This is a genomic window from Desulfatiglans parachlorophenolica (genome assembly GCF_055394735.1).
This window is the reverse complement of record NZ_AP042460.1, coordinates 2,233,997-2,695,369: the sequence shown is the minus strand read 5'-3', so window position 1 is coordinate 2,695,369 and position 461,373 is coordinate 2,233,997. Positions and strand designations below refer to the sequence as shown.

General features: G+C 57.2%; 417 protein-coding genes, 5 tRNA genes, 9 pseudogenes, 1 CRISPR repeat array and 1 riboswitch (2 of these 433 only partly in view). Of the genes and pseudogenes, 253 read left to right on the top strand and 178 right to left on the bottom strand.

Annotated features, from left to right (window positions below; translation table 11 throughout):
* The 9 genes from fabF to ribH all read left to right on the top strand — a co-directional run.
* Positions 1–112, top strand: the 3' portion of a protein-coding gene (fabF, locus tag ACZ500_RS12555) for a beta-ketoacyl-ACP synthase II (RefSeq protein WP_464232816.1). Its footprint begins 1,136 nt before the window's first position; 112 of the gene's 1,248 nt are visible here — the last part of the coding sequence; its start codon lies off the left edge, out of view; it ends in the stop codon at positions 110–112.
* 70 nt (positions 113–182) lie between these two features.
* A complete protein-coding gene (gene rpiB, locus ACZ500_RS12550; protein WP_464232815.1) occupies positions 183–611 on the top strand; it encodes a ribose 5-phosphate isomerase B in 429 nt (142 codons plus the stop codon).
* 25 nt (positions 612–636) lie between these two features.
* Entirely contained in the window at positions 637–1,884 is a 1,248-nt protein-coding gene (locus ACZ500_RS12545) for a serine hydroxymethyltransferase (RefSeq protein ID WP_464232814.1), read from the top strand.
* Entirely contained in the window at positions 1,881–2,327 is a 447-nt protein-coding gene (locus ACZ500_RS12540) for a deoxycytidylate deaminase (RefSeq protein WP_464232813.1), read from the top strand. The genes ACZ500_RS12545 and ACZ500_RS12540 overlap by 4 nt, the downstream gene beginning before the upstream one ends.
* A complete protein-coding gene (nrdR, locus tag ACZ500_RS12535; protein ID WP_464232812.1) occupies positions 2,324–2,797 on the top strand; it encodes a transcriptional regulator NrdR in 474 nt (157 codons plus the stop codon). The genes ACZ500_RS12540 and nrdR overlap by 4 nt, the downstream gene beginning before the upstream one ends.
* Before the next feature lie 49 nt (positions 2,798–2,846).
* The gene (gene ribD / locus ACZ500_RS12530; RefSeq protein WP_464232811.1) at positions 2,847–3,995 is read left to right on the top strand and encodes a bifunctional diaminohydroxyphosphoribosylaminopyrimidine deaminase/5-amino-6-(5-phosphoribosylamino)uracil reductase RibD; all 1,149 of its coding nucleotides are present in this window, start codon (positions 2,847–2,849) and stop codon (positions 3,993–3,995) included.
* Between the two features lie 69 nt (positions 3,996–4,064).
* Complete coding sequence (locus tag ACZ500_RS12525; protein ID WP_464232810.1) at positions 4,065–4,736, top strand: riboflavin synthase; 672 nt, start codon at positions 4,065–4,067, stop codon at positions 4,734–4,736.
* A gap of 1 nt (position 4,737) precedes the next feature.
* Complete coding sequence (locus ACZ500_RS12520; RefSeq protein ID WP_464232809.1) at positions 4,738–5,967, top strand: bifunctional 3,4-dihydroxy-2-butanone-4-phosphate synthase/GTP cyclohydrolase II; 1,230 nt, start codon at positions 4,738–4,740, stop codon at positions 5,965–5,967.
* Positions 5,968–6,002: 35 nt separating this feature from the next.
* A complete protein-coding gene (ribH, locus tag ACZ500_RS12515; protein WP_464232808.1) occupies positions 6,003–6,470 on the top strand; it encodes a 6,7-dimethyl-8-ribityllumazine synthase in 468 nt (155 codons plus the stop codon).
* Between the two features lie 166 nt (positions 6,471–6,636).
* On the opposite strand, the gene ACZ500_RS12510 is transcribed toward ribH, so the two are convergent.
* Entirely contained in the window at positions 6,637–7,179 is a 543-nt protein-coding gene (locus ACZ500_RS12510; protein ID WP_464232807.1) for a thermonuclease family protein, read from the bottom strand.
* Between the two features lie 298 nt (positions 7,180–7,477).
* On the opposite strand from ACZ500_RS12510, the gene nusB reads away from it, so the two are divergent.
* The 4 genes from nusB to holA are packed head-to-tail and all read left to right on the top strand — an operon-like array spanning position 7,478 to position 12,147.
* Positions 7,478–7,927, top strand: a complete 450-nt coding sequence (nusB, locus tag ACZ500_RS12505; protein WP_464232806.1) for a transcription antitermination factor NusB — start codon at positions 7,478–7,480, stop codon at positions 7,925–7,927.
* Between the two features lie 35 nt (positions 7,928–7,962).
* Positions 7,963–10,539 (top strand): leucine--tRNA ligase, encoded by a 2,577-nt coding sequence (gene leuS / locus ACZ500_RS12500; protein ID WP_464232805.1) that lies wholly within the window; start codon positions 7,963–7,965, stop codon positions 10,537–10,539.
* A 22-nt stretch (positions 10,540–10,561) separates the two neighbouring features.
* Positions 10,562–11,134, top strand: a complete 573-nt coding sequence (gene lptE, locus ACZ500_RS12495) for an LPS assembly lipoprotein LptE (protein WP_464232804.1) — start codon at positions 10,562–10,564, stop codon at positions 11,132–11,134.
* Positions 11,134–12,147, top strand: coding sequence for a DNA polymerase III subunit delta (gene holA / locus ACZ500_RS12490; protein ID WP_464232803.1), 1,014 nt, complete (start codon positions 11,134–11,136; stop codon positions 12,145–12,147). The genes lptE and holA overlap by 1 nt, the downstream gene beginning before the upstream one ends.
* Here holA and rpsT read toward each other — a convergent pair.
* Positions 12,136–12,423 (bottom strand): 30S ribosomal protein S20, encoded by a 288-nt coding sequence (gene rpsT, locus ACZ500_RS12485; protein WP_464232802.1) that lies wholly within the window; start codon positions 12,421–12,423, stop codon positions 12,136–12,138. The two genes, holA and rpsT, sit on opposite strands and share 12 nt — an antisense overlap.
* Positions 12,424–12,641: 218 nt before the next feature.
* Between rpsT and arfB the strand changes: the two genes are divergently transcribed.
* The gene (gene arfB, locus ACZ500_RS12480; protein ID WP_464232801.1) at positions 12,642–13,067 is read left to right on the top strand and encodes an alternative ribosome rescue aminoacyl-tRNA hydrolase ArfB; all 426 of its coding nucleotides are present in this window, start codon (positions 12,642–12,644) and stop codon (positions 13,065–13,067) included.
* Between the two features lie 39 nt (positions 13,068–13,106).
* Here the strand turns inward: arfB and ACZ500_RS12475 are convergent, their stop codons facing one another.
* On the bottom strand, positions 13,107–14,492 hold the full coding sequence (locus tag ACZ500_RS12475) for a sigma-54 interaction domain-containing protein (RefSeq protein ID WP_464232800.1): 1,386 nt from the start codon (positions 14,490–14,492) through the stop codon (positions 13,107–13,109).
* Positions 14,493–15,372: 880 nt separating this feature from the next.
* On the opposite strand from ACZ500_RS12475, the gene ACZ500_RS12470 reads away from it, so the two are divergent.
* The 11 genes from ACZ500_RS12470 to ACZ500_RS12420 all read left to right on the top strand — a co-directional run bounded on the left by ACZ500_RS12470 (position 15,373) and on the right by ACZ500_RS12420 (position 29,923).
* Positions 15,373–15,519: a hypothetical protein gene (locus tag ACZ500_RS12470; RefSeq protein ID WP_464232799.1), complete on the top strand. Its 147-nt coding sequence runs from the start codon at positions 15,373–15,375 to the stop codon at positions 15,517–15,519.
* Positions 15,520–16,665 carry a tetrathionate reductase family octaheme c-type cytochrome gene (locus ACZ500_RS12465; protein ID WP_464233045.1) on the top strand — a complete coding sequence of 382 codons (1,146 nt, stop codon included), beginning with the start codon at positions 15,520–15,522 and terminating at the stop codon, positions 16,663–16,665. It abuts the gene before it with no gap.
* Positions 16,666–16,897: 232 nt separating this feature from the next.
* Positions 16,898–18,586, top strand: coding sequence for an ABC transporter substrate-binding protein (locus tag ACZ500_RS12460; RefSeq protein ID WP_464232798.1), 1,689 nt, complete (start codon positions 16,898–16,900; stop codon positions 18,584–18,586).
* Between the two features lie 211 nt (positions 18,587–18,797).
* On the top strand, positions 18,798–19,745 hold the full coding sequence (locus ACZ500_RS12455; protein WP_464232797.1) for a SphA family protein: 948 nt from the start codon (positions 18,798–18,800) through the stop codon (positions 19,743–19,745).
* A gap of 13 nt (positions 19,746–19,758) precedes the next feature.
* On the top strand, positions 19,759–19,944 hold the full coding sequence (locus tag ACZ500_RS12450; RefSeq protein WP_464232796.1) for a hypothetical protein: 186 nt from the start codon (positions 19,759–19,761) through the stop codon (positions 19,942–19,944).
* A gap of 741 nt (positions 19,945–20,685) precedes the next feature.
* On the top strand, positions 20,686–21,072 hold the full coding sequence (locus ACZ500_RS12445) for a DsrE family protein (protein ID WP_464232795.1): 387 nt from the start codon (positions 20,686–20,688) through the stop codon (positions 21,070–21,072).
* A 150-nt stretch (positions 21,073–21,222) separates the two neighbouring features.
* Entirely contained in the window at positions 21,223–22,713 is a 1,491-nt protein-coding gene (locus ACZ500_RS12440; protein WP_464232794.1) for a hypothetical protein, read from the top strand.
* Between the two features lie 130 nt (positions 22,714–22,843).
* Positions 22,844–24,616 (top strand): hypothetical protein, encoded by a 1,773-nt coding sequence (locus ACZ500_RS12435; RefSeq protein WP_464232793.1) that lies wholly within the window; start codon positions 22,844–22,846, stop codon positions 24,614–24,616.
* A gap of 164 nt (positions 24,617–24,780) precedes the next feature.
* Complete coding sequence (locus ACZ500_RS12430; protein WP_464232792.1) at positions 24,781–28,113, top strand: AAA family ATPase; 3,333 nt, start codon at positions 24,781–24,783, stop codon at positions 28,111–28,113.
* A gap of 460 nt (positions 28,114–28,573) precedes the next feature.
* Complete coding sequence (locus ACZ500_RS12425; RefSeq protein WP_464232791.1) at positions 28,574–28,699, top strand: NAD(P)-binding protein; 126 nt, start codon at positions 28,574–28,576, stop codon at positions 28,697–28,699.
* Positions 28,700–28,747: 48 nt separating this feature from the next.
* A complete protein-coding gene (locus tag ACZ500_RS12420) occupies positions 28,748–29,923 on the top strand; it encodes an FAD-dependent oxidoreductase (RefSeq protein ID WP_464232790.1) in 1,176 nt (391 codons plus the stop codon).
* Positions 29,924–29,968: 45 nt separating this feature from the next.
* Here the strand turns inward: ACZ500_RS12420 and ACZ500_RS12415 are convergent, their stop codons facing one another.
* Both ACZ500_RS12415 and proC read right to left on the bottom strand, forming a co-directional pair.
* Complete coding sequence (locus tag ACZ500_RS12415) at positions 29,969–31,558, bottom strand: C40 family peptidase (RefSeq protein WP_464232789.1); 1,590 nt, start codon at positions 31,556–31,558, stop codon at positions 29,969–29,971.
* 46 nt (positions 31,559–31,604) lie between these two features.
* Positions 31,605–32,420, bottom strand: a complete 816-nt coding sequence (proC, locus tag ACZ500_RS12410; RefSeq protein ID WP_464232788.1) for a pyrroline-5-carboxylate reductase — start codon at positions 32,418–32,420, stop codon at positions 31,605–31,607.
* A 735-nt stretch (positions 32,421–33,155) separates the two neighbouring features.
* Here proC and ACZ500_RS12405 point away from each other — a divergent pair.
* Positions 33,156–34,919 carry a formate--tetrahydrofolate ligase gene (locus ACZ500_RS12405; protein WP_464232787.1) on the top strand — a complete coding sequence of 588 codons (1,764 nt, stop codon included), beginning with the start codon at positions 33,156–33,158 and terminating at the stop codon, positions 34,917–34,919.
* A 101-nt stretch (positions 34,920–35,020) separates the two neighbouring features.
* Here the strand turns inward: ACZ500_RS12405 and ACZ500_RS12400 are convergent, their stop codons facing one another.
* Positions 35,021–35,185 (bottom strand): hypothetical protein, encoded by a 165-nt coding sequence (locus tag ACZ500_RS12400; protein WP_464232786.1) that lies wholly within the window; start codon positions 35,183–35,185, stop codon positions 35,021–35,023.
* Between the two features lie 173 nt (positions 35,186–35,358).
* Here ACZ500_RS12400 and ACZ500_RS12395 point away from each other — a divergent pair, with 173 nt between their 5' ends.
* Together ACZ500_RS12395 and ACZ500_RS12390 are read left to right on the top strand one after the other, a co-directional pair.
* On the top strand, positions 35,359–35,814 hold the full coding sequence (locus ACZ500_RS12395; protein ID WP_464232785.1) for an Hsp20/alpha crystallin family protein: 456 nt from the start codon (positions 35,359–35,361) through the stop codon (positions 35,812–35,814).
* Positions 35,815–35,838: 24 nt separating this feature from the next.
* Positions 35,839–36,228 (top strand): Hsp20/alpha crystallin family protein, encoded by a 390-nt coding sequence (locus ACZ500_RS12390; protein WP_464233044.1) that lies wholly within the window; start codon positions 35,839–35,841, stop codon positions 36,226–36,228.
* Positions 36,229–36,371: 143 nt separating this feature from the next.
* Here the strand turns inward: ACZ500_RS12390 and ACZ500_RS12385 are convergent, their stop codons facing one another.
* On the bottom strand, positions 36,372–37,109 hold the full coding sequence (locus ACZ500_RS12385; RefSeq protein WP_464232784.1) for a superoxide dismutase: 738 nt from the start codon (positions 37,107–37,109) through the stop codon (positions 36,372–36,374).
* 161 nt (positions 37,110–37,270) lie between these two features.
* On the opposite strand from ACZ500_RS12385, the gene ACZ500_RS12380 reads away from it, so the two are divergent.
* The 6 genes from ACZ500_RS12380 (at position 37,271) to ACZ500_RS12355 (ending at position 41,724) form a co-directional block, all read left to right on the top strand.
* Positions 37,271–38,050, top strand: coding sequence for an MlaE family ABC transporter permease (locus ACZ500_RS12380; RefSeq protein ID WP_464232783.1), 780 nt, complete (start codon positions 37,271–37,273; stop codon positions 38,048–38,050).
* Between the two features lie 16 nt (positions 38,051–38,066).
* Positions 38,067–38,831, top strand: coding sequence for an ABC transporter ATP-binding protein (locus ACZ500_RS12375; RefSeq protein WP_464232782.1), 765 nt, complete (start codon positions 38,067–38,069; stop codon positions 38,829–38,831).
* 232 nt (positions 38,832–39,063) lie between these two features.
* The gene (gene mlaD / locus ACZ500_RS12370; protein WP_464232781.1) at positions 39,064–39,504 is read left to right on the top strand and encodes an outer membrane lipid asymmetry maintenance protein MlaD; all 441 of its coding nucleotides are present in this window, start codon (positions 39,064–39,066) and stop codon (positions 39,502–39,504) included.
* Between the two features lie 76 nt (positions 39,505–39,580).
* Positions 39,581–40,171 carry an MlaC/ttg2D family ABC transporter substrate-binding protein gene (locus ACZ500_RS12365; protein WP_464232780.1) on the top strand — a complete coding sequence of 197 codons (591 nt, stop codon included), beginning with the start codon at positions 39,581–39,583 and terminating at the stop codon, positions 40,169–40,171.
* Positions 40,168–41,040, top strand: coding sequence for an MlaA family lipoprotein (locus ACZ500_RS12360; protein WP_464232779.1), 873 nt, complete (start codon positions 40,168–40,170; stop codon positions 41,038–41,040). The genes ACZ500_RS12365 and ACZ500_RS12360 overlap by 4 nt, the downstream gene beginning before the upstream one ends.
* 207 nt (positions 41,041–41,247) lie before the next feature.
* Positions 41,248–41,724 carry a cob(I)yrinic acid a,c-diamide adenosyltransferase gene (locus ACZ500_RS12355; RefSeq protein ID WP_464232778.1) on the top strand — a complete coding sequence of 159 codons (477 nt, stop codon included), beginning with the start codon at positions 41,248–41,250 and terminating at the stop codon, positions 41,722–41,724.
* Here ACZ500_RS12355 and ACZ500_RS12350 read toward each other — a convergent pair.
* On the bottom strand, positions 41,721–43,733 hold the full coding sequence (locus ACZ500_RS12350; RefSeq protein ID WP_464232777.1) for a TonB-dependent receptor: 2,013 nt from the start codon (positions 43,731–43,733) through the stop codon (positions 41,721–41,723). The genes ACZ500_RS12355 and ACZ500_RS12350 overlap by 4 nt on opposite strands.
* Before the next feature lie 132 nt (positions 43,734–43,865).
* Positions 43,866–44,078, bottom strand: a riboswitch (cobalamin riboswitch).
* A gap of 431 nt (positions 44,079–44,509) precedes the next feature.
* On the opposite strand from ACZ500_RS12350, the gene ACZ500_RS12345 reads away from it, so the two are divergent.
* Complete coding sequence (locus ACZ500_RS12345; RefSeq protein ID WP_464232776.1) at positions 44,510–45,025, top strand: Slp family lipoprotein; 516 nt, start codon at positions 44,510–44,512, stop codon at positions 45,023–45,025.
* Positions 45,026–45,053: 28 nt separating this feature from the next.
* Here the strand turns inward: ACZ500_RS12345 and ACZ500_RS12340 are convergent, their stop codons facing one another.
* On the bottom strand, positions 45,054–45,332 hold the full coding sequence (locus ACZ500_RS12340; protein WP_464232775.1) for a hypothetical protein: 279 nt from the start codon (positions 45,330–45,332) through the stop codon (positions 45,054–45,056).
* A gap of 60 nt (positions 45,333–45,392) precedes the next feature.
* Between ACZ500_RS12340 and ACZ500_RS12335 the strand changes: the two genes are divergently transcribed.
* The 5 genes from ACZ500_RS12335 to ACZ500_RS12315 all read left to right on the top strand — a co-directional run bounded on the left by ACZ500_RS12335 (position 45,393) and on the right by ACZ500_RS12315 (position 49,954).
* Positions 45,393–45,524: a hypothetical protein gene (locus tag ACZ500_RS12335; RefSeq protein WP_464232774.1), complete on the top strand. Its 132-nt coding sequence runs from the start codon at positions 45,393–45,395 to the stop codon at positions 45,522–45,524.
* Positions 45,525–45,594: 70 nt separating this feature from the next.
* Positions 45,595–46,092 carry an archease gene (locus tag ACZ500_RS12330; protein ID WP_464232773.1) on the top strand — a complete coding sequence of 166 codons (498 nt, stop codon included), beginning with the start codon at positions 45,595–45,597 and terminating at the stop codon, positions 46,090–46,092.
* A gap of 73 nt (positions 46,093–46,165) precedes the next feature.
* Entirely contained in the window at positions 46,166–47,605 is a 1,440-nt protein-coding gene (locus ACZ500_RS12325; RefSeq protein WP_464232772.1) for an RtcB family protein, read from the top strand.
* Positions 47,606–47,776: 171 nt separating this feature from the next.
* Complete coding sequence (locus tag ACZ500_RS12320) at positions 47,777–48,934, top strand: acyl-CoA dehydrogenase family protein (protein WP_464232771.1); 1,158 nt, start codon at positions 47,777–47,779, stop codon at positions 48,932–48,934.
* Between the two features lie 207 nt (positions 48,935–49,141).
* Positions 49,142–49,954, top strand: coding sequence for an NTP transferase domain-containing protein (locus ACZ500_RS12315; protein WP_464232770.1), 813 nt, complete (start codon positions 49,142–49,144; stop codon positions 49,952–49,954).
* A 98-nt stretch (positions 49,955–50,052) separates the two neighbouring features.
* On the opposite strand, the gene ACZ500_RS12310 is transcribed toward ACZ500_RS12315, so the two are convergent.
* From ACZ500_RS12310 to ACZ500_RS12290, 5 genes are all read right to left on the bottom strand, one after another.
* Positions 50,053–51,000, bottom strand: a complete 948-nt coding sequence (locus ACZ500_RS12310; protein ID WP_464232769.1) for a DUF3426 domain-containing protein — start codon at positions 50,998–51,000, stop codon at positions 50,053–50,055.
* Positions 51,001–51,032: 32 nt separating this feature from the next.
* Positions 51,033–51,548, bottom strand: a complete 516-nt coding sequence (gene hpt, locus ACZ500_RS12305) for a hypoxanthine phosphoribosyltransferase (RefSeq protein ID WP_464232768.1) — start codon at positions 51,546–51,548, stop codon at positions 51,033–51,035.
* 93 nt (positions 51,549–51,641) lie between these two features.
* Positions 51,642–52,088: a hypothetical protein gene (locus tag ACZ500_RS12300; protein ID WP_464232767.1), complete on the bottom strand. Its 447-nt coding sequence runs from the start codon at positions 52,086–52,088 to the stop codon at positions 51,642–51,644.
* Between the two features lie 54 nt (positions 52,089–52,142).
* On the bottom strand, positions 52,143–52,583 hold the full coding sequence (locus tag ACZ500_RS12295; protein WP_464232766.1) for a PaaI family thioesterase: 441 nt from the start codon (positions 52,581–52,583) through the stop codon (positions 52,143–52,145).
* The gene (locus ACZ500_RS12290) at positions 52,584–54,992 is read right to left on the bottom strand and encodes a PAS domain S-box protein (protein ID WP_464232765.1); all 2,409 of its coding nucleotides are present in this window, start codon (positions 54,990–54,992) and stop codon (positions 52,584–52,586) included. It abuts the gene before it with no gap.
* Positions 54,993–55,231: 239 nt separating this feature from the next.
* Here ACZ500_RS12290 and ACZ500_RS12285 point away from each other — a divergent pair, with 239 nt between their 5' ends.
* The 5 genes from ACZ500_RS12285 (at position 55,232) to ACZ500_RS12265 (ending at position 58,343) form a co-directional block, all read left to right on the top strand.
* Complete coding sequence (locus ACZ500_RS12285) at positions 55,232–55,873, top strand: redox-sensing transcriptional repressor Rex (RefSeq protein ID WP_464232764.1); 642 nt, start codon at positions 55,232–55,234, stop codon at positions 55,871–55,873.
* Between the two features lie 67 nt (positions 55,874–55,940).
* Positions 55,941–57,014: an OS_HP2 family (seleno)protein gene (locus ACZ500_RS12280; protein WP_464232763.1), complete on the top strand. Its 1,074-nt coding sequence runs from the start codon at positions 55,941–55,943 to the stop codon at positions 57,012–57,014.
* Positions 57,014–57,469, top strand: coding sequence for a ribonuclease HI (rnhA, locus tag ACZ500_RS12275; protein WP_464232762.1), 456 nt, complete (start codon positions 57,014–57,016; stop codon positions 57,467–57,469). The genes ACZ500_RS12280 and rnhA overlap by 1 nt, the downstream gene beginning before the upstream one ends.
* A 201-nt stretch (positions 57,470–57,670) precedes the next feature.
* Complete coding sequence (locus tag ACZ500_RS12270; protein WP_464232761.1) at positions 57,671–58,204, top strand: hypothetical protein; 534 nt, start codon at positions 57,671–57,673, stop codon at positions 58,202–58,204.
* Positions 58,205–58,267: 63 nt separating this feature from the next.
* A tRNA-Phe gene (locus ACZ500_RS12265) sits at positions 58,268–58,343 on the top strand.
* 296 nt (positions 58,344–58,639) lie between these two features.
* Here the strand turns inward: ACZ500_RS12265 and ACZ500_RS12260 are convergent.
* The gene (locus ACZ500_RS12260) at positions 58,640–58,972 is read right to left on the bottom strand and encodes a hypothetical protein (RefSeq protein WP_464232760.1); all 333 of its coding nucleotides are present in this window, start codon (positions 58,970–58,972) and stop codon (positions 58,640–58,642) included.
* A gap of 219 nt (positions 58,973–59,191) precedes the next feature.
* On the opposite strand from ACZ500_RS12260, the pseudogene ACZ500_RS12255 reads away from it, so the two are divergent.
* Together ACZ500_RS12255 and ACZ500_RS12250 are read left to right on the top strand one after the other, a co-directional pair.
* Positions 59,192–59,851: pseudogene (locus ACZ500_RS12255) on the top strand (DEAD/DEAH box helicase); the annotation flags it as partial.
* 17 nt (positions 59,852–59,868) lie between these two features.
* Positions 59,869–60,294: a hypothetical protein gene (locus tag ACZ500_RS12250; RefSeq protein ID WP_464232759.1), complete on the top strand. Its 426-nt coding sequence runs from the start codon at positions 59,869–59,871 to the stop codon at positions 60,292–60,294.
* A 191-nt stretch (positions 60,295–60,485) separates the two neighbouring features.
* Here ACZ500_RS12250 and ACZ500_RS12245 read toward each other — a convergent pair whose 3' ends face one another.
* Positions 60,486–61,268, bottom strand: coding sequence for a hypothetical protein (locus tag ACZ500_RS12245; RefSeq protein WP_464232758.1), 783 nt, complete (start codon positions 61,266–61,268; stop codon positions 60,486–60,488).
* 484 nt (positions 61,269–61,752) lie between these two features.
* Between ACZ500_RS12245 and ACZ500_RS12240 the strand changes: the two genes are divergently transcribed.
* Positions 61,753–62,007, top strand: a complete 255-nt coding sequence (locus ACZ500_RS12240; protein WP_464232757.1) for a hypothetical protein — start codon at positions 61,753–61,755, stop codon at positions 62,005–62,007.
* 129 nt (positions 62,008–62,136) lie between these two features.
* Positions 62,137–63,102: a glycosyltransferase gene (locus tag ACZ500_RS12235; RefSeq protein ID WP_464232756.1), complete on the top strand. Its 966-nt coding sequence runs from the start codon at positions 62,137–62,139 to the stop codon at positions 63,100–63,102.
* Between the two features lie 259 nt (positions 63,103–63,361).
* On the opposite strand, the gene ACZ500_RS12230 is transcribed toward ACZ500_RS12235, so the two are convergent.
* The 3 genes from ACZ500_RS12230 to ACZ500_RS12220 form a co-directional block, all read right to left on the bottom strand.
* Entirely contained in the window at positions 63,362–64,297 is a 936-nt protein-coding gene (locus ACZ500_RS12230; RefSeq protein ID WP_464232755.1) for a glycosyltransferase family protein, read from the bottom strand.
* A 177-nt stretch (positions 64,298–64,474) separates the two neighbouring features.
* Complete coding sequence (locus ACZ500_RS12225) at positions 64,475–65,944, bottom strand: ArnT family glycosyltransferase (protein WP_464232754.1); 1,470 nt, start codon at positions 65,942–65,944, stop codon at positions 64,475–64,477.
* The gene (locus ACZ500_RS12220; protein ID WP_464232753.1) at positions 65,928–66,674 is read right to left on the bottom strand and encodes a glycosyltransferase; all 747 of its coding nucleotides are present in this window, start codon (positions 66,672–66,674) and stop codon (positions 65,928–65,930) included. Before ACZ500_RS12220 ends, ACZ500_RS12225 begins: the two co-directional genes overlap by 17 nt.
* Before the next feature lie 420 nt (positions 66,675–67,094).
* On the opposite strand from ACZ500_RS12220, the gene ACZ500_RS12215 reads away from it, so the two are divergent.
* Complete coding sequence (locus tag ACZ500_RS12215; RefSeq protein ID WP_464232752.1) at positions 67,095–67,571, top strand: MaoC family dehydratase; 477 nt, start codon at positions 67,095–67,097, stop codon at positions 67,569–67,571.
* Positions 67,572–67,931: 360 nt separating this feature from the next.
* Here the strand turns inward: ACZ500_RS12215 and ACZ500_RS12210 are convergent, their stop codons facing one another.
* The 10 genes from ACZ500_RS12210 to ACZ500_RS12165 form a co-directional block, all read right to left on the bottom strand.
* Complete coding sequence (locus tag ACZ500_RS12210) at positions 67,932–68,603, bottom strand: TetR family transcriptional regulator (RefSeq protein WP_464232751.1); 672 nt, start codon at positions 68,601–68,603, stop codon at positions 67,932–67,934.
* Positions 68,604–68,992: 389 nt separating this feature from the next.
* On the bottom strand, positions 68,993–70,246 hold the full coding sequence (locus tag ACZ500_RS12205; RefSeq protein ID WP_464232750.1) for an acyl-CoA dehydrogenase family protein: 1,254 nt from the start codon (positions 70,244–70,246) through the stop codon (positions 68,993–68,995).
* Positions 70,247–70,394: 148 nt separating this feature from the next.
* On the bottom strand, positions 70,395–71,390 hold the full coding sequence (locus tag ACZ500_RS12200) for a nitroreductase family protein (RefSeq protein ID WP_464232749.1): 996 nt from the start codon (positions 71,388–71,390) through the stop codon (positions 70,395–70,397).
* Between the two features lie 42 nt (positions 71,391–71,432).
* A complete protein-coding gene (locus tag ACZ500_RS12195; RefSeq protein ID WP_464232748.1) occupies positions 71,433–71,840 on the bottom strand; it encodes a VOC family protein in 408 nt (135 codons plus the stop codon).
* Between the two features lie 10 nt (positions 71,841–71,850).
* Positions 71,851–72,996, bottom strand: a complete 1,146-nt coding sequence (locus tag ACZ500_RS12190; protein WP_464232747.1) for a thiolase family protein — start codon at positions 72,994–72,996, stop codon at positions 71,851–71,853.
* Positions 72,997–73,006: 10 nt separating this feature from the next.
* Positions 73,007–73,408 carry a Zn-ribbon domain-containing OB-fold protein gene (locus tag ACZ500_RS12185; protein WP_464232746.1) on the bottom strand — a complete coding sequence of 134 codons (402 nt, stop codon included), beginning with the start codon at positions 73,406–73,408 and terminating at the stop codon, positions 73,007–73,009.
* Between the two features lie 13 nt (positions 73,409–73,421).
* Complete coding sequence (locus tag ACZ500_RS12180) at positions 73,422–75,026, bottom strand: ATP-dependent acyl-CoA ligase (RefSeq protein ID WP_464232745.1); 1,605 nt, start codon at positions 75,024–75,026, stop codon at positions 73,422–73,424.
* A 529-nt stretch (positions 75,027–75,555) separates the two neighbouring features.
* Positions 75,556–76,185: a DUF47 domain-containing protein gene (locus ACZ500_RS12175; RefSeq protein ID WP_464232744.1), complete on the bottom strand. Its 630-nt coding sequence runs from the start codon at positions 76,183–76,185 to the stop codon at positions 75,556–75,558.
* 13 nt (positions 76,186–76,198) lie between these two features.
* A complete protein-coding gene (locus ACZ500_RS12170; RefSeq protein WP_464232743.1) occupies positions 76,199–79,297 on the bottom strand; it encodes an efflux RND transporter permease subunit in 3,099 nt (1,032 codons plus the stop codon).
* Positions 79,298–79,354: 57 nt separating this feature from the next.
* A complete protein-coding gene (locus ACZ500_RS12165; protein WP_464232742.1) occupies positions 79,355–80,452 on the bottom strand; it encodes an efflux RND transporter periplasmic adaptor subunit in 1,098 nt (365 codons plus the stop codon).
* Positions 80,453–80,916: 464 nt separating this feature from the next.
* Here ACZ500_RS12165 and ACZ500_RS12160 point away from each other — a divergent pair, with 464 nt between their 5' ends.
* Positions 80,917–81,510 carry a protein-tyrosine phosphatase family protein gene (locus tag ACZ500_RS12160; RefSeq protein ID WP_464232741.1) on the top strand — a complete coding sequence of 198 codons (594 nt, stop codon included), beginning with the start codon at positions 80,917–80,919 and terminating at the stop codon, positions 81,508–81,510.
* A gap of 130 nt (positions 81,511–81,640) precedes the next feature.
* Here ACZ500_RS12160 and ACZ500_RS12155 read toward each other — a convergent pair.
* A tRNA-Pro gene (locus tag ACZ500_RS12155) sits at positions 81,641–81,717 on the bottom strand.
* A 168-nt stretch (positions 81,718–81,885) separates the two neighbouring features.
* On the opposite strand from ACZ500_RS12155, the gene ACZ500_RS12150 reads away from it, so the two are divergent.
* Positions 81,886–82,074 (top strand): hypothetical protein, encoded by a 189-nt coding sequence (locus tag ACZ500_RS12150; protein ID WP_464232740.1) that lies wholly within the window; start codon positions 81,886–81,888, stop codon positions 82,072–82,074.
* A gap of 177 nt (positions 82,075–82,251) precedes the next feature.
* Here ACZ500_RS12150 and folD read toward each other — a convergent pair whose 3' ends face one another.
* Positions 82,252–83,160 carry a bifunctional methylenetetrahydrofolate dehydrogenase/methenyltetrahydrofolate cyclohydrolase FolD gene (folD, locus tag ACZ500_RS12145; RefSeq protein ID WP_296998945.1) on the bottom strand — a complete coding sequence of 303 codons (909 nt, stop codon included), beginning with the start codon at positions 83,158–83,160 and terminating at the stop codon, positions 82,252–82,254.
* A gap of 282 nt (positions 83,161–83,442) precedes the next feature.
* On the opposite strand from folD, the gene cutA reads away from it, so the two are divergent.
* Complete coding sequence (gene cutA / locus ACZ500_RS12140; protein WP_464232739.1) at positions 83,443–83,787, top strand: divalent-cation tolerance protein CutA; 345 nt, start codon at positions 83,443–83,445, stop codon at positions 83,785–83,787.
* 213 nt (positions 83,788–84,000) lie between these two features.
* Here the strand turns inward: cutA and ACZ500_RS12135 are convergent, their stop codons facing one another.
* Positions 84,001–84,621 (bottom strand): DedA family protein, encoded by a 621-nt coding sequence (locus tag ACZ500_RS12135; protein ID WP_464232738.1) that lies wholly within the window; start codon positions 84,619–84,621, stop codon positions 84,001–84,003.
* Positions 84,622–85,119: 498 nt separating this feature from the next.
* Between ACZ500_RS12135 and ACZ500_RS12130 the strand changes: the two genes are divergently transcribed.
* The 5 genes from ACZ500_RS12130 (at position 85,120) to ACZ500_RS12110 (ending at position 92,219) form a co-directional block, all read left to right on the top strand.
* A complete protein-coding gene (locus ACZ500_RS12130) occupies positions 85,120–85,800 on the top strand; it encodes a tetratricopeptide repeat protein (protein WP_464232737.1) in 681 nt (226 codons plus the stop codon).
* Positions 85,801–85,895: 95 nt separating this feature from the next.
* Positions 85,896–87,473 (top strand): class I adenylate-forming enzyme family protein, encoded by a 1,578-nt coding sequence (locus tag ACZ500_RS12125; RefSeq protein ID WP_464232736.1) that lies wholly within the window; start codon positions 85,896–85,898, stop codon positions 87,471–87,473.
* Positions 87,474–87,754: 281 nt separating this feature from the next.
* Positions 87,755–89,602, top strand: coding sequence for an indolepyruvate ferredoxin oxidoreductase subunit alpha (gene iorA, locus ACZ500_RS12120; protein ID WP_464232735.1), 1,848 nt, complete (start codon positions 87,755–87,757; stop codon positions 89,600–89,602).
* Between the two features lie 16 nt (positions 89,603–89,618).
* Positions 89,619–90,209: an indolepyruvate oxidoreductase subunit beta gene (locus ACZ500_RS12115; RefSeq protein ID WP_464232734.1), complete on the top strand. Its 591-nt coding sequence runs from the start codon at positions 89,619–89,621 to the stop codon at positions 90,207–90,209.
* A gap of 141 nt (positions 90,210–90,350) precedes the next feature.
* Positions 90,351–92,219, top strand: a complete 1,869-nt coding sequence (locus ACZ500_RS12110) for a RiPP maturation radical SAM C-methyltransferase (protein WP_464232733.1) — start codon at positions 90,351–90,353, stop codon at positions 92,217–92,219.
* Here ACZ500_RS12110 and ACZ500_RS12105 read toward each other — a convergent pair.
* The 6 genes from ACZ500_RS12105 to ACZ500_RS12080 form a co-directional block, all read right to left on the bottom strand.
* Positions 92,216–92,893 carry a class I SAM-dependent methyltransferase gene (locus tag ACZ500_RS12105; protein WP_464232732.1) on the bottom strand — a complete coding sequence of 226 codons (678 nt, stop codon included), beginning with the start codon at positions 92,891–92,893 and terminating at the stop codon, positions 92,216–92,218. The two genes, ACZ500_RS12110 and ACZ500_RS12105, sit on opposite strands and share 4 nt — an antisense overlap.
* Positions 92,890–93,399, bottom strand: coding sequence for a hypothetical protein (locus ACZ500_RS12100; RefSeq protein ID WP_464232731.1), 510 nt, complete (start codon positions 93,397–93,399; stop codon positions 92,890–92,892). The genes ACZ500_RS12105 and ACZ500_RS12100 overlap by 4 nt, the downstream gene beginning before the upstream one ends.
* A complete protein-coding gene (locus ACZ500_RS12095; protein WP_464232730.1) occupies positions 93,399–95,891 on the bottom strand; it encodes a Lon protease family protein in 2,493 nt (830 codons plus the stop codon). The genes ACZ500_RS12100 and ACZ500_RS12095 overlap by 1 nt, the downstream gene beginning before the upstream one ends.
* 54 nt (positions 95,892–95,945) lie before the next feature.
* Positions 95,946–96,392, bottom strand: a complete 447-nt coding sequence (locus ACZ500_RS12090) for an Hsp20/alpha crystallin family protein (protein ID WP_464232729.1) — start codon at positions 96,390–96,392, stop codon at positions 95,946–95,948.
* A gap of 54 nt (positions 96,393–96,446) precedes the next feature.
* Positions 96,447–96,632, bottom strand: coding sequence for a helix-turn-helix domain-containing protein (locus ACZ500_RS12085; RefSeq protein WP_464232728.1), 186 nt, complete (start codon positions 96,630–96,632; stop codon positions 96,447–96,449).
* 150 nt (positions 96,633–96,782) lie between these two features.
* Entirely contained in the window at positions 96,783–96,953 is a 171-nt protein-coding gene (locus ACZ500_RS12080) for a hypothetical protein (protein WP_464232727.1), read from the bottom strand.
* A gap of 323 nt (positions 96,954–97,276) precedes the next feature.
* On the opposite strand from ACZ500_RS12080, the gene ACZ500_RS12075 reads away from it, so the two are divergent.
* The 10 genes from ACZ500_RS12075 (at position 97,277) to ACZ500_RS12030 (ending at position 107,560) form a co-directional block, all read left to right on the top strand.
* Complete coding sequence (locus tag ACZ500_RS12075) at positions 97,277–97,843, top strand: CvpA family protein (RefSeq protein ID WP_464232726.1); 567 nt, start codon at positions 97,277–97,279, stop codon at positions 97,841–97,843.
* Entirely contained in the window at positions 97,830–98,621 is a 792-nt protein-coding gene (gene mazG, locus ACZ500_RS12070; RefSeq protein ID WP_464232725.1) for a nucleoside triphosphate pyrophosphohydrolase, read from the top strand. The genes ACZ500_RS12075 and mazG overlap by 14 nt, the downstream gene beginning before the upstream one ends.
* A gap of 96 nt (positions 98,622–98,717) precedes the next feature.
* Complete coding sequence (gene mtgA / locus ACZ500_RS12065; RefSeq protein ID WP_464233043.1) at positions 98,718–99,332, top strand: monofunctional biosynthetic peptidoglycan transglycosylase; 615 nt, start codon at positions 98,718–98,720, stop codon at positions 99,330–99,332.
* Entirely contained in the window at positions 99,329–101,581 is a 2,253-nt protein-coding gene (locus ACZ500_RS12060; RefSeq protein ID WP_464232724.1) for a cache domain-containing protein, read from the top strand. The genes mtgA and ACZ500_RS12060 overlap by 4 nt, the downstream gene beginning before the upstream one ends.
* A gap of 47 nt (positions 101,582–101,628) precedes the next feature.
* Positions 101,629–102,360, top strand: a complete 732-nt coding sequence (locus ACZ500_RS12055; protein WP_464232723.1) for a lysophospholipid acyltransferase family protein — start codon at positions 101,629–101,631, stop codon at positions 102,358–102,360.
* 130 nt (positions 102,361–102,490) lie between these two features.
* Positions 102,491–104,926, top strand: a complete 2,436-nt coding sequence (priA, locus tag ACZ500_RS12050) for a replication restart helicase PriA (RefSeq protein ID WP_464232722.1) — start codon at positions 102,491–102,493, stop codon at positions 104,924–104,926.
* A gap of 14 nt (positions 104,927–104,940) precedes the next feature.
* The gene (locus ACZ500_RS12045) at positions 104,941–105,234 is read left to right on the top strand and encodes a hypothetical protein (RefSeq protein ID WP_464232721.1); all 294 of its coding nucleotides are present in this window, start codon (positions 104,941–104,943) and stop codon (positions 105,232–105,234) included.
* Between the two features lie 118 nt (positions 105,235–105,352).
* A complete protein-coding gene (locus ACZ500_RS12040) occupies positions 105,353–105,871 on the top strand; it encodes a TlpA family protein disulfide reductase (RefSeq protein ID WP_464232720.1) in 519 nt (172 codons plus the stop codon).
* Complete coding sequence (locus ACZ500_RS12035) at positions 105,868–106,710, top strand: amidohydrolase family protein (RefSeq protein ID WP_464232719.1); 843 nt, start codon at positions 105,868–105,870, stop codon at positions 106,708–106,710. Before ACZ500_RS12040 ends, ACZ500_RS12035 begins: the two co-directional genes overlap by 4 nt.
* Positions 106,711–106,735: 25 nt before the next feature.
* Positions 106,736–107,560, top strand: a complete 825-nt coding sequence (locus ACZ500_RS12030) for an enoyl-CoA hydratase/isomerase family protein (RefSeq protein WP_464232718.1) — start codon at positions 106,736–106,738, stop codon at positions 107,558–107,560.
* Positions 107,561–107,603: 43 nt separating this feature from the next.
* Here the strand turns inward: ACZ500_RS12030 and fusA are convergent, their stop codons facing one another.
* On the bottom strand, positions 107,604–109,637 hold the full coding sequence (gene fusA / locus ACZ500_RS12025; RefSeq protein WP_464232717.1) for an elongation factor G: 2,034 nt from the start codon (positions 109,635–109,637) through the stop codon (positions 107,604–107,606).
* A gap of 334 nt (positions 109,638–109,971) precedes the next feature.
* On the opposite strand from fusA, the gene ACZ500_RS12020 reads away from it, so the two are divergent.
* On the top strand, positions 109,972–110,619 hold the full coding sequence (locus ACZ500_RS12020; protein WP_464233042.1) for an endonuclease III domain-containing protein: 648 nt from the start codon (positions 109,972–109,974) through the stop codon (positions 110,617–110,619).
* Positions 110,620–110,665: 46 nt separating this feature from the next.
* Positions 110,666–111,964, top strand: coding sequence for an adenylosuccinate lyase (purB, locus tag ACZ500_RS12015; RefSeq protein WP_464232716.1), 1,299 nt, complete (start codon positions 110,666–110,668; stop codon positions 111,962–111,964).
* Between the two features lie 23 nt (positions 111,965–111,987).
* Here the strand turns inward: purB and ACZ500_RS12010 are convergent, their stop codons facing one another.
* Positions 111,988–113,976 (bottom strand): ribonuclease catalytic domain-containing protein, encoded by a 1,989-nt coding sequence (locus ACZ500_RS12010; RefSeq protein WP_464232715.1) that lies wholly within the window; start codon positions 113,974–113,976, stop codon positions 111,988–111,990.
* Positions 113,977–114,454: 478 nt separating this feature from the next.
* Here ACZ500_RS12010 and ACZ500_RS12005 point away from each other — a divergent pair, with 478 nt between their 5' ends.
* The 5 genes from ACZ500_RS12005 (at position 114,455) to ACZ500_RS11985 (ending at position 119,065) form a co-directional block, all read left to right on the top strand.
* Positions 114,455–115,573 (top strand): M24 family metallopeptidase, encoded by a 1,119-nt coding sequence (locus tag ACZ500_RS12005; protein WP_464232714.1) that lies wholly within the window; start codon positions 114,455–114,457, stop codon positions 115,571–115,573.
* 156 nt (positions 115,574–115,729) lie between these two features.
* On the top strand, positions 115,730–116,617 hold the full coding sequence (xerD, locus tag ACZ500_RS12000) for a site-specific tyrosine recombinase XerD (protein WP_464232713.1): 888 nt from the start codon (positions 115,730–115,732) through the stop codon (positions 116,615–116,617).
* Between the two features lie 151 nt (positions 116,618–116,768).
* Positions 116,769–117,377: a hypothetical protein gene (locus ACZ500_RS11995; RefSeq protein WP_464232712.1), complete on the top strand. Its 609-nt coding sequence runs from the start codon at positions 116,769–116,771 to the stop codon at positions 117,375–117,377.
* Entirely contained in the window at positions 117,370–118,896 is a 1,527-nt protein-coding gene (locus tag ACZ500_RS11990; RefSeq protein WP_464232711.1) for a two-component system sensor histidine kinase NtrB, read from the top strand. The genes ACZ500_RS11995 and ACZ500_RS11990 overlap by 8 nt, the downstream gene beginning before the upstream one ends.
* A 92-nt stretch (positions 118,897–118,988) precedes the next feature.
* Positions 118,989–119,065, top strand: a tRNA-Met gene (locus ACZ500_RS11985).
* Between the two features lie 330 nt (positions 119,066–119,395).
* Here the strand turns inward: ACZ500_RS11985 and ACZ500_RS11980 are convergent.
* The 5 genes from ACZ500_RS11980 to ACZ500_RS11960 form a co-directional block, all read right to left on the bottom strand.
* Entirely contained in the window at positions 119,396–120,835 is a 1,440-nt protein-coding gene (locus tag ACZ500_RS11980) for a TrkH family potassium uptake protein (protein ID WP_464232710.1), read from the bottom strand.
* Positions 120,835–121,593 (bottom strand): MCP four helix bundle domain-containing protein, encoded by a 759-nt coding sequence (locus tag ACZ500_RS11975; RefSeq protein WP_464232709.1) that lies wholly within the window; start codon positions 121,591–121,593, stop codon positions 120,835–120,837. The genes ACZ500_RS11980 and ACZ500_RS11975 overlap by 1 nt, the downstream gene beginning before the upstream one ends.
* Before the next feature lie 72 nt (positions 121,594–121,665).
* Positions 121,666–123,177 (bottom strand): TrkH family potassium uptake protein, encoded by a 1,512-nt coding sequence (locus ACZ500_RS11970; RefSeq protein WP_464232708.1) that lies wholly within the window; start codon positions 123,175–123,177, stop codon positions 121,666–121,668.
* A gap of 12 nt (positions 123,178–123,189) precedes the next feature.
* Positions 123,190–123,855, bottom strand: a complete 666-nt coding sequence (locus tag ACZ500_RS11965) for a potassium channel family protein (RefSeq protein ID WP_464232707.1) — start codon at positions 123,853–123,855, stop codon at positions 123,190–123,192.
* On the bottom strand, positions 123,852–124,292 hold the full coding sequence (locus ACZ500_RS11960; protein ID WP_464232706.1) for a potassium channel family protein: 441 nt from the start codon (positions 124,290–124,292) through the stop codon (positions 123,852–123,854). Before ACZ500_RS11960 ends, ACZ500_RS11965 begins: the two co-directional genes overlap by 4 nt.
* Positions 124,293–124,544: 252 nt before the next feature.
* On the opposite strand from ACZ500_RS11960, the gene ACZ500_RS11955 reads away from it, so the two are divergent.
* From ACZ500_RS11955 to ACZ500_RS11920, 8 genes are all read left to right on the top strand, one after another.
* On the top strand, positions 124,545–125,225 hold the full coding sequence (locus tag ACZ500_RS11955) for a GntR family transcriptional regulator (RefSeq protein ID WP_464232705.1): 681 nt from the start codon (positions 124,545–124,547) through the stop codon (positions 125,223–125,225).
* A gap of 331 nt (positions 125,226–125,556) precedes the next feature.
* Positions 125,557–127,116, top strand: coding sequence for an acyl-CoA carboxylase subunit beta (locus tag ACZ500_RS11950; RefSeq protein ID WP_464232704.1), 1,560 nt, complete (start codon positions 125,557–125,559; stop codon positions 127,114–127,116).
* 18 nt (positions 127,117–127,134) lie between these two features.
* A complete protein-coding gene (locus ACZ500_RS11945) occupies positions 127,135–127,929 on the top strand; it encodes an ABC transporter ATP-binding protein (RefSeq protein WP_464232703.1) in 795 nt (264 codons plus the stop codon).
* 22 nt (positions 127,930–127,951) lie between these two features.
* Complete coding sequence (locus ACZ500_RS11940; RefSeq protein WP_464233041.1) at positions 127,952–128,707, top strand: ABC transporter ATP-binding protein; 756 nt, start codon at positions 127,952–127,954, stop codon at positions 128,705–128,707.
* 28 nt (positions 128,708–128,735) lie between these two features.
* Positions 128,736–130,544, top strand: coding sequence for an AMP-dependent synthetase/ligase (locus ACZ500_RS11935; protein WP_464232702.1), 1,809 nt, complete (start codon positions 128,736–128,738; stop codon positions 130,542–130,544).
* Positions 130,545–130,554: 10 nt separating this feature from the next.
* On the top strand, positions 130,555–131,442 hold the full coding sequence (locus ACZ500_RS11930; protein WP_464232701.1) for a branched-chain amino acid ABC transporter permease: 888 nt from the start codon (positions 130,555–130,557) through the stop codon (positions 131,440–131,442).
* Positions 131,443–131,460: 18 nt separating this feature from the next.
* The gene (locus ACZ500_RS11925) at positions 131,461–132,501 is read left to right on the top strand and encodes a branched-chain amino acid ABC transporter permease (RefSeq protein WP_464232700.1); all 1,041 of its coding nucleotides are present in this window, start codon (positions 131,461–131,463) and stop codon (positions 132,499–132,501) included.
* A 208-nt stretch (positions 132,502–132,709) separates the two neighbouring features.
* Complete coding sequence (locus ACZ500_RS11920) at positions 132,710–133,915, top strand: ABC transporter substrate-binding protein (RefSeq protein ID WP_464232699.1); 1,206 nt, start codon at positions 132,710–132,712, stop codon at positions 133,913–133,915.
* Between the two features lie 136 nt (positions 133,916–134,051).
* On the opposite strand, the gene ACZ500_RS11915 is transcribed toward ACZ500_RS11920, so the two are convergent.
* The 8 genes from ACZ500_RS11915 to yedE form a co-directional block, all read right to left on the bottom strand.
* Positions 134,052–134,273, bottom strand: a complete 222-nt coding sequence (locus ACZ500_RS11915; protein ID WP_464232698.1) for a hypothetical protein — start codon at positions 134,271–134,273, stop codon at positions 134,052–134,054.
* A gap of 89 nt (positions 134,274–134,362) precedes the next feature.
* Entirely contained in the window at positions 134,363–135,055 is a 693-nt protein-coding gene (locus ACZ500_RS11910) for an ImmA/IrrE family metallo-endopeptidase (protein WP_464232697.1), read from the bottom strand.
* Positions 135,056–135,211: 156 nt separating this feature from the next.
* Positions 135,212–135,400: a hypothetical protein gene (locus ACZ500_RS11905; RefSeq protein ID WP_464232696.1), complete on the bottom strand. Its 189-nt coding sequence runs from the start codon at positions 135,398–135,400 to the stop codon at positions 135,212–135,214.
* 104 nt (positions 135,401–135,504) lie between these two features.
* The gene (locus ACZ500_RS11900; RefSeq protein WP_464232695.1) at positions 135,505–135,696 is read right to left on the bottom strand and encodes a hypothetical protein; all 192 of its coding nucleotides are present in this window, start codon (positions 135,694–135,696) and stop codon (positions 135,505–135,507) included.
* Between the two features lie 133 nt (positions 135,697–135,829).
* Positions 135,830–136,672, bottom strand: a complete 843-nt coding sequence (locus tag ACZ500_RS11895) for an NAD(P)H-hydrate dehydratase (protein WP_464232694.1) — start codon at positions 136,670–136,672, stop codon at positions 135,830–135,832.
* Entirely contained in the window at positions 136,666–137,217 is a 552-nt protein-coding gene (locus ACZ500_RS11890; protein WP_464232693.1) for a putative Se/S carrier protein, read from the bottom strand. The genes ACZ500_RS11895 and ACZ500_RS11890 overlap by 7 nt, the downstream gene beginning before the upstream one ends.
* 18 nt (positions 137,218–137,235) lie before the next feature.
* The gene (locus tag ACZ500_RS11885) at positions 137,236–137,454 is read right to left on the bottom strand and encodes a sulfurtransferase TusA family protein (protein WP_464232692.1); all 219 of its coding nucleotides are present in this window, start codon (positions 137,452–137,454) and stop codon (positions 137,236–137,238) included.
* Between the two features lie 18 nt (positions 137,455–137,472).
* Positions 137,473–138,567 carry a YedE family putative selenium transporter gene (yedE, locus tag ACZ500_RS11880; RefSeq protein WP_464232691.1) on the bottom strand — a complete coding sequence of 365 codons (1,095 nt, stop codon included), beginning with the start codon at positions 138,565–138,567 and terminating at the stop codon, positions 137,473–137,475.
* Between the two features lie 348 nt (positions 138,568–138,915).
* Between yedE and ACZ500_RS11875 the strand changes: the two genes are divergently transcribed.
* A complete protein-coding gene (locus ACZ500_RS11875; RefSeq protein ID WP_464232690.1) occupies positions 138,916–142,377 on the top strand; it encodes a DUF748 domain-containing protein in 3,462 nt (1,153 codons plus the stop codon).
* 33 nt (positions 142,378–142,410) lie between these two features.
* On the opposite strand, the gene ACZ500_RS11870 is transcribed toward ACZ500_RS11875, so the two are convergent.
* From ACZ500_RS11870 to ACZ500_RS11860, 3 genes are read right to left on the bottom strand one after another with little or no spacing between them, the layout of a single operon-like run.
* Entirely contained in the window at positions 142,411–143,619 is a 1,209-nt protein-coding gene (locus ACZ500_RS11870) for a class I SAM-dependent rRNA methyltransferase (RefSeq protein ID WP_464232689.1), read from the bottom strand.
* A 9-nt stretch (positions 143,620–143,628) separates the two neighbouring features.
* On the bottom strand, positions 143,629–144,438 hold the full coding sequence (locus ACZ500_RS11865) for a DUF4412 domain-containing protein (protein WP_464232688.1): 810 nt from the start codon (positions 144,436–144,438) through the stop codon (positions 143,629–143,631).
* A 34-nt stretch (positions 144,439–144,472) separates the two neighbouring features.
* Complete coding sequence (locus tag ACZ500_RS11860; RefSeq protein ID WP_464232687.1) at positions 144,473–144,595, bottom strand: hypothetical protein; 123 nt, start codon at positions 144,593–144,595, stop codon at positions 144,473–144,475.
* A gap of 388 nt (positions 144,596–144,983) precedes the next feature.
* On the opposite strand from ACZ500_RS11860, the gene ACZ500_RS11855 reads away from it, so the two are divergent.
* Both ACZ500_RS11855 and ACZ500_RS11850 read left to right on the top strand, forming a co-directional pair.
* Complete coding sequence (locus ACZ500_RS11855) at positions 144,984–145,364, top strand: arsenate reductase ArsC (protein WP_464232686.1); 381 nt, start codon at positions 144,984–144,986, stop codon at positions 145,362–145,364.
* 56 nt (positions 145,365–145,420) lie between these two features.
* Entirely contained in the window at positions 145,421–146,263 is an 843-nt protein-coding gene (locus ACZ500_RS11850) for an MBL fold metallo-hydrolase (protein WP_464232685.1), read from the top strand.
* On the opposite strand, the gene ACZ500_RS11845 is transcribed toward ACZ500_RS11850, so the two are convergent.
* Positions 146,217–146,327 (bottom strand): hypothetical protein, encoded by a 111-nt coding sequence (locus ACZ500_RS11845; RefSeq protein ID WP_464232684.1) that lies wholly within the window; start codon positions 146,325–146,327, stop codon positions 146,217–146,219. The two genes, ACZ500_RS11850 and ACZ500_RS11845, sit on opposite strands and share 47 nt — an antisense overlap.
* 104 nt (positions 146,328–146,431) lie before the next feature.
* Here ACZ500_RS11845 and pgl point away from each other — a divergent pair, with 104 nt between their 5' ends.
* The 3 genes from pgl (at position 146,432) to ACZ500_RS11830 (ending at position 150,770) form a co-directional block, all read left to right on the top strand.
* Positions 146,432–147,217 (top strand): 6-phosphogluconolactonase, encoded by a 786-nt coding sequence (gene pgl, locus ACZ500_RS11840; protein ID WP_464232683.1) that lies wholly within the window; start codon positions 146,432–146,434, stop codon positions 147,215–147,217.
* Positions 147,192–149,444, top strand: a complete 2,253-nt coding sequence (locus ACZ500_RS11835) for a patatin-like phospholipase family protein (protein ID WP_464232682.1) — start codon at positions 147,192–147,194, stop codon at positions 149,442–149,444. The genes pgl and ACZ500_RS11835 overlap by 26 nt, the downstream gene beginning before the upstream one ends.
* Before the next feature lie 66 nt (positions 149,445–149,510).
* A complete protein-coding gene (locus ACZ500_RS11830) occupies positions 149,511–150,770 on the top strand; it encodes an MgtC/SapB family protein (RefSeq protein WP_464232681.1) in 1,260 nt (419 codons plus the stop codon).
* Positions 150,771–151,102: 332 nt separating this feature from the next.
* Here ACZ500_RS11830 and ACZ500_RS11825 read toward each other — a convergent pair whose 3' ends face one another.
* The 6 genes from ACZ500_RS11825 to ACZ500_RS11800 all read right to left on the bottom strand — a co-directional run bounded on the left by ACZ500_RS11825 (position 151,103) and on the right by ACZ500_RS11800 (position 155,624).
* Positions 151,103–151,384: a hypothetical protein gene (locus tag ACZ500_RS11825; protein WP_464232680.1), complete on the bottom strand. Its 282-nt coding sequence runs from the start codon at positions 151,382–151,384 to the stop codon at positions 151,103–151,105.
* A gap of 165 nt (positions 151,385–151,549) precedes the next feature.
* Entirely contained in the window at positions 151,550–152,332 is a 783-nt protein-coding gene (locus ACZ500_RS11820; RefSeq protein ID WP_464232679.1) for a TonB-dependent receptor domain-containing protein, read from the bottom strand.
* A gap of 362 nt (positions 152,333–152,694) precedes the next feature.
* Positions 152,695–153,339 (bottom strand): radical SAM family protein, encoded by a 645-nt coding sequence (locus ACZ500_RS11815; protein ID WP_464232678.1) that lies wholly within the window; start codon positions 153,337–153,339, stop codon positions 152,695–152,697.
* Complete coding sequence (locus tag ACZ500_RS11810) at positions 153,339–154,133, bottom strand: hypothetical protein (protein WP_464232677.1); 795 nt, start codon at positions 154,131–154,133, stop codon at positions 153,339–153,341. The genes ACZ500_RS11815 and ACZ500_RS11810 overlap by 1 nt, the downstream gene beginning before the upstream one ends.
* A gap of 51 nt (positions 154,134–154,184) precedes the next feature.
* Positions 154,185–154,631: a cyclic-phosphate processing receiver domain-containing protein gene (locus tag ACZ500_RS11805; RefSeq protein WP_464232676.1), complete on the bottom strand. Its 447-nt coding sequence runs from the start codon at positions 154,629–154,631 to the stop codon at positions 154,185–154,187.
* 114 nt (positions 154,632–154,745) lie between these two features.
* A complete protein-coding gene (locus tag ACZ500_RS11800; protein ID WP_464232675.1) occupies positions 154,746–155,624 on the bottom strand; it encodes a hypothetical protein in 879 nt (292 codons plus the stop codon).
* Positions 155,625–155,912: 288 nt separating this feature from the next.
* On the opposite strand from ACZ500_RS11800, the gene ACZ500_RS11795 reads away from it, so the two are divergent.
* Positions 155,913–156,566: an HD domain-containing protein gene (locus ACZ500_RS11795; protein ID WP_464232674.1), complete on the top strand. Its 654-nt coding sequence runs from the start codon at positions 155,913–155,915 to the stop codon at positions 156,564–156,566.
* A 185-nt stretch (positions 156,567–156,751) separates the two neighbouring features.
* On the opposite strand, the gene ACZ500_RS11790 is transcribed toward ACZ500_RS11795, so the two are convergent.
* Entirely contained in the window at positions 156,752–156,916 is a 165-nt protein-coding gene (locus ACZ500_RS11790; RefSeq protein WP_464233040.1) for a transposase domain-containing protein, read from the bottom strand.
* Between the two features lie 240 nt (positions 156,917–157,156).
* On the opposite strand from ACZ500_RS11790, the gene ACZ500_RS11785 reads away from it, so the two are divergent.
* The 3 genes from ACZ500_RS11785 to ACZ500_RS11775 are packed head-to-tail and all read left to right on the top strand — an operon-like array spanning position 157,157 to position 160,333.
* Positions 157,157–158,380, top strand: a complete 1,224-nt coding sequence (locus tag ACZ500_RS11785) for a tyrosine-type recombinase/integrase (protein WP_464232673.1) — start codon at positions 157,157–157,159, stop codon at positions 158,378–158,380.
* Positions 158,377–159,333, top strand: a complete 957-nt coding sequence (locus ACZ500_RS11780) for a tyrosine-type recombinase/integrase (RefSeq protein WP_464232672.1) — start codon at positions 158,377–158,379, stop codon at positions 159,331–159,333. The genes ACZ500_RS11785 and ACZ500_RS11780 overlap by 4 nt, the downstream gene beginning before the upstream one ends.
* Positions 159,326–160,333 (top strand): tyrosine-type recombinase/integrase, encoded by a 1,008-nt coding sequence (locus ACZ500_RS11775; RefSeq protein ID WP_464232671.1) that lies wholly within the window; start codon positions 159,326–159,328, stop codon positions 160,331–160,333. The genes ACZ500_RS11780 and ACZ500_RS11775 overlap by 8 nt, the downstream gene beginning before the upstream one ends.
* 99 nt (positions 160,334–160,432) lie before the next feature.
* Here ACZ500_RS11775 and ACZ500_RS11770 read toward each other — a convergent pair whose 3' ends face one another.
* From ACZ500_RS11770 to tnpA, 4 genes are read right to left on the bottom strand one after another with little or no spacing between them, the layout of a single operon-like run.
* Positions 160,433–160,549, bottom strand: a complete 117-nt coding sequence (locus ACZ500_RS11770; protein WP_464233039.1) for an IS66 family transposase — start codon at positions 160,547–160,549, stop codon at positions 160,433–160,435.
* Positions 160,550–160,568: 19 nt separating this feature from the next.
* A complete protein-coding gene (tnpC, locus tag ACZ500_RS11765; RefSeq protein ID WP_464232670.1) occupies positions 160,569–161,828 on the bottom strand; it encodes an IS66 family transposase in 1,260 nt (419 codons plus the stop codon).
* Between the two features lie 51 nt (positions 161,829–161,879).
* Positions 161,880–162,167: an IS66 family insertion sequence element accessory protein TnpB gene (gene tnpB / locus ACZ500_RS11760; protein WP_464232669.1), complete on the bottom strand. Its 288-nt coding sequence runs from the start codon at positions 162,165–162,167 to the stop codon at positions 161,880–161,882.
* A complete protein-coding gene (tnpA, locus tag ACZ500_RS11755) occupies positions 162,151–162,501 on the bottom strand; it encodes an IS66 family insertion sequence element accessory protein TnpA (protein ID WP_464232668.1) in 351 nt (116 codons plus the stop codon). The genes tnpB (ACZ500_RS11760) and tnpA overlap by 17 nt, the downstream gene beginning before the upstream one ends.
* Positions 162,502–163,116: 615 nt before the next feature.
* On the opposite strand from tnpA, the gene ACZ500_RS11750 reads away from it, so the two are divergent.
* The 31 genes from ACZ500_RS11750 (at position 163,117) to ACZ500_RS11600 (ending at position 210,628) form a co-directional block, all read left to right on the top strand.
* Positions 163,117–163,962 (top strand): RNA polymerase alpha/RpoL/Rpb11 family protein, encoded by an 846-nt coding sequence (locus tag ACZ500_RS11750; protein WP_464232667.1) that lies wholly within the window; start codon positions 163,117–163,119, stop codon positions 163,960–163,962.
* A gap of 15 nt (positions 163,963–163,977) precedes the next feature.
* The gene (locus ACZ500_RS11745; RefSeq protein ID WP_464232666.1) at positions 163,978–169,179 is read left to right on the top strand and encodes a DNA-directed RNA polymerase subunit beta; all 5,202 of its coding nucleotides are present in this window, start codon (positions 163,978–163,980) and stop codon (positions 169,177–169,179) included.
* A gap of 15 nt (positions 169,180–169,194) precedes the next feature.
* Positions 169,195–170,400 (top strand): hypothetical protein, encoded by a 1,206-nt coding sequence (locus ACZ500_RS11740; protein ID WP_464232665.1) that lies wholly within the window; start codon positions 169,195–169,197, stop codon positions 170,398–170,400.
* Between the two features lie 13 nt (positions 170,401–170,413).
* Positions 170,414–171,523, top strand: coding sequence for an RNA polymerase factor sigma-54 (locus tag ACZ500_RS11735; RefSeq protein ID WP_464232664.1), 1,110 nt, complete (start codon positions 170,414–170,416; stop codon positions 171,521–171,523).
* Complete coding sequence (locus ACZ500_RS11730; RefSeq protein WP_464232663.1) at positions 171,520–172,992, top strand: sigma-54-dependent transcriptional regulator; 1,473 nt, start codon at positions 171,520–171,522, stop codon at positions 172,990–172,992. The genes ACZ500_RS11735 and ACZ500_RS11730 overlap by 4 nt, the downstream gene beginning before the upstream one ends.
* 428 nt (positions 172,993–173,420) lie before the next feature.
* A complete protein-coding gene (locus tag ACZ500_RS11725; protein ID WP_464232662.1) occupies positions 173,421–175,106 on the top strand; it encodes a nucleoside hydrolase in 1,686 nt (561 codons plus the stop codon).
* Positions 175,107–175,254: 148 nt separating this feature from the next.
* The gene (locus ACZ500_RS11720; protein WP_464232661.1) at positions 175,255–175,494 is read left to right on the top strand and encodes a hypothetical protein; all 240 of its coding nucleotides are present in this window, start codon (positions 175,255–175,257) and stop codon (positions 175,492–175,494) included.
* Between the two features lie 85 nt (positions 175,495–175,579).
* Positions 175,580–176,977: an NYN domain-containing protein gene (locus ACZ500_RS11715; RefSeq protein WP_464232660.1), complete on the top strand. Its 1,398-nt coding sequence runs from the start codon at positions 175,580–175,582 to the stop codon at positions 176,975–176,977.
* A gap of 467 nt (positions 176,978–177,444) precedes the next feature.
* Positions 177,445–179,004, top strand: coding sequence for an ATP-binding protein (locus ACZ500_RS11710; protein ID WP_464232658.1), 1,560 nt, complete (start codon positions 177,445–177,447; stop codon positions 179,002–179,004).
* A 24-nt stretch (positions 179,005–179,028) separates the two neighbouring features.
* The gene (locus tag ACZ500_RS11705) at positions 179,029–179,940 is read left to right on the top strand and encodes a hypothetical protein (protein WP_464232656.1); all 912 of its coding nucleotides are present in this window, start codon (positions 179,029–179,031) and stop codon (positions 179,938–179,940) included.
* 206 nt (positions 179,941–180,146) lie between these two features.
* Positions 180,147–181,064 carry a radical SAM protein gene (locus ACZ500_RS11700; protein ID WP_464232655.1) on the top strand — a complete coding sequence of 306 codons (918 nt, stop codon included), beginning with the start codon at positions 180,147–180,149 and terminating at the stop codon, positions 181,062–181,064.
* 78 nt (positions 181,065–181,142) lie between these two features.
* A complete protein-coding gene (locus tag ACZ500_RS11695; protein ID WP_464232654.1) occupies positions 181,143–182,348 on the top strand; it encodes a hypothetical protein in 1,206 nt (401 codons plus the stop codon).
* A gap of 135 nt (positions 182,349–182,483) precedes the next feature.
* Positions 182,484–183,449, top strand: coding sequence for a vWA domain-containing protein (locus ACZ500_RS11690; protein WP_464232653.1), 966 nt, complete (start codon positions 182,484–182,486; stop codon positions 183,447–183,449).
* Positions 183,450–183,834: 385 nt separating this feature from the next.
* A complete protein-coding gene (locus ACZ500_RS11685) occupies positions 183,835–187,800 on the top strand; it encodes a HEAT repeat domain-containing protein (RefSeq protein ID WP_464232652.1) in 3,966 nt (1,321 codons plus the stop codon).
* Between the two features lie 258 nt (positions 187,801–188,058).
* Positions 188,059–190,530 carry a response regulator gene (locus ACZ500_RS11680; protein WP_464232651.1) on the top strand — a complete coding sequence of 824 codons (2,472 nt, stop codon included), beginning with the start codon at positions 188,059–188,061 and terminating at the stop codon, positions 190,528–190,530.
* A 160-nt stretch (positions 190,531–190,690) separates the two neighbouring features.
* A complete protein-coding gene (locus tag ACZ500_RS11675) occupies positions 190,691–191,158 on the top strand; it encodes a hypothetical protein (RefSeq protein WP_464232650.1) in 468 nt (155 codons plus the stop codon).
* 43 nt (positions 191,159–191,201) lie between these two features.
* Positions 191,202–192,761, top strand: coding sequence for a vWA domain-containing protein (locus ACZ500_RS11670; RefSeq protein ID WP_464232649.1), 1,560 nt, complete (start codon positions 191,202–191,204; stop codon positions 192,759–192,761).
* Positions 192,751–193,962, top strand: coding sequence for a hypothetical protein (locus ACZ500_RS11665; RefSeq protein WP_464232648.1), 1,212 nt, complete (start codon positions 192,751–192,753; stop codon positions 193,960–193,962). The genes ACZ500_RS11670 and ACZ500_RS11665 overlap by 11 nt, the downstream gene beginning before the upstream one ends.
* Before the next feature lie 94 nt (positions 193,963–194,056).
* The gene (locus tag ACZ500_RS11660; protein ID WP_464232647.1) at positions 194,057–195,430 is read left to right on the top strand and encodes an AAA family ATPase; all 1,374 of its coding nucleotides are present in this window, start codon (positions 194,057–194,059) and stop codon (positions 195,428–195,430) included.
* A 252-nt stretch (positions 195,431–195,682) separates the two neighbouring features.
* Positions 195,683–197,080, top strand: coding sequence for an NYN domain-containing protein (locus ACZ500_RS11655; protein ID WP_464232646.1), 1,398 nt, complete (start codon positions 195,683–195,685; stop codon positions 197,078–197,080).
* Positions 197,081–197,181: 101 nt separating this feature from the next.
* Positions 197,182–197,760, top strand: a complete 579-nt coding sequence (locus ACZ500_RS11650; protein ID WP_464232645.1) for a CYTH domain-containing protein — start codon at positions 197,182–197,184, stop codon at positions 197,758–197,760.
* A 66-nt stretch (positions 197,761–197,826) separates the two neighbouring features.
* A complete protein-coding gene (locus ACZ500_RS11645; protein ID WP_464232644.1) occupies positions 197,827–198,147 on the top strand; it encodes a hypothetical protein in 321 nt (106 codons plus the stop codon).
* Between the two features lie 683 nt (positions 198,148–198,830).
* Positions 198,831–200,099 (top strand): Cas10/Cmr2 second palm domain-containing protein, encoded by a 1,269-nt coding sequence (locus ACZ500_RS11640; RefSeq protein WP_464232643.1) that lies wholly within the window; start codon positions 198,831–198,833, stop codon positions 200,097–200,099.
* A gap of 1 nt (position 200,100) precedes the next feature.
* Entirely contained in the window at positions 200,101–200,850 is a 750-nt protein-coding gene (locus ACZ500_RS11635) for an RAMP superfamily CRISPR-associated protein (protein ID WP_464232642.1), read from the top strand.
* Positions 200,847–201,980 carry a hypothetical protein gene (locus ACZ500_RS11630; RefSeq protein WP_464232641.1) on the top strand — a complete coding sequence of 378 codons (1,134 nt, stop codon included), beginning with the start codon at positions 200,847–200,849 and terminating at the stop codon, positions 201,978–201,980. Before ACZ500_RS11635 ends, ACZ500_RS11630 begins: the two co-directional genes overlap by 4 nt.
* A gap of 13 nt (positions 201,981–201,993) precedes the next feature.
* Entirely contained in the window at positions 201,994–202,446 is a 453-nt protein-coding gene (locus tag ACZ500_RS11625; RefSeq protein WP_464232640.1) for a hypothetical protein, read from the top strand.
* Positions 202,447–202,456: 10 nt separating this feature from the next.
* Positions 202,457–204,187, top strand: a complete 1,731-nt coding sequence (locus ACZ500_RS11620) for an RAMP superfamily CRISPR-associated protein (protein WP_464232639.1) — start codon at positions 202,457–202,459, stop codon at positions 204,185–204,187.
* Positions 204,180–204,782 carry a hypothetical protein gene (locus ACZ500_RS11615; protein WP_464232638.1) on the top strand — a complete coding sequence of 201 codons (603 nt, stop codon included), beginning with the start codon at positions 204,180–204,182 and terminating at the stop codon, positions 204,780–204,782. The genes ACZ500_RS11620 and ACZ500_RS11615 overlap by 8 nt, the downstream gene beginning before the upstream one ends.
* A 2-nt stretch (positions 204,783–204,784) precedes the next feature.
* Positions 204,785–207,055: an RAMP superfamily CRISPR-associated protein gene (locus ACZ500_RS11610; RefSeq protein ID WP_464232637.1), complete on the top strand. Its 2,271-nt coding sequence runs from the start codon at positions 204,785–204,787 to the stop codon at positions 207,053–207,055.
* A gap of 2 nt (positions 207,056–207,057) precedes the next feature.
* Positions 207,058–209,436, top strand: coding sequence for an HD domain-containing protein (locus tag ACZ500_RS11605; protein ID WP_464232636.1), 2,379 nt, complete (start codon positions 207,058–207,060; stop codon positions 209,434–209,436).
* A gap of 58 nt (positions 209,437–209,494) precedes the next feature.
* Positions 209,495–210,628 (top strand): putative CRISPR-associated protein, encoded by a 1,134-nt coding sequence (locus ACZ500_RS11600; RefSeq protein WP_464232635.1) that lies wholly within the window; start codon positions 209,495–209,497, stop codon positions 210,626–210,628.
* Positions 210,629–210,752: 124 nt separating this feature from the next.
* Here the strand turns inward: ACZ500_RS11600 and ACZ500_RS11595 are convergent, their stop codons facing one another.
* Entirely contained in the window at positions 210,753–211,031 is a 279-nt protein-coding gene (locus ACZ500_RS11595) for a hypothetical protein (protein WP_464232634.1), read from the bottom strand.
* Between the two features lie 255 nt (positions 211,032–211,286).
* Between ACZ500_RS11595 and cas6 the strand changes: the two genes are divergently transcribed.
* From cas6 to istB, 10 genes are all read left to right on the top strand, one after another.
* Positions 211,287–211,700, top strand: a complete 414-nt coding sequence (gene cas6, locus ACZ500_RS11590; protein ID WP_464232633.1) for a CRISPR system precrRNA processing endoribonuclease RAMP protein Cas6 — start codon at positions 211,287–211,289, stop codon at positions 211,698–211,700.
* Between the two features lie 18 nt (positions 211,701–211,718).
* Positions 211,719–211,961, top strand: coding sequence for a CRISPR-associated protein Csx3 (locus ACZ500_RS11585; RefSeq protein ID WP_464233038.1), 243 nt, complete (start codon positions 211,719–211,721; stop codon positions 211,959–211,961).
* An 18-nt stretch (positions 211,962–211,979) separates the two neighbouring features.
* Positions 211,980–212,156: a translation initiation factor IF-2 N-terminal domain-containing protein gene (locus tag ACZ500_RS11580; protein ID WP_464232632.1), complete on the top strand. Its 177-nt coding sequence runs from the start codon at positions 211,980–211,982 to the stop codon at positions 212,154–212,156.
* Between the two features lie 337 nt (positions 212,157–212,493).
* The gene (locus tag ACZ500_RS11575) at positions 212,494–213,441 is read left to right on the top strand and encodes a reverse transcriptase domain-containing protein (RefSeq protein WP_464232631.1); all 948 of its coding nucleotides are present in this window, start codon (positions 212,494–212,496) and stop codon (positions 213,439–213,441) included.
* On the top strand, positions 213,422–214,414 hold the full coding sequence (gene cas1, locus ACZ500_RS11570; RefSeq protein WP_464232630.1) for a CRISPR-associated endonuclease Cas1: 993 nt from the start codon (positions 213,422–213,424) through the stop codon (positions 214,412–214,414). The genes ACZ500_RS11575 and cas1 overlap by 20 nt, the downstream gene beginning before the upstream one ends.
* A gap of 3 nt (positions 214,415–214,417) precedes the next feature.
* Complete coding sequence (gene cas2 / locus ACZ500_RS11565; RefSeq protein ID WP_464232629.1) at positions 214,418–214,696, top strand: CRISPR-associated endonuclease Cas2; 279 nt, start codon at positions 214,418–214,420, stop codon at positions 214,694–214,696.
* 305 nt (positions 214,697–215,001) lie between these two features.
* Positions 215,002–219,766: direct repeats of the CRISPR family, unit length 37 nt; unit sequence GTCCGAATGGACATGACTTGGTCTAAAGGATTGAAAC.
* Between the two features lie 434 nt (positions 219,767–220,200).
* Positions 220,201–220,620: a hypothetical protein gene (locus ACZ500_RS11560; protein ID WP_464232628.1), complete on the top strand. Its 420-nt coding sequence runs from the start codon at positions 220,201–220,203 to the stop codon at positions 220,618–220,620.
* An 86-nt stretch (positions 220,621–220,706) separates the two neighbouring features.
* Positions 220,707–221,096 carry a hypothetical protein gene (locus ACZ500_RS11555; protein ID WP_464231344.1) on the top strand — a complete coding sequence of 130 codons (390 nt, stop codon included), beginning with the start codon at positions 220,707–220,709 and terminating at the stop codon, positions 221,094–221,096.
* Positions 221,071–222,537: an IS21 family transposase gene (istA, locus tag ACZ500_RS11550; RefSeq protein ID WP_464231345.1), complete on the top strand. Its 1,467-nt coding sequence runs from the start codon at positions 221,071–221,073 to the stop codon at positions 222,535–222,537. The genes ACZ500_RS11555 and istA overlap by 26 nt, the downstream gene beginning before the upstream one ends.
* A 2-nt stretch (positions 222,538–222,539) precedes the next feature.
* On the top strand, positions 222,540–223,280 hold the full coding sequence (gene istB, locus ACZ500_RS11545) for an IS21-like element helper ATPase IstB (RefSeq protein ID WP_464231346.1): 741 nt from the start codon (positions 222,540–222,542) through the stop codon (positions 223,278–223,280).
* Positions 223,281–223,491: 211 nt separating this feature from the next.
* Here istB and ACZ500_RS11540 read toward each other — a convergent pair whose 3' ends face one another.
* From ACZ500_RS11540 to ACZ500_RS11515, 6 genes are all read right to left on the bottom strand, one after another.
* Entirely contained in the window at positions 223,492–224,658 is a 1,167-nt protein-coding gene (locus tag ACZ500_RS11540) for an IS1380 family transposase (protein ID WP_464232627.1), read from the bottom strand.
* A 24-nt stretch (positions 224,659–224,682) separates the two neighbouring features.
* On the bottom strand, positions 224,683–225,525 hold the full coding sequence (locus ACZ500_RS11535; protein ID WP_464232626.1) for a DNA-primase RepB domain-containing protein: 843 nt from the start codon (positions 225,523–225,525) through the stop codon (positions 224,683–224,685).
* Between the two features lie 47 nt (positions 225,526–225,572).
* Positions 225,573–226,217, bottom strand: coding sequence for an ExeA family protein (locus ACZ500_RS11530; protein ID WP_464232625.1), 645 nt, complete (start codon positions 226,215–226,217; stop codon positions 225,573–225,575).
* Between the two features lie 6 nt (positions 226,218–226,223).
* Positions 226,224–226,382: a hypothetical protein gene (locus tag ACZ500_RS11525; protein WP_464232624.1), complete on the bottom strand. Its 159-nt coding sequence runs from the start codon at positions 226,380–226,382 to the stop codon at positions 226,224–226,226.
* Positions 226,379–227,683, bottom strand: a complete 1,305-nt coding sequence (locus tag ACZ500_RS11520; protein ID WP_464231342.1) for a DDE-type integrase/transposase/recombinase — start codon at positions 227,681–227,683, stop codon at positions 226,379–226,381. The genes ACZ500_RS11525 and ACZ500_RS11520 overlap by 4 nt, the downstream gene beginning before the upstream one ends.
* Before the next feature lie 685 nt (positions 227,684–228,368).
* The gene (locus ACZ500_RS11515; protein WP_464232623.1) at positions 228,369–228,614 is read right to left on the bottom strand and encodes a hypothetical protein; all 246 of its coding nucleotides are present in this window, start codon (positions 228,612–228,614) and stop codon (positions 228,369–228,371) included.
* Positions 228,615–228,944: 330 nt separating this feature from the next.
* Between ACZ500_RS11515 and ACZ500_RS11510 the strand changes: the two are divergent.
* The 8 genes and pseudogenes from ACZ500_RS11510 to ACZ500_RS11475 all read left to right on the top strand — a co-directional run bounded on the left by ACZ500_RS11510 (position 228,945) and on the right by ACZ500_RS11475 (position 235,394).
* A pseudogene (locus ACZ500_RS11510) lies at positions 228,945–230,518 on the top strand (IS3 family transposase).
* A 150-nt stretch (positions 230,519–230,668) separates the two neighbouring features.
* On the top strand, positions 230,669–230,866 hold the full coding sequence (locus tag ACZ500_RS11505) for a type II toxin-antitoxin system VapB family antitoxin (protein WP_464232622.1): 198 nt from the start codon (positions 230,669–230,671) through the stop codon (positions 230,864–230,866).
* Positions 230,850–230,975, top strand: a pseudogene (locus ACZ500_RS11500) (type II toxin-antitoxin system VapC family toxin); the annotation flags it as partial. The gene ACZ500_RS11505 and the pseudogene ACZ500_RS11500, both read left to right, overlap by 17 nt.
* A gap of 482 nt (positions 230,976–231,457) precedes the next feature.
* Positions 231,458–232,846 carry an ATP-binding protein gene (locus ACZ500_RS11495; protein ID WP_464232621.1) on the top strand — a complete coding sequence of 463 codons (1,389 nt, stop codon included), beginning with the start codon at positions 231,458–231,460 and terminating at the stop codon, positions 232,844–232,846.
* Positions 232,847–233,015: 169 nt separating this feature from the next.
* Positions 233,016–233,435 carry a DUF488 family protein gene (locus ACZ500_RS11490; protein WP_464232620.1) on the top strand — a complete coding sequence of 140 codons (420 nt, stop codon included), beginning with the start codon at positions 233,016–233,018 and terminating at the stop codon, positions 233,433–233,435.
* 294 nt (positions 233,436–233,729) lie between these two features.
* Positions 233,730–233,987 (top strand): type II toxin-antitoxin system Phd/YefM family antitoxin, encoded by a 258-nt coding sequence (locus ACZ500_RS11485; protein ID WP_464232619.1) that lies wholly within the window; start codon positions 233,730–233,732, stop codon positions 233,985–233,987.
* Positions 233,988–234,016: 29 nt separating this feature from the next.
* The gene (locus ACZ500_RS11480; RefSeq protein ID WP_464232618.1) at positions 234,017–234,400 is read left to right on the top strand and encodes a type II toxin-antitoxin system VapC family toxin; all 384 of its coding nucleotides are present in this window, start codon (positions 234,017–234,019) and stop codon (positions 234,398–234,400) included.
* A 202-nt stretch (positions 234,401–234,602) separates the two neighbouring features.
* Positions 234,603–235,394 (top strand): hypothetical protein, encoded by a 792-nt coding sequence (locus tag ACZ500_RS11475; RefSeq protein WP_464232617.1) that lies wholly within the window; start codon positions 234,603–234,605, stop codon positions 235,392–235,394.
* Positions 235,395–235,725: 331 nt separating this feature from the next.
* Here ACZ500_RS11475 and tnpC (ACZ500_RS11470) read toward each other — a convergent pair whose 3' ends face one another.
* The 4 genes from tnpC (ACZ500_RS11470) to ACZ500_RS11455 all read right to left on the bottom strand — a co-directional run bounded on the left by tnpC (ACZ500_RS11470) (position 235,726) and on the right by ACZ500_RS11455 (position 238,944).
* Positions 235,726–237,348 carry an IS66 family transposase gene (gene tnpC, locus ACZ500_RS11470; RefSeq protein WP_464232616.1) on the bottom strand — a complete coding sequence of 541 codons (1,623 nt, stop codon included), beginning with the start codon at positions 237,346–237,348 and terminating at the stop codon, positions 235,726–235,728.
* A complete protein-coding gene (locus ACZ500_RS11465; RefSeq protein WP_464233037.1) occupies positions 237,278–238,060 on the bottom strand; it encodes a Druantia anti-phage system protein DruA in 783 nt (260 codons plus the stop codon). The genes tnpC (ACZ500_RS11470) and ACZ500_RS11465 overlap by 71 nt, the downstream gene beginning before the upstream one ends.
* A gap of 102 nt (positions 238,061–238,162) precedes the next feature.
* Positions 238,163–238,561, bottom strand: a complete 399-nt coding sequence (gene tnpB / locus ACZ500_RS11460; protein WP_464232615.1) for an IS66 family insertion sequence element accessory protein TnpB — start codon at positions 238,559–238,561, stop codon at positions 238,163–238,165.
* A complete protein-coding gene (locus ACZ500_RS11455) occupies positions 238,558–238,944 on the bottom strand; it encodes a hypothetical protein (protein WP_464232614.1) in 387 nt (128 codons plus the stop codon). Before ACZ500_RS11455 ends, tnpB (ACZ500_RS11460) begins: the two co-directional genes overlap by 4 nt.
* A gap of 29 nt (positions 238,945–238,973) precedes the next feature.
* Here ACZ500_RS11455 and ACZ500_RS11450 point away from each other — a divergent pair, with 29 nt between their 5' ends.
* From ACZ500_RS11450 to ACZ500_RS11315, 28 genes are all read left to right on the top strand, one after another.
* A complete protein-coding gene (locus tag ACZ500_RS11450; protein WP_464232613.1) occupies positions 238,974–239,702 on the top strand; it encodes an IS66 family transposase in 729 nt (242 codons plus the stop codon).
* Between the two features lie 885 nt (positions 239,703–240,587).
* The gene (locus tag ACZ500_RS11445; protein WP_464232612.1) at positions 240,588–241,091 is read left to right on the top strand and encodes a CFI-box-CTERM domain-containing protein; all 504 of its coding nucleotides are present in this window, start codon (positions 240,588–240,590) and stop codon (positions 241,089–241,091) included.
* Between the two features lie 253 nt (positions 241,092–241,344).
* On the top strand, positions 241,345–241,608 hold the full coding sequence (locus ACZ500_RS11440) for a hypothetical protein (RefSeq protein ID WP_464232611.1): 264 nt from the start codon (positions 241,345–241,347) through the stop codon (positions 241,606–241,608).
* On the top strand, positions 241,605–241,997 hold the full coding sequence (locus ACZ500_RS11435; protein WP_464232610.1) for a hypothetical protein: 393 nt from the start codon (positions 241,605–241,607) through the stop codon (positions 241,995–241,997). The genes ACZ500_RS11440 and ACZ500_RS11435 overlap by 4 nt, the downstream gene beginning before the upstream one ends.
* A 138-nt stretch (positions 241,998–242,135) precedes the next feature.
* Positions 242,136–242,570 (top strand): hypothetical protein, encoded by a 435-nt coding sequence (locus tag ACZ500_RS11430; protein WP_464232609.1) that lies wholly within the window; start codon positions 242,136–242,138, stop codon positions 242,568–242,570.
* A gap of 143 nt (positions 242,571–242,713) precedes the next feature.
* Positions 242,714–243,181, top strand: coding sequence for a hypothetical protein (locus ACZ500_RS11425; RefSeq protein ID WP_464232608.1), 468 nt, complete (start codon positions 242,714–242,716; stop codon positions 243,179–243,181).
* A 637-nt stretch (positions 243,182–243,818) separates the two neighbouring features.
* Entirely contained in the window at positions 243,819–244,328 is a 510-nt protein-coding gene (locus ACZ500_RS11420; protein WP_464232607.1) for a hypothetical protein, read from the top strand.
* A gap of 21 nt (positions 244,329–244,349) precedes the next feature.
* Positions 244,350–245,258, top strand: coding sequence for a hypothetical protein (locus ACZ500_RS11415; protein ID WP_464232606.1), 909 nt, complete (start codon positions 244,350–244,352; stop codon positions 245,256–245,258).
* A 26-nt stretch (positions 245,259–245,284) separates the two neighbouring features.
* Positions 245,285–245,674 carry a hypothetical protein gene (locus ACZ500_RS11410; RefSeq protein ID WP_464232605.1) on the top strand — a complete coding sequence of 130 codons (390 nt, stop codon included), beginning with the start codon at positions 245,285–245,287 and terminating at the stop codon, positions 245,672–245,674.
* Positions 245,674–246,030 carry a MotA/TolQ/ExbB proton channel family protein gene (locus ACZ500_RS11405; RefSeq protein WP_464232604.1) on the top strand — a complete coding sequence of 119 codons (357 nt, stop codon included), beginning with the start codon at positions 245,674–245,676 and terminating at the stop codon, positions 246,028–246,030. Before ACZ500_RS11410 ends, ACZ500_RS11405 begins: the two co-directional genes overlap by 1 nt.
* 112 nt (positions 246,031–246,142) lie before the next feature.
* Positions 246,143–246,568: an ExbD/TolR family protein gene (locus tag ACZ500_RS11400; protein WP_464232603.1), complete on the top strand. Its 426-nt coding sequence runs from the start codon at positions 246,143–246,145 to the stop codon at positions 246,566–246,568.
* Positions 246,565–247,236 carry a hypothetical protein gene (locus ACZ500_RS11395; protein WP_464232602.1) on the top strand — a complete coding sequence of 224 codons (672 nt, stop codon included), beginning with the start codon at positions 246,565–246,567 and terminating at the stop codon, positions 247,234–247,236. Before ACZ500_RS11400 ends, ACZ500_RS11395 begins: the two co-directional genes overlap by 4 nt.
* Positions 247,237–247,256: 20 nt before the next feature.
* Positions 247,257–247,589 (top strand): lytic transglycosylase domain-containing protein, encoded by a 333-nt coding sequence (locus ACZ500_RS11390; RefSeq protein WP_464232601.1) that lies wholly within the window; start codon positions 247,257–247,259, stop codon positions 247,587–247,589.
* A 340-nt stretch (positions 247,590–247,929) separates the two neighbouring features.
* A complete protein-coding gene (locus tag ACZ500_RS11385) occupies positions 247,930–248,508 on the top strand; it encodes a hypothetical protein (RefSeq protein WP_464232600.1) in 579 nt (192 codons plus the stop codon).
* Between the two features lie 82 nt (positions 248,509–248,590).
* The gene (locus ACZ500_RS11380; protein ID WP_464232599.1) at positions 248,591–250,090 is read left to right on the top strand and encodes a HesA/MoeB/ThiF family protein; all 1,500 of its coding nucleotides are present in this window, start codon (positions 248,591–248,593) and stop codon (positions 250,088–250,090) included.
* Complete coding sequence (locus tag ACZ500_RS11375) at positions 250,090–250,428, top strand: hypothetical protein (protein WP_464232598.1); 339 nt, start codon at positions 250,090–250,092, stop codon at positions 250,426–250,428. The genes ACZ500_RS11380 and ACZ500_RS11375 overlap by 1 nt, the downstream gene beginning before the upstream one ends.
* An 882-nt stretch (positions 250,429–251,310) precedes the next feature.
* Positions 251,311–252,060, top strand: coding sequence for a tetratricopeptide repeat protein (locus tag ACZ500_RS11370; RefSeq protein ID WP_464232597.1), 750 nt, complete (start codon positions 251,311–251,313; stop codon positions 252,058–252,060).
* 161 nt (positions 252,061–252,221) lie between these two features.
* A complete protein-coding gene (locus ACZ500_RS11365) occupies positions 252,222–252,578 on the top strand; it encodes a hypothetical protein (RefSeq protein ID WP_464232596.1) in 357 nt (118 codons plus the stop codon).
* 22 nt (positions 252,579–252,600) lie between these two features.
* On the top strand, positions 252,601–253,050 hold the full coding sequence (locus ACZ500_RS11360; protein WP_464232595.1) for a hypothetical protein: 450 nt from the start codon (positions 252,601–252,603) through the stop codon (positions 253,048–253,050).
* 1 nt (position 253,051) lies between these two features.
* The gene (locus tag ACZ500_RS11355; RefSeq protein WP_464232594.1) at positions 253,052–253,294 is read left to right on the top strand and encodes a hypothetical protein; all 243 of its coding nucleotides are present in this window, start codon (positions 253,052–253,054) and stop codon (positions 253,292–253,294) included.
* A gap of 249 nt (positions 253,295–253,543) precedes the next feature.
* Positions 253,544–255,130 carry an ATP-binding protein gene (locus ACZ500_RS11350; protein ID WP_464232593.1) on the top strand — a complete coding sequence of 529 codons (1,587 nt, stop codon included), beginning with the start codon at positions 253,544–253,546 and terminating at the stop codon, positions 255,128–255,130.
* 113 nt (positions 255,131–255,243) lie between these two features.
* Complete coding sequence (locus ACZ500_RS11345; protein ID WP_464232592.1) at positions 255,244–255,843, top strand: RES domain-containing protein; 600 nt, start codon at positions 255,244–255,246, stop codon at positions 255,841–255,843.
* A 79-nt stretch (positions 255,844–255,922) separates the two neighbouring features.
* The gene (locus ACZ500_RS11340; RefSeq protein ID WP_464232591.1) at positions 255,923–256,717 is read left to right on the top strand and encodes a hypothetical protein; all 795 of its coding nucleotides are present in this window, start codon (positions 255,923–255,925) and stop codon (positions 256,715–256,717) included.
* A gap of 88 nt (positions 256,718–256,805) precedes the next feature.
* Positions 256,806–257,411, top strand: a complete 606-nt coding sequence (locus ACZ500_RS11335; protein ID WP_464232590.1) for a hypothetical protein — start codon at positions 256,806–256,808, stop codon at positions 257,409–257,411.
* Between the two features lie 457 nt (positions 257,412–257,868).
* Positions 257,869–258,201 (top strand): hypothetical protein, encoded by a 333-nt coding sequence (locus ACZ500_RS11330; protein WP_464232589.1) that lies wholly within the window; start codon positions 257,869–257,871, stop codon positions 258,199–258,201.
* A gap of 635 nt (positions 258,202–258,836) precedes the next feature.
* The gene (locus ACZ500_RS11325; RefSeq protein WP_464232588.1) at positions 258,837–259,115 is read left to right on the top strand and encodes a hypothetical protein; all 279 of its coding nucleotides are present in this window, start codon (positions 258,837–258,839) and stop codon (positions 259,113–259,115) included.
* Between the two features lie 287 nt (positions 259,116–259,402).
* A complete protein-coding gene (locus ACZ500_RS11320; RefSeq protein ID WP_464232587.1) occupies positions 259,403–261,601 on the top strand; it encodes a type IV secretory system conjugative DNA transfer family protein in 2,199 nt (732 codons plus the stop codon).
* A gap of 67 nt (positions 261,602–261,668) precedes the next feature.
* Positions 261,669–261,965, top strand: coding sequence for a hypothetical protein (locus ACZ500_RS11315; RefSeq protein ID WP_464232586.1), 297 nt, complete (start codon positions 261,669–261,671; stop codon positions 261,963–261,965).
* A 20-nt stretch (positions 261,966–261,985) separates the two neighbouring features.
* Here the strand turns inward: ACZ500_RS11315 and ACZ500_RS11310 are convergent, their stop codons facing one another.
* The 9 genes from ACZ500_RS11310 to ACZ500_RS11270 form a co-directional block, all read right to left on the bottom strand.
* Entirely contained in the window at positions 261,986–263,101 is a 1,116-nt protein-coding gene (locus ACZ500_RS11310; RefSeq protein ID WP_464232585.1) for an IS66 family transposase, read from the bottom strand.
* 354 nt (positions 263,102–263,455) lie between these two features.
* The gene (locus ACZ500_RS11305; protein WP_464232584.1) at positions 263,456–264,133 is read right to left on the bottom strand and encodes a DUF2225 domain-containing protein; all 678 of its coding nucleotides are present in this window, start codon (positions 264,131–264,133) and stop codon (positions 263,456–263,458) included.
* A gap of 93 nt (positions 264,134–264,226) precedes the next feature.
* On the bottom strand, positions 264,227–265,447 hold the full coding sequence (locus tag ACZ500_RS11300; RefSeq protein WP_464232583.1) for a threonine ammonia-lyase: 1,221 nt from the start codon (positions 265,445–265,447) through the stop codon (positions 264,227–264,229).
* Positions 265,448–265,781: 334 nt separating this feature from the next.
* Positions 265,782–266,456, bottom strand: a complete 675-nt coding sequence (locus tag ACZ500_RS11295) for a deaminase (protein WP_464232582.1) — start codon at positions 266,454–266,456, stop codon at positions 265,782–265,784.
* A 205-nt stretch (positions 266,457–266,661) separates the two neighbouring features.
* Entirely contained in the window at positions 266,662–267,369 is a 708-nt protein-coding gene (locus ACZ500_RS11290) for a TonB family protein (protein WP_464232581.1), read from the bottom strand.
* Positions 267,370–267,379: 10 nt separating this feature from the next.
* Positions 267,380–267,787: an ExbD/TolR family protein gene (locus ACZ500_RS11285; RefSeq protein ID WP_464232580.1), complete on the bottom strand. Its 408-nt coding sequence runs from the start codon at positions 267,785–267,787 to the stop codon at positions 267,380–267,382.
* Positions 267,788–267,797: 10 nt separating this feature from the next.
* Positions 267,798–268,409, bottom strand: a complete 612-nt coding sequence (locus tag ACZ500_RS11280; RefSeq protein ID WP_464232579.1) for a MotA/TolQ/ExbB proton channel family protein — start codon at positions 268,407–268,409, stop codon at positions 267,798–267,800.
* Positions 268,410–268,580: 171 nt separating this feature from the next.
* On the bottom strand, positions 268,581–270,353 hold the full coding sequence (locus tag ACZ500_RS11275) for a hypothetical protein (RefSeq protein WP_464232578.1): 1,773 nt from the start codon (positions 270,351–270,353) through the stop codon (positions 268,581–268,583).
* Positions 270,354–270,450: 97 nt separating this feature from the next.
* Positions 270,451–272,457, bottom strand: coding sequence for a TonB-dependent receptor plug domain-containing protein (locus ACZ500_RS11270; RefSeq protein WP_464232577.1), 2,007 nt, complete (start codon positions 272,455–272,457; stop codon positions 270,451–270,453).
* Between the two features lie 134 nt (positions 272,458–272,591).
* On the opposite strand from ACZ500_RS11270, the gene ACZ500_RS11265 reads away from it, so the two are divergent.
* Positions 272,592–272,714 carry a hypothetical protein gene (locus ACZ500_RS11265; protein ID WP_464232576.1) on the top strand — a complete coding sequence of 41 codons (123 nt, stop codon included), beginning with the start codon at positions 272,592–272,594 and terminating at the stop codon, positions 272,712–272,714.
* A gap of 291 nt (positions 272,715–273,005) precedes the next feature.
* On the opposite strand, the gene ACZ500_RS11260 is transcribed toward ACZ500_RS11265, so the two are convergent.
* Entirely contained in the window at positions 273,006–274,025 is a 1,020-nt protein-coding gene (locus ACZ500_RS11260; protein ID WP_464232575.1) for a hypothetical protein, read from the bottom strand.
* Between the two features lie 679 nt (positions 274,026–274,704).
* Here ACZ500_RS11260 and ACZ500_RS11255 point away from each other — a divergent pair.
* Positions 274,705–274,935, top strand: a complete 231-nt coding sequence (locus ACZ500_RS11255; RefSeq protein ID WP_464232574.1) for a hypothetical protein — start codon at positions 274,705–274,707, stop codon at positions 274,933–274,935.
* A gap of 369 nt (positions 274,936–275,304) precedes the next feature.
* On the opposite strand, the gene ACZ500_RS11250 is transcribed toward ACZ500_RS11255, so the two are convergent.
* The 8 genes from ACZ500_RS11250 to ACZ500_RS11215 all read right to left on the bottom strand — a co-directional run bounded on the left by ACZ500_RS11250 (position 275,305) and on the right by ACZ500_RS11215 (position 280,557).
* Entirely contained in the window at positions 275,305–275,652 is a 348-nt protein-coding gene (locus tag ACZ500_RS11250; protein WP_464232573.1) for a hypothetical protein, read from the bottom strand.
* 217 nt (positions 275,653–275,869) lie between these two features.
* Complete coding sequence (locus ACZ500_RS11245; protein WP_464232572.1) at positions 275,870–276,979, bottom strand: AAA family ATPase; 1,110 nt, start codon at positions 276,977–276,979, stop codon at positions 275,870–275,872.
* A gap of 439 nt (positions 276,980–277,418) precedes the next feature.
* Positions 277,419–277,946 carry a hypothetical protein gene (locus ACZ500_RS11240; RefSeq protein ID WP_464232571.1) on the bottom strand — a complete coding sequence of 176 codons (528 nt, stop codon included), beginning with the start codon at positions 277,944–277,946 and terminating at the stop codon, positions 277,419–277,421.
* A 186-nt stretch (positions 277,947–278,132) separates the two neighbouring features.
* Positions 278,133–278,336: a hypothetical protein gene (locus ACZ500_RS11235; protein ID WP_464232570.1), complete on the bottom strand. Its 204-nt coding sequence runs from the start codon at positions 278,334–278,336 to the stop codon at positions 278,133–278,135.
* A 359-nt stretch (positions 278,337–278,695) separates the two neighbouring features.
* A tRNA-Leu gene (locus ACZ500_RS11230) sits at positions 278,696–278,780 on the bottom strand.
* Positions 278,781–279,144: 364 nt separating this feature from the next.
* Positions 279,145–279,369, bottom strand: a complete 225-nt coding sequence (locus tag ACZ500_RS11225; RefSeq protein WP_464232569.1) for a DUF2080 family transposase-associated protein — start codon at positions 279,367–279,369, stop codon at positions 279,145–279,147.
* Positions 279,366–280,160, bottom strand: a complete 795-nt coding sequence (locus tag ACZ500_RS11220) for a hypothetical protein (RefSeq protein ID WP_464232568.1) — start codon at positions 280,158–280,160, stop codon at positions 279,366–279,368. The genes ACZ500_RS11225 and ACZ500_RS11220 overlap by 4 nt, the downstream gene beginning before the upstream one ends.
* 265 nt (positions 280,161–280,425) lie before the next feature.
* Positions 280,426–280,557, bottom strand: coding sequence for a hypothetical protein (locus ACZ500_RS11215; protein ID WP_464232567.1), 132 nt, complete (start codon positions 280,555–280,557; stop codon positions 280,426–280,428).
* 311 nt (positions 280,558–280,868) lie between these two features.
* Here ACZ500_RS11215 and ACZ500_RS11210 point away from each other — a divergent pair, with 311 nt between their 5' ends.
* Together ACZ500_RS11210 and ACZ500_RS11205 are read left to right on the top strand one after the other, a co-directional pair.
* Entirely contained in the window at positions 280,869–281,615 is a 747-nt protein-coding gene (locus ACZ500_RS11210; protein ID WP_464232566.1) for a hypothetical protein, read from the top strand.
* Positions 281,612–282,439: a hypothetical protein gene (locus ACZ500_RS11205; protein WP_464232565.1), complete on the top strand. Its 828-nt coding sequence runs from the start codon at positions 281,612–281,614 to the stop codon at positions 282,437–282,439. The genes ACZ500_RS11210 and ACZ500_RS11205 overlap by 4 nt, the downstream gene beginning before the upstream one ends.
* A gap of 156 nt (positions 282,440–282,595) precedes the next feature.
* Here the strand turns inward: ACZ500_RS11205 and ACZ500_RS11200 are convergent, their stop codons facing one another.
* Positions 282,596–282,826 carry a hypothetical protein gene (locus tag ACZ500_RS11200; protein WP_464232564.1) on the bottom strand — a complete coding sequence of 77 codons (231 nt, stop codon included), beginning with the start codon at positions 282,824–282,826 and terminating at the stop codon, positions 282,596–282,598.
* Between the two features lie 122 nt (positions 282,827–282,948).
* On the opposite strand from ACZ500_RS11200, the gene modA reads away from it, so the two are divergent.
* The 6 genes from modA (at position 282,949) to prxU (ending at position 289,157) form a co-directional block, all read left to right on the top strand.
* Positions 282,949–283,902: a molybdate ABC transporter substrate-binding protein gene (gene modA, locus ACZ500_RS11195; RefSeq protein ID WP_464232563.1), complete on the top strand. Its 954-nt coding sequence runs from the start codon at positions 282,949–282,951 to the stop codon at positions 283,900–283,902.
* Between the two features lie 99 nt (positions 283,903–284,001).
* A complete protein-coding gene (locus ACZ500_RS11190; RefSeq protein WP_464232562.1) occupies positions 284,002–284,802 on the top strand; it encodes an ABC transporter permease subunit in 801 nt (266 codons plus the stop codon).
* Positions 284,792–285,712 carry an ABC transporter permease subunit gene (locus ACZ500_RS11185; protein WP_464232561.1) on the top strand — a complete coding sequence of 307 codons (921 nt, stop codon included), beginning with the start codon at positions 284,792–284,794 and terminating at the stop codon, positions 285,710–285,712. Before ACZ500_RS11190 ends, ACZ500_RS11185 begins: the two co-directional genes overlap by 11 nt.
* A gap of 12 nt (positions 285,713–285,724) precedes the next feature.
* Entirely contained in the window at positions 285,725–286,747 is a 1,023-nt protein-coding gene (locus ACZ500_RS11180) for an ABC transporter ATP-binding protein (protein WP_464232560.1), read from the top strand.
* A 25-nt stretch (positions 286,748–286,772) separates the two neighbouring features.
* On the top strand, positions 286,773–288,116 hold the full coding sequence (locus ACZ500_RS11175) for an alginate export family protein (RefSeq protein WP_464232559.1): 1,344 nt from the start codon (positions 286,773–286,775) through the stop codon (positions 288,114–288,116).
* Between the two features lie 321 nt (positions 288,117–288,437).
* Positions 288,438–289,157 carry a thioredoxin-dependent peroxiredoxin gene (prxU, locus tag ACZ500_RS11170; protein ID WP_464232558.1) on the top strand — a complete coding sequence of 240 codons (720 nt, stop codon included), beginning with the start codon at positions 288,438–288,440 and terminating at the stop codon, positions 289,155–289,157.
* A 335-nt stretch (positions 289,158–289,492) separates the two neighbouring features.
* On the opposite strand, the gene radC is transcribed toward prxU, so the two are convergent.
* Positions 289,493–290,227, bottom strand: coding sequence for a RadC family protein (radC, locus tag ACZ500_RS11165; RefSeq protein WP_464232557.1), 735 nt, complete (start codon positions 290,225–290,227; stop codon positions 289,493–289,495).
* 256 nt (positions 290,228–290,483) lie between these two features.
* On the opposite strand from radC, the gene ACZ500_RS11160 reads away from it, so the two are divergent.
* From ACZ500_RS11160 to ACZ500_RS11120, 9 genes are all read left to right on the top strand, one after another.
* Positions 290,484–294,683: a PEP/pyruvate-binding domain-containing protein gene (locus ACZ500_RS11160; RefSeq protein WP_464232556.1), complete on the top strand. Its 4,200-nt coding sequence runs from the start codon at positions 290,484–290,486 to the stop codon at positions 294,681–294,683.
* Between the two features lie 12 nt (positions 294,684–294,695).
* Positions 294,696–295,967 carry a type I glyceraldehyde-3-phosphate dehydrogenase gene (locus ACZ500_RS11155; protein WP_464232555.1) on the top strand — a complete coding sequence of 424 codons (1,272 nt, stop codon included), beginning with the start codon at positions 294,696–294,698 and terminating at the stop codon, positions 295,965–295,967.
* Between the two features lie 52 nt (positions 295,968–296,019).
* Positions 296,020–296,895 (top strand): zinc dependent phospholipase C family protein, encoded by an 876-nt coding sequence (locus ACZ500_RS11150; RefSeq protein ID WP_464232554.1) that lies wholly within the window; start codon positions 296,020–296,022, stop codon positions 296,893–296,895.
* Complete coding sequence (mutL, locus tag ACZ500_RS11145) at positions 296,892–298,634, top strand: DNA mismatch repair endonuclease MutL (protein WP_464232553.1); 1,743 nt, start codon at positions 296,892–296,894, stop codon at positions 298,632–298,634. Before ACZ500_RS11150 ends, mutL begins: the two co-directional genes overlap by 4 nt.
* A gap of 56 nt (positions 298,635–298,690) precedes the next feature.
* A complete protein-coding gene (gene miaA / locus ACZ500_RS11140) occupies positions 298,691–299,659 on the top strand; it encodes a tRNA (adenosine(37)-N6)-dimethylallyltransferase MiaA (RefSeq protein ID WP_464232552.1) in 969 nt (322 codons plus the stop codon).
* Positions 299,660–299,786: 127 nt separating this feature from the next.
* Positions 299,787–300,947, top strand: coding sequence for a hypothetical protein (locus tag ACZ500_RS11135; RefSeq protein WP_464232551.1), 1,161 nt, complete (start codon positions 299,787–299,789; stop codon positions 300,945–300,947).
* A gap of 5 nt (positions 300,948–300,952) precedes the next feature.
* Positions 300,953–301,498: a CDP-diacylglycerol--glycerol-3-phosphate 3-phosphatidyltransferase gene (pgsA, locus tag ACZ500_RS11130; RefSeq protein ID WP_464232550.1), complete on the top strand. Its 546-nt coding sequence runs from the start codon at positions 300,953–300,955 to the stop codon at positions 301,496–301,498.
* A gap of 51 nt (positions 301,499–301,549) precedes the next feature.
* Complete coding sequence (locus ACZ500_RS11125; protein WP_464232549.1) at positions 301,550–302,794, top strand: NupC/NupG family nucleoside CNT transporter; 1,245 nt, start codon at positions 301,550–301,552, stop codon at positions 302,792–302,794.
* Positions 302,795–302,941: 147 nt separating this feature from the next.
* Positions 302,942–303,016: transfer RNA gene (locus ACZ500_RS11120), tRNA-Val, on the top strand.
* A 148-nt stretch (positions 303,017–303,164) separates the two neighbouring features.
* On the opposite strand, the gene ACZ500_RS11115 is transcribed toward ACZ500_RS11120, so the two are convergent.
* From ACZ500_RS11115 to ACZ500_RS11060, 12 genes are all read right to left on the bottom strand, one after another.
* A complete protein-coding gene (locus ACZ500_RS11115; RefSeq protein WP_464232548.1) occupies positions 303,165–306,191 on the bottom strand; it encodes a type I restriction endonuclease subunit R in 3,027 nt (1,008 codons plus the stop codon).
* Entirely contained in the window at positions 306,191–307,549 is a 1,359-nt protein-coding gene (locus tag ACZ500_RS11110) for a restriction endonuclease subunit S (RefSeq protein ID WP_464232547.1), read from the bottom strand. Before ACZ500_RS11110 ends, ACZ500_RS11115 begins: the two co-directional genes overlap by 1 nt.
* Positions 307,546–308,730 carry a PDDEXK nuclease domain-containing protein gene (locus tag ACZ500_RS11105; protein ID WP_464232546.1) on the bottom strand — a complete coding sequence of 395 codons (1,185 nt, stop codon included), beginning with the start codon at positions 308,728–308,730 and terminating at the stop codon, positions 307,546–307,548. The genes ACZ500_RS11110 and ACZ500_RS11105 overlap by 4 nt, the downstream gene beginning before the upstream one ends.
* Positions 308,727–310,742, bottom strand: a complete 2,016-nt coding sequence (locus ACZ500_RS11100; RefSeq protein ID WP_464232545.1) for a type I restriction-modification system subunit M — start codon at positions 310,740–310,742, stop codon at positions 308,727–308,729. The genes ACZ500_RS11105 and ACZ500_RS11100 overlap by 4 nt, the downstream gene beginning before the upstream one ends.
* 226 nt (positions 310,743–310,968) lie before the next feature.
* On the bottom strand, positions 310,969–312,249 hold the full coding sequence (locus ACZ500_RS11095) for an SEC-C metal-binding domain-containing protein (RefSeq protein WP_464232544.1): 1,281 nt from the start codon (positions 312,247–312,249) through the stop codon (positions 310,969–310,971).
* 99 nt (positions 312,250–312,348) lie between these two features.
* A complete protein-coding gene (locus tag ACZ500_RS11090) occupies positions 312,349–313,227 on the bottom strand; it encodes a DUF4231 domain-containing protein (RefSeq protein ID WP_464232543.1) in 879 nt (292 codons plus the stop codon).
* Positions 313,224–313,724 (bottom strand): TIR domain-containing protein, encoded by a 501-nt coding sequence (locus tag ACZ500_RS11085; protein WP_464232542.1) that lies wholly within the window; start codon positions 313,722–313,724, stop codon positions 313,224–313,226. The genes ACZ500_RS11090 and ACZ500_RS11085 overlap by 4 nt, the downstream gene beginning before the upstream one ends.
* 92 nt (positions 313,725–313,816) lie before the next feature.
* On the bottom strand, positions 313,817–314,176 hold the full coding sequence (locus ACZ500_RS11080; RefSeq protein ID WP_464232541.1) for a hypothetical protein: 360 nt from the start codon (positions 314,174–314,176) through the stop codon (positions 313,817–313,819).
* Between the two features lie 71 nt (positions 314,177–314,247).
* Positions 314,248–315,582, bottom strand: a complete 1,335-nt coding sequence (locus ACZ500_RS11075) for an IS4 family transposase (protein WP_464232231.1) — start codon at positions 315,580–315,582, stop codon at positions 314,248–314,250.
* A 123-nt stretch (positions 315,583–315,705) separates the two neighbouring features.
* Positions 315,706–317,106, bottom strand: coding sequence for an ATP-dependent nuclease (locus ACZ500_RS11070; RefSeq protein WP_464232540.1), 1,401 nt, complete (start codon positions 317,104–317,106; stop codon positions 315,706–315,708).
* Between the two features lie 283 nt (positions 317,107–317,389).
* A complete protein-coding gene (locus ACZ500_RS11065; RefSeq protein WP_464232539.1) occupies positions 317,390–318,454 on the bottom strand; it encodes a tyrosine-type recombinase/integrase in 1,065 nt (354 codons plus the stop codon).
* Between the two features lie 91 nt (positions 318,455–318,545).
* Positions 318,546–319,043, bottom strand: coding sequence for a hypothetical protein (locus tag ACZ500_RS11060; RefSeq protein ID WP_464232512.1), 498 nt, complete (start codon positions 319,041–319,043; stop codon positions 318,546–318,548).
* Positions 319,044–319,301: 258 nt separating this feature from the next.
* Between ACZ500_RS11060 and ACZ500_RS11055 the strand changes: the two genes are divergently transcribed.
* The 5 genes and pseudogenes from ACZ500_RS11055 (at position 319,302) to ACZ500_RS11035 (ending at position 322,105) form a co-directional block, all read left to right on the top strand.
* Positions 319,302–319,523 (top strand): hypothetical protein, encoded by a 222-nt coding sequence (locus tag ACZ500_RS11055; protein ID WP_464232511.1) that lies wholly within the window; start codon positions 319,302–319,304, stop codon positions 319,521–319,523.
* A 142-nt stretch (positions 319,524–319,665) separates the two neighbouring features.
* On the top strand, positions 319,666–320,253 hold the full coding sequence (locus tag ACZ500_RS11050; protein WP_464232510.1) for a hypothetical protein: 588 nt from the start codon (positions 319,666–319,668) through the stop codon (positions 320,251–320,253).
* Complete coding sequence (locus ACZ500_RS11045; RefSeq protein ID WP_464232509.1) at positions 320,238–320,459, top strand: hypothetical protein; 222 nt, start codon at positions 320,238–320,240, stop codon at positions 320,457–320,459. Before ACZ500_RS11050 ends, ACZ500_RS11045 begins: the two co-directional genes overlap by 16 nt.
* A gap of 134 nt (positions 320,460–320,593) precedes the next feature.
* Positions 320,594–321,331: pseudogene (locus ACZ500_RS11040) on the top strand (phage terminase large subunit family protein).
* Between the two features lie 60 nt (positions 321,332–321,391).
* Positions 321,392–322,105 carry a terminase gpA endonuclease subunit gene (locus ACZ500_RS11035; protein WP_464232538.1) on the top strand — a complete coding sequence of 238 codons (714 nt, stop codon included), beginning with the start codon at positions 321,392–321,394 and terminating at the stop codon, positions 322,103–322,105.
* Between the two features lie 55 nt (positions 322,106–322,160).
* On the opposite strand, the gene ACZ500_RS11030 is transcribed toward ACZ500_RS11035, so the two are convergent.
* Positions 322,161–323,891 (bottom strand): IS1634 family transposase, encoded by a 1,731-nt coding sequence (locus ACZ500_RS11030; protein WP_464232537.1) that lies wholly within the window; start codon positions 323,889–323,891, stop codon positions 322,161–322,163.
* 132 nt (positions 323,892–324,023) lie between these two features.
* On the opposite strand from ACZ500_RS11030, the gene ACZ500_RS11025 reads away from it, so the two are divergent.
* Positions 324,024–324,164: a hypothetical protein gene (locus tag ACZ500_RS11025; protein WP_464232536.1), complete on the top strand. Its 141-nt coding sequence runs from the start codon at positions 324,024–324,026 to the stop codon at positions 324,162–324,164.
* 255 nt (positions 324,165–324,419) lie between these two features.
* Entirely contained in the window at positions 324,420–324,692 is a 273-nt protein-coding gene (locus ACZ500_RS11020) for a hypothetical protein (protein WP_464232535.1), read from the top strand.
* 323 nt (positions 324,693–325,015) lie between these two features.
* Here the strand turns inward: ACZ500_RS11020 and ACZ500_RS11015 are convergent, their stop codons facing one another.
* A complete protein-coding gene (locus tag ACZ500_RS11015; RefSeq protein WP_464233036.1) occupies positions 325,016–326,473 on the bottom strand; it encodes an IS1634 family transposase in 1,458 nt (485 codons plus the stop codon).
* A gap of 307 nt (positions 326,474–326,780) precedes the next feature.
* Here ACZ500_RS11015 and ACZ500_RS11010 point away from each other — a divergent pair, with 307 nt between their 5' ends.
* The 10 genes from ACZ500_RS11010 to ACZ500_RS10965 all read left to right on the top strand — a co-directional run bounded on the left by ACZ500_RS11010 (position 326,781) and on the right by ACZ500_RS10965 (position 339,571).
* Complete coding sequence (locus ACZ500_RS11010; RefSeq protein ID WP_464232534.1) at positions 326,781–328,328, top strand: hypothetical protein; 1,548 nt, start codon at positions 326,781–326,783, stop codon at positions 328,326–328,328.
* Between the two features lie 88 nt (positions 328,329–328,416).
* On the top strand, positions 328,417–329,319 hold the full coding sequence (locus ACZ500_RS11005) for a Druantia anti-phage system protein DruA (protein WP_464232533.1): 903 nt from the start codon (positions 328,417–328,419) through the stop codon (positions 329,317–329,319).
* Entirely contained in the window at positions 329,316–330,734 is a 1,419-nt protein-coding gene (locus ACZ500_RS11000; protein ID WP_464232532.1) for an ISKra4 family transposase, read from the top strand. The genes ACZ500_RS11005 and ACZ500_RS11000 overlap by 4 nt, the downstream gene beginning before the upstream one ends.
* 34 nt (positions 330,735–330,768) lie before the next feature.
* Positions 330,769–331,674: an OmpA family protein gene (locus ACZ500_RS10995; RefSeq protein ID WP_464232531.1), complete on the top strand. Its 906-nt coding sequence runs from the start codon at positions 330,769–330,771 to the stop codon at positions 331,672–331,674.
* Complete coding sequence (locus ACZ500_RS10990) at positions 331,671–334,007, top strand: hypothetical protein (RefSeq protein WP_464232530.1); 2,337 nt, start codon at positions 331,671–331,673, stop codon at positions 334,005–334,007. Before ACZ500_RS10995 ends, ACZ500_RS10990 begins: the two co-directional genes overlap by 4 nt.
* Positions 334,004–335,635 carry an MBL fold metallo-hydrolase gene (locus ACZ500_RS10985; RefSeq protein ID WP_464232529.1) on the top strand — a complete coding sequence of 544 codons (1,632 nt, stop codon included), beginning with the start codon at positions 334,004–334,006 and terminating at the stop codon, positions 335,633–335,635. The genes ACZ500_RS10990 and ACZ500_RS10985 overlap by 4 nt, the downstream gene beginning before the upstream one ends.
* An 81-nt stretch (positions 335,636–335,716) precedes the next feature.
* A complete protein-coding gene (locus ACZ500_RS10980; RefSeq protein WP_464232528.1) occupies positions 335,717–335,986 on the top strand; it encodes a hypothetical protein in 270 nt (89 codons plus the stop codon).
* A complete protein-coding gene (locus ACZ500_RS10975; protein WP_464232527.1) occupies positions 335,987–336,631 on the top strand; it encodes a hypothetical protein in 645 nt (214 codons plus the stop codon). It abuts the gene before it with no gap.
* A gap of 25 nt (positions 336,632–336,656) precedes the next feature.
* Positions 336,657–338,345, top strand: a complete 1,689-nt coding sequence (locus ACZ500_RS10970) for an Hsp70 family protein (RefSeq protein ID WP_464232526.1) — start codon at positions 336,657–336,659, stop codon at positions 338,343–338,345.
* The gene (locus ACZ500_RS10965) at positions 338,342–339,571 is read left to right on the top strand and encodes a hypothetical protein (protein WP_464232525.1); all 1,230 of its coding nucleotides are present in this window, start codon (positions 338,342–338,344) and stop codon (positions 339,569–339,571) included. Before ACZ500_RS10970 ends, ACZ500_RS10965 begins: the two co-directional genes overlap by 4 nt.
* An 18-nt stretch (positions 339,572–339,589) precedes the next feature.
* Here ACZ500_RS10965 and tnpC (ACZ500_RS10960) read toward each other — a convergent pair whose 3' ends face one another.
* The 13 genes and pseudogenes from tnpC (ACZ500_RS10960) to ACZ500_RS10900 form a co-directional block, all read right to left on the bottom strand.
* Positions 339,590–340,411, bottom strand: coding sequence for an IS66 family transposase (tnpC, locus tag ACZ500_RS10960; RefSeq protein ID WP_464232524.1), 822 nt, complete (start codon positions 340,409–340,411; stop codon positions 339,590–339,592).
* On the bottom strand, positions 340,332–340,874 hold the full coding sequence (locus tag ACZ500_RS10955; RefSeq protein WP_464232523.1) for a DUF6444 domain-containing protein: 543 nt from the start codon (positions 340,872–340,874) through the stop codon (positions 340,332–340,334). Before ACZ500_RS10955 ends, tnpC (ACZ500_RS10960) begins: the two co-directional genes overlap by 80 nt.
* Positions 340,867–341,742 carry a Druantia anti-phage system protein DruA gene (locus ACZ500_RS10950; RefSeq protein ID WP_464232522.1) on the bottom strand — a complete coding sequence of 292 codons (876 nt, stop codon included), beginning with the start codon at positions 341,740–341,742 and terminating at the stop codon, positions 340,867–340,869. Before ACZ500_RS10950 ends, ACZ500_RS10955 begins: the two co-directional genes overlap by 8 nt.
* Before the next feature lie 27 nt (positions 341,743–341,769).
* Positions 341,770–343,776, bottom strand: a complete 2,007-nt coding sequence (locus ACZ500_RS10945) for a type I restriction endonuclease subunit R (RefSeq protein ID WP_464232521.1) — start codon at positions 343,774–343,776, stop codon at positions 341,770–341,772.
* Entirely contained in the window at positions 343,776–344,279 is a 504-nt protein-coding gene (locus ACZ500_RS10940; RefSeq protein ID WP_464232520.1) for a DUF4411 family protein, read from the bottom strand. The genes ACZ500_RS10945 and ACZ500_RS10940 overlap by 1 nt, the downstream gene beginning before the upstream one ends.
* A complete protein-coding gene (locus ACZ500_RS10935) occupies positions 344,279–345,427 on the bottom strand; it encodes an ImmA/IrrE family metallo-endopeptidase (protein ID WP_464232519.1) in 1,149 nt (382 codons plus the stop codon). The genes ACZ500_RS10940 and ACZ500_RS10935 overlap by 1 nt, the downstream gene beginning before the upstream one ends.
* Positions 345,427–346,821, bottom strand: coding sequence for a restriction endonuclease subunit S (locus tag ACZ500_RS10930; RefSeq protein ID WP_464232518.1), 1,395 nt, complete (start codon positions 346,819–346,821; stop codon positions 345,427–345,429). The genes ACZ500_RS10935 and ACZ500_RS10930 overlap by 1 nt, the downstream gene beginning before the upstream one ends.
* Positions 346,818–347,930: a virulence RhuM family protein gene (locus ACZ500_RS10925; protein ID WP_464232517.1), complete on the bottom strand. Its 1,113-nt coding sequence runs from the start codon at positions 347,928–347,930 to the stop codon at positions 346,818–346,820. The genes ACZ500_RS10930 and ACZ500_RS10925 overlap by 4 nt, the downstream gene beginning before the upstream one ends.
* A pseudogene (locus ACZ500_RS10920) lies at positions 347,927–349,943 on the bottom strand (type I restriction-modification system subunit M). The gene ACZ500_RS10925 and the pseudogene ACZ500_RS10920 overlap by 4 nt, the downstream one beginning before the upstream one ends.
* A gap of 112 nt (positions 349,944–350,055) precedes the next feature.
* Entirely contained in the window at positions 350,056–350,499 is a 444-nt protein-coding gene (locus tag ACZ500_RS10915) for a DUF488 domain-containing protein (RefSeq protein WP_464232516.1), read from the bottom strand.
* Positions 350,492–351,169, bottom strand: a complete 678-nt coding sequence (locus ACZ500_RS10910; protein ID WP_464232515.1) for a DUF488 domain-containing protein — start codon at positions 351,167–351,169, stop codon at positions 350,492–350,494. The genes ACZ500_RS10915 and ACZ500_RS10910 overlap by 8 nt, the downstream gene beginning before the upstream one ends.
* A complete protein-coding gene (locus ACZ500_RS10905; RefSeq protein ID WP_464233035.1) occupies positions 351,130–351,450 on the bottom strand; it encodes a dual OB domain-containing protein in 321 nt (106 codons plus the stop codon). The genes ACZ500_RS10910 and ACZ500_RS10905 overlap by 40 nt, the downstream gene beginning before the upstream one ends.
* A gap of 14 nt (positions 351,451–351,464) precedes the next feature.
* On the bottom strand, positions 351,465–351,779 hold the full coding sequence (locus ACZ500_RS10900; RefSeq protein WP_464232514.1) for a dual OB domain-containing protein: 315 nt from the start codon (positions 351,777–351,779) through the stop codon (positions 351,465–351,467).
* Between the two features lie 265 nt (positions 351,780–352,044).
* Between ACZ500_RS10900 and ACZ500_RS10895 the strand changes: the two genes are divergently transcribed.
* Together ACZ500_RS10895 and ACZ500_RS10890 are read left to right on the top strand one after the other, a co-directional pair.
* Positions 352,045–352,947 carry a DUF4338 domain-containing protein gene (locus ACZ500_RS10895; RefSeq protein ID WP_464229930.1) on the top strand — a complete coding sequence of 301 codons (903 nt, stop codon included), beginning with the start codon at positions 352,045–352,047 and terminating at the stop codon, positions 352,945–352,947.
* A 6-nt stretch (positions 352,948–352,953) separates the two neighbouring features.
* Entirely contained in the window at positions 352,954–354,519 is a 1,566-nt protein-coding gene (locus ACZ500_RS10890; protein WP_464230734.1) for an ISKra4 family transposase, read from the top strand.
* 551 nt (positions 354,520–355,070) lie between these two features.
* On the opposite strand, the gene ACZ500_RS10885 is transcribed toward ACZ500_RS10890, so the two are convergent.
* Both ACZ500_RS10885 and ACZ500_RS10880 read right to left on the bottom strand, forming a co-directional pair.
* Positions 355,071–355,589 carry a hypothetical protein gene (locus ACZ500_RS10885; protein ID WP_464232513.1) on the bottom strand — a complete coding sequence of 173 codons (519 nt, stop codon included), beginning with the start codon at positions 355,587–355,589 and terminating at the stop codon, positions 355,071–355,073.
* 91 nt (positions 355,590–355,680) lie between these two features.
* A complete protein-coding gene (locus ACZ500_RS10880) occupies positions 355,681–356,178 on the bottom strand; it encodes a hypothetical protein (RefSeq protein WP_464232512.1) in 498 nt (165 codons plus the stop codon).
* 258 nt (positions 356,179–356,436) lie between these two features.
* On the opposite strand from ACZ500_RS10880, the gene ACZ500_RS10875 reads away from it, so the two are divergent.
* The 10 genes and pseudogenes from ACZ500_RS10875 (at position 356,437) to ACZ500_RS10830 (ending at position 363,009) form a co-directional block, all read left to right on the top strand.
* On the top strand, positions 356,437–356,658 hold the full coding sequence (locus tag ACZ500_RS10875; protein ID WP_464232511.1) for a hypothetical protein: 222 nt from the start codon (positions 356,437–356,439) through the stop codon (positions 356,656–356,658).
* A 142-nt stretch (positions 356,659–356,800) separates the two neighbouring features.
* Complete coding sequence (locus ACZ500_RS10870; protein ID WP_464232510.1) at positions 356,801–357,388, top strand: hypothetical protein; 588 nt, start codon at positions 356,801–356,803, stop codon at positions 357,386–357,388.
* Complete coding sequence (locus ACZ500_RS10865; protein ID WP_464232509.1) at positions 357,373–357,594, top strand: hypothetical protein; 222 nt, start codon at positions 357,373–357,375, stop codon at positions 357,592–357,594. The genes ACZ500_RS10870 and ACZ500_RS10865 overlap by 16 nt, the downstream gene beginning before the upstream one ends.
* A 134-nt stretch (positions 357,595–357,728) precedes the next feature.
* A pseudogene (locus tag ACZ500_RS10860) lies at positions 357,729–358,466 on the top strand (phage terminase large subunit family protein).
* A 60-nt stretch (positions 358,467–358,526) separates the two neighbouring features.
* Entirely contained in the window at positions 358,527–359,567 is a 1,041-nt protein-coding gene (locus tag ACZ500_RS10855; protein ID WP_464232508.1) for a terminase gpA endonuclease subunit, read from the top strand.
* A gap of 9 nt (positions 359,568–359,576) precedes the next feature.
* Positions 359,577–359,834: a hypothetical protein gene (locus ACZ500_RS10850; protein WP_464232507.1), complete on the top strand. Its 258-nt coding sequence runs from the start codon at positions 359,577–359,579 to the stop codon at positions 359,832–359,834.
* 374 nt (positions 359,835–360,208) lie between these two features.
* A complete protein-coding gene (locus tag ACZ500_RS10845; protein ID WP_464232506.1) occupies positions 360,209–360,658 on the top strand; it encodes a hypothetical protein in 450 nt (149 codons plus the stop codon).
* Positions 360,659–360,782: 124 nt separating this feature from the next.
* Positions 360,783–361,325, top strand: coding sequence for a JAB domain-containing protein (locus ACZ500_RS10840; RefSeq protein WP_464232505.1), 543 nt, complete (start codon positions 360,783–360,785; stop codon positions 361,323–361,325).
* An 87-nt stretch (positions 361,326–361,412) separates the two neighbouring features.
* The gene (locus ACZ500_RS10835; protein WP_464232504.1) at positions 361,413–362,252 is read left to right on the top strand and encodes a GIY-YIG nuclease family protein; all 840 of its coding nucleotides are present in this window, start codon (positions 361,413–361,415) and stop codon (positions 362,250–362,252) included.
* A gap of 79 nt (positions 362,253–362,331) precedes the next feature.
* A complete protein-coding gene (locus ACZ500_RS10830; RefSeq protein WP_464232503.1) occupies positions 362,332–363,009 on the top strand; it encodes a DUF6946 family protein in 678 nt (225 codons plus the stop codon).
* Here the strand turns inward: ACZ500_RS10830 and ACZ500_RS10825 are convergent.
* Entirely contained in the window at positions 363,002–363,160 is a 159-nt protein-coding gene (locus ACZ500_RS10825) for a hypothetical protein (RefSeq protein ID WP_464232502.1), read from the bottom strand. The genes ACZ500_RS10830 and ACZ500_RS10825 overlap by 8 nt on opposite strands.
* Positions 363,161–363,247: 87 nt before the next feature.
* Between ACZ500_RS10825 and ACZ500_RS10820 the strand changes: the two genes are divergently transcribed.
* Positions 363,248–363,589 (top strand): hypothetical protein, encoded by a 342-nt coding sequence (locus tag ACZ500_RS10820; protein ID WP_464232501.1) that lies wholly within the window; start codon positions 363,248–363,250, stop codon positions 363,587–363,589.
* Here ACZ500_RS10820 and ACZ500_RS10815 read toward each other — a convergent pair.
* The 8 genes and pseudogenes from ACZ500_RS10815 to aqpZ form a co-directional block, all read right to left on the bottom strand.
* Complete coding sequence (locus tag ACZ500_RS10815) at positions 363,574–365,304, bottom strand: IS1634 family transposase (RefSeq protein WP_464232500.1); 1,731 nt, start codon at positions 365,302–365,304, stop codon at positions 363,574–363,576. The genes ACZ500_RS10820 and ACZ500_RS10815 overlap by 16 nt on opposite strands.
* A gap of 461 nt (positions 365,305–365,765) precedes the next feature.
* The gene (locus ACZ500_RS10810; protein ID WP_464232499.1) at positions 365,766–366,203 is read right to left on the bottom strand and encodes a hypothetical protein; all 438 of its coding nucleotides are present in this window, start codon (positions 366,201–366,203) and stop codon (positions 365,766–365,768) included.
* A gap of 403 nt (positions 366,204–366,606) precedes the next feature.
* Positions 366,607–368,069 (bottom strand): IS3 family transposase gene (locus tag ACZ500_RS10805; protein ID WP_464232498.1). Its coding sequence is split into 2 segments (ribosomal slippage): positions 366,607–367,670 and positions 367,670–368,069, totalling 1,464 coding nucleotides; the frame shifts between segments, so codons are not numbered across the junction.
* A gap of 181 nt (positions 368,070–368,250) precedes the next feature.
* On the bottom strand, positions 368,251–368,628 hold the full coding sequence (locus ACZ500_RS10800) for a putative zinc-binding protein (RefSeq protein WP_464232497.1): 378 nt from the start codon (positions 368,626–368,628) through the stop codon (positions 368,251–368,253).
* A gap of 289 nt (positions 368,629–368,917) precedes the next feature.
* Complete coding sequence (locus ACZ500_RS10795; protein ID WP_464232496.1) at positions 368,918–369,208, bottom strand: antibiotic biosynthesis monooxygenase family protein; 291 nt, start codon at positions 369,206–369,208, stop codon at positions 368,918–368,920.
* Positions 369,209–369,336: 128 nt separating this feature from the next.
* Positions 369,337–370,392 carry a ribosome small subunit-dependent GTPase A gene (rsgA, locus tag ACZ500_RS10790; protein ID WP_464232495.1) on the bottom strand — a complete coding sequence of 352 codons (1,056 nt, stop codon included), beginning with the start codon at positions 370,390–370,392 and terminating at the stop codon, positions 369,337–369,339.
* Between the two features lie 147 nt (positions 370,393–370,539).
* The gene (locus ACZ500_RS10785) at positions 370,540–371,337 is read right to left on the bottom strand and encodes a hypothetical protein (RefSeq protein ID WP_464232494.1); all 798 of its coding nucleotides are present in this window, start codon (positions 371,335–371,337) and stop codon (positions 370,540–370,542) included.
* A gap of 28 nt (positions 371,338–371,365) precedes the next feature.
* Positions 371,366–372,078 (bottom strand): annotated as a pseudogene (aqpZ, locus tag ACZ500_RS10780) (aquaporin Z); the annotation flags it as partial.
* A 126-nt stretch (positions 372,079–372,204) separates the two neighbouring features.
* Here aqpZ and ACZ500_RS10775 point away from each other — a divergent pair.
* Positions 372,205–373,658 (top strand): IS3 family transposase gene (locus ACZ500_RS10775; RefSeq protein ID WP_464232989.1). Its coding sequence is split into 2 segments (ribosomal slippage): positions 372,205–372,595 and positions 372,595–373,658, totalling 1,455 coding nucleotides; the frame shifts between segments, so codons are not numbered across the junction.
* Between the two features lie 49 nt (positions 373,659–373,707).
* Here the strand turns inward: ACZ500_RS10775 and ACZ500_RS10770 are convergent.
* The 3 genes and pseudogenes from ACZ500_RS10770 to ACZ500_RS10760 form a co-directional block, all read right to left on the bottom strand.
* Positions 373,708–373,797: pseudogene (locus tag ACZ500_RS10770) on the bottom strand (aquaporin); the annotation flags it as partial.
* 992 nt (positions 373,798–374,789) lie between these two features.
* On the bottom strand, positions 374,790–375,257 hold the full coding sequence (locus tag ACZ500_RS10765; protein ID WP_464232493.1) for a hypothetical protein: 468 nt from the start codon (positions 375,255–375,257) through the stop codon (positions 374,790–374,792).
* Positions 375,258–375,762: 505 nt separating this feature from the next.
* Entirely contained in the window at positions 375,763–376,074 is a 312-nt protein-coding gene (locus ACZ500_RS10760) for a transposase (RefSeq protein ID WP_464232492.1), read from the bottom strand.
* Positions 376,075–376,310: 236 nt separating this feature from the next.
* Here ACZ500_RS10760 and ACZ500_RS10755 point away from each other — a divergent pair.
* From ACZ500_RS10755 to ACZ500_RS10745, 3 genes and pseudogenes are all read left to right on the top strand, one after another.
* Positions 376,311–376,874 (top strand): annotated as a pseudogene (locus ACZ500_RS10755) (cation:proton antiporter domain-containing protein).
* Entirely contained in the window at positions 376,871–377,239 is a 369-nt protein-coding gene (locus tag ACZ500_RS10750; RefSeq protein WP_464233034.1) for a cation:proton antiporter domain-containing protein, read from the top strand. Before ACZ500_RS10755 ends, ACZ500_RS10750 begins: the two are co-directional and overlap by 4 nt.
* Before the next feature lie 25 nt (positions 377,240–377,264).
* On the top strand, positions 377,265–377,585 hold the full coding sequence (locus ACZ500_RS10745) for a cation:proton antiporter regulatory subunit (RefSeq protein ID WP_464233033.1): 321 nt from the start codon (positions 377,265–377,267) through the stop codon (positions 377,583–377,585).
* A 132-nt stretch (positions 377,586–377,717) separates the two neighbouring features.
* Here the strand turns inward: ACZ500_RS10745 and ACZ500_RS10740 are convergent, their stop codons facing one another.
* Positions 377,718–379,277: a TolB family protein gene (locus ACZ500_RS10740; RefSeq protein WP_464232491.1), complete on the bottom strand. Its 1,560-nt coding sequence runs from the start codon at positions 379,275–379,277 to the stop codon at positions 377,718–377,720.
* 39 nt (positions 379,278–379,316) lie between these two features.
* Positions 379,317–380,615, bottom strand: coding sequence for a WD40/YVTN/BNR-like repeat-containing protein (locus ACZ500_RS10735; protein ID WP_464232490.1), 1,299 nt, complete (start codon positions 380,613–380,615; stop codon positions 379,317–379,319).
* A gap of 844 nt (positions 380,616–381,459) precedes the next feature.
* On the opposite strand from ACZ500_RS10735, the gene ACZ500_RS10730 reads away from it, so the two are divergent.
* Together ACZ500_RS10730 and ACZ500_RS10725 are read left to right on the top strand one after the other, a co-directional pair.
* Positions 381,460–382,176, top strand: coding sequence for a class I SAM-dependent methyltransferase (locus ACZ500_RS10730; RefSeq protein ID WP_464232489.1), 717 nt, complete (start codon positions 381,460–381,462; stop codon positions 382,174–382,176).
* Between the two features lie 152 nt (positions 382,177–382,328).
* A complete protein-coding gene (locus tag ACZ500_RS10725; protein WP_464232488.1) occupies positions 382,329–382,613 on the top strand; it encodes a hypothetical protein in 285 nt (94 codons plus the stop codon).
* Here ACZ500_RS10725 and ACZ500_RS10720 read toward each other — a convergent pair.
* The 3 genes from ACZ500_RS10720 to ACZ500_RS10710 all read right to left on the bottom strand — a co-directional run bounded on the left by ACZ500_RS10720 (position 382,586) and on the right by ACZ500_RS10710 (position 385,707).
* A complete protein-coding gene (locus ACZ500_RS10720) occupies positions 382,586–383,638 on the bottom strand; it encodes a rod shape-determining protein (protein WP_464232487.1) in 1,053 nt (350 codons plus the stop codon). The two genes, ACZ500_RS10725 and ACZ500_RS10720, sit on opposite strands and share 28 nt — an antisense overlap.
* Before the next feature lie 296 nt (positions 383,639–383,934).
* The gene (gene rnk, locus ACZ500_RS10715) at positions 383,935–384,351 is read right to left on the bottom strand and encodes a nucleoside diphosphate kinase regulator (protein WP_464232486.1); all 417 of its coding nucleotides are present in this window, start codon (positions 384,349–384,351) and stop codon (positions 383,935–383,937) included.
* A 396-nt stretch (positions 384,352–384,747) separates the two neighbouring features.
* Positions 384,748–385,707, bottom strand: coding sequence for a helix-turn-helix transcriptional regulator (locus ACZ500_RS10710; protein ID WP_464232485.1), 960 nt, complete (start codon positions 385,705–385,707; stop codon positions 384,748–384,750).
* A gap of 556 nt (positions 385,708–386,263) precedes the next feature.
* Here ACZ500_RS10710 and thrS point away from each other — a divergent pair.
* The 9 genes from thrS (at position 386,264) to ACZ500_RS10665 (ending at position 397,319) form a co-directional block, all read left to right on the top strand.
* Positions 386,264–388,168 carry a threonine--tRNA ligase gene (gene thrS / locus ACZ500_RS10705; protein WP_464232484.1) on the top strand — a complete coding sequence of 635 codons (1,905 nt, stop codon included), beginning with the start codon at positions 386,264–386,266 and terminating at the stop codon, positions 388,166–388,168.
* 32 nt (positions 388,169–388,200) lie between these two features.
* Entirely contained in the window at positions 388,201–388,692 is a 492-nt protein-coding gene (gene infC, locus ACZ500_RS10700; RefSeq protein ID WP_464232483.1) for a translation initiation factor IF-3, read from the top strand.
* A 383-nt stretch (positions 388,693–389,075) separates the two neighbouring features.
* Positions 389,076–389,273, top strand: coding sequence for a 50S ribosomal protein L35 (rpmI, locus tag ACZ500_RS10695; protein ID WP_464232482.1), 198 nt, complete (start codon positions 389,076–389,078; stop codon positions 389,271–389,273).
* Between the two features lie 117 nt (positions 389,274–389,390).
* On the top strand, positions 389,391–389,735 hold the full coding sequence (rplT, locus tag ACZ500_RS10690; protein ID WP_464232481.1) for a 50S ribosomal protein L20: 345 nt from the start codon (positions 389,391–389,393) through the stop codon (positions 389,733–389,735).
* Positions 389,736–389,759: 24 nt separating this feature from the next.
* Positions 389,760–390,767, top strand: coding sequence for a phenylalanine--tRNA ligase subunit alpha (gene pheS, locus ACZ500_RS10685; protein WP_464233032.1), 1,008 nt, complete (start codon positions 389,760–389,762; stop codon positions 390,765–390,767).
* A gap of 58 nt (positions 390,768–390,825) precedes the next feature.
* Positions 390,826–393,237, top strand: a complete 2,412-nt coding sequence (gene pheT, locus ACZ500_RS10680; RefSeq protein ID WP_464232480.1) for a phenylalanine--tRNA ligase subunit beta — start codon at positions 390,826–390,828, stop codon at positions 393,235–393,237.
* Positions 393,238–393,241: 4 nt separating this feature from the next.
* Entirely contained in the window at positions 393,242–393,571 is a 330-nt protein-coding gene (locus ACZ500_RS10675; protein ID WP_464232479.1) for a MerR family transcriptional regulator, read from the top strand.
* The gene (locus tag ACZ500_RS10670) at positions 393,568–395,508 is read left to right on the top strand and encodes a hypothetical protein (protein WP_464232478.1); all 1,941 of its coding nucleotides are present in this window, start codon (positions 393,568–393,570) and stop codon (positions 395,506–395,508) included. Before ACZ500_RS10675 ends, ACZ500_RS10670 begins: the two co-directional genes overlap by 4 nt.
* The gene (locus tag ACZ500_RS10665) at positions 395,469–397,319 is read left to right on the top strand and encodes a hypothetical protein (protein WP_464232477.1); all 1,851 of its coding nucleotides are present in this window, start codon (positions 395,469–395,471) and stop codon (positions 397,317–397,319) included. Before ACZ500_RS10670 ends, ACZ500_RS10665 begins: the two co-directional genes overlap by 40 nt.
* A 133-nt stretch (positions 397,320–397,452) precedes the next feature.
* Here the strand turns inward: ACZ500_RS10665 and ACZ500_RS10660 are convergent, their stop codons facing one another.
* A complete protein-coding gene (locus ACZ500_RS10660; RefSeq protein WP_464232476.1) occupies positions 397,453–398,679 on the bottom strand; it encodes a M24 family metallopeptidase in 1,227 nt (408 codons plus the stop codon).
* Positions 398,680–398,809: 130 nt separating this feature from the next.
* On the opposite strand from ACZ500_RS10660, the gene ACZ500_RS10655 reads away from it, so the two are divergent.
* On the top strand, positions 398,810–399,292 hold the full coding sequence (locus ACZ500_RS10655; protein WP_464232475.1) for a SoxR reducing system RseC family protein: 483 nt from the start codon (positions 398,810–398,812) through the stop codon (positions 399,290–399,292).
* On the opposite strand, the gene ACZ500_RS10650 is transcribed toward ACZ500_RS10655, so the two are convergent.
* From ACZ500_RS10650 to ACZ500_RS10620, 7 genes are all read right to left on the bottom strand, one after another.
* Complete coding sequence (locus ACZ500_RS10650) at positions 399,252–401,318, bottom strand: FAD-dependent oxidoreductase (RefSeq protein ID WP_464232474.1); 2,067 nt, start codon at positions 401,316–401,318, stop codon at positions 399,252–399,254. The genes ACZ500_RS10655 and ACZ500_RS10650 overlap by 41 nt on opposite strands.
* A 124-nt stretch (positions 401,319–401,442) precedes the next feature.
* Positions 401,443–402,018, bottom strand: a complete 576-nt coding sequence (gene rsxA, locus ACZ500_RS10645) for an electron transport complex subunit RsxA (protein WP_464232473.1) — start codon at positions 402,016–402,018, stop codon at positions 401,443–401,445.
* Between the two features lie 42 nt (positions 402,019–402,060).
* Positions 402,061–402,654: an electron transport complex subunit RsxE gene (gene rsxE, locus ACZ500_RS10640; protein WP_464232472.1), complete on the bottom strand. Its 594-nt coding sequence runs from the start codon at positions 402,652–402,654 to the stop codon at positions 402,061–402,063.
* A gap of 18 nt (positions 402,655–402,672) precedes the next feature.
* The gene (gene rnfG, locus ACZ500_RS10635; protein WP_464232471.1) at positions 402,673–403,257 is read right to left on the bottom strand and encodes an RnfABCDGE type electron transport complex subunit G; all 585 of its coding nucleotides are present in this window, start codon (positions 403,255–403,257) and stop codon (positions 402,673–402,675) included.
* On the bottom strand, positions 403,250–404,218 hold the full coding sequence (locus ACZ500_RS10630) for an RnfABCDGE type electron transport complex subunit D (protein ID WP_464232470.1): 969 nt from the start codon (positions 404,216–404,218) through the stop codon (positions 403,250–403,252). Before ACZ500_RS10630 ends, rnfG begins: the two co-directional genes overlap by 8 nt.
* Positions 404,211–405,476 carry a 4Fe-4S dicluster domain-containing protein gene (locus tag ACZ500_RS10625; RefSeq protein WP_464232469.1) on the bottom strand — a complete coding sequence of 422 codons (1,266 nt, stop codon included), beginning with the start codon at positions 405,474–405,476 and terminating at the stop codon, positions 404,211–404,213. Before ACZ500_RS10625 ends, ACZ500_RS10630 begins: the two co-directional genes overlap by 8 nt.
* 60 nt (positions 405,477–405,536) lie before the next feature.
* Positions 405,537–405,917 carry a cytochrome c3 family protein gene (locus ACZ500_RS10620; RefSeq protein ID WP_464232468.1) on the bottom strand — a complete coding sequence of 127 codons (381 nt, stop codon included), beginning with the start codon at positions 405,915–405,917 and terminating at the stop codon, positions 405,537–405,539.
* A 799-nt stretch (positions 405,918–406,716) separates the two neighbouring features.
* Here ACZ500_RS10620 and ACZ500_RS10615 point away from each other — a divergent pair.
* The 3 genes from ACZ500_RS10615 (at position 406,717) to guaA (ending at position 411,012) form a co-directional block, all read left to right on the top strand.
* Positions 406,717–407,922, top strand: coding sequence for a Ppx/GppA phosphatase family protein (locus ACZ500_RS10615; protein ID WP_464232467.1), 1,206 nt, complete (start codon positions 406,717–406,719; stop codon positions 407,920–407,922).
* The gene (gene guaB / locus ACZ500_RS10610) at positions 407,912–409,375 is read left to right on the top strand and encodes an IMP dehydrogenase (RefSeq protein ID WP_464232466.1); all 1,464 of its coding nucleotides are present in this window, start codon (positions 407,912–407,914) and stop codon (positions 409,373–409,375) included. Before ACZ500_RS10615 ends, guaB begins: the two co-directional genes overlap by 11 nt.
* Positions 409,376–409,452: 77 nt before the next feature.
* The gene (guaA, locus tag ACZ500_RS10605; RefSeq protein ID WP_464232465.1) at positions 409,453–411,012 is read left to right on the top strand and encodes a glutamine-hydrolyzing GMP synthase; all 1,560 of its coding nucleotides are present in this window, start codon (positions 409,453–409,455) and stop codon (positions 411,010–411,012) included.
* A 260-nt stretch (positions 411,013–411,272) separates the two neighbouring features.
* Here guaA and ACZ500_RS10600 read toward each other — a convergent pair whose 3' ends face one another.
* The 3 genes from ACZ500_RS10600 to ACZ500_RS10590 are packed head-to-tail and all read right to left on the bottom strand — an operon-like array spanning position 411,273 to position 414,551.
* Positions 411,273–412,085: an acyl-CoA dehydratase activase gene (locus ACZ500_RS10600; protein ID WP_464232464.1), complete on the bottom strand. Its 813-nt coding sequence runs from the start codon at positions 412,083–412,085 to the stop codon at positions 411,273–411,275.
* A gap of 11 nt (positions 412,086–412,096) precedes the next feature.
* On the bottom strand, positions 412,097–413,416 hold the full coding sequence (locus ACZ500_RS10595; RefSeq protein WP_464232463.1) for a 2-hydroxyacyl-CoA dehydratase subunit D: 1,320 nt from the start codon (positions 413,414–413,416) through the stop codon (positions 412,097–412,099).
* Positions 413,417–413,426: 10 nt separating this feature from the next.
* Positions 413,427–414,551 (bottom strand): 2-hydroxyacyl-CoA dehydratase subunit D, encoded by a 1,125-nt coding sequence (locus ACZ500_RS10590; protein ID WP_464232462.1) that lies wholly within the window; start codon positions 414,549–414,551, stop codon positions 413,427–413,429.
* A 452-nt stretch (positions 414,552–415,003) separates the two neighbouring features.
* Between ACZ500_RS10590 and ACZ500_RS10585 the strand changes: the two genes are divergently transcribed.
* Positions 415,004–416,299 (top strand): MFS transporter, encoded by a 1,296-nt coding sequence (locus ACZ500_RS10585; protein ID WP_464232461.1) that lies wholly within the window; start codon positions 415,004–415,006, stop codon positions 416,297–416,299.
* Between the two features lie 57 nt (positions 416,300–416,356).
* Positions 416,357–416,635, top strand: a complete 279-nt coding sequence (locus ACZ500_RS10580) for a hypothetical protein (protein WP_464232460.1) — start codon at positions 416,357–416,359, stop codon at positions 416,633–416,635.
* Here ACZ500_RS10580 and ACZ500_RS10575 read toward each other — a convergent pair.
* Positions 416,627–417,109: a DUF4442 domain-containing protein gene (locus ACZ500_RS10575; protein ID WP_464232459.1), complete on the bottom strand. Its 483-nt coding sequence runs from the start codon at positions 417,107–417,109 to the stop codon at positions 416,627–416,629. The genes ACZ500_RS10580 and ACZ500_RS10575 overlap by 9 nt on opposite strands.
* A gap of 266 nt (positions 417,110–417,375) precedes the next feature.
* Between ACZ500_RS10575 and ACZ500_RS10570 the strand changes: the two genes are divergently transcribed.
* Positions 417,376–418,506 carry an aminotransferase class V-fold PLP-dependent enzyme gene (locus tag ACZ500_RS10570; protein ID WP_464232458.1) on the top strand — a complete coding sequence of 377 codons (1,131 nt, stop codon included), beginning with the start codon at positions 417,376–417,378 and terminating at the stop codon, positions 418,504–418,506.
* Positions 418,507–418,531: 25 nt separating this feature from the next.
* Here the strand turns inward: ACZ500_RS10570 and ACZ500_RS10565 are convergent, their stop codons facing one another.
* From ACZ500_RS10565 to ACZ500_RS10535, 7 genes are all read right to left on the bottom strand, one after another.
* Entirely contained in the window at positions 418,532–418,960 is a 429-nt protein-coding gene (locus ACZ500_RS10565) for an arsenate reductase ArsC (protein ID WP_464232457.1), read from the bottom strand.
* Positions 418,961–419,044: 84 nt separating this feature from the next.
* The gene (locus tag ACZ500_RS10560) at positions 419,045–420,844 is read right to left on the bottom strand and encodes an ATP-binding protein (RefSeq protein ID WP_464232456.1); all 1,800 of its coding nucleotides are present in this window, start codon (positions 420,842–420,844) and stop codon (positions 419,045–419,047) included.
* A gap of 4 nt (positions 420,845–420,848) precedes the next feature.
* A complete protein-coding gene (locus ACZ500_RS10555; RefSeq protein WP_464232455.1) occupies positions 420,849–421,535 on the bottom strand; it encodes a response regulator in 687 nt (228 codons plus the stop codon).
* Positions 421,536–421,652: 117 nt separating this feature from the next.
* Positions 421,653–423,047 (bottom strand): amidophosphoribosyltransferase, encoded by a 1,395-nt coding sequence (purF, locus tag ACZ500_RS10550; RefSeq protein WP_464233031.1) that lies wholly within the window; start codon positions 423,045–423,047, stop codon positions 421,653–421,655.
* Between the two features lie 144 nt (positions 423,048–423,191).
* Complete coding sequence (carB, locus tag ACZ500_RS10545; protein WP_464232454.1) at positions 423,192–426,428, bottom strand: carbamoyl-phosphate synthase large subunit; 3,237 nt, start codon at positions 426,426–426,428, stop codon at positions 423,192–423,194.
* Positions 426,429–426,437: 9 nt separating this feature from the next.
* Complete coding sequence (gene carA, locus ACZ500_RS10540) at positions 426,438–427,589, bottom strand: glutamine-hydrolyzing carbamoyl-phosphate synthase small subunit (protein ID WP_464232453.1); 1,152 nt, start codon at positions 427,587–427,589, stop codon at positions 426,438–426,440.
* A gap of 193 nt (positions 427,590–427,782) precedes the next feature.
* A complete protein-coding gene (locus ACZ500_RS10535) occupies positions 427,783–430,473 on the bottom strand; it encodes a GltB/FmdC/FwdC-like GXGXG domain-containing protein (RefSeq protein WP_464232452.1) in 2,691 nt (896 codons plus the stop codon).
* A 29-nt stretch (positions 430,474–430,502) separates the two neighbouring features.
* On the opposite strand from ACZ500_RS10535, the gene ACZ500_RS10530 reads away from it, so the two are divergent.
* Positions 430,503–430,766 carry a hypothetical protein gene (locus ACZ500_RS10530; RefSeq protein WP_464232451.1) on the top strand — a complete coding sequence of 88 codons (264 nt, stop codon included), beginning with the start codon at positions 430,503–430,505 and terminating at the stop codon, positions 430,764–430,766.
* A 26-nt stretch (positions 430,767–430,792) separates the two neighbouring features.
* On the opposite strand, the gene ACZ500_RS10525 is transcribed toward ACZ500_RS10530, so the two are convergent.
* The 5 genes from ACZ500_RS10525 to ACZ500_RS10505 form a co-directional block, all read right to left on the bottom strand.
* A complete protein-coding gene (locus ACZ500_RS10525) occupies positions 430,793–432,376 on the bottom strand; it encodes a glutamate synthase-related protein (protein WP_464232450.1) in 1,584 nt (527 codons plus the stop codon).
* Complete coding sequence (locus tag ACZ500_RS10520) at positions 432,363–433,760, bottom strand: glutamate synthase-related protein (RefSeq protein ID WP_464232449.1); 1,398 nt, start codon at positions 433,758–433,760, stop codon at positions 432,363–432,365. The genes ACZ500_RS10525 and ACZ500_RS10520 overlap by 14 nt, the downstream gene beginning before the upstream one ends.
* Before the next feature lie 9 nt (positions 433,761–433,769).
* The gene (locus tag ACZ500_RS10515) at positions 433,770–434,690 is read right to left on the bottom strand and encodes a methylenetetrahydrofolate reductase (protein ID WP_464232448.1); all 921 of its coding nucleotides are present in this window, start codon (positions 434,688–434,690) and stop codon (positions 433,770–433,772) included.
* 7 nt (positions 434,691–434,697) lie between these two features.
* Positions 434,698–435,366, bottom strand: a complete 669-nt coding sequence (locus tag ACZ500_RS10510; RefSeq protein ID WP_464232447.1) for a methylenetetrahydrofolate reductase C-terminal domain-containing protein — start codon at positions 435,364–435,366, stop codon at positions 434,698–434,700.
* Positions 435,367–435,456: 90 nt separating this feature from the next.
* Positions 435,457–435,906 (bottom strand): hydrogenase iron-sulfur subunit, encoded by a 450-nt coding sequence (locus ACZ500_RS10505; RefSeq protein ID WP_464232446.1) that lies wholly within the window; start codon positions 435,904–435,906, stop codon positions 435,457–435,459.
* A 798-nt stretch (positions 435,907–436,704) separates the two neighbouring features.
* Here ACZ500_RS10505 and ACZ500_RS10500 point away from each other — a divergent pair.
* The 5 genes from ACZ500_RS10500 (at position 436,705) to ACZ500_RS10480 (ending at position 446,891) form a co-directional block, all read left to right on the top strand.
* On the top strand, positions 436,705–438,627 hold the full coding sequence (locus tag ACZ500_RS10500; protein WP_464232445.1) for a hypothetical protein: 1,923 nt from the start codon (positions 436,705–436,707) through the stop codon (positions 438,625–438,627).
* Between the two features lie 195 nt (positions 438,628–438,822).
* Positions 438,823–441,258 (top strand): hypothetical protein, encoded by a 2,436-nt coding sequence (locus tag ACZ500_RS10495; RefSeq protein ID WP_464232444.1) that lies wholly within the window; start codon positions 438,823–438,825, stop codon positions 441,256–441,258.
* 358 nt (positions 441,259–441,616) lie between these two features.
* Positions 441,617–444,169 carry a sensor histidine kinase gene (locus ACZ500_RS10490; protein WP_464232443.1) on the top strand — a complete coding sequence of 851 codons (2,553 nt, stop codon included), beginning with the start codon at positions 441,617–441,619 and terminating at the stop codon, positions 444,167–444,169.
* 273 nt (positions 444,170–444,442) lie between these two features.
* Positions 444,443–445,609 (top strand): iron-containing alcohol dehydrogenase, encoded by a 1,167-nt coding sequence (locus ACZ500_RS10485; protein WP_464232442.1) that lies wholly within the window; start codon positions 444,443–444,445, stop codon positions 445,607–445,609.
* Positions 445,610–445,688: 79 nt separating this feature from the next.
* Positions 445,689–446,891: a DegT/DnrJ/EryC1/StrS family aminotransferase gene (locus tag ACZ500_RS10480; protein ID WP_464232441.1), complete on the top strand. Its 1,203-nt coding sequence runs from the start codon at positions 445,689–445,691 to the stop codon at positions 446,889–446,891.
* Positions 446,892–447,011: 120 nt separating this feature from the next.
* On the opposite strand, the gene glnD (ACZ500_RS10475) is transcribed toward ACZ500_RS10480, so the two are convergent.
* The 3 genes from glnD (ACZ500_RS10475) to ACZ500_RS10465 all read right to left on the bottom strand — a co-directional run bounded on the left by glnD (ACZ500_RS10475) (position 447,012) and on the right by ACZ500_RS10465 (position 450,336).
* Positions 447,012–449,621, bottom strand: coding sequence for a [protein-PII] uridylyltransferase (gene glnD / locus ACZ500_RS10475; RefSeq protein WP_464232440.1), 2,610 nt, complete (start codon positions 449,619–449,621; stop codon positions 447,012–447,014).
* A gap of 213 nt (positions 449,622–449,834) precedes the next feature.
* The gene (locus tag ACZ500_RS10470) at positions 449,835–449,984 is read right to left on the bottom strand and encodes a hypothetical protein (RefSeq protein ID WP_464232439.1); all 150 of its coding nucleotides are present in this window, start codon (positions 449,982–449,984) and stop codon (positions 449,835–449,837) included.
* Between the two features lie 13 nt (positions 449,985–449,997).
* A complete protein-coding gene (locus tag ACZ500_RS10465) occupies positions 449,998–450,336 on the bottom strand; it encodes a P-II family nitrogen regulator (RefSeq protein ID WP_464232438.1) in 339 nt (112 codons plus the stop codon).
* Between the two features lie 438 nt (positions 450,337–450,774).
* Between ACZ500_RS10465 and ACZ500_RS10460 the strand changes: the two genes are divergently transcribed.
* From ACZ500_RS10460 to ACZ500_RS10435, 6 genes are all read left to right on the top strand, one after another.
* Positions 450,775–451,995, top strand: a complete 1,221-nt coding sequence (locus tag ACZ500_RS10460; protein ID WP_464232437.1) for an ammonium transporter — start codon at positions 450,775–450,777, stop codon at positions 451,993–451,995.
* 25 nt (positions 451,996–452,020) lie between these two features.
* On the top strand, positions 452,021–452,359 hold the full coding sequence (locus tag ACZ500_RS10455) for a P-II family nitrogen regulator (protein ID WP_464232436.1): 339 nt from the start codon (positions 452,021–452,023) through the stop codon (positions 452,357–452,359).
* Between the two features lie 13 nt (positions 452,360–452,372).
* Entirely contained in the window at positions 452,373–452,504 is a 132-nt protein-coding gene (locus ACZ500_RS10450) for a hypothetical protein (RefSeq protein ID WP_464232435.1), read from the top strand.
* A 147-nt stretch (positions 452,505–452,651) separates the two neighbouring features.
* Positions 452,652–455,249: a [protein-PII] uridylyltransferase gene (glnD, locus tag ACZ500_RS10445; RefSeq protein WP_464232434.1), complete on the top strand. Its 2,598-nt coding sequence runs from the start codon at positions 452,652–452,654 to the stop codon at positions 455,247–455,249.
* A gap of 305 nt (positions 455,250–455,554) precedes the next feature.
* Positions 455,555–455,722: a hypothetical protein gene (locus tag ACZ500_RS10440; protein WP_464232433.1), complete on the top strand. Its 168-nt coding sequence runs from the start codon at positions 455,555–455,557 to the stop codon at positions 455,720–455,722.
* A 126-nt stretch (positions 455,723–455,848) separates the two neighbouring features.
* Entirely contained in the window at positions 455,849–456,856 is a 1,008-nt protein-coding gene (locus ACZ500_RS10435) for an MBL fold metallo-hydrolase (protein WP_464232432.1), read from the top strand.
* Between the two features lie 127 nt (positions 456,857–456,983).
* Here ACZ500_RS10435 and ACZ500_RS10430 read toward each other — a convergent pair whose 3' ends face one another.
* The 6 genes from ACZ500_RS10430 to ACZ500_RS10405 form a co-directional block, all read right to left on the bottom strand.
* Positions 456,984–457,727, bottom strand: coding sequence for an adenosylcobinamide-GDP ribazoletransferase (locus tag ACZ500_RS10430; RefSeq protein WP_464232431.1), 744 nt, complete (start codon positions 457,725–457,727; stop codon positions 456,984–456,986).
* 1 nt (position 457,728) lies between these two features.
* Positions 457,729–458,781, bottom strand: coding sequence for a nicotinate-nucleotide--dimethylbenzimidazole phosphoribosyltransferase (gene cobT / locus ACZ500_RS10425; RefSeq protein ID WP_464232430.1), 1,053 nt, complete (start codon positions 458,779–458,781; stop codon positions 457,729–457,731).
* Between the two features lie 185 nt (positions 458,782–458,966).
* Positions 458,967–459,767: an energy transducer TonB gene (locus ACZ500_RS10420; RefSeq protein ID WP_464232429.1), complete on the bottom strand. Its 801-nt coding sequence runs from the start codon at positions 459,765–459,767 to the stop codon at positions 458,967–458,969.
* Positions 459,764–460,174 carry an ExbD/TolR family protein gene (locus tag ACZ500_RS10415; protein ID WP_464232428.1) on the bottom strand — a complete coding sequence of 137 codons (411 nt, stop codon included), beginning with the start codon at positions 460,172–460,174 and terminating at the stop codon, positions 459,764–459,766. The genes ACZ500_RS10420 and ACZ500_RS10415 overlap by 4 nt, the downstream gene beginning before the upstream one ends.
* Before the next feature lie 41 nt (positions 460,175–460,215).
* Positions 460,216–460,845, bottom strand: a complete 630-nt coding sequence (locus tag ACZ500_RS10410; protein WP_464232427.1) for a MotA/TolQ/ExbB proton channel family protein — start codon at positions 460,843–460,845, stop codon at positions 460,216–460,218.
* Between the two features lie 74 nt (positions 460,846–460,919).
* On the bottom strand, positions 460,920–461,373 hold the 3' portion of the coding sequence (locus ACZ500_RS10405; RefSeq protein ID WP_464232426.1) for an ABC transporter ATP-binding protein. It continues 368 nt past the right edge of the window; 454 of the gene's 822 nt are visible here — the last part of the coding sequence; the start codon falls outside the window, past its right edge; it ends in the stop codon at positions 460,920–460,922.

Sequence of the window (461,373 nt, the reverse complement as noted above, 5' to 3'; positions counted from 1 at the left end):
TGTGCCGAATGTCGCCCGCAGGGCGGCGGTCAGCACTGTCATGTCGAACTCTTTTGGTTTCGGTGGCACCAACGGCTCCTTGCTTTTCAAGCGTTACGAGCCCGAGGGCTGAAAGGGGACACGATCCTTTTACGCAGGGGGCGAGGCCGCGTCCCCTGCAGCAGGCAAAAGACGGGCATCACATGGATATTATCATCGGTTCAGATCACGCCGGCTTCGATCTCAAGGAAGCCTGCAGGCGCCATTTGAGTGAAACGTCGAACCACCACGTCGTGGATGCGGGGACCTTCGACCACGCTTCCATGGATTACCCGCGGGTCGCGCACCAGGTGGCGCAGGCGATTGCGAACGGCGAATACCAGCGGGGCATCCTGATCTGCGGCACCGGAATCGGGATGAGTATGGTCGCCAACCGCTACCGCAAGGTGCGGGCGGCGCTGTGCTGCAACCTTTATACGGTCAAGATGGCGCGTCTGCACAACGACGCGAACATCCTCGCCATGGGCGGCCGGGTGATCGGCGAGGGGATCGCCCTCGAGATGGTGGACCTTTTTCTGGAGACCTCCTTCGAAGGGGGTCGCCACGCGCTGCGGGTGGCGCAGTTCGATTGAGGGGCGGACGTTGCGGGACACATCTTTGAAAGAATCCGACAGTGAGGTCTTCGAGGCCATCGGACGGGAGGTCGCGCGCGAGCGGGACGGGCTCGTCATGATTGCGTCCGAGAACTACGCGAGCCGGGCTGTCATGGAGGCCCAGGGCTCCGTGATGACCAACAAGTATGCCGAAGGCTATCCTGGGGCGCGCTATTACGGCGGATGCGAATATGTCGACACGGTGGAGCACCTCGCCATCGAGCGGGCTCGTACGCTGTTTGGGGCGGAATACGCCAATGTCCAGCCGCATTCGGGTTCGCAGGCCAATATGGCGGTTTACCTCTCGTTTCTGGGGCCGGGGGACACCATCCTCGGGATGGGCCTGGCTCAGGGGGGGCATCTGACGCACGGGAGCGCGGTCAGCTTTTCTGGCAAGCTATACAATGCCGAGTCTTACGGGGTGCATCCCGAATCGCACCGGATCGATTATGATCAGGTGCGCGATCTGACCCGGCGGCACAAGCCGCGGATGATCATCGCCGGCGCGAGTGCCTACCCCCGTTATATCGATTTTGCCCTCTTCGCTGAAATCGCCCATGAAAACGACGCCTACCTGATGGCCGACATGGCCCACATCGCCGGCCTCGTGGCGGCCGGGCTGCACCCTACGCCGATCGGCCGGGCGGATTTCGTGACGACCACGACCCACAAAACGCTGCGGGGTCCGCGCGGCGGGTTGATTCTCTCGGATGCCAGATATCGGGAAAAGCTCGATAAGGGCCTCTTCCCGGGGGTTCAGGGCGGCCCCCTGATGCATGTGATCGCCGCCAAGGCGGTGGCCTTGGGGGAGGCGCTGGGGGCGGAGTTCGTCGCCTACCAGAAGCAGGTGGTTCAGAACGCGAAGGAGCTGGGGGAGGCCTTGACGGGGTTCGGGTTCGAGCTGGTCTCGGGCGGGACCGATAACCATCTGCTCCTGCTCGACCTGAACAACCGGGACCTGACGGGCAAGGCAGCCGAGGCCGCCTTGGTCAGGGCCGGCATCGTCGCCAACAAAAACGCTATTCCCTACGATCGGCGCGGACCCAAGGTCACGAGCGGCTTGCGGCTTGGGACGCCGGCATTGACCACTCGGGGGATGGGAACCGAAGAGATGCGTCTGATCGCCGGTTGGATCCGGGATGTGCTGGAGCATCCGGAGTCGGAGGGGACGATTGGTGCTGTGGGCCGGGAGGTGCGGGCCTTGTGTCACCGGTTCCCGGTTTACAGCTACCTGGAAGGGGGCAAGGCGTGACGCGGCCGTCCTGGCCGGAGTATTTCATGACCATCGCGGAGACGGTGGCGACGCGGTCAACCTGCCTGCGCCGCCATGTGGGGGCTGTCCTGGTGAAGGACAAGCGCATCCTGTCGACGGGGTACAACGGCGCGCCGGCGGGGCTCGCGCATTGCGAGGAGGTCGGCTGCCTGAGAAACGATACATCCATTCCTTCGGGTCAGCGGCACGAGTTGTGCCGTGGGCTGCACGCGGAGCAGAACGCCATCGTGCAGGCGGCTTTTCATGGAATCGCCATCTCCGGCGCCACACTCTATTGCACCAACAAGCCCTGTGTCATCTGCTCCAAGATGATCATCAATGCCGGGATCCGCGAGGTCTATTATGCAGAGGGGTATGACGACGATCTGGCGGACCGGATGCTCGCCGAGGCAGGGGTGGAGGTGATCAAGGTCGAGCGATGAAATGCCCTTATTGCGGGAAGATCAATAACAAGGTCATCGACTCCCGCCTCAGCAAGGACGGACGGATGATCCGCCGTCGGAGGGAATGTCTGGCCTGCAAGAGGCGTTTCACCACCTATGAAAAGCTGGAAGAACTCCTGCCCATGGTCGTGAAAAAGGACGGCCGCAGGGAGAATTTCAGCCGCGAAAAGATCATCTCGGGCATCCGGAAGGCCTGCCAGAAACGGCCCATCAGCATGACCAGGATCGAGGAGTTCGTGGACGCACTGGAACTCCAGTTCCAGGAGACGGGCAAGAAGGAGTTGTCCAGCACGGATATCGGGGAGCGGGTGATCAATGAGCTGAGGGATTGGGACGAAGTCGCCTACGTTCGGTTCGCCTCCGTCTACCGGCAGTTCCGCGATATCAACGAGTTCATGAGCGAGTTGGAGCAGATGCTGAAATCGCGGCAGGACACGCAGGCGGAGTGATTGGGGGGGACGGGGCTCCTCTCACTCGGATGGAAAGTGATAGCCGATCATGGAATCTTCTCGAAAAGACCGGTTCACCGGAGCGAGCCGAGGGCGGCCGCTCGATGTGAGGTTTATGCGGATCGCGTTGCGCGAGGCGCGGAAGGGTCTGGGATGTACCTCTCCCAACCCGGCTGTGGGCGCTGTGATTGTGAGAGAGAACAAGATCGTCGCGACGGGTTATCACCGTAAGGCGGGCATGCCGCATGCCGAGATCGAGGCCCTGAAGAAGCTCGGAGGCCGAGCGCCCGGCGACACCCTGTACGTTACCCTGGAGCCCTGCAACCACCAGGGGCGGACGCCGCCCTGCACCGCCGCCATCCTTCGGAGCGGGATCCGGCGCGTCGTGGTGGGCGCGATGGACCCGAACCCCAAGGTGGTCGGGGGAGGATGCGATTACCTCCGGGCCAATGGTTTGGATGTCACCACAGGTGTTCTCGAGGAGGACTGCCGCCGGTTGAATGAGGATTTCAACACGTTTGTCACCACAGGGCGTCCCTTCGTGATCCTCAAGAGCGCTATGACCCTGGACGGCTGGACCGCCACGGCGACCGGCCATTCGAAATGGGTGACGGGCGAGGCCTCGCGCGCCTTCGTCCACCGGCTGCGCGACCGTGTGGATGCCGTCATGGTCGGGGTAGGAACGGTTCTTTCCGACGACCCCCAGCTGACGGCCCGGCTCGAACGGAGCAAGGGGAAAGACCCCTTGCGGATCGTTTTGGATACTCATCTGAAGACCCCGCCGGAGGCCAGGCTGCTCAATCAGGACTCCGAGGCCGAAACGTGGCTTGCGGCCGGGGAAGAGCTGAAAGGGCGAGTGCCCGCTGCACTGGATAAGAAGGGGGTGGCCGTACACCACTTCCCCTCTTCCGACGGCCTGATCGATCTGCCTGCGCTTTTTGACTGGCTTGGTTCGAAGATGGTTACCAGCATCTTGGTGGAGGGTGGGAGCCGTGTAGCCGGGAGCCTGATCCGGCAGAGGCTGGTCGATAAGTTTTATCTGTTCAAGGCGCCGAAGCTCCTGGCGGGGGACGACGGCATCCCGATGGTGGCCGGACCTGGCTGCCGGGACATGGCAGCCTGCCTCGTGCTGCGGGACATCGAGGTGCAGCGCTTCGGGGACGATATCATGGTTGCAGGTTATCCGAACTATCGGTGATATGGGTCCAGGTGGGTTGCGGGCTCCGTAACGATTTGATCAACGAGCCGTTCGAGGTATACGGGCGTTATGTTTACCGGATTGGTGGAGGGGATCGGAACGATCGTCGGCATCAGCCGTGTGGGCGGCGATGTGCGTCTGACGGTGCGCCCAGGTTTTTCCATGGATTGCCGCATCGGTGACAGTGTCAGTGTAAGCGGTGCCTGCCTCACCGTGACGGACTTGACCGGACGGGTCGTCGGGATGGATGTCTCTACCGAAACGCTTCGTTGCACCACCCTTGGCCGCCTCAAGACGGGGGACACGGTCAACCTCGAGCGCGCCCTGCGGCTGGGTGATCGGTTGGGCGGCCATCTGGTGGCCGGGCATGTGGACGGCGTCGGGACCATCCGCACCAAGGAGCGCCGCGAGCGGTCGTGGCTGATGCGGATCGCGGTGGATGCAAACCTGACGGCCTATATGATCGACAAGGGGTCCGTGGCGGTCGAGGGGGTCAGCCTGACCATCAATCGCACCGGCGCTGATTTTTTCGAATGCAATATCATTCCTCAGACGGGACGGGAAACGGTGCTCCTTGAGCGGCGCATCGGAGACCCGGTGAATATAGAGACCGACCTCATCGGCAAGTATGTCGAGAAGTTTTTCCTCAGGGGAAACGCCGCCTCGAGGCGGGAGCCGGAGGGTCAGGAGAGGCCGGGCATTACGTTGGAAATGCTCTATCAGAATGGATTTGGTGATTGAGATGCCTATTTCGAAGATCGAGGATGTCCTGGAGGACCTCCGACAAGGGAAGATGATCATCCTCGTCGATGACGAGGATCGGGAAAATGAAGGGGATCTGACGATCGCGGCCGAAAAGGTCACGCCCGAGGCAATCAACTTCATGGCCAAATATGGCCGGGGACTGATTTGTCTGGCGCTTCATCCGGATATGATCGACCGGCTGAAACTGAACCCGATGGTCTACGACAACCGCTCCCCCTACAAGACGGCCTTCACGGTGTCGATCGAAGCGCGAACCGGCGTGACGACGGGGATTTCGGCCGCCGACCGGGCGCACACGATTCTGACGGCCGTCGCGGATGAGGCGAAGCCCGACGACCTCATCCAGCCCGGGCATGTCTTTCCGTTGCGGGCGCGGAGGGGCGGGGTGCTTTTCCGAACCGGGCAGACCGAAGGCTCGGTGGATCTGGCGCGGCTTGCGGGGCTCAAACCCGCCGGGGTGATCTGCGAGGTCATGAAGGATGATGGCACCATGGCCCGTCTGCCGGACCTCGAGGCCTTTGCCGGGGAGCACGGACTGAAAATTGCCACCGTTGCGGATATCATTGCCTACCGGATGCGGAACGAGTCCTTCGTGCACCAGGCGGCATCCACCGTTCTGCCTACGCCGCACGGCGAGTTCAAAGCGGTTGTTTTTGTCAACGATATCGATGACTACGAACATATCGCTCTCGTAAAAGGCGAGATCGATTCGGAAAAACCGGTGCTGGTGCGGGTCCATTCCGAGTGTCTGACGGGGGATGTCTTCGGGTCCTATCGCTGCGACTGCGGGGAGCAACTGCAGAAGGCCATGCAGATGGTGCAGGAGGAGGGCCTGGGGGTCATCCTCTACCTGCAGCAGGAAGGCCGAGGCATCGGCCTGGCGAACAAGATCAAGGCCTATGCCTTGCAGGACCAGGGATTCGATACGGTGGAGGCCAACGAACAGCTCGGCTTTTCGCCCGATCTGAGGGACTATGGCGTCGGCGCCCAGATCCTGGCTGCGCTCGGGATAAGGAAGATGCGCATCATCACCAACAACCCGAAGAAGATCATCGGCCTCGAGGGGTATGGCCTGCAGGTCGTGGACAGGGTTCCGATCGAGATCGAGCCGAGGCCCGAGAACCTCCGCTATCTGAGCACCAAGTGCGAGAAGCTGGGGCACATGATGCGGACCTTGGGCGAAAAGATCCATGAGGCCGAGAAATAGTACGGATTGAATAGACGTTTGTTACGGGGGGATCCATGGCGAAGATCATCGAAGGGCGGCTGTCCGCCGAAGGGCTGCGGGTCGCGATCGTTGTCAGCAGGTTCAATGACTTCATCTGTGCAAGGCTTGTCGACGGTGCGCTCGACGCATTGAGGCGCCACGGCGCATCGGATGAACACCTTGCCGTCGTGAAGGTGCCGGGGGCCTTCGAGATCCCCCTCATGGCCAAGCGGTTGGCGCAGAGCGGCAAATACGATACGGTGGTCTGTGTCGGCGCTGTCATCCGGGGCGCCACCCCGCATTTCGATTATGTCGCCGCGGAGGTCTCCAAGGGGATCGCCAGCGTGAGCCTCGAGACCGGGGTGCCCATCGCCTTCGGGGTGCTGACGACGGACAGTATCGAGCAGGCCATCGAACGGGCGGGCTCCAAGGCGGGCAACAAAGGGTTCGAGGCGGCCATGGCGGCGATCGAAATGGTCAATGTCATCCGGGCTGCGGCTTAGATCTCACCGTTTGCGCTCCATCCGCGCAGCCGGTGGTAGTCGCTGCGCAGGTGCACCGGTTCGGCCTCGCTGCCCGTCGAGGTCGATCTTCGGAATGGGGCCGTAAAATCCCTTCATAATCCGGTTCTTCGTCTGAAAAGGTGCGTCCTCGAACGCGAAGTAAAGGTCATCTCAGCTTTTTTCTCCACTCGTACGGGCTGACATATCTGGGACCCTGCGCCCACATCCCCCGACGAGCCCGGCGCGCTGCCTTCTCGGCCTCCCAATAGGGCGCATAATCGAAGCCGGGCGTCGGCTTGCCGCGGTAGGCCTCCGCGAGCCCTGCGCGGACCATCTCGAGGTTCAGGTTTATGTCGCGCAGATAGACTACGCCGAGAATCCGCCCATAGTCATCCTTCCCGTAGGAAACCACCTCGACGGATTCTCTCCGGACGAGATTTGCCAGGTGCCTCTTCGCCACGACGCAGTAAGGTTGACCCGGCTCGCCGTCCCCTTTCGACGTTTCAGGGGCGTCTATGCCGATCAGACGGATGGGGATGGTTGCGCCGTCCTTCGCAATCCGGATGGTATCCCCGTCGGGCACCGCAGCAACGGCGAAACGGCCATTTGCGGTTGTCTCTGAAGGATTGCATACGCACAGAAGCAGGCCGCAAAGGATGATGAGCCGGAAGTTCCCGCCGCTGCACTTGCGTTTGACCGTTCGTTCCATAGGCCGATAATCGACCGATCGATGCGGGAAGTCAAGCGGGAGGGGAATGCGGCGACTGCCGCGCTCGCACCCTCTTTTCTTCCCTTGACTTCAGGCGGCGGGTTTGAGTAATAGATCATTACTGCTGCAGCGGCGCTGTTCTGGTCGGTTCTCGCTTCGACGTCACCGACGACGGATTGCCGGCAGCGGTTTTTGTTGTTTTTAATCTATTGAAAATACTGGAGGAATTGGCATCGAAGCGGGGTGTACCCCCTGTTTTGCGGCAGCCGGCAGACGTCCCGCGTGCGCCGGTCTTTTGATGATGGGTAAACGAAGAAAATCCAGAGAAATGGCCCTTCAGACGCTTTTCCAGCTGGAGTGCGACCCCCGTGATCCATTGGAGGCGTTCGACAGCTTGAGGGGGAGCATGCAGTGGGCCGACGCCCGCGTCGATTTCGCCCGCCGGCTGGTGCTGGGCGTCCAGCGCAACAGGTCCGAACTCGATCTCCTGATCAGGCGGGCATCGAAGCACTGGCGCCTCGAGCGGATGGCCATGGTGGACCGGTCCATCCTGCGGCTGGCGGTCTACGAAATGCTGCACCTGGAGGATGTACCGCCCAAGGTGGCCATCGACGAGGCGTTGGAGTTGGCCAAACGATACGGGGCCAAGGAATCGGGCGCCTTTATCAATGGCGTTCTCGATCAGATATACAACGATTTGCTGAAGGAAGGCCGGTTGAAAGGCGCCGAGTCCCGGACGCCCGCTTGACCGTGCGGGATGATGGCTGGAAGGAACGACACACCATGAGATACAATCCCCAAGAGCTTGAAATCAAATGGCAGGAACACTGGGAACGGGAAGGGCTCTTCAAGGTAAAGGAAGACCCCTCGCGTGAAAAATATTATCTGCTCGAGATGTTCCCCTATCCTTCGGGCAAGATCCACATGGGGCACGTGCGCAACTACACGATCGGCGACGTCGTGGCGCGCTACAAGCGGATGCGCGGGAAGAACGTCCTCCACCCCATGGGATGGGACGCCTTCGGCCTGCCGGCCGAAAACGCCGCCATCGAAAACGACACGCACCCGGCCCGCTGGACCTACAGCAACATCGAGGCTATGAAGACCCAGCTCAAACGGATGGGCTTCAGCTACGACTGGGACCGGGAGATCGCGACCTGCGACCCGTCCTACTACCGCTGGGAGCAGTCGGTCTTCCTGAGGATGCTCGAAAAGGGTCTGGCCTACAAAAAACGGACGCTCGTCAACTGGTGCCCGAAGTGCCAGAGCGTGCTGGCGAACGAGCAGGTGGAAAACGGCTGCTGCTGGCGGCACAGCGACCAGGAGGTGGTTCTGAAGGAGATGGACAGCTGGTTTCTCCGGATCACCGCCTATGCCGACGAGATCCTGGAGGCCTGCGATCGGCTGACCGGGTGGCCGGAGCGGGTCCTGACCATGCAGCGGAACTGGATCGGCAAGAGCTACGGGGCTATCATCCGGTTTCCGATGGCGGATTCGGACGAGGTCATCGAGGTGTTCACTACGCGCCAGGACACGGTCTTCGGCGCGACGTTCCTCTGCTTTGCGCCCGAGCACCCGATGGTGCGCGGGATGGTCAAGGGGCTGCCGGAGGAGCCGCAGGTCCTTGCCTTCGTGGACAAGACCCTCAAGATGGAAAAGTACATGCGGACGGCGGATTTCACCGCGAAGGAGGGTGTTTTCACGGGGCGCTACTGTCTGAACCCGGTCACCGGCGACCGCATCCCGATCTACGTGGCCAATTTCGTCCTCTTCGACTACGGGACCGGCGCCATCATGGCCGTCCCTACCCACGACCAGCGGGACTTCGAGTTCGCCAAAAAATACGGGCTTCCGCTCAAGGTGGTCATCCGCCCTCCCGATCGGGAGATCAGCGCGGAGACCATGACGGAGGCCTATGTGGACGAAGGGATCCTCGTCCATTCGGGTCCCTTCGATGGTCAGCGGAATCTGGAGGCGCTGGAGCGGATCGCCGAGTACCTGGAGGCGCATGGAAAGGGGCACAAGACCGTCAATTTCAGGCTCCGCGACTGGAACATCTCTCGCCAGCGCTACTGGGGCGCACCGATCCCCGTCATTTACTGCGAGACCTGCGGGATGGTGCCGGTGCCGGAGGAGGACCTGCCGGTCGTTCTGCCGCTCGATGTGAACATGCGCCCGAACGGCGGATCGCCGCTCCCCTTCGAGCCGTCCTTTTACGAGACGGTTTGCCCGAAGTGCAAGGGGAAGGCCCGCCGCGAGACCGACACGATGGACACCTTCGTGGAGTCGTCGTGGTATTTCGACCGCTATGCGTGCCCGGACTACGACAAGGGGGTCCTCGACACCGCCAGGGTCGCTTACTGGATGCCGGTCGACCAGTACATCGGCGGGATCGAGCACGCCATCCTGCATCTGCTCTACTCGCGCTTCTATACGCGCGTCCTGAGGGACCTGGGTTGCCTGACGGTCGACGAGCCCTTTACGAATCTCCTGACCCAGGGGATGGTCTGCAAGGAGACCCAGTCTTGCCCGCAGCACGGGTACCTTTATCCCTACGAGGTGAAGGATGGCCGGTGCAGCCGCTGCGGATCGGAGATCGTCACCGGCAATACCCTCAAGATGTCCAAGTCCAAGAAGAACGTAGTGGATCCCCAGGTCCTGATCGATCAGTACGGCGCGGATACGGTCAGGATATTCTGCCTGTTCGCCTCCCCTCCGGAGCGCGATCTCGAGTGGAACGATCAGGGCGTCGAAGGATCCTACCGCTTTCTGAACCGCGTCTGGCGTCTGGTGGTGGACAATCTGGATGCCCTCCGGGCGGTGTCCGCCTATGATGGAAAGAAGACGCTCGAGGGGGGGCTCAAGGACCTGCGCCGCAAGACCCATTTGACGATCCGCAAGGTCGGCTCCGATGTGGAGGACCGCTTCCATTTCAACACCGCCATCGCGGCGGTCATGGAGCTGGTCAACGACCTCGGGTCGTTCCTGAACGAACCGCCGCCGAGCCGTGATCCGGCCTGGCCGGTGCTGCGCGAGGCCGTCGACGCCATGATCGTGCTGCTTTCCCCCGTGGTGCCCCACATCACCGAGGAGCTTTGGCACAGGCTCGGGCACCGGACGCCGCTGCTCGAAACGCCGTGGCCTGATTACGACCCCGATGCGTTGACGGTGGAAAGCCGGCTGGTGGTCTTTCAGGTCAATGGGAAGGTGCGCAATCGGAGGGAAGTCCCTGTTTCCATGACTGACGGGGATCTGAAGGAAATGGCGATTGCCGACGAGCGTGTACAGCAGTTTGTGGCCGGAAAGCCCGTCAGGAAGGTGGTCGTCGTCCAGGGCAAACTGGTCAACGTCGTGGTCTGATTCCCGCGGAAAGGGGCCTGATATGTCTTCGAAGCCAATGGTGGCGAGGGGTGTTGCAGCGGCGGTGGCTGCGGCAATCGTCTACCTTTCTTTTGCGGGATGCGGCTACCGGCTGCGGGAGAGCAGCCAGCCGATGGGTAATGAACTGACGAGCCTGGCAATCCCGCTCATGGAAAGCACGTCGTCGACCATCGGTTTTGAAGCGGAGTTCACCCAGATTGTCAGAGAGGAGTTCATCCGGTATTCGCAGGTGCCACTGGTGCCGCGGGAAAGAGCGGCGGCCGTGCTGATCGGGCGGATTCACGAGATCAGGACCGAACCGTTCTCCTATTCCTTGAACAGGACCCAGGTGCAGGACACGACGCGGAATTATCCGGTCACTCGAAGCCGCTGGCTTTATGTCACGATGGATGCGAAGCTCGTTGAATCCGCGACGGGGAAGACGCTCTGGGAAGTGAACGGGTTGGAGGAGAAGTCGACCTACACGGTCGGTACAGACCCTCTGGCAAACCGGGCTTACGAGCGTTCTGCGATCGAGGAGATCGCCCGCAGACTCGCGGAGCGGATGTTCCAGGAAACCATGGAAAGGTTCTGATGGCCGAGGCGCTCAAACCCGAAATGGTCCTGGACGATCTGGAAAAAGGGCGTGTCCGCCCCGTCTATCTCTTTTACGGACCGGATGATTTCAGGATCGAGCATGTCCTGCGGCGGCTTCAGACAAAAGTGATGCCCGATGGGGCAGGCGGTTTCAACTGGCATGTCTTTTACGGGGATGAAGATGACGATGAAAATGTGGGACGAATACTGGACGCCGCCCGATCCTACCCCTTCATGGCGGACAAACGGCTGGTGATCGTCAAACGTACGGAGGCCCTGTCGGCGAAGGAACTGGAGGGGTTCCTGCCCTGTCTCGAAAAACCGCTTCCATCCACCTGCCTCGTGTTCATATCCGCCAAGACCAATTTCAACATGGTCTTCTACAAATCACTGCGCAGCATGGGCTGTGCGGTTGAATTCAAGAGCCTCCAGGACCGGGAGGTCATTCCATGGATCCGCTCGCTCGCAAAGGACCTCGGCATGAGGCTCGGGAGCGAGGCCTGCGCCTATCTCCAGCAGGTTGTGGGCAACGGATTGCGGGAGCTTTACAGCGAACTCGAAAAATTGTCCCTTATGCATGGAAGCGAACAGGCAATCGACGTGGAGGCGGTAAAACGCCTGGTCGTTCACAGCCGGGCCCACAACATCTTCGAACTGATGGACAGCGTCTCCTCCCGCCAATGCAGTGAGGCGCTTGTCGTTCTGAACCGGCTTTTCGATGAGGAACGCGATGTAGGGCTGAGGATAACAGGGATGCTTCACAGGCAGCTCCGTCTGCTCTGGCAGGCCGGAGCGATCGCCCGGGAAGGAGGCACTCCCGCTAAAGCGGCAAGCGCCCTTCGCCTCCCTCCCTTTCTGGCAAGGAAACTGCTCGATCAAGCGCGGCTCTGGACCCCGGAAAAACTCGAACAGGGGCTGGAACTTGTCTACCAGGCCGACGGCTTGAGCAAAACAGGGTCTTCAGATGTACGCAGGGTGTTCGAAAACCTGATGATCAACCTATGCCGCTGAGACTTCCTGTCCGGCGGTTGCCTGGTGGATGCGCCGCGCGAGGCGCGAGATCTTCCGGGCGGCCTTTTTCCGGTGGATGATCCCCTTGCCGGCCGTTTTATGGATAATGGAGACGGCGCTGCGAAAGGTGTCCTCGATGTTGGGAGCGGCCCCGCTCTCCAACGCGCCGCGAACGTCTTTGACAGCGGTTTTAACCCTTGTCTTGTAGGTTTTGTTTCGAAGTCTGCGGGCTTCGCTCTGCCTGGACCTTTTGAGGGCTGATGCGTGGTTGGCCAATACCGGAACCTCCGTTCATTTGAGTTTTAAACCATCAATATACGTTGCTCTTTTACAGAATGTCAATTTATTTATGAGAGCGCCGTGCCTTTCCGGGAGGAGTCGGCGGAACGGCCCATGGAGCCCTGGAATCAGGCGAGGCTCGGAGGGCGGGGGAAATGGTCCACCCTTGGAGGCGAAATGGGGCGTAAAATCGAAAGGACGGCAAGCAGGTGGGCATGATTCCTGTCACAGCCGATATCGCGCTGGATGAAAAGGATATCCAGCTCGAGTTTATCCGGGCCTCGGGTCCGGGCGGTCAGAATGTCAACAAGGTCGCGACGGCGGTGCAGCTTCGCTTCGATCTCGGCGCAGCGTCCTACCTACCGGAGGACCTGCGCGAGCGCCTCAGACGGCTGGCCGGGCAGCGTCTGTCAGGCGGGGACATCCTCATCATCGATGCCCGCCGTTTCCGCAGTCAGGAGATGAACCGCCAGGATTCCCTGGAGCGTCTCAAGGCCCTGGTACGCGAGGCGGCCAGGCGGCCGAAGCACCGGCTGAAGACGAAGCCCTCCGCGGCTGCGCGCCGCCGGCGGTTGGAGGATAAACACCGGCGCGCCGCCAGGAAGCGGCTGCGCACCCGGATCGTCGATCAGGAAGGTTAGGAGCAAACCCGTTCGAAGCCGATGCCATGCTCCCGATGATCAACCAGTGACCTTCTTCTCGAGATCGATCCCGTATTTCTTGAGCTGGTTCCAGACCGTTACACGCGAAACGCCAAGGAGGCGCGCCGCCTCCGATTGATTCCCACCGGCGGCCTGGAGGGCTTCCAGAAGCACCTGACGCTTCTGAACGTCCCGTGTCGTTGCCTTCGGAGGGGGGGATGGAGAGGTCTTCCTTTTTCCGGCGGCAATTTCCGGTGGAAGGTGCTCGGGTTCTATGAGGACCTCTTGGCAGGAGATGAAGGCGTACTCGAATGCGCTTTTCAACTCGCGCACGTTGCCGGGCCATGAGTAGTTCATCAGAGACTCCAGGGCGGCGGCGCTGATCCCCTGAACCGGTTTTCTGCTTTTTTTCCGGAGCCTTTCGAGGAAGTGCTCCGCCAGGATCGGGATGTCTTCAATGCGCTTGCGTAGCGGAGGCAGGCGAATGGGGATTACATTGATCCGGTAGAAGAAGTCCTGCCGGATCCTCCCTTCCGCCGCCAGTTCGAGGATGTCCCGGTTCGTAGCCGAAATGACCCGGACATCGACCCGTATAGGCCGCTGATCTCCCACCTTTTCGATGATTTTTTCTTCGAGGACCCGCAGGAGCTTGACCTGGGTCGAAAGGGGCATGTCGCCGATTTCATCCAGGAAAATATCGCCTCCATGGGCGGCCTCGAAACGGCCTTCCCTATCGCGGTAGGCCCCCGTAAAGGCGCCCCGTACATGCCCGAACAGTTCGCTTTCGAGGAGGGCCTCGTTCAACGCAGCGCAGTTCACCTTGATAAACGGCTTATCGCGGCGGGGTCCCAGGCGGTGGATGGCCCTGGCGGCGAGTTCTTTGCCCGTGCCGCTTTCGCCGAGGATCAGGACCGGGGCGTCTGAGCTTGCGGCATTCGCGAGGAGATCGAAAACCTTCTGCATCGGCGCCGAGACACCCAGTATCCCCTGAAAACCTTTCTGATCTGCCAATTCCCGTGTGAAGGCCTGGATTTGCAGGTCGCGCCGATTCATCTCGGTCAGATCCGTGAGGGTCTCGACCGCCCCGAGGACCGTTCCTTCCGCATCCCTCAAAAGCGCGGCATTCTTGAGTACGGGAACCGAGGTGCCGTCTTTTCTGCGCAAGGTACAGTGATGGGGGGGAATGGCGCCCTCCTGGAAGAGGACACACCAGGATCCGCAGCCTGGGGCCCGCGCAATTTCGCAGATATCGCAGTTCAGTGAGGAACAGGGCATGCCGGTCAGTTCGGCCGGGGCATAGCCTGTCATTCGGGCCAGCGCAGGGTTGACGAACCGGATGGTTCCTGTGCGGTCGACTATCATCAGTCCGTCCTGAATGGTGCTGACGACCGTTTTCCAATGGGTGTTCAGGTCCAACTCTTGCATGGAATCTTTCCTGATAGGGTCCCGCAGCATCTTTCGCCTGCTTCACAAGGGAGAGCACCTTCGGAAATCGTCCACGGGCCGGACCACAAGTCTTCTGGGCGGCAAACGCGAGTCCGCTCTGCGCAGAAGAGAATGGGGTTCAGGAAAGAAGGCTTGCAATCCGGTCTGAAAAACGCAGGGCTCTTACCCGGCGACGGCAGCGATTTGTACAACGGGTGTTAAGAAATAAACATCTATAAATTTTAATTTTAGCAGTCCAAGGCGATTTCAGCAATCGAAAAAGGCTGCTTTGAGCAATTTTCAGCAAGAAGGGAATCCCTGTATCAAAAAGAGAAGGGTTCAGGATCGACCCGCCCCTCCTCGCTTAAATCCTCAGGACCTGTGGATTTTCCCCAACTGACCACGGTCCGAGGCCGCATCTTGACTCGGGGGATGAGCCGGAAGGTACGCATACAACGGATTGATCTTGCCGCTTTTGGGAAGAAGCTTCCGTTCCCGGGTTGTGAGGTTCCGCTCGAATGATTTTTACTCCGGGCGGAATTTGAGCGGGACGCATGCCACGTTGGCATTGATTTTGCCATGCAGATAATCCAGTAGCTGCCGTATTTTCGTATATCCGCACAAGGACGGTGGAGCGATTTCAGGAGGCGGGCGGGATCCGAGGATGATCGGGAGTTCGGACCACCTCATCTTGGTTCACGCTGGCCGAATGGAGTTTTTGTCGGATGCCTGGGATTTTTGAAAGGAGAAGAAGATCGCGATGTTCGAGTCGTCTTTAAAGAGGGGAGTTTTTTGGGCGGCAGCCGGTATCTTCTTGGCGGTTTCCGCTTATGCCTCGTCTCACCAGGAGATAGCAGGTCCGTTCCCGGATGGCCCTTCCGTGACCCGGACGTGCCTCGGCTGCCACGAGGAGGCTGCTTCGGAGGTGATGAAAACGGCGCACTGGCAATGGAAAGGCCCCAATCCGCACCTCGATAGAGCCGCGAAAGAGCCTCTGGGCAAAGTCAACCTGATCAACAACTTCTGAATTTCCCCCATCTCGAACTGGTGCAGTTGCACCAGTTGCCATGCGGGGTATGGTTGGAAAGACAACACGTTCGATCTCGCGGATCCGTCCAGGGTGGATTGCCTGGTGTGCCACGATCGCACCGGGACCTACCAAAAGGCCCCGGCAGGCTGCGGCAGGGAAAAGGAGGGCCTCGACCTTCTGAAGATCGCCCGCGAGGTGGGGCGCCCGACGCGCGCCAACTGCGGCGCCTGCCACTTCTGCGGGGGGGGTGGAAACGCCATCAAGCATGGCAATCTGAGTGAGGCCCTCATCGATCCTCCGCGGGAACTGGATGTCCACATGGGTGGGCTGGATTTTGCCTGCCAGGATTGCCACACCACGAGCGGACACCGGATTGCGGGGGCCAGTACCACGACGTCCGTCAGCGAAGGGCGGGTGGCCTGTACGGACTGCCACGATGAACGGCCCCATGCCACCGACCGGCATGCGCTTCAGAAAACGCTGAACGATCATTGCGATACCATTGCCTGTGAGACCTGTCATATCCCTGCTTTTGCGAAGGCCAAACCGACCCTGCTTTTCTGGAATTGGGCCTTGGCGGGAAGGGATACCAAGGAGTTGGAGAACTCACCCTACTGCATCACCACCCAGCATCGCAAGAAGGGGCTTTTCATCAAGAAGGGGAACGTCACGCCGGCTTATGCATGGTACAACGGCCGCCACAAACGCTACCGCATGGGTGAATGGATCGATCTGACCGGAACGACTTTCCTCAACCCTCCGGAAGGCGGCATCGGGGATCGCGGGGCAAAGATCACTCCTTTCAAAATCCATACAGGTATTCAGCCCGCGGACAAATTGTACCAGTACCTCGTCATTCCGGAACTCTGGGGCGGGTACTGGGAGCATTTCGACTGGGAAAGGGCCATCCGGTCCGGGATGGAGGAGGCCGGGCTGCCCTTCAGCGGGGAATTTACCTTCGTGACGACTGTCATGCACTGGCGTTTGAACCACGGGGTGGCCCCCAGGGAGCAGGCCTTGGGCTGCATGGATTGCCACGGCGCAAAGGCCCTCATGGACTTCGAGGCCCTGGGGTACCCTGGAGATCCTGCTGTTGCGGGCGGGCGGTCAGGCGTTGGTCCTGACGGCCGAAAGGACCGGTAGCGTGATTTACGGCGCGGTAGGGCCGTCGACGGGCGCTGCGAGGACTGGTGCGCTGAAAGAGCGGCGGCTGTGCCGATCGGGGATGGGGCGTTTCAGGGCCTGCCCGGCCGCATGGAACGACAACGCCCGGCCGCCGGCCGGGTCCGTCTGCTGTGGTGTACCCCCCAGGGACGGGAAGGGAAGACCTCGGACGTCGATCTTCGACCGTCCGTCAAAAGAAGGGAGGAGCGGAATGAAGCAGCTCAAATGTATGATTCTTGCGGCGATGATAATGTTCTCGGCCGGCGGATTTCAGGCGGCGGGGGCAGGGGAATCGCCGAAGGGGGAATCGCTCCACGTCGGTGTGTTGAGTGCCCCGAAGTCCATGAATTTCCTCGGGGCGACAGATGTCTGGTCAAGGAAAGTCCTGCGGCTGATCCACATGCCGCTTTATATCAGAGATCCCCGCGATGGGGCGATTCTTCCCTGGCTCGCGGAGCGGCAGCCGGAATCCGATGCGAAAGGCCTCCTCGTAACGGTCAGGCTCAAGGAGGCGCAATGGGATGACGGCACCCCGGTCTCGAGCGATGACCTGCTCTATACCTGGGAGGTGATCCGGCGGTTCAACGTCCCCGGCCACGTGGAACACTGGCAGATGGTGGAGCGTGTGGAGGCGGTCGATCCGCGCACCATTCGGTTTGTCCTCAAGGAGCCGAGCGCCGCCTTCTTCAACGAGACGCTTCTGACGCCCTTCCTCCAGAAGAAGGGGTGGGAGCCATTGATCCGGCCGCTCGAGGGAATGGAGAACGCGACTGCACGCTTGATCGGTTTAAAGCCGGAGAGGGTGCCGAGCAGCGGTCCTTTCAGCATCGTGAGCGATCCATCGCACGATCTGGTGTTGATGAAGCGCAATCCGTACTTTTTTGCACGGGGAGGTCTTGCCGCCGGTATGCAGCTCGGACCCTATGTGGAATGGGTGGTTTTTCACGTCTACCGGAGCGTCGGGGAGGCTCTGGCGGCCTTGAAGAACGGGGAGATCGACTTTTATGCCGGGGATGTCTGCGAGCAGTCTGTAGCGGAATTGAAGGACGAGCCGGATCTTCAGTTTTTCCGAACCGACCGCAGGGGATACGATTATCTGGGTTTCAATCTGCGGCGTCCCCCTTACAGTGACCGTGCTTTCCGGCAGGCGGTGGCCGCCCTGATAGAGCGGGAGGATATGATCGATAAGGCGTTTGCAGATGATGTCGTCCCGGCGAGGAGCGTGATCCCGGCGCATAATGCCTTCTGGTGCGATGCGCAGCTGCAACTGCCGGGTGACGGACTTGCCGGCGACGATGCGCGCCTCGATTTTGCGAAAGAATTGCTCCGGAAGGCGGGATATACCTGGGAGAAGGATTCTTTGTTGCTGCCGGCGGGTGGAAAGATGGCTCCGATGGAGCTCCTGACGACCCCCGCAGGCTGTCGTCCGGATCGCTTCGCGGCCGCGCTGCTGATGAAAAAGTGGCTCGCCCGGGTGGGGATACCGGTCACGATCCGGATGCTGGCACTTCAAGACCTCTTGAAGGCCCTTTCAGGAGGAGAATTCGATGCCTACCTCATGGGCTGGACCAACCTTTCCGACGAACCGGCCTACCTGAATACATTCTTCCACAGCCGTGAGGCGCGGCTCGGGGGAAAGAACTACAGCGGCTTCAAGAACGCCGAATTCGACCGTCTGGCGGAGTCGGCGCAGGTAGAAGTCGACCCGTTGAAAAGGAAAGAATACGTCGTCGCTCTGCAGCGGCTGCTCGCCAGCGAATTGCCCTACATTCCACTTTATTCCAAGAAGAAGATCGATGCGGTGAGGGTCGACCGCCTGACGGGATGGGTGCCCCAGCCCGGCGGAGTCGGCAACCTCTGGTCTTTTCTGATGGTGAGACCGGCAAAGGCGGAAGAATAGTAGTGATTCAGCGAGCGATCGGAAGATTCAGGTCCTGCGGTTCAAAAAGGGATCTGCATGAAGACGCTGATTGAATAGAAGATGCACCTGTATCGTGTCCGTCCGGCAATGCTTGTCGACGGCACAAAACTTTCCAGTCTGGAAATGCATTTGGGAGTCGGCCGGGGTGATTCGTTCCTATCCATATTATTCACAACAGGAGGAAAAGAGGATGGCAAAAAAGAGTATCGTATTTCTGGGGTGTGTGTTTTTCTGCATGTTTTCTTCGGCGGCTATTGCCTACAATCAGAACCCGAACCTGAACTTCGGTAACACCAACATCATCGATGCGATGCTCCCACCTCCGGGGCTGTACATGAGCAACTACATGGTTTTTTACAGCGCGGACGAGTTCAAGGACGGCAAGGGGGACAGCTACCCGATGAACAACGAACTGGACCTGGTCGTCTACGCCCCGCAGTTCATTTGGGTCTCCAAAAAGGAGCTGCCGCACGGTTTCAAGTGGGGGGCGCAGGCGCTGTGGCCCATGTTCGGCTTCGACGTTAATTCCGATCTGGGCATCGATTCGGGAGGAGGCATCCTGGGCGACCCGTGTATGGGTCCATTTATAGGGAGTGCGATTCCGTTGGCAAAGGATTTTGTCTTCCACTGGTTCTTTGAGTTCGACGTCTACTTTCCGGTGGGTGCGTATGACAAAAACAAGGCAATCAATCCCAGTGCAAACTTCTGGACCTTCGAACCCTGGGTCACGATGACGCTGCAGATGCCGTACGGGTTTACATTCAGCACGCGGCAGCATCTGACATTCAACACCAAGAACGACGAGTATGTGAACCCGGCCGTTACCGGTGATTTCAACGATCACGACCTCGAAGCGGGCGACCTGTGGCATTTCAACTATTCGTTGATGAAAACGATCGATTTTATCAGTCCTAATCTGCGGTTCGGCGTTGTGGGCTATTATGGTCAGCAATTGGATGAAGACGAAGTCGACGGGGTGAAACTCCAGGACTCCGAAGAGGAGGTTTTCGCCATCGGGCCTGCGTTGCACTACATTCACAAGGGGATGATCTTCAGCCTGAAGACCTATTTTGAAAACGGAGTCGAAAACCGCCCGGAGGGTGAAAAGATTGTTTTCCGTATCATCATTCCTTTCTAGTTTCCATCCGGAAATGGACTTTTTGACCAATCTCGGTGTCAATCTGCACGTTTGCTTGTGCGGCGACCTGCAGGTCGCCTCCGCACAAACGCTTGATTTCCTTGATATTGGCCAAAAATCCTCATTTCCGGATTGGAAACTGAGTTCTACCGCGAAATCATTTCCGGATGGATACTTTCTAGCTGCTTACCCGGCATGATGATTGAAAACCGGCCGGTTCCCATCCGGAAGTGATCTCCCTGCTTCCATCAGGTTTCTATCTGGAGGCCGCGGTTTCCCCCGCCGATTGATCGACCCGCCCGAAGCCCTCCCGCAAGGCTGGCCCTGGGCGGGCCGCGCTTCCTTCCTTTCGCGAATTTCCCGCCTTTGCCCTGATTTCCTTTCCTCCGAAGATCCTTTTATGCCGTGACCGGACCTCCCATCCGGAAATGAGCGGCGAGGCTTTGAAGGATAAGGGGCTTTTTCGGAATTGGTTGCCCTTTCGTCAGAGGATGAAAACCCGCTCCTTTGCGTTTTCGGTGGGGCCTTGAATGAACTCTCGGCCCAACGCTGAGCAATCCCGCCGGAGTCAGCGCCGAAGCGGGCGTGCGCCTGAGGCGCCCGCGGGTGCTATGTTCAACGGATGTTTAAAAATGAATAGATGTTAACAATTATTTTGACAGGTGCACCTTGAACGGTGACTGCCAGGGTGTTGCTGTTTGCGTGAAATAAGCCTTATTAACAATAACTTGTCTAATTTTTATCCCTGCAAATAATGCCCCATTTGCGCGTCTGAACGAGGCGGCATCCCTCTTGCTATATCAACTTGGTGAAGGCCTCATGGACGAAGACCCAGGTGACGGCCCTGGCCGAGAGGTTGTGGAGATTGTGTGCGGAAGACTCTGAGCGGGTATCGGATCAAGAGCGCCTCGATCCAAAGTGAGATCGACGGAGGAGATGTATGAATCAAAAAAAGGATGGTCAAGGCGGGACGGATCGGGTGGTGATTACACTGGCGTGCGGGACCAACAATCCCAATCGCTCGGTGCGGGCGCTGCACCTGGCACAGGTCGCGCACAAGATGGGGAAGCGGGTCTCGGTGTTTCTCATGGACGAGGCGGTCTATATCGCACGAAAGGGCATCATGGACCATCTGAGGGCGCCTACGGGCGATATAGCCGACGATATCGTCGCCTATCTGCAGGAATTCGAGGTGCCCATCTACGCGTGCGCTCCCTGCGCCCAGTCGAGGCAGATCAGCGCGAAGGACCTGCTCGAAGGGGTGACTATGGCGCCGGCAACGCTGCTCTTCGAATTGGCGGACGGTGCCACCGTGATCTCGCTTTGATGGATTGCGCATCTCTGATGGAGCGCATCGAAGAATGGGCGGATAGCTGCCGTTCGGGGGCGGTACTGTCCGGTGAAGCGCTGAGGGTATGGGGTGATGGGTGAGATGTTCCAGACAATCCTATTAGATCTTTATAAAGGAGGGGAAGTGATGAAGAGGAGACGTCGAATGTTGGGGTGGTTGGCATCGGTGGCCTGTTTCGGGTGGATTCTTTGCAACTTTGAGGCGACGGCCTCGGCGGAGATCGGCCAGATGTCGCCCAAGAGCAAGGATATCGAAATCGATTTTTTCGGCAGCCTCAAGATGTATCCGACCTTTATGGACAACGTCGATTTCAACAAGATGGACACGACGCGCGATTATATCATGGATGAAAACGGTCCGATGGCCGATTTCGCGATCCGGAACGAGATCCGGGTCGGATGGCTCGGGAAGGGTAAAAATTGGGACTTCATGATCATTCTGGAAGGCGATTTCACGCTGAACAAGGAGAACGCCGACCGGGGGGCGGACTCGTCCACCCCGGTCGACAGCGGAATGACCGGTGAGGATTTTGGGATCGAAAAACTCAACGTCAGCTATGACTTCGGTCCACTGGCCGTCCATACGGGATGGAACACCCAGCAGTTGGATATCAATACCGGCGGTCTAGTTTACGGGGATGACCACCCCTACGTCAGCTTGACAGGCAAGATCGGCGCGGACTTCAGGTGGCAGGCCCTGTTCCTGAGCATCTTCGACAAGATCGAAAACATGGACAAAGGTAAGGCGATTGGTCCTCTGGATGCGGACAGCCTCGATTGGCGTGTCTACAGCTTGAAAGGCGTCTATCAGATGGGACCGTTGGCGGTTTCCCCGTTTTACGCCTTTAGCGACAACAACAAGGACACCCAGTATGCGCAGGTGCACTACCTGGGGGCGGAGATGTACGGAAAGGTGGGCCGGTTCGTCCCCCGTTTCGAGGTGGTCTGGGCGACCGGAGACACCCATGCGGATGAACACGGCCGGGCGTATGACATCAATGCATTCGCCGCTTATGGATCCGTGGACTTCGAGGTGGACCCGCGGTTTATTCCCTACGCCGGCTTCAAGTGGGAGCAGGGGGACGACGATCCGACAGACCAGGACATCGAGGCTTTCAACTCGATCGGCGACATAGCGCGGTATACGCCCACCTTCGGCATGGAGAACGCCTTTCTCTATCGTCTTGTGCCGACCCTGGGCACCCACCTCTACAGCGGCAATTTCAACTGGCTGCCCAAAGTCCTGGGAGTGTCCCGGACGCCGGGATACGGCGGCATCAGCAACAGCTCGTCAGGGGATGCGCCGGGTCTTCTGATGCTTGGCGCCGGCGCCAAGGGTGCCTTTGGGGCGCTTTCCTATAAGGCCCAGGCCATGTATCTGATGTTCGACACCTCCGACGGTCTGCAGACGCTGCTCGGACGTCCCATCGACGATGAGGTTGGACTTGAGTTCGATTTTCTTCTCACGTATACTTTCAACAAACACTTCAGCATCGGCAACTGTTTTTCAGTGTTTGACCCAGGGCAGGCCGTTCAGGACATCTGGGATCCGATTACGGGGAACGGGAACGATGAAACGGCCATCATGAACACGATCGAGTTCATCTGGGTCTGGTGAGGTCAAACCGGCGGAGTGCGTGAAGATTCGCTGCCCGCCGGCATTTCATAAACGGCTCGAGGGATGGTTTTTCCGCTGTCGACCTGTTTGAATTTCGAACCCGACCCAAAGCGCAGGAGGCTTTCCATCGATGAGATCTTACAAAGGGTGTTGGATACCGCTGGCGGTTCTAGGATTGGTTTCCCTAGCGGTGATGCCTGCCCGGTCAGAGGCGGAGCAGAATCCTTTCCCTTCTCTGGTCAGCTTCCTGGAAGAATATGTCGGGACCCCTTTCCGGACCGTCGGTCGGGTGAAAGAGGTTGGAGAAGGCCGTCTGCTCATCGAGAAAGGGGCCGTGCCCATGAAGGTGGGGGAATGGCTGTGCATCTCGAAGGAGGACCCGGAGCGCTCCCCGGCTCTGAAAGCCCCGGCGGCGTGGGTGGTTCTCGAAACGCTGTTCCCTGAAACGGCGCTGGTGCGTGTTGCGGATGTCCCGTCCGCCCCGCTTTCGCCGGGAGACCGAGTGGTTACACCACCTCCCCCGCGGATCCATGTCCGCGGCGATGCACTGCGGCCCGGCGCCGCCCCTTTCTTCGAAGGGCTGGTGCAAGAGCTCCTCGAAAAGGGATATTATCTGGATATGAATGCGGACGGGGGCGCGGGTTCCGCCGCCCAGCGCCACGATCTGAAACTCGGGTTGATGCAGGGGGAGGGGACCCTTATCTGCCGGCTCAGCACGGTCGAAGGAGACCGGGTCATTTTCTACCGGACGGCGCAGTCGCAGCCGCATGGCGCAGCGGTCTATCCCGTTGGCGCCCAGGGGGCGCCACAGGGGACGGCAATGAGTCGCTCCTCCGCCGGCGACTCCCCTGCCGAAGCTTCGGGACCCTCCTTCCAGCACTCGAAGCCTGCCCGAAGCCTTGAGCTCTTTCGGCTCGATGATCCCGCAAGCCGGGTCGCCGGCTGCCGGCCGGAGCCAGGCGGTGCGACGCTGTTCGCCTGCCTGGGGGAGCGGGACCTGATCCTCTATCGGGCGGAGAGTGGCGTCCTTGAAACAGTCAGCCGTTTGCCCTATCCACAGACGGCGATCATCCCGTTGCACCTGCACGCCTGTGACCTCGACGGTGACGGGGGAGACGAACTGCTGCTTACCTTGACCCTGCCGGTCATGACCCTCGACAAGCAGGACAACCGGTTGAGTTCAATGGTCGTGACGTATCGAGATGGAACGCTGAAGCCAGCCGCGGAAGGCCTTCCCTTTTACCTGCGGGTGATTCAGGACGCGGCGGGAAGACAGGTGGCGCTGGCACAGAAGGAAGGAGACTTCCGCCAATACGATGGTCCGATCTTTCGCGTCGAGTGGGATGAAGCATCCAGCGCTCCAAAGATCACCGAACCCTACGCTCCGGCTGCCGGCGTATATTCTCTCTATCAATTCAATCTGGTTCCAGGGGCCGAAGACCGGGTCATCATCCTCGAGAAAGATGGAAATTTGCACGGATACATTCTCCCGGAAGAACGCCCGGCTGCGTTCGGCGAGAACGGGGTTGGGGGTTACAAGGTCACCTCCTATCCTCTCAAGTTGGAGGAGGACATCTTTATCGGGGGATTCGATCGGAGGGCGCACGACGAGGTCTATACGGCACGACGGTTCGAGATGCAGAAGGGTTTCGACGGTCAGATGTTTACGATCAGCAAAGGGCGAAGAGGGATGCTGTCGAGCTTTACAGAAAAGATCGTGGCCGGCCGGCGCGATTATGATCAGTTGGTGGCAGTCAAGTGGCTAGGGGAGCGAATTCAGCAGACGTGGGAATCCGATAGGTATGAGAAGGACCTCATCGATTTTACCTTTTTAAAGGACCCGGGCCGTATTCTGATCCTCTTCCGGGATGCGGACGGGTACGCGCTGGAGGCAGTTAACTGAGGATTGTCGAGCCTCTCCCAGGGGGATGCCTTGGCATCACTCTGCCTTCCTGAGGACTGGATCCGGGCCCTCACCCAGCCTGGATTCAGTTTTTTTTGTGCACGCCCTTTTGAATCAGGAGAATGTCGCCGCAGGACAGCCGGCATGTGAGGAACGAAGAACTTATGAAGTGCCCGGATTGCCAGTTCGAAAACGCCGAAGGCGCGTGGTTCTGCAGCCGCTGCGGCAAGGCGCTTCCGCGTCGCTGCGAGCGATGCGGGGCGGAAGTGCCGGGTGGATTCGCCTTCTGCGGGCGGTGCGGGTCGCCGGTGGGGTCCCCCGCATCTGGCGGCGGCGGTGAAGAGAAACCGGCATCCGGCTACACCCCCCCCTTCCTGATGGAAAAGATCCTCAGAGGCCACTATTTGAAGGAAGGGGAGAGAAAGCGGGTCTCCGTCCTTTTTGCCGATGTAGCGAATTTTACCGGAATCTCGGAACAGCTCGATCCGGAGGATGTCCACCAGATCATGGACGGGTGCTTCGAGATCCTGGGCAAAGCGATCCACGGTGCCGGAGGGACCATCAATCAGTATACGGGCGACGGCGTCATGGCTCTGTTCGGCGCGCCGGTCGCCTACGAGGATCACAGCCAGCAGGCCTGCCGGGCGGCGCTCGAGATCCAACACGCCCTGGAGGCCTATGGGCGCGGGCTAGAGGAGCGCCACGGGGTCGTTTTCAGGATGCGCATCGGCATCCATACCGGATTGGTCGTGGTGGCGGCCATCGGCGATCATCTACGGCTGGACTACACCGCCCTTGGAGATACGACGAATCTGGCTGCACGGCTGCAGTCGCTGGCGCCGCCGGGCGGGATCCTTGTTTCGGAGCGGGTCTGGGAGAGTGTTCAGCCCTATTTCCGTTTTCTGGATATGGGGACCTTGGCGGTCAAGGGCAAGGCTGAAAGCGTGCATGCCTTTCAGCTTTTGGATGAACTGGAGGAGGCCCAGGGTGCTTCGGCAGGGAGGGAAGAGACGCCTTTTCTGGACCGCGAGAAAGAGATGGAACTCCTGAAGTCGTCCTTTGTCGAGGCGTGCAGGAAGGGGCCGCGCCTGATGCTCGTGACCGGTGAGGCCGGCGTCGGCAAGTCGCGGCTCCTCGGCGTTTTTTGCCGCGCCAGGGAGGCCGAGGGAGCCATGGTCCTGAGGGGCGGGTGTCGGCCCTACGGAGAGACGGCTGCGTTTCACCCGTTGCTGTCGGCTTTCAGGGCCTATTTCAGGCTTTCCGGGCAGGAGTCCGAGGGGGAGCTGGAGGCCCTGCTGGATGCGCGGGTGAGCGATGAGACGGTAAGGCGGCGTCTGCGCAAGGTTGTGGTGCGTTTCAGTACGATTCAGCGGGTGGAGGGGGAATCGGAGACCGCACTTGCGGGAAGAAAACGAATTCTTTTTAAAGAGATACAGGCTGTGCTCGAGGCTGTTGCGGCCCGGAGCCCGCTGATTCTTTTGATTGACAACATGCAGTGGGTCGACGGCACCACCCGCGAGTTTCTGACCTTTCTCTCGGAGTCCCGGGAACGCCCGCCTATCCTGGTGATCTGCGCCGGGCGTTCCACCCCCGTTCCCTGGATCAGGACGCTCGTCAGACATTCCATCCATCTGAGGCCGCTGTCCGACCGCGATGCGGAGGACCTGCTGGTATCGGTCCTCAAGACCCGCCTCCTGGAGGAGCGCCTCGCGCGCGACCTGGTTTCCAAGGCCGGCGGAAATCCATTGTTCGTGGTCGAAATGGGCCGCACCCTGCTGCGGCGCGATCTGATGGTCTGCGGGCCCGACCGCTGTGTCCTGAAGATGCCGGTCGATGCGATCGATATCCCGGACAACGTCCATGGTGTCCTGGCGGCCCGGCTCGATGCCCTCTCAGGCGGTCTGAAGTGGACGGTCCAGGTCGCCTCCGTTCTCGGACACGATTTTTCCCGGAGCATGCTCGAGGCGGTCGGGCAGAATGGGACTGACCTCGACGACCGGCTCACGGCGCTCGAAAAGGAGGGGATCATCGAGAGGCTGGACAGGGGGGGAAGTCAAGAAGGCGCGACGTTTCGCTTCGTTCATCCGATGATGTGGGAGGTGGCCTACCATACGCTCCTGCGTCGTGAGCGCGTCCAGTTGCACCGGCTGGCGGGTGAAGCCCTGGAGAACGTGCCTGCCCAGGATCCGGCCGGTCGGATCGGGAAGATGGCCTATCACTTCTATTATGCCGGCGTCTGGGAAAAGGCGCTCACTTACACCCTCAAGGCCGGCAGGCAGGCGCGTTATTCCTATGCCTGCCATGAGGCGCTTGCCTCCCTCGACCGGGCACTCGATATCCTGAGGCGGGCACGCTTCGAAACGCCGCCGGTTAGGATCGCCGAGATCTTCCATTGGAAGGGCCGGATGCATTATTGCGTCGGCCAGATGGAGGAGGCGCGCGGCGCGTTCGAGAGGATGCGGAGCGAAGCCCAGCGGACCGATGACCGGTTTCTGGAGGCGACGGCCCTTTTCCGGCTGGGATGGATTTCTTTTTACATCCATCATCCGCGTTCCGCCGAGAGATTTCTGCTCAATACCATCGAGGCGGGCCGGAAGGGAGAATGGCCCGGCCTGGTCTTGAAAGCCCGGAGTTTCCTGGGGTTTGTCTATGCGGTGCTGGGCAAGCTCGAAAAGGCGCGTCCGCTGCTGCTGAAGGCGCTCGAAGACAGTGAACGGGAGCAGGATCTCGAGGCCCGGGCGTGGGCGGCGGCCCATCTTGTGCAGTACTACAACTGGACCGGCGATTACCAGGATGCTCTCACCTTGAACGAATTGATCGAGACCCTTAACGAAAAGATCAAGAGCCCGTACTTCAAGATTCTTTTCCTGTTTCGGAGCGGGTTGATCCACGGAGCCCTTGGGCATCTCGACAAGGCCGGGACGGCCTTGTTCTCGGGATTGAAGAGGCTGGAGGAGGGCGACGGCCGATTCTGGAGGCCGCGATTCATGAACACCCTAGGGTGGATCCATGCTGAGGGGGGTGAACTGAAAGACGCCCTGGAGCTGAATACCGAGGCCTGGAAGGATGCGCTGACGACGGGGGACCCGGAGACGATCTACAATGCCCGGATCAACATGGGGGAGAACCTTCTGCAGATGGGTGATCTCGGCGCTGCCCGGGAGATCCTGGACGGCGTGTGGAGTGAACTGCGCAAACCCGGGATCTCCTATACGCGATGGCGGTATAAGACGCGGCTTCTGATCGCGCTCGGCGAACTGTACGGAAGGCTCGGTGAGCGGCAGGCGGCTTCGAGATATGTCGGCCAGGCCCTTCGCATCGCCAAGAGAACGGGGGCGAGGCGCCACAGGGCCCGGGCGCTCCTCGTGCGGGGGACGCTGTTTTGCAGTTCGCGCCCGAAGGCCGCCCGGAAGTCGCTTCAGGAGGCGCTTGAACTTGCCCGGGAAATGGGCACGGTTCTGCTCGAAAAGCGGATTCGGGAGGCCGAGGGCGGGTAAGCCGCTGAACATGCGTCTGATGCCTTTCCCGGAGCCGGTGAGTTTTTCACCGAGACTCTCCGCTTTTTTCAAAAGGCTTGCAATAGCGGCCAATGCAGACGAGAATCGAAAGGCCCGATCGGTCGCTGGGTTTCCAACCGGATTGGGTCTTTTTTTCACCCGTTTTGGTTGCTTTGTCCCAGCCCTTTGGGGTAAACCCCCGTTTGGTCAATCCAGGCGTCGATCTGTGCGTTTGTTTGTGCGGCGGGTTGCAGGCTGCCTCTGTGTAAACGCTCGATGTCCTCAATATTGAGCAGCAAACCTCATTTCCGGATTGGAGGCCTGCCGATTCGGGCTTGGCCGGGGGTTGGGGAATTGTGTATCCGGGGCTCGCTGTTTGGGTGGTGCAGGAGGGCGTGAATCCGCCGACTGCCGAGTTTTCGCGGTTCATCGATGAATGGAGCGGAGGGAGGGATTTTCGATGAGATTCGTGATCGTTGGTGGGGATGCGGCCGGCATGAGCGCAGCGAGCCGGGCCAAGCGGCAGATCCCCGATCTCGAGGTGGTCGTGCTCGAGCAGACATCGGACGTATCCTATTCGGCCTGAGGCATCCCCTATAATCTGGCGGAGCCAGAGCGCGGGATAGAGGATCTGGTGGTGCGGGAGGCCCACGTCTTCCGGGAAAAGCAGGGGATCGACCTGCGGACCGGCCATCGGGTGGACCGGATCGATCCGGCAGGCAGGCAGGTGACGGGCATCCGATCAGACGGCGGCCGCTTTGAAATCGCTTACGACAAACTTTTGCTGGCAACCGGTTCTTCGCCGATCATCCCTGACTTGCCTGGTTTCGAGCTGCCCGGTGTGATGGCGCTCAAAAGCCTGGAGGACGGACGGAGGATCAAGGGGTTTTTGCGTGAACGGCGCGTCGAGCGGGCGCTGATCGTCGGTATGGGATACATCGCCCTCGAGATGTGCGAGACATTCCGGTCTCTTGGCATCGACACCGCCATGGTGAAACCGAGGCCGATCTTCCTGCCTTGGGCGCATCGCAAGCTGGCGGACCGCGTCCGGGCGGAGGTGGAAGAAAACGGCGTACGCCTCTATCTAGGGCAGGATGTCCTCCGCATTGAAAGGGGTGAGGAGGGGCTTCGGGTGCATTGCACGGAGACGGTCCTCGACGTGGATTTCGTCCTGGTGGCCATCGGCGTAAAACCCTGCAGCGAAGCCGCCGCCGAGGCTGGACTGGAGCTCGGCCCGGGGGGGGCCATCGCCGTGGACCGCAGCATGCGGACATCCGCTCCGGATATCTATGCGGCCGGAGACTGCGCGGATGCTTACCATGTGGTCACCGGGGAGAAGACCTGGATTCCTTTGGCGCTCAGGGCCAATCGGGCGGGTTGGGCCGTTGCGGACCACGTCAGCGGCCAGGATGTCTACCTCGACGGGATCGCCGGCACCTCCGTTTTCAAGGTGTTCGACATGCAGGTGGCCCGGACGGGTCTTACGGTCAAGGAGGCTTCCAAAGCGGGTTTCGATCCGGTCGAAGTGGCCATCGAGGCCTCATCGCGGGCGCACAGCCATCCGGGAGCCTCCCCGCTGCTGGTGCAGATGGTGGGAGACCGCTCATCCGGGCGGATGCTCGGCGTCCAGATGGTGGGGCGTGAAGGCGCAGCGCATCGGACGAATGGGCCGGCGGTCGCGCTGCACCAGCACATGACCGTTGAAGCCTACAGCCAGTGCGACCTGGCCTATGCGCCCCCGTTCAGCCCGACTTGGGATCCGACGCTGGTGGCAGCCAATCAGCTCCTGAAAAAACTCGAGGGCGGCTGAGCACCTGTGGAGGAGACAGTGGCGGTAAAGCAAGGATGCCGTACATCATCGATGAAGGATGTCGGCAGGATAAACGGCGGCGCTGTTGAGAGCGGGGTGTAATTCGACACGTGAGTTCGTCTGATTTTTCACCGTCGCTTCTTTAATCGGGCCGAGGATCCGGACCGCCCGCAGGCGATCGAGCCATGATCCGCCGCGGGCGCCTTCTCCGAGACGAAGGTCCGTCACCGCCACCCGCGCGACGATGCGGGTCAGGTCGTTCGGTGGGGCGGGTTCGCGATAGGCCCACACGTTGTGGATTGCATAAACGCGCCCGCCGACGCTTCCGAGATAGAGCATGATATGGCCGCGCATATAAAGGAGGGTTGCGCCGCCGTCGGCGCCGCCGGCGATGAGTCTTTCCTTTTCGGAGGCCGGGAGGGCCGGGGCGAACCCTTCCAGGGGTTCGCCCACCAGGGCCTGGTCGGCCGAGTTGCGCGGCAGGTTGATTCCCACCGTGGCGAAGACCTGCTGAATGAACCGGGAACAATCCTGTTCACCGTCCAGTCCCCCCCAGCCGTATGGCTCGTGCAGCATTTCGAAGGCCTGCTGGATGACCCGGCGTGCGGTAAAGGGAAAGGCCCCCCGGTGCAATGAACTGGAGGACACAAAGCCCGGCCGCGTCCAGAGGCGCCCGGATGGTCCGCGGATGGGCAGAAGGATGCGCGCCATGTCGGGGTCTGCGTCGATCAGCGGCAGCCTTGTCCCCATCCGCATGTACTCGTGAAAGATCGTTCCGGATCGATCGAGGAAGACGTCGACCTTGGCGCTGCAGGCTACGGCGGTTTCTTCCGGATGAACGAATGCCCCCCATTGGTCAGGGGCGCAAAGCGCGATGTCGCGGGTTTGCGTCCATCCCGCGCACAGTTCGGAGACCGCGTAGAGCCAGCCGCCGTCCCGGCTTTCATGCAGCACGACCAGCGGGGTTCCCAGGTCAAGGGTGCTGTTCTGCAGTCGGTCGAACATCCTTCCTTCCGTTGAGCGATAGAGGCCCGTAAGCGTTGGCAGGACCCTCTGGAAGGTCATCCCCGTCGTTACACCATAGCGGGGCGTCACCCGTTCCAGGATGGCTTCCAGGTTCATGGCATTCTCGAGGAAATCGAAAAAATCCGGCCCCGCCTGGGCGCCGCCCGGGAGGTAATAGGCCCCGAGCCGATGTTTCAGGAGCGCGGTTTGAAGGGTCTTCCGAAGGCGCGATCCGGCATAGGGAGCCGAGAAGGCGCCGAGGTCTTCCGAAAGCCCCAACTCGCTGCGTATCCGCCGGTTGAAGGCCTCGATTTCGGGGGGTGTCAGGATGACGGCATCCGGCGAGGGATGCCGGGCGATCCAGAAGCCAGGCCTTTTCATGGGACGTTCGATGCCGGGGAGGGGGTAGTCCGCCGCCGGATGCAGCCTTTCCGGCTTCGCGCAGGCGGAAAAGAGGCCTGCCAGGCAGATCCCGGCGAGGAGCCCGAGAATGATGGCGAAGCGGGACCCGGGCCGGGCCGGAGCGGCAGTGCGCTTCCAGGTGGAGGCACCTCTGGTGGATCTGCCTCCGGAAACCCGGCCGAGGAAGCCTCGAAGCGAAGCTGTTCGATGGGGAGGACGTTGCCTCATGGAATCCTGACCGATATGCGGGCTGAGGTTGAGCCAGGCCGGATGCTCAGTCCTTTCCCAGTTCGCGCGAACGGTTGCAGGCGGCCTGGATGGCGTCCACGATCATCGGTTCCACCCCGCGTTCGTTCAGCACGTTCAACCCGGCCGCCGTGGTTCCGCCCGGTGACGTGACCATTTCGCGGAGCCGGGCGAGGGGCTCCCTGGACGATCCGGCCAACTGAGCGGCCCCGGCGAAGGTTTGCACCACCAGGGCAAGAGCGGTCTCTTCACTCAGGCCGACGGCCTGCCCCCCGGCCACCATGGCTTCCATCAAACGGAACACATAGCCCGGGCCGCTGCCTGAAAGCGCCGTGACGGCGTCCATGAGGTCCTCGGTTACGATGACCGTCTGTCCAACGGCCTGGAAGATCCGCTCTACCAGGTCCAGGTGATTCTGCCCGGAACGGGGGTTGCCGGCGATGGCGCTGATGCCCATCTGGACCAGCGCGGGGGTGTTGGGCATAACGCGGACGATTGGAACGTCCCTGGCGAGCAGCGTCTGGATGAGACGAAGCGGAATGCCGGCTGCGATGGAGACGACCAATTGTCCGTCCCTCACCACCGGTTGGATCTCGGCGAGCACGTCACGGATGTTCTGGGGCTTGACGGCGAGCACGAACAGGTCGCTTTTTTGGACGACCTCCCGGTTGCCGGTGCATGGTATGATCCCGAAGGTCTTTACCGCTGTGTCTACCGATTCGGGTGCCTTGTCGAAGACGCAGATCCTTTCCGGCGGAAAGATGCGGGCCCCGGTCAGGCCTTTAAGGAGCGCACGGGCCATGTTCCCGGTGCCGATAAAACCGAGGGTCAGATCCTGAAGCATTCGCTGTTCCTCCTGAGAATGAGCCGACTCGCACGGCTCGGAGTAGAACCTGTCTGTGTTCCACAACCATTTTTTGGGTGGAAACCTGCCCCTGCAGCCTCCGTCCGACAATGCCGCCCGCCGGGGTTTGAACCTGTCCGGAGCGGGTTTTCTGCACGGGGTGAACCCTCTCAGACATACCACTTCGGCTGGAGGGAGCGCAAACCGAAAATGGGCGGATAGCTCGTGAAATAATGAACATGATTACGCTTGACCCTGTTTTCTTTTTGTGGTAGGCAGAATCCTGCTTAAATACCAAGACCTCTAAGCAGTACCCTGCCGGAGATGCTTTTCGGGTTCTGGCCGGTTCCAAATCCCGTAACGGGGATGCCGTTTTCCGGATTCGCACGCTCCCTTTCACCCCTTTTGGGCGTCTTCCGGTTCGGCCAGGGTCATGGAATCGGGAAGATGAGCGGATGGAACCTGCCGGTCGTATCAGTCACCTCGCAGATCGACGCAGATACCGGCCTGAGAAACGGTTTCCCGGTTGAAATCGGGCAATCTGTGTACGGGACGATGGCGCGAACCGGGATGTCTTGAAGGTCCGGAAGCATCGAGCGGTTCCGGTTTGGCGGGTCCGATGGGGAGGACACTGGGGCGAGGCCGCAATGTACCGACCGACGGAACCGTGCGAATGGATGAGGGTTGGATTTCCGAAGTATTGGAACATTAACGTTAGAAGGAGGATTGCAAAAGATGGCTTATGATGCGGTAAACATGGCTGACTGGCAGATTTCCGAAGCCGCGGAAAAGAACATGCCGACTCCCGAGGAGTGGCAGGAAAAGCTGGGCTTGCAGAAGGATGAGATGCTTCCCATGGGAAGGCTGGCCAAACTGGACTTCCTGAAGATCATCGACAGACTGAAAGACAGGCCCGACGGAAAGTACATCGAAGTGACGGCTATCACCCCGACGCCCTTGGGTGAAGGTAAGAGCACCACCTCGTGCGGGCTGATGGAAGGCCTTGGCAAGAGGGGTGTGAGTGTCGGCGGCGCCCTCAGGCAGCCTTCCGGCGGCCCCACCATGAACGTGAAGGGTACGGCGGCAGGCGGCGGCAATTCCCTCCTGATCCCCATGACCGAGTTTTCCCTGGGCCTGACCGGTGACATCAACGACATCATGAACGCCCACAACCTGGCGATGGTGGCTATGACCGCCCGTATGCAGCACGAGCGCAACTACAACGACGAGCAGTTGAAGCGCTTGACCGGGATGCGGCGCCTGGACATCGACCCGACCCGCGTCGAGATGGGTTGGATCATGGACTTCTGCGCCCAGTCGCTCAGGAACATCGTGATCGGCCTCGGCGGGCGTCAGGACGGCTATACGATGCAGTCGAAGTTCGGCATTGCGGTTGGTTCCGAGTGTATGGCGATCCTGGCCGTTATCCGCGACCTGGCCGATTTGAAGGCTCGCCTGAACAACATCACCGTGGCCTTCGACAAAAGCGGCAAGCCGGTGACCACCGGCGACCTCGAAGTCGGCAATGCCATGACGGCCTTCATGCGCAACACCATCAACCCGACCCTCATGTGCACCGCCGAATACAACCCCTGCATGGTGCATGCCGGTCCCTTCGCCAACATCGCTGTCGGGCAGTCCTCCATCATCGCCGACCGCGTCGGCCTCAAGCTGTTCGATTACCACGTGACGGAGAGCGGGTTCGCGGCCGATATCGGATTCGAGAAGTTCTGGAACGTCAAGTGCCGTTTCAGCGGTCTGAAGCCCCATGTGTCGGTCCTGACCACCACCATCCGCGCCCTCAAGATGCACGGCGGCGGCCCCAAGGTCGTCCCCGGTATCGCCCTGCCGGAAGCATACACCAAAGAGAATCTGGCATTGGTCGAGAAGGGTTGTGAGAACATGATCCACATGATCGGCGTGATCCGGAAATCCGGTATCAATCCGGTCGTCTGCATCAACCGCTTCTACACGGATACGGACGCTGAGTGCGCCTTGGTGCGGAAGGCCGCCGAGGCGGCCGGTGCCCGCTGCGCCGAGTCCAAACACTGGGAAAAGGGCGGTGAAGGCGCATTGGAGTTTGCCGATGCCGTCATCGATGCCTGCAACGAAGAGAACGAATTCAAGTTCCTGTATCCGACCGAGATGAAGCTGCGCGAACGCGTCAACATGATCGCCAAGGAAGTCTACGGCGCCGATGGCGTCGCCTGGGCCCCCGAGGCCGAGGCGAAGGCCAAGATGCTCGAGAGCGATCCGAAGTATGCGGACTTCGCCACGATGATGGTCAAGACGCATCTCAGTTTGAGCCATGATCCGACCATCAAGGGTGTGCCGAAGGGTTGGACTCTTCCGATCCGTGACGTCCTCATCTACTCGGGCGCCAAGTTCCTCTGCCCCTGCGCCGGTACCATCAGCCTGATGCCCGGCACGGGTTCGAACCCGGCTTTCCGCCGCATCGATGTCGACACGACGACGGGGAAGGTCTCCGGTTTGTTCTAGGGACATCTTTTTCACAGCCACAAAAAAAGGGGCGAAAGCCCCTTTTTTTGTGGCTTGAGAGTATCTCCTTCCACAAGAGTATCGGCTGTGCTCTATAAAATTCAATCCGGTATGCCGCGATATCCCTTGACAGAGCGGAATTGCGATTTAATTTCCATCCGTAAATGGTCTTTTTGGCCAATCTCGGCGTCAATCTGCGCGTTTGCTTGTGCGGCGACCCATAGGTCGCCTCCGCGCAAATGCTTGATTTCCTTGGTATTGGCCAAAAATCCTCATTTCCGGATTGGAAACTTTGGCGCGCCGGATGTTCTTTTTCGGATAGACACGATTTAAATAATTTTTAGGAATCACCCCTTCGTGAGACCCGGGATCTCGAATGGGGAAGGGAGAGTGGCGGTAGGACAACGATATGCAATGATGTCTTGAGGAGGTGATATCCATGGCGATCATCAGATGGCGTTATCCCTCGGAAATGCCCGCTGGCGGGGAGTTGAGCCGATTACAGGAAGAGATGAATACGCTGTTCGACAGGTTTTTTGGAAAAGGCACCGCTGTTTCGACTTCGGGCGTTTATCCACCGATCAACATGACTCAGGACGACGATTCTATCTATCTGAAGGCGGAGTTGCCTGGAATGGCTCCGGGTGACATCGATGTGACCATCGAGGACGATAACCTCATCCTCAAAGGCAATCGCCGGACTGATGTGGCGGAGCCGGATGTGAGCTATCATCGACGTGAACGGGGGGCGGGGTCCTTCAGCCGGACCATTGGCCTTCCGGTGCGGATCGTCGCAGAAAGGGCCACGGCTGAAACGCGCAATGGTGTATTGAACCTGATTTTGCCCAAAGCGGAAGAAGTCAAACCCAAAAAGATCGATATCAAGCTTTCCTGAAAGGGGGTGATCGCATTGGCAGACATGGAACTTCAGAGCACCGGAAAAAAGCAGGTCGAGCCCAAGGCCGAATTGACCTATGCGCGTCCGGTATTCACGCCGGCTGTCGATATCTATGAAACCAAAGACGCCCTCGTGGTACTGGCCGATATGCCGGGCGTAGATCAGAACGGCGTTGATATCCATCTCGAGGAAAACATGCTCACGATCCGCGGGAGGGTTGCGGACGAGAGCGAGGATAAAACCACGATCTACAGCGAGTACAGGACAGGCGACTACTATCGGTCCTTCACGCTCTCCAACTTGATCGACCAGGAACGGATCGAAGCGGCGATCAAGGACGGCGTTCTCAAGTTGACCTTGCCGAAGGCCGAAACGGCGAAACCGCGGCAGATCGCCGTGAAGGCGGGTTGATCCCGAGGCTGGACAGAGATTCCAATTTGCGGCAAAAAAGAACCCGCACCCCCTGAAGCGGGGGTGCGGGTTCTTTTTTGCCGATATGCCCTGTGTCGGGGAAGCGGTCCGGCCCTTTTCCTGGATCACCTTGTACGGGACATTCAGCGATAGCCCTGGACGCCCTTGACCCTTTCGTAGCGCTCCTCGACGACCTTCCAGTTTATGATTTTTATGAAGTTGTCGACGTAGTCACCTCGTTTGTTTTGATATTTCAGATAATAGGCGTGCTCCCACACATCGCATACCAGAAGGGGGTAGACGCCCCATATCGCCAGGTCCTGATGCTTCTCGGCCTGTTGGATGACGAGGTGCCCCATGTAAGGTTCGTAGGCGAGAATCCCCCAACCGCTGGCCTCCACGGCCTTGGTCGCGGCCGCGAATTGGGCGATCATGGCATCGAGGGTGCCGAAGCTTTTTACCACGGCCTGCAGGAATTCGCCGCCGGGCGCACCGCCGTCTTTCGCGAGATTGCCCCAGTAAAGGGCGTGCAGGACGTGCCCGGCGCCGTTGAACGCAAACTCGCGGGACCAGTGCTTGATGAGGCTGTAGTCGCCGGATTTGCGGGCCTCCGCCAGTTTTTCCATGGCAAGGTTGAAGCCGTTCACGTATCCGGCATGATGCTTGTCGTGGTGGATTCTCAGGGTTGGCTCGTCGATATAGGGTTCGAGGGCGTCATAGGCATAGGGAAGCGGGGGCAGCATGCAGGCGCCGCCCTGCGCCGGTTTGGCTTCCTCCGCCGTGCCCGCGAAGGCCTTGCTGTAAATGCCCGGGAGCCCCAAGGCCAGGGTGGCCATTCCGATGCCTTTCATCATTTCGCGCCTGCTCCATAAAAAGTCCATAGATATCCCTCCCTTTGTTCGATGTCCATCGTTCAGGGGCGAATGCCCTGTACCCGCACGGGAAGCCGGAGGCCGGTCCAGGTTGGTCATCCTCCCCCCATGCCCCTTCAACAGCTTAAATTTTTTTGACTTCCAGAGCAAGTTTTGCGAGACTTGCGCCCATGTTCGCAATCCGTGCAATAGGCGCCAGGAGCATCGAATACGTGAGGCGAATGGGGGTCATGCTCCTGTTTCTGCTGGAGACCGTGCTCTTTTGCTTTGTCCCGCCCATCAAGCTGCGCCGCCTCATGAAGCAGATCCGGTTTATCGGATTTCAGTCGATGCTCGTGATCGTGCTGACCGGCGCGTTTTCAGGGATGGTCCTCGGCTTCCAGGGCTATTACAGCCTGAGTCGTTTCGGTTCCGAGGCGTTTCTGGGGCCGATGGTGGGGCTCGCGCTGATCAAGGAGCTCGGACCGGTCATCTCCGCTCTGATGGTCACCGGCCGCGCGGGATCCGCGATCGCGGCGGAGATCGGCATTATGCGCATGACCGAGCAGATCGATGCGCTCGAGTTGATGGGTCTGAACCCATACCGCTACCTGATCGTCCCGAATCTGCTGGCGGCCCTGATCGCGATGCCTCTTTTGACCGCCATATTCGACGTCGTCGGGATCTTCGGTGGATACGCGGTCGGGGGAAACCTGCTCGGGGTGGGTGCCGGGACCTATTTCGGTGAGATGAGCGCCTATGTGGAGGCCTCCGATGTGCTCGAGGGGATTTACAAATCCTTGAGCTTCGGGGTTCTGATCGTCTGGGTCTGTTGTTTTAAAGGGTTTTTTACGGGCGTTTACACCGGCTTCGGCGCGGAGGGTGTCAGCCGCGCTACGACGGAGGCCGTTGTCTTGTCTTCCGTTCTGATCCTGGTGTGGGATTATTTCATGACGGCCTTGTTGTTCTGATGCGTGTATTCAGGGTATGATCCGGATCGAGAATCTGCATAAGTCATTCGATGGCCATGCCGTCCTTAAAGGGGTCGATCTGAAGATCCCCAAGGGCGAGGTCGTGGCCTTGATCGGTGGCAGCGGGTCAGGCAAGAGCGTTTTGATCAAGCACGTGGCGGGTCTGCTCACACCGGATAGCGGGAGGGTCATTGTCGACGGGAAAGACATAGCCGTGCTCAAGGGGAAGGAGAGGGTCGCGCTGAGGTCCCGCCTCGGATTCCTGTTTCAGGGAGGCGCTCTTTTCGATTCGATGACGGTTTATGAAAACGTCGCGTTCCCCCTCAAAGAGAAGCTTCGTCTGAGTGAGAAGCGGATCGAGGTGCGGGTGCTCGAAGAGCTCGAAAACGTCGGACTCTCGGGATCGGAGCATAAGTTCCCCTCCCAGATCAGCGGCGGGATGGCCAAGCGGGCTGCCTTGGCGAGGGCCTTGGTCACGGATCCGGAAATCATGCTCTTCGACGAGCCGACCACGGGGCTCGATCCGGTCACGGGGTTGAACATCATCCGCCTGATCGATGCGTGCCGGAAACGACTCCATTTTACCGGCATTATCGTGACCCATGCGGTTCCAAGGGCGTTCGCGATCGTCGACAAGGTTGTCATGCTCCATGAAGGACGGGTAAAGCTGCAGGGGCGGCCGAAGGATTTCATGGGATCCGTAGATCCGCTGGTGCAGGCCTTTGTCGGTCACAGTCTGGAGGGATCCGAAGATCGGCCCGGCGGGAGCGAAGGCTCCTGATTGGGCAGGGCGAGGAAGGCAAGCCCCTTGTTTTTCCCGGGTCTCGAAAATCAGCCGCTGCGGCCGGATTTTGGATCGGGCGCCCCGGACCCGGACGGCTTCCGAACGGTACGCGGCCGTTTGGCGTAACCATTCCTTTTGAAGTCAGGTGTTTTCGCGAATGTTTCTCTCGAGGGTTGCGGACGGGTCCGCGTTCTCGATCCAGGAAAAGGGTACATCGACAGGATAGGCCATGAAGAAGTTTGATCTCGAGTTCACCGTTGGACTTTTTGTAATAGCGGGGATCATCTGCCTCGCGTATTTGTCGGTTCGATTGGCCAAGATGGAGATTGTGGGGGGATCGGGCTATGAAGTCGTGGCCTGTTTCACCAATACCGGGGGGCTCAAGACCGGCGCCTCCGTGACCATCGGCGGGGTGGAGGTGGGGCGCGTGAAATCTATTGCACTGGAGGACTATTTGGCCCGTGTCGTCATGCACTTGCCGAAAGGGTTGGCCATACAGGATGACGCCATCGTTTCCATCAAGACCAAAGGGTTGATCGGCGAAAAATTCATCGAGATTTCCCCCGGTGCGTCCGAGACGCTCGTCGAACCGGGCGGGCGCATTCGGGATACCCAACCCGCCATCGATTTCGAAGAGATGATTTCCAATTTCGTTTTCGGCAAGGTTTAGCCGCCCGGCGTATGCGAACGGGAGAGGCCTTGCCCTGAATGGGGAGTGTTCGCGAATGGGTCACGGCAGGAGTGGAATGAAGATATCCGCATTGATGGTTTTGCTGCTTTTCTCCTTTCCTGCAGCGGCGCCGGCCGGGCAGGCGACCGAGGAGATCAGGGCGACGACGGACGAGATCATCCGTATAGTCACCGACCCCCAGTTGAAAAATCCTGATCGGGCTGAAGAGCGGGCTCGCCGGATCCGGGCGGCGGTCGACGAACGCTTTGACTGGGACGAGATCTCCCGCCGGACGGTCGGGCGGTACTGGGCGAGGGCGACCGAGGATCAGCGCGCAAAGTTTACCGAACTTTTCGCCAAACTGCTGGAGAGGACCTATCTCGACAAGGTCGAAAACTATTCCGGGGAGGAGGTCTCCTACGGCGACGAGATGATCGACGGCAGATACGGGCTGGTGAAGGTGACGATCCGCAGCCCGCGCGGTTCGGATATCCCGGTCGATTATCGCCTTATCCGCAAGGATGACCACTGGTTCGTCTATGACATCTCCATCCAGGGTGTGAGCCTGGTCAACAATTACCGGATCCAGTTCAACAGTATCCTTGCCAGATCTTCGTTCGAAGATCTGCTGAATCAGTTGGGAAAAAAGGTGGAGGAGCCTTCGTGAATGGATTGTTCAGCGATGGATTGAGGAAGAGGGCATCGGGAGCGGCGCTTACTTCCCGGGCGGTGCGCTGTGCCGGGGTGTTTGTCGTTCTGTTCCTTTTGCTTTTCCGGCCGGGCGGGGCGTTTTCAGAGGAGGCTGCACCGCTCTCCATCGATCAGGGGCGCTCCCGGCTTTCTATGGGGACGGGTGACGGGGCGCCGATCTCCGAGGAAGAGGACCTGCCTCCCTGGGAGAAGCGGGAGGGCGAAGCGTTTCAGCCCGATCCTATCCCGGACCCGCTGGAGCCCTTCAACCGCGCCATGTTCCATGTCAACGACAAGCTCTACTTCTGGGTCTTCAAGCCTTTGGCGACGGTGTATGATCATGCACTGCCCAAGGAACTGCGCACCAGCTTCGACAACTTCTTCAGGAATCTCGAGATGCCGATACGGGCCGTGAACTGTCTTCTCCAGGGGAGGTTCAAGGACTTCGGTAATGAAATCGGACGCTTCCTCATCAACAGCACCATCGGCGTCGCCGGGTTCGGTGATGCGGCAAAGATCGTCTTCGACCTTCAACCGGGGGATGAAGACTTTGGCCAGACGCTTGGGCGCGCCGGCATGAAGCCGCTGCTTTTCATCAACTGGCCGCTGTTTGGGCCTTCGAGCGTTCGGGACAGCTTGGGGAGGGTCGGAGACGGGTTTTTGAATCCGACCAACTACATCCTTTCCGACTGGCCTGAAAGGGCAGGTGTCTCCGGGTATGACCGGGTAAACGAAACCTCCCTCGCACTGGGTGAGTATGAGGATTTCAAGCGGGCCGCTCTTGATCCATACATCGCGATGCGGGATGCCTACAACCAGTACCGGGAGCAGAAGGTTCGGGAGTAGCGGGCCGGGCAAGAGCGTCCTGCGCGCCTCGGGACCCCGCTGCCCGGGCGGTCTTTATGTGTGAAAGGGAGGCGCCCGAAAAGGGCTTTTGTGGGGAAACAACGCTTCTGCAAAGAAAGGTAAAAAGCCATTTACTACGAACGTAAACCGGAAGGGCCTTTCGCCGAGGATCGGTTCGGTTACATCCATATCTACTATGGCGAAGGGGTGGGGAAAACCACCCGCGCCATCGGTCTGACGACGCGGGCGGCCGGCGAAGGCCTAAACGTAGCCTTCATCCAGTTCATGAAATCCGGCGATTCGGGCGAGGTCAAGATCTTCCGCCAGATCCCGAACATCGCGTACTACTGCCCCGGGAAGCACCCGTTCATCCTGGCCAAGGGGCCGGAGCCCGTGCACTTCCGGCATGCCGAGCTCTCGCTCGAGCACGCCAGGCGCACCACTGAGGACTCATTCCAGATCCTTGTCTGCGACGAGATCCTCAACACCTTGATCTTCGACCTCCTGCCGAAGGAGGCTATCATGGACCTGATTATGCGCTGCCGGGGCCGGGTCGATCTCGTTCTGACCGGGCGGCACGCACCCCCTGACATCATCGATGCCGCTGATTACGTGACGGAGATGATCCAGGTCAAGCATCCGTACTACAAAGGGGTGCGTGCGCGCAAAGGGATCGAATATTAAAAGGCCCACTCCACACCGAAGATGTAATTCCGGTCCGGCGCCGGATAGTAGTTGGGCGCGGTCGGGAACCCGCCTATGACGACGTATTCCGAGTAATCCTGATTCGTCAGATTGTTGACGCCTACGAAGGCCTTGATGTTTTTCCAGGCATACGCAAGCCGGGCATTGACGGTGTAATAGCTGCCCTGCTTGGAAAAGGCGTTGGCCTGGTCGCTGATGGCGTAGCTGTCCCCGACGTAGTTGTAGTCGGCCGAGAAGACCATTCCGGTTATGAAATCGTGCAGGCGGAAACCCAGGTTCGCGCGGTGGCGCGGTACGCCGGGGATGTCGCGCCCCTCATAGGGGTCCTTCTCGAAGGTGGCCTTTTCATAGGTGTAGTTCCCGTAGAGCATCAGATGCTTTACGATGCGCGCCTTCGCACCGAGTTCAAGTCCCCGGTGCAGGGTCTCGGGGTGATTTTCGTTGGTGTAGGTGTCCTTGTTGTAGAAGATCTCGTCTTTGATCTTCGCCTGGAAGAGCGTGAGGTTGGCCTCGATGTCCGGGGTGATGAAATGACGGACGCCCGTTTCGAGGTGGTCCCCTCGCTGCGGGTGGAGGTCCGGATTGATCTGGATGCTGCCTGAGTTGAAGTCGTAGACCACCAGTTCGTCCGTCAGCGGAAAGCGGAAACTCCGGTTCGCGCGCACGAAGACCGAGGATTCCTCCTGATACAGATAGGTGAGTCCGGCGCTGTAGGCGTTTTCATGAGCGTCGACCGTGTCGTCGAGCGGCGCCAGAAAACCGCTCAGGTCTTCCTGCCTCATGTCGTATTCGACCGCTTCACGGCGCGCCCCCAGGGACAGAATCAGGTTGTCGAGGACGGACAGGTCGTTGTTGAGGTAAAACCCGTAGCTGTCCCGGGAGACGTTCGATCGGTTTGACGGGGAGAGCGGAGCCCCGTAGAAGGTGTCGAGATCCATCTCGGCCCAGTAGAAGTCCGCCCCCGCGATCAGCGTGTTCGGGCGGGCGAAGAGGGGCTTTTCGAAAACGTAGCGCGGTGTAAAGGACCACGTGTCGATCTGCCGCTGGGCCGAGAAGCTGTAGCTGACGAATTCTTCGTCGGTGTCTCGGTAGCGGTAGCCGAGATCGGCGGCGAGGTAGCCCAGTGCACCGAAATCGATCCGGGTGTCCAGCTTCAGGTACTGGTCCGTGTTCTCGGCGCCGTCATCCGGGGCGTTCGCCTGACGGCGGTCGGCGGCATAGGCCGCTTCGGTCAACGGTCCCGGCAGACCATAGTCGTCCGAGTGGTGGGCCCCGCTCAGATTGAAACTCAGCGTGTCCGTGGGGTCATAGGCCACTTTCGCCCCGACGTCCCGGGTGCGGAGGTAGCCGTTTTCACGATAGCCGTTCATCGAGTCGTAGCTGGCGGAAAGAAAGGCCGCCACCTGATCGGTTCCGCCGCTTGCCCGGGCCCAGCCTTTCGCCCGTCCATAACTCCCGCCGGTGCCGGCCACGGCGGCGCTGAAGCCCTTGTCCGGCGTTCTGGTGATGATGTTGATGACCCCGCCGGACGCGTTGTCCCCATAGAGGACGCTTCCGGCACCGCGGACAATCTCGATCCGCTCGATCTGGTCCAGGGGGATCTGCGTCCAGTCGACCCCGCTCAGATCGATCTCGTTCACGCGCCGCCCGTCCACCAGCACCAGGGTGTTGTAGGGGCCCGTTTCGCCGAATCCCCGCAGATCGACCTGGGCGACTTTCCCGTTGCCGTACAGATCCCGTACCACAACCGCCGCTTCGGAGCGGAGCAGTTCCGCCACGTTGTTGGCATTGGCGTTTTCGATCGCCTCTTCGTCGATGACGGTCACATGGGCCGGGATCTCCTGAACGGCCTGCTCGGTGCGCGTTCCGGTGACGACCACGGTCTCCATCCGGACCGCATCCTCGGAGGCGGCCGGCGCGTTCCTGCCGATCGTTGCCAGTGCCACTACGGCGATGCTGCAGCAAAATGTCTTGATCCAGGGTTTCATGATGTTCTCCTTCCGCTGTAGATTTAGAAAACGAGTCGGCGTCCGGAGAAAAAAATCCCCGAACCGCTTTGCGATCCGGGGATGACCCTTTTTTATCCACGGGATCCGGGATGTGACCCTGTACCACGAGGGTGTTGTATCCCTGTTCAGGCAGGTCTTCTGACTCCTCCGCCCTTTCGGCTGCCTTCCCATCCTTTGGCTTTGGACAGTGGCGTTTCGTGGTCGAAAGGTTTCCTTTCCCTGCCGACACAGAAAAAGGAGCGGAGTCACAGCGGCGGGTCCGTCCCCGTTTTTAAGGGAGTTCCCTTTTGAGCCCTTGCGGGCACCTGAACGTACCAATCTTCCTGGTTTCCATCCGGAAAGGGTCTTCCTGGCCAATCTCCGCGTCAAGCGGCGTGCCTGCCCGTATGGCGACCACCAGGTCGCCTCCGCGCAAGCACTTGATTTCTCTCATATGGGACAAACCGGGACCCACCCCGAAGGGGTGGAGCTGAGCCGGCGCGCCCGGCGGAGGAAAATCCTCATTTCCGGATCGAAAACGTGTCCGTACTCGATGAACATTATCGGACAGCCACTTCCTATCAAAAGAATGCATGGAGGTCAAGCAAAGAGACGGGATGGAAAGGGGGGCGCTGCCGGATGATGCCGGTCGAACAATGTGCGGGGATACGGGAAGGATTGAAAATCCGGAGGATAAAACGTATCATTCAAAAGGTAGTGAGCCGTCGATCCGAGGCTTTGGTTGTTGAAAGGTTCCACCCTCTGGAGGCATTGCCATGAAAAGAAAGACAGGAATACCGGTTGTTTTGGCTGCCGGGCTTTTTCTGCTCGGGGCGTGTTCACCGATTTCGCCGCAACTGCGGAACACGGCGGAAGCCGACGTGCCTTTCAGCACCCTGGTGTCCGAGTTGGAGTCCTACAAGGGCAAAACCGTTCTTCTGGGGGGAAAGGTTTTGGCTCTTCGGCAGGAATCCGATCGGACCCTGATAACGGTGCAGCAGTGCCCCCTGAACCATGAGGGCCGGCCCCACTGCAAAATGGACTCAGCCGGCATTTTTCTGGTTTCCTCCAAAGGGAGACCCATCGGGCATTCGAATCCTCCCGATGAGGAGATAACGGTTGTCGGGAGAATCATCGGGCTTGAAAAGGATGAAGGCAGCTACTGCGGTTCAGGCTGCCTCATGATCGAGGCTCTGGAAGTCCACGTCTGGCCGATGATGCCGCCGCCGGACCTCAAACTGTGGCCGCGCTATCCTTTCGACCGCGGCGCCAGGTCCTGGGAGGGCTTTTAGCGGCAGGATGCAGCTGTTTTCGCCTCGCTCACTTCTTGAAGAGCGCCTCAAGGGCCCGGCGCGCTTCCGTGACCGGGTTGACGGATTCCCGGGTCGAGCCGCGGGGGAGAAAATACTCGCAGAAATTGGCGCGCTCTTTGTCCACGACCCGTTCGGCTGAGACCTCGCGGCAATCGTTGTAGGCGTGCGTGTCATAGAACTTGCACTGCTTGCAGCAGTGCAGATCCCGCCCGCATTTGGGGCAGGAGTCGGTACGCAGTATCTTGTCGTGGGTTTTGATCGTGGTTTTGCAGAAGGAACAGCGCATCTTTCAACCTCCATCGACACCGTTGCGGTGTCTTGTTCAATAGTAAATCTCTACCCGGAAATGGTCTTTTTTGCCGATCTCGGCGTCGATCTGCACGTTTGCTTGTGCGGCGACCCACAGGTCGCCTCCGCGCAAGCGCTTGAGTTCCTTGATATTGGCAAACCGGGACCCGCCGCGAAGCGGTGGGACTGAGCACGCGAAGCGTGTGAAGAAAAAATCCTCATTTCCGGATTGGAAACTGGGTTGTGCCGGATGATTCCGGATGGACTCTAGTCACCTCGGGTTTTTCGGTGATTCGATCCAAACTTCACGGGGCAACGTCATGCAGACGATCGCTTACGGACGTTCGGAGATCCTGGTCCTCGATCACACGGCCGATTTCGGCATCGTCGTACGGAGTCCGGATCTTGCAGTCCTCTTCGAGGACGCGGCCGGGTACATGATGCAGATGATGGTCGTCCCCTTGGAAGAAGGGGTTGGCCGGGATTTCCTGATCGAAGTCAAGGCCGCGGACCTCGAAGACCTGATGGTCCGATGGCTTGGGGAAATCCTCTATAATCTCGAGGGCGAAGGGCAGATCGTGACTTCGGTTCGCATCGAGGCGATCTCGCCCGGTTTTCTTTCAGCCGTTGTAAAGCGAACTCCTTTCGATCCGAAGATTCACGAGATCCTGTGTGAGATCAAGGCGGTAACCTATCACCAGATCGAGGTTCACGAACAGGGAGACCACTGGGAATCACGCATCATTTTTGACCTGTAGGAACGGGATCCAGGTGGATGCCTCGGCCGGAGACCGTTCTGCGATGGCCGCCGCAAGAAGGGAAGGTGCCCCTATGGATATCAAACTCGAAAAGGTTGACGACTGCCGATGGCGGATTCCCAGAACCGGGTCCATGCGCGTCGACGGGCTGATTTTTTCGAACGACGAGCTGATCAAGCAGGTTCGAGGAGACCAGAGTCTCCAGCAGGTCGCCAATGTCGCCACGTTGCCCGGGATTGTGGGTCACTCGCTCGCCATGCCGGATATCCACTGGGGATACGGTTTTCCCATCGGCGGGGTTGCGGCCTTCGATCTCACGGCCGGCGTCGTTTCACCGGGCGGCGTCGGGTATGATATCAACTGCGGCTGCCGCCTCATGACTACGGCCCTTGCGGCCGAGGATGTTCGTCCCTGCATCAGAGACCTGGTCCTCGCCCTCTTCAGAAACGTCCCGACCGGCGTCGGATCGACGGGAGCGGTCGTACTCACGAAGGCCGAGGAGGCCCGGGTTGCGGTGGAAGGGGCGGCCTGGGCTGTCAGGCATGGCTTCGGAATGGTGGATGATCTGGAAAGAACGGAGGACCGCGGCACCATGGCCGGGGCGGATCCTTCCCTCCTGAGCGAACGCGCCCTCAAGCGGGGCATGGACCAGCTCGGGACCCTCGGTTCAGGCAACCATTTTCTAGAAGTTCAGTTTGTCGATACGATTTACGATTCAAAAACCGCAACGGCCTTCGGTCTGTACGAAGGTCAGGTGACCGTTTTCCTCCATACCGGGTCAAGAGGATTCGGCCATCAGATCTGCGACGATTTTCTGAAAATGATGAGCCAGAAATCCGACCTGCTGCCCTTTGACCTGCCGGACCGGCAGCTCGCCTGTGCACCCCTTCAGTCTGATCCGGCGCGTCGCTACCTGGCCGCAATGGCCTGTGCAGCGAATTACGCCTGGGCCAACCGTCAGATCCTGATGCATCTGACCCGGGAGACGTTTATGAAGGTTCTCGGGATTTCCCCCCGTGACCTTCGGATGCAGCTTCTCTTCGATGTGGCGCACAACATCGCCAAGCAGGAGACGCACCGTTTCGGCGGGCGGACCATGGAACTCTGTGTGCACCGTAAGGGTGCCACGCGCGCCCTGCCCGCCGGGCATCTGCTCCTTCCCGAAATCTACCGCCCTGTCGGCCAACCTGTTCTGATCCCAGGAGACATGGGGACCCACTCATACGTACTGGTCGGCGCGGAAGGCGCTATGGCGGAGACCTTCGGTTCGACTTGCCACGGTGCCGGCCGCGTGTTGAGCCGTTCTCAGGCCCTCAAACGGGCCAAAGGCAGGTCGATCAGCCGGGAAATGGACGACAAGGGAATCGTTGTGCACTCCAAGGGTAAAAAAACACTGGCGGAAGAGATGCCGGAGGCGTACAAGGACGCATCTCAAGTGGTGGAGGTGGTCCATGCTGCCGGGCTTGCCCGGAAAGTCGCTCGACTGACCCCCCTGGGGGTCATCAAGGGATAGGCTTTCCTTCGCTCATATGGAGCATTTCGCTGAACGCTTTTAAATTTAACAACTCGGTGCGCGCCGGTCAACTGAAAAGTGTTCAAAAACGGGCTTGTATCGCCGAAAGACATCCTGTATAAGGAGTGAGTGAATGCCCATTCATTATCTTCATCCTCAAGGAGGCAGGTGATGCAATACGACCTTACCGAAGAACAGTTGATGTTGAAGGAGACGGTGGCCCGAATCGCCAGGGAGCAGGTCGCGCCCGGGGCTGAGAGGCGCGACGAGGAGGCGCAATTCCCTTGGGACATGGTGGAGGTCCTCAAGGAAAACGCACTTTTCGGCGCGGATTTTCCCGAGGCCTACGGGGGGTCCGAGATGGGCCTTCTCGCCCTCTGTGTCATGATCGAGGAACTCGCCAAGGCGTGCGCATCCACCGCCGTGATTCTTCTCGTCCACGAACTCGGGACCATGCCCATCTTCCTTGCGGGCAACTCCGAGCAGAAGGCCCGCTATCTGCCGAGCTTGGCCGCCGGGGATGCGCTTATCGCCTTCGGCCTGACCGAGCCGAACGCCGGGTCGGATGTCTCCGGCCTGCGTACACGGGCGGTCAGGGACGGCGACGGCTACCTTCTGAATGGCAGCAAGACCTTCATCTCCCATGCGGACGTGGCCGAGGTGGTCTGCGTGGCGGCCAGGACCGATGCGACGGTGCCCGGCCACAAGGGGACGGGGGTGTTCATCGTCGAGAAGGGGACCCCGGGGCTCAGCATCGGCAAACGCGAGAAGAAGATGGGGCTGCGCGCCTCGTCCACGGTGGAGGTGGTCCTGGAGGATGTCCGGGTGCCGGCGGCCAGCCTGCTGGCCGAAGAAAACTCGGGATTTCATATCATCATGAAGACGCTCGATATCACGCGCATACCCGTGGCGGCCCAGGCGGTGGGGATTGCGCAGGGGGCGCTCGACTATGCCATTCAGTACACCAAGGAGCGCCAGCAGTTCGGGAAACCGCTCTTCTCCTTCCAGGGCCTTCAGTGGATGATGGCGGATATGGCGACCCGGGTGGAGGCCTCCCGGCAGCTGACCTACAAGGCCGCTGCCCTTTTCGAGGCGGTGCCCAAGAACCTCGACAGGGTGTCGCGCGAATTGATGCGGCATTCCGCCATGGCGAAGGTGTTCGCAGCGGACACCGCCATGCAGGTGACGACGGACGCGGTGCAGCTCCTCGGCGGGTATGGTTATGTGAAGGAATACCCGGTGGAGCGGATGATGCGGGATGCCAAGATCACGCAGATCTACGAAGGCACGAGCCAGATCCAGAAGGTCGTGATTTCCTCTACGCTCTGATGGGACACGGCGGGGGATTCCCCATTGATCGGATCGGAGCCGCTTCTGCAGCCTGACCGGATCACCGCTCAAGCCGGCCGGCAGCCTCTCTCGATGCAGGAAAAGTGAGGAGTGGTCCGGCAAAAAACAGGCGATCGGTGGTGAAGCCATGGTGCAGATCGGGAGGACGCCTTTCCCCGGCTGTGTCGAGGTCTGAAAGGAAGTCTAATGAAGCCATTGATAACGGCGTCTCTGGTGATGGCCGCGGGCCGCGGCAGCCGTATGGAAGGCTACGGCGGCAATAAGGCGCTCCTGCCCCTCCTGCCTGAAGGGGGGCTCTTTGCGGGCCGTCACCCGCTGATCCTGGAGATCCTGAAAAATCTCCCGGCCGGGCCGCAGGCTATCGTAGTCCACCATAGAGAGGACGAAGTCAGGGAGGCGACTCGACATGTCGGCATCACTTACTGCCGCCAGCCCGAGTTGAACGGGACCGGCGGGGCGCTCCTTGCAGCGGCTTCTTTCATCGAAAGGACGCCTTTCGATGCCCTTTTGATCACGATGGGGGATGTGCCCCTGGTCGACCGATCGACCTACAAGGCATTGGTCGAGGGCCTGGCACGCCATCCCTTCATGGTGCTTGGCTTCACGCCGCAGGAAAAACGCCGCTACGGTCTGGTGGAGACGGAAGACGACCGGGTGGCGCGTATTACGGAATGGGCCTACTGGAAGGATTATCCCCCCGAGAAGCGGGATCGTCTGACGATTTGCAACGCCGGGATCTACGCGGTCAGCAGGGAGATCCTGCTCAGGTTTATGCCGGTGCTGGCAACGAGGCCTCACCGGGTGGAAAAGGTAGTGAACGGCGGGCTGAAAATCATCGAGGAGTATTTTATCACGGATCTGGTCGATTACCTCAACGCGGGAGGGTTTACAGCGGGTTGCTTCGTGGTTCCTGACGAGGCGGAGGTGATGGGGGTCGACGACCCGGAGAGTTTACGCCGTGCGCAGGCGCTCTATGCAAGGCGGTGCCGCAGGGATTGAGCGATTCTCCGGCCGGATTGCAGGTAAATATATGCCAAAGGCCTTGCTGGGATGGGCTTTGCCGGTGGAGATCGGCGATTCCCGGCTGAACCTTCGTCCTACATGCCGGGGGATGATCCCACCGCATCGACGGTGAATTCGCGCAGTTTGCCGGGCAATTGGCCGAAGACGATCGTAAAGGGGATGGAGGCCCCGGGTTCGATATTGAAATTGTTGCGTCCCACCCCATAGCGGTTCTGCATGCCCGCGGCGATTTCCTCCATAGTCATCGTCTTCAGTTCCTCGTCCCGGAAGGGGTTGCCCGCATAGGCCTCGCGCGTCTGAGCGGCTTTTCCGTGTTCATCGAGCAGGTTCCCCCGCAGGAGGATAAAACTTCGCTTGCCGGGGTATTGGTTGATGACCGTCCCGTTGATGACGAAAAGGGGCCCGGCCTTTTCGGAGGTGATGAACCGGCCGCTGATATCGGCCAGGCGAAGCTGTTTTGCACCGGGGTCCTCCGGCTTAGTCTCCGTCATTTCCACGAACGGGAGGGTAAAAGGGATGTACTCGGGCGCAAGGAGCCAAACCCCCGCCCCGGCCGCGAGCAGCAGAAGTGAAAAAATCAGCAGAACCATCCAGATACGGCTTCGCCGCCGGGGTGGGATGCTGTCTTCAAACGCGTTGAGCCCGCTGTCTCGGCCTTCCGACGCTTCGGCGTCCCCTTTGTAGTCCGGACGTTCGTCTTCGGCTGAATCCTCCGGCCCGATGCCATCGCTGCGATACGCGCTTTCGATCAGCGCGTCGTAGTCGATTTCGGCGTCGCTTTTCGAGATATCGGGGCTTTTCCCTTCTCTGAACGGCGCAAAGGGCTCGTCCTCGTCGGTTGTCGGCTCGTCGAACAGTGTATCCAGATCCGGGGAGGCCTCTGAGGATGCCTGGCTGCTGCCAGTGGGGAAGGCCCTGAAGATGTTTCTGCAGATGGAGCACCGCACCTTCGTGCCATCGGGATCAAGCAGTGCCTCATCGAGGCGGAATCGGCTCTTGCACCGGTCGCACTGGATAATCATGGACGTCCTCCCTTTTTATCCCGCTGCAGGATTCAAGGCTCCAGAGTGAATATCTCCGGCAATTGGCGGTATTGCTCGGCGAAATCCAGACCATAGCCTACGAGAAATCCTTCCTGTACCCTGAAACCGTAATAGTCGATCGGGACCTCCCGGGTGCGCCGTTCGAGTTTGTCGACCAGCACACAGACCTTGAGTTCCTTCGGGTTCTGATGCCTAAGGGTTTCGATCAGCAGCGAGATCGTCTGTCCCGTATCGATGATGTCTTCGACGAGGAGGACCCTGCGCCCCTCGATCGGGATCTCCGGCTCTTTGGTCAACCGGATGCAGCCGCTGCTGTTCATGGACATGCCATAACTCGCAGCGCGGACGAAATCGATTTCGCACGGCAGGTTCAGCGCGCGCACCAGGTCGGCGAAGAAAAACACGGACCCGTTCAAGACCCCGATCAGAAGGGGCTTGTCCCGGCCGTAATCCTTGGCGATCTCGAGGGCCAGCTCTGCCACCCGTTGAGCGATGGTGTTCCTGGAGATAAAGAGGGTCTTTTTCACGTATTTCTCCTGTATGGTTTGACCGGAGGTCGATGGTGATTCGAATCCGCCCGGGATCGGAGCGCTCCCCGGGTCGATAGGGATGGTGCCCTCTCAGAATCCTGTCAACGGCTCGCGTGATGTGCTTTCAGCTACCCCGAGCGCCTTTTCCATCGCATCGAGGAGGTTGTCCAGGTCTTCCAGATGTTGTTTCGTGACGACGGCCCGCTCTGCGGTCAGATCCCGCAGGATCGTTTCGGTTCGTTCGATCTGCTGGAGAAATGGGGGGCCGCTCCGCGGCTCCGAATCCTCTTCGATCCCACTGGTGAGAAAGGGTGCGGTTTGGGCTTCGAATGCCTCGCAGAGGGCGAACCAACGGTCAGCCAGTCGTGCCAGCGGCTTTTCCTGTTTGAAGGCACCCTTCCTGGCCTGATCGATCTGGAGCCACGAGATGAGCCCGACCAGTTCATCCATGCGCTCAGCGCATGCCTGGAAGGTTTGCCTCCGCCTGATCGACCTGATTGCGGCGCGGCCCCCGGCGTCTGTCCGGCTTGATTCCATCGCAGCATCCTCCCGAGATCATCCAAGAATAGGGTTATTCAGAGTGGTTGTCGCTCAGGCATCCCCGCTGGGAAGGAAGGGCAGACGGTCCTTTTTGCGATACGCGAGCGCTTGACACGAGGCGATGAGGCGGTCCTTTTCGTCCCGTACACGGATGTCGTAGGTGCCGGTCTTGGCCGAGCGATGGATTTCGCGGGATTCCGCCGTGAGGGTTGCCCCCGTTTCCGGGGGGCTGTGGTAGACCACGCTGACGGAAAGGGCCACGGCGACGGTCCCGTGGCTGTTGCAGGAAATCTGAAAGGCCTCGTCCATCAGGGAGAAGATCGCGCCACCGTGTATCATGCCCAAAATGTTTTCATAAACTGTATCGAACGTCATTTCGACCTTGGCGTATCCTTCGTCGACAGCAAGGAGGCGAAGGCCGAGTTTGTTTGCGTAACCCTCTTCCTCAACCCGGGTGAACATGGCAGAGCGAATCGATTCATTCAAGGCCATTCAGGATACTCCTTTCTGTTGCGGTTGGGGTGCGTCGCTTCGGGGGGCATCGGGCAGATCCGGCGGCCCCTCTTCGACGGGTGCGTTGTTCTGCCCGGAGGCGGGGAAAAAGACGCGGAAGGTGGTGCCGCCCGAGGAAAGGCAGTCCTCCGGCCCACGGCAGAACTTGCAAGCCTCGATGTCTCCGGGGCAGACATCCGTGTTGAGCGGAATGAAGCGGCACCGGGTCGAGGTCATATCGATCCGGAAATGATAGCGCTCGGAGAAGATCTTCATCCTCAGGAGGTCGGCCCCTTTGCCCCCGGCATTGAATTCATAGGGGTGTTTGGAGGAGTAGGCCATTGTTTCCTGGGTCGAGAAGAATCCTTCGAAGATCCTCCTCTGATTGTCTTCCGTAATCCCGACGCCGAAATCCTGAACGGTGAACTCGGTTCCCCTGCCCCTCTGGCGCAGGTGCAGATCGATGCGCCCGTGGTCGGGGGTGTTTTCAACGGCGTTCTTGACGAGGCCTGTCACCACCTTTTCGAGGACATCCATCGGGATCTCGACAGGGGGCGCCGGTGTAAAATCCCGCCGAATATCCAGGCGGCGGTGCGAAAGGTGTGGTTCGATCTTGTCAAGGATACGGGGGATGGCCTCATGGAGCAGGATATGCTCAACCGGACGTTCCTCCGGGACGAAGAGCTGCTCGATCCGCTTTCGGATGGCCTCCACCAGCGGGCCCTCGCCCTCTCTTTCCGCTGCAAGGGCCTCCAGCAGGTCGGTGCAGGATTCGAGGAGGATGGTCGCCACCTGGTGGATCTGGTAATCGGAGTCCCGGATGATGTCATCCAGCTGATACTGCATCTCGAGAATACGGTTGAGGTTCCGCTCCGCCCGGTCCATCGTGGGTTGCCAGCTCTCGGGCGGAATCTGCGCCAGGCGCTTGCCGAGGATCGTGAGGGAGGCCGCCAGGACTGAGAGCGGGGTGCGCAGCTCGTGCGAGAGGTGGTTGATGACCTTGTCCTTGGCGCGGTTGAGGGCGGTGACCTCCTTGTAGGCGGCTTTGAGTTCTTCGGCGAAGCGGGCGTTTTCGATGGAGAGGGCAACGGTGCCGGCGATCATGTTCAGGAGTTCGATGTCCGTCTGGTCGAAGTCTCCGCTTTTTTTGTTGATCGCGCAAAGGACGCCGATGATCCGGTCCTTCTCCCGCAGGGGGACATCCAGGAGGCTACGGGTGTTGAACCCCGCCTGACGGTCGACCATGGTATAGAACTTCGGGTCGCTGTAGGCGTCCAGCACGATGATCGGCTGCCCCGTGCGGAGGACTTCCGCCGATACGCCCTTGTCGGCCGGGTAGCGGATCTCCTTGATCTTCCGCTCGGTGTCGGAATCGTCATGCGCCCCGGACTTGAAGAAAAGTTCGTTCTTTTCGCGGTCGAGGAGGATCACCAGCGCGCCTTCGGAGTCGACCAGGTTCTTGATCTCGTTGCTGACGTAGTCGAGCAGGTCCTCCAATTCGTTGTACTGTGGCAGGGCCATGCTGATGCGGAGGAGGGCCTCGGTGTTTCTGGCCAGCCGCTTTTCGTGGGTGATGTCCCGCAGGATCACCAGCTCCATGTAGGTGCCGTCCGCTTCGTCGGTGAGGACCGTGTCGCGAATGACGACATCCAGGATGTGTCCCTTCTTCGTCAACCGCTTGGTTTCGTGGCGTTTCAGCCCCTTTTCCTGGAAAAGCCTCCGCATGCTTTCGGCGGTGTCCGCGCCTGGACCGTGGAGGTAGAAGGGGATTTCCTTGCCCTTTAGCTCATCGAGGGTCCAGCCGAAGACCTCGGTGAAGGAGGGGTTCAGATAACCGACGAGGCCTTCGCGGTTGAAGACCACGATGGGGTAAGGGGCGAACTCGAGGAGGGTCCGGTAGCGCCGCTCGGACTTTTTCAGGGCCTCGCGGGCGCGGTATCTTTCGCTGATGTCGCGAACGATCCCCCGAAAACCGGATTTTTCTCCGGCCTGGTTGATCACGAGGTTGGCGGACAACTCGACGATGCGGGCGGAGCCGTCTTTTCGACGGATTTCCCAGACCATGTCGTTGATGCCCTCGCCGGTGCGATAGATTTTGTTAAAGGTTTCGAACCCCTTGCGGGCGTATGCCTCGTCCATGAAGATGGAAAAACTTCTATACTGGATCTCTTCGGGCGGGTAGCCGAAGATCCTGGCAAGCGAGTTGTTGAAATAGGTGAAGTGCCCCAGAACGTCGATTTCGTAAACCCCTTCTCCGATGTTTTCGACGAAGGCCTGGTATCGCTCGTTGGACAGGGGCTCGGGAGAGAGTGGGGCACCCGTGCGCTGTAAAGCCTCCTCAGGGCTGGAAAGGCTTTTCTGTCGAGAACTTCCGGGGTCGGAGGGCTTTTCGGGGGTTTTTTTTCGCATAGATCGTTCAGGTTTCTCAGTGCAGAGAAGAAAATTGAAAAACAGCCAGCCAAAAAATTCTACACAAAAAGCCTCTCCTTTGTCATTACAATTCGTATCGTTTCCCGACGGTGAGCCGGGGCTTGACGGGCCGAGAGGCTTGACTTGGGTGGGCTCTCAGCATACACTCATAAATGGTTCGGCAAGCCGGGAAGGCTCCTGCTGCGGGCCGAAGGTCAGAGAATTCAGGAGATAACCCATTGCGGAAACAGGTCAAGATACCCAAGGCCACCATCACACGGCTTTCCCTCTACTATCGACAGCTGGAGCTCCTGGAATTCGACGGCTACAGGATGGTCTCGTCGGACAAACTGGCGTGGTTGTGCCAGGTGAATCCCGCCCAGGTCAGGAAGGATCTTGGATATTTCGGTGAATTCGGAGTGAGGGGTGTCGGCTACGACGTTATCGATCTGCAGATCCATATCAAGAAGATCCTGGCCGTCAACCGGGACTGGAAGATAGCCGTGGCCGGTGTCGGCAACCTCGGTTCGGCGCTTCTCCAGCAGGAAAGTCTTGCAGCGAGAGGTTTTGTCTGTGCGGCGGCCTTTGACAGCGATCCGGAAAAGATCGGCCGCTTCACGCCAAGCGGCATCCAGATCCAGGATATCAAAGACCTCGAGAAGACTGTCAAGGAGCAGCAGATCGAGATCGGCGTGATTTCGACCCCGGCCTCGGCGGCCCAATTGGTGGCGGACCTTTTTCTGGAGGCGGAGGTGCACGCGCTTCTGAATTTCTCCCCGACGCGCATTGTGGTGCCCGAGTGTTGTCTCGTCGAAAACATCGATTTTACGGTCAAGCTCGATGTGCTCACCTATAAACTTCATCATACCCTCGTACGGTGAGGGGATGAGGAGGGATGGGGCCGCGGAGGCTGACTTCATTCGTTTATGTGACAAGGAGGTTTGGTTTATGCGCAGGGTTTGGACGATCTTTTTGTTTCTGCTTTTTTTGGGCGCCGGTGGCGCCTCCGTCTTTTCCGAGGATGTCAAACACCCGAAGGCGGTGGTTCCGGAACAGGCATTCGACTTCAAGAGCGTAGACGAGGGCTCGGTCATCGAGCATGCCTTCGTGATCCGGAACGAAGGAGAGGCGCCCCTGAACGTTCTGGATGTGAGGACCGGTTGAGGCTGCTCGGTGGCCACCTACGACAAGGCCGTTCCCCCGGGCGGGGAAGGAAAAGTGGTTCTCAAGATCAACACCAGGGGATATCAGGGCGCCATCAGCAAGACGGCCCGCGTGAAGACCGATGATCCTGCAAATGCAGAGATCGCACTGACCATGAAGGCCGAGGTAAAGGTGCCCATTTATCTATCCAGCACCTTCGTATATCTGATGGCCAATAAAGACGAAACGGTGTCTCGAGAGGTGGAGATCCGGGCCGAAATGGACAAATCCCTCACGCTCGAACCCGTCGTTTTCGATCTCGATAAGATCGTTCAGTACAAGATGGAGGAAATCGAGAAAGGCCGGAAATTCAAGCTGACCTTCACTACGACCCCTGAGACCCCGGGGACCTTTCAGGGTGTCCTGAAACTGAAGACGAATTACCCGGAAAGGCCGGAAATCGCCCTCCGCATCAGGGGTCGTGTCGCCGGAAGGCAGGAATCCCTGGCGGCGCCTCCTGTGAGGATGTCCAAACGCTTCGTCCTGCTCCAGGGCGATGAGGGCACTCAGCTCACGGACAGCATCGATCTCGAGGCCGGGCTCGACAAACCGCTTACCTTGACCCCGGCGACCTTCAACCTTGAAGGCAAAGTAGCCTACCGCATCGAGGAGTTGGAGAAGAACAGGAAGTACAGGGTGCATTTTACCGCTACCCCCCAATCGCCGGATCGGTTCGGCGGTTTTCTCCTGCTGAAAACGAACTATACTGAAATGCCGCAAGTGATTCTGCAGATCAGGGGGATGGTGAGGTCCAAGACGGGAGAGCCTTACCCGGATAGGCCTGGAAGATCCCAGAACCGCTCACCGGGCGAACCCTGATGTCTGAAGCGGAGGAAGTTGTAGAAATCTTCACGGATGGGGCATGCCGGGGCAACCCCGGCCCCGGGGGATACGGCGCCTTGCTCAGATTCAGGGGGGTGACCCGGGAGATCTCCGGATGCGAGAAGATGACGACCAACAATCGGATGGAGATGATGGCCGTCATCGAGGCTCTCCGGACCCTCAAACGCCCCTGCCGGGTGCGGGTGGTGACGGACTCGAATTACGTCAAGCAGGGTATGACAGAGTGGCTGCCAGGATGGATACGCAGAAACTGGGTCAACAGCCTGAAACAGCCGGTCAAGAACCGGGATCTTTGGGAGGAACTGCTGGCCTTGAGCCGTCAGCACCGTATAGAATGGAACTGGGTGAGAGGGCATTGCGGCCATCCCGAGAACGAGCGGTGCGATGCCCTGGCCAGATCGGCGATCGAAGAGTGCCTGGGTAAAATTTAGTTTCCAATCCGGAAATGGGTCTTTGGGCCGATCTCTGTTTCAAACGATGCGTTTGCTTGTACATTGACCAGTAGGTCCCTCCGCGTAACCGTCTGATTTCGTTTAGATTGGCTAAAAACCCTCGTTTTTGGATTGGAAACCGGGTCGTGCTGGATCATCATTTCCGGATGGACACTGTTTCCCGCTGGATGGATGAAAACGATGAAGTGCCCCAAATGCCGTTGTATCGTTCAGGATTACAGCGCCGAGTGCCCCAAATGCCATCGGGATCTTTCGAGCGTGCGGGCTTCCCTCGGACTGTACGCTTTCCGCCCTGACCCGCCGATGCTTCTCGATGCTTTACCCGGGCTGGGTCAGATGGATCGCGGCAGGTTCGCTTTTTCCCGGGAAGAGTCCCCTGATGCTGCTGAAGCGGATCTCTCCTGGCTGAACGTCATCCCGGAGCAGCAGAGCGAAGTTGAGGTGGGAGGGGAGGAATTTGAGACTGGTAATCCGGGATCCGACGCCGCCCCGCCGGTTATAGAAGCCCCTGCCTGGGATTTTGGCCCGGTCGGCAGGGAGAAGGATAAGGCGGAGATGCTGGCCGGCCTGGAGCGCTACGGCGCCGAGGAACCCCTCCTCGAAGCTGAAGTGGACCTCCTCCCGCTCGATATGGCCGATGACCTCGGAGAATGGAGCCCGGACGAAGATGCGGGCCGGAAGACCGGCCCGGACGGAAAAAGCCGGCTGAAGTAGACCATCCTTAACTTTCGGCTTGACCTGCATTCAGCGCAAACCTATAATGACTTCCACTGACGCGCCGAGATAGCTCAGTCGGTAGAGCAGGGGACTGAAAATCCCCGTGTCCACAGTTCGATTCTGTGTCTCGGCACCAGCGAAATCAAGGGGTTACGGTGATGAACCGTAGCCCCTTTTTCTATGGAACCTTTTTCTCTCCCCACCCTCTCCCCACTTAGAAACCTCTCCCCACCTTTTCCCATTTTTATGAAGACCCCTTCGAGGGGTTCCGGCGCCCGACCCCCTATATCGGAGAGATCCGGCAAGATCGTCGATTTTAACCTGCTCTAATGACGTCAGAGTGCTCTGTGGGTATGACATTCTTGTGGATTCCAAAGGGTTTTCCGCCAGTCTTCAAACCTTCCTAGCCTTTTGAGATCGGCCGCTTGGCGCTCACAACTGCAAACATACCTTTTCAACTCGACGCAACTGACAAAAATTTCCCCGCATTTGACCGGATCCGTTAAAACTGGTCCATATGATCACCCTGGCAGACATCGATCTGCCCTCTGCTTGCTGGGTAAATGCCCTCGATGATTTCCTCCGGCTCGGCTGGAAGAAAAAAAGCTTTCTTTGCATGCGAGGCGCCTTTCTTAATTGGTATCCATCCGGAAATGAGGATTTTTGGCCAATATCAAGGAAATCGAGCGTTTGCGCGGAGGCGACCTGGTGGTCGCCGCACAAGCAAACGTGCAGATTGACGCCGAGATTGGTCAAAAAGACCATTTCCGGATGGAAACTAATTGACTATCCCGACGAATCGGTATAAATGAGAAGGTCGATGTTCATAGTCAGAACAAAATCGAGATTCTACGCCCTATATTACCTCTTTAAAAAATTTAAACACTTCAAACGCTCTTTTCGGGGCTGCCGTATGTTGTCCTCCCTAGCAATGAAGAGGATTGTGTGAGGTGGTGGACCAATGAGCAAACTCGAAGATCTTCAGCCAAACGCTGCCTGGTGGTTTGCCCGGGTAGCTTGGCCGAGCAATGGCAGGAGGAACTTTACCACCGCTTTCATCTCCCTTTCGAGATCCTCACCAACGATAAGCTCGAGGCCGCCCGCACGGGAAACTGGTTCCTCGAGACGAACCTTGTCATTGCGCGGCTGGATAAACTCTCCCGGAACGAGGATGTCCAGCAGGAATTCCGAGCCCCTGATTGCCGCTGGGACCTAGTGGTTTGCGACGAAGCGCACAAGATGTCGGCGACCTTCTTCGGAGGCGAGGTCAAGTACACCAAAGGCTACAAGCTCGGGCAGCTCTTGTCTACGCTGACCCGGCACTTCCTCCTTATGACCGCCACTCCGCACAACGGGAAAGAAGAGGACTTCCAGTTCTTTATGGCGCTCCTTGACGGGGACCGATTCGAAGGCCGATTCCGGGATGGGGTCTACACGGCAGATGTATCCGACCTCATGCGCCGCATGGTCAAAGAAGGGCTTTTGAAGTTCGACGGCACCCGGCTTCTTCCCGAGTGGATCGCCTACACGGTGTCCTACAAACTTTCCGACCCCGAGGCGATCCTTTATAAAGAGGTCACCGAATACGTCCGAGAAGAATTCAACCGCGCCGAGGCTCTTGAAAACGACACCGGGCCTGGGACCGGTTTACCATGGGGGGTGTGGACGCATTCGTGGGCGACCCGTTCATCGGAGGGATCGGGCTGACCTACGACACGATCCTGAGCGGTTGGTCGTCGCGCCGGAACATCGTTTCCGGTGGGGAGGCGCTGCGGAACGATATCAGCTTCAACGGCGCGGCGAACCTCCTTTTCCAGATGCCGGACCACATAAAGGACCTCTATCCCTTCACGCCGCGGATCGTGCTCTTCGGACACACCCATGAGGCGGCGTTCCAGTACACGGGGGGCGAGACGGAGACGATATACGCCAACGCCGGCACCTGGGTGGACTCCAAACCCATGACCTGGGTGGAGGTGGAGATCAGCGACGCTGTGGGCGGGGGCCGCGATTACACGGTGGAACTCTGGTTCGACGGGGAGGCATCACCCAGGCACGCGGGGACGCTCAACATCGGGGGGCAGTGAGCACGGGCACAGTGGGCGGGCGTTGAAAGACGAGCACCGGCTCTGCTTCGCTCATCCCGCTTCGCGGCTACGCATCCAGGAGTACGCTTCAGCTTTCAGGATCTTACAGGGCCTGCATCTGGGCATCTTCTCTTGGCTTGTCCAAAGGGGGCTTTCACCACAGTGCGACGGGTAGAGCCTTGTGGAGGGGATCACACCCTGAATCCGCAGGCGCGGAGCAGGTAGGTGCCGGCTTTGAGGTAGTTCAGTGTACCCGCGAAATGCAGGACGTAGGACTGCCTGAAAAGGGCCGGCAACCCCAGGAGGTAGAGGAAACGGAACCTCCGTTTGAATGGTGGCTGGAATTGCCGCCAGGTGTCCATGAGTTCGGGGAGGACGATGGTGTTGAAGCGCGGATCGATCCAGCGATAGCCTCCCGCCCGGTAGATTTCGAATCCGAAAGCGGGCTGTTCGTAGGGTCGCGCTTCGCCGGTGGGATTGCCGGCATGCCTGTAGACCTTGTGAAGGAGTGGCGTGTGGTGCCGGGGTGACATGATCCACACCCCGCCCTGGATGACCGTGTTCATGGCGGGGAGGACGCCCTCGGCGGATGCCCGCAAAGGGGCGTAGTAATGAGCGGCGAAGGCAGCCATATCGGGGAATGTGTCGGGATACACATCCGCTGTGATGCCGATTTGATCTTCCCGCACCTGCTCGAAAATGCTGGGCGCAAGCTCGGCGTTGATCAGGATGTCCGAGTCCATCCAGGCAACCTGGTCGAAATCGCGCAACCGGGGATGATCGAGGAGAAGGCATTTCTGCCAGGCGGGCGGCCGTCCGCGGGCGGCCGCCGTAGGGTCCAAGGGGTGGTCGAAGACCACGGGTTCGGCCCCGATCTTTTCCGCATAACGGCGAAAGCTTTTCTGGCTGCACTGTCTGAAAAGATCGTGATGCCTTCTCCCGAGTGCCATCGTGGCAATGGCGGTCTTGTTCATTCTAGCTCCCCTTGAGGCGATGCTTCCCCGCCTTGGCGCGGGCGGAAGGACGCTATACCGCCGTCTGCACCCGATACGCTGCGCTTCGCCCCGCAACATACAGGCACCGCTCCAGAATGTAAAGGCGCGGGTGCCTGCCTTACAGGTTCCAGAAAGGGCTCAGGGGGACCACCGTGGTCCCTGCATAGGCTGCGTCAGAAAAGGCCGTTCGCTCCCGGCCGTCTTCAGGTCGACATAAGGGCCGGAAAAATCGTGGCTCTCCGAGCGCGGGGAGGCGTCCGGGCCGCGATCACCTGGCATCCCTCGTTTCGAGGGCTGCGCGAGCGGGGGTCGCGGCGACCTGGCTCTTCGGCCGCTACGTGCTGGCGGTGGGGCGCCGCACCGGGCCGGGTTCCTCGAGCTCAGGACTTCTTCTTGGTGGGATTTGGGATATCTTTTCCATAGCCATTATCCTTACCCCCCCTACACTAGTTTCCATCCGGAAATGGTCTTTTTGACCAATCTCGGCGTCAATCTGCACGTTTGCTTGTGCGGCGACCACCAGGTCGCCTCCGTGCAAACGCTTGATTTCATTGATATTGGCCAAAAATCCTCATTTCCGGATTGGAAACTGGGTTCTATAGGGAAATCATTTCCGGATGGACACTACACTAAATTTTCAAGGGGGGCGTGTCTTACCCACATTGACACAGAGGGTGGATTAATCGAAAACGTTTTTTTGTGTGGACAGTCGAGGTAACAATATGAAGAATGATCCGTGGTTGTAAATTATGGCTAAGTATCATCATTTTTTATAGTAATACCAAGTCCTTGTTTATTTTTTCAATTCCTTGTTTGTAAAATCGAGATTGAGTCGGTTGGGGTTTAGATGAAGGTCTCCGTTATTATGCCTGTCTATAATCGTGAAAAGTATATAGGTTGTGCGATCGAGAGCGTGCTGCGGCAAACGTACGCGGATTTTGAGCTTTTAGTGATTGATGACGGATCAACGGATCATACCGGGGAAGTTGTTGCGGCTTGCCGTGATCCGCGTGTGAAATATTTCAAGCGGCAACACTCAGGGATCAGTGCGGCGATGAACCATGGCCTCAGGGTCGCTTCAGGCAGATATATCGCACGCCTGGATTCTGATGATATCTGGCTTCCCGAAATGCTTGCAAGTCAGATCGGAATCCTTGAGCGTGAACCGGAAACAGGTGTTGTCTATGCAAAGGCTCAACAGATCGACGAGAACGGGAACAGAATGACTGAAGTCAGGGGAAGAGAGCCACACTTACCGGACGACAGCCTGATGAGTATGCTTTTCGAGGATTTCACTTGCAATATAACTGTGGTTTCACGCCGCCACTGCCTTGATCTTGCAGGATTATTCGATACGTCGCTTCATGGAAATGAAGATTGGGATATGTGGCTGCGTGTCGCCAGGCACTGTACTTTTAAATTCAATGATAAAATCCTGGCCTTCTTTAGGAGTCATGCAGGCAATATCACGAAATCATCATCGCCATTCTTTAATGAAATACTTGAGAGCAGGGTTCGTGTGCTTGATAAAGCCTTCTCAGATCCGAATATGTCTCCGCAATTGATGCAGTGTAAACCGTTGGCTTACGGCAATGTTTATGTTAGTATTGGTGCACAGTGGCTTTCAGCGGGCAGATACAGTAAGGCGTTAAGTGTTTTCAAAAATGCCTTGCGCAGCGCTAGAGACAATAACCTTATATTGCTCAATATTTCTATTATAGTCTGCTCATTTTTTATCAAACGATTCTTAAATCGCTTCGAATGGGGTAGACGTTTCCACGCCTGGCAGTCGTATATTCGGGGAAAACGCTGATCATTGCTGCTTACCCTATTTTTTCTTTGAATCCGAGTTGAATCCCATTATCAGAAAAGCCCCTGAAGCTGATCAGGCTTTGCGAAGCACGGACGCTGTCATTTCCTCGAGCGCTTGAAATGGGCTCGACGGTTCCGGTTTGATGGAGAAGGTGGGAGATGTTTTTTGCTTCAGAGATGAATCATGGCAGACGTTTGAACAATTTCCGTATGGCGGTAAGAATTGCATTTCAGATGGCCGGGGGAGAACCTTCTCCGGCTCAAAATTCGAGTTGCAGCGCGGCCAGGCTGTCTCGAATATCGTAGGTCTCTTTATTCATAAAATGTTTCATGATCCCGGGACACCCGTGAACAGGCCCGCCGCATCCGTGAGGGATCACTTCCGGCAATGTAATGCTTGGCGGGAGGTTTTTATAATATTGACGATCGAAAAAGATCCTCATCCTCTCCCAAAAGGCGTCGGGCCCTTGACCTTCCGCCTGAGTCTGGCGAGCGGCCTCTTGGGCGAAACGGTTTTCCTTGCCCCAGAAATAAGACCTGCCTCTGAGCGCTGAGGTTTTGGCAAGGTAGTTGTCGGGAAATAGCGCGCGGTAACGATAAACCGCCTTGGACAGATAGTATGGCTGGCCTCTTGCGTTCCGGAGGCGGCGGTAAAGCGTCCCGGGTTGGCGGAGGAGCGCTGCACGATCGTACCCCACGTCATAGGCGTCGCCCTTCGAGACGATACAGGGCACGTTTTTGAAGAGCCTTTTTCTGAAATCCGTCATCCAGACAAAGCTGTTTCCCATAATGGTGGAAAAGGGCAGGGAAAAAAGCTCGGTCCGGGGATACAAGGCCGGCAGGGCTTTCACCTCCGCAACGCACGATTCGTGCAGGACTTCGTTTGCCTGGAGGTTCAGGCAGTACCGTCCGCGGCATCGTCCTTTCAAGATGTTGGTCATTCGGGCGAGTGTGCCGCCACGCACCGCAAGCTCAGGCCCAGGCCAAGGGTCTTGAAAAAGCTGCAGTTTGCCGGGATACTTTTTCTGTAAGGCCTTTAAAGCCTTCCATGTATCATCGATGGAGTATCCGTCGGAGACCAGAAATTCATCGCAGACGGGCAGGGCAGCCTCTATTGCCTCAAGGAATGGATAGCCTTGGACGACTACGTTCTTTACGATCATGAAACCGGATATGGTTATGTCTTCGAGGTCCATAAAAGCTCCAGCTTGAAAAGGTAGAAAGACTGTGCGGGCTTTGAGCAGGGGCTTTTGAAAGCGGCCTTCGACGAATCCACATCCAATGCGGATTGTTTCATGTGCATTACATTTCCACAAATAGAAATGTTCGTGTCGACTCCCGGCCGTGTTTGGAAAACCGGCAGCGCAGCCAATTCAAATGCGGTGACGCAGAATTTCGCTCTTGATCAGCACCGTGAGGAAGCGGCTGTCTCTGAAGACGAAGACATTGTGGTCATCCAGGTCATTTTGGGTGAGTTTTTTCAATAAATCAATCGCATAAGGTTTCTGGCCGCGTTCGAAGTTTGTAATGACCACCCAGGAGACTTTCTTCAGGTCATCCTGGAGTTTTTCCCGTTCGGGAAAATCGATGACGTTGCGGTTTGCGTACCAGCAGATCTGAGGCGCGTTAGGCCCCATGACCAGATCCGACCGCGTGCTGACGGTCTGCAACTGCTTCATCGCCTGGGTGAATACGGGGTAGCCCAGAGCAGCGGAGGTTTTTATTGTGGGGATGGCTGCACGGTAATTCAGAACCAGCGTGAAAGGCAAGATTGCCCCGGCAAAGACTGCGCATAAGGCTCTCCTTTTCTTGGGTTGCTTGAACAGAAAGGTAAGCCGATGCTGCACCTCCCGAAGCCCCAGGGCCGCCGGGACGCTCAAAAAGGGCAGCATACCGGTTATGAGGCGCGGTTCTTTGTACCGGAAAGCACTGAACCATATGAGAAAAAACATGGATGTGACGACAGCATGCAGTCCCAGGCCGCTTTTTTCGCGGTAGATGCAGAGGAGACCTGGAATGGCCAGTAAAAGGATAGGCCATGAAAGCATTTCGGGAAGACGGGCTGGATAAAACCACCACGGCATGGTAATGCCCGGCAGGTATACGCTCAGTTGTCCCGAGGCGATCTGAAATCCTGTCAGGGCGTTCCCAAAAGTGAGGTGCTGGCGCAGGAGCCAGGGTAAGAGGAAGGCCATCCCGACGAAAGGGCCGATGAAGAAATGCCTGTTCAGGATGCGCCCCCGGGCGGCCCTGTTGGGTGACAACCATGCCAGGATGATGAAGATGATCACCAGGGGGCCGAACAACAAGGCGGTGTAACGTGTGAGAAGAGCCAGGGCGAAGAAAACCCAACTCGCATAGAGGTATGCTACCTTCGTGTAGAGCCCGAGATATAAGAAGAGAACCGCCCCTGTAAAAAAAAGCAGGAACGGGATTTCCGAAAGGAAGTAGGAGGTGTGCTGCCAAAATGCCGGCATCATTCCGAGAAACGCTGCGGCGGCGAGGCCGGTCATGCGATCTGATGCTTCGGATGTGCCGAGATAGAGAATGAAAAGCGCGGCCAATGCAAAGAAAAGGATGGCGATCTTGAGGATGTGATCTGCCGGATTTCCTGTCAGAAGCGCGGCGGCAGCCCCCGCCAGGGGGAGAACGGGAGGACGGAGAGGATTGGGCTGCCCGCAGATCGAAAAGCCTCCCCCGTTCAGCACAGATCTGCTGATGGAGGCGTATTCGGCTTCATCCCACATGAACATGCCGTGGGAATCCAGGGAGGCCGAGTAAAGCCCCCCGAATAGGAGAAGCAGCAGGATGACCGGGCTGTGCTTTTCAAGAAAAGGGGACATTTTTTGTGGCTCGCATTCCTTTTTGGCCGAATCTTTTCCCCACGATGATTTCCCGCATGAGCATGCGTCCGAGGCTCAAAAGGAGCGTTGAGGTGTTGGCGCTCTCCTTATGCACTCCCTTGATCCTCAGTCGCTCGACGGTGCCGAATTCCTTTATTCGCATTCCGAGTTTGGCAGCCCGGATCGTGCTTTGGAACTCAATTTCGTGCCATTCCGCGTCAAGTTCCATCTGTATCAGGGAGGTGACCTTGAATCCCCTCAAGCCGTTGATGCAGTCACGCACCCCCGTTCGCCACAGAACGCGCACCATGAGGCCGCCCAGGATGCCTGCCGTCTTCCTCAAAAGGAAAGGATCGTCACTGTCATCGGTTTTTGAACCCGGAAGGAGATAGCGTCCTGCGATGACGAGATCGTTTCCCTCTCTCAAGTATTCCAGGATCCTTGGCAGATCGGCAGGGTTTTCGTTCCCGTCGGTGCTGAAAAAGACGACATGTTCGGTTTTGATCAATCGTTCAGCCAGGATGAAGGCGTTGCCGCGCCCGTGCTTTGGCTGAATGACACAGTGAATACCCCGTTCCCGGTAAAGCTCCAGTGTCCCGTCAGTGGATCCAGGGTCGATCGCCAGCATCTGGTCAAAGATTTCAAAAGGGATGTTCTTCAGGAGGGAGTCAAGGTTGTCCCGTTCGTTATAGGAGAGGAGAACGAGTGTCGCAGTACGATCTCTTGCCAAGAAGGCTCCCTGGGTTTCATGTATGCCTGAGAAGGGGATCTATAAAAAAACAACACAACCGGCGTTGGTTCATATACCGAAAAAACCTCGGTGATAAGCTGAATTTCCAGCCCGCATTCGCCATTTTCGAAGATGGCTTCAGAAGGGGAGCGGCCGTCAGGATCGGGGCCCGCTGATTTTTTAGTCCGGCAACCCGGCAACATGATGATTTCTAATCCGGCCCGAAGGAAAATCCATTGAATTTTGACATCAATGAGGGGATAACGTCAATCGGGATTCAAATCAGGGATTGCTTTTTTGTCCGAGATCGTTCCTTGTTGGTGCGCGGATTTGTGGTTTTTTCAGGTTTGCAGGTGTGCCCCTGGTTTATCCGGCATATCTTTCTGCGCCGATTACACCTCGAACGTGTAGGAGTACCACGTGCCTGCCTCACCGGTGAACGTACATTCTCAAGAAAAGTTTTTCGAGGATTACCTCGTGGGATCGGTCCAGGATCTCGGGACCATTCTGGTGACGGAGGAAGAGATCGTCGAGTTCGGCAGACGCTACGATCCCCAGGTTTTTCACACCGATCCGGCAAAGGCTCGCCAGACGGTTTTCGGTGGCCTAGTGGCCAGTGGATGGCACACTGCTGCGATGGCCATGCGCCTGCTTGTCGAACACTACCTCTCCCCCGTTTCGAGTGTGGGTTCCCCGGGTTTGAAAGAACTTTGGTGGCTGAAGCCCGTACGCCCGGGGGACGCTCTTTCCGTGAGGGTCTCCGTCCTGGAAACCAGGAAATCGGATTCAAAACCGGATCGGGGCATCGTTCGATCTCTCGTGGAAGTGATCAATCAGGCCGGGGTTGTGGTGATGCGCTGTGAAGGTTTGAACATCATTTTGTGCCGCAATGCTTAGCGGATTTTAAGAAGTTGATGAGACAAGGGAGAATGAGCATGAAAATCAGAGGGTTCATCTTTGCCGCCATTGTTTTCGGGCTGAGCGGCTGCGACACCAAAGCAACCGGGCGTTTGTGCGGAAACGAGCTGCAGGTCTCTGCGCGGTAAACGTGCAGATGGGTGCCGAGATTGGCCAAAAAGCCGTTTCCGGTTGGGGACGCCGGGATGCCTGCCCTTTAATCAACCTACCGCGCCGCTCTTAAAAGACACCTGTCTTGCCTCTTTCCTCCGGTGTTGGTTGGCAGGGAAAAAAGCCTTGGAGAAGAAAACATCTCCTTCTGAATCGCTTTTGCACACGCGCCGGTCAATGATCTCCCTTTCAGCACGAAGCCGGTTGGATTTCGGGGAATGTCGCCAAATCTATGCCGGCTTCACGAAACTTTATTTCGCCGAGGAACATTCTGTAGATGATAAGAGTCAGGTCCTCAGGGCTGGATTTGCCGTAGGGATCGAACCAGCGGTAAGGCCAAGTGCACATCCCCAGCAAAGAATAGGTGATAAAGGTAACTGATTCGTGCTTTTTTTCTTTCTCATCTAGTAGATCTTCAACCAATGATCTCAAGATTTTCACAAAACCACGCTGTTTATTTTTGATGATATTCAAGTACCGCTCAGAGAGATGCACGACTTCATTAAGAGCGAGTGAAGATTCAAGACGATATTCCCTGTTTGTAAGAATGACAGCATGAATGTAGGCGAATATTCTGTCATGAGATGAATTGCATGCATTGAGCTTTCTTGTCAATTCGCTTAGAGCATTGACAGTATAGCGGTGTAATATCAGGAATAGAATCTCTTCCTTAGTTGCAAAATAGTGAAAAATTGCTCCTTTAGTGAGGCCTACGGCATTGGCTACATCGGCAAGAGAGGTCGAAAGGTACCCTTTTTCGTAGAAAACCTGAGCGGCGGCGCGACAGATTTCGTCGATTTTTTTTTGCCCCTTTACGGTGAATTTTTGGAATTTCTCTAATTCAGGCTCCAAGCCTCTCACGCTATTCAATGTGGATCACCAATCATTCAATTATTTCGGCTGTTTTTGCCTTTAAATGCCGCTCGCAATCCTATCAGGCATCATGGAAGGACTGGATACTGCACAAGCGATCCGCCACGAAGAACTCTTTCCCGGGTGTTAAAGCAGTCGGCCAAAGAAGGGATCCTTCGGGTCATTTTCGTCTATCATAATATTTTATCGGCCTTCGGGTCAATCCGTCTTCGACCGTCTTTGGTTTTCAGACGCCAATGCCCAGGTCGACGATGGACATAACGGCAAAAGGATGGCTGCCCGAAAAAAATCGGAGGGAACAGATGAACTCTGTTCCCTCCGTCTGTTGCTTCAGCGGGCTTTTGGGGCCATGTTCCCGGGGCGGTCGAGTCGTTCCTTTATGCGGATCTGCGGGGATAGCTACCAGCCACCTTATGGCCGCAGACGACCGACAGGCTGTCATTCGATCCGTCGCAGACGAGGGTTGTCCGCGCGTCGCGGAAGAGCTTCTCGACGATGTACTCTTTGGAGATCCCGTTACCGCCTAGGATTTGGATGGCGTCGCTGCTGACCTCGAGGGCGGTCTGGGTGGCAAAGGTTTTTGCGGCGATCGAGTATTCCATCGCCCTTTTCTCGGGATTGAGCGGGTGCGACCAGTTGTAGACAAAGGCGGCGCGGCAAAGCTGTCGACTTGCCTCCACCTTGCGGAACATGTCCGTAATCTTCTGCTGGACGTTGGGGTGGTCGATCAGGAGCTTCCCGCCCTGCACGCGCTGTCTGGCGTAGGCAAGGGCCTCGTCGAAGGCGGCGCGGGCGAGCCCCGTGGCCCAGGTGCCCACCATGGGAAGCGTGATGCAAAGGTGGGCCTCGAGGAATTTTTCATAGTGTTCCGGGCCGACGATGAGATACTTTTTCGGCACCCGCACGTTGTCGAAATAGACCTCCCCTTGACAGAGGTCGCGCGTCCCCAACTTGTTGAGGGGCTTTCCCTTGGCCACCCCCGGGCGATCCAGGGAGAACACGAAGACGCCGCTTCCGGCATGGCCTCTTGACGCGTCGATCTGGCACATCAGGAGAATGTTGTTGGCCAGAGGTCCGGCGGAGACCCAGGCCGCCTTCTGTCCGTTGATGACATAGTCGTCGCCGTCGAGGCGCGCCCGGCACTGGGCGGGGATATTCGGGTCGCTGAAGCTCGGGTAGCCGGGGGTCACGGTATCGGACCCGTGTTCCGGTTCGGTGATGGCCCAGCAGCCCACGTAGCTCGCATCGGTGCATTGGCAATAGGGGATGGTGAATTCCTTGACATGCTCCTCCGTTCCCGCCAGGGCGATGGCCGCGTCCAGGCTGGTGTTCAGCGAGAGTGTCAGCCCGAAGCTCCCCCAGGCGAGTTCTTCCATGATGATCTGGATCTGGAGGGGATTGAGCCCGGGACCGCCGAGCTCCTCGGGAAACGCGAGCTTATGGTAGCCAAGCCGATAGGCCTGGCGCATGTAATCCCAATAAGGGGATTGCGGGGCGAAGGCCTCGTCGGGGGTCATCTGATCGATCTGCACGGAGACGGGCCGCATCACTTGCCGGGCAAATTTGCTGGCGGCCTCCCGCAGGGCGATGTCTTCGGAGGTCAAGTTCATATTCAGATCGAAATAGTCCATATGTCTGCTCCTTGAACTGGTAGGTTGAGGGTTGGGTCAAGGACCGCCACGGCCGAACAGTGCGTTATCACCCCCCGTCGTCTCCTGAAAGGTGAAGTGGGATAGGGGTGCAAACCCCCGGTTTTCCGGATACCTCCAGCCATTCGCGCTATTTCTCGGTCTGGGGTGTCTTGGTCCCGGGCCGGAACCAGGTGACTGGCCTGTAGTGCCGGGCGACCATACCGAACTGTTTGAATTTCGGGTAGCCCAGGACGAGGGCCGTCACAACCGTCCATTCTTCCCCGAATCCAAGCCTTTGCTTGAGCTCCGGCATCGCGTTGAGCGGCACGGCCCCGAAGTTGGTCCAGCACGCTCCCAGGCCGAGGGAGTTGGCCACGATATTCATGTTCTGACCGCAGATGCCGATGGTGAGGGCCGGATTGTTCAGCTTGGTATGGGCTCCCATGTAGACGATGACCGGTGCGCCCAGGTAAACCGGCAGTTCTTTCAGGGCGATGCACCGGATGCCGTACTGGGTCCTGGGGTCGAAAACGCCCGTTTCGACAACGCCGACCATGTTCATGACGGTCTCGTCGTTGTTGAAGACCGGGTAAACACCGGACCAGAACCCATGGAGGGTCGCTTCGAGTTCGGCGATGAATTCGGGATCGGTGACGACAGTGAACTTCCAGGGCTGGTGATTGCCGCCGCTCGGCGCGAAACGCCCGGCCTCGAGCACGCGGGTCAGCAAGGGTTCGGGCACGGGCTTCTTTTTGTAGTGCCGCACGCTTCGCCGCTCCAGCACGACGCGCTCGACCTCGTTCCATTCCGCCGGGGTCCCATCGGCGTCCTTCGGCGGCATCGGCATCTTGACAGCGGGGGTTTCCGTGTCGAAGAACCCGCCCTTGACCGTGTAAACGCGCTCGATCGACAAGGCGTCGACCGGACAGGCCACGATGCAGTTGGAGCAGGAGATGCACACACACCCGCTTTTCATCTTCGGGTGTTCGTCTTCATCCATCTCAAGGCATTTAAAGGGGCAGTTCTGGATGCAAAGGCCGCAGCTGGTGCATTTTTCCGGGTCGACCTTCATGATGCCCGGTTCGACACCCGTGGGCCGAAGCATCGGCTTCAGTTCTTCGAAACTCTTGGCTTTCTCTTCCATCGTCTCAACCCTTTCTTATATGGTTGTGTCTTGAATGGGGCCTTAAACGCGCCAGCCCGGTTTCGGCTCTATGATCTCGGTCAGGATCCCGAGGTTTCCTTTGGGATGGATGAAACAGGCCTTGAAATGTTCGTTCTCCGTCTGACCCAGAACCTTGAGTCCCTTGGCCTTCAAATCCTGAACGACCTGCTCGAACTGATCGACCTCGAGGGACATGTGATGGATGCCCTCTCCCCGGTCCTGGATGAACTGGGCGATAAAGCTCTCCGGAGCCAGACCCGCGATCAGTTCCAGGCACATATCCCCCGTCTCGACCAGGGCCGTCTCGAAGAGTTCGTCTTCGTAGCGGTCTCTCCGAACGAGCCGGGTGCCGTAGACATCCCCGAAGAAGGCCACTGCTTTGTCCAGATCCTTGACGGCAATTCCCACATGGTTGAATTTTCGGATCATCTCGAATACCTCATCGCGCCAGGATATGAACGCCGGCGACGGCCCCATGTTCGAGGTTCGTCACGAGACCACCGAGCATCTGCGCCAGGCCGACCTTGGCCTTCGGTGTCTGGCGCTCGCCCGCCTGGCCGCGCAGGTGAAGTACGACTTCGCACACGGTGCGGACCCCGGAGGCGCTCAACGGGTGACCGAGCGCCAGCAGCCCGCCGCTCGGGTTGACCGGGATGCGTCCGCCGATGGCCGTGGCCCCCGAGCGAAGGAGTTCTATGCCTCCCCCCGGCTCGCAGAGCATGAGGTCTTCGTAGCGGAGGATCTCCTCGTTGGCGAAGGCGTCGTGCATTTCGACGAGGTCGATGTCCTTCGGGTCCACCCCCGCCATTTCATAGGCCATCCTGGCGACCTTGATCCCCACCGGAGAGGCGCAGATATCCTCCTGTGCGTACTTATACTCCGCGGAGCAAAGGGCCGAGGCCAGGACGCGGATCGGACGGGTCGTATAACGCCGGGCGACCTCCATGGAGCAGAGGATGGCGGCCGCCGCCCCGTCCGTGTTCGGGCAGCACATCAGAAGGGTGATCGGGTCGCAGATCATGCGGGAGTTGAGGACGTCTGCGATCGAAAACTCCTTCTTGTACTGCGCCTGGGGGTTGAGGCAGCCGTTATGGTGGTTCTTGACCGAAACCTGAGCGAAGTCCTCCGCCGTAGCGCCTTGCTCCATCTGCCTCCGGGCCACCATGGCGAACATAGCCGGCATCGTCAGGCCGAGGTGTCCCTCGAGGTCGGACTTTTCCGGTGGGATCAGTTTGCCCGCAATCGGGCTGGTGGTCATGGACTCCACACCGATGGCGACCCCGACGTCATAGCGTCCGTCTGCGATCTCCTTCCAGACTCCCCGAAAGGAGGTGGCTCCGCCGGCGCACGCGTTTTCGACGTTGATCATCTCGATGCCCCGGACTCCCACCTCTTTCAAGACGCCCTGGGCCGTGCAATTGGCATCGTAGGCCCTGGCGCAATGCGCGACCTCGATGGCCTTTGGCGAGATGCCGCAGTCATCGAGAGCAGCCCTTACGGCCTCGGCCCCGAGATCGGCTGCGGTCCTCCAGGGGAATTTTCCAAAGGCGCTCTGCCCGATTCCTATTACAGCGACTTCCCTCATCGATATCTCCTTATCTCGATCCAGCCACGGCCTTGAACCTGTATCCCATGATCTGACGGTCGTCTTCCTGCCAGAGTTCGTCGATCATGAGCTCCATGTCCATGCCGATACGGTAGGTTTCATCCTCAGTCATGACGAGCGGGGCGAACACCCGGACCCCCTCGGGAAGATCGATCAGCCCGACGGCATAGGGCGGTTGGAAGTGGGTGGAGGCCATGCGGCCGATGGTGTAGCTGTATAGCCTCCCGCGGCGGCTCAGGATCACCTCCTTCATCTCTTTCTCCAGACAATCGAAACAGAAGGGCGCCTGCGGGAAGTAGACCCTTCCGCAGCTCGCGCATCGGTTGGCGTAAAGCCGCCCGCCGTCTGCCTCTTCGAATAGGCCTTCCCTTACGGGTACACGCTCGATCATTCTGACCTCCTCTTCATCTTTCGACTTTGATGCCGGCCTTTTCGCGGTCCCAGGTGCCGGCAGTGAGTCCTGCGTCTCGCAGCTTGTTTTTCTGGATCTTCTCGTTCGGGGTCTTGGGGAGACTGCCGGCGAATTCGATGTAGCGGGGAACGGCAAAGTAGGGCATGCGCTCCTTGCAGTACGCCAGGAGATCCTCGGGCGAGAGCGTTGTGCCCTCCTTCAGGACGACCACGATCTTGACCTCGTCTTCAGACAGCTCCGATTTGACCGATATGGCGGCGGATTCATAGACCTTCGGATGGGCGTTGACCACCTTTTCGATCTCGAAGGAAGAGATGTTTTCCCCTCGTCTTCGAATGTAATCCTTCATGCGGTCCATGAAGAACAGGTAGCCGTCTTCGTCCAGATAGCCGCCGTCTCCGGTGTGATAGAAGTGGTTCTGCATCAATTCAACGGTCTTTTCGGGGTTGTTCCAGTACCCTTTCGAGGTGATCCAGGGGGTCCTTCCGCGGGCGACGATTTCCCCCATGGTGCCGGCGGGCACCGGAAAATCGTTTTCATCGACGATCTGGACCTCGAAGCTCCGGGTCTCTTTCCCACAGGACCCCTTTTTGGGTTTGTCGAAAGGGTTGTAGGTAATGATCGCGACTTCCGTCAGGCCGTAACCTTCGGTCACCTTCAGGTTGTAACGCTTCTCGAAATCGTCGTAGATGGCCGGGGGCATGGGAAAGGCTGCGCAGACCCGCGCGGGGTTTTCCGCATCGTCCGCCTTTCGAGGCTGGTTGTAGATGAAGTGGGCCATGGCCCCCAGAGAGTTGAAAACGGTCGCTCCGGCCTTCCTGATCCGGTCCCAGAACTGGCTGGCGCTGAATTTTTCATAAATGACCACTTTGGTGCCGAGCAGCATGGCCGGATAGATGCAGAGGATCCGGGCGTTCGCGTGGAAAAGAGGCAGACAGGTCAAGAATACATCCGTGGAGGTCGCTTTGACCGCCTCGATGTATTCATAGGCCGAGTGCGCGATCTTGGTGTGGGGGTCCATGACCCCCTTGGCCGGACCGGTGGTCCCCGAGGTGTAGAGAATGGTCTGCGTATCGGTCGGCAGGATGTCGATTTTCGGCGACTCGGGCGAACCGCCGAGCAGGGCTTCGTAGTCGATGCACTCGAATCCAAGGCGCGGGAGGGGCTTGGCCGGCGATGTCTTGGCCCAGACCACGACCTTTTCGAGCTTGGGGAGATCCTTTTCGATCAGTTGGAGCCGATCGATGAACGCCTGCTCGATGATAAGCACCTTGGCTTCGGAGTCACTGATCTGGTGGGAGAGAAAATAGCCTTTGTTGGCCAGGTTGATCGGGACATCGATAGCTCCGGCCTTGGATATCCCGAACCACAGGAACAGACATTCCAGGCAGTTGGGCAGGAAGGTGGCGACCTTGTCCCCTTTCCGGATACCCAAATGGATCAGTCCATTCGCGATCCGGTTGGCCTTGTCGTTCGTCATTCGGTAGGTGATGGTCTGCTCCTCTTCGTATTGCAGGAAGACCTGGTCGCCATTCGACTCAGCCTGTTTGTCGAGGATCTCGCCCAATGTGCGATAGTAAGCCGGATAGTCTTTCATCGTTTTCGTGATCCTTTCCTTGGGGGATACTGATACGGAGCTTGCCTCCATACGTGCTTGCGCCTACCTCCGGACATTATGCTACCAGCCAGCCGGTATGTTTATGGTTGTAAGAAAAAACGGCTTTCTGGCCGTCATGCATGCACATCATAATCTTCGCGCAAAACCCAGACCATTGGCTGTCGCTCTGCGCCTCGTGGATCCTGGGGCGAGCATCGAGCGCGCCCGCCTTTTCGGTATGGTTCAGAGAGAGAAGGCGAGCGAACAATAAAAAACCAGCCAGCCGGTCTTTTTCCGCTTATGCCATCTTTCTTTAGTGGATGTCAAGCGAAAAAGCTTCGGATAGGAAGAGGGGCTTTCTATGGGGCCCGAGTTCGATCAACTCACCCGGAGAGAGGCGGCAAACGACATGGAATCCCGAAAGCCAAACCGAGGGAACCTTCCGATGAAGTGAAGGTCTTTTCCTGTCCCTCCGGGCGACTGTCCCGAGAGGTTCGTTCGTCGAGCAGGAGCGAACGGATGCTTCGGGCTAAAGATTCTTGAGGATGATCGCCGCCAGGGCCCGGGCGGTTTCGACCGTCCGGTCGAACGCCTCTTCCAGACGGTCGTAGATCTGCGTCCATTTGATCACGTCCAGCAGATCGTCGGCGCTTTCCACCTTCCCCTCGTAAAGCTCTCCGACCCCCACCAGGAACAGCATCCGGGTTTCCTCCCTGATGGCGTCCATTTTATCCATGGGCAGCGAGGCAAACGTGGCCGTACGCAGGCGTTCGAGCATCGCGCCGATTTCCGCGGTCATCTCCACAAGGTTGGCCGCAATCTCGGCGGCGGCGGTCCTGGGGCGGCGGAAGCCGTAAAGGCCGAGGCGCGTGGAAACGGCCTTGACCGCCCGCATGGCCTCGTCGAAGGCGCGGTTCAGTTCATGCACATCCCCGCGCTCCACGGGCTGGATGAGCGTCAGGGACAGCTCCCTGAAGATCTCCCTGAAGAGGCGGATCTGTTCCCTTTCGAGTTCGTGCACCGCGCTGCATCTTGCGGGGAGTTCCTGCAGATCCTCCAATAAGGCTGCGAGCAGGCTCACTCCCCGATTCAGGGCGGTCCATTGCTCCTGGAAGAGCCTGTAAAACGGGAAGGTGTCGCTGAAGAGTCCAAAACTCATGGCGAATGTCCTCTTATGGCACGGGAGCGTTCTTGCGGCGCTGCAGCCAGTTGCTGAGTTCATCCAGGTACACGTAGAATACCGGGGTGATGTAGAGCGTCATGAGCTGTGAAAAGATCAGCCCGCCCACCACCGATATTCCCAGGGACTGCCGGGCGTCGCCTCCGGCGCCGAGCCCGAGCGCGATAGGGAGCGCACCGATCAGGGCGGCCATGGTCGTCATCATGATGGGCCTGAAGCGGATGAGGCAGGCCTGGTGGATCGCCGTCACAGGGGCGAGCCGCTGCCGCCGTTCGGCCTCGAGCGCGAAGTCGACCATCATGATGCCGTTCTTCTTCACGATGCCTACCAACATGATGAGCCCTACATAGGCGTATAGATCCAGCTCCTTGTCGAACAGCGAGAGCGCCGCGAGCGCACCGAACCCGGCGAGCGGCAGGGCGGTCAGGATAGTGACCGGGTGGATGAAACTCTCGTAGAGGATCCCCAGGATCATGTAGATGACCACGACGGTCACGAGCAGCAGGAAGCCCATGCTCGCGAAGGAGGACTTGAACGCCTGGGCCGAGCCCTGGAACCCGGTGCTCATGGTCGCGGGGAGCTTTTCCTCGGCGAACTTCTCGATCTCGGGCATGACGACGCCGATGGAGGCGCCCGGCTTCAGGTTGAAGGCGATATTGGCGGCGGGGATCTGCCCCGAGTGGTTGACGCTGAGGGCGGAGACGGACTCCCTGAACCGCGCCACCTGGGTGATGGGCACGAGGCTTCCGCTCGAGGACCGGATGTAAAGCGAATGGAGCGCTTCCGGCTGCTGCCGGTATTCGGGCAGGAGTTCGAGGTAGACGTAGTAGAAGTTGCTCGACGTGTAGATGGTGGAGATCTGGCGCGAGGCATAGCCGGAGTAGAAGGCGTTCTGGATCTGGTCGAGGGTCAGCCCGTAATAGGAGGCCATGTCGCGGTCGACGTCGATTTCGAGGGTGGGCTTCCTGAACTGCAGGTCGGACTTGACATCCGTAAGCTGCGGGATGCCCCGCAGCTTCTCCTCCATGAGGGTTCCGTATTCATAGAGGTCGTCGAGGTCCGTGCTCTGGAGCGTGAACTGCCACTGGGTCGTGGCCAGGCGGGACCCGATGGTGATCAGGGGGGGATTGGTCAGGGCGACGAACACCCCGGGGATCCGGTTCAGCTGCGGCCTCAGTTGGGCGATGATCTCGTCCACCGAAGCCCTGCGCTCCGAACGTTCCTTAAGGCTTATGAAGACGATGCCGCCGTTGTCCCCCGAATACCCGGCGATGGACCCCATAGACGCCTCGGCGCAGTCCTGGTCCTGGAGGAGGATGTCGTTCAGCGCGTCCTGAATGCGAAACATCTCGTGGTAGGATGTCCTGTCTTCCGCCTGGGAAAAGATGCGGAAAAAATTCTGGTCCTGATTCGGGATGAACCCCTTCGGGATGCGCTGGTAGAGAAAGGCCATCCCGCCCATTACCAGGAGCGTCAGGACCAGCATCCAGAAGCGGTGATCGAGGCAGAAGGTCAGGGTTTTTCCATAGACCGAGGCGGCTCCTTCGAATGCCTTCTCGGAGGACCTGTAGAGCCTTCCGTGTTCGGTGGGTCGCCCGGCCACCCCCTTGAGGAAGCGGCTGCTCAGCATGGGCGTCAAGGTGAGCGATATGAAGCCGGAGGCCAGGATGGCCGTCGTGATCACCACGGCGAATTCCCTGAAGAGCCGGCCGATGATCCCTCCCATGAACATGATGGGGATGAAGACCGCCACCAGCGAGATGGTCATGGAGAGGATGGTGAAGCCTATTTCCCGCGATCCGCGAAGCGATGCCTCGAGGGCCTGTTCCCCGAGTTCGATCCGCCGGATGATGTTTTCCACCACCACGATGGCATCGTCCACGACGAAGCCGATGGCGAGCGTCATGGCCATGAGGGAGAGGTTGTCGAGGGTGTAGCCGTTGAGGGCCATGACGGGAAAGGTGGCCACCAGCGAGAGGGGGATGACGACGCTCGGGATCAGCGTCGGCCTGAAGGCCCGGATGAAAAGGAACATGACCACCAGAACGAGGCAGATGGTCAGGATCATCGTGTACTGGACGTCGCGGATCGAGTCCTCGATGAAGAGGGACTGGTCATAGAGGATGTCGAGGCTCATGGCCCCGGGCATGGCCTTGGCGATCGCAGGGAGCTTCGCCCTGACCTGCTCGGCCAGGAACACGGTGTTGGTGCCGACCTGCTTCCGGACCCGCGCGAACACGGCCTTCCGCTTCCGCCCGTCCTTCATGAGCCAAGCGGTGTTCCGCTCGTTTTCGACACTCGCAACGGCCCTGCCGATATCCTCGACCCGCACCGGATAGCCGTTCTGGTAGGAGACGATGAGGCTTTCATAGTCTTCCGCCCGCATGAGCTGCCCGTTGCTCTGCATGGTGTGGGAGATCCGCTCTCCGTCGAGCGTCCCGCCCGGCAGGTTCACGTTGCCCGCGCTCACGCCCGCGGAGACCTCGTCGATGCCGATCCCGCGGCCTGCCAGGGTCATAGGGTTGACCTGAATCCTGACGGCGTAGCGCTGTGCCGGGAGAATGTCGACCTCCGCAATCCCGTTGATGGCTGAAAGACGGGGGATCATGACGTTCTCGCCGAAATCCTGCAGATCGCTCACGGGCAGGTCGTCCGCGCTCAGCGACAGGAAGATGATGGGCATGTCGGCCGGGTTGACCTTGTTGTAGACGGGCGGGTTGGGCATGCTCTCCGGCAGGACACCCATCGCGGCGGCAATGGCGGCGTTTACGTCCAGGGCGGCCGCGTCGATGTCGCGTTCGAGATTGAACTGGATGTTGATGGTGGTCTGCCCGAGAACGCTTTGCGAGGTCATCGAATCGATGCCCGCGATGGAGGAAAATTTCTTCTCGAGGGGGGTGGCCACCGTGGCTGCCATGGTTTCGGGATCGGCCCCGGGAAGGGAGGCGGTGACGCTGATGGTCGGGAAATCCACGTTGGGGAGGTTCCCGATGGGCAGTTTTTTGTAGCAGAGGATGCCGATAAACAGGAGCCCCAGCATGACCATGGTCGTCATGACGGGTCTTCTGATCCAGATTTCGGAGATGTTCATAAAGCGGCTTCCCCCTCGATGCCCGCCGACCGCAGACCTGTTCGGAGCGCCGGCCCCTTAATGCTGCGGCGCCTCGAGGATTCTCACCTCGAAGCCGTCCTGCAGCTTGTTCTGGCCGGTCAGCACCAGCGTTTCGCCGCCTTCGAGCCCTGCGGAGATCACCGCTTCGTCGCCGAGCCGTCGATCCACGTCAACGGCCCGCGCCGAAACGGTGTGGTCTGCGTGCACCAAAAACACATACGAACCTTTCTGACCGGCCATGACCGCGTTCAGCGGGACCGTCAGGGCGTCCTTCTGCAGATCCAGTACGAGACGCACCTGAACGTATTGCCCCGGCCAGAGGACGTGGTTTGGATTTTCGAACTCGGCCTTCAAAGAGATCATCCCGGTTGCCGCATCGACCGCGTTGTCGAGAAAGACGAGCCGCCCGCTGAGAGCGGCGTCAGCCTCTCCCTTCGTTGAGGCCAGGACCTCGAGAAGATGCTGTTTCATGTAATGCTGAACGGCTGCGAGATGCCGTTCGGGAACTGCGAACCGGACGTGGATCGGGGTCATCTGGTTGATCACCGTCAAGGCCGTGGTGTTGGCCTCCACGATAGCCCCTTCATGCACGAGCCGGCAGCCCGTCCTGCCCGCGAAGGGCGTCCGGATGGTGCAGTAGGACAAGTCGAGCCGGGCCTGCGCCAGGCATGCGGCATCGGCCCGGATCAGGGCCTCGGTGGCCAGGGCATCGGAGCGGGTCTTCTCGATGTCGGATTCCGAAACCGTGCCTTCGCCGACCATGCCGGCATAACGCCGCGCCTCGGCGCGCTGAAACTCGAGGTTCGCGCGGTGCATGGCGAGGCGCGACTCGGCCTCGCGGATCTTCTCGACAAAAGGCTTCGAGTCGATCGTAAAGAGGACTTCGTCTTTCGCGACGTTCTGCCCTTCACGGAATCCGATTTTTTCGAGCTGCCCCGTGACCCGGCTGAGGATCGTAACGGTCCGGATCGGTTCAACCTGACCGGGGGCGTCCACCGCGAGCGGCATTTCTTTTTTGGTCGAGACCGTGGCGGTGACGGGGACCGGCGGGGGCTTCGCCGGCGGGGCTTGGGTGCCCTCTGAACAGGCAAGGCAGAACAGCGAGAGGATCAGGGGAAGCAGGAGGCGTTTCACGGCATCACATTCTCCAGTGGGCGGTTTCAGCAGGCCTTTCAGGGCATGCGCCTTTTGGCCGATCTGCCTGAATCTATCGCGAAGGGACAGGGGGGATGAGACATTCTTTGCGCCAACGATTGGAAACTACGATATTGAACTGCAATATGTCAATTCAAATGAATTCGGACATATCCCCTTCCTTTGCGTGCGAGGGACAAGAAGTTTGAAGCTTTCCGTTTAACCGGAGTGGAACCGAGATCATCCGTCCAAAATAAGCGGTCCTGAGGACGCAGGCACGACGCGTGGCCGCCATAGTGGAGTGCGCCGATCGACGCAGGGTTGGTTTTCGAGAGTCCGCCCGTTTTTGGCAACGTCCCGGGCTATCGAACCGTCGAACGTAAGTGGACCCTGCCGTTTGACCGTATCTGTCAAACCCATGTGATACCGTCTTGCCAAAACCACAGGGAAAGGACAGAATTGCCATGGAAAACGAGGATGCAGCGCCCGTCTTTGAGGATGAGCCGCAGGAGGTGAACTTGAACGTCCCTTTCACTCCGTCCTACTGGGTCATTCCGGGCCGATTCCTAGCCGGCCGCTATCCCGGTTCGGAGGACCCGGCTACGGCCGAAAAGCAACTCAAGGCCCTGCTCGACCTCGGTCTCAGGACCTTTGTCGACCTCATGGAGCCATGCGAGGTGAACTGGAGCGGTAAACCTTTCGTCCCTTATACGCCCCAGCTGAGGTCCGCGGCTGACGCGATGGGGATCGACGCCGTTCATCACCGCTTTGCCATCAGGGATCTGGATATACCGTCCAGATCCTTGATGGTTCGGATTCTCGACTGCATCGATCGATCCATCGCGGAAGATCGGCCGGTCTACCTTCATTGCCGAGGCGGGATCGGCCGCACCGGCACGGTGGTGGGGTGCTACCTCGCAAGGCACGGGCACGGCTCGGGACAGGAGGCCCTTGCGATGATCGAGGACCTGAGTGGGCTATCTCAGAACGGATACGGGTCGTCGCCGGAGACCTTCGAACAGCGGGAGTGGGTCAGAACCTGGAGGAGGGGAGCGTGAACGACGATATCATCCACACGCCTCTCGGGATGGGCCGGAAAAGGCCCTCCTCTCTGTGGGGTGAATCGAAAGGAAGCCTGCTTGATCGAAAGGGGTTGCGGCTCGTTCATCGCAATCCCTTTGATTCAACTGGTCGGGGCGGCAGGATTTGAACCTGCGACACCTTGCTCCCAAAGCAAGTGCGCTGCCAGGCTGCGCCACGCCCCGTAGGTTGGAAATGATGTAATTTAGCCCACGGAGGGGGATAAAATCAAGCCGTTTTTTCTTTAAGAGCTTGACCGGCGCGCGGCGTTTGATATAGAGTGCCCGGGAAAAGCGGCCGCGGATTCCGCGAAGGAACGCTGCGCGGCGGAAAATCGGCGAGGGAGGGGTTTTATGGATCTCTGGAGAAAAATCGGTGTCGGAATCGTAATGATGGTCCCTTCTTTTGTAGGAGGCGGCCTCTTGTACAGCTGGACGCACTCCTGGTTCGTCGTCTGGGGCTGGGTGATTGTCATGGCGATTGTCGCCGGCTCCATCATGGGCGGGAAATTTCCGCGGAAGAAGGAAAGCGAGTACGCATAGAAAGCCGAGCCGGAGAAAAGCCGGTTATGGTGCAGGAGACTCCCCCGGCTCGAAGGCGGAGTGGCGCCTGTCTATTCCGGCCGGCTGAGAACTGAACGGTTTTTCACAAAAATGGGGCACCGGATGACAGGATCCGATGCCCCTTTTGTTTATCGCTGACGGCTCAGGGTGAGGCGATCAGGCGATGCCCAGCTGGAACTTGAGGGATTTCAAGGTGTTCTTCATGAGCATCGTGATGGTCATGGGGCCGACGCCGCCCGGAACGGGGGTGATGTAGCCCGCGATCTCCTTCGCCTTGTCGAAGTCGACGTCGCCGCGCAGGATGGCCACCTTCTTGCCGGTTTTTTCACTGATGGTCTCGCCGACCCGGTTGACGCCGACATCGATGACACAGGAGCCGGGTTTGATCCATTCGGGTTTGACCAGTCCGGGAACGCCTGCGGCCACGATCAGGATATCGGCCCGTTTGCAGTGGGACGCGATGTCCTTGGTGCGCGTGTGGACGATCGTCACCGTGGAGTTGGCCCCGGGGCCTTTCTGGAGCATCATGTTGGCGATGGGTTTCCCGACGATGTTGGAGCGGCCGACCACGACGACTTCGGCGCCGCTGGTCTCGACACCCGCTCGGACGATCATCTCCTGAATGCCTGCGGGGGTGCAGGGCGGGAATTTGACTTCGTCGCCGCCGATCATCAGCCGGCCGACGTTGACGGGATGGAAGCCGTCGACGTCCTTGTCCGGGTCGATGGCGTTGAGGACCTTCTTCTCGTTGATGTGTTTGGGCAGGGGCAGCTGCACCAGGATGCCGTTGATCGAATCGTCCTTGTTGTATTTGTCGATGAGGGCGAGCAGGTCGGCTTCGGAGATGTCCACCGGCTGGCTGTCCTGAACCTCTTTGAAGCCCACCCGATGGGCCGTCTGGATCTTGAGCGTGACATAGGAAATGGAAGCCGGGTTTTCACCCACCAGGATAGTCACGAGCCCCGGTACGACGCCATGCTTCTCCTTGATCTGTTTGACCTCTTCCTCGATCTCCTTGAGGATTTGCTCCCTGATTTCGGTCCCCTTGATTAATTTGGCGGTCATTCCGAATCTCCTTTCCTGACTTTTCTTTAAAAAAATGGGATAATGGATGCCCTTGTGAAAAAAATCTTATGCACCACCGAAGGCTCAATAGCACATTTGATTTTGGAATTCAAATCATTTTGCTGGGGTTTGTGGACTGCCCATCCAAGCGCTTCGACACGGACCGTGCGCCTGGCGATCAGGATGACCGGGTAAAATGCACGGGTGAAAAGGGGATCGGCCGGCGCGCCTCCAAACGCCGATTCCGGGTGGAAACCGCAAGGCAGGCACAAGGGAGGAGGGATGGTGGATCGAAATCTGATTTACGTGACGGCCGGAAGCGTCGATGAGGCGCGGCGGATCGGGAGGCATCTCGTCTCGGAGCGCCTCGCGGCGTGCGTGAACATCTTCGAGGGGATGCAGTCCTTTTACTGGTGGGAGGGGGCGGTTCAGGAAGACCGGGAGGTGGTGCTGGTGGCCAAGACCCGGTCGGAGCTGGTCCCGCGCGTAGTGGAGGGGATCCGGTCCATGCACAGCTACGAGTGCCCCTGCATCGTCAGTATTCCGATTGTGGGTGGGCATCAGCCGTTTCTGGAGTGGATCGACCGGGAAACGGCTTCAGGGGAGGGGCGGACACCTGCAACGTGACCGGGTGATCGGGGAGGTCCGCGGCGCGGCGGAACGCGCTCGACCCTGTTCAGCCGGCCGGCAGGCCCCGGGCACAGCTGCCCCCGCGCGCCTGATGCGCTGTTCGCCGCCTCGGTGAAGCCGGCGATGTCAATTGAAGCGGCCCCCGCACGTGTGGACGGGCCTTCGGCCTGCGACGGCAGGTGAAGAAAGGGCCTGTTTCCGGGGCCGGCCTCAGGGCCTGCGGCGGCGCAGATGGCGGATCAGCAGGATGACGCCGGCCAGGCCGAAGAGGATCATGAGCCCGGCGTTGTACCGGTAGAGGAGGCGGTCGATGCCTTCGCGAACGTGCTCCCAGTTCTTGCCGAGGGCGTAGCCCATGGAGATCCAGATGAGGTTCCAGAGGGCGGCGCTCACGAGGGAAAACAGGACCACAACCGGGAGCCTGAGGCAGGAGAAGCCGCCAAACAGAGCGATCGCCGAACGGATCCCCGGGAAAAAACGGTTCATCAGGATCAGCCCGTAACCGTAGCGCTGAAACCAGAGCTCGGCGCGGACGATATCGCGTACCTTCAGGAACCAGAAATCCCTCTTGATGAAGAAATGGCGGCCCAGGATGGAGCCCGCCTGAAAGAGGGCCAGGAATCCGGCCAGGCTTCCGATGGTGGTTGCCGCATAGACGCCGGCGAAGTTCAACCTGCCGGTGCCCACCAGGAAGGCGCCGAAGGCGGTGATCGTATCCCCGGGGATGGGCGGGAAGACGTTTTCCACGAAAGCGCAAACCCCCAGGAGGGTATAGATCAAGCCCGCAGGCAGGTCGCTGAGCCATTGAAGGAATGGATCGAGGTGATTCAACAGGGAGAACTCCTCGGTGTATTTGGGTAAACCGCATAGAGGCTTGGAAGGAACCCGCCGGTCGCCGGCGGCGGGGAAGGGCCGATCAGGGGCATTATTGGAGGTCGAGCGGGAAAAGACAAGCCTTCTTTTTGCCTTGACTGCGTGGCTGCCATTTGTTAGCAAGTGTCCATCCGGGAATGGTTTCCCGATACAAAACAGTTTGCAGGATTTTTGGACAATATCAAGGAAATCAAATGTTTGTGCTGAGGCGACCTATAGGTCGCCGCACGAGCAAACGTGCAGATGGAAGCCGGGATTGGCCAAAAAGCCCCTTTCTGGATTGAAACTGGCAAGATCCATTGAAAGGTGAATTTAGGCGCCGGCGCTTTTGCAGAAGTGTATGGAGAGATGGAGATTGCTCTGCGGCCGGTCATCGTCTGCAGGCTGGCATGAAACCCGAGCCCGGTTCGTTCACAGACCGGAACCGATTTGTTGTGTGAGGAGAAAGCTGAGGCCATGGCTAAAGAAAAACTGAAACGCAAGGAACTCCTGAAGTCTCCGGACGAGTTTCTGACCCTCTCCGAAAAGGTTCTGAAATATCTGAGCGCGCACACCCGGCAGGTCAAGGTTGTCGTCATCGGATTGGCCGTCGCGCTCGTGGTCTACCTGTCCGGATGGGGCTACTTGAGGCACGTCAACAAGGCCGGCCAGGAGGTCTACAATGAGGCGTACGAGATCATCAGCGAGAATCAGGGGCCGGATCCGGACCCGGAGGCGCTCGAGCGGGCTGAGGATCTCTTCGCAAAGGTGATCGATGATTACGGACTGTCGAAGGCGGCCGATCTTGCACTGCCTCAGTTGGCCCATCTTTATGCGCGTGATAAGCAGTACGATGAAGCCATCGAGGCCTACCGGAAGTTCAACGAAGCTGTGTCCCGCAAGGCGCCCTATCCTGCGCTGAGCGGGTTGGCGATCGCTTCCATTTATGAGGCCAAAGGAGAGTATGAGACCGCCGCCGCCGAGCTTGCTCCAGTCTTGAACGAGAAGGAAAGCCCTTTCAAGGAATCGGTCCTGCTGCAGCAGGCCCGCCTTTATACGCTGGCCGGACAGGGGGATAAGGCCAAGGCCCTTTTCAAGGAGTTTGTGGATACGTATCCGAACTCTCCGTTTGTGCCGATGGCTAAAGCCAGGCTTTGATGCCCCCCTGCGGGTCGGCGCGGCTGCGCCTGGATGGAAGAGATCAATGACTTTTGTCCGGGCCTGCGGACTCATCCTTTTTGAGGAGGAATGCTATGCTGATCGGTGAAATTCTGGCCCGCAACGCGAGGATGTACGGCAAGGAAATCGCCCTGATCGAGAGGGATCCGGCCAAGGGGAAGCGGGTGGAGATGACCTGGGAGGCCTTCGACGAGGCGGCGAACCGGATCGCCAACGGCCTGATGGCGAGAGGCGTCAGGAAGGGTGACAAGGTTATCCACCTGATGATGAATTGCCTCGAGTGGCTTCCGGCGTATTTCGGCATCCTCCGGACAGGAGCATGGGCCGTGCCGCTCAATTTCCGCTTCTCGTCGTCGGATATCCGATACTGTGCGGAGATCGCCGAGGCGAAGGCCATCATCTTCGGCGAGGAATTTGTCGATCGCCTGGCGCCGATCAAGGATGAACTCGGGACGATCGAGCATTTCATCTTTTCCGGGTCTTCCGAACTGCGGCCGGGATACGCAGATGATCTCGACGCATTCATGGCCGGGGCCCCGGCCGATGAGCCCCGGGTGCCGGTCACCGTCCTCGACGAGGCGGCACTCTATTTTACGTCGGGGACCACCGGGATGCCCAAGCCGATCCTCCTGACCCACCGGAACCTCGAATTTTCCTGCGTTGTCGAAAACCGCCATCACTATCAGACCCACGCCGACAATTTTCTCTGCATCCCGCCTCTGTACCATACCGGCGCCAAGATGCACTGGTTCGGGAACTTCATCGTCGGGGCAAAGGCCGTCATCCTGAAGGGAATCAAGCCGCAGTGGATTCTGGAGGCAGTCTCCGAAGAGCGAGCGACCATCGTCTGGCTCCTTGTCCCCTGGGCGCAGGATATCCTGGTGGCAATCGAACGGGGGGAGATCAAACTCGAGGATTATCAGCTGGACCAGTGGCGCCTTATGCATATCGGCGCACAGCCCGTTCCGCCGAGCCTGATCAGGAACTGGAAAAAGGTTTTTCCGCATCATCAGTACGACACGAATTACGGCCTGAGCGAATGCACCGGCCCGGGCTGTGTGCACCTCGGGGTCGAAAATATCCACAAGGTCGGGGCGATCGGCGTCCCCGGCTTCGACTGGGAGTTCAAGATCGTCGACTTCGAGCGGAAGCCCGTTCGGCCGGGTGAACCAGGTGAGTTGATGGTCAAGGGGCCGTGCGTCATGAAGGAGTATTACAAGAACCCGCAGGCCACCCGGGACACGCTCTTCGAAGGGTGGCTTCTTACGGGGGATATGGCCCGTGTGGACGAAGATGGGTTCATCTGGCTGGTGGACCGCAAAAAGGACGTGATCATCACCGGCGGGGAGAATATCTTTCCGGTCGAGATCGAGGATTTTCTGATGGAAAACCAGCTCATTCAGGATGCGGCGGTGATCGGTTTGCCCGACGAACGGCTCGGGGAGGTTGTGACGGCCATCGTCAAGCTAAAGGAAGGCGCGAAGATGGACGAGGCCGCTTTCTTTCAGTACTGCGAGGGTCTTCCGCGATACAAACGGCCGCGCCGGGTCTTTTTCGACGACGTCCCGCGCAATCCCACCGGCAAGATCGAGAAGCCGAAGCTGCGGAAGAAGTATGCGGGTATGGCTGAAACCTTCAAGATAAACCCTTGATATCGGCTTGGTCCGCAGTTCGCCGCCGCAGCCGTCGATCTTCGCAGCGCGCCGGGTCTTTTTGCTTGACATCTTTTCAAGCGTTCGGTAGGAAAAGACAGCTAAAATATAGCTGTAATATGACCATCCTTGCACTGGGCAGCCCCCGAGGCTCCAGGGCTGCCTGATCGTCGACAACGCATTGCCATCCTGTTTATGCAGATCTTGCTCTTCGGTGTTCCGGGTCCGGCGGGCCCGCGGCGGAGAGACCAAACAACCATCAATGGAAGTCGGGGGAGAAGATGCACAAGTTATTGACAGATGCGCCAGGTACAAAGATGCTCTTGTTGGGCAACGAGGCCATTGCCAGGGGTGCCTTGGAGGCGGGGTTGTCTTTCGCCACCTGTTATCCGGGAACGCCCTCTTCGGAGATCCCTGAGCAGTTCCTCAATATCAGCCGGGAGACGGACCTTTACTTCGAGTACTCGACCAATGAGAAGGTCGCGTTGGAGGTGGGGGCCGGAGCGGCGGCCTGCGGTTTGAGGACCATGGTGACGATGAAGCACGTGGGGCTCAATGTCGCTGCTGACCCGCTCATGACGCTCGCCTACGTCGGGGTGAAAGGCGGCATGGTGATCGTCAACGCCGACGATCCGTCGCTTTTCTCGAGCCAGAACGAGCAGGATAACCGGTATTACGCCCGTCTCTCAGGGCTTCCCATGCTGGAGCCTACGACCGTCCAGGAGATGAAGGACGCAACCGTGGCGGCCTTCGATCTCTCTGAAGAGCTGGGGTTGCCGGTCCTCTTGAGAACCACGACGCGTTTGAACCATATCCGTGGCGGCGTGGAACTCGGGAAGCTGCTTCCCAGAAAAACCCAAGGGACTTTCAAGAAAGACCCTTTCAATCTGGTGACGGTCCCCGCGGTCTCGCGCAAGCTGCACCAGGTGTTGCTCGAAAAGTACGACCGGGCCCTCGAAAAATCCGAGCAGTGGCCGTATAACCAGATAACCGGGAAAGGGAAGTGGGGCATCGTCGCCAATGGCGTGAGCGTCAACTACGTGCGTGACGCTGTCGTCGATCTCGGCATCGCCGACAAGGTGACGCTGCTCAAGCTCGGCTTCTCCTGGCCGCTTCCGAAGGCCCTGATGACGCGGTTCCTCAAACAGGTGGACAAGGTCCTGGTGGTCGAGGAACTGGAGCCGATCATGGAAAATGAGCTGAAGGCCCTCGCCCAGGAAAACGGGGTCATGATCCCGATCAAGGGCAAAGGGGTCGGCGGGCTTTCGCGTCTTTTCGAATACGATCCGGGCCTCGTCCGGAAATCGGTCGCGGAGTATTTCGGGATCGAATACAAGGCCCCGTCGATGGTCGACATGTCCGACCTGCCCCCGCTGCCCGGCAGACCGCCTAACCTGTGTGCCGGCTGTCCGCACCGCGCCACTTTTTACGCGGTGAAGCAGGTGTTCGGCGCCGAGGCGGTCTATCCGACGGATATCGGCTGCTACACCCTGGGTGTCCTGCCGCCCATCTCCATGGCGGATTACCTGATCTGTATGGGGTCCTCGGTCAGCAGCGGGTGCGGTTTTTCCGAGGCGGTCGAACAGAAAACGGTCTCCTTCATCGGGGATTCGACCTTTTTCCACTCCGGCATGACCGGCCTTGTCAACGCCGTACACAACAACCACAAGTTCACCCTCGTCATCCTCGACAACGGGACGACGGCCATGACCGGCCATCAGCCTCACCCGGGTGTCCAGGCGGAGCTGATGGGGCTCGACCTTGCCCGCGTCTCCATCGAGGATGTCGTCCGCGGCTGCGGCGTCAAAGACGTGCATATCGTGAAGCCCTTCAAGATCAAAAAGACGATCGAAGCCTTACAGGCCGCCAAGGAATACGATGGCCTTTCCGTGGTGATCTCCCAGGAGCTCTGCCCCCTGTTTGCGAAGGCGACCAAACAGTTCAAGCGGGGGAAGGTCTTCACCGTCAACCAGGAAAAGTGCAAGGATCACAGGGACTGCATCAACAAGCTGGCTTGTCCGGCCATGTTTGTGGAGGAGGAAAAGGTCCGGATCGACGAGAATCTGTGTATTGGCTGCTCGGTCTGCGCCCAGGTCTGTCCCGAAAACGCCATCGTACCCGTGAAATGAGGAAAGGGAGGCTTTAATGGAAACAAAACGATTGGTATTTGTCGGCGTCGGCGGCCAGGGGAATCTTTTAGCCTCGCGTCTGTTGGGAGAGGCGGCGCTTGCCGCAGGCATCCCGGTTGTGGTCAGCGAGATTCACGGTATGGCCCAGAGAGGCGGGATCGTGGAATCCGCGGTTTTGATTGGAAACGTCACAAGCCCCATCGTCTCAGGGGCTGAGGCGGATGTCCTGATCGGCTTCGAGCCGATCGAGACGCTGAGGTCTATGGGGAAGTGCAACGCGGATAGCCTGGTGATCACCAACCTGAGCCCGCTGCCCCCGTTTACGGTCTCTATCGGCCAGGGGAAGTATCCCAAAGTGGACGAGGCCGTGCAGTTGATCCAGAAGAAGGTCAAGAAAAAAGTCATCGCGTTGAACGGGAGCGCGCTGGCGGCGGAGGCCGGCAATCCGCTTTCGCTCAATATGGTCATGCTCGGCGCCCTGATCGGATCGGGTGCCGTTCCCATCACCCCTGAAGACATGAAAAAGACCATCTCCTCTTCAACCAAGAAGGCCTTTCTCGAGTCCAATATCAAGGCATTCGATCTAGGCATGGCGAGTGCCAAGTAAACCACGTGTTGTCTCTGGGGCGAACTTCGCCCTCTGTTTTGGGGAGGATCGGGGAGACGGCTGCGTTTCCCTCATCCTCCTGCCCTTGCCCTCACCGTTTCGATCGCCGACCCTTCCAGGCGATTGTCAAGGGGAACCGCGATGGACAAGGTGACCCGTGTCGCCCTGGTATCGACCCCCTGGCCGCTTTTCAACCGACCTTCCATCCAGTTGGGTGCCCTCAAGGCCTACCTGCGCCGTGTGCAGCCGGGCCTCGAAGTCAATGCCTTGCATCCTTACCTGCCGGTTGCCGCCGTCCTTGGCTACGATGTGTATCGCGAAATCGCGGATCGGACTTGGCCTGCGGAATCCCTTTATGCAGCGCTGCTCTACCCTGAGCGGCGCAAAGGCCTGGAGGCGTTCTGGCGGCGTCAAGTCCGGAATGTTCCGGTGCTGCGCCGTTTATCCTTCGATGATCTTCTCGATACCCTCCATGGGTCATCTGCCCTGTTTGTGGATGAGGTTGCGTGGGACCGGATTCTTCTCGCCGGGTTTTCCGTCTGCCTCGGGCAGTTGACGAGCAGTCTGTATTTCATCCGGGAAATCAAGCGGAAAAGCCCCAACGTGCTGGTCGCGGCCGGAGGGTCTTCGTGCGCCGGCGATATGGGCGAAAGTCTTCTGCGGGTGTTCCCGGAAATCGATTTTGTCGTTCAGGGGGAGGGCGAGCGGCCGCTCGCTCACCTGGTGACGCACCTGGTCCGAGGGGTGGACCCCGGGGCGGTGCCGCCTTTTCAGGGGTTGATCGGGCGGAAGATGGGCCGGTCTTCCCCGGAAACCTCACAGGTCGACGCGCTCGATGATTTGCCCTATCCGGATTTTGATGATTATTTCGAGGAGTTGTCCGCTTTGCCGCCGCCCGGACGGTTCTTCCCCCGCCTGCCGATGGAGATTTCCAGGGGATGCTGGTGGCGCGGAGCCGGGAGGAAGATGCAGTCCTCCGGGTGCGCCTTCTGCAACCTGAACCTCCAGTGGTGGGGATACCGTGCCAAGAGCCGGCAGAGGATCCTCGACGAACTCGATGCCCTCGCCGGCCGGCACCAGGCCCTGTCGGTCTCCTTCATGGACAACCTGCTGCCCGCGCGCGAACTGGCGGAAATCTTCGACGGGATCCATGGACTGGGGCGGGATTTCCGGCTGTTCGGCGAGATCCGGGCCAGGACGCCGTTGAAGGCCTTGAGCGCGATGGGTGCGGCCGGGGTAAGAGAGGTGCAGGTCGGTATCGAGAGCCTCAGCACGCTGCTGCTCAAACGCATGAATAAAGGTACGACGGCCATCGACAATCTGGAGATCATGAAGCACTGCGAGGCTTACGGGTACCCGGATCTGGCCGCCAATCTCATATTGGAATTCCCATCGAGCGGGGAGGCCGAGGTGGCCGAAACCCTTCGGAACCTGGATTTTGCCCTGCCTTTCCGGCCGCTCAGGGGGATCTCTTTCTGGTTGGGCTATGGAAGCCCGGTTCATCTTGACCCGGAGCGCTACGGAATCGGCAGGGTCCGCAACCATCCTTTCTATGCGCGCCTCTTTCCTCCGGCCGTTTTGCAGGGCCTCAAACTGATGGTGCAGGGTTACAGCGGGGGGGTGCTGTGGCAGCGGCGGCTCTGGCGCCCCGTGCGCAAGAAGATCGAGGCGTGGCACCGATCCTACCAGACCCTGCACGGAGGTGGGGCGGGCGATGGAGACCTGGCTGCCTGCGAGCCCATCCTTTCCTACCTGGACGGGCGTGATTTCATGATCATCCGGGAGCGGCAACCCGGGGTCTTCCAGAAAACCCACCGGCTGAAGGGGATTTCGCGGGCCCTTTACCTCTATTGCGGTACGCAGCGCAGCCTGCGCGCGATACTGACCCGCTTCCCCGGTCTCGGGGAAGAGCGTGCGTTGCCGTTCCTTCGAATGATGGTTGAGAAGCGGCTCATGTTCAGCGAAGGCGATCGTCATCTGAGCCTTGCCGTGCGCAGCGGCTCATCCTAGCATTTCTCGTAGACCGCCAGGATCCCCCCCAGGGGACGGGGATCGGTAAGCAGGCGCATCCCGGGATAGCGGGGCATGATGTGGCTGAGGCCGTAGACCATGAAGCGCGCCCCCGGGCGGGCGCGTTTTCGGATCAACTCGCTGAATTCCTCGTGCATGATGAGATAGGTGTAGAAGAGGTCGTAGTCTTCGAAGGCGATTCCGGTTTCCTTCTCCAGGGTATCGTGGACCTCTTGAGCGGTCGAATCTCCATGAAAAAGACGGATGTTCGCGGGCGGCGGGAGGCATCCCTCCTGTTCCAGGCGTTCTTCGAGGGCCTGTTTGAGCGGCTCGTATTCGTCCAACGTCCATTCATCCAGTTCAATGCCGGCCGAGACCCGGGTCAGGTAACTCATGAGGACGTTGACCCGGCCGTCCGCGCAGCCGAGATCGAGAAAGCGCGATTCGCCGGGGACCAGCCAACCTTCCTTCAGAAATGTTTCAAGGCAGTCGAGAAGGGTCAGAAGGTCGGTGGAGCGTCTGAATCCGAGAGCCCCGACATCCCCGACCTTTCGTTCATCATAGAAGCCGGCGATGGTCTTCAAGGTCCGGTGGTGCGGCAGCAGACTCCCCGACGGTCCGGTGGGGGGGGCGGCTTCGGACGGTGACAGGGCTGCCGGACGATCGGACTTCATGGCTTCAAGACCTTCTTGATACGTTCGTGCAAATGGAATAGGGTTTCGAGCTCTTCGCCTTCGCGTTCGCGCAACCGGGCGAGGCGTTCGGGTCGGATCCGGTCGGTGATCTTGCGGCAGACGTAGTTTACACAGAGGACATGCCTTGCGGTCAGGAGGCAGCCTTCCGGGCCCAGGAAGAGACAGGAGCGCGAGTCCCGGCGCGATCCCGGGAGCGCGGTTCCGAGGAGCCGGTTGATGAGGAGCAGCACGGCATCGTAGTGCGTTTCGAGGCCGGCCCCGCAGCAGGATCCGCCCTCGATCTCGTCGCAGCGGCGGCAGATTTCGACGATCCCCGAGGACTGCATGGCCTCGCGGGAGGCCTCTGCGGCTCGTCTGAAGCGGGCCAGCAGTACCTCTACGGTTTCATCGGAGAGGAGTGTCGCCCTGGTGGTTTCGCAACTGGCATCGGCCCAGGCGATGCGATCCTGGACGGGGCCCGCAAGAGGGGGCGGCGGCCAGAGCATCAATGCAGCCGCTGCGGACCACACTGCTTCTTGCCCGATTTTTTTGGCGCGGCCTCGTTGGATGATTCTTCACTCGCAAATTCTTTCAGCCCCTCGGCCAGGCTGCGCAGCTTCAAATCCACCAGTTGATTGATGGACCCTTTCGGATAGGTGCCGTCGGGCTTGCGCTCTCCGCTGGCAACACCGGTGAGGATCTCGATCCCCTGATCGATGGTGCTGACAGGGTAGATGTGGAAACGGCCGCTGCTGACGCTTTCCACGACGCCTTTGCGGAGCATCAGGTCCTGCACGTTGCTTGCAGGGATCAGGACGCCCTGATCACCCGTGAGCCCCCGCAGTCGGCAGCAGTCGAACCAGCCTTCGATCTTCTGATTGACCCCTCCGATCGCCTGAATCTCGCCTTTCTGATTGACGGAACCCGTAACCGCCAGGGACTGCTTGATCGGTGCACCCGAGAGGCTCGAGAGCAGGGCGTAGATCTCGGTCGAGGAGGCGCTGTCGCCGTCCACTCCGCCGTAGGACTGCTCGAAGGCGATGCTGGCGCTCATGGTGAGGGGCTTGTCCTGGGCGTACTTCTTGCGCAGGTATCCGCCGAGGATCAGCATGCCCTTGTTGTGGCTGCTGCCGGACAGGTCCGCCTCGCGCTCGATGTTGATGATCCCGGCGCGCCCCATGGAGGTCGAGGCGGTGATTCGTGAAGGTTTGCCGAACATGTAATCGCCGAGGCTGTAAACCGCGAGCCCGTTGACCTGCCCGACCACGGCGCCGTCGATATCGATCATGAGGGTGCCGCGGTCGATCATCTCCTGGATGTGCTCTTCGATCAGATTGGCGCGGTAGATGCGCGCTTCGAGGGCCTTTTCCATATGCTCGGCCGTGACGATGTCCTGGCCGCTTTCGCGCGCCCAGAAATTGGCCTCGCGGACGAGATCGGCGATGGTGGGGAAGGAGGTCGTGATCTTCTCCTGCCGTCCCGCCATCCGCACCGATTCTTCGACGAGCGCAGCCACGGCGGCGCGGTCGAGGGGCTTCAGTTCCTCCTCTTCGGTCGTGCGCTTCACGAACCGGGCGACCTGCAGGATGCTTTCATCCGTTTTTTTCATGCTCGTGTCGAAGTCGGCCCGGACCTTGAACATCTTTTGGACGTCTTCGTCATAGGCCAGGAGGAGATAGTAGAGATAGGCGTCGGCGATGACCACCACCTTTGTGTCGATCTCGATGGGTTCGGGTTTGAGGCCGCTGGTTGTGAAAAGATAGAAGGGGTCGTAGGTCTGGATCTCGAGCTTCCGGCTCTTGAGCGCCCGTTTGAGGGCCTGCCAGACACCGGGTTCGATGATGGCGTCGAGAAGGTTGATGACCAGGTAGCCGCCGTTCGCCTTGATGAAGGAGCCGGCCTTGATTTTGCTGAAGTCGGTGCGCCACAGCCCGTGGCGGTCGACAATACGCTCGATGGCGCCGAAAATGTTGCGGTAGGTCGGGTAGTTCTCCACGATGACGGGTGGCCCCTCCTGCTTGATATTGTCGACCAGCAGGTTGACCTGATAAGGCTGGAAGGGGTCCGACTCCGGGAGGATCCCGGCCATTTCCGGCGGGGTCTGGTGCTGGGGCGACCGGAAGATCTGAAGGTGCTCGGCCATATCGTTCAGCATGGCGGTCAGGAAGGCGCTGACCTTCTCGTTCTTGAACTTGGTCGCGAGGGGGTCGGTCAGCTCCGAGGCGTTTTTCATGAAAACGACCCGATCCATCTTTTCGATCTTCTGCTGAACTTCCTTCTGTAGATCCCTCAGTTCGAGGAAGATCAGGTCAATCTGTTCGCGCAGCTTCGCCTGCTTTGCTTTGAGGACCTCGAACTCATCCCTGGGGAAACGACCCTTTTCGACCATAGCCTCCAATTGGTCGATATGCACCGGGTTTTCGTCCACCACCGGCATTACCTCCGGCCGCTTGATTTGCCCCATCTGGATGTCTACGAGGGCGAACCCCTCTTCCTTGACCTTCTGATCCAGGCCTTTGAAGAAGCTTTTCCCCTTCTGTTCATAGGTTTCCATGATCTCTTTTTTGAGGCTGATGTACTCCTGGCTTTCAAAGAGCTGGGGGATCTCCTTTTTCAGGGTTTCCACGAGTTCGTGGACGTCCTTTTTGAATTCGGCCCCCTGCCCCTGATCGAGCTGGATCAGGATGGGTGCTTCATTGTTCTCGAAGTTGGCGACGTAGCACAGGTCCGGCGGCCTTTTGTCCGTGCGGCGCATCTCTTGCAGGAGCTTCTGGACGGTAGACATCCGGCCGGTTCCGGCAATCCCGGTCACGAAGATGTTATACCCCTGTTTATTCATGCCCATCCCGAACCGGAAGGCCTCGACCCCGCGGTTCTGGCCTACGATCTCTTTCAACGGATCGAGGTCGTTGGTTGTTTCGAACTGGAACGCGGCTGGGTCCAGCCGCCAGCGCAGTCGCTCGACAGGGACTTCAGGAATCTGTTTTTTCCTGGGCATCGATATCCTCCTTTGTTCATCCAGGGTGTTGACAGGCGATGGGTGGAGAGAAGATCAACCGACCGTTATGCGTATGCTGGATGAGCGTGTTCTAAGCTGTTTGGGCAGGACAACCCGGAGGATCCCGTCTGCGAAGACGGCCTCGACCTCGTCCTCGATGACGCGGCAGGGCAGCTGAATGCGCCTCGTGAAAGGCGCGGGGGCGCCTGTGGGGTTTCGACGCTCTTCCGCAACGCCGGGAAAGGGCGTTGGCCTCTCGCCTTGTACAAGCAGCAGGTTCCTGAATACGGTCAATCGCAGAGAGTCCGGGTTCGCGCCGGGCAACTCGACCTGCACGATCAGGGTTGTGGCATTCTCCGCCATATGAACGGCAGGTCCGCGAACGAATTCGCCGGGCAGAAAAGAGATCCCGAAATCCGCCCATATCCGGTCGAAAAGGCGGTCGATATCCCTTCTGAGATCATTGAGTTGCTGGTTTTTCCAGACCGTCAGTTCAAGCATGGTTCGTCCTCCTTCGCGGGTTCATTCCTGGAAGGGGTGGGCGTTGTGCGGGGTTTATTCGGAGCCCGGAGCGTAGAAGCAGCGTCTGGGGGAAAACACCCTGCCTTGCTTTTTTAATGATTGGATTATCTTGGAGATTTCCTTGCTCTCGATGCCGAGGGTCTTGGCGATGTCTCCGGGCCGCAAGGGTGCGCCGGCCTTGACCATAGCGTCGTATACCTGCTTTTCCTGTTCGTTCATGGCAGACTCCTCCCGGATCGGCTCTGGACCCCTTCGGAGCTTTACCCGGCAGGGAGGTCGAAAACCTCGCAAGCGAGCCGTCCACGACGGAAACCGGTGCTCCGAAACCGAGGGTAACTCAGGAAATTGTACGGATCGATGCAGACTGCGCTATAGCTTATCTCCATCCGGAAATGATTTCCCTATAGAACCCAGTTTCCAATCCGGAAATGAGGATTTTTTGCCAATACCAAGGAAATCAAGCGTTTGCGCGGAGGCGACCTGGTGGTCGCCGCACAAGCAAACGTGCAGATTGACGCCGAGATTGGCAAAAAAGACCATTTCCGGATGGAAACTAGCTTATAGGAATCATCGATTGTCTTCAAGCGACTTTTTGCGTATGCTGCCCCGAGCGGCCTTAGATAAGAGATTCTTTTCCTGCGGATGCGGGGTCGCGCTCATGCACGGCATTCGTTTCTGGACGGGGGAAGGATACTTTCTTATAATGTTGGGATTAGAGGCTGAATATGCACTCCGGCTATGGGTGATCTTCCGAAAGGACGGGTTTTCCCGAGGGAGGGGCAGCCAAGGCCTCGAGGTCACCGGGTGCAATCCGGACGCGTCGATATCCTTGTTGCGGGGGCAATCCGGCGGTTGGAGACCTTATGAATTGGCTGGATATCCTGATCGTTGCACTGATGAGCTTTTTGCTCATCAGAGGCTTTTTCCGCGGTTTTTTCCGTGAGGTCGGATCGTTGGCCGGGGTCATACTGGGGCTGCTGATCGCTTTTCGCTATGAGCCGGTTCTGACGGGATTGCTGAAGGCGTTTCTTCCGGACTGGCCTTTTCTCTCCCTGCTGAGCTTCGCCTTGATCATGCTGGTGACCATGGTTGCTTGCAATCTGGTCAGCCTGCTGCTGAAGACGGTGTCCAGAAGACTTCTCCTTGGCTGGCTGGACCGGGTGCTGGGAGTGGGGGTGGCCTTTTTGAAAGGGATGGTGCTGCTCTACCTTGGAATGGTGATTATCAATTTTTTCGTCCCGGCGGCCTCGCCCATTGTAACCCAGTCGAAGCTGTATCCTTGGGTCGTCCGGTCTTCCCAGTTTGTGGCAGGGCAGATATCGCCGGAAACCTATGAACACTGGAAAAGAAAGTTCAGGGGGGATGAGGAGGCCGGCCGGGGATCCGGAAAGCCGAACCGGTCCGAATCGATGCAAAATGGATTGGGATAGTCTTGGAGAGCGTTTTATCGAACTGTGCCGGTTGGTGGACCGATTGCGGTCGCCCGGCGGGTGCCCGTGGGATGCCAAACAGACGGTGGGCAGCATCAAGCGGTATCTCCTGGAGGAGGCCTACGAGGTGGAAGATGCCGTCGAAAAGGGCGATCCGCAGAATGTTTGCGAGGAGTCGGGGGATCTGCTTTTTCAGATCGTTTTCATGGCCCGGATCGAGGCGGAGACGGGGGCCTACGATCTGCTGGATGTCCTCGAACGGATCATCGCGAAGATGATCCGTCGGCATCCCCATGTGTTTGGGGAAGCGCAGGTGGGGGATGCGGAGGAAGTCGCGCGCAATTGGGCGGAGATCAAGAAGCAGGAAAAAAACGGTGCCGATTCGGCCGCCTCCCTGCTCGACAGTGTGCCCCTGCATCTTCCGGCCCTCATGAGGGCCCACCGCGTAACGGAGCGCGCGTCCAAATACGGCCTGGAATCGGGGGACGCCGCCGCTTTGGTGGATGCGGCTCGCAGGGATTTTCGATCTCTGGAAGAAGCGATGGCCGACGGCGGCGGATTCGACCAGGCGATGGGCGATCTGCTGTTCACCTTGGCCGCCTTGGCCCGGGCCCGGGGTGCCCATGCCGAAGACCTCCTGCGCCGGTCCAATCGCAGGTTTCAGGAGGATGTGGAACGGCTGGAGGGCTGCTTCAGGGGCGAGGGTCTGGATCTCGATGCCGTTCCGAGGGAGAGGAAGACAGCGGCTTGGCAGGCTATTCGGAAGGGAAGGGCGTGACCCCGGTTGTCTCGGAGGAAGAAAAGCGTTCTGCGAACATGTTTCAAATGGGCCTTGACGGGGCTTCTGGGGTTTTTTCTGTTCACGTTCCTGCAGGTGGCGGCATTTCGATTCATCAATCCGCCTTTCAATTCGATTATGCTTTGGGACTATTTCAAGTACAGCGGCGTCGTCCTCAAACGATGGAAACAGGCCGGCTGGGTGCCGCTCGAAAAGATATCCCCGCACCTGCGTCGTGCCGTCATGGCCGGCGAGGATCAGCGCTTCCTCACGCACCATGGTTTCGATTGGACGGAGCTGTCCATCGCGCTGAAGGATATGGCGGCGGACAGGGGGATGCGGGGGGCCAGTACGATATCCATGCAGACTGCCCGGACCGTGTTTCTCTGGCCCGAGCGGAGCTGGCTCAGAAAACTTCTGGAGGCCTACTACACAGTTGTGATAGAGGTCCTTTGGAGCAAGGGAAGGATCCTGGAGGTTTATCTCAACATGGTGGATTGGGGGCGGGGTTACGCCGGTGCGGAAACGGCTGCCAGAGGGTACTTCAATCGAACGGCGTCCGTCCTGAGCCCTTCTCAGGCGGCGGCGATGGCGGCTGTTCTGCCTAACCCGCACCGATGGTCTCCCGTCAAGCCGAACACGGATGTCGTTCGGCGTGCTGAACGGATCCAAAAGGACATGGCCTTGATGCCGCTCGTAACCGGACGATGATCTCGCAGATGACCAACTGGATTCTGAGGATGAGCCTGAAATGGAAACTGCTGGTTCCGTTTCTCATCCTCTCGTTCATCGGCACGACCGTGCTCGTCTACATCGGGCTCAGATCGCAGGAAAAGCTGATCAAGAACGAGGAGTTGAAAGAGCTCGGACGGGTCTATCAGATCTTCCTGACGGTCATCGAGCACAGAGAAGCGCAGGCGCTCTCCCTCGCGACGATGGTGGCTGTCAATCCCATAGCGGAGGCGGCGTTGGCTTTGAGGGATCAGGAGGGGCTGTACCGCTCCTTCCTCCCGCTTTACGAAGAACTCCGCAAAAATTTCGGGATCGGGCAGTTCCATTTTCATATCCCACCCGCGAAATCCTTTCTGCGGCTGCATATGCGGGAAGAGTCCGGGGAGATGATCTCTTACAGGCGGGAGGTCATCGAGGCCATGAAGACGGGGAAGGCCCTTTCCGGACTGGAATGGGGGTTGACCGGACTGGGGATCCGGGGGGTGGCGCCGGTTTATTACGCCGGTGTGCTGGCGGGAACCGTCGAAATCGGATTCCCGTTCGACGCACCGTTTCTTGAACGGCTGAAGGGCCAGTGGCAGACGGATCTTACGGTCTACGAGAAGCGGGGGGAGGACAACTATATCCTCCTTGCGACCACGGTCAAAGGGCATGGATTTTATGATCCGTTCCCCCTGAACGGGGACTCACGGGAGGGTTGGCCGCGGATGCTGATTTCTCCCGTAGGGGCGCCTGATAAATCGGTGCTTCTGGGGTCTGTCAGGGACTACTACGGCGAGACAGTGGCGCTGGTGCAGATCGAGGTCGATCGCTCCGCCATCATGCGGCGGCTCGAAAAGACGCGGAACCTGATGTTCCTGGTCGGCGGGGTCGGGATTATCCTGTCTTTTGCGCTCACGTGGCTGGTGGCCCATCTCTTCGTCCGGCCGATCATCGAGATCGTCCATGATGCCGAGGAGATCGCGCGGGGCAGAAGGGAAAAACGCCTCAAGATCAGACCTGTCGACGAGATGGGTATGCTCACGATCTCCCTGAACACCATGCTCGATTCCCTCCAGGCGCGCCGGCGCGAGATCGCCAACTACGCCCGCACGCTCGAGCGCAAGGTGGAGGAGCGCACCGCCGACTTGGTCTCTTCCGAAGAGAAGTACCGCACGCTCGTCGAGAACATCCCTCTGATCGTCTATCGGCTGCTCGATGACGGGACGACCGAGTTCCTGAATCCCTATTTTACCGAGAAGCTGGGCTACACCATCGAGGAGGCGGTCGGCGACAAGCAGTTCTGGTGGGAGAAGATCTGCGGCTACACCGGCGAGTCGGAAGACGATACCGTCCGACGGTGCTGGAAAGACGGGAAGGAACTGCAGGTCGAGCGCGTGGTGAAATCGAGGAAGGGAGAGGATCTCATCTTCATCGACCATGCCACCCCGGCCAAGGACGAACACGGCAGGGTCAAATGGGTGGACGGCACGATGGTCGATATCACGGAGCTCAAGCACCTTCAGGAGCGGACCCTGCAGACGGAGGAGATCCGTGTCCTCGGTGAGATCTCCGCCCGTTTCGCCCATGAGATCCGCAATCCTCTCGCCATTGCGGGGGGGTTTGCCCGTCGGCTCTGCAACGCCATGTCCCCGGATGATCCGCATTTGAAGTTTGCCCAGATCATCGTGGAGGAGGTCGCCCGGCTGGAGGATATTCTGCAGATCATCCTCTCGTCCATCGAGCCGTTCACGCTTACGATCACCCGTGTGGATCTGAATCGGATCCTTCAAACCTGCCTGGAGGAAGTCGATGAGTCCATACAGCTGAGGCAGCTTCATGTGGAGGCGACCTTCGATCCGGCGCTGGACCCGATCGAAGGCGATTCCGACCTGCTCCGCCGGGCCTTTGAATGCCTGGTGAAGCATGCGATTGTGTCCTCGCCGCGCAGCGAATCGCTGGTTGTCACGACTGAAAGGCGGAACGGCACCTGCCTGGTGAAGATCAGCCATCGGGCGGAAGGCCTCGGGGATGAAGACCTGGAGCAGTTTTTTTTCCCGCGCATCACCGGAAAGACCGGATCGGATATCAAGGACCTGCCTCTGGCGAAGATCATTATCCACCGGCACGGTGGGAAGGTTACCGTTCAGCGCGAAATCGAAGGCCGCATCCTGCTGCGGATAGAATTGCCCGTGGTTTTGCCCAAGCCGCGGGGCGGAACAGGCCGTCGGGTGGGTCCGGCAGCCTGAGCATAGGCTGCATCGGCTTCTATGCATCGGTCGGTGAAGGGAGGTTTATGCGATTCATCCTGTTGAATGCCTACATTGCGATCGACACGATCCTGTTCTGCCTTTGGGCTGCCGTCCTGGGGATCTTCGATCGCACGGGCGACACGGTTCATGTCTGGGTGGCGCGCCCCTGGGGAAAAAGCATCCTCTGGGGCTGCGGCGTGAAGGTGCGTGTGGAGGGCGCCGGCGCCGTGGACGCGTCCAAACCGCGCATCTACATGAGCAACCATCAGAGCTTTTTCGATATTTTCGCGCTTCTGGCCCATCTTCCGGTCAACTTCAAATTTATCCTGAAGCAGGAGTTGATGCGCATTCCGCTCTTCGGTTTTGCGATGCGCAGGGCTGGTTATATCGGCGTTGTCCGTGACGATCCGCGCAAGGCCGTCGAGAGTATGAACAAGGCCGCTCAGCGCATCCGAGACGGGGCTTCGGTGTTGATCTTCCCCGAAGGGACGAGAAGCACCGACGGCGCTCTCCAGGGGTTCAAGCGGGGCGGGTTCAATCTGGCATTCAAGGCAGGGTGCGATATCGTTCCGATCGGCATCAGCGGCAGCCATGCCATCGTGCCCAAAGGCAGCCTCCGGATCGACCGCGGGACGATCGATCTGCGCATCGGGGACCCCATTTCCCTTTCAAATTACGGCAAGCGGGATATTCAAAAGCTGCAGATGGACGTATGGCTTGCCATAGATAAATTGATCACCCCGCGCAGGAGGGAATCCGCCGGGCATTCGTCATGAGCCGTCGAGGCGGCTGCTGTCCTTATCGAGTCCGTCGTATTCAGGTCTGCAGCGTGTTCCCCCGACCGCCTCGAACCACCCGGTCTGAGACGGTCCTTTCCCTTCGTCGAGGCATCCAGAGACATCGCTTATGCCCGCTCGATGCGTCAAGATCGCCGTGTGCGCCCCGGTGTGGGGGACCTACACCTACCGGGTTCCGCCCTCCTTGGCCGCCCTGGCCGAAGCGGGGCGGCGTGTGATGGTGCCTTTCGGGAACCGCACGGTTACGGGATTCGTCCTGTCCGAGGACGGGAACGAAACGGGCATGGAGCTCAAGGAGATTCAGCGGATCTTTGACGAGCCGCCCCTGTTCGGCCCCGCAATGGTGCCGCTGTTCGAATGGATGGCGGATTACTATTTCCACCCGCCCGGGCAGGTGATCGAGAGTGTTTTGCCGGCTGGACTCAACGTAAACCCCTTCCAATGCGCCGTCCTGACAAAAGAGGGTGAGTGCGCTCTGAAGAGCCTGCCGGCCGACGACCCCGTGAAGGAGACCTTGGCGTGGATCGATGGGAATCCCGGCGTAAAACTGCCTTGGCCCGTGAGGCATGTGGAACCTCTGATCGGAAAAGGGTGGGTGAGCCTCCGGATGGGGCGAAAACGGGGGCGCACCCGCCGGCTTTTGCGACGCTTCGTTTCCGTGAAGGACCGTGCCGGCCTGGAGGCCGCAGCGGCGGTGTTCGGGCGCGGCAAGGGTGCCGCGAATGAGGAGGGGTTCCTGCGGATGTTCCTGGACGAAGGCGATGCGGTGCTCGCTCGTATTGGGGAGCTTTTCACGAACGGGGACTATCTTGTGCGAAAGTGGGTTCGGAAAGGGGTGCTCGAGACTTTTACGGCGCCCGTCTTTCGCAGCCCGGGCGGCGGGCTGGCGCTGGTTTCGGCGGGCCCGTTCGCGTTGAACGAGGACCAGAAAGCGGCGGTGGCGTGGCTCGAGAAGAGCCTCGAAGCGGGGGTGTTCGCGCCGGCGCTCCTTTACGGCGTGACTGGAAGCGGAAAGACCGAGGTCTATGTCCGTGCGGCGGAAAAGGCCATCCGGCTCGGCCGGCAGGTGATCGTCATGGTTCCGGAGATCGCGCTGGCGGCTTATCTGGAAGGCGTGTTCAGGCTGCGGCTGGGGGAGCGGGTCGCGGTCTACCACAGCGGCCTCAGCAGGGGGGAGCGCTTCGATGTCTGGCTGCAGATGTCAGGAGGACAGGTCGATCTGGTGATCGGTGCGCGTTCGGCCCTTTTTGCGCCTTTGCCGCGCCTCGGCCTGATCATTGTGGATGAGGAGCACGACGCCGCCTACAAACAGGACGATCGCGTCCGCTATCAGGCCCGCGACACCGCAGTCATGCGCGCGAAGCTGGAGGAGGCGACCGTGCTCCTCGGGTCCGGGACGCCCTCGGTGCAGTCCTTCCACAATACCCGAGGGGGCCGCTACCGGATGCTCTCGATGCCGGACCGCGTGGAAAAAAGGTCTTTGCCGCATATAGAGATGGTTGACATGACGCGGAGCGCAGCCTCCGATCCCCCCGGCGCGATGTTCAGCACCGAGCTTCGGGAGGCGCTGAAGGCAACCCTGGAAGAAAAATGCCAGGCGATCCTTTTTCTCAATCGGCGCGGGTTTCACCGGCTACATGTGTGCAGCGCCTGCGGGCGTTCCCTTCGCTGTCCGCACTGCGACGTGGCCTTGACCCACCATCTGGCCCGGCGGGAGCTTCGCTGCCACTATTGCGGTTTTACAGGCCCCGTTCCGCAGGTGTGTCCGGAATGCGGCCGCGAGGCGATCAAGACTTACGGTTTCGGCACCCAGAAACTCGAACTGGAGCTGCAGAGGCTCTTTCCGTCGGCGCGGGTGGCGCGGATGGACACCGACAACACCCGGGTGAAGGGGGCTTCCTTCGCTATTCTCAAACAGTTCAGCGACCGTGCGATCGATATTCTCGTCGGCACCCAGATGGTCACGAAGGGCTACGATTTTCCCGGCGTGACCCTGGTCGGGGTGATCGCGGCGGATCTTCTCCTGAACTTCCCGGATTTCCGCGCGGCCGAGCGCACCTTCCAGGTCTTGAGCCAGGTGGCAGGGCGGGCGGGTCGCGGAGAGCGGCCGGGGAGAGTCATCATCCAGGCCTTCAACGTCGGCCACTATGCCCTGCAGGCGGCGATGGCCCATGATTTCGAAAACTTCTTCGAGCGCGAAACGGCCCTGAGGGCGGGGCTCGATTACCCGCCTTTTGCGCACCTGGTTTGCATCCGGGTGCAGGGCAGGGACCGCGGAAAAACGGCTGCCTATGCGGGGGAACTGGGGGCGGGTTTCAGGCGCCTGCTGAACGGAGGACCGCGGCGCGAAAAGACCTTGCAAGTGATGGGCCCGATCGAGGCCCCTATAGCACGCATCCAAGAGCGTTACCGCTGGCAGCTTCTCTTGAAGGGTCGGAAGATCGCGTCTTTGAGACATCTGCTCGAGCAGATGGGCGAGGCCGTGCGAACGCCGCCGGCCGGTGTGCAGGTGGTGGTGGATGTCGATCCCTATCAAATGCTCTAGTTTCCGGCCCGGAAATGGTCTTTTTTGCCAATCTCTGCGTCAATCTGCACGTTTGCTTGTGCGGCGACCACCAGGTCGCCTCCGCACAAACGCTTGATTGTCTTGATATTGGCAAAAAATCCTCATTTCCGGGCCGGAAACTTTTGTGGCAGGAACAGCCTTTTGTGGTAGGAGCAGCATTCGTTGGTTTTCTGAGGAAACGACGGTGGATTTGGGCCGGGAGCTTCTTGGGTGGCTGCCGGTTCCGCAGGTCGCCCGGTCCATGGCTCTGTGGGGGTTGCTTTATGGAAGCGGGATACCTAATATAGAGGAATTTACGAGTGGCTCATGACGTTGGGGGGAGTGCATCCTCGAAGGCCGCCTTCCGGGGAGGGTGACCGAAACAGACTGCAGGCCGCGGGCAAGGCCGAAAAATAAGGGGGGTTCATGTCGAAAAAGATCAAAACCTTCAAGGTGCTGCTGGAGGTCCTGGTGTTTTGCCTCCTCTGTGTTCCGTTTCAATCCGAAGCCGGGGCGGATGTCGCAGCGCCCTCTTTTTCCCTGCCGGATCTGGAAGGAAAAGAGATATCGCTGGAGCAGTACCGCGGCAAGATCGTGCTCCTCGATTTCTGGGCGACCTGGTGCCCCCCGTGCCGTCTTTCCATCCCGGAACTCGTGAAACTGCAGCAGGATCACCAGGCGGACGGCCTGGTAATCCTGGGCGTGTCCGTGGACGACAAACGCCAGTTCAAGGACGCCTATCTCAAGGCATTCGGCGAAAAATACAAGATCAACTACCCGATTGTCCGGTACAACGATCGGGTGATCAAGGATTACTTCACGGAGGAAAATCCCGCCATCCCCACCATGTTCGTCATCGACCGGAACGGTAAGATTCGGGACAAGGTGGTGGGCTACAACCCCGATGCCCTGCGGAGGGCGCTGAAGCCGCTGTTGGAACCATGATCGATTTTCATACCCATCTGTTTCCGCCTGAGTTTGCGCGGGACCGCACTCCTCTTTTCGAGGGCGAGGACGGTTTCCGAACCCTTTACGAGTCGCCGAAGGCCCGGCTGGCCGGGGTCGAGGAGATCATTCAGGCCATGGATGAGGGCGGGATCCGGAAATCCGTGATCTTCGGATTTCCCTGGGAGAGGGAAGCGTTTTACAAGACCCACAACGACTACATCATCGAGGCCGTCGGGCGCTACCCCGATCGTCTGATCGGCTTCGGCTGTTTTTCTCCGACGGCCCCGGGCGCGGCCCGAGAGGCGGAGAGGTGTTTTGCGGCCGGGCTGAGGGGAATCGGTGAGCTGGCGGTGTACGGAGGGGGCCTGACGGAGGCGGTGACCCGTGGCTTGTCCAGCGTCATGGAGATTTGTCGTGCCCATGACGCCCCGCTCCTCATGCACGTCAACGAGCCTGTGGGCCATTATTATCCCGGCAAGGCGCCTATGACCCTGGCGGAGGTCTACGGTTTCATCGCGGCCTATCCGCAAAACCGCATCGTTCTGGCGCATTGGGGCGGAGGGATCTTTTTTTACGCCCTCATGAAGAAGGAGGTCCGCGGGCGATTCACCAATGTCTGGTTTGATACGGCGGCCTCACCCTATCTGTATGAGCCGGCCATCTACCGCATCGCCGGGGAGATCATCGGCTGGGATCGGATCCTGCTTGGCAGCGATTATCCCCTGTTGAAGCCGTCCCGGTATCTGGCGGAGATGAAAACGGCCGGACTTTCCGATGAAGCCCTGCACCGAATCACCGGCGGGAACGCCGCAGATGTGTTTGCCTTTGCGGTTTGAGCCCAGGTTGAAGAAGGAGACGGAAATGGTGAGTACAGAAGCGCCCTCCGAAACGATGGAGACAGGATCGGCTGCCGTGATGCTGCAGGTGCAGAACGGCATCGGGATCGTCGAGTTGAATCGCCCGAAGGCTTACAACGCCTTCGACCTCCCCATGGTCCAGCGCCTGGCGGATGAGCTGGTCACCCTCGCCGGCCGGGAGGATGTCCGTGGCCTGATTGTTACAGGACGCGGGAAGGCCTTTTGCGCCGGAGGGGATCTGCGCTGGATCGCCGGGTACGGAGGGCGGTACGGTGCAGCCTTTCACGAGCTCGCGGCCCGCTTTCATCAGGCCGTCCTGGAGATCCGGCGGATGCCCAAACCTGTGATCGCCGCAGTGAACGGGCTGGCAGCCGGGGGAGGGTTCTCGCTCGCGCTGGCCTGCGATTTCCGTATTATGGACCGGTCGGCCCTGCTGCGGCAGGCCTACACGAGCAACGGCCTGAGCCTCGACGGCGGCGGAACTTTCACCCTGCCGCGTATCGTCGGCCTGGCGAAGGCCATGGAGATCGTCACTTTCGATGCGCCGATCGACGCAGAAAAGGCGCTTGATTGGGGGCTGGTGACGGAGGTCGCTGAGGAGAGTCGGAGTGCCGCCCGCGCCCTGGAGGTCATGGAAGATATCCTGGCACGCTCCTCGAACTCGTTTGCCGCATCGAAGCAACTCCTGCTCGAGTCCTTCGGCAACCCCTTCGAGGTGCAGCTCGAGCGCGAGCGCGAGATGCTCGCCCGGTGCGGGGATCATCCGAACGGGCATGAAGGCGTCGGGGCCTTTCTGGAAAAGCGCAAACCCCGTTTTCGGCCGGCCTAGCCCGGGGGCGGAAATGTTTTTTCTCGGCCCGGGCCGCGGAGGATCAGGCCTTGTCGTAGTGGCTGAACTGCATGGTGAAATTGGCGCGGCCCTGCGAGACCGAGCGCAGAGCCGTTGAATAGCCGAACATCCTCGAGAGGGGTGCGCGGGCGATCAGGGCCTGGACCGCCCCCTCGCTCAGAATCTGTTCGATCCTGCCCTGGCGGGTGTTCAGATCGCCGATGACCTCGCCCACAAATTCATCCGGCACAAGGATTTCCACCTTCATGATCGGTTCGAGCTCGAGCGGCCCCGCCTGGCTGCAGGCGTTCCGGAAGGCCATGGCTGCGGCGACCTTGAAGGCCATGGCATCCGACACGTTCTCCTTGATGTCGACCTGGAGGAGCGCCGTCTGCACATCGATGACCGGGTAGCCCAGCAGGACCCCGCTTTCCTCCGCCTCGTCGACGCCCTGGCGGATCGCTTCCAGAAAGACGTCGGTCAAACCCGGGTGGTCGCATCGGTCCGCGAAGCGGTTTCCAGTCCCGCGGGGAAGCGGCGAGACCTCGATGGTGACGCCAGCGTAGTACTGTTGGCCCGCCAGCTCGCGCTGGAAGACCTCCCGGTGGGTGAGGGTTTCGGTGATGGTCTCCCGGTAGACCACCTGGGGTTTGCCTTGGTTGGTCTCGGCCAGAAACTCGCGCTTGAGCCTCCCGAGGATGATCTCGAGGTGCAGTTCGCCCATGCCCGAAACGATCGTCTGGCCGGTTTCTTCGTCTACATGGTAGCGAAACGTGGGGTCTTCGTCGGCCAGTTTGGCCAGGCCGTCCATCACACGGTCCTGGTCCTGGACCTTCTTGGGTTCGATGGCGATGCTGATGACCGGGGCGTTGAAGCGGATGGACTCGAGGAGCACGGGGTGGTTTTCGTCGCAGAGGGTGTCCCCGGTGCTCGACAGCTTGAGCCCCATGGCTGCGACGATGTCCCCGGCCGAGGCGCTGTCGATCCGCTCGCGCTTGTTGGCGTGCATCCGAAGCAGGCGGGCCACTTTTTCGCGGGTGTTCCGGGATGGGTTGAAGACCGTGTCGCCGGCCGAGAGAGTTCCCGAGTAGACCCGGAGGTAGCTCATCTTGCGGCCCTGGTCCATCATGACCTTGAAGACCAGAGCGCACATCGGCGCCTTGGCCTTGGGCGGGCATTGGACGGATTCTCCGGTGAGCGGGACGATGCCCTCCACCGGTGGGATATCGAGGGGAGAGGGCAGAAAATCGACGATGCCGTCGAGCAGCGGCTGGATGCCCTTGTTGCGGAGCGCCGCTCCGCAGAAGACGGGGACGAGCTGCAGCTGGATCGTGGCCTTGCGGATCGCCTGCTTGAGGTCGGCTTCGGGGACTTCCTCCTCGGCCAGGTATTTTTCCATGATGGCGTCGTTCTTGTCCGCCAGCGTCTCCAGCAGTTCGTCGCGTCGTGCCAGGGCCTCTTCCTCGAATTCCTCGGGGATGGGGCCTTCGATGAATTGCGCCCCCAGGGATTCGTCTTCCCAGGTGACGGCCTTCATCCGCACGAGATCGATGACGCCCCGAAAGCGGTCTTCAGCGCCCCAGGGGATCTGCAGAACGAGCGGCGCCGCGCCCAGCCGTTTCCGGAGCATCTCGACGACGCGGTTGAAATCGGCTCCGACGCGGTCCATCTTGTTCACGAAGGCGATCTTTGGGACTTTGTAGCGGTTGGCTTGATGCCACACGGTTTCGGACTGGGGCTCTACGCCTCCGACGGCGCAGAAAACGCCGATGGCGCCGTCGAGCACCCGGAGCGCGCGCTCGACCTCGACCGTGAAGTCCACATGCCCGGGCGTGTCGATGATGTTGATGGTGTGGTTGTGCCAGAGGCAGGAGGTGACGGCGGAGGTGATGGTGATGCCGCGCTCCTTCTCTTCGAGCATCCAGTCCATGGTGGCTTCACCGTTGTGGACTTCCCCCATCTTGTGCAGGCGGCCCGTGTAGAAAAGCACCCGTTCGCTCACGGTCGTTTTGCCGGCGTCGATGTGGGCGATGATCCCGATGTTGCGTGTGGTGTTCAGATGCTGAGCAATCGGCATGGATTCAGATCCTGTGTGCAAAAACGTTCATGAGCATTCGTGCGAAAAAAAGGGCCGTCACGGCCGGGCGGCAATGTTCGCAAGCATGTGAGATGTAAAGGGTGTGCCGGGGGAGGAGCCCCTTGGCGGCGTTGACACAACCACTCATTTTACGGTATCTTTCTATGGCTGTCAAGCAGTTGACCCGTGTCTTCCCGGGTTGGCCGGCCGCGGGAGGGAGACGCATCCCGGGGCTTGAGAGCGGTCTTCCAGGTTGACCGGCCGTGGTGGGGCTGAGGCTGGGGGGCGGTTGTTTCAGAGAGAGATGACCAGAGGAGGTCCCGGGAAAGTGGGTATGGAAGCAATCCTGATGGCGATGTACGAGAGGATGGCGGCGTCTTTCGGCCCGCAGCACTGGTGGCCTGCGGAGGGCCCCCTGGAGATGATGGTGGGGGCCGTCTTGACGCAGAACACCAGTTGGCGGAACGTCGAGAAGGCGATCGAAGGGTTGAAGGCCCGAAGCCTCATCGACGCCGAGGCGCTCGGCCGGATTCCCTTCGAGGAACTGGCGCAGACCATCCGCCCGGCGGGTTATTACAATATCAAGGCGAGGCGGCTCAAGAATCTGGCGGAGTTCATCCGGCAGCGCTCCACGGGTCATCTGGATCTGCTCTTCAGCGAGGAGACCGGGGCGCTTCGGGAGGCGCTTCTGGGTGTGAAGGGGATTGGGCCCGAAACGGCCGACAGCATCCTCCTTTACGCGGCCGGACGACCCGTCTTCGTGGTGGATGCCTACACGCATCGGATTCTAGGACGGCACGAGCTGATTTCCGAAGAGGCGACCTACGACGAGATGCAGGCCTGTTTCATGGACCACCTGCCGCAGGATGCGGCGCTTTACAATGAATTTCACGCCCTCATCGTGCGGACGGCCAAGACCTGCTGCGGCAAGAGGCCGAACTGCGCCGCGTGTCCGCTCGAGGGCTGGCCTGCGGATATCTGATGGGCCGTATGGGCGGGGGCAATTTTGACAGGGGAGGAACGATAGAATGATCAGCCGGTATACGCGCCCTGAAATGGGGCGCATCTGGGACGACGAGAATCGGTACGCAAAATGGCTCGATGTGGAGTTGGCGGCCTGCGAGGCCATGAGTGAAGAGGGGATCGTTCCGCGTGAATCCTTCGACATCATCCGTGAGAAGGCGGGCTTTTCCGTGCAGCGCATCCTCGAGATCGAGGAGGAGACCCGCCACGACGTGATTGCCTTTCTGACGAACGTGGCTGAGCACGTGGGGCCGGACTCGCGCTTTATCCATCTGGGGCTGACCTCGTCGGACGTCCTCGACACGAGCCTGGCCCTGCTCCTGCGCGAGGCCATGGACCGCATCCTCGGCGGGGTCGACGCGCTGGCGGCGGTCATCGAAAGGCGGGCCCGGGAGCACAAGAAGACCGTTATGATCGGGCGTTCGCACGGGGTTCACGCCGAGCCGATCACCTTCGGGCTGAAGCTCTGCGTCTGGTACACAGAGATGCAGCGGAACCGGCTGCGCCTCGAGCAGGCCCGGGAAGTGATCTCCTGTGGGAAGTTCTCGGGGGCGGTGGGGACCTTCGCCAACGTTTCGCCGTCCGTGGAGGCCAGGGCCTGCCGCCTGCTTGGCCTGAAGCCGGCCGAGGTTTCCACCCAGATCTTGCAGCGCGACCGGCACGCCCAGTATTTTTCGGCCCTTGCGGTTCTGGCCGGGACGCTCGAAAAGATCGCGGTCGAGATCCGGCATCTCCAGCGGACCGAGGTATTGGAGGCGGAGGAGCCGTTCGCGAAGGGGCAGAAGGGCTCCTCGGCGATGCCGCACAAGAAAAATCCGATCGGTTGCGAAAACGTCTCCGGCCTGGCCCGCCTGGTGAGGACGAACGCGCTGGCGGCCATGGAGAACATGGCCCTCTGGCATGAGCGGGACATCAGCCATTCCTCCGTCGAAAGGGTCATCGGCCCGGACAGCACGATCCTCATCGATTACATGCTGCACCGTTTGAAGGGGATTTTGGACGGGCTGGTGGTGCACCCCGACCGGATGCTCGAGAATCTCCACAAGACCAGGGGGCTCATCTTCTCCCAGCAGGTCCTTGTCCAGTTGGCCGAAAAGGGCCTCGAGAGGCAGGCCGCCTATGTCCTCGTGCAGCGCAACGCGCTGAAGGTCTGGGAAACCGGGCAGGATTTCAAGGGGCTGCTGCTCCAGGACCCGGACATTCTGAGAGTCCTTTCACCGGAGGAGATCGAGGGGCTTTTCGATCTGGACTATCACCTAAAGCACGTGGACACGATCTTCGAGCGGGTGTTCGGGAGGCCCTGAGGGCAAGATCGGCTTGAAATGGATCACTGATTTTCGGCTACCTTGAGCTCGAGGATGTCTTCCCACGGATCGGCCTTGCCGACCGTCACGAGGATTTCCTGCCCCGCTTCGAAGATCTTTCCGTTCGCCTTCCTGATTTCGGCGATCAGTTGGGATTCCCTCAGGACGACCCGGTATTTGCTCTTCAGTTCGTCGAGTACGATGGCCCGGTAGGTTTTTCCGCGGTTCAGGGCAAAGGAGTTCAGTATCCAGTAACGGAGGCGGCTGCGCTTGATCTTTCCAATCTCCCGGATCAGCGGATCGGTGTACAGGCGGATTTCCTCCAGTTTCTTGGCATCGTAGGGATAGGGCTGCTCCAGGAGGAAGGCCGAGAGCTGGCGTTGCGCCACGAGGTCGAGATATCTCCGGATGGGGGAACTGGCCTGGATGTAAGCGTCCACCCCCAATCCGCAGTGCGGTTTTGGGGCTGTCTGGATCTGCAGGGGAGCGAGTTTTCGGCGCTGCTGAAAGACATAGAAAAGGTAATCCTTCTCTTCCAGAGGAACCTTCTCGCTCGGCTCCGGCTGGGTCCTGAAAAGGGTCGGAATCTCGTGTTCGATGCAGAAACGCGCGGTGAGCCAGTTGTAGAGGATCATGATTTCGGCTACGATCATGCGCGAGGGCGTGTCCTGGTCGATGAGAGAGAGTTGGACCTCTCCGGCCTCGTCGAAGACGATGTCGATTTCGGGCAGGGAGATGTTGAGTGCACCCCGGGCATGGCGGATTTCCCGGAAGCGCCTGCTCAGATGGAGCAAATCCTGCAGACGGGGGTCCTCCTCCAACTGCGCGTTGACGCATTCGTAGGTCAGTTGGTCTTTTACCCTGATGACGCTTGGTTTGAGCGCGAAATCGATCAGGTTCCCTTCGGTGTCGAGCCTTGCCAGTAGCGAGAGGGCAGGGCGGTCGCATCCTGCTTTGAGACTCAGGGTGTCCTGTGAGAGATCGGGAGGCAGCATAGGGACCTGCCGGCGGGGAAGGTAGAGGGATGAAGCCCTTTCCGCGGCCGTGCGGTCGAGCGGCGTATCCGGCGCGATCATGGCAGCGACGTCGGCGATGTGAATGCCCAGCTCATAAAACCCGTCAAGCTTCTCGAGGCTCAGGGCGTCGTCGTAATCCTCGGTGTACAGGCCGTCGATGGTCAGGGTATGAAGTCCGGTCAGATCCTCGCGACCTCCGATATCGAAAGGTCCCTGTGCCACCTCCGAGGCGGCCGCGAATTCTTCTGTGCTGAAGCCGCTCCGGATCCGGGAGCGCAGAAGATCGAGGTTTTGGTGTTCTTCCCAGATGCCGAGTTTTATCAGGATGTTTCGGGCCTGGCGAATGTCCTTGATGTCGGCTCTCGCAAGCAGTTCTTTCGCGTACTTGAGATCCTGCGCTTCCTCTCCCCAAAGCGCCACCTGCTCGAGGAGGTCCACCAGGAAATCGCTGCTGTCGGGAGGCGTGGCCGGATCGCCGGAAAGGACCTTCTTGAGCCAGACGCTGCCTTTGGCTAGGCGTTCTTCTTTCAGCGCTTCCTCTTCCTGCTGTTGGATGATCTGCTCGACCCGCTCCCCGCTTTGGGGCAGAAAACGGCCGTCCTTGTATTTGAAAAACAGGTGATCTTCGAAGAGCGCGCGCATGAGGGCCGAAATATGGTCGTCCCGCGCCTCCTCTCCAAAGACGAGCTCCGCCAGATAGCGGTGGCTGAAGCTCTCCTTTTCGTCCTTGACCAACTCCCAGAGATACTTTACGTCTATCTCCTGTTTGAGCCGGTCGCGGGTGTCTTCCGTCTGTTTCAGGATGTCCAGCAGTTCTTCGCGCGGCCGGGACGGGTCGATGCTGCGGCTGGAGACCAGCAGGGTCCGTTTGTGAGAAAGATTGACTTCGCGGTTGTAGGCGGTCAGGAGATGGAGTCGGTTGCCGCGGTCCTGGAGGCACAGCGTACAGATGAATTTCCCCTGGTCGATGTACTCGATGATCTGGCCTTCGTACATGGGCGGTCGGGTCCGTTTGAGGCTAAGGGGGTTTTCGGGTTCCGTGCTTGGATTCAGAAAGTAATCTTCAAGTCCGGTATTTCAAGTTCTCAATTTTGAGTTTCAAGCTTAATTTTCATGTTCCGCTTTTTGCTGATATGCTCCATTTCAGGGTTGCGCGCGAGGCAGTCCCCATCCGGCGCCTTTTTGGACCATCTCGGCGTCAGTCCGCACAAATGCTTCTGCGGCGACCTGCATCGAGACGGTTTCCAGGGCTCCACGGGCACGAACCGGGTGAATTGAGACGGATGATCATCCGAGGGCCGGTTTTTGGGTGGAGGCCGAGTGCAATCCGGTCCGATTTCAACCCAACCGGCAATGCTGCAGCCTTTTACCCTGTCCGGGTCCATCGTTGCATTGACTTCTTTTCTTTGTTATCCTGAAGTTGTTTTGAAGGTGCAACCGAACTGCAAACCTGCCCGCCGCCTCGAAGGTATCTATGACTCAGAGCCCTTACAGAAAACGCCTGGACGCCTTTCGCCGGCGCCTCCGTGAAAAGACCCCGTGTGACGCGGCCTGGGTTTCACAGCCCCATAACCGCCGCTATCTGTCTGGATTCAAGGCGGATGACCCACAGATCAATGAATCCTCCGGGTCGCTGCTGATCGACGGGAACCGCTGCCTGCTCCTGACCGATTCCCGGTACCTCGTGCAGGCGCGGGACGAGGCGCCCGATTTCGAGGTGCTTGAGGTCAAGAACGGCATTCACACCCTTCTCCCGTCCTTGCTGCGGGAGATGGCGACCGGACATCTCGGATTCGAAGAGGACCAGGTGACGTGGGGCCTCTACCGTAAGGTCAGTCAAGCCCTTGACGGCACGGTATCCGTGAGCCTGACCCCTTTGGGAGGGCTGGTCGAGGCCATGCGCGAAGTCAAGGATTCTGATGAAATCGCGGCCATGGAAGCTTCAGGCAAATTGATAGGGTCCATTGTAAACGAATTGATCGAAAATCTCAAGCCCGGGCTGACCGAGCGCAAGGTGGCATGGATGATGGAGGGGATGGCCGCGGAGGCCGGCGCCGAGGGGGTCGCCTTCCCGCCGATCGTCGCCTCGGGGCCGAACGGGGCCTTGCCCCACGCCGTCCCTTCCGACCGGCGGCTGCAGTCCGGCGAACCGATCGTCCTCGACATGGGGGTGCGCCTGGACGGATATTGCTCCGATATGACGCGGACGGTTTTTCTCGGCGAGCCCGACCAGGTCTTCCGCAGGGTCTACTCCGTCGTTCGGCAGGCGCAGCTGGCTGGTCTGAGGGAGGTTCGGCCGGGCGTGCAGAGCGATCATCCCGATTCGACGGCCCGGCGGATTATCGCCGAAGCGGGCTACGGGCCCTTTTTCGGGCACGCCCTTGGTCACGGGGTGGGCCTGGCAACCCACGAAGGCCCCAGACTGAGCCCCCTGCGCCCGGTCACCCTTGAGAAAGGGATGATCGTGACGGTCGAACCCGGGATCTATCTGCCTGGGAAAGGCGGTGTACGTCTGGAGGAAATGGTTCTGATAGAGGCCGGCGGCGCCAGGATTCTAACCCCCAACGCGCGGTACTACGATTTTCAGGGGTAGCGGCGGCGATGTCCTGATCTGCGCCGGTGCCGGCCGCTTTTCCGGTCGGCGGGATCCCGGGCCGCCAACCCGGGAAACGGCCGCAAATCGGCAGAGGTCGCGACGCCCTTTATTAAAAGGTGCTTTCGGACATCAGCTCTGCGAAAGGTGGAGGCCATGGACGCGGAACAGTGGATAGACCGGTTTCTGATCCATATGGAGTTCGAGCGCGGGCTTTCCAACCACACCGTTCAGGCTTACGCCCACGATCTCGGCTGCTTCAACCAGTTCCTGAAGACCCGCCGTGTGTCTTTCAGGGGTTTGACTCGGGAGGACCTTGACGGGTACCTTGCCGAGCTTGGCCGATCCCTTTCTTTCCGGAGTGTCGCCCGCCATGTTTCAGCGATCCGGGTCTTTTTGAAGTATCTGGTGCGGGAGAAGGTGATATCCGGGAATCCGGCGAGGCTCATCGATCTGCCCAAGATGCGGCGCAGACTTCCGGAAATCCTGAGCCAGACTGAAGTGGAATCGCTGCTCGCTGCCCCGGACGGGCGCTCGCCGAAGGGGCTGCGCGATCGGGCGATGCTGGAAGTGCTCTACGCCGCCGGCCTGCGGGTATCGGAATTGATCCAGCTGCGCACCTTTCTGGTCGATTTCGAGGGCGGTTTTCTGCGCACGATGGGCAAAGGCTCCAAGGAGAGGCTCGTGCCGCTGGGCATGCGCGCCGTCGAGGCTGTTCAAAGCTATCTGCAAAACGGGCGCCCCAGTTTTCGGAAAGGGGCCAACAGCCCCTATCTTTTCCTCAACATGCGGGGGGGGCGGATGTCGCGGCAGGGCTTCTGGAAGCTCATCAAGGAGTATGGACGGCGGGCCGGGATCAGGAAGGAGATCACCCCCCACGTGCTGCGACATTCGTTTGCCAGCCACCTGCTCGAAGGCGGGGCGGATCTGAGATCGGTGCAGATCATGCTCGGGCATGCGGATATCTCGACCACCCAGATCTATACCCACGTCACCAGGGCGCGGCTGAAGGCCGTGCACGAAAAGCATCATCCGCGACCGTAGCCGCCGGCCGGTTGGGAGGGAGAAGGCAGGGGTCGAAGGCGGCTTTCCGGGGGTTTTTTGACGGAGGGGGCGATTTGCGGAGGGGACGCCAAGGTCAGACGTACTCGCAGTCTTCGGTGCGCAAAATCCAGACCGGCCGACAGGGACAAGAATGGGAGAACTCATACGATTGCCCTTCAAGGCGCCGCTGCTGCGCCGCAACGCGCTCGTAGCCAAACCGTGGGAATTCCGGAAGGGGCACTGGGAAAGCTCCCATTTTGTCCAGATGCTGCGCGAGGTTGCGGATCGATGGGAGGATGAGCTGGGTTTTCCGGATCTCCCCGAAAGCCGGAATGTCGGGGTCCTGCCGCCTCATTTTACCCTGAAGGGGGGTGTGGGGTATACGATCCGGGGGATGTGCGCCTTGCGGGGTGAGGAGGACAGGATGCGGGAGGCCTATTACCTTGTCGGCCTTCTCGATTGCCTGATCAACCAGGTGAATCCCATTCTGCGGACCGACATCCTCAGGGATCTTTACCGCAAGGTTTTCGAGATGAAGGATAAACTGCAACTGCACTGGTATGGGCCGCTCGATCAAGTGCTGCTGCCTATAGACCGTGCTTTGCACGACGCGTCCGTTTATCGGGCTTCCCTGAATCGTGCTGTCACCATGAAGGAGCTCTACCAGCGGATTCGCGAGGGCACCGATGCCATGTTTGCCATCCTCGGCCGGCATTATGTCTTTTACTGTCCGAGATTGGGGCCGATGTATCATGAGTGATGAAAATGATCGGTTTTATTCATCCGCAAACGGGGTGTCGGACCGTTTCGCCGATAAAGAAGCGGCTGACATGAGGGGTGCCGGTGTCACCGATCTGGTTCTGAAGACCCTTTTTGAAGGGATTCAGGAAGAGATCATGGTCGTGGACGCGGATTTTGTGATCAGGGACGCCAACTTGAGCTTCCTGAGGCGGCTGCGTCTGCCGAAGGAGCAGGTGATGGGCCGCAAATGCTACGAGGTCGCCTCGGGTTTTTGCAGCGAACGGGCCTGCCGGACGGATGCCTGTCATTTGGAGCGCGCCCGCAAATCGGGACAGCGTGTCGAGGTGGTCAACCGGGTCTTTGACACCCGGCGGGAGAGGATGCGCGAGATCGTTCGCCTCGTCTACCCGGTGCGCGGGCAGGGCGGTATCCCCCGCTATTTCGTACAGATTACGCGGGATGAAACCGCGCGCCGACAGTTGATCCGAAGGGTCAAGGCATCCCAGAAGAATTTCCGGATCATCCTGGAGACGGCGATGGATGCGATTGTCAGCTTTGACGCCGATCAGAGGATCATCCACTTCAACGATGCCGCATGCCGGCTTTTTGGCTACAGCAGGCGGGAGGTGCTCGGGAAGGAAATCGGGTTGCTCATACCCCCCCAGCATGCGGAGGATTACCCCGAACTGAAACGGTTCCTGTCTACGAAGAAGTCCAAACACCTGCGCCGACCTCTGTCTCTGTCGGCCTTTCGCAAAGGAGGCGAGGCATTTCCGGTCGAGATGGGGATTTCCTACCAGTTGATTGACAACGAGCCCACCTACACCGCTATTCTCCGCGATGTGTCCGAAAAAATGCAGATGGAGAAAAGACTCCTCCAGAACGAGCGCTTGGCCGCGGTTGGGCAGACGGTTGCCCAGGTGGCCCATGAGATCAAGAATCCGTTGATGATTATCGGCGGTTTTTCGCGCCAGATCCGCAAGACCCTTTCCGACGAAAAGGCGGTGCGGAAGCTCGATCTCATTTTCGAGGAGATCGGCCGGTTGGAGCGTCTCGTCGCAGATCTGGGGGATTTCACCAAACAGTATCGGCTGGTGAAAAGGCCGACGGATATCAACAGTATGCTGACAGAGGTGGTCGGGGTCATGTCCGCCTTGCATCCGCCGGGAAAATTCCAGTTCGTTCTGGAGGGTGAATCGGGCCCTCTTACGATCGTTTGTGATCCTGACAAGGTGAAGCAGGTCTTCTTGAATGTCGTGGGGAACGGCCTGGAGGCCATGGAACAGGGCGGGACGCTCAAGATTTCGGCCCGGCGGGATAGACGCGGGGTGCGGGTCGAGATCAGTGACAGCGGACGGGGGATTTCGGATCGCGACCTTGCCATGATCTTCGAGCCTTTTTTCACCACCAGGGATAAGGGATCGGGCCTGGGGCTTTCCATCTGCTTCAAACTGGTGGAAGCCCACGGCGGTGAGATATCGGCGTCCAGTCATCCCGGCCAGGGCACCACATTCTCGATTTTTCTGCCGGATGCCTGATCGCCCCATGGGACGATAAAACCCGCTGCTCACCGTATGCCGTTTTTTTTGTTTGACGAGGTGGATCAGGAATGTTATAAGGTAAAGATTGCCGCGGGGTGGAGCAGTCAGGTAGCTCGTCGGGCTCATAACCCGAAGGTCACAGGTTCGAATCCTGTCCCCGCTACCAGAAAAAATTCCAAGGGGTTACGATCAAATCGCGACCCCTTCTTTTTTGCGCGAAAATTCTCGTTCCCCACAGTATGCGCTACACACTCCCCTTCGAAACAGCGATTATCCCGCCCCGAGTAGTTGTGGAGTTGTTTAGTCCACTTTCTGGGGAGAATAGTGAAAAGCTCCCTCGAGATGGACCCCGAATATGGGACCATTTTCCCGGAGATTGAAGGTGTAAGAACTCCAGTTTCGATCTTGTTGCACGTTTGTTGGGGATTGGTGCTTCTAAAAGCCTTCTTTTCGACTTTCGGCCTCGATTCACTTTTCCAGCGGGCAGGGGAGAGATTTATCGTCTCGACCACGCGCTGACAAAGAGAATCACCCCGAAGATTTCCAGCCGGCCCATCAGCATGGTGACACTGAGGACCCATTTGCCCGCTTGGGGTATCCCGGAGAAATTGCCGAGGGAACTGACGGCTCCAAAACCCGGGCCTACGTTGCCCATGCATGCAGCCGCTCCGGAGAAGGCGGACATGACATCCACTCCCAAGGCTGAAAGCAGCAGGCTGGACACGAAGACGACTCCCACGTAAAGGCCGATATAGAGAAGGACGGCCTCCAGGACGTCGTCTTCTATGGCGGCACCGCCGATCCTCGTTGTGATGACCGCGTGGGGATGACGGGTGATCGTCACCCTTTTGAGGATCCCTTTCCAGAAGATGAGGATGCGATCCGTTTTGATGCCTCCGGAAGTCGAGCCGGCGCAGGCGCACTGCAGGGTGAAAAAGATCATGATCAACTGGGCGAAGCCCGGCCAGCCGGCGGAGTCCGCAGTGGCAAAGCCGGTGGATGTTCCCAGGGATATCAATTGGAAGGCCCCGTAGCGGAGCGACTCCCCCCAGCTCTGAAAGATGTCGCCGTGCACCGCCCATGCGACGAGGGCGATGCCTATCATCATGCCTGCTGTATAGTACCGCGCAACAGGCGATTTCAGGAGTTTCCGGGGTTCTCCCTTGAAGGCGGCGAAAAGAAGCCCGAAGTGAAGCCCGGAGGCGAGCATGAAAAACAGGATCACCATTTCCACCGCAGGATTTTGAAACGCGGCGATGCTCAGGTTCCTGGTCGAAAAACCGCCTGTCGCGATGGTGGCAAAAGCGTGCGTCACGGCGTCGAAGAGGCTCAGACCACAGAAACGAAGCGCAATCGTTTCGGCGAGCGTAAGACCGACATAGGTCATGACGATGATCTGGAGGGTCTTTTTGGTTCTGTAGCGGAAAGACTCCGTCGCCAGACTGGACATCTCGCTCCGGTAAAGGACCATGCCCGCCCGCCCCATGGAGGGGATGACCGAAAGCGTGAACACGATGATGCCGATACCGCCGATCCAATGGGTGGTGGCGCGCCAGAAGAGCAGACCGCAAGGCAGGGACTCGATGTCCTCGAGGATCGTCGCGCCTGTTGTCGTGAAACCGGAGACGCTCTCGAACCAGGCATCGGCCAAGGTGAAGGGGCCTCCCCAGAGCACGTAAGGCAGAATACCTACCAGGCAGGATACCAGCCAGTTGGCTACGACGATGGTGAATCCTTCGTTGTTGCTGATGTCGGTTGCCGGGGGGACGAACAGGATGGGGAATATTCCAAGAAGCCCCGCGATGAGCGAGCTGTAAAGGAGGGGCAGCAGCGCGGCATCATGGTAATAGAGCGAGATGACGCTCGAAAGCAGAAGAAACGCACTGTTGAAGAGCAGGATGATTCCGGAATAGCGGAATAGGATGTGCGGCCGCATCAAGAGTCCGATTTTTGCTGATATCGGTTCACCAGATTACGAAGAGCCGATACCAGCCGCTGGAGTTCATCGTTGGTTTCGATGTTCACGTCGAAAGGTGCGCGGGTTTCCATCGATTTCTGGACGCCGTCGGTGATACGGATGATGGGGCCGACCATATAGTAGTGAACGAAATAATTGAAAATCAGGGTGAAAACCAGCGCAGACAGGATGGCCACGATGCCGGGCATCACCGCCCGGTGGGCATGGGCCTCGAGCTGAGAGGCCGCAGTGTACATCGCCTCGTCATTCAGAGAGCGGAGTTCGGCGATGTTGGATTTGAGATGTAAAAATGCGGGGTGCACCTTCTCGAAATACCATGTCGGGCTGATGGAAGATTGCGCCTCCGCCGCCTTGGGCCACAACGAGCGATAGATCCGGTAGTCCTCTTCGATCTTCGAAACGAGTTTATCTTCCCCCGGCAGGGTGATATTGTTCTCGGCGATGCTAAATCCCTCCTGAAATGTGGCATCCGCGGCCGTCATGATCCGGCGGGCATCGGTTTCGTTTCCTGAGAGAAGGAGGAGCATCGCGCTGTCCTCTCTTTCGAGGGCCTCGGTCATCGTGCCGGCTGCATGGATGCTCTTGTAATTTTCCTCCAGAATCCGGTTGACCGAGCCCCCCATGGAACGGATCTCGTAAATGGACCATCCTCCGGCGAGTGCGAGCATGATCACCAGGATCAGGAACCCCGACAGGATTTTGATGCGAATTCCCATAAAATTCCCTTTCAGTCGATAGGACCCAGTCTGCCTTTGTGCCCGATGGACCAAGAAAACAACGTCACCGGTTCATTTGTCAACGATTTTGATTGGTTCTCGTCTCGCTGTTCTTGTCGCCGCTGACTTCATGTCCCTGCAGAGTTTGAGCAGACTGACGATCACTACGATGAACTCCAGACGTCCGAGGAACATGCCGAAGATCTCCGCCCAGAGGGCTGCATCGGGCATCCCGGGAGAGGTGATTCCGGCCGATAGTCCGACCGTACCGATGGCCGACGCGAATTCGAAGAGCGAATCGGACAGGGTATATCCGCAGGCACAGAGCAGCAGGACGCCAAACAGCCACGTCGAGAGGTAAAGGAAGACGAAGACCGCTGTCTGCCGGACCATACGGTCATCCACAAAGACGCGCTCATCGCCCTCCCAGATCGGACGCTCGAGGACGGCTGTCCGGGGCAGGAGATGTCTTCTCAATTCCCAAAAGAGAAGCCTCAGGAACAGATAGATCCGGAATTGCTTGATTCCTCCGGCCGTGGAACACGTGCCTCCGCCGATCAGCATCAATATGACCAGCAGAAGCATCCCGAATCCATTCCAGTTTCCGTACCCTACTGTGGAAAACCCCGTGGTGGTCATGGCGCTGATGGTCTGAAAAACCGCGACTCGGATCGATTCATCAAGGTCGGGATAGATCGACTGACAGGTGAAGATGAAGAGGGCGGCCACCGAGGGCGCGATGAGAAGGGCGAGGAGATGGATCTCACCGCTCCTGACGACGATTCGAATCCTGCCGCGCCATAAGAACCAGGCGGTCACAAAACTCAGGTTTCCGAGAAGCATCAGCGGCAGGGTGACCCATTCGACGGCGGCTGAGTTCCAGTGTCCGATGCTTGCCGCGCGGGTGGAAAATCCCCCGGTGGATACAGCGGTAAAGGCGTGATTGACGGCATCGAAAGGCGACATGCCGGCCAGCCAGTAGGCGAGTGTCCCCGATGCGGCATAGGAACTGTAGATGATCATCACCAGGCGTGCGGACTGTCGGACCTGTGGAACGAGCTGCTCGCTGCGACCCTCGGCGCTCGAGATCCCGACCCCGGTCGGGCCGACGATGGCGGACAGCATGATAACGGCCAGCCCCGCACCGCCGGCGAACTGCGTCAGGCTGCGCCAAAAAAGGATCAACGGACCTGCCTGGGCCACATCGACGACCGAAAGCCCGGTGGTCGTCCATCCGCTGACAGACTCGAAAAGGGCACGAGAAAACGGCAGATCGAGGAGGGATGCGAACGGCCACGCAGATAAGAGGATGACCACGATCCAACTGATCAGAACGATGACGCCGCCCTCCTCGACTGAAAGTTCGGCAAGGGAGGAAGCCCGGAAGCGCCTCGCCAGAAAAAGGCCTAAGAGCGCGAGGCATCCGGCGGGCAGGATAAATGCGGATGCGTGCCCGGCCTCCTCGGGGTAGGCTGTCAGGATCGACAAAGGAAGCAGCATCACACCGGCGGCCACAAGGAAGATGCGACCGAGGGCGCAAAGAATCGCGGCATATCGTTGCCTGAGATAGGCTCTTTCCCGCAACGCACAATCCTTCTATTCCGGTTTACCTGTCAACGCCTTCATGACGGACCGATGGTTTTCCGGCATGGTGATCACGACCAGGCGGTCATCTGCCTGCAGGTCGTTCTCTCCACGAGGGATGGTCGGACGGTTGTGGCGGATGAGGACGGCAATCAGGGCGTTTTCGGGCAACTCGATCTCTTTCAGGTATTTTCCGGCTACGGGGGCGTCCTTTTCGAGGAGGATTTCCGTGACATTCACCCGCCCTTCGCCGACCGGGATCAGATTGAGGATGTGCTCGAGCGAGGCCCACTGCTCGATCAGACTGCTGACGATGTTGGTCGTCGAAAATGCCGAGACGCCCAATTTCCGAAACGCTTTGGCATTGTCCGGGTCGTTGGCGAGCGCCACCGCCCTGGGCACGTCAAATTGAAGGGAAGCCAACTGGCAGATAACCAGATTGTCCTGATCGTTTGGCGTGACCGCGAGCACGGTATCGGCGTCCATTGCGCCGGCCTCCTCGAGGATCTCAAGGGTACTGCCGTCGCCGCAGACCACTGTGGCGGCGGGGAGGTCGCGTGCCAACTGAACGCACTCCGAAGGATCACGGTTGATGATCACGACCTCGTATCCCTTCGCAGCGAAATTTCGGCAGAGAAAATAGAGGGGGTTGCCGCCCCCGACGATGAGCACCTTCATGGCTGCGTCCCGTTGCGCCTCTCCGGTCCGCTGACGACGGCCCTCAAAATAACCTGGGCCGACAGGGAGGTCGTGCAGATGATTTCGATCCCCAACTGATCGAAGATATGTTCTCTTTTTGGGTCGAGCACTATGGCGAGCACCTGTGGAACACCGAAAATCTTCCGCGCCACCTGGGCCGCCATCACGTTGACGTTGTCTTCGTCCGTCGTGGAGATGAAAACATCCGCTTTTTCCACCCCGGCCTTTTTCAGCACCTGCATGTGGGTGGCATCCCCGAGGATGTGGAAACCGCTGAAGTCGGGCGACAGACCGCTGAATGCAGACTCGCTCCTGTCGATCACCACGACCGAATCGCCGTCACGGCTGAGTTGGTTGGCCAGATAGGACCCAAGACGCCCGCATCCCACGATGACGATGTAGCGGTTGTTTTTCATGAGACGATTTTTCCTTTCTTGGGGCCGTCTGCATGGCCCCGGCAATCTCTGCTATTTGTACAGATTTATCGAGGATTATGGAACGATATTCTTTTTCCATTTCCGGATGGAAACTAGGCTGTTCAAGGGGCCTTTTTATTGGAAAGGAGTCCAGGGTGTCTTTCCGCGAATTTTTTGGTTGACAGATCTCGATTTTTGTATACAATCGACAATCGAATATATTTAATCGACAGAAAGGCTTGATCGAGGAGTATGGAAATCAAAGGTCTCAGGGACGCTGTAACCGAAAATCTCAGGGTCAAAATTATTACGGGGAGCCTCAAGCCCGGCCAGCGATTGAACGAGGCCGAGTTGTGCGAGATATTGAACGTGAGCCGCTCGCCTCTCAGGGAGGCCTTGCTGATCCTGGAAAGGGAAGACCTGGTTGTCAGTATCCCCAGGAAGGGGACCTATGTAAGCCTGATGTCGGAAGAAAACGTACGCATGATTTACCAGGTGATGGACATGGTCGAGATGTATGCCATCGAATACCTCGAGAAACGGGGCATCACGCAGGTCCCGGAATTGAAGTCGGCCGTAGATCGATGCACCTTCCACATTTCGCCTGAGGATACCTGGCAGGATCTGCTGATGTATCGCAAGATGCTGGCCGGGTTTCATTCAAAGCTTGTCGAGACGCTCGAAAATCCCGCCATTATCGCCTTTTACAGGCGGACTTCCTCGAACCTTGCGAGGTATCAGTACCTTCAGCTTTCTGAAAGGGGGAGCGGGAAGGGAATGATAAAGGATCATAAGCAGATCATTGGACACATCGAAAAAGGCGCATATCAGGAGGCCAGGGATCTCCTCAAAACGCACATCTCGAAGTCATTTCAATACAAGATCGAGGCCTTGAAGGCACGGGAAAGCAAGCAGGGCTCGGATTCCATATAGCATAGCGTAAAAATGAAAAATTTTATCTGAAGCTTTTTTAGAAGGGCGTTTGGGTATCCGAAAAGGTTCGTTCGGTTTTTCATCCTGAAGTCCAAGCACTCCTGGACCGTTTCTCGCTCTGTGATGTCGGGTGGAGAGCAGGGCACGGAAGCGGCTGCGGCCGTGGTGCATGAGATTCAGGATGAAGATTCGAGGATCTGGACCTCTCGCGTACGGCTTATGATGCGCAGGGGCGGGACGGATGCAGAGCGAGGGAGCATCTTTCCTCGCCCTTCTGGAGGGGTCTGCCGAAGGGTGATGCATTTTTGGACGACAGAGGACGGTGTGGCAAATGAGCTGGATGGACGCTATAGAGGAGCTTGAAGAACGGAAGCGGCTTGCTCGCCGAATGGGCGGCGAGGACAATGTCAGGCGGCAGCACGAGCTCGGGAAGTTGACGGCCCGGGAGCGGATCGAGCGCCTTCTGGATCCCGACTCCTTTCGCGAAAGAGGGATGCTTTGCGGAGACGCGCGCTACGAAGGGAGCCGTCTCCGCGGTTTGACGCCTTGCCCCCTTCTGATCGGTACGGGTGCCATCGGGGGGAGGCGGGTGACCCTCCTTGCGGACGATTTCACCATCAAGGGAGCGTCTGTGGGGGATCTTTATAAGGCCAAGCTCGCCTACGTCCTCAAAATGGCCCGGGAACTGAGGCTTCCCTCTGTCAGACTGCTCGATGGAGCGGGCGGGAGCATCAAAGAAATCCTGAGGATCGGATACGTCAAATTCCCCACCCTCCCTGAATTGGCCATGAAGGACCTGGTGAACATCATGTCCCTCGTTCCCGTTGTTTCCGTGGCCTTGGGACCCACGGCCGGATCGGGGGGGCTTCTCATGGTTTCCTCCCATTTTTCCGTGATGGTGGAAGAGATCTCCCAAGTTTTTGTGGGCGGACCGGCCCTTGCGCGGCAGGCATTCGGCCAGGAGGTGACCAAAGAGGAACTCGGAGGCCATAAGGTCCACACGCGAGTCAGCGGCGTGGTGGATAATGTCGTTCGGAGCGAGGAAGAGGCCTTCGATCAGGTCCGAAGATTCCTCGGGTATCTTCCCCTCAGCGTTTGGGAGATGCCGGAGCGAACATTCGATGGAACGGACGATTCAGGGCGGTGCGAGGAGGAACTCCTGTCCGTCATTCCCAGGGATCCGAAGAAGACCTACGATATGCGCCGCATTCTTGAGCTTGTTTTCGATCGGGAGTCCGTGTTCGAGATCGGCAGCCGGGGTGGAAGGGCGCAGATTACTGCGCTCGCCAGGCTCGATGGATATCCGGTCGGGGTTTTGGCCAACGATCCCCGTTTCTGGGCCGGATCCTTCGGGTGGGACGTGGCGGAAAAGTTTCAGCGGTTTGTGGATATGTGCGACACCTTTCACCTTCCCGTGGTCAATTTTGTGGATCAGCCGGGATTTCGTGTAGGGATGGAGGCCGAGAGGCACGGGACGATCCGGAAGGGTGTACGGGCGGTGTTTTCCGTTTACCAGGCAACCATCCCGTATGCCGCTGTTTATGTGCGCAAGGCCTACGGCGTGGCCGGGGGAAGCCAGACGGATTACAGCGGTCTAAACTGGCGTTACTTCTGGCCGTCTGCGAAATGGGGCAATATTGTGGTGGAGGGGGGCGTTTACGCCGCGCACCGTGCTCAGATCGAGGCTGCGGAGGACCCGGGGTCCCTGCTGGAGGAGCTTCAGGACACCTACCGGAGCTATTCCTCTCCGTTCCGGTCCGTAGAGGCCTTCGACGTCGAGGATGTCATCGACCCGAGGGAAACCCGCCCGCTGCTCTGTGATTGGGTCCGAATGGGGTATCGGGTGGAGCGCGCGCGACTGGGTCCCAAGTCGCGGGGGATGCGATGCTGAGGCACGGAGGGTAAGAGAATGCTGGAAGTGGATAATGTCGAAATCACCTATAACGACGTCATTCTGGCGGTCAAAGGAGTCTCTCTGCGTGTGCCCGACGGACAGATCGTCACCCTTCTGGGTGCGAATGGGGCCGGGAAAAGCACCGTCCTCAAATCGATATCGGGTGTCTTGAAGTCGCAGGAGGGCGAGATCGAAAGCGGCGAGATCACCTACGACGGAAAGCGCCTCAACGGCATCAGCCCGGAGAAAATCGTCCACCTTGGGATCTGCCAGGTCCCTGAAGGACGGCGCGTGTTTAGCGATCTCACATGCCTCGAGAATTTGAAGGCCGGGGCTTTCACCCGAAAGGATCGCAAGGGGGTGAAACAGGACATCGAGAAGTCCTTGGGGTATTTTCCAAGGCTACAGAAAACGTTTCATGTCAAAGCGGGGTATCTGAGCGGAGGCGAGCAGCAGATGCTTGCGATCAGCCGCGCCCTGATGGGCAGCCCCAAGTGCCTGCTCCTGGACGAACCCTCCCTGGGGCTGGCACCGCTTTTGGTGAAAGAGATCTTTTCGATCATCGGCCGCATCAACCTGCAGGATGCCCTCTCCATTCTCCTGGTCGAACAGAATGCCAATATGGCCCTTCAGGTGGCAGCGCATGGCTACATCATGGAAAACGGCAGGATTGTCATGGACGACCCATGCGCCAGGCTCCGAAAAAATGAGGATGTCATGGAGTTCTATCTGGGAATAACGGCGGAAGGAGGGAAGAAAAGCTTTGCGGACGTCAAGCACTACAAGAGAAGAAAGCGATGGCTTTCTTGAACGTTCAGGTGCGGTTGCCCAACTGCGTGTTGAAAGCCTGAACCTTTCCTTCGGCGGGCTTCGCGCGCTGCACGGGGTGAGCTTCGAGGTCATTCGCGGCGAAATCTTCTCTATCATCGGCCCGAATGGTGCAGGAAAGACCTCCATTTTCAACTGCTTGAGCGGGCACTATGCCCCCCAAGAGGGGAGCATCACGTTCGAGGGAACGGATCTGCTCCCCCTGCCGCCCCACAAACGGGCCACGCTCGGAATGGCCAGAACCTTTCAAAATATCGAACTCTTCAGAAATATGACCGTCCTCGACAACATCCTGCTGGGCAGGCATCTCTTTATGAAAGGCGGCGTCTTCTCCGGTGGGGTTTTCTGGGGAAGGGCTCAGAGGGAGGAAGTCGCCAACCGTCTACGGGCAGAGGAGATCATCGATTTTCTGGAGATCGAGTCCATCCGGAAAAAGGTGGTGGGAGAGTTGGCCTACGGTCTTCAGAAGCGGGTCGAACTGGGACGGGCCCTGGCCATGGAGCCCAGGCTGCTGCTTCTCGATGAACCCACGGCGGGCATGAATCTGGAGGAAACCGAAGATATCGTCCGGTTTGTGCTGGACGTCAATGAGGAATTCGGGACCACCATCGTTCTGATCGAGCACGACCTGCGGGTCATTATGGACATATCGAAAAGGATTATCTGCATCGATTTCGGTGTAAAGATCGCCGACGGCTCTCCCGCAGATATTCAGACGCATCCCAAAGTGATCGAGGCGTACCTTGGAGAGGAGTCATAAGCAGACAGCGGCATCAGGGAGCACGACTATGGATCGACAGACCATCCCCAGGCTTCTGAGGTCCTCGGCGGGGAGATTCGGGGAGCGGGTGGCGCTGAGGGAAAAGGATCTGGGTATCTGGCAGAACATCACCTGGGAGCAATACTACCAAAAGGCGAAATGGTGCGGCCTCGGGTTGCTTTCCATGGGCCTCGGGCGCGAGGACAAGGTGAGCATTCTCTCGGAAAACAAGCCGGAGTGGCTTTACGCAGACATCGGGGCCCAGGGCGTGGGCGGCGTTGTGGTGGGGATCTACCCGACCAACGTGGCGACGCAGGTGGAATACATCCTGAACCACAGTCAGTCCAGGTTTGTGGTGGTGGGTGACCAGGAGCAGGCCGACAAGGTCCTGGAGGTGAAGAATCGCCTTCCCGATTTGCACAAGGTCATCGTAATCGATATGAAAGGACTGCGGAATTACGCGAGCCCGCTGATCATGAGCTTCGAGGATGTCCTGGCCTTAGGGATGGAAAAGGATCGCGAGGACCCGGGTCTCTTCGACCGGCTCGTCGAGCAGACGAACCCGGAGGATACGGCCCTCATGGTTTATACCTCCGGCACTACGGGCAAGCCGAAAGGCGCCATGATTTCCCACCGTAACGCCATCGCGAGTGCCCGCAATTTCCTTTCGTCCACGCCTTTGAGGCCGGAAGACGTCATCGTGTCCTATCTACCCCTGTGTCACATCGCAGAGAGGAGTTTTTCCGTTCTCTATCCCCTTATGACCGGCGGCATCACGGTGAACTTTGCCGAGAGCCTCAATACCGTCCAGGAGAACATCCGGGAGATCACGCCTACGGTCTTTTTTGCCGTTCCCAGGATATGGGAGAAGATGCACTCGGGACACGTCATGCGGATGCGGGATGCAACCCGCATGAAGCGGCTGATCGACGGCTGGTGTTTGAGAAAAGAAAAGCAGCTCTATGAAAGGGCGCGCCGGGGTGCCGTTTCCGGGCCATACTGGAGGCTCCTTAAAGGCTTGACGAATCTCCTCCATGCGTATCCCCTTCAGAGGCATTTCGGGCTCAACCGGGTGAGGCAGGTCTACACCGGAGGAGCGCCTACACCTCCTGAAGTGATCACCTTCTTCCACGCCATTGGGATCAGGATCCGGAACCTCTATGGATCCACGGAGTGCACCGGGATCTGTAGCGTACACCAGGCGGAGGATATCCGCGTGGAAACCGTTGGGCCCCTCTCTCCGGGAGTGGAATTGCGGATTGCAGAGGATGGGGAACTCCTCTTCAAGACCGAGGGTGTATTTCAAGGGTACTACCGGGATCCGGAAGCGACGGCCAAGGCGGTGGTCGATGGCTGGTATCTGTCGGGGGATGTGGGAACTCTGACAGGGGATGGCCACCTGGTGATCACGGACAGGAAGAAAGACATCATCATTACGTCCGGGGGGAAGAACATCTCCCCTCAGGAGATCGAAAACGAATTCAAGGCGAGCCCCTACATCAAGGACGCCGTGGTCATAGGGGACGGCCGGAATTACCTGACCGCCCTGATTATCATTGAATACGACAACGTGGGCAAATGGGCCGAGGATCAACGGATTCCCTATACCACCTTCAAAGACCTGTCGCAGAAGCCGGAGGTTTATGAACTGGTGTCCAATGTGACCGAAGAAGTGAACCGGAAGTTTGCCCGGGTGGAGACGATCAAGAAATTTCGGATCCTCGACAAGGAACTGGACCAGGACGACGATGAACTCACTGCAACCCAGAAGGTCCGGCGCAACATCATCGAGAAGAAATACAAAGATGTGATCGAGAGCATGTACCAGCGAACGTAGGGAGGGGACAATGGCCGGCGAGTTTTTCAGCAACCTGCTTCAACTCGGCCTCAGCGGTTTAGCCGTAGGGAGTATCTACTCCCTGGTCGCCCTGGGGTTCGTAATCATCTACAAGGCCACGGATGTCTTCAATTTTGCGCAGGGTGAACTCATGACCCTGGGCGCCTTCATCTGCTACTTTTTTGTTGTCCAGATTCATATCCCCATCTTCTGGGCCTTTCTGCTGACCTTTGTCGCAACGGCGCTGATCGGATTTTTGACCGAGGAACTGTTTTTCAGGCCGATGGTGGGGGAGCCGATCTTTTCGGTGATCATGGTTACGGTCGGGCTGAGTGTTTTCCTCAAGGGGTTGATCGGTCTGTGTTGGGGATACATGTTCAGGAAGCTTCCGTCCGTTGTCCCGGAGGCCCCGGTTTCGTTTGCAGGCTTGATCATCTCCCCCGCGCATCTGGCTACCATTGTTCTGGCGGGCATCCTGATCCTCGGTTTCGCGTGCTTCTTCAAGTTTTCGAATTTGGGGATCGGCATGCGGGCGGTGGCGAATGACCAGGATGCGTCTCTGCTCATGGGGATCAGCGTGCGGAAGATCTTCGGTCTTTCCTGGGCGGTCTCCGCCGTGGTGGCCGCGATCGGTGGCATCATGCTGAGCAGCATGACCTATCTCCACCCGTCGTCGAGTTTCGTTGGCATCAAGGTTTTCCCCGCCGTCGTGCTTGGGGGATTGGACAGCATCCCCGGTGCGATTGTCGGGGGCCTGATCGTGGGTGTGGTGGAAAATCTTGCCGGCGGCTATCTCGGGGGGGACGTCAAGGAGATCACGTCCTTCGTCATTCTGATTGCGATTCTGATGATCAAACCCTACGGACTTTTCGGTAAGGAAGAGATCGAGCGAGTTTAGAGAAAGAGGAGCGGAAGCATGATAAGCGGAGACTTCAAGACCTCTTACCGGGATGATATCGCCATCTTTCAGACCGGTTTCGTCAAGACCTGTGTGGTTCTGTTTGTCATCGGCCTGGTGGGTCTGGTGCTGGTCTCGGATGTCTACATCGTCTACATTGTGAATCTGTGCGCTATCGCAACCATCGGGGCGCTGGGGCTCAATATCCTGACCGGATTCACTGGCCAGATCTCCGTCGGACACGCTGGATTTCTGGCGATCGGGGCTTATGCCAGCGCCAGGCTGGTCGAGGCCGGCCTGCCCTTTCTTCTGGCATTGCCGGCCGCCGGGCTGATCGCCACGCTCTGCGGCCTCCTGGTAGGTATACCGTCGCTGAAGCTCAAGGGGCTTTACCTCGCGATCACCACCTTTGCCTTCGGCTTCATCGTGGAATATGTGGCCAACATCTGGGTCAGCCTGACCAACGGCACCAACGGGATGATCGTCCTGCCCGCATCGATCGGCGGGGTTCCTTTCGAGACGGACAGGCAGTTTTTCTTTCTGGTTTTCCCGATGGCGGCTCTGGCTGTTCTGTATGCGCGGAACCTGGCCCGATCGCGGCCGGGCAGGGCCTGGATCGCGATCCGGGACCGCGATATCGCGGCGGAATCCATGGGTATCGGGCTATGCTGGTATAAGCTCTCCGCGTTTGCCGTCAGCTCTTTCTACGGAGGAATCGCTGGTGCGCTCTATGCCCATTACATGCAATTCATTGGTCCGAACCATTTCGAACTCAACCTCTCGGTGCAGTATCTGGCCATGATCATTATCGGGGGGCTCGGCTCGATCCTGGGGTCCATCTTCGGGGCCGTCTTCATGACCATCCTCCCCGAGCTTCTGAAATATCTGCCCGACCTGTTGCGGGAGAACCATCCCCTTCTGGTGGAGCGGTTCGCAGACATCAATCTCATGCTCTACGGACTGATTATCATGCTCTTCGTGATCGTCGAGCCGAAGGGCCTTTACGGGATCTGGAGGAACATCAAGAGCTACTGGCAGATGTGGCCCTATACCCATTAGCGGGCCTGGAATGTGGTGGTCGGCCTTCTTGCTGTCGTGCGGAGCTGGGTTAGGGGTTTGTGGCGATACCGGGCGGCGTGCGGATGGTCCACGCATGCCTCGTTTTGATCACACGGCAGGCCTGTTTCAGGCGGTTTGGTGATTGAGCGGTAAGCGTGTGTCGGAGCGGAATGGTCAGGACTTAATCAGATTCAGGAGGGGGTTCGTCATGAAAAAGGGATTGATCGTTGCAGGGCTGTTCGTGGGGCTTATCGCCATGGCGTGGGCGGCGAAAACGAGTGCTGGAGAAATCGGGGTAACGGAGAACGAGATCGTCATCGGCAGTGTCTCCCCGTTGACTGGGAAGATCGCCATGGTCGGCGTGGCGATTGCGAACGGCGCCAAGGACTATTTCGATTCCGTCAACGAACAGGGAGGGATTCATGGCAGAAAAATCAGGTTCATCGCCGAAGACTGTAAATACGAGCCGCCGACCGCCGTCGCGGGCCTGAAGAAGCTGATCACGAGGGACAAGATCTTTGCCTGCAGCTCGACCTCGGGGGTACCGATTACAGCCGCCCTTGCACCGAGCATCAAGCGCGAAAAACTTCCGTCTTTTTGTACCATTGCATCATCCAGTATCTTTTCACCCGAAACCCCGCAGTATATCTTTTCCTTCGGCCCCTACTACTCCGAGAATATGATCTTCAATATCGAACATGTCCTCTTCACGTTGAAGGCGGAAAACCCGAGGGTTGCCCTCTTCTATCAGGATGACGAGTTTGGGATGGAAGGAAAGAAGGGGTTCGATGCTGCGGTGCAGAAGTATGGACTGAACGTAGTGGCCGAAGAGAAATACAGCCGTGGCGCGATCGATATCAGTTCGCAGGTCTTCAACCTGAAGGCCGCGAAGCCCGATTACCTTTTCGTTACGACGATCCCCTCCCACAGCATCATGCTTCTGAAGGAGGCCGCCAAGGTGGGGCTCGACGTACCTGTTTTTGCAACGGCCAATACCCGCTACGAGCAGGTCATCAAAGTGGCGGGCGATGCGGCGAAGAATTTTTATGCATCGGAATACACAGCGTTGCCCTATGAGAAGAATATCCCCGGCATGGCGAGCCTGATGGAACTGTGGTTCAAGAACAATCCAGCCGATACGGTGCCCGAGCGGTATTATATCATTTCCCATGTAAACGCCATGATCATGACCGAGGCGATGAAACGGTGCGGGGCGGATCTAACGAGGGAAAAATTCCTCAGCACACTGGAATCCATGCGGGATTTCGACACGGGTGGCATAACCGGCAGCATCACCTATTCGCCGGCTGATCATTGCCCGCTCTCGACCATGCGGATCGTCAAAGCCAACCCGGCCACGCTGCATTACGAGCCTGTGAGTGACTGGGGTCTGCCGAAATTGTCCGTGAGATAGACCATATAAAACGGGCTGGTCCGGAGTGAGGAATATGCCCTGCTGAAAGGATTCAATAATGAAGGACCAGCCCGTGAAAAATGCCCTATGTTGGTGTAGTTTCCTTCCGCAAACAACGTTCTTGGCCGGCCTAAAGTCAATCATCACGTTTGCTTAAAGGATCCTCGTTCCCGGATCGGTTGCTTGGGCTTAGCTCGTGTCCATCCGGAAATGATTTTCTTATAGAACCCAGTTTCCAATCCGGAAATGAGGATTTTTGGACAATATCAAGGAAATCAAGCGCTTGCGCGGAGGCGACCTGGTGGTCGCCGCACAAACAAACGTGCAGATTGACGCCGAGATTGGCCAAAAAGACCATTTCCGGATGGAAACTAGCTCGTTATCATTTTCGGCTGGAGTCTCGCTGAAAGGACTGGGAGTGTTGGTTCTCCCATCCTGTCGGTTGCGCTATTCGCCCAGCAGGGTTTGCCAATCCATTCCTGTGCCGGTCTTGTTGACCAGCAGGCCGAGGTCCTGCAGGCGGATGACCATGGCCTGTTTGGAGACATTGGAAAAACCCCCTGCTTCACACATGGCGGCGGCGATATAAGGCCATTGTTCCAGGAACGGTCCTTGCCCCGCGCCAGTTCCTCCGTCAGATTCTCTTGAGTTTTCCATGACGATCGGTTCAGGCCCGCACAGATTCTCGAATGCTTCTCTCATCGCCTTTTCAGGCATGAGAAGGCATGAGGCGAAGTAGTCGGCTTGCCATTCGATCGGCTCTCTCGCATCTTTGAGTCGACACACGATGGCAGCGCCGCTCGAATCATGCCGATCCTGGACGTTCACATACGGCAGGTGAAGGACCCAGTGGCCTGCCTCGTGCGCACAGGTAAAGACAAGCCTGCCCTCCGACCCGTCTTCGAAGAGCCTCTCATTGATGCAGACAAGCTTCGCATTTGCGTAGGTGGCCCCTAGCACGCCCCTGCCAAGGATTCGTTCGAGATCCATATAGCAGAGATTCAGGCCCAGTGAGCGCTCGATGATTTCATCAACGGGGATGGGAGGGTTGATGGTGTATCCGGCTTTTCTCTGAAAATCTTCAGCGAGTTTGGTGGCTTTCAGTGCGATGGATCTTTTGGATAACCAGGGAACTTGCATGTTTACTCCCTCCAGGATGGCCAGAACGTTTCGTACCGGGGCAGCGTGAAATGCAGGATGCCTATCGTCATACCCGTTTGCCAAATCGAGAATAAACGCTTTTCTCTTCAGCTTACGCAATGATTCTAGCATAGTATCCATCCGGAAATGATTTCCCTATAGAACCCGGTTTCCATTCCGGAAATGAGGATTTTTCTTCACCGCTTCGCCGCTCAGTCCCACCGCTCCGCGGCGGGTCCCGGTTTGGCCAATATCAAGGAAATCAAACGTTTGTGCGGAGACGACCTGGTGGTCGCCGCACAAGCAAACGCGCAGATTGACCCCGAGATTGACCAAAAAGATCATTTCCAGATGGAAACTAGCATAGGAGTTTGACAGATACGGTCACACAGAGATTATTTTTTGATTTTTTTGGCGGTTCGTGTCCATCCGGAAATGAGGATTTTTCTTCACACGCTTCGCGTGCTCAGTCCCACCCCTGCGGGGTGGGTCCCAGTTTCTTCACACGCTTCGCGTGTTCGGTCCCACCGCTGCTGGGTGGGTCTCGGTTTAACCCATATCCAGGAAATCAAGCGCTTGCGCGGGAGACCGGCCTGCAGGTCGCACAAGCAAACGCACAGAGTGACGCCGAGATTGCTCAAAAGGGCTGTTTCCGGATGAAAACCGGAGGACGCTGGACGTGAAGAGAGGGTTGGGCGACGGGAGGCCTTTCCCTTGCCGCTAATAGATGCAAAACCCACCCTGTATCAGAGCAGGAAAAAGGCCATCCATGCGCTACCCAAGGGCGGAGGAGATGTGCTGGATGATGTCGATCACCTGGGTGGCGGGTGTGGGCTGGGCACGGGCCCCTGCCAGGCGATTGATCTTTGCGGCCTTTTCGGCTGCTTCCTGCAGGGGCATGCCCGATGCGATCAAGGCCGCCACGATGCCGGTCAGTGTGTCGCCCGTGCCGCCGATGGCCTCCAGCGCTTCCTCGCTCGGGTGGTCAACGATCGCCCGGATGCCTTCCCGATCGGCGACATAGTCCTTGCTGCCCTTGACGAGCAGGTTCCGGGCGGCGTTGGCATGTTCGTAGGCCCGGGCGATCATCTCCGGTGCGGCGTCTTCGCGGTGGAGGATGAATCCGCGCGTGTAGAAAGGATGGGGCGCCTCTTCGTCGGCCAGAAAGGCCAGTTCCCCGACGTCCGGGGTGAAAAGATCGTAGGCCTCAGCCTGTCCGCTCATCTTTGCGGCATACATGAACCCGGCATCCGCGATCAGGACGGGACGCCTCGGCATCTCTTCGATCGCAAAGAGCACCTTGTTGTGCCAGTCGGCGTCCGGCTGGAGGTAGTGGAAGGCGAGAACGTCCAATTCCACCTCGCCGAGGTGCCTGGTCAGGTAATCATAGAGGTGGCGGCTGCCTTTCCCGGGTCCGGTGTCTCCCACCAGGTACGCGAGGGGCGATGGCCGCCCCAGCGCCCGGCAGACCGTAGCGGCCGCTGCCAGCAGGGCCGGTGTGCCTCGATTGACGGGGAAGCGCCGGTCTTCGATTTGGAGCAGACCATCCTGCAGATCGGCGTTTCCGACCACAATGGGCACATCCTCATAGGGAACGGTTCCCACGATCGCTAACATCGCCGCCTCATTTCCTCGTAGGCCAGTTGAAGCGCATAGCCGCAGAGCGTGTGGCCGATATCTTTCGGGTGGGGCGCCTCGTCCAGCCGTTTGCCGACCATTTCGGCGGCCAGATAGGGGACGTCGGGGCACCCGCCGCCGGAAACGTTGACGATGATCCGGGTTTCCAGATCGATGGTCAGCTTCATGTTGGCCGCGCGGACCATCAGGTGCCGGCCATAGTCCTTGATCTGAAAGAGGTCCACCGGCTGAAGCAACGGGCTGTTCACCGGCACCACATCGAGCGGCGCGAGATCCGCGCTGTGAAGGGTTTGACGGATCTTCATCTCTTCGATCAGGGGGAAGGTGATGACCAGGTCACAGCCGGTGCGGATCTCGGGAGGCGGCCCCATGACACGGATATCCCAGCCTTCGGACTTGAGGAGCTTTTCGGCGCGGAGGACTTCGCTCGTGTTTTCAAAGACGAGAATCCCGCGGTCCCATACAGGCGTCTTGCTGCCGGGGGGCAACGTGGTCTTACGTTTGAAAAGGTTGGCAAGTGCCATGGTCCCTTCCGTTTTGCGCTATCTTTTGACGATATGGACGCGGAATCCATCGCCGTCCGGTTGTGTGTCTTCGACCTGCCAACCCTGGCTGGCAGCGGCCCGGCTGACATTTTCCCGTGACGTTTCCGTATCGACCAGGATTTGGATTTCCCCTTTGCCGAGTTTTTTCATCTCGTCCATCGTCATGAGGACGGGCTGGGGGCAGGAAAGACCCCGTGCATCGACTGTCGTTGCCATGTGTCTAAGAACCTCCATTTAAGCGGCTTTTTTTCTCATGGTGAAACCGATGAAAAGGCAGGCCAGCAGGCCGATGATCACTGCGGCGATGCCGTGGGGGCCGACGCCGTTCGGGGAACTGGCCAGCCCGAAGTTGTGGGAGAACCCGGCACCCACGATCATCCCCATCACAAAGACGGCCGCGTCGCCGTCGCCCTCACCCGCTAGAAAAAGCTGACGTCCGGGGCACCCTCCGGCAAGGGCGAAGGCGAGGCCGGCAAGGACCATGCCTGCAAAATTCCAGAAATGCATCGTATGCGACACCGGCTGCCCGGCGAAGCCGGGGCGGAACTGCCCGAGCGCCAGATTGACCAGGAAGGCGGTGAGGGTCAAGGCGAGAAGCCCGGAAAAAAGATGCGCCTGCCTGAAGAGAAGCAGATCGCGGAACGCCCCCATGGTGCAGAAACGGCTCCTTTGCGCCAGAAAGCCGATGGCGAGGCCCACGATCAGCGAGACGGCGAGCGGTGCGTGCATGGAGCCGGGGCCTTTCAGGCTGTAGAAGAGAATTCCGCTCTTGGGTTCCCCCGACACCTGCGGAAAGACGAGCAGCAGCGCCAGGAATCCCGCCATGAGCAGCGGCATGAGCCAGCCTACGGATGCATAGGTCCTGGTCGTGCGGCCGAGGTTGTACCCGGCCTTGAGGAAGCGTGTGCCGATCCAGATGCCGAAGATCAACCCGGCGATTCCGAGGATGGCGTTCCCATCCCCGCCGGCAAGGCGTAGCAGGGCGCGCCAGGGGCAGCCCAGGAACACAAGGGCGCCGATCATGGCGAAGGCGCCGAGGAAAAACCTTACGATCGGGGCGGACCCGGCCCGCGGGTGAAATTCTTTGAACGTATAGGCGGCGAGCAATGCCCCCAGGACAAAGCCGATGATCTCCGGCCGCAGGTATTGTACCACGTCGGCACGGTGAAGCCCGACGGCACCGGCGATATCCCGTTCGAAACAGGCTACGCAGATTCCCATGTTCCCCGGGTTGCCCCATTTTTGCAGCAGTGCGGCGAACAGGCCGATGAAGACGCCGACGCTGACAATCCCCCATCGACTGGCAAAAAACCGCTTGATGGCATCCATTTTCCTTTTCCTCCTCCTTTGGCGAATCCGGCTCTCAATGGCATATGCGAGTCTCTATATTATAGAAAAATATGTATTGTCAAACTGGAATATCCGATAGTTTTGTGGCAATAGACATGGATTTTCTATGGGAGAAGAGGAGAGGAGGGGGCGGTTGAGAATCGGAGAACATCACCCCCTCCCTCGACTTTTTGGGATGTACGCGTTATCATGAATGGTATTGACTCGCTTCCCGCTATCCTTGGCGGTGTGTGGTGGTCCTAATGCTGATTCGCATTCGGCTGATTTTCCGTACTCGAACCGCTTTGCTCGGGTGGTGAATCCGGATTCGAAAGGAGGCATGGAAGCATGCAACCGTCGGCTGAAAAGAAAACGTCCCGCAAGCTGCTGGTGCGGGTGCTGGGGAACCGCTGGGTGATCGCCGGCGTGGCCGCAGTGGTGGTCTACACGCTCCTCGGGTTTTTCCTGGTTCCTTTTCTCTCCCGCTACTATCTCGAAAGATTCGCCGCTGAACGACTGAACTGGGATCTCACGATACAGAAAGTGAGGTTCAATCCCTATACCTACCGTTTTGAGTTGGAGGGGCTCGAGCTGAAGGATGTCGACGGTTCGGCGATGGCTGCCTTCGATGGGTTCCTGGCGGATTTCGAATCGTCGAGCATCTTCAACCGGGCCTGGACCTTCGCAGAAATCAGGCTGGACAGATTGCTGGTGGACGGCATCATCGGACCGGACGGGAGCTTCAATTTCGCAAATCTGGCCGATGGGTTCGGCGGGAATGGGGAAAAGACCGAATCGGAGCCCGAGGCCGAGCCGGGCGGATTACCACGAATGATCTTCGAGAAGGTCTCGCTGGTTGAAGCGACGGTGCGTTTTGCCGATCAGAGGGGTGAAGAACCTGCCGATATCGAGATCACGCCCTTGAATATCGAATTGACGGACATCAAGACGCTGCCCGGGCACAAAGGCCCCTATACGATCACGGCCCAGACGCCGGGAGGGGCCTTCCTCAGCTGGCAGGGGGAGGTATCCCTCGATCCGGTTACATCGAGCGGATCCCTTTCGTTGGATAATCTGTTTCTCGCAAAGCTTTGGCAGTTTTTTCGTGACAGGGTGGCGTTGGAGGAACCGAAAGGGGTCATCCAAATGCGCACCCATTACCGTTTCGATCTCAGCGGTGACAGCCCAGTGGTGCATCTGGATGCGCTTGGGTTGCAGGTGGACGGCATTGACCTGCGGCGACGGGGGGAGTCCGAATCCCTGCTCAGTCTGGCCAAGATCGGGGTGGAAGACGCGGGTCTGGACTTGGGCCGGCAGGCCGTCCATGTAGGTAAGGTCACGGTTGTGGACGGCCGTGTGCGGGCAACGATAGACGAAAACGGGAACCTGAATTGGACGCAGCTGATGCCTGCAGATGGAGAGGATCGCAATGGGGAGAAACCGCAGGACGATCCGCCGTCTGAACCGTCTGTGCCTTGGAAGATCGACCTCGACCGCTTCGAACTGAGCGGACTCGCCATCGATCTCAGGGATGGAACCCGCGTTCTGCCGCTCGATGCAAGCGTAGGGTCCCTGACGCTCGGTTTAGGCGCTAGCATGGAAGCGGGTGGTGACAAGATGCAAGCGGTGGCGAAGGATATCGCTGCACAGCTGGCCGGGCTCCGCTGCCGATTCCGGGGTGAAGACGGACCCGAACTCGAACTGGCTGAGATCAAACTGGCCGGCGGTCATTTCGATCTGGCGGAGCGGACGGTTGCACTTGGAGAGGTGATCCTGCAGGACGGTGCGAGCGGCGTAGTCCTCGAGAAGGCAGGGGGCGTGAACTGGACCCGTGCCGCCGGCAGCCGGAAGACGGAGGTCGAAGAAGCGGACGAGTCCCCGGCCGCCGACGAGGGAGAACCGGCATCCTCCCCTTGGTCGCTGATGGTCAAATCTTTGAAGCTCCTCGCGTTCGATGTGGGCATTGAAGACAAGACGCTGCCCGCGCCCATGCGGATAGGGTTGCAGGGGATCGATCTGCAACTCGAAGATGTGTCGAATGACGACACGGTCCCGATCCGATTCGAGATCGGCACGGATGTAGTGGAAGGGGGCCGGCTCACGGCCAAAGGGGAGCTGCTTGCAGCGGCTGGGTCAGTGACGGCTGATTTGGAGGTTGCGGAACTCGCCTTGACATCCTTTCAGCCCTACATCGAGCGGGTCCTGCGTGCCCGGCTGTCGTCGGGAAGGGCCGGCCTGAAAGGCTCGCTCCAATACGGCATTAAGGGGGCGGACGCCAAGCTCGCCTTCAAAGGCAGCTCCGAGGTCTCGGATTTCCTGCTCGAAGATCAGCGCGACAAGGAGCGCCTGCTGGCCTGGGAAGGCCTGAGGGTTTCAGGGATCGACCTGACGCTCGAACCCGGGGGCCTGGCGATCGAGGAGGTGAGCCTCTTCAAGCCTTCCGGGAAACTGGTTATCCATGAAGACAAGAGCACGAACATATCGGATCTGATGGTGCGCGCAGAGACCGCCCCGGAAGGTGAAGCGCCCGCCGCGCAGGCGGCGGGCGAAGGCTTTCCTTTCCGCGTGGAGCGCATCCGTTTGCAGGGCGGGACCCTCGAGTTCGCCGATCTGAATCTTAGACCGCAGTTCTCGACCTTGATCCACGAACTCAACGGGATGGTGACCGGGATTTCGAGCGCCCGAGAAAGCGAGGCCGCGATCGAGCTTGCCGGGCGGGTCGACGAATACGGCACAGTGAAGATCGGCGGGACGATCATGCCGTCGAGCCCGAAGACCTCCACCCACCTCACCCTCGATTTCAAGAATGTGTCCATGCGCGGCCTCACCCCGTATTCGGCCACGTTTGCGGGGTATCTGATCCAGTCCGGCAAATTGTCGCTCGATCTCGAATACACCATCGAGGAAAGCCGGTTGATGGGGGAAAATCAGGTCGTTATCGACCAGTTGACCCTCGGCGGCCGCGTCGAAGATTCAGAGGCGCCCAATCTGCCGCTCGAACTGGCGCTGGCGCTTCTCAGGGATTCACGGGGGAGGATCGACCTCGGGCTGCCGGTGCGGGGCAACCTGGATGATCCTGAATTCAGCTACGGGCATCTGATCTGGAAGGCCTTCGTCAATGTCATTACAAAGGCAGCCACCGCCCCATTCCGGCTCCTGGGAAGCCTGATCGGTGCAAAAGAAGAGGAACTCGACAAGGTCCTGTTTGCGGCAGGATCCTCTGCGGTTCCACCGCCGGAACTGGAAAAACTGGTTCATCTGGCTGAGGCCCTCGCCCAGCGGCCGCAGCTTGTCCTGGAGGTGCAGGGGGGATATGATCCGGCGGTCGACGGGCGTGCCATCAAGGAGACGATCCTTCGTCGGGAATTGGCGGCGGAGAGCGGGGTTGTGCTTCGGCCTGGTGAGGAGCCGGGGCCGGTGGTTTTCCATGAGCGGGAGGTTCAGGGTGCTGTGGAGAGGCGCTTTGTGCTTTATCACGAGAAGGAGGATTTGCGCAGACTCGAACAGACCTTTGAAGCGGAACTGAAGCAGGCGGCGGAGGAAGACAGGGCCTCTCCAGAAAGTGCCGGGAGAGAGGTTCTGTGGGCTCCGTTTTACGAAATGCTTTTCGAAAAGGTGCTGGGTGCCATGGAACTCGGACCGATGGCCCTCCCTGCGCTGGCTGAGATTCGAGCCTCGGCCGTGAAGGCCGCCCTCATGGTCGAGGGCGGGGCGGAGGCTTCGCGGATTTCAATCCTGGATGTGACCGCTGCTGAAAGCACCGACGGTAAGACTGTTGCGGTGAAACTCGCCGTGGCCGTCGCAAAATGACATCGCCGCAGGCACACAAAAGGGAGGTCGCTGTCAATTCACCCGGCAGACGAATCCCTTCAGATAGTGGGCCTCGGGGAAATAGAGCGGGACGGGGTGGTCCGGGGCCTGGTTGAGCCAGTCGAGGATCTGGACGCTACGGTTTGCATCGAGTGCCGCCGCAAAAAGGATTTTTTGGAAAAGATCCGGGCTGACGAGGCCCGAGCAGGAAAAAGTCACCAGCAGACCTCCCGGTCGGAGAAGCTGCATGGCGAGAAGGTTCAGGTCTTTGTACCCGCGGGAGGCCGGGATGATCTGCCCGCGGTTCGAAGCGAGTTTGGGCGGATCCAGGACGACGGCATCGAAACGCCGCCGTTCGTCCCGAAAGGTCCTCAGGACCTGGAAGACATCTCCGGAAACGGCGGTCGTGCGGGATCCCGGATCGAAACCGTTGATCCGCGCGTTTTCCGATGCGAGCTCCAGGGCGGCGGCCGAACTGTCGATGTGGGTGACGTGCGACAGTCCGGCCGTGAGTGCGCAGATGCCGAAGGCGCCGGTGTAGCTGAAGGCGTTCAAGAGCCGGCCTTCTCCGAGGGAATGGAACCAGCGTTTGACTTTGAGGCGGTTTTCTCTCTGGTCGAGGTAGAAGCCGGTCTTGTGCCCTCTTCGGATGTCGACGGCGAACCGGATGCCGTTTTCCTGCAAAATCAAACGTTCCGGCGGCGGTTCACCTGAGAGCGGCCCGCTTTCAGGACGGAGCCCCTCCTTCCGGCGGACCTCTGCGTCGCTTCGCTCCCAGATGCCCGCCGGTTGGAAGCGGCGGTCGAGAAGTTTCGTGAGGAGTGCCTTTCGGGAGTCCATCCCGAGCGTCAGGAACTGCACGGCCAGCCAGTCACCGTAGCGGTCGACGATCAGCCCGGGAAGCCCGTCCCCCTCGGCGTGGATGAGACGGAGCATGTCGGTTTCCGAGGTTGCCGTGATATCCTGCCTGAGCGCTGCTGCACGGTCCAGGCGGTTCAGCCAGAAATCATCGTCGATGGCCTCCTTCGGATCGAACGTGAGGATGCGGACGCTGATCTGAGATCGGCGGTTCAGGTAGCCGCGTGCGAGAAACCGGCCGTCATGGCTCAGGACCCGCACGAGCCCGCCTTCCTCGGCCGATTCAGGCCATGCGGCCACGGCCCCGGAGAAGACCCAGGGATGGCGGTTCTGCAGGGCCTTCGCCTTGCCCGGTTTCAGAATGACGGCAGGGTCGCTCGACATGGTACCGCTCTACTGCTTCGGGATGGCGGGCATCTTGAAGCCCTTGGGAAGTTTGTCCTTGAGTTCGTCCGGGATCTTGAAGCCCTGCCCCGGAGGCGCCTCTTCTCCTTCCTCTTCAATCGGGAAGAGCTCCATCATGCCGGCGACCTTCCGGTAGTCTCCGGGCACTTCGAAAAGGCCGGCGGGTTGTTTGCCTTCCTTGATCTCGCGCATTTCGGTCATGGTGCCGTCTTCATTGCGCGTACGAAGCGGGATGTCGAACCGGTCGGACATCCATACGATGGATCTCGAGGTCATGGTGCGCCCCATGACGTTGACGGTGACGATCATCTCCTTCTTCTTGCATTCATAGCCGTTGACCGTCTCGGTGCCGAGTTCCTTGACGCTTTGCTCTTCCACGTGGCTCTTCATCAGCTGTTTGAACTCGTTTTCGTCCAGGGGACGCTCGAAATAGGTCTTGTCCTGCGTGTTGAGCATCCACTGCAGTTTTTTGTCCTGCCGGACGATGATCGTCATGCCTTCGGGGGATTGAGGGGTAAAGGTCTGCATACGCATCTTGCCGTCGCTCATAAACAGTTCGCCGGCCTGTTCGACCTCGCCGTCAGGGGCGATGATCACCTGCCGGGCTGAAAAATCCTTGACCTTGCCGGCCTCGACTGTCCCGCGGTAGGGGGCGGCCGCCAGGATGAGCGTCGAGAGAATGAAAAGGCAAGCCATCCTGCATGAAAAATGTCTTCGATTCCGCATTTTTTCCTCCTGGTCGTCGGGATGGTATTTATCCGGAAATGATTTTCCGGTACAACTCCGTTTCCAATTCATAAATGAGGATTTTTTCTTCACACGCTTCGCGTGCTCAGTCCCACCCCTGCGGGGTGAGCCCTGGTTTGCCAATACCAAAGAAATCAATCGATTGCGCGGAGGCGACCTGGTGGCCCCCGCATAGGCAAACGCGCAGATTGAGGCCGAGATTGGCCAAAAAGGCCCTTTTCTGATGGAAACCGTCTAGGCTTCAAAGCAGTTATCCCTGTCAGGGCCTGCATGTCAAGAGGATAAATGCCTGCCTGCCACAAGCCGATCCGTATGTTCGCCGTTTTTGCATTTCCTCGAGGGACGTAACCATTTTCTAACATTTAAGGGCAAAAATCAGTCATAAGATGGAGACCAGGAAACCCGATGCTCCTGCCCAGCGCGATGAGCATCGGATCCCGGCTCCGGGACCGGTTTGGAGAAGGGGGGGAGTTTCGGCGGTCGAGCGAGATCTGCCTGCCTGGCGCATCGGTTGGGTCACATCCTTGGAAAGGTGGATTATTATGATGGCAAAACGCGTTCTTTTTGTATGTACGCACAATTCAGCACGAAGCCAGATGGCGGAGACGTTCCTGAATGATCTTGGGAAAGGCCGTTTCGAAGCGGAAAGTGCCGGGCTTGAACCGCGTGGCATCAATCCGTATGTCATCGAGGCGATGCAGGAACTCGGTTACGATCTGAAGGCGAAAAAATCGGATAGCGTTTTTGAATTCTTCAAGGAAGGGCGGCTGTACAGTTACGTGATCTATGTCTGTGAGAAAGAGACGGAGGAAAAATGCCCGGTCTTCCCAGGTATACAGAACCGCCAGCACTGGCCCTTTCCCGATCCGTCCTCATTCACCGGGACGCCCGAGGAGATCCTTGCACGGGTCCGCATGGTCCGCGATGCCATTCGGGGTCGTATTGAAGATTTCCTTGCTAAAGAAGCCGAGTCTTGACTAAAAAGGGAGAAGACCGCTTGATTTGATTCCTGATGTGCCAAGGGGGGGGCGATATGTCCGGAAACCTTTTTTCCCGTTGGGTTTTTCGAGTGGCTACGACCTTCCTTGTCGCACAAGGCGCCACTGTTACAGCCTCAGCGGAGCACATTCCGCTGCGCATCACCGTTGTTTTCAACAACGTCCCCCAGGTGCCCGGCCTTGCCGCGAACTGGGGCTTCTCATGCTTTGTCGAAGGCCGGGGCGGGAACATCCTCTTCGACACCGGGGGGGACGGGGGGATATTGACCGGCAATATGCGAAAGCTCGGTCTGGATCCGAAACGCGTCGATGCCGTTTTTCTCTCTCACATGCACGGGGATCATACCGGGGGACTCGATGCGATTCTCGGGGAACGATCCGGGGTGCCGGTCATCGTGCCGGCCGAATTTCCGCAGACCTTCAAGGACTGGATCGCCGGCAGGGGAGGGGTTGTAAAAGTGGTAGCCGCCGGTGACACGGTTGCAAAAGGCGTTTATACGACGGGGGCCCTTCCCGATGGCATCGCCGAGCAGGCCATGATCCTGGAGACGGAGAGCGGGCTGGTGGTGATTACCGGCTGCGCCCATCCGGGGATCGATCGCATCGCCGCGGCTGCCGTCCGCCTCAGGGGCAAAAAGATCACCCTCTTGATGGGTGGCTTCCATCTCGGGGGTGCTTCTCGTAAGGAGATCCTGGAGATCATTGCGCGCCTCGAGACCCTCGGAGTCGAGAAGGTCGCGCCGAGCCACTGCACCGGTGAGGCGGCCACGGCCTTGTTCAGGCAGGCATGGGGCAGCCGTTTCCTGGAAGGGGGGTTGGGCGCGACCTTTCTTATTCCTGATCCAGGTGCTCATATTTCAGCAGATCGAGCATCGTGACATCTCCAACGATCCTTTTTTCTTTATCGAGAATAAGGATTTCTTTTATTCCTGATTGGATCATACACTTGATAATGGATTCAATGGGCTCTTCCCCAGACGCATGAAGGTTGACACGCTCTGACGTGCCCGGGCCCTTGCCGGGGGTGAATCGGGAGGAGTAGGTCCATGCGAATCGAGGTGCTTTCGGATGCCGAGGCTGTCGCGAAGAAAGCGGCGGCGGTCATTGCGGAAAGGGCCCGGGCGGCGGTCGCCGCGCGCGGCATTTTCCTTATGGCGGTCAGTGGAGGGAAAACCCCGTGGATCATGCTCCGTGCCCTGGCTGATGAAGCGCTCACCTGGGAGAAGGTCCATGTCGTGCAGGTGGACGAGCGGGTCGCACCCGGAGGGCATCCTGACCGGAACCTGACGCATCTGCGGGCATCCCTTCTCGAATGCGCACCTCTGCACGAAGGCCGGATCCACCCCATGCCGGTGGAGCACCCCGATCTGGCGGCTGCGGCCCAATGCTATGCCCAAACGCTTCGGGACATCGCGGGAACGCCCCCTGTCCTCGATCTCGTCCATCTGGGCCTTGGATCCGACGGGCACACGGCATCCCTGGTGCCCGGAGATCCCGTGCTGCTGGTTTTGGACCGAGATGTGGCCGTGACGGAGGCGTACCAGGGGCGGCCCAGGATGACCTTGACCTACCCGCTGCTCAACCGCTCACGGGAGATCTTGTGGATCGTGACAGGGGCCGAAAAGGCCCCGATGCTCAAGCGCCTGCTGGAGGGCGACGCCTCCATCCCGGCCGGGGGCATCCGCCGGGATTCGGCTCTGGTGCTGGCTGACCGTGCCGCCGCAGGAGGAGAGAACCCTGACCTATCGAGGAAGGGGGAAAAGGGTGCTCTGGCAGGAGGTCGTGCAACCGGGATGGAGGGATACGATGCTTTTCAAGCGGAAGGCTCCTAGAAGGATGTTTTTTCCTGGACGTCTGTCGGCCATGTTCGTCGGCCTTTTCGGTGTCACCCTGCTCTGCGCGGAGGTCGACTGCGCGGAACCCGAGGGCTGTGCACCCATGAGGCTGGATCGCCCGCGCGTGGGCCTGGCGCTGAGCGGCGGCGGAGCCAGGGGAGCGGCCCATATCGGGGTGCTCCGAGTCCTGGAGGAACTGCGGGTCCCCGTCGATTGCATAGCCGGCACCAGCATGGGCGCGATTATAGGTGGCCTGTACGCTTCGGGTATGCCAATCGACGAGATCGAGAGGACCGTCACTGCGATAGACTGGGACCAGGCCTTTGCAGACGCGACGCCGCGCGGGGACCTGGCCTATCATCGTAAACTTGAGGACAGGCTTTTTCTGGTCAAGAGCAGACCCGGCTTCAATGACGGGAAGCTGACACTTCCCACCGGATTGATCGAGGGCCAGAAGATCGAGTTGATCTTTCGGACGCTCACCATTCCTGTGGTGGATATCAAGGACTTTGACTGCCTGAAGATTCCCTACCGGGCGGTGGCGGCGGATATCGTGACCGGTGAGGCGGTCGTGCTCGGATCCGGAGATCTGGCCACCGCCATGCGCGCCAGCATGTCCATCCCGGGGGTCTTCTCCCCCATCGAAGTCGAGGGGAGGCTCCTGGTCGACGGCGGAGTGAGCAACAACCTGCCCATCGATGTGGCTCGGGATATGGGGGCGGATGTAGTCATCGCGGTGGACATCACCACCCCTCTTTCCCGGCGCAAGGAGCTGGCTTCGGTCCTCTCCATCACCGGACAGCTTACGCGCCTGCTGACCCGACGGAGTACGGACGAACAGATCGCGTCCCTGAACGAGCAGGATCTGCTCATCCTCCCGGACCTGGGGGGGGTGACCACCGCCTCGTTCGACCGCGCCGGGGAGGCGGTTTCGAGAGGCGCCGCGGCGGCCAGGGCGAATGAGGACTTCCTCGCGCGTCTGGCCTTGTCCGCAGCGGAATATGCAGCCTATCGTTCGGGGCGGAAAACCCCCGTGAAGACCGTACCGGTGATCCGGTTTGTGAGGATCGAGAACCATTCCCGCCTGAGCGATGAGGTGATCAGGTCCCAGTTGAACGTCAAGATAGGCGAGCCGTTGGAGACCGCCTCGCTGGAGGCTGACATCGGGAGGATATACGGCCTCGATTACTTCGAAAAGGTGAGCTACGAGGTGGTGGAAGAAGCCGGTCAAACCGGATTGGTTGTCCGCGCCACCGAGAAGGCCTGGGGGCCCAATTACCTCGAGTTCGGTTTGAGGCTCGACAACAATTTCAAGGGCGACAACAGCTTCGAACTGGCGGTGGGCTACCGGCGGACGGCGGTCAATCGTTGGGGAGGGGAGTGGCGGACGCTCGTGGAGATCGGCGGAGAGCCCGGCATTTTTACGCGGTTCTACCAGCCTTTGTCAGCCGCCAGCCCGTACTTCATAGCCCCCGTCCTTTTCTGGGACGGCATGCAAATCGGGGTGTACGAGCAGGATCAACGCATTGCCGAATACTATGCGGACGTGTACGGTCTCGCCCTGGAACTCGGACGGGAGTTCGGCACCTGGGGGGCGATCACCGGGGGGGTGCAGCGCTACATGGGAGACATCGAGGTCTTGACAGGGAGTCCGGCCCCGGAGAGCGATTTCGATGGGGTAGAGTTCTTTTTCCGGCTTTCGGCAGACAAGCTGGACAGCCTCTTTTTCCCCCGCGAGGGCGCCTACGCCTCCCTCGGTTGGAATGCTTCGCGCGAGGCCCTGGGATCCGACGTCTCCTTCGATCAGTTGGAGCTGGATGCCGTTCTGCCGAAGACGTGGGGCCGGCACACCTTCATCGCGGCCTTCAGCTGCTACACGACCCTGGAGGGCGATGCGCCTCTTCAGAACGTGTTCCGCCTGGGAGGCCTCTTCAACCTCTCCGGCTTCAATCAGGACCAGCTGAGCGGACAGCAGCTGGCGCTGGCGCGGATTGTCTATTTTCGGCGCATTGGAGACTTCAACCTGCTCCCCACCTACTTCGGGGGGTCCCTGGAATTGGGCAACGTCTGGCAGGACAAGGACGATATCGGCTTCAGCGATGCGATTTGGGCCGGCAGCCTGTATGTGGGTGTCGACACGCAGCTCGGCCCGGTGTATCTTGGCTTCGGTCATGCCGAGGGAGGCAACGATTCTCTTTATCTGTACCTGGGACGCTGGTTCTAGAAGGGCTTCCCGAAGGGGGAAAGGAGCTTTTTCTGCTGGAGGTTTCCCGGACGGAGGGTTTGAGCGATGGAAGCGCAGTATGGTCCGTTTCTGCGGATGGGCGTCGCATTGGCGATCGGGCTTCTGATCGGAATCGAGCGGGGCTGGCAGGGCCGGGAGGCCCAGGAGGGCGAGCGGGTGGCGGGGCTGCGGACCTTTGCCCTGATCGGTCTGCTTGGCGGCGGGGGCGGTCTGCTGGGCCTCGCCCATGGGCCCCTCCTGATCGGGATCCTCTTCCTCGGTCTGGCCGGGCTGATGGCGGCGGTATACATCGCCAACCTCAGGCAGAACAAGGATGCCGGCATCACCAGCGAGATCGCGGGCCTGCTGACCTTTGTCTTCGGGGCCCTGGCAGGCTCCGGCCAGATGGTGATCGCTGCGGCCTGCGCGGTCATTGCGGCGCTCCTCTTGAGCCACAAGGGCGTTTTGCACCGCTGGCTGGGCGCCCTGCGCGAAAACGAGCTGACGGCCGGCGTCAAACTGCTTCTCATCTCCGTCGTCCTTTTGCCGCTGCTGCCCGACCGGGGCTTCGGACCATGGCGGATATTGAATCCTTACGTTATCTGGTGGATGGTGGTCCTGGTCGCGGCGATTTCCTTCGCCGGGTATTTCGCCATCCGGGTGGGCGGCCCCCGTCGAGGGTCGGCCTTTGCCGGCGTGTTCGGGGGTCTGGCCTCTTCCACAGCCCTGACGCTCAATTTTGCCCGCCTTTCATCCGCACGACCGGAATTCGCGACGGTCCTTGCCGGTGGGACCCTCGTCGCCTGCGGTACGATGTTCCCGCGCATGGTGCTCGTAGCCGGCGGGATTCACCCCCCTCTCTTCAAACCGTTGCTGATGCCGGCGCTGGTGATGTCCCTGGTCATCTATGGACCGGCCGCGCTCTATCTCTTCAAATCGACCGATGTGAAAGAGGATGCGGGGCGGTCCCTCCGCAACCCGCTCGAACTGACATCGGCCCTCACGTTCGGCGCGCTGCTCGCCGGCGTGATGCTGATGGGGAAGGCGTTCACGGAATGGTTCGGGGAGGCGGGGATATGGGCCCTCGCGGCGGCTTCCGGGGTCGCCGATGTGGACGCGATCACCCTGTCGCTGACGCGCATGAGCCAGCAGGGCCTGGATGTGCCGGTTGCCGCGATGGGCATCGTCATCGCCGCTGCGGTCAACTCGATGGTCAAAGGGGTGATGGCCCTGGTCGTCGGGCACAGGAGCATGGGTTGGCGCGTGTGCCTGCCGCTGACCGTCGCCGCTGCGGCGGGCGTGTCGATCGCGATTTGGATGCCGTAAGTCTGCTTGCGTCTGGAGCGATATCAGGAAAGGCCGGAAAGACATCCCGGAATCAGCTTCTTCTGTAATTGACTTCCTATCAGCCTGCATTCGATCCGTTATGGCTGGCCCGCTCTGTGGATTATCACACATGCCATTCGCCCATTCCAGGGAGGTTCCGTCGGGATGAACATCCTGACGGACAGTTTTCTATCCGTGATTCTTTTGTCGGCCTTCTATCCGGTGAGCGGCAAAGGATCCACCTCACGGTGAGGACTCGGCCGCGCCTTGCAGCCGGAAGAGGCGATTCCACTGACCTGGCAGGGTCTTCGGAGAAGAGCCTCCACCCGGCCTCAGTCCGCCTGCTGCTCCACCCACCGGCCCTCGATGCCCTCCGCCCGGAGACCCTCGACCACTGCGCGCATGTGGGGAAGCCCCCGTGTCTGGAGGATGAACTCCACCTCCGCCGACTGCAGGGGGAGGCTGACGAAGGTCCGTTGATGCAGGACTTCGACGATGTTCGCCTCCAGCCGTCCGAGGACGGCCGTGACCTCCGCCAGAGAACCGGGCGAGTCGGTGAGTTCGACGGTGAGTCGTCCGAGCCGGCCGGTGCGGCAGGGGGAGACAGCAGGCAAACGGCGCAGAGCATAACCATAGCACTGAGCAGAATGGCAAGTAGCTGTTGGTTGAGAAAAATGGGCATGTTCATATACGCCCTTTGGAAAACAAGGAGGAAGGTCTTGTCCGAGCAAAAAACAAAATCTTTCCCAGTTCTGCGTGCTTCTTCTGGAGACTTCCTTCTAGAAAGTCCCGCGCAATCCATAGAAGAAGGTCCTGCCTTCCCTTGGGAAGCCGTAGCCGGTCTCGTAATTTTCATCGAACAGGTTTGGTACGCCCACCTCGGCCACCAGGAATTTGCTGATTTCGGCCATGGCCTTCAGATCGAAGAGCCAGTAGCTGCTGAGTTCGGTCCACTCGAGATCAGCCTTCTGTTCCCATTGACCGGCGTTGTACTGGATCTTGGAGAAGAAGGACAGCCACTCGCTGGCCTGATACAGGTCGCTCAGGTAGATCTGGTGCTTCGGAGACTCCGGGAGATGGTCGCTGACCCGGTCCGGCGAGCGGTTTTCGGCATCGAGATACGTGTAGTGGGCTTCCAGTGTGTTGTCAGGCAGAAACTCCGATTTGAAGCCGAGTTCGAGGCCCTGATGCCTGGCCTTGCCGATGTTGTCGTAAAAATCGTTTCCCTGGAGTGTCGTCCGCACGATCAGATTGTCGACATCGGCGTAAAAGAGCGCGAGCGACGCACTGCTCTTCCACGGCAGAGGGCGTTCCACGCCGACCTCGTAGTTGATGGATTCTTCCTTCTCGAGGTTGGGATTGGGGGTGGCCGTTCCGAGCAGGGAGGAGTAAAGCTCTTTCAGGGTGGGGAACCGGCTCTTGCTGGCCACGGAGCCATGGAACTTCGTGGCGTCCTCGAGCGTATAGACCAGACCGCCCATGGTGTTGACCGCGTCGAATTCAGGGCCAAGGGTAAAGGAAATGGGGTAGAGAACGCAAAGAATCCAGGCAGCGTGTGGCAAACAGGGGCAAGTAAACGGAATTGGAACTCTCTTGTGGGAATTTGTTGAAAATAAGGAGGGGTTGGTGCTTGGAAGGGAAGACGGGGTGGCCCGTTAACAGACGGACCGCCCCGGATTATTGGGAAGGCCTTGATGACGGATTCATTGAACCAGGACACCGTGTTTCGGCGAAAGACCAGTTTAAGGGGTGACGTGATGACGTAACTGACGCCCGTTTGGGCTGCCCAGGAGACGAGTGGTGCAAGGTCATTCACAAGACTCTGGTATTCCGTGCACCCGTCAATACCTCGGGGGAAGAGGGGATCCATTCGGAGGGCCACAGGGACCCCTTCACTCACGAGCCTTTCCACAGCCCTGCGACGTTATGACACGACGGGCGCTCCGGGTTCGAGCCGTCTTCCCATCTCATCCCGCCAGAAGGCGATGCTGACCTGGACCTCCAGACCGAGATTTTTGACAGCCGCCACGTAGGCCGGATCATCCAGAAGCATCCCGGGATTTTTGGTCAGGATGCAGATCGAGGAAAAAAGGTCCCGATACTCTCTCAACCGTTGGAGCATGTAGAGAGTATGGCGATGTTCCTTTTCCAACTTCTCTTGAAACACGTCGGTGGAACTGGCCATGGACAGATGCCTCGGGGGGAGGTTGAGGGACTTCATGGCCTCCCAAGATCGGTAAAAGGCCCGGCGGAACCCCTTTTTAACGGTGGCGCTCCTTCCGAACTGATGCAGATAGTTCCTCCCGTAACAATAGGAGCATCCATGATTGCAGAAGCTGTAAGGAGCGGATTGCCTCATTATTCCAATGGGATAGACACGCCTGTCGCAGAACGGATCGTACAGAGCGATGGCCTGGGACCGGAGACTCGGCACACTATCCGGCTTCTTCGGCACAGAGAACAGATAGGAGAAGAAACGTTCCGTCTCAGAATCATCCAAGCCTTGGAATAGGGCGTGATCACTTTCAGAAAGCCGTTCCCTCAAATCCGTCAATTCCTTCGAATTCATCAGCTCTCCTCCTGCATGTCGTCGTTGCTGCGGATCTTTTCAACCGTTCTCTCAGCCTTAAGGAGTGCAGCAGTCTCAGCGTATATGTTGCCAAGGGATCGAATCGGATTCACTATGGCGGGCTTCCCGTGGTCCTCCCCTTGCAGGCGTTTTCTCCTGGCTTCCTGGATACGGGCCAGCCGCTCATGTGCCCCTTTGTGGCTTGCCCTCCTGGCACGATACTTCTTATGGGCGGTCTCAAAAAGGCCGTAGCAGTCGTTAAAGGTCAAGCTCTCGTTCATGACGGTATCGGCAATGCGAAGGCGATCTATCAGGTATTCCGTTTCTTTAAAAACATCGTAGTCATCCCCGACCCAAAGGTCATGAAAATAGCGCCTTTTGATGACGCAAAACAGCAACCCGAATCGATAGCTGGCCGATCCTCTAAAATAGCCTCCTCGCTTTACAGAGATCACCGTCTCTCGATCCAAGCCCTTGTTCAAATCCATACATTCAATGTCATAAACGGGGGGCAGCGTGGAAAAGGTAACCAGTCGGCCCCCATCGGTTCGGTCGAAGACCATCTGCCCATGCTCCAGAAAATCCGATTCCGGAAATGGAACAAAGCCAAAAAAATTGAACGGATACTCTCCCTCGCTCCTGAACGTATCGATGGCTCTTAAGGTTGGATAAAGCGTTTTGGGTTCAGGATAAAGCCACATCCCGTCGGACCAGAATTGCGCTACCAGTTCCACTACCTTTTCCTGCAATCGATGATCATTCAGGCTGCCTCTGTAAAAATAGTCACATGCCATGCCACACTCCTTTCGATTTAGAGATTTTCCCCACCTCTGAACGGATCCGGTTCATATCTCTTCCCGGTCCGCCCATATCTCCCGGGCATCCTCCAGCCACTCCACAAGCGATTCCTTCTGAAGATCATCCATAGGAATGCGGGTCACCCAGAACCCCGATGCTTCCAACTTGCTCACCATGACCGGCGCCCGCTGTACATTCACCGAATGGACCAGGATGGGGACATCTTTGGCCACGTATCGAATGATGGCCTCGGCAACCTGCTCGCCCGAGAGATAGTGATCAGAGCTGGCGGCTGTCTGCTGCTGAAGATCATGATCCAGAAGGATTCCGGCATACACGTTACCCCGGTCCCTTGTAAGGAGCCCCATGGCCTTCCCCGCGCTGGTTACCACCACGGCCCGAGTACCTTCCGGAAGCCAGCTTTGAAGGATATCAGCCCGCTCAGGGTCATCCTCCACAATCAGGATTCTGAAGACGGGTTTATGTTTTCTCATCCAGGCGATCTCCTTTTATTACTATCACAAATCCTGATTTACCTGCTAAGTCTCATCGGCAAGCTTCTGTTTGAGGGTACGAGTATCGGAAGGGGCTCCTCTTGCCGCCCAGACCTATGGCCTCTCCCTCCGCCTGGCACGCCCCATCATCCAATGGTAGTTGTCCCTCAGCCATGCTTTGGCTTCCTGATAGTGGGGATATTGCCGCTCGGCCTCCCTGAAGGTCTTATGGTGGGCCGAACGACCCTTTCTGGGAATCAGATCATGGAGGAGTTCGTGATGAACCAAATGTTCCACAACCACGTAGGGAACATCCGGATAATCGAGCGCCGGGTTGATCAGGACGCATCGAACCTCCGGTATGTAACGGCCTGCCACGCTAAACGACACGCTCTCCGCCCACATGATCTTGACCCCTGTAGTGAATTGGAAGAATTCCTTTTCGACCTTTATGCGGATAGTCTCCAGGTCGTACACCCGGCCCCGCGCTGGAGATGTTTTGCGCAAGGGCAGGCCGTCGCTCAAGAAACAACCAGAGTTGGGTGTGGCGGCCAATCTCTCAGGACGTCTCTGAAACCTCGGCCCGGCAAATGCCTCGATCAATCCCCTGATGCTCTTGGCATCGCCATAGAGAACAAAGTCCAGCAGTGTCAACAGATCTTCTTCCTTGGCCCTCAGGAATTTGGGCGCCAGGGTGATGCTGAATTTTTGGACAGCCGGATAGGTCTTGTTCTGCAGCGGCACATTGTGGTTCGTGCCCCCGCGGTTTTCACCCCTCCACACATAATCGACCCAGGGGAAAACCTGGATCGGCTTGATCCTCAGATCGATGGGTGGATCGCCGATGAATTTCCAGGCCTCCATTTCGAGATACTGGATGAAAAGGGATTTTATTCGACCGGCCCTCGCTTCCAGATCTATCTTTTGATATGGTCCCTTCTTCCCCCTGGACCCCCAGACCTTTTCCAGCCACTGCAAATCGAATTGAATCATCTAACATCCTCCTGCTATGGTGCGGATCTCACGGTTCACGGGTTCGGTTTCAGGATGCTATAGCAAGTCAGGTGCCGGCGGCTCTCAGCCTGCTCACCAATACACCAAAGCTGGGCCCCTGCGAGAGCCAACTTCATCTTTTGGGCACGAAGGTTCGGAATGACCGGATTGGGCTTCCACTGGCGATTCCTGTGCCTCAGGCGTATCGGTAATGAGGTTGCTAAATATTCTCAAGGACACGGCCTTGACGAGGGCGAACAGTCTGTGAACAAAGCGAGGAGAAAATCTATGAACGCCAAACCCGTGCCAAAGCTTTCCGTGGCTGATATCGAGCGGTATTATGTGGACGAAGGCGGACATGGCTGGGACCACGTAGTGCGCGTTCATCGGATGGCTATGTGGATTGCCGGAGAAGTCGGGGCTGACAAAGAGATTGTGGAGGCAGCGGCCTTGCTCCACGATATTGCCAGGGCCAGGGAAGAACGGGGCGAGTGCCAATGCCATGCCCAGGAAGGCGCCATCATGGCACGGCCCATCCTCGTGAGCGCAAGGTTTTCAGCAGATCAAGTGGAAAGAATCGGCCATTGCATTGCGGTCCACCGTTTCTCGAAACGGCTCAAGGCCGAGACTCTGGAGGCCCAAGTCCTCCAGGATGCCGACCGGCTGGACGCGCTGGGGGCGATCGCCGTCGCGAGGGTGTTCTCCTACAACGGACTGCACCGCATCCCCATCCACGACGAGAGGCGCTCGCCGGAAGAGACCTACCGGGGGCAACGGACCACGGCCATCAACCACTTTTACGAAAAGATCCTCAAGATCACGCCGGAGTTTTTTCACACGATGCCGGCCCGTCAGATCGCAGAGAAACGCCATCGTTTTGTGCAGACATTCCTGGACCACTTCCACAAGGAATGGACGGGTGAGGACCTGCATTTTACATAATCCGTTTGAACTACAACGGACCACGGCCATTAACCATTTCTACGAAAAGATCCTCAAGATGTAAGCGTCCGAGGTACCCACCTGTCCGGGGTGTTTGATTTGGTGTAGGATTTGATTAAAGCGAGAAACCGGAGCGTTGATGATCTTTGAAATTTGAGGCTGGCGACAGTGAGCCGGATAAGTGGTTATACCTTTGTGGAAGCACCCTGGCTGGGATCCGCTTTGTGCAGCGGCTGCCACCGATCAGGGAGCAGTTCCCGCAATTGGCTGACAGGATGGTGCATGATCCGGCGAAGCATGCCGTTGAAATACTCCCAGGGATTGACGTCGCAGGCTTTACATGACTCGATCAGGCTCAGAAACAGCGCCGTGGCACGAGCCCCGCGTTCGCTCCCGGCAAAGAGCCAGTTCTTGCGTTTATGCGGAGCTCCGCATAAACGGAATTATGCAGACTTGCCAATTATGTGAACTCAGCCGGAACAATCTAGAGCCGAGGCCTGATTTTCCTGGCGGAATGATTGCTCTTTTCAGTTTATGAGTTCCGCATAATACTGGGTACTTCTTTGAAATTTTCTACAAGGAGGGTACCCATGAAAATGCGAACAGTTCAGGATGGTGAAATTCCGGACAATCGGCTCGAACGATTCCGCCTCCATCTGAAGGCGCGAGGACATGGAGAGTCCACTGCAACCCGATACCTGAAATCGGCAGCGCACTTCTTGAAATGGTTGGCGAGAGAGCCTGAAGGTCGGAGAGACGTTAGTAGAGAGGCTGTTCAGATTTTCCTCGAAGAGCATCTACTACAGTGCCGTTGCCTCCGGTCGGGGCAACCAGGGTACAAGATGGTGCGTGCGGCGCTCAACCAACTCCTGTCCATGGAGGGTCAAGCGCGGGTCCGGGAAGTGGCCGACACCTGGCCGCCGGATATTAAAATTACTATCCAGGAATTCGATCGATACCTTCATGAAGTGTGTGGTCTAGCTGAGGCTACGCGCTGGTATCACCGCCGTCACGCTCGTGAATTCCTAGACTGGGTCTCTCAGAATCGGACGGCATTTAGCGAAATCGGACCAGCTACCCTCATTCGTTTTGTCTCAGAGCGTGCCAGAGGATATCGGCCAGGCAGCATTGGTGTTCTGGTCTATTCATTGCGTAGCTATGTAAGATTTCTTGTATTTCAGGGCAAGGTTTCCTCTTCTTTGGCGACAAAGATCCCTAGACCACCGAATTGGTCATTGGCTTCTTTGCCGCCCATCCTTGGCCCAGCCGAGTTGGAGCGTTTCTGGACCGTATTTGATCGGACATCTGCTATTGGCAAAAGGGATTACGCCATGGCCCGATGTTTTTTCGATCTGGGCCTGCGTTGCTGCGAGGTTGCCGCAATGACGCTGGATGCGATTGACTGGCACACCGGAATCCTTCGCCTAGCAAGGGGCAAGTCCCGTCAAGAAGAGCTTTTACCCATTCCGAGGTCCCTGGGGCAGGCGGTAATCGCCTACCTGCAAAAAGGGAGACCTGTAACCAACTCTCGGGCTGTATTCGTTTACCACCGGGCGCCAAGGGGTGACACCATTCAAGTTACCACAGTACGAGGGGCTATCCGACGTGCCTTTGCCCGCGCTGGGCTGCCGTGCACAGGAACTCATATTTTCCGTCATACAATAGCCACCAGGCTTTTGCAGCATGGCGCATCCTTGAAAGAGATTGCTGATGTGTTGCGCCATCGCAGTCTGAATACCACCAAAATCTATACAAAAGTAGACCTCGGGCAGCTTTCGCTGGTGGCCATGCCTTGGCCGAGGAGGTCGTCATGAGTTACTGGACTAGCATGAACGACAGAGTCGAGGCGTATCTGAATACCCGCCGGGGTTTGGGATACGAGCTTCGTATAGAAGGCGAGGAACTCGAGCGCTTTGCCCTCTTCGCTGAAACCAGGGGGCACCACTCGGCCTTGACAGCGGAGTTGGCTTTGACTTGGGCCAACGCATCTCAAAAAGGCACTTCAATCTCTAGAGCACGTAGGCTTGAGGTCGTTCGCTGCTTGGCAAAATATTGTGTTTTGTTCGAGCCAGAAACCGAGATTCCAGCCCCTGGTCTACTAGGACCTGCGCACCGGAGAGTAACACCTCATATTTACTCGGAGGCGGAAATCGCGGATCTATTGGCAGCAGCCGCGCATCTACCGCCAAAGGGCGGATTGCGGCCGCAAACGATGCAATGTTTCCTGGGCTTGTTGGCATCCACCGGTTTGAGGGTTAGGGAGGCGCTTCGTCTGACCCGCAAGAATATCGATTTCATAGCCGGTGTGCTGACGGTATGGAAAACGAAGTTTCGGAAATCACGCCACGTGCCCCTGCATTCCACGACTGTAGAGGCCCTTAATGAATACGCCCTATTGCGGGATCGCTGTGTCCCGTATCCACAGACACCGTACTTCTTCATTAATGATGGCGGCCAGCCATTTCAGTACCGGCATGCTCGTTATGCTTTCGACCAACTCCGTCGGCAACTGGGATGGGAAACCCACGCCGTACGAAAGCCCAGGCTCTATGATCTGCGGCACACCTTTGCCTGTCGCCGCTTGCAACTCTGGTACGAGGAAGGCGTTGACGTTGATTGGGCTTTGCCCTTTCTTTCAACTTATCTCGGCCACGGCAAGGTCACAGATACCTATTGGTACCTAACCGGAACCCCCTCCTTAATGGCCATTGTCAGTGCGCGTTTCGAGCGTGCGGCCAGTGCCAGCGAGGAGGTCGTCTATGAATGAACCAGGGGTCAACACAGTCCTGCCAGGGCTAATTCAGGATTTTTTCTGTAAGCGTCTAATTCAACAGCAACATGTCAGCGACCATACTGTGAAGAGCTACCGGGACACCTTTCGTTTGTTGCTGAATTTTGCTGAAAAGCGAACAGGAAAATCGATCATGGACCTCAACTTGGCCGATATAAATGCCAATATGACCTTGGCTTTTCTTGATTACCTCGAGGCTCAAAGGCATAACAGCATCCGCAGCCGTAATGCCCGGCTGGCAGCGATCCGTTCATTTGTACATTACGCCGCCTTTCAGATGCCTGCTGCCTTTTCGGAGATACAACGCATATCTGCCATTCCTATGAAACGTTTTGACCGGCCATCTATTGGCTTCCTCAGCCGTTCTGAAGTAGATGCCTTGCTCGCTGCACCAAATCTAGCTAGCTGGAGCGGTCGGAGGGATCACGTGCTTCTGTCTACACTCTACAATACCGGTGCTCGGGTCTCCGAAATTCTCGCTGTCAGGCGGATGGACCTCGAGGATGAACGGTGCACTGCGGTGCATCTCCACGGCAAAGGACGTAAAGAACGGGTAGTGCCATTATGGAAGAAGACAACGAGGCTACTCAGATCCTGGCTTGTCAATATTGCCAATGACCCTCAAAAGCCAATCTTTCCCAATAAATTAGGGCATCCCATGACTCGGTCGGGAGTTGAAAAACGGCTTCGGGTGGCGGTCAGCATTGCACAGCAAAGATGCCCCTCACTCCGGAACAAGAGGGTATCGCCTCATGTCCTGCGCCACACCACTGCCATGCATCTTCTTCAATCCGGCGTAGATTTGGCGGTCATTGCGCTGTGGTTAGGGCACGAGAGCATAGAGACGACACACGGCTATTTGCAAGCAGACATAAAAATCAAAGAGCAGGCTTTGGCTAAACTCCAAGAACCCAAGACAACGGTACCACGGTACAAGGCATCGAAGGACATCTTGGCCTTCCTGGACAGCCTCTGAATTATGGAGAGTATCATCACCGTCCATGACGCCGGACAGCATGCAAATAGTTACACAGATTCCACAAGATAGACCAAGAGATAAGCCCAAACATCCGCCCTAACTCCGCATAATCGGGAAGTCTGCATAATTGCGTCCTAAGCAGAGAGGACGAATGGCGTTTTCCGCCGTGTTGTTGTCGGGCTTCGGCCAGCCGTTTTCGAGGTATCGCTTCAGGGCTTCTCTATTAGGGTGATCATTGCCATCTCTGGTTCAGGGTATAGTCAATGGCCTTTCGCAGGGGCTCCGAGGGAATGGTCGCCGCCTTGAGTTCCTCGAGCCGGGCGAAGATTCCCTCGATGACCGGCGCAGCATGAATCCGCCTCACACTGGAACGCTCAACCGGGCCAATATCAACGCATTCTTTATCAATCAGATATATTTTAGCGATGCGGGCTATGATCTCCGTCGCTTCCTGCGGACGAGAAGATACCGCTTCATCGAACTTTCTGCGGGCATGAACCCAGCAGGCCACTTCGATGATCCCGTCTTGACGGAACAGTTCATCATAGCCGCTGTAGGCGTCCGCATGCGCATAGCCCTGGTAGCCGGCCAGGAAATTCAAGGGCCTTTGCTTGCTTCGATCCAGGGAAAACTCGAAAACGACCAACGGGGGGCCCAGCCCGCCGCGGACATAGACCCAGAGCCGGGCCTTTTTCACCTTCCCGCTGCCCTTGACCTGGAGCGGAATGATGGAATCGTCCGTAAAGAGGACGTCGGTTTCGAGCACGGCCGCTCTGAGCACGTCCTCGAGGACCTTGACTGCCTCGTAAGTTTGCATGATCCAGCTGCTCTGGGTGGCCCGGGGGATGTCGACCCCCTCCCGTTCAAAGATCCCGTCCTGGCGGTAGAGCGGGAGATGATCCGCGAATTTGCTCACGATGATGTAGGAAAGGAGCCCTACATCGGCCTTGCACCGCTCGATCGGATGGTCGGGCATGGGGGCGGTCAGCACGCCCACGTCGGCTGTGCTGTCCGGGGAGACGTACTTGGGGCGTTTGTACACGTTGACGATCAGCTTGCCGGGACGGTACTCCAGCTTCTCTGAAACCTCGAAACCGATCTGCTTGAGGGGCTCGCCCGTTTCGGGACAGATCTTTTTCTCTTCGGGGATGTCCAGGAGGATCTCGACCCGTTCGAGGTGCTCAGGAATCGGCAGCCGGCCCGGATGGTTCCGTTTCGAGGTCTTCGGTTTGGCTTTGTGGGGCAGGCTGCTCTCGGGCAGTTCCACCAGGGGCTCACGGACACAAGGCTGATCGGATACATCCATCAGCAGGGAATCGAACATGAGCTGATCGGGATGGCTTTTTTCGGAACGCCGTCCATAGACCCGGCGGATGAGTTTCTCGACCTGATCCTGGAGCATGCGCAGGGACAGTTTCCTGGAACGGAGCTGTTTGGTCAGTTCCTGGATCTGAAGCTCCTGCTTTTGGATGAGCGCGATGGCTTCTGGCAAGGTCGATACCATGTCACGATATAAAGCATAAAATAAATCATTTATCGATATTTATATTTGATAAACATAGCGTTTACTTACTTTTTTTGGTGTAACCCCTTCAAGCAGGAGCATCGGTTGCCGGCGGTCAATCCGCCTGTCTAAGGCGGCCCGCTGGGGGAGGATGAAACGCCCCCGTTCGAGCCGTTTCATCCATATAGCCAGGCCGTCACCCTCAAAATAGAGAAGCTTGACCATGGTGCGCCGGCGGTTACAGAAGACAAACAGAGAGCCTGAAAGAGGATCGGCTCGGAGCTCGGAGCGGATCAAACCGCACAGTCCGTCAAAAGACCGGCGCATGTCGCAGGCAGACCGGTACAGATAAATATGGGTGACAGGGCTCAGGGCAAGCATGTGCCTGACCGATTCTGGTAAGAGTTTCGATAATCGAAAGGAGCGTCGGCGGGTGGAACCCTTGGGGCACTTCAACCCAGAACTGGTCTCCCACATGGATCCGGATCGGGGCGTTCACTTCATCCTTGGCGGGAAACAGCTCAATGAATGCTCCGGGTTTCTGCTGGTGGCGGATGCCGGCTTTCAAGCGGCGGCGCCAGGCATAAAACTGATAGATGCTGATTCTACGCTCGGCGCAAAAGGCCTTGATGGTCTGCCCACTTGAAGCCTGCGCCTGCATGATCCTGCTCCAATGCACCCGGCGATCTACTTGCTTCACGGGGACTCCTCCTATGCATCTGATATGGCGGCACTTCAGGCGCACGGCTCAGAAACGGAGGATACTTCAGATCTGCTTGATCAGAAAGATGGGCTGCTCTGACGCTTACCCTTTTGGCGCATTCCTCCACCTTGCGGTTTATTCGACTTATAGAAGTCATCTTTTTCTGGCTTCACTCCTATCCGTCCGACACTTATATTTCGTGAGGGAAGTGCCTCATCTTCATTGTCGCAGCGGGTTCGGAAAGCTGCAGTAAGATGGGGATCAAATAGCTGTTGAAAGGGCAATGCAGGCCATCTCAAATATCGTCTGGATCGCGCTGGTGGCAAAGGAGTTGTCCCCAAGGGAGTTGCCATTTTACAGTTCCATTGACAACGCTATCCTTACTGCGTTAGCGTCGCCTTGAGAAGACAGCCATTCAATACGGAAAGTGAATTACAATACAGGAATCTGGGAGCCGCAAGTAAGGCACCATAGCGACGCTGGAGCCTGACTATTTGGAAAATGGGGTCTTGGCAACTGATCAGCATTTTGAAGCGTTACAATGATCTAAACGGGGGTTGGAGGCAGATTGGGATGGAGGGGCTTGTGCATCATGATATCGGTCTTTGGGCTGAAATGAATACTCGCGAAGGAATACATTTGACGGAATGTCTCAGGGGTGCCAAATGGCAGGGAGATAGCCCGGCTGAAGCGCACATCGCGTTGGGGAATGAGATCGATGAGGATCGTCTCTTCCGCCTTGCCCAGGGGTTGCGTCAGATCCTGCTGACCAGGGTGCCGGGGTGGGCTGTGACCGCCATGAAACTGGAATATCGTGAAGAGGACGATAAAGGTAAGGCAAAGCCCTGGAGGGGCCTGCCTCATCAGTTCGGCCGCCTGCCCGGGGTTGTGGAGAATGTCCGGGAGATCGCACGAAATCTTCAGCACGGCATCTTCCGGCTGCCCCAAAATGAAAAGGAATTTACTGTTCACGCCGAGGTCGCGTTTGAGGCTGATGTTACGCCCCAGTGCAAGGAGGTCCTCTTAGGAGATTGGTTCGAGGATGACGAGGCGCACATGGTGTTAAATCCGGAACAGCCTGTCTTCACCCTCCAGGATACCGTGGGCCAGGTTGTCATCGACTTCAAGATTGAAAAGGGGATCGGCTATCGGTCTGCACTCGACAATGAACGCAGATCCAGGCAACAGGGTCTGCAAGACACCTCCCCTGAAAGACCGGGGAAGGCCAAGGTCGTTCCATGGCTCTACCTCGACGCCGATTTCAACCCTGTCAGGCGGGTGGGTTTTCGAGTGAAAAATGAGGATGATGGAAAATTCATCGTTTTCACAATTGAGACGCGCCCAAACATAAAGCCAAAAGAGGCAGTAGACACAGCCTGTTCGTCTATTATTGCTGAACTCGCCCCCCCCCTCTGCTGAAGGAGAAACCGCGCCATGACCGACCGCATCGACCTTTCCCACGTCAGCATCTCCCCCCACCAGAGTGCCTACGAGGCCTTTCTGCAATACGACCGATTTATTGAAGGCCTTGATTTCGATCCCAAAACAGGGCTCTATCACATGGCTAGGGAGGCCTTTGAGTCCTTCGATTGGAAAAGAGACGAGCCGGTTATCCGAGGAGTGAGGATCTACCCAGAGATCGGAAAGGGAGGCAATCGGCCTGACGAATCGGCCATCCGCAAGACGATCCAGGACCTGATCAAGTCATGGGACACTTATGGGTATCCCTATGCCGCCACCTCAATAGCCGTCGGGGGTGAGGAAGTGGTGCACGCTGGAGGCGTCCTGACTGAAGAGAGCCTAAGGAAAATTGAAGCGTTTAATGTGAAAGGCGATAGACCGATGGCAAAGGTCTCGCTCCTCGATCCCCGAGACGGCGAAGGCGGTATCGTCCATAATATCGTCATTCAGCGAGGCCAATCCTTTGACGGGAAGCTTCTCAGGAGGGTCCGTCAAGGGCATGCAACCCTGACAGGGTATCGTATCTACCTCCCCTTCGATTCATCTCGTGCCCTGGACATGCGTACGCTGGAGGAAGTCTCCTGGAGCACGCTTCGTGAGGGGGATGACCTGGGTATGCGCGTGGCCCTCGAATTTGAGGTGACGGAGGAACGGATCCTTACCTATGACGGGCAGGAAATTGGCAGGGTGTCAGGGACGCCTGAAAAGCTGGAGCGCGATTTGGGGGCTTTCCCCCTATTCACGCCAAAGGGAACTTTCGTCATTCAGGGGCAGGAACGGGTTCCTGTGATTCAGCTCCTCCCACGACCAGGTATCCACCTCTCGCCCATAGAAGTGGAAAAGGTATCGGAAAGGGCCATTCTCCTCAGGCCGGAGCAGGGTCCTTCTCTCAAGATCATGCATACGGGCCTTGACCAGGAGGGGTATTGCATGAACGTGGTCGCCCTGGGCCAGGCCCACGACCTGGCCCTCCTGCTCAAGGCCCTTGGCCTCTGGGATGAAGCGGAGAGGGCTTTTTCAGGCCACCAACGCCAGGCACCTCCTCCCCTGACCCTCCCTGAATCATGCCCTGAAACAACCTCGCTCCCCGTGGAGTGGGTGAGTCGCCTGCACACGCTGTTTCTCGCCGATCATGCCGGATTCACACTGGGAGACGGTGTCAGGAAGGAAATCAACCAGCGGCTCTCCGCTTCATTCCAAGCCCTTCAACTCCAGGCGCCAGGCAACTCGCGGCATTTGACTCCAGAGGATTTCTACGGCCTCATCCATTATCTTCGCCATGCAGCCCAAAACAGCCTCGAAGGGGACGACCCTTCTGACCTGGACCGCCTCAAGGCATTCCTCCTTCATGATCAGATTCAGCGGAACCTGGCCCCGGTATTTCAGGAATTGAAGGACGAGACTCAGGCGTTCCTCAACAAGGACCCGAATCCGTCCTACTTCCGGTGCACCTTTCGGCGCCCCGTGGACAGGACCCTCCGCGAGCTCTTTCAAGGGGAGCTCTGTCAGCCGACCGATGACACCAACCCTCTGGCCGAGATATCTTTGCGGCGCAAGATCACGCTCAAGGGGCCGGGGGGCATACGCCACATTGAGAGCATGCTACCCACCCACCGTCAGGTCCACCCCTCCCACTATGCAAGGGTGTGCCTGGCCGAGACCCCTGAATCCGAGAGCATGGGGCTCAACCTCCATCTGGCCCTTACGGCCCGCGTGGCGGATGGCACTATCAAGGCCGCATATCGGCTAAATGGCCAAAATGATCCCTGGTGGCTTTCGTTTGCCGACGAAAGGGCGCAGACCCTGGTTCCCGTCATGGCAGATGACCCACTGGCCCGTCCCATGGCGTTGGCCAGAAAGGCGGGCCGGGTGCAAGAGGTGTCGTCTGGCGAGATCACTGGCCAGGAGCTTTATACCGGCCAGATGTTGGGCATCGCCGCAGGCCTCATTCCATTCGTACAGCACAATGACAACAACCGCGTCATGATGGGGGCCAAAAACATGAAGCAGGCGGTGCCCCTCCTCTTTCCCGAAACGCCTCTGGTGCGGACAGGCTGGGAGGGACCGGCCGCGCGGATGAGCGGCCATGCGGTCTATGCGAGGGGAAGCGGCACGGTGGAGCAGGTTCTGGAAGACCGGATCACCATTCGGGCCGACGAAGGGGGCGAGGACGAGTACACCCTTCTGCCCATGCGGCCCACCTTCCACGGGACCATTACCTTTCACCGGGTGAGGGTGAAAAAAGGGGACGAAGTGATAGAAGGCCAGGCCCTTGCGGACGGGGCCTGCACAAGAGACGGTGAACTGGCCCTCGGCGTCAATCTGCTGGCGGCCTATATGCCTTATTACGGCCTCAATTTTGAGGACGGGATCGTGATCAGCGACCGGCTCGTCAAGGAGGATGTCCTCACCTCCCTGCACCTGCGGGCAGAGGAGATCGAGGTATATGGGGACGAAGACGACGCGAGCGGCCCCTTGAAAAAGGCCAGTCCGGGTCTGCGAAAAGAGATGCTGGAGTTCATAACGTTTCAAGGCTGCTTCGTCAAACCCGGTCAGGAGGTCCGACAGGGGGACAAGCTCTTTTCCAAGTACAAGAGGACCTCCATTCAGGAGACATCAGTCAGCGACAATAAGAAAGACCAGGGACCCAAGATCACTAGACATTACGCGTCGGTGAACGGGACTGTGGTGTATATTGAACGGATCCCGGTTCTGGAACATGCCACCCAGGCCGATCGGGTTCGTTTCAAGCGGGTCTGCTGGATTCTAGAAGAGCGGAAGGTGGCGGTAGGGGACAAGCTCATGGGCCGCCATGGCAACAAGGGGGTGATTTCCCGCATTCTCCCCTCGCACGAGATGCCGCACCTGGAGGACGGCACCCCCGTTGATATCCTCCTCAATCCCCATGGGGTCGTCTCCCGCATGAACCTGGGCCAGATCCTGGAGACCCACCTGGGCTGGATCCTTCGGCACGACCCCAAAAAGTACCAACAGATGGCAGTTGTCCCGCCCTTTCAGAAGGTTCCCGAGGAAGAGATTCAGGGTGCCTTTGGCGTCCTCATGCATACGGGAATCACGCCTGAGGGAAAGGCCCATCTCTGGGACCCCCGGGGTGGGGAGCGGATCAAGGCCCCGGTCACGGTGGGGTATCAGTATTTCATGAAGCTCAATCATTTCGTGGAAGACAAGATCCATACCCGGGAGACCGGGGACCTGGCGCTCATCACGGGCCAGCCGGTCAAGGGAAGGCGGCGGGGGGGCGGCCAGCGCCTCGGGGAGATGGAGGTGTGGGGTCTCCTGGTCCACGGCGCAAGAACCCTTCTCCAGGAGTTTCTGACCCTCAAGGCCGATGCCCCAAAAGAGGTTAGGCGCAAGCTTTCCCGGGATTACCTGAACATTGCCGGGAAACCGTATGCGCCTTTTCCGGAGACCCTGAGGTCTGCCGTGATGCTCCTGCGGGGTCTTGGATTGGACCTCCGCTTCCATCAGAAGGACAAAACGCCCCTGGAGATCCGTGGCAAAATGGCTGACCTGGACCATGCCTCCATTCGCTTTGCCGACGAATCGACCATCAAGGCATGGGCCAGGAAAAACAAGGTAGAGGAGGGCGATAGACCCATTCTGGTCAAGGGCGCATTCGAAAAGAAAACGAAGGGCCTCTTCGATCCGGCCATTTTCAAGGACAGCCGGTTCGACATGGGGTATATCGAACTGGTCGAGCCGGTTATCCATCCCCTTTTCTACCCCCTTCTGCGCAGGTGGCTCAAGACACGGGCGCCCCAGGCCGGGAATTGGGATCCTACAGGACACGGACGCCAGGACCTCCTGAGCTTTGCCGCTGCCCTGGTTTCAACAGATCTTGAGGAGGCCGCTCCCCTGCTACCCCGCGCCTTTTTCACCGTCCCTGCGGATGGCGAATTCCTGGCAGGGGCATCTTTTGTAGCGCGCCTGAAGGACGAGGCTCCACGTACGGGGGCAACCGTGGATCCTGTCCTGGAACAGTCCCTCATTCGCGTATTGCCCGTCCTTCCCCTCGACTTCAGACCCCTTCGCGACGGCCATGGGGCCGTGATCATAAATTCATCCCTGAATGACCTGTACCGCAAGGTCCTACTCGCAAACCGTGCCCTCCTGGATGCCCTTTCATTTGGGCAACCGGGCAGGGCACTGTTCTATGCGAGGGCCGGGCTCCAGAAAGCGGTCAACCGGCTCATGCTCGGCGATAACCCCGCCGAGCCGGGCGCTGAAAAGGGGATCGCCGGGCTCATCAAGGGAAAGGAAGGGATCTTTCGCATGCACCTTTTAGGAAAACGGGTGGATGCATCGGCCCGGAGCGTGATCGTGCCCATGCCGGAGCTGAGGTTGGACCAGGTGGGCATCCCCCTGGAACTCGCTATCGGGCTGGTCAGGAGCAGGCTCCTGGCGGTTCTTGCCGAACCGCAACAGGGGGAAAAGGAAAAGGATGCCCTGAAACGGGCCGAGGCAATCGTTGCGAATCTCCATGAGCCTGTCTGGAGGGAGGTGGTCCGAAAACGCGTATTTGAAGAAATCCTGAAAGACGCTTGGCTCGTGCTCAACCGGGCGCCCAGCCTGCACAAATACAATGTGCTCGCCTTCAGGCCCGTCCATGTCCCCCACAAGGCCATTGGGCTCCATCCCCTCGTATGCGGCATGTTCAATGCGGACTTCGACGGGGACCAGATGGCCGTTCACCTCCCCCTGAACCCGCAGGCTATGAAGGAGGCCGAAATCCAGCTCAACCCGGTGAACAATCTTCTGTCTGCAGCGCATGGGGGAACCATGCTCCATCTCACCCAGGACATCGCCCTCGGGATCTACCTCCTCACCTCATCACCGGAGGGTCGAAAGACATTTGCCGAGTGGTTTGGCGGCCAAATCCCCGAGCCCTCGGAGGCCGTTACAAAGAAGCAGCTGGCGGGCCTGGTTGTAGAGTTTTACAGAAAGACGAAAGATCCCCAGGCCACGACACGCCTGGCCCAACGGATCATGGAGGAGGGGTTCCGAGAGGCGACGGTGGCCGGAATAACCTTCTCAATCTTTGATGTGCCGTTGGTGAGCCACGGGGAGTTGGATGGGCTGAAAAGCCAGTTTGCTAATGTAAGGGACGTTGAAGGGGCCGTGAAAGTGAAAATGCGCAGCCTCTGTGGAATCTAAGGAGGAGACAGAACCATGCCGCAGGATTACCAAAAGGGACCGGTGGCCCTGATGGCCCGTTCCGGGGCCCGTGGAGACATGGACCAGATGGTGCAACTGGGAGGGGTCCGGGGGGTGCTGACCGATATGGCGATGAGGCCCCTGGAGATGCCGGTCTGGGAGAACTTTCGGGAAGGGATCGGACCCTTGGGCTTTTACCTCGGAAGCCACGGGGCCAGGAGGAGCATATGCGAAAAAAAGCTCAAGACCGCGCCTGCAGGAGAACTGACCCGTCTCATGGTGGAGACGGGGTATGAGTGCGTGGTTCGAATGGACGACTGCAAGACCAAAAAGGGGGTGTCCCTGCGGCCTTTTCCTCCTACAGAGAGGGAGCCTTTCAAAGGGCTCCCTGGACTGGCCAGACGTCTGGTGGGCCGGGTGGAGACAGCGACCGGCCAGGTGATCGACGAAGAACGGGCCCGGGCGTTGGAAAAAGAAGGGAAGCCGGTTTTGGTTCGCTCTCCCCTTGCGTGCGAGGCACACACCACCCATGGGCCTGGGGCGCTCTGCCGCAAGTGCTGCGGTTGGGACCTGTCCAAACGGCATCCTGCCGAGAAAGGACTTCCCGCAGGAATCCTGGCCGGCCAGTCCATCGGCGAACGGGGGACCCAACTCACCATGCGCACTTTTCATACGGGGGGGGTAGGCGGAAACGCCATCACCTCGGGCCTGGAGCGGGTCCGCGGGCTCCTCTCGAACCGAAACATCGCCGTTCCATCCTATAGGATCATCCGTCCAGGGAACAGCTCATTTAACCCAGGCGATGAACCGGACGCATGGTCTTTCCTCCTGGGCTGCGCGGGCCTGGAAGAAAGTGGATTACCGGACTGGGAGCCTGTCGAGCTGCCTTCCGGACAGCGCCCCGAAATGCGACGCGCCTCAGAATATTTAGGAGAAATGGACGATTTCTGCGCCATCTTTGCTTATGAATTTCATGCCATTTACAAGGGCGCGGTAGACGAGAGACACCTCGAAACGATCCTTCGAGGAATGCTACGGTGGACGGACAAGGGGAAGCCCTATCTGACAGGCGTATACCGTGCGCCCCTGGAAAAGGAGGGCTTCCTTGCCGGGGCGTCCTTCAGAAGGGGCCTGGAGGTCCTTGTCCAGGCAGCTCTCGAAGGCAAGACGGACAGGATGTTGGGCTACAAGGAGAGACTCATCGCGGGGAAACTGGTCTGAAAGGGGCTGCGCTATGGCTTCAGCAGGGACAGGCAAAGGAAAGGGCAAAGGCAAGAGGCCGGGGCAGGAAAAGATTCCAGGGCCGGAGGTGGCGCCCCAGACAGAGGTGGCCCAAGATCGTGCCATAACTCTCGCGGACGCGATTGAGCGGCTTGATGAGGTTATCAATGATTCCCCGCCACCTCGCACGGAGGATCCAGGCCTCGACAGCGCGCCGGATGAAGATGACTGGGATGCACATGAATATGATGAGGAAGGCCCCCACAGGGATGAGGATGACCCGGCGGAATACGCCGGAGGGGACGCCCTGCTGGAAGCCCCGGGGCCGGGTCAAGACCCTCTCCCTTGGCCACGCATCGTGTTTGACCGCACCGGGGGAGTGGTGATCCCTGCGGAAAGCCGTCTCCAGAGGCGGATCGGTGGGATGGAGGCGCCCTCACCCGCACTGATGGTTCGGCTCGAAGCCATCCGCCTGATAAGAGCGGTGGCCGAGAGGATCATGTGGGAATGGAAGGCTATCCTCCTCGACCCTCAAAAGGGGCCTCACGACCTTCCCCCCGTCACCCAGAAGGAATTTGCCGATCGTGCGGGCATCGCGGATAAAAGCCGCATGAATCGCATCGTACAGGGCAGTTACGTGAAGACCCCACATTGGGGCATTCTCTCCATGTCTCAGTTCTTCAGGGCTGCGGAAGCCAGAGAAGAAGCCTGGGATCAGGTGCTGGACGACGCTATCCGCTGGATAAAGACAGAAGAGGTAAGATCCCCTAGCAGTAGTGTGAAAATTTGGGCAGGTGTGAAGCAGATCCTTTTTGCAAACAACATAACAGTTCCCACGAGCGAACGCATGCTGCGAAAACGGCTGAACGAGCGGGGGATTCCCGCAGACTCTGCGACCCGAAGAGAGATCTATACATACGTAAAGAAATGGTGGCGTGACAACGGGAAACCGGAGAAATATCCCATTTCTATGATTCCCTCGCTTAGGGACCTCTTGATCGATCAGTATGGTCTGTTTTCCTCCAAGGTCGGAATGGAGGTCCAAAAGGACAAATACTGGCCGTTTGTGAAAGAACGGATGGAGGAGGTGCTCCGATACCTGCAGGTGGAACTAATTCCATGACCAAGGAAAGGAAGGCCAAGAGCATGTCCAACATCTATGTCAATTACAAGGACATCCAAAGCGAGCTTGAAGGTCTTGGACTGGATTGTCTCGACAGACCTTCAGGGATAAAGGAAGGCGAGACGCTCGCCGCTGTCCTGCGGTTCCCGCGGACCGAAGAAGAAAAAGACCATCGTGACGTAGGGCGTGTGATCGCCGAACACACGGACAAGACTCATATACCGGTCATAGTCCTGGACAACCAGTATAACCCTGGTCATGCCTCAGGGGTATGGCTCAGAAAGAACGTGGTACGATACCTCCCATTGGACGACCCCGGCACCTTTGAGGAGGTGAAGCGATTCCTTCTGGAGCGGATGCGTCGAAAAAAGAGGCAACTGGAACTGACGGACCAGGAGGTGCTAAAGGTTGGCTGGTCCGTCAAAATCGAAGAAGGGCGGGATGAGGAGGCCAATCTGGTCAGCCTGTTCGTGGGAAGCATGGGCCGCTTCATGGTGGAGCTCAAGACCCTCCTCGACATTATCAGACCGGAAGCCGAAAAGAGCATAAACGACAGATCGATCCTGAGCGCAAAAGATTTCCAACAGGTCGATCTCGAGAAGGTCATGGAGTTCCAGAGGGCTGTCAATGCGGGTAAGAGGCGTTTGGAATTTGAAGGCAAAACCTTTACGCTTCAGGAGATAAAGGACTGGCTTCGCAAAGCCGGTTCGGCCTCTTTGTTTAGCCGTCCGGCCAGACAGATGCGCAACCACATCATCATCGAAGGGGAAACTGGGAGCGGAAAGACTCTTATTGCCCGATTCATTCACGATTACGTGTATCGTGAACTCCAGGCCGGCAAACTGGTCAAGGTCAACTGCGCCAATCTGGGAGAAAAGATTATGGAGACCCAGCTCTTCGGTTCTATGCAGGGCGCCTACACGGACGCCCGAACCCGGCCCGGCGCAATTTTGGAGGCGTACCATGGCACGGTATTCCTGGATGAAATCGGAGAACTGACTGCCGAGCTTCAGGCGCGGCTCCTGAGCTATCTGGATACACAGACGCTTTGCCCCGACGGATGGTATGGCGACCCACTCCATGTCCCTTCGCTGGTGGTGGCCGCCACCAACCGGCATCTTGCAGTGGAGGTGGAAAGAGGTGCCTTTCGGCGGGATCTGCACCATCGGCTGGGCTTCACCGTGACCATCCCACCCCTCCGGAACAGGCTGGCTGATCTGGAACGGCTGGTGGATTTCGTACTTCAGAACCCCCTGATCAACCCATGGTGGGACAAAGAGAAACGGGTGGTTCAGGCTATCTCTAAGAAGGCCCTGGAAATCCTGCGACACCATCCCTTCCCCGGCAATTTCAGAGAGCTGGAGCAAGTCCTTCGACAGGCCTGCGTCTTTGCCCAGACCCAGGGGCTGCGCGTCATTACCGAGGATATCCTGAGACACCAGGGCCTTCAAAGAGAATACTGCCCATGAGCGCGTATCTGAAGGATCTCAACGACGACGGTCGGTAAAGAGTGGTGGAGACGGCCCTTCAGGCTGTACTAAAGAGGTTGTTTTTCAATGTCGTTCACTTAATACGGATGCCGCGATATGGGAACATTCGAGGTTGTTCGGGCGAGAGCCATACCCAAGATCTCTTTCCGATTTATGCATCTCGGCGTTCGCCAAGGTGACGGTTGGTGTGATATGGATTTCTAGAAGTTAATAATAATGAAGTTGAACCTGCAAATGAAGCATAGCGAGGTTTTGTTTTTCATCATGATAGAAAAACTGAGAATAAGACAATAAATAAAAGTTGATGCGATCGGTTGTCGCATTAGGTCCGACTAGTTTTGCAAAGACGGGCAGGGATTCAACCCAAAAAGGCTTGCAGTTTTAACCGACAAAAGGAGGTCCAGGAGATGCCCAATTGGGAATTCAAGTTCACCTTCCGCGACAACCGGATGGCAGACGGCTTTTTCAAACTGATTACCGGGCTCAGGGAAGTCGGCGGGTATCAGTGTCGCCATCATGGGAAACACCGCGTCCGGTACACAGATTACTATTTCGATACCGACGACCTGGGTCTTGAAAGGCAGGGGATCGTGCTCCGGGCGAGGCAACAAAAGGGGCTCGGCACCCAGCTAATCATGAAAAAGCAGGCTATCGGACCCAATCGGGAGCTGGTTTACCACAAGACTGCCCCTTTTCCCCTGGGGATACACGGCCTCAAGGGTCTGTTGGATGGGGAGTTCCCCAAACAGATTGAGACCATTACAGGGCTTATCACGGGAATGGAAACCCTGAGGCCTGTTGTGACTCTGGAGGTGCGGAGACAGGTGGTGGAGCTGAACCACCCCAAGGGCGTGGTCGCGCAGCTCCATCTGGATTACATTCAGGCAAAACTGCCCGGAAGCGAGCCTGTTGTGGCCGAGGATTACGAGGTGGAACTCAAGTCCGACCTGGAGACTTTTCCCCAGGCCGACACCCTTCGGGAATACCTTCAGAGCGTCTTCGGGCTTATCCCCATTACCCGATCCAAGCTGAGGCGGATGACCCGTTTCATCCGCCATAGCCAGGATTGCACTGCCTGCCGCAAGGTGATCCTCGACATGGATCCGGGTGTGGACGACGCCCTGGCCCTGATCTTGGCTCTACAGTCCAGGGAACTGGACGTTCTGGGCATTACCGTTACCGGCGGGAATGTCTCCCTGAATCAGACCGTCAGAAATGCCTGCGCTGTGCTGACCCTGCTCAAGAAGCACCGGCCCAGCCTGGCCGCACCTCCCGTAGCGCCGGGCGAATCCCTCAGGGAGGGAATCGAGGATGCAGCCAATGTCCACGGCCCGGACGGACTCGGAGGCGTTTGCGACAGGCACCTGGATACGGACCTGTTGCCTGGGCCGGACGACAGGGCCTCCGACCTCTTCCGTCGTCTCATGTATGCCCACGAGCCGGGAACCATCACCCTCATTGCCACCGGGCCACTCACCAATCTGGCCCGATGGATTCGAGAATGTCCGGAGGCGGTCAACCGGCTCAAAGAGGTGATCGTGATGGGCGGCGTCTTTTTCCAGGCCGGAAACCGGAGCCAGGCGGCTGAATTCAACGTGCACAGCGACCCTAAGGCGGCCCGGGCGGTCGTTGAATTCTGCAGAAAACCCCAGTCCGACGCCGCCTATACCTGGAGGGAAACCCTCCCTCTCACATTCGTCGGCCTCGACGTCACTCATCAGGTGCGGCTGAGAAGGGAATGGGTGGAAGAGGCTGCCCGAAAGCGCGCGAAGAGCCCCGTCACGTCCTTTATACAGGAGGTGACGTCCCACTATATGGACTTTTATTATCACAACGAGGGCTTGAACGGCTGCTATCTGCACGACCCCCTCACCATAGCCTATGCCATAGACCCGTCTCTCTGCCAGGCCGAGCAGTACCATGTGGAGGTGGAGGACCGGGGCAAGTTCACCTCGGGCATGACCGTCGCAGACTATCGGCCTACCCGATTGTATAAGGACAAGATCAGGGAGGTGACCTGGGTCTGCTACAAGGTGGATGCCGATCGGTTCGAGACCCTGTTCCGACAAAGGGTCCTGGGACTCTCCGCATAGGGGCGGAAGACTCTCGGATAGCCGACTGCAGGCCAGCAAGCTTCTTCAAGCCGGATACACGGTGGGCGCATGTTTCACAGTCCCTTTGCAGAAGGAATAAAAACCGGGAAGAATGTTTGGTGCAAGCAGTTCAACAGGAGGTGGAGAAATGAGACGAATGCGAGTCATCGACCTTGCAAAGGAACTTCACTTGACTCCGAAGGAGGTCATCGAGGCGCCGAGGCGGCACGGGACTCTCACGACGAGTTTCATGAGTTCCCTTGACGATGAATTGCAGAATACGGCCAGGGAGATCCTGACGGAGGCCTGCTTTCCAGCCGGACCAGAACCTACCCCCCCCGTACCATTGTCAGGCGGGGAATCAGAAGGGCGGTTCAGTCCAAGATAACCCGTTCGCCTGATGAAAGCAGATAGAATTTTGGCCCTCTGACCGCGGTCCGACACTAAAACATGATTTTTATGCTGAGGAAGTTATGGAAAACGAACGTCATATCGCGGTGTTCATGGATTACGACAATCTGGCTGTGGACCCGCAGTTGGTCTCGGATTTCCTTCAGGAAAAGGGCCGTGTAGTACTCAGAAGGGCCTTTGGCGATGCCATGAGGGATGCCAGAATCCGCCAGGGCATGGTCGAAAGCGGGACTGTATTCATAGATAGGCCCCGTTTTGGCCTTCCCGACCATCAAGGCAATGACATCTGCCTGACCATAGAGGTTATGGAGGTTCTTGCCACCAGGCCGAACATAACGACCGTTGTTCTTATTACCAGTGACAGTGATTACACTCCGCTGCTGGTCAAAATTCGCGAATACGGAAAAGAAGCGTTCATCATTGGCAGACGTGGGACATCCGGATCCCTGGTTCGCCTTGCAGACAGGTTTATTGTCTACGAGGAATTAGCCAGGCAGGAGCGTCTGCCCGCCGAGTCTCCTGTCGAATCGGCCCGATTTCTTTTACAAAGGGCCGAAAAGGCCATAGTGGAAAAGGGATCGAGCCTGCATATCCAGAATATCGAACAGGTCATGCTGAGGCTCGATCCGTCCTTCGACTATAAAGCACTGGGATACGCGACGTTTGGATCCTTTATGAAGAGCATAAAAGGCCCGGATGAGCGGGGAGAAGAGAACGGGCCATCTGCCGAAACCGTCTCTTGGGATGGCAGTTGGGAAAATGCCATTCATATTCTGCGTAAGGCATTGGATATCCTCGCGGAGGAAAGAAAAGAACCTTATATCGCCCTTCTCAGCACGACAATGAAGCGGGTTGCTCCGGGATTTGATCATCAGAGGTTATCCACTAAAAAATTCTCTGAGTTTCTGCAGGGGGTAATGGAAAGAGCATCGGATTTCGAAATGATCAATGACGAATTCGACTTCAAGAGAGAGACAATTTGGGGTCGGGTTCTTCGACACAACAACTTGAGGCCTATGCCGGAATACAGGGAGGGCATTTTGAAAGCCTTTCTTGATTATTATCACGAGAATCAGGACAGTGTAAATTTGAGCTTAAAAGATGCAGCCATAAACTTGGCGAAGTCCATTTCTATAGCCAAGAGACCGGTTAATGAAATTATGATGGCGATAAAATTTTCTGGTCTTCTTGTCCCTATCTCTGGCGAAGGGTATGTGACCTTTGGGATTCCTTTCCGAATAACGGACGAGGCGGGTTTATCCGAAGCAGTGGCCAAGGTATATCTGAGACGAATGCTCAGAGCAAGACCTGCGAGATCTTCCGATTTCCCTCTTATTTCAACGATGTTATATGGTGAAGGAACCCGGGTGGCTTTGCTTCAGAAATTGCTTGCGGCTCTTATTCAGGAACAGGAGGTAGAATTTGTTAACAATCAATATGTTTCTACGAACAAGAATTGATGGGCTTGCAACAATTCGAAAGCACTCAGTTTCAATCACTCCGGCGGTGTCTTTTCCGGAGTCGATCAAGGAGCGGGAATTTTCTGCTATCAGGTAGTTATATAACTTCTGGAACCGGTCTCCCGGATAAGAACATAGGACAGGTATTTTCAGCAGCCTGAAAACACATCCTTTTTGACTCTTCAAAAAACAGGCAAAACGAGGGATGTCACAGCCTTATTGGCGTTGAGTAAGAGAAGAAGAATCTGTAAGGCCACAAGCAGTTGCGGCTGTGGCTTTCCGAAAGCTCCCACCAAATACCCCTTTCAGCAGATGTCACCGCGAACGCTTCGCCGGGGTCAAGATCTCGTGGCAGGTTGTGTGCCCTCGTACCCCTCTTTTTGGTAATCACATTGCTATTGGAATAAGAAGGGCCTTTCCAGGCCCTTCTTAGCTCTGAACCCTCATCCCACCAGGAGGAATTTACCATGGCAAGAAGCGTTTATGATCCGGATGCCTTTTGCAGCGACTTGACGCGCGTGATTCAGTCCTCGCGGCTGAGCCGGGCCGTGAGGGCCTGCATTCTGACCACCCGGGACCGAAGCCAGGCCTTGAGCATGGTGCGAAAGACCGGACTGGAATGCGGAGTGCCTCTCTACCATTTCACTGTGGCAGGCCGGTCACGCTACAATCCCGATGTCTTTCGCTGGGACCCGGTAGGGGCCGGCGCCATGGACGGTCCCGCTCTTCTGGCCAGCGCCCGGGACCTGCGTGGAGGCGGCGTTGTGATCCTCGAAGATTGCGCCCTGTTTCTTCAGGACCAGGGAGGGAATCAGGTGATGCGTATGACCCTCGCACAGATGCTCTCCGCCGAAACGCTCTCGGAAGGGCTGGTGCTCATTTTTCTGGAGCCGCCCGAGTCGGCCAGCCGCCTCCCCGGCATCCTGGCCGACCAGTTCGTGCGGCTTGATCTCCCCTATCCGCGGTTGCGGGAATTGGAGGCCCTGGCGAGGGAGGAAGTGGCCATGCTCCTCCACCGGCAGGGAATCTCGCCGGACGTCAAACGCATCCAACAGGAGGCCAGCCGCCTCGCATCTGGCATGGTGGGGCTCACCCGCAGCGCGGCCAGGGACAGTCTGCAGGACGCCCTGGCCCCCAACCCGACGGACTTTCGAGGCGCTTGTGAGCGGCTGGAGCAGCGGAAGTCCCAGCAGTTGAGCCGGGAACTGGCCATGAACGTGCTCGATACCCAGGATGTGGAAGAACCCATCGGGCTGGACTATCTGATAGAGGATCTTCGGGTGGGGAGGGAGCGGATGCGCACGCCTGGTCCGGGAAGGGCGAGAGGGATCCTCCTGATCGGGCCTCCTGGCACAGGCAAGACGATGATAGCCCGGAGCATTGGAAAGGTGGTTGATCTCCCCGTTGTGGAGTTCCGGATCTCCTCTCTCATGAACTCCCTTCTCGGCGAGACTGAGCAGCGCTTCAGCAGGGCCTTCGCAGTCCTTGAAACCCTTAGCCCCAACGTGGTCTTCATCGACGAGATCGAAAAAGCCTTTGGCGATTCCTCCGAGCGCGACGGAGGCACCATGATGCGCGTGACCGGGTCCCTCCTGAGCTGGCTCTCGGACAACCCCTATCCCAATTTCATCGTAGCCACCTCCAACAGTCTCAGCCGCATGGGCGAGGTGGGCCTCACCATGACCCGGAGCGAACGCTTTGACGCGGCCTATTTTGTGGACATGCCCAGCCTGGCCTCCCGGGAGAAGATGTTCCATCGCTGGCTCGCCCCCTTTGTGTGTGATCCTGCCGGGATGGCGTCCGAATTGGCCAGAGTGACCGAAAAATTTTCCGGCGCAGATATCTTTTCTCTCGTGAAGAAGGCCGGCACCCGGGCGGAGCATGGCGGGCAGGGCTTCATGTTGCCCCTCCTCAAAGAGGAGGTCGAGAAAAAGCGCATGAGGGCCCTGGTACTCTACGACCAGTTCAGGGAGCTGCGTGAGTGGGGCAGGATGTATTGTGACCCTGCCGGACCCACCGACGCGTGACGAACACTCAAAGGAGAACACGATATGAGTAACACGAGCAGCATTTCCCCCTACGAGAACGATTCGGAGATCAGCAACTCCTACAGCTACGAACCTAGGGATACCGGTGGCTCTTCGAGCTTAGGAGGCATCTGCGCCGGGGCTTGCAACCTTGTGCGATGGTTTTGCCAATCCGAAGACGAAGACCGGGCTGCGGTTGACAGGTCCAGAAAGCTGCAGCGGGACGAACGGCTCAAGGGTTTTTTGGCCACGGGCGAGACCCACCGCATTACCACGACAAGGCTGACCCTCCCGTCCCTGGAACCCCTGCTCCAATCAGCCCAGAAGCTCGGATATGCGCCTATGCCTCTGAGCGCTCCTTCTCCCTCTCTGATGACCCGGACTGCCGAGCGGCTTGGCTCGATTTCCACCCCGTTGAGCATGCGGGGATCGTTCTCGCTCTCCCCATCGACGCCAAGACTCGGGGATGCCCCCGCGGCCATTGCCCGCCGGGCACCGTCCTCCGTCCTCTTGCAAAAGGATACGGGCGAGCGGCTTGCCATCTTCAAGGACAAGGACGGACTGATGCTGACCACGGCCGGGGACATGAAACAGGTCCATGCCCTTATGCGGCAGCACACCCAGGACCGGGTCCTGGAACATCTCGGGAAACGCATGGCTATGGACATTCAAACCGCCAGGCTTGCAAACGGCGAGGTGCAGATTTCGGCCAGGGAGACCTCCCTCCGGCACGGCGACGGGCAGGCGCGCATGAAGGTTCAAGTCCGTGAGGACGGAAGGCTCTGGGTGGATGTGGACGGGCTCAGGAGCAAGCGATGCGAGGAGGAGATCTCAGGGCTTGCAGAGGCAGTGGGCGGCGAGATCACATCCATGAAGAAGAAACTCCTGGGCTTTACCCTGCCCGGGGAACCCGCCCGTACGCGGCTGAAGGTGTAGCGATGCAGCGAAGAATTTCCCGAATGCGGGTGGACGAACAGGGCCGGCTCGAAGTCGTGGACCCTGGGTTTGACGCGGTTCCCCTCCTCAAATCTCTCGACCCTGCATTTCGTGTCCTCACAGGCCGTCTTCCTGGTTTTGAAAAGCCCCGATTTCTGACTCTTCGAAAGATCGGTTGTGGCTTCTCTAAAACCGACTTGAAAAGCATGGCGGAAGAGCAATTGTGGGCCGTTCACGAAAAAACCATGGCAGGTTCAAACGAGCCAAAGCGCGGACCTGACGAGGCCAGCACCCTCGACCTGAAGATCGAACTCGCGCTACGCCTCCTTGCGGCTTGCAGGCTGTGCGGCCGAAGGTGCAAGGTCAACCGCCTGCAAGGGGAACGGGGAAGCTGCGGCCTGGGAAGCGAGGCTTTCGTTGCAGAACACTATGTCCACATCGCCGAGGAGCCGGGCATCAATCCGTCGCATATTCTTAGCCTGTATGGCTGCGGCCTTCGCTGCCGCTTCTGCCAGCAGAGCCATCTCCTCGGTACACCTCCCGGGGGCGCAGAACGTCTTTCCCCGCAAAGCCTTTCAAGCTTCACCATGAAGGGCGCCCGCTCCTTTTCCTTCATGGGCGGCAACCCCGACGAATCCCTCTTTGGCATACTCCAATTCCTTCACTGTCTTCCTGAGGGCTGGAGACTCCCTGTGGTATGGAATTCCAATGCCTATGGTACGCCGGAGACTCTGAGTCTCCTCCACGGCCTAGTAGATGCCTATGTGCCCGATCTGAAATTTTTTTCGGCAGATTGTGCACAGGCCATCGCCTCAGCGTCTGACTACCCAGCTGCAGCCAAGGTCTCCATCCAGAACATGCTGGGTCAGGGCGTCCCAGTCATTGTTCGCATCCTCGTCCTCCCCGGGCACAACGATTGCTGCCATCTCCCGTCACTCCGTTTCCTTGCGGGTTTGGATCAATGCAACCTCTTCGTCTCTGTCCGTGGACAATACTGCCCCGACGGATCCATCACCGCTTCAGACGCCCCTCTTTGCAGAAGGCCGACACGGGAGGAGATTGCAAACGTTCGAGAGGAGACAGCCGCCCTGGGGCTCGCAACCGCCTGGCCTGACCCGGACTGAGTTCACTTGACACCCCTTGTCGGGATTGGAGTTGCTAAATATAAATTGAACTTTCCACCCGAAATTAGGAGGCGCTGCATGGAGGCAGTCGGTCAGATCGTTCGCAATCTTGTGGTATTCCTGATGTGCCTGGTGGGACTTCTCGCCTTTGTTTTACTGAATGTCCTCATGATCCCAACCAATTATCTCGCCACATCGTTTGCCTTTTATCTGCTGGGCTACGACGGCATGCCCGCGGAAAGCGACCTGTTGATCGGTCCCTATATGGGCGGCTTCTTTCAGGGAGCCTCGGTCACTCAGTTCTTTGCCATGGTGCTGACCCTTGCCTGTTTCTTCGGCCTCTTTGTGGCCTTTCATTCCCTGTTTCATATCTTCAAGCTCCTGGATGACCGGAAGGCGTACCTCCTCCAGTCGGATCCCGAGAGCGCCGCCATAGCTAGCCGAATGCTGCTGCGGGAGGCATTTCTCCTCTTCGTCCTGTGGGTGCCGCCACTCGTATGGATCCTTCATTGGGATATGGAACTCTTCCGGCTCCGCTCCATTGCAGGCGCCCTGGCCATAGAAGATCCAGCCGTGGCCTCCCAGCTCCTGAACTGGGAGGAGCAGATGAAAGAAAACTCCCTCCAGTGGGCTTGGCCGATGACCCAGATGGGCGCATGGGGTTATCTGGCCATGACCGCTGTGGCATGCCTGGGTATAGAGTACAGCATGGGTAAGACATCCAATGCCTGGGCAAGAATCCTTTCCTCCATCCAGGGGCTCTTTGGCGAGGGTGCGGCCAAAGCCCAAGAGGTGGACTTCTACGGATACGACCTGGATGGCCAACCTGTTTATGATCCAAACAGCCCGATCGCCTATGATGTGTACGGTCAGCCGCTTGCGCATGAAGAAGCCAGCCCGGTGCCACCCGATACAAAGATCCAGCCGCCCTTTGCTGAAGAGTTCGCAGACACGAGCCAGGGCCTGCCCATTGGGGCGGTTCAGGGCGCCAACGGATACCACCAGGAGCCGCAGTCGTCGAACCTGAGCCAGCCGTACCTCTGGGACCCGGCCGAGCCGGAAGCTACCCCCTCTGAAAGGGCTGCCGCTGGACATGATCGCGGAGCCCCGGCCGGCTCAGAGGCCCTGCATGAAGTGATTGGCGGACCCACCGGACAGAAGGTGATACTGCAACAGGCTCTTGCGGACAAGACACGTTACTGGGTGGACCCGGAACGGCTACAGGTATGGGATGCCGGGTACCGGGAGGCCCTGTTTGGCGAAAATTTCAAAAAGGCGGCTTGATCCTATTGGTTCATTTCCCCCTGCTTTTATTCCGGCGACCGTAAACCATCGAATGCGCATCGAAATCACATCGGCTTAGTCCCCGTCTCCAATTTGGGCAAGGGGTATTGGACGATTAGCCTTAAGGAGGATGCCATGAACAAAATGCGCGCAAGGATGTGGACCGGATTTCTGGTGTTTACCTGCACCTTGTTCGGTGCGGCCTTTAGCGATGCGGCCGTGCGGCAAGGCCCGGTCAACCGTGTGGTAGTGGTCGTGGATTGCTCCGGTTCGTTCAAGCCACGGCGCATGGAGGCCATCCAGGCCACCACCCGCCTCCTCGAATCCATGGCTCAGAACAAGCTCCACCGATGGGAGACAGGGGGTTCGGAGATCGTCCTCATTGCTTTGGATGCCATGCCAGAGATCATCTGGAAAGGCGGCCTCAAGAAACTCAAGGAGGCCGACCGAACGGATTGGACGGATCGTTTCAACGCGAGAAATGACTTGGCAGGCTGCACGGACGTGACTGCCGCCCTTGACCTTGCAGCGCGCGAGTTGGAAGGAAACCCGGCCCTTTTGAACAAATACCTCTTCATTTTTTCCGACTTGGTACACGAACCTCCGACCACATCGGTTAAACGTTGCCAGAGGGCCTTTTACGGCCCAGGCTCGGATATCCCTTGGGCCGCCTTTCAGGACGTCTCCGTATCCGTCTTCTGGGTCCCCCCAGACATCAAGCTCACCTGGGACAGGGCGGTGAAACAGGAGGGGCTTCAGGCCTTCAGGCTCTTCAGCGTGTCCCAGTCCGATGCCGAAAACATCAGCCCGCCGCCCCAACCGGTTCGACAGGTTGCAGAGGAGGAACGGGCCACAGCAAGGGCCGATCTGGTGAGCACCGTAACAGGTCTCCTTGAGTGGGCAGGTTATATCTTCGGCGGCGTGCTGGGCTTGACCGCCTTACTTGCCCTCGGCGCGACAATTCGCCGCCGGTTTTCATCTCCAGGGCCGAGGCCGCTCGCCCGACCGGCCATCTTACGACGAGGCGCTCCGCGCCCCTTGCCACTCCGCAGGCCGTCTGCGACCGGATCCGGCGTACCGGGAAACGGAAGCCGGCAATAGGCAGCACCCGCCCCCTCTCCCTCAAATGCGTCGGTATGTCGCAATCCAAGGGGAGGGGGCTTCCCAGCCGATTACGGTTCCTGCCATTCTCAACATATTATACCATTACGCGCAGTTGCGGTTCCACCAGCCGTCCAAACTAGAGGCATCTCGGTTCTGGTTTCAATGAAGAGTGACAGATTTTTCTTGATCCTTCCGACATCAGAAAATACGATTCGCTGCGGGTTCAAAGTTCACAAAAGGGGTGCGAAAGAGCCCCATTCGACTCGGCTTTTTACCGTCCTTAAGCTGCTGCTCGTGCAGCGATTTTCAAGGAGGACCTCTCTCCCCTCTGAAGGCCTCCCTCAAACAAACCCATCAACCATGTCCACTTAGGATGGAGATCATGACAGTCGACCATTCTGACCCAATCAGAGAGTACCTCAAAGTCTCACAGCAGTTATGGGATGAGCGGATATTTCATGGGCGTGGATGTGCCGAGGCCCTGGTGGGCAAAGTTACCTACCATCAGCACAAGGGCAAAGATCCCGGCTACGCGGCGACGCAGAAGGCTACTGCCCGGGTTTCCGACTTTACTGGCCAAACCCGGTTCCTTGAAAGACTGATCGAAGACTGGACCTCCGGGAAAGCCGGGGGGACGGTCTCCATGATCATTGGCGAATCAGGTCTTGGCAAGACCTGGCTCATGGGGTCCCTGTTTCGGCATGTGGCACAGCGCCGGATGACCGATGAAACCGCCCCCATTCCAATCCTGGCGTCGCTCAGAGGGCAGGACCTGATGGGGAACGAACGTCGCCTGGCGGGCCTGAGGCAGTCATTCGAGGAAAGGGGAATGGCACTGGAAGATATTGACTTTGCCCTTGAACAGATCAGGGTGGCTATGCCCCCCGAGACGAGCGCGGGCCAGAGGCTCCTGAATCTGCTGTTTCCGGATACTGGGTTAAGGGAACTGGCTGAAGAAAACAATGTTCTGATCCTGCTGGACGGTCTGAACGAAATGCCTGGGAAAGGCAAACAGAACCTGCAGGCAGCCATCACAGAACTGAGGGAGAGACACCCCGGCTGGGAATGGGTCATCTCTGGCCAGCCGCAGGTCGTGGAGGAGGTATCCTGGGTAAAGGACCGGAGGCCCCTTTATGATGAGGGGGGAAAGCCGCTGTGTTCAGAGGCCTGGGCGTTCTACGAAGTGCAGGAGGTAACCGAAGACAGGGTGAGGGATTACCTGAACATCCATCTGGGCCAGGGGCAGTATCAGGAACTGGAGGAGTCTCTCCTGGGCTATCTGCGGGAGTTCGATGATGCGGTTCGTCGGAATCCCCGATACCTGTACCATATCTGTCAGCGCCTGAAAAAGACAGGGGATTTAAAGGCGCTTCCCACCACTGGTGGCGAACTTTTGGATGAGGTGGTTACCGAGGCCATTGTTGCGGGATTGCCTCCCGAAAAGGCCACATCTGAAGAGGTCACGATCCGAAAGATTTTGCTGGGCTGCATAGCGCTCTATGAGGTGCTGTCTGCAGGCAAGCTGCTGCAATGGGAGTTTGACCCCGCTTTCCCTGAACGGCATGTGACGGAGTGGCTTCGGGGATTCACGCGGGCGGCTGTTCTGCCCATCTCTGCGGCAACAGAGACGCTCATTTCCCTTCGTGCAGTAGGCCCTTGGGGATATAGCCCGGACAGCGACATCGTTTTTGATCACGACACTACAAGGGACTATGCAGTGGCCTATCTGTTGAAATATCTTTTGGAGGATTCGAAATGTAGTTCTGATGAGGGGTTCTTGGAATTCATGGTATTGCTATTGGTTGCGAACCGCTTCATGAGTAAGTCGATTGAAATGTTCGCCGATATTCTCAATAGCATTGAACGGATTAGTGCTAAATTACATTTTACATTGATTTACAGGTTAGTTGTTAATGGCGGTTTTAATAAAGAATGCCTTTATCTTTATGAGATAAGAGATTTCTTATTGTGGTTAATCGAAGCATCATCTCGCAGTCTTCGTAAAAGGCTGTCATCTCGCCGTCATCGTAGAAAACTGATCGATTTACTTGCATCTTTTGTAAGCTACCCAGCTGTTAGGGACTTGCTCTTGCGAAGACTCGGCGATGAAGATGAATCGGTCAGAAGGGCGGCGGCGAAAGCCCTTGCCTCTGTAGCAGCGGAGGCCGAAGTTAGGGATGCGCTCCTGCGAGAGCTCGGCCATGAAGATTGGAGGGTCAGACAGGTGGCGGCGAAAGCCCTTGCCCCTGTAGTAGCGGAGGCCGAAGTTAGGGATGTGCTCCTGCGAAAGCTCGAGGATGAAGATGAATCGGTCAGAGCGGCGGCGGCTGAAGCCCTTACCCCTGCAGCAGCGGAGGCCGAAGTTAGGGATGCGTTCTTACGAAGGCTCGAGGATCAAGATGAGTGGACCAGAGCGGCGGCGGCGAAAGCCCTTGCCTCTGTAGCAGCGGAGGCCGAGGTTAGGGATGCGCTCCTGCGAAAGCTCGAGGATGAACATGCATCGGTCAGAGCGGCGGCGGCTGAAGCCCTTACCCCTGCAGCAGCGGACGCCGAAGTTAGGGATGCGCTCTTACGAAGGCTCGAGGATCAAGATAAGTGGGCCAGAGAGGCGGCGGCGAAAGCCCTTGCCCCTGTAGCAGCGAAGGCCGAGGTTAGGGACGCCCTCTTACGAAGGCTCGATGATCAAGATGAGTGGATCAGAGAGACGGCGGCGAAAGCCCTTGCGCCTGCAGCAGCGGAGGCCGAGGTTAGGGACGCGTTTCTGCGAAAGCTCGAGGATGAAGATGAATCGGTCAGAAGGGCGGCGGCGAAAGCCCTTGCCTCTGTAGCAGCGGAGGCCGAGGTTAGGGACGGGCTCTTACGAAGGCTCGAGGATCAAGATGAGTGGACCAGAGAGGCGGCGGCGAAAGCCCTTGCGCCTGCAGCAGCGGAGGCCGAGGTTAGGGACGCGTTTCTGCGAAAGCTCGAGGATGAAGATAAATCGGTCAGAAGGGCGGCGGCTGAAACCCTTGCCCCTGCAGCAGGGGAGCCCGAAGTTAGGGACGCACTCTTAGCAAAGCTGGATGATAATGATAGTTGGGTCAGACAGGAGGCAGCAGAAGCCCTTGCTCCTAGAGCAAAAAAGCCCGAAGTTAGGGACGCACTCTTACGAAGGCTCGAGGATGAAGAAAAATGGGTCAGAAAGTCGGCGGCGAAAGCCCTTGCCTCTGCAGTAGCGGAGGCAGAGGTTAGGGATGCGCTATTGTGGAAGTTGGCTGATAAGGAATTGGAAGTTTCAACTATAGCGTTAGATGCTCTAATGGAATCACCACTCACAGTTGTAATTCCAAAGGACTTGCTGCCAAAACTCCGTGATTATGGGTTGTTCAGGCATGCTGTTGCCGAACACGTCAATCCGGGAGAGCCAAAAGCTTCTTTCTGGCGTGATTTTGTTTGGGCTTTTTCACCGATTGAAGCCCTTACCCATGCGCTGACGTTCTATATGAACCCTGCTGTGTTTGTCTCGGTTCTCAACTCCATTCCAAAGGTGAAGGGGCTCCAGCTTTCCCACTATGCTGTGTTGGACGGTCAAACACGGCATACAGCCAGGCGGGAGGACAAGAGGCAGTTCTTCTCCGAGCTCAAGGGCCATTTCCCTTTGATGACCGGAAGGATACCGTGTCCTGCGTTGTGCATCGATGGTAAGCCGGTCTTTTTCAATTACGCCACCTTCTGCCTGGCCCATCTGGTCCCAGACGTCGAGCGGTTTGACCTGTTGAAAGATCCGGACGTGAGGAAAACACTTCAGGAAATCTTCGAGGACCATGTGATTGCAGCCATGGGATTTCCAGCAGGCAGGGTCGCGGAGCTGTGCGAGGAGCCGGAGATCCTGTTCTCGCCTGAGGATGTCCAATACAAGACCGCTTTCGGGAGCTGGAAGGTTTTCAAAAACCAACTGTCCAACCTGATTGCCAATGCCCGAATCCACAAAGAGAGCGTATGCCGGGTAATGGTCACGGAATCAGCGGATAGCAAGGTCAAAGATCCTGTGATCATGGTCTTGGACGATGGAAAGGGCTTTCCCGCAGACAAGGAAGGCATTGAGAAATTATTCAAGCGGGGGATGAGCAGGACCCCTGGAGGCTCAGGCAACGGCCTGACCGAAGACATGGTGAGGGAGTTTGGGGGGATGGGGTTTTCGGTGTGTCTCCGAAACTGCGAAGGGCAATGGTTTTGTTTTGAAAAGAGTCCAACAGGAGATCACCGTCTGAGTGGCCCGACCCCGATTCCTGACCCTATTGCCCATGAGAAACAAGCCATAGAGGCAATCACACATTCTTCCGGTGCAGTGGTTGCGATTATGCGATAAGGAGAGATGAGAAGCCCAATGGATTCCGGCCAAAATCGTGCCGAAATGACGGTCTGATAGACTGGGTTCCGGCATGCGTCGGAATGACGGAAAAAGCCTGAGAGACGGAAAGACCACCCTGGATTCCGGGTCCCGGATCGGGGTCCGGGATCCCGCCAGCCGGACCCGGAATGACGGGTGTGGCGGCAATTGTGACACAGATCATAAGCGGCCGGGGTATCGAGGCTGGGCGTCAAGGAAGCGACATGGAAGGAGGATATGAAATTGATAGGGAATGACAACAAGAGCATCCTCGAAAGGTATCTGAAAGATCTGTCGAAGAAATGCTCTGAGTTCGATCTCCATGGAAAGGAGGGAGAGCTTTTCGGACAGTTCTGCGACCAGCACGATATACGGCCGGATACCACCCTTCCATTGCAGGCCTTCAATACTGCGGCAGACGTCGCTTCCTTCGCATCCATGGAAGAAGGCCCCCGGTTCCACGAACGGCGGTTTCCTGAACCGTACCAGGGGCCGCTTGCGTGCCTGATGGTCGACGACAAGATCGGAGAACTTAAGGGGTATGTAGAGCAAGTACCCACTGAAATCAGGGCATTGATGAGCAGCTATCAATTGGACTATGTGGAATATCGTGGGACCGACGATATTCGGACCAACGTGCTCGGACTGGAAAAGAAGATCGAGGCCCATTTGCGCGGCAACGGCCGGAACCCCCTGTTCATTCTCCTCGACCTGAATCTCACGGGTAGCCAGGCCTCGGGTCTCGAACTGGGCGAGGCCTTCTTTGCCGAGGTCCGCAGGCGGTGGCCCTTTATCCCCCTGTTCGCCCTTACCCGCTACAGGGATGTGGAGACCATCATGAGGGTCAGCCGGCTCGGCGCCAATGGCTACATCTACAAGCCGTCCATTGCGCTCCTCCCCTTCCTGATCGGGCTCTTTCTCCAGAAGGAATTCGGCCCTGTGCTGGGCCTGCTGGGGAGCGACAACTGGGCTGTGGCCTTTCGGCAGATCCTTTCCTGGAAAAATATGCCCCATGTCCTCTGGTTCGGCGACAAGGTGCCCGTGATGGTGGACCACGGGCTGGTCCACTCCCGAAACCTCTGGTCCCTCATGAACGGCCTTTATGAAGGACTTGGCCGGGACCCGGTGGAACGAAAGTCCCGCCTTATGCGCATCATGGGAGACGGGCCGAATGCCGAAGAGAACCTGATGGCCTTCCTTTTGGCCATCTGGCTGCACGACATCGGCCACAAGGGCGATCGGCATTATCAGTCCCCGCCCGAGGTGAGGCGGTTTCATGGGCCCATATCCGCCGGGCTCCTCTCCACACGGCCGGACATCTATCTGCCCCATCTTCGGCATGAGGGTCCCAACCCCGGCGAGCGGATCGAGCGCATTGCCGTGTTTTGCCGATCCCATGTCAGCAATTCGCCCATGGACGAGGTCGTCTTTGCGAGACTCCTTGCCGACAAGGCCCTGGAGCCAGTGCACGAACTGGGAAACATGCCGCTTGTCACCAGGGCCGGGAGAGGGGCCATGACCTTTTCGCTTCCCCTCCATGTCTGCGAAGATTCGACAACCGGGCGCAAATACCCTGTCGTCCCCCCTGATATGAGACGGGCAGTTTCCCTTTTCCGGTTTGTGGATGCGGTGGATATGCAGCGAAACCGCGTGGGAGACGTCTTCTATCTCTCGGTCAAAAACGACGGGTGCTGCCGGGAGATGGCCTATACGCTAAGGGGAATCCACCATGCGGCGGAGGAACTCGAAAGGGAATTCCTGCGTCTCCATCCCACCTGTGTCCATGAACTGGAAGAGATCCACCTGACCATTGCCCAACTAAACGACGTCCTTGAGGGTGTTCTGGCAAAGGAACAGCGCCTTGAAGCCCTCAGGTCCCGGTCCCATGCCGAGACCGGATTGCTGAACCATCCGTTTGTGGTCCAGGGGATGCTGAGTTGGCTCGATGGCCAAAAGGCGAGTGCAGAGGGCTTGATGAAGCGGGTCTTGGCCGCCATCCCCACACTTGGCCATGATCTCTCCGATGCCCTCTGGAACTGGCGCAATCTGACCGAATATATGATCCTCCTCTTTACCCAGCAGAAGCACTTTGTGCTCCATCAGACCTTTCGGGAGGTGGCCTTCCGGCCCGGAGCTCCAGACGCAAACGGGCGTCAGGCCATACAGGTCGGCTATGTCCTGGACAGGCCCTGCCCGCCAAAGAAAGAGGCGAAGCTCCTCTATGCCATCGAGATCAGCCGGATATGCACCTATGCCTGGGAATATGTCAAGAAGGAGTGGGCGAGCACCGGCCGGTATCTCATGGAGGCCGGGATGATATGCTCCCACGTGGTCTTTGACCTGGGACCGGCGGGGGCCGAGACGCTCCGCTTCCCCGTGGACGGGGAGCCTCGACGCAAAGAGGGGGATGGCAGCGCGAGGGTCTATGAGGCGATCTTGACATCTCTCGGTTTCAAAGACGGGATCCAGGTCCTAAGAAGGATACGGATTTCCTTCGCGAAACCCCCACGCAAGGGCGGTAGTCCAGGCCCGGTGCCCCTTTTCATCGGCGCCAGGGCCGGGGCCGGGGAGGACCTCATCAAGGGACTGGAGCAGGCCATGGAGCAGGCCTTTGAGCCCATACTCGATGGCATGGCCCTACAAGAAGCGGACGAAGAAGGCCCGTGGGCAATTCGACTGACCGTGGCGACGAAGCGGACATCATCTTGAATTGGGGCAAACCTCCTGGATTCCGGCCGGAGTTTATCCCGCGCTTGATGCGGGACCGGAATGACAGAACAACCTTGGAGTCTGAATGCAGAAAGAAACCGCAGCGATTTGTTGAGCAGATACCGCAGCGCATTTTCAACACAAAACGGAGGTGTTCAGTATGGTGATTGTTCATCTGGATGACAGCGAGACCCAGAAACTGGACCGGAGACTGTCGGCCCTGACTGGCGGAACCGGCTATATCCGGATCACATCCATCAGTGACCTGATCGATCTGCTGAGAAACGGGGCGCCTGAAAAGTTTCTCCTGGTCAGCGATGTCAAGTTGGGGCTCCGCAACATTGTCACGGAATTTTTCGCCTGGATGGACGAGCCTGAGTTTGCCGAAATCAGGCCGGGCATGGATGAGCGGATGAAAGGCTTCATCCTCTATTCAGGAGACTTTCCGAACGACAAGAAGAGCGACCTGGACTTCCGGATCAGGAACCGGTTCTCAAATAAGTTTCTGGGCGGCTTCAACCGGGACGACTTCGGCCTTATCTGTGAGGCCGTTGTCCAAGGCCTTGGGCCTGGCAATAGCGCTTCAGGCGGCAAATCCCCTGTAAGGCCCAAGAAAGGCCCTCGGTGAAACAGGCTGGACAACCGGCGTTGGAGAAGGATTGAGGAGGGGTATGGAAGCCCTGGAACAGATGATCACACAGCTTGCCGCCGACAGACTCTGGCGGCTCAGGATCGAGGAGAAGGAGACGCGGCATCTGATCGAGGCCGCCATCAGCCTCAGGGACTGGGAGATGCACTTCACGCTCCACCCGTCCTGCGAGGAAGCCCTCCTTCGATGCGGGCTTTTTGCCCATGAAATCCCCATCCTTGCAAAAGGCCTGGTGGGACACGAGATGGGCCACTGGCAGGTCTGCCCCTTTGACAGGGATGGGGAGTACCTCCTGATGGAGGTGATTACAGGGGTCGTTGTCAGAAAACTGAAGGGGCTGTCTGCAAAAGAAACGGACAGGGTGTGCCGCTTTCTCTCCAAGCTGGTATCGGACCTGATTGTGGACACGGTGCTCGCCTGGGAGACAAACGGACCGGACTATGCCGATGCCCAGGCCCTGTTCATGCTCAAGGAGATGAATCTCGATCCGAGCGGCGAGGGGCTCTTTCGATTTTTCACGCAACTCAACCTGTGGCTCTGGGGTGCGCAGAGCCGCGTATCGTCCAGGCTTCTGCCCCATCTGGAGCAGGAAACCGACAGCGCTCTGTTCAAAAAGGCCATGAAGGTCTTTCCAAAAAAGGCTTTGAAGGGACATCTCGTCTCATGGCTGCGCTCAAGGGCCAATTGGATAGATCTTGCCCGAAAGCTCGCCGCCATCTTCATCGACCTCTTGCCTCCGCCCGATGAAATGACTGTCTGGTGGCGGCCTAATCCCTTTTGGGAGGTCTTGACCGTCCTGTATGAAGGCCGGACCCGTCCCATTCGGGTGGCTGTTGAAACCGAAGGACAGGTCCACCCGGAAACCATTCCTCTTGTTCCCCTGCTGAGCGTTCCAACGGACCCGTCCGTGCCTCTGGCAGTGGACGACATTGTGTGGCATCAGACCCTGATCCAGCCTTCTCCGAAACAGGCTCCCCGGCTCCAGTTGTATCAGCGCCGTTTCAGCATCGAGACCCAGGTCGGGTACGCCAAGGGGAGTTCCATGCTCCCGGACCTCGCCTTCTGCATCGACAGTTCGGGGAGCATGGGATTTGATCCCCATGCGGGCAAAGGAGAATACGACCTCCTCCTGCGGGCCGTATTCGGCGCGCTCCAGTTTCTGGAGAGAAACCAGATCGCCCTGTACCTCCGCTTTTCGGTCGTCAATTTTTCAGATGAAACCCTTTTTTCGGGCTGGCGCGACTGGGGGGGAAGAGAGCGCCTCTACCAAACCCTCTTTGAATATCAGGGAGGCAGGACACGGCTGGATATCTCCCAGCTTGACCGAATGAGACAGGAATCGAGGGGGCCGTTTGCCCTGATTCTGATCACGGACGGTGAGATCGACGAGTGGCCGGATGTCCTTCAGCATATCGAAAAACAGTGTCAGCCGCCAAAGGGACTCATCCTCATCCAGATTGGGAAGGAAAGCGCCCTGGCCCGCCGGGTCAGGAAAAGAGGGTTTGTGGTCCATGTGGTGAAGGATTCCCATGCACTTGAAGGCCTCGTGCTGGGAGAAGTGAGGTCGCAATATGCAAATTGACGCCCTTCACGCCATCGCCGGCCCCCCGGCCTTTCTGGCAAAGCTGTTTGACCGCAGGCTGGACCATACCCGTAAGGAAAAGGGGGTCTTTTCGGCGATCGCAAGCGATGGCAGAGGTGGATTCGAAAAGAAGGTGTGGCGGCTCCTTGAAGGGGAAACGTGCCACTCCGTCTATTCCGGGACCAAGTATCTGGCCATCAGGGCAGGAGACGGCATCCTGATCCTGCCAGGGGTCCTGGATATGGGACGAAAACGAGCAAAATGCGAGGTGTGTTTTCTGGATTTAGGGCTCTTTCATCCCTATCCGGAAGAGATTGCCACGTCAGGATACGAGCTTCACCCTCTGCTTGGCATATTCAAAGGGAGCGACGGGACGATCTGGGGGCAGGACGTCGGAAACTGGCTGTATGCCGTTGAATGGCTGCCAGAAGGCAAGCTTTGGATCACGCCAGGCCCCAGACTCGAAGGCGTGTGGGCCGCAGCGCCGATCGAAATCGACAACAGCGTCGGAGAACGGCGCATCGTTCTCCCCTTTAGGGATCACCTGATCGCGTTGGATCCCAACCCCACTGCAATGAAGATTACAGAGCCATTTTTTCTGAACGAATACGCCTCGGAGAGCTATGAACTCATCCGAGGACAGCCGATAACAGGGAGGAGAGAAGACTTTTTCCTCCTGACGCAAGGCGCAGCGATCGAGATCGAACTGCTGGAAAAGGGGATGCGCAAGGTCGGCAGCCTATATCCCGATTCAACGGTCCATGGCACGACAAGGCCCGTGGTTGTCCAAAAGGGCATCTGGTATGTCACAGGCGACGGACAGGTGGTGGGGTTGTCGGGAGGCAGCAACCACTCCCTCTCAATAACCCCCACCGGGTGCAGGGTTTCTATGCTTCAGGCCCTTGCCGTGAGCGAGGATCGGTATCTCCATATTCTGGAGGATGGGGGAAACCTGCTGATCTTCGACACGTGGAAAAAGAAGATGATCGGTGTTTTCAATCTGTTCGAAAAGATGGGAAAGTCCCAGACCTCATTTCGTGTCAAAGGGGTATACGCCGTTGGCAATACCCTTTTTGTGAACTGGCTCTACGCTGAGGGTCAAAAAGAGACCTGGGGTCTGGCCGAGGTGACGCCACAGGGTCCCCGCCTTGCCTATGAAGGGATCGATCACAATATCGGCAGGGTCACGGAGATACTTTGATGCCTTTTGAGAGTTACAGATTTGATATGGCAGAAGCCTGCCCGGGATCGCGTATGGACATTTTTTTTGGGTAGACGGAAAGAGGGGAAAGACCGTGACCACTTGGAACAAGGTGTTTGACGCGCTAAAGAGATTACGCAGTGCGGTGGACCGCTCCACCTGCAACTACATCCGGACCACGCCGCTGGTGCAATATGCGGTTGAAGGAACACGGCTCGTCATGGACATCCGGGATGTGGTGCTGCTTGGCGCCGTGACCGAATCGGATGTGCTCCTCACAGGCAAGACCGGGAGCGGCAAGACCCGGCTGGCGGCCGGCATCCTGGAGGGCCTGTTCGGCAGGAACGGGTACTATGCCAAGACCACGCTTCCCAACATGAACCCTTCGGAATTTATGGACATTGACTTCCCCTCCATCCTGTCCGGCAAGAAGACCCTGAAAGAGGCCCTGTCCGGGATACCTGCCCTCACCCTCCCCGGCATCCTCCTGAACGAGGTGAACAGGGCGCCCGGCATTATTCAGTCCATGCTGATCCCGTTTCTGGACCGGGAGCTGGAGGTCCAGGGGATGCCGGTTCAGATGGGGCGGACCTGGAAAAGGGGGCAGTACCAGTTCAGGATTCTCACCATCAATGAGGGGGGGCAGTACCAGGTCCAAAACCTGGACCCCGCCATCCGCGACCGGATCACCATCGAAATCCCGGTGGATGCCTTTCCGCAGAGCCGATACGATGTCATTACCATGCTCGAACAGGCAACAACACCCATGAAGCCCTCGAGTCCTGAATCCGAAAGCCTGCAGCGGGAGGACGGCCGCAGAGAAGACCTGTTCAGGGAGGTCCTTCAGGTCAAGGAGGCCGTGGACGAGGCGCCTGTCCCTCCCGATGCCCGGTTTTTCCTTTCCTATCTGGGAGGGATGAGTTACTGCATTCGGGCCCCCAGGGGGAACAAGGAATCCATCGCCCTCTCGCCCGATGTCTGCGAGGGGTGCCATCACCTCGCCGCCTTTTACACCCTGTGCCCGAGCATCTATGCCCCCTCGGCCCGCATCCTGATCCGCCTCCAGAGGATCGCTCAGGGCTTCGCCCTCTTTCGGGCCTGGCAGAGCGGATCAGAGGCCGTGACGGTCTCGATCGAGGATATTATACAGGCGGCGCCGTTTCTCCTTTACTCCAAGCTGAATCTCAGCCCCCTCTGGCTCCGCACCGCAGGCGACCGAACCCGGCCCTTTCTGGGGGACCGCTGGACGGCCATCAAAGAAATCCTTTCCTGGGTGCGGCAAGAGAGGTTCTTCCCCCTCACGGACAGGACCACAGAGATTGGTGAATTCCTCTTCATGGTCTCCAAAGGAAAAGATATTTCCCGCAAGCAATGGGAGATGGTGTACAGCTACCTCCAGGAGAAAGACCCGTGGGCCTTCGATCCGGCGATGGTAAGGGCGTTTCTGCAAAATCGAGAAGGCCCCTGAGGAGGTGCATGGTCGCTTTAACGATACTTCCAATTATCAGAGGGTCTCGACATCATGCGGTCGGGTCAAAGGTCGTCTTACGGGAGCGAGAGTCCGGGAATGGCGTTGCTATGAGGCAACCACCCAACAGGCCAGGGAAGAGGAAACCAGGCGACTGTAAAATGTGTGCTCAGTGTTGATGGACTGGAAACGGGTTTTTAGGTTGCCGGGCAGCGAGTCATCAATAACCTTAAGCGTTTAGGGAGGCAAAGCATGGGAATCACTGTGCGGCAACTTGCAGATGAATGGCGCATGGATGTGGATGAAGTTCTGGAGAAGATGCGGACAGCCGGCATATACGCCAAGAACGAGATGAGTACCCTGGACGGGCCTGTTCTGGGACAAGCCAGACAGATCATGGTAAAGGCGGTCAACGATGACGTTATAAATGGCAAACGCATAAAGCCCAAGGTCATCCGACGCCGCAGACCGGTGGAAGGAGAGACCCGGCAAGACAGACAAAAAGAGGCTATTATTGACAAGGGCAAACGACCCCGTACGGAGAACGACGCCAACGCAGAGCAAGTTCAAACAAAGGAGAAGGAAATGGAGAAACAGAGGGTTGCCTTTTTTATTGATTGGGAGAATATGAAGTTCAGTGCCGCCAACACGCTCGATAGCCCACTGGATATCATCACACTGAAAAAGGTGGCCAGACGGTATGGCACCCTCACTGTGGCCAGGGCCTATGCCAATTGGTCTGACTTTGTGCATGAGGGGGATGCAGAGGCCCTTATCCAGCAGAACATTGAACCGGTTTACGCATGGACAAAGGCGGAGATTTGGCACGACCAGCAACCTGTTATGTTCAAAAACAGCGTGGACCTGCGACTGGCATGCGACTGCATCGAACTGATGATGCGCAATGACAACATCTCCGTTTTCGTGATTGGCAGTGGAGACGGTGACCTGGCGCCTGTCGCGAACAAGCTGATGGAAGCCGGGAAAAAGGTCGTGGCGATCGCCATTCGTGGCACAGCCAGCAACCGCTTGGGCATGGCGTGTGACCAGATGGTCTTTTACGAAGATGTCATCAAAGGCCTTCGATCCGCTGACTTTGGCGATCAAATCGATCGTGAAATGATCCTCCAAACCTTTTCCAATGCCGTGAGTCCATTGTTTGAATCGGGAGAGACGATCAATCTTCAAGCGCTAAAAGAGATCATCAGGGAAAGCGACCCCGATTTTGAAGAGGAGGATCATGGCATCCCATCATTCCGGCATCTGGCGTTTCTGGCAGAGCGGGAAGGATTGGCCAGGGTCGATGCTACCACAGAACCGGCAACGGTCTATCCCCCAGAACAGACCATGTCGAATCAGAATAAGCTGCTGCCGGACGCTGAAACCTGGCAAACCATCATAAGCAGCCTCGAACCGAATGTGGCCTACTCCATCTCAGCCCTGAAGGACAGGCTGGCAAACGACGCATCAGGCACCAAGGATACAAGCCTACTCCTGAGCGCGGTCATCGGGTCGAGGGCCCTATGGATCAAGCCGACCCGATACTATGATTCACGCGCAGGACAGCTTTTTACCAATAAGGAATACATGCTCAACATGAGCCATCCCAGGGTTCAGGTATATCGCATGTCCGGCAGCAAGCCGGCCTGATAAGAATACGGGACCGGCATGGCCTGAGGACTTTGGATTGTGGTGAAGAGATGAAAGAGGTGGAAATTAAATTTGAGGCTCCAAGGGATGTGCTTCCTTTTTTGACCGGGCTCAATGCGCTCCCCCCCGACTATATTATCGATGAGGCATCCTCCCTGGACATCCGGGATGTCTACTTCGACACCCACAATAACCTCCTTCTCCAGAATCGGTCGTCCCTCCGATGCCGCAAGAAGGGCGATCAATTGAAGGTCACCTTCAAAACCGCTCCATCGGTAGAAGGCGCGAGACTGACCCGGGATGAGACGGAGCAGGAGGTCTCAAAGGCCGAATTCGATGCGCTTTTGGAAGCAGGCCAACCGCCTGTCTTTTGCGCCGAGAATGTAATGGACAAGATCGGCCTCGATCCCCAGAAGGCTGTGTTGGAGGTGATCAACCACCGCCAGGTCAAAACCATCAGCGGGAAACACCGGGCGATTGTGGCGGAGATGTCTCTCGATGACGTTGTCTTTGCCCGAGGCGACCGAGAGGCACGTTACCTCGGCATCGAGGTGGAATTGAAGGGCGATGGCACCGCCCGGGACCTTGAAACCATTGCCGATGCGCTTTTGAGACTCTTTCCGGACCTGAGGCCGGATACGGAAGCCAAATTTGAGAAAGGCCTGCGACTCTTGAGCTGAATCAGACCCTACCCTCCTGACAATCCGGTAACTGGATTGCTAATAAGGATATAAAGGAGGGTTGCCATGAACATGACCAGACATGGGGAGTTGAGGTGCGACCAGAGGGGGTTCAGCCAGGCAGAGGTGGCCGCGGTGATGGAGTCCGGCACGAAGATCCATCGAACGGGCATCGTCTTTTACGTGATGACCAAAAATGACATAAATAGATGCCCGCAAGACAAGAAGCTGCTTAGAAATCTTCATGGTCTCACCGTGTTGGTGTCCCAGGACAGTGGAAGCCTGATCACTGTCTACAAAGACAAGGATGCCCTGTCGACTATCAAGAAGAAACAGAAGAGGGGATACAAAGCGAAGAAAAGGCGCGTGTTCTTATATGGCCGATAGGATCGACACTCAGGGCCCGAACGGCCGGGAGCGCCGCCTGGTGTCAAAGAGGAAGCAAGGGCTTTGGATAAATTATTTATTATCTAAGCTAAATATTATTAATGTGAACAAAACAATTTTGAATGCGGTCGCTTTCACTTGCAAAAATCAATTTCGATGGCATACAAGTATCAAGAAAAAAAACAAGGGACCTGTAATTTCCTGATGATGCTCATGGCTAAGGGGCATGGGCTCATTGACTTTTGCACTGCGATTTTGCAAAGATGGACTGGGCAGAGCCTTTTTGCATGAGAGGGAAACTCTAATTCCGGAGAAAATCCATGATCTATGTTTACATTGACTGCAACAAAATCCAGGAATACGTTTTTTCATCCCAGCGACTGCGCGGCATTCGAAACGGCAGCCGCGCCATAGATGAGGCGGACCGTAGGGTTGGATCTCTTGTATCAGAAGAAGACCGTCTCATCCGTGCTTCAGGGGGCGTGGTTGTGGCCAAATTCGACAACCAGGAAACGGCAGATCGATTTGTAATGGAGGCATCTCACATCTACAGTGAATACGGGATCGGGATTGAGTGGGAGGCCTATAAAAGGAGCGCACAAACCGGTGATTTCTACACCGATGTGCTGATGCCCATGTTAGCGGGGATCCGAAGGAAAAAGGATTGTCCCGAGGAGCCGTTCATGGGGCCGCCATCTTCCATACTGGCGGCATGCTGCGAAGTATCCGGCCGCGGTTCCGCCCAACACATGATTCATCAAGCGGGGCAGCAACGGCGTGTGAATTCCTGCGAACGGAACAAATGGAATATGGAGGAAAAAGATGATCTTGCCGCATCCCTTCTTGTGCCGTGGCGACAGAAATATCCCGACATTGATTCTGCGGGCACGGCGGAAGGCATTGTAGCATGGAATGCGGAAAGGAATGTCGAGGTCGGCGGAAAAGATATTCCCGGCACATCCGAGGAACGCCTGATCGGTATGGTTCTGGCGGATGTAAACAGTCTGGGAGGCCTGCTCCCTCAACTGGCCGGAGATGAATCTCATTTCAAGGTCTTTGTCGCTGGACTCAGAGACTGCCTTCGGGACAGTCTGATGGAAGCCATGCAGGCCGTGCTGGAAACGCCTTACGTGAAACGGATGGAGCGACTTGAACGACGGGACATCGCCTTACCGTTCAGGTTGCTCTTTTTAGGTGGAGACGACCTTTGTTTCTTGACGCTGGGCGCCTGTGCGCTTCCGCTGGTTCAGAAATTCATTGAAATTTTCGAAAGCGTGTCCCATGGATTGCTTGCACAATACGATCGAACCAATGACAGGCTCAAGGCTTTGCCGGAGTTCTTGACTGCTTCCGCTGGCGTTGCCTTTGCTCCTTACAATTACCCCATTCTTTCACTTCGCCGTCTTTGTCAGACCCTTGAAAAGAGCGCTAAAACCGCCGGCAGGGCCTGGGCCGACATCCATGGGCACTCTTATCCGCCAAGCCTCGTGGACTTTCATCTTTTGAAGAATGATGTGGCGGGGAATATCGGCGCCATCCGAAGATTTGCCGTAACCCCCAAAGCGCTATTTGCCGGCGTATCAGCGGAACTTTATGGGGGACCTTATCTTGCGGGAAGCGACATGAGGGCAGATCCGCCGCCTTCAAAACGGTTTGTACCGCTCAAGCGTCTTTTTGAGGCATGTGATCGGATGGATGCAATGGCGGTAACGGGCAAACTAAAGGATCTTTTCCTGATGTTCAAAAAAAAGGATGCATTGTCCCTGTATCGCGAGTGGTGGGACCACCTGGACAAGACACAACTGGATTTTTGGAAAAAGGCCTGTCAAGGGCTCGATCATCCTGCGGCTCGCGATAAACTTCCCTTTAAAACCATACCCCCAAGTACCACAATCCTTGACGCCCTTGATCTTCGTCCCCTTCAAGGGCTCAGAAAGCGATGGGAGGCCTGACATGTTGAAACAGATCGATTATATGCTGCGGATCGACGCACCCCTGCTCATCGGAAGCCATGCGGCTCTGCCCGGGTTTGACCGGGTGGCGATGCTCGATATGGATGAACTTCCCTTTGTACCCGCGAGCTCCATACGGGGGCGCGTCAAAGGCGCGGTGAGGCGCTTTTTGATGGACAACGGCGATTCATGGGAAGAATTCCAGGTCTGCACGGGACAGGCCGGTTCGCCCGAGGGAGAAAAAGGTGAATATTGCACCGATATGGGACTCGACCCAAACACACCAAGACCCTGCGCCATTTGCAGAATTTTCGGTTCTCCGGGCGGGCGGAACACGCGGGGTTTTGAATTCAGTGGAGCCTATTACAGCACAAACGACGAAATCGCCCTGAAAGAAACGTTTGAGGAGGAACTGGAAGGGTTTTCCCTGATCAAAAGGACCCGAAACAGGCGGGATGTAAAGCTTCGCAGGGCAAAGAAAGACGCCCTATTCTTTTATGGTCCGGCACAGTTCTACGCGGATCTGGAAGGGAGAGTGGTTGAAACCCAGGCTCATCTGCGTTTTGATGATTCCATTCGAAATTGGGATTATCGCCTGCTCCTTCTCGGTGTCCGTCTGGCAACCGAGCTAGGGTCTTCCCGAAACCGCGGATTCGGGCGCTGTTCCTTTCGCTTCTCCAACAATTCCCATTGGGAGTCGGAAATCAGAACATTCTGCGATCAATGGAAAAACAAGGAGATTGCCCCATGAAAAGCTATATCGTGGACGCAACAGTTCTGGATGAAGTGTGTATCGCAGAGAGACACAGCGCCGGCAACGAATACATTGGTCTGGACTACATCCCCGGTACGGCCTGGTGGGGCGGCATGGCGGCATTGACCGGCATAAGACCCGGCGATCCCCCGTCAGAGGATTTTCGCACGGTCTTTTATTCAGGGGATGTGGTTTTCACCAACCTTTATCCCACAGTTTACGGCATTCGATCCCATCCTATCCCGCTCTCGGCCAGAACGCGCAAATCCGCACCCGGATTCAAAGACGACGGTGGGCCATTGTTTCTGGATGAGGTTGACGGAAGACCAGAGTCTCCGCCTTCCGAGGGGGTTAAAGACTGGCTGATAGACGGCATTCCGTCCAGTTTTGATGCGGAGATTGAAGGCATCTCCGGGTGGTATGTGGGAAAGGCGCCCAGTTGTAAGGCCATTCATACACCCATGACGTTGAGAGGGCATCATGAACGATCCCCCCGGACAGGCGCCTCCAGGGAAGGAAATCTCTTTTCGAGGCAGAATATTTCCCGGGGAGCAAAATTCAAAGGCGCTCTTCGCGCGACCACGAAAAGGGGCGAAAATTCCCTGAAATGGATTGTTGACAAGTATATTCAGGCTTTGTCCCTTGAACTTTCTGTGGGCAGACAACCAGGCCGCTTGAAAATCGAACTTACGGAAAACCTGGATGATTTTCTGCCTTGGCAGATTCCCGATCCTGCTTTCCCACTTGAAGATGATTTTATCAGCCTTACGCTCCTTTCCGATGCTATTGTGCCGGACAAATGGTTGAGGCCGCTTCGGCATGTTCCCGGAAGCGAGATTAAAAGGGCCTGTGGAAAGGCGCTAAGCGTTACCGGTCCAGCGTCTCATTTTTCATCGCTTCGTGAAATTCTGGGATGGAACGGCGCCTATTGCAGGCCCAGAGAAACGGAGTGGGCCATCGCTGCCGGCAGTGCATTCGTGTACGAGATAAAATGGGATTCGAAGGTAGAGCCCGATGCACGAAAAGAGATATTGGCGGCCTTTCAATCGCGGGGCATCGGACTCCGCCGGTCGGAAGGTTACGGGGAAATCCGCATCAACGATCCATTTCACTGGAAATGGGATTGAAAGGGAGGCGGGCATGACGTTAAATGCCTTTTTTCGAATTCGTTATAGAGAGATGCATATTCGGAAGCAACTGGAAGCCCTCGATCCGCTGCAATATATACGGATTGTCTGTAACAACAACCAAGAAACAGCAAAGGCGTTATTCCAGGTAGCCGGGGGAAAGCCGGAAAGACGTTTTGAAGATATGGTCAACAGGGAAGACAACGTACACCGGTGGGCTGATTTCATCAGTCACGAGCAAAAAAAGAACGATTCGAAATGGAAAGACCTCAGAGACCTTCCCGCCCATCTGGCTATCTGGCGAAAAGCCCTCGAAGCGGATTCCGCGGCTGGGGACAGGGATATGGTGGTGACCCGGGTAAACGATGCGCTCAAGGGAAACAATCTTGCGATTCTGAGTGTGGAAGAGCGTATCCAGACGGGGCTTCGGGCATTTCGCTTTATGTTGCGGCGGTTGTGGCGATAGGAGGAAAGAGATGAACACATATCGAATCGAGGGCCGCCTTCGGGTTAAAGGCTTAGGCGACCAAACCGGGGGACCATTCCATCTGGGCGCATCGGAGGGAGTCTCAGACTATGTGGATAGCCTGGTCCACAGAGACACCCGAGGCATTCCCTTGCTTCCGGGAACCTCCCTTTGCGGTGTCCTGGCCGGGATTGCCGGCGATATGCTGGCCGGTCTGGGGCATTCTCCCGAGACCCATCCCGCCTTTGCAGCGCTTTTCGGAACAGCAAGAGGAGCGGAAAGCGCCTCCGGGCAGGAAAGCCGTTTGATGGTCTGGGACGCCTTTATGGAAAACGCAGATACGTCGGTAAGGGATCGAAACGCCATCAACCGCGCTCGGGGAAGCGCTGACATGCACAAACTTTTCCATGAAGAAGTAATCCAGGGCGATTGGCGATTCCCCGTCACGCTGGAATTCACGGCTTCCGGTCCCAAGTCTTCGGAAGAAGCGGCGCTCGAAAAGGACGGCACGATCGTGGACATAGCCGCATTTCGGCTTCTTCTGGACACCCTCCATCTTCTCTCCCTGGGGTGGGGTCGTATCGGAGGGAAAACCGGAATCGGATATGGCCATGTAGTGCTGGAGGACTGTGAAATTGCCCAATACGATCGCTGCGATCCGGACCATGTTTGCGACTACGCATTGAACCGCTGGGTCAACTTCGCCCGAAAGCCGATTGCGGACTATCTCTCGGAAACAGACCCGTTACCTCCGGGGCAATCGGCGGCCGCACGGGAACGGATTCGCTTTACGTGCATACTCAGACCCGTTGAGCCCCTTCTGGTCCAGACAGGCTACAGCGCTGAGGTATGCCACATACCGGGCTGCCGGCATCCCGGTGTCCGGAACACACAGGAGTTCCCCCTTGACTGGGGAACAACGCCTATGGAATTTGCGGTGGATGGGGCCTTTTGTTTGGATGCGACGAATAAACCCTATCTTCCGGGCTCCTCCCTGCGGGGCGCCCTCCGTTCCCGTGCCGAGCGCGTCATTCGCACCCTTGTGGGTCCAGGGGAAGCATGGGACCCGGCCCAGGCAGAAGAAATGGGAAAGCGGTTCAGCGAACTTGCGGATTTTGATGAAGAAGACGTGGCGTGTCTCGTAAGCCGGGTATTCGGGTTCTCCGGCCTTGGCGGGCGGATTATCATATCCGATGGGGTTCCAATCCATCCGGACACATTTGAATCGCGAAGAAAACTACTCGACCATGTGGCCCTTGACCGATTTACGGGCGGGGCGGCGGACAAACACAAGTTCAATGCACGTCCCTATTTTCCGCCACGCCTTGAGGACTCACAAGGGAATTTATGCTGTCAGATTGAACTGTGGGATTTTCAATACTGGCACCTTGGCATGCTGCTCCTTCTTCTCAGAGATTTGCGGATCGGCCGGATTGCCGTCGGGCATGGGCGAAACAAGGGATACGGCAAGGTGAGGCTCGAATCCGCAACAGTGGAGGGCCTGACCGGGGCTGGAGGAAATCTTGCGGCTGTGCCTGATGAGGACGTGGACGGGACCATGACCGGAGAATTGAAAACCTTTGCCTCGCCCATGTCTTTCGATGAAATGAACTATTTGCGAACCCAGACCAATGTCGCTTTGTCAAAGGCTTTTCTACGGGCGGAAACAGCCTTTCGCGAAAAAATAGAGCAGTGGAAACCTAAAGACGAAGCGGGTTCCGGAGGACAGAACCATGACTGAAACGTATTCAACCACAAGCATTCAGGTGTTGTCCATGGATATGCCTGGAGAAAAAGTCGCCGCCTGGCTGGTTTCGCTTACGGATCATTTCCCGCAAGCGCTATGGGTTCTGCTGGAACAAATGCATCGGTTCGATTTCCAGGGTCCTGAAAAGGCAACGGTTTCGGGCATGCTGACCAGAGAGGCGATTGCGGAATATGGTTTGAGGGGCAGACTTTTCTGGGAATCGGGGCAGATTCAATGGCGGCGGCTGGATGATGGTGTTTTCCGCGTTGTAGGCATCACCGAAAATCCGGAAAGCATCCAGACCGTGGAAGGTATCGGTGAGATCCCGTCCGAATCGCTCGATGTGATACGAGAAGTACAGAAGCTGATCCTTTGGGGCGAGTCCCGAGACCGAGGGCCTTTCAAGGAGCGACGTGTGGCGGGCTCCCAGGATATTCTCTACCCGGAGGCTTTCAAAAAAGACGTTTTGACCAAAACGGGAACGCTCTTTCCGACAATGGCCGTTTGTGTTTACAAGGATCGCTACCATCGAACCATCCTATGGCGGTTTATGCATCCCGCCATCAGCAACGAAAAGGAGCTAAAATAAAAATGCCCCCTTTTATCAATCCATATAATTTCGTTCGGCAGGGACCGAATCCCCGTGAAGAACACTACAGGGAATATGCTCGACTTGACCACTATGAAGGCCGTTCGGGAAGAATCGAATTCACCCTTCAAAATCTGAGCCCCCTGTTTATCGCGGACCCGGAAGGAACCACCTACCACCTGAAACCCGAGCAGGAAAATGCTCCAAATGAGACCAATGAGCCCAAATATCATAAAGTGGCGGATTTTTTTAATGTGAACGACGTCCTCGCGATTCCGGGGACTTCTATCAAGGGGATGATCAGGTCCGTTGCCGAGGCCATTTCCAACAGCAGCTTCGGGGTTTTTACGCCTGATCAAAAACAGTTAACCTTTAGGAAGATCCCTAACCTCAACAACCGCCGAGACCTTATTGGTCGGAAATGGGGAAAATGGGCAGCAAACAACACGATTATACCGATGGAAAGCGCGAAAATCTGGCGGGAAGAATTTGACAATGCGCTCGGCATACCCCCTGCGGCTGCGGGCGATGCGCAACGCGATGCCATCTACACGGATCTTCGAAAAAACCCGATCACCATTTCAGCAACCCTCTGGCAACTGCATACCGGTCCGCGACATGTTCAACATATATCCGGCAGTTACAATGGCGTAATGTTCACCCGGCCCATTTTTTCACCAGCCATGTCTCCACTTGGAAATGGCACCCTGAGACCGCGAGCCAATGGTTTCAAAAGCGAAATTGTGGACAGTGTGAGCGGCACGGTCTTCAAAGGGCCCGCGATGCAGGTTCTGAGGAGAGCCCTAACTCTGCCGCCAGGCGCATCCTGGGCTGTGCAATATCAGACTGTGGCAAACATTGGGAATGGAGCCCCTCCCGCAACGACCTTTGAAGACAGGGTCAGCGTTGTGCAACTTGGCGGAAATAGGTGGACCGTGAATCCCACCACAGCAACCATTGTCCCATGGCCTCGGGCAGGCTGGGCTGATATGGAGCCTGCTGTAAGAGATAATTCACACTACGTGACGGCGCTGATTGTTCCTCCAACTGCGACCCTTGGTTTAACTGTTTCCGATGATGCGATTGAATCCTTTGAGAGGGCATACGTAAGAAAGCCCATACTTGACGAAATTGTGCGCTATTTTGAAGATGGAGGTGGGGTGGCGGAATTTGGGCCGGTGGGCATGTACAAGACACCGGAAAACAATACGGTCAAAGAACTGGCCGCCACGACGCCGCACATCCTGCCGCGCAAAAAGAATACGGCCCTATGCCCTGCATCGAGGCTCTTTGGTTGGACTCCTGATAAAGAAACGTTTCGAAAGGAAGAGGAAATGCCGGTGGCAGGCCGTATTCGCATGGGCGTTGCCTGGTCAGATAAAACCACGGCGGATACCCGCCCGACAATCCTCAAGATCCTGGGAAGTCCCAAACCCAAGTATTACCCCTTTTATCTCAGGCCTGCTGACCAAGACCAGGACGAATACAGCGGGGTGGGGTATTATTCCACCATCAGCATTCCAGGTGACTGGTGGCCTCAAAAGGGGGCGCTTCGCGGCCGAAAGTTCTATCTGCACCATCCGGGTGCTGTTTCCGACCCCAACAACGCCAGGCAGGCTCCCAATCAACAGATGACCCCCGATGAGGCTTGTGAACATGTAAAAATGACCCCTGAAATGCTCAACGAGGGTGACGGACTTCAGTCCCACCAGAACATGACCGCTTGTGTACTGCCCCCGGGCGGGACTTTTACCGGATATCTGGAATTCGACTCCCTTGCCGACTACGAACTGGGCTTGCTGCTATGGGCTGTTTCTCTTTCCGACTCTCCTCTACAGAGCGATCCGGGCCGCGCACACAAACTGGGGATGGGACGACCTATCGGCATGGGTACAGTTCGCCTTTCCATTAACCATGTTTTCGCTGAAAACCCTGTGGACGGATGGCGTGCAGGAGACAATCAGGGAACCACCGAGATGGATGCTGCGGAAGCAGAACGACTTGTCAGAGTCTTCAAGACCTGGATGATGACCGGTCGGGAGATGGACAACCCACAAAGCGCGAGGGAGTTTGATCAGCAGGTGTATTATCGAGAGCTGTGTGAGTTGGTTTCTCTGAATCTGGCAGGGGAAACGACCATTCAGTATCATCCGGGAACCAATCTCAAATATTTCGCTGCTCAGCGGAAAGAAAGAATGAATGAGAGGGAGCAGACGTTGAAAACCCCCATCGCGGTTCGAAATGGCCGAAGACAGTTCTGGGAGGAACCGTAATCATGAGTAGGCGATACGCCCATTTGCTGACCGTCGGCACCTCTTTGCTTACGAATACCGGGGGAGATAAAAAAGTAACTTGGCCAAATGGCCGCGGAACCGCAGTGACCATTCTCGAACAATTTCGAGATCAAGTGATGCAATATTCCGATTTGATCGATGAAACCCAAAGAAATGGAGCAACCAAGGCCGTCCTTGCCTTGAATTGTGAGGAAGAATTTGGTTACCGCGGTCGAGGGAACAATCTGATCAAAGACCGCATGCCTCAGGAACTGAGCTATCTCTGGAAGTTCCATCTCGACGAAGCTGTGGAAAACGGGGATAAGGATACCGTGGTGATGCTTTGCTCCGACACTATTGCATCGAAAGAGAGCGCTGGAATTATCTATCGGGTTATTGCTGAGAATCCCTGGAGTCAATGGTTTGAGCAGAATTCCGGAACGCCTTATGAAGTAGCGGAAAATGTCGATGCGGAAAAAGGCTATGAGTTCAAGCAGTCCGGAATCAACAATTGGATGAACAAAATCCGGGAAATCGTGAGGCGTCTGGAAACCCAGGGCTTCAAGAAAATCTACCTCAATATCACCGGCGGCTACAAAGGGACGGTACCCTATTCCACCCTGGCAGGGATGCTGTATCCGAAAAATGTTTGCATTACCTACCTCTTTGAAGATTCGAAAGAAATTATCACTATACCCACTTACCCCGTGGGTCTGGATTTTCGTCAGTGGCATGAAAATGCGCTTCGCCTTCGAATGATGGAAATTGAGACATCGAGGAAATATTTTGTCCCAGATTTACCCCTCAGGAACCTGCTGATGCCAACCGGCCTTTCCGACTTCGGGGAGGCCTTGCGGGAACAGTATCAAGCGCAGTTGTCCGACGATCCTATCAAGGTCTATTCCAAGGACATTGTCTCGCGGTTGCTCTCCAGCGACGGTCCCTATGTGGGCGGCAGCAAACCCGAAGGCGCCGAACCTGACAATGGCTTGATCTGGGACAGGGATGCGGCCGGAAAACTGCGGTCGATTTTGAATAACTTGATCGATCGTTCGGGCGATATCATCTGGCTTGGGGACAAGATTCCGGAGATGGTCGATCATGCGCAGCGACATCATCACGACCTGCTTGAATTCACGGAACTTTTTCTCAGTCCTATCTTTTTCCACGACCTCGGCTTTATGAACGTTTACGAACGTTTTGTGCTGCTGTCGGGCGTATTGCTCCATGACAGCGGACATGCTCTGGATATGCTTTCTAAAAAGGACTGCCAGGATCTTAAAGGAATATTCGGAACGATAAACGAGCTGAAAATGCCCGATGAAATTCCCCTTCTCCCCTGTGATGTGCGTGATTATCACCAGTATCTGTCGGGCATCCGGCTCAACAACAGCGATATGGCCAAGGAACTGGGCTGGCCGGGCACAGACGGCTTCACCAAAGAAGGCCTGCCCGGATGTTTGCACGAAGCTGTGATCATAACGTGCCTGTATCATCGCCGGCGCATGGATTACGATGCAGTCCTTAGTGATACAAAAGGGATATTGCACCTAACGGGGCAGAGACCTATTCCTTTGAAGGATCAGGGGCTTGCCGGTGGAGAAGGTGGTTGCGAAATTGATCTCTTGAAAGTCGTGGCTTTCCTGCGCATCATAGATGGTTGTGACAGCCAGGCCCGCAGGGCAGGTCCGCCCCGCAGGGTTCATCTTTTTCTGTCCATCTTGCAGCGGGACTACCAAACGGCAGCCATCCGCTGTCGGTCGGCGTATGATGCCTTCAAGGAAGGTCCGGATCATCCAAAAAAACGTTGTTGGGGCCTTGCTCTGCTGGAAGAAAAGACCGGCGGCCGGGGATATGTTACAGAACCGTTCTCGATAGAAGACGGAGAACGGAAAATCAGAAAGCAATGCCTGGAAATGATCTCATGCGGGCATATTTCCTCCAACCTAAAACAAAGCGCCAGGCTTTGGCTGATGGCGGCCGAGTCCGCGAACAGGGCCCAATTGCGTTTTGGACAGTGGTCCCATTTTCTGAAGCACCAGGCCGTAGCGGAAATGCGCATTGTTCCCGATGACGGCTTTTCTAAGAATAGGTTCAAATTTCATGTGATTCTGGTCCCGGAGAATTCGGAAGACAGGTATCGGGATCCACAGAATGGTCAAGCGTCCATGAATCTCAGAGATTGGTTGAATAAGATAGTGAGTCCAGGTTCGAGCCTTACCTTGAAAAAAGAAATCGAAAAAGAGGTCTCCAGCGAATTCGATGCCGTACAGGAGCAAGCGATGAATTATAACCTCGAACTGGCTTACTGGTGGGAAGACGCGTGGGCCAAGCGGCAAGGAATAAGTAACCCCGGAAAGCCTTTTTTTGGCGATCCATAAGTCCCTGCTTATTTGATCCGTATCGGAGGCAACAATGGAAGATGCCGGGAGATCCCTCATGAGACGACGATTCGTTTTATCCACCGTGGGTATGAGTCTGTTTTTCAATGCCCTTACCCGTGATGAAAACCAGTGGCGCGGGCGGCTCAATCGGTTGAGCAATGCATCCGATCTGTCCGGGGATTCAGAGGCGGCGGAAAAAATCGAGGAACTGGAATCACGGGGGCTGAATCTGCTGGAGGCCGGGGATGTGAAAACCAGGCGGCGGATCAGTGCCGAACTGAACGGGATCTATGGCCTTTACGACGATCATTTGACCGGGGACCAGGACGTTCACTGCCTGATTGCCACCGACACGGCCCTGGGAAAGCGGTCAGCGGCGCTCATTGAGCGATTCCTCCAAGACCAGGGACTCAATGTCATCGTTTTTGCGCCTGGCGGTCTGAACACGGCATCCCTTGAAGGGTTCAGCCGGGGCATGAAGGAACTGCTGATATGGTGCGAGCAAACCATTCCCGGGTACCGGGATGCGGGATACGAGGTGGTCTTTAATCTCACGGCCGCCTTTAAGAGCCTGCAAGGGTATCTCAACATTGTGGGCATGTTTTATGCGGATCGAATGGTATACATCTTCGAGGGGAGCAGCAGACGGCTGAGTATTCCGCAGCTCCCCATTCACATCAATGCAGATGACCTCAAACGCCATGCATCCAGGCTCGCGTTATTGGGTGCCGGTGCGGTATTGGGGGGCAAAGAATACGCAGGTAGGCCCGAGGCCCTTCTGGACATGGACGATGGGGGAAGTGCCGTCATTTCGGATTGGGGGCTCCTTATTTGGAATCGCATCAAGAACGCCATACTTGGGAATGAACTCATTTCTTTCCCCGGTCTTTCTTATGCGCCTTCTTTTCAGAAGGATTTTAAAAACGCGTCGCCGCCGGAGCGTATCGTTTTGCAGGAAACCCTCCCCGATGCAAGCGTTTTCCTGAAGGACAACGGCGGTGACAGTACCGCCCTTAAGACGCATGGGGGATTTCAATACGACAACTATGTGGGCAAACGTGCGACAGATGCCAGACCAATCGGCCATTTTCGAATCAATCGAGGGAATCGGGTAAGTTGTATTGCTGCCGGAGAACTCTTAATACTGCGTCATTTTGGAGCACATGACTATGTGAGCGAAACCCCATAGCCTCTTTTGGTGAGTAGGTTCCATCGCTTGTAAAATGCCCCTCCTGAAAAAGGCCAGAGGCTTTCGTTTTTTCTAAATCGTTTCACTCGAACGTCGGTTGGGGATTGCGATGATCACAGATGCTTTAAGCGTTCAGGAATTTTGCTTTTCCAGTTTTTTGGTTCAATTCAGGCCCATTACCCCGGTGTTTCTCCCTTTGCACAGCGGTTCCACCTTTCACGGGGCTTTCGGTCAGGCCCTTTACCGGACAGAATGCAAACGGCCTGAAAATGATTGCCGGGAATGCTACCTCCGAAAAGACTGCCTGTATTATCGCTACTTCCTCAGGACCAGCAATGGAACCCGGCAGCCGGTGAGACCCTACGTAATCGAGTCTCCAGCGGGTGATATCAACGGTTTTCAACCAGGCCAAAGGATTTCCGTCGTTTTCACCTTTATCGGAGAGAGCCTCGAGTACCTGCTGCGTTTTTTTGCGGTTTTCGAAGGAATGGGAAAGAGGGGCTTGGGGAGAGGTCGCCGAAACGGGTGGGGCCGTTGTGCTCTTGAGACAATTCTCAGCCTGGATCATGAACCCGCTATCCCCATATATCCGCCGACAAACGGCCGGCCGTGGCCACCGATCTCTGTCCCTCGAATATGGGCCGATTTCTTTCGGGAAGTGGATGGCTCAGTCAACTGCATATCGGTTGAGTTCTGTACCCCAACCCGCATCCGGCACAAGGGAAAACTCGTTGACAGGGTTCCCTTTGGAGTTCTGGTATCCAGGTTGCTAAAAAGAATTGTGGAGCTTGATCGGGAATATTGCGGAGGGTGCCTGGATATTCCGGTTGATTTGTTGATCAATCTGGCTGAAAGGGAAGTTACGCTTGCCGAAGATCGGACCGAATGGCAGGACTGGGAGAGGTATTCAGCGCGACAAAAAGCCCGAATGAAGCTCGGCGGAATCGTCGGACAAGTGGTCTACAAGGGGAACCTGAAACCCTTCCTTCCCTATCTTCTGATGGCTGAATATCTGCACGTGGGGAAGCAGGCCACATTCGGTAACGGAGTTGTTCGAATAAACCTGCTTTGACAGGAGGTTTCGGAATTGGTGATCGTTATAGACGTGGAAAGGCTTTACCGAGGGGGAACGGCGAAACTGGAGGCTGTGGACGGCTATCTGAAAGAGGCCGTCCAGGCCGCAGGCAACGGGAACGATGTGACCCTGACCGGTCGCGGCCCGGTCTGGCTTTACCTCATGGTGGCGCATGCCCTTCACGGCAAAGCGAGGAAGCTTGTCTACAACTCGCCGGTCACCGGCGACGTCGTTATTTTTGACCACAACCCCTTTTGATGCCAGGAAGGAGCACTTATGAGCAGGATGCGCGTTTACGAACTTGCAAAGGAGATCGACATGGACTCCAGAATCCTTGTTGCCAGGCTGATTGAGAATGGCATTAATGTCAAAAACTACATGACCATGCTGGATGAAGAAGCTGTCGAAAAGGCAAGGGCATATTTTCGGTCTAAACAAGGCCTCGCCGAATAAAAGCGTCCTTCTGAATCTTTACAGCGGTGAGGATCAACTTCGATTATGCACTGAGCGACTTGCTGGAACTCATGACGGGTGAGAATGCGTCCACTCCAAAGAAGCGCGAGAGGGATTTGGTGGATGCTGCTATCCGTTCCCGGGTCTTGTGAATAAAAAAGACCCTGAGCGAGTTCAGTGGAGGGGAACTAGGCCATACCATGAGCTACTATCTGAATTCAGCCCATCCAAGGGTTCAGGTGTATCGCGGCAAGATTTAATAGAGGAGAATCCGAATTCCAAAACCTCGCCCCCCTTCTTGGGGGACGGGGTTTTTTCTTTTTTGAGGGAGGGAAAAATGCTCTTTCACAGTAAGCTGCACAAATCGGTTTACGAGTCCGAAAATCTGAATGCCGCATGGAATAAGGTGCGGAGCAATAAGGGAGTCTCGGGCGTGGACGAAATGGACGTGATCCGCTTCAATAAAATGATGTTCAACAACCTGATGGATCTGAAAGAACGCCTTTGCAAGGGGACTTACCGTCCGAAGCCGGTCAGGCGCTTTAACGTTCAAAAGCCTGACGGCGGAAAACGCCCCATAGGCGTCCTGACCGTGGAAGACCGCATCGTGCAGAGGGCAGTGCTCCAGGTGATCGAACCTCTTTTTGATAAGGAGTTCAGCGCCTGTAATTTCGGGTACCGCAAAGGGATTTCTGTTCAACATGCCCTTGAACAGGTGGGCCGCCATTTCAACCGGGGGTTCGATTGGGTTCTGGATGCCGACATTGAAGATTTTTTCCAGAATATTGATCAGAGGATCCTGAAAAGGGAATTCGCGAAGGTCGTTCCGGACAGGTATATCCGCCACCTACTGGAAGCCTGGCTCAGTCTCGGTCACGATGGCGTTGGCCAACCGCCTCTCGTCAGAAAGGAGGCTGCCAGGGTCGGCATTCTCCAGGGGTCTCCGCTTTCTCCCCTTTTGGCCAACATCTATCTGGCTCCTTTCGACAGGGCTGTCTCCGGTAAGGGATTCAATCTGATACGATACGGCGATGATCTCATCGTTCTCTGTGACAGCAAGCACCACGCCGAAACAGCTTTGAAATACATTCGCAAGGCCTTGGCAAAACTGAAACTGAATCTAAATCCAAGAAAGACGCTCGTTACCCATTTTGCCAAGGGGGTTCGCTTTTTGGGGCATCTCCTGAAGACACAGAAAACCCCGGATGGCGACCGGCTCAGCATACAACCGTTGAAACCAATCCCTTCAAAAGGAGAAAAGCGTTATGGCGGTGCTATACATTAGCCAGCACGGTGCACTGTTGAGGATCAGCGGAAACAGGTTTGCGGTCACCCTGGGCAAGAAGACCCTGATGGAAACACCCGCGATAAAGGTGGATCAGGTGGTTATCCTGGGGAACGGCTTGATTACCCCTCAGGCGATGGATTATCTCCTCAAGAACAACATCGATGTGTCTTACATGTCTGCTTCGGGTCGATATCGCGGGCGACTCCAGCCACCGTGCAGTCAGAATCTACCCCTCAGAAGGGCGCAGTATGAGACGGGGGGAAGCGATTCCCAATGCCTGCAACTGGCCATTTCCACTGTGGATGCAAAAATCCGAAACTGCGTCCATCTGTTGGTCAAAAAGGGACAGAAGGCCAAGACGTGCAGACAGACGGATCGACTGCGTCATCTCCTGAAGCAGGTAGCCCAGGCCAACAGTCTCGACCGGCTCAGAGGATTGGAAGGATCGGCATCGGTCGCCTACTTTGAGGCATTCCGGTCCTTTTTTAAGGACGACATGGGATTCCGTACGCGCATCAAACATCCTCCTACGGACCCTATAAATATCCTTCTGAGTCTCGGCTACACCCTTCTTTTCAGCCGGGTCCTCTCCATGATCAACTGCGTTGGGATGGACCCCTACCAGGGCTTCATGCATGAGCACACACACGGCCATGCGACACTGGCCTCTGACCTCATGGAGCCGTTCAGAGCGCCGATTGTGGATTCCCTGGTATTGCGGGTTGTCAACCTGGGTATTGTTCACGAAAAAAATTTCAGCCGCAGAGACGGAAAACTCGCCTTTGAAAAGCCTGGACTCAAGCGATATTTGGAAGAATACGACCGCAAGATAAAGAGCACCAGGGAATTTGCGCCGTCAGGCAGGCGTCTCGATTTTGACCAGATTATCGAATGGCAATGCCGTCAGTTTGCACGGGTGCTCATAAGGAAGGAGCCAACGTTCAGGCCTTTCCTATGGGGAGGAAATTAGGGCATGGCCTTCCTGATTGTGGCTTATGACGTTCCGTCAGACAGCCGTCGTACTCGCCTTCATAAACAACTGAAAAACTTTGGCGAACCTGTCCAGTATAGTGTTTTCGAATTCGACCTGACGCCCAAGCAGCGCGCTTCCATGCTCAAAATTATTCAGAGCAACATCAAGAAGGAGGAAGATCGCGTGCGGGTGTATGAACTCTGCGGGGCATGCAGGGTGAAGACCGTTGTTTTCGGAGAGGGGCAACTTCAGCAGAATCAGGACACCTTGTTCGTTTGACTGCCGCACCGCCTCTACGCTTTCTGTGTCAAAAGGGATGCTCTTTCCCCTTGACTGCGAAGCCGATTCATCCGAAACTCGACGCCAAGACGAATGGCAGCAGCAAAATCGCGGAAATCCCATTGCATTTCGAATAGATGAATGATATTCTCCTTTCTGTAGGTTCGGAATTGTGTTTTTGGCAATCTTTTTAGTGGTTTTTCAGAGGAGGTGATGATTATTCCCCATGCTCTTGAGGGCACGGACCAGGGGTTCGGATTTTCCCCATAGAACTACCCGTTTTCTGCGGGGTTTTTCGCGCCGCAGTCCGAATGGACATGACTTGGTCTAAAGGATTGAAACCGAGAGCCTTCGCCAAACCCGCAATCGACAACACGTCCGAATGGACATGACTTGGTCTAAAGGATTGAAACTATACAACTCTGCTTCACCCTCGATCACCGCTTTGTCCGAATGGACATGACTTGGTCTAAAGGATTGAAACTTGTAAAGTCGGAAGTGTGCTCGGGCCATTGTATCCGGTCCGAATGGACATGACTTGGTCTAAAGGATTGAAACCTTTTCTTTATCCCTATCGGACCGTTTTCTTTTTGTCCGAATGGACATGACTTGGTCTAAAGGATTGAAACTGGTCAAATCGGAAGCACTGTATATCCCTTCATAAAGTCCGAATGGACATGACTTGGTCTAAAGGATTGAAACTTTTCATCGGGAACGTCTGTGACCCTTTCCGCAACGTCCGAATGGACATGACTTGGTCTAAAGGATTGAAACATCAATTCCTTCCGCTTCGCACATAAGCCTTCCCTCCTGTCCGAATGGACATGACTTGGTCTAAAGGATTGAAACAAAAAGGTTCCATAGTAAAACTTAAACCTCCTTTGTCCGAATGGACATGACTTGGTCTAAAGGATTGAAACTGATGAGGTCGCATGAACAGTATGTCCCTCTTGCCATAAAGTCCGAATGGACATGACTTGGTCTAAAGGATTGAAACTTCGCCGAGCATCTCTTGCGGGACGGTGCTTCTCTCAGTCCGAATGGACATGACTTGGTCTAAAGGATTGAAACCATCCACATGCACCCATGATGGATACCGGCCTATGCGTCCGAATGGACATGACTTGGTCTAAAGGATTGAAACTGATGAGGTCGCATGAACAGTATGTCCCTCTTGCCATAAAGTCCGAATGGACATGACTTGGTCTAAAGGATTGAAACAAACCAAGAAAGCCAGCAACTAGCCATAGGAATGCGTCCGAATGGACATGACTTGGTCTAAAGGATTGAAACAAAACATCACCTACGCTCGCGCCAGCTTCAACCGCGTCCGAATGGACATGACTTGGTCTAAAGGATTGAAACAGAGCAGCTTAAGGAGAGACACTGCTTGCTCTAGGGGGTCCGAATGGACATGACTTGGTCTAAAGGATTGAAACTTTATAATCGAGGCTTCAATGGTGTACTCAACCGTCGGTCCGAATGGACATGACTTGGTCTAAAGGATTGAAACAGATTGTCGGAAAAGTCTGACAAAGTATCTAGGAATCGTCCGAATGGACATGACTTGGTCTAAAGGATTGAAACTAAACATAAGTTACCAACCCTACAACCATCAAAAAAAGTCCGAATGGACATGACTTGGTCTAAAGGATTGAAACTTTTCTCATTTGACGTGCCATGATGGCACACATCGGTCCGAATGGACATGACTTGGTCTAAAGGATTGAAACTTTGCATTATAGATATCCAATCGGCGCCAGTAGTCAGTCCGAATGGACATGACTTGGTCTAAAGGATTGAAACTGACTGTGGACATAAAACCCTGAAAAAAGACAAAATAAAAGTCCGAATGGACATGACTTGGTCTAAAGGATTGAAACCGCATATCAGTTGATCGTTGAAAGCTCGGCTGATGCCATGTCCGAATGGACATGACTTGGTCTAAAGGATTGAAACTATTAAGCCACAGGCCATTGGCGTTCCTGAAGTTAGTCCGAATGGACATGACTTGGTCTAAAGGATTGAAACAACTTCCATTCTTACTCTGAAGAGACTCGATAAAGTCCGAATGGACATGACTTGGTCTAAAGGATTGAAACCAGTGTATTGACGATCGCTCGAAGCAGATTCTCGAAAAGTCCGAATGGACATGACTTGGTCTAAAGGATTGAAACTCGGAAAAGCAGCCAACCAAACGATTGCATAACTGGTCCGAATGGACATGACTTGGTCTAAAGGATTGAAACAATGCGGGTGTTGTCGAGGGCGATTTTCTGCGCCGTCCGAATGGACATGACTTGGTCTAAAGGATTGAAACTTATACCGCAATGTTCCCAATACTTATCTTTATTTGGTCCGAATGGACATGACTTGGTCTAAAGGATTGAAACCTCGGGCGGCGAATACGATGATTACCGTCAGGGCGGTCCGAATGGACATGACTTGGTCTAAAGGATTGAAACTATTCCCCCATAACTTCAGGGTCATACACGAGAAGTGTCCGAATGGACATGACTTGGTCTAAAGGATTGAAACATCCCGCGCGAAGTTCATCTAAATCACCTCCTTTTGGTCCGAATGGACATGACTTGGTCTAAAGGATTGAAACCTTTCTCCTTTTTCGCTTGAAATGATTTGGTTGAGGTCCGAATGGACATGACTTGGTCTAAAGGATTGAAACTGGATACTGCCACCAAGGATATGCTGGCAACAACGTCCGAATGGACATGACTTGGTCTAAAGGATTGAAACTTAAAATCCGGATGGGTTTTAATCCTTTCTAGCTAAAAAGTCCGAATGGACATGACTTGGTCTAAAGGATTGAAACCAATTACAGCAGCCGCCGTAAGCGTATCCCCATGAAGTCCGAATGGACATGACTTGGTCTAAAGGATTGAAACCCTACAATATAGAGATGTTCAAACCTCTTATTATGTCCGAATGGACATGACTTGGTCTAAAGGATTGAAACAGAACCCTTATTTCCCGAGAACTTCCTCCCATGTGTCCGAATGGACATGACTTGATCTAAAGGATTGAAACGTACCGCTAGCCTTGACGAATTCCAACTCGTCCCCGTCCGAATGGACATGACTTGGTCTAAAGGATTGAAACACAGCGTTGGAGAACGGCGCATCGTTCTCCCCCAGGGTCCGAATGGACATGACTTGGTCTAAAGGATTGAAACTTGGTGGCTGAGGAATATGAAAAAAGCAAAAGATAAAGTCCGAATGGACATGACTTGGTCTAAAGGATTGAAACATCGCCTTGTTCGACTCCTCCAGTTGAACCGCATAGTCCGAATGGACATGACTTGGTCTAAAGGATTGAAACTTTTACCTGCGCTTTCTGCCCTTTTGCCTGAGCGGTCCGAATGGACATGACTTGGTCTAAAGGATTGAAACTGGATACTGCCACCAAGGATATGCTGGCAACAACGTCCGAATGGACATGACTTGGTCTAAAGGATTGAAACTTAAAATCCGGATGGGTTTTAATCCTTTCTAGCTAAAAAGTCCGAATGGACATGACTTGGTCTAAAGGATTGAAACCAATTACAGCAGCCGCCGTAAGCGTATCCCCATGAAGTCCGAATGGACATGACTTGGTCTAAAGGATTGAAACCCTACAATATAGAGATGTTCAAACCTCTTATTATGTCCGAATGGACATGACTTGGTCTAAAGGATTGAAACGTACCGCTAGCCTTGACGAATTCCAACTCGTCCCCGTCCGAATGGACATGACTTGGTCTAAAGGATTGAAACACAGCGTTGGAGAACGGCGCATCGTTCTCCCCCAGGGTCCGAATGGACATGACTTGGTCTAAAGGATTGAAACTTGGTGGCTGAGGAATATGAAAAAAGCAAAAGATAAAGTCCGAATGGACATGACTTGGTCTAAAGGATTGAAACATCGCCTTGTTCGACTCCTCCAGTTGAACCGCATAGTCCGAATGGACATGACTTGGTCTAAAGGATTGAAACTTTTACCTGCGCTTTCTGCCCTTTTGCCTGAGCGGTCCGAATGGACATGACTTGGTCTAAAGGATTGAAACCCCGCTTCCATCGCCGTGTCTAAAACTTCCTTCTGTGTCCGAATGGACATGACTTGGTCTAAAGGATTGAAACCCATAACCTGCGAAGGCGAAGTAGCGATAAAGGGTCCGAATGGACATGACTTGGTCTAAAGGATTGAAACACTTCCTCCCAGCTACTCTCGAATATTTCTCCCATGTCCGAATGGACATGACTTGGTCTAAAGGATTGAAACAGGGTATGTTACTTTCTTCAATGATCATTTTTTCCTGTCCGAATGGACATGACTTGGTCTAAAGGATTGAAACTCTTTCTGGGATTGGACATCTTTAAGGTTATTAAGTTGTCCGAATGGACATGACTTGGTCTAAAGGATTGAAACCCATAACCTGCGAAGGCGAAGTAGCGATAAAGGGTCCGAATGGACATGACTTGGTCTAAAGGATTGAAACACTTCCTCCCAGCTACTCTCGAATATTTCTCCCATGTCCGAATGGACATGACTTGGTCTAAAGGATTGAAACCCCGCTTCCATCGCCGTGTCTAAAACTTCCTTCTGTGTCCGAATGGACATGACTTGGTCTAAAGGATTGAAACCCATAACCTGCGAAGGCGAAGTAGCGATAAAGGGTCCGAATGGACATGACTTGGTCTAAAGGATTGAAACACTTCCTCCCAGCTACTCTCGAATATTTCTCCCATGTCCGAATGGACATGACTTGGTCTAAAGGATTGAAACTCTTTCTGGGATTGGACATCTTTAAGGTTATTAAGTTGTCCGAATGGACATGACTTGGTCTAAAGGATTGAAACCACCCTTTGCCGTCTAGAACATAGGCAAAGTTCCAGTCCGAATGGACATGACTTGGTCTAAAGGATTGAAACCAGGCGACTTCTGGACTTCGTGATTATTGCCATCAGTCCGAATGGACATGACTTGGTCTAAAGGATTGAAACGATTTTATTTAGGTCCATACTAGCACCTCCCCGCAAGTCCGAATGGACATGACTTGGTCTAAAGGATTCCTGAATCCGTGAGACTCCAGTAACCAGTCGCCCGGTTTCAGGCTCAGAAGCGTAATATCGGCCTGTCCACCGGTAGATGTGAGTGTTCTGACGCTTCTACACTCACTATTTGAGTCGTTCTTTGATGCTCTTTGCTAAATAGTTATGTTTTATGGCTTTTTTTAGGCATGATTCACCCTGAGATAACCTATCTTGGTTGATGAAACTTCCTGGTTTGTATTAACGCCGGTCAAAAAATGGACAGATATAGCCGGTAGAAAACTGGCCAAAATGAGCGGCTGAAAAACCGGCATTGCAGGTTCTTCCTTCTTTCCTGTATGTAAAACCTGTCTTTTCTTCCTGGATCTGCTTCTTTCTCTTCTTTATTTCGCCTTTTTGTGTAATCTCGAAAGATTAGGCTCACAAGTGTTATGGTTGTCATCCACGGGGAGGACGACCATGAACGAGACTATTCGATGCCTCCATTGCGGATCTGTTTTCGAGCGCAATCCGCGCATCAAGACGCAACGCTATTGCGCCCGGAAGGAATGCCAGCGTGCCCGGAAGCGCCAGTGGCAGCGTGAAAAACTCCTCTCCGACCCGGATTACAAAGCCAACCAGCGCGACTGCCAGAAGGCGTGGCACGACCGCCACCCGGGATACTACAAAGCCTACCGTGAACGCCATCCCGGCAAAGCTCAGCGTAACCGCCTGCTGCAGCGCTGCCGCAACAGCCGTAGATCGCCAGGAAAGCGGATTGCAAAAATGGACGCGTTGATCCCTTGGATTGGCGGACCTCCGCAGGCCTTTTACATGCTCCCAGTGATTGCAAAAATGGACGCGTTCCCACAAAAAGTCTTTTTGATTCCAGCTTGTTAGACACGTCAGGATCTGATTGCAAAATAGGACTCGATCGCCTTTGGTTCCATCCGCATGGTAGCTTTTCTCTCGAAAGGAGAGAGGCCATGATCGAAAAACGGCTGCTTCGCCCCGACAGGGCAAGAAAGATCGCAGGGAGCTTTGCCGCCATCGAGCACCGGTTCTTGCGCGAGGGCTTCTGGGCCGGACTCAGCCACCACGAGTTGATCCTCTATCTCTTCCTGATCGTGGTCGGAGACCGCCACGGATTGTCCTATTACAGTTACGACCGGATCTGTTCATTGACGAGCCTTCTGGCCGATGAATACATCCTCGCCCGGGACGGTTTGATCCACAAAGACTTGATCGCCTTTGACGGGAGGCTGTTTCAGGTTCTTTCCCTGCCTTTTGGGTCTCGGACCGACCGCGCCACCGTTCGCCAACTCATCCACCAAAGCCTCGGAGGAGACCATGATCACAAGACGCATCGTTTTTGAGATCCACCGCCTGGCACAGGAAGACTGGACGAAAAGCCATATCGCGGAGCAGTTGGCCCTGAACCGCCAAACCGTAACCAAATACCTTCGCAATCCAACCCCCGAGCGGAAAAAACTCCAACGGCCCAGCAAACTGGACCCGTTCCGGGATGATATCCAGGCCATGCTTGAACGTAACCCCCGCGTCCTGGCCACCGTTATCCACCAGCGGCTTACCGCCAAGGGGTACCGGGGAGGGCTCACCATCCTCAAGGACTTCCTGCGATCGATCAGGCCCGCACCGCGCCGTGTGTTCCTGCGCTTCGAAACCCTGCCGGGCGAGCAGTGCCAGATCGACTGGGGCCACTTCGGCAGCCTCCCCTACGGCGATACGGAGCGTAGGCTGTACTGCTTCGCCATCGTTTTAAGCTACAGCCGACTGCTCTACCTCGAGTTCACCCACTCCCAAAACCAGCAGACCCTTCACCGTTGCCTCTTGAACGCCTTTCGTTTCTTTAACGGGGTCCCGAGAGAAGTCCTCACCGACAATATGCTCACCGCCGTGCTCGAACGGGAAGGATCCCTCATCCGCTTCAACGAAGCCTTTCTGGAGTTCCTCCGTCCCTTCGGCATCACCCCGCGGGCCTGCAACCCCCGCCAGCCTCAGGAAAAAGGCAAGGTCGAAAAGGGCGTCATCCACTATATCCGCCATAACTTCTGGCCCCTGCGCGAGTTCGTCGATCTCACCGACTTGCAGCGCCAGGCCGATCACTGGCGCGATACCCTCGCCAACTGCCGGCTGCATGCCACCACCGCTCAGAGGCCTCTTGATCGTGCCCTTCAGGAGCAACTCAGGCCTTTGCCCGACTTCCTTCCCGATTGCCGTGAATCAGCCGTGCTCAAGGTCCACACCGATTTTTGCATTCACTTCGATGCCAACACCTACACCACTCCCCCCTGGGCCGTCGGCAAACAGGTCGTGGTCAAGGCCGATCAGCAAACCCTCAGCATCTATCTCAAGGAAAAACTGATCGCCACCCATCAGCGCTCCTGGGAACGGAAACAGCGCATCGAACTCCCGGAGCACCGCGAAGCGGTCTTAAAAGGCATGCGCAGGCAGTGGCAATCCGAAGAAGTGGCCCTCTTCGCCTCCCTGGGCGAAGATGCCAGGCTCTACCTAGAACACATGGCTGCAGCCCGCCTTCCCCTCAGGAAGAATGTCAGTAAACTCCTGGTTCTCAAAGACCGCTACGGGTTGGTCGCTTTCCTGGCATCTCTTCAAAAAGCACTGATCAACAAAGCCTTCGGTGCTCATTACATCGAAAACATCCTGGTCCAGGACCACACCCCCACCAAAGACCACCCGCCTCTCCAGTTCAAAGAAGAGCGCCTGAACCGCATCCGCCTCGAAGAACCCAACCTCGCCGAGTTCGACGCCTTTGTGCTCAGAAAGGGGAAATAGCCATGTCCGTGTCCATCGAGGTCGTTTCTCAGGACCTCAAGGCCCTCAAGCTCTCCGTAATGGCTGCCCATCTCGAGGGTGTCCTCGATCAGGCTCGGCAGAAAAACCTCGGCATCCTGGATATCCTGAAGCGTCTGTTGGATGCAGAACAGGAGGAGCGGTGGAAAAACGCCGTCAGCCGCCGCTTCTCACAATCCGGCATCACGGAAAGAGTGAGCATCGATCAGTTTGACTTCCACCACCACAAATCCCGCGAGGATCAGAAAACCAAAATCCTCGAACTCCTCAACCTCCACTTCATCGAAAAAAAGCAGGATGTCATCTTCATCGGTAACCCGGGCACCGGGAAAACCATGTTGGCCAAATGCATCGCCACTTCAGCGTGCAATGCCAACCTCAAGGTCCTCTTCACCAGCGCCATCGACATGATCAACCAGTTGGTCGCCGCCGAGCTCGACCGGTCGCTCATCAGAAAGCTTCGGCAATACCAGACCCCGGATCTGCTCGTTTGTGACGAGCTTGGTTATCTTCCGCTTGGCTCACAGGGTTCGAACCTCTTCTTCCAGGTCATCAGTCAAAGGCATACCCAGAGGTCAACAATCCTCTCCACCAATCTGCCTTTTGCTCAATGGGGGAAGGTCTTCGATTCCAACACGGTAGCCTCCGCGATCGCTGACCGGCTCGTCTACAACTCGGAGATCATCATCCTCGGAGGAACAAGTTATCGAAGAAAGCACAAATAGATCCATTCCCTAAAAAATCTTTGTTTGCTCCCGCCTCTTCCTCCTGGAGATGTGGCGGGCCCTTCCTTGGGCGTATCTGGCTCCCGCAGGCTGCCCCTCTTCGCGAAGCCGTTTGCCGCCCCGTGCACAGCTATGCCCCGCTACTCTCCCTGGTCGTTTTTAAACCGTCCATTCTGTCCATTTTTTGACCGGCGTTAATAGGTTTGCGGGTCTAGCCGCATGCCAGGCGGTTGTACAAAGCCCCGAAGGCTTCAAAAGCCGGACAATGTCGGCTGAAGACGATTTTTAAACGCCGGCCGGTTGTGACCAACCGCGCAGCCAGATACATCAGTTCCTGGATGACCGTTTTGATGCGGCGCCTTTTGGCCGGATGGCGTAAGGGCGACCGGTCTCCGACGAGGCCCAACTGCCCGATGAAACGCAGGATGTTGTAGGCCAGACCGGCCAAGGTCAAGATCAGGGCATTGGTGGCGAACTTGCCCGATGGCAGGCGTTCCATGTCCATGTCGGATTTGATCTCACTGTGGAACTGCTCGCTGGTGGCGTGGTCCTCGTAAAGCCGGATCACCTTTTCATCCGGCAGATCTAGCGTGGTCCACCAGGCCTCTACCTCGATGTCCGGTTTGAGCAGCAGTTGACCGCGTTTGTCGCTGGTGCGCTCAACGGCTCGCATCACCCTTTGGAAGCGGTAAGTTTTGCCCTGATATTCCTGGCGGATGTGGACTCGGAGGATTCCGACCCTTTTGCCGGGTCGCGGGGAGGTGACCGTCCCTTTGGTAAAGATCTGGCTGGCCCACTCCGCCTGGTCTTCGTTACGCGGGTTCCATTTGATGATGTAGCTGACTTTTTCATGCCCCGCCAGGGTGGCACGGGTTTCGAGGGCATCGTGGGCGGAATCCAGACGGACAAGGAGCTTGTCCGAGGTCAAGGTGCGGGCCTTTTTCAGAACACGTTCCAGGTAGGGGATGAACTCGCACTGGCTGTGCTGTTTGCCTTCCCGCAGTTCGAGTTCCAGGCACCAACCCTCCCGGCCCAGATAAGCGGCGATGGGCGCATACCCATCCGTGCCGGAGTAGGTGCGGGAAACCCCCTCTTTCTTGGTCTGGGAGTTGTCCATGGGGAACACATCGCAATCAAGAGGAATGTGCCCGGTATCCAATTTTGTAATCAACGCTTTGGAATTACGGATAAAATCGACTGCTGCAGCATCCACCAAAGGCCGCAGACCCACGGCAACATCATCCAGGCGTTGGCGTAACGTTTCAGCCGAAGGTACTTTACGAATACCCAGGGACTGCTTGAAATAGGTGTCATCTTTCTTATTGGTTACGGCTTCATAGTCGCTTTGACCAAGAGAGAGCATGCTGTCGTCTTTCACAATAATCTGACGTTTTTTTTCTGATTATCCTGGACGATTGGTGGTGATTTTCGGGGTAAATTGGACAGACTTGTTTTGGATGATGGTCTTGGCCTTGGCGATGGTTCTATTGATATAGGCATTTTTTCTCCGTTCGCCCTGGTGATGATCCCAGGAGGTCCGTTGCTCGATGAGGAGGGAGCGGATGGCGTGTTCGGAGTACCCGCGTCTGAGGAGGGCGAGGACGTAGGCGAAGTCGGTTTCGGATTCGGTAGCGCGCAGATATCTGGAGCGAGATGGAGGGGAAGAAAGACACACCGCCCCCCCTGGGGGTGGAGGGGGAAAGGGTTGAGGGGAAGACGGAGTCATTGCCTGGAAGAGATGCTGCGGGATGATGGCCGAGGAGTTGTAGTCGACCCAGATGAGGCGAGAGAGTGGATATTGCCCGTCGGGGGTCCGATGGCAGGGTTTGCGGTTGCGGAAGCCGGGGCACCTGCCGAAACGGTTGTTGGGATCGGCGGCCGGATCGCTGTGAAGCATGTGGAGGAGGATGCGTTTATGGTGGAGATCCAAGGGGTGGGCAGAACGGATCCAGACCTGGAAGTTGTGAGGGGAGGTCTCGACGACCATGCGACCGGGCCTCCAGGTGTTGTCAGGTTGGCGATGGTGACGGCAAACCCTCTCCCAGGACAGATCATCGGCCAGGAGATAGCGGGATTGTTCAAGGGGTTGAAGGAGGATGTGGCAGCCTGAGGCGTTGAGGGCCTTGAGATAAGGGATATGGTCGGGATGGGGCTGGACGATCCAGCGTCCTTTTTCCGGATGGAGAGTCGCCAGGTGCCATTTTTGGCGAAAGAAGCGGTGGAGTTTTCTAAGCACAGCGTCCATGGGGGTGAAGAGGGGGGCTGGCCGATGACCAGCCCCGGCTTTGAGGATCAGAGGAGTTCGGTTGCGGCGACACGGACGTGTTCGGCGGCGACCTGCTGGATCTTTTCTGCGGCCGCAGCGATGAGGGCACCGCGGGCGAGATGGTTAGCCCGCCTGAGGATGCCGCCCGAGCCCTGGTGGATGGCGGTCAGGGCCTGCTCGGAGAAAAGGGGGCGGGTGATGCCGGTGATCTTGAGGTGGTACAGGAGATAGGTACCGAGGGTCTCCCGGTCGATCCCCTGGAGATGATAGCGGGCGATGATGCGGGAAGAGAGGGGAAGCGAGGTACGATAGGTCAGCAGATCGGCCAGGTGGTTCTGGCCGACGAGGATCATGGGCAAATAGGGTTTGGAGTCGGCTTCGAACTGAAGGAGAGTATGGACCTCGGCCAGGACCTCAAGGCGCAGGAGTGAAGCCTCGTCGATGACAAGCACCGGGGTCTGCTTGCGGCTGAGGACGAGATCGAGGACCTGCCTGCGGATGATGCGCAGGAGGGTGGCGCGGGAGGAGCCCTGCAAATCGCAGTCGAGGGCAGAGCAGAGCTGGCGATACAACTCGAGGATGGAGCCAGAAGTTGCCGTCACCCAGATGGGGCGATATTCGGAGGGGTGAAGACGGCTGATGGCCCAGCGCAGGGCCGTGGACTTGCGCACACCGACCTAACCGGTCACCAGTGCGACGGCGCCCAGGCGCAGGGTGTAATCGAAGCGCTCGGCGACGGCCACCACTTCGGCGGTCTGAAGGATCTGATCGAGCTCGAGTTCGGAGCCGAACGGTTCACGAGTAAAGCGGAAAAAGTTGAGATAATGGGGTTTCATCGGGGCTCCTTTGCGAGAGAAAAGGGTAACCGGCCGGATGGGACGGATTTTGGAGGAGCGCTGTCTATGACGAGGTCTTGAGAACGGGACCGGCGCACCCGGCAGTTGACGTGCAGATCCAGAGGGGTGAGGAACCCGTAGGAGAGGTTGTCCAGGTGCACTTCAACCCGGGTGGGATCATGGTCGTGGTAAAGGAGCGTGACCTGTTTTCCGATGAGGGGAACAGGCGCCTCATAGACCTTGCCATTCAGGGCGATGGTGCGGTCGTTGGCGACCTTTCGCCTTGCACGCTTACGGAAGAAGTCCTCGAGGTTTCTGGGGGCGGGGCGGATGCACTCCATTTTTTCGGCAAAGCGCTGGATGGGACTTTGACCCGTGGATCCGTGGGGACGTTGATGGTAGACGGAGTGGATCCACTCTTCGAGCTTTTCATTGAGGCCCCTGAGATCGAGGTTGGAGCTGAGTGTGGGGAGGAACTGTTTCTGCACGGTGAGGAACCAACGCTCTATTTTGCCCCGACCCTGGGGTTTGTAAGGCCGGGAGTGAACCAGCGCGATGCCGAGGCTGGCGGTGGTTTCCTGGAGGAGTTTGGAGCGGAAGGCGCTGCCGTTGTCGGTGTAGAGTTTGCGTGGCAGGCCGCGCTTGAGGAGCGCTGAGCGCAAGGCGTCGAGGTAGCATTCGAGGTTTTCGCTGAAGTAGAAGGCAGCGTGGGGGATCAGTCGGCTCATGTCGTCGAGGAAAGCGAAGAGGTACGTTTTCCGCCGCTTTTCCCCATCGAGGATCATGGGACCGTGCATGGCATCGGCCTGCCAAATGTCGTTGGGGGATTCGGCCTCGAACTTTCTCCGATCGACCGGTGCGGACTGATCGAGGTGCAAGAGGTTCTCCTTTTTAAGGAAGCGGTACAATGAAGAGTAGCTCGGCAGCTCGTCCGACCTCAAAAGCTTGCGGTTTTCAAGTTCCGAGAGAAGAACCATGAGGGTGCAGCGGGGCATCCGCCTGCGCAGCGTGACGATGACGGCGGCGGCCTCATCGTGGATGCTGCGGGGCATGCCCCGGTCGCTTCTGGATTGAGGGTAAAGGGCTTCGAGCCTCTGCCGGCCTTCCCGATACGCCTTGATCCAGGAAAGGATCGTGGTGCGGGCAAGCCGGGTACGCTCTGAGTGGGGGATCTGCCACTGTCGGGAACACTTCTCATTGAGCAACCGCTCTTTCTCTCCCCGGGTCAATTTTTGGCAGAAAAAGTCGCTGATCACCCCGAACCGGAAAACGGCAATGTCTTTTTGTTGCTGTTCGTCCATGTGTGGGACCTCCTTTGTGGTGGTTTTGCGTCTGGATACTCCACCTCCCGAGGGCTGGTAAAGGGCAGCCTTCGGTGGGGCCCCACAAAAGAACCACTTCTTTCACATTGGATGGAGCGGCTGACCGGGCAGATCCCCACGGCGTAAAGCAGATCGAATGCGTCCGGGAGCTGTCCGGACCACGACAGGCCAAGATGCAGTTTCGTCTGCTCGATCAAGCTGTTCAGCCAGTGGCGCTGGCGGGATGGCGAAAGACCCGGGAGCCAGCCGCGGCCAGACAAGCGGTTGGCAATACTCGATTGGATGGTTTCGATAGAAGATTGGAAACGAGAGAAGTATCCTTCGGGGCGGAGCCGGACCACACACCCGCAAGCCGGGCAGCGGTACCTCGGAATCTCGGCAGGTTCCCCGTACCCGTCAAAACAGGCGGTGGTATACCCATGCCCCCACAGCTTCCCTTCGCATTTGGGGCAGGATGGCGGCCTGGGCCAGAGATATTTTCGGCCCAGCCTGAAAAGGCTCTTGACGCATACCTCGACAAATACTATCAATAGAGTACGGGTTGTGAGTTTTACTCACATGTTTTTCGGGGTAAAGGGTGCTGCTACATCCTTTACCCCAATTGTTTTCTATGCCCGCTTTCGCCCTATTCCCAAAGCCAGAATAATTCGACATCCGACCCCCTCTAGTCAAGCGTTTGTGAAAAATACGGCCCCTTCCCGACAGCATATTCTGCCAACCAACACATGCCGACATAGCTGCGCACGACGTCGTCCAGTCCGATTCCGCTGACGCCTTTGGCAAGAGGAAATGCCTTCCGTGCTTTGCCTGGCAGGTCGCTGTAATAGTTGATGCCCAGTCCGATCAATGCAAGACCCGAGTGCGAGGTGTAGAAATCTTTTTTGGACCGCTCAAGGATAAATCGTTTCACGTTTCACCTCCCAAGTGATCTTTTGACAGGTGAAACCGTAGCACAGTTAGTGAATAAAATCAATATATTATATTGATCTGTGCGTTAATTTTATAAGTAATTCGCTCACGGATTCAGGGGATTGAAACCGCCCATCTGGCTATCTGGCGAAAAGCCCTCGAAGTCCGAATGGACATGACTTGGTCTCCCCCTGTGCCAGGATAGTTGTCACCTGAAGGGTGATGGAAAGATGGAGGCCCATGGAGGAGCCCCCCAGGGGGCTCCTCCATGGGTGAGAAATAATTTTCCCCATCGCCGAAGAAAACGTTATTGGGGGCGAAGGGGGTTGACATGCAGTATCCGGTAAGGTTCAAAGAGGCCATGGTAAAACGGATGGCTGGGGTCGATGCTATAAGCGCAAACGCATTGTCAGAGGAAAGCGGCGTTGCCCAGAGCACACTTTCACGCTGGTTGAGAAACGCGTCTGTCGCTGCGGGCAGCCACGGCCCGGAATCAAGACGAACCTTTTCGGAGATGATCGCCATGTCCCCAAAACGCCCCCAGGATTGGACGGCCGAGGAGAAACTGGCAGTTGTCCTGGAAGCTGCTTCCCTGCCAGACGAAGAACTCGGCGCTTTTTTGCGCGGGAAAGGCTTGCATGAAACCCATCTCAAGCAGTGGCGCTCCCAGATTCTTGGAGCGCTGCAGGAAGGCCATGGCCGGAAGCCGAAAAAGCAGAAGTTTCCTGAGTCAAAGCGCATCAAGGAACTCGAACGGGAACTGCTCCGCAAAGAAAAGGCGCTTGCCGAGGCCGCAGCGTTGCTGGTGCTGAAAAAAAAAGCCGAAGCGATCTGGGGGGACGAGGACGAAGGCACACCCGGGAAGAGCGGCAAATGACCCTGACGCTGATAGAGGAAGCGCTGAAGGCCGGCGCGCAGCTCAAGCCGGCAGCTCAGATGCTCGGTCTGAGCCACAGAACGATCCTGCGTTGGCGCGCTCAGGATGGCGGGGAGGATCAACGCAGAGGCCCTCATACCGTTCCCTCACAAGCCCTCAGTGAGGAGGAACGCCAGGAAGTGCTTGAAATTGCCAACAGCAAACCCTTTCGTGATTTGTCCCCAAAACAGATCATTCCCAAACTCGCCGACGCCGGTCTCTATGTGGCCTCTGAATCAAGTTTCTACAGGATACTGCGGGAAAACCGGATGCTCAGCCATCGGCATCGTGCAAAACCGCCTGTCTCAAGCCGCCCAAAGGAATATGTGGCCACAGGAGCCGACCAGGTATGGTCTTGGGACATCACCTATATACGCTCGACCGTGCGCGGTACGTTCTTCTTCCTGTACATGATCATCGACGTGTGGAGCCGAAAGATTATTGCCGCCACTGTGTTCGAAGAAGAATCCATGGAGCACAGTGCACAATTGTTCGTCGCTGCTTGTGCCAGTCATCATGTGGATCCTGAAGGACTGGTACTTCACTCCGACAATGGCAGTCCCATGAAAGGGTCCACCATGCTGGCTACGCTGCAAAAGCTGGGAGTGGTTCCTTCCTTCTCCAGGCCAAACATCAGCGATGACAACCCGTATTCCGAAGCCCTTTTCAGGACCATGAAGTATCGGCCTGAGTATCCATCCCAATCGTTTGCTACAATCCAGGAGGTGTAAAACTGGGTCGACGCTTTCGTAACCTGGTACAATACCGAGCATCTCCACAGCGCCATAAAGTTCGTTACCCCCGACGATCGTCATTATGGGCGGGAGCCGCAGATCCTGGCGAAAAGGCACGCTCTCTACCAGGCTGCACGCCACCGCCGTCCCAATCGATGGTCGGGGCTAACCCGTGATTGGCAACCGGTCCAAGTTGTACGACTCAACCCGCGCAAAAACGGTGAAGGTCAACATGAATTATTACTCGCCGCCTAAAGACGGCTCAGGTGACAACAACCTTGACACCCACCCCACTTGACGTTGGCTGACTTTGACGGAGTCCTGTTGTTCCAGTGAAAAGGAGGCGTTGCCATTCCCGAAGCAATGCGTACAATGGGCCTCGACCGTACACATAGGAGAAAGGATATGAGAACGAACGTGGTGATCGACGACGATTTGATGAAATCCGCCTTCAGAGTCGCTGACGCAAAGACGAAAATGGGGGTCATCGAGGAGGGGTTGCGGATACTGGTCCAGGTAAAGGGGTTGGAGGCCCTCAAGCCGTTTGGTGGGGAATTCTGGTGGAGCGGGAGTCTCGAAGAGATGAGTGAGAAAAACCATTGACGTTATGATCGGAACCTTCTGTATCCACTACCGGCTTCCGTTGTTGGACGACGACAGGGATTTTGACCCCATGCACAGGCTCCTGGGTCTGAAAGTGGTCATCTCTTAACCCGCAGCCCTTTTATCGCCTTTCATGTCAACCGCTCAGCTTGCCCTGTGAAATCGGTGGCCTCGCCGCGAGTGTCAAGGCTCAGAAGCCTCTCTCGCAGAATAGGAAAACACCCCCTGGCCCTGCTTCGCCTGGCCGCAGGCAAGGACAGACCGGCAGGCGGTACAACGGACCACCTTTACTGACGCAAGAGCGGCTTGATCGACACATTGCCCCCCACCACCATCGAACTTGCACTGACAGGCCTGCAGGGTTGCCCCATTGGTCGCCAATTGTCATTACGGCCGAATTGTCATGTGGGAGCGGCTTCCCCCGCTATACGGGATCTGCGACGAGCCGCGAAATATCGTGGGAAGATGCCACTTACACAGAATGTTAACTCCAGGTCTGCATCATAATGAGGATTGCTGCCTATTGGTCATTCCGCTTGCCAAAAAGGATAATCAGGATTATACTAATCACGATTATACTGGAGGTGGCCTATGCAATTTGTGGATAGAAAAGTGGAGCTGGCGGTCCTGGAAAGGGCCTATCACGATCCCGGATTCGCGTTTGTCCCCGTGTACGGCCGCAGGCGGGTGGGAAAGACGCGGCTGGTTCAGGAGTTCATCAGGGGAAAGGAGGCCATCTACTTTCTGGCCGACAGGATTGCCGAGACCGAACAGTTGAAAGGGCTTGGTCAGATGGTGGGCGACAATTTCGAGGACCCCATTTTGAAGGATGTCGGCTTCAGGGACTGGCAGCAGGTCTTTCGCTACCTGAAAGAAAAGACAGTGGGCAGGCTGGTGATCGTCGTGGATGAATTTCCCTACCTGGTCACTTCCAACAAGGCCGTCTCCTCCATCTTTCAGAAGGGAATCGATGAACATATGAAACAGGCCGACGTGTTTCTCGTCCTTATGGGGTCGAGCATCGGCATGATGGAAAAGGAGGTGCTCTTCTACAAGGCCCCCCTCTATGGCAGGCGGACCGGTTCCCTGGAGGTCAGGGAAATGCCCTTTCAAAGCCTCTATGAATTCTTCCCCGACAGACCTTTCGACGATTTGATGGCCATTTATACGGTCTTTGGCATGATCCCGGCATACCTGGAAAAGGTCAGCCCAGAGCGGGACATCCTTGAAAACATCCGACGTCTCGTCCTTGAAAAGGGCACCTTTTTCTCCAACGAGGTGGAATACGTGCTGATGGAGGAATTGCGGGAGCCCAAAAACTATTTTGCCCTGCTCAAGGCGGTCTCCCAGGGAAAGCGGAAGATCTCCGAAGTGATCAATGAAACCGGTTTTGAGAAGAGCCATGTCTCCCGATATGCAGACATTCTCAAGAGGCTGGGTTTCCTGAAAAAGGAAGTCCCCGTAACCGAAAAGAACCCTGAAAAAAGCAAGCAGGGCCGCTACAGCATCCAGGACAGATTCTTCGCCTTCTGGTTTAAGTATGTCTTCCCCCTCAAGAGCAGGCTTGAAATCGGGAAGGCCGACTATGTGGCCGACCTGATTCGTGCCTCGCTGGGACAGGAGATCTCCCTGGCTTATGAGGGGGCGTGCAAGGAGATCTGCCTCGGTCTGATGCAAGAGGACCGGATGCAGTTCACGGCCATCGGCCGTTGGTGGTCTAGAAATGAAGAGATCGATCTGGTCGCGCTGGACGAGGAGACCCGGACGGCCTATTTCGGCGAGTGCAAGTGGACCGGCAAAAAGGTGGGGATCAATGTGTACGAAGACCTCGTGAGGAAATCCCATCAGGTGGACTGGCACAGGGATGACCGCACCAACCGGTTCATGCTGTTCAGCAGGAGCGGTTTCACTGATGCCATGCTGGAACGAGGGAAAAAGGAGGATGTATTGCTGATTCACAAGGACAGTCTTCTTGCGTAAGCCAGGCTGCCGACCGGCAAGCGCCCTTATGGTACTCGGGTTGCTAAATGCTGAGAATGGAAAGGGTATGCGTAGGGTATGCGCCATCTTTGTCCAAACATGGCAGCGTGGAAAGCCTTTGTTGGCTGGGACGTTATGTGAATTGAACCCAATAAGGAGGACAGGTGCGATGAAGGTATTTACCATTGGATATGGAGGGCGAAACAGAGAGGATTTCCTTGGCATCATGCGGGCAAACGGAATCCGGACTATTGTGGATTGCAGGCTTAGGCCAGACCGGGCCAGCATGGGCATCTGGGTCAAGGCCAAGACGTCGGACAAGGGCATCGTCAAGTGGCTTTCCGAGGCCGGGATCGGGTATCGGTCCCTCGTCGAACTCGGGAATGTATTCCTGGATTTCGAGGACTGGCAGGACCGCTATGCAAGGATGCTCGAAGCATGTGGGGAGCTGCTGACCGGCCGTTTGACCGGGATCCCGGAGCCCTATTGTCTCCTGTGTGCCGAAAAACACGTGGCCGAGTGCCACCGGCAGCAGATCGCCGATTATTTGGTGCGCCGCAAGGGGGCAGAGGTGAGCCATCTGGAATAGGGAGCCCAAGCCCTTCGGTATTCAGCATTCATCACTCACACATGCGAAAATCCGCTTGATTAAGTAGGCAGCAGTTCTCATTTTGCGAGGAAAATCTTCCGGGAGTGGATTCCCCCGCTAAACGGGATCTGCTACAAACCGTCCCGCTCATGGGCGGGATGGCAAGGTGCCGCTCACACAGCATTTTGACTTCAGCGCCACTTCACAATGGCAATCGTGTATCAAATCGGGGGACTTGACACACCGCTCGCTGAAGAATAAACTTAAGATGAACTTTATTAACGGAGGATGATCATGCAACAGACTATCAGCGCAAAAGAGCTTCGGGCTACCCTGCCCAACATCGTTCAGAGGGTCAAGAGAGGGGAGCAGTTCACGGTCCTCTACAGAAGCCAGCCTGTTTTTCGCATCGTTCCGGTGGACGAGGAAGACCGCATCTCCTGCCCGCTCGATAAGGATCCCCTGTACCGATCGGGGGCGCTTGGAGTATCATCCGACGGGCTGACTGCCGCGGATCACGACAGGCTGCTCTACGGGTCCTGTGGACAATGAAACGCCTGTTCGTGGATACGGCCGGTTGGATGGCCATGGCAGACGCCAACGATCCACGTCACGCTTCTTCCCTTCAGGTCCGGGACCGATGGCTGGAGCAGGGCGGTATTCTGGTCACGTCCAATTATGTGATTGATGAGACGCTCACACTCATCCGCATTCGTCTGGGCATAGCTGCTGCCGAGAAATGGTGGGATCTAACATCCCAAAGTCCCAGGTGCGGCACCGAGTGGATTACACATGACAGGCAGGAAAAGGCCATCCGATGGTTCTTCAAGTGGCGGGACCAGTCGTTTTCTCTTACCGATTGCACCAGTTTTGTGGTTATGCGCGAACTGGGAACTGACACAGCCTTGACCGCAGACCAGCATTTCAGAACAGCCGGCTTTGTGGTCCTGCCATCGTCCTCATAACTCCATGGAGAAGAAATAATGTTTGAGGTGACTGGAGGCCAGGGTAGCCGTGATAAACAAGCTATCAGGTATCAAAAGCCCCATGAGTCCTGAGGATTTTGTGAGGGCAGTACTGAGGCTGAAGCCCCTGAGACTGGGTCATGACTGGTTCGAAGGGGAGTCTCCCTCGGTCATCTGCCTCGATCTCCTGCTCAATTAGCGGGTGGGGGCAGAACGGGCCCTGGCCGCGAACCTGGCGATCCACGACCATTTTCTGAGGCCGTTTGCCGCTGAGGATCGCCGCGTGACCGAGGTGTGCGGCTGGCCTTACGACGCCGCTATTTTGAGACCCTCGGCCAGATCTCTGGTCAACCTGGTCCATCGACTTCTCGGGGAAACAGACAGGCCCAGTCTCCTGGTAAAAGATCTCCCCAGCTCCGTCATTGGCGCCATCGCATCTCTGGAGCGCTATTACAACCGTACCAATCTGTTTTTTGATCTTCTCAGGGGAGGAGGCCTGGACCCGGAACTGATCGCATCATTGACCTATGAGCAGGCATGCCGGATCTCCGGCATCAAACTGCCCGAGCCCAACTTCCGATACCAACTGGCCTCTGTTGCCGAAATCCTGAGAATGCTCGATGGACCTAACCTAAACGAAAGGGACCTCAAGAAGCGGCTTCTTTCTCTCCCGCGCGTCGGCCAGGAGACCGCCATGGTGTTGATGGTGTATCTCTTCGGAAAAAGGGGGGTCATCGTGGATGAATACCTGGAGCGGATCCTTTTTCGACATGGCCTGTTGCCGCATGTGCCGGCCGCCAGGGCCCACTTAAGAGGCCTGCTGGAAAGCCATATCTACATGCCCGATGCGTCGAGGCGGTTTCACGCCCAGATAGACGACATCGGGGTCCTGTTCTGTTTCGCCAGAGAGCCCAATTGCGAAGGATGTCCCTTGGTGTTAGTGACCGCTCATATAACTCCATTATGTGATCGCCGTAATCGAGCCACTGCGTGATCGGCTTAATGAGGCCACTTGGTGATCGGCGTAATGGAGCCAGTCGATGATCGCGGTAAAGGAGCCAATGTGGAGGAATCGTTTTCTGCCTTAAGGAAAGAAAGGGTCTCGGAGCAAGAGTTCATCATAGGGTAGACTTCCGGGGAAAAATTTTCCGGGAGGGACTGCCATGGCAAACAGGAGGTTCGAGATGCATCATTACCGCCAGGTTATTTTGTGTCCTTTCGGCAGAGGTGCAGAGGTCAATAAATTTTCGGCATGTAAAATTTTTTAGCGTGCGAGGATGAAGCGGAGGCCGGGAGGCCCCAAGGGGCCCCCGGCCGGGATAGGGTTAGCGGTTTTGATCCTGGTAATGCCACGGCATGAAGGTGTGCGGGGAGGACTGCAGGGCTTTGGTATTCTTCTGGAGCCATGTGAGGTAGTCGAGCGGGTTGACGCCTGAAAGTTGACAGGTGTGGATGAGGCTCATGAAGAGATCCCCGACATAGGCGCCGCGTTGCGTTTTGTAGAAGAGGGAGTTTTTGCGGTGTAGGATGGCGAACTTCAGGGCCCTTTCACAGATATTGTTGTCCAGCGGGGCTCCAGGCACCTTGAGAAAACAGGTCAGTTCCTTCCAGTGTTTGAGGAGATAGGTGATCGCCTTCCCCAAGCCGGAGTTGGGCTCCACGGTCTTCTCCGCAAATTGCTGATGGCACCACGCCTCGAGAGCTGTCATGACGGGCTCAGTGTTGAGCCGATGGTAAGCCAGTCGATCCTCCGGGGACATCTTTTCGCTTTTGGCGATCGCCTCATGCATATAGACCGTTGCCAGCTCGTTGATCACATGAGCGCAGTCGTCCGGGAATCGCTCGACCAGCTCCACGAACTTCCTGCGGGCATGGGCGAGGCAGTTGGCCAGGATCGTCTGAAAGTCCTTGGATACGTTCCGGCTCAGGGCATCGCACATCTGAATCGGTGGCGGCAGCCCCGTTGCCCGGCGTTTCAACAGGTCGTGCAGGTTTTCCCCGGCATGCTGTCTGCCGGTCATGAACATGGCGACCTGATGGCCCTCGGATTCGGTGACCATCCCTGTGGTGAAGATCCCTTTGCGTTTGCTGTCCGGATCCTGCTCTTTGAGGAAAGCGAGCACCTTCGCGGATGTGTCATCATTGTGGAGCAGCGTGCCCTGCGCGGCGAATGAGACCATGGCATCCATGACCGGGGCCAGAGCTACGGCTGCGGTATCGAGGATACCCCACTGGGTGGAGGCGGGCAGAGGTTGGCCCAGATTCCTTTGAAGGGTCTCGATCCGGTTGAAGGGCATGCCGCAGCCATACTTCAGTATCGCCAGCATGGGCGTAGCGGAATCGTCGTATTTTTGCTCGGAGATCCCTTCGGGCAGCTCAGGGGTGAAGATATCTCCGCACAGAATGCAGCGTAAGCGGATTCGTTCATAAACGGTGGCTTTGAGAGGGGCTGTTCCAACGATATGAACAAAGACCGACGGCATGGCCAGCTCGTATAGTTTACCCTTCTCACAGCTTGGGCAGGGGTCCCCCGAGTTCAGAGTGGGTTGTTCGATGCGCACCCTGGCAGCGCCGGTGTACTGGCCTGCGCCGTTTTTCCCGTGCCCCCGGAGTTTTGGTTTGTCGCCTTTTTTCCGGACTGGTTCGGTTTTATCCTCGAGGATGTTTCGGGCTGTCTCGGTCGGGGCCCCTAGCAGGTACTTGCACAGCCGGCCGATGGAGGTTTCTTTCTCGGAAAGGACCTCCCGCAGGCGCGCCACTGTCTCGGCAAGCCCCAGGAGCATGTCGTAGTCCGAGTCGGTCAGGTTCCGTTCTTTGATACGGTCCTGGAGCGCCTCGAACTCGCCGGCGGATATCTTCAGCTTTTTGGCGTTTTTTTCATCGGCACAAGACCTTTCTGAACCGGCGCTCGAGCGGATAGAGCCAGATGGTCTTGACCGGTTTGTCACAGGCCTTTTTCCGGTCCCACTTGCCCCGCCCCTGCGTCTGCCCCACGCAGACCCAGTTGGCGGCCTTGTACGAGGCGCCGGTGAAACGTCGCTTTTCGACGAAGGTCTCAGTCAGGGAAGGCCGGTAATGGTAGCGCTCTTCCCACCGATCAGGGAGCAACCGCGCCGTGCGCGCAAGGATCTGTGAAGCAAGATTGAAAGATTTTACCCAGGGCAAAATGAGGAAGCGGCTGTTGTCGATCACCCGGTGCAGATTCTCTATACGCTGATCGTCGCTCCAGCCGATGAACTCGTCGCGCGGGGCGACACGCCAGGCGGCGGCCGAGAAACCCAGAAGCGCAACCAGATGCTGTCCGGCCCAGACCATAAAGCGCATCTGCGCCCCGCCCATGCGGGCATAGCCCAGGTAATGGTATCGGTCGATCAGCTCATTCCAAAGAGGGGATGATCTCCGGTCGACCGGCTCGATCGAAAGGCTTATGCGACCGGGGCCGATCTCGATCGGGGATTGGGGTTCTCCTGTCAGGGTGTGTTGGATCCGTTTGGACACGACGCGCCTTTTCCTTGGCGCTGGAAGCGGGATGACACCGGCCCGGTAAAGGCGCAGCAGGGCCACCCGGCAGCTCATGTCCTTCAATCCGCCGTCGGGCTTTCGCCATTCGGCCCATTCGCAGAACATGCGTGAGAGCTGTGCACGGTTCAATCCCGGCACGCTGGTAACTTGACGGCGGATCCAATCCAGATCGGTTGGCGTGAAGTCTCGACCACAAATGAGCAACCTCTGTAATCCTCCTCTTGGTAAAGGTTGCCCTGCTTATAGCAAAGAAGGTTTTTTGTGGCCAGCATTTTTTTGAGGGATGGGTCGATTTTTTTCTATCCGCCGGAAATCCTCCGGGATTTTTTTGAACGGATCGGCGTTCCACAAAAGCTGTTGGAGTTGAGCAGCCGCCAGATCGCGGATGGCGCCCGGGCCGAACTTCCACAAGAAATGACCCCGAGACAAGCGTTTATGGCACAACCAAAATCCCTGGCCATCATAGACCAGGATGCGCAGGGCCTGACGGGACTTGTTGGTAAAGATGAAAAGAGCGCCGCTAAATGGATCCACGGCCAGCTTCTGCCGGCATACTGCCACCAACCCGTCAATGCCTTTGCGGAAATCCACCGGGTCCACTGCCAGCAGGATCCGCATGTGGGCAGTGATCTGGATCAAGAGAGAAACTGCCCGAGAATGCTTTCAGGATCGGGCGGTTGACCGGTTCCCGAGAGCTTCAGCCTGCTGCCATCCGCGCGTTCGCACTCGACGACCCATTGGCCGAAGAGGCAGGTGGTGTCCAGCTGGATCAGCTCCGGAGTGGCATGATTAGAGGAGAGACGCTTCTTGAGCTCTGTGAAGGAAAGCCTCAGTCTGCGGCATACCTCGGAAACAGAATGCCCTCTGCATTGCTGTACCGCAGCCTCCCACAACTCCTGCGGGATCAGGGCACGCTTCTTGCCGCGCTGCCGGCGCCACTCGGCAAACCGGCGTTCGACCTCGACGAGGTCGGGCTGGGAGTGGCTGCTGTATGGGATAGGATTCCTCGAAGTGGTTTCCATCGCCATCCTCCTTATAGAATCCAAATGGGATGGCGCTACATTATAACATCCCGGCCCCGCGTGTTAAGCACGCCTGCCGGAAGGACACAAACCTGCACGATCTGTTGAAACGCCGGGCAACGGGGCTCCTCCCACCGATTCAGATGTGCGATGCCCTGAGCCGGAATGTATCCAAGGACTTTCAGACGATCCTGGCCAACTGCCTCGCCCATGCCCGCAGGAAGTTCGTGGAACTGGTCGATCGATTCCCGGACGACTGCGCTCATGTGAGCAACGAGCTGGCAACGGTCTATAAGTATGAGGCGATCGCCAGAGCCGAAAAAACGTCCCCGGAGGATCGACTGGCTTACCATCGGCTCAACACTGAGGCCGTCATGACAGCTCTCGAGGCGTGGTGCCATCAGCAATTTGCGGAGATGACCGTGGAGCCCAAATCCGGCTTGGGGAAGGCGATCACCTACCTCCTCAAACACTGGAAGGAACTGACCTGTTTTCTCAAGGTGCCTGGAGCCCCGCTGGACAACAATATCTGTGAAAGGGCCCTGAAGTTCGCCATCCTAAACCGGAAAAACTCCCTCTTCTACAAGACGCAAGGTGGCGCCTATGTCGGGGATCTCTTCATGAGCCTCATCCACACCTGTCAACTTTCAGGCGTCAACCCGCTCGACTACCTCATATGGCTCCTGAAGAACACCAAAGCCCTCCAGTCCTCCCCGCACACCTTCATGCCGTGGCATTACCAGGATCAAAACCGCTAACCCTATGCCGGCCGGGGGCCCCTTGGGGCCTCCCGGCCTCCGATTCATCCTCGCAAGCTAAAAAAATTTTACATGCCGAAAATTTATTGATCTCTGCACGCCTGCCGAAAGGGCACAACCCACCGTCACCCACCAGTGCTGAGGTCGCATAGCAAAACCATGACCTGAGGAGCCGGATGCGTCAGTCGCGCATGTCCGGATCTGTGGGAATCCCGGGTCGAAAACGGCTCGGGATCACTTGGCCGCCTTTCAAGTATTGAAACGACCCCTTCAGACGGCGCGTCAGCCCGCCCAGAAGTCTTTTCGGTACTGCACTTGCTATTGGAATATGTGAACAGCCTGGTTGCAAATGTCTCGTATGACCAACCTGGTTGGAGCTGTCGTTACTCCGGTTGCTATGAGAAAAGCAGGCGATTTCAAGCCGTTTTCCTGCTTTTGATCGCAGGAACCGGATGGGTACCCGTGGCCAACCCTTTTGCACAGGAGACGGTTATGGAATGTTAAGTTAATGATTCATGGCTGCTCCGGCGGACAAGGACCGTCCGGGCTGGGGGGGCCTGGGAACAGAACCCCCAACTGATGTCCATTGCTTATTTTGCACTCCAATATTTTCGGTTCATGCCGGGCTCGGTCCGGCATCCAGAATGGACAGGGCGTTAAAAAAAGACTGGATTCCGGCTTTCGCCGGAATGACGGAGCGGCGGACTCGATTTCTGGCGCAATTTATCCCAGACATATTGTCGGGACAGGGATGAAGACAAATCAAACACTCGCTTAACAAATAGAGCGATTCTTAACGGGGGCCGTTTATTCGTCAGGAATGAACGGCCTTTTTGTCGCCAACCGGCCGGGATGAGACCGGCCTTCCAAGAAGGAGATCATGCCATGGGAAAGAAGAAGGTCAGATACGTGAAGACAGAGGCGGTGGCCCCTGAACCATTCAACACCTTGGTGCCGGGACCGCGTTACAAGACCACGGTGACGTACACGGACAAATCGAAATCCAAGGGGTACGGCATGTCCAGGACCGAATCCAAGAAGAAGGCCTTGAAAAAGGGAAGCGGCGGCGGGTGCTTTCTGACATCCGCCTGCGTCCGGGCCATGGGGCTGGGGGACCGCTGCGACGAGTTGGAGACCCTGAGGGCCTTCAGGGACGGATACCTGATGGATCTACCGGAAGGGAAAGACCTTGTTCAGGAATACTACGCGATCGCTCCTGAGATTGCAAGGCGGATGGATGCGTCTCGCGGATCGGATCAAGCATATTTGGAGCTGTATGAAAGTCTGGTTGTACCGTCGGTGCGGCTCGTCAAGGAAGGGAAGCCGGACCAGGCCCTGGAGCACTACCGGGCTGTGGTGGAGAGGCTCAGGGGGCACTATCTCAAGTGATTGTGCGGCTGAAGCCGCACCTACACCCGTGACAATAGGAACGCCAGTGCAGATCTATCAGCCTCAAAAGACCCCGTGTGAGCGGCGTCCTCGCAGCGACCATCGAGGCTGGAAGCCTCTCTTACAGCAGGAGGATGGAGGCTCAGAAGCCCATCTCACAATAAAGAGGTGGGCGTAGTCGGTAAGTCAGTTGCTATTGGTTTTCATGAGAATGCTGGCTGCAAGTCAACTCAAACCCAGAAGGAGGCATATCATGGCGAAGAACACGGCGACGTATGACGGCTACGAGTTTGACCTGAATCAGTTCCCCTTTAACGGGCCGGTCACCGGCGGGGACATCAAGGACGAGATCGGCAAAAAGATCGGGCAGTCGCCTGAAGGGGCCGTGGCCAAGGTGAGCCCGGACGGCCGATATGAAGTCATCGGTGCCGATGAACCCGTGCAGGTCAAAGACGGCGACCGCTTTGGCCTACTGCCCACTTTTGAGACCGCAGGACAAGGAGGAGCCCGCAGATGATCGACATCCGACGTATGAACGCAGAGATCCGAATACTTCAGGAGCGTTTTGGGCTTGAGGGGGTGTTTTGGGATCCCGAGTATAGATGGGTGCTTGTCAATCACTTCCCTCTCCCAAAAGGCTTCAGCCAGACGACCACACAAATCGGGACCATCATACCCGACTCGTATGGTTACGGGGCACGGCCGGGGTATGTCTTCATGCCTGGGGATCTGAAGGCATGGAATTCTTCTAACGGCCAGTTGCAGGAAGTACCATGTGGCTTAGCCATTTCCCGTATCTTGAAGCCGACAAACAAAACACGGATATCGCCTGGCGATTTTTCAGCATTAGCGTACCAGGTATTGACCGACGTGAACAAGACCTTTGCGGATACCTGGAGCCCGTGAGCGGATTTCTGGCAGACCGCTTCAGGGACCATGAAAGGCCTCTCGCGTAACGCGGCACAGGATCTGTGAAACATAGGGTCTTGTTCATAACGAACCTGCCAGAAAATTTATGAATTAGACCAAACAGGGGGGAGTGCAATGAATGAGATAGCATTTGCAGGATTTTATGATCTTGCCTATGGAGGAATGGTTCTTTTCGCGGCTCTCTTGGTCGTTTTCTCTCCTCCAAGGCTGAGAGACATGATTCCCCAGAGAATCGTGAAGTTTCTGAAAGCGGTGGGACTTGGGTTGTTCGGCATCGTATTCGGTGTGGCGATTTCACAGTTACCCTATTGGGTTCTAGTATGCTTTGGCGTAGCAGTTCTATCGCGTCTTCTCATTAATAGCCGACTTGAAAGGGCAGTCGCTTCAGGGAAAATTTCCGCTGAAATACCCGTTCACAGATTTCTTAAACGGATTATCACTGAAAAGCCGGGGAGAAGATCTAACGATCCCTCCGTTACCGAATTGGAAACGAGTCGTCAACCCAATGGATCCTCCCAAATACCCGGACGGGATCCGGCACGAGGATAACCATGTTGTTACATGCTTTGAGTCACTCCTTGCCGGCAACGGGAGCCATCGCAGGTCCGTGATGAACCGGTACAGTTGACGAAGGGTGATCATCTCGAAATATACCCAACCTTTGAGACCGCAGGAGAAGGAGGAGGCCGCAGATGATCGACATCCGACGCATGAATGCAGAGATCCGAATGCTCCAGGACCGGCTGGGCCGAGACCGGATTGTATGGCCCCGGGACTACAAGTGGGTATTCATCAACGGATTCCGGTTGCCGCCCGGGTTTAAGAAGGATGTCACCAACGTGGTCGTCCTGATACCGGACCAGTATGGCAACGGCGCGGCCCTGCGGGATGCCTTCCTGGATCCGGATCTCAAGGCCTATAACCGAAACACGGGTAGATACGAGGCTATGCCTCACTATTTTAAGGAGTATCCTTACGCCAAGCTGGATCTGGGCAGCAAGGCGGAATGGGCCCGCAAGAGATGGCAGTATATCTGTATTCATATGGAAAAAGCCAAGTCCAAGGGGGCAGGAATTTTGACTTATCTGGACAGCTTGCATACCTTTCTGAAGGATCCCTTCAGAGACTGGACGGGGACATTCAATTCTTACAACCGATGACATATCCGGGATGTGGGAATGCGTTGCAGGGACGTGTTGGGACAGCGGCTGTTCTCCACTGCGGACAGGAATTTCCTTTAGCAGTGGGAGCGGGATCTTGCCGCGGCAATGGTCGAGGCTGGAAACCTCTCTCACAGGAGGGGCCCTCCATTGGGCTGCCCTCGCGATTTTAGGGATGTTTGTATGTGTACGCAGAGGGGCGCAAACAAAAATGAAAATATACCCATCAATGCAGCGGGAGGCTAATACGCGATCCGCTATGCCGACGACCCGAGGGAAAAGGATCAAGCTTTGGATGCCCAGGCCGGAGCGGCCCATCCCGGGACACGGGGTCATCAAGAATGCCAAGGCATACGACCGATAGCGAAAAAAAGGGTGCATGAGCTGTTTCGGCATGGAGGCATAACTGAAAGAATAGGTCGTCATTCCAGGCTTGACCCGAAATCTAGAAACCATTGTGTGACTTCAGTGGAAACGCTCTCTGGACCCCGGACCAAGATCTTTGCCGGGGTGACGCTTATTGGTTTGGACCCCGACCCCGTAGTTTGGCCACGGTGCGGTTCCGGTTGGTTTTGCAGAAGGTAAAAGGGTGGGTCGGCACCCTACTTGCCAAAGGGGATCCAAAAAGGAGGTTGCCATGAACATATCATCGAGATCCCGTTCTGAGAGGCTCCAATCCCTTCTGCTGGCTGCTGTGTTGGCGGTTGTCTCCTTCGCGCCCATGGCCTGCGCCAAAAAGCCGGTCATCGCAGAGCCGCCGCCTTCGGCAACTCCGGAGGCGGTCAGTTTCCGGTTCCCGCAGCCTCTGGCGGTTGCGACGCCGGCCGGAGACCCCACGACCGCCCAAGAGCATATCCAGTGCGGACTCTTCTATTTTGAGCACTGCCGCTACGAAGAGGCAGCCGGGGAGTTTTCATCGGCGAGGTCACGCATTAGAGACCCCCGGAATGCGTTGAGCAGGGACTGCCTTGTATCAGAGGCGGTCTGTTATCTCCTGGCGGACAACAAGCCGGCGTTTATGGGGGCGGTCAACGCCCTCAGGGCCACCTACACCCATTACGAACTTATGGCCATCGAGCATCAAAACCTTCGTCTGAAGGCCCTGACCGAAATCTGTAACGCATTCGGACAGATTGGATACAAGTAATCTCGGAAGGAGGGACAAGACATGAAAAAGAGCGCTATTCTTGCCATCCTCGTTGTGTGGCTGAACGTTGCGGCACCTGGGGCTTACGCCAAGACCGTCACCGAGGGGACCCTCGACATCCAGAATCTGACCACCCAGATCACCGGGGACCTTCAGGAATACGCCCGGACCAAGGACATCCTCCTCGATAACATCAAATCCGTGCAGGCGGGTTTGGGAGAACTGAAGGAGAACTACCACCGCGCAGGCACCGAAAATGAGAAGCTCCGCATCCGTGCAGCGACTCTCAAGGAGACCAGCGATCTCCTCGATTTCTACGGCCAGTTCTATGAACTCAATATTCAGACTGTCCAGAGGATTCTGCCCAGGCTCGAGACCATGCGGAAGGCGGCCCACAAGGGATCACTGGGCAAGGCGGCCCGCCAGCTTCAGGACCCGGTATTCAGGGAGAACATGACCAATCTCTACGGAAACCTCTCTGCCTTTGCTATGGCCTTCGGCGACAATAAGTCCAAAAAAGAGGTGGCCTCGCTTCTGAAGGACTTTGAGGGACTCTACGCCCAGGGCAAGTCCGGGGCCGATATCTTCAACAATATCATTCAGAATATCGACAAGGTCTCTGACTTCCTCCGCTCCCTTTACGCCGCCACCAAACTCAGGGCCAACATCCTGCAGACCAAGAAGTACCAGGCGGAATTGGCCGTAGAACTCATGGAATACACCCTGGCCCTGAAGCCGCTCAAGGCAGCGATGGGAGAGATGAATCCCGAAGGGGTGATGGAGGTGCCGGAGATCGATATGGCCGAATTTGTGAACCCGATCATCGAAGACAGCGACAGCCCGCAAGGCCCGTTCATGGCTGTCGGACATGACCCGGAGATCGACCGGATCCTCGAGGGGTACCAGAACGGACCGGGTTTTCTGAAATAACACAGACACAAAAGGGAGGAAAGACTATGAAGGCATCACTCTATTGCCTGTTGACGGGACTGCCGCTTTTCATCGCCGCACTGTGCGCAAGCCCGGCCCCGGCGGGGGACGAGAAGCTCTTTCTTCCCGAGATGGAGCGGGCTGTGGACAGGGCTATCGCCGCCTGGCAGCAGGAGGATGGAAAGGCCCTCAAGGCTGCCCTGGAAAAGCTGACGCTACAGGAAACTTACCTCCTGGCGGTTGGGGCCTCCACCAAAGACCGGTCCTACCTGGCCAATCTGCCCAAGGCCCTCAACCGAAACCCCAATGCGGTGGCGGCGTATCTCTTGTTGATCCGACAGGAGCGCCAGGGGAATCCGCTCCTGCCGAGACAGGTGTTTGAAGGGAGATACTACAAGTTCGAGGAGATCCCCTAATGAGCGCCCTCGCGTTTGCCTACGGGTATGTCGGGCCGGCACTCTTCTTGCTTCTCCCCATCTCCATGACCGCCTGCTTCCTGACGCTTTACGTGTTCTGCTGTGTGGGAACCCAACGCCAGGTGAGTGACTGGGCCGAGGTGGTGCTGGCCCATCTGAAAGAAACAGCCACACTCGTGGGACTCCTCGGGTCGGTCTATGCCCTGACCAGTTCGTTCAAGGCCAATGGGGCCTCGGTGGAAGAGATCCGGAGCAATATGTTTTTGATCCTCTCCACCGGATTCTGGAGCACCATTGTGGGGGTCCTGGTCTCCCTGGAGGCCTCTCTGGGCCTGTTGGCCCTCAAACGGACCTAGAGGGCGGGCACGGTATCGCGTTTCCGGATACCGGCCTGCGCCGGTATAACGCGCATTTTGGGCACAATTGAGCAACGCTTTGAAGGTTACCGCAGCAATCGAGGGAGAGATCATGGCTTACAGTGTTCCGGCATCCAAGATCGTCTTCACGGATTTCATGATCCTGCTGGTGTCCGTGCTGATGGGGCTGAATTCGGTCATGTCCTTTGAGGAGCAAGAGGGGCGGCTGCCTGCCGTGACCCTGCCCAAGGTCGGTCAGACGAATACGCCGGGAGGGATCACACAGGTTAGACAGCCCACGGTGACCGTCAGACCTGAAAAAGGGGGCCTGGCCTATTTCTACCATGACACGCCGGTCACGCTGGAGGAACTCGGAGACCGTCTCCGACAGGCCAATGCAACCGGCGTAATGCTTCGGGGGGACCGGGAGACGCCGTTTCAGTGGGAGGGCTTTTGCAACCTGACCGCTCTGCTTCGCGACGCAGGGGTCAAAGAGATCCACTATGCGGTTATGCCGAAAGGGAGGGAGAACCCATGATCAAAAACACCATCATTTTGGTGCTGATACTGGCCCTGGCAGGAATGATGTGGCGAGCCGTTCCAGACGACCAGAAGGGAAGCATAGCCAACATAGAGGCCCTCAGCCAACAGGCCCAGGAGGTCAAGGCAAAGGTGGAGGATTTCTGGCCCCCGAAATCTCAGGAAAGGGTGTCGCCCGAAACCATGACCAACACGGCCCCCCCATCTGCCGTGAGCCAAGACGAAGGGACAGAGACCGTGCCCCCATCCGCAAGCCTACAGGAATCAAAGCCGGTACAGACAGTGCCGGAGAACGAGGAGCACAGGGAGGCAGGCCCCCTATCCGCGGCTACGTCGCAATTAACCCCGCCAGATGTGGCCTCAGAGGAAGGCGATGAGAAAGAGGACAAAGGTGAAGCCCGAGCGGTTGTGGCGCCCGAACCGCCCATTTCTACAATCCAACGCCCGACAGAAAGAGAGCCGCTGGCCAAAGGCACGGGGAAAGAGGACCTCAGTCAGGGGGAATTGAGCGAGATCCTGTCCCTGCTCAAGCGTGCCAAGGAAAAACTGAGAAACCGCTTCTTTTCCGTTCAGCCCGCGCCACCGGCCCGGTCTGTCCCATCGGATTGGAACGACACCACCCCCATCAAAAAAAAATTCGACGATGGGCCGAACGAGCAGGGATAGACACGGGTCTGGCCCTGGCCATGGCGCACGTGGAATCGGGGTTTAATCCCGATGCTGTGTCCCCCAAAGGGGCATGCGGGGTCATGCAGGTCATGCCGGGGACCGCGGCCAAATACGGCGTTTCCAGAAGAGAGCTCTTTGACCCGGATACCAATATCCGCGTGGGGCTCACGTATATGGCCGAGATGCTCGACCTGTTTCAGGACCGGGACCTGGCACTGGCGGCTTACAACTGTGGACCCGGGCGAGTGATCGACGCCGGGCGCCGGATTCCGCCTATCCCGGAAACCCTTCAATATGTGCGTAAGGTGAATCATGCCCTCAAACACTACCGGAACGCCTCCAGGGGATAATCCGATGCTGCTTCCGCAAAGGACCTCGTCGCGTCGCCCGTCGGGCGTCAGGCAGGCCCCGAAAAGGCTCATGGTCGTTATTCTGGGTGTCGTCAGCCTGTTTTTCCATTTTGCCGTGCTTCAAGGGATTTATTGGACGTCCCGGAACGATCCTGAAAGGGCCAAACAAACAGCCAAGGCGGACCCTCCTGAAGAGGAAAAAGTCGCCTTCAAGATTTCGCTTGAAAAGCCTGTTCCTGATCTGCCCAAGCCGGCGGCCGATAAGTCATCTCAATGGCCAGAATCAACACCTGCAAAGCCTCAGAAACTCGCAACGGCAGAAAAGCCATCCCCGCCGCCGGTGGGCAAGAAGACAAGACCCGACCCAAAAACGCCGCCGCCCAAGGTCAAGGTCATGAAGGCCCCCCTTCGGGATCTTCAAACCCTCGGCCAGCAACACATGACCCTGGTGCGGCAAGGCGCTTTTCCTTCCCTGACGCTGTCCTATCCGGACCCCGATGCCTATATTCGCCAGATGTACCAGCTGGGGGCAAGAACCTTGATATATCAGGAGGGCGGCGGGGCCTTGTATGAGATCGACCTGTTGACCGGCCGCATTGTCCCTGTTGCCGGAAAAGACCTGAGCGGGTTTTCGGTCATTAAGCGCGTGATTCGCGACGAGCGCTGGAATCCCCTGAAAGACCGTGCCGCATCCCGTCTCAAGACCAGCCCGCAAGACCTTGCCCTCATTCTGGTGGTGCCCCAGGAAGTGGAAACCCGGTGGGTCGGGCATCAGGTGGCTGTTTTCCAAAACGTCGGTATTCCTCTGGATCGTGTCCAGAGCGTCGATGCACTCTTTACAGGCGGTCGGCTGCGGGTGGTTTCCCTGCATCTGCTGGACGGGTCGGTCACGGCGGTTCAGGATCCGGGATGCGGGTAGGCAAGACCATGGATCGGTACAATGGTTGCTATGATGGTATGGGATCGTTGCGACACAACATTCAGGGAGGAGGACTGAACCTATGAGAATGAATCACGCATGGAATGATCGATATCTGGCACCAATCCAGGTTCCGGGCCAAAAGCCGGTACGTCTTAACGTAAAGGAAGCGGATTGGGATCAGCTGCGGGAATGTCTGCTCAAAAAAGATGGTCTGGAAAGGCAGGCATTTCTTGAGCTGGGATTATGGGAAGATGAGACACGCTACGATCTTTTCCTGCACCGGATGTGGCCTCTGACTGATCAGGACTACGTGTTTCAGGAACTTTACCGGGTGCGGCCCAGAGGCGAGGCCGTTGCCCATGCCTACAATGCGTTTCGTGAAGCGGGTGTCCCTGTCCACGGCCACATTCACTCCCATCCCTTTGCCCGAAGGGGCATCTTCAGCAGCGTGGACGACAGGACCCGGCGTGACATGGCGCGGGGACTTTCCGGCCTTGCGCGCATTATGGACATGGAAGATGCGGCCCGCTGCTTTCAAATGGTGGTGGGCAAGGCCCCGTCCGGGTTCCAGGGCGTCCTCACGGATCTGAAAGGCGTCGGGATTGGCGAATTGAATGCTGTCCGCGTGATAGGCCCGAAGGGCATAACCGTCCATGGGGAAGGGCATGCCGCAGTTCTTGAAGCCGGTCTCACCCGTGACCCGCGGCTGGACAGAAACATCCGCTGGCTCGGGGAAGACGGCCAGGCCCTGCTGGCCAATACCCACGTGGCCGTGGCTGGTCTCGGGGGCGCAGGGGCTATGCTGGTCGCGAATCTACGGGGTCTGGGATTGCGCGAAGTGACCCTCATAGACCCTGACCTGGTGGAGCCCAGCAACTTGAATCGCCTCTCAGGGGCAGGCCGCAAGGATGTGGGTCTGGCCAAGGTGCACGTCTTCAAGAGGGAGATCCTCAAAGTGCGGCCGGAGACCCGGGTGAATGCTTTGGCTGTGGGCGTTGAAGACACCGAGGCCCGGGCTCACATCCGACGGGCGGACGTCGTGCTCGCCGCCCTGGACGGCATGGGGCCGAGGGCCGAGCTCCAGGTTCTCTGCGCCCGTTTCCTGAAACCGCTGTTTGATCTGGGATCAGGGATCCTGGTGGACCAGCATCGCACCATCAAACGGATGGGGAGTCAGATCATTGTCTACATTCCCGGGGGACCCTGTCTTGCCTGCCAGGGGCTGGATCTGTTCCGGCCGGATTCAGGGATCGCAGGGGAGATCCGAAGAAGGACCGGATATGTGGTGGGGACCGATTTTACACCGACGGCCGTGGCGACCATCAATTCGGTCGCAGCGGGTTGGGCGGTGGACCTGTTCATCCGTTATCTGACCGGCATGGGACCCATTCCCCCCTATACTGAGATCGACCAGTGGGCAGGAACGGTCCGGCAGATCTCCATTATGAAAAAGTTATCCTGCCCTGTCTGCGGCGAGGCGGGCCTGGAAGGGAAAGGGGAGGATGATGCAAAGCCCATGAGTCCCCCGGAGGAAGGGCTTGGTTTCGAGATCCTGGACGTGAGCAAGGAGGAAAACTGATGCAGACACTGTTGTGCCTGGTTCCGCAGGAGGCCTGGCTTCCCCTCATGGTCCTGGCCGGGCTCCTCGTAATCCTGGGGTTCAAAAGAATAGGCGGCAAGATTTTTGTCGGCATCATCGTTCTGGCCCTGTTGGTGCCTTTTGCCGCAGGGTTGATAGAGGCCCTGCCAACACCTCTTCTTCTGCTCCTCCTGATCGCCCTTCCGTTCATCTTCTTCCGCATGATCTTCGGCCGCAGGATTTCTGAAAATATCCTTTCCGCATTTCTGTGGGCACTGATCAAGGCCCCTTTCCGGTTTCTGGGATGGCTCCTGCGCAGCCCGGCCAGACGTCCTTGAGAGCAAGACAATACCTGCCCCACACCTATAAAGAGGCCTTTCTGCCATCTGAAAGCCCTCTTTGAGCTGCTCTCGTGAGCGCCTCTCACAACAACCCGGCACAGGGTCAATCGTTTGTCCAGATGATTGGACGGGCCTCTTTGAGCGGCTGCAGCGGTCCTGAAATCCCTTTCCCGGTAATCCATTTGCTATAGACGATAGCGAAAAGGCTTACGCGCGCAAAGATCTCCAGAGCGAGATCAGGTTCAAGTATCCCATCCGGGAAGGGGGATAAACAAGATGGTGAGAAGGATTCTTGTGTTGGTGTCCGTCGTCAGTGCAACCGCGCTTACGGGGTGTGTCACGCCGGGTCGCGTGGGCGGCGATGTGGCAGGGAACTTCGGTCTTGGGGTGGGATATGCCATCGGTAGCGCGGCCCGGGATCTCTTCGGCAGGCCCGCTTCGCCGCCTGAAAGGCCGCCTCAGCCAATAAGGCCCTGCCCGCCCCCGGCTCGGCCTGTTGTCTTATTTTCACACGCAGAGCCCGTCACGCCAACCAAGCGCCATACCGCGGCGCCAACCGCTGCAAAGAAAGCCGCGTTTGTCGCGACGGACAAAAGAGACGATTCTCTCCCTGTGGCTGTAAAAGAGTCGGAGGCCAAAAAGGTTGACTGTCCGCTCGAGAACGTATGGTAGCGGGTTTCAAAACGGCCGACGTGTTGGAAAGGAGAGGTCATGCCCGTATATGAAGGAAACGGCGTTCCCTGGAACACCCCTTGGCCGGAAAGGTCTGCTTCGACCCCTCCCCGCTCAGCATCCAGAATCGACCCCGCGAATTCCAGAAGCGATTCCAGGGGGCACAGGAGGCGTTCCCGAGGATGGCTGGCCTTCGCGGCCTTTTGGGTGATAGCAATTGCCGCGGTCTATTTTTGCCCTGACGCAACCGACCTCTCTACGATCAAAGAGACCGTGCAGTCGGTCTGCGCTCGGATGGAGCACAAGGCACTCGAGGAGAGGGCGTCCGTTCCCCCGGGCCCGGCAAGCCAAACCCGCAGACCGCAACCACAGCGACCTGCACCCCGCAAAGGACCGGAAGCCGCCATGACCGGAGAGGCCTCTCCGTCTGCGAAACGCAGGGATTCGACAAGCCCCTCCGCTGAGCCCACGGTGGACCAGCTTATGGAACAGATGAAGGCGGCAGCCAAATCCGGAGACTGGCCCGTTGCGGCCCAAAAGGCCGGCCTGCTGCTCCAGATGAGGGAAACTACCGATGACCGGAGGCTTTTCGGCTTCTTGTTGATCAATGCCGGAGCCTACAAGAAAGCCATTGTGGAACTGGAAAGGCTTGTCGCGGCCGGCAAGGCAGACGCGGAGGTCTTTCACCGTCTGGGCCATGCCTATTCGACCCAGCGTTTTCATGAAAAGGCCTTTGACGCCTTTAAGACCGCTATTCGACTGGAGCCGCGAAACCCGAGACACTACAGGTGCGGCGCGACACTTATTCTGAAGGCCTACGAGAGGGGTTCGGACCGCTTCAGAGACAGACTCGTTTTGGCAGAGAGATGGTGCGAGGAAGCCCGGCATTTGGGCACGCCTCACCACGAATTGGCCATGCTTCAACGGGATCTGGAAATCTATTTGAAACGCCCTTGATCCTTCAGATTTCCACCCGGAGATATGCTCGCAAGCTATCGGCGTAGCGAGGAGACCGGTTTCCAATTCACGGCAACCGGGTACGTCAGTTGCCATAGGATCTGTTGGACGTCCGGCAGGTTTTCCGTTTAACGACAAAGGCTTGAAAAAGGAGGCATGACATGAAACAGAACGCCCTTCGCATCGCCCTTTGGGGAGTATTGGTCATTTCTCTTGCCGCCTCATCGGGGTGTATCAGCACCCGCCGGTTTCAGACCGGATTTCACATGGGGCTCGGGATGCAGGCGGCTCAGGCCATGGTGGGGACGGCAGTGGGTGTTTTAGGCGGCATCACTGGGACCCGTGGCGGGGTGGGTCGACCGCCTCACGGCTGGTCGCGCGGGCGTTCTGCTTCGCCCTATGAGGAGGCTTATGCAAGAGAGACCGCCAGACTGGAGCGGGAGCGATACGAAAGATGGGTACGCACAGAGCGTGAGCGGGGAAGGGCCGACGCCCGGCGACACGCCGGCTGGCGATAACCTTGAAAGGAGGATGAGAAACATGAGCGAGATCTCTTCGTACGACACCGATATCAGTATCCCGAGTCTGGCCCAGCGCAGAAATCAGCAAGCAAACCTGTTGGACCAGGAACCCAGAGAAGCGATTCTTAAACGCGCACTGGCCCTGGCAGCCCAGGATCACGGTGGAGAGGTCACCACAGATATCACCGACTGCGACGGCGAGCAAATTCCCTGCCTCATTGGACTAAAGACCCCCCAATTTCCCGGAGGCGTAGGCGTCACAGTTTCACGGGGTGGGCATGTCGGCTTTGTTTACGACGCGTATGGCGATGCCATGCAGTGGGGACAACGCATCGCCGGGGAAATCTCGGCCAACTACAATGCGATCGCCGTTCGCATGGCCCTGATGGCCATGAATTTAGAGGTCCGCGTGAAGGAGGGGAAAGGTAAAGCTGGAGCGAAGATCATCCAACTGGAAGGGAGGGTGTGACATGGCGCCCAGGATCATGGTGGAGATCGATGACCAAGGCACGGTCAAGGCGGATTTTATAGCCTTCCCGGACCGTTCCTGTGAGGAGGTCGAGAAACGGCTTCGCAGGGAACTGGCCCGGTGGGGCGTCGTGACACGGGCCGCGATCACACCCAAGCCGCGCGATCGGATTGCCTTGGAATGCGCACATGGACAATCGACAAAGATGTCACCCCATGGAAGGAGTGCCCATGGCGCATCCTGAGACAGTAGAACATCCCAATACCTGGGGCACCATCATTGCCGATCAGAGAGAGATCCAGATCCACATATTCGGCGAACATGGATGGACTGCGGAGTTGTTAAAGGCCCTGGACGACCTCGGGATTCTGACAACAAAGGTTTTTCGCTCACCCTGTGGATGAAAGGAGAACGGTTTATGGCAAAAAGGGCACAATTGGACTACCGGTGGGTGGAAGAGGGAATTCTGAAACTCAGATCCAGATTTTCCAATTTGGTCTTTTTTGAAACCGAGGACCCCGAGCGCTTTGAGCAATTCCTGAACGTGGCGGGATCGTTACAGGAGTACGCCGCGCATCGGTTTTATCAGTATAACCGCTGGGACGGACTCTGTCGTTTAGACCCGCAACAAGGACGATTTGTGCCGGTGAACATGGGGGAAGGGGATCGCTATGCTGTGGAGGCAGGGCAGAACTTAGGCCTGGAATCGGGAATGAGAGAGCCCTCCACCGCCTTCCGACATGTGGACCGGGAACTAAAGAAACAGCCGACCATCCTCCTTATCAAAGACATGGAGCATTCCGGAGGCGAGGCCCAGGGGCGGGACGAGGTCATGATGGCCGCATTCCGGGCCTGGGCCCACGATCCTGAGATGACCTACCACCGGTCCGCGGTTATCTGCTTCGGTGCAGCCCCCTCCCTGGTAGTGGACGAGCAGACCCTTCGCAGGGCTGCAATGATCAGGGTGGATCTGGCACAGGATGCCGAGCGGGCATGGGTGATCTACCAGGCCGTCAAGCGTGTAAATCTCCCGGAATCGTTGCTGCAAACAGATCTGGGAACCCTCGTCAACATCACGGCGGGCCTCAATATCCATCAGCTTCAGAGCATTTTACTGGAGAGTTACACCCGCCACCAGTCCCTGGCGCCCGATACGGTGGCTTCCCTGAAGACGCAGTGGATTGCAAGGGAAGACATCGTAGAAATCCTTCAGCCTAAAGGAGGGTTTGAACAGGTCGGTGGATACGAACCGGTTAAAGACTTCATTCGAAACACCATCCTCAAGACCCTCTCCAGTCCGGACACCGCAGCTCACTACGGTATCAGCCTACCACGGGGTATTCTCCTCTTCGGTCCGCCGGGCACAGGCAAAACCCTCTTCGCCAAGGCCCTTGCCGGCGCGACCCACCTGCCGTTCATCAACCTGAAAACGGAGAACCTCTTCTCGAAATATCTGGGCGACTCCGGCCGACTGTTTTCCCGTGCCATTGCCATTGCGGAGAAGAACGCGCCTGCCATTGTCTTTGTGGATGAAATCGACCGCTTTGGCAGAAGAAGGGGCAGCACAGGCGACAGCGCAGGGGAGGAGACGCGGCGCGTGTACAACCAGATCCTGGAATGGCTTGGGGATGAGGCGCGAAAGACCATCCTGGTGGGGACCACCAACAGACCGCAGGATCTGGACGAGGCGATGCTCAGAGAGGGGAGGCTCGACTACAAGATACCCATCCTCTATCCCGACTTGGAGGCCCGCATCCATATCCTGAGAATTCACCTCGGTCTGACAGGCTGTTGTCGACCCCTTCCGGTGGTGAATCAAGACGCCCTGGAAGCGATGGTCCGGTGGCTGGCCGATCGGACCCAACATTTTTCAGGCGCTGAACTGCAAGGCCTTTCCCATAGAATTCGCAGAAATGTCTTTTTAAGGGGTGGCCGATATGCAGAGCAAGTAGATTTCGTCCGGGCTGTGGAGAGCTATGTCGTGAATCGAGAAGAACGATCTGAACAAATAGCAGAATACCGGGAATATGCGGCACGTTTCACCAATGACGCGACACTTTTGGGAGGGGTGAATAGTTAATCCCGGTAGGCTGGTTGCTAAAGCCATTTTTGGATCTTTCATCCTCGATATGAAAACAGCGCATTTGGGTAAGAGATATTCTTGAATGAGTTTCGAACCTAAGGAGGTAGGCCATGAAAAGGGGCAAACTTAAGGCCGCAGATCGCCATTTCCAGGGATCGGTAAGGCGTGGCCGTATGGCATGTGACCGGATATTTTTGTTCGTGGGGTGTTTCCTTTTTTTAGCGCTATCGGGACCTCCTGCCTGGGCAGGTTCGGTATGGTTTCACGCCACGAAACAGGCTGCGGCCAAACGCATTCTCAGTAAAGGCCTGAGCCCTTCCCGGTTCAAACCGGGGGCCCGCTTTGGCAAGGGTCTATACCTTGCGAGAAAACCCTCAACCGCTGTTGTGGAAACCGGCAAGCGGAATGTGGTCATTCGGATGCGTGCGAGCAAGGGGATGAAGGCTCGGACATTGGATCTGCGAAATGCCACCAAAGAGAGACTTCACAGCCTGGTGGGAAAGAGATACGATCTTCGGGGAAAGGTCAAGAATCGTGTCATTGGTCCCAAATTGGGACATACCTTGGGCTCAAAAGCAGCTGGACAGGGCCGGGCCATTCAATACCGGTCCGCCAAGAACGGCGGCATCAATCTGTTCGTCCCAAAGACCCTCGTCCGCCAAAAGCCGCGTTTGGTAAGGCCGGAAAAGATCTATGCCCGAGGGAGATAGCATGGAGCGGACTGAACATTGGCGGGCCTATTGGGTGGGCGGATTCACTCTGGGTGGATCGTCTGCGCTGATCGCTGCCTTGGGCGATCCGCCCATAGGCCTGAGTGCCGCCGTTCTTGCAGTTCCAACCCTGTTCTTGATAGCGGGCTTTCTTCATCAGCTCATGCATTTGTATGCCTTGACCCTGCAAAGTCTTGCTGTCCTTCTCCAGATCCTCCTCTTCTCAGTAATGGCGGGTCTTTGGGTCAGTCCTATCATTGCGGACGATGCCTTGCTGGGTTGGTTGGTGGCGATTCCATTGTTCTTGTTTCTTGCACAGCCGGTCCTGTATGTCTGGGGACGGCTGCGTTGCAGGCCTCTGAAGCGCCAAATCAAACAGTCCGTGCAGCAGTTGCGAAGGAATGCAGTTGATGCAGAACAGATCCATAATGCGAGCCAAGGGCTCGCCTCATCTGTCCGCGAGGGCGAGGCCATCAACCGGGGCGCCCTTGAGCAGCGGAAGCATCTTGAAGATGAAATTAGAAGTGTGTGCCTACTTAGCGGAGACCCGCGGACCACTATCGTCGGAAAGGAATTGAGGGAAAAAGATTATCAGCAGCTTACTTTGCAGGACTTGAAGACGCAAAGAAATAGGATAAGAAGAAAGCGGGGGCCGAATTCCGACCCTTTGAATGCCCTGTTGATAGAAAAGGCCCTCTTGGACAGGGAAACCCATGGCGCATATGCACGCTTGTCTGGAATGCGGGCGCAACTGGGTTGTCTTCAAAATGACCTTCGCCGTCTGTCAAGCGACCGCAATCGACTGGAGCGGCAGGAGCGGGATCATCAGGAAGCACTTCGAGCGTTTTGCTCCCAAAAGATACCTCTGGATTAGAAGACAATGAATATCTATGGGCGCCGGCCGATCTTATTAAACGCCAGCTCATCTTATTATTGGACATGCACAACTGCAGGAGAAACCGATGATGACCATTCAGGGCCGCATCTCCCACCTCAGGACCTACCTTGAGGAAGGCGGGAGAGACTGGGCGCTGAGTGTGAGCAAAATCTTATGGTGCATCCTATGGCCGCTTTTCATTGTCGCCTCTTTTCGCCTTCTATATATCCTGTTCGGGATTGTGGCGGCCATCCTGGGGGTGATTTTCCTTCTGCTGATATCCAAGGTCCTGGGCGGACCGTTCCACCTGGTGATGTTGGATGAGTGGCTCAGCCGCCTGTTTCCCCCGCTCCGCTCAGCCATCCGGATGGGCAATATCCGGGTTTACGAATTCAGGCTGCATCCGCCACAAGCTTCGCCGCTGGACTGCAAAATGAAAGGAGAACTACAGGGGGCAGGACCGGTACAGGGTGATTTCTACGAACTCGAAGGGAGGATCGCTGGCGGCGCCCTTATGGTGGATCGCGGCGTGAACCTAGCGACAGGGGCCATGCTCCGTCCCCGGCGGCTCTATTCAAAATCCATTCTGTTGACGACAATCCTTCTGCTGGGAATCCTTGGTATATCTCTTTTCGGAACGTTCGACGGCGTTATTTTCGACCTGCTGCTGACCGTTCTTTCTGAGCCATAAATCCGATGACGTCAAATGGTATGTGGAGGGGGTTTTACGGAAAGCAGGTGTTGGCGCGCTTGATTAAAGAGATTTCAAAGTATCTTTTGGCGATATAGCCTTACACTTGCTCGGTTAGAGCAACAGTCCTTTAAGGCCCTTGCAGACGGGACATTCCCGCCTGCAAGGGCCTTTTTGTTCAACGCAAACATTAAGGAGGATGCACGAACACCAAGAACGGATTCAGGTACGCATTTGTGGCCAACATCATCGAGGATACAATCATCCGGATGACCGGGTTCCACCCCAGACTGGGAAGGGTTATTCCCATCCCCGTGTGGCGTGGGATCTATGCGCTGGGCGCCCTGGCCGGAAACGGCTTCCGGTGTGCGCCCGAGTTAGACACTTTCGGAAGGGCGACCGGCTACACAGTTCTGGGGACCCTGATCGCCAAGCAGATGGTGAGCAAGCGGTGGTCATGGCTACCTCGGCGCCGTACAGCATCTTGCATGAAGGTCTCCTCGAGAAGGCCCGCCCCTATTACCTGTACGATCTGGGACAGCCCCACAACCTTTTTCCCGGTCCCTACTGGGACCTGGTGAAGAAGGGGTGCCGGATCATCCTGGTGAAGGGGGGGGTCGAGGGGGTCAGGCGGCCCTTTGACATCGGGTGCTGGATGAGGCTCAACCCCAGCGTCATGTACGCATGCTACTCCGAGGTAGTTTCCAATCCGGAAATGGTCTTATTTGCCAATCTCGGCGCCAATCTGCACGTTTGCTTGTGCGGCGACCTGCAGGTCGCCTCCGCGTAAACGCTTGATTTCCTGGATATTAGCAAAAAATCCTCATTTCCGGATTGGAAACTGGGTTGTACCGGGAAATCATTTCCGGGTGGACACGAGGTAGTGACCCAGGCCCTTGAACGCGACCGGAAGGATTATCTTGGACCGGTTGATATCGCTCACGTCATGGAGACGCGACGGCGGACACAAAAGTGGGGGTCCCACCACCGGCGCCTCTCCTGCTTCAACCGGCCGCTGGAAGAAGTTCTTGAGCAGGCGAATACCTACTGGAGAGAGAGAGGCATGAACCATGCGGAGAGAGAACCAGAATAAATGGAATCGCGCCGTGCATGAACACCGGGACGCTGTAAGGCAGAACCGGACAGAATGTGCTGAGCTTGGCGACTTCCATGACAACATCCGTGGACTCATCGACGAATGGTAAGGCAAGGGGTTGGATTACCGGGAAGACCCGCAGGTCCATAACCCGGCATTCTGGATCGACCTCGCGGAAAAGAGGTTCCAAAGGTTCGGTCGCGAACCTTCGTTTATCGCCAATTATCTCTGACTGGAGGTCAACGAACGACGGGCACAAAGAGCCGAAATGCGCTGTCACAAACTTGATTAACAGAGAGTCTACTGGGGTGCTATCGAGGAGGTGACCGGTGGAAAGACATTCGATCGAGATCAACCAAGGTTCCACGAAAGCAAAAGAGGATGGGACACCGTATGAAGTGTCTGTTGAAAACGGAATTCACGATACCCCCTGGAAACGGAAACTGAACGTCCAGAATATTCAGGCCAAAGAAAGGATGGCCCAAGAACTGCGTGAGATGGGGTTCGGAGCAGACTCAATTGCGCGGATTCTTCATCTGAAACGTATCGAGGAGGGAATTGAAAGACCGGACCGCTCATCCCCCCAGGCAGAAGGGAGTGATACATGAAGGAGAAAGGCCGTTTTCCTTTTATCCATGTGATCCGGAACGATAGGGCGGACGCATGCGAGGCCGTGGCCGCATTTGAACTCGCATCCATCCTGCATGCCCGGCTATGTACAAACGGAGTTGATGCGGTGAGGGGCACTGAGCAAATGCACACGGCGGCGGTTGCCACGGAAAGACAGAGGCGTCGGGAGGGGCTTCTCCAAGCGATGTCAACCTGGTCTTCGAGCGTGAGTATAGAGGTCCGGATTGCTGCGTATCCGAGTATCGCATGCACGCCCAATGGTCGTATGGCGATCCATATCCTGATTCGAGCAACGGGCCGAGACGAAGCGCGGGTGCGCGAAGAGGTTGCCTGCCGATGTCTCAGCCTTTACCCGATCCTGGCTTCATACGTGCCTGAGGCGGAATTCATCCCGGTTCGGAACAAGGCAGATCTGGAGATGCTGTTGCAGCCATTCCCGATGAGAAGCGGCGTCTCCATCGGCCGTCTCAGACAGCGTTTCACCTTTTCAACCCCCCTCAAACGGCTTTCCATCGGCTTCGGGAAACTCCAGGAGTTCCTTCCGGAGGGTTCAAACGAGGTCGTGGACCATCTCTTCCCATGGCTCCCTTCGAAGGACGATTGGGGTGTGTTTCTTCAGACTCTGATGGGGCAGATGGATCCGACACTGTTCCTGGTGCGGATATCGTCGCAAAAGCCCGATCCCAAGACCCTTGAAGGTCTGAGGACAGGCATCGAGACGTGTGAGAGGTTCCTTTCAAGCCCACCCCGCGAGGACGGCATCCTCAACCGCCAGGCCCGTATGCTTCGGGACAGCGCAGTGCGGCGGCTCGCGGAATTGAACGCCGCGTGTTTCCGCGTGGGGGCCTTCCTTTTGGGCGATCATCGGCCCGACCTTGCCTTTGCCAACGTCGTGGGTCGGAGCATCAGCCGCTACGCATCGGATGAAGAGGCCAATCTCTTCGAGGGGGGATTCTGCGTGCGCGAGGTGGAACCTGCGGCAGCCCTTTTCCCCTATTGCGACGAGGACACCACCGAATTTTCTCTATCGGAGGCAGCCTGCGCCTTTCGCCTACCGGATCCGCCTCGATCGGAGATACCGGGTCTCCCTGTCCGACGTTCACGAACCGGTCCTGCGATTTTTCCCCACACCATCGGGGATGCGTCCAATCTCCGCCTCTTTACAAACACGCACGGGGGCGTGAATCAGCCGGTCCTGATGACCGAAGAAGACCGGTTCCGCCATTGCTTTGTGCTCGGCCAGACAGGGGCGGGCAAGAGCAGATTCATGGAATACATGATTCTTCAAGATATTCGTGCGGGAAAAGGCGTGGCCGTGATCGATCCCCACGGAGACCTTGTGGAGCCCCTCCTGGGAAAAATACCAGCGCACAGGGAAAATGACGTGATCTATTTCAACCTGCTGGATCGGGAAAGGCCTCTTGGCTTCAATGTTTTGGAATGGAGGACCCGTGAAGAACTTGATTTGCTCATCGACGAAATCTACCTCACTCTCGATCGTATCTATGACATGAAACAGGTCGGAGGTCCCATGTTCGAGAACCACTTCCGAGGCATGCTCAGGCTTTTGATTGGCGGAAAACAGGAAACGGGATATGTACCGACTCTCCTGGAATTTCCCCTCTGTTATCAGAATACCAGATTCAGACGGTGGCTGAAGAAGCGGGTCTCAGATCAACATGTGCTTGATTTTGTAACAGAATTGGAGAACACCGGTGGAGATGCGAGTCTCCAAAACATCAGCCAGTATATCACCTCGAAGTTAACGCGATTTGTCCAGGATTCAACGCTTCGACTGATTGTTGGTCAGGAAAAAACCAGTTTCGACTTCGACGAGGTGATGAATCGTGGAAAGATCTTCCTGGTGAATCTTGGCAAGGGCCGATTCGGGCCAAACACCAGCGCGCTACTGGCCAACCAGTTGGTCACGCGGTTCAAGCATGCGGCCATGAGACGCGGGTCTATCGAGCCGGAGAAAAGGGTCCCCTTCTTTGTGTATGCGGATGAATGCCACAATCTTCCTCCGGAGAATTTCGCAGAACTCCTTTCCGAGGCTCGCAAATTCAAAATGTCTTTAATCTTGGCGACCCAGTATGCCAATCAGATCAGGGACGATTCCAACCAGGCCGACCTCCTCTCGGCAGTGATGGGCAATGTAGGAACGACCGTTGTCTTCCGGGTCGGTTATGAAGACGCTCAAAAGTTGTCTCAATTGTTGTATCCTAATTTTGGATCGCACGACATGATCGGACTCCCCAACCATGAAGGGTATGTTCGCATGCAATTCAATGGGGATGGCCTACCCCCGTTCAGCTTCCAAACCGAGCTGGACCCCACGCCGTATTCTAAGAAGGCGGCCAATCGCATCCGGAAAATGAGTCAGCGACGGTATGGCCGTGACGCTGCGGCAGTGGAGTTGGCGATTGCCCGGCGCCGAAACATCTGGGACGGCGAAGAGAACTAGGACTCACTCTTCGATGCGGAGGATGACGATGAGTATTCTTGAACGATTATTGAAAGGAGAGTGATCTATGGCAATGACCAAAATGGTTATCGGTGCAGTGATCTGTTTGCTTTTCGTCCTTCCGTCTGCCGGGTCCGCTGGGGAACTCAGCCAGGTGGGGTGGAGCAAGAAGCGGTTGCAAGACCTCTATGTGACGTACCTAAAGAAAGAAGGGTATGGGCCGGCAGTGGACCGCGACGGGGAAGTCGGGTTCGAATGGGAGGACCATCCCCTTTTTGTAGCCGTATCGGAAGACGATCCCCTGTTTTTCCGCCTCGTCCTGCCCAACATCGTGTCCTTTCGGCGAGCGCGCAGAGGTCAATAAATTTTCGGCATGTAAAATTTTTAACGTGCGGGGATGAAGAGGTAGCTGATCGCCTTCCCCAAGCCGGAGTTGGGCTCCACGGTTTTCTCCGCAAATTGCTGATGGCACCACGCCTCACGAGTTGTCATGACGGGCTCAGTGTTGAGCCGATAGGCGAGGCGGTTGGCCAGGATCGTCTGAAAGTCCTTGGATACATTCCGGCTCAGGGCAGCGCACATCTGAATCGGTGGTGGGAGCCCCGTTGCCCGGCGTTTCAACAGATCGTGCAGGTTTTCCCCGGCATGCTGCCTGCCGGTCATGAACATGGCGACCTGATGGCCCTCGGATTCGGTCACCATCCCTGTGGTGAAGATCCCTTTGCGTTTGCTGTCCGGATCCTGCTCTTTGAGGAAAGCGAGCACCTTCGCGGATGTGTCATCATTGTGGAGCAGCGTGCCCTGCGCGGCGAATGAGACCATGGCATCCATGACCGGGGCCAGAGCTACGGCTGCGGTATCGAGGATACCCCACTGGGTGGAGGCGGGCAGAGGTTGGCCCAGATTCCTTTGAAGGGTCTCGATCCGGTTGAAGGGCATGCCGCAGCCATACTTCAGTATCGCCAGCATGGGCGTAGCGGAATCGTCGTATTTTTGCTCGGAGATCCCTTCGGGCAGCTCAGGGGTGAAGATATCTCCGCACAGAATGCAGCGTAAGCGGATTCGTTCATAAACGGTGGCTTTGAGAGGGGCTGTTCCAACGATATGAACAAAGACCGACGGCATGGCCAGCTCGTATAGTTTACCCTTCTCACAGCTTGGGCAGGGGTCCCCCGAGTTCAGAGTGGGTTGTTCGATGCGCACCCTGGCAGCGCCGGTGTACTGGCCTGCGCCGTTTTTCCCGTGCCCCCGGGGGTTTGGTTTGTCGCCTTTTTTCCGGACCGGTTCGGTTTTATCCTTGAGGATGTTTCGGGCTGTCTCGGTCGGGGCCCCTAGCAGGTACTTGCACAGCCGGCCGATGGAGGTTTCTTTCTCGGCAAGGACCTCTCGCAGACGCGCCTTTTCAGAGGTGATGGAAGCGGGATGACACCGGCCCGGTAAAGGCTCAGCAGTGCCGCCCGGCAGATCATGGCCTTCAATCCGCCGTCGGGTTTTCGCCACTCCGCCAATTCGCAGAACATGCGTGAGAGCTGTGCACGATTCAATTCCTGCACGCTGGTAGCTTGACGGCGGATCCAATCCAGATCGGTTGGCGTGAAATCTCGACCACAAATGAGCAACCTCTGTAATCATCCTTTTGGTAAAGGTTACCCTGCTTATAGCAAGGAACGTGTTTTGTGGTCGGTACTTTTTTGATCGAAATGGGATGGCGCTACCGTGATGCTCCCTGCCACAGGCAGGCCGGATAAAAGCTCCGGAAACAGCAAGGTTTTATCGGAGCAGACAGTCCTTGGACGGAGAATTAAAAGCGGGAGGGGATGCCGGGTCGGCACGCACTCTTCCAGACCGCTCGGGTCAATCCCACCCTCTGTCGCGGATGTATTGCTTTGGTTCGGTTTTCTGCTGGCGGGCCAGGTCGACAAGCCATTTCAAATCCGGATCTTTTTCGGCGGCCTCTATCGCCAGATCATACCACGAGCCCGCCTTTTCGATCAGGCCGCCGCGGCGGTAATGTTCCGCAGCGAGGTAGCGGATACGGGCAATTTCGTTTTTGTTCAACCGATTGTTTCCCAGCGCCTTTTCCAGCCAGGCGCCTGCTTTTCTGCGAAGCTCGATGGCCTTTTCGCCGTTTTTGGCGTCCTCGGCGCACCAGGCCGCGAACTGGTAAAGCCGGGCCACTTTTGTCTCTGCCTCTCCTTTCAACTCCGCGATCCAGGCCGCATGCTCTCTATCGCGTCCCCGGTAGGTGTCGGGTGTCCCCAGCGAAGGGGTGATGTGCTCCGAAACCCGTTTTTTCACTTTCAATCTGACTTTCAGACGGGTGAAAGCAGGCAAGTCGAAATCCTCATCGAATCCAGCATAGCCGCAATAGGGACAGCTTTTTACTGCCACGCTCTCCGGCTGAATCCCAACGGCCTTGTGACGCAAATCGGTAAACAACGAGCCGCACGTGTTGGTGGAAACCATTACCCTGCCCTCAAAACGCTTCCCGCAGCAGGGGCACCTGAACTTTCGCGTTATAAAACGGGTCATGGGTCCTCCCTCTCGATTCGTCTTTAAATCAGGAGGTCCTGTATTGATGACGCCAGCCTGGCTAGGTCTTCGGACAAGAGCCTCCGCCCGGCCTCAGTCCGTCTGCTGCTCCACCCACCGGCCCTCGATGCCCTCCGCCCGGAGACCTTCGACCACCGCGCGCATGTGGGGAAGCCCCCGGGTCTGGAGGACGAACTCCACCTCCGCCGACTGCAGGGGAAGATTGACAAAGGTCCGTTGATGCAAGACTTCGACGATGTTCGCTTCCAGCCGCCCCAGCACGGCTGTGACCTCCGCCAGCGAACCGGGTGAGTCGGGCAGTTCGACTGTGAGGCGTCCGAGGCGGCCGGTGCGGACCAGGCCCCGCTGGATGATGGTGGAAAGCACCATGAGGTCGATGTTCCCGCCCGAGAGGACCAGGCCCACCCGGCGGCCCCGGAAGCGCGCGGGGTTTGCGAGGAGCGCTGCGAGCCCGGCGGCGCCGGCGCCTTCCGCGACCGTTTTTTCCACCTCCAGGAACAGAAGGACCGCTTTTTCTATATCGTTTTCATCGACCAGCAGGATCTCTTCCACAGCCTCCCGGATAATCGGCAGGGTGAGGCGGCCCGGTGATTTGACGGCGATCCCCTCGGCGAGGGTCGAACGTCCGCAGCGGATGGGCTCGCCTGCAAGGGCCTGCCGCATGGAAGGATAGCGCGCCGTCTGCACTCCGAATACACGGATGGCCGGATTGATGGCCTTTGCAGCCAGGGCGTTGCCGGCGATGAGCCCCCCGCCTCCGACCGGAATCAGCAGGCACTCGAGGGCGGGCTGCGCCTCGAGGAACTCCAGGGCGACGGTCCCCTGGCCGGCGATGATCCTTTCATCGTCGTAGGGGTGAATGAGGTGAAGCCCTCGGCGTGCAGCCGTCGTGCGTACGAACTCGCCGGCTTCGGTGAGGTCTTCCCCGTGGAGGATGACCTCGGCCCCGAACCGCTTTGTATGCTCGACCTTGACATGCGGGGTGAAGCGGGGCATGACGATGACGGCGGGTATCCCGAGCCGGCGGGCGTGGTAGGCGACGGCCTGGGCATGGTTCCCGGCCGACATCGCGATGACACCCGCGCTGCGCTCGCTCGGGCTCAGACTCAAGAGTTTGAAGAGTGCGCCCCGCTCCTTGAAGGATCCGGTGAATTGCAGGTTTTCGAACTTGATGAACACCTGGGCGCCGGTGATCTCCGAAAGCGTCCGGGACGGGGCGCAGGGTGTCCGGGTGATGTGTTCGGCGATGGCCCGAGCCGCTTCCCGGATCGTTTCAAGGGTGATGGCAGCCATGATGTCCTCCATGCCGGTGGAAGGATTCGTCCTCCCGTGCACCCAATGAGCCGGACACACCGCTAGCGCTGTGCCGGTTCATGTTTCCACATCGAAGGTAGCCCAACACGGCCGAATTGTAAAGCAGCGCATCCCTGCCCGGCATCGGCCGGGGGACGGCGCGCCATGCGAGGAACTCTCCATCCTATGGAAGGTGATCCCTGCCTTTGCCGAGGCGTCGAAGCTCTCCTCGAGATGCTGTCAGACCCGGAGGTTTGCCGTGTATCTTCGGACTGGCCGGAAGGCCGGTCGGGGAGCGCCGTCTGAAAAGGGATGCTTCCCACGTCAGGGAATGTCACTCCGTTTTGGTTATGCGCGCCGCATAGTGGCCGAACAGCTCGATGGCGATTTTCTTGAGTTCGGGAGAGCAGGAGGCCGGGCAGTAGAGCCGGCCTCGAGCCATGTCCCTCCAGAAGGGCGGGAGCTGGCTGATCCTGCCGCACATGCCCCCCATGGGGTCCGGAACGGCATAAAGCGTCTTTTTGATGCCGGCGTTGATGATGCGTGTCAGGCACATGGGACATGGCTCGAAGGAACTGTAAAGGACCAAACCGTCCACCTGCCTTGGATTCTGGGATGTGCCGTCAACGCTCCTCTGGATGTTGCGGCGGTTCTCGAAGCGGTTCAAGAGGTCCATCTCGGCGTGCAGGTCGCTTCGGAAGTGCGGCGAGTATTGCCTGTTGTGGCCTCGTTCAACGATCTCCCCCGTGCTCTCCATCACCAGGCAGGCACCCACTCCGCCGCTCCCTTCCTGCTTGCCCGACACGGCCTCGCGCAGCGTCACGAGGATGAACGGGTCGTCCGGGTATCTTGGATCCGGAGTATAGGCCTCGATACGCTTCAGAATGCGATCCAGATCGGGGGCCGGCGCGGCAGGGTCTTCGGCCGGGCAGACCGAAGGGTGCAGGCAGAACAGAAAAACCATCGCAATGACAACATATCCCCGAAATCTTCGAATGTGGTACGCCATACCGTCGCCTCCGATGCAAAAAAGATTCATGTCGTTCAGTCGATGCGGCTGAAACCCTTCAGAATTCTTTTTGGTGCCATGATCGAAGCTCGCCGTGGATTTTCGGTTCATGAAATCGCTGAAGGGCGGCTCCTTCCTTTAAACGGTGCGCTTTATTGGGAAATAAGCGAACCGCAATCTGTTCCCTCGAATGATGCTCCTTGGTTCAGATCAGTTCGAAGACCGCGGTGAACATCAGCGGGATCTCCTGGGTGAAGAGGCTTGCCGGGGGCTTCGGGAACGGGGCTGCCTCACGGACCGCCCGAAGGGCTGCCGTATCGAGGTCGGCGTGCCGCGAGGACTCCACAATCTCGAGGTTTCGGATATTCCCATCCAGGGTGATCACAAATTTCACTTTTACGCGGCCCTGGATCTGCATCGCCTTGGCGGCCTCGGGGTATTTCTTCTGCCGTTCGATCTTGAGTCGGACGATTTCGAGATAGCTGGCATGACTGCTAAATTCAGGCGACGGCTCTTCAATGACCGGGGAGGCCCATCGATCGACACGGACGGAAGGCGCTCCGGGCACCCGGGGGATCGCGATACGCTCGACCAGGCTGTCCGGCGCCTGGGTGTCCACGGGCTCCACCTTCATTGGTGTGACGGAGGGAATGGGCCGCTGCTGGACAGTGGGCCTTTGCAGTTCCCTGGGTTCGGGCGGCGGGGGCCTGAGACGGGGGCGGGGGATGTGACGGGTGATCGATTTGGGGATGTCCTGAACGGTCAGTTCGATGTAGTCGAGCACGCTCGATCTGTAAATGCCGGCAATATGGAAAAAAAGGATTGCGTGAACGCCCATTGAAACCAGAATGAGGCTTCTCAGGAGCCAATCGGGCTTTTTCTTCTTTCCTGGAGGGTGCAGCGAGGTCGTCATCATCCGATCTTCAGAGATCCTTTTCCGTGGCAAGGCAGAGCCTGCCTGCTCCTGCCGCCTTGGCGATGTCCATGACCTTCACCGCCTTGTTCAAGATCACGGTGCGGTCCGCCCGGACCACGACGAGGCTGTCCTCGTTCGTGCCGATCATGGCCTTGAGCCGGTCGAAAAGGGCGGCCAGCGATACCTCCTCGGTCCCGATATAGGCCCTTCCTTCCGGATCGACGTAGACGGTGATGACCTCCTCGGTCTGCGGGGCCGCAGCTTTGGCTTGGGGAAGCTTGATCTTGATTCCTTCTTCGACCAGGAAGTTCGTTGTCAGCAGAAAATAGATCAGGAGAAGGAAAACGATGTCGATGAGGGAGGTGAGGGGGATCTGCACCCCGCTCTGGTTCTTGCGTCTGGGGCGGTTCAACATAATCGTCCTCCTAGGATGACTTTCGCGTGAGCGCCTTGATGAACGAGACCGTCCCGTCCTGAAGCCGGGTTTCGAAGGTGTCCACCCGGGAGATGAGGTAGCTGTGGGCGACCATCGTCGGCAGGGCCACGGCGAGTCCGAGGGCTGTCGTCAACATCGCTTCCCAGATGCCGCCGGCCAGCACGGACGCATTGACCTTGCCGCCCATCTGCTGGATGACCATGAAGGCCTTGATCATGCCCAGGACCGTCCCGAGAAGGCCCAGGAGCGGCGCCACGTTGCCGATGGTCGCCAGGGCCTGGATGTTGCGCGAGAGCGAACGAATTTCTCCATCGGTTGCGTGGTTGATGACCGTGTCGATCGTTTCCCTGTCTTGATCCTTCACCTCCATGGCCTGAACGAGAATGCGTCCGAGGGGGGTGCCGCTCGCACTTGCAAACTCATAGGCCTGGTGATTTTCACCGTTTTTCATATGTTGAACCAGCTTTTCGAGAAACCCGTCCCCTGCGATGTTCAATCTCGCAAACCGGATCAGGCGCTCGAGAAAAATGGCCAGGCCCAAAACGGAGCAGAAGAGGATGGGCGCCACGAGGATGCCACCCTTTTGAAGAAATTCGATCATGAGATCCTCCGAACCGATCGACAGTTGGCCTGCCGGTGAAAAACCGCGCAGCGTCGCCACGCCGCCTTCAAGTTGACGCCGAAATCGGCAAAAAAACTCTTTTTACGATGGAAACCGGATCAGCACCGATCCGGAATGGATTTCCCGTTGAAACCCGTCTTCCAATCCGGACTACGGCTCCTCGAAGACGTCGGGACGCCCGTCCAGATTATAGTCCTTCGAGCGGCGCACCAGCGCCTCCGCTTTGTCGTACTCCTCCCAGAGGTCCGGTTTCCCGTCGCCGTTGGTGTCCTCCTCGAGCCGGACAAGGCTTCCCTTCTCATAGTGGTACCAGATATCGACCTTGCCATCGCCGTTCCGGTCCTTTTCGGCCCTCACGGCCTGTTCAGCCTCATCGTAGAACCACGTGAGGTCGAGGACTCCTGAACCTCCTTCGCTTTCTTCGCTCTTCACGAGCTTGCCCTGTTCGTCGAAGTGTTCACGGAGGTCCAGCCCGTCGTCGCCGTCCTCGTCCATTTCCTTGAGCCTGAGGATGTCCCCCTGGTAGCAATAGCGCGCCTCTGCCGTGCCGTCGCGGTCGGTGTCCACCTCGATGACCCTCGACCAGGGGGATTCTGCGAACCGTTGGACCGTCTCGAAGAAGCCGTCCCGGTCCCGGTCCTCTTGGCTCTTGAACTTCCGGCCCTTCTTGAAAAGGATTCTGGAGGTGATCGAGCCTTCGCCCGCTTCGTCCCGCTCGAGCTTCACCAGTTCGCCCATCTCGTAGTACTCCCAGGCATCGATCCTGCCGTCCAGGTCCGAATCGTTTTCGACCTTCTCCTTTTGACCTTGATCGTCGAACCGGATGGTCGCGTCGGTCTTCCCGTCCTTGTTTCTGTCGACCTTCTGCCATGAAGGCTTCCCCCCTTTGAAGAGGGTTTCCGTGTCCTTGAAGCCGTCATTTTCAGTGTCGTAGAGCATTCGGGCGGGGACGCCCCGGTCGAGAAAGGTGACCCGGTCGATTCGGCCCTGATGGCGGGTGTCTTCCTCGATTGTTTGGAGGAATCCGTTTCGGTCGAGCTGGAGAAACACGTCCATAACCCCGTCGAAGTTGGTATCTTTTTGCTGTCTCGCGGGGGTTCCTTTCTGATAGCGCGTCACTACATCGATACGGCCGTCGCCGTTGGTGTCCTTCTTTTCCTCGAGGGGTTCTCCGTTCCGGAAGGTCATCAGGGCCTCGAAGCGGCCGTCATGGTCCAGGTCCTTCCGCTGCTCCTGCAGGGACCCCCGGAGGTACACCCGCACGGTTTCCGCCTTGCCGGGGGCGTAAATCCCGTGCCGGCTTTCGGACGGCAGGCCGTCGGCGCCATAGAAGATCATTTCATCTACCCGGCCGTCGCTGTTGGTGTCAGCGCGTCTTTCCACGGGCTTCTCGGCCTTGAAGAACTCCCAAACGTCGATCTTGCCGTCCTTGTTCGTGTCCTTGGTCACGGAGGCGAGTCTGCCCGCCTCGTACTGGTAAACCGTGTCGAATGACCCGTCTCCCGTGGTGTCCTTACGGATGGTCAGCGGGCGCTCGTTTCCGTCGAATTCGATCACCTGCTCCAGACGGCCTGCTTGGAGGGAGGCGCTTTCATGCCTGACCCGTTTTTCGGCCTCGAAATAATCCCAACGGTCCACTTTCCCGTCGAAGTTCCGGTCGGCTTCGACCCTGACGATCCGTCCGTCTCTGTAGTATTGGACGCGGTCCATGACCTCGTCGCCATTGGTGTCCACCTCCAGCTTCGAAATTTTCCCTTTTGTGTCGAAATGAGCGACCTGGTCGGTTTTTCCGTCCTTGTCGCTGTCGCTCTCGACGATTTTGTCCTTGGCCGCGGCAGGGGGAGACGGCAGGCAAACGGCGCAGAGCATCACCAAAGCACTGAGCAGAATGGCATAAAGCCGTTGGTTGAGCAAAGTAGGCATGTTCGTATACGCCCTGTGGAAAACAAGGGGGAAGGTCTTGGCCGAGCAAAAGGCAAAACCTTCCCCAGTTCTGCGTGCTTCTCCTGTAGACTCCCGTCTAGAAAGTCCCGCGCAATCCGCAGAAGAAGGTCCTGCCTTCCCTTGGGAAGCCGTAACCGGTCTCGTAATTTTCATCGAACAGGTTTCGTACGCCCACCTCGGCCACCAGGAATTTGCTGATTTCGGCCATGGCCTTCAGATCGAAGAGCCAGTAGCTGCCGAGCTCGGTCCACTCGAGATCAGCCTTCTGTTCCCATTGACCGGCGTTGTACTGGATCTTGGAGAAGAAGGACAGCCACTCGTTGGCCTGATACAGGTCGCTCAGGTAGATCTGGTGCTTCGGGGACTCCGGGAGATGGTCGCTGACCCGGTCCGGTGAACGGTTTTCAGCATCGAGATAGGTGTAGTGGGCTTCCAGCGTGTTGTCAGGCAGAAACTCCGATTTGAAGCCGAGTTCGAGGCCCTGATGCCTGGCCTTGCCGATGTTGTCGTAAAAATCGTTTCCCTGGAGTGTCGTCCGCACGATCAGATTGTCGACATCGGCGTAAAAGAGCGCAAGCGACGCACTGCTCTTCCACGGCAGAGGGCGTTCCACACCGATCTCGTAATTGACGGATTCCTCCTTCTCGAGGTTGGGATTGGGGGTGGCCGTTCCGAGCAGGGAGGAGTAAAGCTCTTTCAGGGTGGGGAACCGGCTCTTGCTGGCCACGGAGCCATGGAACTTCGTGGCGTCCTCAAGCGTGTAGACCAGACCGCCCATGGTGTTGAACACGTCATCGTCGTCGCGCAGAGGCCCCCCGTTGGCATACTTGGTCTTCTGAACATCGTAACTGATCCCTAAGACCAGATCCAGACGGTCGGCAAGGGCTATGGCGTCTTCAAGACCGTACGAGTAGGTCTCGGCTTCATATCGCTCCCAGGGAGTATCGATGTCGTCCTGCTCCTTGTGAACGTCTTGCTTGTAGTGGAAGGCAAAGCTCAGCGTGTTTCGGGGAATGTAGGTCGTTCTGAGGGTGAAGGAACCTCCCGGGGTGTAGTCGTTATACGTGCTGAGAAACGCATACTTCATGTTTTGGGAGTTGTAGGAGGGGTTGTCGTAGGAGTCCAAAACGTTGTAGTAGGTGTCGTAGTAAAGTCGTGTGTTCGCCGTCAAGTGATCTGTGATTTTGCTGTCCCCGATGAAGTAATAGGTCGTCTTTTCCCACTCCGTGAACCTCCAGAAGCGCTGCCGCTCGGTCGGCTGCACGTTGACCGGGAGCCCCCTTTCGCTATTCGTGTGTTGAACGCCGATGGCGTACTCGTGGCCTTCTGCTGGCATGAAGCCTACCTTGAAGGAGCCTGCAATACTTTGCATATCTGAGTTATCCCTGCGTTTTCCATCCTCGTAGTACCCACGGAATCCAGCCGGAACCCTGATCGGCGTAAAATCGTCCGACATCTTGAAATCGTCGTAATCGAGGCCTGAGATGCCGGCCATGACATAGGCATCGTTGATCCTGGAGCCGAGGTTCAAGCTCCCTGATGGCCCGTTTTCATCCACTTCGAACGAGTAGGAGCCTTCAAAGGGCTTGGAAGGTTTCATGGAAACGATGTTGATGACGCCGCCCATGGTGTTCGGGCCGTAAAGCGTGGATGCGGCGCCCTTGGTCAGGGTGATCTGCGAGATGTTGCCCGTCGAAAGCTCGCTGGCATCGACATATCCGTCCCAGGGAAGGTAGAGCGGGATGCCGTCGAAATAGATGGGGACATATCGCTGATTGAAGCCCCGCACATTGACGTACGCTTCGTTTCGTGTTCCGGTCGAAATGAACACCCCCGGGAGGGTTTCGATAGCCTCGGACACGCTCTGGGCGTTCGTCAGGTCCAGTTCCTGCCGATCGATGGTTTCAACCGTGGTAATCTGGGTGACGGTTTCAGCCTCCCCCGTCACGACCACTTCGCCAAGATCGAAGACCCCCGGCTCGGACGCGGCCTTTTCATCCTGTGCCAGGGCGCCCGGCAGCGACAGGGAAAAGACGAGGAAAAAACCCAAAAAGATTGCCTCAACAGTCTCTTTCACTCTCATCGCTCTCTCCTTTTTCCTCTGTTCATCAAAATAGTCTCTCTTTCCTTTCTTCCACCTCACCGCCGGGGCTAGTATCAGCCCCAGTTGAGTAACGGCGTCTACGACCATCCAGTTTCCAATCCGGAAATGTTTTTTTGGCCAATCTCGGCGTCAATCTGCACGTTTGCTTGTGTGGCGACCTGCAAGTCGCCTCCGCGCAAACGCTTGATTTCCTTGATATTGGCAAACCGAGGCCCGCCGCGAAGCGGTGGGACTGAGCACGCGAAGCGTGTGAAGAAAAATCCTCATTTCCGGATTGGAAACCGGGTCCTGCCGGGAAATCATTTCCGGATGGAGACCATCTAGACATAAATCAAAAAAGATATATCTCTTGGCAAAAAAAAGATCACAGCAGAAAGCCCCCTTTACGTTGAGGAAGTCTTTCTTCGGATCTTTTCTTCCTTAGGTTGGTTCGACAGCCTCAAAAGGCACCGAAAGACGGCCAGCGTGAAAAACGATCGAATGACCTCGAGCCTCCGCATTTACAGGACACATCAAAATACGAAAGATCACTTCTGTGGGGACCCGAGAGAAATCACCTGGATTTTTTCAACGGCTTTTATATCGCGGTCGGCCATCAAATCGTCAGGGGGCACGAACATGAACTTCCCGTCCTTGTCGAGGGGTTCGCCATTGCGTTTGTCGGCGATGATCATCCGCTCCCCGGCAACATCCAGGAACACTTCGCCATAGGACATGAGCGAGCGATAGCCGTCAGGGGCCGATATCAGGAACACGGTGTTGAGGTCGCGCGTCAGACCGGCCTGATTCAGAACGGTCCTGAACTGGACGCCTTCCACGCGGTCGACCCCGTGGAATCCCCTGCCTTCACCCAAATGCCTGGTTTTCAGACTGCGCCTTGGGTGGTCGGGGAGTTCCGTAACCGTGACGGGATTCTTGACCGCACCCGTTATGACGAATTGCGGGGAAAAGAGCTTTTCCATCTTCTTTGACGGAACGACCGGTTTCAGATCGACCACCTCGATGCTGATGATCTCTTCGAGCGAGCGGTCCGCGTATTCATCGCCGCCCATGACGAGCTTTGGGAACCCGATGGTGCGGGAGAGTTGGTCGAGGCGCGGCTTGTAGACATCAGGCGTATGGCACACGGTGCAGTCCTTGTGGGGCATGATCGGCCGGGACGAAAGGCCTACAATGATTCTTCCCGGATTCCTGTAAAACACCTCTCCCCAGGAGAGCACAACCTGTTCGCCTGCCTTGTTTTTGACGACAATGGCAAGATCGACCTTCTTGTTGAAATCGGTGTCCCCCTTTCGGACCACGGAGGTTTCGAGAAGCGCCTTGAGCGGGACGCCCCGGTAGAAGAATGCTCCGCGGTACGTTCCGTCTTCAAAAACTTCGTTCAGCTGCACCTCGATGGATTGATAGAGGGCAAGATCTTTGATGGAAAGGTTCAAAGGGGCCTCGACGGCGCCCGAGATGGTCAAGGTTGCGGAGGTGTCCGCCCACGCCGGGGCAACCAGGAGCAGAAGGGCGGTCAGCGTGAATGCGAGAACGGTTCTTTTCATCGTGAATCTCCTTTGTTCTCTCAAGTTGATTTCAAGCCTGACGGCTAAAAGGTGCTGTTGTGGAGTGGAGGTTCTCCTGCGGGGTTTCTTAAGACTGGAGGATGCTGCACACTCAGGCCCATTTCAGATTCAGAGGGGATAGACCATAGTCCTGCCTTTGACAGGTTCAAGGTCGTCCACTGTGGGGTGATTGTTTGCCCCGAGATGGAACAGGCTGCTTCAGCATGTCCCCAGCGGACCTGGACCCATTTTCAACCCGCAGACGGGTTTTCCCAACCCGCCCCCCCGTTCGAGGGGAGGTGCATCGAGATGAGAAGCCAATCCCCCCAGGGGGAAGCGGAGGATGATCAACTCTACTGCACACCTTTGCTTTATCCAGGTTTCATTCGCCCAAGGTAAACGGACTGTTTGACTTATATCAATCGAGATATAAGTTTGTCTAGCGCAAAATGCACGGTGAAGCGAATTTTGATCATCGCCATGGTGGTAAGGCATGAATCATGAAGATGTGATCGGGGCTACCTCGGCCTTCCCTATAGTGGTTATGGAGAAGTTGCAGCCTAAGGATCTGTTTTGCGTTTGTCCACTTGAATGAGTCTTTCACGCAGGAGGTTTTCGATTTGTTGTTCAAATGAACATGGTTTCAAGTCCTTAAATTTATGCTAGTTTCCATCCGGAAATGGTCTTTTTGGCCAATCTCGGCGTCAATCTGCACGTTTGCTTGTGCGGCGACCCACAGGTCGCCTCCGCGCAAACGCTTGATTTCCTTGATATTGGCCAAAAATCCTCATTTCCAGATTGGAAACTGGGTTCTATAAGAAAATCATTTCCGGATGGACACTATGCCCAATCCGCCCTGATCCGATTTCAGATAGGGCAGGATCGTCCAGTCTTTCGCGTTGATTTGTGACCAGATCACACCCCGATATTGCAGTTCGGCAAGCGACTTTAAGTGGTCTGGGCAATTTTCGAAAGCACGCAGATCTTGTCGGCTGACACCAGGCAGGTAAAAGATCGGCGTCTGGTCCTTGGGCAGTGAAACATCCTCTGTACGACCGGCGATCACACAGCGTAGCCAGATGGCAGGTCCCATGCGCTTGTCGGGCGCATAGTCACCCAGGATTATGAGTTCAGGCACCTCGGTTTGAAGAACTGGGATGACAACCTCTCACTGACGATCACGATCCGACCCAGGATGCAGGCCGGAGCTACCTGGACCTCGGGATTGAAAACAGCGGCATCACGGACTGATTTAAGAAGAAGGTCAAGCACCCGCATCTCAAGAACCTGTGCCGGTTGATATGGGGACAATTCGCTGACGGTACTCGTCGCAGGCCGCAGCCAAGGAGGGAGGTGCATTTTTGGCCAATCCGGTTGTTTTGCACAGTTTGACTAAATTGGTGACCGCCGGTTGGCAGAGACGTTGTCGTTCCAGCTTTTCATAAGGCTTCTCCTCGTCAACACGCTCGCCATTTAGATAATGTATCCAGGCCTCGATATTCCGTCTCGGGACGCCAACGGCTACTGCCTCGTTGTCTTCACGGAAAGGAACGTTTTGGGTTTTGCACACCCCTTTGAATTCATTGATCCGATCCCGTACTTCTTTCGCATCGGCATCTATCAACACGATCAATCCGGAGGCTGCCTTTGGCTTTCTCAGCCGATAGATTTTGAGTTCTCTTGGAAACCTTCCCGCACCCACTGTTCGGCGGAGCCTTTGGCGGAAGGACTTTTCTCGATCCTCAATTCGCGGGTATCCCATCCCATTCCTTCCAAAAATCTCCTTGTGAATGCCTCTTGCTGGGAATCCTCGCAGAGAAGCACGATTCTCACACGGCGAATACTCATTCCGTCCACCCCCTGGCAATTTGCTCGGAAAGCTTCAAGTCCTCATCGATCTGTTCCGGCATTTTCTTCACGCGCGTTGGTCCAAGGGGATCTCTTTCTATCCATTTACCGCATTCCCGACCGAGATAATCGATCAGTTCCGGATGATGGCTGATGAGAACTGCCTGGGGAAACCCATCTCCACAGGCATCGTTAAGGGCCATGAGCCAGGGCTGGATTTCGGCCAGGGAAACGTAGTTTTCCGGTTCATCGAGAAAAACGGTATGTCCCAAATCTTTCAAGCCCAGGAGCAGTGAATATAGGACAATCAAGACACGCTGTCCGTCCGATATCTGTTCAAAATCAAAGAAAATAGGAGAGCTGCTTTGGGCTTCGTTGGTGAAACCGACTTTCATAATTTTGTGTTTGCCGGCCTCAGTCAATTTGAATGCATGGAAGCCAGGGATGGTACTGCGCAATTTTTGAGTCAGCTGGAAAATTTTGTCTTGGTGCTCCTGCGAGATATACCTGTACCAGGATGCGAAGTTGGTGCCATCGCGGTTGAGCCAGTCAGATTCTTCGGCGCTCTCCGATGTCATGGCCTTGGGCTGGAGGCTGAGAATAAACAACATTTCCACCCACTTCTTGAACCAGGTCAGCTTTTTATTGTCCGCCCTTGGAACGATGGTTGCCAGGGCAGAAACCGACCAGTCAAAGGAATAAACCGGGCCTGGCTCATGATCGTCGTGATAGAGTTTTACGTCGCCTTGCTTGAACTCGAATAAAGGCTTGCCGTCCAACAAAAGATGTTCGAGTTCAACCCTCTGCTTCTTGAGATCGGGATTGTGCGCAATAACCAGTTTATAGGAAAAAAGACCGTCCTCACCTTCCACATCGAGTTCAAAGGACTGTTCCGTCTTATTGACCCATGCTGTCAGGTCCTCCGGTGGAAATACTTCGCTGATTTTGGCGTTATCCACCATGAGATGGCGAATTTTGAAAAGTAGATCGAAAATGGTGGATTTTCCACCACCGTTAGGCCCCATAAGCAAAGTCAACTCGTTAAATTCGACCTCGAAGTTTATCAAGCAGCGATAGTTGTTTGCGTATAAACGTTTCAACATCATAAGTCTCCCTTTCCCTCTCGGGCTGTGAGGTTTTCTTTTATGGTCAGGTGGTGCTCGTTTATGCGGTCACCATTGAAAAGGAGTTCGGAGCCCGGTTGGACCGGGACTCCTTGTCTTCGGCTGTAAGTAGGCAGATCCAGAAAGGAAAAGGATTTGTTCGGGTGGCGCCCAAGACCTTCGGGTTGCAGGAGACATAGCAACGTTCTTTGCAGGCTGTGCTTCGAAGGTCTTGTCTACTCCAATTCCGTGCGGGGACCACATGATCAGTCAGCTTTGTCATATGTTGATGGGTTTTCGCGAGGCATTCACCAGAAAAGGAACGTTTCAATGGTTTGTCGTAGCGGCTTTTGGCTTCATCGTCCGCCTGGATCATCACGGCGTATCGTCGAGCATTCGATGGCTGCGGTTTTTGCCAGGCTCTTAGGAGACCTTTTTGGCCTTATTTCGGGTTAGCGCCGGGAGGATGAAAGCCATTCTTACCCACTGGCTCGGCTTGGTTTCCACTCACGGCGCGGGGCGCACCCGCAACGGCTCCTATATCCTTATTGCCGATGGAATCAAAGCCGCCAAGGAAGCCGAGTGCATGCCCGGAGTGAAAAGACTGCATCAAGGATCTGAAAATTCCGGAAAGGCCCCGTAGATTCCTGGTTATCACTTTGGCGTCGTCGGCATGTTGTCCAGGAATGCTGAGAAGGCCTTCTGTGTTCCATTGGTTGCAGAACTTCACGAAGGCACTGCAGCGCTGAGAATATTGCTGCAAAAAGGCGCCCCTGAGGATGAGGAGGGGAAGATCACCGTCGTCACCCTGATGACAAGCCTCCTCAAAAGCGTTGCAGAGAAGCTGACCGAGCCATGCGTCGCGGTACTTACTGGACGCGTACTTTGCAGTAGGTCCGGCCTTCCAGTCCGCAAAAGCATCGATCGGAGAACAAGGGCAAAGACTGCTCCACATCGTCACACGCGCCAAGGACAACATCGTTGCCTATGAAGAAGAGCCCAAAGCTCACACCGGCAGAGGTCGCAGGCCGAAACACGGCGAGAGGCTGAAGCTCTGGGAACTCTTCTCTGCAAATGGCAGCCTGACAGCCTAAAGCCTTTCGACTGTCAAGCAATATAACAACTTAAGGATAAAAGAATCCGCCCCATCTCCGGGTTAAACTGTCCGTTTCCACCAATATTTGCTTGGTTCAGCCCGAAAAGGGATGGAATTTTTAGCGGGTTGCTTGTAATTAGTTGAAAACACGTTTAAAACATCGAGAAAAATATCAATCGGCAACAAGACCCGCGCTGTGTGAGGATCAATATCGCCTTTGTGATCCGGGCTTGAAAATTCCTCGGCCTGGTAGATGTCCTGCATTGCATCGATATCGTGCCAGATTATCGGTTGCCCAACCTCATATATCGTTCGAATCCAATAATAGAATCCGCTGCCGCTGTACTGGAAAATTTCAATTAGATAGTGTCCATCCGGAAATGATTTTCTTATAGAACTCAGTTTCCAATCCGGAAATGGAAACTAGTTCAACACCTGGCCAAGCTTGCGGCAACGCCTGCGGATAACGCCTTTGAGGATTGATTCCCCGGGTTTTCGGCCTTCTTTCTCCTGACCAATTTGTGACCGACTTGCTCCAAAAAGGCCCAAAAAACCACCAAAAACTACAAATTTGTATAGTGGGAAATTTTTCTTGCCCTGTCTTAAGCGCCTGATTTTACACATGGTGCGAGAGAGGGGACTCGAACCCCTACCGGTTTCCCGACTGGATCCTAAGTCCAGCGCGTCTGCCAGTTCCGCCACTCTCGCGTTCGGGAGGTACTTTAATCTTTGGAGACGGTCGGAGTCAACTTTTTCTTGGGGTCGGACCAGGCGAAGTTATTGACTTTCTATGGAAAATATTTACTGAAGGCCGGTATGGGAGGCTTAAACCGTCATTTTCGGGCTGAAAACGTGACGGGTAGGAATCTTGACAGATAGAGGAGATGCCTTTGCATGCCGGCGATGTCACAAATTTTGGGGCACAACGGACCTGGGATCTGCCAGACTGCAAAGAATCTTGAAGTACGCTCGATAGGCCTTCCCCGGGAAACCAAAAACGGCGTAGAGGCCAGCCTGCCGGGTAATCATTCGGCGGAGGCGGGGGAAACAGCGGTTGAAGGGTGGCGTTTATTCACTCTAGCTTGATAATCTTGACTTTCGATCCGACCCAGTCAGGCGGGAGATAGACGCGACCGCTGTTGGTGCTCAGCTTCACGCTTTTTTCCAACATCTCCTCGCCGTAGACCTCAAATTTGACCCGGGGCCTCGCCGGGGTTCTCCCCGCCGGTCTCTTCCTGCCTTTGACCGGTTCCGGGCCACGTTTGTTCGAAAAATTGTCGGAGGTTGAAGCAATCATGATCGAAACCCGGTCATTTGTTGAATTTTCAGTCCCAATTTCAAAAAAACGCTCCGGTCGAAGCGGCACAAACGGCACTCCAGCATCTTGCGGTCATCTGAGGAGGCGCTGCGCATCCATAGATGCAAAGAAGCGGCATCTTCGAAGGAAGCGTTTGCCAGAAAGCCGATCAGGGAAGCAATCCGGATCTTACGCTTCCGGATGGATTCCAGATAATCCTCGGAAAAAGAGCGGGAATCCTCCATCTGCTTATACAGATAAGGCAAAAGCGCTTCTTTCTTGAGTTCAAGGATCGTTTCATTCTTCAGCCAGTCGATGACGTCGCTGGTGGAGCATCCATGCCGGCCGAACTGCTCGGTCAAGGGTTCGTGCCGGTGCTTCACGATTGGATAATCTTCGCCGCGAACGTGGATGTAAACCACGCGAGGGTTCAGCAGCAGGTCGCCTACGAGTTGGAATTCACAGGCGTCGGCGTAGTTCCCGGCACACAGGAGGGCCAGCTCCATCAACCGGGCGACGCTCAGCCAGTAGAGCCCATCCTGGATCGGGGCACATCGCTCCAGGTTCGCCAGCCGCTCTTCGAGGAACGGTTCGTTCAGGGCCGCTATCGGAGAGGCGGATTCAAGCGCCGCATTGAACTGTTGAATGAACGCGGTATGTTCCGAGGATGGAAGCGTCTCTGCAGGCTTTTGGCTGGCCAGGAAGCCGAAGGTTGATTTTGGAGGGTAGAGATAAGATAGCAGGCCGGTCTGCGCTTGGAGGCCTGTGGGGGACGAACAATGTCCTTTCATGATCGTGGTCCTCGGTCTGAAAAACGAAGAAAAACAGGTTGACAGATGGTTCAACGGTGACATATGTCGTTTTAGATATATGGTCAATGGAATTGTCTGTCAAGAAAAATGTCCGGATTGGTTCAGGCTTTCCGCCCCATGGTTTCGCTTCGAATCCGGGATTTCGGGGCTCAGGTGTTTAAAGTGTCCATCCGGCAATGATTTCCCGGTACAACCCGGTTTCCAATCCGGAAATGAGGATTTTTTCTGCACACGCTTCGAGTGCTCAGTCCCACCGCTTCGCGGCGGGTCCCGGTTTGCCAATATCAAGAAAATCCAGCGTTTGCGCGGAGACGACCTGGTGGTCGCAGCATAAGCAAGCGTGCAGATTGACGTCGAGATTGGCGAAAAAGGCCATTTCCGGATGGGAAATATGAGGTCTGAGAGGATCTGCGGTGTCCGAGTTCGAACCGAGGGTGGTCGGTGGAGATGAAATGTCCGGGGATGCTGGCAAAAAGTGTCATTCATAGTAATTTTTAGTTGAAAATGGTATTCACAGAAACCTAAAAAAATATCGTTTGACAGCAAGAACCAACTGTAATATGGAGCGACCGTATATGACAGTCACTGGCAGGTCCTTCGAGGCCGTGCGGCGTAGTCCGGGCCCCCTCGATGCGGGTTGGAATGGACACGGGAAAGGCGCTTTCCGGGAGGTTTTAGACAGGCCAAATGGAACCCCTCATTTTTCCAGGGTATGTCACGATGTGGGTCGCCTACGCAGCGACTCTCTTAACGATTTGCTTCGGATGGAACCGCCTTTCCAGAATTTTGTCCGTGGTCGGCGTCCTTCTGAATGGTTGGGTGCTCGCTGCGATTGCGCTGGTCTCCGGGCTTGCACCGGTCTTCGAGATATTCAGCGGGATTCTTTTCGCGACGTTTTTTTTGGGGCTGTTGGGCGCCTTTTTCAGCCAACCCGAAGATGGCGGACCGCGCGTCGGAGTCTGGGTGTGGACGGAGGTGCTCATCCTTCTGAGCGTTACCCTGTTTTTCCCTAAAGAGCCGCCCCCTTACCGCTTGCATCATGCGGAGTGGTGGGTCGTTCTGTTTCATGGGTTCCGATGCCTGGCCCTGGCCTCGGCCTCCTTCGCCGCGGCGCACTTCCTCGTGTTCCGATCGGGTCGCAGGGACAAAAAAACCATTAGACCGGTGTTGAACCAGGGGCGGAATTTTCTTCTCCTGAGTGCGCTTTTCTTCCTCTGCGCGGAATATGCCGGGATCCTCTGGTGTCAGAACGGATGGGGGGATTTCTGGCACTGGAGCACCGCCTTTTTTCAGTCCACCATCATCATTCTCCTGCTGATGGCTGCTTTTCACGTCCCTGGGAAGCCTGCTGTATCCAGTGATATCCAATCTCTTCTCGGGGTGATGATCCCTTTGGTCATGCTCACCGTCACGATCGTGAAGGCGCTCTCATGAAACGAAGCTTCGAAATCCTGTCTTCGATGCAGTTTACAGCGGTCGTCCTCGGCGTGCTCGTTTTCTGGTTTGCATGGGGGATCCTCCTTGCTGAGTGCGCGGACTACAAGGACGGGTTCCGGATCATGAACAGCGTGCTTGTCCCTGTCTGGTTCACAACGCAGAAACAGCCGCTTTTTCTGCTGAAGGCCTGGTTCCTCGGCCTTTGTTCTGCGATGTTCATCTTGGCGGTCAACCTTGTCTTCTGCTCGTGGAACAAACTGCTCCGGCTCATGAAGGGGAGCGTTCTCCGTTCCAGGCTCGTCATGTTGATCATCCATGTGGTGTTCGGCTTGGTGGCGCTCGGTCATTTCGGAAGTTTTCTGCTCGGATACCGCTATGAAAACATTCCGCTGCGCGAAGGTCAGTCTTTTGTGCTACCGGAAGGGGGTACTCTGGTCGTCGAGGGCATCCATTTCGAAGACGACTTGGCGCTACTTCACCAAAGCCAGAAGGATCATGTACCGGGCGCCGTGCTTTCGCAGGGTAATTTCTGCGAAGTGGCCTTTATGCGGGACGGAGAGGCGGAGGCCCGGGGCAAAGCCTATTTCATGAAACCCTTTGTCTGGAATGACATCCAGGTGACCCTGAAGCGCTTCACCCCGCCCAAAGGAGAGGGAAAGCAGGGTCCAAAGGCTCAAACGCCCGACGTCCGGCTGATTGTCAGCAGAAATCCGGTCAAGGGACTGGTGCTCTTCCTTTTTCCCGTCATGATTGCGGGGATCGGCCTTTACCTGATTATGACCTGGCGGACAGGGTCCGGTGGAAATCACAAAGTCTCGTGATAAGAGCCTGGAGGCCAAGGAATGCAAACAAGATATACAGCTCGGGCAGCTCGGATCTTCTTGGACGGGCTCCGATCCGCGTCCGAGATGCCGGATGCGCGAATGCGATGAGACCGTTGACTGCGGCCGGTTTTCGGCATGGTAAGGGTGATATTGCTATGATGTCTGACAGTTGAGAAAACGGAACAGAACCTCGGAGACAATCCCCGTCCCCGGCGTTCTCCTGAACAGGACAACGCACTGCTCGATCCCACCGGATATCCCTCCGGCCACGTCGGCGGCATAGACCTCCTTCCCCAACGGACCCACCTTTGCCACCCCTCGGGCGCGCATGGATTTCAAGCGCGAGCAATACGCTGAAGCCCATTGTCTGGCTGCCTGCGTCATAGCCTCCAATGGAAGACGTCGATCAAAGGCGTCGGATGTATACCCAACTCGCCCTGCGGGGCGGCTAAACTCAGCCTGCGCCTTGGTGGTGCGGTGTGACGGTTCAGCGAAAGGAGATTTACATGAAGGTGATCAGAAGTCTGGCGGTTCTTTGGGTTGTTGCCTCCGTTTTCCTTATCTCACAGGCATACGGGGAGGAAAAAGAGCTGCTGTTTCACGCGGGATTGGGTCAGAGAGGCGCCTTGAATGAAATCAAGACGATTTTCGAAGAGCAGAACCCATCCATCCACGTCAATTTCTCCTACAAGGGCTCCGGGTATTTTATCGCCGACATCACCCGGTCAAAGCAGGGGGACCTCTTCATGCCGGGCGAGGAGTTTTACCTGCTGCAGGCGGTGGAGCGCGGGTTTGTCACTGACTACAACCCCGAAACGGACATCCCCGCCTATTTTGTGACCGTGATCATCACGCCTGCGGGAAACCCGAAAAACATCACGTGCATCGAGGACTTCGCCAAGCCCGGTGTAAAGGTGGGGCTCGGCAATCCACGCTCCTGCGCCATTGGAATCTGGCATCAGAAGACCTTCGAGAAGGCGGGCATCTGGGACAAGGTCAAGGAGAATGCCACCCTGAGCGCCAAGTGCATCCCTGAACTGGGGAATGCCGCGCAGCACCGGGCGATCGACTGCACGATCGTCTGGGCGACAACGGCGGTGCTCTATCTGAGGGATGTGGAGATCATCCCGATCGAACACCAATACCGCGGGATTGTCCGGCTGCCGATCGGCATCCTGAAATTCGCCCGGTACGAGGAAGACGCGCGGAAATTGATGGATTTCATCCTTTCGAGCGAGGGCCGGGCCGTTTTCCACCAGCATGCCTATGCGATCGATCCTGTGATCCCTGTTGACGAGCGAGGCTTCTGTCTGGACGGGACGACCGACCAGGATATGCAGCACCTGGTCAACGCCGCCAAGGCTGTCAAGGAGGACTCGTTCCCGGTCACCCGGGAGACGGTGGGCGACCTGACAAGGGAAGTGTTGCGACAGAAGAAGACGAAGCGGGCCGGAGATTAGCCCGTTTCCATCCGGAAAGGATTTTTCGGGCCGCTCCAGGTATCCTGGGATTCCGGATCTTCGGAGGGCCCGGGAGATCCCGGGCAAGGAGGAATCAATATGACTCTGACATCTCGAGGGGGGTGGTGGCCGGCCTTGTGCACCACAACGGTCGCGGCGGTTCTGGCGGTCTATGTGTTGCTCGTGGCGAGCAACTGGATCTACCTCGGCTGGCACGACACCCTTTATTTTTTCTCGAAATCGCGGATGTGGGAGCGGTTCTGGCTGACGGTCTGGACGGCGACGGTCTCCACTTCCTTCTCTCTGATTATCGGCATACCGGCGGGATACGCGCTTTCGAGGTTCCGATTCCCGTGCCGGTATCTGTTCGCTACGATCATCGACCTGCCGATCGTCGTGTCCCCGGCGGTGGTCGGCGCATTCCTCTTCGGCATTACGACCCGGTTCCCGTTCGATTGGATCAGCGATCATTACGCCATCTACATCGGCCGGAACGTATACGGTGTGCTGCTGGTCCAATTTACGGTGACCGCCGCCTTTTGCGCCCGGCTCATGAAGGCGACCTTCGATATGATTCCCGTCAAATTCGAGATGGTGTCGAACAGTCTGGGGGCATCGCCCGTGCGGACCTTTTTCAAGGTCATTCTCCCGATGGCGAAAAACGGCATCATCGCCAGCATGATCGTGGTCTGGGCGAGGGCCGCCGCCGAGTGGGAAGGATTGATGCTCTTTGTCGGGGCGACCGAGGGGAAGACGGATATCATGCCCTTCGCGATTTATCTGGACTGGAATGGAGGGATGATGGGGTGGGTCACCTCGATGAGCATCGTCTGCATCCTGATGGCGGTTTCCGCGATATCGGCGATGAAGTTGATAGGAGGGAGGAGCAATGTCTGGTAAAAGGAGCAGCCGCAACCTGTTCAACCTGTTTTTCACCTGTTTTGCCGGCCTGCTGTTCTTCTATTCCGCCTACCTTTTCCTGAGCAACCTGGATCAGCTCTTCGTGGATCAGGCGGCCGTACAAACCCGTGAGATCACCGATGTGTGGGGCGAGGACCGTGAGATCATGAACCAGTTTGGAGGCGGCTTCTGGAAGGACGCCTATTTCTGGAAGTCGCTCAACCTGACCTTTGCGATCACGGTCCTGACGACCTTCATCGCGGCCGTGCTGGGTATCCCCGCCGCCTACGGGCTGTCGCGCTACAAGATCCCCGGCAAATCGTTCATCGATGTCCTTTTCTCTTCCCTCATGGTGATGCCCGGCTCTGTCATCGGCATCTGCCTGATCGTGATGTTCAACTACGGCCCTTTATGGAAGCTGCAGCAGGCCCTGGGTTTCAAGTTCGCCCACAGCATCTTCCCGGGGATGGTCATTGCCTCGCTGGTGCTCTCCTTCGCGTTCGGAATGAGCGCGTGGAAGGCCGCCTTCGACAGCGTCAATCCGCGTTTCGAGCAGATTGCCCGCTCGCTCGGCAGCAACCGCTACCGGGCGTTTCGCACGGTGACCCTCCCCCTGGCCAAAAGCGGTATCGTGGCTGGAATCATCCTGGCCTGGACCCGGGCGATGGCGGAGTTCAGCGCCGTCCTTTTCTTTTGCGGGACCTTTCGGGAACTGCCTCCATCGCGGTTTTCCGATTTGACCAGGACGCTGCAGATGGATCAGGCCGATTGGGTCTCGGTGGCCGTCTGGGCACAGGTGGAATTCGGCAATGTGGAATACGGTTTTGCGCTGGCCTTCGTTCTGGTGATCGTGGGGGGGATTTCGGTTTACGCCATGCACCGCATCGGGGCAAAGGGCTATGTCTGGTAAGGAGATGAGATCATGCTTGAAGTCAAAAAGCTCGGTGGCAATCTGGGGGGGTTCATCCTCCGCGACATCGACCTGAATGTTCCCAAAGGGGAGTACTTTTCGATCCTCGGTTCGACCGGCGCAGGCAAAACGGTCCTGATCGAGTATATCGCGGGCATTTACAAGCCGGATTCCGGCAGCATCCTGGTGGATGGGGAGGATGTGACATCCCTCTATCCGGAGGAGCGGAACATCGGATATGTCCCGCAGGACTATGCCCTGTTCCCCAACCTGACGGTCGAAAAGAACATCGCCTACGGCCTGGAGGCGAGGAGGATGCCGTCGGATCGGATCGCTCAGGTCGTTTCGCAGATGACTTCGCTGCTCCGGATAGAGTATATCCGTCATCGCATGCCCCTCAACCTGAGCGGCGGAGAGAAGCAGCGGGTCGCCCTGGGGCGGGCATTGGCGACCAGCCCGAGGCTCCTGCTCCTGGATGAGCCCTTGAGCGCCCTCGACGAAAACCTGAGGGGGGAGATGGCGAAGGAGCTGAGGCAGATCCAACGCGAGGTGAATGCGACCTTCATTCATGTCTGCCACAATTTCGAAGAGGCCGCCGATGTCTCGGACCGGGTCGCCATCATGGATGACGGACAGCTGGTTCAGATCGGCACCTTGAAGGAGATCATGGCCAGCCCGAAGAATGCGTTTGTGGCCAGGTTTGTAAAGTCACAGAATGTCTTTCCGGCTGAAAGCGACGGGACGGTGATCCGGATCGGCGGGCATTCCTTCCAAAAGAAAAACCCGTTCAAGGGAAAGGTCATCGCCGTGATCAGGCCGGAGCACATCGAGGTTCTGGAAAACGAGAACGGCGGTGATAACAAGGGATTTCTCGTGAAGGTCGTCCACACGCTGGATAAACCGTATTTCAACGAGATTACGGTCGATGGCGCTGTCCCGCTGGTCATTCACACATCGACCGAGAGGGTTTTCCACAGGGAAGACCGCATCAGGATACATATTCCACCGGAACATATGGTTGTGATAAAGGATTGATAAACCGTAAAGGGAGGAGATCGAAATGCCGTTTCGTATCAAAGTGTTCATCATGTTTCTTGCCATCTTTCTTTTCGGACCGCTGATGGGGCATCCTGAAGCGAAGGCCGACCGCCTGGACGATCGGTTGAAGGGCATCGCTTTGGGGCCCGGCAAGCTGGATTTAAGCGCCAATGTCCGTTTTCGGTACGAGTATCTGGACCAGTTCAATATCCAGACCTACGGGACGGGCCAGGACGACGAGGTCCTGCTGACGCGTGTACGGATCGACCTGGCGTACAAGCTGCCGCAGAAGATAACCTTCTTTGTGCAGTTTCAGGACGCGCGCTTCTTTTTCTCCGACCTCGACGAGGACGATTTCGGCCGGGGATGCCCTTATCTGGATGAACTCGATCTGCGGCAGGCCTTCATGGAGTGGCGCGAGATAGGAAAATCCCCGCTGGGCTTCAAGGCGGGAAGGCAGGCGATCCAGTACGGGGACAATCGGATCTTCGGCCCCGGAGACTGGGGCAACGTAGGCCGCTACACGTGGGATGCCGGAAAGCTGCTGTGGCAGAGCAAGGCGGTGGATGTCGATATCTTTGCCGGGGAGCGCATCTTCTATCTGAAGGACGAATTCGACGATGAACACTACCCCTACAAGGCCTACGCAGGCTACGCGCAGATCAAGTCGATTCCGGGGAACAAGCTCGATGTCTTCTATGTCGTGAAACACGATTCGGATGAGACCACCAAGGGCGAATCCGGACTCGGGGACTTGCTGGTGCAGAGCGCGGGGTTTTATGCCAAGGGAAAGTGGAACCGGCTGGATTACGCCTCCACCTTCGCCTACCAGTTCGGGGACTATGGCCGGGACAGCGTTCGCGCCTTTGGTTTCAACGTCGAGGGTGGGTACACCCTCCCGGCCCCATGGAAGCCGCGTCTGGCCGCTGCTGTCAGCTACGCCTCCGGAGACGACGATCCGAAGGACGGCAGGCACGGGACGTTCGACGGGGTTTTTGGCGCCATCGATCTATACTACGGCCGAATGAACCTCTTTTCCTGGATGAACCTGGTGGATCTGCAGCTCGGCGTAAGTGTAAAGCCAGCCGAGAAGATGAAACTGTCCCTCGATTACCACTATTTCCGCCTGGCGGAGGACCGAGACGCCTGGTACTACTGCACCGGAAAGAAGATGCGGTGGGACCCGACCGGGGCATCCGGATCGGAGCTGGGGGACGAGATCGATCTGATCTGGAAGTATCAGGTCTACCCCCGCGTCGGTCTGATGGCGGGGTGCGCGGGGTTTTATCCGGGGGAGTTCGTCGAGAAGACCGGCAGCCATGAAGATGCCTATTGGGCCTTCGGGCAGATCGAAATCAAGATCTGATCCGAGTCAATGCCATTGGAAGGGGGAGGATTCAGCTTTGAGAGCAAGAGCTGAATCCTCCCCCTTTTTCGATCTGTTTCATTCCACGATGCTTGTGCTTTTGGGCCGAAGACGTTAAGTTTATGGAGGCCCGTGACGGGGTTCAAGATCCTTTTCGAGCGTTTTGTCTCCAGTCCCCCATCAAAAAGATGTGCGATCGCTACGATGAAAACGGAGGGCTTATGCCTTTGGCGAATGAGCCGATGGGTGTCTTCTGCGATATGCAGTCGACCTTGGGAAAGATGAGTGAAACCGTTAACCTTCGCATAGAGGAGGATTTCTATGGCGGAAAAACCGAAAGTGGGCTGTGCGCGTCCAACCGGCGGTTTGGTTGGACAGTCAGACGACGCGAAAGAACAGCAACCTTCGACACCGGCAAGGGAGGAAAGAAAAATGATCCAGGTGGGAAAACCGGCCCCTGATTTTGTCGCCCCGGCTTATCACAAGGGCGAATTCACAGCCGTGAAACTCTCTGAGTGTCTGGGAAAATGGGTGGTTCTGTGCTTCTATCCGGGGGATTTCACCTTCGTCTGAGCGACCGAGATATCGGCGGTCGCCGATCGATATCCCGAGTTCCAGAAACTGGGGGTCGAGATCCTGTCCATGAGCGTTGACAGCGTCTTCGTGCACAAGATGTGGAACGACTATGAATTGTCCAAGATGGTCAAGGGCGGCGTGCCCTTTCCGATGCTTGCCGACGGCGGAGGAAAGGTCGGGCTGGCTTACGGGGTCTATGATCAGGATGCCGGGGTCGAGAACCGCGGCCGGTTCATCATCGACCCGGACGGCGTGATCCAGGGCTACGAGGTCTTGACGCCTCCGGTGGGACGCAACGTCTCCGAGAGTATCCGGCAGATTCAGGCCTTCCAGCATGTGCGGGCAAGCAAAGGGACCGAAGCGACTCCCTCTGGATGGCGGCCCGGCAAGCTCACCCTGAAGCCGGGGCCCGACCTGGTCGGGAAGGTCTGGGAGGTCTGGAAACCGGAAATGGAACGCGAATAACGCCTTTGGCAGAGGCTGCGTTTCGAGGGCCTCTGCAGCAGCAACGCCCCTGCCCACGGCGGCGGCCGTTCATGAAACGGCGCCGCCGTCGGCGTCTAAAGGCTTTGCCGCCGGTCGGTGCCCTTTGTCCGCGCCGGGTCTGCGGGGCATGGCGCCAAACCCGGTCGCGGCTGTTCGATGCCCCTTTTTGCGGTTCGCTGGCTCGTGTCCATCCGGAAATGATTTACCGGTGCAACCCGGTTTCCATCCGAAAAGGGTCCTTTTGGCCAATCTTGGCGTCAATCCGCACGTTTGCTTGTGCGGCGCATCGTGCATGTTCGGCCGGGACCGTCCGCTCAGACGGTCCGCAGGCGCTGGTCGTAATCCTCTGCATACCGCCGGATGAGCCCTTCGTCCGCGAAGCTGTAATAGGTGTTGTGCCCGATCACGATGTGGTCGAGGACTTGGATCATGAGGAGCCTTGCCGCCCAGACGAGGTCCCGCGTGAGGCGCTGGTCCTCCGGGGAGGGGGACGGGTCGCCTGAGGGGTGGTTGTGCACGAAGACGAGGGCCGCGGCCTTCAGCTCCAGGGCGAGCCCCATGACCTCCCGCGGATAAACGGCGCTTCCGGTCAGCGATCCGACAAAGAGGTCGCGGTCTTCGATCAGCATGTTCTTGCGGTTCAGAAACAGGACCTTGAAGACTTCCCGCTTGAGGTCCCGCATGCTGTGAAAGAGGTAATCGAAGATGCACCGCGAGGAAGAGAAAAAAGGCTGGGTTGCCGCCCGGTCCCGAAGATAGCGCGTGGCGACCTGATGGACGAGTTTGAGGTAGAGGGCGTTGCGAGCGCCGATACCGGCAATCGCGGTCAGTTTTTCGAGGGGCGCCGAGAGGACCGCCGACAGGCTCCCCAGGCGTTTCATGGCCTCCCGCGCCGCCGGTTTGAGGTCTCCCCGCGGCGTCCCGAGCGTCAGCAGAAACTCCACCACCTCTTCGTCCGAGAAGCGTTCGAGCCCGCCTTCCACAAAACGTTGGCGCATCCTCTCGCGGTGGCCTTCAACGCGTCTGCGCCATGCGGGTTCGTCCATCATCACCTGGCCGTTCGAAGCAAAAGGGGTTGATTGCCATTCCTGTGGCTGCGGGGGGCTTCAGTGAGGGCTTGGGGGAAAAGCCCGTTCGGGGGGGCAGCGTGAATAAAAGCGACAGACGATCCGCGCCGGGAAATGGGGATTGCCTGGGGACCTGTGCAATGTTAAAATAATAAAAATTTTCTCCGGAGTCAATCCGCCGCGACGGTTCTTTCAGATTCCACTTTCTTTTTGCCGACTATATCAGGACCTCCGCCGCATGGAAAAACAGCCGCCCGAATCCTGCGCCCTCGAAGTCAACCTGGCCTGCACCCGCGTGGATGTCACCGTCGATGAACGCTACCGGGTGATCGAACGGGTCATGGCGAAGTATGAGGGCCTCAAGCAGGGCATCGAGGCCTACCTCGAGGAGGTCTGCCACCCCTACCGCAACTGGGCCTTCATCGTCAAGGAGACCCGGGGCTATGCCCTGAACTATTTCCACACCCTGAAGAGCCACCCGGAAGGGGTCGAAGCGGCCGGGGTCTACTGCGACCTCTTCCTCATGGCCCTCCAGTCGGCGGGGGTCGGTACGGTCAAACAGGATGCGGCGGACAACCTGCTTCTGCTGCTGCAGAAGATCGTCCGCGACGGCGTGCGGGAGGCCCCGGCCTTCTATCGGCTCCTGGACCGCGTGTTCGAATCGATCCGGTGCCTCGAGGAGGGCCTTTTCCGGCGCTTTGTCAGGAGTTTTTACCGCATCGACCGCCTCGGGCGCGAACTGCTCGAAACGAACCCCCCCGGCTGCACGGTCTCGGTGCTGCGCCGCCTTGCTGTGGATTACTACCGGGCTGTCTACGATGAGTGGATGGCGCAGCCCGATCCTCTGGAATGGTTTCGGGCCGAGGCGGCCGCGGAGGATGAAGCCCTTCCGGAGGACGTCTTCGCCGCTGTCGGCCACGCGCGGCTGAAGTCCGCGCGCGAGGACCTCGAAAGGGAGCTCCGTTCCTCGGACGAGGCCGACGTTCGGGCCCTCGAGCGCATCCTGGCGCTCCCCGGCTACGGAGACATTGTAGCCGCCTACGAAGCGGTGCCCCGGGCGATCGAGCAGGCGGGCGGGGGCGGGGAGAAGGGCGGAATGTGGAAGCTCTGGTTCCTGCTGCACATGATGGATCTCGAGGGCCTCGCGGTCCTGCACGAAGATCTCCTGCGCGGGATCAACCGGACGCTTACCCGGCTGATCGAGCACCAAAGCCCCGAACGCGTGCGGGAGGCGCTCGAAAAGACCTTCGTCATCCTCAAACGCATAGCGGCCGCCTATCCGGGGACGGCCCTGACCTGCGTGCTGAACCTCGGCCAGGCTGTCTACGGGACCGGGGAGTGCGGGCTGATCCTCTTTTTCCAGGATCAGGCGATCGGCATGGGTTTCGAGGCGCCCGATTTCAGTGGGGTCACCGATGAATGGCAGTTCCGGGCCAACGACGCGCACGTGCAGAACATCCGTACGTGGCTCGGCCTGATTGAATGCGAGCCGCGGTGGAGCAGACGGCTTCTCTCGGCCCTGATCGTCCACCTGGGGCTGAGCGGGGTCCTCATCCGCGACACCGACCTCTTCCCGCGCGACATCACTGCGCTTCTGAACAGCGGCATCCGGCCCGTCTACAACCTCGTGAAGCAGTTGGCGCGTCTCTTCCCGTCCTATTTCAACGACATCGGCGCCGAGGGGCCCCTGCGCGACGTGAGCACGCGTCTGGACGAGATGACGCTCCGCAACGACGCGCTGATCCACTTCATCCGCAAGCAGAGCCATGTCGAGAGCAGCAACCGGATCGTCGGCCTGATGGAGGGGCTGCTGCACTACTGGCTGACCCGGGAAAAGACCCCCCTCGAGCCCTACATCCCACCGGGGCTCTACGAGCGGCTCGGGAGCGAAGGCCCTTTCCTGGACGGCGTTCATGCGGTCCTCAGCCGGGCCGCGGAAACGGCCGGCGCACGGGGTGTGCAGGATCTGCTCCGCATCCCGGATGAGGCGATCGCGGATGCCGCCGCCGAGGCTGCCGCCCTCGATCCCAGGGAGGCCGAACGGGTGCGCCTCGCGATCCGCCTCTACCGCCTCCTCTACCAGAAATACGAGCACGGCTACACCGACCTCGAGGCCTATTTCGGCGCGCTCAGAGCCGGGGCCCTCCCCGGGGTGGAGCGCCTGCACGCGGCGCTCGGCGAACCCGATCCGGCCGGACAGCTCGAAGGACTCCTCGACCACCTGGAGGCGCTCAAAGAGCTGATCCTCTCCGAAGAGCGCTTCGAGGCCCAGGAGGACATCTACTACAAACGGCACTTCGCGGTGGACATCCCCTCTACGTATGGAAGCTACCATGAGCCCAAGTTCGATGCCCTGGGGCTCACCTTCAGGCTCGAGGCGCTCGTCAACGTGCGCTTCGAGAATCTGCTGGACGGGCTCGAACTCGGGTTCGTCACGCGGGCGGGCATCCAGGAAATCCGCGAGGTGCTCCACCTCTTCAAACGGGCCCTTGCGGTCGACGGCATCCTCAGCCACGAACTCGAGCTGCAGCTGGATCTGCTGAACCACTCGCTCGCCATCCGGGGGTTCTCGGCCGGACAGTACGTGGATATCTTCCAGGGGTTCTCGCGGGCCGTCGGGAATATCGTCCAGGACACCTTCAACAACATCCATCAGGACAATCTGCTGCGGGCGGCGGGCGAGATCCCCCTCCAGCGGATTCTCCCCCGTTTCAGGGACCCGCAGGGGGCCGAAGGCGAAGACGAGGGCCGCACCCGGCTTGCCCACCGCGTGAGCGAGATCTTCCTGCGCGACCGGATCGCCTCGTCGCTCGGCCTCCAGCAGCTCGACCGCTTCATCGGCCGGATCCTCGACGCCCTCCGCCGCCAGGCGACGGAGCTGCCGCCCGAGGCGCTGCGGCTGCTCCTCGACTACGAGCCCGAAAAGGCCATCACGCCGTTTCACCCGGTCAGACCCGAGGTGGACGACGTCATTCATCTCGGGGGCAAGGGGCTCAACCTCGTGCGGATCCGGGAGCTGGGGCTGCCCGTGCCCCCCGGGTTCATCGTCACGACCGATGTCTTCCGCAGCCGGGACTTCATCCGGGATTACGAACCGGCTCGCCGGCGCTTCGATGCGGACCTCAGGCGGGCGGTCGCCCTGCTCGAGGAGGAGGCCGGGCGGGGCTTCGGGCGCCCCGAGAATCCGCTCCTCATCGCGGTCAGGAGCGGCGCTTCCATCTCCCTGCCGGGGATGATGACGACCGTCCTCAATATCGGCCTCGACGAAACGATCGTGGAGGGCCTTGCGGCGGAGAGCGGAAACCCGTGGTTCGCCTGGGACACCTATCGGCGGCTCCAGCAGTCCTTCGGCATGGCGGGGGGCATCGACCGGGACCGGTTCGACGACGTCATGGAGGAGCACAAGGCGAGGGCCGGCGTGGCCCGCAAGCGGGAGTTCTCCGGCCCGCAGATGAAGAAGCTCGCCCTGGCCTTCGGTGCGCTCGTCCGCGACCACGGGATTCGGGTCCCGGATGAGCCGGTGGAGCAGCTCACGGCGGCGGTGCACAGGGTGTTCGATTCCTGGTTTGCGCCGAAGGCCGCCGCGTACCGCAAGATCATGGGGATCTCGGATGACTGGGGGACCGCCGTGACGGTCCAGGGCATGGTCTTCGGGAACCGGTCGCGTGATTCCGGGGCGGGGGTGCTCTTCACCCACAGCCCGCGGATGGCGGCCGACATGGTGCGCCTCTGGGGGGATTTTACACCGGGCAATCAGGGGGAGGATGTCGTGTCGGGCCTGGTGACGACCCTCCCCGTCTCCGAGCTGCAGGCGGCCATGGAAAACCGCACCGGGGAGGGGTCTCTTGAAACCCTCTTTCCTGAGATATATCGCGCCCTCGAGCGCTATGCCGAGACGCTGATCGACGAGAACGGCTGGACCCCGCAGGAGATGGAGTTCACCTTCGAGGGGCCTGAGCCGGAGCGCCTCTATTTTCTTCAGACCCGCGACATGGGGATCCGCGAACGGAGGGAAGTAGAGGTCTTCGACATCCCGGCCGGCGAGCCGCCGCGGGTGCTGGGGCATGGCGTGGGCGTAAGCGGCGGCGCGATGGTGGGGCGCGTGGTCTTCAACCGGGGGGAGATCGCCGACTGGCGCCGGAGGGAGCCGGAGACGCCCCTCGTCCTGGTGCGGGGGGATACGGTGCCGGACGACATCGTCGAGATCCACGAGGCCGACGGGCTCCTGACCGCCCGCGGAGGCTCCACCTCCCATGCGGCGATTGTGGCGCATCGGCTCGGCAAGACCTGCGTGGTGGGATGCACGGCGCTCATCTGCATGGAAAAGGACAGCGCCTGTTCCCTCGACAGCAAGGTTTTGAAGGCCGGCGACTGGATCAGCCTTGACGGGAGGAGCGGGACGGTTTACTTTGATAAGTTGAGGATTCAAAAGGCATAAGGGGAGGGTGTTATGGCGGATGTGATCGGCGGTGTTTCCGGCAAAGGGCGCAAACTCGGCATCAACGGCCTCGGCCGCATCGGCAAGATGACGCTCTGGCACCATGTGGTCCGGAAGCATTTCGGGGAGGTGGTGGTCAACATCGGGCGTGGTGTGGGAACCTCTCTGGCGGATCTCGCGCACTATATGGTTCATGACTCGACCTACGGGTCGCTCGGCGTCTACCTTTACGGCCACAAAGCGGGCCCGGTGGTCGAGGCGCTCGATGAATCGGCCGGCACCCTGCGCTTGGACGGTGTCCCGGTGAAGGTCCTCCGGGAGACGCGCAACCCGGCCGAGATCGCCTGGGCCGCGAACGGGGTCGAACTGGTGGTCGACACGACCGGGCAGTTCATCGATCCCACCTTGGCCGTGGACGCGCCGAAGGGGAGCGCACGGGGGCATCTGGCCGCGGGGGCCCGCAAGGTCATCGTTTCGGCCCCCTTCAAGATCAAGGATAAATCGAAGCCGATGCCCGAGGACGCAGTGACGACCGTCATGGGCGTCAATGAAGACGCCTACGATCCCAGGGTGCACAAGATCGTCTCGAACGCATCGTGTACGACCACCTGCCTGGCGCACATGATGAAGCCGCTGCTCGATCACTTCGGAGCCGACCGGATCCTGACGGCCTCGATGGCCACGATCCACGCCGTGACCTCATCCCAGCAGGTCCTCGACCGGATGCCGGGTGCGGGTGCGACGGATCTACGGAAGAACCGCGGCATCCTGAACAACATCATCCTCACGAGCACGGGGGCCGCCAACACGCTCGGGCTCGTCATCCCCGAGATGAAGGACATCGGGTTCATGGCGGAGTCGGTCCGGATTCCGAACTCGACCGGCTCGCTCATCATCCTGGTGGTGAATCTGCAGGAAGACCCCACCGGGGAGGGTATCCGCCGGGACGACATCAACGCCGTCTATCGAGAGGCGGCCGAGCGGGATGCGCGCGGGTATCTCCACTACACGGAGGAGCAGAACGTCTCCTCCGACATCATCGGGCTGCCGCGCGCGGCGGCCTTGATCGAGGGGCACGAGACGCTCACGCGGACCGCGGAGGTGGCGATCGACCTCGGAAAGGTCTGCGGCATCGATTCGCGCCCCGCGGCGGGCGCGCCGGCCGAGCGCGTTCGGATCGCCATCACGCAGGCCGTCATCTATGGCTGGTACGACAACGAACTGGGATGCTACGTCAACATGCTCGGGGATCGGACCGTCTCCATTGCAGAGGCGATGGAATGATCCGGAGGCCGTCTTCCGGCCGCGGGCAGTTGAAAAGGAGTCGACGACGATTTTGGGGCAAAAACGGTTTTTTCTGAGGGTCCTGTGCCTTTTCGGGCTGGGGACGGTCGTCCAGTGGCTGCAGGCCGATTGGGCGTTGGCATGGGGGCCGGGGGTTCACACCCTCACCGCCCTCCATCTGATGGGGCATCTGAAGGAGATTCTGCCGGCGGTCGCCGGCGCGATCACCGCTTATCCCTTTGAATACCTTTACGGCTGCATGGCAGCCGATTTTTTCATCGGGAAAGGCAAAAAGAAGGCGGACGACCATCCGCACCACTGGGAAGGCGGGTTTCAGTTTCTCGGCGAGGCCCGCGACGATCAGGAGCGGTCCTATGCCTATGGGTTCCTGTCCCACCTCGCGGCGGATGTCGCGGCGCATCACATCTTTATCCCCAAGATGCTGAGCATCTTCCCGCCCGGGAATCGGATGGGCCATCTCTATTGGGAGCTCAAGGCGGATTACTGGATCGGGACGGATTATACGCAGCTTGCCAATCGGGTCCTCAAGATGGACCACCAAAACTGCGACGCGATCCTCGGCTTCATCGGCGGGAAGAGCCGAGGCCGGATGAGCGCCAACAAACTTCTCTACACCCAGTCGGTCAAGTTCACCGGGTTCGTGAACGCCAACCGCGAGGCCATCTGGGGGATGCGCACCCCGCGCTGGCCGCTCTTCGAGCAGTATCTCGCGCTGACGCTCGATCTGTCCTGCCGCCTGGTCGAGGATATCCTGACGCACCCCGATTCGAGCTCCTGCCTGCACTACGATCCGATGGGCAAGGCCCCGATCGAACTGGCCTGCCGCAAATGGCTGTCGCGGCGGCTGCGGAGGAGCGCCGCGCGCCCGGAGCCGTTTATCGTCGATCCTGACCTGCTGAAGCTATGAACGTCATCGAGGTCTTGCCCCAGCGGCTGGCGAGCCAGATCGCGGCCGGCGAGGTGATCGATCGCCCCGCATCGGTCGTGCGCGAACTGGTCGACAATGCCATTGACGCGGCGACCGACCGGGTCATCGTGGAGGTCCAGAACGGGGGCCGGACGGGGATCAAAGTGGCTGACCGCGGGGTGGGCATGAGCCGGGAGGACCTGGCCCTGTGCGTCGAGCGCCATGCGACCAGCAAGATACGGAGCGCGGAGGATCTCTTCGCAATCCGCACCCTCGGCTTCCGGGGGGAGGCGCTGCCGAGCATCGCCTCCGTGGCCCGTTTTGCGATCACCTCCCGTCCCCACCATGAGATCGCCGCTTTCCGCCTCGAGATGGAGGGGGGCGGGAACCGCATCGTCACCGAGGCTGGAGCCCCGCCCGGGACGACGGTCGAGGTGCGCGACCTGTTCTTCAATCTGCCGGCGCGCCGGAAGTTCCTTCGGGCGGATCGCACCGAGGGCCGCTATGTGGTCGATACGGTGATCCAGATGGCCATGGCCTACCCCGAGATCGCCTTCGATCTGAAGGAGGACGGACGGGAGGTGTTGAGCCTCCCCGCGTCGGACAACCCCGTGGTCCGCCTTTCGGCCCTGGTGGGACGCGAGGTCGCCGAGGCGATGGCGGATCTCAAAGGGGAATGGGGCGGCTTCAAGGTCAGGGTCTTCACGGCGCCGGGGGAATTCGGCCGAAAGCGGTCGGACCGGCTCTTGATCTACGTGAACCGCCGGTACATCCGGGACCGCCTGATCCACCGCGCGGTGATGGATGCCTACGGTCAGCGGCTGATGGGGGGGCAGTACCCGCAGGCGCTGATCTTTATCGAGATGGACCCGGAAGAGGTCGACGTCAACGTGCACCCGACGAAGCAGGAGGTCCGCTTCCGGAATGCCCAAGCGGTCTTCCGGGCGGTTTCCGAAACGGTCCGGAGCTCCTTCGGGGCGCCGCTTAAGGCATCCTTTGCAATAGCGGCTTCACCCCAGGCGCCTGCGCCGCCTCCGCCGGTAGAACAGCCGCTCAGGTTCCGGGCCGCGGAACCGGAGCGCTCCTATGGGTCGATGCCCTCCGATCCGCCGCAGTGGCGTTTTATCCCGGAGGAGGAGCCGGAGGTGCCGGCCGGGGATGACCTCAGCGTCTCCGTGATCGGCCAGCTGGGGCGGACCTATATCCTGTGTGAAACGGAGGAGGGCCTCCTGATGGTCGATCAGCATGCCGCGCACGAACGGGTGGTCTACGAAGCCCTCAAGGAGCAGGTCCGCGACGGACGCCTGACGACCCAGGCCCATCTCTTTCCCCTCGAAATCGAACTGGGCGCGCGGGATGCCCGTACGGCGCTCGAGCAGCGGGAGCAGCTTCTGAGGGTCGGGATCGAGCTCGACCATTTCGGGGGCAACACTTTTCTGGTTCGCGCGGTCCCGGCCATCTTGAAGGATCGGGAGTGGCGGAAGCTCCTGACGGATCTCCTGGCGCTGCTCGACGAAGGGCGGTCCCTCGGCGCCGAGGTTGTCCTCGATCGGATGCTGATCACCATGGCCTGTCACGGCGCGATCCGGGCCGGCGACAGGCTCGTGCGCGAGGAGATGGAGCGGTTGCTGCAGCAGTTGAAGGGCCTCGAGGTGCCCGACCACTGTCCGCACGGGAGGCCCATCCTGCGGCGGATCCGCTACACCGAGCTCGAGCGGATGTTCAAGCGCACCGTGTAAGCGTACGTTCCGCCCGTCCCGTCGATCGTGCTCTAACCGCTGTCTGCAGGGAGACGATGCAGCACGCACAGTCCAAGGTCATCATCGTTGCCGGTCCGACGGCAAGCGGCAAGACCGCTTTGGCGGTCGCGCTGGCGCGGCGCTTCGATGGGGAAGTGATCAACGCCGATTCCATGCAGGTCTATCGCGGGATGGACATCGGAACCGCAAAGCCATCCCTTTCCGAGCGGGGCGGGGTGCCCCACCATCTGATGGATGTCGTCGACCCCGATGAGCCTTTCAACGCGGCGATCTTCCGCTCCCTTGCCCTCCCGCTCGTCCACGACATCGTCCGCCGCGGGAAGGTCTGTCTTGTCGTCGGGGGGACGGGGCTCTACATCCGGAGCCTCCTCGGGGGGTTGATGCCGGTGCCGCCGTCGGATCCGGCTGTAAGGGAAGCCCTGATTGCGGAGTGGAAGAGCGGCGGGCTCGACCGGCTCTATGCCAGGCTCGAACAGTTGGACCCGGAGGCGGCCGCGAAGATCCACCCCCACGACGCCCTGCGGATCACGCGCGCCTTGGAAATCGTCGCGTTGACCCGGCAGAAGGCCTCCGCCTTGAGCCGTGCGCATGGGTTTGGCGACAGGACCCTCAGGGCCTTGAAGATCGGCCTGGATGTACCGCGCCCGGCGCTCTATGAAAGGATCGACGTCCGCAGTTTGTCCATGATGCGCTCGGGGCTGGTGGAGGAGACGCAAGAGCTCATCCGGCGTGGATTTTCCCGCGATCTGAAGCCGATGCAGGCGATCGGGTATCGCCATGCCGTAGGGCTTCTCGACGGCCGATGGACGATGGATGAAGCGGCGGCCCTGCTTCAGCGCGATACTCGGCGGTATGCGAAACGGCAGTTGACCTGGTTCAAGGCCGATCCGGAGATGCAGTGGATCGCCCCCGAGGCGTTGGACACCGTGCTTGCCGCCGTCCGCACGTTCCTCGAAAGCGATGGTGAGGCGGCCTTTGCCTTGAGCGGCGGAAGGGCCGGCTGATTTCACGAGGATACTTTTGCGCCTTTTGCGGCGGCGCCCGAAAGGCTTGAAGGGGCGGGACCGGCGGGGGTTTCGTCGGGCTTTTGCCGGGTCCGGCTCGATATCGGTTCAGTAGGGAGACGGGTTGATGATGCGTCTGAGAGCAACGGTGCTTCTGGCGGTTTTCTGGTCTGTGTTGATCTGTGCCGCCTCTGCGCAGGAGGCGGAGGAGCAGGACAGGTATGTGATCGGAAAGGCCTCGGTGACGGGTGGGAACCAGGCCGTGGCCCGTAAGCAGGCGATCGACGCTGCCCTCGTCAAGGGGGTCGAAGCGGCGGTGGCCGAGCGGATGGTCAGCGCAGAGCTTGCGGCCGGCCTAGCAAGGGCTGTCAAGGATGTGCTTCCGAGATGGGCCGACCTCGTTCAGGGGTACACGATCCTTCAGGAAGCCGCTTCGGACGGCAGCCTCCTCGTGCTCGTGAAGCTTCGCGTAAACGGTGCGATGCTGGAAAAGGCGCTCCAGGATTCCGGCCTGGCCAGGGAGGCCGATGCGCCGGTAAAGATCCTGTTCATGGTGTCGGAAAAACGCGACGGTGAGCCCGTTTACTGGTGGAAAGACCCTCAGGCGCAGCCCGCGCTGGATACCACCGAGATCCTCCTGCATCAGACCTTCCAGGATCTGGGATACGACCCGGTGAATCGGGTGACGGCCTTCCCGGGCAAGGAAGTGGCTTCGTCGATGCGCGCCTTGGACCTGCAGGAGGAGGACATCTTCCGCTGGGGCGCCCTGTTTGGGGCGGAATGGGTGCTCTGGGGCCGAAGCGGGATCCAGAGCGAGGGACAGGTGTCCCTCGACCTGAAGATCTTAGAAGTGGCGGGCCGGAGGGCGCTCGCGGAAAGCCGCGTGGTCGAACGACCGCCGGAGACCGCGGAGGCGGATCAGACGGATCTGGCTGCGCTGGACAAGGCGGTTCAGAAGGCGGCGGCTGAGCTTCAACAGCGGCTTTCAGCAGACTCCGAGAGCGGACCGGCAGGGGTGAAGGCTCTTGAAGTCTTTCTGCAGGGGTTCCGGTCTTATGAGGAGGTGAACCGCTTCCAGAGCTTTATCGCAAGCGGCGTCGCCGGGGTGCAGTCCATCAAGCCCAGCCGTGCCGGACGCGATTCGGTGGGCTACCAGGTCCTCTTCAGGGGGGACGCGGCGCAGTTGCTTTCGATCGTCAACCAGAGCCCGAACCGCCCCTTCGCGATGAGCGGGGAGATACGCTCCGACGGAGCGCTGGTCTTTTCCATCTCACCTTCCAGCTATTGATCGACATGACGATCCCGAATCTGATCACCAGCCTGCGCGTCATCCTCGTCCCGATCTTCGTCATTTATCTCCTGGACGACCGTCTGACCGCCGCCCTGATCGTCTTCGTCATCGCCGGCGTGAGCGACGGGGTCGACGGCATGATCGCCCGCGCCTTCAACCAGAAGAGCCAGATCGGCGCCTTCCTCGATCCCCTCGCGGACAAGATCCTGCTGGTGGCCGCCTTCGTTGTCCTGGCGGCCCGCGAGTTCATTCCTGTCTGGCTCACGGTCGTTGCCATCAGCCGGGACGTGCTGATCCTCCTGGGGGTCGTCATCCTCTTCATCACCCGGCATGAAGTGGTCATGTGTCCGTCCGTCGTCAGCAAGATAACGACCTTCTTTCAGCTCCTCAGCATCTTCGTGGTGCTGTCGGATGAAAAGCTGCACCTGCGGGCTTTTGCGGGGGAGCCGGTGTTCTGGGTGACGGCGGCGTTGACCATCGCATCCGGGCTGCACTATATGCGTTACTGGTTCAGAAAAATGAGCGAGGAGGAAACGGCGCGCTCCTGAGCGTCCCGCCGGCGGGCCTCCCTCCGGCAGGAGCGGAGGCTTATGTGAATTATGGCGCAGCTGCAGAGTCTGGTCGGCCTGTTGACGCTCGTTGTGATCGCCTGGCTTTTCTCGGAAAACCGGCGCGGGGTCAGGCTGCGGATCATCGTCACAGGCCTGGGTCTTCAGGCGCTGCTGGCGATCCTCTTTCTGAAGCTGCCGGGCAGCCGTGGTCTCTTTCTTTCACTGAACACTGTTGTCGGCTTCATCGAGGAGGCGACCCGTGCAGGGACCGGATTTGTCTTCGGCTACCTGGGTGGGGCCGAGCTGCCTTTCGACGAGAAGGCACCCGGTCTGAGCTATGTTTTTGCCTTCCGGGGCTTGCCGCTTGTCCTGGTCATCGGGGCCCTGTCCTCCCTCCTTTTCTACTGGCGGGTCATCCCCGTGGTGGTCCGGTCCTTTTCCTGGGTGCTCGTGCGTCTGATGGGGATCGGCGGGGTCGAAGGCCTCGGGAGCGCCGTCAATGTCTTCGTGGGGATGGTGGAGTCCCCGCTGATCGTGCGGCCCTATATCGCGAAGGTCTCGAGAAGCGAGCTCTTCACGATCATGACCTCGGGAATGGCGACCATCGCGGGCACGGTGATGGTCCTCTACGCCGGCATCCTCGCCCGGGTGGTGCCCGATATCATGGGCCATCTCCTGACCGCCTCCCTGATCAGCGTCCCGGCGGCGATTACGATCGCCAAGCTGATGGTCCCGGAGGAGGGCGAGCCGTCCTCCGGAGATATCGCCATCCCGCGCATGGCGGACAGCTCCATGGACGCCATCACCAAGGGTGCCTTAGACGGAGCGAGGCTCCTGATCGGCATCATTGCCATGCTGGTGGTCCTGGTCGCCCTGGTCAAGCTCGTCAACCTGATTCTCGCCTTGGGGCCGGATGTCCACGGCGGCGCCCTGAGCTTTCAACGGATCCTCGGCTGGGTCATGGCCCCGATCACCTGGCTGATGGGTATTCCGTGGTCCGAGGCGCACATCGCGGGCTCCCTGATGGGGACCAAAACGGTCTTGAACGAACTCCTGGCCTATATCGACCTCTCCCGCCTGCCCGAGGATGCCTTGGGCATGCGCAGCCGCTTGATCATGATCTACGCCATGTGCGGCTTTGCCAACTTCGGGTCCCTCGGCATCATGATCGGCGGCATGGGGACCATGGCGCCAGAAAGACGGAGCGAGATCGTTGCCCTCGGCCTCAAATCCATCGTGGCCGGCACCCTCGCCACCTGCATGACCGGGGCGATGGTAGGGATCATTCTTTAGCCGGCTTTGTTCGCAAAAAGATCATCCCGCGTTCCGAGGTCTACCTTTACCTTGCGGGTCCTTTTTGCCGGTGTCATAAAATCACCCGGAGCCGAGAATAGCTCTTGACAAAGGCCCCCCGCCCTTGGTATCTAAAAAGCTTCTTACAGGCACGTAGCTCAGGGGGAGAGCACTACCCTGACACGGTAGGGGTCCGGGGTTCAAATCCCCGCGTGCCTACCAAGTAAAAACAAGAACTTAGGGCGACTCGAACATCGGGCCGCCCTATTTTTTTGGTCCTATTTTATAGGACCAAACGGGTGGTCTGCTTCAGGGGTTTTTTATAGGCGGTGCAAAAAAATCTGCGATAGAAAGGCTGTCTAGAGGCTGCTCAAATTTCGGCATTTACCTTATCCTCAGATCGGATCTTTTCGTAGACCTCTTTGAGGAGATGTTTGCTGACCGCCTCCCGGAATTGATCCTCGTTCATGAATTTCGCTGTAATTTCTTCGTTCTGGTCCATTCGGTCTATGAAGAGTCCCTCCAGGGCCTTGCGAAAGACATAGCCGAAGTTTTCCATCGTGTTGGCGAGTGCCGCCTGGCGGAGGTTGCTGTCTGATACCGCGTCTTCCCGGATCGATTCGAAAAACAGCTGGTCACCCGGACGAAAATCCGTTCCAAATCGCTCATTCAGGATGTCAATCAGTTTGGACAGCTCGATCTCGTCTCCTCGAGCAATCCCCGTTCCTACGGATGTTGGACCTGAAACTTCGTAACGGCCGCCGGCCTCCATCACGATCGATCCTTCACCGATTTTCTGCAGGCGGTAATATTTCAGAGCAACATCGTCGTTGAAGTTGTAGACAGGACCCCGATCGCCTCTCGGCAGCTTGGTCAGCAGGAACCGGATGTACGAGTAGAGCTTTTCGAGGTCGGTGTCCTGGAACGGGATTACCTGTGACATGAAGGAATAGAGGTTCCTGTAGGCAACGAGCGTCTTGCGGAATTCCTCCCGGACATCCTCGTCCAGGTGCTTGTAGCGTTCCACCGCCGGATCGATGCAGGCATTCATCCAGGCATGATCCGCGGTTGTCTGGTTCGGCTTGGGCCTGTAAAAGACCTTGCAGAACTCCTCAACCTCGGCCTTGTGATAAACCTGGTGGCCATCGAGCTTGGCCTGCAGTTCATATAATTGCTGGGGTTTTGCGCGCTCACCGATAAGCGTCTGCTCATAATAGGGCTGAAAGGCCTTGAGAATTTCATCTGGTTCATTCACGAAATCCAGGACAAAGGTGTCCTCCTTGCCGGAATGCGTCCGGTTGAGACGCGAAAGCGTTTGCACGGCCTGGATGCCTGACAGTCGCTTGTCCACATACATCGTGTGAAGGAGGGGCTGATCAAAGCCGGTCTGATACTTCTCCGCAACGAGCAGCACCTGGTATTCCTCTGTCCCGAACCGTTCAGGCAGTTCCTTTTCCTTGATGTGCTTGCCATTGGCGTCCACGTTCATGCCGGATTCCGTGTATTCGACACCCGCAGCGTCAGGATCGATCACAGTTCCCGAAAAGGCCACCAGCGTTTTAATCCCCGCATAGCCTTTATCCTTAATGTATTTGTCGAACGCCTGTTTGTATCTGACCGCGTGAAGACGGCTGGAGGTCACCACCATGGCCTTGGCCTTACCCCCGATCTTGTGCATGGTGAAGTGCCGGAAATGCTCGACCATGACCTCGGTCTTCTGGGCAATATTGTGCGGATGCAGGCTCATGAATCGCGCCAGCGCCCGCGCGGCCTTGCGCTTGTCCACCTGTGGATCATCCTCGATTGATTTGATCAGCCGGTAATATGTCTTGTAGGTCGTGTAATTCCGGAGCACGTCGAGGATGAACCCCTCATCGATGGCCTGCCGCATGCTGTAGAGATGGAAGGGATTCGGCTTGCCGTCCGCGCCGGGTGTGCCGAAGACCTCCAGGGTTTTGTATTTAGGCGTTGCCGTGAAGGCAAAGAAGCTGATGTTGGGTTGCTGTCCGCGCTTTGCCATGGTCTTGAGGATTTCCTCCTCATAATCGGGCAGCCCTTCCTCCTCGGCTTTTGCCCTGGCCTCTTCCTTAATGGCTGCGCCGGCGAGCACGCCTTTGAGCTCGGTTGCCGTCTCGCCGCCTTGGGAGCTGTGGGCTTCGTCAACAACCACCGCATAACGGCGCATGGGCAGGGCGCCCATTTTCTCGGTGACGAAAGGAAACTTCTGGAGGGTGGTGATCACAATCGGAACGCCCGAGGCGAGGGCGTCGGCCAGCTGTGTCGAGTTGATATCGATCTTCTGCACCACGCCCTGCTTATGTTCGAATTGGTAAATGGTGTTCTGCAGCTGCTGGTCGAGGACGACCCTGTCTGTGACCACGATGATAGAGTCGAAAACCTTCTCGTCATTTACGGTGTAAAGACTCGCAAGCCGATGGGCCAGCCAGGCAATGGAGTTGGATTTCCCGCTGCCTGCTGAGTGCTGAATCAGGTAGTTGGTTCCGGTGCCGCGCTCGCGAGCGTCCGCGACGAGTTTTCTCACGCAATCAAGCTGGTGATAGCGCGGGAATATCATGGTTTCCTTCTTGACTCGCTTCCCACCGAGCTTTTTCTCTTCGATCTGCAGATGAATGAACCGTGCCAGAATATCCAGGATGCTGTGACGCTCGAGCACCGCCTCCCACAAATACGCGGTCTTGTAGCCGCCGGGGTTTTCCGGATTGCCTGCCCCGCCTCCGCAGCCCCTGTTGAAGGGCAGAAAGCGCGTGCTTTTTCCCGAAAGACGCGTGGTCATGTAGACCTCGTCGGTGTCCACCGCGAAATGGACAAGGGTGCGTTTCTTAAACTGAAATATCAGGTCCGACGAATCGCGGTCGTTCTTGTACTGTGTGACCGCATGTCGCCAGTTTTGGCCGGTCATGAGATTTTTCAGTTCCAGGGTGGCGAGGGGGATGCCGTTGAGGGCCAGAGTCACATCAAGGGTGTTTCCGTGCTTGGCCGAAAAGCGGAGCTGGCGCGTAATGGTGAGCCGGTTGGCGGCATAAAGCGCCTGGGTGTCGGGGTTCATGCCACTGGCCGGGGCGAAATAAGCCACCCGGAATAGCTTACCGAAGCACTTGAACCCGTGTCGAAGGACCGAGAGGCACCCCTCATGGCTGGAGTTGAGGGCGCGGCACAGTTCATCTATCAGCGTTTCTTCCGCCTTTTCTTTTTGGAGGCTGGCGAGGTATCCCCATTCCTTGGGCTGGGTTTTCTGGATAAACGCAATCACGTCGCCGACGAACAGACCCCGCTCGGTGTCGAAGCCCTCCCGGTTGCCTTTTTCATATCCACCGGCCGTGGTCAGGTGGTGTTCTATGGCGGTTTCGAATGCGTATTCCGTATGTTGACCCGGCATCAGGAAACCTCCTTGCGAACGTCTATTTTCCCCGTCACTGCTGCCGAGATGAGGGCCGTTCGGTACTCGCGAAGCTTTTCAATACTTAAATCAATTTTATGCCTGAGATTATCAAGATGACCAGTGGATCGTCTCAAATGGCGCAGAATTTCTTCCTGCTCGGTTAGGGGAGGAAGTGGGAGAGGAAAGCTGCGCAACTTGGTGCTGTTTGTTGTCGCCAGGTTGGTGGTTTGCTGAGAAGTACTGGTGAAATAATTTTTGCCGTGGAAGGAAGTGAGCACCGACGCCAAAAAGTGCGAATTCAATTCGCTTGAGTTCGGTCGGACCGCAAATATGTGATTCTGGTGCAAGCATCCCGGAATTTGGTCTTCCCATACATAGCCACGACCGAGTTTGTCGAAATCGCCTCCTTCCGTCATAAGAACATCACCATGTCGTAGCTCATAGCGCGCAGTATCTTTGTTCGGAAGCTCTATTTCAGTAATCGTTGTCAGATCTAAATAACCATCTTGTACATTAGCTACTCTCAGATAAGGTCTCGTTACGAGTTCCTCATTTTCGTACTTCTTGCCCAGCGTCAAGCCAGTCTGGAGGGTTGATACAAACTTAAGCCGCTTCAGAGACCAATGCTCCGGAATCTCACCCAGCCATTCAATCCCGGAGTCCTTCATCTTGGCGTCGGGGTCGAGCCCTTTGGTAACGGCGTGGCTGATGAGGGCGGATCGCTTTTCCTGGAGCAACTCGATCTGTCGCTGCTTTTTCTCGATGAGCGCATCGATCCGCGCTGTCTCGCGGTCGAGAAAGGATGCGATGGTTTGTTGCTCTTTGATCGACGGTATTGTGACCCCAATGTTACCTATCTCGGCAGCATTAATCGCAGGGTAGCTCACGCCCGTTGACCGCGAGACAATCGTATCGATAAAGAATGGAGATCGTAGCATATAGGATAGATATCCGGGATTGATTGTCCTTGGCCGAACCACGGCAAAGCCGGTTGAGACAATCAAGCTATCATCTGGGCTGCGAATTGCAGCGATGGCCCGAAGGTAGGTGCGGACAGTCGACACAATTGTGTCTCCCTCTCGAACAATGCGTCTTGCGCGTGAAGGGGCATCCTCAAATCGGTAGACTTCTGTTGCCACAATGCCTTTGACAGGATCAACACTGCTGATATCCACGTAGTTGAACTCGAATTCCGGGTTTGTCGCTTCAGAAAGTGCCTCATCGTTAATCGAGGCTGTATACTTTATGCGACGAACATCCCAGTGCTCGGGAATATCGCCAACCCACTCCATCCCCGATGGCTTGTACGCCGGGTACGTTGCTCGTTTCCCTGACCGGACAGCAGAGCTTTTCATGATCCACCCCCTTTGTCCGGTTCACCCTTGCGGTCTTTGGCCTGGTGCTTCTTTCGGTCAGAGCCAACCGTCAAGTTTCCCTTGGCGGTTGGGCTCGACGCGGCATCCGCCGAATCAACTTCACCCCATTCCCGATTCTCCAGGGCCAGCCGGGAACGTTCGATGGCTTCATGCAATTTGCGTTTCAAAATATCCTTGGGCGGCAAAACGGTCAGGTACTCGGCCACATGGATGCCGGCCCGGCCAAGTTCCAGCAGCTCGATCTGTTCGCTGTTTTTCCCCGCGCACAGAATGATGCCCAGAGGCGTATCCTCGCCGGCTTTGCGCTCGTACTTGTCGAGCCAGCGGAGGTAGAGCTCCATCTGCCCCTTGTGATCGGGCCGGAATTTATCCAGTTTGAGTTCTACGGCCACCAGCCGCCGCAAATCGCGATGGAAAAAGAGTAGATCCAGGTAAAAATCGTCATGGTCTACGGTGATGCGTTTCTGCCGGGCGACAAAGGTGAAGCCAACGCCCAGTTCCATGATGAAGGCTTCCAGTTCGCGCAGGATGGCCGCTTCCAGATCTTTTTCCTGATAGGCTCCTTTCAGGCCGAGAAAATCGAGCAGGTAAGGGTCACGAAATACGAGATCGGGACTCATGCGGTCCTCCTCCCGCAAGGCTTCAAGCTCTAGTTTCGCCAACTCAGCCGGTTTTTTGGATAGGGCGGTCCGTTCATAAAGCATTGAACTGACTTTTTTTCGAAGGGTGCGGACGCTCCATCGTTCCACCCGGCACATCTCGGCGTAGAACTCCTTTTGCAGCGGTTGCTGAAGGTAAATAATCTCCTTGAAATGTGACCAACTCAATTGTCTCGACAGCGTAGAGACTATCTTCTCCTCTGGAAACACTTCGGCAAATCTGATCATATGCCGGATATTTTTTGCTGAAAAGCCGCTTCCGTATTCCATCTCCAACTGTCTCGACAGCGTAGGGACAATTTCCGCTCCATAGTCGGCGCGCTTGCCTCTCAATATTTCCTGGTTGATTCGGCTTCCGATGCGCCAATAGAGCATCGTCAACCCGGCATTCACCGTTGCGGCGACACTGGCGCGTGTTTCTTCAATCATCTTCCGGATATCGCCGAGCAAGCGAACGAAAACGTTCGCTGTCATTGAAGGATTAGACGGTTTATCACTCATTCCGTCACCTCCGCGAGCATGTCGGCGATTTCCTTCTCGATCTTCTTGAGGTCGGTTTCGATCTCCTCCAACGGTCTGGGCGGGGTATACTTGTAAAAATACCGATTGAAATTGATCTCGTAGCCGACCTTGGTTTTAGATTCGTCAATCCAGGCATCGGGCACGTGCGGCAGCACCTCGCGCTTCATGTACACGTCCACGTCTTCCTTGAGCGGCACGTTCTCGTAGTCGCGCAGCTCCGGATCGGGTTCCGGGTTGCCCTTGGCATCTGTGCAGATTTTGGCTTTTTCGTCCCGCTCGGCCAAGGCCATCAGGATCGCATTGAAAAGCGCGCTGGGGACCTTGATCCCGGCTTTGTTGAAGGCGGACTTCAAACGTTTTGAGAACTCATCTCGGTCTTGGACAATGCCGAGCGACGTGAGCGAATCAAGAGCGGCCATAATTTTTTCTTGAAGCTTTTGGCCCGCTTCGATTTCTGTCTTGGCAGCCTTGGTATCCTTGCGTTTCTTGCTGGTGGCCAGGGTTGTGAAGGCCTTGGTCTCGGCAAGCCGCGAGATGCGATCTTTGTCCACGGCAAAGTTGAGTCGAAGCGGACGCTCGACGGTGATGCGGCGGTACCCAAAGTCTTCGTTCTCGAAGAGGCGGATATGCTCGCCTTCCTTGAGCGTGCCGTAGCGCCGCGTGATGTCGTCCCTCTGGTCGTCGCATACTTCGTGGCGCTTGTTGCCGAGGGACTTGCGCATCTTTTTGAAGAAGCCGGTGCCGTCCACTAGTTGAATCCTGCCCCTGCGGCTTGGCTCCTTCCGGTTGGTGACGATCCAAAGATAGGTGTAGATGCCGGTGTTATAGAAAAGCTGGTCCGGCAGCGCGACGATGGCCTCCAGCCAGTCGTTTTCGATGATCCAGCGACGAATTTCGTTCTCGCCCGATCCGGCTGCCCCGGTGAACAGCGGTGATCCGTTGAAGACGATTGCCAGGCGTGTGCCGCCTTCCTTGGGGTCCTTCATCTTGCTGATCATGTGCTGCAGGAAAAGAAGAGACCCGTCGTTGATCCGCGGCAAACCGGCCCCGAATCTGCCTCCAAAGCCCTGCTCGTCATGCTCCCGTTTGATAAAGTCGGCCTCGGGTTTCCACTCCACGCCGAAAGGCGGATTGGCCAGCATATAATCGAACTTGTGGCGGGGGAAACGGTCGTCGGTAAAGCTGTCGCCATAGGCGATATGCTCGATGTCCTGCCCCTTGATCATCATGTCCGACCCGCATATGGCGTAGGCCTGGGCGTTGTAATCCTGACCGAAGACCTCCAGGCGGGCGTCGGGATTCAGTTCCCGGACATAATCCTCCGCAACGGACAACATGCTTCCAGTCCCGCAAGCCGGGTCATAAAGGGTTTTGACAATGCCTTTGGTCGTGAGCACATCGCTGTCAGGCATGAAAATCAGGTTTACCATCAGACGGATCACCTCACGGGGTGTGAAATGGTCACCCGCCTCTTCGTTCGAAGCCTCGTTGAACCTTCTGATAAGCTCCTCGAAAATGTAGCCCATCTCCAGGTTCGAGACCACCTGCGGATGCAGGTCAATATCGCAAAATCGGGAGACCAGCAGGTAGAGTCGGTCCGCCTTGTCTAGCTTTCCGATGTGCTCCTCGAAGCCGAAGTTCTCGATGATCTCTCGGGCACGGGTTGAGAAACCTTTGATATAGCTGGTAAGGTTGGCGGCGATGTTGTTTGGATCGCCTTTGAGCTTTTCGAATGAATATCGGCTGGTATTGTAAAAAGGAACCCCTGTGACGCGGCAGAGGATAGGGTCCACGTTCTTGACTTTCCCACCGGAGAGCGATTCTTGTTTGGCGAGAACCTTGTCCTTGGTCGGCTCCAAAACGCAGTCGAGCCGACGCAGCACTGTCATGGGCAGCATGACATCCTTGTACTGATTTGGGCGATAGGGACCCCGAAGTAGGTCTGCCACTGACCAGATAAAATTCGCTTTCCCTCTGAAGTTATCTATCATTTTCTCCTTGATTATTGCTCATACTGGTTCACAATTTTACGTGCACCTAACGACCCAAATCAGCGATGAGCGTAGCGAATCCGCTTGCATTTGGAGGTTGGACGTCGCATAGTCCGTATTGTGCACTGTACTTATCTGATCCTTTCGTTTTCTTATTCTGCACCCTATCTTAGAAGACTTATCTTGCCTTCAAAATGATGCGGTCGCTCTTACCGAAAAGTTGTGATCATGAACCGAGTAATATTTTTTCTGTAAATAGTTTAATCGTTTCACTTACCTCCGAATTTATTTGCCCCGCCCTTTCAACACCAAGCATGTCACCAACTTCCGCACATGAAATCATTTCTTCAAACGAGGTTTTTAAGTCTCGAAAAAGACAGAGCAATTCATTATGCGAATTAATTTTATCAGGTGGAGGGAATATAGATGATATACGTGTTTCAACATCAGATAAATCGCTAATGGTTTCTTTAACAATATCCATATTATGACTTAAACGCAACTCGCTATTTACAGAACGGGATTTTTGTTTCTCAGCATATTTCTCAATAATTGCTGAGATTCTTGACCGCCAATTTTCAGAGAGATAGCTGGTAACTACATCAGGATATTGCTGACTAATAGCCCGCATAATATCATTGTATATCTTTTTGAGAGTGGCAATATGATTATGTGTTATTGGTCTATTATGAGCTTCCTCCCTCCGAATTGAATTTAAGTCATCAATCCAGGATTCGAATTTCGGTTTATCAGAAAAGATGTTGACGAATTCAGAACAATTATCAGAGATAATTTTTTTTAATTTTAGAAGATAAGTATATGAAATAAGAACGCTACCGTCCGTGGAGGTAGCTCCAGTTTGGTTTTTGTATGCAGCTCTCGCATCACCACGGGTCTGGCTATCGACACACAGATCCCACCACTGTGGTCCATGGGATTTGGCCAAGACTTCACAAACAACCTTTCTTAAGGCATTTTCAATTTCAGAAATTTGGCGCTTAGCCAAGGTGACGCGATGATCATCAGAGTTATTTTGAAAAATAGTATTTTTCATCCATTCTATTGATTTGCCCTCACACATCAACTCTGCTGTTTCACGCGAGGAAATTGCATACATCAACTCTTCATTCTGACTATTAAAGGCCCGGACTGCAAAGTTACGAATTTCCTGAGGTACATGAGGATTATCTCGCCAGAATGCAGCAATCATAGGCATAATGGATCCTATCTCAACCTTTATTTCGATCGATTTAGTTGAATATGGATAGAATTCACAAATCACCGTATCATTGTTAATGATCCTGATCCCTTTTACGCGACATTTCCTATCCGGATGAGATTGGTCTGGGCTCTCATTCTCAATTCCGTCCTTCAAGAATTTAAATACCTGGTCCAAAGACATATTTTTAGTTTGCATAGCTTTTTTCCCTTTATCAATGCAACATTTTTTATATTTTTTCCCGCTGCCACAAGGACAAGGTTCATTTCTTCCAATCCTCTTTGGCATTATTGAATCCCTTTATTAGATGAACCAAGGGGTGATTTCCAACGCCAGCCATCAGCCGCGCGAGGTACCAGCGTCGGCCGTATGGTTTTGTTAGACCAATTACACGGCATCCTTACGCGCCAACCATTGCGTATGCTCTCGGGAAAAGACATTTTCACTATCAGATACGAATGCAGCTAGCTGATTTTCCGAATCAACTCCTTCCAACTCCCCCCGGACAACTCCCACTTCATGAGCGGTGAGTGCATAGGCTGCCGCTAGCTCACGAAACCGCTTGGCCTGAATCCATGTTAGAGCGGACCCTGCCGCCACAACGAACACCTCCGACGGCCAGTATCCCCACGAGGGGTACGCGACGCGCATAATCACAAAAACAACGGCAAGAGATTGACAGGCGATGAGAACGCTGAGCCAGATGGTGCCGTGGCGCCGGTTCCAAGCTGATTTCTTCGCGTACCAGGAGCGCTGTTCATCAATCCGATGTTGTCTATAGAACTTTGCTCGCTCACCCCACTGCAGGCCTCTAATCTCACACATTCGTTCTGTGATCTGTTTTTCTTCTGAGATTGGGCCACCAAGGTGATGCGACAAGTCCTTGTGCTCCTTGAGTATGCTCTTCAGTCTTGCGCGGAACCGGGACTTCACCTCTCGAACATCTTCGGTCTCCAGATACGGGTCCGCTTTCATCATGAACCGCCAACAGCTCGTCTTGATAGACTCTGCCACAGCTCGCGCTCGATACCAGACATCTTCGTCGCGTCTCAGAAGCATAACTACAGACAAGAATATCGAGCCAATGATCAAGAGGGCAGCGGCTATCGCCGCTCTTTTCTCCTGAATCCCATAAACGCCAAGCCCCGCAGCAAGAATTAGGAGCGCAGAATATGCCCTCACAAACGTGAGGTACCTTTTTTGAGCCTCCATCGACGCGCTGTTTGCCGCTCTGTAGAGTGCCGGATAATCGGCTTCTTCCATCATAGCCCTAGCTTCTCGTAAACCGAGTCGTTATAGACCCGAGGACCGCTATCCTGTGGCTTTCGTCTCCGATATTCGTCTGGGAAGTTATCAAGCGCATACTGGATAATCTTAAGCTTGAACGGGATATGAACGACATAAGTGTCACGGATTATCAGGGGACATAGATCGTTGTCTTGTGTTCGCTTTCCATTCAAATTTACTGCGATAATTGGTATATCGAGGTTATGGCAGGTCTCCAACTCCCAGCGGACAAATCTATAGAGATTCTTGGTTTTCTCACCGATCAAGACAAGCGCTTGCTTGGTGTTTGAAAGGCGATCGCGCAATCGCCGCTTCACAGTATCCTCACCGGCACGATCCGTAAGAGGTTTGAGATCATGAGCGTCAAAAAAGTCGAAATCGACGTGTTCGTTGGCCTTCCATCCGCGCATAAAGCGGTACGCCCACATGTCTTCGTCGCCATCGAAGATTACATACGTTTTGTTTCTATAGCTCAAGTTTACTTCCTCCTTTGGTCTAACGTGGGACCTAATCGGACTATGGGAGGCGCCGTCCGCGGCGGCTTCCAGAGGTGCAGTTGAGGGCTTTGTTAGCCCTTTTGTGCTCCTGGCCGCAAGTCGGCAAATGAATTGAGAGACGCTATCAGATCTTGAATTTCTTCTGGCATTTCATCTATCCTCATACTGTCGACTATTGCCGTCGGCGTCACAGTCACCCCGTACGTCTGCTGCATGTATTCGTTCAATCTGCTCATCGCATCTTTCCCAGGTACCATCGACAGTCGCATATCGTGCTCGCTCCACCGCATATCGAACTCTTGCAGCGCTGCCTCGTTGGCGGTTGCCTCGTCGGCACCGGGACAACTACTTCGCTGAAAACGTCGCTGAAACGCGAGGTATTGCAAAGTGACATAGTTCTTCCGTTCCTCGGCGAAACTATCAAGCACCATTCGAGCACATGGCGTATAGGTGAGGTCTCGGCCTCCACGTCTCACTCTATCCTCAACCCAATGTCATTGACTTAAGCTATGGGCTTGTAGGCCATGGCGGCAATTTTCAGTTTCGGCCCTCTCTTTCTGGGATTCTTCCGGCCTGGTCGGATAATCGATAAAGACTTACCCAGGAGCGAGAGGAGGCTTCGAAGGATTTTGGTGATGTGTCGCCGAGCAAGGAGGAGCACGACGTTGTTTTTCATAGACGAAAGCGCATAGGTGAAGTTGACCTGGTACCTGAGTCGTTCGGGATGCTTTTTGGCCTGCTCCTCAATAAGATCTTGAACTGGATGAACGATCATGGCAGTCAGATTGGCTGTCAAAACTCTCGCGTGGAAATCCTGGAGGACAGCGAGCGGAGATTTCCCCGAAAAGTTCTCGATTTCGATCCGGCATTTCAAATGGCTGTAAACGGTTTCCACAGACCAGCGCTTGGTGTAGAGCTCTTTGAGCTCAGCCAAAGGAAACTGGCGTTTGTCAAGGAGGGAAGTCAACAGAACGACCTTTACCCTGTTTTTCAATGTAAACCGGAGGACGCGAACTTTCAGGGGGTTGGTGCTCAAGTTCCTCTCTTGGCAGGATTTTATGGCGACGGGCGACGGTTTAAGGGTGACGATAGCCTGGCGCTTTCCGGAGCGGAGGAATTCTTTGACAAGAACTGAATCCTTTTTCATCCGACAAAGGAATTGAGAACCCCGGTTGAGGATCAGGGCAAAAAGCCAGTATGCGGGGTATCCCCGGTCCAGAAGAAGAAGGTCGCCTTCACCGGTATTCTGCACGTGTTTAGCGGCTAATGAGCGTTCACCTTCCCCTTTAGGAACCATGAGTGCATGAACGGTGATGCGGTTCAAAACGTCGTAGAGCAACGAAACCCTGGCCAAAGGGCACATTTTCCGGGTTTTGGCGGGATGCCAAACGCCAAAGAACTTTCTGGTCTCATCGTTGTCAGGGACACGCAAGGTAGATCCGTCGACAGCCAGTAGACGAAATCCCATCCAGCGCCGAACAGGGAAGGACTGATAAAAGAAGGAGAGCAGTCTCTGATTCAGATCAACAAAAGCCTCGAAAGAAATTTTGCGTCTGGCTCGACAAAACGCGCTAGCGGTAACCTTTCTTTCGGAGCGATCGGAAAATAGAAAAAGTTGAAAAAACCCGTCAAGTTCCTTTTGTAAGGAGCAGCGGACAAAATTCATGAGGAAAAGTATCATGGTGCTGAAGGGGAGTTTACGATTGCGGGAAAAATATTTTTCAGACAAACGATGTCGGTGAAAAAATTCAGGAGAATGAAGATATTTATTGAGAAATCCGACAAGTTTGGCACAAATTCTGGAAAGCACCTTCTGTGCCAACCGCAGTGTTTTCATTAAATTTTTCTGTACACATATGTCGCCTCCTTGAAAAGTAATATTCGACCGCTTTTCTACTGAGGGGATAATAGCATAACATATTATATTTGCAAGCAAAAACATCGGCAGTGTTCTCTTAAGTCAATGACATTGATCCTCAACCCGACGCTCAGCCGCGCGATCAATTGCTTCGGGAACTAAAAGGAAGTTCTCGACCTCCTTCCGAGCATGGATGCGCACGAGGTTGCAGCACTCTTCACATGCTTGGGATATCGAGTCACACTCAGCCTGGGATCGATAGTCACGATCCAAAATGACCGCTGCGGCTATCTTTCCACCAAGGGTGGTCTCAATTCCTCTCTTGAGATTCCGTGCTCTCTCCGGATTGAACCCTTCCACGGGTATGACGGCGAATTCGCTACGGTTGCCAACGCGCGTGTAGTTCAGCTTTTGTGCGAACTTGCCGAAAATCTGGAAGTCTTTCCCTTCAACAAAGACGGCTCGCCGGGTCTTGGCGAGTTGAGTCAGTACAGGATTCAGATTGGAGCCAAGAATTGCGAAGACCTCCGTAAGTTCCGACGGGTGCTTGATCCGGCGGGCCTGTTTCCGTTTCTTGTTGACCACGACGATGTCGTCCGTTTCCGCCTCTGTGATGATCTCAGTTGAGTGTGTGGCAATGAGAATGTCGGGACCAAGGTTCCTGAGGAGACCAAGCAGTTGGCGTTGCAAATCCGCGTGCAGATAGATGTCCGGCTCGTCGATGAGGAACAGAGCCTTGTCGTTTGACTGAACAAGATGCGTAAGCATCTGGCACCACACCTGAAACCCGAACCCAGCCCAGAATATCTCGCGAGGAATGCGTTCTTCCGGACAAAACATATGGAGGCGAGGTTTCTCGTGACTGTAATCGAGCTGCGGCCTCTCAATATCCATGCCGGGCCATGTCTCCGTGAGGATGCGCCGGAACTCGTCAAATTGGTCAGGATAGTGGTACCAGATGTTGCGGAAGTTTCTGGCGGCAGTGTAATTGAATAGCGCTAAACGCGCGGCTTCCTCCTTGTAGAGCCGTTCATTGTGATCCACGGGGCCGAGAATAGGGACGAAGCCAATGGGACAATTGAAGTGTTTGCGGAAGGCTGATGGGGTCCGCGGTGGCGTTCCTTCGCTGTCGGTTGTCAAAAAGCACGAACCCAATTCCGGGAAGTACAACAGCAGTTCATTGTTGTTGGAGAGCTTGAAGCGGACTGATGCCGGGGCGTCATCATCGTAATTAAAGAAGATGTTCTCCTCGGCGACGGAGACGCCGCTGAGATCAATGTTGTACCCATACCTTTGTCCCTGTGGTGTCGGCACAAGTTCGGGAATCTTGGACCGAGCCTTGCGCATTGCGGCAGCGAGCACGCGGAAGGCTGCGAGGATCGTGGACTTCCCCGAGTTGTTCGGACCAACGAGTATATTGAAGTGCCGGAGGTGCAAAGTGAAACGTTCGAACGCTTTGAAGCGATGGAAGTCTACTCTGGCGAAGTGGTGCAGCTCGTTCACATATCCCTCTTGTTAGCTAATTTTGTATTCGACGTCTCACTAGAAGCCACGAAAAATTCCGGTTTAGCTGCTCATTAAATTTAGGCAGCTTATGTGTCGCATAAGTCGGCCCGAAGAGGATTTAGACCTCAAATTCGTGATGATCTGCTTTAGGAGATAAAATTCCATCGTTTTTAAGCTTCTGCCGAAACCTGCTACCCACGAATCTTTCCCTGGATGTATAAGGTGAATGTTGGACTGGACGTTAAATCTAATGAATTTAAAGGATAGTCTGCAATCGGATTTAGGTATCCACAGGATCTATCTTTTTTACGGTCTCCCTTAGAAGCGCCTCAGACACGTGCTGATAATGCCGCATGATGGTCAGGGGGCTCGACCCGACAATCTGTGAGACCGCTTTGATGTCGGCCCCGTTTTCGAGAACCCGGGTGATAAAATAGTGCCGGAGGTCGTACATTCGAAGCCTGCGGGTGATTCCGGCGCGCTTCAAGGTGTTTTGCCAAGTCTTCTTGAGGCTCTTGATGGGTTGGCCGTAGTAATGGACGATGGGCATCGCCGAGATCTCGCGTTCCCTGCCATCCGGGCCGAGAGAGTCTTCTTCAGCCCATTGCTTCATGAGGTTATGCAGCTTGGCGTGGATGGGGACATGACGGGAAATGGGGCCGCCTTTTCTTGCCGAGGTGATGGTTATGGTGCCGGTCTTTAAGTCTACTGCGGACCATTTGAGGCTCAGAAGCTCAACGGCTCCAGGGCGCAGGCCGAGGTGAGCCGCCAGCAGGAAGGCCCTGCGAAGGTGGGGGCTCGCCTCGCGGTAGATGCTTTCAGCCTCTTCCCGGGTCGGAGGTACGATGATGGCGAGGTCTTCCCGAGGCTTTTTGTAATCCTTAAGGGGGCTGGAGGGGGTGATTTTACGGGTGGCGCTCCAGGATAGGATCGCCTTGACGTCGGTCAATTCGCGGGCGATGGTGGAAAACTTCACGCCGTCGGCGATCCGCTTCTTGGCGTACTGGTCGGCGGTGGCTTCGGTGATCTCCAAGACGGGCAGATGGCCGAAAAATGGGAGGATGTTTGCGCTGAGGCGGATCTTGAGCTGCTCGAGGCTGTTGTCGTTGAAGGGTTTGCTTTCTGAATAAGCCTTCGACAATTCGAAAAAGAGAGGCCCTGAGTGTTCGGGCTCCTTCTCGGGGCGTCTCGAGAGGAACCCCATCTCGTCGTTTTTGCGCCTCGCACGGGCTTCCGCCGAAGGGCCGCGGCCAAAATAGAGCCACTTGTATTCGGTTCTTCCTTCAGGGGTGCGCTCGTTCCAGTAAACAATCCAGCGTCCGTCGGGTAGACACCTCACTGCCATTTATCAACCTCTCGGATCTTATCCTGTTATGCTGACCGGTGTTGTCCTCTGCAGGGGGCTGCCCGCTCGCGGGGTCTATAAGGCTTCCAGGCTACCAGGCGGCCGCCTCTTGCTCATCGGTCGGAGTGGAGCGCCTTGCTGTCGGTGCCTTGCGGTCTGAGGCCCTGCCCGCCGAGGCAAGCTTGCTTTTCAGGATGGTCGCTTTCCCGACGATCCTTTCGAAGACCTCGTTGTAGGCATCGATGTCTTCCTTCTTAAGGAATAGGAGGCTCTTGATGAGTCCGGCCTCGATTTCAACCGGCGACTGATCGTCATCCCCGGCGACCATATCTTCGTAATCCAAACCGAGCTCGCGTGCGACCCTCCGCCGCCAGGATTCGGTCATTCCCCGGCGGCCGGCGAGTATGTTCGACCATTGCTGGCGGCTGACGCCGAAGTGCCGGGCGTACTCAGTGGCCTCGCCGTGGGTGAGGTTCTTGTCGACCCATTCCCTGAGGGCGTTGCAAAAGCGCTTCTCATAAGGGCCGACTGTTTTTGCGATATCACCCTCTGTCGGGCCGCGGCCCCGGTATAGTGAAGCTCTCCCCATAGTCTCTCTCCTGTTTTTCTTTCGAACCTTGACAACATTTTATAAAAATTGCAAGCGAAAATTTCTAACAAGAAACTTGTTTCTGGCGTTGCCGTTTCATGTTGGGTAATTTGCGAAGCCAAGGCGAAAACGAAAACAGTCGGTTTGCCTGGGCGGTGCGGTGGTGTTGGATTGGTCGCTCGAAGCATGTCTCTCAGGGTTTGAAAGCCGACTTGAGAGGGGAAGAGGATCGGGCGGCGGAGGGCGAAAATTCCGGGGTTGGCCGCCGAGTGGAGGTCGAGGCTGATGAGGGAGATTTCAAGGCAGGACGCGCACTTGGTGGTCGCGGATCTTTTGGAGAGGGAGAAGAGCCTGCAGAGGGAGCTTTTCGCTTTGAGGGCGACGATTGCGCGGGTTTCGCTCATGTTGAGGGATCAGGAAGAACGCAGGCCGACGGCTCCCCGTGACTGGAAGAAGGAAGTCGAAAGCTGGGGTAAATAGAGTTATAGGGGCTATTTTTTTGCCTAAGTTGCATCTATTTTGGGAATTCAGGCGGTTGGATGCCGCCATCAACGTAAACTGCCGCCGGGGCTCGCGGAGGGGCTGCGGGGTCGGCGGCGAGGACTGAGAGGAGAAAAGAAAGATGATCGAGGGATTGAACCTGGTGCAGTTGGCAGAGGAGATCACGAGGATCGAAAACAGCAAAAAGGATTCTGTCGCACCGACGGGAAAGCTGGAGATGATCCCTGTGAGCGGAGAAGAGGTGGCGCTCGAGATCGAAGACGGCCGCCGCGAGCGCTATGGGATCGGATCCATCGCGCATGAGCAGATCGGGGACCGTCTGGGAAAACCCCGCCGTTACTACGAGAAGATGCGGGCGGAGGCCCCTGAGCTCCTGGCGCGGAATGTGAACACGTGGTTCGAAAGACAGCCGGAAAAGCGCCTGGTGCGGACGCTGGACGGAAATGTCCGGGCCTTTTTGTCGGATCGATACCGGCCTTTGGACACTTTCATGGTGACGGGTCTTTTTCTGTGGCAGAACTCGACAGGTATCTCGAGAGCCGGGGGAGGAAGAAGCTTGACCGGGAGCGGGACCGGCAGGGGCTGGACGCGGAAAGGGCCGTCGAGGCCCGGAGAGAGCTGGATGAAAAGGAGGAGGCGGATCTCCGGTGGCGGCAGGCGCGCGCGCGGCGCGAGGAGATGCTGCTCAAGCAGTTGTCGGGGCAATTGATCTCGAGGGATGAAGTCGCGAAGGGTTGGGCTGAAAGGGTCGGAGTCGTGGTGTCGGGGCTCAATGCGCTGGTTGACCGGCTGCCGCCTATCCTGGAGGGGAAGGACCGAGCTGAGATGTGGCGGTTGATCAAGGCGGAGGTCTATGAATTAAGGCGGGCGTATGCGGAGGAGGGGGAATACTGCCCGCAGGTTGATGTCGAGTAGTGGGAGAGGCTGCGAGAAAGGGTGGTTGGTTCGAGCGGGAGAGAAGGGTTTGGAGGCCGCCGCCGGATCTCCTGATTTCCGAGTGGGTCGAAAGCCACAGGGTTTTGACCGCCCCGGCTGAGGAAAGGGGGCCGATGAGGCTCAAGAGAACCCCCTACGTGAAGCCCATCCTGGACAAGATCCAGGAGCAGGATGCCGACACGGTCGTTTTGTGCTGGGCGGCGCAGTCGGGGAAGTCGGAAACCGCGCTCTCGGTCGTCGGGTATTACTCGCACATGGAGCCCTGCCCGATCATGTGGGTCCTCGCGGATGAGGACACGGCTTCCTATATGAACCGGGAGCGGGTCCAGAAGATGTTCAAGAATACCCGGGGGCTGAAGGAGTTGGTTGAAAGCGACCATTACAACCTGACGAAGGATGCCGCGAGCCTTGTAAACGGCGCGTATGTGGCGATGGCGTGGGCCTCCAGCGTGGCGAAGCTGGCTTCGAGGCCGATCCGGGTGATCATTTTCGATGAGGTGGACAAGCCGGGGTACTAGGTCACGACGAAGGAGGCCGGGCCGATCTCCCTCGGAATCGAGAGGACTGAAACGTTTTTCCGGCGAAAAATCATCCTGATGTCCACCCCCACCATGGAGGCCGGGAATATTTGGCAAGAACTCCGAGCCTGCGACGTGGTCTACGACTTTCACGTCCCGTGTCCGTATTGCGGGCAGATGCAGCCTTTGAGATGGTCGAGGGAGTACTCGAGCGGCTTCGAGGGCGGGGTTTATCGAGGGAAAGACGGGCGGAGGCACAAGCTCGGGCAGGTCGTTTGGGAGGCTGGCCGCGCTGCAACCGCTGAACAGATCGCTGCGGCAGGGTATGAGTGAGGGGAGTGCGGAAGGGTTTGGTCGACGCTAGAGAAAAACCGGGCGGTCGAGCAGGGGGAGATGGTCCCAAGGGAAGAACCGCTGAACCCGCCGAAGAAGATCGGCTTCCATGTCAACCGGCTTTATTCGCTGCAGGGAAAATCGGGGGATATCCCGAAGCTGGTCGGGGATTTTACCGAGGCGCTCGAGACGCCGAAGAAACTGCAGGGGTTTGTCAACTCCGCGTTGGCGGAGCCCTGGAAGCAGATCACGGTGAGGGTCGAGCGGAGTGGCATCCTGGAGGCCCGGCGCATGGATCTTGACCCTCAGGTGGTGCCTGAGAGCGCCGTGGCGCTGACCGCGGGGATTGACTCGCAGAAGTTCGGCTTCTGGTTTGTCGTGAGGGCTTGGGCGCGGGACTATACCTCGTGGCTCATCCACTACGGGTTTCTGCTCTCTTGGGCGGATCTCGAGGAGTGGATTTTCGGGGCGCGGTATCGGTCGGCCAACGGGAAGGTTGTCTACCCGATATGGAGGGCTGCGCTCGATACAGGGGGTGGCGCTTCCGGCGAGCATGTCGGGGTTTCGATGACCGAGGAAGCCTACATGTGGCTGAGGAAGAACGGGATAGGCCGCGGGCCGAGGATATGGGGAACGAAGGGGTCGAGTTCTCCGCTGGCTGGGAAGATCCGGGTTGGTAAGCCGAGGGACCAGACGCCGAGGGGGAAGCCCCTTCCGGGCGGGTTGCAGATTGTCATGATAGACCTGGGTTCCGGGTGGGTAGTCAAAGGGTAGCCGAAAACGGCACTAAATCCGAACGGTTAGATTCAGGCCCAAAAAAGGCGTGTTACTACGCCTCTGAATGACGGTTCACAACTTCTAGAATCGGTTTAGGGATTGAAATCTTTAATGTTTTCAGCGTAGACAGGACCTCCTCCGGGGGTTCATTGCGTCGAAAGAATAGGTGACTGGGGGTCTCGAATTCCGTGGCCTGGAACTGAGCCAAGGCATGATGGAGCCACCCCCATGTCTTGCCGGTCATGAATTCGGCTACCCGTTGGAGCAACAGGGCCAGCACACAGATTTTGATATGCGCTTCAATTCGACGCGGCAACCAATGATACATCGGAGTCATATGGATCTGAGTGCTCTTCATCATACGGAAACAGCGCTCGATGATCAGGAGGTTTTTGTACCCTGTGGCGGCATCCTCTGCCTGAAGGGTGTCATCATTGGTGATGAGGACCCATTTGCCGTCAAGCTTCCGGGCCGCTTCGATCTTGGCCGTGTCGATGAAGATCTTCCCGGCCTTGCTGATGCCGAGATAGCGTCTGGTGCGTTGGGAGGCCAGGAGCTCGATCGCCCATTTGGCCATGGCATCCCAATCCCTGTGACGGTCGAGCTCCTGCCGCAGCTCTTCCAGGACAGATTCCCGGTGCAGATTTTGCCGTTCCGCTTCCCTCGGGTTGAAGCAGACGAAGTAACGCCTGCGCAAGACCCCGGTGCCGACTTCGACCTCTTTGACCTGGAGATTGTCCCCTACCTTTTTATATCGCCCCCCACGGGTCAAGACCTCTTCCTTGATCTCTTTGACACTCCCCGCCCTGGCCGCCAGGAGGTATTTCCCTCCGCCCGGAGACAGGCGTTTGCGGTTGTCTTCAGAGTTCATGCCGGCATCGGCGACAAAGAGGCAGCGGTTCAACTGCCATCCCCTCAGATCTTTTTTGACCGTTTCGATCGTGGTCACATCCGCCGTGTTGCCCGGGAACACCCAGGAGCGGACCGGAAACCCCTCTCGAGTGACCGCCAGAGCCACCACCACTTGAGGGTTCCACGTCCCATTTTTGGATTTTCCGCGCTTGCGCGGGCCGGATACGGGCCGGGACGGATCCTCTTCGCCGCTCTCCGTGCTCGTGACGTGCTCGGCATCTTCGAAGTCGATCTCGAAAGAGGCCGTGGTCGTACCGCAGAACACCACATCGACCTCGAGGTTGAAGAGGTTGGCGGTGTTGAAGAAAATGGTTTTTTCGACCTCGGCCGCGCTTGCATGGAGCAGGTCCATCGCTTCGTAAAAGTGGTCAAGCTTCAGTCCCTGGCAAGACGGGAGATAGACCGTCGGGAGCCAGCGGTCCCATACTCCCAGCTTACTGCGCGATTCGCAAAGCCGGTTGGCGGTTATCGCCAAAAGCGCCCGCTCATAAGGGACTTGACAGTTTGCATCTGCGGCAACCTTGCGCAGCGCCTCTCCGATACCCAGGCGCTCCCACAACGCCTCCGCGACCAACACCGTGCCCAATTGCCGGGAACCCAGGAGTTTGAGCTCGGCCGGCCACGTCTTCTCAAGCAAGGTTCTTCCCGGCACGGCGGTCCAGCCCACTTCCAACTCGAGCCCGCAGGCGCGCGCAATCGATTGGCACAGGCGCATCATGGCATCACGGTCGATCAAATCAGCCCGCCCGAAATTATGAATGATCTGGGCGGTCGGTTTGCGCGTCTCAGGATGGCGAACGTTATGCGCGAGCTGAAGGTACTCGACCACGGAGCCGTCTCGATTCTTGCGTTTGGTCGTTCGAATAAACATATCTACGTGCTTAGCATATACCACATAGCATGTCAATATGGTAACAACCAAGTCGTGTTACTACATGTTTTTGCGGTTTTCCAGATGCCCCCCTTGATTTTATTAGGAAAATCCGGCTTCGGAGGCCAAAAAGTGCCTACTGAGCCGGAACTCAGGATAGACACGGAGCAGGGGAAGGATCTTGTATATTACCGGCTCACGAAGGCGATGGGCGATGGCGGGGCGGAGTCTGCTTATCTCCATAAAGGGGTGGGGGAGGATTACGCGAGGTAGATCCTGGCGGAGCAGAAAAGGCTGGACGAAAAAGGGGCGGAGAAATGGGTCCAGGTCGGAAAGGACAACCATCTGCTTGACGCGGAGGTCTTGTGTCACATGGTGGCGGATTTCGAGTGGCCCGGCGGCGGTGTCCATTTGGTGATGCCACCGGCGGACGTCGGGAAGCGAAAGACTGAGAAAGTGAATGGAGAGGTTAGGCCCAGAAGGGCGGAGTACAGGCGGCCTTCCTGGTTGGATCGGTAAGAGGAGGCAATGGCGGCGACGGCGAAAAGGAGCGATTGGCTGGTTGGTCAAAAGGAAATCATGGCGGAGTTGAAGATTTCGACCCGGGAACAGCTCAAACGGTATGTTGCGCTAGGGTTGCCGGGGGTGCTGATAAATGGTCGTTGGCACGTGCACAGAGAGAACCTTGACATGTTTTTGAAAAGGCTATCTGCTACACCGATAGTGAAGCAGTTCAGACAGGGGAGGCGTCGTCATGATGGAAATTTCGAAAGGAAAATGAATGATCATCCGGGAGGATGATTTCAAGACATGACTTGAGTTTTTAAACTGGTGGATGAGGATGTGCCTACCTTTGCATAACTATGTAAAATCAATAAGATAGAAGTGGCGATAGCCGTAATAAAACAAATTCCATCCTGCTCGGAAAAAATTAGGTCAGAGATAATATTTTAAGGTTGAAATTCTCGTTAAAATTAGAAATAAGTTTCTCTGGTGAACGAATATGATAAGAGGCTCAATTTCATTCCTTTTGATGGGGAGAATCTTTGTAATTAACCCAAGTTTGCCATTTTTTTTACCAAAATCTGATATTTCAGCATGTTAGTCGATTTTATGGTCACTACTCATTTTACGGTCGCGATTTTTTTCGGCATGGGGACCTCCTTTAGCCCGAGGTGCTGATAGATTTCCTGATGTTCGGGTTCAGCGTGGCTACAGAGGCGCAGGTGCTTGCGCTGGACCGTGTCCTGTTCTTTGACATTGAACTCGATGGTCAGGCGTTGGTGGGTCGAGAGGATATCTCGGACAGTCAGCCATGAGCGATGGTCGCCACCCAGTCGCAGCTTGTGTTCAATGACGTGCAGGATGTGGTAGGCCAGCACCGATATGAACAGGTGTGTATCAGCGCGCTGCTCCAACTGGTGGAAGTTTGGCCTGAGCCCGAGTGCAGATTTCATTGACCGAAAGGCGCGTTCCGCCCGGGTGAGCATGGCGTAGGTTTCCCAGATTTCGAGATCGGTCGAGGTCGTATGGTCGGTTCGCAGGAGGTAGCAGCCTTCGAACTGGCCTTCGGTGTCGTACCGGGAACGTTTTTCCCAGGTGATGGCTTTGGCCCGGGCTTTTTTTCCGGGCCTTTGATCAGCGATCACTTCAACGTCATAGAGTTTGGATGCGCGTGGGTATTTCTCGCACAAGCGGCCAACCATCTCGAATACTTTGTGGTTCACCTTGGTGTGGCCTTTTTTGCCGAGACCGTCCTGGTAGTATTGGAGGCGTTCGAGAAAGAGCGTTTCCCGACGGCTTCGAATGGCTTGGTCCTTCGCCGTTCGGCCCGTACTGCGGCACAAAAGGAGGGCTTCATGCTCCAGTTGATGGCGCTTGACCTCCAGCGTGTATTGATCGGTCTGACGGATGATCCGCATCGTCATGGTTTCGTCGGGCATAAAATCGGCCTTGCCCCGCTGCACCACAATGTAATGAAACCCGCTGGTTTTCAGGTAGGCAATGTTGTCGGCGGTGGCGATTCCGGCATCGAGGATGATCGTGCGGTCCCTGGCCAGATGGGGCCTTAGCTCCACCAGTGATTCAATGATCTGCTTGAGGGTGTTGCATTCCGTCTGATTGCCCGGGTAAAGACGGCTATACTTGGCAAAGCCGAGCTCATCCACCACGAGGGCCAGGGTCAGCAGTTTGCAGTCCGAGCGTTTCTCTTTGCTGTGTCCCCGCTTCGCTTTGGGATTGCCGGTTGCCTGCCCTTCAAGGTAGGTATTGGTCAGATCGAAGAGGTAAATGCGCTCGGGCAGGTCAAAAAGGTCTTTTTCGCGCTGAGCGAGGTGGGTCTCGATGGCATCTTTACAGTCAAAAAGCCGGTCTCCTGCCCGGTAAATCGAGTTGAGGGAGGCGCGCAGGGGACGGCCCGTCAGTTCATAAAGCGCGGAGCGATGTTCGGCCCAATTCCAGGTATGTACTTCACTGCCTGGAGCCACCAAACGACCGACGACCAAGGCTTCCATCAAAGGGATAACCGAAGGGGCAATCCCTTCGGATACAAGCAGGTCGGTCAATCCGAGCTCATTCCACACGGATTGCAAACATACTCGGAGCCCATGGAGCGCACCTGGCTGGCTTCCATGGAGGCAGCGTCGATTTGCTCGTAAGTGGCTGGAAGTGCGTCGCTCTTTTCAAAGGGTTGGTCGGTTGCCAGTTTATGGCGGATTTTATCGGCCCTCTGTGTCAATGTGGCTATGCGATTATATGTTTACAGAATGCACGACAAACTGCCCGCCCGCCACAACCCGCAGGCAGAAAATTCTCCGCTAGAAGGTTAACAGCAACTGCGCTATGGGAATCCAGGCTAGCCAAATGATTTACCCAAAGGAGAATATCTTTATGAATCAACGCCAAGATTCTTTCACCCAAAAAGATGTTTCTTTCCCACCATTTCAGGATGTCCCACCGGCATGTTTTAATGTAGAGGAGCATCTGTGGCAAAAAGCACTTGCACTGCACCCCAGAAAAAATAGGTTCCCCTACGATGCAACCTTACTACTTGGTCTCATTGGAGCATTGGGGTTTTTGATTTATAAATTGTTCAACCTCGACCCAAATAACGAGCAGTCTTTTATAAACATAATCACCAGAGGTTTCCCATGGGCGTTGGGTATTTCAGGGCTTTTCATGTTCCTTGGTTTTTTTCAACGCCTATACCTCAACTGGAATGAAAATAAAGTTGAAAAGACTTACGGGGATTTGTTGAGCCAATATATGAAACATCAGAGTATGGAAAACCGAACAAGCTCAAGTAACATCCTGAAAGAAAACCTCACCGAAATCTTAGACAATCATTTTCTTGTCTTAACGGATACAATCAACACAAATTTTATCGGGCTAACCAGAACTATTAATAAGCTTGGCACAGAAATGGCCGACTATTCCGGTAAAGAGATCGAGAGTACCTTGCATGAATTTTCCAAAAGCATTCATGGGCTTCCGGAACAACTAAGCCTGGCGCTTGAAAGAAAATTGGAGGAACCTCAAAAAGAACGCATTGATTTTCGACAAGCAGTCAGTGGGTTGCTGTCCCTGCCAGTGGATTTATCAGAACTAAACAAAACACTGGTTGCCAATAGTAATCGACTCGGGGAGGCTGCAAAATCTTCTTCCTTTGCTATCAAGGATATTGCTAATCTGGCTGATAAATTTGATGAAACTACTGAATATTTTTCAAAAACTACAAAAGTACTTAACACAGCAGTAGAAAACCTACGTGATGTGTTACGAAATATGGGAGAAACTGCCGAACATCTGGAAGTATCTCGAAAGGAAATAGCTAGCGATATGCGGCAGGCGATCGAAGAGATGGATAGCAACGCTGAACAAAGCATAAAAAAAATTGCATATATAAGCAATGATGCTGCAACAAAATTTACGACCTCAATTGAACACTTTCAAACGAATCTCGAAAACACCGCACATCAGATCAAGATCGAGGATAGAAACCAAATTGAGTTTATAACAAAAGTAATTCAGGATTCGCTGGAGAGCTTAAAAACTGAAACGGGATCATTGAGAGGATCTCAGATTCAGGTATGTCAAATGATTGAGAAGGCCGCAATCGATTCAGGAAGAGATACAAAAGAGGTTGTTAGCGAAATAACTAACTCTATCAAATCCTTACAATCATGTTTGGAGCAAGTTGTTAAACAGATTGGTATAGAAAATAAACGCGAATCTAGATGGATTTTAAATACTGGCGAAGAAAGTGACCAAAATGAAATTCCATTACAAAAATCTTCATCTAATGGTAAGAATGAAACTGAACTAAACGAATATAGAGAAGGCAACCCCCGCACAAACGTATTTGATCCTAAGTCGCTACATATTGGTGGAAAAGTAAAGTCTAAGCATCGGTCATCTTTCTGGTCATTTAGAAAATAGTTAAATAGGGAGCATTACGCGTTTCTAAAAAAACCCTTACGTTCCAAGATTGGGCTTGCTACCTTCCTGTCAGCATGGAGGCAAGACCATGGGTACAGATCTCGTCATTCGCGGCAGACAGATCGGATCGAAGGAACTGATTCAGATCCGATCGGTTATCGCCCGACAATGGACTCAGGGCCGTGTGGCCATTTCCAGGGAGCTCTGCCGGCTGTGGAACTGGCGGCAGGAAAACGGCCACCTCAAAGGGCAGGTATGCAGGATCCTGCTGAGGAAGCTCGAAAGCAAAGACCTCATCACCTTGCCGCCGTCGAAAAGGGGCCTTGCGAACCCGCCCAACCGACGCTACTACGTTCCGCCGCCTGAACCGCCGGAAGTCGATACTAGCCCTTTGGAAACGGCGATCGAAGACTTGCCCCCCGTCAGACTGGCAATGGTCAGGCGGACACTCCATGAGGGATTGTGGAACTATCTGGTCTATCGGTATCATTACGAAGGCTTCCGAATCATCGTCGGATCCCACCTGAAGTACATCGCCTGGGCCGGCGACCGGCCGGTTGCGTGTCTGTCGTGGAGTTCGAGCGTGTTCCGGATTGCCGCCCGGGACCGTTTCATCGGTTGGGACCCTCAGGCCCGAAACAGAAACATCCGCCATGTGGTGAACAACAACCGCTTTCTCCTTCTTCCCTGGGTCCGCTGCAAGAATCTGGCATCACATCTGCTCGGTCTTTCGGCTCGGATCATCGGCAGGGACTGGCACGCCTTTTACGGCTATCCGGCCTTTCTGCTCGAAACCTTTGTCGACCAGGCTCGGTTTCGCGGAACCTGCTACAAGGCTGCCAACTGGACCCTGGTAGGAGAAATGGCCGGCTATGCCAAGAAGGACAACCGGTTTTATGAACACGGCCGGAAAAAAGATGTGCTCCTTTTCCCGCTTGTCCGTGATTTCCGCAAGCGATTGCAGTATCTTGGCGAAGGAGGCGTCCGATGATGAACGCCGCCCTCGATCTGGCCTCTGTGGAGGACCGGATCCAGCAAAGACTGCTTGCGAGGTACCGTGAGATGATGCACAAAGCCATTGATGCCTTTGTCGATGCCTTGGCCGAAGATCTCGTTTCGGAGAAGAAAATGACCCTGATGGACATCACCCAGGCCATCAGCAAGGCTAAACCGGAGTTGCTGGCCGCTATCCTGCAGGAATTCATCCAGACGAAACACGGCGATATCCTTTCGCAGGATCTGGCCGAGTGCCCCATCTGCAAGAAGAAGATCAGGAGAAGCGTTCACGCCCCCCGCACGATCGAGACCCTCCTCGGGCAGGCGACTGTAACCCGGCCCTATTTTTACTGCGCCTCGTGCAAGCATGGCTTTTCGCCCGCCGATGAGGTGCTCGGGCTCTCTTCCCGCAAAAAACAGCACGACCTGCAGAAACTGGCCCTGGAATTTCTGGCCGATCTGCCCTTTGAGCGGGCAAGCGAGCTGTTTTTCAAATCCACCGGCCTTTCCTTCAGCGATCATCAGATGCACGACCTGTTTGCGCAATTTGCAGAAGAGGCCACGGCCGAAGCCGTCATCCCCTCAGCGGCCGAGATCGAGCGGCGCATCGATACGGTAAAGGGCAAGGGAAGACGGCGTCCGGTCCTCGTAGCGGCTACCGACGGGGCGCATACGCCCACCCGCCCCCGCGGCGAGGGCCGCGATGAAAAATGGGGCCCGGGTGAATACAAAGAAGCCAAAGGTTTCAGGCTCTATCTCCTCGATGAGGATCGTATCGTGCATATCGCCAGCTGGCACCAGGTTGGAAGTGCCGAGGAACTGACGGAGGCCCTTTCGTTGGCGGCCTCCCGGATCCCGCAGAAAAAGGTCCGCCCCTGCCTGGTGGGCGACGGGGCGCCGTGGTTATGGAGTGCCATGCAGCAGGCCTTCCCCGGCGCCCGCGAGGTCTTGGACTTCTATCACTGCTCTGAACATATCCACGCTCTGGCCTCCGCGCAGTATCCCGACGACCCGCAGAGGGCCTTTCTCTGGGTGGAGAGCACCATGGCCCGCCTCTCACACAAGGGAGAGGTGGGCGCAGTCATTGGCGGGATGAAACGCATGCAGCCCGCCAATGACGCTGCGAAAGAGTCCATACGCAAGACCATCCATTACCTCGAAACCAACAAGAATCGCTTCAATTACCATGGGGCACGCCGCAGCGGCTACGCCATTGGCAGCGGAGGCATCGAATCCGCGAACAAGTTCATCTGCCACGTCCGGATCAAACGAAGCGGGGCATGGTGGCTGGTCTCAAACTGCAACAACATGCTCAAGCTCCGGTGCGCGCTGGTCAATGGTACCTTCGAACACCTCTTCGACAATCATAAGACAAGGGAAAAGGCTAAACGTCTTTCTAGAAACGCGTAATGCACCCGTTAAGTTAAATAAGGATAGTTGTGTCATGAGATTTACAAGGAGAAAAAGTCGTCATGATGTCAGCCCGGCTTGGATCAGTTTTTCCGATCTTTTCAGCCAAGTAATGGTCATTAGCCTTGTTTTGGCCCTTTTTTTTGTGTTTCGGGCCCATACAGAGAAGAAGCGTGCTGCCGAAGCGGAAGAGAGATCAAGGCAAATTCAAGATCAGATATATACGGTGACTGGGAAAGTAATTGGACTCAATCCTGAAGAATGGAGATCTACAAGACTTATTTTGAATGAGCAAAACTATCCTGTGGATTACGATGGAGCATTTAGGATTACTGGATTGCATTACGGCTGCTATAATCTCAAGCTTGAGACAAAACATCGTGAGACTTCTTTTGTTGATTTCTCCTTAAACTCATCAGGATTCAGGGGCTTTAATATTTTGGCAGGAAAAGTTTTGGACGAAAAAGGTGATGTTTCAGGTGAAAATGGATTAGCTATTGATCCACTAACTGATGAAATCGTAGCATTTGCCACGGCTGATCATAGTCTACTTCCTAGTGGGGAGGGATTCCTGCGCCGCGAATTCACTAAGCTCGGAACAGACGGGATCAGTTTACTGGAACGGCTCAAAGCGAATCCTTCTTTGCGTATAGCAGTGGTTGGCCAAGCTGACCTCAGGAAACTCCACAAAAAATCTTATACCAACCTTGGGCTGTCTGCGTTAAGGGCAGCGGCTGTGGGTGATTTTCTTGTGAGGCAACTCGGAATTGGAGCCGAACAAGTTATGGTACTGGGCCTGGGGGCCACTAGGGAATGGCTTCCACCCCAAAAACCAGGTGAAAGCCTGGAAGAATATTATTCCAGATGCAGGCGAATCCTTATCATGTTCGCTGAGAATGCCGACCAGGCCTTGCTGCGAAAGGTGAGTGAAATCAATTGACATTGTGGACTTCATTGTTCGGATCAAAACGATCCAAGAAACTGAGAAAATTTCTCGATGAAAATAAATCTGTATTGTCAGTCCATAATGGTGTCTGGTTACTGGGTAACAATTATGATAATTTGCTGGTCAGACACTTTGAGAATCTGTCGCCGGAATTCTGGAAGGAGCGGCTTTCATCCCTGTTGAGATCTCTTGATCAGGTGCCCTCCAAGAAGGAAGAATTTGTAAACACTTTGAACGCTGCCAATAAGGTTTTTGCTGCACCGGAAATTCCAAGCGGAGAATACCCAAAGTGGGTTTTTAAATTAGAAAACATGCCTGCAGCTTTACAGAACATATCCGACATTTCCAGATGGATAAGAACGTGGCAGCGGATGAAACGAATTGAAAAAATTGTTGCCTGGGTATTCGCGCTTAAAAATATAGACCAAAAATTAACTACCCTATTGAAAAGCAGGGTACCCTCTTCAGAACCATTGAATGATGAACTTCGACAATCTTTGAACATGGCCCGAAATCTTAGCTTCCGTGTAAAGTCTTTGCCACTGGATTTACATCGTAAAAGCCTATGGAAACATTTTGAACTGGCTTTTGTTGAATTGCAAGTGCATTACAAGGAGTTGATAGCCGAACAATTGCGATGGAGCAGTTTATATAATCGCATTTTGAAAATTTTCGAGGATGAAACAGATTTGAAAAGTCTCTCATTACTTGCTTTTTCCGTTAACAGACTGCAATCATTTCTTAATAAGCCATCTGAATGCATCTATTCCATTGACGATTTGGAGGCAGCGCTGAACAATGTCAAGGAGGCGCTGTCAGAGTATCGGGAACGTGCTGAATCGCCCGATTCAGCCATACACGAGGATCTCTTTCCAGGAGGAGAACTTGTATGGGGCGATTTACTAACCGTTCCGATGCCGCAGGGCCATTATGCACGATTACAGGAAGTTTTGGTTCGCTCGGACATCCTGGTAGGGCGTTTATGTGACCGATACCAAAAGGTAGAGCAGGACCTTGCTGAAAACAGGGCTAACACCATTTTTGTTTCAATGCTGCAAGACAGTCAAAAAACGCTCTCAGACATAAAAGCCTGGCTAAAAAAGACGAAATCAAAACCGAAAGGCACAAAAAGATTTGAGCAATTTCTTAAGGGGAACTTGGAACCTATTCAGAAGCTGAGCATTCAGTACGGTGCCAATGCAGGATTGGTATTTGGTCCCGCAATTAATGCGGCTCTTTGGTGGTTTAGAAAAAATTCCACCCTTCCATCATACTTGCCACGATGGGTAGATGATCTTCTTACAGAATGGTTAGAAGAAGTACCAGGAAACCTTGCCCATATATTTTCAAAAGGTTGGGACCGGAACGTTTTTGCATTATTTACAAGAATTTCAGGCACCAGACCCTACATATTGGAATATATGGCGCTCGTATGGGACACACTTGAATCAAGCGAAAAAAATCGTCTGTGGGTAACTTGTCCTAATGGATTCAAACAGAAATGGCTAAAAAAATGGTTTTCAAAATGGTTAGAAAACGAGTTAAATCACGAAGAGATTGAAAGCGGGCTCAGTGTTTACTCAATCGAAGAAAAATTGACTTTGTTAAATTGGTTTTTAGATGAGGATCCCTTGCCGGAAATCGAAGTCCTCAAAACGATTTCTGATCAATTGGGCAAAAGAGTGAATAGCACCCTGCATCAATATTTGATGCGCAGCTTCGAATCCGATATCTCTCCCGAAAAGGAAGCCTCCCTTGTAAACTTAGCCTCAGAAATTTTCGGCGATTCCTTAGATTTAACAGGAACAAACTCCACATTTCTGTGCGCTATTTTAAAAACCTGGAAATTAAATCACAGCAAATTAAAATTTGGTAACCAAGTAATCGCTGACGCATGTTGGAAACTGGCTGTCCGAGGAGAAATAATTGATGATTTGGATCTCTTGTTTTATGAGGCGTTACCTGTAAAGATGATAGGGTCTTTAAGGCTCAAGCCATCGCAGTGGGCGATTCTTGAGCCAGCATTTCATAACCCCGAAAAGCTTGATTTTGGACGGGTAGTCGCTTTCATGAGTTGGAGTGACCTTTCAATCATTCCTCTAAAAGCCTGGAAATATCTTTTGTTAACCTTAAAAGAAAAGGGAGAGCAACATCTCAAAAACATTTCCACCCGATGTCGCCTGCTTCTGGAATCTGCCAAAGAAAATGGAGTAGAAGAAATATCGGGCTTAGCAACCCTGCTTTATTGGGCGTACTGTTTTTTCTCAAATGAATGCAGCGCAAAAGATGTGCCAGATCGGGTTCTACAAATTAAGGTGGAAGAATGAAAGTTCCAGACCAAAATCAACTTGCTTCACCTTTAGCGCAGAAGGACTTAGTTGAAAAATTATGGAATAGATCGATTCATGAACCAGCAGCTTTTCTCCCATTGTTGTCAAAATTGGGATATTGGAATCATTGGCCTTATAATGGGAAGTGCCGGGAGATAGAAAAAGAAATCGAAGGAGGGCTTCAGATACCTTATATCTGGGAACGATTTTATGATTTTTCTGAAGATCAGCGCTGGCGTTTCGGGTATCTAAAAATCTTGAAGCGTCATCCTGCCTATAACGAGAATGATCGCATAGCCATGGCTGCATTGGTTGCCATCAATGCTCATGCCATGCGACCTTATGAAGGTGCTTCTATCGCATCCAAAATCGGAATTGATTTTTTAGGACTGGGAGGCTGCGAAAAAATAGGCGCCAGTTGTTACGCGTACCGCAAGGGAAATGATGTAATCCTGGTTGATCTTGGCATAAATACCGATACAGATGTATTACCTAATTTAGAGGGCCTACCTCAGAGCTGGAAAGCGAAACTCAGGGGAATATTGCTAAGCCATCTTCACGCTGATCATGCAGCAGGACTTCTACATCTTGACAGCCTTGGCTTTATTGGTGAGCAATATTTTGGTAATGACTTGCCTATCTACTGCACTGATGTAACGAAGCAATTGTTTTGCGATGTTCTTCGAGTTGGTACGAAGCGGGAGATTTCCACTTGGGATACCGAAGCAAGGCTGCATATGCTTGAAGAAAGACTCCACCCGCTGGTACCGGGAGTCTGGCAAAAACTGAATGCACTATCTTTTAGATTTATAGAGCAGCCTCATGTGCCGGGTGCAGCGCTTGTTGAAATTGAGAGCTCCGGCGGACGCTTGCTTCACGCGGTTGATTTCGCTATGGATCGTTCACTCGGCGGGGACCCCCTTAATCTGGATTGGTTGGCATCTGAAAATATAGAAGTTATTGTTTTAGAATCAACCTATGGGAAAATTGATCATAAAAGTCATTTTCGTCAACTAAGAATTCCCTCCTTGTTTGATTATTTTATGGATTTTTTAGACCAGCAGTTCCAAGGTAAACGGGGTAGAATTTTATTTCCAGCATTTAGTCTTGGGCGAGCTCAGGAATTGGCAGAACGGCTTGAGAGACGAAAGCCGGCAACTACAATTATGTCTGGGGCTGCTGAAGGGATATCGAGGCTGGTCCGTGAAATTGCCCCTAACTGGCTGAGATCATATCCGAAATTGGCCGAAGGAAATATTGGCTACCGTAATATCATTGCAAGCCACGGATGGATGCTGGAGGGTTCAAAATCTAACGAATATTATAAGCAATTGGGCCCAAATGATGCCGTAGTTTTTACAGGGTATATTAAGGGAGATACGCCTGCTTATTTAGTGACTGACATAAAACGTTCTTGTGAGGGGCCGAAAATTGTGTCTCTTCCATTCAGTTCTCACGCTTCACTGTCTCAATTGCTGGGACTGGTTGTCGCTTCTGGAGCGGGAAGAGTATTATTGGTGCATGGAGAGAGGGTGACAGGTGCAGAGATTTCTATTGAGCATTTCCTAAGGAAAAACGGAATAATGGTAGAACGTCCCAAGGCAACGGAGATGGTCTCACTTTAACATCTATCCGGGTTTTGATGTGTGAATGCTGCTTTGTTGACGTGAGAAGAGCAAAAAACATTGAAAATATGGAATATCGGGATGGTTGGAAGTGACTTCGATACTGTTTTGGATAATATTAAAGAGTTGATCAGTGATTTGGATGGCACCCCCTATGAAGCAACTGTAAAGTGCCTTAAGGAACAGCAGGAGGCAATCATTAAACTCCGGGCAGAAGCGAGTGATTTGGAAACCCTTTTGGACGAAAAAACAGCTGAACAACAAAATCTATCAAAATCTAAATTTGCAAATGAAGAACACAAATTAGTTTCCGATCGACTCAGACAGTTGTTGGGATGGGAGAGAGGATAATTGGAAAGCCTTGTGATAATTGTTATTTGGCTAGAAGATGAGGATCATGAGACGGAGAGACTCAACGCTAAAGCTTTTATGAACAACTCTGAGTTTTACTTGGCCGCAAACATGAGTCACTTCAATTTGTCAAAGAAAAGTGAAAGAAGGAAATTTTTAAAAGGAATTGAAAAACTTGAAGGCAGGAGCGGAGCCGCACTCTCATTGATAAGCAGGTCGAAATTGGGACTAAAGATTGGGGAGAATGAATCTGAGAAATGGCAAGCGTTTTTTTTAGATAAGCTGACCGTTTATCCTCGCACAGTCGTCGGCTACCAGGTTTCATGCCTCGAAGGTTCAGATATGGGGACTATCAACCGCTATGTTCGTATAAAAAGGCATCTAAGAAAATTAAACGATTATCAAGCAGGTAGAGCGCGACAACATCTGGCAGGTTTAGCCACTGAATGGAAATTGAAAAACATCCTTTTGGCGATCAGTGATGACTTAAAAGCATGGATCAAGAAACTGGAGGATGAACAGAAGGATAAGCTGAAGCAGGTTGAAAGGCATGACATGGAAATAAAGAATTGGCGTGAGCAGCAAGAATATTCATTGAAACGGATAGGCGCCCTAAAGGTGGCCTTGGCAAAAGCCAAAACTTGAAATAGTCTTTTTTTGGAGCGCATTTATGTCCAAGTATTTGGGAATTGACCTCGGTACAACATACACCCAGGCCTGCCTGTGTGAACGTTCAGCTTGGGAAAACCAGAGGGCTTGTACCGCAGTCAGGTTCGTCGATCAAGATCATAATGAACGTTTTCCGTCTATGGTCTATTATCCCGGTCCAAATGAAACCCCAGTTGCTGGAGAAGAAGCTGAGAAGAAATTGGAATCCAATCCGGAGCAGGTTTTAAAAGAATCAAAAAGTCGCCTATCAGAATATGATTTTTTAGATATGATGGTCTCATTTCCAGGCGGTAAAGAAGTAAGGCAGACAGCTTGGGAGGTTTCCGGCATCGTTCTTAAGCAGGCCATGGCGAAAATGGAAAGCACCAACGACAAACCAATCAATTTTTCAGAGATCAAAGGGTGCACAATCACTTTTCCTGCTAGCTTTCCTTACACTGCACTTGGGCTAACGAAACGTGCCGCAAATTTGGTATATGAATTGAATAAACTTAGCGAAGATGAACGGCTCTATTTCCTTCCGGAACCCATTGCTGCTTTTATCGGTATGCTTGAAAACGTGAAGAAAGAGCAATTTCAAAGCGGAGAGACAGTACTTGTGGTTGATATTGGCGCCGGGACCACCGACACTACAATTATCAAAATTGAAGAAATTGAGGCCTCTTTTCCGACGCTCAAAATTCTGGAAGTTGGAGACCATGTACTTCAAGGAGGAAATAATTACGATAGAATAATTTCTGAATATCTTTGCAAGCAGACCTGGCCTGAACCCCTTGAGCTTGAGAGGCTGGAGAAAGCCAAAGGAGATATTTTGAAAAAAACCCTGAAACAGTTTCGATATCAGTGGGATTTAATGGCAAGAAGCATTAAGGAGGAATTTGTTGAGGGTGGAGAAGAAGATGAGCTCGATATAGTTGAGGGTGACATTATTGATGATGAAGTTTTTGTAAAAACTTACCTAAATTGTTTGGATCAAATGGTAAATCTGATTGGCATCGAGAAGAGAACTAAAATAATTGTAAAACCAAAAGAGCTGAATGATGCCCTTTTGAAAGCAATTCAAAAACCCACCGGAGCTACCCTATTGTCTGGTTTGATAAGACTGGAGGAGCGGTACCAATCTAGCCAGGATAAGCCTTTTGAACCTTCAAGCATAATTCTTGCGGGTGGGGGGGCGAAAGTCAAAGCTGTCCAATTGGCGCTTGAGCAGAAATATAAAGGTCTTAAGCCGATTTCGGTTCCTAAGCCCCAAGACTTGGTTGCCCGGGGTGCGGCTATCTACTCAAGTATGTCAAAAGAAGAGAGGGGGTTGTTGGAATGGCCCATTAACCAAAATGTTTATTTAGTTGTGCAAGACAGAAATGGAAAGGAAACCTGGGACAATATTTGGAACAGAGATGTGAAGGAAAATGTATATTTATACAAGATCTCTAATGCTGGACGAAAGCTCATTTTACGAATAGGCACCGGGTTTTTTAGCAAAAAGCATAATATTGACAGAGTAACCCCAATAGGAATGAAAAACCATGGGGAAATCCAACTGCCACGGGATGTGCGTCGGCTCGAAGAGATTAAAATTCGTACAAGAGTCGATCGGTACGACAATAAACCTTATATGGAAGTTTTACTAAAAGAGGCGAATGATTGGATTCCTGTTGCTGGTGAAATCTCGTTGGAGTTTGGAATATGAAAGAGGAAAAGGGTCTAACTCTATCGGATATTTTATTTGGGAAAAGTCTGATTTTTAAATATTCCGAAAGTTTCATGCCGGACATTGACATCAGATCTTCTCAAAAAGCCCTGGTAAACGATCTCTTATCCTATGCAACTAACCGTGGTTACGATGAATTTGAAAAGGGTTTGGATGAAGAACTTGAAGATAGTGGAACGCGCCGTTTGGTAGATATCGGGATTGAAGAAATCGAGCTTGCCCGTATCCTCGGCAGGATAGATATGTACCCTGAAAGACGCGGCAATTTAATGAATCTTGTGGACAGACTGTTTCCTGACGAGGATAGGTTGCTGAGCTTGTTGTTTAAACAAGAGAGCCCATTGACCCATATATCGAAAGAAGTGCGGGGCTTGTGCTGGGAGCTGGCGGAAGGCAAACTGAAGAATTATTTCAATATGGAAATTGAAAAACGAATTCAATTGATAGCATTTATTTCTGATTTACTTTTTGAAAATATCCATTTAAGCCGCCAGAGCGATACGCAACACTGTTGTAAATTAATTTTAAGTTTGTGTGGAGGCGATGATTTTGACGATGTGCAGAAGAGAATTGCTGAAAAGCTTTCTGAAATTGCTGATAACATCTGTCAAGGAGGCACGGACTACCACTTAATGCAGCTTCAATGCATAAATGACACGATAAAATGCATTTATCAAAAAGACAGGTTGCCGTCGGAAGAAGTACTCAGATTAATATTGCCCATATTTGAGCTGCAATTGCCGTACAGTACGTCCTTACAGAAACAGCAGCGAAACTATCTTTTCAGCCTCGCAGCCTATATTTTGAGCAAATGCAGCCAGAACAAATTGAAAACCCTTATCAAAGAATGTGTGCTGGAGGAACATATATCGACAAGGATAATAATTTATGGCTCTCTAATTTACGCAGATGGCGTCAGCCAATCACTCAGGCTTTGTTGTGCAGAAGAATTAAAAAAAATTGCTCATGAGATAACTAAGAAATCTGACACGAGAATATGGGCTTATCGTGCCAGAGGAAGAGAAAAGCTATTAAACGAGGTTGGGGTTTGCAAAGAAAACCTAAATGAGATTTTTCAAGATAGAGATCTTGCTCAAGAGGCCATGCGAGTATGGTCAAGCCCTATTACGGGGGTAAATCGCGAAGATAATGAGAATGAACATGTTCTAATTCTCCCCATGAAAGATGATATGAATTGCATGTAAGCGATCACAGGATCTGGATCAGGCGGTGGGCTGAGCGATCCAGGCGAGGTCGGGTTCCTGACCCCGGAAGTAGGCGCGCAGGGCATCGACAAGGACGGGGAAGGTTGTTTTTTTCTGCAGGCGGCATGTCTGCCTGAGTGATAGGACACGCTCCACCCAGCGATTGCCTTTTTCACTGGACGTACCCTGGCTGGACTTGCGCCACAGCACGGCGAATCGAAGCATCCGCTCAGCATGATTGTTCGTGGGATCCACCCCCTGCTCCGAGAGGAACGTCCAAAGGCTTTCGATCTCCCTGCGAAGACGGCGTGCAAATCTGCCGGCATCATCCTTCCGGTTCTCGTGGAGGGTGATCAAGCGGATCAAACGAGCATAAAAGGCCTGCCACTCTCCGACGGAGGGGGGATCCTTGGCCATATGACATAGTCGTTGGAATTCATGGGTTGCCCACAGACCGAACCGTTTTATGTCCGGGTCTTTCCTTTCGGAGAGTTCCTTGGCCTTGCGGATCAGATGAGCAAGGCAGGTCTGCCGCAGTCCGACCCATTGGCGGTACACGCCGTATCCGTCCGAGACCAGGATGCCGGTCCAGTCCTTGATTGATGCTTCGAAGGCTTCCTTCGAGCGGTTGGAATGGATCATGAAGAAAGCCGCTGCCGGCCCCGCCATGACCCACAGCCATTGCAGGAGGCCGTTGAGGCGGTGGCTGGTCTCGTCGATGTGGTTGACCGGCGCCTGTCTGGCTGCCTGGCCGATCGTTTCATAGTGGAGTTGGATCGCGGCCGAGGCCCGATCGATGATCTTCTGGATGGCGCTGAGGCTGATATGGAACCCAAGCACCGAAGCGCAGAAGGTTTGAATCGTTGAGCGGCTGTCTGCCTCCGGTGCCCGCCATCTCGGCGATCATGGCCGAAAGCCTGGGACCGTAGCCTGTCCGATGTTCTTTGGGGACGGTGGCCTTTTGCATCTTGCCGCAGGTGCAGATTTCCGGAAGGATGACTCGGGTTTCCTTCGGCGGGAGCATCTCCTGCCGGTGCCCCGGATGGGTCAGTTTCCGTCGATCGGTGTCTTTCTTTTTCTTCCCGGATTTTTTCTTTTTGAAGGGCGGATCCGAGGACGGCGGCCGATCCGAGTTGGAGGAATCCTTGTTCAGACGCGCTTCGAGGTGTTCGATCCGTTTTCGGAACTCGCTCTTTTCCTCCGCAAGGGCGAGGATGATCTGGATGAGCACGGAGCGCGGGACATCCTGCAGCCCTTCTTGGGTCAAGGTGATGCCTTCGGGAAAAAGAGGCGTTTCAGGCATGGAGCGCCTCCCGGAAACGCTTGCCAAGCGGGTAGAGGTAGACCGCCTTGACCGGTTCCATGCAGCGGTTATAGCGGTCGTAGCGTCCACGCCCCTTGGTCAGTCCTGCATAGACCCAGTTGGCCGCCCGGTAGCAGGTGCCCTGGAACCGGGTGGTGTCTACGAAGGTTTCGAGCAAGGCAACGGGATGGCGGTAAAACGCCTGCCAGTCCCCGGGAAGCATCCGGATGTTGGCGCTCAGAAGCTTCGAGGCCAAGTGTTCCACCGAAACCCAGCCCGGAATCAGGAACCGGACGTTATTGACGACCTTGTAGAGGTTCGCTTCCCTGGTACGGGGCTGCCAACCGATGAACCGGTCGCGGCACTCCACCTTCCAGGCCGCTGAGCCCCAACCGAGGCAAGCCACCAGGTGTCCATCCAGGTAGGCCAGGTACTTCAAGTATGCACCGACGATTCGGGGGCGCCCCAGGTAATGGTAATTATCGACCAGGTGATCCCACAGGCCTTCATCCGGGGTGCGCCGGACCATCTCGATTTTCAAAGAGCCAAACTCGGAGACCGTTCCGTGAATCTCCGAGGTGTCGTAGCTATAGCTGCGTCGAACAGCCTTGCGGGGCTTCCGATGATTCGTTGTGGACAAAGGCGGGGGGAGATTAACAACCTGCTTTTCTTGGAGCTTGAGCAGCAGCGCACGGCAGGCCATCCCTTTGAGTTGCCCGTTCGGCTGCCGCCAGTCCCAGTGCTCACACAGCACTCGGGAAATGGCGGTTCGACCGCGTTCCCAATGCCGGGAGATGGTATCGCGGATAAACGAGAGGTCTTCCTCTCTGATCTGACGGCCGCGAATTTGATACAGGGTCTCTGCCAAGGTGCTGTTCCCTCCTGGGAAGGCACCCTAGCAAAATTTAGCCTCGGACGCCAGGGAAAAATGCACCCCCTGTGATCGGCTACGTTCCTTTTCCTTGATGTGCTTGCCATTGGCGTCCACGTTCATGCCGGATTCCGTGTATTCGACACCCGCAGCGTCAGGGTCGATCACAGTTCCCGAAAAGGCCACCAGCGTTTTAATACCCGCATAGCCTTTATCCTTAATGTATTTATCGAACGCCTGTTTGTATCTGACCGCGTGAAGACGGCTGGAGGTCACCACCATGGCCTTGGCCTTACCCCCGATCTTGTGCATGGTGAAGTGCCGGAAATGCTCGACCATGACCTCGGTCTTCTGCGCAATATTGTGTGGATGCAGGCTCATAAATCGCGCCAGCGCCCGCGCGGCCTTGCGCTTGTCCACCTGTGGATCATCCTCGATTGATTTGATCAGTCGGTAATATGTCTTGTAGGTTGTGTAATTCTGGAGCACGTCGAGGATGAACCCCTCATCGATGGCCTGCCGCATGCTGTAGAGATGGAAGGGATTCGGCTTGCCGTCCGCGGCGGGTGTGCCGAAGACCTCCAGGGTTTTGTATTTAGGTGTTGCCGTGAAGGCAAAGAAGCTGATGTTGGGTTGCTGTCCGCGCTTTGCCATGGTCTTGAGGATTTCCTCCTCATAATCGGGCAGCCCTTCCTCCTCGGCTTTTGCCCTGGCCTCTTCCTTGATGGCTGCGCCGGCGAGCACGCCTTTGAGCTCGGTCGCCGTCTCCCCGCCTTGGGAGCTGTGGGCTTCGTCAACAACCACCGCGTATCGGCGCATGGGTAAATCGCCCATTTTCTCGGTGACGAAAGGAAACTTCTGGAGCGTGGTGATCACAATCGGAACGCCCGAGGCGAGGGCGTCGGCCAGCTGTGTCGAGTTGATATCGATCTTCTGCACCACGCCTTGCTTATGTTCGAATTGGTAAATGGTGTTCTGCAGCAGCTGGTCGAGGACGACCCTGTCTGTGACCACGATGATAGAGTCGAAAACCTTCTCGTCATTTACGGTGTAAAGACTCGCAAGCCGATGGGCCAGCCAGGCAATGGAGTTGGATTTCCCGCTGCCTGCTGAGTGCTGAATCAGGTAGTTGGTTCCGGTGCCGCGCTCGCGAGCGTCCGCGACGAGTTTTCTCACGCAATCAAGCTGGTGATAGCGCGGGAATATCATGGTTTCCTTCTTGACTCGCTTCCCACCGAGCTTTTTCTCTTCGATCTGCAGATGAATGAACCGTGCCAGAATATCCAGGATGCTGTGACGCTCGAGCACCGCCTCCCACAAATACGCGGTCTTGTAGCCGCCGGGGTTTTCCGGATTGCCTGCCCCGCCTCCGCAGCCCCTGTTGAAGGGCAGAAAGCGCGTGCTTTTTCCCGAAAGACGCGTGGTCATGTAGACCTCGTCGGTGTCGACGGCAAAATGGACAAGGGTGCGTTTCTTGAACTGAAAGATCAGGTCAGACGGATCGCGGTCGTTTTTGTATTGTGTGACAGCATACCGCCAGTTTTGGCCGGTCATGAGATTCTTCAGTTCCAGGGTGGCGAGGGGGATGCCGTTGAGAGCCAGAGTCACATCAAGGGTATTTCCGTGCTTGGCCGAATAGCGGAGCTGACGCGTAATGGTGAGCCGGTTGGCGGCATAGAGCGCCTGGGTGTCGGGGTTCATGCCACTGGCCGGGGCGAAATAGGCCACCCGGAACAGCTTGCCGAAGCACTTGAACCCGTGTCGAAGGACCGAGAGGCACCCCTCATGGCTGGAGTTGAGCGCGCGGCACAGATCGTCTATCAGCGTTTCTTCGGCCTTTTCTTTTTGGAGGTTGGCGAGATATCCCCATTCCTTGGGCTGGGTTTTCTGGATAAACGCAATCACGTCGCCGACGAACAGACCCCGCTCGGTATCGAAGCCCTCCCGGTTGCCTTTTTCATATCCACCGGCCGTGGTCAGGTGGTGTTCTATGGCGGTTTCGAATGCGTATTCCGTATATTGACCCGGCATCAGACACGCCCTCCACTCGGTTCCAAAATAAAGCGTGCTCTTTCCCGACGCAGCATCTCATAGGGCGTGACACACTTAACCTCAAGACCGATGCAGGCGTTGGGAATTTTGATTTTCTTTGTGGATGGGGAAGCGATTTCGTGGGTTACAATCGAGTGGTTGTGCGCGACCGCAAAGGCGACCAAATAATAATCGGCCACCTGGAAGAAGGTGTTCACCGCTGCAGGATCATAGCCTTGGTCAATCGCCCAGGCGCTCACCTTGCCCAACGCCGACAGCATAGCTGAATCCGGTTTCAAAAAAAATCCAGGCCCCCGCTGATCTGCCCATTTTGCAAGCTCATCGTTGCCCGCTTCGATTTCATCGCCGACTTTTTCGATGCTGAAGACCTTCTGTTGCTGATTGTTTGTGATCAGCCAATCCCAGAACGCCGGACAGAAATCCAAGCCGTAATGAAGGTTTTTTGCCTGGATGAACACATTCGCATCGAGCAGGTAGGTCATCAGAAGGTAACCTCCAATTGATAGGCAAGCTCACGAAATGTGGCGTGTTTGCGAAAACCCAACAAGCGGAAGGCGTCGCGATGCAGGGTCTGCCCCTCGAGCGTGCTGATGACCAGCGCCCGGGCAAATCGCTTGCTGACCCTGGCCGGAAGCGTCAGATAAAAATTGCCGCCGCTTCCTTTGGACATCGCTCGCAGCCGGTCCAACTCTTTATCGTATGCGTGCCAGAGTTCATCGCGGGTCAGTTTTCCTGCATCATGGAGTCGTCTTAGAATGACCAACGTGCTGACTTTGAACCATCGGGCTAGGTGGTCTAGTTCTTCCCGCAACGATCTGCCGCCTTCATAGGCTTCGCGCAAAGCGGGCAGGGGAACGAGTAATTCAGCCGCGACATGGTTGCACCACAGCTCTATTTTATTGGACGGCATCGTTACCGGCCCCACATCGGACAGCGCCGTTTCGCCGAGCCATATATGCGCCAGTTCATGAGCCAGCGTGAACATCTGCGCTGCCTTGGTATCCTTGCCATTGATGAAAACCAACGGCGCAAGCGGATCGGCGAGCGCAAATCCACGGAATTCCTGAGGATCAAGAGAGCGATGCGTATTGCTGCCCACGATGCCGCTCACCATGACCATGATGCCGAAAGAATCCGCCTGTTGGATGAACCGGCGCAGCGCTTCCGTCCAGGTTGGCATATGACGGCGTTCATCGATATTGAAACCAAGGGCTTGCCTGATATGCCGTGCGACCTCCACCGTATCGCTCTCAAGATTTGCGGAGCCGACAAACGGCAGGGGTTTTTCACCCATGGAGCGCGCAAAATCGCGATACCACTCCTGCCGTTGCTGGCATATGTACAGGGTGTCGAGAAGGTCAGGGCTCGGATGTCCTAAATATTGGCTGCCGATCGTGCGAAGGTCGGGAATCGGAACGGACTCTTCGGGAGGCTCCGGGAGGAAAAAATAGCCGAACGGTGTATAGGTCGCCTGGGCGAATTTCTCGAGCTGTTTGAAGGTCGGACGCTCCTCGCCGCTCACCCAGGCGGGCAACTTGCGAAAGGACTGCTGTTGCGCCAACGCATCGATGTTTCGCCCGGCGCGTTCACAGGCCCACAAAAATAAATCGGGTTTGACATCCACCCGCATCAGGAAACCTCCTCCTGCCTGCCGGCAGGCATGGTGCGAACGTCGCTCTTGCCCGTTACCGCTGCGGAGATGAGGGCGGTGCGGTATTCGCGGAGCTTTTCAATACTTGAATCTATTTTATGCCTGAGATTATCAAGATGACCAGTGGATCGTGTCAAATGGCTCAGAATTTCTTCTTGCTCGGTTAAAGGAGGAAGTGGGAGAGGAAAGCTGCGCAACTTGGTGCTGTTTGTTGTCGCCAGGTTGGTGGTTTGCTGAGAAGTACTGGTGAAATAATTTTTGCCGTGGAAGGAAGTGAGCACCGACGCCAAAAAGTGCGAATTTAATTGGCTTGAGTTCGGTCGGACCGCAAATATGTGATTCTGGTGCAAGCATCCCTGAATTTGGTCTTCCCATACATAGCCACGACGGAGTTTGTCGAAATCGCCTCCTTCCGTCATAAGAACATCACCATGTCGTAGCTCATAGCGCGCAGTATCTTTGTTCGGAAGCTCTATTTCAGTAATCGTTGTCAGATCTAAATATCCATCTTGTACATCAGCTACTCTCAGATAAGGTCTCGTTACGAGTTCCTCATTTTCGTACTTCTTGCCCAACGTCAATCCAGCCTGGAGGGTTGATAGAAACTTAAGGCGCTTCAGATCCCAATGCGCCGGAATCTCCCCCAACCACTCAATCCCGGAGTCCTTCATCTTGGCATCGGGGTCGAGCCCTTTGGTAACGGCGTGGCTGATGAGGGCGGATCGCTTTTCCTGGAGCAATTCGATCTGTCGCTGCTTTTTCTTGATGAGCGCATCGATTCGCGCTGTCTCACGGTCAAGAAATGCTGCAATGGCCTGCTGATCTTCGAGCGGGGGGATCGACTGTCTAAAGTCTCTTATGAAAATTTCGGGCACACGTTTCTGACCGCCAGCACCATACATCTCCGCGGCACCAAGATGTCTGAAAGCATGGCTAATGGTGACGTAAAATAAGAAGTGGCAGTCCATCGATGGACGGGGACGCAGGACATGCAACTCCGTCGTGCCGAATCCGATGCCGTTCATCAAATCATGTGCAATCGCTCCCTTGCCGTTCTCAAAGCAGGGCGTGATCTTTGCGATAAGCACATCACCGTCTCGAAAGTATGTGTATCCGGTTGAAACCTCAGCGAGGGGGCATGACTGACCGAGGGATAATCCGCCATACTCGTGGACCGATTCCATTGGCACAAAGGAGACATCGAGAGTGTCGGGAAAACCGTTGATTTCAGCTTTAACCGGATTGATTTTTGCCCGATAACGAAGTCTGATAGAGTCCCAGCGCACCGGAATCTCGCCCAGCCATGCCACCCCTGATGCCTTGTACGCCGGGTACGTTGCTCGTTTCCCTGACCGGACAGCAGAGCTTTTCATGATCTACCCCCTTTGTCCGGCCTGCCTTTGCGGCCTTTCTTCTTCGTCTTTGCCTGCTGTTGCTTCAAGGGCGTCTTCTTGCGCTCCTGCTCAAGGACGCGAGCGGAGGTCCGAAGGTCTTCCAGGTACCGTGTCTCGGCCTCGGTCTCCGCCTCCAGACGCCGCCGCTCTGCAAAGGCGTCGTATTGCCCATCCGCCCATTCGAGAGCCGCATCGCGGCTGACCGATCCGGCATTGGCCAGCACGGGCAGCTCGGTATCATACAGGAACTTGTCGAGAAACGCCTCCCAGTCCTGCATGCGGATATCCCGCCGCCGTTGGGCACGGAACTCGGCCTGATCCAGGAACATCACTGTAATCCGGTTGAGCGTATCGATTTCGTTGGCGTCCAGATAGTTTTTGGCCGTTCCCACGTCGCGCTTCAGCACCCGGCCGCCCTTCCACGTTGTCAATCCCATGTTGGCCTTGGCTGCGTCAGCGCGCCTGCGGACAATCTCGGCAGCCGTCATGCCAGTGGCGGCGTAGTGCATCTTGTTCTGCATGGTGGCAAAGAAGACCTGCGTTTCTTTCTCACCCTCCCGGTAGTCACGGGCCAGGGCGAAGATCTCGCGAATCCGCTGGTAAACCCGGGCCTCACTGGCACGAATCTCGCGGATGCGAGCCAGCAGTTCATCGAAATAGTCCACCAGGCCCTTGCCGCCCTTAAGCCGCTCATCGTCGAGGGTGAAACCTTTGACAATGTATTCGCGCAACCGTGCCGTGGCCCACTGGCGGAAGCGGGTTGCGATAACGGATTTTACCCGATATCCCACCGAGATGATCATATCGAGATTGTAAAAATCCATCAGGCGACCGACCTGTCTGTTTCCCTCGGTTTGAACTATCCGGAATTTCCGGATAGTTGATTCCGGCTCTAACTCGCCTTCCTCATAGACGTTTTTGATATGTTCATTGATCGTGCGAATATCCTTTTTAAACAACTCCGCCATCATTTTTTGCGTCAGCCAGACGGACTCATCCTGGAGCCGCACCTCAAGGCGGGTTTCCCCGGAATCGGATTGATATATCAGTATCTTGGAATCAACGGGAGCGGGCAGGTTGTCACTCATTCCGTCACCTCCGCGAGCATGTCGGCGATTTCCTTCTCGATCTTCTTGAGGTCGGTTTCGATCTCCTCCAACCGTCTGGGCGGCGTATACTTGTAAAAATATCGATTGAAATTGATCTCGTAGCCGACCTTGGTTTTAGACTCGTCAATCCAGGCATCGGGCACGTGCGGCAGTACCTCGCGCTTCACGTACGCGTCCACGTCTTCCTTGAGCGGCACATTCTCGTAGTCGCGCAGCTCTGGATCAGGTTCCGGGTTACCCTTGGCATCTGTGCAGATTTTGGCCGTTTCGTCCCGCTCGGCCAAGGCCATGAGGATCGCCTTGAAAAGCGCGCCGGGGACCTTGATCCCGGTCTTTTTGAAGGCGGACTTCAAGCGTTTTGAGAATTCATCTCGGTCTTTGACAATGCCGAGCGACGTGAGCGAATCAAGGGCGGCCATAATTTCCTCTTGAAGCTTTTGGCCCGCTTCGATTTCTGCCTTGGCAGCCTTGGTGTCCTTGCGCTTCTTGCTGGTGGCCAGGTTTGTGAAGGCCTTGGTCTCGGCATGCCTCGCGATGCGATCTTTGTCCACGGCAAAGTTGAGTCGAAGTGGACGCTCGACCGTGATGCGGCGGTAGCCGAAGTCTTCGTTGTCGAAGAGGTGGATATGCTCGCCTTCCTCGAGCGTGCCGTAACGCCGCGTGATGTCATCCCTCTGGTCGTCGCATACTTCGTGGCGCTTGTTGCCGAGGGACTTGCGCATCTTTTTGAAGAAGCCGGTGCCGTCCACTAGTTGAATCCTGCCCCTGCGGCTTGGCTCCTTCCGGTTGGTGACGATCCAAAGATAGGTGTAGATGCCGGTGTTATAGAAAAGCTGATCCGGCAGCGCGACGATGGCCTCCAGCCAGTCGTTTTCGATGATCCAGCGACGAATTTCGCTCTCGCCCGATCCCGCGGCTCCCGTGAACAGCGGTGATCCATTGAACACAATAGCCAGGCGCGTACCGCCTTCCTTGGGGTCCTTCATCTTGCTGATCATGTGCTGCAGGAAGAGAAGAGACCCGTCGTTGATCCGCGGCAAACCGGCCCCGAATCTGCCTCCGAAGCCCTGCTCGTCATGCTCCCGCTTGATAAAGTCGGCCTCGGGTTTCCACTCCACGCCGAAAGGCGGATTGGCCAGCATATAATCGAATTTGTGGCGGGGGAAACGGTCGTCGGTAAAGCTGTCGCCATAGGCGATATGCTCGATGTCCTGCCCCTTGATCATCATATCCGACCCGCATATGGCGTACGCCTGGGCGTTGTAATCCTGACCGAAGACCTCCAGGCGGGCGTCGGGATTCAGTTCCCGGACATAGTCCTCCGCAACGGACAACATGCCTCCAGTCCCGCAAGCCGGGTCATAAAGAGTTTTGACAATGCCCTTGGTCGTGAGCACATCGCTGTCAGGCATGAAAATCAGGTTCACCATGAGACGGATCACCTCACGGGGTGTGAAATGGTCGCCCGCCTCTTCGTTCGAGGCCTCGTTGAACCTTCTGATAAGTTCCTCGAAAATGTAGCCCATCTCGAGGTTCGAGACCACCTGCGGATGCAGGTCAATATCGCAAAATCGGGAGACCAGTAGGTAGAGCCGGTCCGCCTTGTCTAGCTTTCCGATGTGCTCCTCGAAGCCGAAGTTCTCGATGATCTCTCGGGCACGGGTTGAGAAACCTTATGATATAGCTGGTAAGGTTGGCGACGATGTTGTTGGGATCGCCTTTTAGCTTCTCGAATGAATATCGGCTGGTGTTGTAGAAAGGAACTCCTGTGACGCGGCAGAGGATAGGGTCCACGTTCTTGACTTTCCCACCGGAGAGCGATTCTTGTCTGGCGAGCACCTTATCCTTGGTCGGCTCCAAGATGCAGTCGAGCCGACGCAGCACCGTCATGGGCAGTATGACATCCTTGTACTGATTTGGGCGATAGGGACCCCGAAGCAAGTCTGCCACCGACCAAATAAAATTCGCTCTTCCTCTGAAGTTATCTATCATTTTCTCCTTGATTATTGCCTATACTGGTTCATAATTTTGCGTTTGCCTAGGCCTCTGCTTCAGCCGCGCGGGGTATGAGCGTCGACTAAAAGCGAATGTTCGGCAACAATTATCATAAATGTATTACTTCAATGTTTTTAAAGTAATTTTTATAAAACTCAGCAACTAGCCTTCTATGGCATTTATCGGGTGTCGGTTCGCTGCACAATAGACATACCATATGTAGATCTGATGAACTCAGAAAGGTATGCGCTTTTCTCGAAACTAATAAATCATTAAATCGATTTTCATATTCTAGCCAAGTTATTTCTTTTTCCTTATAAGCGTCTAATATTTCTTTTGTTGGGGCAAGAAGTGGTTTATGCACGTAGTCGCAGTTACACATCTTTTTCAAAAAATAGATTAAATCATCTTTTTTTGTAAAACCTGCAAGTTGGGAAACGTTATTCAAACGAATATCGATCAATTTTTCTATACCAGATTTTATAAGTTTTTCAAAAAATGTTTCTGCATTCTTTTTAGTGAATCCGATTGTAAATAATTTGTTATTATTCATTGTTAAATCCTTTATGATTAGCTGTATAATCTTCCTCATTTTCTGCTACATAAGCGATTTTATCTTCTTGTCGGGAATAGGCTTCTTCAAGTCGTTCAGAATCTTGCATAAAAAGATCAGGTTGATCTAAATGGAATAATTTCATCAAACGTAATTCGATTTCTGATTGACTCTCCAAGGTATTAGCATCAAGTATATGACAAATTTTAAGTTGATATCTTTTAAGGTGTCTACAGATTAAAATCGTCCTATGACAATTTATAGGGTCTTTTTCCGCACACATTAGTGCAATTGAAAATTTTTCCATTCCTTTTAGTAGGCGACCGACACCCTCCTGAAACAAAGGGTGCTTAGATATTAATTCATAATCAATCTGTCCATTTTTGTAACATTCGGGAGCTTTAATTCTAGCTCCGATATTATCGCCAAGAAAAACATATTCTATTCCGTAACCTATCAAAGTCTTTTTTAAATTTTCTTTGTTAAATTCGGGTTTGAACTTGCTATAAGGTTGCGACCGAACATCAGCTATTGCGGTTATGGTGAATTTCTCCAAAGCTGCAATAAATGATTCGATTGTATGCGCTGCATAACCAATCGTGTATATAGTCTTTTTATTTTGTTCCATAATCAAAAATATAGTATACCAGCAATTAATTTTGAGTGCCATCCATTATGATAAATGCCAAGTGATATTGCTAAATAAAGACACCTTGCATTTTCCAGCAATGTAGTATTCTTACTGTATTTTTGAATAAAATCAATGTCAGTAATGGGCAGATCGTAACGATTATTATTGAATTCAAAATCTATTCTGAGTTGGTCAGCAGATTCTTTTCCACCTATTTGAAAATCAGTGACTTTTATTAATGTTAGAGAATGGTCAACGGAATCAATTACATCCTCTGATACCGCTTTCCCTCTATTTCCAAATAGGTTATATTGTTTTATATCAATGAGTCTGTCTAAATTTTTTTCAGATAGTATATATTCCCGATTCTCTTTATCGACTCTGGTTTAAAAGTTGCGTTTTCAGATTGATAGCCGTTCGGGCATAATTCCTCGAGATCTATCTCTATAATATCCATTAATCTAATCCAGCCAACTAAATCCTCCCTAACGGCACCATGTTGGTATTTTGAGATCGGTCTCAACCATTTTGGCTTCCCCTCTTTTTCAACGGGTCGATACACTTCACCAACTTTTTTTACTTCTATTCCAGCGACACATCTTTCACCAAATTTCTTTGAATTGGCTAAGCAGATAAATAGGGTCTTCATCTTAGTTCCTAAATTTATTGGGTGCGGCTCTTTTGGAACCACGCTAAAAAATAACAATCATAGCGAGTTAGGCACTGTGCAAGCCTAGGCATTGGTTGTTTGTGGATGAAATAGCATATCGGGGAGACGATATACCCTTTTTTCTAGATCTCCCAAGGGCAATAGCTCGGGACAACGATGAAAGCACTTTTTTGCGGAGATGATCATTTTTTGCTGGACTTTGCCCCATTTCTTTGTTATGGAAAAATGGTAAAGGAGGACTGGGATGATCACCGCAATAGACAATCAGCGATTCTGTGGTCGGGAGTTTACGCGCGAAGAGCTTTTTTTGATGCAAGAAGTGGTCGAGACCTGTGCAGGAATCAGCCGAACCGAACTCTCGCATACGGTGTGCGAGTTGCTGGAGTGGCGCCGAGCCAATGGCGGACTGAAAGCTTGCGAATGTTTGGACTTTTTGGAACGCCTGGAAGGCCAGGGGTTTTTGAAACTTCCGGAAGCTCGGCAGATTGGACCGAAGAAAGGCACGAGGCGGCACATTGCGCCCCAGACAGGCGAGCAACCATGGGCCGGACTGGCGGGGAGTGTGGAGTCGTTTTTGCCCTTGGATGTGGAGGTGGTGAAGAGCCAGAAACAGCGCAGTCTTTTCAAGGATCTTGTGAGCCGGCACCACTACCTGGGATATGCCATGCCGTTCGGGGCGAGGCTTCAATACCTGGTCTACGTGATGAAGCCAGGACGGCAAGTGGTCGGATGCGTACAGTTTTCCAGCCCGGCCTGGCGGATGAGGGTCAGGGATCGATGGATCGGCTGGGACGATGCGGCACGGGAGCGAAGTCTTCAACGGATTGTGAACAACAGCCGGCTGTTGGTGCTGCCAAGAATACGCAATCTGGCCAGTGCGTTGCTCTCCTGCGTGCTTCGGCGACTGCGAAAGGACTGGCGGGATCATTATGGGATCGATCCCTGGCTGGTGGAAACGCTGGTGGACCGGGAACGGTTTCACGGAGGGTGTTACCGGGCCGCCAACTTTATCGTTCTGGGGGAAACCAGTGGTCGAGGCCGGATGGACCGCGCCCATCAGCGTCATGGAGCGGAAGTGAAAACCGTGATGGTCTACCCACTTGTCAAGGATGCAGCGATAAGGCTCCGAGACGGCTTCGGAGGGTAAGGAACGATGAATGCATTGGCCGTATTGTCGTCCCGGGAGCGCTTTTATGAGCAGTCGAGGCAGGGGTTTGAAGAAATGGTTGGGCGCCTGGATTCCGAGGAGGTTCGCTCGATGACCCATAGTGAGATTGAACGGGAGCTCGAGAAGATGGGTCGGGAACTGATGCGCAAACTCTTGCAGGAGCATTTGGAATCCCGGGGTCCTGGAGAAAGTGCACAACCCGTTCAGGGCTCCGATGGCGTCAAGCGGCCGCGGGCGAGGCTTCAGAAGCGAGAGTTCGAGACGATTTTCGGCACGGTCTCGATAGAACGCGCGGGCTACGGCCAGGAGGGGAGCCGTAGTCTGCATCCGCTGGATGCCGAGCTCAATTTGCCCGACAAAAAGTATTCCCTTGAACTGAGCCGCCGTGTGGCAGAAGAAGCTGCAAGGAGTTCCTTCGACGAGACCTTCGAGAGCATCGGTAAAATCACTGGAGGTCATGTCCCGAAGCGTCAGATCGAGGAACTGGTCAGGCTTGCAGCTCAGGACTTCGATGCTTTTTACGAGACCCGTCAAGCACAATCGGCAGTGGTTGAAGAAAATGACTCGATTATGGTGATAAGCGTCGATGGCAAAGGGGTAGTGATGCGGACGGAGGATCTTCGAGAGCAAACCCGTAAGGCCGCCAAGGCGCGTAAGCACAAGATGGGCGCGAGGCTTTCCAAGGGGGAGAAGAAAAACGCCAAGCGCATGGCTACTGTGGCCGCCGTTTACACGATTGCGCCCTTTGTGCGTAAACCGGAGGACCTGGTTCCCGAAACCGACTCTGAACGTGTCGAGCTGCCTCGCCCCCGGCCTGAGAGAAAACGGGTTTGGGCGAGTCTGGAGAAGACCCCGGAAGAGGTGATCGAAAAAGCGTTCGAGGAGGCAGTTTGTCGGGATCCCGGGCATCGAAAGAAGTGGGTGGCACTGGTTGACGGCAATAAGACCCAGATTCGCCTCCTGCGCCGCATAGCCAAAGAGAGAGGCATCGATCTGACCATCATTCTCGATTTCGTTCATGTAACAGAGTATCTTTGGAGTGCGAGCAGGGCGTTTCACTCCGAATCGGGTGAAAAGCTGGAAAATTGGGTTCGCGTGCGGCTTCTTGAAATCCTGCGGGGAAAGGCCGGGTATGTTGCAGGAGGCATACGCCGCAGCGCCACATTGCGAGACTTTACCCCGCCAGAACGCAAACCCGTCGATGTCTGCGCCAATTACCTGCTCACCTATGGACCCTATCTGAAATACAACGATTACCTTGCTCAAGGATTTCCCATTGCTACGGGAGTCATTGAAGGCGCTTGTCGTCATCTGGTCAAAGATCGCATGGAAGTGACTGGCGCCCGATGGAGCTTGAACGGGGCCGAGGCCGTGTTGCGTCTCCGTGCATTGCGCTCCAGCCACGATTTTGATGAGTACTGGGAATTTCATGAAGTACAGGAGTATGAAAGAAACCATCGAAGCCTTTACGCCGGTGGCATCGTCCCCCCCACAATCAAGCCAACACACGCTCCAGAACGTAGTCGTAGTCATCTGAAGATCATTAAATAAGGGAAATCTTTCTGTTCAAATGTTTGATAACATACGATGAAAAATGCTGCTCAAAGTCGTTCTAAAAGAGCCGCACCCAAATTTATTATACCGAACGGCGGGGGTAAGCTGCCGCCAACATTGCGAGGTAATCATCTTACCGGTTGCCCTTGCCTTTCTTCGGAGCAGTGGAAGGCAATGACCACGTCGTTGTTGGCGGTCTGGTTGACCCCATTGTTATACGCTTCCTCCCTTCTTGGTTTTAATTCCGGAATTCTATTCCAAATTTACTAAAAAATATAACAACTTTGACATACACGTGCGTAATCGTGATCCCCTTAATTGAATGTGTGTCAGGCATATTAAACGCAAATGGGTGAGGCGGAACGAAGGTCATGTCGAGTGACACCGGAAATTTCCCGCCATTCTTTACCTTCAATATACCTTTATACTGTACCCAATCATGCGTCTTGGGAACAATCCCATAAATATCTTCTTCAGATTCAAACACCACATTGTATTTTGGCATAATTCAAAATTTCTTTGACGATTCGAGGCGTATAAGGTTTGTATTACTTTGTATTTGACGTCTCAATAGAAGCCGCGAAAAGCTTCACTTTGTAATCCTTCAGAGGGTTGGGGGGAATGATTTTGCGGGTGGCGCTCCAGGGCAGGATCGCCTTGACGTCGGTTAATTCGCGGACGATGGTGGAAAACTTCACGCCGTCGGCGATCCGCTTCTTGGCGTACTGGTCGGCGGTGGCTTCGGTGATCTCCAAGACGGGCAGATGGCCGAAAAATGGGAGGATGTTTGCGCTGAGGCGGATCTTGAGCTGCTCGAGGCTGTTGTCGTTGAAGGGCTTGCTTTCTGAATACGCCTTCGACAATTCGAAAAAAAGAGGCCCGGAGTGTTCGGGCTCCTTTTCGGGTCGTCTCGAGAGGAACCCCATCTCGTCGTTTTTGCGCCTCGCACGGGCTTCCGCCGAAGGGCCGCGGCCAAAATAGAGCCACTTGTATTCGGTTCTTCCTTCAGGGGTGCGCTCGTTCCAGTAAACAATCCAGCGTCCGTCGGGTAGACACCTCACTGCCATTTATCAACCTCTCGGATCTTATCCTGTTATGCTGACCGGTGTTGTCCTCTGCAGGGGGCTGCCCGCTCGCGGGGTCTATAAGGCTTCCAGGCTACCAGGCGGCCGCCTCTTGCTCATCGGTCGGAGTGGAGCGCCTTGCTGTCGGTGCCTTGCGGTCTGAGGCCCTGCCCGCCGAGGCAAGCTTGCTTTTCAGGATGGTCGCTTTCCCGACGATCCTTTCGAAGACCTCGTTGTAGGCATCGATGTCTTCCTTCTTAAGGAATAGGAGGCTCTTGATGAGTCCGGCCTCGATTTCAACCGGCGACTGATCGTCATCCCCGGCGACCATATCTTCGTAATCCAAACCGAGCTCGCGTGCGACCCTCCGCCGCCAGGATTCGGTCATTCCCCGGCGGCCGGCGAGTATGTTCGACCATTGCTGGCGGCTGACGCCGAAGTGCCGGGCGTACTCAGTGGCCTCGCCGTGGGTGAGGTTCTTGTCGACCCATTCCCTGAGGGCGTTGCAAAAGCGCTTCTCATAAGGGCCGACTGTTTTTGCGATATCACCCTCTGTCGGGCCGCGGCCCCGGTATAGTGAAGCTCTCCCCATAGTCTCTCTCCTGTTTTTCTTTCGAACCTTGACAACATTTTATAAAAATTGCAAGCGAAAATTTCTAACAAGAAACTTGTTTCTGGCGTTGCCGTTTCATGTTGGGTAATTTGCGAAGCCAAGGCGAAAACGAAAACAGTCGGTTTGCCTGGGCGGTGCGGTGGTGTTGGATTGGTCGCTCGAAGCATGTCTCTCAGGGTTTGAAAGCCGACTTGAGAGGGGAAGAGGATCGGGCGGCGGAGGGCGAAAATTCCGGGGTTGGCCGCCGAGTGGAGGTCGAGGCTGATGAGGGAGATTTCAAGGCAGGACGCGCACTTGGTGGTCGCGGATCTTTTGGAGAGGGAGAAGAGCCTGCAGAGGGAGCTTTTCGCTTTGAGGGCGACGATTGCGCGGGTTTCGCTCATGTTGAGGGATCAGGAAGAACGCAGGCCGACGGCTCCCCGTGACTGGAAGAAGGAAGTCGAAAGCTGGGGTAAATAGAGTTATAGGGGCTATTTTTTTGCCTAAGTTGCATCTATTTTGGGAATTCAGGCGGTTGGATGCCGCCATCAACGTAAACTGCCGCCGGGGCTCGCGGAGGGGCTGCGGGGTCGGCGGCGAGGACTGAGAGGAGAAAAGAAAGATGATCGAGGGATTGAACCTGGTGCAGTTGGCAGAGGAGATCACGAGGATCGAAAACAGCAAAAAGGATTCTGTCGCACCGACGGGAAAGCTGGAGATGATCCCTGTGAGCGGAGAAGAGGTGGCGCTCGAGATCGAAGACGGCCGCCGCGAGCGCTATGGGATCGGATCCATCGCGCATGAGCAGATCGGGGACCGTCTGGGAAAACCCCGCCGTTACTACGAGAAGATGCGGGCGGAGGCCCCTGAGCTCCTGGCGCGGAATGTGAACACGTGGTTCGAAAGACAGCCGGAAAAGCGCCTGGTGCGGACGCTGGACGGAAATGTCCGGGCCTTTTTGTCGGATCGATACCGGCCTTTGGACACTTTCATGGTGACGGGTCTTTTTCTGTGGCAGAACTCGACAGGTATCTCGAGAGCCGGGGGAGGAAGAAGCTTGACCGGGAGCGGGACCGGCAGGGGCTGGACGCGGAAAGGGCCGTCGAGGCCCGGAGAGAGCTGGATGAAAAGGAGGAGGCGGATCTCCGGTGGCGGCAGGCGCGCGCGCGGCGCGAGGAGATGCTGCTCAAGCAGTTGTCGGGGCAATTGATCTCGAGGGATGAAGTCGCGAAGGGTTGGGCTGAAAGGGTCGGAGTCGTGGTGTCGGGGCTCAATGCGCTGGTTGACCGGCTGCCGCCTATCCTGGAGGGGAAGGACCGAGCTGAGATGTGGCGGTTGATCAAGGCGGAGGTCTATGAATTAAGGCGGGCGTATGCGGAGGAGGGGGAATACTGCCCGCAGGTTGATGTCGAGTAGTGGGAGAGGCTGCGAGAAAGGGTGGTTGGTTCGAGCGGGAGAGAAGGGTTTGGAGGCCGCCGCCGGATCTCCTGATTTCCGAGTGGGTCGAAAGCCACAGGGTTTTGACCGCCCCGGCTGAGGAAAGGGGGCCGATGAGGCTCAAGAGAACCCCCTACGTGAAGCCCATCCTGGACAAGATCCAGGAGCAGGATGCCGACACGGTCGTTTTGTGCTGGGCGGCGCAGTCGGGGAAGTCGGAAACCGCGCTCTCGGTCGTCGGGTATTACTCGCACATGGAGCCCTGCCCGATCATGTGGGTCCTCGCGGATGAGGACACGGCTTCCTATATGAACCGGGAGCGGGTCCAGAAGATGTTCAAGAATACCCGGGGGCTGAAGGAGTTGGTTGAAAGCGACCATTACAACCTGACGAAGGATGCCGCGAGCCTTGTAAACGGCGCGTATGTGGCGATGGCGTGGGCCTCCAGCGTGGCGAAGCTGGCTTCGAGGCCGATCCGGGTGATCATTTTCGATGAGGTGGACAAGCCGGGGTACTAGGTCACGACGAAGGAGGCCGGGCCGATCTCCCTCGGAATCGAGAGGACTGAAACGTTTTTCCGGCGAAAAATCATCCTGATGTCCACCCCCACCATGGAGGCCGGGAATATTTGGCAAGAACTCCGAGCCTGCGACGTGGTCTACGACTTTCACGTCCCGTGTCCGTATTGCGGGCAGATGCAGCCTTTGAGATGGTCGAGGGAGTACTCGAGCGGCTTCGAGGGCGGGGTTTATCGAGGGAAAGACGGGCGGAGGCACAAGCTCGGGCAGGTCGTTTGGGAGGCTGGCCGCGCTGCAACCGCTGAACAGATCGCTGCGGCAGGGTATGAGTGAGGGGAGTGCGGAAGGGTTTGGTCGACGCTAGAGAAAAACCGGGCGGTCGAGCAGGGGGAGATGGTCCCAAGGGAAGAACCGCTGAACCCGCCGAAGAAGATCGGCTTCCATGTCAACCGGCTTTATTCGCTGCAGGGAAAATCGGGGGATATCCCGAAGCTGGTCGGGGATTTTACCGAGGCGCTCGAGACGCCGAAGAAACTGCAGGGGTTTGTCAACTCCGCGTTGGCGGAGCCCTGGAAGCAGATCACGGTGAGGGTCGAGCGGAGTGGCATCCTGGAGGCCCGGCGCATGGATCTTGACCCTCAGGTGGTGCCTGAGAGCGCCGTGGCGCTGACCGCGGGGATTGACTCGCAGAAGTTCGGCTTCTGGTTTGTCGTGAGGGCTTGGGCGCGGGACTATACCTCGTGGCTCATCCACTACGGGTTTCTGCTCTCTTGGGCGGATCTCGAGGAGTGGATTTTCGGGGCGCGGTATCGGTCGGCCAACGGGAAGGTTGTCTACCCGATATGGAGGGCTGCGCTCGATACAGGGGGTGGAGCTTCCGGCGAGCACGTCGGGGTTTCGATGACCGAGGAAGTCTACATGTGGCTGAGGAGGAACGGAATAGGCCGCGGGCCGAGGATATGGGGAACGAAGGGGTCGAGTTCTCCGCTGGCTGGGAAGATCCGGGTCGGGAAGCCGAGGGACCAGACGCCGAGGGGGAAGCCCCTGCCGGGCGGGTTGCAGATTGTATTGATAGACACGGAGCAGGGAAAGGATCTTGTCTATTACCGGTTCACGAAGGCGATGGGCGACGGCGGGGCGGAGTCTGCGTATCTCCATAAAGGGGTGGGGGAGGATTACGCAAGGCAGATCCTGGCGGAGCAGAAAAGGCTGGATGAAAAGGGGGCGGAAAAATGGGTCCAGGTCGGAAAGGACAACCATCTGCTTGATGCCGAGGTCTTGTGTCACATGGTGGCGGACTTCGAGTGGCCCGGCGGTGGGGTCCATTTGGTGATGCCACCGGCGGACGTCGGGAAGCGAAAGACTGAGAAAACGAATGGAGAGGTCAGGCCCAGAAGGGCGGAGTACCGGCGACCTTCCTGGTTGGATCGGTAAGAGGAGGCAATGGCGGCGACGGCGAAAAAAACCGATTGGCTTGTAGGGCAAAAGGAAATCATGGCGGAATTGAAGATTTCGAGCCGAGAACAGCTCAAGCGGTATGTTGTGCTCGGGTTGCCGGGAGTTCTGATAAATGGCCGCTGGCATGTGCACAGAGAGAACCTAGACATCTTTCTAAGAAAATTATCCGCGACACCGATAGCAAAACAGTTCAGCCACGGAAAGCGTTTTCGTGATGAAAGAAAACAATCTGAAGCAGAATAGAGCTCTCATTTGGGAGAATGATTTAAAAAGAAGGGATGCATTTTTTAAGCTGACGATTGGGAGTGGATGAAGGTCCCAGTTTTGCTCGTAAAATCGATTTGATAGAAATGCAGTCAGCCATAACACAAAAAAAGTGTCTGGTTAGGAAAAGATAGGCCTGAAAACAATAATTTGAAGTTGAAATCTTCACCAGAAAAGAAGTAGGTTTCTTTGGTGGACGGTTATAGTCAGGGACCTAGCCTCACGATTCGTTTAATGGCAATTTTCTTAGGTTTTGTAAAAATAAAATATTTCTAATCACAGATCCTTTTTTCAATAATTGTAAATGAGATAATGACAATATAAATCAAAATTAGCTCTCAAAGGAGATTAGAATGAATGACATCATACAAAAACTAAAAACTGCCGATGAGTGCGTACAACTTGTAAAAAATGTCCGGGAAAGAAATCCTGAACTTGCGCAGAAAGCGCGCCGGCGGGCTGTTGAACTGAGAGCTATTTCCTACAACCCTACCAGCGAGGTTGAACTTGAGTTACTAAAGGCAATCTATGCGTATGAGGAAGTACTGACTGAAAAGAATAAACGCAGAACGTCTGCATCAAGGACATGGCAAATGGTCAAGAAACATGGCCTCATTCGTGCAGCTGAAAGGGCGGTTGATAGGAAAATAGAACCAGCTGGTTATAAGGTGTTAGTAGAAATGGGATTACATGATTTAACTTTCGAGGCGGTAATTGTCAGATATCCAGAATCATTTGATGCAAGTGTTGTTTCCCGCGCTAAACAGCGATTAAAAGATATATCGGAGTTGGAAATTTTTTAAAATGATGAAAATGTAAAGATTGACTAAATATGTGAATAAGACGATGTAAAAAGCCACATGAATACATTGTTTTTTTTATGTTATATTTTATAATAGGTATTTTACATCAAGCAAGGAATAATTAATGTGGTTTTTTATATCTCTTATTGTTTTTGTTATCTTTCTGATATGGTATAAAAATTTTATAAATAAAAAGTTTCGCCAGATTTATGCAGATGCTAAAGTGCTAAAACGAAAAGCGTGTGCTGCTGGGTCTTTTTGTCAATCCTCATATATATCACGGAATGATTTTCTTGATTACATGGGACAGTTCCTCAAGCACAAAAAACATGAATGGGTATTTATCGCTTTTGAAAAAGACGGTCGCGTAGATCAGTTTTGGGTAAATAAAGGGCCAGATAGTGAAGGTGTGAGTTCCTTTTTAAGTATCCAAGACATAGCAGGAATTTGCCAGATGAAAAGATTTAATCATGTTTTGGTTGGACATAACCACCCTTCAGGAGCATTGGCTCCATCGAGACAAGACCGGATTTTTCTTGAGGAGTTCAAAGATGCTTTTGCTCAGGTGAACGTTTCAGTAGAACATCTTGTTTTTGTGGCTGGTCGATGGAGTAAGTATGGGCTATCGACCGGGCAGCATCTCCGTCGCTTTTTAACAAGTCAATGATATTTAATCTATAGAAAACGTTTCCAATTTGTATGAAATTTTACTATATTTATAAATTTAAGACGGAGTAGAGAAGCAATGCCTATAATGTTCAATACCATCCTTCGTGAAGCTGGGCTATCACTAGAAAATATACGGTTAATTAGGCACAAAGATAAGAATGCAAAGCGTGGCTTTACTCCTTATGAGCTCTGGCGCGATGACCGTTCTCAATTCGAAAATTATCAATCTACGCAACGCATTCGAAATAGGGCCAAGCTGAATGCACTTTATTGGGCAGTATTCGTCGTTAATTTTAGTGAAGAAACGATGTTTGCTGGTCTTTACGAAGTGCATTATCGGGGGCGCTTGGAGGTGGACACTCCTATGCCTCATATGGATGGTATAGATAAGGCAGGCAGTTGCGATGTATATGATCTCAAGTTGCAAGACAAACTGCTTGATCTTGGCGGGAGACTTTTTGTTGATTGGGGGCCGGGAGCCCTTGCATGGGTACAATACGCTTCTAGAAATGATAAGGCTATCACCGAACTGCGGCGAGAATTTCGAGAACCTGATTTCCCCGGTTTTTTGGAGTTTATCCAGCCACTTTCAAAACTCGATACTCTTCCCAAGAGTTGGGTTTCGCCGCTTGAGTCTTCTCGTGGAGTTTATTTGTTGACGTGCCCGAAGACGAAAGAACAGTACGTCGGTTCGGCAAGAGGTGAAGAAGGTTTTTGGGGTAGGTGGCAAAATTATGTGGAGACGGGGCACGGCGGCAATATAGGACTTAAAAGTCGGGACCCAAGTGATTACCAGGTCTCAATCCTGGAGGTGGCAGGGTCCTCTGCGACATCTGATGACATATTAATGATGGAAGGGCGATGGCAGCGGAAGCTTCAAAGCCAGGAAATGGGTTTGAATCGCAATTTAGCCAAGAAGGTGTGATTCTGGGGTTGACGCTTTAAGCCGCCGCCGAAAAGCGCGCGGCTGAGGCGGGAATTTATGCAATATAAGGAAATATTTTTTGAAATATATCTATATACCTGCTAAAAAAGCCGATGACTGGGCAGAGTTACTTGCTGATCCTGTAAAACATTGGCGAATTGGCTATTCAGCGCGAACACTAGCCTATTCTTGGCAGAATGCTGATGGTTTCCCTTCCGAGATCAAGACAGCATTCTCCACAAACGAGCTACTTGCCGACATTCAATTATTGCTTGCCATTCCCGAACATCAGGTTCCTTTGGCCGGAGGCTCCAGGCCATCTCAAAATGATATATGGGCACTTGCAAAGGCAAGCACGGGCTTGGTGTCAATTGCCGTAGAGGGAAAAGTTTCTGAGCCGTTTGGTCCAACGCTGTCTGAATGGTTGGCTGAAGGATCGAAAGGGAAGGCTTCTCGGCTTGCGTTTCTTCGGCGGGAATTGAATCTGAATGAGGCACTTGCTGGGACGATACGATATCAACTGATCCATCGAACTGGTTCTGCTGTGATTGAGGCTAAGCGTTTCGGTGCGCCACATGCCGTTATGATCGTGCACTCATTCAGTCCGTCGCGTGAATGGTTTCAGGATTATGAGGCGTTTGCATTGTTGCTACGCGCTGAAGTGTCCCTCAATCGTATAGTGTATGCGGGAAAGCGTGCTGGAGTTCATCTCCATATTGGCTGGGTGTGCGGGAATGAAGAATACCTTGTCAGGTAGTATCCGAATAGAAATGATCCTCCGGTAAAACCCGGTTTCCAATCCGGAAAAGAGGATTTTTGGTCAAATCTATAGAATTAAGTTTTTGTGCGGAGGCGACCTGTAGGTCACCGCACAAGCAAAGGTTTAGATTGACGCCGAGATTGGGCAAAAAGACTATTTCTGGATCGTAGTGAACATTTCCAATCGGATGCGGATCAACACCCGCGAAACTGATGGATGAAGTTTAGATGAGATTATGAGTAAAAAATACAAGGCGCAATGGTCAGGGCAATTCGGGGTTGCGCATGAACTGACGTGGCGCGGCTATCTCGTGACGTTCACGACTGGAAACGCCCCTGCGGCAGATCTGTTGTGCGAGAGTCCATCCGGTAAAGTGTTTTCTGTCCAGGTTAAGTCGCTAAGTTCCAAAACGTACTTTTTATATCAGTTTGCCTTGGTGGAGCCAGATGCCAAGCGATTTTTTGTGTTCGTCTTGCCTGGGTTCCGGGTGGGTAGTCAAAGGGTAGCCGAAAACGGCATTAAATCCGAACGGTTAGAAGTAGGCCCAAAAAAGGCGTGTTACTACGCCTCTGAATGACGGTTCATAACTTCTAGAATCGGCTTAGGGATTGAAATCTTTAATGTTTTCAGCGTAGACAGGACCTCCTCCGGGGGTTCATTGCGTCGAAAAAATACGTGACTCGGGGTCTCGAATTCCGCGGCCTGGAACTGAGCCAAGACATGATGGAGCCACCTCCATGTCTTGCCGGTCATGAACTCGGCTACCCGTTGGAGCAACAGGGCCAGCACGCAGATTTCGATATGCGCTTCAATTCGACGCGGCAACCAATGAACCATAGGAGTCATATGGATCTGAGTGCTCTTCATCGTACGGAAACAGCGCTCGATGATCAGGAGGTTTTTGTACCCTGTGGCGGCATCCTCTGCCTGGAGGGTGTCATCATTGGTGATGAGGACCCATTTGCCGTCAAGCTTGCGGGCCGCTTCGATCTTGGCCGTGTCGATGAAGATCTTCCCGGCCTTGCTGATGCCGAGATAGCGTCTGGTGCGTTGGGATGCCAGCAGCTCGATCGCCCATTTGGCCGTGGCATCCCAATCCCTGTGACGGTCGAGTTCCTGCCGCAGCTCTTCCAGGACAGATTCCCGGTGCAGATTCTGCCGTTCCGCTTCCCTGGGGTTGAAGCAGACGAAGGTGCGCCTGCGCAAGACCCCGGTGCCGATTTCGACCTCTTTGACCTGGAGATTGTCCCCTACCTTTTTGTATCGTCCCCCACGGGTCAAGACCTCTTCCTTGATCTCTTTGACGCTGTCCGCCCTGGCCGCCAGGAGGTATTTCCCTCCGCCCAGGGACAGGCGTTTGCGGTTGTCTTCAGAGTTCATGCCGGCATCGGCGACAAAGAGGCAGCGGTTCAACTGCCATCCCCTCAGATCTTTTTTGACCGTTTCGATCGTGGTCACATCCGCCGTGTTGCCCGGGAACACCCAGGAGCGGACCGGAAACCCCTCTCGAGTGACCGCCAGAGCCACCACCACTTGAGGGTTCCACGTCCCATTTTTGGATTTCCCGCGCTTGCGCAGGCCGGATACGGGCCGGGACAGATCCTCTTCGCCGCCCTCCGCGCTCGCGACGAGCTCGGCATCTTTGAAGTCGATCTCGAAAGAGGCCGTGGTCGTATCGTAGAACACCACATCGACCTCGAGGTTGAAGAGGTTGGCGGTGTTGAAGAAAATGGTTTTTTCGACCTCGGCCGCGCTTGCATGGAGCAGATCCATCGCTTCGTAAAAGTGGTCAAGCTTCAATCCCTGGCAAGACAGGAGATAGACCGTCGGGAGCCACCGGTCCCATACACCCAGCTTGCTGCGCGGTTCGCAAAGCCGGTTGGCGGTCATCGCCAAAAGCGCCTGCTCATAAGGGACTTGACAGTTTGCATCTGCGGCAACCTTGCGCAGTGCCTCTCCGATACCCAGGCGCTCCCACAACGCCTCCGCAACCAACACCGGGCCCAATTCCCGGGAACCCAGGAGTCTGAGCTCGGCTGGCCACGTTTTCTCAAGCGAGGTTCTTCCCGGCACGGCAGTTCCGCCCACTTCCAACTCGAGCCCGCAGGCGCGCGCAATCGATTGGCACAGGCGCATCATGGCATCACGGTCGATCAAGTCAGCCCGCCCGAAATTATGAATGATCTGGGCGGTCGGTTTGCGCGTCTCAGGGTGGCGAACGTTGGGCGCGAGCTGAAGGTACTCGACCACGGAGCCGTCTCGATTTTTGCGTTTGGTCGTTCGAATAAACATATCTACGTGGTTAGCATATACCACATAGCATGTCAATATGATAACGATCAAGTCGTGTTACTACAGGTTTTTGCGGTTTTGCAGATGCCCCCCTTGATTTTTTTAGGAAAATCCGGCTTCGGAGGCCAAAAAGTGCCTACTGAGCCGGAACTCAGGTTTGATGTTTATCGGCTTTCGGGCGAAAGAAGAGTCAAACGGGCTGTTTTTGAAAGACCAAAGGATACTGGATATTATTGCGATGATGAAGGGAGAAAATCAAGCAGCATACAACAATATTAATCGAAATTATCGAATAAACCTACTATTATGTCTTAAAGAAAGCCCTTTTTAGAGCAAAAAATTCCAACGGTTCATGGCGTTTGGGTTCTTTGTCAGAATCCCTGTCACTCAGGATAGAACAGGCTTTTCTATCTATCCTGAACTATGGTCATTTCAGTGTATTTGTAACAATCGACGCATCCTCATTTGCCTGCCGGAATGACCTCTTTCACAAAAATCTCGCATGATCCACAGAAGGCTTCCGGTTCCTCTCCGGTTGTCATTCCCGTAAACGTGAGCGTATTATAGTCTCCGACGTGCAGTATGCCCTTAAAATCCAACATTACGAACTTGGCAACGTAATACCCCTGAGTGTCAGATTTGTCCCATAAAATCGGCACACCATTCAACATAACCGATTCCCCTTGGACCTGTGAATAGGGAATGTCAGTATGAACGGTTACCCACTGACCTTCGTTCCCAAGGTTGAGCACATTAGGGGCTGCGATGATCTGCACGAATATAGGGTATGAATCCTCAGGGCAAGGTTCGTATGACTCTGCCGCGACACCCGCAGCGAACAATAAAACGCAGCAACATGAAAAAGCCAAAACCATTTTCAGCATTCGAATCTTTCGCATACCCATCTCTCCTCTCTTCCTCCAGAAATAAAACACCAGCGTCAGCTACAAGTTCTTGCTAACCCCACAGCCCTCCATCCGCAAAACCCCAAAAATTTATCGTATAAATATTTAAGTTAATTTAATAAATATAAAATCAAGCCAGATGTCGAGACATTTCTTCTTCTCGGGCCATCAGCCCGTTTCTTGATCGAGCAAAGATCGTCCGCCGGGAATGCCGAATTGAACTGTTACGAGGGTTCATACCTTGTTTCTACCCGCCAGCTTATTACTAAATATCATTTTCAACTGCAGCCATCATCTGGCGATTTTTTAGCGGTCAAGTTCATTAAGGTGTCAGCTATCAGCATCGAATATTGTATTCGGAATGTGTCAATGAAAATGAGACACGCCATGCGATAAATTACTGTACCCCCGCATCGCTCGCCGACGGTTTGTTGATCCATACGGCATCGGGTAAGGGGGTAGGTTGTGGTACGATGCCCTTGAACCTTTTGGGAAAACGCTGGAAGGCCTCAAAGAGGACTTCTTGGCGTTGTTTCTGAATGGTCTGGGCATGGCCGTAGTGAAGGCTTTGCGGTGTCATCATGGCGATCCCGGAATGATGGTGGTGCTTGTTGTACCAGTTAAAGAAGAACCGGCAAAACGCCGTGGCATCCTCGATAGAACCGAATGTGCCTGGAAATTGCGGGCAGTATTTCAGTGTCTTGAACTGGGATTCTGAATAGGGGTTATCGTTGCTGACGTACGGCCGGCTGTGGGTCTTGGTAACGCCCAAATCAGCCAGAAGTTGAGCGACGGCCTTAGATTTCATGCTGGAGCCGCGATCAGCGTGCAGCGTCAGTGTTCCAGGTTCGATGTTCTGTTTGATGCAGGTTTCCTCGATCAGGTGTTTGGCCAATTCACTACTTTCATGGGGGGCTACCAACCAACCAACGACATAGCGGCTGAAAATATCTATGATGACATACAGGTAAAGATAAGTCCATTTTTGCGATGTTTTGAGTTTAGTAATATCCCAGGAGTAGACCTGATTCGGACCTGTAGCCAGTAATTCAGGTTTTTCGTAATGTGGTCGTTGCACCTGACGACGACGCTCTTTGACATCACCGTGTATTTCCCTGATGAATCGGTACATGGTGCTTACAGAGCACAAGTATTGCCCATCATCAAGAAGATTGGTATAGATCTGATGTGGTGCCATGTCCTGAAAACGCTCCGAATGCAACACGTCGATCACGGCCTGCTTTTCTGCGGGCATCAAGGCCAAAGGCGGAGCAGGCGAGCAGATCTTTTCCATGGGAGTGTCGTTGTTCGAGGTGTGACGGTAAAAAGTGGCACGAGAAACGCTCAATGCGCTGCAGGCGGATTTTATCCCCACTGTCCGATGGAGATTCTGTGCCACAATCATGAGATCCTTCCGCTGCCCTTGTCCTGGTCTTGAGGGATCCCCAGGATCTCTGAAATTTTTTTTTGAACTTCGATGATGGTTTCAGCTTTGTGCAGCTTCTCTTTGAGTTTCCGATTCTCCTTTTCGAGCTGCGCAACGCGTGGTGCCAACGGATTTTTCTCGATCTCTTTGCGGCCGCGTTTCTTCGGTTGAAGTGCGTGCAGCATCCCCTCTTCCCGCTGGCGCCGCCAACAGGTCAGATTCGAAGAGTAAAGCCCTTCACGGCGAAGCAGGGAGGCCACTTCTCCGGGTTCAGAGCACTTGTCGACCTCTGCAAGCATACGCAGCTTGTATTTGGCAGTAAAATTGCGGCGCCGTTTTCTCGCGACAACCTCGGGGTCTGGAGGCTCGACCGCTTCAAGCCCTGTGGGTGACCCGGTCGCCCCTAGGGCGACCGGGTCACCCACAGGGCCCATTTCCTCAACCCTGGACCTTTTCAATGCAATTTGCGTTAGCTTCTTCATGGCTTAAAACCTTACCCGCCCTACACTAAATTTTCAAGGGGGGCGTGTCTCACCCACATTGACACAGAGGGTTTATTTTATTTTGTATCTCAGTAATTAATACATAACAAACTGGATCCATGCTGTTACGAACTCAGGTTTGTAACAAGCTTTCTACCTCAATTTTAATAACCTGATAAACATCCTCTTGCAAATCTATCGAAGGTAATATTTTTTCTTTCTTAATTTTAAGACGAGAGGTAAGCTCGATGTAGCAATCAATTGACATTCCCTCCCTTTCAAAAAGTTTCGCTCCGCATCGCAAACTGCAGGCATCAACAAGCAGCCGCTTGTCCGCTGATTTAAGCATTTCATTAAACTTACCAGGTATTATCACGGCGGGCAGGCAGGCAATTTTTATATCTTCGGGGTTTTCTTCCCACAGCCTGATGAGGGCCTTGGATGCTGATACGCCTGTAGAACAGCCACCAAAGCATGTATACATAAACAGACGCCATCGTTTTATTGACATATTATTTTCCTTAAAAAAATCGCGCTAATATTAGTTTTTGGCTCAAAAATGCATTTTCAAAAAATCAAATAATTGAATAAGAGATTTGTTCGCTGATATATGGCTGCGCGTTTTGGATTTTGCCTGACGGGCGGGGTGACGGGTGCGCGGCGCTTATTTCCGCGCATCCGGGTTACCCCGATGTCAGGTAAGATATCTCGTTCGTTTCAGCGCTGTTCACTTCAAAGCTGATTATTCTTCCGAAGTAACTTGTTAGGCGACCCGCATGTGTCTGAAAACCTCTTAGCAATCAAGGTTTTGGTTGATAAACTTCAAACACCCTGGTAGTCGGTGGCCCTTTGGCAATGCCTGCCAGGACCTTTTGCAGGTGGGGGGCTGCAGCTTGTCGAAAAGCCTCAATATCCTCCTTCGAGTCCCAAAGCGTAAGGGAGCCATACTCTCCAGTTGAGTCGTCGGCGAGAAATGTCTCGTTCTTAAATCCCTTTGCTGTTCTGTGCACGGGAGAAAACTGATCGCCGAGTTTCTCAGCAGTCGAACGCATTCCAGGACCGAGAGGGAATAATAGTAGGAGTGCATACATAAATTATTCTCCTTTCCTTAGCACTGAAGCTGTGCATTGCCGTGAGGTTCTCGTGGGTCGCCAAAAGGCGCAAACCAGCCGTCCGCTTTTTTGCGTTGGCTGAATTTGTCTTGTTCCGTGCTTGTATCTCATTCTCTTATTTGCTTCTTGAACGATTTAACGAATCGTCCGAACGTCTTATCCTTTTTTCGTCTGTCTATGTATGACATCTCGTAGTACTCGGATTCCTTCCTGAGCTTGAGATAGTTTAAATGTCGATCTTTACTCAACTCGCCACGATCGACCGCAGCTCGGACGGCACAGCCTGGCTCGTGCCCGTGGCTGCAATCCGCATACCGGCATTTCGCAGATAGCCTGACAATATCTTCGAAACCTGCATTCATTCCGTCGTCAGCACCGACAAGGCCAAGCTCCCGCATGCCTGGCGTATCGATCAGCATCGCACCTTGTCTGAGAACGATAATCTGCCGGCGGGAGGTCGTGTGGGTGCCTTCTCCCGTATCGCTGACGGGTCTTGTGTCGAATGTCTCCCGGCCTATAAGGCGGTTGATGAGAGTCGTCTTCCCGACGCCGGATGAACCAAGAAGGCAATACGTCCTTCGCGGACAGAGTGTCTGCTGAAACTCGTCAAACCCGCTTCCCGTGAGGCTACTGACGGCGAGCACCCTGCCTTTATAGGCTGAGTTGATGATAGCAACTTTCTGCATTAACTCGTCCTGGGAAATCAAGTCAATTTTAGTGAGCATGACTATCGGTTCGACACCGCCATCCGCGGCCATGACCAGGTACCGATCCAGGCGATTGGGGTTAAAATCAAAATGGCATGCTTGAACAATGAAGGCGGCATCTATGTTGGCTGCAATCATCTGGAAATCGACGTTTGCACCCGCAGTTTTGCGCCGCAGGAATGTCTTTCGCGGAAACACCCCGTGGATAACCGCTGCCGTGTCATTGTCGTAGTATTGTACCCACACCCAATCTCCGACACACGGCAGGTCGGCAGGACTTTCAATCTGATAGGAAAGCGCCCCTGTGGGAGCGGCCGGGACTTCACCCGTTTCGCTTCTTATCAGGTATGAGCCGCGATCAACCGCCGATATACGGGCAATGCCGCGATTTTCTAGGAGGAGCTCCGCAGCATGCGCTTCAAACCACTTATCAAAACCAAGCTCGTACAAGTTCATATCTAAATTTTACTGAACGATCAAGATCGTTTGTGCCGTCACCTAACCTTGTCGGGTCGGAACCGCCGGGATGTTCTCGGCATCAAGTGAATCGTCTGATTCAGACTATGGTGTTTAATTTATAATAAAGTCTAGGATATAGCTTATTTATTGCTTTAAACCCAAAAGCGAAAACCACAATGATTTATCATGCTCCTGCCATGAAGAGCTGAAGTTGTACATTTCTCTATTTGAAATTTGCGCATTATTGAGAATATCTTTTATTTTTTCATTGTCAGCATCGATTCTTCTATTTTTATAAGTTAGAAGTTTTTCTATAAATTCGAATCCTTCTGTTTGGGTCAAATTCGCATTGATAAGTTTATATTCTCCCATATAATATATGCCTGGGTTAGACAACTGAAACGCACAACCCAAAAAATACCAATCTTTGTCCGGTCTTAATATTTTCTGCAGTGACTTTAAATAGTTTGCATGGAAGCTTTGGATAGAGGCTTCAATGGGAAGTAAGTAACCACTTGAAAATAAATGTTCCATGTAAGGAGCCATTCGTGTTTCGCTCGATCTTGCACTTGTAAGATAAATCAAGGCTTCCCGTTTATTTTTGAATTTTTCGATATCAACATTCCAAATTATATACCCATGATTGTCGCTGTCAGCTTCCGCATAAGTTATCCCGTCCCATGGATCTGGGTTTAAAATTGGTTTTCTTGGGATGGAGCCTTTATAAATGCCATTTCTGACAATACCCTTTGGCAATACTTTTTCTCCATCAATGTAAAAAGCAAATGCCATTCCGTCAATATTCCCATTGCCTAAATTTGCACCTAGAATAATGGTCGCTGAATTATTATTAACTTCCCGGCTTAAATCTGCTTGCGTGAGAGGATATCCTGCACAACCAGTGATAGCAAACAGCATTAATAGTAAAAAACCATTTTTCATAATGATTTGCCTTTCATATATTATTTCACTAATCTAGATCCAGACAATGCTCGCATGGAAAAATTTTGTAGCGGAAGAAGAGTTCAGCAGCACGGCTTGGCCGCGCCCGCTGGAGCGACATGTTGGGCACTTGTCCTGTTATTTTCCTTCGCTTCCGATAAAAAGAACGATAGATGACTGCACCAATCAATCCCCCCCCGGAATCGGTGCTACCCAGAAAAGCCAAAGCTGCGAAATTGCCCAATCACCTACAAACACCACAACCCCTGTGCTACGAGCCGGATTCACAGATGTGTTTGTAGCGGGAATGGAAATCAAATGGATTAGGGTCAGGCATAAGCCGATGGGAATAAGACCAAGCCCTTGAGGCGTTCGTTTATCTGTGAACCCAATAATGACGAGAACAAACATCATGGTCATGAAAAATTGGTTATCAGCGCCGCAAGCAAACTGTACTCGCGAGGTGAATGAGCACCGCAGCCGTTTGAAAGAAAACCTGCGGAGACATCAAAACCAGTTTTCCAACTGGCAATAAGATACAGAACACCAGCAGCTACAATGGCGCCCAAAACCTGCGCGATAATGTAAGATATTAATATTTTAACAGGGAATCGGCCACCAGCCCAAAGACCAAAAAGAGACAGCCGGATTAAGGTGGCAACCTGATACGTGGCCGATGGCGAAGGCCATCGTCAGTACAGTTAAACCTAATGAAAGGGAAACACCAAGTAGTCGAATGCCCTCTGTGTCAATGTGGGTGAGACACGCCCCCCTTGAAAATTTAGTGTAGGGCGGGTAAGGTTTTAAGCCATGAAGAAGCTAACGCAAATTGCATTGAAAAGGTCCAGGGTTGAGGAAATGGGCCCTGTGGGTGACCCGGTCGCCCTAGGGGCGACCGGGTCACCCACAGGGCTTGAAGCGGTCGAGCCTCCAGACCCCGAGGTTGTCGCGAGAAAACGGCGCCGCAATTTTACTGCCAAATACAAGCTGCGTATGCTTGCAGAGGTCGACAAGTGCTCTGAACCCGGAGAAGTGGCCTCCCTGCTTCGCCGTGAAGGGCTTTACTCTTCGAATCTGACCTGTTGGCGGCGCCAGCGGGAAGAGGGGATGCTGCACGCACTTCAACCGAAGAAACGCGGCCGCAAAGAGATCGAGAAAAATCCGTTGGCACCACGCGTTGCGCAGCTCGAAAAGGAGAATCGGAAACTCAAAGAGAAGCTGCACAAAGCTGAAACCATCATCGAAGTTCAAAAAAAAATTTCAGAGATCCTGGGGATCCCTCAAGACCAGGACAAGGGCAGCGGAAGGATCTCATGATTGTGGCACAGAATCTCCATCGGACAGTGGGGATAAAATCCGCCTGCAGCGCATTGAGCGTTTCTCGTGCCACTTTTTACCGTCACACCTCGAACAACGACACTCCCATGGAAAAGATCTGCTCGCCTGCTCCGCCTTTGGCCTTGATGCCCGCAGAAAAGCAGGCCGTGATCGACGTGTTGCATTCGGAGCGTTTTCAGGACATGGCACCACATCAGATCTATACCAATCTTCTTGATGATGGGCAATACTTGTGCTCTGTAAGCACCATGTACCGATTCATCAGGGAAATACACGGTGATGTCAAAGAGCGTCGTCGTCAGGTGCAACGACCACATTACGAAAAACCTGAATTACTGGCTACAGGTCCGAATCAGGTCTACTCCTGGGATATTACTAAACTCAAAACATCGCAAAAATGGACTTATCTTTACCTGTATGTCATCATAGATATTTTCAGCCGCTATGTCGTTGGTTGGTTGGTAGCCCCCCATGAAAGTAGTGAATTGGCCAAACACCTGATCGAGGAAACCTGCATCAAACAGAACATCGAACCTGGAACACTGACGCTGCACGCTGATCGCGGCTCCAGCATGAAATCTAAGGCCGTCGCTCAACTTCTGGCTGATTTGGGCGTTACCAAGACCCACAGCCGGCCGTACGTCAGCAACGATAACCCCTATTCAGAATCCCAGTTCAAGACACTGAAATACTGCCCGCAATTTCCAGGCACATTCGGTTCTATCGAGGATGCCACGGCGTTTTGCCGGTTCTTCTTTAACTGGTACAACAAGCACCACCATCATTCCGGGATCGCCATGATGACACCGCAAAGCCTTCACTACGGCCATGCCCAGACCATTCAGAAACAACGCCAAGAAGTCCTCTTTGAGGCCTTCCAGCGTTTTCCCAAAAGGTTCAAGGGCATCGTACCACAACCTACCCCCTTACCCGATGCCGTATGGATCAACAAACCGTCGGCGAGCGATGCGGGGGTACAGTAATTTATCGCATGGCGTGTCTCATTTTCATTGACACATTCCGATGCCGATATTTGGGATCGGCAGCAGCTAAGACAGCACTGCCGCATCCGCCAAGAGCCAACCAAAAGGTACCAAAAAACTCTGCGCCATACTTTTTCATACCTTTTTCCATTTTTTGTGGTAATTGGGATGCCAACTTTATATTCGACGTCTCAATTGAAGCCGCGAAAAACTTCGATTTAGCTGCCTATTGGATTTAGGTGGTTGATATGTGGAATAAGGCTTCCGTTACGGGGTTCAAGGTTCAAATTTGAGATGATCTGCTTTAGAAGATAAAATTCCATTTTTTTAAGCTTCTGGCGCAGCCTGCCACCCAAGAGTCTTTACCTGACGAAAATGCTTAAGCCAAAATGGGTGTGTGTGCAACCAAAAAATTTGCCTTGATTCTGGTTGCACCCCCTGAAGGGGTTTGGGTGAGTGCTTGGCTGGACGCTAAATCTATTGAATCTAATCAGTAGTGTTAATTGGACTCAGGTATCCACAGGATCTATTTTTTTTCGGAACCCCTAGAAGCGCCTCAGAAACAGGCTGACAATGCCGCATGATGGTGAGGGGCTTGATCCGACAAACTGTGAGACAGCTTTAATGTCGGTCTCATTTTCGATGACTCCCCCTCTGTGTCAATGTGGGTGAGAAAATAGTGGCGGAGGTTGTACATTCGGAGCCTACGGGTGATTCCGGTGCGCTTCTACGTGTTTTGGCAAGTCTTCTCCAGGCTCTTGGTGGGTTGGGAGTAATGATGGACGATGTGTATTCCAATTTAGGAATTGAACATACGCGAAATAATAACGTGTTTTAACCCAAGAAGACGGGATAGTCGTTTGGCAAGAGCCTATAGACTAGTATGGAAGGGCAGAGTGCGTGTATGAGCTGCGCCTATCGGCGTAAATCAGCGTCCGGCCGTTTACGTGGTCAGTCTGATGCTCCAGTTTTGGCCGGTCAACCGCGAGCGTGTTTTGCCGGAATCCATGACCTGGAGGAACTTGCGGCCGGAGCGTGAAAGCCAATTCACCGACCTCCAGCTGCCCCGGCCCTCATGGACAACCGCTCCCCTGACTGACGGAAAACCGGATCCTACGTCCGGGCTTCGGTTTAGTTGAGTCGCCTCCCCGAGACGTCGATCACCGTGATAGTCTGGGTCCCTGTGAATTCTGCGTTATCCGTGGTATAACCGTTCAGGGTAAGTTCATTTTCCGCGGGGACATCCAGAGAGCCAGCCTCCGCGAGGGCTTTGACCTCCTCCATCAGGAATTTGGCGACGAAATTCCCTCTGTTGTCCGCCTTCCAGGAGTCGATTTCAATGCCGTTGAGGGACACCGTTGCTGCATCGACATTCGAATAGACAATATCCGTATGAACGGTGACCACCTCTCCGCTGTTCTGGAGATTCAGCGTCTGCGGCGCCACTTCTATCGTGATCTCAAATCCATAAGATGTTCCCGAAGGGCCGAAGAAGGTGATCAAAAGGATCGCAACAGCCAGCATACTCGAAATAATACCATTGCAACGTTTTCGCATAATTTCCTCCTTGTCACTTAACCCATGAATGAAATAAGCCAACTGCGGAACTCATACCGAAGGTCCCTTCAATTCAGATAGAAAATTCGATTGTACCGGGAAACTATTTCCAGGTGGAATCTAGTTCATTTTCGAAGTCCGATCGAGTTCGGAAGACCCCAGAAGAACGACAGAAAATTCGCTGCTTCTGAATTGGAAAAGGTTTTGATCTTGTTGAAAACGTTGTATCAAAGCGGAAAAACGAAGATCCAACGAGATTCATCAGCGGTATCTTCAGCACGATTCTGAGATTCGAAGAATACAGCATCCCGTCGGAGAATGACCACCAAAATACCAAAAGCTCAAGTTAGAATTAATTCATGGAGAAAAAAGACTTTGAGAGGCAGATCATCACGGATGTATCCGCTCTTCTAGAGCGGCCCTGCCCAAAAGTCAATATATTTCTCGTCGCAACCTCTTTAGAACAAAGTAGAAATCCGCTCCCTAAAAGTGGAGGTTTCTAATTTGTTCTAAACTGACTCCACCTCAGAAATGCAACTGTGTTGAATCATGTACTCAAGTAAATGAGAATCACACCGCAGTTTTGGGTATGCAATTGAAATAATGCATTTGCGATATCAGCCGTCTTATAGTCTGTCTGGTCATCTTGATCCTTGTAAGCATTTCCTTGAAATATACCGATATCCTCAAACTTACATATGTCGGAAATCAGCCCTGGCAGCCTGGTTGCTATCGGTCCTCGCAGGACGATTTTGCGGTGAATGGTGATCCATACAAAAAGTATAGGCAGGCCATGTACAGCATGGTTTGGACGGGCATAAACCTCCATATAATAAGCAGTTGATAAGGGATCGCTCATAGAAGCCTCTTCATTCAAAAGGTTCATTATGGTAAAATTTTGTAAGCGAAGGCGGCTCGACCCCCCCCCTGAGGACAAGACTGAAAGCCCTCTGTGTCAATGTGGGTGAGACACGCGTTAAAAGGGAGACAAAGCCTGTGCTCGACGGCAATTCCTTTCTTGAAATCGCGGCTGTTCTAAGCCTTGCTACACTGCTCGGCATCGCCGGCCAGAGGCTCCGGCAGCCCTTGCTGATCATGTTCCTGGCGACGGGCATTCTTGCAGGACCTTCGTGGCTGGGGATCATCCAGAGGTACCAGGAGATCGAATTGCTTGCCCATATGGGCATCGCCCTGCTGCTCTTCATCGTCGGGTTGAAACTCGACCTCGGTCTGATCCGTACGACGGGCCCGGTCGCTTTGGCCACGGGCCTCGGGCAGATCGTTTTCACCTCCGCGATCGGCTTCCTGATCGCCCTGGCCCTGGACATCCCCGCCGTCGACGCTGCTTAGGTGGCTGTCGCCCTGACCTTTTCGAGCACGATCATCATCGTCAAGCTCCTCTCGGACAAGAAGGAGATCGACTCGCTGCACGGCCAGATCGCGATCGGCTTCCTGATCGTTCTGGACATCGCCGCCATCCTGGCGTTGGTCGCGTTGACCACGTTCGGTTCGCCGATTGCGGCCGGTCAGTCGGCTTGGACGGGTTCGCTCCTGATCGCAGCCAAGGGCCTGGGCCTGTTGGCCTTTGCGGCACTCATGACCAGGTATGTCCTTCCTGGGCTGGCCCTGCGGTTGGGGCCCACTCCCAGGAACTCCTGATCCTCTTCGCCATTGCATGGGCTGTATGCCTAAGGGCGGGGAGCGAGTGGCTCGGGTTCATCAAGGAGGTGGGGGCGTTTCTGGCGGGAGTTTCCCTGGCATCCACGGATTACCGGGATGCAATCGGGGCGCGGCTGACCAGTCTGAGGGATTTTCCGCTGCTTTTTTTCTTCATTGATCTCGGGGTACGCCTCGAGTGGACCATGGTCGGTTCTCAAGTGGGTGAAGCGGGCCTTTTTGCGGTCTTTGTCCTTGTCGGGAACTCGCTGATCGTTTTGGCGATTATGGGCTTCATGGGCTATCGCCGGCGTATCTGTGCTGGCGGTGAGCCGGGCCGGGCGGGTGCTCTACGAGCCCGGGCCTGATTTTCAGGTTTATCCCGGGGATCGTATGGTCATCATGGGGTCCCCGGATGAGTTGCAGGAGGCCGAAGCCATGCTCGATCAGCCTGTGGAGGATCTCGAAGGGGAGCGGACCGAGCGGTTCGAGATCGAGGAGATCCGGCTTGGTGAAAACTCGGAGCTGGGCGGCAGGACATTGGCTGATCTGCAGTTCCGCCAGAAGTATGAGGTGACCGTGATCGGCATCATCAGGGGGGATCGGCGGATCGCTGCCTTGCGCACCACGGAGCGCCCGTTGTCCGAAGACTGTCTGGTTGTCATCGGAGCTGCCAAGGCGGTCAGGCGTTTGAAAGGCATGGAGCCTCTTTAGGCAAGCGGTGTCAGGAGTTGCCGTCGCTTGGGAAGGATCGGCGGATCATCGCTTAAAAATTTCGGACGGTGAAGTGTTTGGCCGTTTCAGGTGCGGAATGGCGGATGTCCGAATGAACTCGGCAGCCGCTTCTCAATGAACGTGCCCCGCCGCCTGGTTGATGATGCTCAGCATGTCTTTGTCGAAGGCAATGTCCACGAACTCGGGAATGTTGGCGGCCTGCTTTTCGCCGGTGAGGTGGTCGAGCAGGACGGGCGGTGCGTCTTCGCCGTGCTGGTCGATGTGGGTCAGCCACAGCTGCGTGTAGGGGCTGTTTGCCTTGGAGGAAAACACCAGCCACCGGCTGTCCGGAGACCAGCTGTGCCAGGAGTTCATCCGTCCGGGGATGTTGCAGTTGAGGCGTCTAGCCTCGCCCCCTTCGGCTGGGATGATGTAGAGCTCGCTGTCCAGTTGGTTCAGCATGAACCGCTTTGCCCTGCAGAAAACGATCCACTTCCCGTCCGGGCTGGTCTTGGGGAAAAAGTTGCTCATCCCGTTGTGGGATGCCCCGGGGACAGGTTCGGGGGCTGCGCCCGGGCCGCCATCGAAGGGGACGCGGTAAAGGTCGTATCGGTAGAGCAGGTCGCCTTGGATGAACCCTCCCATCATGGAGCGGAGATCCGGATCCGAAAGGGCCGGCGCTCGGGCGAAAACGACCCATTTCCCATCGGGGGTAAAGGCGGGGTTCGTTTGGACGAACTTCGGGTCATCAGCGCCGTGAAGGGTTCGGAATGCTTTCCTTTTTACATCATAGACCACCAGGATCCCGCGCACGGGAAAAAAGAGTTGGCAATAATCCAAATCGTCGATGTACCTGAACACCGAAAAATCATTGACGGTGCTGACGGCATGCCGGCCGTCCGGAGAAACTGTGGAGAGCAGCCCATAGGTCGAAGTTTTCGATTCCCTGTTGAAATCGCTCCAGGTCATTATCCTGTTCTTTTCAAAAAATACATGGGCGCCGATTTCCGCAATGACATACGCCCCTTTGTCGCTGCCGAAGTCGACATCCATGCCCAGAATGGTTCCATCCCGGGAGAAGCTGTGGCAGTTGCCGCAATCCCTCATGCCGGTCAGGACAGTGCGCGGTGCAGCGGACCCGATCGAACCCAGTCGCCACTCGATCGACGGCAGGTTGCTGCGCGCAAAACGGGCCGGCAGGGGAACCGCGCGGTAGAATATCGGTGCGGAGACAGCCAGGCTTGACAACGTAAAGGCAACGCTGCCTTTCGAACGTTCCAGGGTTTTCCCGGATTGGGAGAGGCCCTGTACGGAAAGGGTCAAACGCTTTCCGGTGTGATCCTTCCTGATTATTTCCCACTGCTCGTCGTTCGGGCGCCACTGCGCCTCGCGGCACACGGCGTCGATGACCGGCAGGTCGGAGGCGGAACGAACGGCAACCCGCCATTGGACCGCCTCTGTGCTGTCTTTCCAGCAAATGTTCGGAGGAACGATATTGGATGGAAACAGGGTTTTGTCTTTGGGATAGAGGATCGACAGACCTTCCTTGTCCTCTATTTCATGACCGACCGGTGCGGCGATCGACGACCCTGCGATCAACGCCGCGGAGAGCATGCACAGTACTGCAAAACCCCAGGATCGTCCGAACAGCGTTACGCTCCGTACCAGAAACGCCTTTTGATACTTTCTCATCCGCATGCCAACGAGTGGATCGTGCCCCGGCCCCTGTGATCAGGACAGTTCATGTCTGCTCCGCCTGCGAAACATGACGATGACGGCGATGATCATGCCCAAGAGCAGGGCAGCCATGCCGGTGCGCGATATCGTTGGAACGGGAAGGGCGGCGGCCGGCACAGGGCGTGGGTCGCCGATCCCGCGCAGAATGGTGCCGTCTTCGCCGACGATGATGACGTCACTTCCTCCATCGATTGCCGCCAGCAGGGCTAGCCCGGATGGAGCGTTTGGATCCAAAACCCATTCTCCCCCGAAACCTTGTGCGCCGACAGGGGGGTTGTTGGATCTTCCCGATGTATTGGGGATGAACTTGCACACCGCACCGGATGCCATCATTCCCTGAAAGCCGACGGCTGTATCTTGGTAAATAGCTTCAATATAAGTGTTGAGGGGGAGAGGAGTGTCGTTGCTCGAGGCGGGATTATTTCCAGGGCTGTACCAGAGAATAAAATCATCGCCGCCCAAAAAAAAGACATTTGCATTTGGATAATAACTTACTGTTTTAAGCGGTGGTAGGTCAGAGAAGGCGGAAAAATCGATTGGGGTCCAGGTGCTTCCGCCATTAGTCGAAAAAATGCCAAAGGCATAATTGCCATCTCTTGAGCCAACAGCAACGATATTCCCGCTGCCGTCGCCGTCAACGTCTTTCAAGCGTGAAAGTTGGGCTGAATCCAGCACATAAACTTTATTCCAACTACTCTTCGATGTTGTGGAGCCCAGATATACGACAGCTTGAGCCTGGGTGGAATTGGTATTTAACGGACCTTCACCGACGGCGATCACCGATGACCCCTTTGTGTGCACGCCGTAAAGGTTCACCGAACTGTCGGGGGGTCCCATCACATCTTTCCATGTCGCCGCATTGTCGCCCGTGATTTTATGGATTTGTCCATGTATTCCCACGGCGAATACGCTTGAACCGCTACCGCCGATCCGGTTCAAAGATGCATCTATTTGCGAAGATGCATGCATGTAGTCAAAAGATGCATGCACGTAGTCAAAGGTAACCTGAGACCAACTCCCATTCAGGTAGTGGTACACGACTGAGTCTGGACGATCTACTGACGCAAATTGCTCTGGAGAGGGGAGTGCAGGAAGATTGGGAAAAAGAACGTAAAATTCATTATTGGACACCTTGTGTATCGAACTGATATTGCTCAGTTCAAATCCTACCGGTGGATCGACGGTGGAGTATTTCGCATCCGGGTCATCCGAACGCGCCTGGTGTTGAAGGAGGGGGAAAAGCAGGAGCGCGCAGATCAGGACGGAAATGGCAACAACGGAATTCAACCTCATCAGGATGTCCTCCTCTTGAAAATAGGGGCAATAATGGAGAGCGCTGCCTCCTCCGCAAAAATCGCATCCGCTTCACTTCTGCCTTGAGCGGATGATTTGGTTCGCTTGTTGCGGTAATATATAAACCAGTTTTTCAAGTCAAGGAAAATGTAGAGTGAATCGGGCATGAATTGTTTGAAAATGCTCATGCATGCTCGATTTTTTCTTTAAAGTCTCGATCCAAAAGAGGTCCTTTTGCCAGGATAAATCTAATTTGAGGCGTGGGGTGCCCTGCTGCAGAAAGGGTATAGGAGCCCTCGCCATCTTTCTTGAGTGGAATGGGGTTTGCGCCAGGTACGAGGCCGCTCGATGCTGTCTCGCTGCCGGTCCCCAATCGATACGCTCGGGCAGGTGAAGCTGGTAAAACGCCAATGAGGCTTCTAAGGCCTCATTGGCGTTTTACCGATATCGACAAGACAGGTTTCAGCCCTTTCTTGATCAACGGCGCGAGGCCAGAACAGCGAGCCCCCTGTCAACATGGACAACAGCATGAGCGTCCGGGGGGCTTATCCCGGAAGACCCACTGAAATTGGAAGGGCCGGAGAGACGGCAGGCGCTGCAATATGGATTTCCGGCATCTGAAACAGAATGCTTTACTCATGCTGCATAATCGACTATAAGCAGTCAACGCGCATCGATCTCAGCGAAACTCCCCGTTTATTTCAGACTAAATCGATATTTCACCTGGAAGGAATTGAGGTTTATGGCCCCCTCGAGAAAGCGGAGAACTCTTCCACTACCCTTTTTCTTTCAAAGATTCCGGCTTCTCGGCTGGCCTTTGGAAAACCTTGAAGATCAAGACCGGATGCTTCCGTCCAAGCTGCCCCTGGGGGAAAAAGTCAACAGGACGCGCTACCCTTCCCGCGCGATGCGCTACTGGTGGGCGGCCTCAGGCATCAAGGAGTGCGCCCGGACTCTCCCGGCACCGATCGTCATCGCGGATCTCGGGTGCGAACGCGGAATGCTCAAGCGCATGACGGCATCCATCGCGGGCAGTCACTGGATCGGGCTCGACATGCACCTCGAAAAGGAACATCTGCAGGAGGCGGGGTATGCTCAAATGTACGCCTGTGACCTCGGACGCCGCCTTCCTCTACCCGACGCTTCCGTTGATATCGCAGCCTGTCTCCATGTGCTGGAGCACATTGCGGCCCCCCGGGACGCGCTCAGGGAGTTCGCTCGCATTCTCCGCCCGAACGGCATTCTGTTCATCGGTGCGCCGATCCACCCGCACGCGCTGGGCTTGATCCGTCGATGGCAATTCAGGAGAGAATTCAAGTCGGGCAAGAGGCAGCCGGGGAGCCATATCCAGGCCTTCTGGCCGAGAGATCTCAAGAGGCTGGCCCGAGACGCAGGGTTTCAGATCGAATTCATGGCGGGCCTGCGCCTCCTGCGCTGCTCCGGTTCGAACCTCGAAAACTCGAAACTCTTCACCAGGCTGAACCAAACATGGGGCGGCATGTTTCCAAGCCTGGGACGAGAGATCGCTATCCAGCTCCGAAAAGGAAAAGCGGCTGCATAACCCCTTTTGGGGCCCGGGCCGTCCTGGACATCCATCCCAATCACCGTGCAGGGTCTCCCGAGAACCTGCACCTTCCCATTGCCCATTCAAGCCGCCGTACTTAGACAAAAATCTCTCGCTTTATCAGATTAAGGCAGGTTTCCCATCCGGAAATGGAAAAATTCAGGCCATTTCAGGCTGGGCCCTTGGGTGGGGCAGGATGCCGATCAACCGTGATGTTCAACTCAAAAGGAGAAGAAGACTGCCGTTTCAGGCCGCAATCCCGGGAGGCGCAACGCATCCCTGCCCCGCCTGCGAACGACATCGAAGTGCAGCGCACCGACCGCTTTGAGATCGAAGCGGTCCCGATGGGTGAAGACTCGCGACCGGGTCGGAAGGGGGGAGTGCGGATCCTCCTTGTGGAGGCCCCTCAGGAGGATGCGGACGGGGCCCTGTAGCCGATCCGACGAAGGATGTCGAGGTTGTCCAGCACCATGCCGCACCCGAGGATAACGGTCGAAAAGGGGTCGGAGGTAAGGATTACGGGAAGGCCTGTCTCTTCTTCGAGGAGCAGGTTGAGGTGTTTGAGAAGGGCTCCGCCGCCCGTCAGGACAATGCCCCTTTCGATGAGGTCCGCCGACAGTTCGGGGGGGGTCCGCTCCAGGGTGACGCGGACCATCTCGACGATGGCGGCGATTTCCTCCGAGAGCGCGGCGCGGACGTCATTCGAATCGATGGTCAATGTGCCCGGTATGCCGCTGACCAGGTCCCTTCCCCTGATTTCGAAGGTGTGGGTGGAGGCGGTGGGAAGTGCATTGCCGATCGCCATTTTGATGGCCTCGGCCGTCCCGCTTCCGATCAGAAAATTATATCTCCTTTTGATATATTGCAGGATCGCCTCGTCCATTCTGTCTCCGCCGACCCGGATGGAGCGGCTGAGGACGATCCCGCCGAGGGAAATGACGGAGACCTCCGTCCTGCCCCCGCCGATATCGACGATCATGCTTCCGGTCGGCTCGATGAAGGGCAGCCCGGCTCCCATCGCGGCGGCAAGCGATTCTTCGATCAGGTGGACTTCCCGGGCGCCGGCCGACAAGGCGGTCTCACGAACGGCCCTTTTCTCGACCGGTGTGGTGCCTGTCGGGATCGACATGACGACTCTCGGTTTGACAAATCCGCGGCGGCGGTCGATCAGTGCAATGAAACTCCGAAGCATGGACCCGACGATCTCGAAATCGGCGATGACGCCATCTCGGATAGGGCGGACGGCCGAGATCTTTTCGGGCGTGCGGCCGAGCATCTGCTTGGCGGCGTTGCCGACGGCGAGGACCTTGAGATCCTTGCCGCCGTTGCGGGAGATGGCGATTACGGAAGGTTCATGGAGAACGATGCCTTTTCCCTGGACGTAGACCGAGGTGTTGGTCGTTCCGAGGTCGATGGCGAGGTCGTTCGAGGAAAGTGCAAGCGTATATTTCGATGCCATGGCGGATTCTTTTCGTGGATCGAACAGCCGGCGTGCCCGCCGGGGCGGAAACGGCGCAGCCTGTTCGGAGAATCGTTTCTCAGGTCATGAAACCGGGATATTCATTCTGGACTGGCTGAGCGACGGATTCGATATCGGAAAGGAGCGTTTCGCCTGCATGGACGGGTGCTGTAATCGCTCGAAGTGGAGTAGATGTCTTCCCGCTTTTCGGGCATGGGGCAATGCCCCGAGATGATCTGGTCCGGGGGCCTGCCTGGTTTCAGGGCTGGCGTGCCCCGCGCGGAGCCCGATGGGGCTCACAGATGATAGTCCCCTGCCGCCTCGGGCTGGTACAGTATTTTTGCCACCTTGAAATGCTTTTTCCCGGCAGGCACGTCCCATTGAAAAACCGAACCGGTTCTGTATCCGAGCATGGCTGTTCCGATCGGCGCGAGGACGGAGATTTTACCTCGCGATATATCGGCATCCTTGGGGAAAACCAGGGTCAGGATCTTTTCTTCCTGGTTTTCCTGGTCCACGAGACAAACCCTGGAGTTCATGGTGACGACGTCGTTGGGGATCTCTTCGGGCGGGACGACCTCGGCATGAGACAATTCATCTTCCAGCTTTTCCAGGTAATGTCTGTCCTGGGAAAAGGAGTCCTCGGTTTCGTCGATCAGCTTGTTCAGACGCTCGAGGTCATAACGGGTGATGTAGATGGTTCTCATGCTCATGGTTCGTCTCCTTACGGTCCTGATTCCTCCGCGCGTGCCGGGCGATTTCTGCTGACCCCTTTTTCCTGCGGCCGCAACAAAACCCTCGGCATCCTGTTATATTTTTCCGGATGGAGAAAATCGCCTCCGGATCTCTGCGCCTCGGCCATCCGTCCGCCTGTGGGCGGAAATCTCTCCGTCCCGACAGGGGTTCTGACGCAAAAGGCCCACCCCTCGCATCAGGATGCCCGGCGGACGGATGGCGATTTATTTGCCGAAAGCGAGGTGACAGAAAAAACAGACGTCCGCCGGCCGGATCCTGTCGAGGCTCAGGCCGTTCTCCGGGATTGTGATGGATTGGCAGGTGGGTGTAAACGGCAAAAAATTGACGGGTTGATAACAGGTAAAACCTGTGATTCACGAAATGGAGATGAGAAAGGATCGCAGATTGGTCTTGCGATCTTTCAGCTGGAGCTTTCGCCGCAGATTGGACCTGTGGAAATCGACCGCGCGCGTTGAACTGTTGAGCAGGTCGGCGATTTCCTTGGTGGTCATTCCCTGGCGGATGAGTTCGGCCACGCGCAGTTCGGTGGGTGTAATGCCGAGGCAGATGTCCGTGAGTTGTCTCTGAAAGCCTGAGGCGACGTCGTTGAGGCTCTCCTCGATGAATTCGAGGAGCTGTTCACGCCCCTCGGAAAACCCTGCCGATCTGACCTGATTCAGATAGGGGAGGATCAGCTCCTTGATGTTTTTTGCGACGTTTTCCTCCAGTTCGGCCCGGTCTTCCTCCCTGCGGCGGAGGAGGACCTTGAGGGTCGTGTTGACCTCCTGAAGCTCCTGGTTCTTGAGGGCCAGTTCCCTTTCCCGCTGCCGGAGTGTCTCTTCGGTTCTGAGCCGCTCGATGACGCGGCCCAGAATATCGGCTACCTCGTTCAAGAGATTGCGTTCTTCGCGCAGAAATGGGCCTTCGAACTCCGGAGATGCCTCTTCGGCATAGAAGACCTCCACGCAGCCGACCGGATATCCGCCGACCCTGATCGGCTGGCTTTGGATCCAGGGGGTTTCCCTGAAAGGACTCGAGGTCGCAGTCATGGAACCGACCGTGATCCGGGTGCAGGTGATCTCCGGATACTGCCAGGCCGAGGGCAGGATGGCTGCAGCGCCGTCGAGGATGTCCTGGACCGAGATATCGGCCTTTTCTATGAGCCTGGAGATGCCGTAGAGGCAGTCGAGTTCTTTGACGCGCTCCTCGAGTTCCCGGGTCTTCGTGCGTAGGATGGTTTCCGCGCAGAGCCTGTCCCCGTCTGGATCAAGGGTTGACCGGTCCTGGGGTTTCGGGTTGTGCTGCTCCAAAGACTGAGACCTCAGCTCGCTCATCTATGGTTGTCGGTTTTCGCCGGTGTCGGGTGCGCCGCCGGCCGGCGGCGAAACGGATCTTCGCTGTAATCGGCTTAACATTCTGATTTGATGGTATTTATAAAGCATATGCAGCGCGGGTTTTCAAGCCAAAAATGAGGTAAAGCGGCTGCCTCTCGCCCAGGACGGGGACGCCGGCCGGCGATGTCTTAGTGAATCGAATACTTTTTGCTTGCATATCTTTAGGTTATTTTCTATATATATAAAAATTTCCTGGTCGGTTCATCGAGCGCTTTCGACGAAGGTCTTTTGCCCTTCAGATCGGCGGGGCGGATTGTCATGCGGCGCGGGGGCGGGTCAGCAGCTGCGCTTGGGCGGGATATCGGGGAGCGTGCACCAAGGTGTTGGTGAAGTGGTGTTTCGATAAATTATTTTAATTGCTTGTATTGATGATGGGGCATTCGGATTCATGCAGTTCTGACCTCCGATGCCTTATTTTCTTTTAATAGCCTGAATTTTTTGACCGGCGAGGGCTTGGACGGCTGAACCCGGACAAAAGGAACCTGTGAGTCGCTACATGCAGAGTTTATCCAGACCGGCTGATGAGGCGTCCGGGAAGAAGGAAGGGACGACGGCGATCGAGGCGCTGCGGCGCTCCGGGGTGAAGTCGCCGGAGCGGATTGTTGCCGTCAAGGTCGACGGAGCGCTGCGGGATGTGTCCTGTCCTGTCGGTCCGGGGGTCGACGTTGCGCCGGTCTATCTGAATTCCGAGGAAGGCCTCGATATTCTTCGGCACAGCACGGCGCACGTGATGGCCATGGCGGTGCGGAGTCTTTTCCCTGGCGTGAAGGTGACGATCGGACCCGCGATCGAAGACGGATTTTACTATGACTTCGATTACGAGAGGCCTTTCAAGGAGGAGGATCTGCAGGCCATCGAAGAGCGGATGAAGGAAATCATCCGGGCGGATCTCCCGTTTTCGCGGAAAGAGACGTCGGCCGAGGAGGCGATCAGGCTTTTCAGCGGTCAGGGGGAGACCTACAAGGTCGAGTTGATTGAAGATCTGGGGGCTGAGTGGGTATCCCTCTATAGTCAGGGCGATTTCACGGATCTGTGTCGCGGGCCGCATATCCCTTCGACCGGGATGATCAAGGCCTTCAAGCTGATCAAGGTGGCCGGGGCGTATTGGCGCGGGGATGAAAAGCGCGCCATGCTAAGCCGAATTTACGGAACGGCGTTCGCGGATCCGAAGGCGCTCAAGGAGTATCTGCGCCGGCTCGAAGAGGCCCGCAAACGCAATCATGTCAAGCTTGGACCGCAGCTTGGGCTCTTCAATACCTACGAAGAGATCGGAGCGGGTCTGATCGTCTGGCACCCGAGGGGCATGATGCTCCGCTACCTCCTCGAGGATTTCGAGATCAAAGAGCACCTCAAGCGCGGGTACGAAATGGTCAAAGGGCCGGAGATCCTGAAGACCGAGCTGTGGCAGAAGTCCGGGCACTTCGACAACTACCGCGAAAATATGTACTTTACCACCGTGGACGAGCAGTCCTACGGGATCAAGCCCATGAACTGCCTGTCCCACATGCTCATCTACCGGTCCCGGATCCGCAGCTATCGCGACCTTCCGAAGCGCTATTTCGAGCTTGGATGCGTCCATCGGCACGAACGCTCCGGGGTGTTGCACGGACTTTTGCGGGTGAGGGAGTTCACCCAGGACGACGCGCACATCATCTGCATGCCGGAGCAGTTGAACGGTGAGATCAAGGGGGTCCTCGCCTTCGTCAAGGATGTGATGGGGATCTTCGGGTTCGAATACGAGCTCGAGATCAGCACGCGGCCTGAGAAATCCATCGGCAGCGACGAGGACTGGGAGCTGGCCACCAATGCCCTCAAGCGCGCAATGGACGACAACGGCCTTGCCTACGAGATCAACGAAGGGGACGGTGCGTTTTACGGCCCCAAGATCGACGTCAAACTGAAGGATGCCTTGGGAAGAAAATGGCAGTGCGCCACCATCCAGTGTGATTTTACATTGCCTGAAAGGTTCGATTTGGTTTATATCGATCAGGATGGGCAGCGCAAGCGGCCGGTGATGATCCATCGCGTGATTCTGGGCGCCATCGAACGGTTCATCGGCATCCTGATCGAACATTATGCCGGCGCTTTCCCCGTCTGGCTCGCCCCGGTTCAGGCCGTCGTGTTGACGGTGACCGATCGGAACATTCCCTATGCGGAGGTCGTCCTTGGCGAGTTGAACAGCGCCGGGGTGCGTGTGAAAGGGGATTTCAGGAACGAGAAACTGGGTTTCAAGATTAGAGAAGCTCAGATGGGCAAAATACCCTATATGCTGATCGTAGGGGACAAGGAATGCGAAGAGGAAGGGGTGACGCCCCGCCTTCGCAGTGGTGAGAATCTTCCTTTCATGAAGGTGGAAGATCTCGTTCGACGTGTACAGGATGAAACTCGAAGAAGGGGGTAGCGGCCATAAGTAAACAAGCTGATGAGGTAAGGGTGAATGACCGGATCTTTGCCAAGAGCGTCAGGTTGATTTCTTCCGACGGCACCCAGTTAGGCATTCTGCCCGTGCGGGAAGCGCTCAGAACGGCCAAGGAAGAAGGTCTGGACCTGGTGGAAGTGGCGCCCAATTCGGATCCGCCCGTATGCCGAATTATGGACTACGGGAAGTTCAAGTATCAGACCAGCAAGAAGGTCCAGGAGACCCGGAAGAAAAGCCGTGCTTTTCAGGTCAAGGAGATCAAGGTCAGACCCAATACGGAAGAGCACGATCTGGAGGTCAAGGTCAAGAACCTGATCAAGTTTCTTGAAAAGAAGAACCGTGTCAAGGTCACTGTGACCTTCCGGGGCCGCGAGATGGCCTATATCGACGCGGGCGTCGAGGTCTTGAAGCGGGTGGCGGAGGCGGTTTCCGAGTTGGGAACCGTAGAAGAGGAGCCGAAGCGGGAGGCTCGCAACCGGATGTGTTTGGTGATCGCGCCGAAGTAGATCCGCAAAGAGGCCTTCGGTTCGATTTCAGCATCGGTCTGTGGCTTTTCCTGTGCGGTGGCCGCGAGGCCGCTTGCGCGAGGGTTTTTGTGCTGTTTGGTTTAGGCCTGAGAAGCTTCGTTTCAGGCCTGAAGATGTGCGGGTGTGTGGTGGCCCTTTCCGGGTGGAGTCGAATGCGGCTTCTACCGCGAAGTGTTTTTTTCTACAGTCCCTGCGTATGAGCTTTCAGGATGCGTGATTTGCACGGTCAAACGCCTCCTGCGCCCGCTCGTTCGAGGGATAGATGCACCTGTGGATCAAAGCGCCGCGTTGCCCGTTGCAATACCGCGGCAATGCTGCACTGACAGAAATATGCGAAAAAAGTTTTGAGGGAGGATGACGGAATGCCGAAAATGAAAAGCAAGCGTGGGGCTGCCAAGCGCTTCAAGACCACGGGAACCGGCAAGATCGTCAGAAACAGGGCTTTTGCGAGCCACATTCTGACGAAGAAGAGCACGAAGCGGAAGCGGAACCTGCGCAAATCCGCACTGGTCGATGCCACCAACCGTAAACAATTGCAGAGGCTCCTGCCTTATCTCTAGGCGTTTGGCGGCTCGTCGGCCGCCTCCTTTTTTTGAGGGAGGCCTGCACGCGACGGTATGAAGAGCCGCAGAAGATGCCGGGGGCAGGAAGTCGTTTTCGAGAAGAAGAGGTTACCGATGCCAAGGGTAAAAAGAGGCTTCAAAGCCAGACAACGAAGAAACAAGATTCTCAAGGCCGCGAAGGGCTACCGGGGCGGGGCGTCCAGACAGCTGCGGACGGCCCAGTCCGCCGTGAACCGGGCGCGTGCCTATGCATACCGGGATCGAAAGGTCCGTAAACGTGAATTCCGGTCGCTCTGGATCGTGCGGATCAATGCCGCGGCGCGGCAGAACGGCGTGTCCTACAGCCAGTTGATGGGTGGGTTGCAGAAGGCCGGGATCGAACTGGATCGGAAGGTGCTTGCCGATATGGCGGTCAACGATCCGTCGGGGTTCGCGCGCCTTGTCGGCGCGATTCAATAAGAGAGCCGCTGCTCCGGATGCATGATGAAAGAGAAGCTTTCAGTTCTTGAAAAGGATGCCCGCGGCGCTCTTGCGCGCGCGGCCGATGCGGCGGCCCTCGAGACATTCAGGATCGCCTATCTGGGTAAGAAGGGCCTGATCACGACGCTTATGAAGGGCCTCGGCGCCGTTGCGCCCGAGGAACGGCCTGTGTTGGGCAAACTGGCCAACGATCTGAAGCAGCGGATCATGCAGGCCTTCGAGGAAAAGCAGCAGGCGATCGCAGCCTCGGCGGGCGGGCCGGGGCGCTTCGTGGATGTCACCCTGCCGGGGAGGGAGCCTCCCTGCGGCCATTATCATCCCATCAGCCTGGTGGTCGAAGAGGTCTGCCAGATCTTTGCGCGCATGGGATATCGGGTGGTCAAGGGCCCGAATGTCGAACTCGATTACTACAATTTCGAGGCCCTCAACATTCCCAAGGATCACCCGGCGCGGGATATGCAGGACACCTTTTACGTATCCGACAACGTCGTGCTGAGGACCCACACCTCCCCGATGCAGGTCAGGGTCATGGAAAGCCAGGCCCCGCCCGTCAGCATCATTGCTCCGGGAAAGGTTTACCGGCGGGATTCCGATGTTACCCATACCCCGATGTTCCACCAGGTGGAGGGCCTGCTTGTGGATCGGGGTGTCACCTTCGGGGATCTGAAGGGCACCTTGACCACCTTCGTGCAGCAGATGTTCGGTTCCGACACCAAACTGCGGTTCCGGCCGAGTTTTTTCCCCTTCACCGAACCGAGCGCCGAGGTGGACATCCGCTGCGTGATCTGCGGTGGGTCCGGGTGCCGCACGTGTTCGCAGACCGGATGGCTCGAAATCCTGGGATCGGGCATGGTGGATCCGAATGTGTACGGGTTCGTCGGGTATGACCCCGAGGTTTACAGCGGCTTCGCGTTCGGCATGGGCATCGAGCGGATTGCGATGCTCAAGTACGGCATCGACGATATCCAGCTGTTCTTCAGGAATGACACGCGCTTCCTGCGGCAGTTCTGATTTCCTGTTCGTTTCTGCCCTTCCATCTATTCCAGGCATGAAAAATACGGTCAATTAAATGAAAGTAAGCCTGAACTGGTTAAAAGAGTATGTTGACATCTCCCTCAACCCTGAAGACTTGGCGCATCTCCTGACCATGGTCGGCCTGGAGGTGGAGGGGCTGGAGGCGCATGGCGAAGGGCTCGAGGGGATCGTCGTGGGGCGCATCCTGTCTGTTGGGCCGCATCCGAATGCGGATCGGCTCTCGCTTTGCCGGGTGGATGTCGGTGGGCGAGAGCAGCAGATCGTCTGTGGCGCTCCGAATGCAGCCGAGGGTGTATTCGCGCCTGTAGCCCTGCCGGGCGTCCGGCTGCCGGGCGGCGTGAAGATCAAGGCGAGCAAGATCCGCGGCGAGGTCTCGGAGGGAGTGCTTCTGGCCGAGGACGAATTGGGCCTGACGGATGACCACACAGGGATCATGGAACTGGATCCTTGCGAGCCGGGAAGCCGGCTGGTCGATGTCTTGCCGGTCGTCGATCATGTGCTGGATATCAGCATCACACCGAACCGACCGGATTGCGCCTGCGTCATCGGCGTTGCCCGCGAGGTCGCGGCGGCCTTGGGGGCAGTCGTCCGAAAACCCATGTTGCGGGTTGGCGGCGAGGGTTGCGGGATCGAGTCTCTGGCGCAGGTGGATGTACTGGATGCAAAGGGGTGCCCACGGTATGTCGCCGGGATGATCCGTGGGGTGACCATCCGCAAGTCCCCCTTCTGGATGCGCTACCGGTTGCTGCTTTGCGGAATGCGCGCCATCAACAACGTCGTTGACGTGACCAACTACGTGCTGCTGGAGCTGGGGCAGCCCCTGCACGCCTTCGATTATCGGCGGCTGGGAGGCCGCCGCATTGTCGTCCGGCGCAGCCGGGAAGGGGCGTTGTTCACCACGCTCGATGGCGAATCCCGTACCCTCAGTTCCGAGACGCTGATGATCTGCGACGGCGATGGGCCGGTGGCGATCGCCGGTATCATGGGCGGACTGAACTCCGAGATCGTCCCCGAGACCGAAGAAGTCCTCATCGAAAGCGCCTGTTTCGATCCGGTCACCATTCGGCGAGGTTCCAAATTCCTGGGGCTGTCCACGGAGGCCTCCTACCGTTTCGAGCGGGGGACGGACATCGAAGGGGCCCCCGATGCGTTATGGCGCGCGCTCGGGCTGATGCAGGATCTCGGCGGGGGGGAGGTGGCATCGGGTTCGCTGGATGTCTATCCCCGGCCGTATCAGGCCCCTGAGATCGTGCTGCGGGTCGAGCGGACGAACCGCTTTCTGGGTTCGGTCCTTACGCAGGAGTGCATGGCCGGGTATCTCCAGAATCTCGAGATGCGGGTCGAGAGGATCGACGATGACCGTCTGCGTGTCCTGCCGCCGGCCTTCCGCGTGGATGTCTCACGGGAGGTCGACCTGATGGAGGAAGTGGCGCGGGCTGACGGATACGATCGGATCCCCGTGACGGTTCCGCACGTGCGTGCTTGTGCGGAGCGCGATGCCCCGGAGATGTCCTTGGCGGCCGAGGTGCGCCGTATCATGGTGGGGTATGGCTTCAGTGAGGTGATTACCTATAGTTTTGTGGCGCCGGCCTCCGCGGAGCTGCTGGGTGCCCCGGAAGACAACGCACTCCGGGCCTTCGTCCCGCTGCTCAACCCTCTGACGACCGAGCAGTCCGTCCTCCGGACATCCTTGATTCCCGGTCTGCTGGGGGCTGTGCAGACCAATGTCTTTCAACAGGAAAGGGGCCTCCGGCTCTTTGAATGGGGGAAGATCTTCACCTCGAAGGAAGGCGAGCCACTGCCGTTGGAACGTCTTCGGCTGTCTGCCGTTATGACGGGGCCGCTGCGTGAAAAGACCTGGTACGGGGAGGAGGCGCCCGTCGATTTTTATGATATCAAGGGTGTTCTCGAGGCGTTTTTGCGCGGGTTTGGATGGGTATCCTGCCGGTTTAGCCGAGGGGATGCCATCCCCGGCTTCGATCCCCGGGTCTGTGCGGTCGTCACCTGCGGCGATGAAATGTTGGGGGTTCTGGGAAGAGTGGACAAACGGGTCATGGCCGCACTGGATATCGAGCGGGAAGAGGCCTATCTCTTCGATCTGGATGCGGAGGTCTTGGCGAGGATTGCGGATCGCTGCCGGCTCTTCCAGCCTCTCGCCAAGTTTCCGGCCGTCTACCGGGATATCTCGATGATCTTCGACTCCGACGTGGAAAGTGCGCGGGTCCTTGAGATCATCCGTGTATCGGGGGGAAAATGGGTGGAATCCGTCAGGATCTTCGATCTCTACGAGGGGGAGAAGATGCCGCCCGGCAAGAAGGCCCTGGCCGTCAGGGTCTGCTACCGTTCCCACGAAAAGACGCTGGACGGCGCAGCGGTGAATGCGCTGCACGAAAAGGTGATCGCAGCCATCGGGCAGGAAACGGGAGGACGACTCAAGGAGGGCTAGCGGGATGGGGCTGATCCCTGATGATAAGCGCTTTTTTCGCATCGGCGAAGCCAGTCGTATCATCGGTGTGGAGCCTCATGTCCTGCGCTATTGGGAGGGTGAGTTCCCGCAGCTGCGGCCCCGGCGGGCCGACTCCAGGCAGAGAACCTATCAGAGGAAGGATCTGGAGGTCCTGCTCGAGATCAAGAAACTGCTCTACGAAGACAAACTCACGATAGAGGGGGCCCGCAAGCGATTGATCGAGGCCCGCCATTCCGCGAAGGCCGCCGATGCATTTTTTCTGGACGAACTCCAGAAAGAGCTTCGTCTGATCCTCAAGATCCTCAGCTCATGATTGCCCCGCAGAACGAGGCCGGCCGGAAGGCCGGACCCTCCGCCGGGCTGCCCCGCTTCGGCAAGGGCCTTTCCCGCGCCATCCTCATCCCTTTGATTGTGGCGGCTTTTGCCGCGGTCATCTGGAAGGGCCACCCGAAAGAAACGATCCAGAACCCCGATCCGGACGGCTGTATGAGCTGCCATGCTGAGGTGACGGACCCGGACCCTTCCCATCCTCCGGCTGCTTTGGGCTGTGCGGCGTGCCATCTCGGCAATCCCTATGCCCTCGATAAGGACCGGGCCCACTTCACCATGGTGCGGAACCCGGGGGACCTGTCGGTTGTCGCGAAGACCTGCGGGCAGACAAAATGCCATGGGGACATCGCCCTCCGGGTGCAGAACAGCCTGATGGCCACGAACCGCGGGATCCTGAAGGTGATTCAATCCCACTGGCTGAAAACGGGTGAAGCCGCCCCGGCGGGCCTGACGGGCGCAATGCTCGGGGAGCCGGTCGACGGCCTTTCCGTACCGGATCTGATGCGGGCCGGCGCCGCTCCGAATCTGGCGATCGACCACTACCGGAAGATGTGCGCCGGCTGTCATCTCTGGAAGCCGAAATGGGATCGGCCCGGGGAGGCCGGGCTCCGCGGCGGCGGGTGCAGCGACTGCCATGTCCCGGACGCCGAAAGGGTTCTCCTCGAATCGACCCGTGTGGAGTATCGCCATCCCGCTATCACCACGCGGATCCCCAGCGCCAACTGTGTCAAATGCCACAACCGCTCGGCCCGGATCGGGCTGTCGTATGCCGGGCGGTTCGAGTCGGAAGGTTACGGCACCCCCCATGTGGCGGGGCGCCTCAGCAGCCGGAACCTTTCCGGCGGGCGGTTTTTTATGGAGGTCGCCGCGGACCTCCATCTGAGCAAGGCGGGGATGGTCTGCATCGACTGTCATACCGCTGCGGGACTGATGGGGGACGGAAAGATCCACGACCGAATGCGGGATCAGGTGGATATCGCCTGCCGGGACTGCCACATCCCGAGCCTGGCCGGTGACGCTTCGGCGGACGATCTGGTCCTGCGCCTCCTGGTTCTGAACCGGCGGGTGCCTTCCTTCGAGGGGCGGCGCATCGGCCGCACCGCCCGCGGAAGCCCCCTTTATCACCTCCAGGCCGATGAGGGGCGGCTGGTGCTCCACCGCAAGATGGACGGCATGCCGGTGGAGATGAAGCCCTTCGAGGGCGAAAAGGCCTACCACACGTTGAAAGGGCATGAGAGGCTCTCCTGCCAGGCCTGCCACAGCGCCTGGATGCCGCAGTGCTACGGCTGCCACCTGGAATACCGGCCCGGCGAACGTCAGCGGGACTGGCTGACGGGTCGGGAGAGCGCGGGTGGCTGGATCGAGCGCCGTTCGTACATCCGATTTTCCAAACCCGCCCTGGGTGTTGTCAAGGATCCGGGCCGTGTCTACCCTGCGACACCCTGCCAGGTGTTCGCCCTGTTCGGGCCGCGCGCGGAAGGGGAAGCGCCCGGGTATTTGAGGAGCCTGAGCCTGAGCGGCTTCGATCCGCACACGACCACCGCTGCCTCGCGCGACTGTATCACCTGCCATACGGATCCAAAGGTCATCGGTCTGGGGGAGGGGGTGCTTTACCGCCGGGAAGGCCGATGGGCCTTCAGGAGCATATCCGGCGGCGGTCCGGATAGTTTGACGGCTCCGCTGCCGCTCGATGGGTTTACAACCCTGGAAGGCGATGCTTCCGTAGGGTACCGGGGGAGTACGCGCCCCTTCGACGGCGGGGAGTTGGAGCGCATCCTTGCGGTCGGTCTATGCCTCGGTTGCCACAGGGCCTATGATGACCCGATCTATGTCGATTTTGAGCGGTCGAAGGAGCGCTTTTATCGGGAGAACGGATTGCCGTGCAGGAAAGAGCCCCCGGGGGTCGAGGCATGCGGGTAGCGGGGGTTCTGCGGGTGGTGGCCGTGCTGTTTTTCTGCCTGCCGGATGGCACCGCAGGCGGCGAGGAGCCCCCGGTCGAGTTCCGCGCCTGCCTGCGGTGCCACTCCGGGATCGAACAGTTGGACGAGCGCCACGATTTCGAGTGCGGCAGGTGCCATCTCCATGCGGAAGATCGCGCAGCCGACCGTCTTGCCTCGCATGAGACCGTGATCCGCAATCCCTCGTCTTCTCAATATGCCGATACCTTTTGCGGCGGGTGCCACCGGGAGGAGATCGTGCGACTGCAGCGGTCGCTGCACGGGACCTTGGCCGGGATGATCAACCAGACCCGCTTCCTGTGGGGTGCTCAGACCGCCGCCGAGCCCCCCGTTTACGGCATGGGCGGCGGGTTGAGGCCGATCCCCGATCCGGTCAAGGATCTACCCGCTCCGGTCGATCCGTCTCGACTGGTGGACGATTTCCTGCGTCGGCGCTGCCTCGGCTGCCACATCGATACACGGGGGCCTTCGGGCTACGGCCTTTACCGCGGAATGGGATGCGCCGCGTGCCACACCCCTTACGACGCCTCCGGACGATATCGGGGAAATGACCCGGCCCTGGATCGCAGCCGAACGGGCTATGCCGCGATGCACGTCTTCGAGCGCCCGATCGGAAATGATCGGTGTCGGCGCTGCCATCGCGGAAACCATGTGGGGGCGGATTACGAGGGGCTGTTCGAGCGGGATGTGAGCCGGGTTTACCGGCCGCATGGCTTTGGAGACCCTCTGGCGGTGAATCCCGCCGAGCCCGGTTTTCATCGGCTCGCGAAAGACGTGCACGCTGAAAAGGGAATGCTCTGCGTAGATTGCCACGACAGTGAGGAGGTCATGGGCGATGGAAAGGTGTATGCCTGCCAGATGGTGTCTCCCGGCCGTGGGTGTGCGGACTGCCACGCTGGGTGGGACCGCGCCGTCCCCTCGAGTGGTATCCCCGCGATCGTAGTGAAAAAGCCCGGGCTTCCCGGTGACATCGCCGTGCCTGTGGATCGCCCCGCGCCCTCCGAGGACATCGACGCAATGGCCAAAGAGGATAAACACTGCGTCTTCATGAGCAAGGCCGGCGGCGGAAGCCGACATCTTCCCCTTTTCGATCGGTCGGTGCCCGCCCACGGCATCCCGGGGCATCGTCGAGTGCGCTGCAGCGCGTGCCACGCCCAGTGGTCTTTTCAGGATTACGGCTTGAGCGTGATCCGGCTGGATGTCCTATCCGGATACGACTGGTACGATCTGACATCCCAGGGGGATCCCGACCTGCAGGATGTCCTCGAGGCCCACCTCGCACAGGGGGGTGGAACGACCTGGCCGGAATCCGCGGATCGGCTGAGCGGGAAGGTTCGTCCCGGGATCTGGTTGACGAACTGGCGTTTCAAACGGTGGGAGTGGCTGCCGCTCGGGGTCGATCACGAGGGGCGGATCAGCGTGATGCGGCCGCGCCATCAGTATCTTGTCACTTATGTCGATCGAAACGGGAAGGTGCTGCTGGATAGTGCAATCCCGGGAAGAGGGGATGGGTTGGGCAAGGGGTGGGCCTTCATGCCGTATGTCCCGCACACGATCGGCCCGGTCGGCCGGTCCTGCGAGGCATGCCATCTGAACCGCATCTCTGCAGGGCTGGGAGTCGAGGCGGAGCCGACCGTTGATACGGCGCTGACGAAGAGTTCGGAGCCGCCTCTCAACCGTTTCCGTATGCTGGATTCGCGGGAGATCGAGCTTCTCCTCGAACCGCCCCCCGAATGGGGACGGATTCGCTTGAAGGCCCTCGGCGGCGGGTAGCCCTCGTTTCGGACCCCCCGGCAGCCATCGAACGCGTGCCTCGCTGCCGTTGTAGATGTTCGGCCGGCCGGAGGGGCAGCGGAGCCTCGCATCGAAGCCGAACGCCGATGGCACAGCGAAACGGTCCCAGGTATTACAGGGGGCGGATCAGGATGTCACGCGGCGTCCGGCTCATCAGGCAATGGCCTGAAGCGGTGACCCGGAACACGCTCTCGATGCCGGCAGCGAAGGCATCCTGAAAGGTGAGCTTCGGTTCGAGAGCGAATACCATTCCCTCCTGCAGGACCTCTTGTTTGCCCAGAGCGATGATGGGCGGCTCGATCAGCTCGACCCCGATCCCGTGGCCGATGAAACGCACCTTTTCGCCGGGCGGCCCGAGAAAGGAGTCTTCGTAGCCGAGCGCGGCCGCTTTGCGGCTTGCGCGCTCGAAGAGCGCAGCCATGCTGACCCCCGGGCGGACCGCGTCCAGAACATGGTCATGGACCTCGATGATGGCCTTGCAGGCCTCCAGGGCCTTCGCGGGCATGCCGCCCAGAGCGAGCATGCGCGTTTCGTCGAAGTGGTAACCGTTCAGGACGTAGCTCAGGTCCGCCATGATCGGCTCGTACGCCTGGATCTCCCTGGGACCTGCGCCGCAGGGAAAGGCGGGCGATGACCCTTCACCGCTCATGGGGGAGTCGAGCAGCCCGACCTTGCCGCCGTTCGGTCCGCTCAGGATGTGCCAAGAGTACCCCTCCGTCTGATAGTCGCGGACCCTGAGCTTGCCAGCGTGGCCCAGTTCGCGCGCATAGCCTTCGACCAGGCTGGCGAGGGCAATCTCGGACAGCCCGGGGGCCAGGTGCGCCTGCATAAACTGGAAGCATCGATGGGAAAGGACGGCGGCGTCGGCAATCCGATCCATTTCCCACGGGGACTTGATCATGCGGGTTGCGAGGATCAGCGGCGAGGCATCCAGGCATTCCCTGCAGCCGAGGAACCCCCGGTAGAAGCGGAACTCGTTGACGGGCATGACGTCCAGTTCCATGCCCATTCTTACAGGGTACGGCTGCGTGTGGGCGGCGATCAGATCAGGGATAGTCTTGACGGAAGGAAGCGGCACGATCCGGCGGATGGGCGATTCCTCCATGGCCCGCGGCAGGTAGCGTTTGACCATCAGAAGCGGGTCTCCTTCCGCAGGGATGAAAAGAACGCCGTTTTGAGCGGTGCCTGAGAAATAGAAGAGGTCAGTCCTTTGAATGACGAGCAATCCGTCGAGATCGGCCTCCACGAGCCTGGTCTGAATCTTCTGGATGCGGTCGAAGATCTCGACGGCGGGGATTGGAAAAACGGGAGATTTTGATGTATTATTAGAATGATTCATTTTCCGAAATGATAGTCGCTAAAACGCAAAAGCTCCAATTTCAAACTCATAGTTTAAAAAAGATATCGAAAAACAAAAGCTGGGAACCGAATGTCCACTCTTTTCATATTGGATCATGAGCGGGTAGATTATGGCTATTGAACAAGGGGTTGTCGAACAGGTCTTGGGGACGCAGGCCTACCTCCGGATGGAGAGAAGCCCGGCCTGCTCGAGCTGCGGGTCGCGGCACATGTGCTACGGCGATTCGAGTGAAGACCTTCTCGTCGAGATTGACAATACACTGAAGGCCAAGGTCGGAGATCGCGTGGAAATCAGTATGCCGACAGGATCGCTGTTGAGGCTCTCGGTGCTGGTTTACTGCGGCCCTATTCTGGCAATGATTGCAGGGGCGTTTGCGGGGCAGACATGGGCGGAGTCGCTTATTAGTGCAGAACCGACCCTTGCCTCAGTCATCGGAGGAGTCACAGCACTGACCGTGGCCTTCATCGGCCTGAAACGCTACGATCGGGCTGCCCGGGAAAAGGGGAGGTACGTCCCGAAAATGACCCGTATCCTGATCTCCCGGCCAGCTGCTACCGACTGCTCTCTGACGCAACCCGCCGATAGCAGATAAGCCCGCATTGCAGGCAGCGGCCGGCCTCGCGGCGCGCCTGCTCCTCACTGAATCCGAGGGCGATTTCGGCCGTTGGATCGTTCACCAGTTCTTGCGCCGGCCTTTCGGGCATCTTCTCCCGCGGGGCGGAGCTGACGGGCTCGAGTTTGTCGAGGCTCAAGACGCGGGTGTTCTGCCGGATCATGTGTGTCGGAGCCGTCACCGGTTCACTGTTCAGAAAGCGGTGAAGGGATGAAGCGGCCCGCCGCCCGGCGCCGATGGCCTCCACGACGGCCTTGTAGTCGCTCATGACTTCCCCCGGACGGAAGATGCCGATATCTTCCTTTGCAAACGGGCTTGCATAAGGGAAAACCGTTTCCCAGGTAATCTTGGAGGATGCACTCGACGGACCCTCTCCCTCGGAGGGCTGCTCGATGTAGATCAGCTCCGGAAATCGGCCTGCACCGACGATGATTGTGTCGATCTGCAGCAAAATGGGCTCGCCGCCCTCGGTGTTGTCGATGTTGGGCGCGATCTCGGCCTGGGTCAGGCGATCTCCCTCACCGATCATGCGGGTGAGGGCGCTCCCATGATAAAATCTGACGCCCTGCTCCCGCGCTTTGGCCAGAAGATCCGCAGGATAGTGGGTGTTTTCCTGGGTGGTGCGGACCACGATATAGACTTCGTCCGCCCCTTGTTTTTTGCATTGGATGGCCGTTTGTATCGCAGCGCGGCCGCCCCCGAGGATCATGACGTGGTCGCCGCATTCGAGGGCCTCTGCGGTTTGGGCCCGCAGGGCCAGATCGATCAGGAGCCGCACCCCCGGCAGGGGTCTGAGCGGGGTCTCCTGACGGCGCTCGGTCAATTGGGTGTCCCATCCCCCGGTGGCGATGACGACCGCCTCGTATCCCTCCGCCAGCAGCGATGCGACGGAGAAATCGGCGCCCAGACGCCTACCGGTATAAGATGGGATCCCGGCATCCAGGATGCCGGCGATCTCCCAATCCAAGACGTCCCTCGGGAGGCGGTTTTCGGGCAGCCCGACTCTTAAAAGACCGCCAAGCACCTCTTTGGACTCGAAGATGGCGGCGTCGTGTCCGAGGCGGTTGATGAGGTAGGCCGCTGTGAGGCCTTCGGCCCCGCCGCCCACAACGGCGACGCGGTGGCCGGTTTCCGGCGCTCTGGGAACGTGGACTCGCTCACCGGAAGCCCTTTCGAAGTCGGAAGCGAAGCGTTTGAGGTGATTGATGGCCACCGGTTCGTCGACCAGGTTCCTCCGGCATTCAAACTCGCAGGGGTGGACGCAGATCCGTCCGCAGACAGCGGGGAAGGGATTGGTCTTTTTGATGGTTCGGACCGCTTCGAGGTATTCTCCGTCGCGGATCTGGCGGATGTAGACCGGGATGTCGATGCCGGCCGGACAGGCACGCTGGCAGGGGGCGGTGCATTCATCCGTGGTGTATTCGTGAAGGATCCGGCGGGTATTGGAGCTGAGCGTAATGATCCCTTTCGGGCAGACGCGTTCGCAGGTCCCGCATCCCGTGCAGCGGGTCGGGTCGACAACGGGAAGATGGTCTTCGCCCATTGAAAGGGCGTTGAATGGACAGGCCCTGACGCAGGTCCCGAGCCCGAGGCAGCCGACTGGACAGATCTTGGAACCGCCGTTCAGGAGGACGGCGGCCCGGCAGTCCTGGATGCCGTCGTAGAGGTATTTGAGATCGGCCTTGTCCCAGCCGTAGGTGCATCCCGGCTTGGCCAGGTCAGGCTCGCGGGCCGTGACGGAGACGCCGAGGATCCGGGCGATTTCCTGCGCCAAATCCTCGCCGCCGGCGACGCAGGAACTCGGCGAAGATTCACCCGCAACGATGGCGGCGGCGTTCGCTCCGCAGCCCGGATAGCCGCATCCGCCGCAGTTGGCTCCCGGCAGGGCTTCACTGACGGCTTCGACCTTCGGGTCCACGTAGACATAAAAAATCTTGGATGCAACGGCAAGGCCGGCGCCGCAGAGCACACCCAACCCGCCCATGAGTAACAGACCGCCAAGCATAACGCGCCTCCTCTAAGGCCTGTTCGCGCACCCGCAAAAAAGCCATGGATGACTTGTACAAACAGGCATTATGGCTCCAAGATCTTCATCGCAATCCTTGGGGCCGACGATGATAAAAGTCGATCTATACCATCCCTTTGAAGGCCAGAAAGGCCAGGGATAGAAGTCCGGCCGTCACGAGTCCGATCGAGGTGTCCTGCAGAGGCCGGGGGACGCGGGCGAGCAGGATCCGTTCGCGCAGCCCCGCAAAAAGGACGAGGGCCAGGCCGAATCCGGCTGCGTAGGCAAAGGAAGACACCAGGGTTTGCATGAAGGTGTATTCCTCCTTGATGTTGATGAGACAGGCACCCAGCACAGCGCAGTTTGTCGTGATCAGAGGCAGAAAGATGCCGAGCCCCGCATAAAGGGCAGGGATGCTCTTCCTCAAGAACATCTCGACGAACTGGACGAGGGAGGCGATCACCAGGATGAAGGCGATGGTCCTCAGAAATTCGAAGTCGTAAGGTTTCAAAACGAAGTATTCGACCACCCAGGTGATGGCGCCCGCCAGGACCAGGACGAAGATAACGGCCATGGCCATGCCGACGGCGGTTTCCATCTTTTTCGATGTCCCCAGAAAGGGGCAGTTGCCCAGGTACTGGGCCAGCAGGATGTTGTTCACGAAGATGCAACTGATCGCCAGCAGGATGTAATCGCCCATATGAATCTCTCCTTACGCCGCGGGGAGGAGGCTCCGCGGTTTCTATTTTTTGCCCAGCATGTTCATGCCCGCAAGCATGAGCCCGAGGCATATGAAGGCTCCGGGCGCTTGCACCATAAAGGTGAAGGGCTGGAAAGAAGGGCCGAAAATCGGGATGTTGTAAAAGGTGCCGTTGCCGAGTATCTCCCTGAGTGCAGCGAGGGCTGCCAGGGCGAGTGTGTAACCGATGCCGATGCCCAGACCATCGGCAAGGGAGGAGATCAGTTTATTCTTGAACGCGAACGCCTCGGCTCTGCCAAGGAGAATGCAGTTGACGACGATCAGCGGGATGAAGATACCGAGCTGAAGGAAAAGGGCATAGGTAAAGGCCTGCATGAGCAGTTCCACCACTGTCACGAAAGTCGCGATGATGACGATGAAGCAGGCGATGCGCACTTGCTTCGGAATGACGTTTCTGAGCAGAGAAATCAGAATGTTGGAGCACACGAGCACAAAGGTGGTGGCGATGCCCATGCCGATACCGCCGTCTACGGACTTGGTCACGGCCAGGGTGGGACAAAGCCCGAGCACCAGCCGGAAAGGCGGAATCTCAGCCCATAGCCCTTTGGTAAATTCTTGGACAACCGTTTTTGCCATTTGCCTTGTCTCCCCGGCTTACGCCTGCATCTTCTTTACGATTTCGGATTTCAAACGTTGATAGACCTGGCTGGCTGTGGTCAGCGCGGCTGAAACTCCCTTTGAGGATACCGTGGCACCGCTGATGGCGTCCACCTGCCCGCCGTCCGATTTGACTTTGAAGGTCTGGGCGATTTCCATGCCCTGAAACTGTCGGCTGAATGCCTTGTCGGTCTTCGCACGGGAACCGATTCCCGGCGTTTCACTGTGGGTGGTCACGCCCATGCCGACGATCTTGTCGGATTCGACGTCGACGGCCACCATGACACCGATATCCCCGCCGAAGCCGCCGCCATAGGTCTCGAATGCAATGGTGGTGGGTTTTCCATCGAACTTGCCGATGAAGAAGCTTCTTTCGGTCTCCCCGTCCTGAAGCTTGAAACGGTCCACGAGCGGGTCATTGGTGCACCCGTCGAGGATCTGCAGGATGGCCGGTCCCTTGACGAAGAGCAACTGTTGGTATTCGATCCGCTCCCTGGTGCTGTTCTGCAGAGCGGTCAGCAGCCCGCCGGCAACGGCGCTGAAAATGACCACTGAAAGGAAAAGCTTCAGCATCTCACGCATTTTGAATATCCCTCCCCATCGCTTTGGGTCTGATCTTATCGAGCAGCGGGTTTACGGCATTCAAAAGGAGAACAGCGAAGACCACCCCGTCGACGAAGGCCCCGATATTGCGGATCAGGACCGTCATCACGCCGCCGGCCAAGCCGTATATGAGCATAGGTACCAAGTTGATAGGAGATGAAGAATCTTCGGTCGCGAGGAAAAACGCCCCGATCAGCGTGTAGCCGGTGAGCAGGTGAAACAGAGGCGGGGCGAATTGGTCGGGGTCGCTCAGATTGAATAGAAGGGCCGTCAGAAAAACGCCCGCAAGAAAAGAAAGGGAGATTTCCCAGCGGATGAACCCGCGCAAAATCAAGTAAATGCCGCCAATGATCAAACCAAGACCGAACGTCGCTCCAATGGCGCCGGACTGGCCTGCCATGAGGAACCCGGCGACATCGTAGTCCGCAGCAGCGCCCGCGCCGAGGAATTTGATGGCGCTCAGCGGATAGATCATGTTGAAGCCGAGGTCATAATTGACCAGCGCGGCGTTGAACTCGATCAGGGATTTCCATGAGAGGGTTAGGATGGCCAAACCAACCAGGGGGGGATTGAGGGGGTTGCAACCGACGCCGCCGAAGATCATCTTGCCGATGACGACGGCTACGAAAGACCCGATGATAACGACCCACCAGGTTACTCCGGCAGGCAGAAGCATCCCGAAAACAAGCCCGATCGCTGCGGCATCCAGATCCCCGATGCTGACCGGACGCCGGGCTGCCAAGTTGAAAAGCCACTCCCAGATCATAGCCGAAGCGACGCTCAGCGCCAGCACGGCCAGGGCGGGGACGCCATATTGGTAGATCCCCATGGCGACTGCGGGCAGGGCTGCCAGCATGATATGGCCATTTTTGGTGGAAAGGCTGCTGCCGTTGTGCCAGAAAGGGGCGTGCGAGCCGACTAAGAGTTTCTGGTTAAGCATGGGCTTCCTCCTCGCCCCTCATCTGGGCAACCTCGTGTTTGCCGAGCATGATGTAGTGAAAGAGCGGGATGTGAGCGATACAGACGTAACTGCAAAGGCCGCACTCGATGCAGGAAAAGAGGTCCCAGTCCCGCTCGGCCTCATCGTAGAGCCTGTTTTCGAGAAAACGGACCAGCATGTTCACCGGTATCTTTGCAGGGCAGACCCGAACACATTCGCCGCAGTTGACACAATGCGTGTCACTGCTGCTTTTGACCTGCGTCTTGTCCTGCAGGAGCAGGCCCGTTGTGTCGAACAGCACGGGAAGGTCCTCCGAGAAAAGTGCTTGCCCTCTCATCAGACCGCCGTTGATCAGTCGGTCACCGTGTTCGGTCGACAGCTGAAGGGCATCGAGGACATTCCGGATGGGTGTACCGATCCGGACCCTGACCTGATGGGGTCTCATGGCTTTGTCGACGATGGTGAGAACCTTTTGAACAGGCAAGCGCTTCCGGTTGAAGGCTTCCCCCAGAAGGGCTACAGCCTCGGCTGAAATAAAGACGGCGCCGGAGCCGGCGGGCTTGCCCAGAAGCCTTTGCATAAGCAGAGGCTTCAGTGCATCCGGGTAAGCCGGGTCGATCAGGTGGACCTCGCCGCCGGTCCGGTTCGCCTCGCCGCCCAGATCGGGCGGGGCTGCCAGGAGGATCCTGACGTCGGCTGCAACCCCTTTGATCTGGGCGATGCCGTTTTGAAGGGCATCTGTGGCCGCGGCCAGGGCGTAGCGGTTGTTGGCGACGAATAAGTCCTCATCGAGGGCGCTGACGATTACGGTGTGGGTTTGGTTGTCCACGGCGGTGAGCGGTGCGAAGATGTCACCCCCCGGCAGGCCCGCCAGATAGGCAACGGCACCTGCGAAATCGCCCCGGTCGATCCGTTCACCGAAAGCGGGGTCCCAGTCGTCCTCCTGTTCGATGTCTACCGAAAAAGAGGTGTATTTCCGCCCCATATAACCGGTGTGCTCATCGATCGCAGTGATCGTCCCGGTGAAAGGAGAGATCAGAAAGCGCTTTTCATCGAAGACGGACTGGAGCTTCTGCCCGGTCCTGATGCCCTCACCGACGCGCATGCCCAGCGTATCCTTCAGGACGCCCTGCTGCATGAAAAGAAAACGTCCGGTTTGCGGCACGGGTATCTCCTGTACTGCGGCGGAGGCCTGGGTCACGAAAACCGGGGATTTCAGCCTGGGCTTTGTCAGGCTGAAAAAGGATCTGCTCAACATAAACACCTCCTCACCCATTTGACGGGCAGCAAGGGGTCGCAGTGCCCGCGGCTCGAATCGCTACTGAAAGACGTGGCACTCACCGCATTCCACGGGGCCGCTGCCCCCGTCTTCATGGCACCCTTTGCACAACATGTGAAAGGCATCCGACGACTTCATGGGATCCTCGCTTTCGGGTTCATGACATTCGCTGCATAGGCCCGGCGTGGTACCCGGTTCTTCATCCCAGGCATGATGACAGTCGGTGCAGCCGATCCCGTATTCGTCTTCCGAGGCGTGGTTCATGTGCGTGAAAAGAACGCCGCCTGCGCTGTTCTGCAGCATGATCCTCACGATTTCATCGGGTTTCTGATGCGCCGATGCGACATAGGAAACGACACCGACAACCAGCAGTGACGCTGCAAGGCAGTAAGCGATCATTTTCTCAGATTTGGATCCCATACCAGTATCCCTTCATCAAGCGAGTGGTTCAAGGGGTGGAAAATCGCCGCATAGTCAACCGGGTTTTCAGAATCGGAACACGCCTTGCGCCCGGTAGGATCGTGCAGAAATCAAAGCGAAAACCGCCGATGTACGTCCGGCAATCCGCTTACCGTCGATGGCCTCTTTCCGGTGCGTCGCTGCGCCGCTTCCCAGCTGCAAAAAGCCCCCTTCGGGGCAGGCCGGATGCAGCGGTCTCCGTCCTTACCAGCACGGATAACAGCGCCGGGCTGGATCTCCCGGGGTGGTGATGTCGGGATAGGATCGGAGGGGTCGCCTTCGCCGGAACGCGAACGGCGGATTCATCATCCAGGGTGGTTTGCCTGGCCGCGGGATCCATGCCGAAGAGGCGCAGACCGGTTGACCGACAGCATCCTGTGAATGATCGAAACACATAAAAGGCGCAGCCTTGCGATCGCATTGGAATTTCATCAGACTCGTAAATACTGACAAAACCATCGAAAATTGCACAGGGGCATTTCTAGCGGAAACTGTCGCTCTTTGTCAAGCAGTTTTTGGGTTTCGTGGAGGCACGGAAAGGCCTTTGATGCTTGATTGGCGGGATTATCTCGGGAGCGGGAGGTTCGTGGTTCCGGTTGTCGCCCCGGTTTCACCGTTTTGTACGTACAGTCCGCGCGAGGGGGTGCGGACAGCCCCGGTGCAGTCGCTGAACGGCTCTTTTGCTCCTTGCAAATGGGCCGCTTGTTTGATAGTGTCCAACGGAAAGTGGTGTGATAAACTATGTAATTTCCATCCGGAAATGGTCTTTTTGACCAATCTCGGCGTCAATCTGCACGTTTGCTTGTGCGGCGACCTGCAGGTCGCCTCCGCTCAAACGCTCGATTTCCTTGATATTGGCCAAAGATCCTCATTTCCGGATTGGAAACTGGGTTCTATAGGGAAATCATTCCCGGATGGATACTGGATATTTTTTGGTCCGCGATGGAGGATGTTCCGGCCGGTATGCCAGAGAACGAGCCCTTGCGCGGGCAAGGGCCGCAGGGTCGCTGGCTGCATGATGAGCGGAGAGTTGGCCGTCATCGAACTCGGAAGCCACACCGCCCGGATGCTGATAGGCGGTTTGGGGGAGGCATCCGGAAGGTTGCTCGAGATCTTTCGGGATCGCGCCTATGTGCGGCTTGCCGAAGGGATGCAATCGAACGGGGGGAGGCTGACCGGGGAAGCATTCGGCAGGGCGGTGGCGGTGCTCAGGGGGTTCAGGGAGCGCGGCCGTGCCTTCGGCGTCCGACGGTTTGTGGTGGTCGGGACCGGCGTGCTGAGACAGGCTCTCAACCGGGAGGCTTTCCTGGAGCGGTTGACCGAGGCAACGGGTTTTGCCCTGGAGTTGCTTTCGGGTGAGGATGAGGCCCGCTTTACGGCCAGCGGGGTGCTGTGGGCCCTTGGCATCGGTGAAGGGCCTTTTGTCGTTTTTGACCTTGGCGGCGGCAGCACCGAGTTTATGATCGGTGTGGAGGCCCAGCCGGCGGTCTACTCCGTTCCCATCGGTGCAGCGGTGCTCACCGAAGAGCATTTCGCTGCGGACCCTCCTCTCGATCGTGAGATCGAAAGGCTCAAGCGTGCCATAGACCTGCGGATTGCACCGCTTCTCAAAGGGCGGCGCGAGGCGCGCCCACGGCTCGCCGGTACGGGCGGCACGGCCGTGACCCTGGCGGCGATGCTGCACCGGATACCGGTCGAGCGAATCGATGCCGCCGCAGTCAACGGGCTGCGTGTCGAAAGGGCTGCTCTGTCGGTGCTGTTCGAAAGGATGCGGCATCTGGCGACTGCCGAAAGGGTGCGCATGACCGGCCTCGACGACGGGCGCGCCCCGGTCATCCTGGCGGGGGCGATTTGCGTCCTGAGCGTGATGGAGCACCTCGATGCCTCCGTCATGACGGTCAGCCTATCCGATTTGCTCGAAGGGATTTTGATGGATCGATTGAAGGGAGAAAAGCATGTTTCATAAAGAGATTGCATTCGGTTATACATTCGATGACCTCATCCTGGTGCCGGCCCGCTCGGAGGTTCTGCCTGCGGAAGTGGACGTCGCGACCCGGCTGTCCCGGAATATCCGCCTGAATATTCCGATCGTCAGCGCCGCGATGGATACGGTGACCGAGGCGGACACCGCCATTACGATGGCCCGGCAGGGGGGGCTCGGATTCATTCATAAGAATATGCCGATTGAACGACAGGCCCTGGAGGTGGAGCAGGTCAAGAAGTCCGAGAGCGGCATGATCATCGATCCGATCACCATCGAGCCGGAAAGCCGCCTCCACGATGTCCTCGCCATCATGGAAAAGTACCGGATCTCCGGGGTCCCGGTCGTCAAGGAGGGAAACCTCGTCGGTATCATCACCAACCGGGACTTGCGCTTCGAGACCAATCTCGACCAGCAGGTTCAGGACGTCATGACCAAGGACAACCTCGCTACGGCCCGGATGGGGATCACGCTGGAGGAATCGAAGGCCATCCTGCATGCCCGGCGGATCGAAAAGCTGCTGGTCGTTGACGAGGAGGGAAAACTGCGGGGTCTGATTACGATCAAGGATATCGAAAAGATCAAGAAGTACCCCAACTCCTGCAAGGATGAGCTCGGGCGGCTCAGGGTCGGGGCGGCCGTGGGCATCGGGGGCGACATGATGGACCGGGCGGCTGCACTGATCGGGGCCAATGTGGACGTGCTCGTCGTGGACACGGCGCACGGCCACTCGGCCAAGGTGATCGAGGCCGTCGAGGCCATCAAGCAGCGCTATGGCGAACTCGAACTCCTGGCCGGCAACGTGGCGACGGCCGACGGTGCGCGGGCCCTGATCGATGCCGGTGCGGACGGTGTCAAGGTGGGAGTCGGCCCGGGGTCGATCTGCACGACCCGGGTCGTCGCAGGGGTCGGCGTCCCCCAGATGACGGCCATTATGGATTGCTCCGAGGTATGCTGCAAGGAGGGTGTGCCGCTCATCGCGGACGGCGGCATCAAGTTTTCCGGGGATTTGACCAAGGCGCTCGCAGGCGGGGCCGATTCGGTCATGATCGGGAGCCTTTTTGCGGGCACGGAAGAAAGCCCCGGCGAAACGATCCTCTATCAGGGCCGGAGCTACAAGGTCTACCGCGGCATGGGCTCGCTCGAGGCCATGAAGGAGGGGAGCAAGGACCGCTATTTCCAGGAAAAGGCCGACACGGACAAAAAATTGGTGCCTGAAGGAATCGTCGGCCGTGTCCCCTATCGCGGCCCGTTGGCCGATACCGTCTATCAGTTGGTCGGCGGACTCCGGGCCGGGATGGGCTATCTCGGGTGCCCCGACATCCGGACCCTCCAGGAGGGCGCGGAGTTTATCCAGATCACGCCGGCGGGCTTGAGAGAGAGCCACGTCCACGATGTCATCATTATCAAGGAAGCACCCAACTACCGGATCGAGTAGGCGTTGGATGGCGTTCAGGCGGAGAGCGGTCTGAACGGATCGAGCCCCTCGTGGAACAAACGGAGACGGATGGATTCATGACCAGTCATCTCTATAAGCAGAAGATCCTGATCCTGGATTTCGGGTCGCAGTACACCCAGCTCATCGCCCGCCGTGTGCGGGAGGCGCAGGTCTACTGCGAAATTCACCCTTTCAACCTGGCGCTCGAAAAGATCCGGAGCTTTGCGCCGAAGGGGATCATCCTTTCCGGCGGACCTTCGAGCATCTATGACGGCGATGCACCGATGCTGCCGCGCGAGGTCCTGGATATGGGCGTTCCGATCCTCGGCATCTGCTACGGTATGCAGTCTATCACCTACCTGCTCGGAGGTGCGGTGGCGCGGGCCGAGGACCGGGAATACGGGCACGCCACCATCGACATCCGCGACGACCGGGACCTCTTTCACGGTCTCGGGGATCAGGAAGACCGGATGATGGTCTGGATGAGCCACGGAGACCGGATCGAGGCCATGCCCGCCGGTTTCACCGCCCTGGCCGGGAGCCGCAACAGCCCGGTGGCGGCGATGGCCGACCCCGCGCGGCGCATTTTCGGGGTGCAGTTTCACCCCGAGGTGGTTCACACCCCGGAGGGCACGCGGCTCCTCAAGAATTTCTTGTACACGATCTGCGGGTGCGAACCCACCTGGACCATGGCGTCCTTTGCGCGCCGGACCATCCGCAGCCTTCGTGAACGGATCGGGGACGATCGGGTCATCTGCGGGTTGTCCGGGGGCGTCGACTCCTCGGTGACCGCCGTCCTGCTCCACAAGGCGATCGGGCCGCAGCTGAGCTGCATCTTTGTGGACAACGGCCTTCTCCGTCTCAACGAGGCCCAGGAGGTGATGGAACTCTTCGGAGACCATTACGGGATGGATATCCATCTGGTGGATGCCTCCGACCATTTCCTCGCCTGCCTCGAAGGCGTCACCGACCCCGAGCGGAAGCGCAAGATCATCGGCCGGGAGTTCATCGGCGTCTTCGAGAAGAAGGCCAAGGAACTGGGCGATGCGCGGTATCTCGCACAGGGCACCCTTTATCCCGACGTGATCGAGAGCGTCTCCTTCAAGGGGCCTTCGGCGACGATCAAGAGCCACCATAACGTGGGAGGCCTGCCTGAAAAGATGAACCTCGAACTGGTCGAGCCCCTCCGCGAGCTGTTCAAGGACGAAGGGCGTCAGGTGGGCGTCGAACTCGGGCTCCCGCGGGAGATGGTCATGCGCCAGCCTTTTCCCGGGCCGGGGCTTGCGGTGCGGATCTTGGGCGAGGTGACGCGTGAACGCCTCGAGATCGTGCGGGCGGCGGATGCGATCGTGATCGAAGAGATCCGCAACGCCGGGCTGTACGAGAAGGTTTGGCAATCGTTCGCCGTGCTGCTGCCGGTGCGGACCGTCGGCGTGATGGGGGATGAGCGCACCTACGAGCACGTCATCGCCGTGCGCGTGGTGGACAGCCTGGATGCGATGACCGCCGACTGGTCGCGGATCCCTTACCAGGTGATGGGCCGCATCTCCAACCGGATCATCAACAGCGTCAAGGGGGTGAACCGCGTCGTCTACGACATTTCTTCCAAGCCACCGGCGACCATCGAGTGGGAGTGAGTTGCGTTTCGGCCCGCAGGGGCCCTCCGAGCGGCAATCGGTTCATCGCATCGCCATGAGCCCGGGGGAGCGTGAGGAAGGCCCCCGGCAGTCAGGGGATTTCTTGGAGGATATCCGGTCCCCGAACCGGCTTGTGACGCAGCGAAGCCTGAAGCCGGCAGGGCTGTCCTGGAGAAGCCAGAAAAGGGTTTCCGCCTGCTTGGAACGCTTGCAGGTGTCCCGGTTGGAAGGAAGGGATGCCGCAAGCCCGGCGGGTTGGATCAGCCCGGAGGGGGCGGTCGGACCACGGGGCTTTGAGCACCGCTTCCGAGGGCGTGCAGAGCGGCCCCGAAGGCCCCCACGGTGCGCGGTTCGGCGGGCACGTGGACGGGGCGGCCCAATTCCTCCGAAAGCATGGCCACCACCCCTTGATTGAGGGCCACGCCCCCTGTCATCGTGACTTCGCCCTGGACACCGACCACCCTCACCATGCTGATGACGCGGTGTACGATGGAGCGGTGGATCCCGCGGATGATCTCCTCCCTCGGGTGGTTCCGTGCCACGAGCGAGACCACCTCGCTTTCCGCAAAGACCGTGCAGACACTGCTGATCGTGGCCTCCCGGCGCGCCTCGAGGGAAAGACGCCCCAGGTCGCCGAGCGGCACCTCCAGTTTGGCGGCCATGACATCCAGAAAGCGGCCGGTCCCGGCTGCGCACTTGTCGTTCATGGTGAAATCCAGGACCCTGCCGCCTTTTCCCACCTGAATCACCTTTGAATCTTGTCCGCCGATGTCGATGACGGTCCCTGTGTCCGGGAAAAGACGCCACGCCCCCACGGCGTGGCAGGAGATCTCTGTGATGCGCTTCGTTGCGAAGGGGACCGATATCCGTCCGTAGCCTGTCGCCACGGCGGTCGTGATCGCCTCAGCCGGCAAGCCGGCTTGGGCGAGGGCGGCTTCGAAGGCCCTTTCGGCCGCGCGGGTGCTGTGGAACCCGGTCTCCAGGATGCTTTCCCCGGCGATGCGGGCTTCGGAGTCCAGAATGACGACCTCGGTGCTGAGGGATCCAACGTCAATGCCGGCGACATATTGCATCAGTCCATCCTTCATTCGTTTTCGACCGCCTCGAAAAAGGCCTCGAGGCGGGTGCGGGTCTGCTCCTCGGCGTATAATCGTTCGTCGGCGATATCGGCCTCGATGATCACCGACGGGATCGAGAGGCGTTCGAGGAGAAGGCGTTTGATATCATACTGGCCGACGGAGTAAGGTTTGCAGCTGCGGGCCGAATGGATCACCAGCCCGTCGACCCGATATTCGCGGATCAGGCGCTCCATGAGATTCAGTCGGTGCTCCAGATGATTGTTCAAGATAACACAGCTGTAGGCCCTCGCCAAGGACTCCAGGGGGCGTTCCGGGTCGAGCATGGGGGTGGTCTCGGCCCAGGCATTCGTGTAGGTTGCGGTGACGAAGGCCATGCCGTGCGAGGCGAAGAGGTTTGCGTGCTCCCGCATCCGATACCAGATGGCGATGTTGTCCCACATGAGGCGTTTGCGCTCTTCCCGGATGGCTCCGATGCCGTGCTGAACGCGCTCTTCGAGTTCGTCCAGGAGCAGGCGGTAGTATCCCCGCGCCACATCCAGGCCGCGGAGCGATACGATCGGGAGCATGTGGGCGAAGGCATCGAAGATGGTCATGGGGGCCGGGCGGGCCTCGAGGGTGGCGAGCACCTTTCCCCAGAGAAGGGAAGTCTCCTTTGCGAGAGCGACGGTGCGGGAAAAGGCCTGCCGGTCGAAGCGCCGTCCGGTGATGCGCTCGAGTTCCAGGATGATCTCCTCCATTTGTCCGACCATGTAATCGAGGGCTGGACGGTCCTCCGTGTCCGTGAAGCGATAGGGGGTGTCGAAAAGGATGAGCGGGATGTCGTAGCGCGCCGCCAGGACCTTGTACCAGTAAAGCACGGTCTGACAGATATTGTTCGAGGCGAAGAGCAGATCCGGCCGGGGGAGCCGGCCGACGGGTGTGTCCCCGGTCAGGGCGTGCCCGAGGTCGATGCGCGCGTACGAGCAGAGATCGGGGCTGTAGCCGTGCTCCTCGGCGTGGGCGCACATGCGCCCGCCGAGTTTCTGGGCGCCGCACAGGGCGCTGTGGTTTTCGGGGTAGAGGGTGTAATAGCCGAACGGCCGCAGGATTTCGACCGGCGCGCCGCTCGTGACCCAGGCGACGGGCATGGCCCCCGGCGTGTAGCGGGAGAGGAGATAGTGCCGGCCGATGATCTCCTTCAGCCGCCGGGCGGCCTTCAGAGGGGGTGCGAACAGGGGATCGGGGGGGCGCGGACGCCGCTTTTTCCCGATCTTCCCAAAGCGCAAGGCGGCGGGCGCCCCGATCTCCTTCATGAAGCGGTATCGGGCAGTGGACAGGAGGGTCATGGGTCCTCCATCAGGAAAGCATCTCCAGGAAGGCCTCGAGCCGCGTGGCCGTCTGGCCGGTCAGCCCTTCGTCGAGGGCGCTTTCGATCACGAGCGAGGGAATGCCGAGGCGCTTGAGGCCCGAACGGATCTCCGGCAGATCGAAGGCCTCCGGTTCGCAGAATTTGACGGTCCAGAAAATGACGCCGGCCGCGGAGCCCGACCGGACCATGGCGGTCAACCGTTCGAGGCGCGCCTTCAGAGGGGAAGCGCCGGTGCTGCAGGGGGGCAGGCTGAAAAAGCGCTCGGCCGCGCGCTCCCACGGGTCGGCCGAGCGGGGCGCGCGGGCCGGTATGCGGCGCCCGGCGTTGAGGAGGTCGTCATCCGTCACCCGGACCCCGAGATTGTCCAGGGCTTCGAGGATCTCCGGCGGGTTCGGGAGGATGCCGCTCAGGATTACCCCCTTGCGGCCTGCCGCCTGCCCCTCGTAAAAGGTCTGGAAGCGCTCGATCCGCGGAAGGAAATCGTCCGGGTGCAGGTATTCAGTCTGCCGGATGAAGCGGTAGAAGCCTTTGTTGGAGCAGCGGAGCCGGCCCTCGGCTCTGAGATCGTAGAGCGTCTTGAGCGCGCCGTCCAACTCGAGCGACTGGGCCGATCGCGCCGCGAATCGATCCGGGTCGAGCGGACCGAAGCGCCCGGCGAGGCGGCCGGCGAACGCCCGGGTCTGCTGAACGTGATATTTCATGGCCGGCGCCATGCACGTCGATTTGGGCGTGTAAAAGAAGTCAACCGGGACGTCCGGTTTGAGATAATGAGCGGTGAGGGAGGCCAGGTTCTGGAGCGTGTCGCACAGATGCGGGAAAAGGACGCCGTCGAGGCCCCGTGCGCCGGCATCGAGGATCAGTTCGAGCCCGCGTCTGGCGACCGGGCAGATGTAGGACTGCAGGTGGGCGTCCGCCCGGCGGGTTTCGATCGGCGGGTCCCAGATCTCGACAGGCAGGATGTCGAAGGCCCAGAGGAGTTCCCGCGGGTAATGACCGGGGAAGACGCCGAAGACCCTCCGGCCGTAGGACGCCTTCTGGGTTCGGAGATAATCATTTCGATTCGGTGCCGCGAAGGCCTCCGAAGGGCTCTGGGTGTCTTCAATCGGTTTCATCGCGTTTAAGGTCCAAGCGTTTAGGGCTTTTGGCAGGGCCCGGGAACAGCATGTCTTTCTTGCCTATAGGGTCCGTGCATCTCGGGTTCCAGCCTGGCCGGTTTCAGATGTATTCTTTCCTGATACCACAGGTGCTGTAAAATCACCAGATCACAGAAGGCGAGGATGCCGGAAAAACCGTTCACGGAGCGCGATGAAAACGTGGTCGCTCCGGATAACCTTCCTCGGGATGGAATCTGGCTGAGGCCGGGGGAAATGCCTTTGGCGGAAGAATGGCCATGCGGGGTGCAACGAGGCACATCCATAACCGGACGGGGAGTAAGTAGCCGGTTAGAACGTCGAAAGGGGCGCGATCCCGGGCGCGTCCATGGTCGGAGCGTAAAACACCGCTCGGTGGGTTCCGCCTGAACGGGACCGTTGCAAATTGGGTCCGGTTGGATATATGCTCCCGAGTGGCCGGAATCACCGGAACGGAGGGCTTTCACGCATTGCCGCCATTGAACGACCAGCAGCGCCGCTGGGCGATATTCGCCATCACCGCGGCCAATTTTTTCCTGTCCCAATTCTACCGGGCGACCAATGCGGTCATTGCGCCGCAGTTGACAGTCGATCTCGGCCTCGACACGGCCGACCTCGGGTTCCTTTCAGCCGCTTTTTTCTACGCCTTCGCCTTCACGCAGATCCCCATCAGCATCTTTCTCGATCGCATCGGCGCCCGCAGGATGATGACCGGTCTCTCCATCGCCGGCATCGTGGGAGCGGTGATTTTCGCCTCGGCGCACTCCCTTCCGGTGGGGGTGTTCGGGCGTCTTCTGCTGGGCGTCGGGATGGCCTGCAACCTGATGGGGACGCTCAAGCTCATGACGACCTGGTTCAGCCCCGTCTATTTCGCCACCCTTTCGGGGATCGTCTTCGCCATCGGGACGATCGGCAACATGGCGGCAACCACCCCGCTGGTCCTGCTGGTCGACCTCACGGGATGGCGTTGGGCCTTCCTGACGGTGGCGGCCGTTAACCTCGTGCTTGTCGCCGCCCTTTTCATCGTCGTCCGTGACGCGCCGGTTCAGCCGGTGGCCGGGGCTCGGGGCGGGGCGGGTTCCGGGGTGGGGCATCCCCTCAGCCGTTTCACCTTGCTCCTCAAGAACCGCGACTACTGGATCATATCGATGGGAAGCTTCGTCGGATACGGCATTTTCGCCTCCTTCCAGACCCTCTGGGCCGGTCCGTATCTGATGGAGGTCATGCGGTTCACCCCGGTGCAGACGGGGAACCTGATCTTCCTCCTCAATGTCGGAATGATCATGGGGAGCCCTCTCTGGGGGGGCGTTTCGGACCGGATCATCCGCACGCGGAAATGGATCATCGTGCTCGGACTGGTATCCTTTGCGGTGATGACCGGAGCCCTTGCCATCCTGCCCGCGGGCACCGCCTTCGTCTGGCTGGCCTTGCTGATCACGACCCTCGGGATGTTCCGGGCCTCGGGTCAGCTCATGTATACCCATATCAAGGAGCAAATGCCGCCCGAGATGGCCGGCATGGCCATGACGGGCATCAACTTTTTCACTATGATCGGTCCGGCTGCTTTCCTTCATGGTCTTGGGGCCTTCATGCAGGCGGTCTTCCCCGGGGCTTCGCAAGGACCGGCCGCGTTCAACGCAGCGCTCCTGCTCTGCAGCGGATGCCTTGCGGCAGTCACGCTGTTGTATTGCTTTGCGCGCGATACGGGGGTTGGCAGGCGAACGGCATGAACCCTTATATCCGGGTATCTGTGCAGTGCTCATTTCCGCTTGACGTCCTATTCCATCATGGACGAACCCTTTTCGTCGCTCGACCAGCCGACCCGGAGGCGGCTGCAAAAGGAGCTCAAATCCTTTGCCGGCCGTGCGGTGATGCCAGTGATCCACATTACCCACGACCTCGACGAGGCCTTGTTCCTGGGGGATCGGATCTGCTCCCTCGTAGAAGGACGCCTCGTACCGGAATGGCTGGAGGTGCAGTTGGAAGAGCTGGCTGAAGAGCGTGGATATCCGGTTTCAAGCCGCGCAAGAGTTCTCCAGGGAGTGCGGGACATGCGCTCAGCGTGACCGGTGCTTTTTCCTGCGGATATAAATGGTTTTTTCGACCGTGGCTACGCAGAGGCCTTTTTCGTCGATGACCCGGGTCGTAAAAGGATGCAGGACCTTTTCTCCGCCGGCGGCGGCGAGCCGAATACGTTCGACGACCGCCTCTGAAAGCATGAAACGGGCGCGCACGGTCCCGCGGCCCGGCGCGATGAAACGCACCCGGGCCTCGATGTCCCACACCCAATAGTCTTTGCCGAGGTTTTTGATCAGCATGAGGACATAGAAGGGGTCGGTCATGGCGTAGAGGCTCCCTCCGAAATGAGTCCCCATGTAGTTGCGGTTGTACCAGCGTAGCGGCATGCGCACATCGACTTCACGCCAGTCAGGGCTGATCCTTTCGACATGGATCCCTGCGCCGAGATAGGGAAACCAGAGGTTCACGAGCCTGCGGAAGAGCCGCGGGCTTTTGGCAACGCGCTCGAAGATGGAAGTCATCCGGCCTCCTCTGCCTGTGTTCCGGGAAGCGCCCCCGCAATGGTTGTCTGTCCGGTGCCGCGGGGAGTGCGCCGGGATCGGCCAAAAAGGCCCTTCGTGGATGGAAACCGATTGCGGATGTTTGAGAAGAATGCCCACGGGGCCTGCGGGTTTCCAGTGGCGCCGGACTGCGGAGATTCAGAATAGCAGATGAGCGCTTCTGTGTCCAATCCGGCTTCGGGCGAAAGAGACTGGCCCACCGTTCGGTGGGGCCGAGAGGGGAAACGATGACGGAGATGAGTGCCTTCAGAAAAGAATTTCCGGTGACCCGCTCCTATACATATCTGAACCACGCCGCCGTCTCACCGATGCCGCGGCGCGTGGCTGCGGAGCTGGGGCGCCTGAACGAAGACAGGGTCCATCACGGGATTGCCGTATACCCGGAATGGGTGAGGCGGATCGGCGAAGTTCGTGGGCTATTGGCGCGGCTGATCGGGGCGGAGGAACAGGAGGTTGCCTTTGTCGGGAACACCTCGGAAGGCCTGAGCGCGGTGGCAGGCGGCATCGACTGGCGGCCGGGCGACGCAGTCCTGGTTTCGCGGCCGGACTTTCCTTCCAATATCTATCCATGGCTCGACCTCGAGAGAAAGGGGGTCGAGGTGATTTTCGTGGAGCGCCGAGGGGGCGTCGTCGAGGCCGATGATGTCCGCAGGGCGATCAGAAAAGGGGTGCGCCTTCTCGCCGTGAGTTCGGTGGACTTCCTGATGGGAGGCGCCTCCGATCTGCCGACGCTCGGGGAGCTTTGCCGGGAGGCGGGCATCCTTTTCTGCGTCGATGCCGTTCAGAGCCTCGGGGTGCTTCCGATCGATGTTCGATCATGGGGGATACACTTCCTCGCCGCAGGGGGACATAAATGGCTTCTTGGCCCCATGGGCTGCGGGATGCTTTATGTGGGCCGGGAGGCGGCGCACCTGCTTCACCCGGTTCAGGTCGGATGGAAGAGCGTGGAGAACGAAGAGGACTTTTTCAGCATCCATTACGAGCTGAAGGCCGGCGCGGCCAAGTTCGAACCGGGGACGTTGAACGTGGCAGGGATCTATGCCTTGGGCGCCGCTGTGGAACTCCTTCTGGAGGTGGGGATGGACGCGGTCCGCCGCCGGATCCTCCAATTGAACGATCTGCTGACCGCCGGGCTTTCGGAAAGGGGCCTCGAGATCATGACGCCGATGTCGCCGAATGTACGGTCGGGCATCCTGACCTTTCGGCCGCGAGGGGAGGCGCTGCATCTGTTCAAGGCCATGCTGAAAGAGCGTGTGCTCCTCTCGGAACGGGGCGGTCTGATCCGGATCTCGCCTCATTTCTACAACGATGAAGGCGATGCGGCGCGGTTCTTCGAGGTGCTCGACAGGCTCTTGTGACGCCACGGGCCCGTCCGGCCGCCGGTCATTCGTCCGTCCGCAGGATCGCCCCGTCGATCCAGTCCCTGATCTCGTCCCGGACCGTCCTGAAGGACTCGAGCATCTCCTCTTCGTCTCCTTCGGCGGCGGCCGGGTCCTCGAAGCCCATGTGGACCCGCTTGTATCCAGCCGGGAAGACCGGGCATGTCTCCCGCGCATGGTTGCACAGGGTCACGACCCAGTCGAAATCCCGACTCGAGAATTCCTCGATGGATTTGGACCGCTGCCGGCCCATATCCATCCCCAATTCCGCCATGACCCGGCGGGCGAAAGGGTGGACCTCCGTCGGCTCGGTCCCGGCGCTGTAAGCCTGATACCGATCACGGTATAGATGGTTCACGATCGCCTCCGCCATCTGGGATCGGGCGGCATTGTGGGTGCAGACGAAAAGGATGGTTTTCCGTTCTGAATCCATGAGTATGAGCTGCCTCCTGCTTTGAATTCGTGGGTAGATCCCTGGAGGGGGGTCCGGGGCGCTGTGCCGGGCGTATCCGCCGGTTCAACCGGCGTGGACGGCGGGGGGCGGATCTTTGAGGAAGATGTTGAATATGGTGCCTTTGCCTGGCTCGCTCTCGACACTCAGCCGGCCGCCGTGGGCCTGTACGATATGCTTCACGATGGCCAGGCCGAGACCGGTTCCTCCTTCCTGCCGGCTGCGCGCCTTGTCGACGCGGTAGAACCGCTCGAAGATCCGGGACAGATGTTCCTTTGAAATGCCGCAGCCTTGATCGCTGATCCGGAGTTCTGCTCCATCGGCTGATGCGTGGGCTTCGATGTGCACCTCCTTGCCTGCATCGCTGTACTTGATGGCATTGTCCAGGAGGTTGACGATGGCCTGTTCGAGCCTCAAAGGGTCCATGCTGACCTCGAGATCGGCCGGGCAGCGGACTTCCAAGCGGATATCCTTTTGGCGGGCGGGTTCTGCGCAGACCTGCACAGCCGTTTGAATCACGTCGAGCAGCCGCCCTTTGGTCAAATGGATTTCCCCCTTTTCCGTCTCCCGTTCGATCCGCGACAGGCTCAAGAGGTCTTTGATGATGGCTTCGAGGCGGCCGACGTGCTTTTCGATGATCCCGAGGAAGCGCTGTGCGTTTTCAGGTTCGGCACAGGCGCCTTCCTTCAGGGTTTCCACGAATCCTTTGATGGCCGTCAGGGGGGTCCTGAGTTCATGGGAGACGTTGGCCACAAAATCACGGCGTATATTCTCCAGTTGGCGCAGTCGAGTGACGTCGTTCAGGACGATCAGAACACCCATCTGCCGGCCCTCCCCGTCGCGGAGAATGGAGCTGCCCGCTTGGATGAAGCGTTGGGTGTTGCCGGCCAGGACCAGTTCCTGTTCGACGGGTTTGAGGTGATGGATGGTTTGTCTTACGAACTGTTGGATGCCGGGATAGCGGGCCACCTCCTGGATGCTCCGTCCTCTGGCGTCCTGCGGGGTCCACCCGAGCATGAGCCCCGCGGCATCGTTCAGGGTGAGGATCCGTTCGTCCATATCGAGTGCAATCACGCCGTCGGTCATGCTTGCGAGGATCGCCTCCATTTCGTTGCGCTGCTGAGTGGCTGCCAGGACCTGACCGCGGAGTTCTACAGCCATCCCATAAATGGCCTCGGCCAGAGAGGCGATCTCGACCCCCCCGTTTTCGACAGGGGCCCTCGATGGGGTGTTGCGGGCCGAAAGGCCTTCCGCCCATTCCTTGAGGGAATTCATGGGGCCGGCGAGCCGACGGGAGACCAGAAAGGCCAGAAGGGCGGCAAAAACAGCTGTCAGCAGCCCACCCTCGAAGATCCGCATCCTGGCCTTTCGGATGGTCTCCTCGATATGATCGATAGGGGTGGCGGCCCTGACGAAACCCGCCATGCGCCCTTCCTTGAAAAGGGGTAAGGCGACATACAGAAAATTGTAATCGGTTGTCCTGCTGAAGCGCCTGATGTGCCCGGATCCTTTGCCGGCTGCCTGCTTGATCTCAGGCCGGTCGAGGTGGTTATCCATCCTGTGCGGGTCCTCACGGGAGTCACCGATGACCCTGCCGTCGGCCAGCAGGACCGTCAGACGGGTGGTGCTCACCTGTCCTGCAGCTTTGCACAACTGGTCGACCGCCCCTTCGTCGAGGGGGTCGAGATATTGCAGAATCTGCGGTGAGACCATCCGGGCGCGGATGGTGAGATCCTCGAGGGCCTGGTCGAAGATGAAGCCGGTGAGCAGGCGGGTGGCGAACCAGGCGGAAGCCAGGACAGAGAGGATGATGATGAGAAGATACGAAGGGTAGAGCTGCCAGATGAGCCGCCTTCTTTTCGTCATCGAGCTATTCCTTGAAGCGGTAACCGACGCCGCGCACCGTTTCGATATAGTGTCCGGCACTGCCGAGTTTTTTTCGAAGACCGACGATCTGGACATCGACCGACCGATCTGTAACGGGGTAGTCGTCTCCACGGACGGCGTCGACGATTTGTGCGCGCGTGAAGACCCATCCCGGCCGGCGGGCCAGATAGTTCAGGATTTCAAATTCGGTGAAGGTCATCTGCAGCGGTTCGCCGCTCAGGAGGACTTCGTGCCGTCCAGGGTGGATGACGAGGTCATGGATGCGCAGCACGCCGTCGGGTTCGGGTTCGGCCGGGATCTTGCGGCGGAGCACGGCCTTGACCCGGGCGGTCAGGACGCGGGGGCTGAACGGTTTGGTGACATAGTCGTCCGCCCCCAGTTCGAGTCCGGCGACGACGTCGGATTCTTCTCCCTTGGCGGTCAGCATGATGATCGGGGTGTGACGGATCTTTGGGTCGTACTTGATCAGGCGGGCAACCTCGAGTCCGTCGATCCCCGGAAGCATGAGGTCGAGCAGCAGAAGGTCCGGCGGATTGGTCTTGAGGATTTTGAGGGCCTCTTCTCCGGTCGTGGCGCATGCGACAGAGAACCCTTCCCGGGAGAGGTTGAACCGGACCAACTCCAGGATGTCCACTTCGTCATCGACGACCAGGATCTGTTGTGTGGGCATGGCTATTCGCTTTCATCTGTCAAGAGGTAGATGATGACCACAATATGCAGCGAATGTTAGCATCATACAAGAAGGGTGTGAAAAATATATTCAGATTGAGCGTCCCTTTCTCGGGCGTCATCCCTCCAGACAGGTCTTGGAGAAGTGTTCGTCGATGGGGACCGGGTAGCAGCCGTCGAAACAGGCGAGGCAGAGATCCGATCTCGGGATGACGGTGGCGCGGACGAGGTTTTCGATATCCAGATAGCCGAGGCTGTCGAGGCCGATGAAGGCCCGGATCTCCTCGACGGTTTTCTCAGCGGCGATGAGTTCTCCGCGGGTGGTGAAGTCGATGCCGTAATGGCAGGGGAAGCGGTGCGGCGGGCAGCTGACCAGCATGTGCACCTCCCGGGCCCCGATCTTTCGAAGCGTCTGGATGCGCGTGCGGGCTGTGGTGCCCCGGATGATGGAGTCCTCGATAATGAGCACCCGTTTATCCTTGAGCATCTCCTTGACGGGGTTCAGTTTGACCTTGACCGCAAAGTCCCGCATGGTCTGAGAGGGCTGGATAAAGGTCCGGCCGACGTAATGGTTCCGGATGACACCCATCTCGAGGGGCAAGCCGGAGGCCTGGGCGTAGCCGAGGGCGGCGTAGTTGCCGGAGTCGGGAAACGGCATGACGTAATCGACGTCGCAGGGGAACTCCTCGGCCAGGAGCTCCCCCTGGCGCTTGCGGAAGAGGTAGACGTTCTGCCCGAAAATGGTGCTGTCGGGCCGAGCGAAATAGATCAGTTCGAAGATGCACTGGCTCTTTCGCGAGGGGACGGCCGCCGGGACGCTGCGGAGCCCGTCCGCGTCGATGATGAGGATCTCCCCCGGGGCGATTTCCCGGATGAACTCGGCCTCGACCAGATCCAGGGCGCAGCTCTCGGAGGTGACGACGTAGCTCGAGTTGACCTTGCCGAGGCACAGCGGCCGGAATCCGTTGGGGTCCCTCACCGCCACCAGCGTGTCCTCCGTCATCAGGACCATGGAGTAGGCGCCCTCGACCCGGTGCATGGTCTCGGTGAGGGCCTTTTCAAGCCCGTCGCGCAGGCCTTTAGCGACCAGGTGGAGGACGACCTCGCTGTCCATGCTGGTTTGAAAGATGGAGCCCTGATCTTCGAGTTCCGTACGAATCCGGCGGGCATTGACGAGGTTGCCGTTGTGGGCGATGGCGAGGGTATGGCCTGAAAACTGCACGCGGAAGGGCTGCGCGTTCACCAGGAGGGAGGACCCGGTGGTCGAGTAGCGCACGTGTCCGAGCGCCATGTGGCCCTGCAGGCGGTTCAGGATCTGCTCGTCGAAGATATCGGGAACGAGCCCCATCGCCTTGTGCTCCTGGACGCGCCGGCCGTCGGAGGTGACGATCCCGGCGCTTTCCTGCCCGCGGTGCTGCAAGGCGTAAAGGCCGAAGTAGGTCAGCTTGGCGGCGTCTGGGTGGTTGTAAACCGCAAAGATGCCGCACTCCTCGCGCGGCCGGTCTTCGATGATGTGGGGCCGCAGGCAAACGCCATCCGCGCAGGGCTTTGTTGTCTCTCGGGTGTCGGTCGGCACGGTTCGATTCCAATCGTTTCAGGGGGTTTCCTGCGCACGGGGCCGGGCTGACCCTACCGAGGCAGTCCCCTTGGTTTGAGGTTAGGTGTGGTACTCCTGAATGCTTTTCACCGTCAGATCCCCGTCTATCATGGCCTCGATGGCGAGCGCCGTCGCGTTTGCACCTGCGAGGGTGGTCGTGTAGGGGATGTCGAGGGTGAGGGCCGCCCGGCGGATGGCCGAGGATTCCGAAACGGCTTTCTTGCTGCTGGTGGTGTTGATGACGAGGGCGATTTCCCGGTTCTTGATCATGTCGACGATGTGCGGCCGCCCTTCGCGGACCTTGTTGACCTGGGTGGTGGCGATGCCGTGCTCCTCCAGGAAACGGGAGGTCCCGAGCGTGGCCAGGATCTCGAAGCCGAGCGCGGTCAACAGCCTGGCCGTCTTGATCAGGGTGTCGCGCTTGTCCGTATCCCGGACGCTCACGAAGACCTTCCCTGCAAGCGGCAGTTTTTGCCCGGCGGCCAGTTGGGACTTCGCGAAGGCGCGCCCGAAGGAGGCGTCGATTCCCATCACCTCGCCGGTCGATTTCATCTCCGGCCCGAGGACGGTGTCCACGCCGGGGAAGCGCGAGAAGGGAAAGACCGATTCCTTGCAGGAGACATGCGCGGGCGCGGCTTCTTCGGTCAACCCCAGTTCTTTCAGCGTGGCCCCCACGATCACCTTGGTGGCGAGCCGGGCGAGAGGCACCCCGGTGGCCTTGCTGACGAAGGGGACCGTGCGGGAGGCGCGCGGGTTGACCTCGAGCATGTAGACGACGCCGTCCTTCACCGCGTACTGGATGTTCATGAGCCCCACCACGCCGAGTTCTTTGGCGAGGGCGCGGGTGTGCCGCTTCAGTTCATCGAGGATGTGGGGTGACAGGGAGATGGGCGGCAGTACGCAGGCGCTGTCGCCGCTGTGGATCCCGGCCTCCTCGATGTGCTCCATGATGCCGCCGATCAGGGTGTCCCTCCCGTCCGAAAGGGCGTCGACGTCGATCTCGGTGGCGTCCTCGAGGAAACGGTCGATCAGGATCGGCTTTCCGGGCGAGACGTCCACGGCCGATGTCATGTAATAGACGAGGTCTTCTTCGTCGTAGACGATCTCCATCGCCCGGCCGCCGAGGACGAAGGACGGACGCACCACCACGGGGAAGCCGATGGCGCGGGCGACCTGAACGGCCTGGTCCGCATTGACGGCGATCCCGTTTTCGGGCTGGAGGATGCCGAGCTTCCGGAGGAGCGCCTGGAAGCGCTCCCGGTCCTCGGCGCGGTCGATGCTGTCGGGGGAGGTGCCGAGGATGGGGACGCCGGCCTCGGCCAGGGGCACGGAGATGTTGAGGGGGGTCTGACCGCCGAACTGGACGATGACCCCTTCGGGCTGTTCCTGGCGCACCAGGTGGAGGACGTCTTCCGTCGTCAGCGGCTCGAAATAGAGCTTGTCCGAGGTGTCGTAGTCGGTGCTGACGGTCTCGGGGTTGCTGTTCACCATGATGCTCTCGATCCCGAGTTCCCGGAGCGCCATCGAGGCTTGCACGCAGCAGTAATCGAACTCGATCCCCTGGCCGATGCGGTTCGGCCCGCCGCCGAGGATCATGACCTTGCGCCGGTCCGAGCGGCGGATCTCGTTTTCCTGCTCGTAGGTGGAGTAGAAGTAAGGCGTGTAGGCCTCGAATTCCGCCGCGCAGGTGTCGACCAGTTTGTAGACCGGTTCGACCCCTTTGGCGTATCGAATGGTCCGGACGGCCTCTTCGGTGATGCCGTGCAGGAGGGCGAGCTGCCGGTCCGAAAAGCCGCAGGCCTTGACGTCCTTGAGATCTTCGGGATCCCAGTCCTCGAGCCGTTCACCGGCCGCGGCCCGCTCGCGGATGCGGTTTTCCGCCGCGAAGATCTGCTGCAGATGAAAGAGGAACCAGGGGTCGATGCGCGTCAGCGCGTGGACCCTTTCGATGTCGATCCCCAGGCGGAAGGCCTCGCGGATATAAAAGAGCCGCTGCGAGTTCGGGTGGATCAGCCTTTCTTCCACCTCGTGCGGGTCCGGGGGCGGCTCGAGGCTTCGGGGGCTGTCCGCCCCGAAGCCGGAGCGCCCGATCTCGAGCGAGCGTATGGCCTTCTGGAGCGACTCCTTGAAGGTCCGGCCGATGGCCATGGTCTCGCCGACCGATTTCATGGAGGTGGTCAGGAGATCCTGGGCGCCGGGGAACTTCTCGAAGGTCCAGCGCGGGATCTTGACGACGCAGTAGTCGATGGTGGGTTCGAAGGAGGCGCGGGTCTCGCGCGTGATGTCGTTGGGGATCTCGTCGAGGGTGTAGCCGACAGCGAGCTTTGCGGCGATCTTGGCGATGGGGAAGCCGGTCGCCTTGGAGGCGAGGGCGGAGCTGCGCGAAACGCGCGGGTTCATCTCGATCACCACCATCTCGCCGGTCCGGGGGTGAACGGCGAACTGGATGTTGGATCCGCCCGTCTCGACCCCGATCTCACGGATGATGCGGATCGCCGCATCGCGCATCGTCTGGTATTCCCGGTCCGTCAAGGTCTGTGCGGGGGCTACGGTGATGCTGTCGCCCGTGTGCACCCCCATGGCGTCGACGTTCTCGATGGAGCAGATGATCACCACGTTGTCCTTGAAGTCCCGCATCACCTCGAGCTCGAACTCCTTCCAGCCGATGAGGGACTCCTCCATGATGATTTCGGAGATCATGCTGGCGGCGAGGCCGGCCGAGGCGATGGTCTCCATCTCCTCCTGGTTGTACGCGATGCCGCTCCCGATACCGCCCAGGGTGAAGCTCGCCCGGATGATGAGCGGGTAGCCGATCCGCGCGGCCGCGGCGCGCGCCTGGTCCATGTTCCTGACGATGTCGTTTTGCGGGACTCGGAGTCCGATCCGCTCCATGGCGTCGCGGAACTGTTCCCGGTCTTCGGCCTTGAGGATGACGGGGAGCGATGCCCCGATCATCTCCACCCCTAGCTTTTCGAGGATTCCGGTCTCCGCCACCTTGACGGCGGTGTTCAGGCCCGTCTGCCCGCCGAGGGTGGGCAGGATGGCCTGGGGCCTTTCCCTTTCGAGGATCTGGATGACCATCTCGGGGGTGATGGGCTCGATGTAGGTCCGGTGCGCCGTCTCGGGGTCGGTCATGATGGTGGCGGGGTTGCTGTTGATCAACACCACCTCGTAGCCTTCCTCCTTCAGGGCTTTGCAGGCCTGGGTGCCCGAGTAGTCGAACTCGCAGGCCTGCCCGATGACGATGGGGCCCGACCCGATGATGAGGATCTTCTGGATGTCTGTTCGTTTCGGCATGGTCCGGATTCAGGGCTGCGGGTTCGGGTTGTGGTGGCGCTCCATGAGGGCGATGAAGCGGTCGAAGAGATATGTGGCGTCATGGGGCCCGGGTGAGGCCTCGGGGTGGTACTGGACGGAAAAGAGCGGGATCCGTTTGTGGACGAGGCCTTCCAGGGTGCCGTCGTTCAGGTTCACGTGGGTCAGTTCCACGTCCTTTTCTTCGAGTGAGTCCATGTCGACGCAGAACCCGTGGTTTTGAGAGGTGATCTCCACCTTGCCCGTCGTCAGGTCCTTGACGGGCTGGTTGCCGCCGCGATGCCCGAACTTGAGCTTGAAGGAGGTGCCGCCCAATGCGAGCCCGATGAGCTGGTGGCCGAGGCAGATGCCGAAGATCGGGCGCTTGCCGAGCTGATTCTGGATGGAGGCGATGCCGTAGGTGACGGCCGCCGGGTCGCCCGGTCCGTTGCTGAGGAAGAGGCCGTCCGGGTCGAGCCGGTCGATGACCGCGCCCGGCGTGTCGGCGGGCACCATCAGGATCGTGCAGCCGCGTTTTTCGAGGGAGCGGAGGATGTTGTACTTGACGCCGAAATCCATCGCCACCACACGCCATCTGCCGGGACGGTCCGGCCAGCGGAAGTCTTCGATCCCGCCCTCGACGGGGCTGGGTCGCCCCTCGGTCCAGAGCATGGGCCGGCGGCAGGTGACCTCGCGCACCAGATCGAGGCCGAGCATGTCGGGGGCCCGCCGTGCCTTTTCAACCAGGGAACGCGGATCGAGATCGCTGGTCGAAAGCGCCCCCCTCATGGCGCCCGACACGCGAAGGTGCCGCGTGAGGGCCCGCGTGTCGATGCCCTCGAGGCCGGGGATCCCGGCGGCGGTGAGATACTCCGCGAGGCTCCGCTTCGAGCGCCAGTTGCTGGGGTACGCCTGGTATTCACGCGCCAGAAAGGCCCGCACCTGGATCCGGTCGGATTCCACGTCCTCGTCGTTGACGCCGTAGCTTCCCATGAGGGGGTAGGTCATGGTCACCATCTGCCCGCAGTAGGAGGGGTCCGTGAGGACCTCCTGGTAGCCGGACATGCTGGTGTTGAACACCACCTCGCCCACCGCCTCGGCGGGGCCGGTGAACGACCGGCCGGGGAAAAGGGTGCCGTCTTCGAGTGCAAGCAATGCTTTCATACGCTGCGTACCGGTAAATGCCGCCGGGTCTGGTTTTGAATCGGCTGCTTCCCGGCGTCCGAAAAGCGGGCCGGGAATGGCTTCGGATGACCTTCAGGGTTCGGCCCGGCTCCCCCGGGGGATTCCCGGGCCAAATATCAAACAAGTATAATGAAGGATATCTACACTCCATGTCAACAGGATATCCCCGCTGTCACGGACCTCCGACACCGGCGGCCAGCGCTTCGGGGGTCTCCGGTTCGACCCACTCGTCGAGGCCGTCTTTCTGGATGGCCTTGTGCACGGCGGATCGCGGGATGATCTTGCAGTAGACCTCGCTCGGGGCTTTTCGTTTGCCTTCGATCTGCAGCAGATCCTTTTCGACGGAGATCCCGAAGAGCGCTTCGTTCTCCTTCAAATAGGGCAGGACGAGCTGCCAGTCTCTGTCCTCCAGCGGCGCGATCTGCCCGCCGTTCAGCTGCTGCGCGTCCACGGTCCGCCAGGGGTCCCTGATATAGATGGCCCCTCCGGAGGCGAGGGAAAACAGATTCGATCCGGGATAGGGGGACGGCTGGGGGACGACACGGCCATCCGCGTCGAAGGCGACCCCGTTCAGGATCACGAAGCCGCCTCCGTTGTATGGGTCGCCCGCCATGAAGGATTCGGCCAGGTAGTCGAGGCACGTGCCGTTGATGACGACCCTGGGCCGTCCGACGGCGTTGATCAGCGGCCTCCCGGCCGCGTTTCCCATCACGTAGACCTCGCCGCCCTTGGCGCCGTACATGAAGGTCTGGCCGGTGTCGCCGTAGATGACGAGTTTGCCGGATTTCATGATCTGTGCGAGCTGGTCCTGGGCGTTTCCGTGCACGCGGATCTGCATGCCGTCGATCCCCGAGGCCAGGTAGTCCCCGGAGCTGCCATAGATATCGATGCGGACGCCGCCCGAGTCGGGGCCGAACCCGCACCCGTGAAACCGCTGCCCCTTGAGGCCGAAGACGATGAAGCGGCGCCACCCGCGGTGATAGGCCTCGGCCATGAGGCGGCTGTCGCAGTGGTCTCCTTCGGGCGGAAAGAGCGCCGCATCGATGATCAGCACCTTCTCCCCATAGGCGGGTCCGCGGAAGAACCGGCGGGTCTCCCAGTCGATCAGCCGATAGGCGCTCCGGTCCTCCTCCCGGTCGAGTGACGGGAAATGGTGCAGGATCGTCTCGAGGGTCTGGTGGAGGAGTTGCAGGACCGAGCGGCGCTTCTTGTCGAAGGTCGGGTAGCGCCGGTCGATCAGGTCCGTGAGGCACTGAAGGGCCGCCTCGAAATGGGCGTCGCCCTTGAGGGCCCAAAACTTGATCTCCTGCAGGCAGTCGAAGAGGTCGGCGTAGTCCCAGGAGGCAATGCCATCGCGGATGTAGCGGTAGAGGAGATCGGGGCGCTGCATCTCGAAGAACGAGGCGGTCTCGACGCGTCCACTCCCTTCGCCCTCCATCAGGTAATAGACGCGCCCGGGCAGATAAGGGGTTTGGTTCTCCGGCACCCGGATCTCCCGCCCGAATTTGTCGTTGCAGGTAAGGCGGCGCTCGAGAGGGTTCCCCTCGTCATGGAGGTCCAGGTTGAAGATGAAGGCGCCGCCGTCGGTGTGGCTGCCTCCGCGGGCGTTCCAATAGAGATCGGCCACCGTGCCGATGCGCGGGTCCTCGTCCGAGAGGCTCTTCAGGGTGGCGTCGATCGCCTGCTTTTCCGAACAGACGAGGCCCACCTGCACCTGCCCGTCGTGAAGCGCGAAGACCTGGGGGCGGAGCATGGCGGTGTCGGTGATGCCGATCAGCTGCAGCCGCTGGTTCTCCGTGTCGTTCCTGGCGATGATGAAGAACCACGGACCGTCCGGGGACCCGTGGATGTGCGCGGCCTGGAGGGCCCGGTAGACCGCCTGCTTTTCGGGCGGCAGCCGGTCGAAGTCGCGCTCCATGGTGGGGGCCAGGGCCTCGATGACGTACTCGAGAGGATAGCCGTAGGTGCGGCTGTAGAGGTCGAAAAGGAGCACCGAAACCTCGGTGTCGGTCAGGAACAGGGGCCGGATGTTGCGCTGACTGAGGTATTCGGCCACGGAGTGGTAGTTGGCGAAATCCCCGTTGTGGACCAGGGCCTCGTTCAGACCGATGAAGGGGTGCGCACCGCCCGGGTGCCAGACCCGGCCCTTGGTGGGGTAGCGTTGGTGGGCGATCCAGGCATGGGCCTTGAAGTTTTCGAGCTGGTAGTACTGGACGACCTTCTCGGCGTAGCCGACGATCTTCAGGATGAAGAAGTTCCGGCCGTGGGAGAGGACGAAGGCGCGCTGCCTGCCGTAGGCATCGTAGTAGGCGCGGTTGATGCCGAAGCTGTTCCGGTAGACGAATTCGTCCTCGGCCCGGCGGGCCGTCAGGCCGTCGAGGCCGTTCCGTTCACGGAAGGCCGAGAGCGCGGGCGGTTTGACCCGCACGAAATAGCGCCAGACGTCTGGGGGGCGGACGTCCAGCCCCCGGATGTCGCGGTAGTCGTCGATGTGGGGGATCTGCTCGCTCAGGTGCACATCGAAGTGAGGGGTGATCCACTTTTCCTCCAGGTCCCGGATGACGTTTTCTTCCATCACGGCGATCTGGAGGATGTAGTCCTCGTCCAGGATCTCCCGGGAGACGCCGAGCATCCGCGGGTCGAACCCCATGGCGGCGATGCCGCCGCCGCGTCCGTTCCCGCGGTTGTGCATCTGCCTGGAGGGTTCGAAGATGTGCCGGCCCCTGACCGGGATGCTGCAGGCGAATCCCGTCACCCCGCAGCCTCCTTCGGCCTCGGTCTCGAAGCGTTCGCGGCGTTCGAGTCCGTCGAGGAGGGGTTTGCGGCTGCGGATGATCCGTTCTATGGTTCGAGCGTCTTGCATGTTCTGCCTCTTTAGGTTTCCATCCGGAAATGGTCTTTTTGGCCAATCTCGGCGTCAATCTGCACGTTTGCTTGTGCGGCGACCTCCAGGTCGCCTCCGCGCAAACGCTTGATTTCCTTGATATTGGCCAAACCGGGACCCGCCGCGTAGCGGTGGGACTGAGCGGCGAAGCGGTGAAGAAAAATCCTCATTTCCGGATTGGAAACCGGGTTTTACCGGGAAATCATTTCCGGGTGCTGCGGCGCAAAAAGGCCCTATTTTCCGTTGACCGGGCGCCTGCGGGCGGTCCGTGAAGCATCGGCCGCTCCGCCGTGGATGTTCACAGGTAATCCAGATGCGCCAGGCAGTCCGTTTGACCCACGAGTTCGGAAAGGCTCCGCATGCCGAACCTTTGGAGGATGCGCACGAGTTCCCTGCGCCAGGCGGTGAACATGTTGACGATCCGCTGGGTGCCCCAGTCGAAGTCGATCAGCTGCATGAGCTCCGGGTCCGTCGTGGCAATGCCGCGGGCGCATCCCCGCCCGCTCTCGCAGTTGTGGCAGCGGATGCACTCGAGGGCGACGAGGTCCGCGGTGCCGGTGCAGATCCCGTCCGCTCCGAGGGCGATGATCTTGGCAAGATCGTGGGGCGTGCGGATGCCGCCGCTGGCGATGACCGTGACCTTGTCGCGGACCCCCTCCTCCTGAAGGAAGCGGTGGACCCTCGGGACCGCGTACTCGAGCGGCATGGCGATGTTCTTCTTCGCGATGTCGGGCGCGGCCCCCGTTCCGCCGTAGCTTCCGTCGAGGTGGATGATGTGGGCGCCGGCGTAGTAGCTCCCGACCGCCACCATGTCGACGTCCGTAGGGGTAGAGACCTTGACCGAGACGAGGGCCCTGGGGTTGATCGCCTTGATCCAGTCGACGTGCTTCTTGTGGTCCTCGACGGAATAGACGCTGTGGAACGGGAAGGGCGAAAAGAGGGGGTGCCCCACCACCGCCTCGCGCATGCGCGCCACGCCCGGGGTCACCTTGTCCCCGAGGAGGTGCCCGCCGAGGCCCGGTTTGGCCCCCTGGGCGTACTTGAACTCGACGATCCGGACCCGCTGGATGGTTTCTTCGCGCACGCCGAAAAGGCCCGTTGCCACCTGGGTGATGACGTGGTCGTCATAGGGTTTGAGCTCGTCCGGGTAGCCGCCTTCGCCGGTGCAGCAGAAGGTGCCGAGGAGCGCGGCCGCCTTGACGCGGCTCAGCATGGTGGTGATGCTCACGGAGCCGTAGGACATGCCGCCCCCGTAAAAGGGGACCTCGATGCGGATCCGGTGGGCGTTGTCGCCTCGCCGGTTCAGCTCGACCCCCATGTCCACCCCGTTCCCATCGTTTGTCCAGGTAGATTCTCCAGGGGGACACCCGGTTTCTTCCTTCCGGCCGCCCGAACTCGAGGCTTCTGCCGCCGGCATCCCTTTCTTCGAAGCCTCGCCCGCCCTCGGGCCGCCCTCCTTCCTGAAGCGGAGGCGCAGTTTGTCGAAGCCGCCGCCGGATCCGCCGGTGCGGTATTCGAGCCCCCCGGGCGGTACGGTGCCGGTTTCGGCCATGTACCAGGTGCTCGCCAGAAGGTCCGGTGTCCAGCGGAAATCGCCCAGGGTGTCGAAATCCACGCTGCGCTTGAGACTGAGGGCGCCCTCGGGGCATTTCAGGTGGCAGGGGTCTTTGCAGTCGTGCCCCACGCAGAGGTAGGCGCGGGCGACTTCGACCCGTCCGCGCCTCATGACGTGAACGCCGTACGGGCAGCATTCGACGCACAGACCGCAGGCGATGCAGGCCGAGGTGCGGTGAAGACGGTACTTCCCGATGGGGTTGCGGAAGCGCGAAGGCGTCCGGACCACCTCGGGGAATCGAAAGGGGGACGGATCATTCGAGTTCAAAGCCTTCCTCCATCCGGCCGAGGGACCCGAAGGTCTCGCGGTCGAGCTGTTCGAAAAACATGGCGCGGCCCACCTCGCCCCTCAGGCGCCGTGCGTCGCGGATCCCCATCGCCCCCATGACCTCCAGGAGCTGGTTGTGCCAGGCGCCGACGAGGTTGACGACGCGCGAGGTGACCCAATCCGGTGCGGCCCGGCCGATCTCGACCGGGCACGGGAGACCTTCTGTGCAGCGCCGGCAGACGCGGCATTCGAGCGCGATGAGGAGCGGAAGATCGATGAAGACGGCGTCCGCCCCGCAGATGATGCTCTTGGCCACCTGTTCGGCCATGGCGATCCCCCCGCTCACGAGGAGCGTCATCTGGTTGCGGATGCCCATGTCCACCAGCCGCAGGTGCACCGCGCGGATCCCGTCCTTCAGGTAGCGGTCATCGGCGTCGTGCCAGCGCCCGTCCAGGCTCCCCTCCAGGTGGATGATGGGGACGCCGGCATCGGCGAGCTCCGCGGCCCGTTCCTCCGCGCCTTGCACCAGGGGTATCCGGAAGGCCGCGAGGGCGGACGGAAAGAGGGCTTGGAGACGCTCGAAGCGCCCGCGCCATCCCTCGTCCCAGCCCATCTCGACGATTCTGAACCACTTCGGCACCCGCTGCAGATCGTCTATGCCGGGGTCGAGCACGGGGATCAGAGAGGGGCCGAACTCCCCCCAGGAGGCCCTGATCCGGCCGATGGGAACCGAGAAAAAGGTCCCCAGGCGGCGGGCGGCAAGCGCCCAGCCCTCAAGGGTGTCCTCGGTCCAGTCGCCGAAGGGCGGCAGGCGCAGGATGATCGGGAGGGGGATGGCGTCGACCTGAGGGCTTTGCGCGGCGAGGCCGCCCGTCTCATCGAAGAGGAGGTAGGCGGGGGCCCTTCCCAGGTCCACGGCGGTGCTGATGTACTCGCGGCCGTGGATGCCGTCGCGGGTGGGCCGGACGATCTCGGACATGTCGGTCCACATGGCGTCGAAGCCCGGGCCGCTGAAGGGCCCCGGATAGCCGGCGCCCGAGACAGGGATTTTCCCCGTCTCGGCCTGGTACCAAAGGCGCGCGATGATGTCGGGGGTCCAGTGCTCGTCGCCCATTGCCGCGTATTCCGGGTTCCTGGACTTGTGGATAAGCTCCTTCGGGCAGCTCTGAACGCAGCGCAAGCAGTTCATGCACTGGTTGTCGATGGACTCGATCATCTGCCGGGGGTTGAGGCCGCGCCGTTCGTAGACGCCGTAGACGCAGCGCTTTTTGACGCAGACGGCGCACTTGAGGCACCCCTCCTCCCATGCGATGATGCCCGAGGGGGTCAGCGGTTCGAAGCGGTGCGGCTCCGGTTTGGTCTGGATGAGGTATTTCGCGGGCATGGGAGACTCCTACGCCGGGACGTCCGGGCGGGGGAGGAGCAGGGCGCGTTCGACGATTTCCCCCACGGCCTCTTCCCACTCGATGGCCATGATGTGGATGCCGCTTACGCCCGGCATCGCCTTGAGGGCCTCGATGGTTTCGACGCAGATCCGGATCCCTTCCTCACGCTGATTTTCCTTGGGGACGCCCTCCATGCGCCGGATGATGTCGTCAGGCACATCCATGCCGGAGACCTTGTTCTTCATGTACCGGGCCATGGCGGCGGACTTCAAGGGGGTGACGCCCCCGAGGATGAAGGCCTTTTCCGTCAGACCGCGGTCCCGCGCCCGGTCGAGCCAGTCGACGAAGCGCTCGAGGTGGTAGATGCACTGGGTCTGGATGAACTGGGCCCCGGCTGCGATTTTCTTCCCAAGGCGCACGACGCGGAAGGGGAGCGGGTCGGCGAAGGGGTTGGCCGCCGCCCCGATGAAGAGATCCGGTGCGCTGCTGAGAGCCTCGCCGCCGAGGATCCGCCCTTCATCCCTCATAGCCTTGACCACCTGGAGGAGCTGGATCGAGTCGAGATCGAAGACCCCCAGGGCCTGCGGCTGGTTTCCAAAGCAGGGGTGGTCCCCGGAAAGGCAGAGGACATTCCGGATCCCGAGGGCCGATGCCCCCAGTATGTCGGACTGGAGGGCGATCCGGTTGCGGTCCCGCACCACTGTCTGCAGCACTGGGTCGAGGCCCGCGCCCTTCAGCAGGCTGCAGGCCGCAAGACTCGACATGCGCACGATGGCGGTCTGGTTGTCGGTTACGTTGACGGCGTCCACCCTGCCGCGCAGGATCTCGGCCTTCTTCAGGACGACGCCGGGGTCCGCCCCTTTCGGGGGCCCGCACTCTGCGGTCACGGCGAAGGCGCCGCTTTCGAGGATATGTTTCAGTCGGCTCATATCGGGATCACCTCTGCTGGTCTTCTCTCATGATTTTGCGGGGCCCCCTGCCCTGCTTCCGGGACCAGTCCTTCGGAGGGTGGATGGCCTCGAGACGCTCGAGGGCATCGAACCGGTCGAGCCGGTCGATGATGAGCTGCCAGGCACAGGGCTGTTCCGGGTCCACCTCGCAGCGGCCGTTCATGGAGCCGCCGCAGGGGCCGTTCAGGAGGTGTTTGGCGCAGCGGGCGAGGGGGCAGACGCCGCCGAACTCGTAGAGCATGCAGTCGCCGCATCCGACGCAGCTTTCCACCCAGTACCCCTGGTCCTTTGTCTCTCCGATGAACTCGGTGTCGAGGGCCGGGATGACGGGGATTTCGGGATACATGTCGGCCACGGCCTGGACGCCTGCGCCGCAGCCGAGGGACAGGATCGCATCGTAGCGGTCGATGATCTCATCGAGGAGGACGACAAACTCCCGGACGCACTGCCGGTCGAGGGTCTTCTCCTCGATCAGGACGTCCTCCCCGTTCATCCTGGCGGCCATTCGCAGGGCCGAGCCCAGCATGGCCGTTTCCTTTTCGCCCCCCGCCGCACACTCGGCGACGCAGCTGCCGCAGCCAAGCACGAGCAGGCGCCTGTAAGGGGCGATCATCCCCCTGATGTCTTCCAGGGGCTTCTGTTCTGCGGTAATCATAATGTCCTTCTCCTTGGCGACAGAATAGAGAAACAGGCTCGATCAGAGACGCCGTGACGGGCTGTCGCATCGATGCTCTGGAAATGGGCTTCACCGCACGGCTGTTGCGAGGACCGGGGAGGGCGCGAGGTGTTGGATTTGTCGGAAGATCTCCGGCACCCATTTGGCCAGGGTCCGGGGCGTTTCGGGGGAGCCCGTGATCAGTCCCACCCGTTCGGGTTCGAGCCCGATCGCCGCCAGGATTCCGCGGGTCCGGGCGACGCGCTTGCAGGCGCGGCGGTTCCCCTCGAAGTAGCGGCAGGCCCCTTCAGGGCAGGTGATGACGTAGGCTGCGTCGGCGAATTCCTCGAGGGCCCTCAGGAGGTGCACGGGTTCAAGGCGGCCGCTGCAGGGGATGGGGAAGAGGCGAAGAGCCTCCCTGTACTCTCTTTCGAGGTCGCGCCGTTCGGCCTCGCCGCCGCCGGGCACCTGCCGGCAATAGAAGAGGGCGAGGGTTTGATTCTCCGGTTGGTTCATCTTGACGCTCAGTCCTTTCAGCAAACGATCTGACCTCACAGGCTAGCAAAGTTTGTTTTTCTATGCAAGATAAATAATTAATTGGTGCAATTAAGCTACATTTAAAAGCTACCGAAATCATCAGCATGACTAACAGAGGTGCCGACCGCCGAAGGGCCGGATCCTGGGCCCGTCCTCCGCGGGCCCGGCAGGTTCGCGATGGTGTTCGTGTCATCGATTCGGGCGGACCGCCGCTGCAGGCGCTCACCCACCGGGCAGGGGCTTCGCCTGGAGGGATGTTCGCAGAGAAAATTGCACTGATAAAGCCCGGGTCCGGGCGGGATGCGCGGTTCGCTCCAGGAGCGGCAAGCGCCGGGGGATGGTTTGCTGCCGCCTGCTTCGTGGTTGCGGAGGGGTGCATTTCTGCTGTGCACAATCCCGTGCCGGGGTTCCCAAGTTTTTGTGCAATGCGCAGCCTGAGTAAAAGGAGCCCCAACGAAAACCCGCTGAGCCGGCCGCCAACCGTTCGTGCAGGGCGGCGCCGGCCAATTTCATGTGTTTGGCAATAGGTATACCCTGGACAAAGCCCCGAGGTTCGCCCGCTCTGAGGGTTGGGATCTCCGCGCGTGGTACGCTTTTTGCTAGTAATTAGTGAGGATGTGTATTTGGGGATGATCGTCTTACATTGGGGAAAATGAGGCGAGTGCGAAGTGTCGGGCACGGGCGGAGGGTTTTAGCGGCAACGCCTGCGGGCATTCGGGCGGCGAGGGGATGGCGAAGGGTGCCGCGGGGCGGGGGTAGAGAGGGAACGGTCGAGTGCCGGTGTCAGTGGAGGACCTGGGGTTGAGTGATCTCGAGAAGTCCTCCTATACGCTGTCGGTCTTCGCTCAGGCGGCTGCCAGGAGGGGCGAACTGGGGTTCGACTACGCAGGCGATCTCTGCCTGTATGGGCGGAGTGGCTGGTCATCCCCGCACAAGGTCAGGTCGAGAAGCCGTTTCGTCGAGATCCGCCCCAATGCCGATCCGCGCAACCCCTGGGTGTATACCGGTAACGTGCGGGTTGAACTGAAAGGAGAGGATGTCTATCTTCGATGTCTTTTCGGCAATGCGCTGAGGACGCTTTACGGATCGGAGGCGCTTGAGAGCGCAGAAGGGATAATCGGAGAAAAACCCTTGACGTGCCGGCGGATCCGAAAGGTGCTGCGATGGGTCGACGAGGACAGGGGGGCATTCCGGGAACGGTTTTTCCTCAAGATCCCTCCCGGCGAGGGGCCTCCGATGCAAGGCACGTTCGATGCCCTCATGGCGGATCTGGAGGCCGAAGCCTTGCCGCCGGCAGGTCTGAAGCACGAGGCGGCGCGGGCGGCCCTGAAGGATCTGGCCGGGTCGATCATCGACGGCGGCGGACGCAGGATGATCTCCGAAGAGCGATGGAGGGAGGTGAAAGAGGGTCTCCAAACCTTCCTTGGGCAGCGAAAGACCGTCTTCAGGTGCGTTCCGTGCTCGCCTTCTGCGGAGGATTCGCTCGTCTTGGATGACCTGCACACACTCTTCGACCGTCTCTTTTTGATGAACAGAAGCCTGCTTCTTCTCGGTCCGTTCAAACGTTGGGAATGCATGCAGGCGACGCTCCAAAGATACAAGGAGTTTCTGGCACAGAAAAACGCGGTGGGGATTCAGGGGGAGGCAAGACGATCCGCCCTGCAATCGCTCCTGGTTCAAGGGGCCCTTCAGGTGGGTCTGGACGCGCCGCTGGGTGATGCCCCGCGTGTGTCTGCCGAGGAGGTGGAGCAGATGGGCGTCAGAGGAGGGTCCGTCCCCGTCATCACGGATCAACCCGATGAGACACCCCTTCAGCAGGGTGAAGATCTGCTGGCCGAATCCAGACGCCTTTTCAGGGAAGAATTCTTCCGGAAGCGCAGGTTGCCGCTCGTCATCGAGGCGAAGAATTCTGCGGATCGCGGCCGGGCGGCCAAATTGGAGTCTCTTCAGGTTGCATTGCACAGAAGGCGGCTCGGGGCGCTGAGGGGTGGATCCGCTCATCGGAATGATGGATGGGGTGCGGAACTCGCACCGGTACAGAATTTCGATGTCCTCGTCACCGAACTTGCCGCAAAAGGGCTTTGCCCCGTATTCTATTGGCGCGAGCGGGAGAAGTTCAGGCGCGTACTGAAAGGCCTCGCCGAGGGTATCGTTGAAAGGGTGGACGGCATCGAGGGATATCGAGAGGGGTCGGAAATGGTCCGCGACGAGATGTCCGTCTTTTTGAGGGAGCGAGGCGAAGTGGTCAGGCGCCTGGTTCGAGCGTTCAGTACCTGTGATGTCGCGATGCAGGACTATGCCCCGTTTGTGCTCACGTTCGAAAACCTCCTGGTGGATCCCTCGATTGCCTTCCATGAACCTCAGCGGGAACGCCCCCGGCTGATCGCTTTTGTCAGCAGGCGTTTCGCTGCGTTTATCGGGGGGCTGCACGAACAGAGACTCCTGGAGATGAGCGGGATGGCCCGGCTTTGCGGACGGGAAGGGCCCCCTACCATCGATCGAGGTGGCGGACAGATTCAAGAATTTCCTCCCCTTCCGCTCGATGAGCGTACCTCCAGGGCAGCCGGGAGAGTGGATCTGGAAGCCATGATCCGTTTTATGTTTGACAGCCCCATGCCGCCCGCGCGCTACGAGGTCGCAGGCGATGATATCCGCGTGCACTTCGATCAGGGGAAGATCCCGGGCTGGCGAAGTCCGTTGTTTGCGGAACAGGAGATACAGTGATTGCAGCTGGGAATACGGCTCATTCAGGATCTCACTGAGGTCGCTCGGAAAACAGACGGCGCTGAGATGGGCAAAAAATCGGTTCCGGATGACACGCTTTGTAAACGCGATTTCGAAGGGGATCAGAAAGAGAGAAATGGATCGATTCCCGGGTAAAGGCTGAGGCCTTCAGAGCGAGGCAAATGGAGGAGTCCTATGGTTGCATTGAAAAACGCGATGGGTGTTGTCGACAGTCTGCGGGAGGCTGCAGGCAGGAGCTGGTGGGGCGAGATCGGCCTGGAGGGAAGGGGAAATGAGCGCTGGTTGGGCGTCCATTACAGGGATCTCTTCGGGAGCGGTCGAAAGTGGCGTGCGCGGGCGATACGGAAGAACCATCCCGATCTCAAGGGGGCGCCGCAGAAGGTCGATGTGAAGCTGAGGGGCGAAGACATCTACCTGAGGGACAGGCTGCTCGGTTCCATCGAGGTCCTCTATGGATTGGAAAACCGCACCAGGGCCGAACAAGAACTCGGCGAAAGGCCGCTTACCTGCCGCCGTGTGCGGAGGGTGGTGGACCGCATCCGCTGCGAGAAGAAGGCCTTCCAGCGGAGATTTTTCCTCTCCGGGAAGCCGGATGGCGTGGATCCGCTTCCGGGAACGTTCGACGCCCTTGTGCAGGATCTCAGGCAGGAGAGGATCATCCCTCCAGCATTCTGGGAGAAGGGCGGCGAGGAGATCCTCAGGCGCCTGGCGCAGGGGATCATCGAGCAGTCCGCTGAAGACCTTTCCGAGTCCAGGCGCATCGGGGAGATCCGCGAAAATATCATGACCTTTTTCACGCAGCGGCAGATGCTTTGGGATGCAGCGGCTCCGCTGCGGGCAGTCGACGACCCGATTATCCTTCAGGACCTGGATACCCTCTTCAACCAATTTTTGTTTCATCCGTCTGTGTTGCTGTTGCGCCCCCAGGGGGCGCGGGGGCAGCTGATGGAGACGATATGGAGAAGATACTGGCGGTTTCTGGAGTCGAACCCGATTGGCGGCGGGGAACAACCGCAGCAGGCCGGGGACTTGCCGTACGAAGCAAGGAGGAGATCCATGACGCAGTTCATCTTCAGGATGCCGGACATGCCGATGAGCTTCGAAGTGACCGGCAGCCTCAGGTACCGGAGCGAAATGGACTCGTACCGCTATTTGGACGGAGGCGTTTGTTACACGATTTTCGCGTGCGGGCGGACCTCCCCGGCGCCTTTCTCCGAGCCTGATCCCTCCGTGGGGGTGTCCAAGGGGCTGGGCGTTGGGACCGTGACCCGGCAAGATTCCTTGAAGGTTCCAGATGAGCAGCCAAAAATGGTAAATTTCGAAGAGAAGAAAGAGCGTAAATCTCTTGAAAGCAAGGATCGAGACAAAGAGATCCCGATCCCGCAAGATCTTCTGAGGGACCTGGAGCTACAGCAAAAAGAGGAACTTCCGCCGAAGGTGGAAGAATCGAAATCGCTGGAACAGGCCAAAGAGGAGGCCTTGAGCGAGGCCAGGGAAAAATTCCGGGAGAAATATTTCAGCCGTCAGAAGCCGCCGCTCGATGGTAACTACAGCCTGATAGGGATGACCGGGAGATACAACTTTCGCAGCCGAGTCCTGCCTAATGGCCCCTATGGTCAGCTGACGGAAAGACATTTCAGTCAAGTGAGTTACCCTGATGATAGCGATTTCGGCCTTGTCGGCGTCGAGGATAGTGAACAACGTCTGATTTGGCCTGCTGGACCTTTCAATGCCATCCTGAGAGAAGTCATTGATACGATTATCGATCATACGGAGATTGATGAGCTCTATCAGATGGGAAAGGATGGTGTGATACAAAAATTATCAAATTTTATGAACGATTTGAAGTGGGGACTGGCTCTTTTGGAGGAAAGCCATAGGTACGAGCTAATTATTTTGTACAGTACGATCCAGGATAATAAATCAGAACCTGATATGTTTACCCGGGAAATGCTTACCAATACCTATTCTTTTCTTGAGATCACCTGCAGAAAATGGCTGGCGATGCCGGCGGTGATTCACCATTGTTCAATTAATATCGGTGAACGTAGGCATATTATGACACAAATAATTAAATTATGTTATGAATATATCCATTCATTGCGTGCTCTGCAATGGCCAAAAGATCTAGCTACTGAGGAGAAGATGTGCCAGTATGTTTTCGGGAAAGGAACATTGCCTGAAAAAATCAAGGTTGAGGAATCTAGAGAGTGGATCTATCATAATTGGGAGACAGTAGTAAAAGTAGATTTTATATATAGTGAAGATGAATTATCTGAATTCAATGATTTAAACAGCGGAAGAACCGAAGAAAAAGAAGATTCTAAACAGATTGATATTGAGATTGATATCGAATCTAATTCTGAAGACTCTGATGATGACATTGTCTACAGAAAGGATATCCAGCATTTCGATGATCCTAATGGTATTCATCAATTACGAGATGGAAAAACAAGTATAAAAAATGAGTACGAAATAAGTGGTGTGCCCGCTCCTTATGGCAATGATGACGATGATAATATGTACGAGGAATATGGATTGGTAATACCAGATCCATCTGGCGATGACGATTCCTATGAGAGTATAAATGCATATTATAATAGAAAATGATATATGAGTTGAATTATGTAACGTAAAAAATGAATCGAAAATATAGATGCTCGGAAAATGGTGGCTGTGATCATGGCTGTCGTGATATCCGCGTGAAGTCGATTGATGGGTGTCCGATTTCCTCCCGTTTTTTTCTTCCGATCTTTCTACCGCGGTCGCGGACGAGCCTCCGGTCCCGCCCAGGTTCGGGGAGCGGGGGATGCCCGTCAAACCCCTTGATTGATCGCCGTATATGTTGTAACTGATAATCAGCTTTCGAGGGCGGGAACGGCTGTCGTCGACGTGCCGTGCTGCTCCAGGTTGGCTCGAATGGAGGACGCTTTCTTTCGAGGAAGGCGGAGTTCCTTGAGGAAGCAGGTTGCTTTCCAGTGGAAGCCTCGTCAATGCGTGGAGTGATGTTCCGGTATCCGGTCTCGATGCTTTGCGGGAGCAGCCGCTGTGGGAAACGGAGACGCCGAACCGGTCGATTGGAATTGTGGGCGAATGCCCAGTGGATGTCGGAGACGAGGCCTTTCCCGGGCTCGAGCCGTTCAGGCTTTTCGATAACAAGGTTTTTGCCATGTCCTTGGATGCTGATACCACCCAGACGGCCCCGGGTCCTGAAGGATCCAGGGAGGAAACAGAGCGATACGCTTCTCTTCGTACGGAGGCCGGACAGCGCGAGATATCCCTTTCTCTTGCGATAGAGCGCCTTGGCGTGCCGGTCATGGTGATCGATGTGGAGCACGTGATCACCCACTGCAGCGGGGCCTACGAAAGGCTGACGGGGATCCCGGCCGAGGGCATGATCGGCACGAAGAACCAGTGGCGTACCTTCCTCTCGGAGCCCGGGCCGGCGCTGTTGGACCTGATCGTCGACCAGGCACCGGAGGCCGAGATCATGGCGCGCCTGGGTCCGGGGTGCCGCAAGGCGCCCCTTGCGGAGGATGCCTGGGAGGCGGAGCGGTTCCTGTCGGCCCCTGACGGGGGCGGCAAATGGTTCCTGTTTACCGCGGTGCCCCTGCAGGATGAGAACGGCCGGGTCACCGGAGCCGTCGAGACCTTCAGGGAAGTGACCAAAGGCCACCGGATGCAGGCCGCCCTGCGCCGGACCTCGGTCCGCCTCCAGACGCTGGTCGATTTCATCCCCTACCCGATCGGCGTGTTCACCATGGATGGGCACCCGACCTATCTCAATCCGTATTTCACCAAGGTCTTCGGGTGGACCCTCGAAGACTTCCAGGCGGGGAGGGTCCCCTTCGTCCCCTTCGATCAGGTCCAAAGCACCCTGGAGGAGTTGAAGCGCCTTCGCCAGGACAAGATCCTGGTGCACCATGAATCGAAGCGGCTGACGCGGGACGGCCGCATGCTGGATGTCTCCATCCGAGCCGCGGCCTATGCGGAGACCGTGGACGGACTTGCCGGTGTGATCGCCATCTATCGCGACATCACGAACGATAAACGCATGGCCAGGACCCAGGAGGCCATGCTCCAGATCAGCCTCGCACTCCCCAAATATCCGGACCTTCAGGACCTGCTCCATTTTATCAACACGGAGGTGAAGGACCTTGTCGAATCGGAGGGCTGCGTGGTGATTCTTCCTGACGAGGAAAAGCAGGAGCTCTACATCACCGGGGCGGCCTACGATCAGGACGAAGCCATACGACGGGCCGCGGAGGTCAGGTTCCGCTACGACCAGCTCATGGCAGGGGAGGTGATCCGGACCGGCGAACCCATGATTGTTTCGGACACCTCGAAAAACAAAGGGCTCCATGAGGAGCGGGATCGGAAGCTCGGCTATAAGACGCGCAACCTGGCGCTCGTCCCTCTGAAAGGGCGAAATCGGATCAAAGGCGCCATCTGCGCCATCAACAAGCGCAACGGGGATTTCAAGCCGGAGGATATCGAACTGCTGGAGATGGTCGCCGGGACGGTCGCGGTGGTGATCGCCTACGCCCAGGTGTCGGATAAGCTCAAATCGGCCTACAACGAGCTTCTGAGCATGAACAAGGCGAAGGACAAGATGATCAACCACCTCTCCCACGAACTGAGGACGCCCCTGGCCGTCCTCATGTCCACCATGACCATCTTTTCCCGCAAGCTGAAGGTTCTGCCCGAGGCGGAGTGGGCGCCCACCATGGAAAGGGCCCGCAGGAACCTCAACCGCCTGGTGGAGATCCAGCGCCAGGCGGAGGACATCCTGATGGGCGGTTCGCTGCACACCCACGATGTCATGACGCTTCTACTCGAAGAATGCGCCGATGAACTCGAGGCCCTGACCGCGGAGGAGGTGGGAGAGGGAAAGGTCGTCCGAAACATCCGGAGCCGCATCGACGAACTCTTCGGCCCGAAGACCAGCGAGTCCGAGGAGATTCGGCTCGATACGTTTGTGCGGGAGCGGATCCATTTTCTGCAACCCCGGTTCGGTCACCGGCAGGTGAATGTGGATGTGGCAACGGAGGCCGGGCCGTCCGTTTGGATCCCTCGCGATGTGCTGGAGAAGCTTGTCGACGGGCTTGTCAGAAATGCCGTGGAGAACACGCCCGACGAAGGGAAAATAGAAGTCCTGGTGCACCCCCGCGGGAACGGTATGGAGTTGGTTGTGCACGATTACGGCGTCGGGATCCCGGAGGAGGCGAAAAAGCGGATTTTCGAGGGCTTCTTCACGACGGGCGACACCCTGTCCTATTCGTCCAAGCGGCCCTTCGACTTCAACGCGGGCGGCAAAGGGGCCGATCTGCTCAGGATGAAGATGTTTTCCCAACGCTACGGCTTCGACATTCAGATGATCTCGACCCGCTGCGGCCACCTGCTCAACGGCACGTGCTCCTGTCCGGGGGAGATATCGCGCTGCCCGTTCTGCTCCAGTCCGGAAGATTGTTACGGGTCGGGAGAGACTGCCTTTTCTCTGTACTTTCCCCTCAAACCCTGAAGACTGAGCCTGAAGGGCCCACGGGGTGCAAGGATGGTTTACGGGTCTGGATGGTTTACGGGTCTGGATCGTTTCAGTTGTCAGAGCGCATCGGCTGCTGAAACGATCCGGCGGCGCCGCTTTGTTTCCCCCCACTGGCCGGAACGCCCGGGGGCGGATCTGTCCTTGATAAATTCATCACATTGGTTTATGTCTTGATGCTGCCGTTTTCGGATGAAACCGGCCGGGTGTCCATGTGGCGCCGAGGTATCCCTGTTTACTGAGGAGAAAGTCATGAAGCGTTTGATTAGCATCGAAGGGGTCAAGAAGACTTTGTTCGGCAGCGGCGCGGTCGGCAGCCTGCCGGGCGAACTGGAGGCGTTGGGGGCCGCCCGCGCCCTCCTGGTCATGGACCGGGCCCTATCCGAGACGGAACTCGGCAAACGGGTGCAGGAGGTCTTTGCGCAGGGGCCGGTCGAGGCGGTCCCGTACTTCAGGATCAGTCCGGAACCAGGCCCCGAACTGGCGGACGAGGGTGCGGAGCTGGCCCGGCAGGAGCGTGTGGACTGCATTGTCGGCGTGGGCGGCGGCAGCTCGCTCGACGTGGCCAAGGCTATCGGTGTCCTGACGAAGAACGAGGGGAAGGCCCTGGACTACGTGGGGCTGAATCTGGTCAAGACCCCGGGTCTGCCGACTGTCATGGTCCCGACCACGGCCGGTACAGGCAGCGAGACGACCTTTACGGCCGTTTTCACCATGCGCGGGACCAAGACCAAGGGAGGGATCAACAGCCCCTTCCTGTATCCCACGGTGGCGATCCTCGATCCGGAGCTGACCCTCGGCCTTCCGCCTTACCCGACCGCCTACACGGGCATGGATGCCCTGACCCATGCGATCGAATCCTACACCTCTCTTCAGTCCCATTTCGTCACCGATGCCCTCTCTCTCGAGGCCGTCAAGATCATTGCCGGGAGTCTCCGGGGGGCCGTTTTTCAGGGGGGGAATCTCCATCACCGGACCCGGATGCTCCAGGCGAGCTATCTCGCCGGTCTGGGGTTGGCGATGAGCGGGGTGGGCGCCGTACATGCCCTCGCCTACCCGCTCGGGGCTTTTTTCGATATCCCGCACGGGATCGCCAACGCCCTGATGCTTCCCTACGTGCTGGATTTCAATTTCCCGGGCAATACGGAAAAGTTCGCCGCGGTGGCCGTCGCTATGGGGGCTGTGGCCAAGGGGCGAAGCGAACGGGTCCTGGCCGCAGAGGCCGCCGACCGGGTGTGGGAGCTTTCACAGGACATCGGGGCCCCGCTCAGGCTGCGGGACCTCGGGGTGCCGGAGGATTCCATCCCCCGGATGGCCGAGGCGGCCATGAATGTTACGCGGCCCATCCTGAACAACCCGCGGCCGATGACTGCCGCCGTGGCGGAAAGGATCTATCGCCGGGCGTTTGAAGGCCGCTAGGCCGATGATTGACACGAATCTGCCGGAGGCCGGATCCTGTGCGGCCCCGGGTTTTGCTTTAGGGGCAGAGGAGAACACCATGCCGGGTTTTGAAGTGTTGGGTGAAGAAGAACGGAGTGAGATTCTGGACGTCCTGTCCCGCAAGATCCTTTTGCGGTACGAATTCGACAAGGAGCGGCAGGGGATTTACAAGGTTGCGGAATTCGAGAAGGCCTTCGCCGAGTATTGCGGCGCCCGATGGGCCTTGGCGGTTTCCTCCGGGACGGCGGCGCTCCGTGTGGCCCTGGCGGCCCTCGGGATCGGCCCGGGGGACGAGGTGATTACCCAGGGGTTCACCTTTGTGGCCACCTGGGAGGCGATCCTGGATATCGGCGCGGTCCCGGTCTTTGCCGAGATCGACGACACCTTGTGCCTCGATCCGGAGGATATTTCGAGCAGGATCACCCCACGGACGCGGGCGATCATCCCGGTGCACATGTGCGGCGGTCAGGCGCGGATCGAAGAGATCATCGCGGAGGCCTGCCGCTTCGATCTGCCCGTGATCGAGGATACAGCGCAGTCCTGCGGCGGGCGTATCCGGGGAAAACACGTGGGGACTTACGGCCGCATGGGGACGTTTTCGTTCGATTCGGTCAAGACCATGACGACCGGGGAGGGCGGCATGGTGCTCTTCCAGGACGAGGAGACCTACATCCGGGCGAGTGAATACCACGACCACGGGCATGACCACGATCCCACCGTGGGCCGCGGACTCGAGAAACGAAATTTCATCGGGTTCAATTTCCGCATGATGGAACTGCAGGGGGCGCTCGGCCTGGCGCAGCTGAGGAAGCTCGACCGCGCGATTCTGGCCCCCCAGCGCGAAAACAAACGGCGCATCCAGGAGGCCCTGTCCGAGATCCCGCAGGTGAAGCTGCGCTCGTCCCCGGACCCTGAGGGTGACATCGCCTCGTTCCTGATGTTCTCGCTTCCGACGGCCGAGCAGGCCCGGGCCTTCGCCCAGGTGATGAAGGATGCCGGGTGTCCGCCCGTCTACTGGTATGAAAACACCTGGCATTATTACGGGCACTGGGAGCACCTTCTGGACGGAAAGACGCCTTTCCGATCAGGGTATCCTTTCAAGACGCCGGAGGGCGCGGCGCGCTGCACCTATGACCCCGATGCCCTGCCGCGCACGGCGGAGCGGCTTTCGCGCTGTCTGACCATCCCGATCCAGATCCGGATGGAGGAGCAGATCCCGAAGATCATCGCAGCCGTTCAGAAGGCCGCCAGGATCCTTTAGTTTCCAATCCGGAAATCATGATCCGGCACGATCTGTTTCCGGATGGAGGCACGTTGAAAAAATCGGGGCGATATCTCAGACGGCTTACGGCCCCGACCCCGGCTGCGTCCGCGGGCGGCGCTACTGGATGATCTCCCGAATCGCCCGGCGGATCTCCTCGATCGGGAGCGGGCCGAAGAGCTTTTCTCCCTCCGCGGTTTGCACGTAGAAGACCCCCAGCAGCTTTTCCTGGTCCCTGTTGACGGTGGCAAAGCGGATGTCGAGGCCATGCGCCGTCAGGACCTTGGCGAGGCGGTAGAGAAGCCCCATCCGAGCGTCCGCCGCGACCTCCATGACCGTGAAGAAGTCGGAGGCCTCGTTGTCGATCTGGACCGATTTGGGCCAGGGGATCCAGGAGACGGCCTGAGAGAGCTGCCCTTCCTCCTTCTGTGCGATCCGTTCATCCAGCGAAAAATCACCTTGCAGGACCTGGGCGATCTGCAGCCTGACGCGCTCCCATGTCTCGGCCTCCCGGAGGGGGTCGAGGGGATTGGTGACTTCGTAGATGTCGAAGGCCAATCCGTTCTTGAGGGTGAAGATCTGGGCCGACAGGACCCCGATGTTGTTGAGGGTGAGGACTCCGACCATGTCGCTGAAAAGACCCCTCCGATCCCGGATGCACTGGAGGATGCGCGTGACCGGCGCATCCCCTCGCTTGCGCACCGACCATGCAAAAAGCTTTTCCTCTAGGTCGAGGGCGAGGGCCACCTGCGCCACGACATCTTCGATCGGCGTGCCGATAAAATAGCGTGAGGAGATCTGGTCGAGCAGTTTTCGCACCTCGCGGGCCGGGAATTGCCCTTTGAGGGACTTGAGGACCTGCTTCTTCTGTTCCGTGAACCGCCGGGTGGCGTGCGGGGTCGCGAGGGTCCCCTTCTCGAGGATTCGGCGGGTCTTCGCATAGAGTTCCGTGATCAGGTGGAGTTTCCATTCCGTGCGCGCCATCGGGCCGGTGGCGAAGCTGTCCGCCGCGGTCAGGAGAAAGACCATATCGAGAAGCTCGGTCGACTGGATGGATTGCGCCGTCTGCACGCAGGTCTTCTCGTCGCTCAGGTCGCGGCGCTGCGAGACGCGGGCAAGCAGGAGGTGGTGCCTGACGAGGGCGGCGACGGCCGCCGCCGCCGCCGCGTCGACGCCGAAACGCTTCAGGATCGGGCGGACCAGGGCCGCCCCTTTCACGCTGTGATCGTCCGGATACCCCTTTCCGACATCGTGAAGCAGCCCGGCCAGAAACAGACGTTCGGGATGGGGGAGGGTGTCGAAGACCGCCCGGAAGATCGGCCAGCGCTCGTCGTAGGCCCCCTCGGACATCTGTTCCAGGATCTCAGCGGTCCGGAGCGAATGGATATCCACCGTGTCGACATGGTAGAAGCCGAGTTCCGGCAGGTTGCGGATCTTCTTGAACTCGGGGATGAAGAGATCCAGGAGGCCGATTTCGAGCGCCAGGCGGATGATCTTCGGATTCCGCGGCCGGCTGAGGACGCGCAGGAGCGTCGGGCGGGCCTCTTTGAGCCCCAGAAGGCGGCGCTTCGACCGGGCGATGATCCGACGGGCCTCCCAGATCAGGCCGGATCCCCAGAAAAGGCCTTGCTCGTTCGCCTCCCCGAGGGCCTTCAGAATGAGTCCGGGGTCGGTCTTGAGCGAGAGGTCCTGACGGAGGACCAGATTCCCTTTGGTCACCTGGAAGAGCGGTCCAATGGACGGGTTTTCCTCGAGCGGGGAGGGGTGGATGATATCGAGGGCCTTGACCTGAAAGGCTTCGTATCCGTAACGGATGCGGTTGAGGTGCCGATAGAGGTCCTTCATGAACTTGACCGGTGCGCTCAGGTATGGATCATCCGTGTAGCCGAGGCGGTTGGCCAGGTCCTTCTGGCAGGCGAGCATCAAACGGTCCTCTTTCCGTTGGGCGAGGAGGTGCAGCTGGTTGCGGACCTTCAGGAGAAAGCTCTTGGACTGGGCGAGCGTATACAGATCGAAGTGCGAAAATACGGCGAAGCGGCGGATCTGGCTGAACCGGACGCAGGAAAAATAGATCCTTGCCATCCAGCTCATGAAATGTAGGTCCCGCAGGCCTCCGGGGCCCTCTTTGATGTCCGGTTCGACGAAAAAGGCCTCGGTGCGAAACTGTTCCTCCTGTTTTCGGCGCGCCATCAGGAAGTGTTTGAGGATGTTTTCTCTTTCCCGAAACAGGCGCGACCAGAAGGCGTTCTCGAAGAGGTCGTAAAAAGGGCGTGATCCGAGGATCGGACGGGCATCCAGGAGCGCGGTGAGGACCGTGAAATCCTGCATGGCCAGACGGATGCACGAGGGGATCGTCAACGTGGCATGCCCCACCTCGAGGCGGGCGTCCCAGAGGGGATAGAGCGCGCGGGGGATGATTTCGTTCAGTTCCGGATCTTCACGGCCTTCGTGGATGACCATGAAGTCGATGTCCGATCCGAAGCAGAGTTCTCTTCGGCCGTAGCTGCCGAGGGCGAGAACGACGAAGGACTTGTTCCGGGATTCCCTTGTTCTTTTATTCAGCCCGGCTTCGAAGAAGAGGCGGCGGGTGAACCGATCCACGAGATCCGTATAGGCCTGGCAGACACGGAAACCGCTCCTCGACGGAATGAATTTCCGGAACAAATCCGTCCGGTCGGTGATAAACCGCGAAACGATGTCGGTTTGAGGGCGCAAGTCTTTGGAAGCCATGGTTCGTCAAGGCATCAGGACCTTGGGTCCGCAGGTGCCGGCGGGCCGGCAGTCTGTCGGATCGAGGCCGGGAGGGGAGGCGGCCCGGTGGATCCCCGGACCGCAAGGCGAAAGTGATTTCCCGGTACAACCCGGTTTCCCATCCGGAAATGAGGATTTTTTTTCACCGCTTCGCCGCTCAGCCCCACCCCTGCGGGGCGGGTCCCGGTTTCTTCACACCCTTCGGGTGCTCGGTCCCACCGCTTCGCGGTGGGTCCCAGTCTGGCCAATATCAATGAAATCAAGCGCTTGCGCGGAGGGGATCTGGTGGTCGCCGCAGAAGCAAACGTGCAGGTTGACGCCGAGATTGGCCAAAAAGACCATTTCCGGATGGAATCTAAATGGCGTCCGTATCCTCTTCCCCCGTCCGAATGCGGATAGCCTTTTCGACCGGCAGGACAAAGATCTTGCCATCCCCGATGCTGCCGGTATAGGCCTTCTCCTTGATGACTTCAAGGATCCGCGGCACCATATCCGTCGGAACGACGACCTCGATCTTCGTCTTCGGCAGGAAATCGACGACATACTCGGCCCCGCGATAGATCTCCTTGTGCCCCTTCTGACGCCCGAAGCCTTTAACCTCGGTGATGGTGATCCCCCCGATGCCCAACTGCAGAATGGCGTCTTTGACTTCGTCCAGTTTGAACGGCTTGATGATGGCTTTGATCAATTTCATGCAACAATCCCCTTTGCGGTTTCTTGAATGGTTTCCATCCGGAAATGGTCTTTTTGGCCAATCTCGGCGTCAATCTGCGCGTTTGCTTGTGCGGCGACCTGTAGCCCAGCGCATGAGCAAATGCGCAGATCGGGACGGAGACGGGCCGAACAAGCCGTTTCCGGATGGATCCGGGCCCGTTTGGCTCCGATGATAGGCCCTGCGGCGAACGGTTGTCAACGAAGGAATCCGGGCAGGATAGGGAGAGGAAGAAAAGAAAATATACAAAATTGTATAGATTACTCCATATTTCTACAAAAGAGTCGCCAAGACTGGCCCGCTTCATCGGCTATATCCAGTTAAGATATGGTTATTCAAGCTTTTTCAAGTGAAGTCTCCAGTGGCATACTGTTTGCTTCCCCCCTTGGATAAACGCTCGATCAAAGGAGGAGACAGGTTATGAACGTGGGAGATACGGTATTTGTCTTGATGTCGGCGGCCCTGGTCATGTTGATGACGCCTGGTCTGGCACTGTTTTACGGCGGTATGGTGCGCAGCAAAAACATCCTGGGGACACTGATGCAGAGTTTCATCATCCTGGGGATCGTGACGCTTGAGTGGGTGCTCTGGGGCTACACGATGGCCTTCGGCCCGGACCATGCCGGGATCATCGGCGGGATGGACTGGTTCGGCCTCAAAGGCGTCGGGATGGAGCCGAGCCCCCACTACGGAACCACGATTCCCCATCTGGCTTTCATGATCTTTCAGTGCATGTTCGCCATCATCACGCCGGCCCTGATCACCGGCGCCTTCGCCGAGCGGATGAAATTCAGCGCCTTCCTGCTCTTTATCCTCATCTGGGCGACGGTCGTTTACAACCCGTTGGCGCATTGGGTCTGGGGCGTAGGAGGCTGGATGGGCAAAATGGGGGCGCTCGATTTTGCCGGTGGGACGGTGGTGCATATCAGTTCGGGCGTTTCGGCGCTTGCTGCGGCGATCATCCTGGGGCGGCGACTCGGGTGGGGCGAGACGGCCTACATCCCTCACAACGTGCCGATGACCATCACGGGTGCGGCGCTTCTCTGGTTCGGGTGGTTCGGCTTCAACGCCGGGAGCGCTCTCAGCGGGAACGGCCTTGCGGCCAACGCCTTTGTCGTCACCCACGTCGCTTCCGCGGTTGCGGCGCTCAGTTGGACCTTTATGGAATGGGTGCATCGCGGGAAGCCTACGACGCTCGGTGCCGCGAGCGGGGCGGTGGCCGGTCTGGTGGCGATCACGCCCGGCTCGGGCTTTGTGGGCCCCCTTTCCGCGATCGTCATCGGGGGGCTCGGGGGCGTCATCTGCTACGGGGGGATCCTGCTCAAATCCCGGCTTGGGTATGACGATTCCCTGGACGTGGTTGGCATCCACGGGCTCGGGGGGACCTGGGGGGCCTTGGCGACCGGCCTCTTTGCGAGCATCGCCGTCAATCCGGCCGGGAGGGATGGCCTTTTCTTCGGGAATCCCGGGCAATTGTGGATTCAGTTCATCTCGGTCGCGGCCACAGTGGCCTATGCCTTTGTGCTGACGTGGGTCATCCTCGAGGTCATCGATGTTCTGATAGGCCTGCGGGTCAGCGCCGAGGAAGAGGTGCGCGGGATGGACATCAGTCTCCATAACGAGACAGGGTATAACCTATAAACACTTGCGGATTGGAGAGTGAGCCATGAAAAAGATCGAGGCGATCATCAAACCGTTCAAACTGGATGACGTGAAGGAAGGATTGGCCGGCCTGGGGGTCAAGGGCTTGACCGTCACAGAGGTCAAGGGGTTCGGAAGGCAGCGGGGCCACAAAGAGGTATACCGGGGCGCCGAGTATCAGGTGGATTTTGTCTCCAAACTCAAGATCGAAATCGTCCTGACCGCGGATCTGGTGGCCGATGCGGTTCGTTTGATCAAGGAAAAGGCGCATACCGGGCAGATCGGCGACGGAAAGATCTTCATCCTCCCCGTCGAGGAGGTGATTCGGATAAGGACCGGGGAGCGTGGCAAGGACGCCATCTAGTTTCCATCCGGAAATGGTCTTTTTTGCCAATCTCGGCGTCAATCTGCACATTTGCTTGTGCGGCGACCACCAGGTCGCCTCCGCGCAAACGCTGGATTTCCTTGATATTGGCAAACCGGGACCCGCCGCGAAGCGGTGGGACTGAGCACGCGAAGCGTGTGAAGAAAAAATCCTCATTTCCGGATTGGAAACTGGGTTGTACCGGGAAATCATTTCCGGATGGAGACCATCTAGTTTCCATCCGGAAAGGGTCTTTTCGGCCGATCTGCGGTGGTAGCGGCGTGAGGTGGTTATGACAGGGGCATCCGAGGAGTTGAAGAGCGGCCGGGAGGCACTGCTTCGCGGCCTTTCCGGGGGAAAGTGTGACCCGGATTTTCCTGAGCGGAACACGGAACTGGTGGACCAATATTTCAGACGGTCGCTGCAGGACAGCCCGATCGGCCGCGCGCTCTTCAAGGAGCGGTGCCCTGTGGCCTTCGTGGCCGTCGGCGGCTATGGGCGGGCTGAGCTGTGCCTGCATTCGGACATCGATATCCTGATCCTCTTTGGGCGCAAGGTCCCGACTTCGGCAAAGAACCTGTCGGACGAGGTGTTTTTTCCGCTCTGGGATCTTGGTCTGGACCTCGGTTATGTCGTCCGGACCGTAGCGGATTGCGTGAAGCTTGCCAAAGACGATTTTCAGGTGCTTACCTCTCTGCTCGATGCGCGGTTCCTGTGCGGGGATTCGCCCCTGTACCTGGGCCTGCTCGCGAAGCTGCAGGACAAGGTGCTCTGCAAACGCGCCAGGACCTTCAGCCGCTGGCTCGAGGATCAGACGAAGATCCGCGAGATGACCTACGGCGATGCCAGCTACCTTCTGGAACCGAATCTGAAAGAGGGGCTTGGCGGATTGCGGGATTATCATGCCATGCTCTGGCTCGGAAAGGTCTTTTTCGAACTGCGCGTCCCCAGGGACCTGGAGTATCAGGGAAGGCTTTCGAATGCCGAATTTCAGACGCTCGAGGCGGATCTGGACCTCATCCGGCGCACACGCAACCTCCTCCATTTTCTGACCGGCCGGAAGAACGATCGTCTCTCCTTCGAGTATCAGGAGAAGATCGCCGGCATGCTGGGTTTTCGGGATCTGGTTCATTCCGCCGCCGTCGAGCAGTTCATGGGCCGGCTGCATGCGGCTATGGGCTCGATTAAATCGCTGCACAGGGCCTTTCTGCGGACGCATCTGCCGAAGGGCGGACCCTCTCGAAAGGACGCCGGGCTAGAGACTCTCAAACCGGGCCTGCATGTCGAAGGGGATGCTGTATGCTTCGACGGGGCGATGGCGATCCTGGCGCGTCCGCTTCTGCTGATGGAGATCTTCGAGGAGAGCAGCCGTCTGGGGTTTCCCCTTTCGATGGAGGCGCGGCGGCTGGTGCGGGAATTCTCCTATCTCGTGAACGACGCCTATCGCTCGGCGCCCGAACCGGTCGAGCGTTTCCTCGGTATTGTGGAGTCCCGGCAGGGGCAGCATGCCCTCGATGAGATGTTCGAGACCGGTTTTCTGGACGTGTTCATACCGGAACTGGGCCGCACCCGCGACAAGGTGCAGTTCGACGCCTATCATATCTATCCGGTAGGCCGGCATGTCCTGCAGACCGTCGCCTGCCTGAAAACGATCGGGCGGCAGAGCGATATCCTGCTCACGACGATCTTCAAGGAGGCGGCGGACAAGCGGGGGCTTCTGCTCGCCGCCCTGTTTCACGATATCGGCAAGGGCGGTCCGGAGCATGCCTTGAGAGGGGCGCAGATCACCCGCGCCATCCTCGATCGATTCGATTATCCGATGAAGGCGGGAGAGGACATCCTTTTTCTGGTGAGAAATCACCTGCTCCTGGTGGAGATCGCCACCCGCAGGGATTTGAACGACGAAAAGGTTGTCGTGCAATGCGCCCGCGGGATGGGGAGCATCGAACGTCTCAAGATGCTCTACCTCCTGACATGGGCCGATTCCATGGCGACAGGGCCGCGCGCCTGGACCGACTGGATCGCGAATCTGGTGCGTGAGCTGTTCTTCAAGATCCTGCACATCCTCGAAAAGGGCGAGTTGGCGAGTGCCGATGCATCGCGGAGGGTCGAAGCGACGCGCCTCGAGCTGCGGCAGCGGTTGTCTGCAGGTATGGACCCGGAGGCGATCGACGGGCTGACCGAGAGCATGGCGCCCCGCTATCTGTTGGAGCGGAATCCGGTCGAGATCCTGAGGGACGTCGATGCGGTCCTGGCGATGCGCGGGGCGCAGGGTGAGGGCCTGAAGGATTCCTTCGCCGTAGCGGCCCGGAAAGACGAGATGGAGGACTGCTGGGAGATCACGTTCGCAGCCCGGGACCGTCCCGGACTTTTTGCGGATATGGCAGGCGTTCTCGCGCTCGAAAACATCAACGTCCTGAGCGCGTATATCTACACCTGGCGGGACGGGACCGCCGTCGATATCTTCAAGGTCACGAACCCCCTCGACCCCCTGCGCGCCGGAGAGATCTGGGAGAGGGTCGAAGAAGACCTGCGGAAGACCTTCAGCGGGCGACTGTCGCTTGGATTACGCCTGGATGAAAAGGCGAGCCCATCGATCGTGACCGGTGGGCGGAAGCCCGCGCAGCCGCCGAAGGTGAACGTCGACAATCGCGCCTCGGACTTTTTCACGATCGTGGAGGTCTTCGCCGACGACCGGATCGGGCTCCTGTACCGGATCACCCATACGCTTTTCAACCTCAAACTGGATATCCGAATCGCCAAGATCGCAACCAAGGGGGACCAGATCGCAGATGTGTTCTACGTCCGGGACCTCGAAGGGCAGAAGGTGGAAGACCCCGAACGGGTCGAAGAAATCAGCGGGGCCCTTCTGCACGAACTCGCGGATTGAGATGGGCACGGATAGGCGGATGGGAGGACTGCGGGGGAAATGCACAACGTCAACCCGCCCTTGCCTCATCCGCAAGGCCAGGATGGAGACGAAGCGCCCTTGTAATTGGCGAAAAGGACGCTATGATATGGCTATCGAGAATCGGACAGCAAATGCCGGTCCCGCTCCGCCGTCGATCGATCGGTGGATTTGCCGCTCTCTTCGGATCGGTTGATTTATCGTCGCAGGACGCCGATCGGATGCGGGGTTTGCCCTTCGGTAGAGGCGGCAAAACAGGAAAACACTCAGGTTGTATCCATCCGGAAATGATTTCCCGGCAGAACTCGGTTTCCAATCCGGAGGTGAGGATTTTTACCGATATCGAGAGAATCGATCGCTCGAGCGGAGGCGGCCTGCAGGTTGCCGCACGAGGAGACGAGCCTATGGACGACGAGGTCGAGCGAACCGTGATCGCCCCGGAGGGGTGGGACTGAACGGCGGCAGCGGTGGATGGAGGGTGGCTGGAGAGCAGCGTGCACCCCGATGGGAACCGCTGCGGGGACTTTGGGGGCCCGGGAAGGAGGGTTGGTGGGAGGATGCGGGAACCGGGAGGTCGTTTGATGGCGGGTCGATGGGTGGCGTTGTGGGTGATGGGTTTTCTCTTCTTGGCCGCCTGTGCCGCAGAGGGTCAGCGCGTGGAAAGCAGCAAGGATGACAAGGGTTTTTCGGATTTTGTCAAGTGGCGGTGGGAGCGTTTGTTCAAGGACATCCCATCGGTCGAGGATTACCGGTTCGAACTTGCCGCGAACGATCCGGGTTTTCTGCGCGAAAACCGCACCGTGGATACGGTCACATGGATCGGGCACGCGACGCTTCTCCTCCAGATGGACGGCCGCAATGTCCTGACCGACCCCCATTTTTCCGAAAGGGCCTCCCCGGTGCAGTGGGCCGGCCCGCGCCGTGTGGCACCTCCCGGTCTCGCGCTTTCGGAGCTTCCCCCGATCGATATCGTCCTGCTGTCGCACGACCATTATGATTCCCTCGACGTGGGGAGCATCCGGGGGCTGTTGGAGCGGGAGGGTGGGGAGAAGACCCTTTTCGTGGTACCGAGCGGCCTCAAGCGCTGGTTCGAAGAACTCGGGGCAGCGCGAGTGGTGGAACTCGGCTGGTGGGAGACCCACATGGAGGACGGTTGGGCCTTGACGGCGGTGCCCGTGAAGCACTGGAGCAAGCGGAGCCTCTTTTCGAAGAATGAAAGCCTCTGGGCGGGATGGGTGGTTCGCTCCCCCCGTTTCAATTTTTTCTTTGCCGGGGACAGTGGCTACACAGACCGCTTCAAGGAGATCGGCCGCAGGCTGGGGCCTTTCGATCTGGCGGCTATACCGATCGGCGCCTATGAGCCGCGCTGGTTCATGCGGGACCACCACATGGACCCCCGGGAAGCCGTGCAGGTCCATCAGGACCTTGGGGCCCGGCGGTCCGTGGCCATCCATTGGGGGACCTTCATCCTGACCGATGAACCGCTCGACGAGCCGCCTGTCCGCCTGGCCGAGGCGCTGGGCGAAAAAGGGCTGGATGCGGACGTGTTCTGGGTGCTGCGGCACGGAGAGACGCGGCGGCTTCCCTGAAAACACCGGTCTTTCAGGCGAGCGCCCTTTCAAACGGTCGCGCTGCTGAGGACGATCATGAGCAAGAGGTGACGGCCAGGGTGAGCAGGAGAGTGCGGTCCTGGGTTCTCGCGCTTCGTGCGGGCTGTCACGGAAGATGCGCGATGCAGGCGCACGCCATGAGGAGCACGACTCCCAGCCCTTCGTTGGCGGTGCCGAGCAGATCGCCGGTAATGCCCCCGAAGCTCCGCCGCCAGCGGAGGCCAAGGAGCATGGTGGTTACCCAGGCCAGCATGAAGAGACCGATCCCCGCGAGGCCGAATGGGACGCACACCAGGAGACAGACCGCCAAGGCTGCCCCACACCGGCCGGGGTTGGCCCCCTGCACGAAGGGGCGCCCCATCCCGTCGCCGGCGCGGGCATACGGCAGGGTGGTGATCAGCCAGACCATCATGCCGCGGGAAAGGATCGCGACAGGGATGAGGAGGGAGGCCCTTCCGGCGGCGACGAGCCTCTCGCAGGCGATCCACTTCGCCAGAAGGTCCAGCACGATGGCTGCAACCCCGAAGGCGCCGATGTGGACATCCTTCATGATGGCCAACCGTCTTTCGCGGTCGAAATACCCCCCGAGCGAGTCCGCCCAGTCTCCCAGCCCGTCCAGGTGCAGCCCGCGGGTCAGAAGCGTTTCGAGCAGGACGATCAGAAGGGCCGCGCCGGCCGGCCAAGGGTCGGCGAGGAGAAGCCGGAACACTGGATCGACGGCGTACAGGGTTGCCCCGAGGATCAGTCCCACAAGGGGAAACCAGGGCAGGGCGCGCCCCAGGTCCTCGCCGCCGCCGGCGGGTACGGGGATGAGGGTGAGCGTCCGAAGCGCCGAGCGGAGTCCGTGCATCTCAGGCCCCCGGGGTGATGCCCGCTTCTTCGAACGTGGCCATTTCGTTGTAGATGCGCACGGCGCTGCCGATGACCTGCATGGCCAAGGCGGCACCGGTTCCTTCACCAAGGCGCATGTCGAGGTTGAAGATGGGCTCGAGCCCCTCCTTTTCGTAAAAGATGCGGTGTCCTGCCTCAGAGGAGAGGTGGGAGAAGAAGAGGTACTCCTTGACCGCGGGGCAGAGGCGCATGGCCACGAGCGCTCCGGCGCTGGAGATGAATCCGTCGACGACGACGATGAGCCCCCTGGCGGCCCCGCCGAGGCACAACCCGCAGATGCCGGCGATCTCGAGCCCGCCCAGGGCGGCAAGGGCGCGCAGGGGATCGGCGAGGGCCGATCGATGCCGCTTCAGGGCCTCTTCGATGATCGCGGCCTTACGGTGGATCTGATCGGCTTCGAGCCCGGTGCCGCGGCCGGTCACTTCCAGGGGCGCCGCAGGCAGCAGGCCTGCAAAGAGGGCCGAGGACGGGGTCGTATTGCCGATGCCCATCTCCCCTGTGGCGATCATCTGTGCGCCGCGGTCGCGGGCGTCCAGGGCCATCTCGATCCCGACCGACAGGGCCCGATCGACCTCCTCCATCGTCATGGCCGGCTCCCGGACGATGTTCCCGGCGGCGCGCCGGACATTGCGGCGGATCAACCCTTCGGCGTCGGCGAGGTCCGTCTTCATGCCGATATCGATTACGCTGACACGGGCCTCAGCGCAGCGGGCAAGGACGTTGATGGCCGCCCCTCCGCCGAGGAAATTCCGGACCATGAGTGCCGTCACTTCCTGCGGGTAGGCGCTCACCCCCTCCTCGATGACCCCATGGTCCCCGGCAAACACGAAGACCTCGCGGTTGGTCACATCGGGCCGCGCCTCCTGCCGGATGGCTGCAACGCGGGCGGCGATCTCTTCGAGCCTCCCGAGGCTGCGGACGGGTTTCGTCAGGCTGTCGAGCCGCTTCCAGGCCTCGCTCAGCCAGTGCTCGGAGAGCGGTTGAATCTGTGTCGTGATTTCCTGCCACTGCATCAGTATCTTTCCTCCGGTTCTTTCGAAATCCTGTTGCACAATCTTGAACCGGCCTACGGCTTTTGCCGCCGACCGGTATGAAAACCGAAACCAAAACCCGCATGGCCCTGCGGATGCGCGGAGCCGATGGTGCTGCAGGCTCGGTCCCCGATCCCGGGGGCGCGGCCTGCGCTGGAGGTTATTTCCTACTCTCTGAGCGAAAACATGACGGGTATCGAAACCCGCATCGCAACCGGGTGGTTCCCGAGCCTCGCCGGTTCGAAGACCCAGTCCTGCACCGCCGTCATCGCGGAGGCATCCAGAACGCTGTGGCCGCTCGACTGCTCGATCTCGAGATCGGTGGCGCAGCCCGCCGGGGTGACCAGAACGTCCAGGATCACGGTTCCTTCGTATCCTCTGCGTTTTGCCAGGCTGGGATACCGCGGCGGCGGATTTTCCCGATATCTGGGGACGGCCTTGCGGATGCCGTCGACCCTTCCGACGTCGCTTTGCTTGAAGACCTTGCCTGCTGCTGTGGCTGCGGGGTCGCTGGACACGGATTCCAGCGGTATCTGCGGCTCCGGGTTGTGAAACGGAGCCGGCCTGGGATGGGCGATCTCCGGCTCTCCGGCTTCAGCAGGGATCGTCGCAGCCGGGGGCTGCGCCGGCTGTTCGGGGGCAGGGGGCTCGATCCGATCGGGCAGCGCGGCAGGTTTGGTCTGTACGACGGGCTGAGGCGCCCTTGGGGGTGTCGTCTTGGGCCGCCGGCTTTGGGGCGGGCTGGGCGGCGCAGAGACCGACCTCTCGGGCGGGGAGGGGGCCGGGGGGTGCGGCGTGACCTCCGGGGCCTTTGCCGGTGGGGGCGGCGTCATCACGAACGTCATCTCGAGTGGTTGGGCGGCAGGTTTGGCACAGGGGGCGGTTTCGAGCCGGCCGTCGCCGAGGCCGAAGAAGAGGAGACCGTGCAGGGCCAGGGCCGCCGCGGCGGGGAGAGTCAACGGTCTCATGGGGTTTTCTCCGTCTCCGCCTGCAGGGAAACCCGGGTGATCCCCGCTTCCCTGATCCGGTCGAGGACCCGGAAGAGGTCCTGGTAGGGGATGGTCCGGTCTGCGAAGAGCAGGACGCCCCCATCAGGGCTGTCCTTGGCCTTTTCCGCCAGTGCCGCCGCGAGGGTGTCGAGGGTGGCGGGGTCTTCGTCCAGGTATAGGGCGCCGTCCCCCTCGAGCGTTACGGACAGGGTCCATTTTTTTTCGATGGCCGCGGATTCCGACGAGGGCAGGAGGACAGGCAGCCCGTGGTGGACCGCCATCGAGAGCATCGCGTAAATAAAAAAGACCAGGAGGAGAAAGACGATATCGATCAGCGGGATCATCTCCACCCGGACCCTTTTCTGGTGATAGAGCGGGACCTTCATACGTTATCCATTCACCCTTGGCTCGAATACGCGCTCGCTCCTCATCTCTGGACGCCCTCCGGGAGGCAACGCTGTATGAGTTTTTCGTAAACGATCTCCAGGCTGGTGGCGTATTTCTCGATCGTCAGAACCGCATTTTCCACGCGGGATGTGAAGTAGTTGTAAGGGAAGACGCTGAAGATCGCGATTCCCAGTCCGGCGGCGGTGGTGATCAGCGCCTGGGCGATGCCGCCGGTCACCGCCTGGGGATGCTCGATGCCCATGTTCCCCAGGATCTCGAAGGAGGCGATGATGCCGAGGACGGTCCCGAAGATTCCGAGGAGCGGGGTGACGGTGATCATCGTGTCGAGGACGCTCAGGTAGCGCCTCATGCGCCTGACCTCGTCGGCCGCGCTGGTCTCCATGGCCTTGGCCATCGAAAAGTCGCGGTGAAGGATGCCGGTGACGAGGATCCGTATGATGTAGTCCCTGGATCCGGCCGTTTTGATCCGGACGCTTTCCCAATCCCCCGTGCGGCAGAGTTCGAGGACCTCGTTGACGAGGTTCTGGTCGCGGCGCCGGTCCTCCTTGAGCCAGAAGACGGTCTTCTCGATGACCACGGTCAGCGACAGGATGGAGCAGAGCAGCAGCGGATACATGATGGGGCCGCCGCTCAGAAAGATGTCGATCATAGGATGGACCTCCCGATGCGTTTCCGATCCGCAGCGCAGCAGGGCCGGAGACGCGTTTTTGCATGCAAATCGAATTACGCTTCCGCGCAGGCCTGGCTTTCCGCGCAACGCTCCGCCCGCCCGACCAGGCTCACGCGCGGGGCGCCCGTAGCCGGGTTCCGATCTACGAGCACGCGGCAGCTGTATGCGGCGCTGATCCCTTCGGACGTGACCACCTCGGCGGGTGCGCCCGCGCTGAAAAGGCGGCCGTTTTCGAGGATGATCAACCGGTTGCAGTACAGGGCCGCCAGGTCGATATCGTGCGTGACCGCGACGACGCTCACCTGTTTGTCGCGGACGAGCGATGCGATCAGCTCGAAGATCTCCATCTTGTATTTGATGTCCAGGAAGGCCGTCGGTTCGTCCAGCAGGATGATTTCCGGTTCCTGGGCGAGTGCCCTGGCGATCAGCACGCGCTGCTTCTCGCCCCCGGACAGTTCGTGGATCGATCGATCGGCCAGCCGTTCGACATCCACGGTGCGCAGGGCC

Bases quoted from the DNA above. Each gene is read 5' to 3' on its own strand.
- rpiB (WP_464232815.1), top strand. From the start codon at position 183: ATGGATATTATCATCGGTTCAGATCACGCCGGCTTCGATCTCAAGGAA.
- nrdR (WP_464232812.1), top strand. From the start codon at position 2,324: ATGAAATGCCCTTATTGCGGGAAGATCAATAACAAGGTCATCGACTCC.
- ribD (WP_464232811.1), top strand. From the start codon at position 2,847: ATGGAATCTTCTCGAAAAGACCGGTTCACCGGAGCGAGCCGAGGGCGG.
- ACZ500_RS12525 (WP_464232810.1), top strand. From the start codon at position 4,065: ATGTTTACCGGATTGGTGGAGGGGATCGGAACGATCGTCGGCATCAGC.
- ACZ500_RS12520 (WP_464232809.1), top strand. From the start codon at position 4,738: ATGCCTATTTCGAAGATCGAGGATGTCCTGGAGGACCTCCGACAAGGG.
- ribH (WP_464232808.1), top strand. From the start codon at position 6,003: ATGGCGAAGATCATCGAAGGGCGGCTGTCCGCCGAAGGGCTGCGGGTC.
- ACZ500_RS12510 (WP_464232807.1), bottom strand. From the start codon at position 7,179: ATGGAACGAACGGTCAAACGCAAGTGCAGCGGCGGGAACTTCCGGCTC.
- nusB (WP_464232806.1), top strand. From the start codon at position 7,478: ATGATGGGTAAACGAAGAAAATCCAGAGAAATGGCCCTTCAGACGCTT.
- leuS (WP_464232805.1), top strand. From the start codon at position 7,963: ATGAGATACAATCCCCAAGAGCTTGAAATCAAATGGCAGGAACACTGG.
- lptE (WP_464232804.1), top strand. From the start codon at position 10,562: ATGTCTTCGAAGCCAATGGTGGCGAGGGGTGTTGCAGCGGCGGTGGCT.
- holA (WP_464232803.1), top strand. From the start codon at position 11,134: ATGGCCGAGGCGCTCAAACCCGAAATGGTCCTGGACGATCTGGAAAAA.
- arfB (WP_464232801.1), top strand. From the start codon at position 12,642: ATGATTCCTGTCACAGCCGATATCGCGCTGGATGAAAAGGATATCCAG.
- ACZ500_RS12475 (WP_464232800.1), bottom strand. From the start codon at position 14,492: ATGCAAGAGTTGGACCTGAACACCCATTGGAAAACGGTCGTCAGCACC.
- ACZ500_RS12460 (WP_464232798.1), top strand. From the start codon at position 16,898: ATGAAGCAGCTCAAATGTATGATTCTTGCGGCGATGATAATGTTCTCG.
- ACZ500_RS12455 (WP_464232797.1), top strand. From the start codon at position 18,798: ATGGCAAAAAAGAGTATCGTATTTCTGGGGTGTGTGTTTTTCTGCATG.
- ACZ500_RS12450 (WP_464232796.1), top strand. From the start codon at position 19,759: ATGGACTTTTTGACCAATCTCGGTGTCAATCTGCACGTTTGCTTGTGC.
- ACZ500_RS12445 (WP_464232795.1), top strand. From the start codon at position 20,686: ATGAATCAAAAAAAGGATGGTCAAGGCGGGACGGATCGGGTGGTGATT.
- ACZ500_RS12440 (WP_464232794.1), top strand. From the start codon at position 21,223: ATGAAGAGGAGACGTCGAATGTTGGGGTGGTTGGCATCGGTGGCCTGT.
- ACZ500_RS12435 (WP_464232793.1), top strand. From the start codon at position 22,844: ATGAGATCTTACAAAGGGTGTTGGATACCGCTGGCGGTTCTAGGATTG.
- ACZ500_RS12430 (WP_464232792.1), top strand. From the start codon at position 24,781: ATGAAGTGCCCGGATTGCCAGTTCGAAAACGCCGAAGGCGCGTGGTTC.
- ACZ500_RS12425 (WP_464232791.1), top strand. From the start codon at position 28,574: ATGAGATTCGTGATCGTTGGTGGGGATGCGGCCGGCATGAGCGCAGCG.
- ACZ500_RS12415 (WP_464232789.1), bottom strand. From the start codon at position 31,558: ATGAGGCAACGTCCTCCCCATCGAACAGCTTCGCTTCGAGGCTTCCTC.
- proC (WP_464232788.1), bottom strand. From the start codon at position 32,420: ATGCTTCAGGATCTGACCCTCGGTTTTATCGGCACCGGGAACATGGCC.
- ACZ500_RS12405 (WP_464232787.1), top strand. From the start codon at position 33,156: ATGGCTTATGATGCGGTAAACATGGCTGACTGGCAGATTTCCGAAGCC.
- ACZ500_RS12395 (WP_464232785.1), top strand. From the start codon at position 35,359: ATGGCGATCATCAGATGGCGTTATCCCTCGGAAATGCCCGCTGGCGGG.
- ACZ500_RS12390 (WP_464233044.1), top strand. From the start codon at position 35,839: ATGGAACTTCAGAGCACCGGAAAAAAGCAGGTCGAGCCCAAGGCCGAA.
- ACZ500_RS12385 (WP_464232784.1), bottom strand. From the start codon at position 37,109: ATGGACTTTTTATGGAGCAGGCGCGAAATGATGAAAGGCATCGGAATG.
- ACZ500_RS12380 (WP_464232783.1), top strand. From the start codon at position 37,271: ATGTTCGCAATCCGTGCAATAGGCGCCAGGAGCATCGAATACGTGAGG.
- ACZ500_RS12375 (WP_464232782.1), top strand. From the start codon at position 38,067: ATGATCCGGATCGAGAATCTGCATAAGTCATTCGATGGCCATGCCGTC.
- mlaD (WP_464232781.1), top strand. From the start codon at position 39,064: ATGAAGAAGTTTGATCTCGAGTTCACCGTTGGACTTTTTGTAATAGCG.
- ACZ500_RS12365 (WP_464232780.1), top strand. From the start codon at position 39,581: ATGAAGATATCCGCATTGATGGTTTTGCTGCTTTTCTCCTTTCCTGCA.
- ACZ500_RS12350 (WP_464232777.1), bottom strand. From the start codon at position 43,733: ATGAAACCCTGGATCAAGACATTTTGCTGCAGCATCGCCGTAGTGGCA.
- ACZ500_RS12345 (WP_464232776.1), top strand. From the start codon at position 44,510: ATGAAAAGAAAGACAGGAATACCGGTTGTTTTGGCTGCCGGGCTTTTT.
- ACZ500_RS12340 (WP_464232775.1), bottom strand. From the start codon at position 45,332: ATGCGCTGTTCCTTCTGCAAAACCACGATCAAAACCCACGACAAGATA.
- ACZ500_RS12335 (WP_464232774.1), top strand. From the start codon at position 45,393: ATGGTCTTTTTTGCCGATCTCGGCGTCGATCTGCACGTTTGCTTGTGC.
- ACZ500_RS12330 (WP_464232773.1), top strand. From the start codon at position 45,595: ATGGACTCTAGTCACCTCGGGTTTTTCGGTGATTCGATCCAAACTTCA.
- ACZ500_RS12325 (WP_464232772.1), top strand. From the start codon at position 46,166: ATGGATATCAAACTCGAAAAGGTTGACGACTGCCGATGGCGGATTCCC.
- ACZ500_RS12320 (WP_464232771.1), top strand. From the start codon at position 47,777: ATGCAATACGACCTTACCGAAGAACAGTTGATGTTGAAGGAGACGGTG.
- ACZ500_RS12315 (WP_464232770.1), top strand. From the start codon at position 49,142: ATGAAGCCATTGATAACGGCGTCTCTGGTGATGGCCGCGGGCCGCGGC.
- ACZ500_RS12310 (WP_464232769.1), bottom strand. From the start codon at position 51,000: ATGATTATCCAGTGCGACCGGTGCAAGAGCCGATTCCGCCTCGATGAG.
- ACZ500_RS12300 (WP_464232767.1), bottom strand. From the start codon at position 52,088: ATGGAATCAAGCCGGACAGACGCCGGGGGCCGCGCCGCAATCAGGTCG.
- ACZ500_RS12295 (WP_464232766.1), bottom strand. From the start codon at position 52,583: ATGGCCTTGAATGAATCGATTCGCTCTGCCATGTTCACCCGGGTTGAG.
- ACZ500_RS12290 (WP_464232765.1), bottom strand. From the start codon at position 54,992: ATGCGAAAAAAAACCCCCGAAAAGCCCTCCGACCCCGGAAGTTCTCGA.
- rnhA (WP_464232762.1), top strand. From the start codon at position 57,014: ATGTCTGAAGCGGAGGAAGTTGTAGAAATCTTCACGGATGGGGCATGC.
- ACZ500_RS12270 (WP_464232761.1), top strand. From the start codon at position 57,671: ATGAAGTGCCCCAAATGCCGTTGTATCGTTCAGGATTACAGCGCCGAG.
- ACZ500_RS12260 (WP_464232760.1), bottom strand. From the start codon at position 58,972: ATGGTCTTTTTGACCAATCTCGGCGTCAATCTGCACGTTTGCTTGTGC.
- ACZ500_RS12245 (WP_464232758.1), bottom strand. From the start codon at position 61,268: ATGAACAAGACCGCCATTGCCACGATGGCACTCGGGAGAAGGCATCAC.
- ACZ500_RS12240 (WP_464232757.1), top strand. From the start codon at position 61,753: ATGGTCTTTTTGACCAATCTCGGCGTCAATCTGCACGTTTGCTTGTGC.
- ACZ500_RS12235 (WP_464232756.1), top strand. From the start codon at position 62,137: ATGAAGGTCTCCGTTATTATGCCTGTCTATAATCGTGAAAAGTATATA.
- ACZ500_RS12230 (WP_464232755.1), bottom strand. From the start codon at position 64,297: ATGGACCTCGAAGACATAACCATATCCGGTTTCATGATCGTAAAGAAC.
- ACZ500_RS12225 (WP_464232754.1), bottom strand. From the start codon at position 65,944: ATGTCCCCTTTTCTTGAAAAGCACAGCCCGGTCATCCTGCTGCTTCTC.
- ACZ500_RS12205 (WP_464232750.1), bottom strand. From the start codon at position 70,246: ATGGACTATTTCGATCTGAATATGAACTTGACCTCCGAAGACATCGCC.
- ACZ500_RS12200 (WP_464232749.1), bottom strand. From the start codon at position 71,390: ATGGAAGAGAAAGCCAAGAGTTTCGAAGAACTGAAGCCGATGCTTCGG.
- ACZ500_RS12195 (WP_464232748.1), bottom strand. From the start codon at position 71,840: ATGATCCGAAAATTCAACCATGTGGGAATTGCCGTCAAGGATCTGGAC.
- ACZ500_RS12190 (WP_464232747.1), bottom strand. From the start codon at position 72,996: ATGAGGGAAGTCGCTGTAATAGGAATCGGGCAGAGCGCCTTTGGAAAA.
- ACZ500_RS12185 (WP_464232746.1), bottom strand. From the start codon at position 73,408: ATGATCGAGCGTGTACCCGTAAGGGAAGGCCTATTCGAAGAGGCAGAC.
- ACZ500_RS12180 (WP_464232745.1), bottom strand. From the start codon at position 75,026: ATGAAAGACTATCCGGCTTACTATCGCACATTGGGCGAGATCCTCGAC.
- ACZ500_RS12175 (WP_464232744.1), bottom strand. From the start codon at position 76,185: ATGAGTTTTGGACTCTTCAGCGACACCTTCCCGTTTTACAGGCTCTTC.
- ACZ500_RS12170 (WP_464232743.1), bottom strand. From the start codon at position 79,297: ATGAACATCTCCGAAATCTGGATCAGAAGACCCGTCATGACGACCATG.
- ACZ500_RS12160 (WP_464232741.1), top strand. From the start codon at position 80,917: ATGGAAAACGAGGATGCAGCGCCCGTCTTTGAGGATGAGCCGCAGGAG.
- ACZ500_RS12150 (WP_464232740.1), top strand. From the start codon at position 81,886: ATGGATCTCTGGAGAAAAATCGGTGTCGGAATCGTAATGATGGTCCCT.
- folD (WP_296998945.1), bottom strand. From the start codon at position 83,160: ATGACCGCCAAATTAATCAAGGGGACCGAAATCAGGGAGCAAATCCTC.
- cutA (WP_464232739.1), top strand. From the start codon at position 83,443: ATGGTGGATCGAAATCTGATTTACGTGACGGCCGGAAGCGTCGATGAG.
- ACZ500_RS12130 (WP_464232737.1), top strand. From the start codon at position 85,120: ATGGCTAAAGAAAAACTGAAACGCAAGGAACTCCTGAAGTCTCCGGAC.
- ACZ500_RS12125 (WP_464232736.1), top strand. From the start codon at position 85,896: ATGCTGATCGGTGAAATTCTGGCCCGCAACGCGAGGATGTACGGCAAG.
- iorA (WP_464232735.1), top strand. From the start codon at position 87,755: ATGCACAAGTTATTGACAGATGCGCCAGGTACAAAGATGCTCTTGTTG.
- ACZ500_RS12115 (WP_464232734.1), top strand. From the start codon at position 89,619: ATGGAAACAAAACGATTGGTATTTGTCGGCGTCGGCGGCCAGGGGAAT.
- ACZ500_RS12110 (WP_464232733.1), top strand. From the start codon at position 90,351: ATGGACAAGGTGACCCGTGTCGCCCTGGTATCGACCCCCTGGCCGCTT.
- ACZ500_RS12105 (WP_464232732.1), bottom strand. From the start codon at position 92,893: ATGAAGTCCGATCGTCCGGCAGCCCTGTCACCGTCCGAAGCCGCCCCC.
- ACZ500_RS12100 (WP_464232731.1), bottom strand. From the start codon at position 93,399: ATGCTCTGGCCGCCGCCCCCTCTTGCGGGCCCCGTCCAGGATCGCATC.
- ACZ500_RS12095 (WP_464232730.1), bottom strand. From the start codon at position 95,891: ATGCCCAGGAAAAAACAGATTCCTGAAGTCCCTGTCGAGCGACTGCGC.
- ACZ500_RS12090 (WP_464232729.1), bottom strand. From the start codon at position 96,392: ATGCTTGAACTGACGGTCTGGAAAAACCAGCAACTCAATGATCTCAGA.
- ACZ500_RS12085 (WP_464232728.1), bottom strand. From the start codon at position 96,632: ATGAACGAACAGGAAAAGCAGGTATACGACGCTATGGTCAAGGCCGGC.
- ACZ500_RS12080 (WP_464232727.1), bottom strand. From the start codon at position 96,953: ATGGTCTTTTTTGCCAATCTCGGCGTCAATCTGCACGTTTGCTTGTGC.
- ACZ500_RS12075 (WP_464232726.1), top strand. From the start codon at position 97,277: ATGAATTGGCTGGATATCCTGATCGTTGCACTGATGAGCTTTTTGCTC.
- mazG (WP_464232725.1), top strand. From the start codon at position 97,830: ATGGATTGGGATAGTCTTGGAGAGCGTTTTATCGAACTGTGCCGGTTG.
- ACZ500_RS12060 (WP_464232724.1), top strand. From the start codon at position 99,329: ATGATCTCGCAGATGACCAACTGGATTCTGAGGATGAGCCTGAAATGG.
- ACZ500_RS12055 (WP_464232723.1), top strand. From the start codon at position 101,629: ATGCGATTCATCCTGTTGAATGCCTACATTGCGATCGACACGATCCTG.
- priA (WP_464232722.1), top strand. From the start codon at position 102,491: ATGCCCGCTCGATGCGTCAAGATCGCCGTGTGCGCCCCGGTGTGGGGG.
- ACZ500_RS12045 (WP_464232721.1), top strand. From the start codon at position 104,941: ATGGTCTTTTTTGCCAATCTCTGCGTCAATCTGCACGTTTGCTTGTGC.
- ACZ500_RS12040 (WP_464232720.1), top strand. From the start codon at position 105,353: ATGTCGAAAAAGATCAAAACCTTCAAGGTGCTGCTGGAGGTCCTGGTG.
- ACZ500_RS12035 (WP_464232719.1), top strand. From the start codon at position 105,868: ATGATCGATTTTCATACCCATCTGTTTCCGCCTGAGTTTGCGCGGGAC.
- ACZ500_RS12030 (WP_464232718.1), top strand. From the start codon at position 106,736: ATGGTGAGTACAGAAGCGCCCTCCGAAACGATGGAGACAGGATCGGCT.
- fusA (WP_464232717.1), bottom strand. From the start codon at position 109,637: ATGCCGATTGCTCAGCATCTGAACACCACACGCAACATCGGGATCATC.
- ACZ500_RS12020 (WP_464233042.1), top strand. From the start codon at position 109,972: ATGGAAGCAATCCTGATGGCGATGTACGAGAGGATGGCGGCGTCTTTC.
- purB (WP_464232716.1), top strand. From the start codon at position 110,666: ATGATCAGCCGGTATACGCGCCCTGAAATGGGGCGCATCTGGGACGAC.
- ACZ500_RS12010 (WP_464232715.1), bottom strand. From the start codon at position 113,976: ATGTACGAAGGCCAGATCATCGAGTACATCGACCAGGGGAAATTCATC.
- ACZ500_RS12005 (WP_464232714.1), top strand. From the start codon at position 114,455: ATGACTCAGAGCCCTTACAGAAAACGCCTGGACGCCTTTCGCCGGCGC.
- xerD (WP_464232713.1), top strand. From the start codon at position 115,730: ATGGACGCGGAACAGTGGATAGACCGGTTTCTGATCCATATGGAGTTC.
- ACZ500_RS11995 (WP_464232712.1), top strand. From the start codon at position 116,769: ATGGGAGAACTCATACGATTGCCCTTCAAGGCGCCGCTGCTGCGCCGC.
- ACZ500_RS11990 (WP_464232711.1), top strand. From the start codon at position 117,370: ATGAGTGATGAAAATGATCGGTTTTATTCATCCGCAAACGGGGTGTCG.
- ACZ500_RS11980 (WP_464232710.1), bottom strand. From the start codon at position 120,835: ATGCGGCCGCACATCCTATTCCGCTATTCCGGAATCATCCTGCTCTTC.
- ACZ500_RS11975 (WP_464232709.1), bottom strand. From the start codon at position 121,593: ATGGGAATTCGCATCAAAATCCTGTCGGGGTTCCTGATCCTGGTGATC.
- ACZ500_RS11965 (WP_464232707.1), bottom strand. From the start codon at position 123,855: ATGAAGGTGCTCATCGTCGGGGGCGGCAACCCCCTCTATTTTCTCTGC.
- ACZ500_RS11960 (WP_464232706.1), bottom strand. From the start codon at position 124,292: ATGAAAAACAACCGCTACATCGTCATCGTGGGATGCGGGCGTCTTGGG.
- ACZ500_RS11955 (WP_464232705.1), top strand. From the start codon at position 124,545: ATGGAAATCAAAGGTCTCAGGGACGCTGTAACCGAAAATCTCAGGGTC.
- ACZ500_RS11950 (WP_464232704.1), top strand. From the start codon at position 125,557: ATGAGCTGGATGGACGCTATAGAGGAGCTTGAAGAACGGAAGCGGCTT.
- ACZ500_RS11945 (WP_464232703.1), top strand. From the start codon at position 127,135: ATGCTGGAAGTGGATAATGTCGAAATCACCTATAACGACGTCATTCTG.
- ACZ500_RS11935 (WP_464232702.1), top strand. From the start codon at position 128,736: ATGGATCGACAGACCATCCCCAGGCTTCTGAGGTCCTCGGCGGGGAGA.
- ACZ500_RS11930 (WP_464232701.1), top strand. From the start codon at position 130,555: ATGGCCGGCGAGTTTTTCAGCAACCTGCTTCAACTCGGCCTCAGCGGT.
- ACZ500_RS11925 (WP_464232700.1), top strand. From the start codon at position 131,461: ATGATAAGCGGAGACTTCAAGACCTCTTACCGGGATGATATCGCCATC.
- ACZ500_RS11920 (WP_464232699.1), top strand. From the start codon at position 132,710: ATGAAAAAGGGATTGATCGTTGCAGGGCTGTTCGTGGGGCTTATCGCC.
- ACZ500_RS11915 (WP_464232698.1), bottom strand. From the start codon at position 134,273: ATGGTCTTTTTGGCCAATCTCGGCGTCAATCTGCACGTTTGTTTGTGC.
- ACZ500_RS11910 (WP_464232697.1), bottom strand. From the start codon at position 135,055: ATGCAAGTTCCCTGGTTATCCAAAAGATCCATCGCACTGAAAGCCACC.
- ACZ500_RS11905 (WP_464232696.1), bottom strand. From the start codon at position 135,400: ATGATCTTTTTGGTCAATCTCGGGGTCAATCTGCGCGTTTGCTTGTGC.
- ACZ500_RS11895 (WP_464232694.1), bottom strand. From the start codon at position 136,672: ATGTTAGCGATCGTGGGAACCGTTCCCTATGAGGATGTGCCCATTGTG.
- ACZ500_RS11890 (WP_464232693.1), bottom strand. From the start codon at position 137,217: ATGGCACTTGCCAACCTTTTCAAACGTAAGACCACGTTGCCCCCCGGC.
- ACZ500_RS11885 (WP_464232692.1), bottom strand. From the start codon at position 137,454: ATGGCAACGACAGTCGATGCACGGGGTCTTTCCTGCCCCCAGCCCGTC.
- yedE (WP_464232691.1), bottom strand. From the start codon at position 138,567: ATGGATGCCATCAAGCGGTTTTTTGCCAGTCGATGGGGGATTGTCAGC.
- ACZ500_RS11875 (WP_464232690.1), top strand. From the start codon at position 138,916: ATGCAACCGTCGGCTGAAAAGAAAACGTCCCGCAAGCTGCTGGTGCGG.
- ACZ500_RS11870 (WP_464232689.1), bottom strand. From the start codon at position 143,619: ATGTCGAGCGACCCTGCCGTCATTCTGAAACCGGGCAAGGCGAAGGCC.
- ACZ500_RS11865 (WP_464232688.1), bottom strand. From the start codon at position 144,438: ATGAATTGGAAACGGAGTTGTACCGGAAAATCATTTCCGGATAAATAC.
- ACZ500_RS11855 (WP_464232686.1), top strand. From the start codon at position 144,984: ATGGCGGAGACGTTCCTGAATGATCTTGGGAAAGGCCGTTTCGAAGCG.
- ACZ500_RS11850 (WP_464232685.1), top strand. From the start codon at position 145,421: ATGTCCGGAAACCTTTTTTCCCGTTGGGTTTTTCGAGTGGCTACGACC.
- ACZ500_RS11845 (WP_464232684.1), bottom strand. From the start codon at position 146,327: ATGATCCAATCAGGAATAAAAGAAATCCTTATTCTCGATAAAGAAAAA.
- pgl (WP_464232683.1), top strand. From the start codon at position 146,432: ATGCGAATCGAGGTGCTTTCGGATGCCGAGGCTGTCGCGAAGAAAGCG.
- ACZ500_RS11835 (WP_464232682.1), top strand. From the start codon at position 147,192: ATGCTTTTCAAGCGGAAGGCTCCTAGAAGGATGTTTTTTCCTGGACGT.
- ACZ500_RS11830 (WP_464232681.1), top strand. From the start codon at position 149,511: ATGGAAGCGCAGTATGGTCCGTTTCTGCGGATGGGCGTCGCATTGGCG.
- ACZ500_RS11815 (WP_464232678.1), bottom strand. From the start codon at position 153,339: ATGAATTCGAAGGAATTGACGGATTTGAGGGAACGGCTTTCTGAAAGT.
- ACZ500_RS11810 (WP_464232677.1), bottom strand. From the start codon at position 154,133: ATGGCATGTGACTATTTTTACAGAGGCAGCCTGAATGATCATCGATTG.
- ACZ500_RS11805 (WP_464232676.1), bottom strand. From the start codon at position 154,631: ATGAGAAAACATAAACCCGTCTTCAGAATCCTGATTGTGGAGGATGAC.
- ACZ500_RS11800 (WP_464232675.1), bottom strand. From the start codon at position 155,624: ATGATTCAATTCGATTTGCAGTGGCTGGAAAAGGTCTGGGGGTCCAGG.
- ACZ500_RS11795 (WP_464232674.1), top strand. From the start codon at position 155,913: ATGAACGCCAAACCCGTGCCAAAGCTTTCCGTGGCTGATATCGAGCGG.
- ACZ500_RS11785 (WP_464232673.1), top strand. From the start codon at position 157,157: ATGAAAATGCGAACAGTTCAGGATGGTGAAATTCCGGACAATCGGCTC.
- ACZ500_RS11780 (WP_464232672.1), top strand. From the start codon at position 158,377: ATGAGTTACTGGACTAGCATGAACGACAGAGTCGAGGCGTATCTGAAT.
- ACZ500_RS11775 (WP_464232671.1), top strand. From the start codon at position 159,326: ATGAATGAACCAGGGGTCAACACAGTCCTGCCAGGGCTAATTCAGGAT.
- tnpB (WP_464232669.1), bottom strand. From the start codon at position 162,167: ATGCGCCGGTCTTTTGACGGACTGTGCGGTTTGATCCGCTCCGAGCTC.
- tnpA (WP_464232668.1), bottom strand. From the start codon at position 162,501: ATGCAGGCGCAGGCTTCAAGTGGGCAGACCATCAAGGCCTTTTGCGCC.
- ACZ500_RS11750 (WP_464232667.1), top strand. From the start codon at position 163,117: ATGGAGGGGCTTGTGCATCATGATATCGGTCTTTGGGCTGAAATGAAT.
- ACZ500_RS11745 (WP_464232666.1), top strand. From the start codon at position 163,978: ATGACCGACCGCATCGACCTTTCCCACGTCAGCATCTCCCCCCACCAG.
- ACZ500_RS11740 (WP_464232665.1), top strand. From the start codon at position 169,195: ATGCCGCAGGATTACCAAAAGGGACCGGTGGCCCTGATGGCCCGTTCC.
- ACZ500_RS11735 (WP_464232664.1), top strand. From the start codon at position 170,414: ATGGCTTCAGCAGGGACAGGCAAAGGAAAGGGCAAAGGCAAGAGGCCG.
- ACZ500_RS11730 (WP_464232663.1), top strand. From the start codon at position 171,520: ATGACCAAGGAAAGGAAGGCCAAGAGCATGTCCAACATCTATGTCAAT.
- ACZ500_RS11725 (WP_464232662.1), top strand. From the start codon at position 173,421: ATGCCCAATTGGGAATTCAAGTTCACCTTCCGCGACAACCGGATGGCA.
- ACZ500_RS11720 (WP_464232661.1), top strand. From the start codon at position 175,255: ATGAGACGAATGCGAGTCATCGACCTTGCAAAGGAACTTCACTTGACT.
- ACZ500_RS11715 (WP_464232660.1), top strand. From the start codon at position 175,580: ATGGAAAACGAACGTCATATCGCGGTGTTCATGGATTACGACAATCTG.
- ACZ500_RS11710 (WP_464232658.1), top strand. From the start codon at position 177,445: ATGGCAAGAAGCGTTTATGATCCGGATGCCTTTTGCAGCGACTTGACG.
- ACZ500_RS11705 (WP_464232656.1), top strand. From the start codon at position 179,029: ATGAGTAACACGAGCAGCATTTCCCCCTACGAGAACGATTCGGAGATC.
- ACZ500_RS11700 (WP_464232655.1), top strand. From the start codon at position 180,147: ATGGCGGAAGAGCAATTGTGGGCCGTTCACGAAAAAACCATGGCAGGT.
- ACZ500_RS11695 (WP_464232654.1), top strand. From the start codon at position 181,143: ATGGAGGCAGTCGGTCAGATCGTTCGCAATCTTGTGGTATTCCTGATG.
- ACZ500_RS11690 (WP_464232653.1), top strand. From the start codon at position 182,484: ATGAACAAAATGCGCGCAAGGATGTGGACCGGATTTCTGGTGTTTACC.
- ACZ500_RS11685 (WP_464232652.1), top strand. From the start codon at position 183,835: ATGACAGTCGACCATTCTGACCCAATCAGAGAGTACCTCAAAGTCTCA.
- ACZ500_RS11680 (WP_464232651.1), top strand. From the start codon at position 188,059: ATGAAATTGATAGGGAATGACAACAAGAGCATCCTCGAAAGGTATCTG.
- ACZ500_RS11675 (WP_464232650.1), top strand. From the start codon at position 190,691: ATGGTGATTGTTCATCTGGATGACAGCGAGACCCAGAAACTGGACCGG.
- ACZ500_RS11670 (WP_464232649.1), top strand. From the start codon at position 191,202: ATGGAAGCCCTGGAACAGATGATCACACAGCTTGCCGCCGACAGACTC.
- ACZ500_RS11665 (WP_464232648.1), top strand. From the start codon at position 192,751: ATGCAAATTGACGCCCTTCACGCCATCGCCGGCCCCCCGGCCTTTCTG.
- ACZ500_RS11655 (WP_464232646.1), top strand. From the start codon at position 195,683: ATGGGAATCACTGTGCGGCAACTTGCAGATGAATGGCGCATGGATGTG.
- ACZ500_RS11645 (WP_464232644.1), top strand. From the start codon at position 197,827: ATGAACATGACCAGACATGGGGAGTTGAGGTGCGACCAGAGGGGGTTC.
- ACZ500_RS11640 (WP_464232643.1), top strand. From the start codon at position 198,831: ATGGGGCCGCCATCTTCCATACTGGCGGCATGCTGCGAAGTATCCGGC.
- ACZ500_RS11635 (WP_464232642.1), top strand. From the start codon at position 200,101: ATGTTGAAACAGATCGATTATATGCTGCGGATCGACGCACCCCTGCTC.
- ACZ500_RS11630 (WP_464232641.1), top strand. From the start codon at position 200,847: ATGAAAAGCTATATCGTGGACGCAACAGTTCTGGATGAAGTGTGTATC.
- ACZ500_RS11625 (WP_464232640.1), top strand. From the start codon at position 201,994: ATGACGTTAAATGCCTTTTTTCGAATTCGTTATAGAGAGATGCATATT.
- ACZ500_RS11620 (WP_464232639.1), top strand. From the start codon at position 202,457: ATGAACACATATCGAATCGAGGGCCGCCTTCGGGTTAAAGGCTTAGGC.
- ACZ500_RS11615 (WP_464232638.1), top strand. From the start codon at position 204,180: ATGACTGAAACGTATTCAACCACAAGCATTCAGGTGTTGTCCATGGAT.
- ACZ500_RS11610 (WP_464232637.1), top strand. From the start codon at position 204,785: ATGCCCCCTTTTATCAATCCATATAATTTCGTTCGGCAGGGACCGAAT.
- ACZ500_RS11605 (WP_464232636.1), top strand. From the start codon at position 207,058: ATGAGTAGGCGATACGCCCATTTGCTGACCGTCGGCACCTCTTTGCTT.
- ACZ500_RS11600 (WP_464232635.1), top strand. From the start codon at position 209,495: ATGAGACGACGATTCGTTTTATCCACCGTGGGTATGAGTCTGTTTTTC.
- ACZ500_RS11580 (WP_464232632.1), top strand. From the start codon at position 211,980: ATGAGCAGGATGCGCGTTTACGAACTTGCAAAGGAGATCGACATGGAC.
- ACZ500_RS11575 (WP_464232631.1), top strand. From the start codon at position 212,494: ATGCTCTTTCACAGTAAGCTGCACAAATCGGTTTACGAGTCCGAAAAT.
- cas1 (WP_464232630.1), top strand. From the start codon at position 213,422: ATGGCGGTGCTATACATTAGCCAGCACGGTGCACTGTTGAGGATCAGC.
- cas2 (WP_464232629.1), top strand. From the start codon at position 214,418: ATGGCCTTCCTGATTGTGGCTTATGACGTTCCGTCAGACAGCCGTCGT.
- ACZ500_RS11560 (WP_464232628.1), top strand. From the start codon at position 220,201: ATGAACGAGACTATTCGATGCCTCCATTGCGGATCTGTTTTCGAGCGC.
- ACZ500_RS11555 (WP_464231344.1), top strand. From the start codon at position 220,707: ATGATCGAAAAACGGCTGCTTCGCCCCGACAGGGCAAGAAAGATCGCA.
- istA (WP_464231345.1), top strand. From the start codon at position 221,071: ATGATCACAAGACGCATCGTTTTTGAGATCCACCGCCTGGCACAGGAA.
- istB (WP_464231346.1), top strand. From the start codon at position 222,540: ATGTCCGTGTCCATCGAGGTCGTTTCTCAGGACCTCAAGGCCCTCAAG.
- ACZ500_RS11535 (WP_464232626.1), bottom strand. From the start codon at position 225,525: ATGGACGCTGTGCTTAGAAAACTCCACCGCTTCTTTCGCCAAAAATGG.
- ACZ500_RS11525 (WP_464232624.1), bottom strand. From the start codon at position 226,382: ATGAAACCCCATTATCTCAACTTTTTCCGCTTTACTCGTGAACCGTTC.
- ACZ500_RS11520 (WP_464231342.1), bottom strand. From the start codon at position 227,683: ATGGACGAACAGCAACAAAAAGACATTGCCGTTTTCCGGTTCGGGGTG.
- ACZ500_RS11505 (WP_464232622.1), top strand. From the start codon at position 230,669: ATGAGAACGAACGTGGTGATCGACGACGATTTGATGAAATCCGCCTTC.
- ACZ500_RS11495 (WP_464232621.1), top strand. From the start codon at position 231,458: ATGCAATTTGTGGATAGAAAAGTGGAGCTGGCGGTCCTGGAAAGGGCC.
- ACZ500_RS11490 (WP_464232620.1), top strand. From the start codon at position 233,016: ATGAAGGTATTTACCATTGGATATGGAGGGCGAAACAGAGAGGATTTC.
- ACZ500_RS11485 (WP_464232619.1), top strand. From the start codon at position 233,730: ATGCAACAGACTATCAGCGCAAAAGAGCTTCGGGCTACCCTGCCCAAC.
- ACZ500_RS11480 (WP_464232618.1), top strand. From the start codon at position 234,017: ATGGCCATGGCAGACGCCAACGATCCACGTCACGCTTCTTCCCTTCAG.
- ACZ500_RS11455 (WP_464232614.1), bottom strand. From the start codon at position 238,944: ATGGAAACCACTTCGAGGAATCCTATCCCATACAGCAGCCACTCCCAG.
- ACZ500_RS11450 (WP_464232613.1), top strand. From the start codon at position 238,974: ATGGCGCTACATTATAACATCCCGGCCCCGCGTGTTAAGCACGCCTGC.
- ACZ500_RS11445 (WP_464232612.1), top strand. From the start codon at position 240,588: ATGGGAAAGAAGAAGGTCAGATACGTGAAGACAGAGGCGGTGGCCCCT.
- ACZ500_RS11440 (WP_464232611.1), top strand. From the start codon at position 241,345: ATGGCGAAGAACACGGCGACGTATGACGGCTACGAGTTTGACCTGAAT.
- ACZ500_RS11435 (WP_464232610.1), top strand. From the start codon at position 241,605: ATGATCGACATCCGACGTATGAACGCAGAGATCCGAATACTTCAGGAG.
- ACZ500_RS11430 (WP_464232609.1), top strand. From the start codon at position 242,136: ATGAATGAGATAGCATTTGCAGGATTTTATGATCTTGCCTATGGAGGA.
- ACZ500_RS11425 (WP_464232608.1), top strand. From the start codon at position 242,714: ATGATCGACATCCGACGCATGAATGCAGAGATCCGAATGCTCCAGGAC.
- ACZ500_RS11420 (WP_464232607.1), top strand. From the start codon at position 243,819: ATGAACATATCATCGAGATCCCGTTCTGAGAGGCTCCAATCCCTTCTG.
- ACZ500_RS11415 (WP_464232606.1), top strand. From the start codon at position 244,350: ATGAAAAAGAGCGCTATTCTTGCCATCCTCGTTGTGTGGCTGAACGTT.
- ACZ500_RS11410 (WP_464232605.1), top strand. From the start codon at position 245,285: ATGAAGGCATCACTCTATTGCCTGTTGACGGGACTGCCGCTTTTCATC.
- ACZ500_RS11405 (WP_464232604.1), top strand. From the start codon at position 245,674: ATGAGCGCCCTCGCGTTTGCCTACGGGTATGTCGGGCCGGCACTCTTC.
- ACZ500_RS11400 (WP_464232603.1), top strand. From the start codon at position 246,143: ATGGCTTACAGTGTTCCGGCATCCAAGATCGTCTTCACGGATTTCATG.
- ACZ500_RS11395 (WP_464232602.1), top strand. From the start codon at position 246,565: ATGATCAAAAACACCATCATTTTGGTGCTGATACTGGCCCTGGCAGGA.
- ACZ500_RS11390 (WP_464232601.1), top strand. From the start codon at position 247,257: ATGGCGCACGTGGAATCGGGGTTTAATCCCGATGCTGTGTCCCCCAAA.
- ACZ500_RS11380 (WP_464232599.1), top strand. From the start codon at position 248,591: ATGAGAATGAATCACGCATGGAATGATCGATATCTGGCACCAATCCAG.
- ACZ500_RS11375 (WP_464232598.1), top strand. From the start codon at position 250,090: ATGCAGACACTGTTGTGCCTGGTTCCGCAGGAGGCCTGGCTTCCCCTC.
- ACZ500_RS11365 (WP_464232596.1), top strand. From the start codon at position 252,222: ATGAAACAGAACGCCCTTCGCATCGCCCTTTGGGGAGTATTGGTCATT.
- ACZ500_RS11360 (WP_464232595.1), top strand. From the start codon at position 252,601: ATGAGCGAGATCTCTTCGTACGACACCGATATCAGTATCCCGAGTCTG.
- ACZ500_RS11355 (WP_464232594.1), top strand. From the start codon at position 253,052: ATGGCGCCCAGGATCATGGTGGAGATCGATGACCAAGGCACGGTCAAG.
- ACZ500_RS11345 (WP_464232592.1), top strand. From the start codon at position 255,244: ATGAAAAGGGGCAAACTTAAGGCCGCAGATCGCCATTTCCAGGGATCG.
- ACZ500_RS11335 (WP_464232590.1), top strand. From the start codon at position 256,806: ATGATGACCATTCAGGGCCGCATCTCCCACCTCAGGACCTACCTTGAG.
- ACZ500_RS11330 (WP_464232589.1), top strand. From the start codon at position 257,869: ATGGCTACCTCGGCGCCGTACAGCATCTTGCATGAAGGTCTCCTCGAG.
- ACZ500_RS11320 (WP_464232587.1), top strand. From the start codon at position 259,403: ATGGCGATCCATATCCTGATTCGAGCAACGGGCCGAGACGAAGCGCGG.
- ACZ500_RS11315 (WP_464232586.1), top strand. From the start codon at position 261,669: ATGGCAATGACCAAAATGGTTATCGGTGCAGTGATCTGTTTGCTTTTC.
- ACZ500_RS11305 (WP_464232584.1), bottom strand. From the start codon at position 264,133: ATGACCCGTTTTATAACGCGAAAGTTCAGGTGCCCCTGCTGCGGGAAG.
- ACZ500_RS11300 (WP_464232583.1), bottom strand. From the start codon at position 265,447: ATGGCTGCCATCACCCTTGAAACGATCCGGGAAGCGGCTCGGGCCATC.
- ACZ500_RS11295 (WP_464232582.1), bottom strand. From the start codon at position 266,456: ATGGCGTACCACATTCGAAGATTTCGGGGATATGTTGTCATTGCGATG.
- ACZ500_RS11290 (WP_464232581.1), bottom strand. From the start codon at position 267,369: ATGACGACCTCGCTGCACCCTCCAGGAAAGAAGAAAAAGCCCGATTGG.
- ACZ500_RS11285 (WP_464232580.1), bottom strand. From the start codon at position 267,787: ATGTTGAACCGCCCCAGACGCAAGAACCAGAGCGGGGTGCAGATCCCC.
- ACZ500_RS11280 (WP_464232579.1), bottom strand. From the start codon at position 268,409: ATGATCGAATTTCTTCAAAAGGGTGGCATCCTCGTGGCGCCCATCCTC.
- ACZ500_RS11275 (WP_464232578.1), bottom strand. From the start codon at position 270,353: ATGCCTACTTTGCTCAACCAACGGCTTTATGCCATTCTGCTCAGTGCT.
- ACZ500_RS11270 (WP_464232577.1), bottom strand. From the start codon at position 272,457: ATGAGAGTGAAAGAGACTGTTGAGGCAATCTTTTTGGGTTTTTTCCTC.
- ACZ500_RS11260 (WP_464232575.1), bottom strand. From the start codon at position 274,025: ATGAAAAGAACCGTTCTCGCATTCACGCTGACCGCCCTTCTGCTCCTG.
- ACZ500_RS11255 (WP_464232574.1), top strand. From the start codon at position 274,705: ATGGTCTTTTTGGCCAATCTCGGCGTCAATCTGCACGTTTGCTTGTGC.
- ACZ500_RS11245 (WP_464232572.1), bottom strand. From the start codon at position 276,979: ATGATGTTGAAACGTTTATACGCAAACAACTATCGCTGCTTGATAAAC.
- ACZ500_RS11235 (WP_464232570.1), bottom strand. From the start codon at position 278,336: ATGCAGGACATCTACCAGGCCGAGGAATTTTCAAGCCCGGATCACAAA.
- ACZ500_RS11225 (WP_464232569.1), bottom strand. From the start codon at position 279,369: ATGATTGCTTCAACCTCCGACAATTTTTCGAACAAACGTGGCCCGGAA.
- ACZ500_RS11220 (WP_464232568.1), bottom strand. From the start codon at position 280,160: ATGAAAGGACATTGTTCGTCCCCCACAGGCCTCCAAGCGCAGACCGGC.
- ACZ500_RS11215 (WP_464232567.1), bottom strand. From the start codon at position 280,557: ATGGCCTTTTTCGCCAATCTCGACGTCAATCTGCACGCTTGCTTATGC.
- ACZ500_RS11210 (WP_464232566.1), top strand. From the start codon at position 280,869: ATGGAACCCCTCATTTTTCCAGGGTATGTCACGATGTGGGTCGCCTAC.
- ACZ500_RS11205 (WP_464232565.1), top strand. From the start codon at position 281,612: ATGAAACGAAGCTTCGAAATCCTGTCTTCGATGCAGTTTACAGCGGTC.
- ACZ500_RS11200 (WP_464232564.1), bottom strand. From the start codon at position 282,826: ATGACGCAGGCAGCCAGACAATGGGCTTCAGCGTATTGCTCGCGCTTG.
- modA (WP_464232563.1), top strand. From the start codon at position 282,949: ATGAAGGTGATCAGAAGTCTGGCGGTTCTTTGGGTTGTTGCCTCCGTT.
- ACZ500_RS11190 (WP_464232562.1), top strand. From the start codon at position 284,002: ATGACTCTGACATCTCGAGGGGGGTGGTGGCCGGCCTTGTGCACCACA.
- ACZ500_RS11185 (WP_464232561.1), top strand. From the start codon at position 284,792: ATGTCTGGTAAAAGGAGCAGCCGCAACCTGTTCAACCTGTTTTTCACC.
- ACZ500_RS11180 (WP_464232560.1), top strand. From the start codon at position 285,725: ATGCTTGAAGTCAAAAAGCTCGGTGGCAATCTGGGGGGGTTCATCCTC.
- ACZ500_RS11175 (WP_464232559.1), top strand. From the start codon at position 286,773: ATGCCGTTTCGTATCAAAGTGTTCATCATGTTTCTTGCCATCTTTCTT.
- radC (WP_464232557.1), bottom strand. From the start codon at position 290,227: ATGATGGACGAACCCGCATGGCGCAGACGCGTTGAAGGCCACCGCGAG.
- ACZ500_RS11160 (WP_464232556.1), top strand. From the start codon at position 290,484: ATGGAAAAACAGCCGCCCGAATCCTGCGCCCTCGAAGTCAACCTGGCC.
- ACZ500_RS11155 (WP_464232555.1), top strand. From the start codon at position 294,696: ATGGCGGATGTGATCGGCGGTGTTTCCGGCAAAGGGCGCAAACTCGGC.
- mutL (WP_464232553.1), top strand. From the start codon at position 296,892: ATGAACGTCATCGAGGTCTTGCCCCAGCGGCTGGCGAGCCAGATCGCG.
- miaA (WP_464232552.1), top strand. From the start codon at position 298,691: ATGCAGCACGCACAGTCCAAGGTCATCATCGTTGCCGGTCCGACGGCA.
- ACZ500_RS11135 (WP_464232551.1), top strand. From the start codon at position 299,787: ATGATGCGTCTGAGAGCAACGGTGCTTCTGGCGGTTTTCTGGTCTGTG.
- pgsA (WP_464232550.1), top strand. From the start codon at position 300,953: ATGACGATCCCGAATCTGATCACCAGCCTGCGCGTCATCCTCGTCCCG.
- ACZ500_RS11125 (WP_464232549.1), top strand. From the start codon at position 301,550: ATGGCGCAGCTGCAGAGTCTGGTCGGCCTGTTGACGCTCGTTGTGATC.
- ACZ500_RS11115 (WP_464232548.1), bottom strand. From the start codon at position 306,191: ATGCCGGGTCAACATACGGAATACGCATTCGAAACCGCCATAGAACAC.
- ACZ500_RS11110 (WP_464232547.1), bottom strand. From the start codon at position 307,549: ATGAAAAGCTCTGCTGTCCGGTCAGGGAAACGAGCAACGTACCCGGCG.
- ACZ500_RS11105 (WP_464232546.1), bottom strand. From the start codon at position 308,730: ATGAGTGATAAACCGTCTAATCCTTCAATGACAGCGAACGTTTTCGTT.
- ACZ500_RS11100 (WP_464232545.1), bottom strand. From the start codon at position 310,742: ATGATAGATAACTTCAGAGGGAAAGCGAATTTTATCTGGTCAGTGGCA.
- ACZ500_RS11095 (WP_464232544.1), bottom strand. From the start codon at position 312,249: ATGCCAAAGAGGATTGGAAGAAATGAACCTTGTCCTTGTGGCAGCGGG.
- ACZ500_RS11090 (WP_464232543.1), bottom strand. From the start codon at position 313,227: ATGATGGAAGAAGCCGATTATCCGGCACTCTACAGAGCGGCAAACAGC.
- ACZ500_RS11080 (WP_464232541.1), bottom strand. From the start codon at position 314,176: ATGGTGCTTGATAGTTTCGCCGAGGAACGGAAGAACTATGTCACTTTG.
- ACZ500_RS11075 (WP_464232231.1), bottom strand. From the start codon at position 315,582: ATGAAAACACTGCGGTTGGCACAGAAGGTGCTTTCCAGAATTTGTGCC.
- ACZ500_RS11065 (WP_464232539.1), bottom strand. From the start codon at position 318,454: ATGGCAGTGAGGTGTCTACCCGACGGACGCTGGATTGTTTACTGGAAC.
- ACZ500_RS11060 (WP_464232512.1), bottom strand. From the start codon at position 319,043: ATGGGGAGAGCTTCACTATACCGGGGCCGCGGCCCGACAGAGGGTGAT.
- ACZ500_RS11050 (WP_464232510.1), top strand. From the start codon at position 319,666: ATGATCGAGGGATTGAACCTGGTGCAGTTGGCAGAGGAGATCACGAGG.
- ACZ500_RS11035 (WP_464232538.1), top strand. From the start codon at position 321,392: ATGGTCCCAAGGGAAGAACCGCTGAACCCGCCGAAGAAGATCGGCTTC.
- ACZ500_RS11030 (WP_464232537.1), bottom strand. From the start codon at position 323,891: ATGTTTATTCGAACGACCAAACGCAAGAATCGAGACGGCTCCGTGGTC.
- ACZ500_RS11020 (WP_464232535.1), top strand. From the start codon at position 324,420: ATGGCGGCGACGGCGAAAAGGAGCGATTGGCTGGTTGGTCAAAAGGAA.
- ACZ500_RS11010 (WP_464232534.1), top strand. From the start codon at position 326,781: ATGAATCAACGCCAAGATTCTTTCACCCAAAAAGATGTTTCTTTCCCA.
- ACZ500_RS11005 (WP_464232533.1), top strand. From the start codon at position 328,417: ATGGGTACAGATCTCGTCATTCGCGGCAGACAGATCGGATCGAAGGAA.
- ACZ500_RS11000 (WP_464232532.1), top strand. From the start codon at position 329,316: ATGATGAACGCCGCCCTCGATCTGGCCTCTGTGGAGGACCGGATCCAG.
- ACZ500_RS10995 (WP_464232531.1), top strand. From the start codon at position 330,769: ATGAGATTTACAAGGAGAAAAAGTCGTCATGATGTCAGCCCGGCTTGG.
- ACZ500_RS10985 (WP_464232529.1), top strand. From the start codon at position 334,004: ATGAAAGTTCCAGACCAAAATCAACTTGCTTCACCTTTAGCGCAGAAG.
- ACZ500_RS10980 (WP_464232528.1), top strand. From the start codon at position 335,717: ATGGTTGGAAGTGACTTCGATACTGTTTTGGATAATATTAAAGAGTTG.
- ACZ500_RS10970 (WP_464232526.1), top strand. From the start codon at position 336,657: ATGTCCAAGTATTTGGGAATTGACCTCGGTACAACATACACCCAGGCC.
- ACZ500_RS10965 (WP_464232525.1), top strand. From the start codon at position 338,342: ATGAAAGAGGAAAAGGGTCTAACTCTATCGGATATTTTATTTGGGAAA.
- ACZ500_RS10955 (WP_464232523.1), bottom strand. From the start codon at position 340,874: ATGCCTGAAACGCCTCTTTTTCCCGAAGGCATCACCTTGACCCAAGAA.
- ACZ500_RS10945 (WP_464232521.1), bottom strand. From the start codon at position 343,776: ATGCCGGGTCAATATACGGAATACGCATTCGAAACCGCCATAGAACAC.
- ACZ500_RS10940 (WP_464232520.1), bottom strand. From the start codon at position 344,279: ATGACCTACCTGCTCGATGCGAATGTGTTCATCCAGGCAAAAAACCTT.
- ACZ500_RS10935 (WP_464232519.1), bottom strand. From the start codon at position 345,427: ATGCGGGTGGATGTCAAACCCGATTTATTTTTGTGGGCCTGTGAACGC.
- ACZ500_RS10930 (WP_464232518.1), bottom strand. From the start codon at position 346,821: ATGAAAAGCTCTGCTGTCCGGTCAGGGAAACGAGCAACGTACCCGGCG.
- ACZ500_RS10925 (WP_464232517.1), bottom strand. From the start codon at position 347,930: ATGAGTGACAACCTGCCCGCTCCCGTTGATTCCAAGATACTGATATAT.
- ACZ500_RS10915 (WP_464232516.1), bottom strand. From the start codon at position 350,499: ATGAATAATAACAAATTATTTACAATCGGATTCACTAAAAAGAATGCA.
- ACZ500_RS10910 (WP_464232515.1), bottom strand. From the start codon at position 351,169: ATGGCACTCAAAATTAATTGCTGGTATACTATATTTTTGATTATGGAA.
- ACZ500_RS10900 (WP_464232514.1), bottom strand. From the start codon at position 351,779: ATGAAGACCCTATTTATCTGCTTAGCCAATTCAAAGAAATTTGGTGAA.
- ACZ500_RS10895 (WP_464229930.1), top strand. From the start codon at position 352,045: ATGATCACCGCAATAGACAATCAGCGATTCTGTGGTCGGGAGTTTACG.
- ACZ500_RS10890 (WP_464230734.1), top strand. From the start codon at position 352,954: ATGAATGCATTGGCCGTATTGTCGTCCCGGGAGCGCTTTTATGAGCAG.
- ACZ500_RS10885 (WP_464232513.1), bottom strand. From the start codon at position 355,589: ATGGCAGTGAGGTGTCTACCCGACGGACGCTGGATTGTTTACTGGAAC.
- ACZ500_RS10880 (WP_464232512.1), bottom strand. From the start codon at position 356,178: ATGGGGAGAGCTTCACTATACCGGGGCCGCGGCCCGACAGAGGGTGAT.
- ACZ500_RS10870 (WP_464232510.1), top strand. From the start codon at position 356,801: ATGATCGAGGGATTGAACCTGGTGCAGTTGGCAGAGGAGATCACGAGG.
- ACZ500_RS10855 (WP_464232508.1), top strand. From the start codon at position 358,527: ATGGTCCCAAGGGAAGAACCGCTGAACCCGCCGAAGAAGATCGGCTTC.
- ACZ500_RS10850 (WP_464232507.1), top strand. From the start codon at position 359,577: ATGGCGGCGACGGCGAAAAAAACCGATTGGCTTGTAGGGCAAAAGGAA.
- ACZ500_RS10845 (WP_464232506.1), top strand. From the start codon at position 360,209: ATGAATGACATCATACAAAAACTAAAAACTGCCGATGAGTGCGTACAA.
- ACZ500_RS10840 (WP_464232505.1), top strand. From the start codon at position 360,783: ATGTGGTTTTTTATATCTCTTATTGTTTTTGTTATCTTTCTGATATGG.
- ACZ500_RS10835 (WP_464232504.1), top strand. From the start codon at position 361,413: ATGTTCAATACCATCCTTCGTGAAGCTGGGCTATCACTAGAAAATATA.
- ACZ500_RS10820 (WP_464232501.1), top strand. From the start codon at position 363,248: ATGAGTAAAAAATACAAGGCGCAATGGTCAGGGCAATTCGGGGTTGCG.
- ACZ500_RS10815 (WP_464232500.1), bottom strand. From the start codon at position 365,304: ATGTTTATTCGAACGACCAAACGCAAAAATCGAGACGGCTCCGTGGTC.
- ACZ500_RS10810 (WP_464232499.1), bottom strand. From the start codon at position 366,203: ATGCGAAAGATTCGAATGCTGAAAATGGTTTTGGCTTTTTCATGTTGC.
- ACZ500_RS10800 (WP_464232497.1), bottom strand. From the start codon at position 368,628: ATGTCAATAAAACGATGGCGTCTGTTTATGTATACATGCTTTGGTGGC.
- ACZ500_RS10795 (WP_464232496.1), bottom strand. From the start codon at position 369,208: ATGTATGCACTCCTACTATTATTCCCTCTCGGTCCTGGAATGCGTTCG.
- rsgA (WP_464232495.1), bottom strand. From the start codon at position 370,392: ATGAACTTGTACGAGCTTGGTTTTGATAAGTGGTTTGAAGCGCATGCT.
- ACZ500_RS10785 (WP_464232494.1), bottom strand. From the start codon at position 371,337: ATGAAAAATGGTTTTTTACTATTAATGCTGTTTGCTATCACTGGTTGT.
- ACZ500_RS10760 (WP_464232492.1), bottom strand. From the start codon at position 376,074: ATGAGCGATCCCTTATCAACTGCTTATTATATGGAGGTTTATGCCCGT.
- ACZ500_RS10745 (WP_464233033.1), top strand. From the start codon at position 377,265: ATGGTCATCATGGGGTCCCCGGATGAGTTGCAGGAGGCCGAAGCCATG.
- ACZ500_RS10740 (WP_464232491.1), bottom strand. From the start codon at position 379,277: ATGAGAAAGTATCAAAAGGCGTTTCTGGTACGGAGCGTAACGCTGTTC.
- ACZ500_RS10735 (WP_464232490.1), bottom strand. From the start codon at position 380,615: ATGAGGTTGAATTCCGTTGTTGCCATTTCCGTCCTGATCTGCGCGCTC.
- ACZ500_RS10730 (WP_464232489.1), top strand. From the start codon at position 381,460: ATGCTTCCGTCCAAGCTGCCCCTGGGGGAAAAAGTCAACAGGACGCGC.
- ACZ500_RS10725 (WP_464232488.1), top strand. From the start codon at position 382,329: ATGGAAAAATTCAGGCCATTTCAGGCTGGGCCCTTGGGTGGGGCAGGA.
- ACZ500_RS10720 (WP_464232487.1), bottom strand. From the start codon at position 383,638: ATGGCATCGAAATATACGCTTGCACTTTCCTCGAACGACCTCGCCATC.
- rnk (WP_464232486.1), bottom strand. From the start codon at position 384,351: ATGAGCATGAGAACCATCTACATCACCCGTTATGACCTCGAGCGTCTG.
- ACZ500_RS10710 (WP_464232485.1), bottom strand. From the start codon at position 385,707: ATGAGCGAGCTGAGGTCTCAGTCTTTGGAGCAGCACAACCCGAAACCC.
- thrS (WP_464232484.1), top strand. From the start codon at position 386,264: ATGCAGAGTTTATCCAGACCGGCTGATGAGGCGTCCGGGAAGAAGGAA.
- rpmI (WP_464232482.1), top strand. From the start codon at position 389,076: ATGCCGAAAATGAAAAGCAAGCGTGGGGCTGCCAAGCGCTTCAAGACC.
- rplT (WP_464232481.1), top strand. From the start codon at position 389,391: ATGCCAAGGGTAAAAAGAGGCTTCAAAGCCAGACAACGAAGAAACAAG.
- pheS (WP_464233032.1), top strand. From the start codon at position 389,760: ATGAAAGAGAAGCTTTCAGTTCTTGAAAAGGATGCCCGCGGCGCTCTT.
- pheT (WP_464232480.1), top strand. From the start codon at position 390,826: ATGAAAGTAAGCCTGAACTGGTTAAAAGAGTATGTTGACATCTCCCTC.
- ACZ500_RS10675 (WP_464232479.1), top strand. From the start codon at position 393,242: ATGGGGCTGATCCCTGATGATAAGCGCTTTTTTCGCATCGGCGAAGCC.
- ACZ500_RS10670 (WP_464232478.1), top strand. From the start codon at position 393,568: ATGATTGCCCCGCAGAACGAGGCCGGCCGGAAGGCCGGACCCTCCGCC.
- ACZ500_RS10660 (WP_464232476.1), bottom strand. From the start codon at position 398,679: ATGAATCATTCTAATAATACATCAAAATCTCCCGTTTTTCCAATCCCC.
- ACZ500_RS10655 (WP_464232475.1), top strand. From the start codon at position 398,810: ATGGCTATTGAACAAGGGGTTGTCGAACAGGTCTTGGGGACGCAGGCC.
- ACZ500_RS10650 (WP_464232474.1), bottom strand. From the start codon at position 401,318: ATGCTTGGCGGTCTGTTACTCATGGGCGGGTTGGGTGTGCTCTGCGGC.
- rsxA (WP_464232473.1), bottom strand. From the start codon at position 402,018: ATGGGCGATTACATCCTGCTGGCGATCAGTTGCATCTTCGTGAACAAC.
- rsxE (WP_464232472.1), bottom strand. From the start codon at position 402,654: ATGGCAAAAACGGTTGTCCAAGAATTTACCAAAGGGCTATGGGCTGAG.
- rnfG (WP_464232471.1), bottom strand. From the start codon at position 403,257: ATGCGTGAGATGCTGAAGCTTTTCCTTTCAGTGGTCATTTTCAGCGCC.
- ACZ500_RS10630 (WP_464232470.1), bottom strand. From the start codon at position 404,218: ATGCTTAACCAGAAACTCTTAGTCGGCTCGCACGCCCCTTTCTGGCAC.
- ACZ500_RS10625 (WP_464232469.1), bottom strand. From the start codon at position 405,476: ATGTTGAGCAGATCCTTTTTCAGCCTGACAAAGCCCAGGCTGAAATCC.
- ACZ500_RS10620 (WP_464232468.1), bottom strand. From the start codon at position 405,917: ATGGGATCCAAATCTGAGAAAATGATCGCTTACTGCCTTGCAGCGTCA.
- ACZ500_RS10615 (WP_464232467.1), top strand. From the start codon at position 406,717: ATGGTCTTTTTGACCAATCTCGGCGTCAATCTGCACGTTTGCTTGTGC.
- guaB (WP_464232466.1), top strand. From the start codon at position 407,912: ATGTTTCATAAAGAGATTGCATTCGGTTATACATTCGATGACCTCATC.
- guaA (WP_464232465.1), top strand. From the start codon at position 409,453: ATGACCAGTCATCTCTATAAGCAGAAGATCCTGATCCTGGATTTCGGG.
- ACZ500_RS10600 (WP_464232464.1), bottom strand. From the start codon at position 412,085: ATGCAATATGTCGCCGGCATTGACGTTGGATCCCTCAGCACCGAGGTC.
- ACZ500_RS10595 (WP_464232463.1), bottom strand. From the start codon at position 413,416: ATGACCCTCCTGTCCACTGCCCGATACCGCTTCATGAAGGAGATCGGG.
- ACZ500_RS10590 (WP_464232462.1), bottom strand. From the start codon at position 414,551: ATGAAACCGATTGAAGACACCCAGAGCCCTTCGGAGGCCTTCGCGGCA.
- ACZ500_RS10580 (WP_464232460.1), top strand. From the start codon at position 416,357: ATGGACGAACCCTTTTCGTCGCTCGACCAGCCGACCCGGAGGCGGCTG.
- ACZ500_RS10575 (WP_464232459.1), bottom strand. From the start codon at position 417,109: ATGACTTCCATCTTCGAGCGCGTTGCCAAAAGCCCGCGGCTCTTCCGC.
- ACZ500_RS10570 (WP_464232458.1), top strand. From the start codon at position 417,376: ATGACGGAGATGAGTGCCTTCAGAAAAGAATTTCCGGTGACCCGCTCC.
- ACZ500_RS10565 (WP_464232457.1), bottom strand. From the start codon at position 418,960: ATGGATTCAGAACGGAAAACCATCCTTTTCGTCTGCACCCACAATGCC.
- ACZ500_RS10560 (WP_464232456.1), bottom strand. From the start codon at position 420,844: ATGACGAAAAGAAGGCGGCTCATCTGGCAGCTCTACCCTTCGTATCTT.
- ACZ500_RS10555 (WP_464232455.1), bottom strand. From the start codon at position 421,535: ATGCCCACACAACAGATCCTGGTCGTCGATGACGAAGTGGACATCCTG.
- carB (WP_464232454.1), bottom strand. From the start codon at position 426,428: ATGCCGAAACGAACAGACATCCAGAAGATCCTCATCATCGGGTCGGGC.
- carA (WP_464232453.1), bottom strand. From the start codon at position 427,589: ATGAAAGCATTGCTTGCACTCGAAGACGGCACCCTTTTCCCCGGCCGG.
- ACZ500_RS10535 (WP_464232452.1), bottom strand. From the start codon at position 430,473: ATGCAAGACGCTCGAACCATAGAACGGATCATCCGCAGCCGCAAACCC.
- ACZ500_RS10530 (WP_464232451.1), top strand. From the start codon at position 430,503: ATGGTCTTTTTGGCCAATCTCGGCGTCAATCTGCACGTTTGCTTGTGC.
- ACZ500_RS10520 (WP_464232449.1), bottom strand. From the start codon at position 433,760: ATGCCCGCGAAATACCTCATCCAGACCAAACCGGAGCCGCACCGCTTC.
- ACZ500_RS10515 (WP_464232448.1), bottom strand. From the start codon at position 434,690: ATGAGCCGACTGAAACATATCCTCGAAAGCGGCGCCTTCGCCGTGACC.
- ACZ500_RS10510 (WP_464232447.1), bottom strand. From the start codon at position 435,366: ATGATTACCGCAGAACAGAAGCCCCTGGAAGACATCAGGGGGATGATC.
- ACZ500_RS10495 (WP_464232444.1), top strand. From the start codon at position 438,823: ATGGTTGCATTGAAAAACGCGATGGGTGTTGTCGACAGTCTGCGGGAG.
- ACZ500_RS10485 (WP_464232442.1), top strand. From the start codon at position 444,443: ATGAAGCGTTTGATTAGCATCGAAGGGGTCAAGAAGACTTTGTTCGGC.
- ACZ500_RS10480 (WP_464232441.1), top strand. From the start codon at position 445,689: ATGCCGGGTTTTGAAGTGTTGGGTGAAGAAGAACGGAGTGAGATTCTG.
- glnD (WP_464232440.1), bottom strand. From the start codon at position 449,621: ATGGCTTCCAAAGACTTGCGCCCTCAAACCGACATCGTTTCGCGGTTT.
- ACZ500_RS10470 (WP_464232439.1), bottom strand. From the start codon at position 449,984: ATGGTCTTTTTGGCCAATCTCGGCGTCAACCTGCACGTTTGCTTCTGC.
- ACZ500_RS10465 (WP_464232438.1), bottom strand. From the start codon at position 450,336: ATGAAATTGATCAAAGCCATCATCAAGCCGTTCAAACTGGACGAAGTC.
- ACZ500_RS10460 (WP_464232437.1), top strand. From the start codon at position 450,775: ATGAACGTGGGAGATACGGTATTTGTCTTGATGTCGGCGGCCCTGGTC.
- ACZ500_RS10455 (WP_464232436.1), top strand. From the start codon at position 452,021: ATGAAAAAGATCGAGGCGATCATCAAACCGTTCAAACTGGATGACGTG.
- ACZ500_RS10450 (WP_464232435.1), top strand. From the start codon at position 452,373: ATGGTCTTTTTTGCCAATCTCGGCGTCAATCTGCACATTTGCTTGTGC.
- glnD (WP_464232434.1), top strand. From the start codon at position 452,652: ATGACAGGGGCATCCGAGGAGTTGAAGAGCGGCCGGGAGGCACTGCTT.
- ACZ500_RS10440 (WP_464232433.1), top strand. From the start codon at position 455,555: ATGATTTCCCGGCAGAACTCGGTTTCCAATCCGGAGGTGAGGATTTTT.
- ACZ500_RS10435 (WP_464232432.1), top strand. From the start codon at position 455,849: ATGGCGGGTCGATGGGTGGCGTTGTGGGTGATGGGTTTTCTCTTCTTG.
- ACZ500_RS10430 (WP_464232431.1), bottom strand. From the start codon at position 457,727: ATGCACGGACTCCGCTCGGCGCTTCGGACGCTCACCCTCATCCCCGTA.
- cobT (WP_464232430.1), bottom strand. From the start codon at position 458,781: ATGCAGTGGCAGGAAATCACGACACAGATTCAACCGCTCTCCGAGCAC.
- ACZ500_RS10420 (WP_464232429.1), bottom strand. From the start codon at position 459,767: ATGAGACCGTTGACTCTCCCCGCCGCGGCGGCCCTGGCCCTGCACGGT.
- ACZ500_RS10415 (WP_464232428.1), bottom strand. From the start codon at position 460,174: ATGAAGGTCCCGCTCTATCACCAGAAAAGGGTCCGGGTGGAGATGATC.
- ACZ500_RS10410 (WP_464232427.1), bottom strand. From the start codon at position 460,845: ATGATCGACATCTTTCTGAGCGGCGGCCCCATCATGTATCCGCTGCTG.